At 44.5% G+C, this 461,373-nt stretch carries 378 protein-coding genes, 14 tRNA genes, 12 rRNA genes, 2 other RNA genes, 9 pseudogenes and 4 riboswitches (2 of these 419 running past the window's edge); of the genes and pseudogenes, 151 read left to right on the forward strand and 264 right to left on the reverse strand.

Annotated elements, in window-relative coordinates; genetic code table 11:
- From MKX60_RS02425 to MKX60_RS02435, 3 genes are all read right to left on the reverse strand, one after another.
- Nucleotides 1-420: the 5' portion of an AI-2E family transporter gene (locus MKX60_RS02425; RefSeq protein WP_042184192.1), read on the reverse strand. 597 nt of this gene lie to the left of the window's left edge; 420 of the gene's 1,017 nt are visible here — the first part of the coding sequence; the start codon lies at nucleotides 418-420; its stop codon lies off the left edge, out of view.
- Between the two features lie 168 nt (nucleotides 421-588).
- Nucleotides 589-1,773, reverse strand: coding sequence for a polysaccharide deacetylase family protein (locus tag MKX60_RS02430; protein WP_341059011.1), 1,185 nt, complete (start codon nucleotides 1,771-1,773; stop codon nucleotides 589-591).
- A 211-nt stretch (nucleotides 1,774-1,984) separates the two neighbouring features.
- The gene (locus tag MKX60_RS02435; RefSeq protein WP_341059012.1) at nucleotides 1,985-2,542 is read right to left on the reverse strand and encodes a GbsR/MarR family transcriptional regulator; all 558 of its coding nucleotides are present in this window, start codon (nucleotides 2,540-2,542) and stop codon (nucleotides 1,985-1,987) included.
- Between the two features lie 218 nt (nucleotides 2,543-2,760).
- On the opposite strand from MKX60_RS02435, the gene MKX60_RS02440 reads away from it, so the two are divergent.
- From MKX60_RS02440 to MKX60_RS02465, 6 genes are read left to right on the forward strand one after another with little or no spacing between them, the layout of a single operon-like run.
- Nucleotides 2,761-3,642, forward strand: a complete 882-nt coding sequence (locus MKX60_RS02440) for a carbohydrate ABC transporter permease (RefSeq protein WP_076285209.1) — start codon at nucleotides 2,761-2,763, stop codon at nucleotides 3,640-3,642.
- 25 nt (nucleotides 3,643-3,667) lie between these two features.
- Nucleotides 3,668-4,513 (forward strand): carbohydrate ABC transporter permease, encoded by an 846-nt coding sequence (locus MKX60_RS02445; RefSeq protein WP_042184188.1) that lies wholly within the window; start codon nucleotides 3,668-3,670, stop codon nucleotides 4,511-4,513.
- A gap of 34 nt (nucleotides 4,514-4,547) precedes the next feature.
- Nucleotides 4,548-5,894 carry an ABC transporter substrate-binding protein gene (locus MKX60_RS02450; protein ID WP_081382943.1) on the forward strand — a complete coding sequence of 449 codons (1,347 nt, stop codon included), beginning with the start codon at nucleotides 4,548-4,550 and terminating at the stop codon, nucleotides 5,892-5,894.
- A gap of 14 nt (nucleotides 5,895-5,908) precedes the next feature.
- On the forward strand, nucleotides 5,909-6,697 hold the full coding sequence (locus MKX60_RS02455; RefSeq protein ID WP_341059013.1) for an HAD family hydrolase: 789 nt from the start codon (nucleotides 5,909-5,911) through the stop codon (nucleotides 6,695-6,697).
- On the forward strand, nucleotides 6,694-7,035 hold the full coding sequence (locus MKX60_RS02460) for a DMT family transporter (protein WP_445670737.1): 342 nt from the start codon (nucleotides 6,694-6,696) through the stop codon (nucleotides 7,033-7,035). The genes MKX60_RS02455 and MKX60_RS02460 overlap by 4 nt, the downstream gene beginning before the upstream one ends.
- Nucleotides 7,036-7,087: 52 nt before the next feature.
- Nucleotides 7,088-7,954, forward strand: a complete 867-nt coding sequence (locus MKX60_RS02465; RefSeq protein WP_341059014.1) for a metallophosphoesterase family protein — start codon at nucleotides 7,088-7,090, stop codon at nucleotides 7,952-7,954.
- 82 nt (nucleotides 7,955-8,036) lie between these two features.
- On the opposite strand, the gene MKX60_RS02470 is transcribed toward MKX60_RS02465, so the two are convergent.
- On the reverse strand, nucleotides 8,037-8,633 hold the full coding sequence (locus MKX60_RS02470; RefSeq protein ID WP_076285089.1) for a TetR/AcrR family transcriptional regulator: 597 nt from the start codon (nucleotides 8,631-8,633) through the stop codon (nucleotides 8,037-8,039).
- 225 nt (nucleotides 8,634-8,858) lie between these two features.
- Between MKX60_RS02470 and MKX60_RS02475 the strand changes: the two genes are divergently transcribed.
- Entirely contained in the window at nucleotides 8,859-9,692 is an 834-nt protein-coding gene (locus MKX60_RS02475; RefSeq protein ID WP_341059015.1) for a hypothetical protein, read from the forward strand.
- Between the two features lie 75 nt (nucleotides 9,693-9,767).
- On the opposite strand, the gene MKX60_RS02480 is transcribed toward MKX60_RS02475, so the two are convergent.
- From MKX60_RS02480 to MKX60_RS02505, 6 genes are all read right to left on the reverse strand, one after another.
- Complete coding sequence (locus MKX60_RS02480) at nucleotides 9,768-10,223, reverse strand: hypothetical protein (protein ID WP_339268269.1); 456 nt, start codon at nucleotides 10,221-10,223, stop codon at nucleotides 9,768-9,770.
- Nucleotides 10,224-10,257: 34 nt separating this feature from the next.
- Nucleotides 10,258-11,178 (reverse strand): ABC transporter ATP-binding protein, encoded by a 921-nt coding sequence (locus MKX60_RS02485; RefSeq protein WP_143759515.1) that lies wholly within the window; start codon nucleotides 11,176-11,178, stop codon nucleotides 10,258-10,260.
- On the reverse strand, nucleotides 11,168-12,187 hold the full coding sequence (locus tag MKX60_RS02490) for an ABC transporter ATP-binding protein (protein ID WP_076299926.1): 1,020 nt from the start codon (nucleotides 12,185-12,187) through the stop codon (nucleotides 11,168-11,170). The genes MKX60_RS02485 and MKX60_RS02490 overlap by 11 nt, the downstream gene beginning before the upstream one ends.
- A gap of 15 nt (nucleotides 12,188-12,202) precedes the next feature.
- Nucleotides 12,203-13,048: an ABC transporter permease gene (locus MKX60_RS02495; protein WP_042184173.1), complete on the reverse strand. Its 846-nt coding sequence runs from the start codon at nucleotides 13,046-13,048 to the stop codon at nucleotides 12,203-12,205.
- A gap of 4 nt (nucleotides 13,049-13,052) precedes the next feature.
- Entirely contained in the window at nucleotides 13,053-14,003 is a 951-nt protein-coding gene (locus MKX60_RS02500) for an ABC transporter permease (RefSeq protein ID WP_042123467.1), read from the reverse strand.
- 69 nt (nucleotides 14,004-14,072) lie between these two features.
- Nucleotides 14,073-15,689 carry an ABC transporter substrate-binding protein gene (locus MKX60_RS02505; protein WP_341059016.1) on the reverse strand — a complete coding sequence of 539 codons (1,617 nt, stop codon included), beginning with the start codon at nucleotides 15,687-15,689 and terminating at the stop codon, nucleotides 14,073-14,075.
- A 328-nt stretch (nucleotides 15,690-16,017) separates the two neighbouring features.
- On the opposite strand from MKX60_RS02505, the gene MKX60_RS02510 reads away from it, so the two are divergent.
- On the forward strand, nucleotides 16,018-17,658 hold the full coding sequence (locus tag MKX60_RS02510; protein WP_341059017.1) for a glycosyltransferase family 2 protein: 1,641 nt from the start codon (nucleotides 16,018-16,020) through the stop codon (nucleotides 17,656-17,658).
- A 59-nt stretch (nucleotides 17,659-17,717) separates the two neighbouring features.
- On the opposite strand, the gene clpB is transcribed toward MKX60_RS02510, so the two are convergent.
- The 3 genes from clpB to MKX60_RS02525 form a co-directional block, all read right to left on the reverse strand.
- Nucleotides 17,718-20,348 (reverse strand): ATP-dependent chaperone ClpB, encoded by a 2,631-nt coding sequence (gene clpB / locus MKX60_RS02515; RefSeq protein ID WP_341059018.1) that lies wholly within the window; start codon nucleotides 20,346-20,348, stop codon nucleotides 17,718-17,720.
- Between the two features lie 683 nt (nucleotides 20,349-21,031).
- Nucleotides 21,032-22,039: a J domain-containing protein gene (locus MKX60_RS02520; RefSeq protein ID WP_341059019.1), complete on the reverse strand. Its 1,008-nt coding sequence runs from the start codon at nucleotides 22,037-22,039 to the stop codon at nucleotides 21,032-21,034.
- 175 nt (nucleotides 22,040-22,214) lie between these two features.
- Nucleotides 22,215-22,682, reverse strand: coding sequence for an Hsp20/alpha crystallin family protein (locus MKX60_RS02525; RefSeq protein WP_076299931.1), 468 nt, complete (start codon nucleotides 22,680-22,682; stop codon nucleotides 22,215-22,217).
- A 342-nt stretch (nucleotides 22,683-23,024) separates the two neighbouring features.
- On the opposite strand from MKX60_RS02525, the gene MKX60_RS02530 reads away from it, so the two are divergent.
- Both MKX60_RS02530 and MKX60_RS02535 read left to right on the forward strand, forming a co-directional pair.
- Nucleotides 23,025-24,668 (forward strand): SWIM zinc finger family protein, encoded by a 1,644-nt coding sequence (locus tag MKX60_RS02530; RefSeq protein WP_341059020.1) that lies wholly within the window; start codon nucleotides 23,025-23,027, stop codon nucleotides 24,666-24,668.
- Nucleotides 24,665-27,685, forward strand: coding sequence for a DEAD/DEAH box helicase (locus tag MKX60_RS02535; protein WP_076299933.1), 3,021 nt, complete (start codon nucleotides 24,665-24,667; stop codon nucleotides 27,683-27,685). The genes MKX60_RS02530 and MKX60_RS02535 overlap by 4 nt, the downstream gene beginning before the upstream one ends.
- A gap of 102 nt (nucleotides 27,686-27,787) precedes the next feature.
- Here the strand turns inward: MKX60_RS02535 and MKX60_RS02540 are convergent, their stop codons facing one another.
- Nucleotides 27,788-28,591, reverse strand: coding sequence for a hypothetical protein (locus tag MKX60_RS02540; RefSeq protein ID WP_143759505.1), 804 nt, complete (start codon nucleotides 28,589-28,591; stop codon nucleotides 27,788-27,790).
- A 491-nt stretch (nucleotides 28,592-29,082) separates the two neighbouring features.
- Here MKX60_RS02540 and hflX point away from each other — a divergent pair, with 491 nt between their 5' ends.
- Complete coding sequence (gene hflX, locus MKX60_RS02545; protein ID WP_341059021.1) at nucleotides 29,083-30,345, forward strand: GTPase HflX; 1,263 nt, start codon at nucleotides 29,083-29,085, stop codon at nucleotides 30,343-30,345.
- A gap of 112 nt (nucleotides 30,346-30,457) precedes the next feature.
- On the opposite strand, the gene MKX60_RS02550 is transcribed toward hflX, so the two are convergent.
- The 5 genes from MKX60_RS02550 to MKX60_RS02570 all read right to left on the reverse strand — a co-directional run bounded on the left by MKX60_RS02550 (nucleotide 30,458) and on the right by MKX60_RS02570 (nucleotide 40,307).
- Complete coding sequence (locus tag MKX60_RS02550; protein ID WP_341059022.1) at nucleotides 30,458-34,303, reverse strand: S-layer homology domain-containing protein; 3,846 nt, start codon at nucleotides 34,301-34,303, stop codon at nucleotides 30,458-30,460.
- A gap of 299 nt (nucleotides 34,304-34,602) precedes the next feature.
- Nucleotides 34,603-35,331: a hypothetical protein gene (locus tag MKX60_RS02555; protein WP_042184153.1), complete on the reverse strand. Its 729-nt coding sequence runs from the start codon at nucleotides 35,329-35,331 to the stop codon at nucleotides 34,603-34,605.
- Between the two features lie 78 nt (nucleotides 35,332-35,409).
- A complete protein-coding gene (locus MKX60_RS02560) occupies nucleotides 35,410-36,669 on the reverse strand; it encodes a PucR family transcriptional regulator (RefSeq protein ID WP_081382945.1) in 1,260 nt (419 codons plus the stop codon).
- A gap of 996 nt (nucleotides 36,670-37,665) precedes the next feature.
- A complete protein-coding gene (gene ald / locus MKX60_RS02565; protein WP_042184149.1) occupies nucleotides 37,666-38,799 on the reverse strand; it encodes an alanine dehydrogenase in 1,134 nt (377 codons plus the stop codon).
- Between the two features lie 281 nt (nucleotides 38,800-39,080).
- Complete coding sequence (locus tag MKX60_RS02570; RefSeq protein WP_341059024.1) at nucleotides 39,081-40,307, reverse strand: Zn-dependent hydrolase; 1,227 nt, start codon at nucleotides 40,305-40,307, stop codon at nucleotides 39,081-39,083.
- 228 nt (nucleotides 40,308-40,535) lie between these two features.
- On the opposite strand from MKX60_RS02570, the gene MKX60_RS02575 reads away from it, so the two are divergent.
- The 4 genes from MKX60_RS02575 to MKX60_RS02590 are packed head-to-tail and all read left to right on the forward strand — an operon-like array spanning nucleotide 40,536 to nucleotide 45,549.
- Nucleotides 40,536-41,567 (forward strand): glycosyltransferase family 2 protein, encoded by a 1,032-nt coding sequence (locus MKX60_RS02575; protein ID WP_076286647.1) that lies wholly within the window; start codon nucleotides 40,536-40,538, stop codon nucleotides 41,565-41,567.
- Nucleotides 41,564-42,691, forward strand: coding sequence for a polysaccharide pyruvyl transferase family protein (locus MKX60_RS02580; RefSeq protein WP_076286648.1), 1,128 nt, complete (start codon nucleotides 41,564-41,566; stop codon nucleotides 42,689-42,691). The genes MKX60_RS02575 and MKX60_RS02580 overlap by 4 nt, the downstream gene beginning before the upstream one ends.
- Nucleotides 42,666-44,213, forward strand: coding sequence for a sugar isomerase (locus MKX60_RS02585; protein ID WP_076286649.1), 1,548 nt, complete (start codon nucleotides 42,666-42,668; stop codon nucleotides 44,211-44,213). Before MKX60_RS02580 ends, MKX60_RS02585 begins: the two co-directional genes overlap by 26 nt.
- A gap of 19 nt (nucleotides 44,214-44,232) precedes the next feature.
- Nucleotides 44,233-45,549, forward strand: coding sequence for a glycosyltransferase family A protein (locus MKX60_RS02590; RefSeq protein WP_076286650.1), 1,317 nt, complete (start codon nucleotides 44,233-44,235; stop codon nucleotides 45,547-45,549).
- Here the strand turns inward: MKX60_RS02590 and MKX60_RS02595 are convergent.
- Nucleotides 45,523-46,635 (reverse strand): threonine aldolase family protein, encoded by a 1,113-nt coding sequence (locus MKX60_RS02595; protein WP_341059025.1) that lies wholly within the window; start codon nucleotides 46,633-46,635, stop codon nucleotides 45,523-45,525. The two genes, MKX60_RS02590 and MKX60_RS02595, sit on opposite strands and share 27 nt — an antisense overlap.
- Before the next feature lie 157 nt (nucleotides 46,636-46,792).
- Between MKX60_RS02595 and udk the strand changes: the two genes are divergently transcribed.
- From udk to MKX60_RS02625, 6 genes are all read left to right on the forward strand, one after another.
- Nucleotides 46,793-47,419: a uridine kinase gene (gene udk, locus MKX60_RS02600; protein ID WP_042123429.1), complete on the forward strand. Its 627-nt coding sequence runs from the start codon at nucleotides 46,793-46,795 to the stop codon at nucleotides 47,417-47,419.
- A 162-nt stretch (nucleotides 47,420-47,581) separates the two neighbouring features.
- On the forward strand, nucleotides 47,582-49,174 hold the full coding sequence (locus MKX60_RS02605; protein ID WP_341059026.1) for a spore germination protein: 1,593 nt from the start codon (nucleotides 47,582-47,584) through the stop codon (nucleotides 49,172-49,174).
- 97 nt (nucleotides 49,175-49,271) lie between these two features.
- Nucleotides 49,272-50,384, forward strand: coding sequence for a GerAB/ArcD/ProY family transporter (locus tag MKX60_RS02610; protein ID WP_076286653.1), 1,113 nt, complete (start codon nucleotides 49,272-49,274; stop codon nucleotides 50,382-50,384).
- 24 nt (nucleotides 50,385-50,408) lie between these two features.
- Nucleotides 50,409-50,639 carry a hypothetical protein gene (locus MKX60_RS02615; RefSeq protein WP_076286654.1) on the forward strand — a complete coding sequence of 77 codons (231 nt, stop codon included), beginning with the start codon at nucleotides 50,409-50,411 and terminating at the stop codon, nucleotides 50,637-50,639.
- A 44-nt stretch (nucleotides 50,640-50,683) separates the two neighbouring features.
- Nucleotides 50,684-51,889 carry a Ger(x)C family spore germination protein gene (locus MKX60_RS02620; protein ID WP_341059028.1) on the forward strand — a complete coding sequence of 402 codons (1,206 nt, stop codon included), beginning with the start codon at nucleotides 50,684-50,686 and terminating at the stop codon, nucleotides 51,887-51,889.
- Between the two features lie 21 nt (nucleotides 51,890-51,910).
- The gene (locus MKX60_RS02625; protein WP_076286656.1) at nucleotides 51,911-53,023 is read left to right on the forward strand and encodes a GerAB/ArcD/ProY family transporter; all 1,113 of its coding nucleotides are present in this window, start codon (nucleotides 51,911-51,913) and stop codon (nucleotides 53,021-53,023) included.
- 164 nt (nucleotides 53,024-53,187) lie between these two features.
- Here MKX60_RS02625 and MKX60_RS02630 read toward each other — a convergent pair whose 3' ends face one another.
- The 4 genes from MKX60_RS02630 to MKX60_RS02645 form a co-directional block, all read right to left on the reverse strand.
- Nucleotides 53,188-54,219 (reverse strand): LacI family DNA-binding transcriptional regulator, encoded by a 1,032-nt coding sequence (locus tag MKX60_RS02630; protein WP_076286657.1) that lies wholly within the window; start codon nucleotides 54,217-54,219, stop codon nucleotides 53,188-53,190.
- Between the two features lie 100 nt (nucleotides 54,220-54,319).
- Entirely contained in the window at nucleotides 54,320-55,153 is an 834-nt protein-coding gene (locus MKX60_RS02635; protein WP_042184128.1) for a carbohydrate ABC transporter permease, read from the reverse strand.
- A complete protein-coding gene (locus MKX60_RS02640) occupies nucleotides 55,153-55,995 on the reverse strand; it encodes a carbohydrate ABC transporter permease (protein WP_042184126.1) in 843 nt (280 codons plus the stop codon). The genes MKX60_RS02635 and MKX60_RS02640 overlap by 1 nt, the downstream gene beginning before the upstream one ends.
- 156 nt (nucleotides 55,996-56,151) lie before the next feature.
- Nucleotides 56,152-57,534: an ABC transporter substrate-binding protein gene (locus tag MKX60_RS02645; protein WP_076286658.1), complete on the reverse strand. Its 1,383-nt coding sequence runs from the start codon at nucleotides 57,532-57,534 to the stop codon at nucleotides 56,152-56,154.
- A gap of 287 nt (nucleotides 57,535-57,821) precedes the next feature.
- Here MKX60_RS02645 and MKX60_RS02650 point away from each other — a divergent pair, with 287 nt between their 5' ends.
- The 3 genes from MKX60_RS02650 (at nucleotide 57,822) to MKX60_RS02660 (ending at nucleotide 60,950) form a co-directional block, all read left to right on the forward strand.
- Nucleotides 57,822-58,472: a hypothetical protein gene (locus MKX60_RS02650; protein WP_341059029.1), complete on the forward strand. Its 651-nt coding sequence runs from the start codon at nucleotides 57,822-57,824 to the stop codon at nucleotides 58,470-58,472.
- Between the two features lie 67 nt (nucleotides 58,473-58,539).
- Nucleotides 58,540-59,586 (forward strand): hypothetical protein, encoded by a 1,047-nt coding sequence (locus MKX60_RS02655; protein WP_341059030.1) that lies wholly within the window; start codon nucleotides 58,540-58,542, stop codon nucleotides 59,584-59,586.
- 14 nt (nucleotides 59,587-59,600) lie between these two features.
- The gene (locus tag MKX60_RS02660) at nucleotides 59,601-60,950 is read left to right on the forward strand and encodes a bifunctional folylpolyglutamate synthase/dihydrofolate synthase (RefSeq protein ID WP_341059031.1); all 1,350 of its coding nucleotides are present in this window, start codon (nucleotides 59,601-59,603) and stop codon (nucleotides 60,948-60,950) included.
- Here the strand turns inward: MKX60_RS02660 and MKX60_RS02665 are convergent.
- On the reverse strand, nucleotides 60,945-61,742 hold the full coding sequence (locus MKX60_RS02665) for an ATP-grasp domain-containing protein (protein ID WP_341059032.1): 798 nt from the start codon (nucleotides 61,740-61,742) through the stop codon (nucleotides 60,945-60,947). The genes MKX60_RS02660 and MKX60_RS02665 overlap by 6 nt on opposite strands.
- Before the next feature lie 360 nt (nucleotides 61,743-62,102).
- On the opposite strand from MKX60_RS02665, the gene MKX60_RS02670 reads away from it, so the two are divergent.
- The 8 genes from MKX60_RS02670 to MKX60_RS02705 all read left to right on the forward strand — a co-directional run bounded on the left by MKX60_RS02670 (nucleotide 62,103) and on the right by MKX60_RS02705 (nucleotide 71,089).
- Nucleotides 62,103-62,996, forward strand: coding sequence for a carbohydrate ABC transporter permease (locus MKX60_RS02670; RefSeq protein ID WP_042184117.1), 894 nt, complete (start codon nucleotides 62,103-62,105; stop codon nucleotides 62,994-62,996).
- On the forward strand, nucleotides 62,993-63,871 hold the full coding sequence (locus MKX60_RS02675; RefSeq protein WP_042184115.1) for a carbohydrate ABC transporter permease: 879 nt from the start codon (nucleotides 62,993-62,995) through the stop codon (nucleotides 63,869-63,871). Before MKX60_RS02670 ends, MKX60_RS02675 begins: the two co-directional genes overlap by 4 nt.
- Nucleotides 63,872-63,924: 53 nt before the next feature.
- Nucleotides 63,925-65,310, forward strand: a complete 1,386-nt coding sequence (locus tag MKX60_RS02680; RefSeq protein WP_339799748.1) for an ABC transporter substrate-binding protein — start codon at nucleotides 63,925-63,927, stop codon at nucleotides 65,308-65,310.
- A 133-nt stretch (nucleotides 65,311-65,443) separates the two neighbouring features.
- On the forward strand, nucleotides 65,444-66,433 hold the full coding sequence (locus MKX60_RS02685) for a LacI family DNA-binding transcriptional regulator (protein WP_042184112.1): 990 nt from the start codon (nucleotides 65,444-65,446) through the stop codon (nucleotides 66,431-66,433).
- A gap of 30 nt (nucleotides 66,434-66,463) precedes the next feature.
- Nucleotides 66,464-67,477, forward strand: coding sequence for an N-acetylglucosamine kinase (locus MKX60_RS02690; RefSeq protein ID WP_341059033.1), 1,014 nt, complete (start codon nucleotides 66,464-66,466; stop codon nucleotides 67,475-67,477).
- Nucleotides 67,467-68,771 (forward strand): 6-phospho-beta-glucosidase, encoded by a 1,305-nt coding sequence (locus MKX60_RS02695; RefSeq protein WP_371915750.1) that lies wholly within the window; start codon nucleotides 67,467-67,469, stop codon nucleotides 68,769-68,771. Before MKX60_RS02690 ends, MKX60_RS02695 begins: the two co-directional genes overlap by 11 nt.
- A gap of 21 nt (nucleotides 68,772-68,792) precedes the next feature.
- Nucleotides 68,793-69,890 carry a polysaccharide deacetylase family protein gene (locus MKX60_RS02700; RefSeq protein ID WP_341059035.1) on the forward strand — a complete coding sequence of 366 codons (1,098 nt, stop codon included), beginning with the start codon at nucleotides 68,793-68,795 and terminating at the stop codon, nucleotides 69,888-69,890.
- Nucleotides 69,891-70,114: 224 nt separating this feature from the next.
- The gene (locus MKX60_RS02705) at nucleotides 70,115-71,089 is read left to right on the forward strand and encodes a MerR family transcriptional regulator (RefSeq protein WP_256716338.1); all 975 of its coding nucleotides are present in this window, start codon (nucleotides 70,115-70,117) and stop codon (nucleotides 71,087-71,089) included.
- On the opposite strand, the gene MKX60_RS02710 is transcribed toward MKX60_RS02705, so the two are convergent.
- Both MKX60_RS02710 and MKX60_RS02715 read right to left on the reverse strand, forming a co-directional pair.
- Entirely contained in the window at nucleotides 71,071-72,549 is a 1,479-nt protein-coding gene (locus MKX60_RS02710; protein WP_076286667.1) for an alpha/beta hydrolase family protein, read from the reverse strand. The genes MKX60_RS02705 and MKX60_RS02710 overlap by 19 nt on opposite strands.
- 230 nt (nucleotides 72,550-72,779) lie before the next feature.
- Nucleotides 72,780-74,123 carry an aminotransferase-like domain-containing protein gene (locus MKX60_RS02715; protein WP_341060262.1) on the reverse strand — a complete coding sequence of 448 codons (1,344 nt, stop codon included), beginning with the start codon at nucleotides 74,121-74,123 and terminating at the stop codon, nucleotides 72,780-72,782.
- A gap of 140 nt (nucleotides 74,124-74,263) precedes the next feature.
- On the opposite strand from MKX60_RS02715, the gene MKX60_RS02720 reads away from it, so the two are divergent.
- On the forward strand, nucleotides 74,264-75,202 hold the full coding sequence (locus MKX60_RS02720) for a DMT family transporter (RefSeq protein WP_341059036.1): 939 nt from the start codon (nucleotides 74,264-74,266) through the stop codon (nucleotides 75,200-75,202).
- A gap of 94 nt (nucleotides 75,203-75,296) precedes the next feature.
- Here the strand turns inward: MKX60_RS02720 and MKX60_RS02725 are convergent, their stop codons facing one another.
- Nucleotides 75,297-75,959, reverse strand: coding sequence for a hypothetical protein (locus MKX60_RS02725; protein ID WP_341059037.1), 663 nt, complete (start codon nucleotides 75,957-75,959; stop codon nucleotides 75,297-75,299).
- 158 nt (nucleotides 75,960-76,117) lie between these two features.
- Here MKX60_RS02725 and MKX60_RS02730 point away from each other — a divergent pair, with 158 nt between their 5' ends.
- The 3 genes from MKX60_RS02730 to MKX60_RS02740 all read left to right on the forward strand — a co-directional run bounded on the left by MKX60_RS02730 (nucleotide 76,118) and on the right by MKX60_RS02740 (nucleotide 79,793).
- On the forward strand, nucleotides 76,118-76,858 hold the full coding sequence (locus tag MKX60_RS02730) for a response regulator transcription factor (protein ID WP_339244313.1): 741 nt from the start codon (nucleotides 76,118-76,120) through the stop codon (nucleotides 76,856-76,858).
- The gene (locus MKX60_RS02735; protein ID WP_076299950.1) at nucleotides 76,836-78,203 is read left to right on the forward strand and encodes a sensor histidine kinase; all 1,368 of its coding nucleotides are present in this window, start codon (nucleotides 76,836-76,838) and stop codon (nucleotides 78,201-78,203) included. The genes MKX60_RS02730 and MKX60_RS02735 overlap by 23 nt, the downstream gene beginning before the upstream one ends.
- A 249-nt stretch (nucleotides 78,204-78,452) precedes the next feature.
- Nucleotides 78,453-79,793 (forward strand): FAD-dependent oxidoreductase, encoded by a 1,341-nt coding sequence (locus MKX60_RS02740; protein ID WP_341059039.1) that lies wholly within the window; start codon nucleotides 78,453-78,455, stop codon nucleotides 79,791-79,793.
- Between the two features lie 54 nt (nucleotides 79,794-79,847).
- Here MKX60_RS02740 and MKX60_RS02745 read toward each other — a convergent pair whose 3' ends face one another.
- From MKX60_RS02745 to MKX60_RS02760, 4 genes are all read right to left on the reverse strand, one after another.
- The gene (locus MKX60_RS02745) at nucleotides 79,848-81,242 is read right to left on the reverse strand and encodes an MATE family efflux transporter (protein WP_341059040.1); all 1,395 of its coding nucleotides are present in this window, start codon (nucleotides 81,240-81,242) and stop codon (nucleotides 79,848-79,850) included.
- 120 nt (nucleotides 81,243-81,362) lie between these two features.
- Nucleotides 81,363-81,446: transfer RNA gene (locus tag MKX60_RS02750), tRNA-Leu, on the reverse strand.
- A gap of 138 nt (nucleotides 81,447-81,584) precedes the next feature.
- Nucleotides 81,585-85,916, reverse strand: a complete 4,332-nt coding sequence (locus MKX60_RS02755; protein ID WP_149646341.1) for a bifunctional 2',3'-cyclic-nucleotide 2'-phosphodiesterase/3'-nucleotidase — start codon at nucleotides 85,914-85,916, stop codon at nucleotides 81,585-81,587.
- Nucleotides 85,917-86,179: 263 nt separating this feature from the next.
- On the reverse strand, nucleotides 86,180-86,557 hold the full coding sequence (locus MKX60_RS02760; protein ID WP_339244305.1) for a hypothetical protein: 378 nt from the start codon (nucleotides 86,555-86,557) through the stop codon (nucleotides 86,180-86,182).
- A 227-nt stretch (nucleotides 86,558-86,784) separates the two neighbouring features.
- Between MKX60_RS02760 and MKX60_RS02765 the strand changes: the two genes are divergently transcribed.
- Nucleotides 86,785-87,204 (forward strand): hypothetical protein, encoded by a 420-nt coding sequence (locus MKX60_RS02765; RefSeq protein ID WP_076286675.1) that lies wholly within the window; start codon nucleotides 86,785-86,787, stop codon nucleotides 87,202-87,204.
- Between the two features lie 36 nt (nucleotides 87,205-87,240).
- Here MKX60_RS02765 and MKX60_RS02770 read toward each other — a convergent pair whose 3' ends face one another.
- From MKX60_RS02770 to MKX60_RS02805, 8 genes and pseudogenes are all read right to left on the reverse strand, one after another.
- The gene (locus MKX60_RS02770) at nucleotides 87,241-88,155 is read right to left on the reverse strand and encodes a polysaccharide deacetylase family protein (protein ID WP_341059041.1); all 915 of its coding nucleotides are present in this window, start codon (nucleotides 88,153-88,155) and stop codon (nucleotides 87,241-87,243) included.
- Entirely contained in the window at nucleotides 88,127-89,449 is a 1,323-nt protein-coding gene (locus MKX60_RS02775) for an MFS transporter (RefSeq protein WP_341059042.1), read from the reverse strand. Before MKX60_RS02775 ends, MKX60_RS02770 begins: the two co-directional genes overlap by 29 nt.
- Before the next feature lie 189 nt (nucleotides 89,450-89,638).
- Nucleotides 89,639-91,054 carry a C4-dicarboxylate transporter DcuC gene (gene dcuC, locus MKX60_RS02780; RefSeq protein ID WP_076286678.1) on the reverse strand — a complete coding sequence of 472 codons (1,416 nt, stop codon included), beginning with the start codon at nucleotides 91,052-91,054 and terminating at the stop codon, nucleotides 89,639-89,641.
- A gap of 33 nt (nucleotides 91,055-91,087) precedes the next feature.
- The gene (gene rihC, locus MKX60_RS02785; RefSeq protein ID WP_076299953.1) at nucleotides 91,088-92,008 is read right to left on the reverse strand and encodes a ribonucleoside hydrolase RihC; all 921 of its coding nucleotides are present in this window, start codon (nucleotides 92,006-92,008) and stop codon (nucleotides 91,088-91,090) included.
- Between the two features lies 1 nt (nucleotide 92,009).
- Nucleotides 92,010-92,456 carry a GNAT family N-acetyltransferase gene (locus MKX60_RS02790; RefSeq protein ID WP_076286680.1) on the reverse strand — a complete coding sequence of 149 codons (447 nt, stop codon included), beginning with the start codon at nucleotides 92,454-92,456 and terminating at the stop codon, nucleotides 92,010-92,012.
- Between the two features lie 51 nt (nucleotides 92,457-92,507).
- Nucleotides 92,508-92,864: a PfkB family carbohydrate kinase gene (locus tag MKX60_RS02795; protein ID WP_341059043.1), complete on the reverse strand. Its 357-nt coding sequence runs from the start codon at nucleotides 92,862-92,864 to the stop codon at nucleotides 92,508-92,510.
- Between the two features lie 87 nt (nucleotides 92,865-92,951).
- Nucleotides 92,952-95,328 (reverse strand): annotated as a pseudogene (locus tag MKX60_RS02800) (phosphoketolase family protein).
- A 237-nt stretch (nucleotides 95,329-95,565) separates the two neighbouring features.
- Entirely contained in the window at nucleotides 95,566-95,754 is a 189-nt protein-coding gene (locus MKX60_RS02805) for a hypothetical protein (RefSeq protein WP_042184077.1), read from the reverse strand.
- Between the two features lie 234 nt (nucleotides 95,755-95,988).
- On the opposite strand from MKX60_RS02805, the gene guaD reads away from it, so the two are divergent.
- Complete coding sequence (gene guaD, locus MKX60_RS02810; RefSeq protein WP_341059044.1) at nucleotides 95,989-97,353, forward strand: guanine deaminase; 1,365 nt, start codon at nucleotides 95,989-95,991, stop codon at nucleotides 97,351-97,353.
- Between the two features lie 38 nt (nucleotides 97,354-97,391).
- On the forward strand, nucleotides 97,392-98,744 hold the full coding sequence (locus MKX60_RS02815; protein WP_076286682.1) for a uracil-xanthine permease family protein: 1,353 nt from the start codon (nucleotides 97,392-97,394) through the stop codon (nucleotides 98,742-98,744).
- Nucleotides 98,745-98,796: 52 nt separating this feature from the next.
- On the opposite strand, the gene MKX60_RS02820 is transcribed toward MKX60_RS02815, so the two are convergent.
- Complete coding sequence (locus MKX60_RS02820) at nucleotides 98,797-99,138, reverse strand: nitrous oxide-stimulated promoter family protein (RefSeq protein WP_042184071.1); 342 nt, start codon at nucleotides 99,136-99,138, stop codon at nucleotides 98,797-98,799.
- 196 nt (nucleotides 99,139-99,334) lie between these two features.
- Here MKX60_RS02820 and MKX60_RS02825 point away from each other — a divergent pair, with 196 nt between their 5' ends.
- Nucleotides 99,335-99,817 (forward strand): RNA polymerase sigma factor, encoded by a 483-nt coding sequence (locus MKX60_RS02825; protein WP_076286683.1) that lies wholly within the window; start codon nucleotides 99,335-99,337, stop codon nucleotides 99,815-99,817.
- Nucleotides 99,814-100,422, forward strand: a complete 609-nt coding sequence (locus MKX60_RS02830; protein WP_076286684.1) for a zf-HC2 domain-containing protein — start codon at nucleotides 99,814-99,816, stop codon at nucleotides 100,420-100,422. Before MKX60_RS02825 ends, MKX60_RS02830 begins: the two co-directional genes overlap by 4 nt.
- Nucleotides 100,423-100,505: 83 nt before the next feature.
- Here the strand turns inward: MKX60_RS02830 and MKX60_RS02835 are convergent, their stop codons facing one another.
- From MKX60_RS02835 to MKX60_RS02850, 4 genes are all read right to left on the reverse strand, one after another.
- On the reverse strand, nucleotides 100,506-101,162 hold the full coding sequence (locus MKX60_RS02835) for a 2OG-Fe(II) oxygenase (RefSeq protein ID WP_371915751.1): 657 nt from the start codon (nucleotides 101,160-101,162) through the stop codon (nucleotides 100,506-100,508).
- A gap of 208 nt (nucleotides 101,163-101,370) precedes the next feature.
- Nucleotides 101,371-105,768 carry an S-layer homology domain-containing protein gene (locus MKX60_RS02840; RefSeq protein WP_341059046.1) on the reverse strand — a complete coding sequence of 1,466 codons (4,398 nt, stop codon included), beginning with the start codon at nucleotides 105,766-105,768 and terminating at the stop codon, nucleotides 101,371-101,373.
- A 507-nt stretch (nucleotides 105,769-106,275) separates the two neighbouring features.
- The gene (locus tag MKX60_RS02845; RefSeq protein ID WP_076286806.1) at nucleotides 106,276-107,193 is read right to left on the reverse strand and encodes a DMT family transporter; all 918 of its coding nucleotides are present in this window, start codon (nucleotides 107,191-107,193) and stop codon (nucleotides 106,276-106,278) included.
- Between the two features lie 213 nt (nucleotides 107,194-107,406).
- Nucleotides 107,407-108,795 (reverse strand): MFS transporter, encoded by a 1,389-nt coding sequence (locus tag MKX60_RS02850; RefSeq protein WP_341059047.1) that lies wholly within the window; start codon nucleotides 108,793-108,795, stop codon nucleotides 107,407-107,409.
- A 262-nt stretch (nucleotides 108,796-109,057) separates the two neighbouring features.
- Between MKX60_RS02850 and MKX60_RS02855 the strand changes: the two genes are divergently transcribed.
- Nucleotides 109,058-109,528 (forward strand): MarR family winged helix-turn-helix transcriptional regulator, encoded by a 471-nt coding sequence (locus MKX60_RS02855; RefSeq protein WP_076286808.1) that lies wholly within the window; start codon nucleotides 109,058-109,060, stop codon nucleotides 109,526-109,528.
- Nucleotides 109,529-109,561: 33 nt separating this feature from the next.
- Nucleotides 109,562-109,794 (forward strand): annotated as a pseudogene (locus MKX60_RS02860) (transporter); the annotation flags it as partial.
- Nucleotides 109,795-109,860: 66 nt separating this feature from the next.
- On the opposite strand, the gene MKX60_RS02865 reads toward MKX60_RS02860, so the two are convergent.
- From MKX60_RS02865 to MKX60_RS02940, 16 genes are all read right to left on the reverse strand, one after another.
- The gene (locus MKX60_RS02865) at nucleotides 109,861-111,681 is read right to left on the reverse strand and encodes a PrsW family glutamic-type intramembrane protease (protein WP_341059049.1); all 1,821 of its coding nucleotides are present in this window, start codon (nucleotides 111,679-111,681) and stop codon (nucleotides 109,861-109,863) included.
- 12 nt (nucleotides 111,682-111,693) lie between these two features.
- Nucleotides 111,694-112,317 (reverse strand): hypothetical protein, encoded by a 624-nt coding sequence (locus tag MKX60_RS02870; protein WP_076299962.1) that lies wholly within the window; start codon nucleotides 112,315-112,317, stop codon nucleotides 111,694-111,696.
- A gap of 144 nt (nucleotides 112,318-112,461) precedes the next feature.
- Nucleotides 112,462-113,145: a Crp/Fnr family transcriptional regulator gene (locus MKX60_RS02875; RefSeq protein ID WP_042184055.1), complete on the reverse strand. Its 684-nt coding sequence runs from the start codon at nucleotides 113,143-113,145 to the stop codon at nucleotides 112,462-112,464.
- Nucleotides 113,146-113,469: 324 nt separating this feature from the next.
- Nucleotides 113,470-115,011, reverse strand: coding sequence for a glycosyltransferase family 39 protein (locus MKX60_RS02880; protein WP_339244288.1), 1,542 nt, complete (start codon nucleotides 115,009-115,011; stop codon nucleotides 113,470-113,472).
- 29 nt (nucleotides 115,012-115,040) lie between these two features.
- Nucleotides 115,041-117,101 (reverse strand): glycosyltransferase family 2 protein, encoded by a 2,061-nt coding sequence (locus tag MKX60_RS02885; protein WP_339244287.1) that lies wholly within the window; start codon nucleotides 117,099-117,101, stop codon nucleotides 115,041-115,043.
- Nucleotides 117,098-118,486: a sugar phosphate nucleotidyltransferase gene (locus MKX60_RS02890; protein ID WP_341059050.1), complete on the reverse strand. Its 1,389-nt coding sequence runs from the start codon at nucleotides 118,484-118,486 to the stop codon at nucleotides 117,098-117,100. Before MKX60_RS02890 ends, MKX60_RS02885 begins: the two co-directional genes overlap by 4 nt.
- Nucleotides 118,487-118,910: 424 nt before the next feature.
- On the reverse strand, nucleotides 118,911-120,416 hold the full coding sequence (locus MKX60_RS02895; protein ID WP_341059051.1) for a CehA/McbA family metallohydrolase: 1,506 nt from the start codon (nucleotides 120,414-120,416) through the stop codon (nucleotides 118,911-118,913).
- A 46-nt stretch (nucleotides 120,417-120,462) separates the two neighbouring features.
- Nucleotides 120,463-121,320, reverse strand: a complete 858-nt coding sequence (locus MKX60_RS02900) for a DMT family transporter (RefSeq protein ID WP_339244283.1) — start codon at nucleotides 121,318-121,320, stop codon at nucleotides 120,463-120,465.
- Nucleotides 121,321-121,327: 7 nt separating this feature from the next.
- Nucleotides 121,328-122,473, reverse strand: a complete 1,146-nt coding sequence (locus MKX60_RS02905; RefSeq protein WP_341059053.1) for a glycoside hydrolase family 88 protein — start codon at nucleotides 122,471-122,473, stop codon at nucleotides 121,328-121,330.
- 232 nt (nucleotides 122,474-122,705) lie between these two features.
- Entirely contained in the window at nucleotides 122,706-124,463 is a 1,758-nt protein-coding gene (locus MKX60_RS02910; RefSeq protein ID WP_341059055.1) for a glycoside hydrolase family 35 protein, read from the reverse strand.
- Between the two features lie 54 nt (nucleotides 124,464-124,517).
- Nucleotides 124,518-126,185, reverse strand: a complete 1,668-nt coding sequence (locus MKX60_RS02915) for a DUF4091 domain-containing protein (protein WP_341060263.1) — start codon at nucleotides 126,183-126,185, stop codon at nucleotides 124,518-124,520.
- A 96-nt stretch (nucleotides 126,186-126,281) separates the two neighbouring features.
- A complete protein-coding gene (locus MKX60_RS02920) occupies nucleotides 126,282-127,799 on the reverse strand; it encodes an extracellular solute-binding protein (RefSeq protein WP_339268174.1) in 1,518 nt (505 codons plus the stop codon).
- 55 nt (nucleotides 127,800-127,854) lie between these two features.
- Complete coding sequence (locus MKX60_RS02925; protein WP_339244278.1) at nucleotides 127,855-128,736, reverse strand: carbohydrate ABC transporter permease; 882 nt, start codon at nucleotides 128,734-128,736, stop codon at nucleotides 127,855-127,857.
- Nucleotides 128,736-129,731 carry an ABC transporter permease gene (locus MKX60_RS02930; protein ID WP_445253164.1) on the reverse strand — a complete coding sequence of 332 codons (996 nt, stop codon included), beginning with the start codon at nucleotides 129,729-129,731 and terminating at the stop codon, nucleotides 128,736-128,738. Before MKX60_RS02930 ends, MKX60_RS02925 begins: the two co-directional genes overlap by 1 nt.
- 319 nt (nucleotides 129,732-130,050) lie before the next feature.
- Nucleotides 130,051-132,360 carry a helix-turn-helix domain-containing protein gene (locus MKX60_RS02935; RefSeq protein ID WP_339244277.1) on the reverse strand — a complete coding sequence of 770 codons (2,310 nt, stop codon included), beginning with the start codon at nucleotides 132,358-132,360 and terminating at the stop codon, nucleotides 130,051-130,053.
- A gap of 221 nt (nucleotides 132,361-132,581) precedes the next feature.
- Nucleotides 132,582-134,723: a pectate lyase family protein gene (locus MKX60_RS02940; protein ID WP_341059056.1), complete on the reverse strand. Its 2,142-nt coding sequence runs from the start codon at nucleotides 134,721-134,723 to the stop codon at nucleotides 132,582-132,584.
- Between the two features lie 335 nt (nucleotides 134,724-135,058).
- On the opposite strand from MKX60_RS02940, the gene MKX60_RS02945 reads away from it, so the two are divergent.
- Nucleotides 135,059-135,235 carry a hypothetical protein gene (locus tag MKX60_RS02945; protein WP_179085866.1) on the forward strand — a complete coding sequence of 59 codons (177 nt, stop codon included), beginning with the start codon at nucleotides 135,059-135,061 and terminating at the stop codon, nucleotides 135,233-135,235.
- A 141-nt stretch (nucleotides 135,236-135,376) separates the two neighbouring features.
- Here the strand turns inward: MKX60_RS02945 and MKX60_RS02950 are convergent, their stop codons facing one another.
- Together MKX60_RS02950 and MKX60_RS02955 are read right to left on the reverse strand one after the other, a co-directional pair.
- Nucleotides 135,377-136,630 carry a mechanosensitive ion channel family protein gene (locus MKX60_RS02950; protein WP_341060264.1) on the reverse strand — a complete coding sequence of 418 codons (1,254 nt, stop codon included), beginning with the start codon at nucleotides 136,628-136,630 and terminating at the stop codon, nucleotides 135,377-135,379.
- Nucleotides 136,631-136,717: 87 nt separating this feature from the next.
- Nucleotides 136,718-137,575, reverse strand: a complete 858-nt coding sequence (locus tag MKX60_RS02955) for a LysR family transcriptional regulator (protein ID WP_341059057.1) — start codon at nucleotides 137,573-137,575, stop codon at nucleotides 136,718-136,720.
- 128 nt (nucleotides 137,576-137,703) lie between these two features.
- On the opposite strand from MKX60_RS02955, the gene MKX60_RS02960 reads away from it, so the two are divergent.
- The gene (locus tag MKX60_RS02960; protein WP_341059059.1) at nucleotides 137,704-138,693 is read left to right on the forward strand and encodes a zinc-binding dehydrogenase; all 990 of its coding nucleotides are present in this window, start codon (nucleotides 137,704-137,706) and stop codon (nucleotides 138,691-138,693) included.
- A 140-nt stretch (nucleotides 138,694-138,833) separates the two neighbouring features.
- Here MKX60_RS02960 and MKX60_RS02965 read toward each other — a convergent pair whose 3' ends face one another.
- From MKX60_RS02965 to MKX60_RS03030, 14 genes are all read right to left on the reverse strand, one after another.
- On the reverse strand, nucleotides 138,834-140,150 hold the full coding sequence (locus MKX60_RS02965) for a BaiN/RdsA family NAD(P)/FAD-dependent oxidoreductase (protein ID WP_042184042.1): 1,317 nt from the start codon (nucleotides 140,148-140,150) through the stop codon (nucleotides 138,834-138,836).
- A gap of 31 nt (nucleotides 140,151-140,181) precedes the next feature.
- Nucleotides 140,182-141,489 carry an aminoacetone oxidase family FAD-binding enzyme gene (locus MKX60_RS02970; protein ID WP_341059060.1) on the reverse strand — a complete coding sequence of 436 codons (1,308 nt, stop codon included), beginning with the start codon at nucleotides 141,487-141,489 and terminating at the stop codon, nucleotides 140,182-140,184.
- A 428-nt stretch (nucleotides 141,490-141,917) separates the two neighbouring features.
- The gene (locus MKX60_RS02975; protein ID WP_341059061.1) at nucleotides 141,918-142,661 is read right to left on the reverse strand and encodes a hypothetical protein; all 744 of its coding nucleotides are present in this window, start codon (nucleotides 142,659-142,661) and stop codon (nucleotides 141,918-141,920) included.
- Between the two features lie 544 nt (nucleotides 142,662-143,205).
- A complete protein-coding gene (locus tag MKX60_RS02980) occupies nucleotides 143,206-143,571 on the reverse strand; it encodes a hypothetical protein (RefSeq protein WP_042184038.1) in 366 nt (121 codons plus the stop codon).
- A 228-nt stretch (nucleotides 143,572-143,799) separates the two neighbouring features.
- Nucleotides 143,800-144,164: a transfer-messenger RNA gene (gene ssrA / locus MKX60_RS02985) on the reverse strand.
- Nucleotides 144,165-144,362: 198 nt separating this feature from the next.
- On the reverse strand, nucleotides 144,363-144,842 hold the full coding sequence (gene smpB, locus MKX60_RS02990; protein WP_042123338.1) for an SsrA-binding protein SmpB: 480 nt from the start codon (nucleotides 144,840-144,842) through the stop codon (nucleotides 144,363-144,365).
- Nucleotides 144,843-145,574: 732 nt separating this feature from the next.
- Entirely contained in the window at nucleotides 145,575-148,454 is a 2,880-nt protein-coding gene (rnr, locus tag MKX60_RS02995; protein WP_341060265.1) for a ribonuclease R, read from the reverse strand.
- 346 nt (nucleotides 148,455-148,800) lie between these two features.
- A complete protein-coding gene (gene secG, locus MKX60_RS03000) occupies nucleotides 148,801-149,034 on the reverse strand; it encodes a preprotein translocase subunit SecG (RefSeq protein WP_042123332.1) in 234 nt (77 codons plus the stop codon).
- Nucleotides 149,035-149,245: 211 nt separating this feature from the next.
- On the reverse strand, nucleotides 149,246-150,532 hold the full coding sequence (eno, locus tag MKX60_RS03005) for a phosphopyruvate hydratase (RefSeq protein WP_042123330.1): 1,287 nt from the start codon (nucleotides 150,530-150,532) through the stop codon (nucleotides 149,246-149,248).
- 68 nt (nucleotides 150,533-150,600) lie between these two features.
- A complete protein-coding gene (gene gpmI / locus MKX60_RS03010; protein WP_042123328.1) occupies nucleotides 150,601-152,145 on the reverse strand; it encodes a 2,3-bisphosphoglycerate-independent phosphoglycerate mutase in 1,545 nt (514 codons plus the stop codon).
- A gap of 1 nt (nucleotide 152,146) precedes the next feature.
- Complete coding sequence (tpiA, locus tag MKX60_RS03015) at nucleotides 152,147-152,899, reverse strand: triose-phosphate isomerase (RefSeq protein ID WP_042123325.1); 753 nt, start codon at nucleotides 152,897-152,899, stop codon at nucleotides 152,147-152,149.
- Between the two features lie 27 nt (nucleotides 152,900-152,926).
- Nucleotides 152,927-154,108 (reverse strand): phosphoglycerate kinase, encoded by a 1,182-nt coding sequence (locus tag MKX60_RS03020; RefSeq protein ID WP_042184036.1) that lies wholly within the window; start codon nucleotides 154,106-154,108, stop codon nucleotides 152,927-152,929.
- A gap of 116 nt (nucleotides 154,109-154,224) precedes the next feature.
- Nucleotides 154,225-155,235: a type I glyceraldehyde-3-phosphate dehydrogenase gene (gene gap / locus MKX60_RS03025; protein WP_036687120.1), complete on the reverse strand. Its 1,011-nt coding sequence runs from the start codon at nucleotides 155,233-155,235 to the stop codon at nucleotides 154,225-154,227.
- Between the two features lie 102 nt (nucleotides 155,236-155,337).
- A complete protein-coding gene (locus tag MKX60_RS03030) occupies nucleotides 155,338-156,390 on the reverse strand; it encodes a sugar-binding transcriptional regulator (protein WP_042123320.1) in 1,053 nt (350 codons plus the stop codon).
- A gap of 335 nt (nucleotides 156,391-156,725) precedes the next feature.
- On the opposite strand from MKX60_RS03030, the gene MKX60_RS03035 reads away from it, so the two are divergent.
- Nucleotides 156,726-156,800, forward strand: a tRNA-Arg gene (locus MKX60_RS03035).
- Nucleotides 156,801-156,993: 193 nt separating this feature from the next.
- Nucleotides 156,994-157,590, forward strand: a complete 597-nt coding sequence (clpP, locus tag MKX60_RS03040; RefSeq protein ID WP_060626469.1) for an ATP-dependent Clp endopeptidase proteolytic subunit ClpP — start codon at nucleotides 156,994-156,996, stop codon at nucleotides 157,588-157,590.
- A gap of 95 nt (nucleotides 157,591-157,685) precedes the next feature.
- Here clpP and MKX60_RS03045 read toward each other — a convergent pair whose 3' ends face one another.
- The 26 genes from MKX60_RS03045 to MKX60_RS03170 all read right to left on the reverse strand — a co-directional run bounded on the left by MKX60_RS03045 (nucleotide 157,686) and on the right by MKX60_RS03170 (nucleotide 185,001).
- A complete protein-coding gene (locus MKX60_RS03045; protein ID WP_076299968.1) occupies nucleotides 157,686-158,324 on the reverse strand; it encodes a GDSL-type esterase/lipase family protein in 639 nt (212 codons plus the stop codon).
- A 109-nt stretch (nucleotides 158,325-158,433) separates the two neighbouring features.
- Nucleotides 158,434-159,534 (reverse strand): PdaC/SigV domain-containing protein, encoded by a 1,101-nt coding sequence (locus MKX60_RS03050; RefSeq protein WP_341059062.1) that lies wholly within the window; start codon nucleotides 159,532-159,534, stop codon nucleotides 158,434-158,436.
- 126 nt (nucleotides 159,535-159,660) lie between these two features.
- Nucleotides 159,661-160,416 (reverse strand): SIMPL domain-containing protein, encoded by a 756-nt coding sequence (locus tag MKX60_RS03055; protein WP_042184030.1) that lies wholly within the window; start codon nucleotides 160,414-160,416, stop codon nucleotides 159,661-159,663.
- A 150-nt stretch (nucleotides 160,417-160,566) separates the two neighbouring features.
- Nucleotides 160,567-160,836: an HPr family phosphocarrier protein gene (locus tag MKX60_RS03060; RefSeq protein WP_036687106.1), complete on the reverse strand. Its 270-nt coding sequence runs from the start codon at nucleotides 160,834-160,836 to the stop codon at nucleotides 160,567-160,569.
- 97 nt (nucleotides 160,837-160,933) lie between these two features.
- Nucleotides 160,934-161,863, reverse strand: coding sequence for a DNA-binding protein WhiA (whiA, locus tag MKX60_RS03065; protein ID WP_042123310.1), 930 nt, complete (start codon nucleotides 161,861-161,863; stop codon nucleotides 160,934-160,936).
- Between the two features lie 144 nt (nucleotides 161,864-162,007).
- Nucleotides 162,008-162,955 (reverse strand): gluconeogenesis factor YvcK family protein, encoded by a 948-nt coding sequence (locus MKX60_RS03070; RefSeq protein WP_179085868.1) that lies wholly within the window; start codon nucleotides 162,953-162,955, stop codon nucleotides 162,008-162,010.
- Nucleotides 162,956-163,012: 57 nt separating this feature from the next.
- Complete coding sequence (rapZ, locus tag MKX60_RS03075) at nucleotides 163,013-163,912, reverse strand: RNase adapter RapZ (RefSeq protein WP_042123306.1); 900 nt, start codon at nucleotides 163,910-163,912, stop codon at nucleotides 163,013-163,015.
- 45 nt (nucleotides 163,913-163,957) lie between these two features.
- Nucleotides 163,958-164,908 (reverse strand): ROK family glucokinase, encoded by a 951-nt coding sequence (locus MKX60_RS03080; protein WP_042184026.1) that lies wholly within the window; start codon nucleotides 164,906-164,908, stop codon nucleotides 163,958-163,960.
- Between the two features lie 209 nt (nucleotides 164,909-165,117).
- Nucleotides 165,118-166,380: a DUF438 domain-containing protein gene (locus MKX60_RS03085; RefSeq protein ID WP_341059063.1), complete on the reverse strand. Its 1,263-nt coding sequence runs from the start codon at nucleotides 166,378-166,380 to the stop codon at nucleotides 165,118-165,120.
- A 40-nt stretch (nucleotides 166,381-166,420) separates the two neighbouring features.
- Complete coding sequence (locus tag MKX60_RS03090) at nucleotides 166,421-166,648, reverse strand: DUF1858 domain-containing protein (protein ID WP_042184022.1); 228 nt, start codon at nucleotides 166,646-166,648, stop codon at nucleotides 166,421-166,423.
- A gap of 202 nt (nucleotides 166,649-166,850) precedes the next feature.
- On the reverse strand, nucleotides 166,851-168,341 hold the full coding sequence (locus MKX60_RS03095) for a UxaA family hydrolase (protein WP_042193094.1): 1,491 nt from the start codon (nucleotides 168,339-168,341) through the stop codon (nucleotides 166,851-166,853).
- A gap of 34 nt (nucleotides 168,342-168,375) precedes the next feature.
- A complete protein-coding gene (locus tag MKX60_RS03100) occupies nucleotides 168,376-169,845 on the reverse strand; it encodes a tagaturonate reductase (RefSeq protein ID WP_341059064.1) in 1,470 nt (489 codons plus the stop codon).
- Nucleotides 169,846-170,007: 162 nt separating this feature from the next.
- Entirely contained in the window at nucleotides 170,008-171,006 is a 999-nt protein-coding gene (locus MKX60_RS03105) for a LacI family DNA-binding transcriptional regulator (protein WP_076299973.1), read from the reverse strand.
- 57 nt (nucleotides 171,007-171,063) lie between these two features.
- Complete coding sequence (gene uxaC / locus MKX60_RS03110) at nucleotides 171,064-172,491, reverse strand: glucuronate isomerase (RefSeq protein WP_341059065.1); 1,428 nt, start codon at nucleotides 172,489-172,491, stop codon at nucleotides 171,064-171,066.
- Nucleotides 172,492-172,798: 307 nt separating this feature from the next.
- Nucleotides 172,799-173,752, reverse strand: a complete 954-nt coding sequence (gene trxB / locus MKX60_RS03115) for a thioredoxin-disulfide reductase (protein ID WP_076299975.1) — start codon at nucleotides 173,750-173,752, stop codon at nucleotides 172,799-172,801.
- A gap of 40 nt (nucleotides 173,753-173,792) precedes the next feature.
- A complete protein-coding gene (locus MKX60_RS03120) occupies nucleotides 173,793-175,529 on the reverse strand; it encodes a tetratricopeptide repeat protein (protein WP_076286824.1) in 1,737 nt (578 codons plus the stop codon).
- Nucleotides 175,530-175,763: 234 nt separating this feature from the next.
- On the reverse strand, nucleotides 175,764-176,714 hold the full coding sequence (locus tag MKX60_RS03125; RefSeq protein WP_042123288.1) for a ribose-phosphate diphosphokinase: 951 nt from the start codon (nucleotides 176,712-176,714) through the stop codon (nucleotides 175,764-175,766).
- A 23-nt stretch (nucleotides 176,715-176,737) separates the two neighbouring features.
- A complete protein-coding gene (hisJ, locus tag MKX60_RS03130) occupies nucleotides 176,738-177,565 on the reverse strand; it encodes a histidinol-phosphatase HisJ (protein ID WP_341059067.1) in 828 nt (275 codons plus the stop codon).
- A 15-nt stretch (nucleotides 177,566-177,580) separates the two neighbouring features.
- Nucleotides 177,581-178,297, reverse strand: a complete 717-nt coding sequence (gene hisIE / locus MKX60_RS03135) for a bifunctional phosphoribosyl-AMP cyclohydrolase/phosphoribosyl-ATP diphosphatase HisIE (RefSeq protein WP_076286826.1) — start codon at nucleotides 178,295-178,297, stop codon at nucleotides 177,581-177,583.
- Complete coding sequence (hisF, locus tag MKX60_RS03140) at nucleotides 178,294-179,052, reverse strand: imidazole glycerol phosphate synthase subunit HisF (RefSeq protein ID WP_341059069.1); 759 nt, start codon at nucleotides 179,050-179,052, stop codon at nucleotides 178,294-178,296. The genes hisIE and hisF overlap by 4 nt, the downstream gene beginning before the upstream one ends.
- 676 nt (nucleotides 179,053-179,728) lie before the next feature.
- On the reverse strand, nucleotides 179,729-180,466 hold the full coding sequence (gene hisA / locus MKX60_RS03145) for a 1-(5-phosphoribosyl)-5-[(5-phosphoribosylamino)methylideneamino]imidazole-4-carboxamide isomerase (protein ID WP_076286827.1): 738 nt from the start codon (nucleotides 180,464-180,466) through the stop codon (nucleotides 179,729-179,731).
- A 42-nt stretch (nucleotides 180,467-180,508) separates the two neighbouring features.
- Nucleotides 180,509-181,132, reverse strand: a complete 624-nt coding sequence (gene hisH / locus MKX60_RS03150) for an imidazole glycerol phosphate synthase subunit HisH (RefSeq protein WP_339268140.1) — start codon at nucleotides 181,130-181,132, stop codon at nucleotides 180,509-180,511.
- A 1-nt stretch (nucleotide 181,133) separates the two neighbouring features.
- On the reverse strand, nucleotides 181,134-181,742 hold the full coding sequence (hisB, locus tag MKX60_RS03155; RefSeq protein ID WP_036687073.1) for an imidazoleglycerol-phosphate dehydratase HisB: 609 nt from the start codon (nucleotides 181,740-181,742) through the stop codon (nucleotides 181,134-181,136).
- Complete coding sequence (gene hisD / locus MKX60_RS03160) at nucleotides 181,729-183,039, reverse strand: histidinol dehydrogenase (protein WP_341059070.1); 1,311 nt, start codon at nucleotides 183,037-183,039, stop codon at nucleotides 181,729-181,731. Before hisD ends, hisB begins: the two co-directional genes overlap by 14 nt.
- A 36-nt stretch (nucleotides 183,040-183,075) precedes the next feature.
- Nucleotides 183,076-183,714 (reverse strand): ATP phosphoribosyltransferase, encoded by a 639-nt coding sequence (hisG, locus tag MKX60_RS03165; protein ID WP_042123270.1) that lies wholly within the window; start codon nucleotides 183,712-183,714, stop codon nucleotides 183,076-183,078.
- 69 nt (nucleotides 183,715-183,783) lie between these two features.
- Entirely contained in the window at nucleotides 183,784-185,001 is a 1,218-nt protein-coding gene (locus tag MKX60_RS03170) for an ATP phosphoribosyltransferase regulatory subunit (protein WP_042193089.1), read from the reverse strand.
- A gap of 379 nt (nucleotides 185,002-185,380) precedes the next feature.
- On the opposite strand from MKX60_RS03170, the gene gntK reads away from it, so the two are divergent.
- Nucleotides 185,381-186,910, forward strand: a complete 1,530-nt coding sequence (gntK, locus tag MKX60_RS03175; protein WP_341060266.1) for a gluconokinase — start codon at nucleotides 185,381-185,383, stop codon at nucleotides 186,908-186,910.
- Nucleotides 186,911-186,981: 71 nt separating this feature from the next.
- On the opposite strand, the gene MKX60_RS03180 is transcribed toward gntK, so the two are convergent.
- The 35 genes from MKX60_RS03180 to rpoE form a co-directional block, all read right to left on the reverse strand.
- A complete protein-coding gene (locus MKX60_RS03180; protein WP_341059072.1) occupies nucleotides 186,982-188,136 on the reverse strand; it encodes an acyltransferase in 1,155 nt (384 codons plus the stop codon).
- 42 nt (nucleotides 188,137-188,178) lie between these two features.
- The gene (locus MKX60_RS03185) at nucleotides 188,179-189,375 is read right to left on the reverse strand and encodes an acyltransferase (RefSeq protein ID WP_076299981.1); all 1,197 of its coding nucleotides are present in this window, start codon (nucleotides 189,373-189,375) and stop codon (nucleotides 188,179-188,181) included.
- A 293-nt stretch (nucleotides 189,376-189,668) separates the two neighbouring features.
- Complete coding sequence (locus MKX60_RS03190; protein WP_179085867.1) at nucleotides 189,669-190,178, reverse strand: acyltransferase; 510 nt, start codon at nucleotides 190,176-190,178, stop codon at nucleotides 189,669-189,671.
- On the reverse strand, nucleotides 190,175-190,831 hold the full coding sequence (ppaX, locus tag MKX60_RS03195; RefSeq protein ID WP_341059074.1) for a pyrophosphatase PpaX: 657 nt from the start codon (nucleotides 190,829-190,831) through the stop codon (nucleotides 190,175-190,177). Before ppaX ends, MKX60_RS03190 begins: the two co-directional genes overlap by 4 nt.
- A 5-nt stretch (nucleotides 190,832-190,836) precedes the next feature.
- The gene (lgt, locus tag MKX60_RS03200) at nucleotides 190,837-191,868 is read right to left on the reverse strand and encodes a prolipoprotein diacylglyceryl transferase (protein WP_341059075.1); all 1,032 of its coding nucleotides are present in this window, start codon (nucleotides 191,866-191,868) and stop codon (nucleotides 190,837-190,839) included.
- Between the two features lie 12 nt (nucleotides 191,869-191,880).
- On the reverse strand, nucleotides 191,881-192,819 hold the full coding sequence (hprK, locus tag MKX60_RS03205; protein WP_042183988.1) for an HPr(Ser) kinase/phosphatase: 939 nt from the start codon (nucleotides 192,817-192,819) through the stop codon (nucleotides 191,881-191,883).
- 210 nt (nucleotides 192,820-193,029) lie between these two features.
- Nucleotides 193,030-194,151 carry an ABC transporter ATP-binding protein gene (locus tag MKX60_RS03210; RefSeq protein ID WP_042123255.1) on the reverse strand — a complete coding sequence of 374 codons (1,122 nt, stop codon included), beginning with the start codon at nucleotides 194,149-194,151 and terminating at the stop codon, nucleotides 193,030-193,032.
- Between the two features lie 114 nt (nucleotides 194,152-194,265).
- Nucleotides 194,266-195,360, reverse strand: coding sequence for a PucR family transcriptional regulator (locus MKX60_RS03215; protein WP_341059077.1), 1,095 nt, complete (start codon nucleotides 195,358-195,360; stop codon nucleotides 194,266-194,268).
- Nucleotides 195,361-195,509: 149 nt separating this feature from the next.
- Nucleotides 195,510-195,582, reverse strand: a tRNA-Lys gene (locus MKX60_RS03220).
- Nucleotides 195,583-195,587: 5 nt separating this feature from the next.
- A tRNA-Tyr gene (locus tag MKX60_RS03225) sits at nucleotides 195,588-195,673 on the reverse strand.
- A 9-nt stretch (nucleotides 195,674-195,682) separates the two neighbouring features.
- Nucleotides 195,683-195,755: transfer RNA gene (locus tag MKX60_RS03230), tRNA-Phe, on the reverse strand.
- Between the two features lie 66 nt (nucleotides 195,756-195,821).
- Nucleotides 195,822-195,899: transfer RNA gene (locus MKX60_RS03235), tRNA-Asp, on the reverse strand.
- A gap of 13 nt (nucleotides 195,900-195,912) precedes the next feature.
- Nucleotides 195,913-195,988 (reverse strand) — tRNA-Thr (locus MKX60_RS03240).
- A gap of 33 nt (nucleotides 195,989-196,021) precedes the next feature.
- A tRNA-Val gene (locus tag MKX60_RS03245) sits at nucleotides 196,022-196,097 on the reverse strand.
- Between the two features lie 8 nt (nucleotides 196,098-196,105).
- Nucleotides 196,106-196,182, reverse strand: a tRNA-Met gene (locus MKX60_RS03250).
- 30 nt (nucleotides 196,183-196,212) lie between these two features.
- A tRNA-Ser gene (locus MKX60_RS03255) sits at nucleotides 196,213-196,304 on the reverse strand.
- An 82-nt stretch (nucleotides 196,305-196,386) separates the two neighbouring features.
- Nucleotides 196,387-199,315 (reverse strand): 23S ribosomal RNA (locus MKX60_RS03260).
- Nucleotides 199,316-199,455: 140 nt separating this feature from the next.
- Nucleotides 199,456-199,531: transfer RNA gene (locus tag MKX60_RS03265), tRNA-Ala, on the reverse strand.
- A gap of 20 nt (nucleotides 199,532-199,551) precedes the next feature.
- Nucleotides 199,552-199,628, reverse strand: a tRNA-Ile gene (locus MKX60_RS03270).
- Nucleotides 199,629-199,673: 45 nt separating this feature from the next.
- Nucleotides 199,674-199,790, reverse strand: a 5S ribosomal RNA gene (gene rrf, locus MKX60_RS03275).
- A 124-nt stretch (nucleotides 199,791-199,914) separates the two neighbouring features.
- Nucleotides 199,915-201,472 (reverse strand): 16S ribosomal RNA (locus tag MKX60_RS03280).
- Together the 16S, 23S and 5S rRNA genes with 10 tRNA genes alongside form the textbook arrangement of a ribosomal RNA operon.
- A 302-nt stretch (nucleotides 201,473-201,774) precedes the next feature.
- Nucleotides 201,775-202,032, reverse strand: coding sequence for a pro-sigmaK processing inhibitor BofA family protein (locus tag MKX60_RS03285; RefSeq protein ID WP_371915754.1), 258 nt, complete (start codon nucleotides 202,030-202,032; stop codon nucleotides 201,775-201,777).
- 43 nt (nucleotides 202,033-202,075) lie between these two features.
- Nucleotides 202,076-202,327 carry a DUF2508 family protein gene (locus tag MKX60_RS03290; protein WP_052404100.1) on the reverse strand — a complete coding sequence of 84 codons (252 nt, stop codon included), beginning with the start codon at nucleotides 202,325-202,327 and terminating at the stop codon, nucleotides 202,076-202,078.
- Nucleotides 202,328-202,463: 136 nt separating this feature from the next.
- A complete protein-coding gene (gene recR, locus MKX60_RS03295) occupies nucleotides 202,464-203,063 on the reverse strand; it encodes a recombination mediator RecR (RefSeq protein ID WP_042123249.1) in 600 nt (199 codons plus the stop codon).
- Between the two features lie 39 nt (nucleotides 203,064-203,102).
- Entirely contained in the window at nucleotides 203,103-203,414 is a 312-nt protein-coding gene (locus tag MKX60_RS03300; RefSeq protein ID WP_042183982.1) for a YbaB/EbfC family nucleoid-associated protein, read from the reverse strand.
- A 47-nt stretch (nucleotides 203,415-203,461) separates the two neighbouring features.
- Nucleotides 203,462-205,237, reverse strand: coding sequence for a DNA polymerase III subunit gamma/tau (gene dnaX / locus MKX60_RS03305; RefSeq protein WP_076301044.1), 1,776 nt, complete (start codon nucleotides 205,235-205,237; stop codon nucleotides 203,462-203,464).
- Between the two features lie 137 nt (nucleotides 205,238-205,374).
- Nucleotides 205,375-205,643, reverse strand: an RNA gene (gene ffs, locus MKX60_RS03310) — signal recognition particle sRNA large type.
- Nucleotides 205,644-205,759: 116 nt separating this feature from the next.
- Nucleotides 205,760-205,957 (reverse strand): 50S ribosomal protein L31, encoded by a 198-nt coding sequence (gene rpmE / locus MKX60_RS03315; protein ID WP_042123239.1) that lies wholly within the window; start codon nucleotides 205,955-205,957, stop codon nucleotides 205,760-205,762.
- 131 nt (nucleotides 205,958-206,088) lie between these two features.
- Complete coding sequence (locus MKX60_RS03320; RefSeq protein ID WP_042183978.1) at nucleotides 206,089-207,366, reverse strand: radical SAM protein; 1,278 nt, start codon at nucleotides 207,364-207,366, stop codon at nucleotides 206,089-206,091.
- A 25-nt stretch (nucleotides 207,367-207,391) separates the two neighbouring features.
- Entirely contained in the window at nucleotides 207,392-208,744 is a 1,353-nt protein-coding gene (gene rho, locus MKX60_RS03325) for a transcription termination factor Rho (RefSeq protein ID WP_042123234.1), read from the reverse strand.
- Nucleotides 208,745-208,907: 163 nt separating this feature from the next.
- Complete coding sequence (locus MKX60_RS03330) at nucleotides 208,908-210,161, reverse strand: UDP-N-acetylglucosamine 1-carboxyvinyltransferase (protein ID WP_060623903.1); 1,254 nt, start codon at nucleotides 210,159-210,161, stop codon at nucleotides 208,908-208,910.
- Between the two features lie 187 nt (nucleotides 210,162-210,348).
- Nucleotides 210,349-211,203 carry a class II fructose-1,6-bisphosphate aldolase gene (gene fba, locus MKX60_RS03335; protein WP_036679934.1) on the reverse strand — a complete coding sequence of 285 codons (855 nt, stop codon included), beginning with the start codon at nucleotides 211,201-211,203 and terminating at the stop codon, nucleotides 210,349-210,351.
- Nucleotides 211,204-211,411: 208 nt separating this feature from the next.
- The gene (locus tag MKX60_RS03340) at nucleotides 211,412-211,798 is read right to left on the reverse strand and encodes a response regulator (RefSeq protein ID WP_042123230.1); all 387 of its coding nucleotides are present in this window, start codon (nucleotides 211,796-211,798) and stop codon (nucleotides 211,412-211,414) included.
- A gap of 370 nt (nucleotides 211,799-212,168) precedes the next feature.
- Nucleotides 212,169-213,776: a CTP synthase gene (locus MKX60_RS03345; protein WP_076286902.1), complete on the reverse strand. Its 1,608-nt coding sequence runs from the start codon at nucleotides 213,774-213,776 to the stop codon at nucleotides 212,169-212,171.
- 326 nt (nucleotides 213,777-214,102) lie between these two features.
- The gene (gene rpoE / locus MKX60_RS03350; protein ID WP_042183972.1) at nucleotides 214,103-214,654 is read right to left on the reverse strand and encodes a DNA-directed RNA polymerase subunit delta; all 552 of its coding nucleotides are present in this window, start codon (nucleotides 214,652-214,654) and stop codon (nucleotides 214,103-214,105) included.
- Between the two features lie 458 nt (nucleotides 214,655-215,112).
- Here rpoE and MKX60_RS03355 point away from each other — a divergent pair, with 458 nt between their 5' ends.
- A complete protein-coding gene (locus MKX60_RS03355) occupies nucleotides 215,113-216,282 on the forward strand; it encodes a S8 family peptidase (RefSeq protein ID WP_076286901.1) in 1,170 nt (389 codons plus the stop codon).
- Between the two features lie 127 nt (nucleotides 216,283-216,409).
- On the opposite strand, the gene argS is transcribed toward MKX60_RS03355, so the two are convergent.
- The 3 genes from argS to MKX60_RS03370 all read right to left on the reverse strand — a co-directional run bounded on the left by argS (nucleotide 216,410) and on the right by MKX60_RS03370 (nucleotide 220,046).
- Nucleotides 216,410-218,095, reverse strand: a complete 1,686-nt coding sequence (argS, locus tag MKX60_RS03360) for an arginine--tRNA ligase (RefSeq protein WP_076121339.1) — start codon at nucleotides 218,093-218,095, stop codon at nucleotides 216,410-216,412.
- Nucleotides 218,092-218,535, reverse strand: a complete 444-nt coding sequence (locus tag MKX60_RS03365) for a DUF1934 domain-containing protein (RefSeq protein WP_341060267.1) — start codon at nucleotides 218,533-218,535, stop codon at nucleotides 218,092-218,094. The genes argS and MKX60_RS03365 overlap by 4 nt, the downstream gene beginning before the upstream one ends.
- Nucleotides 218,536-218,861: 326 nt before the next feature.
- A complete protein-coding gene (locus MKX60_RS03370; protein WP_341059078.1) occupies nucleotides 218,862-220,046 on the reverse strand; it encodes a sialidase family protein in 1,185 nt (394 codons plus the stop codon).
- Nucleotides 220,047-220,270: 224 nt separating this feature from the next.
- On the opposite strand from MKX60_RS03370, the gene MKX60_RS03375 reads away from it, so the two are divergent.
- Entirely contained in the window at nucleotides 220,271-222,331 is a 2,061-nt protein-coding gene (locus MKX60_RS03375; protein WP_076286898.1) for a transglycosylase domain-containing protein, read from the forward strand.
- 201 nt (nucleotides 222,332-222,532) lie between these two features.
- Nucleotides 222,533-223,006, forward strand: coding sequence for an AbrB/MazE/SpoVT family DNA-binding domain-containing protein (locus tag MKX60_RS03380; RefSeq protein ID WP_076286897.1), 474 nt, complete (start codon nucleotides 222,533-222,535; stop codon nucleotides 223,004-223,006).
- Between the two features lie 99 nt (nucleotides 223,007-223,105).
- Here the strand turns inward: MKX60_RS03380 and MKX60_RS03385 are convergent, their stop codons facing one another.
- Nucleotides 223,106-223,612 (reverse strand): YwhD family protein, encoded by a 507-nt coding sequence (locus MKX60_RS03385; RefSeq protein ID WP_076286896.1) that lies wholly within the window; start codon nucleotides 223,610-223,612, stop codon nucleotides 223,106-223,108.
- 103 nt (nucleotides 223,613-223,715) lie between these two features.
- On the opposite strand from MKX60_RS03385, the gene MKX60_RS03390 reads away from it, so the two are divergent.
- From MKX60_RS03390 to MKX60_RS03415, 6 genes are all read left to right on the forward strand, one after another.
- Entirely contained in the window at nucleotides 223,716-225,722 is a 2,007-nt protein-coding gene (locus MKX60_RS03390) for a M1 family metallopeptidase (protein WP_341059080.1), read from the forward strand.
- Between the two features lie 11 nt (nucleotides 225,723-225,733).
- Nucleotides 225,734-226,564, forward strand: coding sequence for a hypothetical protein (locus MKX60_RS03395; RefSeq protein ID WP_339268106.1), 831 nt, complete (start codon nucleotides 225,734-225,736; stop codon nucleotides 226,562-226,564).
- Between the two features lie 214 nt (nucleotides 226,565-226,778).
- Nucleotides 226,779-226,917, forward strand: a riboswitch (cyclic di-AMP (ydaO/yuaA leader).
- Between the two features lie 53 nt (nucleotides 226,918-226,970).
- On the forward strand, nucleotides 226,971-227,399 hold the full coding sequence (locus MKX60_RS03400) for a C40 family peptidase (RefSeq protein WP_042193080.1): 429 nt from the start codon (nucleotides 226,971-226,973) through the stop codon (nucleotides 227,397-227,399).
- A 359-nt stretch (nucleotides 227,400-227,758) separates the two neighbouring features.
- Nucleotides 227,759-227,900: riboswitch (cyclic di-AMP (ydaO/yuaA leader) on the forward strand.
- A gap of 5 nt (nucleotides 227,901-227,905) precedes the next feature.
- Nucleotides 227,906-228,397: a C40 family peptidase gene (locus MKX60_RS03405; RefSeq protein ID WP_042183954.1), complete on the forward strand. Its 492-nt coding sequence runs from the start codon at nucleotides 227,906-227,908 to the stop codon at nucleotides 228,395-228,397.
- Nucleotides 228,398-228,654: 257 nt separating this feature from the next.
- Entirely contained in the window at nucleotides 228,655-229,140 is a 486-nt protein-coding gene (locus MKX60_RS03410) for a GNAT family N-acetyltransferase (RefSeq protein ID WP_076286894.1), read from the forward strand.
- Nucleotides 229,141-229,267: 127 nt separating this feature from the next.
- Nucleotides 229,268-229,624 carry a c-type cytochrome gene (locus MKX60_RS03415; RefSeq protein ID WP_042183950.1) on the forward strand — a complete coding sequence of 119 codons (357 nt, stop codon included), beginning with the start codon at nucleotides 229,268-229,270 and terminating at the stop codon, nucleotides 229,622-229,624.
- A gap of 91 nt (nucleotides 229,625-229,715) precedes the next feature.
- Here MKX60_RS03415 and MKX60_RS03420 read toward each other — a convergent pair whose 3' ends face one another.
- Both MKX60_RS03420 and MKX60_RS03425 read right to left on the reverse strand, forming a co-directional pair.
- Entirely contained in the window at nucleotides 229,716-230,003 is a 288-nt protein-coding gene (locus MKX60_RS03420; RefSeq protein ID WP_149647696.1) for a 4a-hydroxytetrahydrobiopterin dehydratase, read from the reverse strand.
- Between the two features lie 228 nt (nucleotides 230,004-230,231).
- Nucleotides 230,232-230,525 (reverse strand): hypothetical protein, encoded by a 294-nt coding sequence (locus MKX60_RS03425; RefSeq protein WP_042131745.1) that lies wholly within the window; start codon nucleotides 230,523-230,525, stop codon nucleotides 230,232-230,234.
- Nucleotides 230,526-230,731: 206 nt separating this feature from the next.
- Here MKX60_RS03425 and motA point away from each other — a divergent pair, with 206 nt between their 5' ends.
- Together motA and motB are read left to right on the forward strand one after the other, a co-directional pair.
- Entirely contained in the window at nucleotides 230,732-231,535 is an 804-nt protein-coding gene (gene motA, locus MKX60_RS03430) for a flagellar motor stator protein MotA (RefSeq protein ID WP_076286892.1), read from the forward strand.
- Nucleotides 231,519-232,337 (forward strand): flagellar motor protein MotB, encoded by an 819-nt coding sequence (gene motB / locus MKX60_RS03435; protein WP_042183946.1) that lies wholly within the window; start codon nucleotides 231,519-231,521, stop codon nucleotides 232,335-232,337. Before motA ends, motB begins: the two co-directional genes overlap by 17 nt.
- Nucleotides 232,338-232,436: 99 nt before the next feature.
- Here the strand turns inward: motB and rluF are convergent, their stop codons facing one another.
- Entirely contained in the window at nucleotides 232,437-233,138 is a 702-nt protein-coding gene (gene rluF / locus MKX60_RS03440; protein WP_076286905.1) for a 23S rRNA pseudouridine(2604) synthase RluF, read from the reverse strand.
- Complete coding sequence (locus MKX60_RS03445; RefSeq protein ID WP_149647697.1) at nucleotides 233,128-235,455, reverse strand: sensor histidine kinase; 2,328 nt, start codon at nucleotides 235,453-235,455, stop codon at nucleotides 233,128-233,130. Before MKX60_RS03445 ends, rluF begins: the two co-directional genes overlap by 11 nt.
- A 442-nt stretch (nucleotides 235,456-235,897) precedes the next feature.
- Here MKX60_RS03445 and tadA point away from each other — a divergent pair, with 442 nt between their 5' ends.
- On the forward strand, nucleotides 235,898-236,371 hold the full coding sequence (gene tadA, locus MKX60_RS03450) for a tRNA adenosine(34) deaminase TadA (protein ID WP_218641875.1): 474 nt from the start codon (nucleotides 235,898-235,900) through the stop codon (nucleotides 236,369-236,371).
- 111 nt (nucleotides 236,372-236,482) lie between these two features.
- Nucleotides 236,483-237,052: a GNAT family N-acetyltransferase gene (locus MKX60_RS03455; RefSeq protein WP_341059082.1), complete on the forward strand. Its 570-nt coding sequence runs from the start codon at nucleotides 236,483-236,485 to the stop codon at nucleotides 237,050-237,052.
- A 108-nt stretch (nucleotides 237,053-237,160) separates the two neighbouring features.
- On the opposite strand, the gene MKX60_RS03460 is transcribed toward MKX60_RS03455, so the two are convergent.
- The 48 genes from MKX60_RS03460 to pth all read right to left on the reverse strand — a co-directional run bounded on the left by MKX60_RS03460 (nucleotide 237,161) and on the right by pth (nucleotide 289,187).
- Nucleotides 237,161-238,252, reverse strand: coding sequence for a hypothetical protein (locus MKX60_RS03460; RefSeq protein ID WP_076301053.1), 1,092 nt, complete (start codon nucleotides 238,250-238,252; stop codon nucleotides 237,161-237,163).
- Nucleotides 238,253-238,354: 102 nt separating this feature from the next.
- Nucleotides 238,355-238,507 carry a small acid-soluble spore protein P gene (locus tag MKX60_RS03465; protein WP_042183936.1) on the reverse strand — a complete coding sequence of 51 codons (153 nt, stop codon included), beginning with the start codon at nucleotides 238,505-238,507 and terminating at the stop codon, nucleotides 238,355-238,357.
- A 12-nt stretch (nucleotides 238,508-238,519) separates the two neighbouring features.
- Nucleotides 238,520-238,861, reverse strand: a complete 342-nt coding sequence (locus tag MKX60_RS03470; protein WP_042183934.1) for a hypothetical protein — start codon at nucleotides 238,859-238,861, stop codon at nucleotides 238,520-238,522.
- A 173-nt stretch (nucleotides 238,862-239,034) separates the two neighbouring features.
- Nucleotides 239,035-239,123, reverse strand: a tRNA-Ser gene (locus tag MKX60_RS03475).
- A 68-nt stretch (nucleotides 239,124-239,191) separates the two neighbouring features.
- Entirely contained in the window at nucleotides 239,192-240,478 is a 1,287-nt protein-coding gene (gene serS, locus MKX60_RS03480; protein ID WP_076301054.1) for a serine--tRNA ligase, read from the reverse strand.
- A 73-nt stretch (nucleotides 240,479-240,551) separates the two neighbouring features.
- Nucleotides 240,552-241,148: a pyridoxal 5'-phosphate synthase glutaminase subunit PdxT gene (gene pdxT, locus MKX60_RS03485; protein WP_076286886.1), complete on the reverse strand. Its 597-nt coding sequence runs from the start codon at nucleotides 241,146-241,148 to the stop codon at nucleotides 240,552-240,554.
- A 19-nt stretch (nucleotides 241,149-241,167) separates the two neighbouring features.
- Complete coding sequence (gene pdxS, locus MKX60_RS03490) at nucleotides 241,168-242,049, reverse strand: pyridoxal 5'-phosphate synthase lyase subunit PdxS (RefSeq protein WP_042123186.1); 882 nt, start codon at nucleotides 242,047-242,049, stop codon at nucleotides 241,168-241,170.
- A gap of 111 nt (nucleotides 242,050-242,160) precedes the next feature.
- Complete coding sequence (locus MKX60_RS03495) at nucleotides 242,161-243,507, reverse strand: D-alanyl-D-alanine carboxypeptidase family protein (protein ID WP_076301057.1); 1,347 nt, start codon at nucleotides 243,505-243,507, stop codon at nucleotides 242,161-242,163.
- 161 nt (nucleotides 243,508-243,668) lie between these two features.
- Entirely contained in the window at nucleotides 243,669-245,126 is a 1,458-nt protein-coding gene (guaB, locus tag MKX60_RS03500) for an IMP dehydrogenase (RefSeq protein WP_042183912.1), read from the reverse strand.
- A 431-nt stretch (nucleotides 245,127-245,557) separates the two neighbouring features.
- A 5S ribosomal RNA gene (rrf, locus tag MKX60_RS03505) occupies nucleotides 245,558-245,674 on the reverse strand.
- Between the two features lie 130 nt (nucleotides 245,675-245,804).
- A 23S ribosomal RNA gene (locus MKX60_RS03510) occupies nucleotides 245,805-248,733 on the reverse strand.
- Nucleotides 248,734-248,975: 242 nt separating this feature from the next.
- Nucleotides 248,976-250,533 (reverse strand): 16S ribosomal RNA (locus MKX60_RS03515).
- Between the two features lie 406 nt (nucleotides 250,534-250,939).
- On the reverse strand, nucleotides 250,940-252,460 hold the full coding sequence (gene lysS / locus MKX60_RS03520; protein WP_179085871.1) for a lysine--tRNA ligase: 1,521 nt from the start codon (nucleotides 252,458-252,460) through the stop codon (nucleotides 250,940-250,942).
- A 156-nt stretch (nucleotides 252,461-252,616) separates the two neighbouring features.
- The gene (gene greA / locus MKX60_RS03525) at nucleotides 252,617-253,096 is read right to left on the reverse strand and encodes a transcription elongation factor GreA (protein ID WP_042183910.1); all 480 of its coding nucleotides are present in this window, start codon (nucleotides 253,094-253,096) and stop codon (nucleotides 252,617-252,619) included.
- Between the two features lie 201 nt (nucleotides 253,097-253,297).
- On the reverse strand, nucleotides 253,298-254,314 hold the full coding sequence (gene dusB / locus MKX60_RS03530; protein WP_076300985.1) for a tRNA dihydrouridine synthase DusB: 1,017 nt from the start codon (nucleotides 254,312-254,314) through the stop codon (nucleotides 253,298-253,300).
- Between the two features lie 40 nt (nucleotides 254,315-254,354).
- Nucleotides 254,355-254,564 (reverse strand): helix-turn-helix domain-containing protein, encoded by a 210-nt coding sequence (locus MKX60_RS03535; RefSeq protein WP_076286863.1) that lies wholly within the window; start codon nucleotides 254,562-254,564, stop codon nucleotides 254,355-254,357.
- Complete coding sequence (gene folK / locus MKX60_RS03540) at nucleotides 254,516-255,067, reverse strand: 2-amino-4-hydroxy-6-hydroxymethyldihydropteridine diphosphokinase (protein WP_076286864.1); 552 nt, start codon at nucleotides 255,065-255,067, stop codon at nucleotides 254,516-254,518. Before folK ends, MKX60_RS03535 begins: the two co-directional genes overlap by 49 nt.
- An 11-nt stretch (nucleotides 255,068-255,078) precedes the next feature.
- Nucleotides 255,079-255,441, reverse strand: coding sequence for a dihydroneopterin aldolase (gene folB / locus MKX60_RS03545; protein ID WP_042183904.1), 363 nt, complete (start codon nucleotides 255,439-255,441; stop codon nucleotides 255,079-255,081).
- A 30-nt stretch (nucleotides 255,442-255,471) separates the two neighbouring features.
- Nucleotides 255,472-256,329: a dihydropteroate synthase gene (folP, locus tag MKX60_RS03550; protein WP_341059085.1), complete on the reverse strand. Its 858-nt coding sequence runs from the start codon at nucleotides 256,327-256,329 to the stop codon at nucleotides 255,472-255,474.
- Nucleotides 256,326-257,207, reverse strand: coding sequence for an aminotransferase class IV (locus MKX60_RS03555; RefSeq protein WP_341059087.1), 882 nt, complete (start codon nucleotides 257,205-257,207; stop codon nucleotides 256,326-256,328). The genes folP and MKX60_RS03555 overlap by 4 nt, the downstream gene beginning before the upstream one ends.
- The gene (gene pabA, locus MKX60_RS03560; protein ID WP_042123170.1) at nucleotides 257,204-257,785 is read right to left on the reverse strand and encodes an aminodeoxychorismate/anthranilate synthase component II; all 582 of its coding nucleotides are present in this window, start codon (nucleotides 257,783-257,785) and stop codon (nucleotides 257,204-257,206) included. The genes MKX60_RS03555 and pabA overlap by 4 nt, the downstream gene beginning before the upstream one ends.
- A complete protein-coding gene (locus tag MKX60_RS03565; RefSeq protein ID WP_445670738.1) occupies nucleotides 257,782-259,389 on the reverse strand; it encodes an anthranilate synthase component I family protein in 1,608 nt (535 codons plus the stop codon). Before MKX60_RS03565 ends, pabA begins: the two co-directional genes overlap by 4 nt.
- A 488-nt stretch (nucleotides 259,390-259,877) precedes the next feature.
- Nucleotides 259,878-260,816: a cysteine synthase A gene (cysK, locus tag MKX60_RS03570; protein ID WP_042123166.1), complete on the reverse strand. Its 939-nt coding sequence runs from the start codon at nucleotides 260,814-260,816 to the stop codon at nucleotides 259,878-259,880.
- 174 nt (nucleotides 260,817-260,990) lie between these two features.
- Nucleotides 260,991-261,935: a peptidylprolyl isomerase gene (locus MKX60_RS03575; RefSeq protein ID WP_081383084.1), complete on the reverse strand. Its 945-nt coding sequence runs from the start codon at nucleotides 261,933-261,935 to the stop codon at nucleotides 260,991-260,993.
- A gap of 8 nt (nucleotides 261,936-261,943) precedes the next feature.
- Nucleotides 261,944-262,828 carry an Hsp33 family molecular chaperone HslO gene (gene hslO, locus MKX60_RS03580; RefSeq protein WP_076300980.1) on the reverse strand — a complete coding sequence of 295 codons (885 nt, stop codon included), beginning with the start codon at nucleotides 262,826-262,828 and terminating at the stop codon, nucleotides 261,944-261,946.
- 47 nt (nucleotides 262,829-262,875) lie between these two features.
- On the reverse strand, nucleotides 262,876-263,643 hold the full coding sequence (locus tag MKX60_RS03585) for a type III pantothenate kinase (RefSeq protein WP_042183892.1): 768 nt from the start codon (nucleotides 263,641-263,643) through the stop codon (nucleotides 262,876-262,878).
- The gene (gene nadC, locus MKX60_RS03590; protein WP_076286870.1) at nucleotides 263,640-264,515 is read right to left on the reverse strand and encodes a carboxylating nicotinate-nucleotide diphosphorylase; all 876 of its coding nucleotides are present in this window, start codon (nucleotides 264,513-264,515) and stop codon (nucleotides 263,640-263,642) included. Before nadC ends, MKX60_RS03585 begins: the two co-directional genes overlap by 4 nt.
- Nucleotides 264,505-266,121 (reverse strand): L-aspartate oxidase, encoded by a 1,617-nt coding sequence (gene nadB / locus MKX60_RS03595; RefSeq protein ID WP_076286871.1) that lies wholly within the window; start codon nucleotides 266,119-266,121, stop codon nucleotides 264,505-264,507. Before nadB ends, nadC begins: the two co-directional genes overlap by 11 nt.
- A gap of 39 nt (nucleotides 266,122-266,160) precedes the next feature.
- A complete protein-coding gene (nadA, locus tag MKX60_RS03600; protein ID WP_042183878.1) occupies nucleotides 266,161-267,099 on the reverse strand; it encodes a quinolinate synthase NadA in 939 nt (312 codons plus the stop codon).
- A 258-nt stretch (nucleotides 267,100-267,357) separates the two neighbouring features.
- Entirely contained in the window at nucleotides 267,358-269,412 is a 2,055-nt protein-coding gene (gene ftsH / locus MKX60_RS03605; protein ID WP_042183872.1) for an ATP-dependent zinc metalloprotease FtsH, read from the reverse strand.
- 109 nt (nucleotides 269,413-269,521) lie between these two features.
- Nucleotides 269,522-270,061, reverse strand: a complete 540-nt coding sequence (hpt, locus tag MKX60_RS03610; RefSeq protein ID WP_042183870.1) for a hypoxanthine phosphoribosyltransferase — start codon at nucleotides 270,059-270,061, stop codon at nucleotides 269,522-269,524.
- Nucleotides 270,062-270,107: 46 nt separating this feature from the next.
- Nucleotides 270,108-271,550 (reverse strand): tRNA lysidine(34) synthetase TilS, encoded by a 1,443-nt coding sequence (gene tilS / locus MKX60_RS03615; protein WP_341059089.1) that lies wholly within the window; start codon nucleotides 271,548-271,550, stop codon nucleotides 270,108-270,110.
- Between the two features lie 36 nt (nucleotides 271,551-271,586).
- Nucleotides 271,587-272,525, reverse strand: coding sequence for a serine/threonine protein kinase (locus MKX60_RS03620; protein ID WP_076286884.1), 939 nt, complete (start codon nucleotides 272,523-272,525; stop codon nucleotides 271,587-271,589).
- Complete coding sequence (locus MKX60_RS03625) at nucleotides 272,515-273,261, reverse strand: VWA domain-containing protein (protein ID WP_341059091.1); 747 nt, start codon at nucleotides 273,259-273,261, stop codon at nucleotides 272,515-272,517. Before MKX60_RS03625 ends, MKX60_RS03620 begins: the two co-directional genes overlap by 11 nt.
- Before the next feature lie 514 nt (nucleotides 273,262-273,775).
- On the reverse strand, nucleotides 273,776-276,283 hold the full coding sequence (gene spoIIE, locus MKX60_RS03630) for a stage II sporulation protein E (protein WP_076300975.1): 2,508 nt from the start codon (nucleotides 276,281-276,283) through the stop codon (nucleotides 273,776-273,778).
- A gap of 343 nt (nucleotides 276,284-276,626) precedes the next feature.
- Nucleotides 276,627-277,127: a S1 domain-containing RNA-binding protein gene (locus MKX60_RS03635; RefSeq protein WP_036678766.1), complete on the reverse strand. Its 501-nt coding sequence runs from the start codon at nucleotides 277,125-277,127 to the stop codon at nucleotides 276,627-276,629.
- Between the two features lie 124 nt (nucleotides 277,128-277,251).
- Entirely contained in the window at nucleotides 277,252-277,587 is a 336-nt protein-coding gene (locus MKX60_RS03640) for an FtsB family cell division protein (RefSeq protein ID WP_042183861.1), read from the reverse strand.
- Nucleotides 277,588-277,610: 23 nt separating this feature from the next.
- Nucleotides 277,611-278,174 (reverse strand): spore cortex biosynthesis protein YabQ, encoded by a 564-nt coding sequence (gene yabQ, locus MKX60_RS03645; protein ID WP_076286874.1) that lies wholly within the window; start codon nucleotides 278,172-278,174, stop codon nucleotides 277,611-277,613.
- Nucleotides 278,171-278,455 (reverse strand): sporulation protein YabP, encoded by a 285-nt coding sequence (yabP, locus tag MKX60_RS03650; protein WP_042123140.1) that lies wholly within the window; start codon nucleotides 278,453-278,455, stop codon nucleotides 278,171-278,173. The genes yabQ and yabP overlap by 4 nt, the downstream gene beginning before the upstream one ends.
- A 137-nt stretch (nucleotides 278,456-278,592) precedes the next feature.
- Nucleotides 278,593-278,871, reverse strand: a complete 279-nt coding sequence (locus tag MKX60_RS03655) for an RNA-binding S4 domain-containing protein (RefSeq protein ID WP_042183857.1) — start codon at nucleotides 278,869-278,871, stop codon at nucleotides 278,593-278,595.
- Nucleotides 278,871-279,143 carry an HU family DNA-binding protein gene (locus MKX60_RS03660; RefSeq protein WP_036678778.1) on the reverse strand — a complete coding sequence of 91 codons (273 nt, stop codon included), beginning with the start codon at nucleotides 279,141-279,143 and terminating at the stop codon, nucleotides 278,871-278,873. Before MKX60_RS03660 ends, MKX60_RS03655 begins: the two co-directional genes overlap by 1 nt.
- 287 nt (nucleotides 279,144-279,430) lie before the next feature.
- The gene (gene mazG / locus MKX60_RS03665; protein WP_341059092.1) at nucleotides 279,431-280,930 is read right to left on the reverse strand and encodes a nucleoside triphosphate pyrophosphohydrolase; all 1,500 of its coding nucleotides are present in this window, start codon (nucleotides 280,928-280,930) and stop codon (nucleotides 279,431-279,433) included.
- 66 nt (nucleotides 280,931-280,996) lie between these two features.
- Complete coding sequence (locus MKX60_RS03670) at nucleotides 280,997-282,679, reverse strand: putative polysaccharide biosynthesis protein (RefSeq protein WP_341059093.1); 1,683 nt, start codon at nucleotides 282,677-282,679, stop codon at nucleotides 280,997-280,999.
- 148 nt (nucleotides 282,680-282,827) lie between these two features.
- Nucleotides 282,828-283,370: a stage V sporulation protein T gene (spoVT, locus tag MKX60_RS03675; RefSeq protein WP_076286877.1), complete on the reverse strand. Its 543-nt coding sequence runs from the start codon at nucleotides 283,368-283,370 to the stop codon at nucleotides 282,828-282,830.
- Between the two features lie 255 nt (nucleotides 283,371-283,625).
- Nucleotides 283,626-284,669, reverse strand: a complete 1,044-nt coding sequence (locus MKX60_RS03680) for a peptidylprolyl isomerase (protein ID WP_076300972.1) — start codon at nucleotides 284,667-284,669, stop codon at nucleotides 283,626-283,628.
- Nucleotides 284,656-288,180, reverse strand: a complete 3,525-nt coding sequence (gene mfd / locus MKX60_RS03685) for a transcription-repair coupling factor (protein ID WP_042123128.1) — start codon at nucleotides 288,178-288,180, stop codon at nucleotides 284,656-284,658. The genes MKX60_RS03680 and mfd overlap by 14 nt, the downstream gene beginning before the upstream one ends.
- Nucleotides 288,181-288,311: 131 nt before the next feature.
- The gene (locus MKX60_RS03690; protein ID WP_042123127.1) at nucleotides 288,312-288,542 is read right to left on the reverse strand and encodes an anti-sigma-F factor Fin family protein; all 231 of its coding nucleotides are present in this window, start codon (nucleotides 288,540-288,542) and stop codon (nucleotides 288,312-288,314) included.
- A gap of 84 nt (nucleotides 288,543-288,626) precedes the next feature.
- Nucleotides 288,627-289,187 carry an aminoacyl-tRNA hydrolase gene (gene pth / locus MKX60_RS03695; protein WP_042183849.1) on the reverse strand — a complete coding sequence of 187 codons (561 nt, stop codon included), beginning with the start codon at nucleotides 289,185-289,187 and terminating at the stop codon, nucleotides 288,627-288,629.
- A 124-nt stretch (nucleotides 289,188-289,311) separates the two neighbouring features.
- Between pth and MKX60_RS03700 the strand changes: the two genes are divergently transcribed.
- Nucleotides 289,312-289,512 (forward strand): hypothetical protein, encoded by a 201-nt coding sequence (locus MKX60_RS03700; RefSeq protein WP_042183847.1) that lies wholly within the window; start codon nucleotides 289,312-289,314, stop codon nucleotides 289,510-289,512.
- Between the two features lie 116 nt (nucleotides 289,513-289,628).
- Here the strand turns inward: MKX60_RS03700 and MKX60_RS03705 are convergent, their stop codons facing one another.
- The 13 genes from MKX60_RS03705 to MKX60_RS03765 all read right to left on the reverse strand — a co-directional run bounded on the left by MKX60_RS03705 (nucleotide 289,629) and on the right by MKX60_RS03765 (nucleotide 302,412).
- Nucleotides 289,629-290,582, reverse strand: coding sequence for a ribose-phosphate diphosphokinase (locus MKX60_RS03705; RefSeq protein ID WP_036678796.1), 954 nt, complete (start codon nucleotides 290,580-290,582; stop codon nucleotides 289,629-289,631).
- An 87-nt stretch (nucleotides 290,583-290,669) separates the two neighbouring features.
- Complete coding sequence (gene glmU, locus MKX60_RS03710; RefSeq protein ID WP_042183845.1) at nucleotides 290,670-292,070, reverse strand: bifunctional UDP-N-acetylglucosamine diphosphorylase/glucosamine-1-phosphate N-acetyltransferase GlmU; 1,401 nt, start codon at nucleotides 292,068-292,070, stop codon at nucleotides 290,670-290,672.
- 272 nt (nucleotides 292,071-292,342) lie between these two features.
- Nucleotides 292,343-292,633, reverse strand: coding sequence for a septation regulator SpoVG (spoVG, locus tag MKX60_RS03715; protein ID WP_042123119.1), 291 nt, complete (start codon nucleotides 292,631-292,633; stop codon nucleotides 292,343-292,345).
- 210 nt (nucleotides 292,634-292,843) lie between these two features.
- On the reverse strand, nucleotides 292,844-293,671 hold the full coding sequence (gene purR / locus MKX60_RS03720; RefSeq protein WP_042183840.1) for a pur operon repressor: 828 nt from the start codon (nucleotides 293,669-293,671) through the stop codon (nucleotides 292,844-292,846).
- A 76-nt stretch (nucleotides 293,672-293,747) separates the two neighbouring features.
- Nucleotides 293,748-294,602 carry a 4-(cytidine 5'-diphospho)-2-C-methyl-D-erythritol kinase gene (gene ispE / locus MKX60_RS03725; protein WP_042183839.1) on the reverse strand — a complete coding sequence of 285 codons (855 nt, stop codon included), beginning with the start codon at nucleotides 294,600-294,602 and terminating at the stop codon, nucleotides 293,748-293,750.
- A gap of 140 nt (nucleotides 294,603-294,742) precedes the next feature.
- Complete coding sequence (locus MKX60_RS03730) at nucleotides 294,743-294,919, reverse strand: small, acid-soluble spore protein, alpha/beta type (protein ID WP_042183837.1); 177 nt, start codon at nucleotides 294,917-294,919, stop codon at nucleotides 294,743-294,745.
- A gap of 182 nt (nucleotides 294,920-295,101) precedes the next feature.
- The gene (veg, locus tag MKX60_RS03735; RefSeq protein ID WP_019914493.1) at nucleotides 295,102-295,377 is read right to left on the reverse strand and encodes a biofilm formation stimulator Veg; all 276 of its coding nucleotides are present in this window, start codon (nucleotides 295,375-295,377) and stop codon (nucleotides 295,102-295,104) included.
- A gap of 414 nt (nucleotides 295,378-295,791) precedes the next feature.
- Nucleotides 295,792-296,694 carry a sporulation peptidase YabG gene (yabG, locus tag MKX60_RS03740; protein ID WP_042183835.1) on the reverse strand — a complete coding sequence of 301 codons (903 nt, stop codon included), beginning with the start codon at nucleotides 296,692-296,694 and terminating at the stop codon, nucleotides 295,792-295,794.
- Nucleotides 296,695-296,765: 71 nt separating this feature from the next.
- Nucleotides 296,766-297,650 (reverse strand): 16S rRNA (adenine(1518)-N(6)/adenine(1519)-N(6))-dimethyltransferase RsmA, encoded by an 885-nt coding sequence (gene rsmA / locus MKX60_RS03745; protein ID WP_341059094.1) that lies wholly within the window; start codon nucleotides 297,648-297,650, stop codon nucleotides 296,766-296,768.
- Nucleotides 297,647-298,198 carry a ribonuclease M5 gene (gene rnmV, locus MKX60_RS03750; RefSeq protein WP_042183831.1) on the reverse strand — a complete coding sequence of 184 codons (552 nt, stop codon included), beginning with the start codon at nucleotides 298,196-298,198 and terminating at the stop codon, nucleotides 297,647-297,649. Before rnmV ends, rsmA begins: the two co-directional genes overlap by 4 nt.
- Before the next feature lie 176 nt (nucleotides 298,199-298,374).
- Entirely contained in the window at nucleotides 298,375-299,538 is a 1,164-nt protein-coding gene (locus MKX60_RS03755) for a 3D domain-containing protein (protein WP_076286881.1), read from the reverse strand.
- Between the two features lie 281 nt (nucleotides 299,539-299,819).
- Nucleotides 299,820-300,049, reverse strand: a riboswitch (cyclic di-AMP (ydaO/yuaA leader).
- A gap of 197 nt (nucleotides 300,050-300,246) precedes the next feature.
- Nucleotides 300,247-301,017 carry a TatD family hydrolase gene (locus tag MKX60_RS03760; RefSeq protein WP_042183828.1) on the reverse strand — a complete coding sequence of 257 codons (771 nt, stop codon included), beginning with the start codon at nucleotides 301,015-301,017 and terminating at the stop codon, nucleotides 300,247-300,249.
- Between the two features lie 111 nt (nucleotides 301,018-301,128).
- Nucleotides 301,129-302,412: an HD domain-containing protein gene (locus MKX60_RS03765; RefSeq protein ID WP_076300971.1), complete on the reverse strand. Its 1,284-nt coding sequence runs from the start codon at nucleotides 302,410-302,412 to the stop codon at nucleotides 301,129-301,131.
- Nucleotides 302,413-302,716: 304 nt separating this feature from the next.
- Here MKX60_RS03765 and MKX60_RS03770 point away from each other — a divergent pair, with 304 nt between their 5' ends.
- A complete protein-coding gene (locus MKX60_RS03770) occupies nucleotides 302,717-302,971 on the forward strand; it encodes an AbrB/MazE/SpoVT family DNA-binding domain-containing protein (RefSeq protein ID WP_042123095.1) in 255 nt (84 codons plus the stop codon).
- 325 nt (nucleotides 302,972-303,296) lie between these two features.
- Here MKX60_RS03770 and rsmI read toward each other — a convergent pair whose 3' ends face one another.
- From rsmI to MKX60_RS03820, 10 genes are all read right to left on the reverse strand, one after another.
- Entirely contained in the window at nucleotides 303,297-304,211 is a 915-nt protein-coding gene (rsmI, locus tag MKX60_RS03775) for a 16S rRNA (cytidine(1402)-2'-O)-methyltransferase (RefSeq protein ID WP_341059095.1), read from the reverse strand.
- The gene (locus MKX60_RS03780; protein WP_042183822.1) at nucleotides 304,208-304,981 is read right to left on the reverse strand and encodes a tRNA1(Val) (adenine(37)-N6)-methyltransferase; all 774 of its coding nucleotides are present in this window, start codon (nucleotides 304,979-304,981) and stop codon (nucleotides 304,208-304,210) included. The genes rsmI and MKX60_RS03780 overlap by 4 nt, the downstream gene beginning before the upstream one ends.
- Before the next feature lie 76 nt (nucleotides 304,982-305,057).
- Complete coding sequence (yabA, locus tag MKX60_RS03785) at nucleotides 305,058-305,423, reverse strand: DNA replication initiation control protein YabA (protein ID WP_042123089.1); 366 nt, start codon at nucleotides 305,421-305,423, stop codon at nucleotides 305,058-305,060.
- A 31-nt stretch (nucleotides 305,424-305,454) separates the two neighbouring features.
- Nucleotides 305,455-306,255 carry a PSP1 domain-containing protein gene (locus tag MKX60_RS03790; protein WP_042123087.1) on the reverse strand — a complete coding sequence of 267 codons (801 nt, stop codon included), beginning with the start codon at nucleotides 306,253-306,255 and terminating at the stop codon, nucleotides 305,455-305,457.
- Between the two features lie 139 nt (nucleotides 306,256-306,394).
- Complete coding sequence (holB, locus tag MKX60_RS03795; RefSeq protein ID WP_341059096.1) at nucleotides 306,395-307,369, reverse strand: DNA polymerase III subunit delta'; 975 nt, start codon at nucleotides 307,367-307,369, stop codon at nucleotides 306,395-306,397.
- A gap of 117 nt (nucleotides 307,370-307,486) precedes the next feature.
- A complete protein-coding gene (locus MKX60_RS03800) occupies nucleotides 307,487-307,930 on the reverse strand; it encodes a YaaR family protein (protein ID WP_042183820.1) in 444 nt (147 codons plus the stop codon).
- A gap of 49 nt (nucleotides 307,931-307,979) precedes the next feature.
- Nucleotides 307,980-308,309, reverse strand: a complete 330-nt coding sequence (locus MKX60_RS03805; protein ID WP_042183817.1) for a cyclic-di-AMP receptor — start codon at nucleotides 308,307-308,309, stop codon at nucleotides 307,980-307,982.
- A 123-nt stretch (nucleotides 308,310-308,432) separates the two neighbouring features.
- Nucleotides 308,433-309,074, reverse strand: a complete 642-nt coding sequence (gene tmk / locus MKX60_RS03810) for a dTMP kinase (RefSeq protein WP_042183814.1) — start codon at nucleotides 309,072-309,074, stop codon at nucleotides 308,433-308,435.
- The gene (locus MKX60_RS03815) at nucleotides 309,075-310,616 is read right to left on the reverse strand and encodes an aminotransferase class I/II-fold pyridoxal phosphate-dependent enzyme (RefSeq protein WP_341059097.1); all 1,542 of its coding nucleotides are present in this window, start codon (nucleotides 310,614-310,616) and stop codon (nucleotides 309,075-309,077) included.
- A gap of 209 nt (nucleotides 310,617-310,825) precedes the next feature.
- The gene (locus tag MKX60_RS03820; RefSeq protein WP_042123074.1) at nucleotides 310,826-311,011 is read right to left on the reverse strand and encodes a sigma factor G inhibitor Gin; all 186 of its coding nucleotides are present in this window, start codon (nucleotides 311,009-311,011) and stop codon (nucleotides 310,826-310,828) included.
- Between the two features lie 208 nt (nucleotides 311,012-311,219).
- Between MKX60_RS03820 and MKX60_RS03825 the strand changes: the two genes are divergently transcribed.
- A complete protein-coding gene (locus MKX60_RS03825; RefSeq protein WP_042183802.1) occupies nucleotides 311,220-311,744 on the forward strand; it encodes a hypothetical protein in 525 nt (174 codons plus the stop codon).
- A 72-nt stretch (nucleotides 311,745-311,816) separates the two neighbouring features.
- Here the strand turns inward: MKX60_RS03825 and MKX60_RS03830 are convergent, their stop codons facing one another.
- The 16 genes from MKX60_RS03830 to gyrA all read right to left on the reverse strand — a co-directional run bounded on the left by MKX60_RS03830 (nucleotide 311,817) and on the right by gyrA (nucleotide 334,456).
- A complete protein-coding gene (locus tag MKX60_RS03830; protein ID WP_042183800.1) occupies nucleotides 311,817-312,230 on the reverse strand; it encodes a hypothetical protein in 414 nt (137 codons plus the stop codon).
- Between the two features lie 256 nt (nucleotides 312,231-312,486).
- Nucleotides 312,487-312,603: ribosomal RNA gene (gene rrf / locus MKX60_RS03835) — 5S ribosomal RNA — on the reverse strand.
- 73 nt (nucleotides 312,604-312,676) lie between these two features.
- Nucleotides 312,677-315,605 (reverse strand): 23S ribosomal RNA (locus tag MKX60_RS03840).
- A 212-nt stretch (nucleotides 315,606-315,817) separates the two neighbouring features.
- Nucleotides 315,818-317,375: ribosomal RNA gene (locus MKX60_RS03845) — 16S ribosomal RNA — on the reverse strand.
- A gap of 426 nt (nucleotides 317,376-317,801) precedes the next feature.
- On the reverse strand, nucleotides 317,802-318,953 hold the full coding sequence (locus MKX60_RS03850) for an amidohydrolase family protein (protein WP_341059098.1): 1,152 nt from the start codon (nucleotides 318,951-318,953) through the stop codon (nucleotides 317,802-317,804).
- 2 nt (nucleotides 318,954-318,955) lie between these two features.
- Complete coding sequence (locus tag MKX60_RS03855; protein ID WP_341059099.1) at nucleotides 318,956-320,014, reverse strand: pyridoxal-phosphate-dependent aminotransferase family protein; 1,059 nt, start codon at nucleotides 320,012-320,014, stop codon at nucleotides 318,956-318,958.
- Nucleotides 320,011-320,784, reverse strand: a complete 774-nt coding sequence (locus MKX60_RS03860) for an ABC transporter ATP-binding protein (protein WP_341059100.1) — start codon at nucleotides 320,782-320,784, stop codon at nucleotides 320,011-320,013. Before MKX60_RS03860 ends, MKX60_RS03855 begins: the two co-directional genes overlap by 4 nt.
- Complete coding sequence (locus MKX60_RS03865) at nucleotides 320,775-321,542, reverse strand: ABC transporter ATP-binding protein (protein ID WP_231573369.1); 768 nt, start codon at nucleotides 321,540-321,542, stop codon at nucleotides 320,775-320,777. Before MKX60_RS03865 ends, MKX60_RS03860 begins: the two co-directional genes overlap by 10 nt.
- The gene (locus MKX60_RS03870; RefSeq protein ID WP_341059101.1) at nucleotides 321,539-322,405 is read right to left on the reverse strand and encodes an ABC transporter permease; all 867 of its coding nucleotides are present in this window, start codon (nucleotides 322,403-322,405) and stop codon (nucleotides 321,539-321,541) included. The genes MKX60_RS03865 and MKX60_RS03870 overlap by 4 nt, the downstream gene beginning before the upstream one ends.
- The gene (locus MKX60_RS03875) at nucleotides 322,402-323,391 is read right to left on the reverse strand and encodes an ABC transporter permease (protein WP_042183789.1); all 990 of its coding nucleotides are present in this window, start codon (nucleotides 323,389-323,391) and stop codon (nucleotides 322,402-322,404) included. Before MKX60_RS03875 ends, MKX60_RS03870 begins: the two co-directional genes overlap by 4 nt.
- Nucleotides 323,388-325,010, reverse strand: a complete 1,623-nt coding sequence (locus MKX60_RS03880; protein ID WP_341059102.1) for an ABC transporter substrate-binding protein — start codon at nucleotides 325,008-325,010, stop codon at nucleotides 323,388-323,390. The genes MKX60_RS03875 and MKX60_RS03880 overlap by 4 nt, the downstream gene beginning before the upstream one ends.
- Nucleotides 325,011-325,164: 154 nt before the next feature.
- Nucleotides 325,165-325,281, reverse strand: a 5S ribosomal RNA gene (rrf, locus tag MKX60_RS03885).
- 128 nt (nucleotides 325,282-325,409) lie between these two features.
- Nucleotides 325,410-328,338: ribosomal RNA gene (locus MKX60_RS03890) — 23S ribosomal RNA — on the reverse strand.
- Nucleotides 328,339-328,601: 263 nt separating this feature from the next.
- A 16S ribosomal RNA gene (locus MKX60_RS03895) occupies nucleotides 328,602-330,159 on the reverse strand.
- A gap of 390 nt (nucleotides 330,160-330,549) precedes the next feature.
- Nucleotides 330,550-331,647, reverse strand: coding sequence for an HD-GYP domain-containing protein (locus tag MKX60_RS03900; RefSeq protein ID WP_076285065.1), 1,098 nt, complete (start codon nucleotides 331,645-331,647; stop codon nucleotides 330,550-330,552).
- 268 nt (nucleotides 331,648-331,915) lie between these two features.
- Nucleotides 331,916-334,456, reverse strand: a complete 2,541-nt coding sequence (gyrA, locus tag MKX60_RS03905) for a DNA gyrase subunit A (RefSeq protein ID WP_042183783.1) — start codon at nucleotides 334,454-334,456, stop codon at nucleotides 331,916-331,918.
- A gap of 355 nt (nucleotides 334,457-334,811) precedes the next feature.
- On the opposite strand from gyrA, the gene MKX60_RS03910 reads away from it, so the two are divergent.
- Nucleotides 334,812-335,687, forward strand: a complete 876-nt coding sequence (locus MKX60_RS03910; RefSeq protein WP_341059103.1) for a YheC/YheD family protein — start codon at nucleotides 334,812-334,814, stop codon at nucleotides 335,685-335,687.
- 87 nt (nucleotides 335,688-335,774) lie between these two features.
- Here the strand turns inward: MKX60_RS03910 and gyrB are convergent, their stop codons facing one another.
- The 6 genes from gyrB to dnaA all read right to left on the reverse strand — a co-directional run bounded on the left by gyrB (nucleotide 335,775) and on the right by dnaA (nucleotide 342,102).
- Nucleotides 335,775-337,685 carry a DNA topoisomerase (ATP-hydrolyzing) subunit B gene (gene gyrB / locus MKX60_RS03915; RefSeq protein ID WP_042183779.1) on the reverse strand — a complete coding sequence of 637 codons (1,911 nt, stop codon included), beginning with the start codon at nucleotides 337,683-337,685 and terminating at the stop codon, nucleotides 335,775-335,777.
- A gap of 47 nt (nucleotides 337,686-337,732) precedes the next feature.
- Nucleotides 337,733-337,981, reverse strand: coding sequence for an extracellular matrix regulator RemB (gene remB, locus MKX60_RS03920; RefSeq protein WP_036677731.1), 249 nt, complete (start codon nucleotides 337,979-337,981; stop codon nucleotides 337,733-337,735).
- Between the two features lie 16 nt (nucleotides 337,982-337,997).
- Nucleotides 337,998-339,116 carry a DNA replication/repair protein RecF gene (gene recF, locus MKX60_RS03925; RefSeq protein ID WP_042123050.1) on the reverse strand — a complete coding sequence of 373 codons (1,119 nt, stop codon included), beginning with the start codon at nucleotides 339,114-339,116 and terminating at the stop codon, nucleotides 337,998-338,000.
- Between the two features lie 20 nt (nucleotides 339,117-339,136).
- Nucleotides 339,137-339,367 (reverse strand): S4 domain-containing protein YaaA, encoded by a 231-nt coding sequence (gene yaaA, locus MKX60_RS03930; RefSeq protein ID WP_042123047.1) that lies wholly within the window; start codon nucleotides 339,365-339,367, stop codon nucleotides 339,137-339,139.
- A gap of 48 nt (nucleotides 339,368-339,415) precedes the next feature.
- Nucleotides 339,416-340,558 (reverse strand): DNA polymerase III subunit beta, encoded by a 1,143-nt coding sequence (gene dnaN, locus MKX60_RS03935; protein WP_339244164.1) that lies wholly within the window; start codon nucleotides 340,556-340,558, stop codon nucleotides 339,416-339,418.
- A 197-nt stretch (nucleotides 340,559-340,755) separates the two neighbouring features.
- Nucleotides 340,756-342,102, reverse strand: coding sequence for a chromosomal replication initiator protein DnaA (gene dnaA / locus MKX60_RS03940; protein ID WP_042183777.1), 1,347 nt, complete (start codon nucleotides 342,100-342,102; stop codon nucleotides 340,756-340,758).
- Nucleotides 342,103-342,775: 673 nt separating this feature from the next.
- On the opposite strand from dnaA, the gene rpmH reads away from it, so the two are divergent.
- From rpmH to MKX60_RS04000, 12 genes are all read left to right on the forward strand, one after another.
- Entirely contained in the window at nucleotides 342,776-342,910 is a 135-nt protein-coding gene (rpmH, locus tag MKX60_RS03945; RefSeq protein ID WP_039295761.1) for a 50S ribosomal protein L34, read from the forward strand.
- Nucleotides 342,911-343,201: 291 nt separating this feature from the next.
- A complete protein-coding gene (rnpA, locus tag MKX60_RS03950; protein WP_042193070.1) occupies nucleotides 343,202-343,552 on the forward strand; it encodes a ribonuclease P protein component in 351 nt (116 codons plus the stop codon).
- Between the two features lie 86 nt (nucleotides 343,553-343,638).
- On the forward strand, nucleotides 343,639-344,505 hold the full coding sequence (locus tag MKX60_RS03955; protein WP_042193068.1) for a YidC/Oxa1 family membrane protein insertase: 867 nt from the start codon (nucleotides 343,639-343,641) through the stop codon (nucleotides 344,503-344,505).
- On the forward strand, nucleotides 344,502-345,236 hold the full coding sequence (gene jag / locus MKX60_RS03960; protein ID WP_042193066.1) for an RNA-binding cell elongation regulator Jag/EloR: 735 nt from the start codon (nucleotides 344,502-344,504) through the stop codon (nucleotides 345,234-345,236). Before MKX60_RS03955 ends, jag begins: the two co-directional genes overlap by 4 nt.
- Before the next feature lie 109 nt (nucleotides 345,237-345,345).
- The gene (mnmE, locus tag MKX60_RS03965) at nucleotides 345,346-346,722 is read left to right on the forward strand and encodes a tRNA uridine-5-carboxymethylaminomethyl(34) synthesis GTPase MnmE (RefSeq protein WP_042193063.1); all 1,377 of its coding nucleotides are present in this window, start codon (nucleotides 345,346-345,348) and stop codon (nucleotides 346,720-346,722) included.
- Nucleotides 346,723-346,760: 38 nt separating this feature from the next.
- Nucleotides 346,761-348,647, forward strand: a complete 1,887-nt coding sequence (mnmG, locus tag MKX60_RS03970; protein WP_042193060.1) for a tRNA uridine-5-carboxymethylaminomethyl(34) synthesis enzyme MnmG — start codon at nucleotides 346,761-346,763, stop codon at nucleotides 348,645-348,647.
- 3 nt (nucleotides 348,648-348,650) lie between these two features.
- Entirely contained in the window at nucleotides 348,651-349,376 is a 726-nt protein-coding gene (rsmG, locus tag MKX60_RS03975) for a 16S rRNA (guanine(527)-N(7))-methyltransferase RsmG (protein ID WP_341059104.1), read from the forward strand.
- A gap of 411 nt (nucleotides 349,377-349,787) precedes the next feature.
- Nucleotides 349,788-350,603 carry a nucleoid occlusion protein gene (gene noc, locus MKX60_RS03980; protein WP_076285062.1) on the forward strand — a complete coding sequence of 272 codons (816 nt, stop codon included), beginning with the start codon at nucleotides 349,788-349,790 and terminating at the stop codon, nucleotides 350,601-350,603.
- A gap of 209 nt (nucleotides 350,604-350,812) precedes the next feature.
- Nucleotides 350,813-351,574, forward strand: coding sequence for a ParA family protein (locus tag MKX60_RS03985; protein ID WP_042131728.1), 762 nt, complete (start codon nucleotides 350,813-350,815; stop codon nucleotides 351,572-351,574).
- The gene (locus tag MKX60_RS03990) at nucleotides 351,567-352,409 is read left to right on the forward strand and encodes a ParB/RepB/Spo0J family partition protein (protein WP_042193054.1); all 843 of its coding nucleotides are present in this window, start codon (nucleotides 351,567-351,569) and stop codon (nucleotides 352,407-352,409) included. The genes MKX60_RS03985 and MKX60_RS03990 overlap by 8 nt, the downstream gene beginning before the upstream one ends.
- 110 nt (nucleotides 352,410-352,519) lie before the next feature.
- Complete coding sequence (locus tag MKX60_RS03995; RefSeq protein WP_076298107.1) at nucleotides 352,520-353,680, forward strand: aminotransferase class V-fold PLP-dependent enzyme; 1,161 nt, start codon at nucleotides 352,520-352,522, stop codon at nucleotides 353,678-353,680.
- Between the two features lie 20 nt (nucleotides 353,681-353,700).
- Complete coding sequence (locus MKX60_RS04000) at nucleotides 353,701-354,201, forward strand: DUF4446 family protein (RefSeq protein ID WP_042193049.1); 501 nt, start codon at nucleotides 353,701-353,703, stop codon at nucleotides 354,199-354,201.
- Here the strand turns inward: MKX60_RS04000 and yyaC are convergent.
- Nucleotides 354,176-354,781: a spore protease YyaC gene (yyaC, locus tag MKX60_RS04005; protein WP_042131724.1), complete on the reverse strand. Its 606-nt coding sequence runs from the start codon at nucleotides 354,779-354,781 to the stop codon at nucleotides 354,176-354,178. The two genes, MKX60_RS04000 and yyaC, sit on opposite strands and share 26 nt — an antisense overlap.
- A 118-nt stretch (nucleotides 354,782-354,899) precedes the next feature.
- On the opposite strand from yyaC, the gene MKX60_RS04010 reads away from it, so the two are divergent.
- The 4 genes from MKX60_RS04010 to MKX60_RS04025 all read left to right on the forward strand — a co-directional run bounded on the left by MKX60_RS04010 (nucleotide 354,900) and on the right by MKX60_RS04025 (nucleotide 356,541).
- Nucleotides 354,900-355,151 (forward strand): DUF3343 domain-containing protein, encoded by a 252-nt coding sequence (locus tag MKX60_RS04010; protein WP_341059105.1) that lies wholly within the window; start codon nucleotides 354,900-354,902, stop codon nucleotides 355,149-355,151.
- Nucleotides 355,152-355,166: 15 nt separating this feature from the next.
- Entirely contained in the window at nucleotides 355,167-356,195 is a 1,029-nt protein-coding gene (locus tag MKX60_RS04015) for a mechanosensitive ion channel family protein (RefSeq protein WP_076285060.1), read from the forward strand.
- Entirely contained in the window at nucleotides 356,195-356,407 is a 213-nt protein-coding gene (locus MKX60_RS04020; RefSeq protein ID WP_042193044.1) for a DUF951 domain-containing protein, read from the forward strand. Before MKX60_RS04015 ends, MKX60_RS04020 begins: the two co-directional genes overlap by 1 nt.
- 43 nt (nucleotides 356,408-356,450) lie before the next feature.
- Nucleotides 356,451-356,541 (forward strand) — tRNA-Ser (locus tag MKX60_RS04025).
- A 382-nt stretch (nucleotides 356,542-356,923) separates the two neighbouring features.
- On the opposite strand, the gene MKX60_RS04030 is transcribed toward MKX60_RS04025, so the two are convergent.
- On the reverse strand, nucleotides 356,924-357,121 hold the full coding sequence (locus tag MKX60_RS04030; RefSeq protein WP_042131720.1) for a YjzC family protein: 198 nt from the start codon (nucleotides 357,119-357,121) through the stop codon (nucleotides 356,924-356,926).
- Between the two features lie 215 nt (nucleotides 357,122-357,336).
- Between MKX60_RS04030 and rpsF the strand changes: the two genes are divergently transcribed.
- The 21 genes from rpsF (at nucleotide 357,337) to MKX60_RS04135 (ending at nucleotide 380,964) form a co-directional block, all read left to right on the forward strand.
- The gene (gene rpsF, locus MKX60_RS04035) at nucleotides 357,337-357,621 is read left to right on the forward strand and encodes a 30S ribosomal protein S6 (RefSeq protein WP_036677776.1); all 285 of its coding nucleotides are present in this window, start codon (nucleotides 357,337-357,339) and stop codon (nucleotides 357,619-357,621) included.
- Nucleotides 357,622-357,669: 48 nt separating this feature from the next.
- Nucleotides 357,670-358,176: a single-stranded DNA-binding protein gene (gene ssb / locus MKX60_RS04040; RefSeq protein WP_036677780.1), complete on the forward strand. Its 507-nt coding sequence runs from the start codon at nucleotides 357,670-357,672 to the stop codon at nucleotides 358,174-358,176.
- Between the two features lie 21 nt (nucleotides 358,177-358,197).
- Nucleotides 358,198-358,470, forward strand: coding sequence for a 30S ribosomal protein S18 (gene rpsR, locus MKX60_RS04045; RefSeq protein ID WP_036651767.1), 273 nt, complete (start codon nucleotides 358,198-358,200; stop codon nucleotides 358,468-358,470).
- Nucleotides 358,471-359,020: 550 nt separating this feature from the next.
- Nucleotides 359,021-360,973 (forward strand): endonuclease MutS2, encoded by a 1,953-nt coding sequence (locus MKX60_RS04050; protein WP_341059106.1) that lies wholly within the window; start codon nucleotides 359,021-359,023, stop codon nucleotides 360,971-360,973.
- Nucleotides 360,974-361,164: 191 nt separating this feature from the next.
- Nucleotides 361,165-362,895 (forward strand): oligopeptide ABC transporter substrate-binding protein, encoded by a 1,731-nt coding sequence (gene opp4A / locus MKX60_RS04055; protein WP_341059107.1) that lies wholly within the window; start codon nucleotides 361,165-361,167, stop codon nucleotides 362,893-362,895.
- Between the two features lie 74 nt (nucleotides 362,896-362,969).
- Nucleotides 362,970-363,914, forward strand: coding sequence for a D-alanyl-D-alanine carboxypeptidase family protein (locus tag MKX60_RS04060; protein ID WP_339244147.1), 945 nt, complete (start codon nucleotides 362,970-362,972; stop codon nucleotides 363,912-363,914).
- 315 nt (nucleotides 363,915-364,229) lie between these two features.
- Nucleotides 364,230-365,270: an LCP family protein gene (locus MKX60_RS04065; RefSeq protein WP_179085792.1), complete on the forward strand. Its 1,041-nt coding sequence runs from the start codon at nucleotides 364,230-364,232 to the stop codon at nucleotides 365,268-365,270.
- A gap of 193 nt (nucleotides 365,271-365,463) precedes the next feature.
- Nucleotides 365,464-365,889, forward strand: a complete 426-nt coding sequence (locus MKX60_RS04070) for a CBS domain-containing protein (protein ID WP_042193039.1) — start codon at nucleotides 365,464-365,466, stop codon at nucleotides 365,887-365,889.
- A 213-nt stretch (nucleotides 365,890-366,102) separates the two neighbouring features.
- Entirely contained in the window at nucleotides 366,103-366,405 is a 303-nt protein-coding gene (locus MKX60_RS04075; protein ID WP_170880353.1) for a MazG-like family protein, read from the forward strand.
- A 6-nt stretch (nucleotides 366,406-366,411) separates the two neighbouring features.
- Nucleotides 366,412-367,329, forward strand: a complete 918-nt coding sequence (locus MKX60_RS04080) for a DUF2232 domain-containing protein (RefSeq protein ID WP_076298104.1) — start codon at nucleotides 366,412-366,414, stop codon at nucleotides 367,327-367,329.
- An 11-nt stretch (nucleotides 367,330-367,340) separates the two neighbouring features.
- Nucleotides 367,341-369,347 carry a DHH family phosphoesterase gene (locus MKX60_RS04085; RefSeq protein ID WP_042193037.1) on the forward strand — a complete coding sequence of 669 codons (2,007 nt, stop codon included), beginning with the start codon at nucleotides 367,341-367,343 and terminating at the stop codon, nucleotides 369,345-369,347.
- Nucleotides 369,344-369,790: a 50S ribosomal protein L9 gene (gene rplI / locus MKX60_RS04090; RefSeq protein WP_042193036.1), complete on the forward strand. Its 447-nt coding sequence runs from the start codon at nucleotides 369,344-369,346 to the stop codon at nucleotides 369,788-369,790. The genes MKX60_RS04085 and rplI overlap by 4 nt, the downstream gene beginning before the upstream one ends.
- 1 nt (nucleotide 369,791) lies before the next feature.
- Entirely contained in the window at nucleotides 369,792-371,159 is a 1,368-nt protein-coding gene (gene dnaB, locus MKX60_RS04095) for a replicative DNA helicase (protein ID WP_042131710.1), read from the forward strand.
- Between the two features lie 209 nt (nucleotides 371,160-371,368).
- Nucleotides 371,369-372,655, forward strand: a complete 1,287-nt coding sequence (locus MKX60_RS04100; RefSeq protein ID WP_076285057.1) for an adenylosuccinate synthase — start codon at nucleotides 371,369-371,371, stop codon at nucleotides 372,653-372,655.
- 162 nt (nucleotides 372,656-372,817) lie between these two features.
- Entirely contained in the window at nucleotides 372,818-373,468 is a 651-nt protein-coding gene (locus MKX60_RS04105) for a hypothetical protein (protein ID WP_339244141.1), read from the forward strand.
- A 309-nt stretch (nucleotides 373,469-373,777) separates the two neighbouring features.
- On the forward strand, nucleotides 373,778-375,322 hold the full coding sequence (locus MKX60_RS04110) for a M23 family metallopeptidase (protein ID WP_339244140.1): 1,545 nt from the start codon (nucleotides 373,778-373,780) through the stop codon (nucleotides 375,320-375,322).
- Between the two features lie 189 nt (nucleotides 375,323-375,511).
- Nucleotides 375,512-376,243, forward strand: a complete 732-nt coding sequence (gene yycF, locus MKX60_RS04115) for a response regulator YycF (protein ID WP_042193032.1) — start codon at nucleotides 375,512-375,514, stop codon at nucleotides 376,241-376,243.
- On the forward strand, nucleotides 376,243-378,072 hold the full coding sequence (walK, locus tag MKX60_RS04120; RefSeq protein WP_042193031.1) for a cell wall metabolism sensor histidine kinase WalK: 1,830 nt from the start codon (nucleotides 376,243-376,245) through the stop codon (nucleotides 378,070-378,072). The genes yycF and walK overlap by 1 nt, the downstream gene beginning before the upstream one ends.
- On the forward strand, nucleotides 378,069-379,361 hold the full coding sequence (locus tag MKX60_RS04125) for a YycH family regulatory protein (protein ID WP_042193030.1): 1,293 nt from the start codon (nucleotides 378,069-378,071) through the stop codon (nucleotides 379,359-379,361). The genes walK and MKX60_RS04125 overlap by 4 nt, the downstream gene beginning before the upstream one ends.
- 38 nt (nucleotides 379,362-379,399) lie before the next feature.
- Complete coding sequence (yycI, locus tag MKX60_RS04130; protein ID WP_042193029.1) at nucleotides 379,400-380,140, forward strand: two-component system regulatory protein YycI; 741 nt, start codon at nucleotides 379,400-379,402, stop codon at nucleotides 380,138-380,140.
- 14 nt (nucleotides 380,141-380,154) lie between these two features.
- Nucleotides 380,155-380,964, forward strand: a complete 810-nt coding sequence (locus MKX60_RS04135; RefSeq protein WP_042193028.1) for an MBL fold metallo-hydrolase — start codon at nucleotides 380,155-380,157, stop codon at nucleotides 380,962-380,964.
- On the opposite strand, the gene MKX60_RS04140 is transcribed toward MKX60_RS04135, so the two are convergent.
- Nucleotides 380,930-381,139: a hypothetical protein gene (locus tag MKX60_RS04140; protein WP_042193027.1), complete on the reverse strand. Its 210-nt coding sequence runs from the start codon at nucleotides 381,137-381,139 to the stop codon at nucleotides 380,930-380,932. The genes MKX60_RS04135 and MKX60_RS04140 overlap by 35 nt on opposite strands.
- 374 nt (nucleotides 381,140-381,513) lie before the next feature.
- Here MKX60_RS04140 and MKX60_RS04145 point away from each other — a divergent pair, with 374 nt between their 5' ends.
- The 8 genes from MKX60_RS04145 (at nucleotide 381,514) to MKX60_RS04180 (ending at nucleotide 390,243) form a co-directional block, all read left to right on the forward strand.
- On the forward strand, nucleotides 381,514-382,758 hold the full coding sequence (locus MKX60_RS04145) for a S1C family serine protease (RefSeq protein WP_341059108.1): 1,245 nt from the start codon (nucleotides 381,514-381,516) through the stop codon (nucleotides 382,756-382,758).
- Nucleotides 382,759-383,177: 419 nt separating this feature from the next.
- Nucleotides 383,178-383,378: a cold-shock protein gene (locus tag MKX60_RS04150; protein ID WP_019914582.1), complete on the forward strand. Its 201-nt coding sequence runs from the start codon at nucleotides 383,178-383,180 to the stop codon at nucleotides 383,376-383,378.
- Between the two features lie 92 nt (nucleotides 383,379-383,470).
- Entirely contained in the window at nucleotides 383,471-383,701 is a 231-nt protein-coding gene (locus MKX60_RS04155) for a cold-shock protein (RefSeq protein WP_042131698.1), read from the forward strand.
- Nucleotides 383,702-383,924: 223 nt separating this feature from the next.
- Nucleotides 383,925-385,319 (forward strand): cytochrome ubiquinol oxidase subunit I, encoded by a 1,395-nt coding sequence (locus tag MKX60_RS04160; RefSeq protein ID WP_341059109.1) that lies wholly within the window; start codon nucleotides 383,925-383,927, stop codon nucleotides 385,317-385,319.
- Nucleotides 385,316-386,332: a cytochrome d ubiquinol oxidase subunit II gene (gene cydB / locus MKX60_RS04165; RefSeq protein ID WP_042193024.1), complete on the forward strand. Its 1,017-nt coding sequence runs from the start codon at nucleotides 385,316-385,318 to the stop codon at nucleotides 386,330-386,332. The genes MKX60_RS04160 and cydB overlap by 4 nt, the downstream gene beginning before the upstream one ends.
- Nucleotides 386,332-388,098: a thiol reductant ABC exporter subunit CydD gene (gene cydD, locus MKX60_RS04170; RefSeq protein WP_042193023.1), complete on the forward strand. Its 1,767-nt coding sequence runs from the start codon at nucleotides 386,332-386,334 to the stop codon at nucleotides 388,096-388,098. The genes cydB and cydD overlap by 1 nt, the downstream gene beginning before the upstream one ends.
- On the forward strand, nucleotides 388,095-389,846 hold the full coding sequence (gene cydC / locus MKX60_RS04175) for a thiol reductant ABC exporter subunit CydC (protein ID WP_042193022.1): 1,752 nt from the start codon (nucleotides 388,095-388,097) through the stop codon (nucleotides 389,844-389,846). Before cydD ends, cydC begins: the two co-directional genes overlap by 4 nt.
- Before the next feature lie 229 nt (nucleotides 389,847-390,075).
- Nucleotides 390,076-390,243 carry a CxxH/CxxC protein gene (locus tag MKX60_RS04180; RefSeq protein ID WP_076120603.1) on the forward strand — a complete coding sequence of 56 codons (168 nt, stop codon included), beginning with the start codon at nucleotides 390,076-390,078 and terminating at the stop codon, nucleotides 390,241-390,243.
- 99 nt (nucleotides 390,244-390,342) lie between these two features.
- Here MKX60_RS04180 and MKX60_RS04185 read toward each other — a convergent pair whose 3' ends face one another.
- Nucleotides 390,343-391,755 (reverse strand): MFS transporter, encoded by a 1,413-nt coding sequence (locus MKX60_RS04185; RefSeq protein WP_341059112.1) that lies wholly within the window; start codon nucleotides 391,753-391,755, stop codon nucleotides 390,343-390,345.
- 141 nt (nucleotides 391,756-391,896) lie between these two features.
- Between MKX60_RS04185 and MKX60_RS04190 the strand changes: the two genes are divergently transcribed.
- The 3 genes and pseudogenes from MKX60_RS04190 to MKX60_RS04200 form a co-directional block, all read left to right on the forward strand.
- On the forward strand, nucleotides 391,897-392,247 hold the full coding sequence (locus tag MKX60_RS04190; RefSeq protein WP_060626266.1) for an ArsR/SmtB family transcription factor: 351 nt from the start codon (nucleotides 391,897-391,899) through the stop codon (nucleotides 392,245-392,247).
- A 131-nt stretch (nucleotides 392,248-392,378) separates the two neighbouring features.
- Nucleotides 392,379-392,858 carry a 23S rRNA (pseudouridine(1915)-N(3))-methyltransferase RlmH gene (gene rlmH / locus MKX60_RS04195; RefSeq protein ID WP_042131690.1) on the forward strand — a complete coding sequence of 160 codons (480 nt, stop codon included), beginning with the start codon at nucleotides 392,379-392,381 and terminating at the stop codon, nucleotides 392,856-392,858.
- Nucleotides 392,859-392,937: 79 nt separating this feature from the next.
- Nucleotides 392,938-393,492 (forward strand): annotated as a pseudogene (locus tag MKX60_RS04200) (response regulator); the annotation flags it as partial.
- Between the two features lie 128 nt (nucleotides 393,493-393,620).
- Here the strand turns inward: MKX60_RS04200 and MKX60_RS04205 are convergent.
- Nucleotides 393,621-395,609, reverse strand: a complete 1,989-nt coding sequence (locus MKX60_RS04205; protein ID WP_341059113.1) for a serine hydrolase — start codon at nucleotides 395,607-395,609, stop codon at nucleotides 393,621-393,623.
- A gap of 258 nt (nucleotides 395,610-395,867) precedes the next feature.
- Here MKX60_RS04205 and MKX60_RS04210 point away from each other — a divergent pair, with 258 nt between their 5' ends.
- Nucleotides 395,868-396,431: a DedA family protein gene (locus tag MKX60_RS04210; protein ID WP_076285084.1), complete on the forward strand. Its 564-nt coding sequence runs from the start codon at nucleotides 395,868-395,870 to the stop codon at nucleotides 396,429-396,431.
- Nucleotides 396,432-396,460: 29 nt separating this feature from the next.
- Complete coding sequence (locus MKX60_RS04215) at nucleotides 396,461-397,792, forward strand: methyl-accepting chemotaxis protein (protein ID WP_076285048.1); 1,332 nt, start codon at nucleotides 396,461-396,463, stop codon at nucleotides 397,790-397,792.
- Nucleotides 397,793-398,138: 346 nt separating this feature from the next.
- Here the strand turns inward: MKX60_RS04215 and MKX60_RS04220 are convergent.
- Both MKX60_RS04220 and MKX60_RS04225 read right to left on the reverse strand, forming a co-directional pair.
- Nucleotides 398,139-398,568, reverse strand: a pseudogene (locus tag MKX60_RS04220) (alpha/beta fold hydrolase); the annotation flags it as partial.
- Between the two features lie 5 nt (nucleotides 398,569-398,573).
- Nucleotides 398,574-399,482, reverse strand: a complete 909-nt coding sequence (locus MKX60_RS04225; RefSeq protein WP_076298094.1) for a LysR family transcriptional regulator — start codon at nucleotides 399,480-399,482, stop codon at nucleotides 398,574-398,576.
- Nucleotides 399,483-399,508: 26 nt separating this feature from the next.
- On the opposite strand from MKX60_RS04225, the gene MKX60_RS04230 reads away from it, so the two are divergent.
- The 12 genes and pseudogenes from MKX60_RS04230 to MKX60_RS04280 all read left to right on the forward strand — a co-directional run bounded on the left by MKX60_RS04230 (nucleotide 399,509) and on the right by MKX60_RS04280 (nucleotide 410,958).
- Nucleotides 399,509-400,519, forward strand: a complete 1,011-nt coding sequence (locus MKX60_RS04230) for an alpha/beta fold hydrolase (protein WP_341059115.1) — start codon at nucleotides 399,509-399,511, stop codon at nucleotides 400,517-400,519.
- Between the two features lie 173 nt (nucleotides 400,520-400,692).
- Nucleotides 400,693-401,319 (forward strand): annotated as a pseudogene (locus MKX60_RS04235) (MerR family transcriptional regulator).
- Complete coding sequence (locus tag MKX60_RS04240) at nucleotides 401,316-402,512, forward strand: MFS transporter (protein WP_076298093.1); 1,197 nt, start codon at nucleotides 401,316-401,318, stop codon at nucleotides 402,510-402,512. The pseudogene MKX60_RS04235 and the gene MKX60_RS04240 overlap by 4 nt, the downstream one beginning before the upstream one ends.
- Before the next feature lie 30 nt (nucleotides 402,513-402,542).
- On the forward strand, nucleotides 402,543-403,334 hold the full coding sequence (locus MKX60_RS04245; protein WP_341059116.1) for an AraC family transcriptional regulator: 792 nt from the start codon (nucleotides 402,543-402,545) through the stop codon (nucleotides 403,332-403,334).
- A gap of 96 nt (nucleotides 403,335-403,430) precedes the next feature.
- Complete coding sequence (locus MKX60_RS04250) at nucleotides 403,431-403,820, forward strand: hypothetical protein (protein WP_081382684.1); 390 nt, start codon at nucleotides 403,431-403,433, stop codon at nucleotides 403,818-403,820.
- Nucleotides 403,821-404,037: 217 nt separating this feature from the next.
- The gene (locus MKX60_RS04255; protein WP_341060269.1) at nucleotides 404,038-404,763 is read left to right on the forward strand and encodes a carbohydrate ABC transporter permease; all 726 of its coding nucleotides are present in this window, start codon (nucleotides 404,038-404,040) and stop codon (nucleotides 404,761-404,763) included.
- Between the two features lie 386 nt (nucleotides 404,764-405,149).
- Nucleotides 405,150-405,638, forward strand: a complete 489-nt coding sequence (locus MKX60_RS04260) for a hypothetical protein (protein WP_218640861.1) — start codon at nucleotides 405,150-405,152, stop codon at nucleotides 405,636-405,638.
- A gap of 12 nt (nucleotides 405,639-405,650) precedes the next feature.
- Nucleotides 405,651-405,872, forward strand: a pseudogene (locus MKX60_RS31630) (CPBP family glutamic-type intramembrane protease); the annotation flags it as partial.
- Between the two features lie 169 nt (nucleotides 405,873-406,041).
- Complete coding sequence (locus MKX60_RS04265) at nucleotides 406,042-406,818, forward strand: formylglycine-generating enzyme family protein (protein WP_341059117.1); 777 nt, start codon at nucleotides 406,042-406,044, stop codon at nucleotides 406,816-406,818.
- A 319-nt stretch (nucleotides 406,819-407,137) separates the two neighbouring features.
- A pseudogene (locus tag MKX60_RS04270) lies at nucleotides 407,138-407,620 on the forward strand (DegV family protein).
- Between the two features lie 507 nt (nucleotides 407,621-408,127).
- Nucleotides 408,128-409,840, forward strand: coding sequence for a helix-turn-helix domain-containing protein (locus MKX60_RS04275; protein WP_256721673.1), 1,713 nt, complete (start codon nucleotides 408,128-408,130; stop codon nucleotides 409,838-409,840).
- 263 nt (nucleotides 409,841-410,103) lie between these two features.
- Nucleotides 410,104-410,958: an AraC family transcriptional regulator gene (locus tag MKX60_RS04280; protein WP_341059119.1), complete on the forward strand. Its 855-nt coding sequence runs from the start codon at nucleotides 410,104-410,106 to the stop codon at nucleotides 410,956-410,958.
- A 160-nt stretch (nucleotides 410,959-411,118) separates the two neighbouring features.
- Here MKX60_RS04280 and MKX60_RS04285 read toward each other — a convergent pair whose 3' ends face one another.
- The 4 genes from MKX60_RS04285 to adhP all read right to left on the reverse strand — a co-directional run bounded on the left by MKX60_RS04285 (nucleotide 411,119) and on the right by adhP (nucleotide 413,660).
- A complete protein-coding gene (locus MKX60_RS04285) occupies nucleotides 411,119-411,286 on the reverse strand; it encodes a hypothetical protein (RefSeq protein ID WP_341059120.1) in 168 nt (55 codons plus the stop codon).
- 16 nt (nucleotides 411,287-411,302) lie between these two features.
- The gene (locus MKX60_RS04290; RefSeq protein ID WP_341059121.1) at nucleotides 411,303-411,437 is read right to left on the reverse strand and encodes a hypothetical protein; all 135 of its coding nucleotides are present in this window, start codon (nucleotides 411,435-411,437) and stop codon (nucleotides 411,303-411,305) included.
- 204 nt (nucleotides 411,438-411,641) lie between these two features.
- Entirely contained in the window at nucleotides 411,642-412,493 is an 852-nt protein-coding gene (locus MKX60_RS04295) for an alpha/beta hydrolase (RefSeq protein ID WP_341059122.1), read from the reverse strand.
- A 150-nt stretch (nucleotides 412,494-412,643) separates the two neighbouring features.
- Complete coding sequence (gene adhP / locus MKX60_RS04300) at nucleotides 412,644-413,660, reverse strand: alcohol dehydrogenase AdhP (protein WP_341059124.1); 1,017 nt, start codon at nucleotides 413,658-413,660, stop codon at nucleotides 412,644-412,646.
- A gap of 197 nt (nucleotides 413,661-413,857) precedes the next feature.
- Nucleotides 413,858-413,938, forward strand: a riboswitch (glycine riboswitch).
- 134 nt (nucleotides 413,939-414,072) lie between these two features.
- On the opposite strand from adhP, the gene MKX60_RS04305 reads away from it, so the two are divergent.
- Together MKX60_RS04305 and MKX60_RS04310 are read left to right on the forward strand one after the other, a co-directional pair.
- Nucleotides 414,073-415,431 carry an amino acid permease gene (locus MKX60_RS04305; RefSeq protein ID WP_341059126.1) on the forward strand — a complete coding sequence of 453 codons (1,359 nt, stop codon included), beginning with the start codon at nucleotides 414,073-414,075 and terminating at the stop codon, nucleotides 415,429-415,431.
- 138 nt (nucleotides 415,432-415,569) lie between these two features.
- On the forward strand, nucleotides 415,570-416,022 hold the full coding sequence (locus MKX60_RS04310; protein WP_341059127.1) for a helix-turn-helix domain-containing protein: 453 nt from the start codon (nucleotides 415,570-415,572) through the stop codon (nucleotides 416,020-416,022).
- Between the two features lie 78 nt (nucleotides 416,023-416,100).
- Here the strand turns inward: MKX60_RS04310 and MKX60_RS04315 are convergent, their stop codons facing one another.
- On the reverse strand, nucleotides 416,101-417,564 hold the full coding sequence (locus MKX60_RS04315; RefSeq protein ID WP_341059129.1) for a DHA2 family efflux MFS transporter permease subunit: 1,464 nt from the start codon (nucleotides 417,562-417,564) through the stop codon (nucleotides 416,101-416,103).
- A gap of 166 nt (nucleotides 417,565-417,730) precedes the next feature.
- On the opposite strand from MKX60_RS04315, the gene MKX60_RS04320 reads away from it, so the two are divergent.
- Entirely contained in the window at nucleotides 417,731-418,285 is a 555-nt protein-coding gene (locus tag MKX60_RS04320) for a TetR/AcrR family transcriptional regulator (protein WP_339267989.1), read from the forward strand.
- Between the two features lie 172 nt (nucleotides 418,286-418,457).
- On the opposite strand, the gene MKX60_RS04325 is transcribed toward MKX60_RS04320, so the two are convergent.
- On the reverse strand, nucleotides 418,458-419,609 hold the full coding sequence (locus tag MKX60_RS04325) for a metallophosphoesterase (RefSeq protein WP_076285036.1): 1,152 nt from the start codon (nucleotides 419,607-419,609) through the stop codon (nucleotides 418,458-418,460).
- A gap of 127 nt (nucleotides 419,610-419,736) precedes the next feature.
- On the opposite strand from MKX60_RS04325, the gene MKX60_RS04330 reads away from it, so the two are divergent.
- From MKX60_RS04330 to MKX60_RS04375, 10 genes are all read left to right on the forward strand, one after another.
- Complete coding sequence (locus MKX60_RS04330; protein WP_076298085.1) at nucleotides 419,737-422,007, forward strand: helix-turn-helix transcriptional regulator; 2,271 nt, start codon at nucleotides 419,737-419,739, stop codon at nucleotides 422,005-422,007.
- 144 nt (nucleotides 422,008-422,151) lie between these two features.
- Nucleotides 422,152-424,908, forward strand: a complete 2,757-nt coding sequence (locus MKX60_RS04335; protein ID WP_341059130.1) for a glycoside hydrolase family 3 N-terminal domain-containing protein — start codon at nucleotides 422,152-422,154, stop codon at nucleotides 424,906-424,908.
- Between the two features lie 15 nt (nucleotides 424,909-424,923).
- Entirely contained in the window at nucleotides 424,924-427,272 is a 2,349-nt protein-coding gene (locus MKX60_RS04340; protein WP_341059131.1) for a beta-glucosidase, read from the forward strand.
- Between the two features lie 76 nt (nucleotides 427,273-427,348).
- On the forward strand, nucleotides 427,349-427,966 hold the full coding sequence (locus MKX60_RS04345) for a hypothetical protein (RefSeq protein ID WP_341059132.1): 618 nt from the start codon (nucleotides 427,349-427,351) through the stop codon (nucleotides 427,964-427,966).
- A 192-nt stretch (nucleotides 427,967-428,158) separates the two neighbouring features.
- Nucleotides 428,159-429,199, forward strand: a complete 1,041-nt coding sequence (locus tag MKX60_RS04350; RefSeq protein WP_341059133.1) for a zinc-dependent alcohol dehydrogenase — start codon at nucleotides 428,159-428,161, stop codon at nucleotides 429,197-429,199.
- A gap of 36 nt (nucleotides 429,200-429,235) precedes the next feature.
- A complete protein-coding gene (locus MKX60_RS04355) occupies nucleotides 429,236-431,176 on the forward strand; it encodes an alpha-amylase (protein ID WP_076298082.1) in 1,941 nt (646 codons plus the stop codon).
- A gap of 15 nt (nucleotides 431,177-431,191) precedes the next feature.
- A complete protein-coding gene (locus tag MKX60_RS04360) occupies nucleotides 431,192-432,328 on the forward strand; it encodes a sugar ABC transporter substrate-binding protein (RefSeq protein WP_076285030.1) in 1,137 nt (378 codons plus the stop codon).
- Nucleotides 432,329-432,349: 21 nt separating this feature from the next.
- Complete coding sequence (locus tag MKX60_RS04365) at nucleotides 432,350-433,009, forward strand: dihydrofolate reductase family protein (RefSeq protein ID WP_042193005.1); 660 nt, start codon at nucleotides 432,350-432,352, stop codon at nucleotides 433,007-433,009.
- Nucleotides 433,010-433,083: 74 nt separating this feature from the next.
- Nucleotides 433,084-434,448, forward strand: a complete 1,365-nt coding sequence (locus MKX60_RS04370) for an MATE family efflux transporter (RefSeq protein WP_076298081.1) — start codon at nucleotides 433,084-433,086, stop codon at nucleotides 434,446-434,448.
- Nucleotides 434,449-434,573: 125 nt separating this feature from the next.
- A complete protein-coding gene (locus MKX60_RS04375; protein ID WP_076285027.1) occupies nucleotides 434,574-435,182 on the forward strand; it encodes a hypothetical protein in 609 nt (202 codons plus the stop codon).
- Between the two features lie 12 nt (nucleotides 435,183-435,194).
- Here MKX60_RS04375 and MKX60_RS04380 read toward each other — a convergent pair whose 3' ends face one another.
- The 4 genes and pseudogenes from MKX60_RS04380 to MKX60_RS31645 form a co-directional block, all read right to left on the reverse strand.
- Nucleotides 435,195-436,619, reverse strand: coding sequence for a HAMP domain-containing sensor histidine kinase (locus tag MKX60_RS04380; protein ID WP_341059135.1), 1,425 nt, complete (start codon nucleotides 436,617-436,619; stop codon nucleotides 435,195-435,197).
- Nucleotides 436,616-436,918 carry a winged helix-turn-helix domain-containing protein gene (locus tag MKX60_RS31635; RefSeq protein WP_410477466.1) on the reverse strand — a complete coding sequence of 101 codons (303 nt, stop codon included), beginning with the start codon at nucleotides 436,916-436,918 and terminating at the stop codon, nucleotides 436,616-436,618. Before MKX60_RS31635 ends, MKX60_RS04380 begins: the two co-directional genes overlap by 4 nt.
- A 29-nt stretch (nucleotides 436,919-436,947) precedes the next feature.
- Nucleotides 436,948-437,047, reverse strand: a pseudogene (locus MKX60_RS31640) (DNA-binding response regulator); the annotation flags it as partial.
- Nucleotides 437,024-437,323, reverse strand: a pseudogene (locus tag MKX60_RS31645) (response regulator); the annotation flags it as partial. The pseudogenes MKX60_RS31640 and MKX60_RS31645, both read right to left, overlap by 24 nt.
- A gap of 182 nt (nucleotides 437,324-437,505) precedes the next feature.
- Here MKX60_RS31645 and MKX60_RS04390 point away from each other — a divergent pair.
- Nucleotides 437,506-438,708 carry a macrolide family glycosyltransferase gene (locus tag MKX60_RS04390; RefSeq protein WP_340973512.1) on the forward strand — a complete coding sequence of 401 codons (1,203 nt, stop codon included), beginning with the start codon at nucleotides 437,506-437,508 and terminating at the stop codon, nucleotides 438,706-438,708.
- Nucleotides 438,709-438,763: 55 nt separating this feature from the next.
- On the opposite strand, the gene MKX60_RS04395 is transcribed toward MKX60_RS04390, so the two are convergent.
- A complete protein-coding gene (locus MKX60_RS04395; protein WP_341059137.1) occupies nucleotides 438,764-439,522 on the reverse strand; it encodes an SDR family NAD(P)-dependent oxidoreductase in 759 nt (252 codons plus the stop codon).
- Between the two features lie 138 nt (nucleotides 439,523-439,660).
- On the opposite strand from MKX60_RS04395, the gene MKX60_RS04400 reads away from it, so the two are divergent.
- The gene (locus MKX60_RS04400; protein WP_076285022.1) at nucleotides 439,661-440,047 is read left to right on the forward strand and encodes a MerR family transcriptional regulator; all 387 of its coding nucleotides are present in this window, start codon (nucleotides 439,661-439,663) and stop codon (nucleotides 440,045-440,047) included.
- A 103-nt stretch (nucleotides 440,048-440,150) separates the two neighbouring features.
- Here MKX60_RS04400 and MKX60_RS04405 read toward each other — a convergent pair whose 3' ends face one another.
- The 3 genes from MKX60_RS04405 to MKX60_RS04415 are packed head-to-tail and all read right to left on the reverse strand — an operon-like array spanning nucleotide 440,151 to nucleotide 442,769.
- Entirely contained in the window at nucleotides 440,151-441,056 is a 906-nt protein-coding gene (locus tag MKX60_RS04405; RefSeq protein WP_341059139.1) for a DUF5643 domain-containing protein, read from the reverse strand.
- A 20-nt stretch (nucleotides 441,057-441,076) separates the two neighbouring features.
- Entirely contained in the window at nucleotides 441,077-442,234 is a 1,158-nt protein-coding gene (locus MKX60_RS04410; RefSeq protein ID WP_341059140.1) for a DUF4179 domain-containing protein, read from the reverse strand.
- A complete protein-coding gene (locus MKX60_RS04415; protein WP_231573368.1) occupies nucleotides 442,227-442,769 on the reverse strand; it encodes a sigma-70 family RNA polymerase sigma factor in 543 nt (180 codons plus the stop codon). The genes MKX60_RS04410 and MKX60_RS04415 overlap by 8 nt, the downstream gene beginning before the upstream one ends.
- Before the next feature lie 262 nt (nucleotides 442,770-443,031).
- On the opposite strand from MKX60_RS04415, the gene MKX60_RS04420 reads away from it, so the two are divergent.
- Together MKX60_RS04420 and helD are read left to right on the forward strand one after the other, a co-directional pair.
- Nucleotides 443,032-447,180, forward strand: coding sequence for a glycosyl hydrolase 53 family protein (locus MKX60_RS04420; protein ID WP_445670739.1), 4,149 nt, complete (start codon nucleotides 443,032-443,034; stop codon nucleotides 447,178-447,180).
- Between the two features lie 308 nt (nucleotides 447,181-447,488).
- Nucleotides 447,489-449,912, forward strand: a complete 2,424-nt coding sequence (gene helD / locus MKX60_RS04425) for an RNA polymerase recycling motor HelD (RefSeq protein ID WP_341060271.1) — start codon at nucleotides 447,489-447,491, stop codon at nucleotides 449,910-449,912.
- Here the strand turns inward: helD and MKX60_RS04430 are convergent.
- Nucleotides 449,876-450,358, reverse strand: a complete 483-nt coding sequence (locus MKX60_RS04430; RefSeq protein ID WP_341059142.1) for a VOC family protein — start codon at nucleotides 450,356-450,358, stop codon at nucleotides 449,876-449,878. The two genes, helD and MKX60_RS04430, sit on opposite strands and share 37 nt — an antisense overlap.
- Nucleotides 450,359-450,516: 158 nt before the next feature.
- Here MKX60_RS04430 and MKX60_RS04435 point away from each other — a divergent pair, with 158 nt between their 5' ends.
- The 7 genes from MKX60_RS04435 (at nucleotide 450,517) to MKX60_RS04465 (ending at nucleotide 458,854) form a co-directional block, all read left to right on the forward strand.
- Nucleotides 450,517-450,951 (forward strand): Lrp/AsnC family transcriptional regulator, encoded by a 435-nt coding sequence (locus MKX60_RS04435; RefSeq protein ID WP_076285015.1) that lies wholly within the window; start codon nucleotides 450,517-450,519, stop codon nucleotides 450,949-450,951.
- A 100-nt stretch (nucleotides 450,952-451,051) separates the two neighbouring features.
- Nucleotides 451,052-452,788, forward strand: a complete 1,737-nt coding sequence (locus tag MKX60_RS04440) for a sensor histidine kinase (RefSeq protein WP_149645521.1) — start codon at nucleotides 451,052-451,054, stop codon at nucleotides 452,786-452,788.
- A gap of 5 nt (nucleotides 452,789-452,793) precedes the next feature.
- Nucleotides 452,794-454,374 carry a response regulator gene (locus MKX60_RS04445; protein ID WP_305953466.1) on the forward strand — a complete coding sequence of 527 codons (1,581 nt, stop codon included), beginning with the start codon at nucleotides 452,794-452,796 and terminating at the stop codon, nucleotides 454,372-454,374.
- Nucleotides 454,375-454,542: 168 nt separating this feature from the next.
- Nucleotides 454,543-455,463 carry an ABC transporter permease gene (locus tag MKX60_RS04450; RefSeq protein WP_042192982.1) on the forward strand — a complete coding sequence of 307 codons (921 nt, stop codon included), beginning with the start codon at nucleotides 454,543-454,545 and terminating at the stop codon, nucleotides 455,461-455,463.
- Nucleotides 455,464-455,502: 39 nt separating this feature from the next.
- Entirely contained in the window at nucleotides 455,503-456,384 is an 882-nt protein-coding gene (locus MKX60_RS04455; RefSeq protein WP_076285013.1) for a carbohydrate ABC transporter permease, read from the forward strand.
- A 53-nt stretch (nucleotides 456,385-456,437) separates the two neighbouring features.
- Nucleotides 456,438-458,033, forward strand: a complete 1,596-nt coding sequence (locus MKX60_RS04460) for an ABC transporter substrate-binding protein (RefSeq protein WP_042192978.1) — start codon at nucleotides 456,438-456,440, stop codon at nucleotides 458,031-458,033.
- Between the two features lie 236 nt (nucleotides 458,034-458,269).
- Entirely contained in the window at nucleotides 458,270-458,854 is a 585-nt protein-coding gene (locus tag MKX60_RS04465) for a Crp/Fnr family transcriptional regulator (protein ID WP_042192976.1), read from the forward strand.
- Between the two features lie 8 nt (nucleotides 458,855-458,862).
- On the opposite strand, the gene MKX60_RS04470 is transcribed toward MKX60_RS04465, so the two are convergent.
- From MKX60_RS04470 to MKX60_RS04480, 3 genes are all read right to left on the reverse strand, one after another.
- Entirely contained in the window at nucleotides 458,863-459,582 is a 720-nt protein-coding gene (locus tag MKX60_RS04470) for a DUF4386 domain-containing protein (protein WP_341059145.1), read from the reverse strand.
- 106 nt (nucleotides 459,583-459,688) lie between these two features.
- Entirely contained in the window at nucleotides 459,689-460,651 is a 963-nt protein-coding gene (nudK, locus tag MKX60_RS04475) for a GDP-mannose pyrophosphatase NudK (RefSeq protein WP_341059146.1), read from the reverse strand.
- 1 nt (nucleotide 460,652) lies between these two features.
- Nucleotides 460,653-461,373: the 3' portion of a MerR family transcriptional regulator gene (locus MKX60_RS04480; protein ID WP_445670740.1), read on the reverse strand. Its footprint extends 398 nt past the window's final position; the window shows 721 of its 1,119 coding nt (coding positions 399-1,119); its start codon lies off the right edge, out of view; it ends in the stop codon at nucleotides 460,653-460,655.

Raw genomic sequence — 461,373 nt, forward strand, 5'->3', positions numbered from 1 at the left:
CAGGACGTATTCAAGACCATCTTTCACATAAGACTGGTAGTTCAGATCCTTAAGCTGGGCAAATAAATACTGCACGATTTCGTTCTGCGGAATGTTTGCAGGGGTTAAACTGGTCAGAAAATTAGTTAACTGCTTTATCTGTGTGAAGACCTTCGGTAAATAATTCACTAAGGTCACAACGATCAGAGCAATCAGAGCTAAATACAAAATAACAATAATGACTTTACTGTTGACCGCAACATATTTATTGATTCGCTTCGTGAGCAGCACCTGAAAGCTGTTCATTACATAAGCAATCAGAAATGTTAACAGTACTAAATTGAGCATATCTCTAATACTGAATAGCAGCAGGGCAACCAGCCCTAAAATAAAAAAACGCCGGACCGTTAAATTCGCGTAATAACGCTTAAATACTTCCATCTGTTCTCTCCATTCGCCTACCAAATAGTACTCTATTTATAGTCTACAGTAAGGAATTCACTTATAGCAACTAGTGATTCGCCCAAATTGGCGAAATTTCTCACTTTTTGTAAACTCCTAATGAACATAGGGAAAGCTGATATCCATTCCATACATTTCCTTAGCCGTTTATGAGCCTCCCGTTGTGTTCATTAACTTAACGATTCGACTCTTCTGATCGTAGTTAAGATCAATATGTAGATCCTTGCATAATTGTATAAACGGAACCATCAGGGTCCCTTTCCTCATTTCGGGCGCACTACCAATCAGAGCTACTCTTTGGTTATTCAGGGTTAATTCCATAGGCGAATCTATATGTTTAACCTGCTCAAGAGTTTGGACTGCAGTTAGACTCTGACTTCCCCCGTTGATCCGGGAGGCATTCCGGTCCGTTCTCGCATTGATCCCATCCTGGATTTTAAATGTTAGCGAAATTCCGAGTGAATCACATGCCGATAGCAATCGGTCATTGTATGATCCATAAGGAAAGGCAATCGCTGAATCGGTATTCCCCAGCTCTTCCTTCAGTCTTTGCTCCGCCTTGGCTAAATCACGAGTAACTCTGCTGTAGTACTCCGTATTCATTTCGTTTCTGTTCTCATCATCGATATATAACAAAGCACTGGCGGCTGGCCGCTCCCCACCCTCAGCATCTACGATACCATAATGGTGTAAATCGTACGTGTGACTATAGAATCCCATCCCGTCCCGCTTCATTTCCCGCATCTGCTCCCAATTGAGCTTCGGCACACTATTCGGATCTGGGTGATCAATCGTAGATACGATAACAAAATTCACTGCCGTATAGCCATATTTTTTGAGAATAGGAAAAGCCAACTCATAAAAGCTCTCATATCCATCATCAAAAGTCAGCAGCACCGCATTATCTGGAACCGTGCCGCCATTCAGCATAAATTCACGGTATTGTTCCATCGTAATCACGTGAAACCCTTCTTGCTTCAGCAGGTTCATTTGATCATCAAACCGATCGGCAGATAAGATCCAAGGAAACTGCGGCATTGGCTTCTCTGAAAGATGATGGTACATCAGCACAGCTACATGATCTCTATAGTAAATACCTTTCGGAAGTGCCCCCTGCTTCTGCCAGCCGATATGCATATTAAGGGCCTGTTCTGCTGCAGCCTTGGGAATCATTAGCTCATCAGGCGAGCCCGGATTTGTAGCTACTGTCTTAATGATTTGACCGTTCACATCTATAGTAACTGCAGAAGACTCGTGTTGATTGTTGAAAATAGCAGCAAGACTTATTAGCAGAACAATGACTAAAAGTATCATATATTTTTTCGTATGCAATCTCTGAATCTCCTTAAAAAGATCTTTTATTCACTATGTAACTACATATTTGGTGACAGTTCCACCTACTTTTGGTTACATTTTCTTTTTTATTTTGTTTCTTATCATAAAAATAGGAGGCGAACCCTAAGCCTGAACTGACTTAAGGAACACCTCCCTCACATGGAGATCTATATATAATTATGTACATCTATGTGTAATTGTAGACGGTCTAGGACCTTCTCTTGTCTACAAAGTAATTATCTTCCCCTAGCTCGTCCACAAACTGCTGCAGCCAATCATAATATTGAACGGCATGCTCCAGCTTCTCCAGATCCTTCAGACAGAAGTGCCTCTCCTCCTCAGGCGTATCCACGGCATGAACCAATCCCTCCAGCTCAGGAATAACAACATCCAAGGCTTGCCTCATGACATCAATCTCCCGCTGCAGCTTCATTCCAAAAAAGTTCTTAAAGGTCTGAAAGAAATCTGTTTCCACTGCATACAGATCCTTTCGCTCCCGCTTCTCCTCCAGCTTGGTCACCATCTTGGAAGCCATCAAAGAACGAACTCCATAGCTCATATTACTCTTACTCATATTCATCACATTCTTCATCTCTTCAAGCGTCATCGGCCGGTCTTCAAAGAACATAATTCCATACAGCTGCCCGAATGAGTAATTGGCGCCATATAAGTCCATCGTCTGAGCAATTGCATCAATCATCGGACGCAGCAGCTGCTCGCGTGGAGATAAGTCTCTATTCTCTTCACCAAAGGCTACCTGTTTCATAGCTGCACCTTCATTCCACTTAGAATCTACTTTCTATTTTACACAAAATAGCAACTACTTTCGCTAATCTCTTAAATTTTTACATAATCTCGCATCGATCTTTACGCCCGCTTGACCACGCAGCTGCTCGATGAGTGTACAATTTTTTTTGAACGGAGGAGCTTTCCTCAGAATTATACCGCTAAAAACAGAAGATGGAATGGGGTATCGACAGAATAATGAAACGCACAAGATTTATAGGTGAGTTGAAACCGGTGCTCTTCACCTTGCCGGCAATGATTCCATTCGTGGTATTTTGGCTCGCGCCATTACTTTATGTATTTTATCTCAGCTTTACTGAATGGGACTTCATGAGCCCCGAGAAAACCTTTGTCGGACTAACCAACTATCTGGATCTGTTCAGCAATCCCGCCTTCTATAAAGCGCTAAGAGTAACCTTGTTATTCTGTGCGGGAAGTGTACTGCCCGTTATTCTGATCGGACTTGGACTTGCACTCCTGATGAATGGGAAGCTGAAAGGCTCCACCCTCTATCAGGTATTGCTTTTCTCCCCTTGGGTCACGCCGACCGTGGCGGTATCCATTGTCTGGTCCTGGATCTATGAACCTGAAATTGGCCTTGCTAATACTGTACTTGACCTCTTAGGTCTAGAAAAAATCGGTTGGCTTCAAGATCCTAAATGGGCACTGCTCGGCGTTCTGCTCGTGACGATATGGAAATCGGTAGGCTGGGCGATGATTTTTTACTTGGTGGCACTACGCAATGTCCCTACCGATCTGTTGGAAGCCGCTGAACTGGATGGAGCAAATGCTGTGCAAAAATTCAACCGTATTACTTTACCGCTAATCTCGCCAACGACACTGTTTCTGTTCATCGTACAGATCATTGGTGCCTTACAGGCATACGACCAGATTAACGTACTGACACAAGGTGGACCTTCGGGATCAACACGTACCTTGCTCTATATGTATTATCAGTCTGCCTTTGAAGCCTTTCAGATTGGAGAAGCCTCTAGTGTCGCAATGATTCTGGTATTTATATGTATGCTGCTCTCCGTAATCTCACTAGAGGTTAGTAAACGGACAACCCATTATCAATAACTACTGCTGTAAAGGAGAACGACTGATGAATGCAACGACCGTACGAGTGGGCAAACTGGCCCGCCATCTATTTTTTGCAGCTATTGCACTGATCATGGCCTTCCCCTTCTATTGGATGGTCACCAGCGCCTTAAAAACCAATGATGAAATCTGGCAGTCTCCGCCGACGATCTGGCCGAAAGAGCCGCTGTGGGGTAACTTTTCAGCCGCCTGGCACGAAGCCCCTTTCTTTAGATATATGGGCAATAGCGTATTTGTCGCCGTGTCGATTGTTATTTTGCAGGTGATAAATTCCGGGATGATGGCCTATGCGCTTACGCATATGAAATTCCGCTTCAGAGGGCTGTTCGCAGGTGTCATTCTTTTCGGCTATATGGTCCCTGCCACCGCCGTTTATCTTCCCGGATATCTGGTATTGTCCCAGCTTCATCTACTGGATTCATATGCCGGGTTGATTCTATCTAACTGTGTAAGTGTCTTCTCTATCTTTCTAATTCGGCAAGCCTTCCTTCAGGTTCCCCATGAGCTGGTAGAGGCTGGAGAAGTGGATGGTTCCTCGCATATGCGGATTCTCTGGACCATTCTTGTCCCCATTACACGGTCTTCCTTTGCTGTGCTAGCCCTGATCACCTTCATTGATCAGTACAATAACTATTTCTGGCCAATGCTCATCACCAAAGATCCTAATCTACAGCTGGTCTCGGCCGGTCTGCGTAGTTTCTTCACTCAAGGAGGTGCTTACGGATTGAAATGGCCGCTGATCATGGCCGCTAGCGCATTCACCATCGCCCCGTTGCTGCTAGTATTTCTACTAGCTCAGAAAACCATCATGCAAAGCGTAAACATGACCGCTGGTTCCAGCAAAGGATAAGCTAACTATTCTATTTAATAAGAGGAGAATGATGATGAACGTATTGAAGAGACTGTCCGCCCTATCTTTGGTTGCCGGATTTACAATGTTAACAGCTTGTGGAGGAAATGCGAGTACAGGTAATGTTACAGCGGCAAATGGAGCTTCTTCCTCCCCCTCCGCAGAGGCTGCGCCTACACAAAATGCACCGATAACGATTGAGTTCTGGTATGGTCTCGGCGGTAAGCTTGGTGAGAATATGGAGGCACTGATTCAGAAATTTAATGCCTCTCAGCAAGAGGTCATTGTCAAAGGTATCGCGCAGGCAGACTACACTGAAACCGAGCAGAAGCTGCAAGCGGCGATTGCTACAGGAAAAGTGCCTGCTGCTGCTCTCTCCTCAAACGTAGATTGGGCCCGCAAAGGATATTTCGCACCGATAGATGAGCTTATGGCATTGCAGCCAGATTTTAATAAAGAGGATTTTGTCCAAACCTTTCTAAATCAGGGCCAGGTTGATGGCAAGCAATACTTCCTGCCGATGTATGGAACAACACAGGTTATGTACTATCGCAAAGATGCTTTTGAGAAGAACGGAATTGATGCGAGCACATTGAAGACTTGGGAAGACCTAGCTGCCGCAGCTGCGAAAATGACCGTGAAAGACGGCGGCAAAACCACCTTCTTCGGTTGGGAGCCTATGTGGGGTTCAGGGAACATGATTGATGCCGTGCTCAGTAAAGGAGGCACTATTCTTAGCGAGGATGGGAAACAAGTCATGATCGACTCTAAAGAGTGGATCGAAACCTGGGATTTGTTCCGCAAATGGATCCACGAGGATAAGATCATGCGGATTCATTCAGGGGGTCAAGGCTGGGAATATTGGTACAAAACAATTGATGATGTAATGAAGAATCAATCCGCAGGCTACACCGGCTCCAGTGGCGATCAAGGTGACCTCGACTTTAGCATTGTTTCTGCTATGGAGCAGCCAGGCTGGGCAGGGATTGGCGAGGGCAAACCCGTAGCCCAAGCACTGATGGCCGGCATTCTATCTAAAGCTAGCGACAGTGAGAAACAAGCGGCTATGAAATGGCTAACCTACTTCACAAATGCCGAGAATACTGCCTCTTGGTCCATTAATACTGGATATATTTCGGTGCGCCAATCCGCATTGCAAGACTCGGCGTTTGTGTCATTCAGTGAAAGCAATCCACAGATTAAGATTCCGTTGATGCAAGCTTCTCATGGCTCTGCACCATTCCAAGATCCAACTGGCGGCAAAATCAACGATGCGCTGAAAATCGCCGCTGATAAGGTGCAGATTGAGAATATTCCTGCAGCACAGGCACTTAAGGAAGCACAGGAAACAGCGCAAGCAGCGCTTGATAAACTAAAATAAAGGCGGTGGAGTTCATGTCTGAGCTCATCACGCCACAAGGCAGATACGCTGTAGCAGCTATTCTATTCGACAAGGATGGTACGCTGCTCCAGTTCGTATCCCTCTGGGGCAGCTGGGGCGAGTGTTTTTTAGAGCGATTCACGAAGGATATGAAGCAAAGAGGACTACAGATTCCAGAAGAACAGCTCCCTGCATTAATGGGAACTATACACAATGCCCAAGGAAGCATTACCGATTATGATCGGAACGGCCCCCTGGCTATGGGGACTATGAGTGACCTCTATGCCATCCTGTCATGGCAGAGTTATCTGCAAGGTTTATCGTGGGCGGAGTCCATGGAGCTTGTTCATCAGTGCCGTCTGGAAGCGGATGTTATGTTGGAAGAGAAACGCCCCGTTCACTCGCTGCCGGGTATTCATCGTTTTCTCGATGAGTGTGCGAGTGCTGGCATCCCTCTCGCCGTGGTGACCGCAGATGAAACAGATGCTGCAGAGAAACATCTCCAATGGCTCGGCATACGGCACTATTTCTCCGAGGTAATTGGAACAGACCTTGTGGATCAGGGTAAACCTTTCCCCGACATGGTGCAGCTTGCCTGCGAAAGGTTGGCCGTTGAACCCGCGCACACAGCAGTTATCGGTGATACTAATGGGGATATGCGAATGGCTAAAGCAGCGGGTGTACAGGTAGCTATAGGAATCACTGAAAATGAAGATATTAGTGCTTCGTCGCATATTCTCCCGGATGCAGATCTCATTGTGCGATCTTACGCTGAACTCAGCATCGAGGTTACTTCCCTGTGAAAATAGAAGGAATATGGGCATGGATGTTTCTGATGCTAGCTATTGTGTTCGAACTGTCAGGGACCATCTCAATGAAAATATCTCAGGGGTTCACTCAGCTCTGGCCTTCCGTGCTCATGTTCCTGTTCTATGGAGCCAGCTTCACCTCCCTGAATTATGCCCTCACCTCTATTAAGGTAGGCGTTGCTTATGCGATATGGTCAGGGGCGGGAATCATCCTTATTTCTTTCATAGGAGCCCTATTTTTCGAAGAAAAGCTAACCCTGTCCTCCCTACTATGGATAGCCGTTATCCTAACCGGGATCATAGGACTGAACATTAGCGGGAAGACGCATTAGTGAACAGCCACAGTATTTCATAGATTCATAAGATGAAGGGGGATGCCTAAACATGAGCGTGAACACATTACCTGAAGAGAAGCCTGTTATTACCTTTCAGATCATCACGGATACGCATGTCACCGCTGATCGAAATCATGAGTACAATCTTAACTTTGAGCTGGCGCTCCGTGATATAGCCGCACATGGAAAAGGTAGCAGTGGGATTATGCATATCGGTGATGTCACAAACCATGGTTTTTCTGCTGAATATAAAGAAATGCTTCGTATCATTAATCAACATAAGGTTGACTTGCCCGACATTACTTTCACTTTAGGTAATCATGATGTAGGCCTCGGGATTTGGAAGTCTCGCTTAGGGATGTATACGTCACAGACTGGAATGTCTGGACCCTATCATGATCACTGGATTAATGGCTATCATTTTATCTTTCTAGGTACAGAAAAAGGATTACCTAAATTCTGTCATCTTTCCTCTAAGCAGCTTGATTGGCTGGAGCATAAGCTTGGGGAGCAAGCTTCACCGGATCAGCCTATCTTTCTTTTCCTGCATCAACCGCTTAAAGATACAGTAGCTGGATCGTTAGAATCACAAGATTGGTATGGTGTCACTCAAGATAAGGAATTAAAAGAGATTCTTTCGAGACACCCCCAGACCTTGTTATTCACTGGTCACACCCATTGGGAGTTAGAGGTAGACAACACTATGTACCCTGGCCATGGAGAGATGGCAACAATGTTTAATGCTGCTTCTGTCGCCTACCTTTGGACAAACGAAGATAAGCATAAGACAGGCAGCCAAGGCTTCTATGTGGAAGTATATAGAGATAAAGTGCTTGTCCGGGGCAGAGACTTTAAGACAGGAACCTGGATTGAAGCTGCACAATATGAGGTTGCTTATACAGCAGTAAACGTATAATGAAACTCCCCGCAGCAAGCTGCGGGGAGTTTCATTCTGTGAATTACACGCACAAGGATTAGCCGTACCGCCACACTCTGCGTTATTCATCCCATGCTTCTAACAGCTTCGGAATGCCTTCTACAAGAAGCTTGTGGTATACCTCGGAAATATCTTCAATATCATCCGTATTCGCCACACCCAGCAGCGTCTGCATAACGATCCCGTCAATAGCTCCAATCAGCAATGAGGCAATGGCTTTATTGTATTTCCCGGGTTGTTTTTCGTACAAGCGTTGTAACAGCTCCTCGGTATGACCAATCCATTTCTTATACTTAACTTTCAATTGATTGGAGATTTCCTCGTTCCCGAGTATCGCTTCCTGGGCAAGATAGAACTGCATTCGATTGTCATCTATTTTGTTAAAACGATCTTTCACATTCTCGCTGATTTGCTCAATAACTTCCCCGCGGCTATACTTCCCTTGCTGTACCTCCTCGGCAATTCTCGTAGATACGGATAGACTGCGATCCATCGCATCATAAAGAATCTCTTCTTTACTATTGTAATGATGATACAACGCCCCCGTGCTAAGCCCGGCTTCATCGGCAATTCTCCGCATAGTCGTACCCGCAATACCCATTCGATAGATAACACGATTCGTCGCCTCAATAATATGTAATTTTCTATCCTCAGACATAAACTCCCCGCCCAACTGAATCGCTTATTGCGATTTATTTTCATATGAAAAGAGTACTGAATCTAATTTGTTTTTTGTGTGTTAATTAGCACAGACAGAACCAATTAATTCCTAATACAATAAAACCGAACAGTTGTTATGTTTATGAATTAACCAAGCATTGTAGGGTTGAAGCTCAGTATCGGCAACAATTGATTACGCTTTCACAAAAAAAGGAGGTTTATCATGGATATTCCTGCATGGCAGTACGGCGTTAGTATGATCGGCTACATAGTTCTGCTTCTTATTGTTGTCAGTATCATGCGCAAGCATTATAAGTTTGCCCACTGGTTCTGGATTGCTTCTTTACTAACCTTTCCCTTATGGCTTATGGGCGGTGTCGAAGGCTGGTTTCGGTGGGCCAAGATTTTAAGTGTAATTCTTCCTACGATATTTGTTGGATTCATTCGTATTGCTAACTACGAGAAACGAAAAGGACCGTTCTGGAATGGGTTACAGAAGGATTGGGTATTGTGGTTCGTATATGGCGTTCTATTCCTTAATATCATGGAAGCGACCATTAAAGACTTTACGATGGGGAATACATTCAATGCGCTTACCGGCCTCCTATTATGTATAACCATCCCTTTTGCGCCAAAATATTGGAAGATTTCTACTGAATCGCACGGCGATCTCATTGCATATACGACAATCGGCTGGAACTTCCTCTATACAACTTGGAATGCAGCCTTCGTCTATGCAGAGAGTCCGAAGTTCTTTGCAAGCTCGCTATGCATTCTTCTCGCAGCTGAGCTCTATCCCATCATCAAACGCCGCCCAGAACTCTACATCATTGCGCGGGTCTATACATTAGCGGCACATTTACTTCTACGCGCCTGCTTCGTTAGCCTGTTCCCGACACTAATGGATGCTTCATCGTGGTACAATGCAGACGTCATGAACTATTGGGGAATCATCAACTTTATTATGATTATTCCGTTTGTATTCTGGCATATGTGGCAGCTGCACACCGGCAAAGCAGAAATCAGCTTCCGGCGTGGCCGGATTGAAGTGAACTAACCAAGAACGCCCTTATCCTTTCCATGAGGAAAAGGTAAGGGCGTTCTTTCTTTATTTCTTCTCTGCTTGGAGAGGTTATCGTTGAATCGGCTCGATCCGGTAGCTTGCGTTAGCGCTGGAATCGTCTTCCACGCCGGCTCCACCGTGAATCTGCCAGCCGAATGACAGCACAGATTCCAGCCGGTTCTTCTCGGCTGTCGTCAATACTATTTCTATGGCTTCTTTACCCTCTTCAAGCTCCAACTCTGCCTCTTTACCAAGAACAACCCATATCCAGCTACGAATGCCACGAATCGTGTTGTACTTGATCTGATAGCCTGTCTTCACCGCTTGCTCGAACAATTCTGGCTGCTCCGCTTGTAAAGTGGTCAACTGCTTATAATCAAATTCGTATTCACTCTCGTCAACGGGCAAATCGCCCTCCGCCACTTTACGAAGAATATCCTCATTAGACCAGCCCAAAGCGCGAAGTGATTCTACCAGTAAAGCATCCCACTGGGATAACTTTACCCGGTTCAAATTGTCTGACATCCTGATTCCCCCCATACCTGTATATAGATTCTACTTATTCCGTGAAATCATAAGCAACATAATGACCCGGACTAACTTCCTGCAATGTAGAGGTCTCAGCCCTGCCGTACTCTGCCGAATATCCATCTAAAATAATTCTCTGATTAGCCCGCTTAGGGTCTGTCTCCAAAATCGAAGATAGCAGCGCCTTCGTATAAGGATGAATAGGGTTCTCGTATAGTTCGTCACTTTCGGCTACCTCTACGAGACGACCGCCATACATCACGCCAATCCGGTCCGAAATATGCCGTACCATCGACAGATCGTGTGCAACAAAGAGGTAGGTCAACCCAAATTCCGACTGCAAATCCTCCAGCATATTCACTACCTGAGCCTGAACAGATACATCCAGCGCTGAGATCGGTTCATCGCACACTACGAATTCAGGTTTCACAGATAATGCTCGAGCAATCGAAATCCGTTGGCGTTGCCCACCACTGAATTCATGAGGAAAGCGATAAAGATGCTCTCTTTTTAAACCCACCTTATCCAGCAGTGCCGCAACAGCCTCTATACGCTCGTCGCCTTCGTGGATCCCGTGGATTTTCATAGGCTCACTGATCAGATCAAGTACATTCAGGCTTGGATTCAACGAGGAATATGGATCTTGAAAGATCGATTGAATCCGTCTGCGAAAAGGCTTAAGCTGCTTCTCTCCAAGCTTGCTCAGCGGCTGCCCGTCAAAAGACACTTCACCATCTGTATAGTCATACAATCGCAGCAAGCAGCGTCCAACCGTGGACTTGCCGCTCCCCGACTCTCCGACCAGTCCAAAGGTCTCCCCCTGACGAATCTGAAAGCTTACGCCATCTACCGCCTTAAGCACTGATGTATTACGTCCCCATATATCCTTGCCTTTGGAGAAATGTTTCTTCAGATTATTTACGTCCACTAGAATCTTATTATCACTCAACAGAACCGCTCCCTTCAACACCAGCTACGGCTGGAGTCTCCTGCACACCGTCTGCCAGCCAGCACATCGAACGATGGCCAGGCGATAATTCGATGACCGGAGGACGTTCGCTGCAACGAGCAAAAGCATTAGGGCAACGTTCCATAAATGGACAGCCCGAAGGAGGATTCAGCAAATCCGGAGGTGTGCCTTCGATAGGGACAAGGCGTTCCCGCGACTTGCCGTCACGTTTTGGAATCGAGCGAAGCAGACCTTTCGTGTAAGGATGCTGTGGGCGATAAAAGATATCCTCTACCGTGCCCTCCTCCATCACAAGTCCACCATACATTACGATAACCCGTGTACATACCTGTGCTACCACACCCAAGTCATGGGTAATGAGCGCTACAGCTGTACTGGTATTATTTTTCAACTCTTTAAAAAGATCGAGAATTTGCGCCTGTATTGTTACATCGAGCGCAGTTGTCGGCTCATCCGCAATCAATAGCTCTGGCTTACAGGAAAGAGCCATGGCGATCATGACCCGCTGGCGCATCCCGCCGCTGAATTCATGCGGATATTGCTGCAGCCGCTGTTCAGGATTATTAATACCTACCTGACGCAAGATGCTTGCTGCCTCTTTAAGCGCTTCTTGCTTATTTAAACCCCGATGCCGACGGATGACTTCCGTAAGCTGCTGGCCGATTTTTTTTACAGGATTAAGAGAGGTCATGGGGTCCTGAAACACCATTGCTATACGATTGCCGCGTAGCTTTCTCCACTCTTTTTCCGAAAGGTTCGATAAATTCTCACCACGAAAATTAATATTTCCACCGATAATTTTACCCGGAGGTGTAATTAACGACATAATCGCCTTGGCAGTTACACTCTTCCCACTACCAGATTCTCCGACGATTCCTACCGTCTCACCAGCATCTATATGAAAGCTAACGCCGCGAACTGCTTGATTCTCTCCGTCCCTTGTATGGAACGAAACCTTCAAATCCTCGACAGACAATAGCCGTTCCGTCATGATGTCTTCACACTCCTATCTTCGGATCAGCTTCGGTTCAAAGCCTACCCGCAAAATATCACCCAAAACATTAAAGCTCAGTACCGTTAATAGTATCAATAATCCAGGGAATAAAGCCAGATATGGCGCTTGAGCGATATATCCCTGCGCATTGTTAAGCATACTGCCCCAAGTCGCATTCGGAGGCTGTACCCCGAACCCGAGGAAACTTAGGGACGACTCCATCATTATCGCCGAAGCGATATTATTCGTCGCACCTACAATGACAACAGGCACTAGCCCCGGAAGAATATGACGCCAAATAATTCCGAAATTGCTCTGTCCGGAGGCTTTTGCATAGAGTACATATTCGCGTTCCTTAATCGTCATCGTCTCTGCCCGAATGACACGGGCGATATTCATCCACATTAATAGAGCAATAATAATGATGATATTCCCAACACTCGGCTTCAGAAATACGCTAAGCAGCAGCAGAACTAAGAAAGAAGGAATGGACAGCACTACATCAAGCATCCGCATGAGAAGATTATCAACCCATCCGCCAAAGAATCCACTGATTACGCCCACCGTCACACCTATGCCTGTAGCAATGATCATTGAAGCAAAGCCAACTAGCAGTGATACCCGGCCACCATATAATGCGCGGGCAAAATAATCCCGGCCATAGTCATCCGTCCCGAACCAGTGATCGGCTCCCGGCGATTTCAGACGTGCCAGAACATCCATCGCATTCGGATCATGTCCAGATAAAAAAGCAAATATAGAGCCCAGTGAGAAGATGATTAAAGTAATGAGGGCTGCGACGCCCAATTTATTCGTAAATAGCTCATCTCCAACACTTTTCCATTTACTGCGATTCATGAGGTCACCTCGTTAATTTAATTCGTGGGTCCACGAAGCTATATAGAATATCCGCGACCAGATTACCGATGATCAGCATTAAAGAGGAGAATAGAGTAATTCCCATAATCACGGGGTAATCCATCCCTTTAACTGCAGTCATCCCCAAAGAGCCAATACCTGGCCATGAAAATACTGTTTCTGTAACAATTGCGCCTGCCACCAGATCACCCATAGACATCCCGAGCAATGTAATTACAGGAAGCAACACATGCTTCATTACATGACGGAACAGAATCGTTGTCTTGTTAGATCCAAAAGCATATTGAATCTGCACGTACTCTTCTTTTAGCTGTCCAATGGTACTAGAGCGAATGTATCGCACATAACCAGCCAAGAATCCAAAAGCAAGCACGGTGCAAGGCAGGATACCATGCTTGAATACATCAAACGCCGATTCCACACCAATCGTTCGCATCCCCATAATAGGAAGCAGATGCAGCTTAATCGCGAATAAGTACATTAGTAAGATGGCAAGCCAAAACAAAGGCACGGATATTCCGACATAGGATAAGAAATTAATCAGCTTATCTACCCAGCGGTTCCGGTTTGCTCCAGCAATAAGACCGAGTGGAATCGCCAGCAAAACAGCGAGACCGATCGCAGAACCCATCAAGCCTGCCGTTGCAGGAAGGCGTTCTAGAATTTGATCCAATACTGGCTGATGATTCACTAGGGAATAACCGAAATTCCCCTGTAATATTTCTTTAATCCAGATTAAATATTGAATGTAGGCTGGCTTATCCAGCCCAAGGTTATGCCGGATGCGCTCAATATCATCTGCGTGCATATTCGGCGTAACGAAGGATAATACCGGATCCCCCGGAGCCAGCTTAATCATCGCAAAGCACACAACCGAAACAAAAAACAACATCGGCAGGGTTTGCAGTAATCTTCGGACGATAAGTTGTCTCATACGTTTATTCTCCCAGTTCTGTATCGGTAAAAAAGTAAGCTGGATAACCCAGCTTACTTTTTCCCGTTTTTATTTAAGGTAGATTTTCGATAAATCTTCAAAAATAACGACAGGCTTCAAGACTGCTTCTTCTAGACCGCCGTAGTTCTTGGAGACAGCTACAATAGTCTTAGTATTAGCAATTGGATAAATCGGTGCATCGTCAGCAATGATCTCTTGGATCTTCTTATAGATCTCACCACGTTTAGTCACATCTGCTTCTCCTGCACCTTCATTGAACAACTTATCGACTTCAGCATTATTATAATGCGAGTAGTTAGAGTCAGCAGTAGAAGTATACAAAATTCTGTAAGCATCAGGATCGTAACCCATAATATAACCTGCAATCGCAAGTTCAAAATCTGTTGAATTCATATCGCTGAACTTCTGACCATATGCCGAGGCATCCATATTTTGCAGTTCAACTTCAGCGCCAATGGCCTTTAGCTTTTGCTGCACGTATAGTGAAATGGCTTCCTGAGCTTTATTACCGCTCGATACAATCAATCTCAATTTCAGATCGCTAACCCCTGCCGATTGCAGAAGCTCTTTCGCTTTTTCCACATCATTATCGAAAGAAGGTACGTCATTAGTATAGAACAATGCATCCGGAGTCAAGAATGACTTCGCCGGGTCAGCATACTCGCTAGAGGAATAAGCAGCCTGAATGATTTCATCACGGCTTAGTGCTAGAGACAAGGCTTGACGAACTTCTTTTTTAGCAAGAGCACCTCTATCGCTGTTCGCGTTGAACAACAGGTACGACAATCGGCCTTCACTATAAGGAAGAATTTCGAAATTATTCGAAGCTTCAATCGTTTCAACATCCTGTGGATCTAGATATTTAATGTTGATCTCACCACTCTGAAGTGCGAGGTTCGCAGCATTCGTATCTTTAGCAATCCGGTACGTAACAGAATCAAGATGTGGCTTGCCGCCAAAGTAGTTATCAAATCTTTCTAATGTAACATATTCGCCCGCTTTATATTCTTTAAATTTAAATGGTCCAGATCCAACAGGATTAGCATTCTTGGTGCTTTTCTCTAGATCCGTCTCATTTTCAAAAATATGCTTTGGAATCGGAAATACTTGCACTAGTGTAGCTTCAAAAGCTGGGCTGACCTGTGGAAGCTTGAACTCTACGGTCAGATCATCCACCTTAACGGCCTTAACGGGTTTATCACCGATGAATAAGTTCGCTCTCAACATGCTGTTTTGCTTCTCATCGAGGATGCTATCAATCGTGAACACGACATCGTCAGCAGTAAGCTTTTCTCCGTCATGCCATGTCAGTCCGCTTTTCAGCTTCAACGTATAAGTCAGGTTATCTTCTGAAAGGGTCAGGCTGTCTGCCAAGTAGAAGGTCTTCTTACCATCATTTACTTGGAACAGTGGAGCATAGAGCGCTTGGTCAATCGTAAGACTGACACGGTCACCCGCGTAGTTCGGATTTAGAATAACAGGATCAGCAGCGACTCCAATAATCAAGTTGCCTCCATCTTTTATCTCAGTGCTTGCTGTCGTTCCATCATTAGTAGCAGGTGTCTGATTTTTATTTGTAGAAGTGGCGGTGTTCCCTCCGGAGCACGCACTAATCAAAAATGTTAACAAAATCAAAGTAATAACTCCAGATAATCCTTTACGCATAAGTTTCTCCCCCGTATTCTATGTTCTGCGTTGCTTGTGTTTTTTATATTGTATATCGGAATACTAGGAATTACAATGGATAGCATTTCACATTAATGTAATATTGAGGGAATCGATTGATGGTTTATCCATAGCGCTCATCCTTTGCTGTTCATATTGTCATCTAATTATTCGGTTATTGTACAGCAGATCGTTACGAATTAATACATCTAATACTCATTTACTTTACAGAACTTTGAAAAATAAGGATTATTGCCGCTCTCCTGTAAATATATTGAGAACATAAGGATCATCCAAGGAAAGAGGGGCGTTCCCCAAGGAGGCGGCAATGACGGAAAACAAGGTTCGCGTATTGATTGGCAGTCCAATCCACCAGAAGCCTATGGTTTTAAAAGAATTTCTGAATTCCCTGCTTCGTCTGAATATTGCCGATATTGAGCTGGATTTCCATCTAGTTGATGATAATGATGATGAGGAGTCAAGTCGGCTGCTCCAGGAATTCCAAAGCATGGGTGATCATATTTATCTTCAGAGCTCCGGCTTTCACGATGCGTATATTCGCAATGATACTACCCACTTTTGGAATACCAACTTAGTCTGGAAAGTAGCCAATTTTAAGAACCTCATGATCAACCGCGCCCAAACCTTGAACTATGATTATTTATTCCTTATTGACTCTGATCTCATTCTCCATCCTGATACCCTCAGACATCTAATAGGTACGAACAAGGATATTATTTCAGAGGTATTCTGGACGCAGTGGCAGCCAGAGACTATGTTTCAGCCGCAGGTATGGATGCACGACGAATACAATCAGTGGGAGCTACTGCCCGGTGAAAAACTGCAACCAGAGGAGATTAATCGCAGATTTCATGAATTCATAGCAAAGATGCGGATTCCCGGAATCTATGAGGTGGGCGGACTCGGGGCTTGTACATTGATTAGTCAGCATGCGATAAAAGCTGGAGTCAGCTATAATCAAATTCGCAACATTTCATACTGGGGAGAAGACCGTCATTTCTGCATTCGTGCCGCAGCCCTTGGTATCCCCTTGTTCGTCGATACCCATTATCCGGCGCTACACTTGTATAGAGACAGTGATTTGAGTAAAGTAGAGGATTTCATCAAAGAAACTACGGAGACCAAAGCTGAAGCCACTGATACTGAGAACAGTTCATCTACGGACGAAGTACCTGCATCAGTAATGCCGACACCCACCACAGACAACCCAGACAACGAAAGCTCCAAGGAGACAGTCCCCCCAGCCAGAAAGCGGCCCAAGCTAACCCTCACCATGGTTGTGAAAAATGAAAGTGGACGCTTTCTGCGGCAGGTTCTGGAAGAGCATCGCAAATACATCGACGAGGCCGTCATTATCGATGATGGCAGCACCGATAATTCAGCAGCTATCTGCCTGGAGGTGCTTGAAGGCATTCCCGTTCATCTCGTGCACAATACCATATCCAAATTCAGCAATGAAATCGAGCTGCGAAAGCAGCAATGGGAAGAGGTTCTGAAGACGAAGCCCGAGTGGATTCTAAGTCTGGACGCAGACGAAATCTTTGAAGCGAGCTTCGCGGCAAATATCGAACCCCTGCTGTACGCTGACGAGGTCGATTTATTCTGTTTCCGTCTCTATGATTTATGGAACGCCACCCATTACAGAGAAGATATTTACTGGCGCTCTCATTTGAATTACCGTCCTTTTTTGCTTCGTTATAAAGAAGACTTCAACTATGTATGGAATGAATCTCCACAGCATTGTGGGCGATTCCCGGAGAATGTCTTCGAGCTTCCCCACCAGCTAAGCAACTTGCGACTCAAGCATCTAGGCTGGTCGAAGGCAGAATTCCGCTTAGAAAAATATCTGCGTTACATGCTCCTTGATCCCGATGGCCAATACGGCTGGAAGGAACAATACCTGTCCATTCTGGATGAACACCCTCATTTAATACCTTGGGTGGAATGAGGGTAATCATAAAAAGGACGTCCACAAAACCTTGGTGGCTTTGTGGACGCCTTTTATTTTTACATAGTATCAACATCTGGCTTTATAATGCTCACCGTCAGGCCGCCGCCGGATTCGTCTACTTGAATCACCGTACCTTCTGCGGCTTCACCAGCAATGATCGCACGTGCCACACGGGTCTCCAGACTTCGCTGGATGAAGCGTTTCAGCGGTCTCGCCCCATACACTGGATCAAAACCTTCCTTAGCGATAAAACGTACCGCGGGTTCAGTTAACTCAAGACCAATCTCCCGGTCAGCAAGACGTAAACGTAATCCGTCCACCAGTTTGTCCACGATTTTCTCAATCTCGCCCAGGGTCAACGGCTTGAACATCACAATATCGTCAACCCGGTTCAGGAACTCTGGACGGAAATGACCAGTTAGTTCCTTCATTACGCTATCCTTGGCAGCCTCCGTAAGCTGACCCTTCTCATCGGTGCCTTGAATCAGATGTGGTGAACCGATATTTGAGGTCATAATAATGATCGTGTTCTTGAAGTCGACCATCCGGCCCTGCGAATCGGTCAGCCGTCCATCATCAAGCAACTGCAGTAGAATATTAAATACATCGGGATGGGCCTTCTCCACTTCATCGAGCAGCACTACTGTATAAGGCTGACGCCGTACAGCTTCTGTAAGTTGGCCGCCCTCCTCATATCCAACGTATCCCGGAGGTGCACCGACTAGGCGAGAAACACTGTGCTTCTCCATATACTCCGACATATCGATACGGATCATGCCATCTTCGCGATCAAAGAGAGAAACCGCGAGTGATTTAGCCAACTCTGTCTTCCCTACCCCAGTCGGACCGAGGAACAGGAAGGAACCGATCGGCCGATTTGGATCTTTGATCCCGGCTCTTGCCCGAAGCACGGCATCGGCCACCAAGCTGACAGCTTCATCTTGGCCCACAACTCGTTCATGCAGCGTTTCTTCCAGACGCAGCAGCTTATCCCGTTCGCCTTCAACCAGTCGGCTAACCGGCACACCCGTCCAGCGCGATACAATATCTGCGATCTCCTCCTCGGTTACAGCTTCACGCAATAATCTTGTATCCTGATCCTGCTGTGCCGCTTCTTCCGCTGCTTTCAATTGCCGCTCCAGATCAGGAATGATGCCGTAGCTCAATTCGGCTGATTTATTAAGATCGTATTCCTCCTGTGCATCGACCAAATCCTTGCGGGCTTGCTCCAGCCGTTTTTTGAGGTCGCGGATGCCTTGAATCGCTGACTTTTCCTTCTCCCAACGTGCGGTCATCCCAAGCTGCTTCTCCTTGAGATCGGCGAGTTCACGTTGTAAGATTTCCAAACGGCGTTTGCTGGCGTCATCGGTTTCTTTTTTAAGCGCTGCTTCCTCAATCTCCATCTGCATCAGACGGCGGGTCACTTCATCCATTTCACCCGGCATGGAATCAATCTCCGTACGGATCATGGCACAGGCTTCATCCACTAAGTCGATCGCTTTATCCGGCAAGAAACGATCCGTAATGTAGCGGTTAGACAGAACGCCTGCAGCGACGAGGGCGCTGTCATGGATTTTGACTCCATGATGGACTTCGAACCGTTCCTTCAGACCGCGTAGAATGGAGATCGTATCCTCTACATCTGGCTCGCTGACCAGTACCTGTTGGAAACGGCGCTCCAGCGCAGGGTCCTTCTCTATATACTTGCGGTATTCATCGAGCGTTGTGGCACCGATACAGTGCAGTTCGCCGCGAGCCAGCATCGGCTTCAGCATATTGCCCGCATCCATCGAGCCTTCGGTTTTACCTGCCCCTACAATCGTGTGCAGCTCATCAATAAAAAGAATAATACGGCCGTTACTTTCACGAACTTCCCTCAGTACCGCCTGCAGGCGTTCCTCGAATTCACCACGGAATTTCGCGCCTGCTACAAGGGAACTCATATCCAGGGAGAAAATCGTCTTGTCCTTCAACCCCTCCGGTACGTCTTTGCGTACAATCCGGTGAGCCAAGCCTTCCACAATCGCTGTTTTACCTACACCTGGCTCACCGATCAGTACAGGGTTATTCTTCGTTTTACGGGACAGAATTCGGATCACACGACGTATCTCAGCGTCACGTCCGATGACTGGATCGATCTTACCCGCGCGAACCTCTGCTACAAGATCACGTCCGTATTTCTCCAGCACCTCATAAGTAGCCTCCGGCTCCCGACTCGTTACACGCTGATGCCCACGAATCTCAGCAAGTATAGACATCAGCTTCTCGCGTGTTAATCCACGACTGACAAAAAGATCACGCAGCTCACGATTATCCCTGCTCGAATCCGACACCATGGCCAGCACGGCATGCTCCACCGAAACAAACTCGTCTTGCATCTTCGCCGCTTCTTTCTCCGCCTGTTCCAGCAGATGAATCAGCGATTGCGAGGCATAACGCCGTACTGTGCTTGCTCCTGATCCGCTTATGCTCGGCTTACGCTGAAGCAGTTCATCCGTGCTGCGCAGCAGCTCAGCTACGGGGACGTTCATCTTTTGCAGCAATCTTGGCAGCAAGCCTTCTTGCTGCTGGAGTAACGCTTTTAACAGATGGAGATTATCGATCTCCTGATGTCCGCTTTCTGAAGCCAGCGACTGCGCCGCAGCCACTGCTTCCTGCAGCTTTTGAGTAAGTTTATTGAAATCCATAGCTCTCTCACCTTTCTATTTAAGACTGATATATAGGATCGGTCGTTTTGGCCGGGATAGATTAATTTAGCGGGATTAATACCGCTGAATTGAGGCGGATGAGCCACATTTGGCGATATCTGCGGGATTAATACCGTACATTTCGGGTGATCAGCCACATTTGGCGTTATCTGCGGGATTAATACCGTACATTTGGACGGATGAGCCGCATTTGGCGCTATCTGCGGGATTAATACCGCACATTTGGACGGATGGACCGCATTTGCTGATATCTGCGGGATTAATACCGTACATTTGGACGGATGGGCCGCATTTGGCGCTATCTGCGGGATTAATACCGTACATTTCGGGTGATCAGCCGAATTCGGCTCATTCTGGGGGATTTTTACCCCTCTTTTCGCTCATCGAGCCGAAATCCACGCATTCTGGGGCATTTTCACCCCTCTTTTCACTCATCGAGCCCAATACGACTCATTCTGGGGTACTTTTACCCCTCTTTTCGCTCATCGAGCCGAAATCGGCACCTTTAGAACACTTTTACCCTTCCTTTTCCCGACACTTCTCACAGGTCTCTACTATTAGTTAGTTTCTAATTAAGTTACTTTTCTACTACTAGCACTCTATTCACCATATTCACCAGCCAAAATCGATCACGAACATACAAAGTTACCTCTACCTACCTATTAATTACCCACTTTTGCCTTCGGGCGCTGCGCACTAGCGCTTTGACGTTTAGCTCTAGCCTCGAAATGGCTGGATTCAGCCAGTTTACGGTACAAATTCTTCTCCGCTTCGCTGGTTGGCTCAGGGACAACAATCTCAATACCAAATAAAATATCACCGTTCGCACCATTCTCACGCTTCAAACCTTTGCCTGGGATACGCAGCGTTTTACCACTTTGAATTCCTGCAGGAATCTTCAATTTCACGGCACCGCCACCCGGTAATGGAACCTTCACCTCACCACCCAATACCGCTTGCCATGGAGCAACTTCAACTACACCGTATAAATCGCCAGCTCGAAGCTCGTATATATCATGAGGAAGAATATGAAGTGCCAGCAGTATATCGCCACCTGGAGCTATGCCACTCTGAGTGGTTCCTGCGATTTTTAAAATCGTGCCTTCACTAGATCCCGGCGGAACTTGAACGTCCACAGTTTTATCACCGATCTGCACTCTTACAGTTGCTCCCTTATAGGCCTGCTCCAACGTAATATCCAGCTGCGCCTGCGTCGAACTACGCGCCTCACCCCATGGTTTGCCGTTCGAACGCCCACTACCACTACTAGAAAAGAAATCAAAGCCAGCGCGATCCGCCGATCCCCGATTCCCAAAAAACATTCCGAACAAATCTTCCTCCGAAATGCCAGAACCTCCTGCAGAATAAGTTCCGCCGCTCCAGCTTCCACCATAGTTTGAATCCCACGAAGAGGCTCCGCTCGACGCACCTCCACCAGCTCTACCACGCTGAGCCCCATAAAGCAGCTCCTCATCGTAAAGCTTGCGTTTCTCCTCATTGCCCAGCACTTCATAGGCTTCAGCCGCTTCTTTGAATTTCGCCTCTGCCTCAGAGGCTTTGTTCACATCGGGATGCCACTTCTTGGCCAGCTTTTGATAAGCCTTTTTAATTTCCTGTTTAGTTGCTGTTTTGCTCACGCCCAAAGCATCATAATAGCTTTTGTTAGCCACTCGGATTCCTCCTTTCAACGCTTTATTAAATACAACTCATCGTACGATTCCGAGAAAAGACGCACCATAGCCGGAATCCTCCACTACAATGCGCCTTTTATTCATAACACTATATTAAAAGCTCGCTGCCTATCTCTAAGATGCTGCGCGGAAACTATTACCGCCTAAATTATGCTTATTCAGACTGCGATGCGCTAGAATCTCCGTCTTGAATCTCAATGCGTTTCCCTTGTGGTTTTTGCTGTTTTGGAACTTCCAGCTTCAGCAATCCGTCTTTCAAAGACGCGCGAATCTCTTCCACTGCAATATCCTGAACATAGAATCTGCGAACATATTCACCATATCGACGTTCTCTACGTACAATTTGATGATCCTTGTTCTCCTCCGCATTCTCTTCTTTACGCACCGCTTTAATCGTCAAGTAAGGGCTGGCATAATCAATGTCGATTTCTTCTTTTTTAAAGCCAGGAAGTTCAGCTTCAATCAGGTAAGCCTGCTCACTCTCGCGAATATCCGTTCTGAAGGACATCGTGGAGCTCTTGATCGGTGCAAAAAAATCATCATTAAAAACATCATTTAAAGACTTAGCCAGCATACCAAAAGCATCATCTCTACGTTTACCAAAAGGAACCAAATCAAACATTATCCATTCTCCTCTCATTGACTTTGACTTTATTTGACCTATGACCTTATTATAGTCCCCTATCAGAGGAATAACAAAACCGATTTAAGCCAATTTTCGGTCAAATTCAGGCAAATTAGCTGATTTAATGCTACAAATTTTAATGTTTTTAATGTTTTGACCTTTTTTGACCTTTGTTTGATCTATACTTCAAAATTCAGCACGATTAGTATATGTTTAGGCCCCACGTTCCATACAAGCCAGCAATTTCGCTTTCATTACAACGCCAAAACATCCTACTCAAAAAGAAATGATATAATGAAGGTCAAATAACGACCATTTTTCTTACGGGAGACCAATTGTATGCAACCAACCTATACTATGGATGATACGCAGTGGAGTAAGCTCATCCAGAATGTCGCCTATTATTTCGATGACCTCACCCTCAAACGAGGGTTCCAATATTATAAGCAAAGCCGTATTCGTTCGTTCACTATGACGGAGCCATCTAAGATCAATGCCCTTGTTGAAGGTAGAGAGGATTACCGCGTTACTATTGATCTGGACAGCTTCACTCGGTGCCATTGCAACTGCCCTGTTTCAGGTCATTGCAAGCATATGGCCGCTGTGCTGCTCAGTTTTGCTGAACAACAGAATAGGTCTGTACAAGTTCTAGCTAACGCCAAAGCCGCATCTTTTCTCCCAAAAACATCAAGTAGTTCACCTGTCGGAACCGATAGAAAGCACCAGCAACAGCTAAAAGAACATGCCAGCCGGATCGCTGACGGAGGCATCACGGAGTGGCGCGAGTATTTTGCATTCTGCATCACGCCTCTGGCACATACCACTCGGAATCCTGAATATGTGGATCGGGCATTATCTTCCATTACTAAATTTAAGCCGAAGTTATCACCGGAAATGGACAAGCTATTTACCCTGCATGCCCATCTTTTTCTTCTAGAAAAGCTGGCTAAGCCTTCCGCCAATCTGCCCGGTCAGGTCGCCTTCACCTCATCACTCGGCTATTACACGCAAGTAGCGGTCTCTGAGCTACAGGAAGCAATCACACGTCTGTTAAAAAGCACACTCCCGCTGTCTCCCGAGCAAGAGCAGGAATACGATCTGTGGCCGCATATCGTCGAGACCCTCTCCTACTTGCGGCGTGAGATGTTGACGGAGTCGCGCGATCGCTTGAGGGATCAGCCCCCTTTTTCACTGTGCTATGACCTGCTGTGGAGAAACTGGATTTATCCGAATACAGGTGGAACTAAGCTTTATCTGGATGAAATCAAACAGCTTCAGCAGGCAGAAAGTGAATTAGGCGCTTCCCTGTCACGCCATGCGTGGCTATTAGCCCAGAGCCGCATGTATTTTTATCTGAAAGATGACCCAAAGGCTTGGGAATTACTGAATAAGGCTGCCGAGCGCCCAGGTCTCCATCCTGATGAGCTTATGAGCTTCACCTCCCCGCTTCTGGATGCAGGTGAATGGTCACGCTTGGTAGGTTGGCTTGTTCAGATCGGTCCACTGCTGAGCAGCAGACTCTACAATCTGAATAACTATTCGAACAGATGGGAAGAGGCCGTTCGCCACCTTCCTGAAGCTGAGCCGCAGATGTGGAATACATTAGCCACCATGTTACCTATCTCTGGAGAAGTATACGAAGAGAAGTTAATTACCTATGAAAAATGGCAGACATGGATGGATTATCAACTGTCCATCGGTAAGCTGCCTTCCGAATTTCGTGTTACAGACCTCCAGCCTATGGAGAAAAACGCACCCGAAGTTCTGCTCCCCTTCTACCATCAGGCCGTCGAAAGATTTGTGCTGGATAAGAATAGACATAGCTACAAGGCGGCTGTGAAACTATTGAAGCGATTATCCAAGTTGTATAAAAAAATGAAACAAGAAGAACGGTGGGAAGAGTTCCTCATTGCCTTCACCACAAAGCACAGCAGACTCCGTGCGCTGCAAGAGGAGCTTCGGAAAGGAAAGCTAATACCATGAACATGCATTTGCGCACGCTGACCATCCGGCTTGCATTAAGCCAGTATGGCGACGCTTTAATATACGGAATGAATGAAAGAGAAGATCTCTTGCCCGGTTTGCAGCTTAAACAGCGGTTATTCGCCTGGCATGAGGCGTCTTTTTATGGAACGGAGTTAACGGTTCAATCAGCTGGCGAAGGTGTAGAGCTAGTGATTCTACCTGCAGAGCAGGTCATCCCTTTCTTTACAGAGCAGAAGCTGCTGGCGCATATCGAATGGAACTGGGAGGGCGATGCGGCTCACCTGACTGAACTGGCGCCACTTCTGACTATATGTCTGGAGAACAAACAGTATATTCCAGATATCTCCGCTTATCGCGCCGGGAGGTTGCAATGGACCTGGGATGAGGGCGCTTTGGCGCAGGTGGCAGTGGAGAATGACACTGCCAAAGGGGCTCTTGAGGCGCTAAATGGCGGCAGCGAATTTAGCCGTGGGCTATGCGCGGCGTTCTCCGCCGCCGTATCGCAGAGGTATTACAGCACGGAGGCCGAGGCAGGCGACCTCCGGAGCGAATTCCCGCTTCTATTCGATAGAAGCGGGGCCCTTGCAGCGGGCATGGATACCGCTGCATGGCTTATCGCCATTGGCTGGAAGGCGGATACCGCGCCTTTCCGGCCTGCACTTCAGCTGCTGGAGCCGGAAGGGGATGAATCCCCTTGGCGGCTGCAGCTGATCCTTCAGGACAAGCGCGATGAATCCGCGCTTGTTCCCATCAGGCTCGCCGATGATGGCGAGCCGCACGGCTTGTGGCCAACAGCATGGTCGGCCCACGTGCACGAACGGGCCGCGGGATGGCTGGAGCGCCTCCGCGGCAGTCTGCCGCCCGAGCGCTTCGCGGCGGGCGGCGACGTGCTGGCCGAACCGCTCAGCGATGCCATCGCTTGGCGGTTCTTAACCGCCGAGAGCCAGCGGCTGCTGGAAGCAGGCTGGCAAGTGCTGCTGCCGGCGTGGTGGGAAGCCGCCAGCCGGAAAAAACCGCGCCTCCGCGCCAAGATCAGCTCCGGCGAGGACAAACGCAGCGGCGGCGAGTCGCTGTTCGGCCTCGATTCGATCATCGATTTCGATTGGCGAATCTCCATCGGCGACGTCGACCTCACCGAAGCTGAATTTGCCGAGCTGGTCGCAAGAGGGGAACGACTCGTCCGCTTCAAAGGCAAATGGGTCTCGCTCGATCCCGCGCTGCTGGCGCAAATCCAAAGAGCCATGGCTGGTATGGACAAGTCGCAAGGCTTGTCTTTCCAAGATGTGCTTCAGCTTCATTTGCTGCAAGCGAGTGAGGAAGCTGATGCTGAGGCTACAGAAGAGCAGCTTCAAGAGGATGCGGCGCGCCTGCGGCTCGAGGTAGAGCTAAACGAGCATTTGATCAGTCTCATTGGTCAGCTCGGCCAGCGCTCACAGTGGCCGAAGCCTCCAGTGCCCGCAGGACTCCAGGCAGAGCTACGCACCTATCAGCATGAAGGATATGCTTGGCTGACTTTCCTGCGTCAATTCGGCTTGGGGGCTTGTCTAGCCGACGATATGGGGCTTGGCAAGACCGTCCAACTCATCGCATATTTACTTCATATCAAAGAAAATACCGATCCTAGCTCATCCCGTCGCCAGACCGACCCTCCGGGTTGGCCTGCTCTGATCATCTGCCCTACCTCCGTGCTGGGCAACTGGCAGAAGGAATTGCAGCGCTTCGCGCCTTCTTTGAATGTGATGCTGCACTACGGAAGTCGCCGTTTGGACGCAGGATTCTTCTATGGCGCTGCGTCGCAAGCTGACGTGGTACTCACCTCTTATGCGACTGCAGCGCTTGATCAGGAGTTGCTGAAGGAATTCACTTGGGCGGCGATTTGCCTGGACGAAGCACAGAACATCAAGAATGCTCAAACGAAGCAGTCGGTAGCTGTGCGCAGCTTCCCGGCTTTACACCGGATTGCGCTGACAGGAACACCTATAGAGAACAGATTATCCGAGCTGTGGTCCATTTATGATTTTATAACCCCAGGTTATCTGGGTAGTGCCAAAGCCTTTAACGACCGATTCAGTAATGCCATTGAGAAGGAACGTGACGAGAAACGTACAGCGGACCTACAGAATCTCGTGAAGCCGTTCATGCTACGCCGTAAGAAAAAGGATCCTAACATTCAGCTCGATCTTCCAGATAAAAACGAGATGAAGACCTATGTCCATCTGACAGCTGAACAAGCTGCGCTCTATGACCAGACCGTAAACGGACTGCTCGACCGTATGCAGAAGTTGGAAGGTATTGAGCGTAAGGGCGCCATTCTTGGGGCTTTGACCGGACTTAAGCAGCTATGTGATCACCCGATGCTTGTGACTAAGGAGGCCCTCCCTGAAACGGATTCGGACAACAAACTGGATACCAGTCTACTCATTAACCGTTCCTCTAAACTTGAAAGACTGCTGGATATGGTTAAGGAACTGCGTGCAGAGGATGAGCGCTGTCTCATCTTTACGCAATATGTCGGGATGGGAAAAATGCTTCAGGCTGTTCTACAGCAGGAGCTGGGAGAGCCTGTCCTTTATTTGAACGGAAGCACCTCCAAACAGGCGCGTGACCGAATGATTGAGCGATTCCAGACGCCTGCACCTTCCGCGGACGAAGGGTCCAGACGTCCAGATGCACCACCGTCTGATCAGCCGAATGTATTCATCCTTTCTCTCAAAGCCGGAGGTGTCGGTCTGAACTTAACCGCAGCCAATCACGTATTCCACTTCGATCGCTGGTGGAATCCGGCCGTTGAGAATCAGGCGACAGACCGAGCCTATCGGATGGGCCAGACGCGTGATGTACAGGTGCATAAGTTCATCGCTCTTGGGACGCTCGAAGAAAAGATTGATGAGATGCTGGAGAGTAAGCAGCAGCTAAGCGATAATGTCATCTCCAGCTCCGAAGGCTGGATTACCGAGCTGTCTACTGAGGCTTTGAAAGACCTCTTTACATTACGGCGAGGCTTAACAGACTAATCTTAACGCTTGCAACAACCATCAAAAGGAACATTCGCATCTACGCGGATGTTCCTTTTTTCAATCACTAGAATTTATCTTCAGTACTGGATTAAAGAACGCTCACCATTGCTCGGACATCTTAAAGGTGACTGCGAGATCATCATCACCTGAAAGTGAGTTAACCACCAGAGTAACCGGCTCATTCTGAAGCTCGTAAGAGAGTCGCTCGTTAAGCAAATTAACAGCCAAATTCGCATAAGCACCGGAGATTCCCGATCCTGTACCTTGCATAATCACCTTTCCACCCGTGACCGTAGTGCAGGTGTAATTCACCAGCAGTGCCGTGTCCGTGACAGGAATATCCGTAGTTGGCGTTGGGAAATTTTCGAATGTCCCATCCAGAGTGCCACCTGCGACGACCATATATCGCACAGGTCTTTTGGATAGAATATCTAAAGCCGCCGGTCTAATCTCAGCCGCAAGTCCTTGTGGAATAGTAAAGGCAGAACTCCTCATAAAGCTGATTGCCGCGAAGTCAGTCGATGTAACGGATACGTTATCACGAATTTCCGAGGTTATACGGCTTACTTGAAACACTTCCAGATTAACAGCCGTCCAGACACCGTTCACATCCACAAGAAAAACCTGAATCTTCAATTGGTCCTGTGAATACACAAAATTAAATTGGAATAAATCCTCTACAATAGTGTAGGTCTTGCTTGACGTTTCCCGATATTGCAGCTCAAATAATTCTTCAATAAAGACTGTCTGAGGACTTGCACTATTGGCTAAACCCGTTAAATAACAAGCCGCGCCAGCTGATCCATTGTTAACCACTTTGATCACAACTTGATCTATTGGACGAGTACCGTCGACAGGTAAATTAATGATGGTGTTTGTAGAGAGGACAGGCAATGTCTTCACACCTCCTATTCATATCAAATTATATATATATGGTATGCAATCATTTTTAGAATTCTTGGATTGATATTAAAATAGAGATGTGCTTCACCGAGTATAAAATACAGATTTGCCACCAAATAAAGGATGTGGTAAACTCGACTTAACTTTTTATGAACGGAGGGTTACGTGTGATAGACTTTATCCGAGTTAGAACTTTGCGCGGCTAATTGAATAGCGCTAAAGCTCTGCCCATGTGCAGAGGACTCAGGATAGGTCTACCCATTTAACTCCATAGAAGCCAATAAACCAACTGCTGCTCGTAAGGGATTAGGTTATCATTTCCCTACGCCCCAGCCGTTGTTTAATTCGATATATCTATGGAAGACCCTAATGTCGTAACGGAGATTTCTCCTTACACATTTGTTCTGACGTCCTCTAACGAACCGTAAGCACAGGCAGATGTCCTGTGTTTTTTTGCGTTTACTATTTACTATTGGAGGATGAATAAATATATGGAACAACTACGAGAAAAAGCTATTATAGTCGGTGTTCAGCTACAAAACGAAACAAACTTCGATTATTCGATGGAAGAACTCACTAATCTGGCAGCTGCCTGTGACCTAGAAGTTGTCGGAGAACTTAGTCAGAAGGCAAGCCGGATCAACCCTTCCCACTATATCGGCACAGGCAAAATCCAAGAATTATCTGCGCTCTTAGAAGCGCATGATGCTCCTATTGTTATTTTTAATGATGAGCTGTCTCCTTCACAGATTCGCAATTTGGAGTCTTCTCTAGGCCGTCAGGTCATTGATCGAACGATTCTGATCTTGAATATTTTCGCAGAAAGAGCGAAGACCAAAGAAGCACAGCTGCAAGTAGAAGTAGCCAAGCTGCAGTATATGCTGCCCCGCCTGACAGGTCTCCGAGAATCCCTCGGAAGACAAGGCGGTGGTGCTGGGCTGAAGAACAGAGGCGCTGGTGAAACGAAGCTGGAGCTGGATCGCAGAAGAATAGAAGAACGTATTTCAGCGTTACAAGTTGAGCTTCAACAGCAAGTAGCAAGGCGCCAAATTCAGCGGAAGCAGCGGCATAAGAATGAGGTTCCAGTCGTCTGTCTCGTCGGCTATACGAATACCGGCAAGTCCAGCTTAATGAATGTGATCGTGGAGACGTATCATCCCGGCTCTAATAAGCAAGTGTTCGCCAAGGATATGTTATTCGCTACGCTGGAGACATCCGTTCGGAGCATTGAGCTACCGGATCACAAAACCTTTTTATTAACAGATACCGTTGGATTCGTCAGCCAGCTTCCCCATCATCTGGTCAAAGCCTTCCGCTCCACGCTCGAAGAGGTGACCGAAGCTGACTTATTGATTCACGTAGTCGATATTTCCGATCCGCAGCATGAGCAGCATATGGCCGTCACTGATGAGACTTTGAAAGCGCTCGGCGCGGACCAAATTCCAACGGTTTATGCCTACAACAAGGCTGACCTAACTGACTTGCCTTACCCTCACCTTGAGGGTGACAATGTCTATCTCTCTGCCAAACAAAATAGCGGGATAGCTGAACTTACAGATCTGATTCGCAGTGTGTTTACGGATTATGTACAGTGTGAAATTCTGATTCCATTTGATCGCGGCAATGTGGTCTCCTATTTCAACGAGCATGCCCATGTTCAATCCACTAGCTATGAAGAAACAGGCACACGGCTTGCGCTAGAATGTAGAAAATCTGATTTCGAGAAATTCCGCAACGACTTTGTTGAGCTTTAGGCTATTAGACACAGCAAAGGGGCTGTCCCATAAGTCATAAATGACTCAGGGATAGCCCCTTCTTTTTCTTATTGGTGGAGCTGAATCCGGTTAACTACCCGAAACATTTCACTTAGTGTGCAAGTAATTTATCCAACAAACGAATGATCATCGCAACCGACTCCGCACGGGATGCAGCATCATTTGGTTTGAACAATTCGTTGCCTTTACCAGTTACTATGCCAGCAGTTGCAAAAGCATTGATTTGTTCTGACGCCCAGTTCGTAGCTACATCCAAAAATAGATTGGATGCGTTAGGAACATAGTTTGTCAGACGAGCAAGCATTGCAACGATCTCAGCGCGGGAAATTTCTTGATTCGGATGGAAAGAACCATCACTGTAACCCGTAATTACCCCTTTAGCTTGTAATGCTGCAATCGATTCTGAAGCCCAATGCCCTTGCGTGTCAGAGAAAGATGAACCGCTTGAATTCGGTAGACCAAAAGCTTTTGCTAACATTGTGGCGAACTCGGCGCGAGTTACCTTTTGATTCGGATGGTAAGAACCATCACTATAACCCGTTACAATCCCCATCTTAGCTGCACGCTCCACTACAGAGGCACTCCACGAAGATGCCGGAACATCCGTAAAGTTTATAGCGGGAGCAGACTTCTCTTTTTCCACGATAGCTTTAACTGCATCTACATTTACCTTGTCGTTGAATACCGGCTTCGACGCTGTTGGCTTCGATGTCGATGTTGGCGGTGTTGGCATCGCTGTTGGCTTCGGTGTTGATGTTGGTGGTGTTAGCGTTGCTGTTGGCTTCGATGTCGATGTTGGCGGTGTTGGCATCGCTGTTGGCTTCGATGTCGATATTGGCGGTGTTGGCATCGCTGTTGGCTTCGGTGTTGATGTTGGTGGTGTTAGCGTTGCTGTTGGCTTTTGTGTAGATGTTGGTGGCGTTGATGTTGAATTCGGTGTTGGCGTTGGTGTTGGTGTTGGTGTTGGTGTTGGTGTCTCAGTTCCCGTTGTTTTCTTAACAGAAAACTCATCGATTAATGCACCCGCACTTGTACGTGCCTCCACATGAATCGCATCCTCAGTAATTTTAATAGCGGAGTATACAGGAACGTCTTCATCAAAAATATAATTCAAATAATTATATTGGGTGCCATCATAGAATTTCCAGCCTGAAGCACCACCATCAAGGTATACAGTACCCTCATTGGTAGCTTTATTTGGCTTTCCATCCATCATTGGATAGGTGCGCGCATATACATGATCATGACCAACCAGAACCAAATCGACTTTTTTCTTTTCTAATATGGGGGCAAAATAGGTTTGGGTGTACTCAACAAGGGATTCTCGGCCATTCTCTGTATGATAAGCTGGACGGTGGAACATAACGACAGTCCATTTTTTATCATTCTGATCCAAATCGTCCTTTAACCATGCTGCTTGATCAACCATCTGTTCCTCTGTGCCTTCTGAGTTCAATACGACAAAATGAGTATCATCGACTTCATAAGAGTAAGCATATTGCAGTTGGGATTCTGGTCCGTTTTCCGGGAAATTCGCACCTTTGGTGAACACATCCTTCCCTTCACTCTTCACATCATGGTTGCCCAGTGTTAGTGCAGTCGGGAGTTTTGTTGCATAAACAGAAGATGCTAGCCAGAACTTTTGCCATTCTTCGAATGCGCCGCCCACATCAACCATATCTCCACCATGCATAATAAACTGTGTTGATGGATATTGTGTCAAAGCGTTAGTCATTAGCTCTTGATAGATTTGTAATCCTGGTAGTTGATTCGTATGGGAATCCGTAATAAACAAGAATGAGGTCGGTGTTGATTTATCCTGATCGACAGTAGAATATTCATGCCACTCCGACCATTGGTCTTCATAGCCTACACGATATTTGTAAGTGGTATCTGCTTTCAAGCCCTTAACCAGGACATTATGAAACCGGATTTCACCCTTCGTTCCATTTTCCTTCATACTAAGCACCTGCAGCTCACTCTCAGCTTGCTGCTGCTTTACTTTATTGTTGTCTGGGCTTGCACCTGCTCCCCATTCACCAGTTTCGATGTATTGAATATACGTAGAGGTTTGATCTGGTTTTGTTTGCCAGGCAGCACTCAGTTGTGAAGACATATCCTCTGCGACATAGGTTTGAATATATTGCGGTTCATTCATACCATACTGCTCTACAACTTCATAATTGACAACCTTACTGTTCTGATCACCGATGACTGCTTGTACCTGATAGGTTCCAAGTGCCAATGTAGTGAGGTCTGTTATTAACTGTCCTTTAGCATCTGTTTTACCAAGGCTGCCGCTCAATAACTGACTACTAACATCAGCTTCAGAGATATAACCTGTTGTTTGTCCGTCTGCGAGAATAACCTCGTAAAATCCATTCTTAGCTGCTGTTGAAGCATAGTAACGTTCACCATCATTTGCAACCATGATTACATTAGAAGATGTATCATCATCCTCATATACACTAGACGTAACAGTGTTAACTGTAACGACTGAGCTTTGCTTTAATAATCCAGTGAAAACAATATCCGCACCTTCATACGGATTGCCTCCATGGTCTAACACTGTAAAGGTAGAAGGTGTACCCAAACCAACTCCCGTCATTTTTAGCTGATAAGGGAAACCGATTGTATAATGAATAGGCGCAGCTAATGGTGTACTCGTCTGAACGCCGCCAGCAGTAAGACTCGCATTACTCATTGTTATGGTTTTGTACGCTTCACCACGCTCTAAGACGGCATGAGAGCTCACTCTGAAGTTAACAGTAACGACATTTTGAGCTGCTGCTATTACGTTATCAAGTGCTACTTGAACCATGCCGTGCTCATTATCAATATCTGAGGTTAGGGAGACTCCAGCCGCCTGAGTAATGCTTTCAACTTGAAGGGTGCTTGCATCATAATTCAAGGTGAATTTTGCCTGCTCTGCTTTCAAGTAATCTTTGATATTAATATGAACAGGATAGATTTCATTACTTATGGCTTCTTCGTCTGCAGTCATGAACAAACGCTCTCCTGCATTTATTGTGAAGGTGAGTTTTTTGGCTGCCGGGTTACCATTCTTGTCCTTCACTTCAATCACAAGCTCATGATAACCGCCATCTACATATTCTCCTGGGTAAGTTAATAAATTTGTATCTGGAGAATAGTGCACTTCATCCGTGATATCCGTTCCATCTAACTGAACAGATAAGGTACCCAAATCCAGACCTGATCCGTTATCGGTCAGCTCAACCTTCAATTCATCAAGTGGAGTGTTTAAGACTTCATTTTCAACAGGGGCTTTAGGTTTAATGGCAGGAACGTCCTTATCCTCATCAACTTCATCATAGATAAAGGTAATATCATCTACCCAAATAGAGCCCTTGTTTTTCTTGCTCATATTCGATTGTTTCAATTGGAAAAACAATTCAAGAACAATCGGACCCGGTTTACCCTGCGGAATATCTGCCTCGATATATTTCCAGCCGGACCAGTTGATACCCACTTGATTTACATCATAAAATTCTGCCTGGAAAGAAGATCCGCCTATATCTCTAAATTTTGTCGTCAGCAAATGTCCTTCATTGTTTGCATAAACCCACATGCCTACTTTAGTAGGGTAACCTGTAACTGGGATATTTCCCGTTTTATACCCGACTTCAATTTGAGAGGGGTTATCTACTATGCCGATCATATCGTAATCAATTCTAGCCGAATATTGCCCATTTCTTACAAGCTTCTTGTTATCTTCCAAATGCAGCGTAGCATTATACATACGTTTAGGATTAAATTTCACATCATTGATTCCATCTTCAAAATCTTCGACCAGGATGGATGGCGTAGTATCATCTGCTGCGTAGACATAATTATTTTGACTAAAGCCTGTATTAAACCCTCCTCCTAGCAGCGTTATCGCTGATGCAATCACTATTGTCTTACGTAATGTATTCATGCGCTTATCCTTCCCCCCTGTTAGTAAAGTATTGATCAATGAGTACTATAACAGTTCAATGTAAAATTAAACCTTTGCTATTATTAAAGATTTAAATTGTATGCATGACGTAATATGCAAGAGTCACAAAGAGGTGCAATACAGCTGCTCAAGCTTTAATGACTACGAACTAGAACTATTGAATCCACACGAAAAAAAGACACCCTAGATGGTGTCTTTACTGAAACTACGTATGACGGACAAACGGATGGTGAAGTGATTTTTCAGGAAGATTACTCTTCTTGGTACCCTCTTAGCTGTTAAATCTTATAAATGTAGCTTCTAGTCCCTATTCTTGAAAACACAGTGCACTCAGAGCCTCTATTTTCCGCCATGGGTAAGACAGAACCTGTAGATAGTCGCTGTAAATAATTAAAATCAGGATGTATCGACTCATTCGTAAGAAAAGCTGAGGTATTGCTTCCGGGCGATCTTTCCTCATTAAGAGAGGCTATGATGACTTCTGCAGTGGTTATCCCAATGCCGTGCCCATAATACAGGTCTTCTTCAAGCTTAACAGCATTCTCACCCTGCCATTCTGGCTTGCTAGGCGCATGATCTGGATTCCTGAAATACACAATATCTCCCCGCAGCATCTGATCCTTATTATAGTTCGTAATTAAGCGCAGATTCTCGTCGTAGTTCCAATCCCATAAGAATAAATCAGTAAAATACCTATTAAAGGCTTCTTCACCTATAGCTTCAATTGTCGCCCTGTACATAACAATGACCATCGCTGTCGCACATTCGAAGGCATATAAATGTCCGTTCTGAAAAATGTCTTTAATCCCCACCGAAGGCGCCACACCAGCGTTTAGCTGTAGTCCTCCAATATCTGTACGCGTCCAAAACTGCGGGTTGCAGCGCGACTCATCAAATGTTGCAAAATCCGCTCCACTGTTATTTAAAGCTTCCGCCGATTCCACGATGCTGTCTCTCATTTTCCGTTCAAAGTCAAGGGCATCGGGTGAACGAACTTCCTTCACCATGCTTAGTCCCTCCAATATTATAGGTTCTAAATATAGGTTATTGTACGTGTTCGCTGCCCAGTTGGTGCTTAATTCATTTTATTCCCCTGACTCAACAAACCACTGATTGAGCTGCCTGGTCTCTTCCGTCAAAATATCCAAATATATAGAAGTGCGGTATCCCGTATCCTTTAAGCTTTTTCCCGTAATCTCTGCTATGCGATTTAATCTGTACAGCAATGTGTTGGTATGAATATGTAAAAAAGCGGCGGATTCCTTCAAGTTTCCACTGAGTGATAAATAAACGGCAATCGTTTTTAGAAAATCACTTTTATGCTCGCGATCATGCTCTTTTAGCGGATACAGTAGAGGACTTTTACGGGTCCGACTACGTTTTTGCTCTATAATAGCCGGAACATACGCCCAAAATCCAATATCCTCATACAATAGTAACTCTCGGCCATGAAAAGGCAGCAGCTTCTTGATTTCCAGAATGGACCCCGCTTCCCAGTACGCAATGGCTGCCGACATATATTCAGTGTAATCCAGGCTACAGCCTGCAGCCAGCATACAGCTCTCACTCTTACGCATATCCTCGATAATTTTGTGCATGAACGAATACAGACCACCCGTCCCTTCCATGCGAAAGCTGAATGAAAACAATATAATTAACCGATTGTGCTCAGCAGTCAGAAACAATAATTTCAGCCCCGGATAGGAGGTCATAGTTTGCCGAAACCGAAGTACGAAGTGGTCATTGATGACCTTGTCACTCTCAAACACGCTAATATAATATTTGTCCGGCAAAAGAATCGACCAAACTTCCGCATCCTGCTTGATATTCGCTTCATTGTCGTAATGGGAGGTGAGCAGCTTCCAGAAAAAATCCTCCTGCGTTTTCTCCTGCTTCGTCTTCCAACCCCGTTGCTTCAATATATAACGACCAACGATGGCCGCCGCTTTCTCTACAATATTCTCTGCGTGACCTTCAACTAGATTGCCTGCATCCACTACCCATATGTACCCGAGTATTTCCTTCTGATGTTTGATGCAAATAGCGAGTCGGGGGCCAAGACCTACCTCCATGACCGCAGGAATCCGAATCGGACGTGTAGCGCTCTCAAGCTGCTGCATAATCCCCTTCTTGCGTAAGCCAATAATGACAGCGTTAGGTACACGCTTTCCAATAATGGTCGAAATTCTCGCGGAATCACTCTCAAATTGATGGGAGCTGTATCCGATCACATGATGATTGCTGTCCTCAATCGTAACTTGGGATTGAAGAGATTCACTAATCGCATCCGCCAACGATTCCATACTATCGAAGAAACGATCAAACAATGGATCCTTTTCCGTCACTAGCCCCACCCCTGCCTGAAAAATAGCCGAACCTTGTACTCTAGAGTGATTTTATTATAGTATGCGTGCTCCTAGCTGACTATAAGATAATGGGATGGGGGCGAGCTGGCGGACCTTGAGATCGCCGGGTGGAGGAGTTACGAGGTTATAGAGTTGCGTGGGGGCGGAGTTGCTGAGTTACGGGTTACGTTGGTTACAGGGTTGCGGGTTTGCATGGGACGGAGTTGCCGGCTACGTTGATGCGGGTTACGGCGTGACGGAGTGGCGCGACAGTACATAAACCGCTAATTGATAGAGCCCCTTTAGAGTTTTTAGGGAATTCCTCCCTAAAATTCTGTATTTTAGGCTTGGTTTACTACTAATCAGGGAAAAACTCCCTAATATTCAACCGATCAGGTTATTATTGGGCATATTCTTCGTATTTTTAGGGAGAAATTCCCTAATTATAGCGTTTCAAGCTATTTTCGCGTAATTTTTAGGGAGGATTTCCCTAAAAATCATCTTCAACAAATCTCTCACCGTAAAAAAAAACCAAATACTAACTAAATTAAGCAGTAACTAGCCAAATCAAGCTGCACATAGTTGAAACTAGCTAGTTTTGATCGAATTCCAACCAACTTCTACGTTGTCTATCCACCTTTAGCACAGCGCTAGTAACATCCACTGTATCTAGGCACACCACTATACAACTCAGCTACTTTTAACACCCACCAACACACATCCACCCGATCCAACCATCTTCATAACGCAGTCCTACAGCCTTTAACACCGAACTAGTAGATTTCTGCTGGATCTAGCCACACTGAAGCCGCTCCTAGCTACCTCCTAGATAAAACTAACAGACTTCTACCGGATCTCCCCCACATCGAACTGAGCCGAAAATATTACTCCCAGAAACAACAAACAGCAAACTCCCATAGCGGGAATTCGCTGTCTATTGTCCCTAAATATCACCACTCATTTGGAACGCATCTATTCATCTCAATTTAGCTCTATTTAGCTCATCGTGAACGTCTGCTCCATAGCTTGTTCTACCGTAAAATGTTTCTCGCCAAGTGCTTCAGCCACGGCTTGGCAGGTGATTTTACCGTTGGCGACATTTACGCCGCTTCTTAGGCCGGCATTATCCTGAATCGCCTTAATCACGCCTTTATTGGCAATTTGCAGGGCGTATGGAACGGTGACATTGGTTAAAGCGATCGTCGAAGTTTTGGCCACAGCGCCCGGCATATTAGCAACAGAATAATGCAGCACGCCGTGCTTGATAAATACAGGATTATCATGTGTTGTCACTCTGTCGATCGTCTCTACGATACCACCTTGGTCAATGGCCACATCGACAATCACCGATCCCGGCTTCATGGTCTTGACCATTTCTTCTGTAACCAGCTTCGGTGCTTTCGCACCCGGAATCAACACCGCACCTACCAGCAGATCTGCCTCAGCTACCACTTTGGCAATATTGTAAGGGTTAGAGATCAGCGTATTGATCTGTGCCCCAAAAATATCATCTAATTGACGCAATCTTTCTGCACTGAGGTCAACAATTGTAACATCAGCACCCAAACCGATAGCCATTTTTGCAGCGTTTGTACCTACTACTCCACCGCCGATGATGCTAACTTTGCCACGACTAACCCCAGGAACACCGGAGAGAAGAATCCCTTGTCCGCCATAGTTTTTTTGCAAGAACTGAGCGCCAAGCTGAACAGACATCCGGCCCGCCACTTCACTCATCGGTGTTAATAACGGCAAGGTACGTTCATGAACAACCGTCTCATACCCGATGGCAAAGACACCTTTGTCTTTGAGCGCAGCGGCCAGAGAAGGTTCAGGCGCAAGATGCAGATACGTGAACAAAATAAGGCCTGGACGGAAATAAGGGTACTCGCTTTCCAGCGGTTCTTTCACTTTCATCACCATTTCGGCAGAGCTCCAGACCGTAGCTGCGTCCTGAATCAGCTTCGCTCCGGCAGAAGCATACTCTTCGTTCGGAAATCCACTTCCCACACCAGCCCCAGCTTCCACCAGCACTTGATGTCCTTCTTTAATAAGGCTAACTACACCCGCAGGCGTTATGGCTACACGATTCTCATTATTTTTAATTTCTTTAGGCACTCCGATAATCATCATTCATCTCTCCCGTCTAATGTAGATCCCTTATGTAAAGAATGATAACATACGTTTAGTATTCCCAATTTGGTAAAAAATTAAAATATTATCTATCATCATTGTGTTTTTACACAAAGGATTCGACTTAAACCGCCCAGTAACTTTATGTCATTTGGTACCCAACACAACCCTAATCATTATCTCATAAAAAAAGACACTGCTTAAAGTGTCTTTTTGACGATTTTGTATGAAATTAAAGCACTACTTCCATAATGGAATGTTATGTTTAGTGACGCGCATTACTTTGACAGTAATAACAACACCGTTTCTAGGATTACATTTACCCCTTTTTCACAGTCTTCATAGGAGGTAAACTCCTCTTCACAATGACTTTTTCCCTTCACACTAGGTACAAACACCATCGCGGATGGCAGAAAGCTGGCTACGAACTGAGCATCATGCCCTGCGCCACTTGCGATCTTCCGTTTAGAATAACCCAAGGCTTGTGCCGCTTGCTCTACTAAATCACATATCCCCCGGTCAAACCAAACAGTCTCTCTACCCCAAAGCTTGGTCTTACTTACTCCGCAGTCCAGTAGCATCTCCGGCAAGCTATGAATAATAGCTTCCACCTCACGAACAATCTCCATATCTTTATGTCTAGCCTCAATGGTGAAGATCACTTTATTGGGAATGACGGTATGAATATTAGGAAACACATTCATTCTGCCCATGGTATACACCAGTTCAGAATCGAGCGCACTAAGCTTGTTTCTAAGCTCCGTGATCAAATCCGTGGCAGCGAACAAGGCATCCTTGCGCATTGCCATAGGCGTGGTGCCCGCATGATCCGATTCCCCCGTCACCTCAATCTCATAACAGGCCATGCCAACTACACAGTCCACCAGACCAATCGACAGTTCTTCTTGTTCTAGCACGGGACCTTGCTCGATGTGAAGCTCCAAATAAGCAGTGGCTTCGGTAATACGATTGCTCGCGTCTCCCTCATATCCACTCTCCTCCAGCGCTTCGCCAAAGGTAATGCCCTCCGGATCTTTTTTATTCAACATTTCTGCCTTGTCGAACTTACCGGCCAGCACACCAGAAGCCATCATCGAAGGCTCAAAGCGAGCCCCTTCTTCATTTGTGAAATTCATAATGGTCACCGATAGCTTCGGTTTTATCCCGTGATCCACGAGTGTGCGAACTACCTCTAGTCCAGCGATTACCCCAAGGATACCATCGAATCTGCCGCCTTTTTTCACAGTATCCATATGCGAACCAATCACAATAGGAGGCCCAGACTCTACACCCGCAAGCGTAGCGTACATCGTGCCCATATCATCCACCTTCACAGACATCCCCAATTCTTCACAACAGGATCGAAAATAATCCCGAACCTTAAGATCCTCTTCCGTCAGCGATAGCCGGGTCACGCCGTTGTTATCTGTACGCCCATAATCCGCAAATGCCTCAATCGTATTCTTTAATCTCTCACCGTTCACGAATATTTTTTGCAGCTGCATCGTAGGTCCCTCCGCTTCGAGCGTTCATGATTTTATAGACTTTCTATATATGTTATACCAATCGATATGATTGTCATTTTACATACTGTAATAATTATTATTCACGTGATGTTACAACGAATTAGAGGTAGCAATAAGTAAACTAAAGTAGTATATACAATCTTTTGATACGAAGGGTAAGCTTAAGATAGCTATTTATCCAGTTCTACCAAGGAAAGGAGCCAGCACATGAATCTAAGCATTGTGGTCCCTGTATACAATATTGAACATTATATAACCCCTATGTTTGATTCACTCCTTACCCAAAGTGAACCGCATTTCGAGGTCATTATCGTGGACGACGGATCTACAGATAACACCTACAACGTGATAGCAAATATTCTCGCACTTCACCCCGATCTTTCTTGCAAAGTCATTCGAACAGAGAATCAGGGAGTTAGTGCGGCTAGAAATAGAGGCTTAACAGAAGCTACAGGGAAATATGTGCTGTTTCTGGATGGTGATGATTATATCTCTACAGACTTAGTACGAACCATTCATACCTATACTCAACCATCTGACCCCGAGATTATTTGCTGGGGATATAGCCATGTCACAGAGGATGGAGTCACTACTTTGAGCTACACCTCCGCTTATAGCCACATAACAGGCAGTGAAGCGCTGACTCATATTTTTGTGAACAAAAGCTTGCGAATATGGACAGGGAGCATAGCGTATAACCGGGAATTATTGCTCCTTCATGGGCTCCAATATACGGAACGCTGTGTGAATGGAGAAGATCAGGAATTTATCTACAAAGCCTTGTCCAGAGCCGCTACAATCATCACATTGCCGGATATATTATCGTTTTATTTACAAAGAAACACGTCGATTTCCAACAGCTATAATGTGAAAAAATTTGATGTCGTTGGTGTATTCAAACGGGTAGATGCTTATTTCGAGGCCCATCCCTTTGAGAAGCTGGATATGATATCTCCTTATATAAGAAATCGCGAATTGATCGAGAATTACTTTTTCAACCTAAAAACCTGTCTAAATGGGACAGAAGGCGTAAGCATTCATAAGTTACTTCGCGACATCGATCATACCTATCCGGAACTAAACCAAGAAATGTATGAACTCATAAGACGTTATAGAGGGAATGATCGAAGATTAGCCCTTTATATCCGAGCATTCTTAATCTCCCCGCTTCTATATCACAGATTCATTTCTGTGGAGAGAAGCTTATCCAGGTTCAAGCGAAAGGAATCTAGAATATGAAGAAGATGCTGATCTATGCCTATACCGAATTTAATTTGGGCGATGATTTATTCATAAAGGTGCTATGTGAAAGGTATCCGGATACCGAATTCAGAATCTGTGCTCCACGCCTATACAAGCTATGCTTCAAAGAGATCAGGAACCTCAAAGTGTATCCTTCCGATTCCATTTTCTTAAGAGGCATTGCCTTTATTTGCAGAAGGTTAAAGATACATAATCTGGCGCAAAAATTCATGGCAAATCGTTCCGATGGTGTTGTTCATATCGGCGGCTCGATCTTTATGCAGGCAGAGCATTGGGAGGAGCATTTTAAGAACGCAGAAGCCATCCGGAATAAGAACAAGCCCTACTATTTATTAGGATCGAATTTCGGCCCTTACACAGATAAAGAATATTATGAGGAACACAGGCGGGTTTTTAAGGACTATACAGATATCTGCTTTAGAGAAAAGTACTCTTATGATTTATTTGAGGATCTGGATCACGTCCGTTTAGCACCCGATATTATTTTTCAGCTTAACCCGTCAGATCTTCAAACCGAACCAGAGGATTATATCGTCTTATCCGTCATTAAGCCTTCTGCTAAAGGTCTGAACGGTTTTGACAACCTCTATTATGAAAAAATGAAAGAACTCGCAATTTATTTCATTGAAAAAGGCTACGCTGTTCATTTTATGTCATTTTGTGAACACGAAGGCGATCAGCTGGCGATTGAGGAAATCCGGAATCTTATGGGCCACTCCTATGAGGATGCCACCCAAGTGCATTTATATAAAACGAATATGGAAGAGGTCTTGGCCGTTCTAGCCCATTCCAGCTTTATCGTAGCTTCAAGATTCCATGCGATGATCCTCGGCTGGGTTTTGGGTAAACCAGTGTTTCCCGTCGCTTACAGCAAAAAAATGATCAATGTAATGGAAGATGCCCAGTTCAAAGGGCTATATACCGATTTCACTACACTGGAGCAGCTCCAGCCTGCGCAGGTTTTTGAAAGTATGACCACTCACTATATGGATGTCACGCCGCAAGTCAAACATGCCGAAAGGCATTTCGAGCATCTGGATACGTATTTATCGCTTTACGAAAGGAGGATACGTTATGAGAGCCAAGCGGAGCATTCTTAACTTATCTTTTGGACTCGGGAGTCAGCTCATTACGATCATCCTCGGTTTTTTTATCCCCCGGCTGATTATGGTCAACTATGGCTCAGAGGCCAATGGTTTAATCGCTTCTATTGTACAAATTATTAGTTATTTGGCACTGCTGGAAGCCGGCGTAGGCGCCGCTTCGATCCAAGCCCTATATAAGCCAGTAGCTTCGGATGATAAGAACCACATCAACTCTATTTTGGCCGCCACCTCTAGCTATTATAAAAAAACAGGCATTTATTATTTCTTCGCCGTTCTTCTAATCGCCACCGTGTATCCATTAGTGATCACTTCTGACATCGATCGATTATCGGTTATGCTCATTATTTTACTTACAGGGATGGGCGGAGCGATCAATTATTATTTCCAAGGGAAATTCAAAGTGCTTCTCGCTGCAGAGGGAAAAAGCTATGTAGAGACTTCTATAGTCACCGTAGCTAATATTCTGAACAATGTAATTCGGATTCTGTTATTACTTCAAGGCGTTAACATCATTGCTGTGCAAGCTTCCTATTTCATATTGACCATACTTCAAATCGTCGTCTTCTATATTTACATCAATAAGCATTACAAATGGATCAACCTAAATCTTAAACCAGACTATGAAGCCATTGGGCAAAAAAATTCCGTGCTAGTCCATGAGATCTCCTACTTAGTGTTTAGAAATACCGACGTGCTGATCCTGACTATATTTACGAACTTAAAGATCGTCAGCATTTATGTCATGTACAACATGATTTTTACGATTGTAGATAACATCGTCCAAACTATAAACGGAAGCGTGAAGGCTGCTCTCGGTCAGAGCTTTCATGAGAGTAAAGAAGCCTTTATTAAATTTTATGATGCTTACGAAGTGTATTTTATGGGGCTCATTTTCTCGATTCTAACGGTAGCATACATTCTAATTCTACCTTTTATGAAACTGTATACCGCTGGGGTAAATGACGTGAATTATATCGATATGTGGCTGCCGATCCTGTTCGTAGTCATCAAATTATTAACCAATGCCAGAGCTTCTTCTAATAATGTGATTACCATCGCCGGACACTTTAAGAACACACAGAACCGTTCCATACTAGAATCCGCTATCAATCTAGTCGCTTCTATTGTCTTCGTTATCTTTATGGGGATTTACGGTGTATTGATGGGGACGATAGCCGCTCTCTTATACCGCTCCATAGATATCGTGATCTACGCTAGCAGACATCTGCTGAATCGGAGTCCTTGGGTCACCTTTAAAAGATGGCTAACGAATGCAGTGGTTTTTGTGGGTATTATTCTGATCTCTAGCGCTATCAATATCCCCATCCATTCCTATGCGGGAATTATGTTGTGGGGTGCACTGCTAGGACTTGTGATCTTGCCTGTCTATTTCGTAATCGCCTCCTTGATGGAACGGGAAGTATTCCTGTATACGTGGGGGCATCTCAAAATATACCGAACTAAGCTCAAAAATAAGGTTATTGCTAGACCTGAGGTAAGTAGTTTATCCAAATAACACATCAGGAGGACCCCAAATGGATCATAGCGAGGTTTTGCAGCAAGCCTGTTACGTCTTTCTAAATGACCTTAATGATGAAATCAACCATTCATCTGCACTTCAATTGGATGATCAAGAGATATTCCAACGATGCCGCCTGATCATAGCTAAAGAACAAAATCCGCAAGTTAAAACCTATCTAGAAATCTTATCTGAGGTGATCCGTGCTTATCTCACAGGGAGAGCTTCAGAAGATGCATTAAGGTTCTATCTGTCAGAGCAATTCAGTATTGTGAACGAAGAAATTGACGGGTTAATCCATGGGATCGTTGCAATCAAACATCAGTCCTCCCATACGGATACTTCACACTCAGCACTCCTTTCCTTTGCCGATTATCCCAAGGTTAGTGTCATTATCACTACTTACAATAGAAAGGCATTTCTATATCAAGCGATCCAAAGCATCTTAAAGCAAGACTATCCTTATATAGAGATCACAGTTATTGATGATTGCTCTACAGATGGCACGGAAGAGTTAATGCATCAAAGCTTCGGAAGCGAGTCACGGGTAATATATATGCGGAACGAAAAAAATAGCGGCCCGGGTAATAATCGCCGTAAGGCTTTTGCTGCTCATGGTGATGGGGAGTACGTTCTTTTTCTCGATGATGATGACTATCTGATTGATATGAATTATTTAAGTAAGGCTGTGGACTTTCACAATCACCATCCCGAAATATCATTTGTGGCTGCTAATGTGTTTCTTGAATTTTCAAAGGCCAAGCAACTGAAGATCAGTAGCCTACAGCTAAGCAGGATTATTAAGAAGCAGGATTATTTCATGAATTTCGAGAAAAAAGGATATCCGAAGCCCTCCTCCACCTTAACAACTGTCTTTAAGCGTGAGGCTTTAATGGCTATGGATATCCTGAATATGAACATGGTTAACGATGCTTCTATTTATCTGCGTTCTTTGTTGGTCGGTGATGCTGGCTTCATAGATACCCTTGCCGGTGTGTACAGATTACACGGGGACAACATTACTTTTAATTTGAGTCAGCGATTCTTAATTGAGAATCTGGAGGAGAAGCTGTTAATTAAGAATATGGCCGTTCAGAAATATGGCTATCACGAGCAGGAAATGACGGAATGGTTTAACCATAATGCATATGATACGATCTCATACTATTTATTAAATTCTGCGAAAGACGCCACAGACTTTAAATTCATGTATCATTGGGCCCTTAACCATTGCCCGCCGATCTACAATCAATTAAGAAATCAATTCCGTACAAAGCTTATTAAAAAACAATTATTACGGATCTCGTTACTTCGAACGCTGCTCGGAAGATGATTCACGCATTAGCTTATCGAGCAGCAGTAAGAATCCTTTTACCTCTTCTTTAGGAATGTCGGCGTACTTGTCTCCAATACTGATCTCACAATAAGAACTATGTTCTCCCGTTGGTCTTATCGCTGCGCTTAAACCGATTCCTGTTGCCTCATATGCAGAAGACAGGATCGGTTCAATGCTCTCCCTAGACATTTGAAAATGCATATGAAACATGTTGGAGACAGGCTCAGCAGGTAACGTAGTCACCGCATGACATTGATTAACTAAAGCAGCAAGCTCTTTAGCCCCTTCATAATACTGCTGCATCTTTTCTACTCTTTGCTGGTAGTAATAATCAGAGGAAATAATGTATGGATACAGACTGATTAGGTCGCCACCATGCCGCCGTTTCCATATCTTCGATTGCTTCGTAAACTCCTCACCGCCTGCAAGAATCGCGCCAGCAATTCCTCCGATTCCTTTATACAGTGAGATATAGACACTATCAAAGAGGGCGCAGATCTCAGCAGCTGTCTTTCCATAATAGGGAAGCGTCTCAAGCAGTCTTGCCCCATCCAAATGCAGCTTAATTCCCCGAGCACGGCAATGTTTAGAAATCGCTTCAAGCTCCTGATACTTTGGTAACTGTCCGCCAATCTCACGCTGCGGCAATTCAAGCAGCAGACAAGCAATATCATCTTTCATTTGTAATACATCATCCAAGGTAATTAGTCGATTCTTATCCGCAAGTAGGACAGGCTCGATATGATGCAATTCCTTCAACCCATCCTGCTCATGGATCTCTAAATGACATAAAGGGTGATAGGCGACGCTCTTGAGTCCTTTTTCATCACACCATATTCTTAAAGCGATTTGCTGTGCCATCGTTCCACTCGGAAAGAAGACTGTTGTTTCTTTTCCCAAAAGCTTCGCCATTTCCGACTGGAAATCCTCAATCACCTTTCCCGATCCATAAATATCAGATGGTGTACTATTCTCTACAGCTTCAAAGGCTTCCTTCAAGACTTGAACATCTCGATCCCCATGTCCTACGATTCGATAAGTCGTTTCATTAAACGCCTCTTGCACTGATTTTTTTCCGTTCATTGGTAGAATTGCCCCTTCCGTGTTTGCCTTGTCCCTAATATAGACGAATTTCAAAAAATCCCATCTTAATTTTACCCGATCTAAGGTGAAAAAACATGAGCGCTGTGCTACAATATTGGAATTGCAACGGCAATCTTAGGGAGGGTTATTGAATCACATGCTCATCATTGGTATCGCCGGCGGCACCGGCTCGGGAAAAACAACCGTAGCCCGCTCCGTCATTGACCGTCTTGGAACGGGAAAGGTAACTTTCATATCTCAAGATAACTACTATAAAGATCATTCACACCTCAGCTTCGCTGAACGTGAATCCATCAATTACGATCATCCTTTCGCTTTCGATAACGAGCTGCTTATTGAGCATCTTAAATGTCTGCGAGAAGATAGGGCCGCATATGCACCGGTGTATGACTTCACAGTTCATGCCCGCTCCACTACGGAGACTGTAGAACTGAAACCAAACAATATTGTAATCATCGAGGGACTCCATGTTCTATCCGACGAGAACCTCCGCGATATGCTTGATATCAAAGTCTTTGTTGATGCTGATCCTGATGTACGCATCCTCCGCCGGGTACTCCGCGATATCGAGGAACGCGGTCGGAGCATTCAATCGATCCATCACCAATATTTGAGCACGGTTAAACCAATGCACGAAGCTTTTATTGAGCCATCCAAAAAATACGCCGATTTGATCATCCCTGAAGGTGGCCATAATGAGGTCGGTATCCAGTTGTTGTCCATCCTAACTGAGAAACATTTATATAACGACTGGACGTCCTAAAGTTCTTAAATACCTAGTTCTAGCCCTAGCTGTCGAGATTCTCTCGACGGCTTTTTTTTGCATGCTCATCCCCAAATCTGCAGTTGATTATTCAAAGAATAATCCCACCGCATTTTGGTAATAGCTAATTTCACAGCAGCTTGCGGAAGAGGGATAACAACTATGGGATTTCTAAACAGAACCATAACAAAAATATTCAAAAACCCTACATTAGGGCACCCCAACCCCACTAGAGAATTACCTAAAGAACCTCTCAAAGAAAACCTTCAAGATAATATTGAACATATAAAAAAGGCGCTCGGCAATAGCACAGACCTTGTGATCAGAGATTTCTTCATTGGCTCCAAGCAACAAATGAAAGCCGCTATTTTCTATACAGATGGACTTGCTGACAGTAAAGCTATTCAAGATTTCATTCTGGAGTCCCTTGTCTTAGAAATTCCAGATTTGAGCTTAGAACCTGAGAAAGACAACTATTCCTTATTAAAAAATCACATGCTTACCGTAGGTGATATCAAAGATGCGACAGAGTTCAATTCTTTGTTAACCTCCCTATTATCCGGAGATGTGATCCTCTTACTAGATGGATACGCTAAGGGTTTCACGATTGGCATGCGTGGATGGAAAGATCGTGGTGTAACAGAAAGTGCCACCGAAACGGTGATCCGCGGACCTAAGGAAGCCTTCACAGAAAGCATGCGTACCAACACCGCATTAATCCGGCGTAAAATAAAAGACCCTAACTTATGGTTAGAAACACAACCCATTGGGCGTGTCACCCAAACAGATGTAGCCATTATGTATATTAAAGGGATTGTAGATGACGGGGTGGTGCAAGAAGTACATTCACGTTTAGATCGGATAGATATTGACGGCATCTTGGAGAGTGGTTATATCGAGGAATTAATCGAGGATGAAACCTATACTCCATTTCCAACCATTCATCATACCGAACGTCCTGATGTTATTGCAGCTGCTCTTATGGAAGGGAAAGTAGCTATATTAGTAGACGGAACACCTATAGTGATGACCGTTCCTACTACATTCGTGTCCTTCATGCAGACCGCTGAGGATTACTACCAACGTGCAGATGTTGGTACCTTAGTTCGGATGCTCCGTTATTTCTGTATATTCATTTCTCTTTTAGCCCCATCCTTATATGTAGCTATTACTACTTTCCATCAAGAGATGTTGCCTACAACCCTACTCATTAGCTTAGCTGCTCAACGGGAAGGCGTACCGCTTCCAGCGTTTATTGAAGCCCTCTTAATGGAGCTTGCTTTTGAGATTCTAAGAGAAGCCAGCGTGCGTATGCCTCAAACCATAGCCCAATCTGTCTCTATAGTGGGAACGCTAGTCATTGGAACGGCTGCAGTAGATGCTGGCATTGTTTCTGCCGCCATGCTCATTGTCGTAGCTGTCACGGCAATCTCCAGCTTTGTTCTACCAGCCTTTGATCTCGCCTTGACGGTCAGAATGCTTCGTTTCCCAATGATGTTTCTAGCCGCTTCCTTCGGATTGTTCGGGATCATTATCGGAATTATTGCGATTGTTTTGCACATGTGCAGTTTACGCTCCTTTGGAGTTCCTTATATGAGCCCGCTAGCTCCGTTTAATCTTGTTGATCAAAAGGACACCTTTTTCCGAATGCCTCGTTGGGCTATGTTTACCCGTCCTAAGCTAATTAATCAAAAAAATCTCGTTCGGGAAAAGAGTACACCACCGGAAAAACCAGGAGATCTGACGGAGGAATAAATCTTGAAACGAAAATCTTTGTAAAATTCGCTTGTTGGGGAAAGTAACTAACTCTTTCTTGGAAGAAATGAAGTAATCATTAGGAGTGAACGAAACCATGTTAGAAAAGGGAAAAATAAGTGCCCGTCAGCTAACCATTCTTGTCATGCTCCTTACTATTGGCGATTCTATCCTTATAATTCCCTCTTCCACTACAGAATACGCCAGACAAAATGCCTGGATTTCCACTTTAATTGGGATGGTAGCAGGTTTATTAGCAGTCTATATGTACAGCAAGTTCGCAAAGTCATATCCCAATTTAACGCTTATTCAAGTGATTCAAAAGGCTTTTGGAAAATGGATAGGAACTATTATATCCCTTACATTTTTAATCTATTTTCTTATGGTTTCCGTTGGAAGTATGCGAGAAATCGGTGATTTTGTGACCTCGGAAATGTTACCTGGAACCCCTATTCCGGCCACTCTAATCTTGTTTATACTGATTATGATTATGGCAATACGACTCGGTATTGAGGTTATAGGGCGAGCTAGCGAGCTCTTCATTCCTATGTTCATTGTCTTATTCCTAATCCAGACGATTGCTATTATTCCCCAGATGGAAATTGTCAGAATACTGCCCGTATTGGAGGACGGAATAAAGCCTGTTCTAAGAGGGGCTATCTCCATCACTACTTACACCTTTTTAGAAACAGTTGTCTTTCTCATGATACTTCCTTATGTAAATCAACAAAAAATGATAACAAAGAGTTTCTTACTGGGTACGCTTCTAGGCGGTATTGTAATTTTTATTACGCTCACCGTCTCCATCCTGGTGTTAGGTCCGGATCTGACGACTAGAGATATCTATCCCAGTTATAACATCGCAAGGCGTATATCAGTTGGCGGATTCTTCGAACGGGTTGAAGCCATGATAGCTCTACAATGGATGTTAACTTTGTTTATAAAAGTAACTTTGTACTTCTATGCTTTCGTTCTGGGGTTGTCCCAATTATTAAAATTAAAAGATTATCGCGTGTTATCCTTACCCACAGGGATGATTTTAGTGGCACTCGCTCCAATCATTGCTCCGAATTTCACTTATTATAACGCTATTTTTGATAATTATTGGGTGTACTATGTTATAACCTTCGGTATTTTTGTACCGTTTGTGTTATTAAGTATGGGCATATTTCGTAGAGCACTCAGCAAAGACTTAACATCTCGGAACTAAAGATTGTTTGGGAGGTTGTGAACATTGGGTATAGTAGTGATCCTCATCATTGTAGCCGTTATTATAGCCATCGAAGTGCCTCTTATGCTGAGGAAAAATTTAATCAAGGAATTTTGGGTTTTTTTATTTCTTCTGTTGCTGGGAACTTTTTTTAGTCTGATTTACGTCATGAATATCTCGATCTCAGACCCGTTAGCCTGGATGGTGTTCATCTATAAACCTGTAGCCGACATGGTAAATGCCTGGTTATCTTAAAAATAATGGGACTAAACCCGAGAGATCTAACGGAGGAGTACACCATGAAACGAAGATCACTTCTACTTTGTCTTCTTGTTCTCATACAAATTGGGTTAACTGGTTGCTGGAGTCGACAGGAAATGAATGATCTCGCGATTGCCGTAGGGATCGGCATCGATAAGATCGGAGATCAATATCAAGTTTCTGCACAAGTGGTTTTACCCAGTCAAATCGCTGGCTCAAAAGGGGGAAGTCCTCAATCACCCGTTAACCTTTACAAAGAGACAGGAAATACTGTATATGAAGCGCTTAGGAAGATCACAACCATTAGTCCACGTAAAATTTACATCTCTCATCTGCGGATCTTAGTCCTTAGCGAGGCTCTGGCTAAAGAGGGAATCAATGACGTTCTTGATTTCATGTCAAGAGATACCGAAGCGCGAAATGATTACTTTATTGTGGTGGCAAAGGATGCACGGGCAGAAGATACTTTGAAAATATTAACTAGCCTCGAAAAGATTCCTGCTGTGCGATTGTTTTCCAGCCTAGAAACATCGGAGAAAAAATGGGCACCTACATCTACTGTGACATTAGGAACACTGATTACAGAACTTGTAAGTAGGGGTAAGAATCCAGTCTTAACAGGGGTTGTCATCAATGGAAATGTAGATGCAGGAGAAACTCCGAAGAATGTAGAAACCGTAGATTCTCCAACAGAATTGAAATACTCTGGATTGGCCGTATTCAAAGAGGACAAATTGATCGGTTGGCTAAACCAAGAGGAATCAAAAGTGTATAACTATTTAACGAATAAGGTAAAGAGTACGATTTCCTTCATTAATTGTCCCCAAGATAAAGATAAAAAGATATCTCTTGATATATTCAAGGCCGAATCAAAAGTAAAAGGCAGCATGAATGGCAACAACCCAGAAATCAGTATCGAGCAACATATAGAAACAGATTTAGGAGAAGTTCAATGTAGAAATCTAGACCTCACCAATCCAAAGACCATCACCGAATTAGAACAAATCGCTAACGTAAAAGTAGAGCATTTATTCCAGACTACGATTAAAAAAGTACAACAAGAATACAAATCCGATATTTTTGGATTTGGCGAGGTCATCCATCGCTCTAACCCACAGGCGTGGAAAAAACTGAAGGATAATTGGGATCAAACCTTTGTTAACTTACCAGTAAACGTAAAGATGAACATAGAGATTCGCCAGTTAGGGAAAGTAACTAACTCTTTCTTGGAAGAGACGAAGTGATAAATTGGAGGGAACAAAGCCATGCTCGAAAAGGGTAAAATAAGTATTCGTCAACTTACCATTCTTGTTATGCTTCTTACCATTGGGGATTCCATTCTTGTAATCCCCCCTTCCACTACACACTACGCCAAACAAAATGCCTGGATTTCCTCCTTAATTGGAATGATCGTAGGTTTACTAGCCATTTTTTTGTACAGCAAATTCGCAAAGTTATACCCCAACCTAACGCTTATCCAAGTGATTCAAAAGGTTTTTGGAAAATGGATAGGGACTATTATATCTCTTTTGACCTTAATGTATTTTCTCATCGTTACCGTAGGAAGTATGCGGGAAGTCGCTGATTTCGTGACCTCGGAAATGTTACCCGGAACCCCCATTCCGGCCATTCTAATCTTATTTATACTGATTGTCATTATGGCAACACGACTCGGTATTGAGGTTATCGGACGAACGGGTGAGATCTTTACTCCCATGGTTATAATCCTATTTCTAATCCTAACGGTCGCCATTATTCCTCAGATGGAAATAGTCAGAATGCTGCCCATATTGGAGGACGGAATAAAGCCAGTGCTAAGAGGGTCCATCTCCATTTCGGCTTACACCTTCTTAGAACCCGTTGTCTTTCTAATGTTCCTCCCTTATGTAAATCAACAAAAAAAAATAACAAAAGCCTTATTACAGGGCTGTTTCCTAGGTGGGATTATCATCTTCCTGACAGTCACTGTTTCCGTATTAGTACTAGGTCCGGATTTAACGACCAGAGATATATATCCCAGTTATAACATAGCAAGACGCATATCGGTTGGTGGGATCTTTGAGCGGGTTGAAGCCATGATAGCTCTAATGTGGATGTTAACCTTGTTTATAGAAGTAACATTATACTTCTATGCTTTCGTCCTAGGGTTATCCCAATTATTAAACTTAAAAGAGTTTCGGGTGCTAACTCTGCCTACTGGGATGATCCTAATCGCACTAGCACCTCTCATTGCTCCGAATTACACCTATTACAATGCGGTGTTTGATAATTATTGGGTGTACTACATTATAACCTTCGGGTTATTTCTACCCTTGGTATTGTTAAGTGTGGGGATGTTTCGAAGTGCACTGAGCAAAGACTTGAAATTTCGGAATTAAATAGGAGCGGCCTTTTCTACCTAATAACAATCCGAATCCGAGTAGGGTCACCGAATGCGGTGAGAAACCGTGTGATGCTGCTGATATCATTAAGTTTAATCTCTTGCGGTTCTATCTCCCCACCCCGATTCGTAAATAAGCTTAAACATATGAACTTTTTGAAACTACAAAATAGACCTCGTAGATTCTCTAACGATTAATTCTGCAGGGAAAATCTGATGCGCATGATTGACCTTCTTATTAATGAGATCAAACAAAATCTTAATCGACGCTTCCGCAATTTCTACCACTGGCTGTTTGATGGTAGTGATAGAAGGATTATAATAGAAGGAAATATCCAGTCCGTCATAACCTGCCACAGAGTAATCTTCAGGAACTCGCTTGCCTGCTTCAAATATGGCTTTACAAGCGCCGATGGCCATACTATCTGATAAGGTGAAAATAGCGGTAAACTCTTCCCCTGACTCCAGCAGTTCTTTTGTAACCGCATACCCATTTTCCATACTATAGCTATCAATATCTTCTTTCATCCGCCGTACTAGCCGTTCATTATAAGCTATTCCATGATCAGAAAGAGCCTTTTTATATCCTTCATATCTTAATTTACCGATACTCACATCATCTTCAGGCGCGGTAATAACTGCGATTTTTTCATGTCCCAGATTACATAAATAGTCTACAATTTTGTAGCTCTCATTAAAGTCATCTACAGATACAGAAGAATAGTTACTTAGATCAAACTCTTCCGTCATCCCAATCGTGCTGAGGACAAATGGAACCGTCAATTGCTGTAATTTTTCTTGAGAGTGTGAGAATAATCCCCCCAGGAACACAATTCCCTTCAGGCGCTTTTCTTTCTCCAGCTCAATTGCCACTTCGATCTCATCTTGATTCTCATCGACTCGTTGTAGGATAAAGGAGTACTTCTTTCGCTGGATCTCTTTTTCAAATACTTTAATCATCGGGCTGAAAAATGGATTTGATATCCCTTTGATCAATACTGCAATCGTTTTCGAATCGGAACGTTTTAAATTTCTGGCACTGTTATTCGGTACATAATGGTTTTCTTTGATGACCTTCATAACCATCGCTTTTGTTTCTTCATTAATATCCGGATGATTATTTATAGCTCTAGATACTGTAGTCACGCCAACCCCACATAATTTGGCGATATCTATGATAGTCAATCTCTCCATTTCTACCTTTCCTTTACACGTTAAATAAGAAAGTAGGGGATTCTCGAAGAGAAGACTCAACAAGAAAAGCACCCTACTCGCTTCTACATACATATTCTATTTAACCCTTAACGGCTCCTGCAACGACACCTTCGATAATATATTTTTGGCAGGTGAGGTAGAAAATGATGATGGGTACAATAGCTAGAACTAGCATCGCCATCATCGCTCCCATATCAATCGATCCGTATCCACCTTTTAGGTACTGTATCGCAATAGGAATGGTTTTGTATTCAGTACCGATCAACAGGTCAGGCAACAGGAAGTCATTCCATACCCACATTACATTAAGAATCGCTACGGTTACAGCAATAGGCTTAAGGATGGGCAATACCACTTTAAAGAACGCCTGCGGTGGATTGCATCCATCAATCATAACCGCCTCTTCAACCTCCAGTGGGATGGACTTCACAAATCCACTAAACATAAATACCGATAGCCCTGAACCAAATCCCAGATAGATCAAGATAATCCCAATCGGATTGTCGAGATGCAGTACATTGGCTGTCTTAGTCATTGTGAACATTACCATTTGGAAGGGTACGATCATCGAGAACACAAATGCGTAATACATCAAGTTCGTGAATTTTGATTTCACCCGAGTAATATACCATGCAGTCATGGAAGTGAATAACACGATTACAGCAACCGAACACACCGTGATAAACAAGGACATTCCAAAAGCACTGAAGAAATCAATCTTCGCTATACCGCTAGTATAGTTCTTCAAACCAACAAAAGTAGTTCCATTAGGGAATAAGAAAGGTGTATCACTAATGTAGAACTTACCTTTAAAGGAGTTCATCAGAACAATAAAGATCGGAGATAAGAACGCAATGGCCAAGACCAACAAAATGGTGAATATAGAATAGTCTTTTGCTCTAGTCTGTTGCATTAGTTCTCAACCTCCTTTCTTCTAGTAATGACAAGTTGTACTAAGGCGATTAAGGCTACCAGTGCAAAAAATACGACGGCTTTCGCTTGACCGACACCTTCCCATCCTGTTTTTCCGTAGAAGGTATTGTAGATATCCAGTGCTAACATCGAGGTCTGCTTAGAAGGAGCACCAGCAGTCAACGCTAAGTTCTGGTCAAACAATTTGAATGAATTCGATAACGTTAAGAATAAACAAATGGTAATGGATGGCATTACGAGTGGAATCGTCACATTACGTAAAATCTTTGAACGTGAAGCTCCATCAATTCTTGCGGCTTCTACTATATCCTTAGGCACATTTTGAATACCTGCAACATAGATAATCATCATGTAACCTATCAATTGCCAATTCATAAGGATGATTAATCCCCAAAATCCATAAGTTGCGTCAGAGGTCAAAGTAACTCCAAACTTATACAGAATTCCATTAAAGATCAGCTGCCAGATGTACCCTAATACGATACCGCCTATCAAGTTAGGCATGAAAAAAATAGTTCTAAATACATTAGTCCCTTTTAGCTTTCTAGTTAACAACATCGCCAGTATGAAGGCGAATACATTAATCGTAAGAACAGATAGAACTGTAAACTTAACAGTAAAGCCTAGTGCATTTAGAAATTCTTGATTTGAAAATGCTTTAATGTAATTTCCAAAACCTATCCATTTTGCATCATTGACGGTAGTAAACTCTGTAAAGGATAAATATATACCTAGCAGAAAAGGTACAACAAATGCGATCCCAAAGGCTATTATGGTCGGTAATGCAAAAAGAGCAAAATATTTTCTTATCGATTTTTCCATGGAGTCTTCTCCTATCTCAGTATGGAAAATGATGAAACAGATGAATTCACTCGAATTGTTGCTTAGTGCCACTGAAATTCCAAAGGGAATCCAGTGGCACTAAGCTTTTATCTTTATAACAACTGAGAGTTATTCAATCATTTTTCCATGCATTTATTATTTTGCCTTTTCAGCCTTCCAAGTGTCCTTAAAGATGGTTACAACTTCATCCCAGGTTTTATTGCCTTGAGCGTATTGCAAGAGCGCATCACCAAAGACATTTTTGAACTCTTCACTTGGGAATGCCGCAAATGTCCAAGCTACAGAAGTCAGATCTTTTTCCATCCAAGCGGATACTTCTTTAGCAAGTGGATCTGCTGGTTTTTCGCTGTCTTCAAACGTATTGAATGGAGCGATGAAACCTAAGTCGTTCGTTACATAAGCTTTACCTTTTTCACTGGAGAACAACCATTCCAAAAATGCGATAGAAGCTTGTTGGTTCTCAGCAGAGGCTTTGCTGTTGATTGCCAAATAGTTTTCTGTACCTACAGCCAGACCTTGTTTTTCTTCGCCTTCCATACCTGTGTAGATAGGCAAGAATTTGATGTCCTCAGCTTTAACTACGTTACCATCTACATCATTGATTTGTGACCAAGCCCAGTTACCGTTTTGAACCATCGCTGCGTTACCCAGTGCGAATTCAGCCATGGAGTCCGCTACAGATTTACTACCCAGAAGGGATTCTTTAGTCACAGAGTTTTTGATATAAAGATCAAAGATGTTTTTGAATTTATCGTTATATTTGAATTCAACTTCCTTAGAAGCCAGACCGGCAAGAACTGTGTTATCAAACTCAGTGTTGTCTTTGAATTCATAGTACAGTGGCAAGTTAGCCAAATGAGTCTGCCATCTCCATTGTTCACCAGCAGCGAGGGAAGTCGAGGCGAATACACCTTTGATACCCAGTTGATCTTTTTTAGCGGTCATATCTTCTACTACTGCTTTCAAAGTCTCGAAATTATTGATTTCAGTTGTGGAAGAGATCGAAACAGCTTTGTCAGCTAAAGCAAAGTATTTCTTCATAATGGCGTCGTTGTAGATAATACCGTAGCCTTCAACTACGTAAGGGATACCATACACGCCTTCGCCTTCAGTTACAGCCAAGCTTTTGTCGGACAAGTAGCTGTATAGCTTAGTATCTTTCAAATCCAAGGTGTAATCTTTCCAAGCTTGGAAACCAACAGGTCCATTAATTTGGAAGATCGTAGGTGCATCGGACTTAGAAATTTCGGATTTCAATTTGGTTTCGTAAGTACCTGCTGCAGCTGTTACGACTTTTACTTTAACGCCTGTCTCCGCTTCGTAATCCTTAGCGATTTTTTCATATATCTCTGCAATTTCAGGCTTGAAGTTTAAAAAGTAAACCGATCCATTTTTACCAGATGAAGCGTTTCCACCATTGGTTGCTGTATTGTTCTCTTTATTCCCACACCCTGCTGCCAAGACTACAACCATAGACATTACCAACATGAGCCCTAGATATTTTTTAATATTCTTCATTTTTCTTCCCCCTCGAACTTTTTATTAAATTACCTCTCTTAAAGACGTCTCCGAGCTTGCTCACCGAGAATAATGTCAGCGTTTTCATTTCACTTAAATATTCTCCGCTTTTTTTCCGGTATCCTTATCGGTAACGTTTTCAATTGAAATATTAGCACACCGTTTGGAACATTTCAATAACCATTTTATTGCAGAAACTCGCCATTACAAATCTTCAAACGTTATAATAGACAAGTATAAACGCCTTCGACTTTCTTATATTTTTTTAAATAACTATGAATAGGTGATTGCATATCTTATCTCTGATCGAAAAGTATGAGTTACAATTCTCTAATAATAATTATTTTGGCGATATCGGGGTAGAGCCCTCTTACTCCATTGTAAAAGGTACTCTTCCTGTCCTAGTGTCTGCTCCGCATACCATTAACCACTATAGAGAACACTCTGTAAAACCTGCGGACATGTATACAGGTTCTCTTGCGCTGCTGTTACAAAAGCTCACCAATTGTCACTGTATCTATTCCAATAGCTTCTCCAAAGAAGACCCCAATTACATCCTTGGCGGAGAATATAAGACTGCACTTGGAACAATTGTCAAAGAACATCAAATTAACTTTGTTATAGACTTGCATGGTGCCTCTAAGGATAGGGAATTTGATATTGATTTAGGTACATTACACGGAACTTCCATACAAGAAAATAATATAAATGAAGTCGTACGTATTTTTTTCAATAATGGTATTACCAATGTTCATCAAAACCATACATTTTCTGCATCTCATCTGGGAACGGTCACATCGTATTCCGCCAAAGAGCTGTTAGTTCAAAGTATTCAAATTGAAATTAATCGAAATTATCGTAACCCGAAATCATTTGATTTATTCCAAAAAACCATTCATTCCCTCGAACAAATCATCAATCAATTGGGAGGTGCCTAACATAAATATCGAGCAGACCTTCACCCTATTGGACAAACAAAGCTATACTGCCCGGGAAGAACTCACGATGAACCCCGATGAGCTGGCTGAATTAGGCTTAGTCCACCATATCTTTGTCGAGCTTAAAGCAGAGAATGATGCTCAGGTTAGCTGTTTGCTTTTATCTAAAAGTGATATCCCTAGAGGCAGTATTCAATTATCTAAAAGAGCAAAGGACAAGCTAGGAGATTGCCCCATAACAGGATTAACCATTACTAAACCTGAGTACAACACGATTTTTCGGGGAATTCCTAAAGTGGACCAGATTGCCAAACCTTATGTCAAAGCTTGTCCAACGCTCGTCCACAAGTATTCGAACCATGTAGAGCTGATTAATCCTAAGAATGGCTTTCGGGTAAACTTAACGTTAAAAGAGGATGACACAGCCAAGCCGAATGCACTATATTTCAACAGATATATCATGTTGTTACTTGAGACTCATGCCACTGAGGATGATCAACTAATTATTACCCGTGCAAGAACAAGTCCTCAGTCCAAGCCAGGCATACATAAACTTATACATCTGGGAATCAAACAGCCCTTAACCGCATTAGGAAATCTTTTTATTGGCAAAAGAGAGCTTACACTAAGAGTAGGGCATCCCTACCCTTTTGATGAGCACCAAAATCTATGCCGAATTCACCCCAATGTTAGAAAGCTGCTGGGTATGGAAGAGACCGACAAAATCGTCATCACCTATAACAACAAAGAAATCACCGTCCCCATCTTAGATATAGACACTGAGCATATTGCCCAGTTGATCAAGCTAAATGAGGAGGATGATCAGCTCAAATTTATCGACAGCCACTTATTTATCGGAATCACCGCTTTGTCACGAAATGAACTAGAAATCCCCAGTATCGGCACATCGGTTACCGTAAAGAGAAGCATGAACTCCCTATTCTTAAAACACTTAAATAAGCTGGTCTTGCCTGTAATTGCTCTATTGTTTACAGTAGTACAGCTGTATAAGGATTTGAGCTGGAGCATCGCTCTGACCGTTGCTATTTCTCTGATACTACTTCCGATAATCATCTACACGACGCTATCTGAAGAACGAGCAAAAATTAACTAAATGGAGCGATGATCGTGGAATTCACTTCACAAGCCCAGGTAGAAGATATGATCTACAGCTCTTATCTAAGAGCCATTAACAACATCACAGAAACTTTGGATGGACAAGTTAGACGACCGGAATTAACCAGAGCATTGCTGGAACTAGTCGGAAATCCGGATCGAGATCAACAATACATACTAGTCACAGGCAGTAAAGGTAAGGGCTCCACCTCAAGGTTTATCTCTTCTTTGTTAAGTCACCTAGGCTATAAAGTGGGCTTGTTTACCTCCCCTCATCTGGTTGATTTCAACGAAAGAATACGGATTGACGGGCGGGCCATATCCACAGAGGATTTTATACGATTAGGAAATGTGGTTCGCGAGGGATTTCAAACGATTGAAGATCAGCTTGCCGCTGATGAGTATCAAGGTCCTGTTGGGGTGGGTCTGGCGATTGCGACGTTGTACTTCAAGGAGAATCATACCGATTTCAATGTAATTGAATGTGGAAGAGGCGGAAGGTTTGATGACACGAATGTCCTGAAGAATGATTGGGCTGTCATTACTCCGATTATGGAGGAACATGTAGCTAATTTGGGACCTGACCTGAACAGCATTACACTACATAAACTGGGCATCGTCAAAAACAAGGCTACTAACGTCTATATTAGCAAACAGAAATCGAGCGTACTTGCGACTATAAAAGCGAACCTCACTTCCAACGCTGTGCAGTATTATGAGGAGCAGTTCTGGGCTGACTCTATTGCAATAACACCCGTTGGAACTACTTTTAATGTTCAGACAAATCAAGCGGTTTACCCGTCCTTAACGATTCCGTTATTGGGGCAATTTCAAGCTCTAAATGCAGCCACTGCAGTCGCACTATGTGAGGATATTACAAGTGGTCCTCTGAATAGGGAACTCGTTCTCAAATGCTTTGCACAATTGCAATGGCCGGGTCGCTGTGAAGTGATCTGCCATGATCCACTAACGATAATTGACGGAGCAATTCATAAAGAATCAGCACGCTATTTGGCTGAGCTTATTCAACTGGTGAATCCTGACCGCAGCCGAGCTGTAACTTCAATTATCGGTGTCCCTAAAGATAAAGATTACCCAGGGGTTATCGAAGTGATGAGTTCGGTCTCGGATCAATTAATCATCACAAAGCCCGATATTAGTCATCTTTCTTTTCCTACAGATGCACTCCATGTTGCCAACCGATTTATCGAACAAAGTTACGAGTTCCCCTATTTAGAGGACGCTCTAACGCATATACAAACTGGCTCGTCTTCCGAGATTATTGTAATTGTCGGCACGCAAACCTTTATCGGAAATGCCAAAAGATTATTCGGGCAATCGCTGCTCGATATCGGCTTATAGCTTCTCAAAGCGCTGGAGAATGACTTCCTGATAAAGATCAGATAGAGCTGGCACTTCACTTGGATTCTGCTTACAATACTCATCTAGCATAACCTTATGATTCACTTCGATCACCCTGAGGCCTTGATCTGTCTCCAAAATATCCACGGAGCAGAAATCAAGGCCCATCGCTTTAGAGGTCTCGGAAGCAAGCGCCGCAAGCGCCGCTCGTTTGGCCTGATCGCTAACCTCAATAGCAATAGCCCCGTTAATCAAATTGTGCTTCCAAGAGCGAACTCTTTTTTTGCCAAGGAATACACGCGCCTGGTGATTAAAAGTTACGATTCTATACTCAATCTCCGCTTCATAATAGGGACCCATTGCCCCATTAAGCTGTAAAGAAAATAATAAATCCAGCTTTTCGTGCAGATCGGCTATCTCATTAATTTTGTACACATGATTTCCCTGTGCCCCGTTATCCTGCTTCATAACTACCACCCCATTGAGCGTTTGGAAATAACGTTCAGCCAATGAATAAGGATTCAAGTTGTTAAATTTGGAGTCAGGATGTGGCAAATAGATATGTTCTACCGCGGGGATATTCGCCTTATGCAAAACGTCATAAGTTAGAGATTTACTCATAGCAATGATCGTAGAAGCACTGTTGTTTAGTCCGATCTCAGCGTCTACCATCACAAATGATTTCAATCCATCCGTAGCTCTATATACGAAATTCGGTGTAACTTCCTCAAAGGTAATCCCTGAGGTTGTAACAGAATGCTGGATCATTTTTAAGTAAGGTCTAGTCGTCATTCAGTTTCCTCATTTCTAACAAAATATGACCAAACCTAATCATAGCATGAGAAATATCAATCGAAAATAACATTCACACGTTATAATTACTATCATCAAAACCTTAGAAGTCTTGTTCGAGGGACTTTCCAAAAAAAATAACAAGGTTAATGTTATGTTTAATGACTGATAGCGCTCTTATAGTTAAAAATAAGTATTGATTATTTAGTGATCATCCTCTATGATAAGCTTATCAAGCGAACCAAAAAGTTAAAGCGGTTAAACTTTAATACCAAGGTATCTATTATTATTGTTACTTAATAGTATTAGCACGACCAAAAGTTAAAGCGCTTATACTTTAAAATGAGAGGTTGGTGTGTCATGATCAATCGCGAGAACAGGCGGCAGACTTTCTACATGTATCTGTTCATTTCTCCTTGGATTATCGGCTTCCTAGTATTCGCCCTTTATCCTATCTTATCATCGCTTTACTTCAGCTTTACTGATTATGACATCATACACCCGCCTAAGTTTATCGGGCTCGCTAACTACACAGAGATGTTTCACAATGACCTATTCTGGAAATCGGTGGTTGTCACACTGAGATATACCTTCATCGGTGTACCTATCCAGCTTGTTCTCGGTCTTGGATTTGCGCTATTGCTTCACCAGACCATTCCCCTGCGCGGCTTTTTCCGAACGGCCATGTATTTTCCAAGCATGGTATCCGGCGTGGCCATGTCCCTCCTATGGTACTGGATCTTCAACCCACAGATCGGGCTCTTCAATTACATCCTTTCCTGGTTCGGTATTCATGGACCGGCTTGGCTGATGAACCCGGACACTGCACTATATGCCTTGATCATCATGACCTTCTGGACAGCAGGCTCAGGAATGATTTTATTCCTCGCAGGTCTGCAAGGCGTACCGGCTAGCTTGATCGAAGCCGCTAACCTTGACGGTGCCGGACGCTTCAGAATTTTCTTGAACATTACCTTACCGATGATCTCTCCCGTGCTGCTTTTTCAACTAATTATGGGACTGATCGATTCCTTCCAAGTCTTTACCCAAGCTTTTGTTATGACTCAAGGAGGTCCAAATTACTCTACCTGGTTCTATGTCTATAATCTCTACACCAGTGCTTTCAAAGAATATCGTGCCGGTTATTCCTCAGCCTTGGCATGGGTGCTCCTCATCGTAGTTATGCTGTGCACCGCACTAATTATGAAATTGTCTAACCGTTATGTTCACTACGAAGGAGGCGGACGCAAATGAGTACAGTCAGAGCGCTAAGCCCCCAGACTAAAGGAACCAAACGCCGTCGAAAAGTGGAGCCTGTTAAGATTTTTAGCTTTATTACTTTAGTAGTTACAACATTTCTGATGCTGCTTCCTTTGTTCTTCATGGTCTCCACTTCACTTAAGTCCAAACGTGAGATGCTGAAGTTCCCACCCACCTTTCTTCCAGAGAGCTGGCAGTGGAGCAATTACACAGAAATATTTGATACCCTGCAGTTCGGTACGCTTTACAAAAATAGTTTAATTATCGCCGGTCTCAGCGTTGTAGGCACCTTGATTTCTTCAGCGCTGGTCGCCTATGGATTCGCCAGATTCAGAGGTAGAGGGAATCAGATATGGTTCATCCTATTGTTGAGCACAATGATGTTGCCTTATCCAGCCATTATGATTCCGCAATTCGTACTCTTTTCACAAATGAACTGGATCGACACCTTCCTACCCTTGATTGTGCCTGCTTTTTTCGGCTCAGCTTATAACATTTTCCTGCTGCGCCAATTCTTCTCCACGTTGCCTGAAGAGCTGTTTGATGCCGGACGCATTGATGGATGCGGCGAAATACGGATGTGGGCTACTATAGCACTCCCACTCTCCAAACCCGCACTTGCAACTGTAGCTATCTTTGCTTTTATCTACAACTGGAACGATCTGCTTACACCGGTGCTTTACCTAAGCTCGTCAGAGAAGTTCACGCTACCCGTCGGGATGGCTTCTCTCACCTCATCGAGATTCCGCATTCCACCTTGGCATTTGCTGATGGTCGCTTCGGTTCTAGCTATGGTTCCTATCGTTACGCTGTTTGCTGTAGCACAGAAACAGTTCGTCGAAGGGATTGTACTTACAGGGATTAAGTAATAATCCGCCATCCGGGCGGCCAAATATACTTGAAATCATGGAGGGTTTAGCTAATGAACAAGAACAGGAAAAGTAGTGCGCTTTTACTTGCAACAACCATGCTTGTTGTTCTGGCATTGTCAGGCTGTAGCGGCGGCAAATCGGCGGGTAACACTCTATCTGAAGGAACTGGTGGCTCGACCAATTCAGGAGGCAAAGCAGAAACGGTAACTATCACCCATTACACAATAGATTCAGAAGACCGGACTTTTGTTGAGAAATTAATTCCTGATTTCGAAAAGCAGCACCCGAACATTAAAGTAAAAGTGGAAAAAGCACCTTATGAGCAGTTCGACAGCAAGCTGCAAACGCTAATTGCCGGTGGCAAATCACCCGATGTGACAAGTCACTGGGGTTATGGAGGTTTCGCAGAATACTACAACAAGGATATGCTGCTCGATTTGACCGACCTTTTAAAAGAGGATGGTTTCAAGGCAGCGGATTACAACATCCCAGAGAACCTGATGAACATTTATAAGGTTAAAGATCACACATATGGTATCCCAGTTAATATGTATGTCACCTTGATGCTCTATAACAAAGACATGTTTGATGCTGCCAAACTGACTTACCCAACAAGCGATTATGAAGATAAGAGCTGGACGTTTGAAAAGATGGTCGACCAGGCTAAACAAATGACTCTCGTCTCCGATGATATTGCCAAAACACAATATGGCGTAGACTTCACCTGGTCTGAACGCGATATGCGGCCATTATATTTTGGAGCGCAGCCTTATTCAGAGGATACATGGACGAATGGCGGCGTGCCTTCCGAGACTTATTTTGATTCCCCTGAAGTGATTGCTGCCTACAACAAACTCTTTGATCTCGTCTTCAAAGATAAAGTCTCTCCTTCCTCCGAGTGGAGCAAAAGCGTAGCTGGACAGAACGGTGATCCCTTTGTTGCAGGCAAAATCGGGATGTCTATCGGTGGCTCATGGAACCTTGCAGGTGCGAATGACTTTCCCTTCAAAATCGGTGTAGCCGCTGTACCATGGGGAGGCAACGATAAGGTACGCAGCACACTTTACGTCGATCCGCTGCTGATCTTGAAGGACTCCAAACATCCGAAGGAAGCTTTGGAATGGATCAAATATTTGATCACTACCGAAGTGCAGGAGAAATCCATTGAGCTTAGTGGCGGTAACCCGCCAGTCAACACCGAAGCTGCTGAAGCATACTATAAACATTTTGACGGCATCGATCCACAAGATATCAAAAATGTCTACGAGGGTGCTGTGAACTATGGCTTCGAATCCTACAACCATTTGATCACCAACTACTCGCAAATTAATGACATGTTCATTAATGAATTGCAGCCAGTAGAAACTGGACATAAGACGGTGGAAGAGGTGATGACGACGATTCAGAAAAAAGTTACGGAGATCATTCATCGTTAATATTTGGCAGGTATACCGTCCCTTTAGGGACGGTATACCTGTTTGAAATCATACGTTTAGCGGACAGTCTGCCAACCCTGTATACTAAAGGTAGAAAACAGGATCGGAAAATCTGCCGCGAGGAGAACTAGAGATGAAAGTGAGTATTTTTGATGTAGCCAAAAAATCAGGATTATCGGTTGTAACCGTATCCCGGGTCTTAAATGGGGCCGAATCGGTACGCGAGAATAATCGCCAGAAGGTGCTGGAGGCCATTAAAGAGCTGGATTATCGCCCTAATGCAGCGGCACGCAGTCTGGCAAGCGGTAAGACGGGAATTATCGGGATTATTGTCACGACCCTGCAGGATTCTTTTTTTGACGCAGTGGTCAAAGAGCTGAATGAAGTCTTAGCGATGCATGGTTATTTTTTGGCCATCTCCATCTCAGCAGGCATCGAATCGGATGATAGCCATTATTTAATCCAGGAGGATCGTGTAGACGGTTTGTTTCTACTCTCTCCGATGGAAGAGGATAATTATATAGTGGAATTAAAACGGCGCGGCATCCCCTATGTGCTGATTGATAACCAAAAGCCCGAGAATGACACCTACTCTATCACGATTGACAACTTCAAAGGTGGCTACATGGCTACCAGTCATCTGTTAGCGCTTGGTCATACGTCAATTGCTCATCTATGTGGACAGGAGATGTTCCGTAGTACGCGGGAGCGGCGTGCCGGATTCCTACAAGCGCTTGAGGAAAAAGGTCTTACTCCATTTGAGATTGTACATGGTGATTTCGAAATTGGAATGGGATACGAAACCTGCAAGCGTTGGCTGAACGAAGGACAATTACCTACTGCGGTATTCGCTGGCGATGACAATATCGCCCTTGGAGTCATCAACGCGTTAATGGAAGCTGGCATTCGGGTACCCGAACAAGTAGCTGTGATTGGCTATGATGATCATTATATTGCTTCACAGCTTCATCCATATTTAACAACGATCCGTCAGCCTTCGGACAAAATTGGATTAGCAGCTGCCGAAATGCTCTTAAAACGTATCTCTGGAAAGATGAAGCGCGGAGCTGGAGTAAAGATTGACCCAGAGTTAATTGTACGGGAATCTACTACTTCCAATTAATTAAATCATATAAACAAGGAGTGACAACCATTGACTTACTACTTGGGGATCGATGGTGGAGGCACCAAAACCTATGCTCTTCTATGCGATGAACATGGCAATGTTCTCGGTAAGGGCAGGAGCGGTAACGGCAACCACCAGACAGGCGCACTTGAGGCAGCCAACAGCATTCGAGAGGCCACATTCGGGGCACTAGATGAGGCTGGACTCCGATTGGAGGACATCCAACATACCTATCTTGGGCTTGCCGGTGCTGACCGAGAGGCCGATTATCTCATTCTCCATCCAATGATTCGCGAGATCGGATTTATCAATTACACCATTAACTGTGACACCATGATCGGATTACGTGCAGGGACGACTCGCCCTTATGGAGTTGCACTAATCTGCGGCACAGGCACCAATTCGGCAGGCAGAAACACGCAAGGAGAGCACTATCAGTGTGGTGGCTTTGACTACATGTACGGTGACTTCGGTGGTGGCGGTGCTCTCAACATTGAAGTCTTTCGTTCTGTCATAAGAGCTTGGGATGGACGGGAGCAACCTACCCTCTTGACCGGACTTCTACTCAACTTGCTAGGTTATGAGGAAGTTGCAGATATGTTTAATGATTTCCTCAACCATTGGAAAAGGGTCCCTGTTCATGCTGCTCGCTTGCTCTTCGAAGCAGCAGCTGAAGGAGATGCTGTATCCTTAGAGATTCTAAATCGGCAAGGCGTTGAGTTAGGGAAGTCCGCTGCTGCAGTCATCCACAAGCTTGGGATGGAGCAGGACACCTTCGATGTGGTTCTGGCGGGAAGTCTGCTAACCCGTGGGGATCGCGGCTGGATTCGCGGACCTATTGAGAAAGCTGTACAAGCCGCAGCTCCACAAGCAACTGTGGTGACTCTTGCCACAGAGCCTGTAGTAGGTGCCGTATGGTCCGCGATGGATCAAGATGGTTTGACCCTTAGTAATGAAGCGTATGAGACCATGCGGCAATTTCAAGATTATGAATCGATCCAACAAACAAAAAAGACAGGAGTGGTTGATCTTGGCAACTAATCAAGGATTAAAGATCGCAGTTATCGGTGGGGGTTCTTCGTATACACCCGAATTGGTAGAGGGATTTATTCTTCATTACAAGGAGCTTCCTGTTCGTGAACTATGGCTCGTAGACATCGAACCTGGACTTCGCAAGCTGAATATCGTTGGAAATCTCGCTAAACGCATGGTTGAGAAATCCGGGCTTCCGATTGAAGTTCATCTTACAACAGACCGCCGGAAGGCTATCGAAGGTGCAGACTTTGTCAGCACTCAGATGCGTGTCGGTATGCTTGACGCCCGCGCACGTGATGAATCGATTCCTCTTAAATATGGTGTCATTGGTCAAGAAACGACAGGTCCTGGCGGAATGATGAAAGCACTGCGTACGATCCCTGTCATTCTGGATGTATGCCGGGATATCGAAGAGCTGGCTCCTAACGCATGGCTGCTCAATTTCACCAATCCTGCAGGAATGGTCACTGAGGCTGTTCTGAAATACTCCAAAGTAAAGAGTATCGGTCTCTGTAATGCACCTATCGGTCTGATCAAACAAGTATCCGCCAAATATAACGTAGCTGCCGACCGTGTTTATGCCGAATTCGTTGGTCTGAATCACTTACACTGGATTACTCGAATCGACGTTGAAGGTGAAGATAAGCTGGATGATATGCTCACAGAGGGCTACAGTGCCAAGAACGTGCCAGCCCGAGAGTGGAATCCAGAATTCCTAAAATCTCTTCGCGCCGTGCCTTCCTACTATTTAAAATATTTCTATATGACGGATGCCATGCTCGAAGAGCAGATGGAATCGTTTAAGCAAGGTATCAACCGTGCTGAAGTCGTCAAACGCGTAGAAGAAGAGCTATTTGAGCTATACGCCAACTTAGAGCTGAGCGAGAAACCGAAACAGCTAGAACAACGCGGTGGTGCTTTCTATTCAGAAGCAGCAGTTAATCTCATGAGATCGCTCTATAACGGTTCAAACGACATCCAGACCTTGAATGTTGCTAACCGTGGCATACTGGACTTCTTGCCAGATGATGCAAGCATTGAAGTGAACTGTGTTGTCACCAAGAACGGACCACTACCTCTACCACTGACTAAGATTCCACCGATGGCCAAAGGGCTTATTCATGCTGTCAAAACCTACGAGCAGCTAGCCATTGATGCCGCTGTGACCGGTGACCGTGCGCTTGCCCTTCAGGCAATGGTGCATCATCCACTCGTTCCATCTGTAGATGTGGCGGTTCGTATGCTGGATGAAATGCTGGAAGCCAATAAAGAGTTCTTGCCGAACTTTTTTACTAAATAACCATAGAGATGAGGCGTCAATATGTCAGCTAAAGCGGTTTGGAAAGGCGATGTGAACCAAGCCATCTGCGCGTTTACATTTGATGATGGGCCTTCCCAGCTTCCCGTTGAATTATGGCTTGATGTTTTGGAGGAGGAAGGTGCTGTCGGCACCTTTTTCTTCACTGGGGAATGGATGGATCGCTATCCAGAGAAGGCGAGATTGATCCTGTCCCGTGGTCATGTGCTTGCTCCGCATACGTACCATCATCGGCGAATGGCCCAAGTGCCAAAGGCGGTATTCTTAGAGCAATTGAAGCTGACTGAGCTGGCCTATCAGGATGCAACGGGTCTCCCTTCTCCCAATTTCATGCGTTTTCCATATTGCTCATTCCGGGAAGAAAATCTCGAGTGGCTGACAGAATGGGGCGATTATCTAGATATTGAAGGCGTTGACTGCGGAGATTGGTCTGGTATTTCTGCTGAAGAGATCGTTGCCAGAGTTGAACCTACGCTTGAGAATGGAACCATTGTAGTCATGCATAGTAATGATGTTGCAAAAGGTTCACCGGATGCACTGAGAGCACTTATTCGGATCGCCAAGCAAAGAGGCTTGGAAAGTGTCGGCGTACCTGAGATCCTTGGGTCCATTGGCGTAGAAGTAAACCACAGACCCTGGAAAATAGTCGTAGACGTTCCCGCAGAGTTAGATCATCCCTTGGAAAATTGGATCCCTTTAGAAAATAGTAAGCAGCTTGCCGACCTCGCGACCCAGACAACTGAGTGGAACATTCCGCAATATACACTACATTTCACTTCTGAAAAGGAGTGGCTGGAGCATCTGGAGAGTCCACTAGAAGAGGTTGGAGTGACAGAGGATCGCGAGTTGTTTACCATACGGCAATTTGATGGCAGCTATTGGGGATATGTACGCGCCGGTGTCGTAGACAATACCCTTGTATTATTAGATTATGCGGCTAAAGAAGCGCAGGCTGATACCTTGGTGTACTTACTTCGCTGGGCTGCGGATACTTCGATCAGATTGGGACTAACCAAGATTGAAGCCAGACTCAATATTCGTAAAATGAGCGAGATGTGCAGACAGTTAGGCTGGCAGTCAGAGATAGTAGAAGATCAATAAGAGACATCATCTATACTGATAAATAGTTGCGGTAAAAAACAGCGCTCCCCCGTTATTGGTGGATCGCTGTTTTGCGTTATGAGAATGGTAAACATCCCAGCAGTAAACGCCGTAATCCCAGTTTGCTCTACTATCATCCAAATGCAAGCGCTAATTGAAAGCTGTTGTTCCTTTCGGTACAATCAATTGCAACATCGTATTATTCCATCAGAAGGGGTGATTTCTTGCGTAAAGATACCAAAACCATCGGCGAGGTGGCTAAGCTGCTGGGCACAACCATTAAAACCATCCGTTATTATGACGACATTGATCTTTTGAAACCATCGAGTCACAGCGAAGGTGGACACCGGTTATATACTCCCGAAGATATTTCCCGCCTGCGGCTGATCACAACACTGCGTTATTTGGACTTTGGCATTGACGAGATCCGCCAAGTCATCGCTGGAGAGATTCAGCTCAATACAGCACTCAACTGGCAAATCGAAGCACTGGAGACGCAGGTTAATACGCTGACTAATATGATTTCGATTCTGCGCCAAGCCCAAGCGCATGATTCATCAGGCAATTCCATGGATTACATGAATGAGCTGGCTGACTCCTTGTCCATGAATACCGCTAAACGAAACGAGTTCATCTCCAGCAAAATAGAAGAAATACAACCGTTCAGTCAATTGCCATCCGAATGGCAGAATACTTTTTTATATTTGTTCAATAAATATATTATCAATGAAGTCAAAGTGACAGCTGGGCAAACCGTAGCTTGGAATGAGCTACAAGCGCTAATGAATGATGCGCAGTACATGGAGGAGCTTGTCCGATTCGAACTGCCCTTCCTCAATATGGTCAGACACCCTCGTGTTCCCGCTGCGTCCTGGATCAGAACGCTGGAGAGTATCCGAGTCCGGGTGGAAGCAGCCCTGCAACACAAATTATCAGCAGACAGCGCTGTTGTACAGGCTATTGTTGAAGATTTTGTGATGCTGTATGCAGATCCAGAGCAGTTCCGCGATAAAGCTGCCTTTTTCCGTCAATATGCTCAATGCATGCACACTGCTCCTACCGAACGGATAGAACGCTTTAATAAACTGTGCTTGCTTCTCAATCCCAAATGGGATGTTATTGTAGAAGGAAATACCTTGCTGATGCAAGGATTACAATGGAAACTCGGGCAGGAGAACTCTCACTCTGCGCCTTGTTGAAGTGTGAACTTCGGATGGTCTCCCAGGTTGATGTTCAAATATTGCAAGGGCTGCCCTTTTAAATAATGGTCAAAAAAATCAAGCGTGTACTCATTAATCAGCTCATGCGTTCCGCTCACATCCACACCCTCCATCCATTTAAACAACGGGGTGAGCAGATATAGATCGGAGAAGCTCATATGAGTGCTTTTTTTGAATGTCATCCAATAGTTTCCACCTGCGGTTACCGGCTCATAACGGGCAAACAGCTCATTATAGTAGGCTGTAATTTCTTCTCTGTTCGTCCCAAGCGCGTTGATTTCTGCATCAGTGGTTTGGTCTACTCCTTTTAATGTGTCATCGGCACTCATGAGCAGAAAAGGCTTCTTTAGGCCGTCTGTAGGAATCCGCTTTTCACCGTAAAGTACCCCATCCATATCGATGCCTGCTTGTATTCTCTGATCATCCAGCAGCATTTGCACCGTCGTGGCTCCCCCAAAGGAATGCCCGAACATGCCCATATGTTCAAGATCGATCCGGTCAGTAAACAGACCACTAGGGTCGTTCGCAGACAAGGCCTCCATTCGATCAAGCACAAACTTCGCATCTTCTACCCAAACTTCATTACGCCGATCCATAAAAGAATACTTCATTTGCTCATAGCCCATTTTTCCTTCTGAATCAAACTTCACCACAGGCTTATCTGGAAATACCGAAGCCACGCTGCTATAAGCATGTTCAATCCCTACGACAATATAGCCGTGACTTGCCAATTGCTCGACTTGAAACATGTTCTGATTCTTGTAGCCCATAAATCCATGCGAAAATAGAAGCACAGGATATTTAGATTCTGTATCCGCTAATCCGGCATTCGCAATAGCATGGGTGTTGACCAGCTTAAACCCTGAGAATAAAAACTCCGGCAGGTGCAAAAATTCATGCAATCCCTCTATATAGGGAGCAGGATCAGATAAATAGGGCGCCTTTTTTCCAGTAGCCTCCGAACTTGCCGGATACCAGATTTGCACCGCTAATTCGCGGGAATCACCGGATGCTTTCGTAAATCTTTCTTCTCTTGCAGAATCGGTCCAATGGTAGGTAATGGTTCCTATCTTGTAAGGACCTGTGGGCTCCGCAAAAGAAAATACAGGGAATAGGAGCGGCAGCGCAATGGACACAGCAGCATAAACCACTCCAACTCCTCCAATAATTAGTGTCTTCCAGCGCTGTCGCGACTTTCTTTCTATCCTTGCTGTGGGTCGTAAGAAAGGTCTTACCCCTCCTACAATCGCCCATAGTGTGACCAGATACATTGGGATCATCGGCCACCGCAATCCTTCCACGAAAGCGTGGACAAGCAGTAAAACAGCAGAAATTCCGCCGCCTATCAGCCACCCGCGTTGTGATTTAGGGCGTCCTAGCATTAACCCACCCAACATCCATACATTAAATAAGACAAGCATGATCTCAATCCATCTCATAATCTATAATCCTCCTTGGATTTCTCTTCTGGCCGCCGACCTGAACCAAGTATAAAACCTCCTGTTAGAGGAGAATCAAACACCTATTTCATTCACTGAATGGAGGATAGAGAAAAACTATGGGTTACGAGAAATGAGGATTGGGGCATAATTGAGGGGAAGATAACAGCTTGGAGGTCGCCTCTCAACTGATGGATCTTATTAAGATAGAACATTCATAAGATGCTACTTCAGCGTATTTCTCGAATCACCTGTGCAATGCCAGAAGAAATATCAGGCTCTTTTACACTAGATACATTGAGCTTTAGAATTCTCTCTTTTTTCGCAAAATAGGGAAGGTAACCGCTATCCGCCATCTCCACTCGAATGAACTTTTTTTGCAGCCGTTTGATCATCTGCTCTGCTCTAATACCATCCTCCAATTTCAGATACGTATGCACGACTAGCTGACTAGCTGGACGATAAGAAAAATGATGTGCAGAACCCCCTTCTACTTCCTTCCTAATTGAATCATGGAGGAGCATGGATCTTTTTCCGTAGCAGGAACGCATCTTTTTTCGGTGGCGCTCGAACATTCCACTTTTCAAATACAACTCCAAGGCAGCTTGTGACAGCATAGAACTATCTATATCCATCAGTCTTTTGAATCGGTTAAAGGACTCACAGAGCACCTCAGGAAGTACAGCCACACCAACGCGCAGACCTGGGAATATAATCTTGGAGAAGCTTTTTAAATAGATAACGTGTGATGTATTGTCATAGGCATAAATCGGATCTTGCTTCGTATCCTGCTCCAGATCTGCCATGTAGTCATCCTCAACGATATACACATCGTATTTAGCTGCAAGCTGGGCAATCGCCTTCTTCTGGTTGCGGGTATAGGAAACGCCAAGCGGATTATGAAACCGTGGAACGGTATAGAAGAACTTGAACTGGCCCGTCTTAAATAACCGCTCTAATTCATTCAAGTCCACCCCGTCATCCGAACGCTGTATCCCCTCTGTCTCGATGTCGTACGTCTTCAAATACTCCATAAACAGTGGGTAACTCGGCTGTTCAATCAACACACGCTCCCTGCTATTTGGAAAAGGAATACGGGTTAAGAGTCCAAGTGCTTGCTGCACACCAGAGGTGATAAAAATCTGTTTGGAATCAGCAAATACCTGATAAGAGGCCAGTTGCCGCTGCATTTCACGGATCAGAGACGGCAGCCCTTGCGGCGTTCCATAGATAAACAAATCCTTACGGTACATATCGATCGCCTTATTAATACAATGTTGAAAATCTAGATACGGAAAAATATCCGGGTCCGGTGCAGATGCTGTAAAATCAATCCAGTGCGCCCCCTCTTCTTTTTGTTCCCCACTGCGTTTCATGACATAATATCCACTCTTTGACGCGGCATAGATTAGATGTTTGTCCTGAAGGTCTTGGAGTGCTCGAATAACCGTGCTCTTATTGCAGTCATAACGTAGCGCTAGCTCTCGAATAGAAGGTAACTTGTCGCCCTCACGATATGTATCTTCAGCGATTTGTAATTCCAGAACGTTGATTAACTCCGAATACTTATAAATGCCCTTCACCTACCTCCGAGTCTATTTTGTACCGGTACAGATGAACAATAATTACATTGTAGCATAGCTGTTCTAGCCTTAGAATAAAGAGCATAACAGGACCGGTCCTAAATGCGCGCAACACTTTGGAGGTCTTATAGATGAATACATCTTCTACTCAAAAAGCGATAGTAGCTGCTATCTTGAATGCTATTATTGTCGGGTTTTCTTTTATATTTGTAAAAATGGCTTTAACCGTCTCGGACCCATTCGATACGTTAGCTCACCGCTTCACGTTATCTTTCCTTGCCGCTTCATTATTTACTTTTCCAGGATGGGGGCGGGTGAAGTTTGGTATTTCCAAGGCAGCAGTGGTAATCCCACTTGCTCTACTATACCCATCGTTGTACTTTACACTTCAAGCCTTTGGACTTCTGCATACAACATCTGCTGTAGCGGGCATTATTCAGGCGACCATGCCCATCTTCACCATCATTTTAGCAGCGATGTTCTTGAAAGAAACTACGAGCGGTTTCCAGAAGATCTCCACCTTAATATCGGTTGCAGGCATCATTCTTATCTTTGCCATTCCGGGCGTGAGTATTTCTTCCTCTAGTCTGTGGGGCGTCTTACTCATCCTAATCTCAGCGCTATCCCTTGCCGGCTATAATGTTGCGGCCCGAAAGCTGACACGAACTTGGAGTCCTAAAGAGCTCACTTATATGATTACTTTATTTGGATTTATATTTTTTAATGGATTGTCGATCATTAAACATGGTTCGGCAGGAACCTTGAATCAATATTTCACACCTTTTCAGGAGCCAAAATTCATATTCTCCATGATTTATCTCGGTGTGTTATCTTCCCTAGTGACCTCCTTCCTCTCCAACTATGCTTTATCCCGAATGGAGGCTTCACGCGTGAGTATCTTCGGCAGTCTTTCGACAGTTGTCTCTATTCTTGGTGGTGTACTCCTGCTGAATGAACAGCTGGAATGGTATCATTGGACCGGCACGGTGATGATCATTGCCGGGGTAATCGGAGTGAATTGGCGGAAAAGAGCAAGGGTTCAAGCAAAAAGCGAGATTGGGTTGGACTAGATACATTTACGTAACAAAAAGACACCCCTCGAGGTGTCTTTTTGCTTTTACCTTTTCATTCTCTCTATTCTGTATCAAGCTGCGGTTATCACTGTTACTTCGACGTTTCTAACGCCTTGATTTTTTCTTTATATTGATCCAATAGTTTAGTTAAAGCTTCCTTAATCACAGTGGAATCTTTGGTTTTAGCCGCGCTATTCAGATCCTCTTGGGCTTTGAAGAAGGCTTTATCAGCCTCACTAAGTTCTTGAATTGAAATCGTAGCTTCAGTTGATTCTACTGCCGCAATTGCAGCTACACCTTTAATTGAAGTAGAGGCAAAACTCTCCATCTTCTGAGCTTCAGGTAATTGGATATCAACGCTGCGACCCGCTTCAATGTAACTCACGGGCAGAGCTTCAGCTGATCCAATCTCTTTCGATAATTGAACTCCCTCCGCCTGCTCAGAAGGTACAAGCTCAGAAACTGCGGTAATGCTAAATCCAGCAGCCTTATAATATTGATCCAAGGTCTTCTTCCAGTCTTCCAGAGTATTAGGTGCGTATGTTTTAGCCAGTTCCAGGGGATCTACCCAATCAAAGCTTATTAAGCTTGCAGAAAGTGATCCACTATTTGCTGGAGTAACCACGGCTGCTACTGTTGTCTTCGCACTTTGATCGTTAGCTCCACTTGCTGCGTTCACTGCAGTCGGTGCGGCAACTGCGGACACTAGTAGGGCGGACAACGCTAACTTTTTAAATATCATCTGTTGATTCATAAATACAACACTCCTCGTCGATTTGAATGATCTTACAAGTCCAAGCTTACAAAATGGGTGTGGCATAACATTGGTTAATTTGTGGAAAAACGATGGCAGACCCCTATACCCACCTATGGATTGATATAATTGTAGAAGAATACTCTGGAGGTAACGAAATGAATACCAACTATCTCATTGCCGTAGTAGACGATGATCAGCATATACGTAATCTTGTAGAAGCCTATTTACAAAAAGAAAATTACCGCACGATCGGCCTTGGCAGCGCTGAGGAAGCATGGACCTTATGGCAGACAAGCCCACCCGATATGTGGGTGCTCGACGTAATGTTGCCTGGCATGGACGGGTACGAGTTTTGTCGGCGGATTCGCAATGAAGCCGAGGTACCGATTATTATGATCTCTGCAAGAGATAATGAAGTGGATAAAATATTAGGCTTAGAGCTTGGTAGTGATGATTATCTGGTCAAGCCATTTAGCCCCCGGGAGCTAGTTGCTCGCATTAAACGCCAGTTACAACGCTGGTATAAAATGAGTAATCCCGTGGAACCCGCAATTAGTACCCCACACCCATCGACGCAAATTGAAGTTAGCCACCTACAGTTATTATTGGAGGAAAGACGTGTGTTCTGGCACGGAAATGAGATTGAACTCACCAGCAAAGAATTCACCCTTCTAAAAGTTTTTGCAGCTTCTCCAAACCGCGCATTTACAAGAGATGAGCTGTTAACCTATGTTTGGGGAGATGACTATTTCGGGAGCGACCGCGCCGTGGACCATTTAATTAAACGAATGCGGAAAAAACTAGACCTGCTGCCGATTGAAGCCGTTTGGGGACATGGTTATCGTATGCGTATTGAGGAGGGAATGGAGATCAATGAAGCTAGCACATCAGATTAATATAGCCTTTAGCATCGTATTGGTACTGCTCCTGTCTATTACCGCTGTCGTGATCCACTTTGTACTGCTCAATCATTTTGTCGGTACACAAAAGGCAGAATTGCGAACCATTAGCTCTGCCATGTCAGCCACTATGATTGAGGGGAGCACGTACAAGGGCGACATGGGGACTGAACTCCATGCGTTACCCGTGATCATGCCTTCTACTGTTGGTACTGCAGGCGTCGAGGCCATTCTTAGCGATGAGACAGGAAAAGTATTGTCCACCTCATCGAATATGAGTTCAATCGCGGTAAACTCCAATACGCAGTTTGTCGCAGGTCAAACCTCGGATCTCCAGAACATATGGAATGGAACAGATGCAAGATATATAACGGAAGTGAAGTCCACCCCGATAGGCACGCTAACTCTGCTTACACCTATGAGCGCAGTTACAACAATTGAACAAGCTCTGCTCAAAAGACTTCTAATCGTTTTCGGTGCAGCAGGGGCATTCATGCTCCTATTTGGCCTGTTTATCACGAAAAAGCTAATCCAACCTCTAATGAAGCTGCAGCAAGAGCTGAAAAAGGTAAAGGAACGCCACTTTTCAGCCGTTAAGCTAATCAAAGCTGGCGGAGAGATTGGCGCTGTCGCTAAGTCGGTATATGACATGGCTGGCGAATTGAATCGTTTTAACCACGTACAGAAGCAATTTTTCCAGAATGCCTCACACGAATTAAAGACCCCACTAATGTCTATCTCTGGGTATGCTGAAGGGATTAAGGATGGTATCTTCGAGGGGGAAGGGATCGATAAAGGTCTGGATATTATTATGAGTGAGAGTAGTCGTCTGAAGAAACTCGTTACTGAAATGACCCTGCTTGCGAAGCTGGATAGTGAGGAGGATATATTTAGAACTAGCGAGCTTTCTCTGGACGATTTAGTCGTAGAAACAATTGAACGCATGAACCCCCTTTTGATGAAAAAGGGACTGACCCTACATGTATCCTACGATGACTGTGAGCCACTTACGATCCGGGCCGATAGAGATAAGCTATTGCAGGCGCTGCTTAATGTAGTTTCCAATGCAACTCGTTATGCCAACCAGCATATCTACATTCATGCTTCGGTTAAAGATGATCAGGTTCTGCTCTCCGTTAGTGATGATGGCCCTGGCATATCAGAAGACCTGCTTCCATACCTGTTCCACCGATTTGTAAAAGGAAAAGATGGCGAATCAGGGCTAGGACTAGCCATATCCCGCGCGATCGTTGAGCGCTCCGGAGGTCTGATTTCGGCAGGGAACCGTAAGGATGGCGGTGCAGTGATCACCATGGGATTCCCTACACTCTCCCCTACCTAGACAGTTTTATGTCGAGCGAACACCAAAAAGCGATCCTCCTAAGCACCTCGAACTCAGTTCTTTCATTGTTAAAGAAGGCGCCAAGGTAGCTATATTGACCATCAAGAGATTTCCTTTAGAGGAGATCTCTTTTTCGTCTTCAAATCTCTTTATCGTTCGTTTAATGGCCTTCGGATTTAGGGTAATAATAAAGCAACATGCTATTTAATGCATAATTTAAAACATCCTGTGTGACCCGGAGGTATTAAAATGAACAAGTTCGACGCTATTATTATTGGTTTCGGTAAAGGCGGAAAGACCCTTGCCACAGAACTAGCTAATCGAAAATGGAAAGTAGCCGTGATTGAACGCTCTAAGAAAATGTACGGTGGAACTTGCATTAACATCGCCTGTATCCCTACGAAATCCTTAGCTTATCAAGCCCATCAAGGGGAAGATTATATAGAAGCGGTCCATAATAAGAATCAGCTTATTTCAAGTCTACGCCAAAAAAATTACGATAATCTAAATCAGAACGAGAATATAGAAGTTATCAATGGTGAAGCTTCCTTCTTATCGGATCACGAAGTCCAAGTAAAGGATGCCGGTGAGACGAAAATCTTAACCGCAGATAAAATCTTCATTAATACGGGCGCTGAAACCATCATTCCTACTATTGATGGGATACAAAATAGTAAGTTCGTATATACCAGCACATCCATTATGGATCTTAAGGAGCTCCCAACTAAACTAGCCATCATTGGTGGTGGTTATATTGGATTGGAATTCGCGTCGATCTACAGTCAATTCGGCGCACAGGTTACGGTGCTGGAGAGTTCCTCGAAATTCATTCCTAAAGAAGACCGCGATGTCGCGGACGCCGTCCTCCAAACCTTTACCAAGAAGAACATTGAGGTCAAACTGAATGCAAAGGTTATAGGACTGAAGGATGTTAAAGATGGAACAGTTATCTCCTTTTCGATAGATGGTGCTATTCAAGAATTGAAAGTCGATGCTGTTCTGGTTGCGACAGGTAGAAAACCAAACATTGAGGGATTAAATTTAGAAGCAGCCGGTGTAGAAGTTACAGATCGGGGTGCTATTAAGGTGAGCCCTTCCCTAAAAACCACCGTTCCCCATATATGGGCCCTCGGAGATGTCAAAGGCGGATTACAGTTTACCTACATCTCATTAGATGATTATAGAATTGTAAGAAATGATCTCTTCGGCGATCATTCCCATACCACAAATGACCGTGACGTTGTTCCATACAGTGTATTTATTGATCCCCCACTATCCAGAGTAGGAATAAGTGAAGAAGCAGCCGTCGAACAAGGACTTGAAATTAAAGTCGCTAAGTTGCCTGCAGCAGCTATTCCACGTGCTCGCTTAATTAACGAAACCGAGGGCTTCCTAAAAGCAATTGTGGATGCAAAAACCAATAAAATCCTCGGAGCTACAATGTTCTGTGCGGAATCCAGCGAAGTGATTAATATCGTGAGCATGGCAATACAAACAGGGCAAGATTTTACCTTTTTGAGAGATCATATCTTTACTCACCCTACAATGAGTGAAGCTTTGAATGATTTGTTCTCACAGATCAAAGAATAATACTACAGGCATGGCAATCAAAAAGACACCCACACGGGGTGTCTTTTACCTTTACTATATAACACGATGCTGAACCCACTTCTTACCCATGAAACGCCGTAGAAATATGAATCCTCTTATTCCCCACTCACAGTTCATAGCTAACCAAACCCCAAGCAGACCGAAATCGAGAACAATACCTAAGATGTATCCGAGTACTACACGGAACAACCACATACTTAACATAGACACAATGGATGTAAACTTGGAATCACCCGCCGCTCTAAGCGCTGACGGTGTTATGAAGCTAACAGACCACAGCGGTATTTGTACAATTGTATTGATAAGTACAATTATGAAAATATCCCTCACAATCTCTGCAGGTGGATGGAACATCGACACTAGCGGATGGAAGAAAGGCATAACTAACAATCCCATCACCACAAAGGAAAGGGAAGATGCTACGAGAAACGATTTAATAAATTTCCGGGCATCCTTAACATTATTGCTTCCCATACATTGTCCGACCACTGTAATAATCGTTAAAGACAGCGCATTGCCCGGAATTTGCATAATCCCCGCAAAGGAAGAGGCGATAGCGTTTGTAGCAAGCGCGTAAGTACCGAGACTGACGATAAAGACTTGCGTCAGAATCTTACCACCATTAAAGAACATCTGCTCCGCCGCAAACGGCATACCGATGAACATTATTTTTTTGAGCATGGAGAATTGAACCACCAGTAAGTCACGAATTCGAATATGCAGTTCATTGTCCATCCGGAACAGATAATACAGAGCGCATATCGCGCCCAAATATCGAGCTATATTTATAGAAATGGTCATTCCTAGAACACCCATATGCAAAAGGTTAATAAATACGAGATTCAAGAGGACGTAAACTAAATTCATAATGAGCGATAGCGCAAGCGAGGCTCTCGTCCTTCCGATTCCCCGAAGAGCACCACACACTGCCTCTACCACAGCTATTCCAAGATAGGAGATACAGCTCCCAATCAAATAGATTCGGGCGTTGTGCATTACCTCGGGTGAAGCTGCTCCAAATAGTAAGTTCAACAGCGGATTATGAAAAAGAATACCAAACATACCAATAACAAAAGCCATAAGGGAAACCGATGAAGTGGCGCCTGCGGTAGCTTTTGATACCATAAGACTATTACCGCTTCCTTTATACTGCGCTACGACAACCGTACCACCTGTTGATACCGCGATAAACACACTAATGAGAAAAAGATTAAGAGAATCAATCATGTTCACCGCACTGATAGCCGCCACACCAGACGAACTGATCATAGCCGTATTCACTAGATTTAGCCCCACTATAAAGGCTTGATCTACCAGAATAGGGATAAATAAAGCAATCATATGGCGATAATCTAACGATTCTCCTGAAAAATATTTTTCAAGAAACCGCACACTTCGCTTCGTATTGACATTTACATTAGGTTCCATCTTCGCTTCACTTCTTTTACATTAGAGTTATCCAGATCTGAAATATCCTTATAAATAGAAAAAGGCTCTTCAGGTTGAAGAGCAATTCAAAAGTACAGCTAATTTATAAGCACTTAGGTATGCGGTCGAGAGGACTCGAACCTCCACGGGGATTAACCCACACGGACCTGAACCGTGCGCGTCTGCCAATTCCGCCACGACCGCACAAAATATAAAAGAATCATGCAGTGCAGAACTAAATTATCATATATTAGCGCAAAGGGCAATACCTAATGCAAAAAGAAAAAGTGTACCGAGTCCCTATTAGGGATCATCGATACACTTTTTAGAAGAACTATCGGATTATGAAGCTTGTTCAAGCATACGGTAGATAATGACTGCCGCTTGAGCGCGATTAGCTATGCCCTTAGGTGCAAATTTGCCACCCTCAACACCATTAACAATTCCCAATTGGGTCAGTTGTGCTATAGCGTCCTGTGCGTAAGGAGCAATACTGGACTTGTCTGCAAACTTGCCCAGCGCTGCATTCTTATCAATCGGCTGTAGCTTATCTTTCAATGCATTAGCAATCATAATAGCCATTTCTTCACGAGTCACTTCACGACCCGGTTCAAATTTACCATTTCCAGAGCCTTGTACAAGTCCGGCCTTCACCGCAAGGGCGATAGAATCCGTGTACCAAACTCCTTGCTTAACATCGCTGAATGAACTGGTTGTTGCCGAGCCCGTCAGATTCAGTGCGCGTACCAGCATTGTAATAAATTCTGCTCTAGTCACTGTTTTGGTTGGTGCAAAAGTATTTGCATCCAATCCTTTTATAATGCCCTTAGCAGCCAATGCTTGAATAGCTTCTTGCGCCCAGACTACCTTACCCAGATCTTTGAAGCTTGCTGCTGGGGCAGTAGTTGGTGCTGGTGTTGCTGTTGGTGCTGGTGTTGCTGTTGGTTTCACGGTTGGAGTAGGTGTTGGAGTTACAACATTAGAACCACCATCGCCACTGCCCGATCCCGTATCAGCCTTCTCTTTGTTCGTAATACGACCTTCAATGGCTGCCTTGATCTCTTTGCGATCAAACGTCTTCACAATGTAATCGTAGAATACATCCAAATCAATCGGACCAGCCAATGAATTCTTACCTTCAGTCAGAACCTTGTAGTTATCCCCACCAGCAGCCATAAAGTTATTCACGACTGCCGTATATTCCTGCTTAGGATTAATTGGTGTTCCGTTAGTCAGCGTAAGATTGGCTACGCGATCCTCTACTGGAAGATACATATTCGCTGTATATTTCAGTCCAGAAATTTGCAATGTTTTGATATCTGGTGATTTGTCAGCTTTCACGCCCCATTGCTGCTGAAGCAACGTTTTGATCTGATCTCCAGTTAGTGTCAGCTTCACAAGTGTGTTGCCGAACGGCTGAACTTTAGCCAAATCGCCAAAGGTTACATCACCCTTCGGAAGATCCGCACGGATACCACCCGGATTCATAAAGGCAAAATCAGCAGCCTTTGCGCCATCACCAAAATCAGCAGTACGCATAGAATCAGCAATTAGGTTACCGAGGGCAGCTTCTTTGGTATAAGCATCCGTACGAGTTACGGTTCCATCAGTTGTACCCACTGGTTGGGTAAGCTCAGGATGCTTCTCAAGGTAAGCATTTACCAGTGCCACACTTTCCGGATCTGGTGTTACACCGTCATGGAAGGTGGAAGTTACCACAGCAGACTTACTCTTCACATCTCCTGTTTTATGGTCAATGACCAATTTGATATCTTCAAATGCTGTACCGTAAGAGTACGCCTGTACAATCAACTTGCCGTTTACCGTTCCGTTTGCCAGTGCATGGTTATCACCAGCAACGATAACGTCAACAGGGGAGTTCGCAGGGAGCGCATTGGCCAGATCAGCCGCTTCGCCTGTAGTTACTCCATCTTTAGTAGAGGCTGGATCATGTGCAAGCACGATGATTGTTTCTACGCCCTTCTCTTGCAGCTCTTTGGCATATCTCTCAACAGCCGCTACTTCTTTATCAGCCGAGAGGAACTGTACCCCAACTGTACCGGAAGGTGCAACTTTACTTGGTGTAGATTTGGTTACAAGACCTATAAACCCGATCTTCACACCACCGACTTCTTTGATTACATAAGGATTGATAATGGGTTCGCCGTTTTTGGCATACACTGCATTAGCATTCACATAATCAAAATCAGATCCAGCATGGATAATTTTTTTGTTCTTTGGATCAGCACCACCATAAAGCTGTGTCATTAGCGCATCAACACCTTGGTCGAACTCATGGTTACCCAAGGAACCTACATCAAATTTCATCATATTCATCCAAGCATGAGTCGGCTCATCGCGCTCAAGCGAGGATACAGGTGCCGATGCTCCTACGGAGTCACCGTTATGGAAGAGCAAGGAGTTCTCGTACTTTGCACGAGCCTGTTTCAAGTAAGTCGCGAGGTAAGCTGCTGTGCCTACAGACTTATTGCTCACTGTAGAAACTGTGTCTAGTTGACCATGGAAGTCATTGATTCCAATAAGGTGAACTTCAACATCTGCAGTTGGCGCAGGAGTTTTCACACTTAGATCCAGTTCGAAAATTCCGAAGCCTTTATCATTTTGCTGACCCATATCGTATATGTTCGCCGGAAGTACACTTGCTGCTTTAGGCGTTGTAGTGAACGTTACTTTCACACTACCCTTAATAGGTGCCAAGGACCAGTTGCCATCAGCAGTAGGATCAATCGTTCCAGCTTCACTGATATAGTCCATCAAGACCTGACGATTCTCATCTTGAGAGTCCACTACCAACTCTGAGCCTTTAACGCCCGGGAAGTTACCACCACCGCTTGCACGGTAATTGTTAGTGACAACAATGAAATCCTGATCAAGATCTAAAGGCTGATCATTGTAAGTCACTTCCGTCACACGACTCGATGAAGCATCATTAATGGAGCCATCCGGATTGTACTTCGCGTTTTTCGTTACATCAATTTTATATTGGACCCCATCAATCACATCAAAATTAAAGACTTGGAATTCCGGATTCAACAGAGACTGCGGAGTCGAGATTCCAAGTTTGATGCGGTTAAATGCACCCGCGCTCATTTCCAACCACTCTTTAACAACAGAACCCTTAACCTTGATCGCTTTGAGCGTGTTATCGTATAGATAGAGGTCGCTTGCGCTACGGATAGTCAAGTTGCCTTCATCAATACTAGTGTATTCTTCTGGGCCGTTACGTCCTGCTTTAAATGGAGCGCCGACACTCAGAATCGGTAGGTCCTTATATTGAGGAACATTGACATCAATATACTTCTGAACATACCACTTCTGTGCATACGTTACGAGCTGAACCGTAGGATCATCCTGAACCATTGCAAAATAACTGTTCATTGGAGCCGTTGTCACACCCAGCTTCTGTTCAGTATAAACAATAGTAGCGTTATGCGCTGCCGCAGCAGCATCATCTACAGCTGGATCAGGTTCGACCGTTGGATAATTCACTTTATTCTCTGTCTTATAGATAGAACGAGTTGAAGCTTTTGAGCTCTTCTTATCTACTTCCCAGCCTTTATCACCGTATACAATATCCAGATCAATTAGACCTAAATAAGCACCGCCGTAGCCAGCTTGTACAGCAGGCGTACCATTAATGTGACCATTCACATTATCGATCACAGCCTTATCGTTATCGTAAGGCTTTTTAGTGTCCGGATCTTTGAACAAAGCATCCAGTGTGCTGTCATTTCCCGTTGGGAATACCTTATGGGTATGTGAGAATGTGATCGCATCGATACCCGGAACCTTACTCAAGGCGTTAATGTCATTCTCAGAACCATCACCTATAACAGCATTAATATCAAAGCCAGTATGAGCCATAGCGACAATGACATCTGCTCCTTCAGCTTTCATTTCTGGAATAAACTCCGCAGCCGTTGCGGCAATATCTTTAACGGTGACTTCGTTCTCCAGATTAACCTTATCCCATTCCATGATCTGTGGAGTAACCAGGCCGATCAGTCCAACTTGAATCGTTTGTTCTGTACCATTACTGTCTTTTATTGTTTTAGGTATGATAACAAAAGGATCAAAGGCATTCGTGCCATCCATTTTATATATGTTCGCATTCACATAATCAAAATTTGCACCGGTAGTTGACTTCTTCTTGCCATCGCTACCATTTATAGTACGATCTAAAAATTGCAAACCATAATTGAATTCATGATTGCCAAAAGTCGCAGCATCATATTTCATAACATTCATAGCCGCAATCATCGGATGAATCTCATTCGGATCTTTCAGTTCTGATTTCTTCGCCACGTACGTACCCAGCGGGGTTCCTTGAATCAAGTCCCCATTGTCAAGCAGGAGGTTGTTGGGTTTTTCGGCTCTCGCTTGTTTCACCAGACTTGCTGTGCGGTCAAGACCGACGGTTACAGATGGTGCACCCTTAAAATAATCCCAACCATACACATTAGTGTGCACATCCGTTGTGCTCATCAAACGGAGCTCAACCTTGGCTCCAGAAGCAGGTGTAGCAGGTGCAGCAGCTACTTTGTCCGGACTCCAAACCGTACCCAAAACGACTCCACCTAGTACCTGTGCTGAAAGCACTGCAGTTGCTAGTACAGAAGCGAGAGGCTTGTTCCATCGTGTCTTCCATCCCATAAAGATTTATTCCCCCTAGTATTTTTTACATAATTTCGGTGATATTATATCACACAAACATGACGAAAAAGTATAGGATTGTAAAATTAATATAAATTCGTGTCAAATATATTAACGTGTGAAGAAAGACCTAGGTCACATTTTTATTTTATTAGATCAAGAGTCTCTAGACATACAAAAAAACACACCTTATAGAGATGTGTCCCAGGAAAGCGCATACATAAAATCAAAACACGTCGAATCTTTATCTGATAATAACTCTCTCAAGACCCACTCATGATGGCAGTAAACCCAAAACAAATTGCCGTGATTAAAGACAAAGGTGTCATCACAAGTCTTTCTTTTTTACTCTTCGATAATATGTTCATTACGGTATTGAGAATTAGATAGACTGTAAAAAAGTAACATACGCCTCTATCAAAAGGTAATCCAATAGAAATCACGTTGCCTGCCTGCAACAAGTACAAGATTGCAATCAGTTGTATAACAACTGAGATCGCACACGCAATCCTCATCTGTAAGGGCATGATTCTATGTTTGCCACCCATTGCAAATTCACCATAAGGTAATCCTAAAGACAGTAATATGTAAAGAATCGCCGCTCCCGCAAAAGTAATACTCCCAATCCATGCAGATAACATCCTACCACCCCCTTCACTAATTGTTATTCGAATCTTATAAGCGGAAGAACACCTTTATAAATGCAATGGGCTTTCACGAGAGATACTTGGAAATCGATATTTATGTATAACGTCGTTTTCTCATCCATTTTTTGGACTTTCTTTTCATATTAATGATGAACCAGCACAAGCAACACCAGAATATCTGAGTAATATATAATTAAATAGACCAATGAGGTGATCCACAAATGTCAAACAGAGCAAAAATTCGCAAGCGAGCTGAACAGCTCAAGGGTAGACCTGTATGCGTTACGCTTCATGATGGACGTACGTATGTAGGATGGATAACTGGCCTCGATAAGGATGGATTGACCCTCTCCAAACCACGTAAAAATAAAAATAAAAACAAAAAATCAAAAAAACACTCTTCTTCCCGCTCCCGGAAAGCGAACGTATCAGGACTCATGCCATTATTCGGCTCACTTTTCGGAATGGGAGGAGGGGCTGCTGGCGCTACCGAGGCTGCAAGTTCAGGCGCTTCAGGATTCGGTAGAATTATGGGCTTCGTAGGGATGATCCAAAGAACAATGCCGGTTGTGAAAATGGGCTACAATATGATTAAATCTATTTCCCCATTCTTGAATGGACTAAAGGGTTTAATGGGATAGTCAAAAGACACCCCTCAAGGTGTCTTTTATTTTCTCTCATGAACTTATCAGTTTCTTCAAAAGTCTCCCCGCAGATTTTACCCGTGGGCGCTTTAAATGCTCCTGTACATAGCGATAGTCCGTCAATTCAACACTAGCATCACGAATCGCATAGGTAAAATCATCATCAAAGGGTAGACGGTATTCCCAGACTCGCTTCTCCCAATGTGGTATATTTGCAAGCATCCACGGATCGTCGATTCCGGGATGAATATAGGTTTCACTAACACCATCAGGTAGCGAATACATCTTGGCGATAATGGATTGTTTGAAACGATCGTACGTCTCACCCTCTTCCACACCAAAAGGATGCGACAACAAGTAATCAGGAATCGGGACTCCAAGTGTATCGGCCAGCCCGGATCCAAGTGCAACTGGACGTTCAATATTTTTCAGCGATCCCAGAAGAGGATCTTCTGGATGGATGTATCGGAAAAATCGTGACGGCAATCCCCAGCGCGAAATTCTCCACAACGTCTGCGGAAGCAAGCTGCGTCCCGTTTCCATACCATATAAACTTCCCATATGGTTGTCTACATGACTAATCACTATTCCGAATTGTTTCACTCTCTCATACTGCGCAACAATCTCCTTCAGCACAGCTTTTGTCTGTGCCCCCTGCTCAAACTCTTTTACCGTCTTATATTGATGCCCGCCATCATCATGTAGTGAAGAGTCCCCCGTCAGGCTGCTCCAGCGTAAAGCCTCAAACTCACTAGTCATCGTCAAATGAAGGCCCACATTTCGTTGCTGCCTACGGCTACACCATCTAGCCGCCTCCTCGAATCCAGGGGCCACCGCCATTATCGTCGCTGAAGATACTTTTCCCTCTTCTAATAGATGCATTATCGCCTGATTCATGGCAGGGCTTTGCCCAAAATCATCACAATTGATGATTAATCTTTTGCTCATAGTCAGCATCACCTCTCAATTGCCCCGTAAATGTAAACTTAATAGTAAAAGATATGATAACAGATATGGCTAGTAGACATAACGGCACTACACTTATTAAATACCGGAACGTTGCTTCTGGATCAGACCCTGGGTCATCGCCACCCTTATAACCAAAGATCATTCCTACTATAAAAAAGGCCAACGCCGAGATTAATCCGCTTGAACGAGTGATGAATCCGCTTACCGCAGTATAGATACCTTCTCTTCTCAGACCGGTCTTCTCTGCATCCTCATCGATAATTTTGCCACCTACGATTGCCGGGGTTACTAGAAATCCTGCTAGTCCGAAACCAACAACAATGCCAGCGGCCACACCACTTACAAGATCATAACCGAACCATAGCGGAATGACAGATAAAGCATATAGGATAAGCGATAGCCGCCATGCCTTGACCCCATCCATCTTACGAATAATCCAATACCACACGAACACTAATGGAATGACCGAGACAAAGACAGCCGCGAGCATAATAGATACCTGTGCTTCTGAAATATGTAGAACATATTTTGCATAAAAGGGAATCATCGAGCTTACAAGTCCATTAACCGTTTGGGCAAAAGAGTTCGAAATATTAAACACCCAGAACTTCTTATTCCGAATCGTTTCCCGAAAAGCCGGGATGAGCTTCAACGGTTCAGTCTTAGTGGTCTCTTTCTTCTCTTGGACATTCATCATACATAAAAACATAAACACGCCGAAGACACAGGCATACACAATAGCCATATTAGAGAAGTTAATTGCTGCGAAAAGTTTTGGCGTTAGAGCCGTACCGATTAACAGAGCAACCACTTGATACCCTTGCTGAATCACCGAGGCTTTTGCCCGAATACGATCTCCACGGAAGAGCTCCGGAAGCAGTGCGCCATAGTTCACCCACAAGACCGTAGCGACAGCCTCATAGAAAATAAGTGTCACTAGAAACCAAGTGAAGAGTCCATTTTCAGATAATCCGCCGGGTGGAGAGAACACCAGCACAAACGCCAGCATAAATAGCGGAATCGAGCCGAACACCCAGGGTCTACGCCGACCATAGCGGGTATTTGTGCGGTCTGACCAGTATCCAAACAACGGATTATTCACCGCATCCCAGATCAGAAAGATTATTCTGGCCAGTGTAGCAAGTCCTATGCCCAAGCCCAATTTCTCCACATAAAAATAACTATAAAAAGAACTAAAAGCCTGACTGGGAACCATCATCGCAAACATCCCTAAAGCAAAGGTGTACGGCGAGTTCATCCATTTATGCTTCACTCACATACCTCCCATATGGTAATCGTCTAATTGTAATATATTACCACAATCTCTGGGAGTGTAGGGATAAAAGGTCTAAGAAATAGCGAAAGGGGATGTCCTAATAGCCATGAACATTGGCTATGGAATATCCCCTTCTGAATACTTAATGGAGCCAGAACAACAGCTATGCTACGCCGGATATCCTAGTTATAAAAATACGATCATGGACAGGATGAACATAAAGACTACACCCACAAGCATTGGCACAGATGTGCGTTTTACAATCTCAATCGGATTCTTCTTAACGGAGCCAGCAACAATAAGAACAACGGCCGCGACTGGAGAAACTGCTCTAAACAGGTTACCTGCAAGACCCATTGGCACTGTAACTGCAATCGGGTTAATACCCGCAGCGTTAGCAAGAGGAACCAATAAAGGAATCATCGAATAGAAGAGCGCCGTACCGCTACCGCTCAAAATAACGATTAGAGCAGTCAAGGCAACGAGAATGAGTGGAAGAATAAATCCAAGGCTGGAACCGTGAATACCAGTCATCGCTGTTTCCAAGGATTCAATAAGTCCAATTGATTTCAATCCAGTAACGAATACAGAAGCCGCAACCAGCAGAACAACAATTGGAACCGCGCTGCCCATGCCTTTAAAGAAATGCTCTGTACCATCTAACACTTGCTTTGCATTCCTTTTACGGATTAATTCACAAACAATCGCAATAGCGAAAGATAATAAGGCAACTACCTCAACGCTTATATTAATAGTCATACTAGATGCAGATTGAAGTATAAATACTACGATCAAGAACAGGATAGGAAGCACTGGCAACAAAGCGTAAACCGTTGTAAACAGCTTTCCACCTTCCACTAGCTTAACATCCTTTAGTTCAACTTCTGCGTGTTCTGTGTCGACGCCCATCTTTTTATCCATACGTTTTTGCCAGAAATAATGTACAACAGCCATTACTAATAATGTAGGGATGGAGACTAACGCGTGGTAACGGAATACATAATCTGTTACGGTCAAACCTGCATACTCAGCATATTGTGCTAATTCAGTTGCAATTGCCACGTTATCCCCGCCCATTGGCGTTGGTACGATGGTCGCAGATGTAGCAATAATCGCAGCTGCGGATAACGTTGACATTCCAGCTTTTTTCAACACAGGGAATAATGTTGCAAGTAAGATTATAGCCAGGTTTGAGGCACTAGGTATTACAAGAGACAACAAATTTCCTAGCAAAAAGACTACTGGCACAAGAATATATACCGATTTAATTTTACCTAGTGGTTTCGTTAATACATTGACGGTCACATCATTCGCATTAATATAGGACATGTATGCTGTATATCCACCAAGAATAAGAATGATAAAACCAGCAGATGTGAGTGACGATTTAAACTGGTCCGCTATGGCTACCAATGGATCTAACCATACAGCACCCGAAGATTCAAACCCTTTAGCACTTATTCCATTACCCATTAGTATTCCAATGAACATTAGAACAATACCAATGAAGAATAGTGTAATCTTAATATCCATCTGCTTTATTAACATATATACAATAATAACAATCGCCAGAATCGCAGAGCCGTACATGATTATGTCCATCGCGCTGTCCCCCATTTAGTTGGTGTTAGTTCGTTAGTTGCACTTTCTCAAGCTATCTAATAGCCATTCTCGAAATAATTGCTGATCGATATCAAGACACACTTTGGCATTATTAGGTCTACCTAAATATCCTTTCAAATCAACGATTGTAGTTCCTGCTGTCATACTGCCGTTCAGTTCGATATCCACGTGAGTCTCAACCGTTTCAAACATTTCTGGTTTTAACAAATAGGCAATGGCACAGCTATCATACATTTTTAACCCGGTCTTCATGCTGCCGCCACGGTACCGCTGAAAGAGGCTGTGAATCATTTTCCCAACATCGTTCATGTTTTCTAATTGGGCAGAGTCTTCTGGTAATACAAGCGCTTTCCATCCAACGTCTAAACCAGCCATAACAATCGGAAGTCCACTATCAAACACAATTTTTGCAGCTTCCGGATCCACATGAATATTAAATTCAGACATTACCCCCATATTTCCTCTGGAGGCTGATCCCCCCATTAGAACGATATCTTGAATGTTATTTTTTACCTCGGGATAAATTTTCAACAATAATGCAATATTCGTAAGCGGTCCAATCGGAACAAGCGTAATCGGGGTTGTACTTTCTTTAATCACCTTATACATGGCATTAACTGCATTCTCTTCAAGCAAAAGATCATTTGTAGGTTCTTCAAAATCAAAACCTTCCATTCCGCTAACACCATGCACATTACTCGCATCTTGAGGTGTTCTAATCAGCGGGGCAGCCGCACCCATGGCAACGGGAACTTCCTTTTTAAAATATTTCAGCAGCTTTAATGCATTGTTTGTTACTTTGTCTACGCCCACATTCCCTGCTACAGTTGTGATTAGCTTGACATCAAGTTCTTCACTATACAAAGCAATAGCTATAGCTACTGCGTCATCAATCCCAGGATCTGTATCAATTATAATTGGTCTTTTTAACATATTATTTATCCTCCATCGGGTTATCAATTTTATATGATTTATCTACAAATTTAACCATTCCGTGGCCAAAATCCTGATTAGGACGTTGAATAAATCCGAATTTCTCGTAGAATTTCTCTGTATTCGGCGTAGCCATTAAACCTATATATGCGTTCTCGCACGCTTTTTCCTGAATGTAATTCATTAAGGAATGCATAATAGTATAACCAATTGATTGCTTCTGGTATTCAGGATCAACTACTACATCCTTTATGAAGAACACAATTCTATCGTCACCGACAATTCGACCAATACCAATTGGTTTATGATCATCGAATATAACAACTGAAAATAGCGTCTTCTCTAAGGCCTGTGCGACATCTTCTAATGAATATTCTTGAAAATCTACTTTTCGGCGAAGCTCAGCATACATCTGTGGTGTTAATGCGTTTGGTTCTTTTCTTAGCATTAAAGAATCGCCTCCTAGTATACCCTCAGCCCATGAATTGTTTCAGCTCTTTTAATAAAGGCATCCCTCCTTGAGCACCGACCCTGCACCCATGGTATCTACTGTTTGAACCTCTGGCGCTTTGATGAAAATATTTTCTCCATTTTTGTAATAAATAATTCCATCATTTCCGTTTGTGACAATTAGCTTTTCTTTGTACTTTTCGCGAAAACCAAGGGACTTCATAAGCATTTCTGCTTCTTGCTCGTTTGGAGAAATAATGACGGATGAGACTCCTGTTGAGGTATGTGGAACCGGTTCCACATTCTTAAAAAAAATATGATTCCTCTTTAAGATGCGACAAGTATATGTGATTTTATGATTGTCCAAATCTAGGTAACCGGTTACATATATCATATGAAATCGCATTCATTCTGTCAAAGGTAAAAATTATCATAAAAAGTAAAAGACACCCTAAGATGTCTTTTACTTCACTACACCCGTTACACCATGTTTTTATTTCAGTGGCTTCCACACCCAGTTCTCTATTTCTGGTAAATCATTTCCCTCTTCACGAATGTATTGATGATGTTTCTTAAGGATCGCATCCATTTCATCCAAGATGGTCTTATGTTCATCCGCATCAGACAAGCTGAGAATAGTCTCCTTCGTCAGGTCAAAGCGATCCATCTGATTCAATACACGCATATCGAATGGAGTTGTAATGTCCCCATTCTCACGGTATCCATGTACATGCAGGTTATGGTTATGACGCTCAAAGAAAAAGTCTCTAATCAGACCTTCATAACCGTGGAAAGCGAAGATAACAGGTTTGTCTTTTGTAAAAAACTGATCAAACTCTTCGTCAGATAAGCCACGAGGATCCTGTTTTCGACTTCTTAGTTTTAATAAGTCCACCACGTTGATATATCGAATCTTAAGTTCAGGCAGTTTCTCATGCAGTATGGAGATTGCTGCCAAGCTTTCAATTGTTGGTTCTGTACCTGCAGAAGCAATGACAACATCCGGCTCTCCACCTTGATCGGTGCTTGCCCAATCAATAATCTTCAGGCCTTTTCCAACCAATTCTTGTGCTTCGTCAGCACTAAACCACTGTAGTCGCGGTTGTTTGGACGTAACGATTAGGTTTATTTTTTGACGGTCGTTTAAGACAGTATCAAAGACAGCCAGCAAGGAGTTCGCATCCGCAGGTAAATACTCACGGATAAATTCAGACTTCTTGTCAGCTAAGTGACCTAATATCCCTGGATCTTGGTGAGTGTAACCATTGTGGTCTTGTTGGAATACGGTTGAAGTTGCCACTTAAGGATGGGATATCTGCACGCCAGCTTTGATCCTTTGCCTTACGCAGCCATTTGAAATGTTGAGTAATCATAGAATCGACTACACGCAAGAAAGCTTCATAACTTGCAAAGAAACCATGACGGCCAGTCAACACATACCCTTCAAGAAAACCCTCTGCCTGATGCTCGGACAATTGAGAATCGATAACACGTCCATAAGATGAGAGAAATTCATCATTTGGTTCCTTAATTTGATCCAGCCATTGCCGTTTGGTTACTTCAAAGATAGGTCCCAGACGATTAGACATCGTTTCATCCGGTCCGAAAATTCTGAAATTGCGATTTCCTTCGTTAAGAGTAATAACTTCCTTCAGGTATTTACCCAGAACAGACATATCTTGTGCAATAACTTGACCTGGTACGGAATTATCAAGCGCAAAGTTGCGGTAATCTGGCAAATGCAGGTCTTTAATCAGGTTGCCGGCGTTAGTTACAGGATTCATTGCCATACGGCTGTCTCCTGAAGGCAGGATCTCGGCAATTTCAGCTTTCAAACGGCCATTGTCGTCGAATAACTCTTCCGGTCTATAGCTGTTCAGCCACTCCAGCAACGCTGGCGCGTATTTCATATTTTTTTGGTCAACCGGAATTGGCACCTGATGGGCACGGAACGAATTATTAATGGGCACACCTTCCCATTGCTCTGGACCTGTCCAACCCTTAGGAGAGCGGAAGACCAGCATTGGCCAGACCGGACGAGTAAGATCATTGTTCTCACGCGCATTTTTTTGAATCTCTTCAATTCTTTCGACGATAGTATCGAGCACCTTGGCCATTTCTGGATGCATTAGATCAGGATCTTCACCTTCAATAAAGAATGGTTGCCACCCCATACCTTTAAAGTAGGCGGTAATTTCTTCTTTCGATTGACGAGATAAGATCGTTGGGTTACTGATTTTGAATCCATTCAAGTGCAAGATCGGCAGGACCGCACCATCGGTAACTGGGTTGATGAATCTGTTGGAGAACCATGAAGTAGCTAGTGGTCCAGTTTCAGCCTCGCCATCGCCAATCACAACAGCCGATATCAAATCAGGATTATCCAGTATGGCACCGACACCATGAGAAAGAGAATAACCTAATTCTCCGCCCTCATGAATAGAGCCAGGTGTTTCAGGAGCGGCATGTGAAGCAATCCCACCTGGGAATGAGAATTGTTTGAACAATTTCTTCATACCTGTGATATCTTGCGTAATTTCAGGATAAATTTCCGTGTAACTACCATCCAGATAGGAATTTGAAACCATAACCTGACCACCGTGACCAGGACCTTCAATATAGAACATGTTCAAATCATATTTAGTAATTACACGATTCAAATGGGCATAAATAAAGTTTTGGCCAGGAATAGTGCCCCAGTGTCCGATGGGCTTAATCTTTAAATCTGCACCCTTCATTGGCTCCTTTAACAACGGGTTATCTTTTAAATACAGTTGACCTACGGAAACATAGTTCGTAGCACGCCAATAGGCATTGAGTTTTTCTAAATAAACTTTTGATGAGTAATCACATTCCATGGATAATACCATTTTTCCACTCCCAAAATTTTATTTTTTTGCTTTTACTTTGCCGTATTTTAAATATCATAAAAAATATAGAGACACTTTTTTCGATAAGGTTATGCTTGATCGCTTAACTCTATTTTGTACAAAACAAAAAAAATAAGACCGAGAAAAATTCCCCAGTCTTACTCTTAGTCACCGATATCTATAATGGAATTAGGGCATAATTTCAACCGGATAAATCGGATTCTAGAAATCTGTTCGTTATTTTCGACGGCGAATGTTCATGCGATTATACATCACTAAACCGGCGATGACCATCCCCAGCGTACCTATACTACTCGCTACTTCAGTCTGCATACCAAACAAAATACATACGTTAGTCACCAGGCTTCTCGTAAGCAACGCGACAATAATTAGCATGATCGGACGCCAAAAGTTATATCTTCTCATTTCAGTAACACTCCTAACCCATTTTTCTTAAGCGCTTAACCTAATTTGTCTATATGTATTATAGCATAAGTAAGTAACCGCATACATTTTACGTAATCCTAACAATTATGATCTAATCAGGGCATAATTCAGCCCCCACCCTCCTTCTTCGTTCGACTTTAGGTATAGACTTATCATTTTTTACGGATTATAATAACAAAAGAACACCAAAAGACGAACATTAAGGCGGAAATCATGACTGAATATATGCAAATATTCCTAGGCACTTCATTTTCAAGCAATTCACCAAAGGAAATTCAAATTTTAAAAGACCATCTCTACTGCATTAATACAGATGGAATGATAGAAAAGATCGTTTCACCAGAAGAACCCGACTATCAAACTTTACTAGCTACTTATCAAGGCCAAGACAACTTCCATCGATTAGCTGAAGGTCAGTATTTTTTGCCTGGCTTTATCGACTTGCATGTTCACGCCCCGCAGTGGGCTCAATCTGGAACTGCATTAGATATTCCACTCTATGATTGGTTAAATACGTACACCTTCCCACTGGAGTCTAAGTTTTCGGACCTGAATTTTGCTAAAAAGGTCTACTCTGATGTGGTTGATACTTTACTTGCGAACGGAACTACTACAGCCCTTTATTTTGCAACGGTGCATAAAGAAGCCAGTTTACTATTAGCCCAAATATGTGCGGATAAAGGGCAACGCGGACTCGTTGGAAAAGTGGTAATGGACGACCCTCAAGGAAATCCAGAATACTATCGCGACACTGACACCGACACCGCACTTAAAGATACAGAAGAATTTATACTAGCGGTAAAAGAACTAGCCAAATCTACTAAGCAAGGCGTTTATCCAGTAGTGACACCTAGGTTCATTCCTAGCTGTACAAATGAGGCTTTGCAAGGTTTAGGAGACTTAGCCGCCAAATATGATACTCATATTCAATCGCACTGTAGTGAAAGTGATTGGGCACATGGTTATGTACAAGAACGATTCCAGAAGAACGATGCTTTTGCCTTGCATGATTTCGGTCTGCTCCGTGATAAATCTGTAATGGCGCATTGTAATTTTTTAGAAGAAGACGATGTAGAGTTATTTGCAGAGACAGGAACGGCTATTGCGCATTGTCCGATATCAAACGCTTATTTTGCCAATAGTGTCATCCCTATCGCTCATTTCCACTCCAAAGGTGTAGAGATTGGTTTAGGGTCTGATATTTCTGGAGGTTTTTCACCTAGTCTCTTCGATAACATAAGACAAGCTGTAATGTCTTCAAGAATGCTAGAGGATGGCGTTAATCCTTCCCTTCCTGCACAAGAGCGTGGATTATTAGGATCACGGATTAAGATTGATGAAGCTTTCTATCTTGCTACTGCTGGCGGTGGTAAAAGTTTAAGCTTACCTATCGGTCGGATACTAGAAGGCTATACATGGGATGTTCAAATTATTGATACGAAATTACCATCGGCTAGATTGCCTATTTTTGATGGGAATGAAGATTTAGAGGACGTGTTTCAAAAGATGATGTATTTAGCTCGACCTGAGAATATCCGTGAAGTCTGGGTACAGGGTGAAAAGGTTCATTCACGTTAAGGATCGATAAAACTAGAAAATATAAGGTGGGCATCTGAGTGGAAACACAAGCAAACGTACAAGATCAAGCGCCATTGAAGTCACAACTATTAACCGTTCTACCTGATGAAAAAGTTTCCTTCGGTAAATCCATCATCCTAGGCTTTCAACATGTATTGGCAATGGACGTTTATGTAGTTCCTTTCCTGATTGCAATGTTAATCGGCTTACAACCGAATCAGTCAAGCGCGTTGATTCAATCTACCTTTATTGCTGCTGGACTTGCAACGATTGTGCAGACTTATTTCTGTATGAAGCTTCCTATCGCGCAAGGTCCATCTTATGTTCCGCTTGGTGCGATCGTCAGTATTTATGCCGCTAGTGGCGGCGGGGAGCTGGGTTGGAGTTCCGTATTAGGTGCCAGCTTAATCGGTGCGGTTCTAGTTATTATTTTGGGCTATGTCGGGATCTTTAATAAAATCGTTAAGAACTTTATCCCACCCATTGTAGGTGGTACGATCATATTCATAGTTGGTCTTTCTTTATTACCTGTTGCTATAAGAGACAATATCTATGGAGCTTCAGGCGCTTCAATCAATCAGAACGTTTTGTTAGCCCTTATTTCAGCAGGTACACTCCTTTTATTCGTGATTCTCGGTTCTATGTTCCGTAATAAAGGATCGATCTTCCGAATTATTTCCGTCATGATGGCGTTAGTAGTTGGATGTATCTCTGCTAACATGATGGGTGTGTTAGATTTCTCAGCGATTAGCAAAGCGAACTGGTTTAGCATGCCTCGTATCGCTTTTGTAGATTTCGGATTCTCGTTCAACTTTTCGGCTATTATCACCATGGTTATTATTTATCTCGTACTGCTAGCTGAAACAACAGGTACCTGGTTTGCTGTCAGCAACGTAATCAATAAACCTTTAACAGACGAACATATTAATAAAGGGGTTATCGGTGAGGGGATTGGCTGTCTTATTGCTTCTGCACTCGGTTCAACACCTGTAACAGGCTATTCTACCAATGCGGGCATTATCTCCATCACAGGTGTTGCCTCCCGCCGGGTTTTCCTCGCAGTAGGAGGATGGTTTGTCCTCTTCGGTTGTTCTGGTAAATTAGCTGCTCTGATCTCTTCCATTCCATCCGCTGTAATCGGCGGCGTCTTCGCTATCGTCTGCGGGATCATTGCAATTAATGGTGTACAGGTGATGAAGAACGTAACGATTGGCGAGAAAGAAATGTATATTATCGCAATACCGATGATTATCACGTTAGCTTTGGTACTCATTCCTGGCGACTACTTGCATTCCTTACCTTCATTCGTGCAATATTTATTGGGCTCACCTATCCTAGCGGCTTCATTGGCAGCGATCTTATTGAATAAACTACTGCCAAGTGGAAAATAGAACGTAAAATGCTAGATCTTAAAACGGGCATCAAATGATGTCCGTTTTTTACTTATTTCCTCAGCTTATTGGGTAATGGAATATGCCTAATTGACTCAATGGGATGATACAGTAACATCCATGGACCTGAAAAACGCATAACCCCTTTTATTCTTTGACGATACTCCGGTTTATAACAATGAATAGGGCATTTAGCACAAGCCGTTTTCACTTCCCCGAACTTACAATAAGCTAACCTCTTCAGAGCATAATCGTTTAGATCCTGACATTCGTTGCAAAGCCCCTTATGGTGATGTTTTTTCTTACAATATATACGAATCATTTTCGTGACAATATCTTGTTCTTTTTGAATTTTAGGACCTTCATTTAACTTTCGGTTCACCTTTATTGTCATTTATGAGCCCCCTTGTAACTTGTACAATAAGATCTCATCTAATTATAGAGGAAAAGCAGTCCTTCTTTTTTTACATTTCTAAGGATTTTTATCATACTACACACCCGAGGCGTTATTTCGTTATACTCATAATTATTTTAGAAAGGCTGTAACGTTTATAGCTTTTTACGGATATATAAAGTGAGGAGGTGAACGGATGCAGGACAACGAGGAATTATACAGGGAATATTCAACCCAAGTATATAAATTCGTATTTAGTTTTTGTCATAATCACTTACTGGCAGAAGAAATCACCCAAGAAACCTTTTATAGAGCTATAAAGTCCATACACAAATACGATGGAACCTGCAAAGTATATGTATGGCTTTGTCAGATTGCTAAGCATGTGTGGTATCAGGAACTGGACAAGCAGAACAAAAGGAAGACTTGTGAATTAGAAGACCTTCCTTTTTCTAACACAAATTCAACAGAAACTGAATTCATTTTAGCTCAAGACAAAATGGAGTTATTTAAACAGCTTCATTTACTTGATCCAAATACCAAGGAAGTATTGTATCTGCGTTTGACCGGAGAGTTCAGCTTTCGGGAAATTGGCGAAATTCTCGGAAGGGATGAAACCTGGGCAAGAGTTACCTTTTACCGTGGAAAACAAAAATTAATGAAAGGAAGATCTTCATGAAATGCGAGATCATTCAGGATTTATTGCCCTCCTATATCGAAAAGCTAACCTCGTTACATAGCAACGAAGAGATTGAAAAACATCTGCAAACCTGCGAAAGCTGCCTTCAGTCATATAACGAAATGACTGCAACAGCAAATCTAAACGTGCCTATTGTTGATAAAGAAGAGGTTAACAAACTTAATTATTTTAAAAAGGTGAAATCAAAAAACATAAAGGTAATCGTCCTTTCCATCTTATCGGTAATCATACTGGCTGCAGCTCTTATTGGACTTTTTGTGATTGGCTTCCCTGTGTCCTCAAAAGATGTGACCATCGATTATCAGAAGACAAAGACTCATTTGGAGGTTCATCTGACTTTGGAAAACGGCAAGGACTTGGTGTTCTCAGGAAAAACCAAATTTATCCGCGATGAAAATAATAATGTGATCGGTTCCGAAACTAGGTATACCCCTAGAGGCTTGATTCACAATCCCTTTGATGATGTAGGAAAAAAAGTTATGTTGGGGACGGAGATTCAAACCGATCTGGATTTTCCAAACAAATTTATCCTTGAATTCAAAGATAAAACTATGACGTTCATTAATGGCGTTTTGGTGGAGTAGACATTGCCGTTAAAATGAAAAAAGACACCTTTTAAGGTGTCTTTACTGATACTCCATGTGGAACTTAGTATCTGTTCATACCTCTATGATGAGCGAAGAACTTGTCTTCTCATCCACATCGTTGCAACCCACTTTTCGCCTTTGATCACTGGCGTACCTGCATGCAAGGTGGACTCGTTTAATTCATGATTATCGTAAAAATATTCGAAGTAGACCGCCATACCTTTGTTAGGACTCACTGTTAAATTAAGCATAGGGAAAGCTGTTTCTCCACCTTCCTCCACATCATTCAAATACATCACGAGCGTACTAATTCGATTATTGCTACTTGCTCGACTCGTTTGAGTGAAGAAATCATGATGGGGTAAATACTCTTGGCCAGGGATATACAGCAGAACTTGCAAGCCATCACCATGCTCGATAGGAATATTCATAATTTGAGAGAATCGTTTCTCGATTCTTGTAACCGTCTCATTCTCCTCACAGAACACACCACTGCTCGTTCTAATCGGATTGACCGCATGGTCTTCACCAATTCTTGAACGTTGCAATCGTTGCCTAGAATATTCAATTAACTCATTACACTCCTCATCGCTAAGCACATTTCCTAACAAGACAACCAGCGGTTCCTCATACTTGGCAAGAATTCGAATCTCTCGATCCTCTGTCTTAATCGTATTTCCAGCATGATCAAATATCGTCCGTTCTTTGTCTGTCGCATTCCCTGTCGTATTCCCTATCATCCTTATGCAGCTCCCAAGTTATAACATCCATCGCAAAAAACATACCATAAAATGGTTTTATTTGCTTGATTAACTTCAGAACATCTAAAGACTCAGAAAATCAGCCTATTGTACGCTTATATAAATCTACAGACAAATCAAATCCCTTTCGATACACAAAAAAACCTTCAACCACATGGCTTGCGGTTGAAGGTTTTCGCTGTCGCTAGCTTAGTTTAGCTGCTTCGAGGAAGCGCTGTAGAATCACGGTCATTTCGGCACGTGTAATGACGTTGTCCGGGGTAAGCTGACCTTGATTGCCTTTAATGATTCCGTATTTAATGTTAAGCGCAGCAGCTGCTCTTGCGGACAAGTTAAGCAAGTGGTGATCTTTGAATGCGCTAAGCTGTTGGGTGGCTTCACGATCGGTAATCGTTGTTTCTAAACCGGCAAGCTTCATGGCTTTCGCCAGCAGCACCATCGCTTCTTCCCGACTTAGCTTCTCGTTGGGAATGTACTGACTGCTATTACTTGTCGTTACTAACCCATAGCCCTCCGCAATGGAGACCGTTTCATAATACCACTGACCACTTTTAATATCAGAAAAGCTTGCAGACTGATCGAATTCATGCAATCCGAGAGCCCGAACCAGCATCGCCGTGAACTCTGCTCGGGTAATTTGCTTGTTCGGCTGGAAGCTCGATTCGGAGATGCCTTGGACAATCAGCTTCGACGCCGCTTGCTCGATCTCTTTCTTCGCCCAATGCTTCTGAATATCGGCAAAGGTTTTAGAATTCTCTATTACGGCATAGGCGCTATTCGTCAGGCTGTAAATAACGGCAAATGTCTTGCCGTTCTCCTTCACTATTCGGGTTGGCACCGGCACAATGTTTCCGTCCTTCGTAATCGTAATGCCCGTCATGATTCTACTGTAGGGATCTGCCGAATTTGGGATAGTGATCGTCCGCTCGACATAGCTGAGAAACTTGTTGAGTTCAATCGTGGTACCACCATGCTTTGCCGATATGTTGAAATTGATCACCGGCGACAAGAGTCGGGCTTCCCCTAACTTATTGGAAACCTGCTCGATATCATTATCTGGCGCATTATTAATCTCGACTTGAATCTCCATGTTGCGCAGCGCATCTTCCGATCCGAAGCTCTTCGCGACGAGGCTCCAATCAATCTGATTAGCGGCTAGGAGATAGGAAGCAAGCTCCGTTTGAATTTGAATATCCGCGTTTCGGTCATTTAGTGTTTTGATAATTTGACTGTTTAAGAGTAGAAGAACACGATCCGAATCATTGTGAACCGGTATGAAAATGAATGGTTTATTGGATAAGGAATCAAGGTAACGCGATAATTTTGCTTCGTCGAAGGTTACCGTTGTCACTTTCTTTCCGTTAATAACGGCAGTTGTTACTTTTCCTAAATCCTTGTGCTTCACACCATTGATTTCAATCTCCAGCTCTGAACCTGAACTTAAGCTTGAAACTAAACTTGAAACTGAATCCGAACCGGATTGAGCGGTCGGGACATTCAGCGTAAACGTAACACTCGTCTGATTGCCTGCTGCATCGGTGACGACGAGCGTATAGTTGGCGGAAGAAGTAATTGTCGCTCCATTTGTGAACGGCTGGCCGTTTATAGTAGCCGTACCCTCATTGAATCCAATCGTTAACGGACTCGTATAGTTGCTTATTCCTGCAGTTAGGCCGGTTATCTTCGGGTTTGTTTTATCAATCGTGAAGGATACGGTAGTAATGTTGCCCGCCGCATCCGTGACGACGAGCGTATAGTCGCCTTCGTCTCTGACTTCAGATCCGCTTACAAATAAATCTCCGTTTAAGGTTGCAGTACCCATGTTAAAGGTGATCGTTCTGTCGGTATTATAGCTCGCTCCGTAAACAACACCGATTACGGATGGGCCAGTTTTATTCATCGTAAAGTTGACTGTCGTAACGTTGCCTGCCGCATCCGTCACAATGAGCTTATAGCTGCCTTCTCCGGAAACAGTCGCGCCGCTCGTAAACGAGTCTCCATTCATGGTCGCTGTGCCTTCGTTAAACGCGATCATTCTATCCACATTGTAGCTTTCTCCTTCAGCAACGCCGGTAACCGTTGGGGCAGTTTTATCGATAGTAAAGTTAACCGTCGTAACGTTGCCCGCCGCATCCGTGACGACGAGCGTATAGTCACCTTCTGCGGAAACGGTCGCGCCGCTCACGAATGGATCACCGTTCATACTCGCTGTACCTTCGTTAAATGCAGCTGATTGGTTCGTATTATAGCTAGATCCTTCAGTCACACCACTAACCGCAGGAGCAGTTTTGTCGATGGTGAATTGAATGGTTGTAACATTGCCCGTCCCGTCCGTTACGATAAGCGTGTAGTCGCCTTCGTCTCTGACTTCAGATCCGCTTACAAATGAATCTCCGTTTAAGGTTGCAGTACCCATGTTAAAGGTGATCGTTCTATCCACATTGTAACTCTCTCCGTCAGCAACGCCGGTAACCGTTGGGTTGGTTTTATCGATAGTAAAGTTAACCGTCGTAATGTTGCCTGCCGCATCCGTTACAATGAGCTTATAACTGCCTTCTGTGGAAACCGTCGCGCCGCTCGTGAATGGATGGCCATTCATAGTCGCTGTGCCTTCGTTAAATGTGATCGTTCTGTCCACATTGTAACTCTCTCCGTCAGCAGCGCCGGTAACCGTTGGGATGGTTTTATCGATAGTAAAGTTAACCGTCGTAATGTTGCCTGCCGCATTGCTGACGACGAGCGTATAGTCACCTTCTGCGGAAACGGTCGCGCCGCTCGTGAATGGGCTTCCGTTCAATGTAGCTGTGCCTTCATTAAAAGTGACCGTTCTGTCCACATTGTAGCTCGTCCCGTCAGCAACACCGGTAACCGTTGGGGCAGTTTTGTTGATGCTAAAGTTGACTGTCGTAACGTTGCCTGCCGCATCCGTCACAATGAGCTTATAACTGCCTTCTGCAGAAACCGTCGCGCCGCTCGTGAATGGGCTTCCGTTCAATGTAGCTGTGCCTTCATTAAAAGTGACCGTTCTGTCCACATTGTAACTCTCTCCGTCAGTAGCGCCGGTAACCTTTGGGATGGTTTTATCGATAGTAAAGTTAACCGTCGTAATGTTGCCTGCCGCATTGCTGACGACGAGCGTATAGTCGCCTTCTGCGGAAACGGTCGCGCCACTCGTGAATTGGTGGCCATTCATAGTCGCTGTGCCTTCGTTAAACGTGATCGTTCTGTCCACATTGTAGCTCGTCCCGTCAGCAACACCGGTAACCGTTGGGGCGGTTTTGTTGATGCTAAAGTTGACTGTCGTAACGTTGCCTGCCGTATCCGTCACAATGAGCTTATAACTGCCTTCTGCGGAAACCGTCGCGCCGCTCGTGAATGAACTTCCGTTCAATGTAGCTGCGCCTTCATTAAAAGTGACCGTCATATCTGCTTTATAAATTCCATTATTAATAATGCCATACACGGTAGGCGCGGTTTTGTCGATCTGAAATTCTATTGTCGTTGAGTTGCCAGCAGCATCCACCGCGATGAACGTATATGTTCCTTCCACACTCACGACGGTTCCGCTGGTGAATGGACTGCCGTTCAACATTGCGTAGCCTTCATTAAAGGAAATCGTCCGATTTGAATTATAAAGCCCGTTATTCGTGATGCCGCTCACTACGGGTTTAACGGTATCAAGCGTAATCGTATCACTTAAAGTTATGATATCTTTACCGTCTGTTATTTGATAATAAACGGTTTGGATTCCTTCTGCATTAAACAACGTCCAATTTTTGCTCGACAAAACGTCTTCCCATTTGCTCCATGTTAGCTGATCGTTCGAAAACCTCACTTGCAACACATCTTCAACATCTGGATCGGAAGCCGTTAAATTCAGCTTCACGCTGCTCGAATTCGTGTACAGTGCGCCGTTGTTAATCGCTATCGATCCAGTTGGAGGATCGCTTTGCGCATAGGTGACGATGAGTTTAGGATGATAGGCTGCGGTGAGATACTCTTTTGAGCTGACGAATGCGCGTGCGTTCGTTAAACTTTCATTGCCTTGGAGGATGAATGTAGCCTGCCGATCAACCGCACTCGTGATTTCGGCCACAATAGGCGTAACATCAAAGGTTACGAATCCGTCATTGGGTATCTGGTTATTGGATTTCCGAGTATAGTTAATCGAGGATTTTTGGGGAAAGACGGCTCTGTCCGTATTATCCATATCGTTATTGTCCGAACCGTACGCGTCTAAATAAAAATTGGCAAGATCGCTTCCTTCTTTGAAGTTCACATAAAGCTGAAGCTCATATTTGATCGGCCTACCCGGATGCGGGAGGTTAGAATCCAGATTGAAGCGTAAGGCTCCTCGGGCCGTATAAGCCCCTCCTTCAATACCTTTGCCAATATATATCCTGCCTTGCATGTCATTATTAAACACTCCAAAATCGCTGTCCCATAACAAATCACTTTCTGCCGATAACGATTGGGTCGTTATCGGCTGATCCGCCGCCAAAACCGGACCCGCCGCCGGTGCCAGCAATCCGACGAATAAAACGGCGATAATAAAAAAGATTGGTTTTCTTCCTTTCAACATGGTCTTCCCCCTTTGTAATGGACAAAAAATCTGAAGTTTTCGTTAGCTTCAGGTCGAGAAACGTAAAGGCCCCGTATTTCGTTATTATCGATACGGATATTCTGCGTCAACGTAGATAATGAAGTACATTGGAAAATAAAGTTACATATTATTGTGGGGTTGGCTACCTCCGGCTACCTGAAGCACCGCTAGATTCACTTGTAAGTTTCCTGCAGATCAGGGTCATGCCACCTTCAGTGACTATCTCCAATCTATATAATAAATCTTTTAAAATGTGATAAGTAGTGACGTCAGTCATCAAATTGTCATATGACATTTTTACATTTTATGGTGTAATAATCCATAACCTCATTCAGTTGTGGATCTATATGGTGGAGGTGAGCCGCAGCGATCCCCTGTCCGAAAATAACACATATCTGTATCCCCTTTATACCTGAACACTAATAAAAAAAGCCCCAAACATATTGTTTGGGGCTTCGAGCTCTATATTAGAGTTTTACGACATTCTCAGCTTGTGCTCCGCGATTGCCTTGTACGATATTCCACCGGGTTTAATATCGCACTTTTCCTTTGATACGTAGATAGCATAACTCCTGCTAGAATGAACAAAGACCCTAATATTTCTACACCTGTGATCGGTTTATGCAGTAATATCAACCCCATGATCATAGCTACAAAAGGCTCTAAATTAGATAATACAGACGCTTTTGAAGCATCAACATGGCGAATATTGTTATTCCAAACCAGTGTAGCTACACCATGTACAACAACAGCTGTTCCGATCAGAAGAGCCCAATCCGTAATATTCGAGCTCATTCGTAAAGGTGTATCTAGCGAGAAGGCAAACGGGACCGATACAATAAAGCCCACCAGATTCGAATATAAAGTAATCGTGAGTGGATCTATTCTTTGTGAGAGTACCCTAGTCATAATAATCATAATGGCGAAGGTTATCATCGTTACAACAATCCACAGTAGTCCTTTATCAAAATGCAAAGAGGATGATCCCCCTTTTACAACGACAAAATAAATACCAATGATCGCTAGAATAGACCCCATCAACATACGGATCGTTAATCTTTCCTTTAAAAAAATTGCCGCTAATAAACCCGTTAAAATAGGAGTCATAGCTAAAATGATTGCAGATGTTGTTGGATCAGCTGTTTGCAGCCCTTTAAAAAAGGACCATTGATTAATAAACACACCAATAACACCTAGCGATAAAATTAGGAATACATCCCATTTACTCACCAGCTTAAAATTCTTTTTGTAAGCCGTTATTCCTACTAGACATAACACTATAAATAAAAGTCTCAGTGAAGTTAATAGACCGGGGGAGAAGTCCTCAACTAAGATCTTTCCAAACACAAAATTACTGCCCCATACGACTACACAAAAAGTGAGCCAACCATAAGCTTTTAACATTTAAATCACCTTTCAATAATACCGACTCCACAATTTTCCCATTACAGCCTTACGCCAAAAAAAATAGACCCCACCCATCGTAAGATACGGGGTCTATTGTACTGTTGGTTAGTAAACATCGGTTCTTCTTTGTATCTATTATAACCTCCATGGTTTCTTCATGCGCTTAATTTATAGAGGGAATAATATCCATAAGGCGCTGAATGCGGCATATTAAACCTCCATTTTTTTCTTAATACTCATCGACCCGGGAGCACCCGTACCAAACTGATAACGGTAAATCACAACTACCGCAATAATCACTAAGGACATGACGAGAAAAATATTACTATACACATGGGCAGTAGCATTAGTATTCAAAGGATTGAACTGCACAACAGCAGTACCCTTGTCGAGCATTTTCCCGACTACACTCATGGCCATCGCGCCAGAGATAAAATTGATCATGGAGAGTAGTCCCATACCCACTCCTGTTTCCTCTTTTGGCAGCGTCCGCGAAATCGTATTGGACATCGAGATTTGCATGAAAGTCTGGCCCACGTTCCCTAATATTAAAATGATGGCAATGAAATATGCCGATAATCCAATAAAAGTAGAGAGTAGGGAGAAAGCAAGAAATAACAATACCGAAGCGACGAACACAAGTACGAAATTACCACGATCATCAGCCAACCTGCCTCCCTTGCGTCCCATGATAGCCGAAGCAATAGCAGCTGGTACTAACACGAACCCAATGGTCGAAGGGGACAAACCATTCACTGTCGCTAGAAATTGTGGTGTCATGAATGTCATGCTAAAGCTCATAGCTGTCGTCGTAAAAGCAAGCAACAACCCAATCGAATAGGTTTTGTTACGGAACAAAACGGGTTTAATAAAGGGTTCCTCAGCTTTCCGAATCCGAATGATAAATAAGGCTAGCAAGACAAGGCCCCCGAGGAACAACCACAGTTGCATCTGTGTGATGGCAAGCAAGAAGATTGCGACTGCTGCAGCTAGTAACCCGCCACCAAGGACATCAATACTTCCTGCCTTCCCTCTCGCATTATCTAAATACTTTCGGAAGAAAGGAAGCGTCAGTAGCGGAAGCAAGGAAAGGACGAACATGAGTCTCCAGCTTCCAAAGCTGGTGATGAGGCCTGCAGCGACCGGTCCCAAAGCATTACCAAGCGCTAACCCAACCGCAGAAGTTCCAAGCGCTCTCCCCCTCTTCTCGGGAGCAAAATAACGGATTGGAATGATCATTGCTGTTGCAGGAAGGACGGAAGCACCGGCAGCTTGAATTACACGGCCCAGAATAATAATCCAAAACTCACTAGCAAGCAGACCTATTAATGAACCGAGAGCGAATATAAGCAGTCCATACGTTAACAAATCCTTCAACCGATATTTATCCGCCAATTTCCCCATGACGATGGAACCTACCGCGTAAACCACCATATAACTGGTCATAATCCAACTAACCTGCGAAGGAACGAGATTAAACTCTTTGCCGATCTCAGGAAGAGCTACATTGAACATCGTACCGTTCATAACCGAGAATATTAGGGTAACTACAAGTATTTTCAGCAGCTTATCTGCATTTTGTGATGATGTATCCGCCATAATCTAAACCTCTTTTCTGATTAAATTCATAATGAATTATAAGTAAAAAGATAAATAATGAGTATCCTCAGTTTATATATTACTGAGGATACTCATTATTTTCTCACCTGTCAAGTTATATCCTTTACATGGAACTATAGCTGGATACGCCTTATAAGAGTATAATATAAAGAGTGTACTCATTAAGAGTACACACATATTCACCGTTGCCATGAAATTGAGAATGAAACATTGACAATAAAGTCAAGGAGGCACTACATCCATGAACACAGATCATCCCAAGGCGATAGACGTCATTCACATATTAATGAGATCAACCAACTACATTAAAACAGAATTTCAATCCCAGTTATTAGCGCTTAATACGCCTTATCATCTCTCCGGTCCCAGGTTACGTCTGCTTTCAGTCGTTGCCGAAACAGGCAATATCCGTATGAATGAGTTAGCTGTTAAGTTAGGGATCAAAGCACGCACCGTTACCGATTTTGTTGATGCACTTGAGCAGGATAAGCTCCTCGTTCGAATTCCTGATCCAACCGACCGACGAGCTACACTGATCCAGCTTACGGAGCTTGCACAATCCACGATTGAGGAAGTTCTTACTTTCCAGGATACAGTCGCTGACAACATGCTGGAGAATCTTTCAATGGAGCAAAGAAAGCAATTCTATGACCTTCTATTGCAACTAACCAAAAACAAAGCAATCTCCGATTTATGTGAAGAAGCTAAGTGAGTCGCAGCCACATCGAGGAACAGGAACTCACGGCACCCGGAATTCATCCCTCAGCAATCTGCGGTTTCGCCCTTGGCTGTCGATCCGGGAGCAATCGCTGGTTGTTTGTTTCGGAATACGTACGTTTGGCTCGTGAATAGAAATCAATTCTGGTTTTACCCGGTTTCGTAGGACGCACCTCGGTTGCGGGGTTTCAGTGGAGTGGAAGATTTTGGGTCTACACTGGATTGAGCTTGCAATCCATCCAATCCTTCACATGCTTCTAAATAAACACGTAAAAAAGCTCCGTTCCTCTAGGAATGGAGCTTTTGGATCTACGTCAGAGTTAGTTATCATTTAACCCTTAATGCTTGGCCACAGCGTGCACAATAGCGGGTACCCTGAGGAGACAATGACCCGCAGCCTTCACAGTAAAGCTCCTGCGTCATGGGCTTCACTTGATCGTCATGCCTTATCGCCTCATGCGTGGTTGGATTCAACATATTCAATGCATGGAACTCCTCTTTTCTTCCCCTACGAATAAGTGAGAATAATAAATAGAGTCCTATAAACCCGACTACAGCCATAGCTCCCGCCTTCATCAGACCCGATTCAAAGTGATAATTCCATAGTGCATGCATCACGACTGCTGCCAAAAACATCCCCATTGCACGTAGCCCTCTCGTCCACGGTCTACCGTCCGCCAAATTCGAGTGCTTATGCATACTGCTTGCATACCAGATACCCACAGTTGCAATCGCAGTCCATGTTCCATGACCGAATGGCGATAATAATGCTCTCATCCATAGGACGGCGAGCATCCCAAGTGAAGAGGCTTCGTCTATATGCACCCATCCATAAATAATACTTTCCACTGCAGCGAATCCCATTCCTGCTGCGGCACCAAACACCACTGCATCCATCAGAAAATGGATTTTTCGCGTTCGAACGAGCATCACACAGACTAATAATTTTGCAGTTTCTTCTATTAGAGCTACAGACAAAGGCACGTAAAACTGCGAAAAGTCAAAGGAACTTGCTTTGACTTCAAAAAGCCAAATCCGCTCTAAATACCAAGCCAGAGGGATAGCAACAATTGCGGTAGACACTAAAACTAAACCAAGCCTCCTCTGACGAAAGCCTATTAACTGCTGATTTCTCACAAAAGCTACGAATGCTAGGGGACCCACCACACCTCCAACAATTAAGGCGGCGATCTTCCACCATTGGCTATGAAGGAACAGTGCCAAGAAGGATAAGACAAGGAATCCACCGACCAACCAGAGTAATTGCTCCATCCACTTGTCCTTGGCCTTAGGTAGCGATTTATTATCCTCTGCAACAGACTCCCCGCCGAAGGCGATGGTCACTTTCTCCAACATATGGGGGGTTCGCATATTTAGAAACTCAATGAGTTGTTGACGAACCGGAGCGTAATAATCAAGTATAGTTAAGAATTCTAACTTACCCATGATCAGTAATTCACTATCTTCTACCGCGATCAACGTGTGCGAGGAAACCGTGTCCGTTAGTAACTCTGTCTCTCCATAAAAATCCCCATCTCGAAGAATAGTCTTACGCCGCTTTCGGCTGCGAAGTTCGATACTCCCGCTACTAATCATGAGAAATTGATCCATTACCGCACCTTCTACGATAATCTCTTCGCTCTTCGTTACTTTCTTGATCGTTGTAATCTCTGCAAGACCTCGAAGTTCAGCATCAGGGATGACCGACCAAATTGTCGCTTTGCGAAGCATACTATGGATCATTCGGATCCGTATGTTCACAAGCACACTCTCATAAAATAGCGGACTCAGGTTTGCCAAATATTCGAACGAGGAACGGTCTAGACGCAACGCTTTTACTGGCCCGGTTGCCGTAACACTAGCTGATCTTTGTACGTTCCGAATAAGACCGATCTCTCCTACTAACTCTCCCGGTCCAAGTTCAGCTAAGAGCAGCGCCTTTCCAACTAAGTTCACCGAGGTGACTTGCACTTTCCCTTGCCATATAATGAAACAGTCCTTAGAGGTGGACTCTTCCATAAGAAGTCGTTGTCCATCCTCTAAAGACATAAGTTTTATAGCGTTAATTACATTTCGTAGCTCATCATCAGGAATACCTCGTAATAACGGATGATCACGTAGAAAATCGACTGCAGCACTTGGTATCATAGGTTTAACTCATCACCGCATATTTCCAATAACACTACTTCTGGAATCTTGCATTTTTTTAATAAAATTTGTCATTGTATCAAAAGCTTCGTTACGTTTATTCGTTAGACTTTGCAGGCGCAGCATATCCATTTGCTGACTATTACTTGCACTATCAATCTGTGATTTGATTTGTCCCAACAGATTCTCAAGTTGCCCTTTTGTTTGCGGTATAGCCATACTCATAGCAGTAAACATGGCCCCCTTGTCATCTGCCAGCTTTACAGCAGCGTTGGCCTCGGCACCTGAAGGAAGCTTCGCTAGCTCTTCATTGATCACTCCTAGCAATTGATTCAGTTTTGAGATTGTTTCATTCTTGGCTTGTACGGATGCGATTTGATCTTTCAACTGATCCTCTAACATACTTGCACGACTCGACTGTACAGCCATCATTGCTGCTTCAAGATCCATGCCCTGAATGTTAACCTGTGTCATACCACTCATATCAACGCTACCTACCGAATTTTGCGTGGCATTTCCATTCAGGGCATCCTTAACAGAGTTATACACCGAATTGTTATACAACAAAGCCCCTCCTACAATGATCCCCAGTACAAAAGTACCTGACATAGATAAAACTAATTTTTTCACGCTCATTTCATTTCCTCTTTTCATTTATGGATGATCATTGCGTCATTGCGATTAACAAATCCAAATATGCGCTTTCTTTGTTAATATTGTTATATCATTTTGGGTGATTAATGGTCTGTAACCCCAATTACAATTTCCAAATAGTCGGACTCAAATTACATCAAGTATATTTCTAAGTCTATCTATGTTGCACACGAGTATTTTCCTCTGATCAATACGTATTAACTGCTCATCCTGTAATCCAAGCAATGATTTTGTCACGGTCTCGCGCGCCGTTCCTGTCATATCCGCCAGGTGTTGATGCGTCAGCTTCAAATCGATTAGAACACCCTCATCAGAGGGCACTCCATGCTGTTCTGTTAGACGCAACAACACGCGAGCAATGCGCGTACGCACGTCAATAACGGTCAAGTCTGTTATTAATTTATTGGCATCACGTAGACGATCTAACGCTGTTTCCAAAATGCCGATTAGTATTTCCGGATTACTTTTTAATAAGGGTATGAAATCGCGTTTTTTCAGAATACATAAGGTGGATTTCTCAATGGTTCTTGCAGACGCAGAACGTGCTCTTTCATTTTGCAATAAAGCCATCTCTCCAAAGAAATCACCTTCTCTAAAAATAGAAAGGATTACATCCCTAGAGTGGTTATCTTGATAGATTTGAACAACTCCAGATATAACCAGATAGAGTTCCTCTCCCTCTTCACCTTCAAAAAAGATGGACTCTCCCTTTATATAAGTACGCTCGCTACATAACTTGGCAATTTCAGCTAAATATTCATCATCAAGATGTTCGAAGAATGGGAAGTCTCGTAACAGTTGTGGGTTCATCTTCAAGAGCAGCCTCCAGTGTATCATTTTATAATTTCTATTAGGCTTCAACTCTAGCAAAAGTTAAATCTTTAGGACCATCCTTTATTGTAATACTTTTAAATTAAGATAAATAGTGACTGTAGTCATCAAATTATCATGTGACATTTTTACATTTTCTGGATTAATAATCCGGGCAGGATATGCTTTTCTACAAGTCTTTAGACAGGTCATAGAAAGCAAAAAACCACATCCTCATGCGGATGTGGTTTTGGGTAGAGGCGAGGGGATTTGTTGTTGATGATAGCTTAGGACTTAGGAGGTGAAGGATTCATTATTTCAAGCCTACTTCACCTTATATAGTTTCCAATAACCATTAAACTCTTGATACAATGTAGTCCACTCTGCTCCATTTTCATAGAGATCCGGATACTTTTGGTTCACTCCATCTATGGACAAAACGGCTTTCGGGTTTGGAAGCAGGATAAAATCAATGTTATGCTCTGCAGGATTTTCAAGCGATTCTACAAAATCATCATCACTTGTTATAACGAAGTTTTTAGGATTGCTGCTGCCCATAATAATTCTAAAGCTGCTGAATGAGTCTGTAAGAATCATCTGGTTAGGCACATTTTTATTAATGAATGCTGTTACCGCTGCGCCAGCTTGTTGTTCTTCAAACAGCTTATTTTGACGGAAAGCCTCATATTCATCGGATGCGATTTTCGGATTATTCATCATCATACCCATGACTACTCCGCTTATAAGCATCCCAATAATGAGCAGGGTTGATCCTACTTTACGAAATCTCATTTTGCTAATCTCGTAAGGAATCCACGCAACAACGATCGGAAATACATACATGTAGTATCGAATCCACGCTGCAGTCCCTCCCCTTAGCAAAAGAATAACTTGCATCGAAGGTATTGAGAGTGCAAGTATAAGCAGCATGAGAAAATCCCATCTGAATATTCGCCGCTCTATGATACGCATCACAAATATGATAATGAGCGGTATACTGAAATACCATAAACGCTCCGCAACGAAAATTAAAGTAGAAATAGGGTTATTAACCAGCGAAGTAAATTTCTCATCTTCCATTAATAAGGTAGCTTGTCCTAAATTCCCGTAGCTGGATGTCAGAAAGTAAAATCCATCCCCCATAATTGTATAGTTGAAGAAAATCCATAACAATCCTGAGAAAACAACCGGCGTTAATAGAAGAATCCACGTTCCCTCGACTTGCTGCAACCGCTCCTTCATTAATTCTTTTTTGGTCTGCATTATCCAGATAAGGACCGCTACTGCTAGTGCTGCCCCAAAAAATACAGTTTCGTAACGTGTCCAAAAAGCAAATGCAATTGCAATGGCTGCTATAACCAAAGGTCTTGCACCATCTTTATGCATCCAGAGCAGCATTTGGATCACAGCTATGTTAATGAAATAAATGAAGATAACCTCTGTTAGTCCATTAGCTCCATAATAAAAAATATACGGATTAAAAGCGTAAAGCAGTGCAAAGATGATGCTTAACCATTTGTTCAAACCGAATTGCTTTCCAGCCTTTACTAATAACGCTACAGTTAGAGCAGCAAATAAGCTGGAAACAATAACGGCAGCTAATCCTTCTGATGCAAGTGCTGGGAATAGGGGATAAAATACAAGTAAAATCATCTCCATAAAACTCGGGAGAGGATTCCAGACAAACCCAATATTTGCAAGGCTCGGCTCACGACTATAAAGGACATAGAAAGCATTAGCTACACGGCTTGAAGCGTCTCCCGACATAAATCCATAAATGGATGTTAGGTAATATCCTACCCCCAACTCTAGTAACAAAACCAAAAAAAAGATAATATATTTTGATCGTTTCCATGTAACTGACATTCAATTCACCTATCCATTTATTTGTTGGCCTACATCGATGTATCCATTTTTGAATTTGCATGATGTGTATCCATTGTAGCGTGTCCGTGAGTCGTTTTTTCCCAATAAAATGGCTTGGTGACGAGTTGGATTGCCGCCTTAATTGCTGCGATACTCATCAACACCCAATAAATCGGCGTCAACAATGTGTATTTGATAAGTGAAAATGAAAATACTTTATTTCCTTTATTATGTAAATCTCTTGTTACCCAGTAAATACCAACAGTAAGACTATATACAAAAATAAAATTGCCAATAAACAATTCAAATGCGGCAAAATAATAAATTGGACCTGGGAAAAATAGAGGTATGATTTCTACTTTCGCCAAATACCACAGCAACAGCATTGTCCAAAATATAGGGTTTAATAAAGGCAGCATGGGAGTTGCAAGCACCATCGCTTGAAAGCCAAAAAAGCCTTTTGCTCCGAGGTCACGCCAAAGCTGAACCGGATTACGCATATGGACAAGCCATGTTTGCATATAACCCTTAATCCACCTCGACCGCTGTCTAATCCAGTTGCCTACTCGGCTCGTTGCTTCTTCCCATGTTCTGGAGTCAACAATAGCCGTCTTGTATCCTTCTTTATATAGTCGAACTCCAAGGTCCGCGTCTTCCGTCACGTTGTACGGATCCCACGCATTAATTTTCTTCAATACATCCGTCTTAAAATGGTTTGAAGTGCCTCCCAAAGGTATTGGAATATCGAGTTGCATTACTCCTGGCAGAAGCAATTCAAACCACATGCTATATTCATGAGTGAACCAGCGGGTTAGCAGATTTTGATTGCTGTTGTAATAATTAAGCTTTGCCTGTATACAGCAAACATTTTCTTGACTCGCCTGAAAGGCAAGGTATACCTTTTTCAGTTGATCTGGATCGGGACGATCTTCCGCATCATAAATAACTACATATTCTCCTCTTGCCCGTATAAGACCGTAGTTGCAAGCTTTTGGTTTAGTCTTGGGCAAGCTGTGCGGCACAACAAGCACCGTAAAATAAGATGGAGGCTTGAACGCTCTCAGTAATTCCTGGGCTTCGACATCGTCCTCTTCAATTAGCAGCCTGACATCCAATTTCGATCTAGGATAATCTAAGTTTTCAATATTTCGAATAAGCTGTGGAATGATATTGCTTTCCTTATAGATAGGAACCAGTATGCTATATACCGGCAAGGATCTTTCATCTATAGCTGCAATTTCTTCCTCCGTGTACCTAAGCTGAGCTGATTCCTTTGCCCCGTAGATTAAAATGGAATATTTAAAGACCGACATCAATAAATATCCGATTTGAACAACGATGTTAAATATGATTAATGTCCATAGCCAATCCCATATCAAACCGCCCACAAATAATACACCGGATATAAGTAATCCAATGGTTTGTCTTTTCGTAAACGTAATATGTGCGGAATCTTCTGGTTTTTCGGCTATAAGCTTATCCGTACTTTCCAACATGAGCTCCTCGACGTAAACTTCTTTCCAGAATAATTCCATCTCGTCTCTAGTTGCCATTACTTGTTCAATCGGGCTGTCCAGGTATCTTTCTAGTTCCCTCACCTGTTCCTGAGATAGAATGCTACTCACCGCTACCAAGTACCGGTTGAAATCTCTATTTAAAATAATCGCATTATAAGCACGGGCCATCGTTTCTGGCAATTTATGCTCCTGCTCAAATGAAAACTCCACGCCGATACGACCCATATTATTCTGAGTGGCAATGGCCCGATATAGCTGATCAGGTTCAATAAAACGGAACGATAACAAAATATCTCCCAGAATACCTCCACTTTTCTGTTGAAACAAAAGAGCTTGATCCAGCTGTTCTTGCGTAATCTGCCCTGTATTCACCAGCATTTCGCCTAGTCGTCCTTTGCTTGGAAGCTGCTGAGTGAATAATTGAATCGCTTCGCGATCCACACCTTCTAGTTTCATAATAATATCGCCTAGGCGACCGCCAAATCTTGTCTGGTAATCGATAGCTTCTTGCAGCTGTTCGTTCGTAATTAAGCCTTCGCTCAACAGTGCATCCCCAATACGTACAGGCTTCATACGAATATTCTTCCTTTCCTTAGGAGCCTGTGCTCTTCCCAGTCGTAGTCATATCTTGTTATGTCTTCTTCACTAACTTCAACACCAATTTGAACCTCAATCAGGTCAAGGCCATCTATCGCCCTAATTGCATGTTTCGATCCACACTTAATATGAATCACATCGCCTGAACTCACGGTAAAGCGTTGCTCATCAACAACGACATCCCCATTTCCGCTAATAATCGTCCATATTTCTTCGCGCATCGTATGAATCTGGTAGCTAATATGTTTTCTAGCCCATACATGCACCCGCTTCGTAACTACGTGCTGGTCCATCTCGTTTTTCTCTATATCAATCACACGGTACCATCCATATAGGGTCTCTTCGTACATAGGCCTTGCTGAAATGGGCTTTATCAGTTCCTTTAGCTTGGGACTGAGTTTTTTATCCGCGAACAAAATCCCGTCTGGACTGGCCGCGATAATTGCATTGGAAATCCCCATCACAACGATTGGGATCTGCAATTCATTGACGATATGTGTATTTACACTATCCTCACTTAGAATACCTTTTCCATTCAAGTAACTTGGCATCGTGGTTGTCCATTCATCCCAAGTTCCCAGATCACTCCATTTTCCTTCATACGGTTTCACGACAACGTTTCTTTCCTTCTCAACCACTTCATAATCAAAGCTGATGGCAGGCATCGTGTGATATTGAGTAAGAAGCTCCTCGTATTGCCTAGGCCGTTGTGACGCATCCAATAATTGAAGTAGATAGCCTAAGCGGAAAACAAATACCCCGCAATTCCATAGCGCACCCAAAGCAATCAATTGTGATGCTTCGTCTGAAGCAGGCTTTTCAACAAATCGGTCAATTGTTAACAAAGCTGCATTATCATCTGAAGAATCAGGAAGAATATAACCGAACTTCTCTGAAGGATGTGTCGGTTTCAAGCCAATAAGCCCTATATTTGCTGTCGATGATTCAAATTCAAGCGCAAGCTGCCTAATAGCAGCAAAAAAGCCTTCATCCGATTCAACATCGACAGGCATGACTACAACTACCTCATCTTCGTTCACATTCCATTTTGTATGCAAAAAACTCGATGCTAGACATATTGCCGGGAAAGTATCCCTCTTAACGGGCTCGAGCACGAGAGTAACATCATCGCCAAGTTGAGATTCGATGACCTCTTGCTGTACCCTGCTTGCTGCAATGATCGCCGAAGAAGCAAGATCATACTTTTTTAAGTTGTTCCATACTCGTTGGATCATTGAAGTTTGACTTTCATTAATGCCATTATCACTATTCATTACCTTTATAAACTGTTTCGAACGATAGTCGTTTGACAACGGCCATAATCGCTTTCCAGATCCGCCAGATAAAAGTATTATTTTCATAGTATTCTCCTTCTAGCTATTAATGAAAGATCAAATATCTCAATGAAAGGAACCTAAAGGCAGCACTATTAATCTAGTTATTTGACGATACTCATCCAAAATGGCAAATAGCCGTAATCACATCTAGATAATTCATACATAATCTAACATATTAACCTTCCAAATACTAGAATTCTACATTTTCCTTAAAAAAGGATCCTATTATACAAAAAAATATGGTCAAATTGTTACGAGGACCCTAGAGATTATAAATAAAGCAAAAACCACATCCTCTTGCTGATGTGGTTTTACATGGCGGACCCGAATTGTAGCTATGCGAAATCACAATTCACCTGAGCTCAGAACCTGGGTAGCCTATTTACGTGTATACGGTTTGTAAAATTGTCTTATCCGCTAGCTTCAACAATAAATGCAGCATCTATTTTCACGTCAGGTTCGCACTTGCCAAGAGCTCGTTATAAGTTGTGATCTGCGGCTTCTTAGAACCATAATAAACTGGATTCGTAAAGGCGAGCAGCGTCCCCGCTTCATCACGAATGTCAAAGCGATACCAGTTATACGTTCTCTCTTCTAAAGCTATATTCCATTCCAGCACCTCTGGTACTTCTCCTGTGGCCGTTATAGCTACATCCCTTACCGATTCAGCAATTCCGTTGTGGATCAGTGTCACTCGAGCGTTGACATCACTTGCTACGCTTAATGTGCAAGTCACCTCATGAGATGCTATTTCTCCTTGTTCCTGACTGAATGCAGCAGACAGGTCACTGCCGAAGCGATAAGTATTACCACCAGCTTGAATCGATGCATCAATCACTGGACCACGCGATACATAAACATGCCCATTTCGCACACCTTCTAATACTGCATCTGCACTCAGATCATCACACCACACATACGTAGCAGGATCCCCGATTAAAGAAGGAATTGGGCTATCATCATAGCTCTCAGTTGGTAGCATATGTGAGTCAGAGCCGCCAATACCTGTAATGCGGTAGCCTTCATTCCAGCTTGCTGTCCATAACTGCAATGCTTTCTCGGTAGCTACATTGTTAGGAGAAAAGGTCGGGTCATTCCATATTTCCATGGAATGTACTCCCTCCAACTGCGTCTCTCCGTATAGCCAAGCCCATGGCGTCAGCATCGGATGATTAATTGAGCAAATCGCCCCCAGCTCTGCCGCCTCTTTCATCAATCGATCCATACCCTGCTGAGTGGTTAGGCCTCCATCCGGTGAGGTTGCTCGCCAATCGATCCATTTTCGAAGTCCAAGTGCATTCCAATGTCCGTCGCCAGCTGTTACCTCTACACCTGGAATGACGAGCGCATCTCCTTTAGCCCAAGATGTAGACATTACATTGTGATCTGTCGCTACAAAGAAATCCATACCTTGCTTCAGTGCCTGCTCACGATTCATAAGCTGAGTCATCTTGCCATCGGACAACACGGTATGCGTATGGAAATCGCCCTTGTACCAACGGCTTCCTGCCTGCCATATCTTCGCCCAGTCATAGTTTTCCATTATGAAGCCAGCATTCAGCTTGCCGCTGTTCCAATACTCACGTTCGCCCTGAATTTGCGCAGATACATACTCGTCTGGCAATGTGCCACAACCAAATTCCCACTCAGCTTCAAAAGTTCTGCCTTCTTCATTTGAAACTTCAAGCATCCATGTGCCGGTCATAATCGGCCCTGGCACCGCTATTGAACTCGTTAATTCCGGCTGGTTATGAACGACAATGAGCCGCTCGTTTCCACCATCCAGGAAGCAGAATCGAATATGTTTTTCTGAATCAAACAAATGTAATCGTCCCCACGATTTCTCCTTCTCATAAGTAAATCGAATCGCGAACCATTCGTACTCTTCTTCAGCCTCAATCGGGAAGTAGGTATTATTCTGTTCCAGCTTAACGGAAATTTGTCCTTTATTCATAGTTAGCCACCCTCGATATTCCAAGTTTAGTTGTACAATTCTTCATCTATCCAAGTGTTCCAATAATAATTATCCCTGCCGTAATCGCAATCGACATCATGACCCGCATTCTACCCTGCTGTTCCTTCAAGACTATTATGCCTAGCAGTGTTCCGAAGACGGTGCCTATCTCTCGGATCGGAGACAGATGTGCTAAAGGGCCTAGATTCATAGCAAATAAGAATAACAAGTAAGATCCTGGCGATAAAATGGAGCCGACTATAAGTGGCACCTTATTGATCTTCCACTCCGTCTTAACCGCTTTCGAGCGCAAGGCAGGCAATGTTAGAACAAGCATATAGCCAATGTTGCACAGGGCCAGTAATGCAAGCGGTGGCATGAATTCCAATATGTTCTTATCTGTCAGGGTATAGCCTGTTATGCATAAACCAACCCCAAGAGCATACATAAGACCCTTCATATACTTCTTATCTTGCAGCAATGTTCGATTCAGCTTAAAGCCACCGATGCGGATCATTCCATAAATAATAAGCATTAAACCTGCCCATCCGAAGATGGAAAGGGACTCGTTATACATAAGTACACTTAGGACAGGAACGAGCAGTGCTCCTGTCCCACGCATAATCGGGTAAACCTGCGAAATATCACCGAACTGATACGCCTTCGATAGTAGTATGAAATACCCGCTCTGCAGCATTATAGATAGCAATATTAAGCCGTAAGCTTTCAATGGAATCGTATTGCTTACTAGCCATTCAATCAGATATGGAGTAAGCAGCAAAAAACACGGGATATTAATCATCCATAGGAACACATCTTTGTTCATGCTACGTTTCGCAAACAAATTCCATATTGAATGCGTAAAACCAGATGCTAACACGAGTATGAGTGCGATAGTTGTCATTGTTTAATCACCGAGTTTCTTGTAAAGGTTGTGACTCGTACCAGTATCCTTTTATTCCTTTTTCCAAACGTATCAGTGCTTCGAGGTAGAAATAATCGCCCCATATCATATAATCATCTGGAGCTACATTTCCTCGTACATAGTAGGACCCATGTTTTAATAATCCCTCGGCTCCTTCTTCACCAATAGTTGAATAATGAAGCACGAGTGAGGTCATCGACAGCTCAAACTTCTCTTCAAACTCAGCGCGATAGGGGTCTGTATCGTCAAGAAGACTTAGCATCTCGATCAAGCCAGCTGCGGCGATCGCTGAAGCGGAACTGTCTCGATACGTATTCGCATTAACCGGAGCATCAAAGTCCCAATAAGCCACATAATCTTCTGGCAGTTGCCCAATAAAATAGGATGCCATACGCTTCGCCGTGTCCAAGTAAACTTTATGTCCTGTGTAGCGATAGGCAAGGGAAAAGCCATAAATACCCCATGCTTGACCACGAGCCCATGTAGATCCGTTCGTAAATCCTTGATGAGTCGCTCCGCCAAGCGCTTCACCTGTTTCCGTATCAAACACAAACGTATGGTATGAGCTATCATCCCCACGCACAAGATATCGCTGGCTTTGATCAGCTTGCTTAATCGCAACCTGACGATAACGCTCTTCCCCTGTTTGTTGATAAGCCCAGAATAACAGCGGGAGATTCATGAGACAATCAATGATCATTCGTCCCCCATGCTGTGCATCACCAGACAGTCCCCAAGCTTGAATATACTGTCCATCCTCGCGCCAACGACGCATGAGTACATCTGCCGCTTGTAGTGTCAATTCTCTTGATTCCTCATCCTGCTCCACCACCCATTGCGCCTGCGAGGATAACGTATAGAGGAATCCAATGTCATGATGATCAAGAACGATGTTCTGTTCCATTCTCCGCTTGAAGCTTTTTACCGTAAGGCGTGCTGCCTCACGGTAAGCCTCGTCGCCAGAATACTCGTAGCACAGCCACAGCATTCCGCTCCAGAACCCGTTCGTCCAATCATCATTATTGTTCAATTCATACCTGCCGTTAACACTGACATGTGGGAAGCGATCTCCGAAACGCTCCACATTATTTTTGATCTTCTCCATTGCATCTTCAATTGCATGTTTCCACATGTCCTTACACCCTTTCCACGATCCATTCATCTCAGCGAAGCATTCGTTGCAGAACTGCAGCAGCCTCACCAGATAGTCTACATCCTCCTTAGCCTAATGATTGTCCATATCCTTGAATGTCTTCACATGCTCAACCAAGATGTAGGAATGTCATACAGAATGCTACTATAATTGAAATCCGTCTCTTTCTGATACCCATTCAAGGTCTCCTCCTACTGAACCCATAGTAATGTCACCCTAAGTCCGGTTGATCCTGAAGTGTAACTTGCAGGTCCTTCGTACCATGCAATTCGAACACAACAATCTCATTCTCACCGGCATGCAGCAATGGCCCTGGAACATAAAGCGTCTTTTGCGGTCCCGCCTCCCAATAACGTCCGAGATTGAAGCCATTTACGAATACAATTCCCTTTGTCCAGCCCTCAAGTGCTAGGAAGGTGTCTGCGATATCTGCCTCTTGCTCAATATGGAAGGAGCCTTTATAAAATACAGGGCCTTCTTTTCCTTCCTCAACATTAACAACAGGTTCATGTAGTAGATCGATATTGTCCATTGGTAGACTATGAATCGTCCAATCAAATAGGAACTGGAATCCCAATCGCGCACCCTCGGTAATTCCCTTACAATCTCTTAAATACGGTCCATAGTTTGTTCTGCCCATATTCTCGACTAGAATACGAAGCTCTGCTCCGCCCTCTGGTACATGGAACTCAATCGGCTGCGGATCCCAACGCTCAATAACTCCCTTATACTCTCCATCGAGAAATACGAGCGCACGATCATGTACCTCCTGCAAGACCAGTGAACAATTTTGTCTAGGACCGGAAACCTTCGTTGTATATAAAATGAAGCCATAATCCTGTCCAAGCTTCTCCATCGGCTCAGGGCAAGTCCGTTGCACAGGCGTCGACAGCACTGGCAGTAGGTCAAACAGCGGTGCTACTGGCTTCATCTGAACACTGCCATAATCCATCTTGCGAACAGGCTCAGGAAGCGGCATTAGCTCCGTATCGAGATATTTTGCAATAAGCTCCCTTAACAGAATGTACTTCTCCGTAACGTCCCCCCATTCTGTCAGTGGGCTGTCATAGTCGTAGCTAGTTACCGTTGGCTCATATATCCCGTGATTATTGGCACCATTGTAGAATCCAAAGTTTGTTCCGCCATGAAACATATAAAAGTTAACCGATCCGCCAGCCTTCAACATATCCTCAAACACATGCACAGCATCCTGTGCATCTCGCATATGATGTGGCTTGTTCCAATGATCGAACCACCCGTTCCAATACTCCATACACATTAGCGGCTTATCCGGCTGCACCTGCTTCAGACTATTAAAGGCTTCCTCGGTTCTCGAACCAAAATTAACGGTTTCTAGAACTCCTGGAACCATACCGCCTTGCAGCATGAAATCTTCCGGGCCATCTGAGGTGAACAGCAGGACGTCCATTCCACGTGAGACCATGCTTTCCTGTATATGTTCAAGATATTTCAGGTCATTGCCATAGCTTCCGTACTCGTTCTCTATCTGCATCGCGATGATCGGACCGCCATTCGTACATAACAACGGCTTCAGCTTCGGCAACAGCACATCATAATAAGAATCTATCTTAGATAAAAATGCCTCGTCATAACAGCGCAAGCGCATCCCATCCTCGGCAAGCAGCCAGGCCGGCATTCCACCGAACTCCCACTCCGCACAGATGTAAGGACTTGGGCGTACGATAACATGCAAACCTAACTCTGCTGCTGTTTCGATAAATGTGACGATATCCGCCATACCCGTAAAACAGAACTTACCTTCCTGAGGCTCATGAATATTCCATGCAACGTACGTTTCTACCGTGTTAAAGCCGCAAGCCTTCAGCTTGCTCAATCGATCCTTCCAATACTCAGGAATTACGCGAAAATAGTGAATCGCTCCTGACACAAGCGTAAGGGGTGTACCCTCATAAAGAAATTGATCTCCTTGCACTGTGAATGATGCCATATTAGATACTCCTCTACTCATGAACTCGATATAGACTCCTTCTACCTGTCATTACTATTCTGAACAAGAATTCTCGCTAACCAGACGGTTAATCTCTTCACGCTTACGGATATACCATTCTGCCTCTTGTGGGTATACTTCAAGGGATAATTCTTGCTCCAAGCCATCTTCCAATAAGGCGATTACTGCCTCTCTTCCGACTTTCTGCTCGAGTAGCTCAAGTGCGCGTAAATCTTGCAGAGCTTCCGTAAGGACCTCCAGCCTGATCGACTCGATCGGCCCCTCAGCACCTGGATATACCAAAAATGCATCGCCCGCTGGAAATCCACCTCCTGCATCCGTCACTTGAAATGGATCAATCGGATACTTCGAGAATTGTGCATACCAGAAGTTGTAACCCCAATGCAAAAACCCTTTAAGTTTTAGCTTATAAATTTGCATCCCGAGTACCCGATTACGTGATGACGGCATATGAAGAAAGCGATTAGATACGAGCTTGTATTGGGCACAGCAATAATAAGTCCATAGCCCCTCTACGCCATGATCCAGAAATGGTCGAATACCATTGCTCGCTGGAATCGGATGCTTAATTAAACCACTTTCATAAAATTCATACTCAGAGAGCGCATCAATGATCGGAAAACCTTCTAGAATTGGCCTAATAAGTTCACTCGCTGCACGATAAGTATCCATGTCCGCAAGATTCGGTTCATCCGATAGATGGAAATAAACTCGCTGTTCTAAATCATTTTCTTTAACAAACGCTAAAAGTTCTTGTAAAAATAACGTAAGGAATCCCGTGTACTCCGGATCTTTAGAATCGGTATCCCATCCAAATAGTTGCTTTAATTGACCATCAACCATAGCCATTACTTTTGGTGCATGCTTGGCACCCCATTGTGTAAATAGATGAGAGAACTCAAAATATTTCATTCCACTGCGGTCACACAGCTCTATCCAACGCTTTAATCGTTCAAAAGTGAAGTTATACTTCTCTCCTGTCCGTTCTACTTGAACAAGCTGTACGGTTGGGCGGTCTCCCCCGATCTCCGTGTCTAACGGAGGTGTAAACAAAGGGGTTAGAATCATATTCATTCCATGTTTCACCGCGGTGTGGATGTATTGCTCAATCAACTGCCAATGGTACTCGCTAAATATGTCCGTTTTATAGTAGGTAGCCAAGCAGTCTACATGGAACCATTCCGTATGTATAAGCGACTGCTCCGGCAATGTTGCCGCGATCACTTCCAGCGTAAATGTTTCCTCACTTACTAGTTCGCCGATATCATTTGCGATTTGGATACAAATATCAAATAAGCCCGCCTTAGCATTGAGCGGCACCTCAACAGTGATCCATATTGAGCGCCATTGATTCGGATAACCAGTTAAACCCCGATTCGTATCGAACGGAATTAACGCATCTGGATAAAGACCCGACGTGCTTCTTAAGACATGTTCATCTGCATCGTGATAGTTCACCATATTAGCAGGCACTAGCTCTACAGTTCGCACAGTGATATTGGGCCCCAACTCGGATTGCTCGGCCCGAACTTGAAGCGACCGCATAAGTACATTTGCCCGATATGCAACCTGGAAAGAATAGGATTCACCAAGTAGTGCCGAGCCTCTAAGTTGAGTTGGTGCATGCAGTTCTTCATCAGCAAATACCTTGATTAATGAACTGATACATCTTGTTTCCATCCGTGCAGCTCTATTCAACATTTCCACTTCTTTTCCCCCCATATGAATTGGTAAAAAGGATAAGCCCGGCAAACTCGACTGACTATTCGAACTTACCGGGCTTATTTAATTACTTAATTACTTACTTGCTTTGTAAGCATCGCTAGTATCTTTGAGATGCTGCTGGAAGCTCGGGTCTGCTTTCAGTCCATTAATAAACTTGTCCCAATCCTCCAAGCTGGATTTTTTGATAACGACATTTGTATACATATCAACAAACTTCTTCTGCCAATCGCCGCCTTTTTCCATCCACGCTTCGGTATTTGGCAATCCTGCAGCAGGATTCTTAATCGAAGATTCTGAGATTGTATCGATCAGCTTACGATTGTACTCTAATACTTCTGCTGGCATTCCAGGTCCTTCAGCACGTTGGTATTTATTGAAGAAACCAGAAATCCATTGTGCTGTTGTCGCTGTACCGTATCCTTGCTTCTTACCTTCATCTGTTTGAACAATAGAACCATCTTCAGAAACGGTATAATCCTTGTCTTTGATACCATAAGTCACGAGATTGTAGCCTTCTTGAGTAGCCGTTTCGTTGTAAACTTCAAGAATCTTCTTGAGCTTGTCTTCACTAACCGATTTGTTAACTAGGAACAATCCATAATAACCATAAGCTTGCTCATTGTATTTCTTGCCGTCTTTTGCAGCTGGAATTTCATACGCCTTCAACTCAGCTTCAGGCTTAACCTTCTGCAACTCTTGGCCAAACATAAATGCTTCGTTAATATTACCGAATGAGATGCCCGCTTTGCCTTGAATCATCATTTCTTTCACTTGGCTTGACTTCATAACTGGTAAGTCCGGTGTAATAAGACCATCACCATAAGCCTTGCTCCAGAATTCAAGCGCTTCTCTCGCTTCAGCTGTTAGCCAGTATGGCTCAAGACCGCCATCAGCTGTTTCCTTCCACGATGTACCTGCACCAAACATCGTCATCATATAAGGACTGACACTTGCCTGTACCATACCGTAAGTATCGTTTTTACCGTTTTTGTCCGGGTCATTCTTTGTAAAGGCCTCTAACACTTTGTAGAACTCTTCCATAGTAGTAGGAGCAGTCAATCCTACGTTTTTGAGCCAGTCTTCACGAATCAACAGCGACTCATGCCCGTCCAATGGACGAACGCGTGGAATACCATAAGATTTTCCTTTGAACTTAATATTGTTAATTGCATTCTCCGGATAGCCTGCTAGATTAGGATAGTCTGGCAGGAAAGGAGTCAAATCCCAGAATGCACCTTGATCTATTGCAGTTGAGAACGCAGGGTCATTAATATCCTCGATGAGAACGACATCTGGCAAACTCTTCGAAGCAAGCAATGCATTCAACTTTTCTTTATAGTTATTAATTGGATAGAAGTCTATCTGAAGCTTTACATTCAATTTTTCATTCAGCTGTAGAATGCTTTCAAGATCACTACTAGGGGATTCACCATAAGTCATCGTACCGATATTGATTTCAACTGGCTTTTGCTGCTCAGACTTGGAAGCATCTCCAGCAGAATTGGTCTCACCACCCTTTGCACAACCCACCAACATGCTTGTAGTGAGAACTAACACCAATAACATGGTCATCCAACTTCTTTTTTTCATTTGTAAAAACCCTCCCTTTTATCTAATAAATTAATATATAAGCTTGGTTTACCCCTTAACCCTTCACGGAGCCAACCAACATACCCTTAACAAAGTACTTCTGAAGGAACGGGTAGACCATAATGATAGGTAGAGAAGCAACGACTACTGCCGCCATCTTAATCGTCTCTGGAGGAAGCATCTGCTCACTCTGTAGCATAGCAGCTACGGATGGATCTGCTATATTCGTTGAAGCTTGTATCAGCATCATCTGCAGCACAACCTGCATCGGCCGAAGTTCATCTGAGTTGATGTACAAAACGCCATTGAAGTACGTATTCCAGAAACCTACTGCAAAGAATAGACCGAATGCAGCGACCGCTGACAGCGAGATCGGGAACATAATTTTGAAAAAGACTCCGATATCATTACATCCATCAATCTTCGCTGCTTCCTCTAACTCCTCCGGCAGTTCCTGATAGAAGTTCTTCATCAAGAATACATACCATGCGCTTGTAATTGCCGGTAATATCAACGACCAGATGGAGTCAATAAGACCTAATCCTTCAACTAACATGAAATTTGGAATCATTCCTGGGTTGAACAACATCGTCATTAGAATAGCAACTAGGAAAAACTTCTTCCCGAAGAATCGTTTCCGTGATAGAGAATACGCCAAGGCACTCGTCACCATAATACTAATCGCAGAGCCAACAATAGCTAAGAAGGCACTAACCCCTAATGAGCTCATAAACATCTTGGTTGATAGAATGTACTTATAGGAGGAAAGACTCCAGTTTTCCGGAATAATAATTAATGGCTTGCTCAAATATTCCGAAGGATCTGTAAAGGATACGATAATGACATAAAGAAAAGGTAGTAGTGTTACAAGCCCGATTAAACTGAGCACCGTATAAATGATGCCGTTTGTCACTTTATAGCCGAGGGACTTATTCATTAGTAAAGACCCTCCTCACCGAATTTTTTAGCTAACTGATTGGCTGTTACTACAAGTACAAGACCAACAACCGACTTGAATACTCCAACGACTGTCGCATAACTGAAACGACCATTCTGTATCCCAGCCCGATACACATATGTATCAAAGACATCCGCAACATGCGCTACGGGAGAACTCATCATCAAGAAGATCTGTTCAAACCCTACCTCCATCACTTGACCGAGCCTGAGTATGAGCAACACGACGATTGTACTCCTGATGCAAGGCACTGTAATCTTCATAATCTGTTTCCAACGGTTCGCACCATCAATTTGAGCCGCCTCATACATTTCTTGATTGATACCTGCAATTGCAGCCAAGAAGATGATTGTACCCCACCCGGCTTCTTTCCATATGCTCTGCGCAGTTAACAAACCCCAGAAGTAATTCGGCTCTGTCAAGAAAGCTATTGGCTGACCGCCAAGCTCGACAATAATCTTGTTAACAATTCCATCGCTCTGTCCAAGAATAATAAAACAGATACCAGCAATGATTACCCAAGATAAAAAGTGAGGTAAATAAACTATCGTTTGTATTACTTTCTTAAATCTCATACTCCGAACCTCGTTAATGAGTAATGCAAGAACGATCGGAATCGGGAAGAAGAAGATGATATTTAGCAAGCTAATCGCCATCGTATTTCTAAATAAGAGAAAGAAGTCTGGATTCGTGAAAAACTCACGAAAATATTTGAATCCGACCCATTCGCTTTCCCAGAACCCTAGGTATGGAGAATAGTTTTTAAATGCTAAACCTAGCCCCCATAGCGGGAAGTACTTGAAGATTAAAAAGAAGAGAAGACCTGGAAGTGCTAGTAAGTACAAATATTTCTCTCGACCAAATATGACTTTGAATCGAGCCCATAGGGAGTCTTTCGGATTTAATCTTTGTCTGTCGGCTTCATATGCCTGTGATAAACTTGCGTTCGCTAATTTAAGATTAGATTGCGGCAAGGGTTTCACCACCTCCAACGATTTTGTTTGAACCTGGTTGACTGTAACGTTTCATGTCTGCATCTTACAAGCTGCAACGCCCATCAACAATGACCAATTCTTATTCGCCTGAGATCCTTGTGCAATAATTGCGAATAGCTTGATACTACTGGGTTTATGAACACTTCTAGTCTCAATAATTAACCTCATTAGCCCTGAGAGATTATAAATTTGCACCTCATAAAAATCAAAAAAAGACTTGCAAGAACGAGAGGTTTCATTTCTCTCGCTCTTGGCAAAGTCTTATTAAAAAAAAGTGCATTTAATTTAGTCAGGAATACTATTTTCGATGCATCTCTCGATATTGCCCCGGCGGTAAGCCCACCTGCTTCTTAAATACACGAATGAAATTTTTAGGGTTATATCCTACCTGCTCCGCTATTTCATTGACCAATAAATCAGTCGTTTCTAACAACTCCTGGGCTTTGGCTACACGCAATTGTGTTAAATACTCGATAAAGGAAATATTCATCGTCCGCTTAAACAACTTGCTTAAATATTGCGGGCTCAAATTGCATATCTGTGCACACTGGTCAAGAGAGATATCAAGATGATAGTTTGCCTCGATATAGTCCGTGACCTTCTCAATAAATTGCTCATACTCTTGATTCTTCTTACTATTCACATACAGCATAATCGGTTCGAATATACGATCCATAAACCACTCATTAATTGAATGTATAGTTGTGAGTTTTCTCAGATTTACATTGAGTTCACTAGTTGTATAGCCAAATAATTGCTCCGAATTTATATCCATTAAATATACCATTCGTAAAGTAGTAGACAACAGCTGATCGTAAGACATCATAATGAGCTCTGGATTGTGTACAGCGGATTGTACTTTATCAGAGAATGCATCAAGCATCCGCTTAGTTTCAGAGAGATCTCCCACCAGCAGCGAATCGGTCAGATGGTTCTCAATCTCCGTTGGATAACGGTACATCATCGAAATCGCAAGCCCTTTGCTCTCAATAATCTGATTTCCCCCATTAATCATCCGCGAGTGAATCGCAAGCTGCGCCTCACGATATAAATCAGGCAACTCCTCCACATGCGATGTGGTTCGACTCAAACCGATCGTCGCCGGAGATTTCAAAAAATGAGTAATCTGCTCACGTATCCTATCAATCACAGGCTTCAGCTTATCTGACCAAACGTCTACCTCTTCATGCTCTGTCCATAGCCAAACCACAACTTGATCATTAAAAGAGTTGATGACCAAGCCCTCCAGTTGCTGATGCTCCAATAATTCTGTCGTCATATTCTTTATGATGAAGAGAATTAGATCCCTATCCGTCTCTTGGAACTTGGTCACATCCGATAGGTGATCATAGGCAATAATAAATACAACTGCACACTGCTTCTCCGGAATAGAATGCCTGCGCAGAAGCTCCAGTAAATATTCACGACGGTCATGAGTAAACTGCCCCTCCATTAACCTTAAGGCGAACAGCTCGCGAATAAGTGGAAATTGTTCATTTAATTGTTCTTCTAGTTGACTCGCTTTACGGTTAATTTCCTTCCAACGCTGATTCACATAACTGAACTCATCCGTTCCCATATCCGCGGTTTGATTATCGCTGATGAGAGAGACTAGCTTCCGAATCGGACTATACACTTTCCTAGTGCCGATCATCGCCAATGCAATTCCTGCAGCAAGTACAGCAATTACAATTCCTATCGTAATGCCTGCAATCTGCCTTGCACTGCTATACAGTTCCGCCGTCGGGATCATATCCACAAACAACATCTTTTGGATTGGAGATTCCGTAGAGGTCACTAAGTACTCTCGGTCCTGCCATCGATAGATAAACTCTTGCTCACCTTTTTTTGTAACCGTTATCAATTCATACAAGTCTTCAGGCACTTCGCTTCCGTTCAAATGGAATACAAGTTGACCGGTGTTATCCATCACATACATTTGCTCATGCTCGTATTTAAGAAATTGTTTTGTCAGTGATTCAAACGCTTTATTATCTATGATGACCTGGATAAATCCGATAGGTTCTTTTGAATGTAAAGGTACTGTACTTGTTAACGTTATTCCTGAATCATAGTCTTTGCCACCCTGAGAATAGCCTACTTTCCAATCTAGTTGCTGATTTTTATCCAGTAGGTTCGCATACTTCTCCCGTTCCACTGCTGATTCGATCTTTATTCCACCGTAAGTTGATGATATTAAGTAGTTCTCATCCAATGTATATAGCGCAATATCCTTAACACGAGAATTTCCGTTCATAAAAGCTAACAAATTCTGATATACACCCGTATAGAAGCTGGAATAATTGGTTCGCTTCATTTCATTCAAGTCTGAAGTAAAGAACGAGCTCAGTTCCATCTGGACTAAGTTATTCTGAACCGCTTCCAACTCGGTATCCATCGTCCTTGAAGCGTAATTCAAGATTTGAGTAATATCTTGGCTAACATTATCTTTAATAGCATTAGAAGTTAATGCATAACTAGCGATTCCAACGATAACGATAGGAATGATCGATGAAAATAATGTATATGCAATCATTTTGCGATAAAATGATGGATACTTCAGCAATCTTTTATTCCAAATTGTTCGGTAATCATCTTTAAGCTTCATATTGTAATCTCCCAAGTTGATAAACTATGTCCTCAGCGTACAAATCATTTGATATGAAGTCAATAACTACGAAAAAAATTTTGGGAAATATTATAATATTAAACAAAACAAACAATCTACAATGATTCGAGTCTTAAGATCATAGAAAAAAAGCGACCCTGACCAAAAAAGCTGCCAACGATATTGCAATATCGTTAGCAGCTTTTATCTTATAAAACTATCTATTCCAACTTCATATAATACAGATTCGCCGTACTATCCTTCGTAATGGTATGTGCGCCCGCCGTAAGGGAGACAGTCGCAATGCCATTCGTTATAGGATAATTTGTTCCATCCACTTTTATTTTGGTTCCTTCTGTATTGAACACTAGGGTTAGGGTTGAAGCTTTAGCAGCTGTGAACTGAATACTGGTTGCACTCTCGATTTTTAGACATTGGGTTAGGGTTAAACCCTGATATGTCACATTTCCCTTACTTGTTGAGAGATTCCCTTGGATATTGAAGAAGCTGCTCGTTGTTCCATCAGTGGTAAAGTTATGAACGGTTGCTGCCGCTGTCGGCACTGGCGTTGCCGTAGGTGTCGTTGTCGGTACAGGTGTTGCTGTTGGTGCTATTGTTGGAGATGGAGTCGCTGTTGGCACAGGAGTAGCTGTTGGAGTTGGTGTCGGACTTGTTGTGTTTGAATTGCCCCCTACGGAGACGAGCCCCGTTGTGTAGCTTCTGATTGCAGACATCAGTGCTGTGTTCAGTGCATACGATGCGTCATCCACTGAATCATTAAATGCCCATGTGAAGTCTCCGCCATTCAGACGTCCGGCTTTTGCCGTAACAACCTGTTCTACATTGCTTACGTTGTCAATATTCGATACGTTCACTCCAGTTTGGATGCTCGTATCGAAGTTATTATAAGCTGTTCCGCCTTTTAATGCTTTGTATGAGCTTGGGACGGTTTCATTTCTCGAGGAGGCTAAGTAGGCATCAAATGAGGTTGCATTAACAGGAGCTGTCCCTGTATTGGAGTTAGCGTAGATAAGACTTGAAGCATCAACAATTAGATTGTTATAAGCTTTAATCATACCTCCATTTTCACCCGAGAACGTCCCCTCACCTAAAGCATCTGTACCCTGTAAGGAACTAAGCATTGGGTCTTTAGTATTTCTAAAAACATTGGATTCCACAAAGGCCGAAGCTCCGGTTGTAACGCCGACACCATATTTCGAGACTCCATCATAGAAGTTATTATAGACATGAACAGAGGCCACTCTGATCCGCGGATGACGGGAGTCCGAATGATCGAACCAGTTATGGTGGAAGGTAACAAAGAATTCTGCAGACTCACTAAGTCCGACTAGAGCAGCTTTTCCGGAATCAAAGTAATGGTTGTACGAGATGGTAATGTACGTTGATCCTTTTTTGAGGTCCGTAGATCCGTCGCCTTTGGCTTGGTCCGCATCGCTCCCTGCAGATCCATAAAAAATATCATTATTATGCACCCATACATTCGCATTGCCTGTGTCCATTGAAATGCCATCGTCAGGAAATAACATCACACCCAGATTTCTTACTTCCAAATTACCAACATATCTAAGCAGCAATCCCCAACCGTATGCATAAGCATCTTTTCCGATACCTTCGATTGTAATATTCATTTCCGAATAATTATTTTTACCTTTGACTTCAAGATATCCACTGCTGTTAAGCTGTCCACTCAGGTCAGCAGCTGTAACTTTACCGATAATTCGGATGGCAAGTGGGGTTGTATCATAACCCTTTTGTCTCAGAGCCAAGATGCTACCAAGACCAACGCCTGTTTGTACAGCACCTGAGCTGTTGATTTTCACATCAAGTGTTACGGTTTTCGCATTCTGAGATGTTATATACAGCACTTGAGCACCATTCTTGAGGGTTCCATTCTCATTATAAGCGCCAGAACCCGTACCAAATGGCGAGCTTGCCGAAAAAGCAAACCCAGATCGATCATATGACGTTACGGATAACGTATTTGATACCGAACTTGCCGTTCCTCCCCCTGATAGGGTAGCTTCAACCTTCATTACATAACTTCCAGCTGCAAGCCCTACAGCATCCGCTCTCCAATAGGAAGAATATTTGCGGATCAATTCATTATCAATCTGTTGGTACCCCGAATCTGATGCGCTTGCCTGTTTAACATATACGTTATATCCTGTCGCATTACTTACAGGTGACCATTCCACATATGCCGCTTCATTCCAGCCTCCACTACCTGTTATCGAAAGACCAGCAGCATGCACTACTGTATTTGTCCATCCACCTGCTATCAAAGAAAGTGCAAGAGAAAACAACACACCAATACTGATTACCTTGGCAATACTTTTTTTCATTTTATTCCCTCCTGATTCTAATTTGTTGCAGATAGAATTGTAACCGTTTGCAAGAAGATATAAAGTTTCCTTTTCACCTCCTGAAATATTACATTTTATGGGACTAAAACATCCTCAACATATCAGAACAGAAATCAGTTCCGATACAATCATTTCCTCATATTTTTCACATCTAACAGTATTCTGAGTTAATGATTATAGGACAGAGCATTGATACACCCGTACTTTCAGCAATGTATCCTGTGCTCTTGTGAAAATACAACACGAATAACCACACAGTAGCCAGCACATAATAAAATTCACAACCATTAGATAATCAAGGGAGGAGCTTTCAATTGAGTGCAAATCAACCAGATAAGAATCTAATCAACACAGTAAAAGAACTGGAAGCCACGCCCGTAAACAGCCTGGAGGCCCAACAGCAGCAGCAAGCCCGTAATGATCGCCGCAAACAAGCTCTGCATGACAGCGATGGCAAATTCTCAGAAAATGAATCTGGGAACTTCCATTAGAGTCTTCAGCTATGTCCGCACCCCAATAAATCGCACGTTTTATGATCCTTTCCAAAATGAAAAAAACGTAAAAAAGCGACCACGATGGTCGCTTTTTTACTGATATTAAGAAATGCCTTCTCCTGCAAATCATTCTTATCTTCAGTATCCAGACGAATACTCTTTGCTTTCTTTTAAGCGAGCAATATCATGGCCCGTCGGGTTTTGGAAGACACGAAGCCCAAATATCGGTACAACTGCAAAAATGTGATCAAAGATATCAGCTTGAACCGATTCATACACCACCCAGTTAGTATCATTGCTAAACGCGTAGATTTCTAAGGGCAGTCCATTATCCTCTGGCGCGAGCTGTCTGACGATCAGCGTCATATCCTTATGAATTTTAGGATGATTCCTCAGATATTCATGGATATATTCTCTGAATACACCAACATTCGTGAGATGTCTTCCATTTACTTTACTCTCCGTATTGATTTGATGTTCGATATTATAAATGCTAATTTCATTTAATCTTGCCCTTATAAAATCGGAAAGGTAGTGAATCTTCTGGAATTCCTCCATCATTTCTTTTGTACAAAAGCATATGCTGCTTGTATCGATATGAACGCTTCGTTTAATCCTTCTGCCGCCAGATACTTGCATGCCCCTCCAGTTTTTGAACGAATCTGAAATAAGGGCGTAGCTAGGAATCATGGTGATTGTTTTATCGAAATTCATAACCTTTACAGTATTCAATGTAATGTCAATTACATCACCATCCGCATTATATTTAGGCATTTCGATCCAGTCACCTACACGCACCATATCATTAGATGATAATTGAACACCTGCCACCAAGCCCAATATAGAATCTTTGAAAATTAGCATAAAAACAGCTGATAATGCACCTAACCCACTAAGAATAATCAATGGATTCTGACCAATGAGGTTAGAGATCACCACAATAACACCAATGATAAATAGAATAATCTTTGCAACCTGAATGTACCCCTTGATCGGTCTAATCTTGGAGACCTCGAATGAGCGATAAATAGCATCGATGGCATTAAGTAGTGCATTAAACACCGTGATAGTTACAATAATCATATAAGTTAAGGCGGATTTTTCAATAAAGGCCTGATATAGCGGAAAGATAGACGCAGAAAAATAGATGATGAAGGCTGGCGCGAGATGCGACAGCTTGTGAAACACTTTTTTCTCCAAAACGATATTATCCCATGCATACCGATCCTTACTAATGAAATGAATAATTATCTTCAGCACGATTTTTTTGGCTATTAAATTGGCCAGTACAGAGAGTAGTGCTATAAATAAGACCATGATTATATTCGAAAGATAACCTGTCATTTGTTCGTTTACACCGTATCCTGCTAGTTGATCTTTTATAAAATTCATCATTTCCTCCTGCTGTGTGTTACTTAAATTGTTTGATGAAATGGACTAGCACTAACATTCGACGTATCGATCGTTGCGGGTGAACTATTATGGCCTAGTTTCAATTAATTGTATTAACCTGGTTAACGCGCTTGAGTAAATTGTGTCATGTCTATGCACAAACCATACCTGCAAATCTCGATACTCTTCAGGCAAACGGTGGGAAGTGATTATGCCCTGTTCTTCCGCCTTGGCAATCGATGACTGTGGCAACATAGACACACCAAGTCCAGAGGAAACGCCATCTAGAATAACTGCTAATGTGCCAAATTCCATAATCTGATAAGTGGTCAGGCCATTGCCTCTCAGAAAACTCTCTGCTTTTGCCCGATGCGTACATCCAACGTCAAAGAACAACATCGGTTTCATGAGTAGCTCATACATTTCGTTTTGTCCCGGCTCAGAGATCAACACCAACTCCTCTTCAAAGGCCGCGATATGTTCTATATCTGGCTCATCAACAGGACCATAGACGAACGCTCCATCAAGCTCGTAATCCAACACCTTTTGTAAGAGCGCATGTGTCACACCCGTAGTGAGCGATAAATTAACATCCGGATATCGTGATTGATACTCGGCCAATAAAGGAGTCAGATGAATGACTGCTGTCGCTTCAATGGACCCTATCCGAAGAGGCCCTGCAGGATGGTCCGAGTATTGTGTAGTTTTCACAGCCTCGTCCATCAGAGTCAGTATTTTATCCGCATATCCCAGTAAATTCTCGCCAGCCAAAGTTAGCGTCATTCCTCGATTGGATCTCCGAAAAAGGGGTGTTTTCAACTGAGCCTCAAGATACTGAATTCGAGTCGTCACATTAGACTGTACATAGTTCAACATTTGCGCAGCCTTGGTTATGCTCCCCTCTCGAGCCACAGCCTGAAATATTCTTAAATCTCCGCTTTCCATTTCTATGTCACCTGCTTGGTATGATCATTTATGATACTCACAATCGGTTTTGTTCATTTTACTGTATGATTCCCACTCTGTACAATTCAATATAGATTCATTGAAATACGAATTACTGGAGGATTAGGATGAAAGCAATCGTACATGCTGGGATGAACGGCTTGAAGAGCCTGACATATGAAGACGTTGTTGATAAACAGCCAGGCTTCGGTGAAGTAAAAGTAAGGCTGAAAACCGCAGGGTTAAATCATCGAGACTTATTTCTCATAGCGGATCGAAAAAATGAGGATGCTCCCCTGATTATGGGCTCTGATGGGGCGGGTATAATTGAAGCGGTAGGTGAAGGCATAACATCACTTACAGTAGGTACCGATGTAATCATTAATCCGTGTATCGGATGGGAAATCACCCACGATGTCCCGAACGTTCCGGCCATAGTGGGCGGCCCTTCAGATGGTACATTTGCCGAGTCTATCGTCATCCCTGCGCAAAATGCCATCAGCAAGCCAGCTTATTTGTCTTGGGAAGAAGCGGGCGTGTTGCCCTTATCTGCCTTGACAGCCTATCGGGCTTTGTTTACGAGAGGCCGCTTACAGCAAGGTGAACATATCCTTATTCCGGGTATTGGTGGCGGTGTGGCTACTTATGCCATGCTTATGGCTTCAGCAGCGGGTGCAAGAGTCAGTGTCACATCACGAAGTGAAACAAAAAGGCAAGTTGCTCTTGCACATGGGGCAGATCATGCCTTTGACAGTCATAGTGATTGGAAGGAAAGTATGAAAGGAGAAACAGTGGATCTCATCCTGGATAGTATCGGGCCAGCGACGTTCCAACAGTACTTTGATATCATTAAGCCAAATGGCCGGATCGTTACGTTTGGAGCAAGCTCAGGAGATCGAATGGAAATAGCAGCACGATCCATATTTTACCCCCAAATCAGTATCATCGGCACCTCAATGGGAAGCAGTGAGGAGTTTGTTGCGATGCTTCAATTTATGGAACTCCACTCGATACGCCCTATCATTGATAGTGTGTATCCTTTACAAGACACCCTTCAAGCCTTTCAGCGAATGCAACAGGGGGAGCAGTCTGGGAATATTGGAATAAGAATTGATTGAAAAAAGACACCTCACAAGGTGTCTTTTATTTACTCTATATGGAACCGAGGTGTGGCACGGTAAATCCATTAGCCGCCCTGTGTTCATTGCATGCAAGTATTCCACCGCAACGTACCAAGAGTTAGCAACTATCTATCCTTTTACGTGGCGCTAACACGTCGTTTAGCAAGTGCCATCGCTGCGGCATAGCCGGAGCTCCAGGCCCATTGCAGGTTATAGCCGCCGCAATCTCCATCGACATCCATCACTTCACCTGCCAAATACAGCCCAGGGACTAACTTAGATTCTAACGTTCCTTCGATTAGCTCCGTCGTATCGATGCCACCGGCTGTTGTTTGTGCATTCGTGAAGCTATTGGTATCCGTCACTTTAAATTCCCAACGTTTCAAGATTCGATAAAATATTTTCTTGGTTTTCCATGATAGATCCATACAAAGCAAGTGCGGCTGTTGATCAATTCCAGCCTCCTTCAGCAGAACTGGAATCAGTTTCTTGCTGACGATGCCCACAAAAGAATCGGCAACCGTCCGGTGTCCGAAGATCCCCCAGTGGATCTCCAGAAAATCAATTAACTCTTCCTCCGTGCGCTCCGGCATTAAATCAACCGACAATGTCACCGATTCTCCTATTCCGAGATTATACGCAGCCTTTCTGCTGAGCTGAAGTATGGGCGGGCCCGAGATACCATAGTCCGTAAAAAGAATCTCACCAGACTCAGTGCGGATGACTTCATTGTTTACGATAACATGGGCCTCTCCCTCAAATTTGATGCCCGATAGTTCCTTCAAATACGGATAATCCAGCTTCAATTGTACAATGCCTGGCACCGGGTTGATCAGGGTGTGCCCCAGACGTTGGACAAGCGTATAACCGGAGCCGTCCGTTCCCGTTTTGGGAGCGGTAAGGCCGCCTGCACATAGAAAAAGATAGTCGCTAGTATACACAACCTGTTCCTCTGTCTCCGTCTGGCAGGTTATCGCGAACCGCGGATGTCCCGCCGAAACGGTAACATCCAACACTTTATGTTTATAATATACGGGAACATTCCGATCCTCCAGCGCCAGCTTAAATACACCCGGCACCGAAGCCGCCTGCAGCGACATCGGATACATCCGGCCATTCTCCAAGCTTACAAAAGGAAGCCCGAGCGAGGAGAAAAATTCGATCGTTTGGCGGACACCGAATTGCCGCAATACATGTATTGGGAATCCTTCCTGATTACTGTGATACTTGCGTGATAAAGCGGCTGCTTCATCCGTACCGGTGGCGGTGGATTGGTTCGTAATGTTGCAACGCCCGTTACCCGTCGTTATTATTTTCTTCCCAAGCCGGTCATTGCTTTCAATAATTGCTGTATCAATACCTTGATCCCTCGCTGTAACTGCAGCCATTAGACCTGCAGCACCCCCACCGATAATGAACAGCTCGTGGTGCTTAGAAGTCTGATCCTTATACATGTTAATTGATGCATCCCTTTTCCTAATAAATTTATTGAATTGACTTAGCTAGCGCCATCGCGGCCACATATCCGGAACTCCAGGCCCATTGCAGGTTATAGCCGCCGAAATCTCCGTCGACATCCATCACTTCGCCAGCCAAATACAGCCCAGGCACCAGCTTGGATTCCAGCGTTCCTTCGATGAGTTCCGACGTATCAATGCCGCCGGCTGTCACTTGCGCATTCGTAAAGCCATTGGTATCCGTCACTTTAAATTCCCAACGCTTCAAGATTCGATAAAATTTCCCCTTGGTTTTCATCGATAGATCCTGGCAAAGCAGCTCTGGCTGTTGATCTAAGCCAGTCTCTTTTAGTAGGACAGAAACAAGCTTCTTATTGAAGATGCCAACAAGGCAATCCGCCACAGTCCGGTGTCCAAAGGTCTCCCAGAGCCTTTCTAAAAACTCAACTAACTCTTCCTCCGTGCGGCCCGGCATCAGATCAACCGACAATGTTACCTGTTCTCCTCTTGCAAGATGATACGCAGCCTTCCTGCTTAGCTGAAGAATTGGCGGGCCGGTAATACCATAATCCGTGAAGGCAATTTCACCCTGTTCACTGCAGATGACTTTACCGTTCACAATGATATGGGCTTGTCCCTGAGATTTGATAGTGGACAGTGCCCTCATATTCGAATATTGCAGCTTCAATTGCACAATGGCCGGCAAAGGCTCAATCAGGGTGTGCCCCAGACGTTCGGCAAGTGTATACCCAGGAGGTTCTTTTCCCGCATTTGGACCGGCAAGGCCACCCGCAGATAGAAGTAGATAGTCGCTAGTATAAACAACCTCCTCCTCTGTCTCCGTTTGGCATTTTATCTTGAAGCGCGGATGATTCTTCGAAACAGTAACATCCAACACTTTGTTATTGAGGTATACCGGAACATTCCGATCCTCCAGCGCAAGCTGGAAAATATCCAGCACCGCTGCTGCCTGCAGCGACATTGGATACATCAAGCCCTCCTTCAATCTTGTAAGCGGAAGCCCGAGAAAGGAGAAAAAATCTATGGTCTGACGGATGCCAAATTGCTGCAATACCGCAAGTGGAAATCCGGCCTGATTACTGTGATACTTGCGCGATAAAGCGATTGCTTCATCCGTACCCGTTGCAGTGGATTCATTCGTAATGTTACAGCGGCCATCACCTGTCATTAATATCTTCTTTCCAATCCGGTCGTTACCCTCCAGAATGGCAGTATCGATACCCATATCACGCGCAGTAACGGCGGCCATTAGTCCGGCAGCACCTGCGCCGATAATAAACAGCTTGTGGTGCATAGAAGTCTGATTCTCATACATGGTTGGTCAATGCATCCTTTATCCAATTTTTCTAAAAGCACAGAGTCACTTTATTAAATTATAGCATAAGTATACTGGTTTTCATTTATATCTCCCTATTAACTCTTCCTATCCTATGTTTGCCTTTTTTATCCCTATATAGAACCTTAAATTTTTCTTCACGCCTTCTTCACTGCAATCTTTAATTCCACATACGAAAGTACTGGATCTAGCAAGATACTCATTTTTTTGAACCGCCACGTATAGTCCAGATCATACTCTGAAAACATGAAAAAGACACCCTTCATGGTGTCTTCAATAATACTCCATATGGAGCCGAGGGGAGTCGAACCCCTGTCCGAAGATAACGGCACATTAGCTTTTACGAGTTTAGTTACAGTTTTGATGTCACCCTAGAAGCCCCCCCGTAATAGTTGTTTTAACAGCCTTTATTTATCCAAAAATAATTTTGCTATTGAGTCGACTAATTCTTTAGTTTCTTTTAATGGAGCTACAATTGAACCAAGTCCAGTTAAAAAAGCTAGTACTTTTCTTCCTGCTTTTTGATCCTTAACCTCTTCAAAGCTGTTAGCATGTAAAATTATCGATCCTACACTATTTTCAAGTATTTCTTTTATTCCCTTTGATCCCCACAATTTATAGTTAATTATTGCCACTCGAACTTGTTCTAAATTGCTTATAAGAAAAGCTTTAATTTCATTATCTATACAGGACTTGTCCATTTCATCTATTTCTTTTATTAAATCTTCTATATCCTGCTGCAATTTAGTTAGCTCGGCTTTATTAAATACTCTTTCTTTACGCTCTCTAGAGAGGAGCTCTGCACAATACTCTAGACGAACCATAACATTACTAGATACGTCAGTGTTAAATTGTTCAAGTCCTCTAGAAGCATTAATATTAATCTTTGAGAGACCTAGAATTACCGTATCTATAGGGGAGATATATCTATCATGATTAATATTGGGAATACTATTTATATCATCTTTTATTGCTTTAGCCAAACTAAATAACTCAGCATAATTATACAAAATCGCTGCAATATCACTAATATCAACATCGAATAATTTAGCCATTACCTTTAGTGGAGGACTAGTATATTCATTTTTTAATTGTTTTAGTATTAAATATAAGCGTCCAACTGCGTTATCTTGCGCTATTTCAATGTTCATAATATTCATCTCCTCAGCGAGTAAATTCCGTTTTTAATTAGAAAGGTTAAAATGTAGTTATCCACATATTCTACTTCGAGTAAGTAAAAAAAAATATACTATAAAGCATAGACAGCATATAAATATTACCCAGAAAATTCCTTAGTGTTTTTTCTTATAAATACAAAGAAGACACCCCTAAAGGTGTCTTCTACTTTATTCCATATGGAGCCGAGGGGAGTCGAACCCCTGTCCGAAGATAACGGCACATTAGCTTTTACGAGTGAGTGTAGTCACAGTTTTGATGTCACCCTAGAAGCATTCTAACCAGCATTTGATGAGTCCGTTTGATTTTACTTAGATAAAAATTGGCTATATTACTGCTCTTGCTTGTTATATATTCAACAAATTATAGAATCGTATAGAAATTACTTATCTATGGTTAAAAAAGGAGACTGATCATAGGAATAACTCCTTAGAATAGTGATGCAATTATATAAGTTAATACGCAAAAGTACCTTTGCCGCTACAGATGATGGCTGGAACCTTTTAATTTTTAGAAGTGCTAATTCCCTGCAGAATCAAGATACGTTTCAGCTTCTTCTATCGATTCGTACAAGTTTGCAATATCTTTAAACATACGATGCATTTGCGTTTTGTAGAAAGAAGTAGGCGCAACATACACCCATTTGTGTTTTGTAGAGATTCCAGCTTTCACAGCATCTTCACTAGTTGGAGCAAGAATTGCCAACACTTCTTGCTTAAATACCAGGCCACCAGTAATTACAGTCATACCTGTAAACCCTCGCTTAGTTTTCTTCAGTACTTTCGGAAATTGTTCCGCATACGCAAGGGCATCCTCAACATCCATACCGTCCGATGTTACAATAATTCTGTTTTTGTTTTTAACATAATCAATAGTAAAACTCATGATAGTAATTCCTCCGAATGTTTTTGTTTTTGGATGCTTAATACTATAATTTTATATCAGTTCGGGCGCTTATAGATATTAATAACTTCAAAGTGAATGATCTAATTTTAGATGTAGACAACATGTCTACAATAATGAACACATTTAGTTCCCACAACTTCTTGTCTACATTCGGCCTACAGTCCAACCACTAAACAGCAAAAAACCCGCTATTTTAGCGGGTTTTTCTTATGGAGCCGAGGGGAGTCGAACCCCTGTCCGAAGATAACGGCACATAAGCTTCTACGAGTGTAGTCACAGTTTTGATGTCACCCGAGTATCGCCCCGTAACCGGCTATACGTTGGGTCAGCCTGATTATCTTCTTCCGTTGACCCCAGGCGGAGACCAGACGGCGTATCCCACTACTTGTTAGCCCCTATCCCTGTCACATGGGCGATGCAGGGTAGAAGCACGCGCGCAGTTTCTTAGGCTGCGAAAGCGTAGTTGTTTTGTTGTTTGCCGTTTAATAGGCTTTAGCGTTGATGAAGCGGACGCGTCCCCACTACTCGCTACTCATGCTCGAACTACCCCCGTCGAATCCAAGAACGGCCCCTCATTAAAAAGGGCGCTTCGGATCAAGCGGATCTTCCAAGCAAGAGAGATCCTATCCACAGCTTCTTCTTCAAGAAGTCTGTAACGAAGCAATAATCTTACTTACTCAGTATATCACATTTATCAATACTTTAACACGTAGGTTAAAGGAATTGAAGGTGGAAACTGGTACTCATTTGAATCGTACATTCTTCCTAGATTATCTGGCGATCTTTTGCTTCTCACGCAATACACGCTGGATATCACGCTGAGCATCACGCTTAGCAGCAGAGTCACGTTTATCGTACTCTTTCTTACCTTTACCAAGACCAATTAACAGCTTCGCATAGCCATTTCGCACATAAACCTTGAGTGGCACAATCGTAAATCCATCTCGCTTGGACAAGCCCAGCAGTTTATGAATTTGCTCCTTATGCATCAGCAATTTACGAGTACGCGTCGGGTCCGTAGGGTTAGCACGATTACCTTGTTCAAAAGGGCTGATATGCATGTTGTGAATGTGAATCTCACCGTTACGGATCGTAGCAAAAGCATCTCCAATATTAGCGCGGCCATTACGCAGCGACTTGATCTCTGTACCTGTCAGCACCAAGCCAGCTTCATAAGTATCCTCGATAAAATAATCATGGGAAGCTTTTTTGTTCTGGGCAAGTACTTTCCCGTCTGCTTTTTTACCCATGAGAATCACTCCTTGAATCATATTCATAAGTTAAAGTAACCATGTCTCTCTAATCTTAAACGACATAGTCATCGAACGTCTGATCTATATTGTAACAAATGGAATCGATTGTGCGCAAGGAAGGATCAGGTAATCCTTTCTCAGCCATTTTGACAACTAGTTGTCAGTAAGTTTACCCAATAGTTAACTTTAATTACATTTATTTATAAACGAGTGTTTATGTTTCTATATTCACACATCCCAGTCAACTCATACCCTTTTCTATTCACTCTCTCCCTCCGACGCTACCCTAAAGCTACATAAATGCACTTTATACATCTATTTAATATATTTAGATGCTCGATGGTTGTTTAGTTGTACTTTCTGCAGTTAAAAACTCAAAATCATGCCGTTTTGAAGATACTGATCACATTTTAATGTACAAAGTGCAATTAACCTCAATCTCTACTGAAACGCCGGAATTTTAACTGCACATTATGCAATTAAAAAATATGCATCGTGATAGCACGGGTTACTTTGCTCCAACCCAAGTGTCATAGTTACAAAACGATGCTGTCACCTAGCTTCTTCTGATTATTACTCAACAAATTTGTGGCAACCAATAGTCTCGGTCATAAATGAGAATTTCACACTTGCGCAGCGAAAAAGAATTAAAAAAGCACCGCCCCCAATCAAAGGGAGCGGTGCTTAATCTTTCGTCATAGAGCTACGAAACGTAGCCCATAACGTTATTTATTTCTTCTTTCTCTTACGAGGAGCTCCGTCTGGAGCGCTGCCTGTATTGTCACTACGTTTAGAAGCGGCTTGTTCCGACGTCTGAACGTTGCCTGGTGTCACGGATTGACCGATGAACACACCGCTTTTGTTCTTCTTTTTCCGGCGACCTTTACCTGTTGGAGCGCCGCTACGGCCTTCTCCACCGCCAAAGTTACCGCCGCGGTCCTCACGGCTACGGAACTTCGTGCTGCCGTCCAGGCCGCGGACTTCGCCGCTGGAAGAGTCAGACGCAGGAGCGCCGTATCCGCCTTTGCCGGAGCCAAAGCCGAAGCTGATGCCGCGTCCACCACCGGCACCGCCGTTGTCACCGCCGCGGCCTCGCCCGCCACTGCGCTCACGTGGCGCGCCTGCGTTGCCGGCTTCGCCCCCGCGCTCTGCGCCGGTGCTTCCGCCCGGCGCCGCAACTACCCGGCTCGCATCCTCGCCGGAATCACGCCCGCGCTTCCGCTTTCCGCGTCCGCCCGGTGCACCAACACCGGCCGCTTCGTGCGGCCCTTCGCCGGCGCGCACACCAGCGCCCGGCTTGCCCTTGCCCGCGCCTACAGCAGCGCCGGGCTTGCCTTTACCGCCGCGGCCCTTGCTGCTCGCGCCGCCTTTACCCCCGGCTGGCGCCTTGAAGCCGCCGCTACCTGGACGGCCACCTTTGCCACCGCGGCCGCCTCCAAAACCACCGCCGCGATGCTCACCTGGCGCGCGTGGTTTCATGTCGACCAACTCGAAATCGATCGTGTGGTCATCCATGTTTACCTTGGCGACTCGAATTTTCACCTCGTCGCCAATACGGAACACCCGTGATGTGCGCTCGCCGATGAGCGCCATATGGGCCTCGTCGAAGTGATAATAATCGTCGCTCATAGCGCTGAGACGAATAAGGCCTTCGACGGTATTGTCCAGCTCGATGAACATTCCGAAGCTGGTCACACTGCTGACCATTGCCTCGAATTCCTCGCCTACTTTATCCTGCATGTATTCAGCTTTCTTCAGCTGCTCTGTATCGCGTTCTGCTTCTACCGCTACACGCTCACGTTCCGAGGACTGCTGAGCAATGTCAGGCATCCGGCCGGCCAAATAATCATGTCGTTTCTGGCTCAGCGCCCCTCCATTCTCAATCACTTCACGCATTACGCGGTGAATGACCAGATCGGGGTAACGGCGAATCGGCGAAGTGAAGTGGGAATAGTATTCCGCAGCCAGTCCGAAATGGCCTGTGCTCTCCGCATCATATTTTGCCTGCTTCATGGAACGCAACATCATTGTGCTAATAACGGTCTGTTCTTTAGTCCCTTGGATTTGCTCCAACAGATCCTGCAAAGCACGTGGATGAACGGAATTGCCACGTCCCTTCACGTGATATCCGAAATTAGCCGCAAAAGCCATAAAATTCTGCAGCTTCTCTGGATCTGGATCTTCGTGAATCCGGTAAAGGAACGGAACCTTCAACCAGTGAAAATGCTCCGCAACTGTTTCATTCGCCGCGAGCATAAATTCCTCGATAATCTGCTCAGCTACAGAACGCTCACGCTTCACAATATCTACAGCCTTGCCGTTCTCATCTACGATGATTTTGCTCTCTTCAAAGTCAAAATCAACCGCGCCCCGCCGCATCCGCGCATCACGCAGCTTCATCGCCAATTCTTTCATGAGACGGAAATCATCAATTAATGAACTATAGCGCTCCAGCAATTCTGGATCTTCATCCTCCAAAATTTTGCGAACATTGGAATAAGTCATTCTTTCCTTGGTGCGAATCACACTTGTAAAGACATCGTGCTTCACGACCTTCATGTGTTCGTTAAATTCCATCTCGCAGGACATCGTTAAGCGGTCGACCTGTGGATTCAAACTACAAATCCCGTTAGACAAACGGTGAGGCAGCATCGGAATCACCCGATCCACCAAGTACACACTACAGCCCCGATCATAGGCTTCTTTATCGAGCTCAGAGCTCTCACGTACGTAATAACCTACATCCGCAATATGCACGCCTAGCTTGTAATGTCCGTTCTCCAGTCGCTGAACATTAACCGCATCATCCAGGTCCTTAGCATCCTCACCATCAATCGTGACAATGTTTAGTCCGCGCAAATCGCGACGTCCCTGCTCAGCAATTTCCTCTTCTGTGATTGAATCCGGAGCGTTGTCCGCTTCGTTCATCACTTCAGCCGGAAAGGCCTCTGGCAGCTGATGCTTACGGATAATAGATAGAATATCAACTCCTGGATCATCCTTATGTCCGAGGATCTCAATAATTTCACCCTCTGCCGCTGATCGGCCTTCTGGATAATTCACGATACGTACAACGACCTTTTGACCGTCTACCGCCCCCATGAAGGATTGCTTCGGAATAAAAATATCGCGGTTAATCCGTTTATCATCAGGCAGCACAAAGCCATAGGTCTCCAGATTTTGAAATACGCCAACCGTCTGCAATACTCCCCGTTTTACAATGCGCTCAACTTCGCCTTCCATACGTCCGCCGGACGGACTTTTAGAGGTAATACGGATAAGGACGATATCACCATTCATAGCTCCCTTAAGATCATTCGCATGGATATATACGTCAGGATGATCACGATCATCCGGGATAAGAAAAGCGAAGCCTTTCGCATGAGCCTGTAACCGGCCTCGCAGTAAATCCATTCGTTCCGGCACGCCATAACGTGCATTACGAGTTAATACAATTCTTCCGTCCTGCTCTAATTCAATTAGTAGTTCCTCGAACTTTTTAAACCCTGTGCTATCTTCTAGAGCAAAATGGCTCACCAGCTCTTCATAAGTCATTGGTTTATATGCAGTTTCCCGCATGAAATCGAGTAATATTTCTTGTGTTATCATGTTCGTCACCCCAGCCCTCCGCGGCTCCAAGCCGCTGGCAAATATGTATGTCTTGTCCTGCTCTGTAGTAATGCCAAGTAAAATTTACCTTTACCTACTTCATACCCTAGTATACACGAAATCAATCCTGCGCATCCCTGTTACTGTCATCCAAAGGTAAACGCAGTACGAAATTTCATTCACATCGAAGGAGAAAGTTTATTTATTAAGGCTTTACCGTATCGAATCTTATTCTTTCTGCTATGCAAAGAAAAGCACCTGCAGGTGCTTTATCCCCTTTTTATTATAACAAAAAAGCCTTCGCTCCATTCCATTCAGAACAGAGCGAGGGCTTACTGTAGGTACTTTAGTCAATGAAAACAGCAGCTAGAATCGCCATAATGAAGAATCCTGCAGCAAGTCCAACTGTTACACGTTGTAGTACGAGTTCCATACCACGAGCTTTTGTTTTACCAAAGAGATGCTCAGCACCACCGGAGATGGCACCGGAAAGACCCGCGCTTTTCCCCTTTTGCAGAAGAACGACCGCAATAAGACCGACGGAAAAAATCAGGAGCACAACTTTCAAAAAGATATCCATTCACTTCCACCTCCTACGCCTAAGCATCACTATCTATGGTAATTGAGGTTATCACGATACATAAACAGTATTCTTATTTTATCATAGCAGTGCCGGTAATACAACCTCCTAGACTGTTAAGTCGTAGCTTTTCTTGAAAGATTAGGATAAACACATATTAAAAAAAGACCCGCCATAATGGCGGGTCTTCGTACTCTGCTATAAAAGCAGATTATCTTTTAAGGTTGTAGAAAGATTTCAGGCCGTTGTATTGAGCCAATTCACCCAACTCGTCTTCGATGCGAAGCAATTGGTTGTATTTAGCAACACGGTCTGTACGGGAAGGAGCACCTGTTTTGATTTGACCAGCGTTAGTCGCAACAGCGATGTCAGCGATTGTGCTATCTTCGGATTCACCGGAACGGTGAGAGATAACTGCTGTGTAACCAGCACGTTTAGCCATTTCGATAGCATCGAAAGTTTCAGTCAATGTACCAATTTGGTTAACTTTAACCAAGATGGAGTTACCGATACCTTTTTCGATACCTGTTGCAAGACGCTCAGTGTTTGTAACGAACAAGTCGTCACCAACCAATTGAACTTTATCTCCCAATTTTTCAGTAAGCAATTTCCAACCATCCCAGTCGTCTTCGGACATACCGTCTTCGATTGTGATGATAGGATATTTCTCAACCCATGAAGCAAGAAGGTCAACATACTCAGCGGAAGTGTAAGATTTACCTTCGCCAGCAAGGGTGTATTTACCGTCTTTGTAGAACTCAGTGGAAGCAACGTCCATACCCAAGAATACGTCAACGCCTGGTTTGTAACCAGCTTTTTCGATAGCTTCGATAATTGTAGTGATTGCTTCTTCATTCGAACCAAGGTTTGGTGCGAAACCACCTTCGTCACCAACAGCTGTGTTCAGGCCTTTGGATTGAAGTACGGATTTCAAGTTGTGGAAGATTTCAGCACCTGTACGAAGAGCTTCTTTGAAGCTTGGAGCTCCTACAGGAAGAACCATAAACTCTTGAACGTCGATGTTGTTGTCCGCATGCTCACCACCATTGATGATGTTCATCATTGGTACTGGAAGAGTTTTAGCGTTGAATCCGCCCAGGTATACGTACAAAGGAATATCCAATGCTGCTGCTGCTGCACGAGCTACGGCCATGGATACAGCTAGGATTGCGTTAGCGCCCAATTTACCTTTGTTATGAGTTCCGTCCAAAGTGATCATCAATTTGTCGATGCCCACTTGGTCAAGAGCGTCCATACCAATAACTTCTGGAGCGATGATTTCATTTACGTTCTCAACAGCTTTCAGAACGCCTTTACCCATGTAACGGGATTTGTCGCCATCACGAAGCTCTACAGCTTCATGAGCGCCAGTGGAAGCGCCGGATGGAACGATAGCGCGGCCTTTAGCACCGGATTCAAGATAAACGTCAACCTCTACAGTAGGGTTACCACGGGAGTCAAGGACTTCGCGAGCATAAACATCAGAAATAATAGTCATTTTAGTTAATCTCCTTTAAACAATGTTTTGGTTTTGATTGTTGAAGCTTAATCTTAGGTATTGTTTCCTTATTTGCGACTAGCGATCATGGATTGACCAGTCATTTCCGCAGGTTGCGGAATTCCCATCAGATCCAGAATGGTTGGTGCTACATCAGCAAGGATACCGCGATCGCGCAATACAACATTTTCATCCGTAAGGATGAACGGAACCGGGTTAGTGGTATGAGCTGTGAACGGACGACCGTTCTCATCAAATACCATGTCTGCATTACCGTGATCGGCGATAATGATCGCAACGCCACCCTTGGCAACTACTGCGTCCACTACTTTACCTACACACTCATCAGTTACCTCTACAGCCTTGATTGTTGGCTCCAACATACCGGAGTGTCCAACCATATCAGGGTTTGCAAAGTTAAGGATAATAGCATCCTGTCTTTCCGCTTCGATTTCTGCTACGCAGGCTGCAGCCACTTCGTAAGCACTCATCTCGGGTTGAAGATCATAGGTTGCCACTTTAGGAGAGTTGATCAAGATACGAGTTTCTCCTGGAAGTTCCTCATCACGTCCACCACTGAAGAAGAACGTTACGTGCGGATACTTCTCAGTTTCCGCGATGCGCAGTTGCTTCTTGTTGTGTTGCACAAGTACTTCACCCAATGTGTTATCCAGGTTCTTCGGTGAATAGGCTACATAACCTTGTACCGTTTCACTGAAAGTAGTCAGGCATACGAAGTGCAAGTCTTGCGGGAACAAAGGACCCCGGTCGAAACCACGGAAATCTTGATTCGTGAACACTTGTGACAACTGAATAGCACGGTCAGGGCGGAAGTTGAGGAACACGACAGAATCGCCGCTCTCTACTGCCGTTACCGGCTTGCCTTCACTGTCTACAATCACGCTAGGTTCAACGAATTCGTCGAACACGGAATTTGAATAAGATGCAGTGATAGCTTGCAGAGCATCTGTGTATTTCGGTCCTTCGCCATAAACCATAGCACGATAGGCTTTTTCTACACGATCCCAACGTTTGTCACGGTCCATTGCGTAATAACGCCCGGATACCGTTGCAATTGTACCTACTCCAACTTCTTCAATCTTAGCAACCAGATCTTGAACAAACTTCTTACCACTATCTGGAGGTACGTCCCGGCCATCCATGAAAGCATGGATATACACTTCGTGCATATCTTCTTTCTTAGCCAGGTCAAGCATAGCAAACAGGTGATTAATATGGCTATGTACCCCTCCGTCGGATACAAGCGCGTAAAGATGAAGCTTTTTACCTGTGTTCTTAGCATTTCTAACTGCGGCTACCAGTGTTTCATTATCGAAGAATTCGCCCTCACGGATCGATTTATCGATACGAGTCAAATCCTGGTATACAATCCGTCCTGCACCAATATTTAAGTGCCCTACTTCAGAGTTGCCCATTTGGCCTTCTGGAAGACCAACAGCTTCACCACAAGCAGTAAGGGTAGTATTAGGATATTGTTTCAAGTAACGGTCATAGTTAGGTTTGTTAGCTTGAGCAACGGCGTTACCTTCAGATGTTCCACGCAAACCGAAACCATCCATGATGATCAAAGCTACAGGTCTTGGAGCTGACATCTTACTTCGCCCCCTCAACCAATTGAACGAAGGAAGCAGGCTGCAAGCTGGCACCGCCAACAAGCGCACCATCGATGTCGCTTTGGCCCATGTACTCAGTTACATTCTCAGGCTTCACGCTGCCGCCGTATTGAATACGAACAGCTTCAGCTGTTGCAACATCATACAAATCTTTTACAAGACTGCGGATGTAAGCAATAACTTCGTTAGCATCTTGGGAAGTGGATGATTTACCTGTGCCAATAGCCCAGATAGGTTCGTATGCAATGACAACTTTTGCTGCTTGCTCGGCACTAAGTCCTTGGAATGCAGCTTCAGTTTGCACTTTACATACTGCTTTAGTTTGATCAGCTTCACGCTCTTCGAGCTTTTCGCCAACACATACGATTGGAGTGATACCGTGACGGAATGCAGCATGCATTTTCTTATTCACGATTTCATCTGTTTCGCCAAAATAAGCACGACGCTCTGAGTGACCAATGATTACATAGTCTACGCCAAGATCGCTAAGCATTACACCACTGATTTCTCCTGTGTAAGCACCGTTATCTTCAAAGTGCAGGTTCTGTGCGCCAATCTTGATGTCTGTACCTTTTGCAGCTGCTACAAGTGCAGGCAGGTTAGTAAATGGGGCGCAGATTACAGTCTCAACGCCTTCTACTTCTGCTTTGCCTTTGATGTCAGCAATAAAGCTTTCTGCTTCAGGAACTGTTTTGAACATTTTCCAGTTACCCGCAATAATTGGTGTTCTCATGAATTAAATTGCCTCCTTCTATACGTCTTACTTGTCGTTCAGTGCTTCTACGCCAGGAAGCGCCTTGCCTTCCATGAACTCAAGGGATGCACCGCCACCAGTGGAGATGTGATCCATTTGGTCAGCCAGGTGGAATTTTTCTGCTGCTGCTGCGGAATCTCCGCCGCCAATAACAGTGTAACCTTCAGTTGTTGCACAAGCTTTTGCTACTGCAAGTGTACCTTCAGCGAATTTATCGATTTCGAATACGCCCATAGGTCCATTCCAGACAACCAGCTTGGAGTTCTTGATAATATCGGCATAAAGTTCACGAGTCTTAGGTCCGATATCAAGTCCTTCCCAACCTTCTGGGATTTCATTGTAATTAACGATCTTAGTGTTAGCATCAGCACCGAATTTATCAGCAACAACAACATCAACAGGAAGCATGAAGTTTTTGCCAAGTGCTTTAGCTTTTTCGATGAATCCAAGAGCAACGTCAAGTTTGTCGTTGTCTACAAGTGACTTACCGATTTCAAAGCCTTGTGCTTTAGTGAATGTATAAGACAATCCACCGCCGATCAGGACGTTATCAGCCAAAGACAACAAGTTATCAATAACATCAATCTTGTCTTTAACTTTCGAACCACCGATGATCGCAGTGAAAGGACGTTCTGGATTAGTAAGAGCTTTACCAAGAACGGTCAATTCTTTCTCCATCAAAAGACCGGATACAGCTGGTAGGAAATGAGCGATACCTTCTGTCGATGCATGTGCACGGTGAGCCGCGCCAAACGCATCATTGACGAACAAATCAGCCAGTTCAGCAAATTGTTTAGCCAATTCAGGATCGTTCTTTTCTTCACCTGGGTAGAAACGAACATTCTCAAGTACAAGTACGTCGCCTTCGCCTAGCTCAGCAATTTTTGCTTTGACAGCTTCGCCAACAGCTTCGTCAGCTTTAGCTACTGGTTTGCCGAGAAGCTCGGACAGACGTTCAGCAGCAGTAGTCAAACGCATGGAATCTACGAATTGACCTTTAGGACGACCCATGTGACTCGCAAGAATGATCTTTGCACCGTTCTCAATCAAATATTTAATGGTTGGAAGGGTTTCGCGAATACGAGTATCATCAGTAATCTTACCGTCTTCTACAGGTACGTTGAAATCCACGCGTACAAATACGCGTTTACCCTTTACTTCTACATCACGGACGCTCTTTTTGTTCATGATTAATTCCTCCACACCCAAAGTTGTTTCTAGCAGGAAACAAGAAATACATTTAGAAAGAGCGGAAACAAGGAACTTCTGTTTCCGCTCTATAGATGTTACTTATATCAAGTCGATTACTTAGCGATTTTAGCGAATTTCTCCAAAGTACGAACCAATTGTGCAGTGTAGGACATTTCATTGTCATACCAAGCAACAGTCTTAACGAGTTGTTTGTCGCCAACAGTCAATACTTTAGTTTGTGTAGCATCGAACAGGGATCCGAAAGTCATACCTTTGATATCGGAAGATACGATTTCATCTTCAGTGTAACCATAAGTGTCTGGATCGGAAGCTGCTTTCATTGCTGCGTTGATTTCTTCAACAGTAACGCTCTTATCAAGAACAGTTACAAGCTCAGTCAGGGAACCAGTTGCAACTGGAACACGTTGAGCCGCACCATCCAATTTACCTTTAAGTTCTGGAATAACAAGACCGATTGCTTTAGCAGCACCAGTAGTGTTAGGAATGATGTTTTCAGCTGCTGCACGAGCGCGTCTGAAGTCACCTTTAGCGTGTGGAGCATCCAAAGTGTTTTGGTCACCAGTGTAAGCGTGAATTGTAGTCATCAAGCCTTCAACGATACCGAACTTGTCGTTCAATACTTTTGCCATTGGAGCTAGGCAGTTCGTTGTGCAAGATGCGCCGGAAATAACAGTCTCAGTACCATCAAGAATGTCATCGTTAACGTTGTAAACGACAGTTTTCATGTCGCCAGTAGCTGGAGCGGAGATAACTACTTTCTTAGCTCCACCTTTCAAGTGTTTTTCAGCTGCTTCTTTAGTTGTGAAGAAACCTGTGCACTCAAGTACGATATCAACGCCTAGGTCGCCCCATGGCAATTCTTCAGGGTTGCGGTTAGCAAGAACCTTAACTTCTTTGCCATTGACTTTGAAGAAGCCATCATGCACTTCAACATCACCTTGGAATTTACCTTGAGTTGTATCATATTTAAGCAAATGAGCAAGCATCTTAGCGTCAGTCAAGTCGTTGATTGCTACCACTTCGATACCTTCTACATTTTGAATACGGCGGAAAGCAAGGCGTCCAATACGTCCAAATCCGTTAATTCCAACTTTTACACTCATTGAATAGTTCCTCCTAGAATTCGTTTTATTTATTCAAAACAGACCGTGAAGCCTGTCATGACAACAATGTTAAGTATGATGCAAGATATATGTTCTAGTGAGTTACGAGGATATCTGTAACTGATTATCAATTTCCTTGCCGATTTCCACAGCAGCAGCCTCGTCGGTGACGAGTATATTCTCCTGCCCGAAACGCAGCATGGCATGAATGGCTTTGGCCTTTGGTTTGCCTCCAGCAATACCGATGACTGTCTCCGTCCGAACAATATCTTCTAGACGTAGTCCCATCGTAAGCATCGTATGGACAACCTGACCATCTTCGTTAAAGTAATACCCAAAGGATTCAGCCACGGCTCCCTCACCCTGGATTTCTGAGACAGTTGCCTCATCCAGCTTGCGGCGGCGAGTCATTTCAATGGCATCCCCAATCCCATGTACAATAATACGCGAACTGCGGATGATTTGTACAATCTCACCAATATTAGAGTCAAGTGCTAGTGACTGGTAGGCATCCCCACTAAGTAAATCAGGTACATGCAGCAACCGGTAATTCGCTCCTACCCGTTTTGCCATTGTTGAGGCGATCGTATTGGCTTGAATCTCCATACTCTCTCCTAATCCACCACGCGCCGGAACAAACCAAGCGTTCTTATAGGAAAGGGATAACGGCGGTGTCAGTTGATCAGCCATGTCGGCAAGCGTTGATCCACCTGTGACAGCAACTATATCATCTGTACGAAGTACACTGAGCAGCGCTTTTGCACCCGCTCGGCCAAGCTCACGTTTGGTGAACGGCGATGACTCACAATCACCCGGCACCACAATAACTTTATCCAGACCGTACGTTGCCCGAATTTTCTCTTCCAGCTCATCCAGACCAAACAGGCTCTTAACGACCGGCTCTAGCAAATCAAGCAGTCTACGCCCAGCAGCGCTAATGCGCATGCCAACACTCTCGATCTCAATGAGCCCTTGCGATTTCAGAAGATCCGTCTCGGCACGCAGTACCCGCTCAGTCATATCAAGCGAAGCGGCAAGCGTTCTGCGCCCAATTATATCGGACAGCATGATCTGATGAAGAATCGTGTACCGTCTCTTAAGGGTTTCCATGAGATCAGGCAGAAGCTGCTTTTGGATATCTAATAAATTACGCATACTTTCACTCCTGCAACTTCGTCTTCCTCTATTCCCTTGTTCATGGTCTCAAAATGTCCCGGGTAAACTTTTTAAGTCCCACTCATATTCTAACCAAATATTGCTCGAAGTGCAAGTCTTCCGAGAGTAGAATTCTCAAGCGCTTGTCTTCTTATACATTTATAAGATTGGGAAAGAGGTTCTGCTCCAAAAAACCTGTCATTAACAATCCAGATTCTTTAGCTGAGTGAAACACAATGTACGCTTGTCCACCTTGAAGACAAGGGATAGAGCCTGAGTACAGTATTATTAATTCATTGCATTTGCACAGAAATTGTATTATAATCATTTTTGTTGCGCCCGTGGTCCAATGGATATGACGTAGGCCTCCGAAGCCTGAGATCCAAGTTCGATTCTTGGCGGGCGCGCCATTAATTTCACTTTTGCACATAATTTAGTAGTGCCTATACTACTACTTAACCAAAGAGCCGCGTGTCGGCTCTTTTTTTTGAATATAAGTTTGACTTTCTTTGACTTTTTGTTTGAATTTGTTTATCATGTGGGTAATACGGCAAGAGTAAAAATGAATACATTTGAAGAACCAATATCAAGGAGGTTTTCCACGTGAGTTATATTCCTATGGTAGTAGAACAGAGCAACCGCGGTGAGCGCGCTTATGACATCTATTCCCGCCTGCTGAAGGACCGCATCATTTTCCTTGGAACGGAGGTTAATGACGTGGTAGCCAATTCTATCATCGCACAAATGCTGTTCTTGGCTGCCGAAGATCCGGAGAAGGACATTCACCTTTATGTGAATAGCCCCGGCGGTTCCATTACTGCAGGTATGGCTATTTTTGATACAATGCAGTACATTAAACCGGACGTTTCCACCATCTGTGTGGGTATGGCAGCTTCTATGGGAGCTTTCCTACTTAACGCTGGCGCTAAAGGCAAACGCTTCGCACTGCCTAACAGTGAGATCATGATTCACCAACCTCTGGGTGGTGCTCAAGGTCAAGCAACGGATATCGAAATCCGTGCCCGTCGTATCCTCAAATTGCGTGATAAGTTGAATCGTATTCTTGCAGAACGTACAGGTCAACCGCTAGAACGTATTGAGAAGGATACAGATCGTGATTACTTCATGACTGCTGCAGATGCGGCAACTTACGGTATCGTTGATAAAGTCATCGAGAAAACACTGCCTAGCGGTGTGTAAGCTATAAAACAACACAAAGAGGCTGTGCCCTATCCACTTGATGGTTAGCGCACAGCCTCTTTACTTTTCAGACCACCACTTCATACGAATCTCAGTTAAATCAAACCGCCATATCCAAGCGCATCGAGTTTCTCAGCAATCACACGGTAGCCTCGGCCATTCGGATGTAAGTGGTCAATCGATAATAGCCCTCTCTCATTTCCTGCAAACTCACTATAGATAGAAGCAAACCCACATACTCGGCTACTATACTGTGAGGCATAGCGGTTAAACTGCCGCACCCACTCTGTAGCACCCACTACCTGAGGATAAGGATTATACAGTCCCACAATCCGAATGATAAAAGGTCTACGCGTTCCCGTCTTCAATTGGAAGAGGATACTCATAATTGCAGCAAAATTTTGTTTGCATTCTTGCAATGATCTTCGCAGCTCTTTAGATAAATTTTCAGGTTGTCTAGCTGCAGCCTTCGCAGCATGGATTAAATCGTTGCCACCGATGGATAGAGTGATGATGTCGGCTGCTCGAATGGCTTCGCGAGTCATTGCACTCCCCCGCAGCCGCTGTTCCAGTTCAGAAGTAGTCAATCCATTCACGCCCAAATTCGTAGAGGCTACATTAGAACGCAGTCTCCCTTCCGCCATTCTACGGTACACCGGTACAAAACCGTTCCCTGGCAGAGCGCCAAATCCAGTCGTCAAGGAATCGCCAATTGCAGTGTATTGATAGCTCATAGCTCTCCCCCGTTCATAAACTAGTTACTCCATTTAGCATATGAATTCGAGGTGATTCTGGTAAGGGGGAGATGTCCAGTGGTGACACTAGCGGGTACGACTTCTCTATTTATTTTACAGCAGCAAATGGGCTACCGCCTTCCGGCAACAATTCTTTGAAAGTAAAGGGATATTCCGGGAACCCCGCAGCATAAGCTGTGTATTCATACAATTGGAAGAACAGAACGACCTGATCATCCTTCAGATAAAAATACTTTTCCGTATTCAATCCGTTGAACCCTCCCAAATAACTTTCCTCCGCTTTTACTAGCTTGTTCAACTTAGCATTCAACTCTTTTTTGTAGTTTGGGTTAGCTCCGAACAGGTCGCCCAACAGTAGACGTTTGCCATCCTTGAGCGAAAAGGTAAACGCCTCCCGATTGGTCATACCATGAGCGCCGCCCGTATCGCTATACTGTGACATCACTAAGCTGATCACACCATCCTGATTGTAGGTCACCACATAATCTATATCATAGGTATACTTAGGCTCTGACCCGGATCGATTCGAGATATCCTTCTCTGCGCCTGCAGCGAATTTCATGGCACTTTCTTTCAAAATATCATTTATGGCCTGCTGTGCATTGGAATTGCTTAATCCACTAAACTTCGGATAATCAAGCTGGATCAAAGCCTCTTTTCGATCCTTAGCATAGGTCTCCGTGGTTACTATCAACGCATTCTGTGATCTATTCACCACATTCAACCTACTAGAGCCCCGACTCCAATCCACTTTATAGCCCAAATAATCATTTAACAGACCGGATGGAACATAGAGCCGGTTGTTTATTAGCTTTCCTTCATACTCTCGAATGTAATAATTGTTCACCCAAATTGAAGTACCATAGCTAGATAACAGCAACTTGGCCTTAGTCGTTCCCTTTCCGATCGTGTATGCATTTTCTTTTTTATCATAAGTTAGAGGTAATTGCAGCACATCACGCATAAAGGTAATCGGAATCCAGACCTTCCTTTCCTGCAAAATACCTGTCTGCTGAGAAATTACCCCGTTCGCCTTTAAAGCTATACTTGCAGCAATAGCCTTGCTCTTCGTCTGATCAGACGCTGCATAACCCTTATCACTAGGCAGCAATCCTCCACCAAGCAATAATCCCGCCGACATCAAACCTATGCCCCATTTGCGTACTGTTTCTTTTGAAATATTCATCATCTTGTTTTCCCACTCCTTTCCAGTTTATTAAACCTAATCTTGGAGAATTTACACAAAAAAAGAGGCGCCCCCCACTATTACTAGTGGAAGATCACCTCTCCTCTCTGCAATCATCTTGTTCTGCTACTATTTCAATTCATACATTACGCTCAGCTGTGTTGTAACTTTAACTACTCCCGGTTGAACGGATGTGCTTGCACCAGCATCTGCTGCAGCCATTTCCATTTTTAGATTTTGTTCAAAATAAACCGGAGTGACATTGCCATCATTTTGGCTGACCGTGATTACTTGACCCAAGCTACGTTTAGCTGCCTTAGCAATAGCACCTGCTTTAACATCTGCGTTCGCCATCGCCTTTTCAATCACCTGAGCTTCAAAGGCAGAAGTATCTTCCACGGAAAAACGTGCATTTCCGATATTATTTGCCCCCGCCGCAGATGCAGCGTCTAGCAATTCACCAACCTTGGTCAGATCTCTATAGGACACTAACAGTGTATGATTCGCGTTGTATCCTTTCACTTGCTGTCCTTCTTTTTCGCTATAACTGTAGTTGGGTTGCACATAGAATTGGGTACTTTGAATATCCTTATCTGCGATTTTCCAAGTCCCCTTCAGTAGTGTAGTGATCTTTTGGATTTTAGCAGCATTTGTTTTTTGCGCTTCTTGCGCAGTTGTAGCCGTAGTATCCACACCGATGGACAAGTATACAATATCCGGCTTGATGGACAATTCACCTTTACCTACTACACTAACGACATTTTTCTGCACTTCATCTGCGTAAGCCTTTGCGGGACCTTGGAAGACTCCACTCATGCTAATCCCTCCAATTAACAAACTTCCTACAATCAACACTGAACCAATCTTTTTTACCAAACCTTTCATATTTGCCAGCCCCTTTCATCTTTTGTGATTTGTTATTATCCTCTAGACGAGTCTTTTTGGTAAATGTTGCACAGTTAAAATCTATTTTTTGGTATAAAAAAAAGCCCCTGGGGGCTTTTTAGTCATGCGATAGAAAGTCATTTCAAAAGATTATTGGTTCTCAAGCTCTTCTTTGCTGACGAGACTCGTCAAAGCGTTTACAGCTTGATCCGCGTCTGCACCATCCGCGCTGATATAGATCTCCGTGCCGGAACTGATCGCTAGGCTCATAATACCCATAATACTTTTGGCGTTTACTTTTTTATCGTCTTTTTCCACGAAAATCTCCGACGAAAACTTGTTAGCTTCTTGCACAAACAATGCTGCCGGTCGAGCGTGTAGCCCTGTCTTCAACCGAACAACTACCGGGTGCTTTGTCATGAAACGCTTACCCCCTAATTGAGTTCTCCCCAAAAATTTCACATTAATTTTATATTATTATATCATTATAACGTAAACCACACTAGAAAAAAAGTGACTAGCCGCCTCGAACCTTGTCCGCCAGTTCATCAATCTTACGAAGACGATGATTTACTCCGGACTTACTAACCGTACCTTTCAGCATTTCACCAACCTCTTTAAGGTTGATATCTGGATGTGCCATTCGAATTTCTGCAACTTCCCGCAGTTTATCCGGTAAGCTCTCCAGACCCACTTCTCGCTGCAGCAGTTTGATATTCTCAATCTGCCGCACCGCGGCACTTATCGTTTTATTGAGATTCGCGGTCTCGCAGTTCACGATCCGATTCACGGAATTACGCATATCGCGCATAATTCTTACATCCTCAAATTTGAACAACGCTTGATGCGCCCCGATCAGACTTAAGAATTCGATAATCTTCTCGCCTTCTTTAATGTATAGAATGAACCCTTTTTTACGTTCAATGCAGCGTGCGTTTAGGTGAAATTCACCAGCCAGATCGACCAGTGCCTTACAATGCTCCTCATACATCGAGGAAATCTCCAAATGGTAAGAGGAACCCTCCGGATTATTAACGGATCCGCCCGCCAAAAAGGCACCCCGCAAATAAGCACGCTTACAGCAGTTATTCCCAACAATCTCTTTATCAATACCGTCGGTAAAAATAAATCCTTCGGACACAATTCTGAGATCATTTAAGATTTCCTGTACGCGACTAGGGATTCTAACGATATAAACGTTATTTTTCTTCAAACGCATTTTTTTACGCACGAGTAGCTCAATATGGACCTGGTAATATTTCTTAAGTAAAGAATATACCCGCCTTGCAATCGCGGCGTTCTCCGTCGAAATGTCGAGAATCACCTTTTTGCTTGAAAGCTGCACAGATCCATTCATACGGATAAGCGCTGACATTTCCGCCTTCTCACAACAGGGCTCACTCTCCACCATCGTCAGCTCTTTTTTTGTAAGGGCCGCAAAAGACAAGGGTCTCACCTCTTTCTGAAAATAAGTACGTCATTCATATATACAAGCATTAACGCCTTCGGCGTCCTTTTGAGGACGGTAAGCGTTTAAGCGAGAAATATAAGAAAGTATAAGTGTAAAACTTATATTTTCTTATATTTTAAGTTATACCCTAGGGTTTCTGTTTATCCAATCTTGCACAAGCTGATAGATATGATGACTAAGCTTATCGGTATCATGCCTTAAATAAGTTCGGAATAACACTAGCTTATCCGCTATAACTTTATATGCACTGCCTTCTAGTACATCCTTATCGAGCTGTACCGGACGCGCACCCTTCTCAGCGTACTTCGACTGCACCTGCTCAGGAATTTCACCATCATTCACAATAATATAATCAAATAAATGAATCCCAATATGATCATAAACGGCTTGTAGATGGTCATTTACAGTATAATTATCCGTTTCACCAGGCTGAGTCATTACATTGCAGACAAAAATTTTGATTGCATCAGAAGATACAACTGCTTCTGCTAGCTTCGGAACAAGTAGGTTCGGAAGAATGCTCGTATATAGACTCCCTGGACCCAAAAGAATTGCATCAGCATTTCGAATCGCTTCAAGTGCTTCAGGCAACGGTTCCACATCAGCAGGCTCCAAAGAAACCCGTTTAATGATCCCGCCTGCTTCCGGTATCTTAGATTCACCCGTGATAATCGTACCGTCCGACATTTCTGCACGCAATACTACGGCATCCCCCGCAGCGGGTAATACCCGTCCGCGAACAGCAAATAATCGGCTAAGCTCACGAACAGCTGTGACAAAATCGCCAGATATATCTGTAAGCGCGGCAAGAATTAAATTGCCAAGACTATGACCCGCCAAGCCTTCGCCCGTGTTGAAACGATATCTCATAATATCCGCCATGAGCGGCTCTACATCAGCCATAGCTGTTAATACGTTGCGGATGTCCCCAGGAGGCGGCATTTGCAGTTCACTGCGCAAAATGCCCGAGCTTCCTCCATCATCTGCTACGGTAACTATAGCTGTAATATCTAGCGGCTTTTCTTTTAAGCCGCGAAGCATGACAGATAGCCCCGTGCCACCGCCCATAACGACGATACGTGGACGCTGTCTTTGTTCTTCAGCCACTATGGACCCCTTCTCTCATTAGTGCCGATCACGCTCGGAATCCCGATGACTAACGGCTACGGATTCCGTTTCGCTGACGCCCAGCATTTTGCCCAAATATTCAGAAATGGCTACTGAACGGTGTTTCCCGCCTGTACAGCCAATGCCGATAATAATCTGGGATTTACCTTCCCTACGATATTGCGGAATTAAGAAATGAAGCATATCGAGCAGTTTGGTCAGGAACACCTGTGTTTCAGGCCACTTCATTACATAGTCATAGACATCGCTGTCCTGACCTGTTTTTGGCCGCAGGTGATCCACATAATGTGGGTTAGGCAAAAAGCGAACATCGAAGACGAGGTCTGCATCAATAGGAATACCATACTTAAATCCGAACGATGTAATGTTGACGGAGAGTGTACTTTTTCCTAAATGCGAGAACCGAGAAACGATCTTCTCCTTGAGCTGCACTGGTTTCATACTGCTAGTATCCAGACATAATGTAGCTGAATTCTTTAATTCCTCAAGCATTTTACGTTCCAGCTTGATACCATCAAGCGGAAGTCCCTTAGGCGCTAGAGGATGATGACGCCGGCTTTCCTTGTAACGCTGCACAAGCACCGAATCCGTAGCATCCAAGAACAAGATTTCACAGCCAATGGTTGACTCATCTTTAATATAGGCTAGAGACTCGGACAAAGCAGTGAAGAATTCCCTACCGCGCAGGTCAATCACAAGCGCTACCTTGGCGATCTTACCCTTCGACTGCTCAATCAGTTCTGCAAACTTAGGGATCAGCACCGGCGGCAAATTATCGACACAGAAGAACCCTAGGTCTTCCAGACTCTGCACAGCAATTGTCTTACCCGCACCTGACATTCCAGTAATAATGATCAGGGTGGCTCCAGCCGTTGGAGTATTGTCCAATTCGGTCATTAAAGCGTCCCCTCCCTAAATTAGTATATGAATACTCCCTATCTTTTAAGAACGAAGCAGAAGACCTGCTGCACCCACAATACCTGCATCATTACCAAGCTCTGCAGGAATAATCGAAACACCAGTCTGAAGCGGAGCCGGTGCGAGCTTAGCAAACACACGACGAACTTCATCAAATAGAATATCTCCAGCCTTAGACACACCACCACCAATGATGAAGACCTCAGGGTTAAGCACGGCTGCAACAGAAGCCATAGATTTACCCAGGTAGTATGCTGCACGGTTTACTATGCGAATCGCTACTTCATCGCCAGCCTTAGCCGCATCAAAGACTTCCTTCGCAGCAATCTTCTCTACCATTGAGAGGGAAGTACGATCACCACGAGCTACTGCATCGTTAGCCATACGAATAATTCCTGTAGCGGAGGAAACGGTTTCCAGACATCCCATATTACCGCAACCACATTGAATGGCTTCCAAATCCGGCACTACAGTGATATGGCCAAGCTCACCTGCTAGACCTGCAAAACCTTGATAAATCTTTCCGTTAATAATGATTCCGCCACCAACACCTGTTCCTAGCGTATAGCAGACACAATTTTCAATCCCGCGTCCTGCACCACTCCAGGCTTCACCCAGTGCAGCCACGTTCGCATCATTGTCTATTTTGACAGGCTTGTTCCAGCGATCTTCCAAAATGGAGCGAATCGGCACATCTTTAAATCCTATGTTGGGCGCAAGGATAATGATTCCTTCACGAATATTTGTGAACCCTGCTACGCCCGCGCCTACACCTGCAAGCTGATCCCAAGAGTACGGGGAATCCTCCACAATTTGGCGTACATACTTCTCGATATTATCGATAACAGTATCGACACCTTCTGCAGTTCCTGTGGGTCCCTCATAAGTATGCAGTAGCGTTCCCTCAGCATTGCAGATTCCAACCTTAATTGCAGTTCCACCCAAATCCACGCCAACGTAGATATTCTCAGACATGTAACAAGCCACCTTTTTTTATACTAAAATAGTTAATCCTAAGTACCAACTATAATAGAAGCCCCCTCTGTGGTCAAGGAAAGACAACACACCCGGGAATTCCTTATTTTAATACTATACTCTATTATATTCTAAAAAGACCCCCTTACGACTAAGTAAGAGAGTCTTCTGACTATATTATTATCTGGAAAATAACCTAAATCACCCATTTATTCTGACAAAATACGCTTTTGCCCCTCCAGTGCACGGATAGGTGCGATATTCTGTGTAAACTCCAGCGTACCCATATACCGACCAGTCTCGTCTCGGACGGCGAAATAACGGATATAGATAAATTTATCCTTGATGTTGATCCAGAAGTCCTCAGCATCCTTACGACCTGCCTTAAAATCTTCCAGAAGCTTCTCCACCACATGAACACTTTGAGGCGGATGACAGTTCTGTACCGTGCGGCCGATAACTGCCTTAGTTCGGGCAAAGATACGTTCCTTCCCGTGTGAAAAATATCGAACGACATCATTCTCATCAATGAATGTCAGATCTACTGGCAGGTGATTGAGTACTGTTTCGAGCTGATGCAATGACAACAGCCCTGTCTCAAAACGGATGAACCCTTCTTGCGGAGCGGCTCCCACTGCTTCACCCTGCAATGCTGCACCTTCCGGCTCTGCGGCACGTTCGGGTATCCACTCCTGCTCCGGCGCCGTTAGGCAGAATCCGATCTCATCGCTCTCCCGAGCGATTTTGACCCATTCGTCTTCCGTCAATTTATCCAGCGACATAGGCAATAAAATATTTTCTTCCTTAAAAATCATTTCATTAACTTCCTTGATGATCTCCGTAAGTTGAACACCAATATCTGCTGCATTTCCGCTGTAGCTGCTGAGCGCTGCTTTTGCATCTTTAATCATACGACGGATATGATCATCCACGCCCCACATTACCTTGGTTGGTCCATAAATGCCGTATTTTTCAAGGTAAGGGAACAACAGATTTTCTTTTCGACTATAGTGTTTATCTAGATCCAGCAGTAAGCTAAGATCCTCCAGCAGCTTAAAGATCAGCTCCTCGCTGTCATTCTTCTGGAATTTGGTAGCATGCAAATCTAAACGGAAGTTCACAAGTCTTTCAATCTCACGGTTTTCTAGCTTGAAGGTGTGGACTGGGTGGCCGGGTTGTTCTTCAGGCTTTGAGGAGCGGTGAATTTGCTCAATAGAGCCTTTGAATATTGCTGTATGCACCGAACAAAGCCGCTGTACCTCGGATACCGGAATTCCCTCTTCAGTCATTAACGAATGCTCCATTGCAGAGATTTCCGCAACAGTAACATCACCTACAGCTTCCTCGAAGCGTGCCTTAACCTCTTCAACGCTTTTGCCTGCATGCAGTTCTTTAATAATCTCCTTGAGCATGGCTTGGCGACGAGTTTGCTCCGGTACATCAACCTCGCGGTTATTTATCAGTTCACTCATTATTGATCTCTCCTTAATGAAATTTTGATGATAGATTCCTTTATTTCATAATCTCGAAGCCATGTCGTTCAAATGCTAACTTCACGGTGTTGAGATCCATTTTCTTCAGCTTGATTCCTTTGGATAAGGTCATGAAACGGCCAGCGGTCTGCAGCATACCTGGCTTAGCAATGTCCTTAAAGCCCAGCTCTACCATAATCTCAACGACCTCTGGATGCCGGGATACCATCTCGAAGATAGACTCATCCATTCGCAGCATTTTTTCCATTGGACTCTTCTCCTTTATATGAGAACTATTCTCAACAACAGATTAGCACAGGCCGTACAAGGCAATAGTGATTGCAATCACTAAATTAGAAGAAAGCAATGACCGTTCTTTTAAAGATGGATTATGTATAATGTGAAATTAAAAAAACTGCCCCCTACGCTAAATAGCATAAGGGACAGTCTAATTCGTAATAAATTATTTATTATAGCGTTACTCCTGTTTTGAATATGGATATCTCGCGGAAGTTATTCTTCTCGTTATTTACCCATTCCCCACTAGCCACGCTGATAATGTAGTTAATGAAGTCACGCAGAACCTCATCTGGAGAACCATCTTCAACCAACACACCCGCATTAAAATCGATCCAGTGACGTTTACCTTCATACAATGGGGTATTGGTAGACACCTTCATTGTTGGCACGAATGTACCAAAAGGTGTCCCCCGTCCGGTCGTAAAGATCACCAATTGGCAGCCAGCAGCAGCCAGAGCCGACGAAGCTACTAGGTCATTGCCCGGCGCGTTAAGAAGATTTAAGCCTTTGTTAGTGATAAGCTCTCCATACTTGAGTACATCCATTACCGTAGAATTACCGGATTTTTGAGTGCAACCCAGCGATTTATCCTCAAGCGTAGTAATCCCTCCGGCTTTATTGCCTGGTGAAGGGTTTTCATATACCGGCTGTTTATAGTCCATGAAATACTGCTTAAAGTCATTGATGAGATCAACAATTTTGTGGAAAATAGCTTCGTCTGCAGCACGTTCCATCAGAATCTTTTCGGCGCCAAACATTTCAGGTACTTCAGTGAGTACAGTTGTGCCGCCTTGGGCAGCCATATAGTCAGACAGACGTCCAAGAAGCGGATTCGCTGTAATCCCGGACAGGCCATCCGAGCCTCCACACTTCAGACCAATCTTCAGCTCAGAGAGTGAGACTTCTTCCCGATGATCGCCCTGTACGTTATTGTAGAGTTCCTTCAGAAGCTTTACGCCTTCTTCAATCTCGTTTCCAACCTCTTGGGAGACAAGAAAACGCACTCGATCCTCATCGTAACTACCCAGCATGTCTTTAAAAATATGCAAATTGTTATTCTCACAACCTAGTCCGAGCACAAGTACGGCACCCGCATTTGGATGCTTAACCGCGTTAGCAAGTATTGTACGAGTATTGTCATGATCATCACCCAGCTGGGAGCAACCATAGTTATGCTTAAGTACTAGCACGTTATCGAACGGCGCAATATCCCCAACCTCTGCCTTAAAAATATTGATGATCTGCTCCGCCACTCCATTCACACAACCAACCGTAGGGACGATCCACAGCTCATTACGAATACCTACAGATCCGTCAAAGCGACGATACCCCTTAAAGGTCAAATTCTCCGTTTTAAAAGGATTGGGGGTCAGCTTCTGCTCAAAAGTATATTCCTCAACCCCTGTTAGGTTTGTCTTCGTATTATGGGTATGCACCCACTGGCCCGGCACGATAGGCGCTTTAGCATGACCGATGGGATAACCATACTTCAATACATTCTCGCCTTCGCTAATGCTGGTTAGTGCAATTTTATGACCTCTAGCAATATCTTCCGTAATTTTAATTTCTTTTGAACCAATCACAATGGTGTCGCCTGCTTGATAGTCTTTAAGTGCAACTGCCACGTTATCAGCCTCGTTGATCTGCAGTACCTCTTTCATAGTCTTAATCATGCCGTTATCCACCTCCTGTGTATTAGTTGTGTGCAGGTCTCTTCACGTACGCTTGCAGCGCTTGCTTCATACCTGTTCTCTCAATCGCAATGAGCCCTTCTGTCACCTTGTCAGTAAGACCAGCCACTTCATTCAGGTCACAGCCCCAGCGATTTGTCGCTGCTAATACCTCGACAGCCAGTGCCCGTAACCCAGTGTCTGTGCCATCCCATCCTCCCCACAAGGAGGCGAACCATTCCAAAATATCCGCATCATCCGCCAGCTGAATCTCTTCTTCCCCTCTACGTCCTTTATAGAAGGCAATTAATGCACTCATTGAGAAAACAAGCTTCTCGGGCAATTGTCCTTTGGACTCTACATATTGCAATAAAGAAGGCAGATCTCTTGTCTTAAATTTCGAGATAGAATTAAGGGAGATGCTCATCAAGTAATGCTGCACATAAGGGTTCAGGAACCTTTCCAATACCGCGTCTGCAAAAGAATTCAATTCCTCTGCCGGCAGATCCAGCGTTGGAATAATCTCATCATAGATTAAGGACTTCACGTACGCCCCAACCTCTTCGTGCTCAATGGCCTCGGCAACCGTATCAATGCCGTACAAATACGCTACTGGTGTCATAGCTGTATGAGCTCCGTTTAAAATCCTCACTTTACGAGTGCGATAAGGGGCCATATCATCCACCACCAGCACATTAAGACCTGCTAGTTCAGCCGGGAACTCCTTTTTAATCCACTGCGGTCCTTCAATCACCCAAAGATGGAATTGCTCGCCGACAACGACCAGCTTATCCTCATAGCCCAATTCTTCCGTAATCTCAGCGATGGTGTCTCTTGGATATCCAGGAACGATGCGATCTACCAAACTACAGCAGAAGGTGTTGGCTTCATTCATCCAGTTTACAAAGCCCTCTCCCAGATTCCACAGGTCAGCATATTTCAAAATAACCTTCTTAAGCTCATCCCCATTTCGGTCAATCAGCTCGCACGGAATGATGATAAAACCTTTAGAAGCATCACCGTTAAAAAATTCAAAACGCTTATACAATAAGGCCGTCAGTTTACCTGGAAAACTGCTCTGCGGAGCATCGGTTAACTTGTCGCCTGCTTCAAAAGCAATTCCCGCCTCAGTGGTGTTGGACACGATAAAGCGCAGCTCTGGATTCTCGGCAAGCTTCATATACTCCTCATGCTGGGCAAAAGGATTAAGCGTTCGTGTAATACAGTTGATGACCTCATGTTCTTTTACCGCTGCTCCATCTTTGATTCCTTGGAGATACAACGTGTATAAACCGTTCTGAGCATTTAGCATTTCTGCAAGTCCGATACCCAGCGGTTGTACAACCACCACGCCACCATTGAAATCTGTTTTTTGATTCATGGTATGAATCTGCCAATCTACAAAAGCGCGCATGAAATTGCCTTCACCAAATTGCAGAACCTTCTCAGGATATTGCTTGTAAGCTTTCCAACTATCACTATTTAATCTGTTCATATAAACGCCTCCTGATTATTAATGCACACGATAAACTAATTAAATATACTTTATAAGACAATGTTTATATTACTATTTTATTAATTTATGCACACGTGAAAATTTTAGTTCAAAATCCTTCACAAGTGAAAGGATCAAGCTGCTATGCGCAGCTTTTTGCTTCTACAGTTTCCTAACCGATTCTCTCGCAATAAACTTCGTATCAATGGAGGTTAGCCCGTCATTCTCCAAAGGTTCTTTAATTAAGCTTAGCAGCTTGCGGGCTCCTTGCTCGCTGATCTTCTCAATAGGACGTTTAACTGTGGTAAGCGAAGGATTCGCAAAGAGCGAAAATCCAATATCATCAAAACCAACAATAGAAACATCGTTCGGCACCTGCAGCCCTCGCTCAAACACAGCTTTCATAGCCCCGATTGCCATATCGTCATTGGAACAAAATACTGCCGTCGGCGGTTTTTCCAAATCTAGCAGCTTGCCCATCGCCTCATATCCACTTTGCATATCGTAATTACCATTTCTCATATAATCGTTACGAACAGGGATATTATGGTCAATCAAAGCTTTTATAAAACCGTCTCTGCGTTCCTGCGTGGATTTAAAGCCCTCAACACCTTCAATGATCGCAATGTCTTGATGCCCGGACTCAATCAGGTGTTTGCCTGCATGATAAGCGCCTTCCCGGTCATTCGAGATGATATTAATAATGGAGCGATCATCTATCTGCCGATTCAGCACAACGATTGGAATGCCTTGCTGGACAACATGGTAAATGAATTTATTATCTGCTTCACTCTGGCTCATTAGAATAATTCCATCAAAGCGTTTGTGATGAATAGAGGAATATTCCGCATAATCGTCGATCCCACGGATGAACAGATTATACTCTACATCTATGACACTATTTACACCACGAATCGTATCAGAGAAGAAACCAGACGTGGTGCCGTTGGCGATACTCGTGAAGAACAAGCCAATGGTGTATGACCGCTGCATCACAAGGCTTTTGGCATTGTAATTGGGGACATAACCCACTTGCGCAGCGATCTCGGCAATTTTTTTACGTGTAACTTCTTTAATTAGGGGACTGTTGTTAAGTGCTCTTGATACAGTTGTATGTGAAACATTCGCCAGTTTGGCGATATCCTTGATTGTAGGTGCCATGGGTCAACCTTCCTTATCAAACGGGTTTGGCTCTTCCATGTAAGGATATCATAACGATTACCTAGTCACCAATGCCTGTTTCGAGAAATTGAAATAATGATCAGCGTTATTGTAACAGATATTCTCAATCATACCGCCTAACAGTTCCATATCATCCGGGGCTTCTCCATTCTCTACCCAAGAACCTACAAGATCACATAGAATTCTTCTAAAATACTCATGTCTGGTATATGATAAAAAGCTTCTGGAGTCTGTTAACATTCCGACAAACTGGCTAAGTACACCTAGATTAGCAAGCGTCTTCATCTGTTCCAGCATGCCATCCTTGTTATCGTTGAACCACCATGCCGTCCCGAATTGAATCTTCCCTGGAATTCCGCCGCCTTGGAAGCAGCCCATTAAACCAGCAATGACATGGTTATCATTTGGATTCAGCGAGTACAAAATCGTCTTAGGCAGCGCATTCTCACGATCCAGCGCATCTAACAGACCTGCCAGCGGTTTAGCAATCACGCCATCATTAATCGAATCATAGCCGGTATCAGGGCCGAGTCGCCCGAACATTACGCTGTTATTATTGCGTAGCGCATGGATATGGAATTGCATCGCCCAATCCAGCTCGTTGTACAATTTGCCAAGGAATACTAATGTGAACCCTTTATATTTCTTTTCTTCTCTCTCACTTATAGTGCCTTCACGAAGAGCTTTGTTGAATATAGCCGTAGCTTCCTCCAAGGTAGCAGGCTCAAACATTACTGCATCCAAAGCATGATCGGATACACGGCCCGCTCTGGCATGGAAGAATCTCACTCTGCTCTCCAATGCTTCTAGAAACTGACCATAATTCTCAACATCCATTCCTGAGACTTCGCTTAGCTGGGCTACCCAAGGCTTGAAGGTAGGACGATTAATCTCAAGGGCTTTATCTGGACGAAACCCCGGAACTACGCTGGCATCGAATCCACTCAAGCTGCTGATTTTTTCATGATATTCCAGAGAATCTACTGGGTCATCGGTGGTACATACAACAGTTACTTTCGATTTAACAATTAGATCTCTCGCTCCATATCCTTCACCTTGCAACTGTCTGTTCACTTCATCCCAAATCTTCGGAGCATTAGCCTCATTTAGCAAATCATATACTCCAAAGAAACGCTGCAACTCAAGATGTGTCCAATGATAGAGCGGATTCCCGATAATCTTAGGAACGGTTCTAGACCATGCCAAGAACTTTTCATAGTCACTAGCATCACCAGTAATGAACTTCTCCTCTACACCATTTGCCCGCATCACTCTCCATTTGTAATGGTCGCCATACAGCCAAGCTTCGGTAATATTGTTGAACGTCTTGTTCTCATAGATCTCTTGAGGACTGAGGTGGCAATGATAGTCGATAATAGGCATATCTTTCGCATGATTATGAAACAGCTTAATGGCGGTCTCGCTCGACAACAGGAAGTTCTCATCCATGAATTTTTTGCTCATGAGGTTTGCTGCTCTCCTTTATAATCATAATGGGAGTTACAATTAGTTTAACGTGAACATTTTTCGGATTATGATATTTTAACTTAGTTATTTCTTTAGATTACAATAATTTCGGTTCTAAAAATGTTCAAATTGTTAACGTTAACATTACCTCTTATTGTAAACGTATTTTTAAAATGCGCAAGCCCTTTTCGAAAGACATTGTTACAGTTATTTTAACAGCACCCAGCTTCCTGCTACAAAAAAGCAGGCGCCCCTTTAAAATAAGGATCACCTGCTTGAATTCATTCCGATTAATTTAGTTATATTAACTACCCAAGTTTTCGCTCCAGTCATGTACCATTGTGCCCTCAAGATATTTCTCAGCGTCCATTGCTGCCATACAGCCGGTGCCCGCTGCGGAGATCGCTTGTCGGTAACGGGTATCCTGTACGTCGCCGCAAGCGAATACACCCGGAATGTTCGTCTCAGTAGTACCTGGATTTACTACAATATAACCATTGGTATCCGTCGTAATCTGACCGCCCAAGAATCCGGTATTCGGCGTATGACCAATAGCGACAAACACGCCGTCCGCTTCGATGAGTTCTTCAAGCCCTGTAACATTGTTGCGAACCGTCAGTCCCTTAACTCCAGACTCGCCGGTTGTTACTTCAAGCGGTGTACGGTTAAGTGCCCACACAACCTTACTGTTATCGCGTGCGCGGTCCTGCATAATTTTTGAAGCTCTGAGCTCATCACGACGATGAACCACGGTTACGCTAGAAGCAAATCTTGTTAAGAAGCTGGCTTCCTCCATCGCAGAGTCTCCACCACCGACCACGATAATCTTCTTGTTCCGGAAAAAGAAGCCATCACAAGTAGCGCAAGTGCTGACCCCACGGCCCACATTCTCCTGCTCCCCTGGTATTCCTAAATATCTGGCAGAAGCACCGGTAGAGATAATTACCGACTCTGCCTCTAATACACCCAAACCATCTACTGTCACTTTAAATGGACGCTGTGAAAAATCCACTGAATCCACCCAACCATTCTTGAATTCAGCACCAAAACGTTCAGCCTGCTTCCGCATGTTGTCCATTAAATCCGGGCCGAGAATCCCTTCGGGAAAACCTGGAAAGTTCTCCACTTCCGTTGTCGTTGTCAGTTGTCCACCTGGCTGCATCCCTTCAATTACAAGTGGGTTAAGGTTGGCACGTGCCAGATAAATAGCAGCAGTAAGCCCGGCCGGGCCTGTTCCGATTACAATCGTTTTGTACATAACAGTGGCCTCCTCACAATAGGGTTTATGCATCAAGAATTTAGATATTTTCAGTAAACGGGGGAAGACTGTCGCTCACACTTCCCTGAAAACTACATTCATCATCGATACGCCGAGCATAACGACTGACCATCGACACGGATACGTCATAACGCTGAGCTACCTCGCGGTAGGTGACTGGAAGGTTATGCATTTTTGCGATCAGATATTCTAAAGCAGCACACCAGCCTTCCGTTTGACGGATAAAAGGAACATCTGGATATATGCTACTCACGAATTGCTTCCAAAGTAATTCAGCATCTTTTTTCTGAACGGCATCAAATCTCCGGTCCATCATACTTACCGTCTGGTCGATGACTTTTTGCCAATCTTCTCTCCATTCTGGTAATCCCTTCAGACGTGCATTAGAAGTTTCTTTGGCTTCCTGAAGTACATTTTCCTCCGGAACACTACCAATCAGTCGTTGCAGGCTCAGAAGCGCAGCTTCCTGCAGCTTTTCTTCCTGCAATGGCTGTTGTTTCAGAAGTCCTTGTAGAATCTCGGACATTTCTTCATCCTCAATCCAGCGCAGAGCTTCCGTAACCTGAAGCTTCGTATTGGCATCACCGTAGCGAAGTGCCCAGAAGAAGGAAGACCGAAGCAGTGGATTGTTCCGCACCTCTTCAGCAAAACTGCCTTTGTTGTCTTTCCACAGCTTCAACTGCTCTTGAAAGGGGAGCTGATAGTTGTAACTGATTGGAGACAACGCCTTGCCTTCCCCCTGCGCTTGCTGCAGTTGGGCCAGAAAAAATCTCGGCACAGCCGATTCCGGATCCAGCTTAGCAGCTTTTTGCCAGCAACGCTGAGCCTCTGCATAGAGACCGCTATTACTTGCTGCTGCCGCACAGTAATGGTACAAACTGGCGTCACCGCCGACTTCCTCATCTTTCAGCAGGCGCCGAAAATGACCATAGGCGGTTCTATGCCGTCCCAGAATCCCCATCGTAGTGGCCATCTTGAATAAATGCTCCTGGTGAAAAGGAATAGTCGTCTCTAGCAGACGTAATAATCCAGCCAGTTGCCCGCGGTCACCTTCATACTGCAAAAAGATCGCCAAGTTACAAAGTGCGTGCAAATTCCCAGAGTCCTGTTCAAGCACCCGCATAATGCATTCTTTGGCTTTGGTAAAACGACCCATATAGAAATACGCAAGGGCTAGGTTGTTATGCGCCGCCAAGAAGTCTGGCGTATTGCTCACAATCTCTTCAAGCAAAGTTACGGCTTGTGTAAACTTGCCTTCCTCCAACAGCGCTCGGGCCCGCTCATGCTCTATTACCCCTTCCCGGCTTCTAATCCGGATAAGTGGTGCAGGACGATCCAGCTCATATTGCAGAAGTTCCATCAACTCTTCCGATTCGGCCAGAAATTCACCGTTCACATCTTCTTCGAGATAAGTAACAAGTGAGCGTTCTGCCTCCTCATAGCTTTCCATATTGGCGAAGTTGTTAGCCATATAGAAATAACATTCCGTCATTCCAGGATCAATATTCTCCAGCACATGGGTCAAAATGTCGTTAGACGCCTCATAATTACCCATCTCTGATAATACGCCTGCTACGTTACAATGATTTACCGGGTTCTCCGGTTCGTACTCTACAGCTTTGCGAAAATTCTTTAATGCCTTATCATATTGAAAGCGATCCAAGGACCGAACGGCTCTTTCAAAGAAAAAATTGGCATTCAGAGTGACAGGAATAACATTACCATTCTCCTCATACTCTGAAGTTCTCTCCATCATGGAAGCAAGGCACCCCCTTATAAGAAGCTTCCTTTTATACTAACGAAAAAATAGGAGGACGGCGCCCAATGGGGTATACCGGAGCTCCAAACTTAATCGCTATTCCGTTCCCTTTATGGGTGCGGCTATCTTCACACAGTATACCACATGTGACCGCGAGATTCTCAAGTTGAGAAAGACTCTACCACTCCACAAACAGCAACTTTTTCACATAAAAATAAAAAAGACGGGGAATTAAATTCCCGCGTCTCTGAAAAGCTTATCGATCGAACCGCCCTCAAGAATAATACGTGTAGCTTGTGCAAGCATCGGTGCCACCGATAAGACCGTAAACCGACTTGAATGATCATCTGGCAGCGCAATAGAGTCCGTAATGACCACTTCCTGAACAGAGGGATGGTCAAGCCGCTGCAGCGCAGGTCCTGAGAACAATCCATGCGTTGCACAGACGATACTGTCCTTCGCACCTCTCTCTTTCAGACCCTCAACCACATTCACGATGGTAGTCCCTGTATCAATCAGGTCCTCGATAATGATCGGTGTACGTCCCTCGACATCACCAATGACATGAGTGATTACAGATTCATTATGGGCTGGACGCTTCTTGATCATAATGGCAAAAGGTGAATCCAGCTTATTTGCCAGCTTCTCAGCCATTGATGCACGTCCGGCATCCGGAGAAACAATGACCAAATCAGACATAGCCTTGGCCTTCAAATGGCTGCTGATCAAATCGAGAGCAGTCAAATGATCGACCGGAATGTTGAAAAAGCCTTGAATTGCCGCTGCATGCAAATCGATAGTGATTACACGGGTTGCGCCCGCGGTCGTAAGTACATCAGCTACCATCTTAGCCGAGATCGGTTCACGAGGTGCAGACTTACGTTCCTGTCGAGCGTATCCATAATACGGCACAATAATGTTAACTGTACGTGCTGATGCCCGTTTAGCAGCATCTATCATCACGAGCAGTTCCACGAACATCTCATTAATGGGATGGGATAGGGATTGCACCAAAAATACGTCGCAGTTCCGGATGCTCTCTTCGTAATGCACGTAAATCTCGCCGCTCATGAAACGGGTCAGCTTAATCTGCCCCAATTCAACACCAAGTCGCTCTGCAATATCTGCCGCCAGCTTTGGATTCGACGAACCGGAAAAAATACGTAATTGTTGATGATGCATAATACCCTCCTGCGGATTATAAATTATAGTTTGAACGGAACAGTGGTACGACGGCGTCCCTCAAATACAGCCAGCTCACGGAAGCCTGTGTGCCAAAGCATGCTACGTGCCTCTTGCAAGCCGTCACCAAGCTTGGCAGGGTCATGTGCATCCGAGCCGAGCGTAAGTGGTATACCGAGCTTAAAAGCCTCCTGTAGCAGATGTTCCGCCGGGAACATCTCAGCACATGGCTTGGTAAGTCCTGAAGCATTCAGCTCCATGGCAATTCCGCTATCCGCTATAACCTTTAAGGTTTCCAGCTCCTGCGTTCTCACCTCTGCTTTACCTTCTGGTGTCTGAGGACCATAGCCGAACCGTTTAATAACATCCATATGTCCTATAATATCATATAATCCTGATAACGCCGACTTCTTTACAGCATCATAATAAAGGCGATATACCTCTAGTTCATCCTTGCCTTCCCAGCCATCAACCTGTCGATAATCTGTGATATCCCACTCCCCGAGAAAATGCACAGAGCCTATCAGATAATCCCATGGGTAAGGAGATAAAATCTCACGAATTTGATCCTCGTAGCCTTCAATATAATCTGCTTCCAGCCCTACCCGCAGGTCTATGACTCCGCGGTAGCGTTCCTTCAGCGTCAGGCATTCCTCCACATAACGAGGCAGTTCAGCCATTGGCATGGCCATTTCAGGGTAATAGCTAGCAGGATCAACATGGACGAGCGGCAAGTGGTCGGATAACCCTAGCTGCTGAAGACCAAGCTGTATCCCACGCTGCACATACTCCTCAAGCTTGCCCACGGCGTGACCGCAGCGCTCATGATGCGTGTGGTAATCGATATGCATCCGTCAGTTCCCTCCCTAGTACTGGTCCCGGCGTGGGCGCTCGTGGCGGGTACTCAACTCTTCCATGATTTCATCCAGCGGAAGCTTGCGCTCCTGTAGCAGTACTAGTAAGTGATAGATCAGATCACTAACTTCAAGACGCAGCTCGGCATTATCTTTATTTTTGGCGGCAATAATCGTTTCAGAGGCTTCTTCGCCTACCTTCTTAAGGATCTTATCGACACCTTTATCGAACAAATAAGTTGTATACGCGCCTTCCGGACGCTCTACTTCCCGCTCAGCAATCACACGCTCCAGCTCACCAAGAACAGCAAAACGCTCACCATCCGTAAGGCTAGTAGCTACCGATTTCTGAGATTCCTTGGCTTGGTTATTCAAAGGAATGTCACGGAAAAAGCATGACGTAGCTCCAGTATGGCAAGCTGGTCCTTCAGGGACAACCTTCACGAGCAGTGTATCACTATCGCAATCATAGGATATGGAAGTAATCGCTTGTGTATTGCCTGAGGTTCCACCTTTGTGCCAAAGCTCGCTGCGTGAGCGGCTCCAGAACCAGGTCTGGCCACTTTCCAATGAGAGCTGCAACGATTCCGAATTCATATAAGCAACCATCAAAACTTCTAGTGTGTTAGCATCCTGCACAACGGTAGGCACCAACCCCGCTTCATTCCAGCGAATGCCGGCCAGTGCTTCTTTTTGGCTAATGGATGTATTCTTTTCTGTTTCGCTCATCGGATCTCTACCCCTTTTTGCTTCAAGTCAGCCTTTAAGTCGTTAATGGCAATCTCTTTATAGTGAAAAATGGTCGCCGCCAGTCCCGCATCGGCTTTCCCTTCCGTAAATACATCGTAAAAATGCTCCTTCTTTCCAGCGCCGCCAGAAGCAATCACAGGAATACTAAGTAAATCGCTTACTGCTGAAGTCAGCTTCAGGTCGAAGCCATCTTTCGTCCCATCTGCATCCATACTTGTGAGCAAAATTTCACCTGCACCCAGCTTTTCAGCTTCCTTGGCCCAGGTCAGAGCACGGATGCCAGTGGGCTTGCGACCACCATGTGTATACACTTCCCATTCACCAAATGCCTCGTTATATTTAGCATCTATTGCTACCACAATACATTGAGAGCCAAAACGGCGTGCACCTTCCAGAATTAACTGTGGATTAGTGATAGCAGCCGTATTAATGCCGATTTTGTCTGCACCTGCACGAAGAATCCGCTTCATATCATCAGGTGTAGAGATCCCGCCGCCCACTGTAAAAGGAATGGCGATTTCACCTGCGGTCTGCCGCACAACCTCAATCATGGTCGCCCGGCCTTCTACGGAAGCCGATATATCGAGAAACACAAGCTCATCTGCACCCTCACGGTCATACAGCGCTGCCAGCTCTACCGGATCTCCGGCATCACGCAGATTCACAAAGTTAACGCCTTTGACTACCCGTCCGTCCTTAACGTCAAGACAGGGGATGATACGTCTTGCTAACATTATTAATCCCCCTTTCCATGTGTTTCCCTAAAACATTTTGATCCCCCTAAATCCCGCTCCACTCACTCTATAATCACTATGTTCCCATGATTCTTGCTCCTAGCAGGACGACGAGCTCGCGACAACCGCAAGACCACATTCATATAGGCGATCTGTGGGCTCGCGCTCATGATATAATCGGTTCATTTAATTGCACATTGTGCAGTTATTTCAACGCTCGTCCAGCAAGCCCTCCGTTAGCTAAAGGATTCTGAATTGGAACAATAGTTGTATGAAGTACACTTATACTATCAGAGGAATAATGCCCAACCTGCCGCTTAATTAACTTATTGCAGCAGATCCCACAGCAGGCTTTAGCTGAAACCACCTTAGTCGCTCAATAGCCTAGTGGCTTATTAGCCTAGTTCAACGTTCTATTGCATTCTGTACAATAGAATCGACCTCAAACAATCTAATTGTGCCGTCTGTTGCATTTCGTGCAATAGATTCCTGAGAAATCCACAAAAATGAGAGCTTTGTACTGTTTGGATTGTACAAAGTGCAGTCAGATAAGCATTCAGCTTCTTTAAGCAGCTTTCTATTGCACAAAATGCAACCAGCACCCCTAAATAAGACTTTTCGCAGAGTGTGAACGAGTTAATTAGTCAGGTTCGTCAACTAACGCACATACTCAGCACTACTTCTGCCCAAGCGCCTGCAAAGCTTTGGAAAGATCAATATTGCCCGTGTACAACGCCTTGCCAACAATAGCTCCGCCCACACCGCTGCCGCTATGCACGTTCAGACGTAACAGATCATCAAGACTGGTGACTCCGCCGGAGGCGATCACCGTTTTACCGCTGACCTTCGCCATGGACACAATGCCCTCCACGTTCGGACCCTGCATCATCCCGTCGCGGGAGATGTCGGTGTAAATGAACGTCTCAGCTCCTTTTGCAGCCAATTCCTTAGCCAGATCCTCAGCACGTACTTCAGAGGTGTTCAACCAGCCATGTGTCGCAACATAACCGTTGCGCGCATCAATGCCGATAGCTACTTTATCACCGTATTTAGCCAATACCGCTTCGGTAAAAGCATGATCGTTAATCGCAGCAGTTCCGATAATAACCCGACTAACACCAAGCCCAAGCAATTTTTCCACGTCCGCAAGATTACGAAGGCCACCGCCCACCTGAACAGGCACATTAGCATTAGCAGCAATAGCGCCGATAATCGCATCATTCACAGGATGACCTGCTTTCGCGCCATCTAAGTCCACCAAATGAATGAACTTTCCGCCCTGCTCTTCCCATGATTTTGCCACCTCCAGTGGGCTATCATTGTATATCGTTTCCTGACTGTAATCCCCCTGCTGCAGCCTGACACATTTTCCATCCCGGATATCAATCGCCGGATATACAATAAAAGAAGACATTTGGCGCTCCCCACTTTCGTTACATTATATTTATAGCGCGGCTTACGCCCGCTCTCCCTTTAATTTCAAAAAATTGCCCAGCAGCTTGATTCCCAGCTCCCCACTTTTTTCAGGATGGAACTGCATGCCGAATACATTATCTTGCCCCACAATAGCTGTGACTGGGTAACCATAATCGGTGACAGCCAGCAGATCACTCTCATTCGCTACAAGCGCATGATAAGAGTGCACAAAGTACACATGACCCTCATCAAGATCTGCAAAAAGCGGACTTTGTGGCTGCCTAAAGCTCAGCTTGTTCCAACCCATATGCGGTACCTTATAGCCATCTCTAGGAGCGAAACGCACCACCGAGCCTGAGAGAATATCAAGTCCCTCATGGCTGCCATGCTCTTCACTGCTGCTAAACAGTAGTTGCATACCAAGACAGATTCCTAGCAGCGGCTGGGTTCCGGCAGCTACCTGTTTGACCACACGATCCAAACCACTTTCCCGCAGCTGCTCCATCGCATCGCCAAATGCACCGACACCAGGCAGAATGACACTATCAGCAGCGAGAATTTGCTCGGCTTCCCCCGTCACTACACACTCATAACCGAGACGTTCTACCGCCTTGCTCACACTGTGCAGGTTGCCCATGCCATAATCGACGATTGCAACAGTCATGCTACAGCACTCCCTTCGTAGAAGGCACACCCTTCACGCGTGGATCAATCAGTGTCGCTTCATCGAGTGCCCGTCCGAGCGCCTTGAATACAGCCTCAATCATGTGATGTGTGTTAGAACCGTAGTGTACGATCACATGCAGCGTAATCCGAGCTTCCAGCGCGAACTTCCATAAGAATTCCTGAACAAGCTCCGTCGAAAAGCTGCCCACCTGCTGTGAAGGATACGTTGCGCGATATTCAAAGTGTGGGCGATTGCTGATATCGATCACAACCTGCGCCAACGCCTCATCCATCGGTACAAAAACACTCGCATAACGTTTGATTCCCTTTTTATCACCCAGTGCTTCGTGCAGCGCTTGACCTAGGCAGATCCCGATATCTTCAACCGTGTGGTGATCATCAATTTCGATATCTCCCCGCGCCTGTACTGACAGGTCAAACTGGCCGTGCTTCGTAAATAGGTCCAGCATATGATTCAGAAAAGGAACATCCGTCTCCAGCTCGGAAACTCCACTTCCATCTACGTTAAGAGACAGCTTGATATCCGTCTCGTTTGTTTTACGGCTTAATCCTGCTTGGCGCAAGGCCTGTTCATTATTGTTCTCCATATCCGTCTCCACCTTTTCCTTCGTTCTTGAGTCGAATCTCAATGGCTCGTGCGTGGCCTTCTAGCCCTTCGCGACGCGCTAGCTCTATAATGGTCTTTCCATCCCGCAGGAGGGCTTCTTTACTGTAATAGATCAAACTTGATTTCTTTATAAAATCATCCACATCCACTGGCGACGAGAAGCGTGCCGTACCATTGGTCGGGATAATATGATTCGGTCCGGCAAAATAGTCGCCCACAGGCTCCGAGCTATACGCTCCCAGGAAGATCGCCCCAGCATTCTCGATGCTGCCCACAAGGCCCATTGGATCCTCGACAACAATCTCTAGATGCTCTGGTGCCAACCGATTCACTACGGAGATTCCCTCCTCCATAGATTCCACAACAATGATCGCCCCGTAATTTTCTACGGATGAACGGGCGATCGCCTGTCGCGGCAGCTCCTGTAGCTGACGCTCCACTTCAGCAGCCACGCTATCCGCCAAGCTCTGCGATGGCGTGACTAGAATCGCTGAGGCCATCTCGTCATGCTCAGCCTGCGAAAGCAGATCCGCTGCGACATAGGCCGGCTCAGCGGTCTCATCTGCGAGCACGACAATTTCGCTTGGTCCCGCGATACTGTCGATGTCCACGGCGCCATATACCTCGCGTTTCGCTAGCGCAACGTATATATTGCCGGGCCCACATATCTTATCTACCGGCGCTATGCTCTCCGTCCCAAAAGCCAAAGCAGCTACCGCCTGCGCTCCGCCCACACGGTAGATTTCATTCACTCCTGCTTCTGCAGCAGCAACCAGGATGTAAGGATCAATCCCTTCTTTTCCGCCGGTGGATGGCGGGGTTACCATAACGATCTCCGGCACGCCTGCGATCTGTGCAGGGATCACGTTCATCAGCACCGAGGATGGATAAGCTGCCTTACCACCAGGAACATATACCCCTACCCGCTTCAGCGGACGAATAATCTGTCCCAGAATCGTGCCATCGGGCTGAAGATCCATCCACGAATTCCGTTTCTGTCTAGCATGAAAAGCCCGGATATTTACTGCAGCCGCTTGAATAGCGGATACGAAAGATTCTTCTACCCGGCCATACGCCGCCTGAAGCTCTTCCGGCGTTACCCGCAGCTGATTCGGCGTAAGCGTGACCCGATCAAATTGCTCCGTGTAGCGAAGAAGCGCCGTGTCTCCTTCTTTTTTAATCGCAGTCACAATTTCCTTTACCGCCTGATTTTGCTCTGGCGTTCCATACTCGACTTCTCGCTCTAGCTTAAAGTCTTTGCTCGATACAACCTTCATCGCCGGTTCCTCCCTTTACCCCTTAACATCTGTCTCCTACCGCAAATTTGGTTCCCCTATAACCGCCTGTAGTCGGTCACACAGCTGCTGTATCTCTTCATTTTTCATCCGATAGCTCACACGATTCGCCACAAGACGGCTCGTAATTTCGAATATGCTCTTCATTTCAATTAATCCGTTATCCCGCAGCGTTTGGCCCGTCTCTACCATATCCACGATACGATCAGCGAGACCAATCAGCGGCGCAAGCTCAATTGAACCATTCAGCTTCACGACCTCAACCTGCTGTCCCTGCTCCCGGAAATACTTTGATGCCACATTCGGGTATTTCGTAGCTACACGCTGCTGAATCCCCGGCTGCCAGTTCGGCAATCCAATGATCGACATCCGGCATCGAGCGATGCCAAGATCAAGCAGCTCATATACATCACGATCTTCCTCCAGCAATACGTCCTTGCCCACGATTCCAATGTCGGCCACACCATATTCTACATATGTAGGTACATCTACTGGTTTAGCTAATATAAACTCCATGCCTGCCTCAGGCAGCGGAATAACAAGCTTGCGGGATGCCTCACCATCCGGTGGAATCGGGAGACCTGCCTGGCGGAACAGCTCAGCAGCCTTTTCATAAATCCGACCTTTTGGCATAGCGACCTTCAAAATCTGTGCCATCGTTAAGTTTCCTCCTTTTCCATTTCCATACAAAATTTATCTTAACCGCTCATTCTTGCTAGCGATATCTCAGCCATGTTCACTTACAAAAGATACAAAGGTATAGATTTCGCCGTACCGCATACCATCTGCTTCGATCGTATCCGTATCTAGACGCTTCACCGTTTCAAGCTCTTCTGGACCTGCTGCTAGTCTAGTCACTACTGCGTGCCCTTCCGACCGTAAGCGTGTTGCCTCTTCCAGACCTTCTTTTCTGCGAGTAGCATCATATTGGATCAAGATAGGCAGCTCTTCCTCTTCGCTCGATCCAGCCACACCATCGAGAATACGATTCGTTTTTAAAGAAAAACCTGTAGAAGGGATCGGACGTCCAAACTGCTGAAGGAGATTATCATATCTGCCTCCACTACATACCGGAAACCCTAATTCCGCTGCATAGCCTTCGAAAGTCATCCCTGTATAATAAGAGAAGTCCCCGATCATCGTCAGATCGATCAGCACATGCTGTGATACGCCGTAAGAGACCAGTACCTCCCACACCTTGCATAAATGATCTATTGAATGACGGGCAAGCGGATGATCGCTAAGCTCCAGCGCCTGTCCACAAATCTCCTTGCCTCCACGCAAACGTAACAGTCCATCCAGTTCATTCTTCTGAGCTTCCGTCAGATCCAGCCGGCGTAATGTCTCCCGAAAAGAGACGTAGTCACGGCCCAACAAATGGCTTTTGAGCTCCTCCTGAGCCTCCGGCAATTGTGGAAGTGCCTCTTGAAATAATCCATTCAGAAAGCCTACATGCCCCATAGCGATTTTAAAAGATTTCACACCCGCAGCCTGCAAAGATGAAATTGCGAGCGCCACTACTTCAGCATCAGCCTCAGGTGAATCGTCACCTACCAGCTCGACCCCTGTCTGGAAAAACTCCGCTTCCCGCCCTGCTTCTTCCTCAATGGCACGGAAAACATTAGCGTGATAGGACAACCGCAATGGCAATGGCTCATCCTTTAATAAAGATGCCACAACACGGGCAACCGGAGCTGTCATTTCAGAACGAAGCACTAGCGCCTGACCACGATTGTTGAGCAATTTATAAAGCTTTTGGTCGGACGTAGAGCTAGCCACGCCAACTGTATCGTAATATTCTAGCGTCGGAGTCATCATTTGCTGATAACCCCAGCGACTCATGCAATGCAGTACATCATTCTCAATTTTGCGTAATTTCGTTACGGCCCGGGGCAGATAGTCCCGAACGCCAGACGGCTTCTCAAATCCCTTTGGTTTGGACATCTTCATTGTTCACCTCGTCAGTTATCATTAGATACTGTTTATATTTACTTTACTATGGTAAAGTGGTAGCAAATTAAAGTATTTTCAATATCGTATCATGGTCACTGCTTTTTCGTCAATCTAACGGGGTAAAGCTATGACTTCAATTCTAATGCTTGTATGCTTAAAGCTTGTCTACCTAGGTTGAATTGTTCACAAAGAAAATCTAAATCAAACACTTATGTACTTCGAACCAATACTTGGGAATCCCTTTATTTTGCCTCCACGTTTATCCAATACTATAATGAGCTAATATGATTGTACTTCATAATTCTGTAATTAGTGTTCTAAAAATCTACTTACAACTAGAAAGAAGGGCTAATGCGTGACTAAATCCTATATGATTGGCGTTGATATTGGAACTACAAGTACCAAAGCAGTTCTCTTCGAGGAAAAAGGAGCCATAGCTGCACAAGCTAATGTAGGATATCCCTTACATCAGCCCTCACCCTCAATAGCGGAGCAGGACCCAGAACAAATCCTGAGTGCAGTCTTCCATACTATCTCTAAAGTTATGCGGCAAAGCGGTGTATCTGCGGATGAAATCCTATTCGTCTCCTTCAGTTCAGCCATGCACAGTGTCATTGCAGTTGATAAACTGGGTAAGGCCCTAACTGCCTGCATCACATGGGCTGATAATCGCAGTGCCGGATGCGCACTTCGTTTGAAGGATGAGCTAAACGGTCATGAATTGTATCTACGCACAGGTACACCTATACACCCAATGTCTCCAATCACCAAGCTAATGTGGCTTCGTGAAGAGCAGCCTGACGTATTCCAACAAACCTATAAATTTATTTCCATTAAAGAATACATATTCGCAAGATTGTTTGGCGAATACGTCATCGATCATTCCATTGCCTCTTCCACAGGCATGCTCAATCTAGAGAATCTAGAGTGGGATAAAGAAGCTTTAGAGATTGCTCATATTACAGCGGATCAACTCTCGCGGCTTGTTCCCACCACACAGATCATGCAAGGGCTGCTCCCTGGTCTAGCTGAGGAACTTCTGCTGCTCCCTACAACCCCATTTGTTATTGGCGCCAGTGACGGCGTCCTGTCCAATCTCGGCGTAGGTGCAATTGAACCCGGTGTAGTGGCCGCTACGATTGGTACGAGTGGAGCAATTCGTACCGTGGTGGATCACCCGCTCACCGATCCCAAAGGACGGACCTTCTGTTATAACTTAACCCCAAAACATTGGGTGATTGGAGGACCCGTCAATAATGGTGGCATGCTGTTCCGCTGGGTACGAGACGAGTTCGCGGCCTCTGAAGTTGAAACCGCCAAACGACTAGGCATTGATCCTTACGAGGTTCTGACTCGCATTGCAGAGCAAGTTCCTGCGGGAAGCGGTGGACTTTTATTCCATCCTTACTTGACTGGAGAACGAGCGCCGCTGTGGAATCCGGATGCCCGCGGCTCCTTCTTTGGCCTTTCTATGAACCACCATAAGGAGCATATGATTCGCTCAGTACTAGAGGGCGTAATCTTCAATATGTATATGGTTCTCCTTGCTATGGAAGAGCAAATCGGACGCCCAAGCAGAATCCTTGCCACTGGCGGCTTCGCCCGCTCCTCAGTATGGCGGCAGATGATGGCTGATATCTTTGATCAGGAGGTTGTCATTCCGGAGAGTATCGAGAGCTCCTGCCTCGGTGCGGTTGTACTTGGCCTTTATGCTACGGGTCGTGTAGATTCCTTTGATGTGGTGTTTGACATGATTGGTTCAACCTACAAACATGATCCATTGGATGAACATACCAAAATATACAAGCAGCTGCTGCCGATCTATATTTCTGTCTACCGTAGTCTCGAAAGCCAGTATCAAGCCATTGCAGAATTTCAGCGGGAACAAGCTGGAGAATAAGGCAAAAATAAAAAGCGTCGGCTACCCACATATGTGGGCAAACCGACGCTTTTATATTTCCTTGCAATAGACTATGCACTTTTTGATTCTGCTTTTGCTTTCTGTGGACCCGAGCCGAAGATGATCCAAGCCGATTTAATATATCGGAAGGCAAAGGCCACTACCACCCATGAACCTAACAACGCAAAGAGCCAACCCCCAGCAATCGCTGCGGTATATGCAAGAGAACCCCCGTGAAACGGTAATTTTCTATAGAAAAATAGCAGTAACGGATGCAGTAAATAGATTCCGAAAGAGCAAGCTCCGGCAGATAACAACAGTCTTGTGAGCAAGCTTCGGCCCGCTCCGTACAATAAGAAGGAGACTTGTAGCAACACCACACAAGAGAGTAGCGCATGAAGGTTAGAGAATCCCTCATACCATAAACTATTGATGACTGTTTTCTTCGTATAGTTGTTAAACCATAGCTCAACATGAACAACCCCAGCTACGATCCACAACAACCACAACGTAATCCATACCGGACCTTTACCGGCGCGCCAGCCTTCACGTGAAGGTACCAGCCATTTTTTCAAAGAAGGATAATATACTGCAATCCCAGCACCCAGCAAGAAATACGAGAAATAAGTGATTGCCAGACTCCCCTTGGACAACTGCCAATACCCGTTATTAGTCATGTATTTATTCAGAAGCACAAAACCCCATTGTAGAGCCAATCCGATTAGCGGTGCCCAAGCCGCCAGACGACGAACCTTTTGCAGACACCACAGAATGAGCGGAAACAATACGTAGAACTGAATAATGATAATAATATAATACAAATGCGTGTATGCTGTTCCTGTCCACAAATACTTCCAAAGCTTAGAAGCCATCTCCCCTGGAGGTAAACTCCATGTATGTCCCGCCGTCATTTTTAATGCAAAATACAACAGTGAAAATAGTACATAAGGCACGATAATATAAAGCAGCCTTCTACTGTAGAACTTCCCCAGCGTCTTTCCGCCCAGAGGACGATCAATATAGTTATAGAACAGCACGAACCCACTCAAAAATATGAATGAAGGTACAGCAAACTGGCTGAATTTATTAATAAATAAGAACGGATGAAACATGTTTGTACCTAGTGTCTCCGCCAACGTTCGTGAAGTAGCATGAATAGCTAGCACTGCAAAAATAGCAATCGCTCGAAAAATATCCAGCTGTGGAATTCTTTCTTTTTGTCTCATTATCTTTCCTCCTGTTAAGCTCCGCATCAAAATGATGCCAAATCAAGTATTAACCTTCCTCATCTCCTCCGAGGCATGTCCTGACTTTACCTTCCAACTAGACTCTAGAGACCGAGGAATACTCCCCAAAAAGATCCATGACTTAGGAATTCGGCGAAAAGCAAACTGCACCATGAACCAGCTTCCTCCCAGTGCAACTACAAGTCCTCCATAGATGAAGAAAACATAAGTTAGCGACTCTAGGGGAATATGATATCGGAACCTACGATATATCGCCAGCAATAGCGGATGAATCAAATAAATTGCAAATGACAACTCACCTAAACGAGTCAAGAAAGCAACGATCACACGAGGGGCCTTACGATAAAGCAAAAATGTAGCGTACAACAGAACCAATGCCGATAACATCGTATGAACATTCCATAACAGCTCGTACCACAGCGAATCCGTCCACACCCCAAAATGGCGGGCTACATACCATAGCTGCACATGGATAAAGGCTGCAATTAACCACAAGCTAACTAATAAGGCAGTCCATCTCTTTTGCTTGTCAGCCAGCTCACTCCATGGCTTTATCAGCCACAGCTTCACCTTCTCAAAGTGAATGGCGAGATAAGCACCCATCATATAATAGGCCAGGTAGGAGATCGCCAAGCTCCCTTTTTCAACAATGTGCAGTTCGTACTTATTCCAAAAAATAAAACCCCACTGAAGCGCCAAACCCACCGGTATCGCCCATTTCATTAAGAAGCGGGAACTCTGCAGTAGCTTAAGCAGCACTGGAAAAAGCAAATAAAACTGAATGCTAATAAAGACAAAATACAAATGCGCATATGCGGAACCCGAGAATAACGCTCTAGAAAAGCTTAACAAGTTATCTCCAAGGCTCTGCATCAATCGTCCGTTCACATATAGAGTTAGTGCATAATAGCCCATAGAAGCTAGCAAATAAGGCAGTAAGATATACTTTAATCGTCGACGGTAGAAATTAATGATCAAGCTACGTGTCACAGGACGACCATAATAATTATAAAACAATACGAAGCTGCTAAGGAAAATAAATGAGGGCGTACCGAATTTAAAGAAAATGTTAATCCAGTTCAGCCAGTAATAATAAGGTGAATGCAGTGCCTGCTCTCCAGCAGCAAAAGATGAGGCATGCACATGCAGCACTCCTAATATAGCTAGAGCTCTGAAAATATCCAGCTGGGGCAGCCTTTCCTGTCTCACAGTATTCATATTAAATTCCTCTTCTCTACTATGATGGTTGTTCATAGAGACGCTAAGCGGAATGTGGAAACTGAACATACCAGGAAGTCTGCACTTGCTGAATTTACATTCTGATATTTGACGCTGAATGCCTAGCGTGGGATTTACGTGATTACTAAGGTTAATTATACCGCCTACATCCGAATAAAAAACTTAAGAAGATCTTAAAGTTTTCTTAATATGCTTCTCCAAGACGCAAGAAACCCTGCAGATCCTGCGCTAAAAAAACGCAATATGAAACTGCAGGGTTTACGAAGCATCTTTTACACTTGTTCCGAAGAATCATCCGATGAAGCTGGACGTAGCTCTCGCAGTGGATTGCCTCCTACAAAAGAGCCAGCCGCCACATTCTTGTGTACTACTGATCCTGCGGCAACAACTGCCCAATCACCGATGGTTACACCGGGAAGAATCGTTGTATTCGCGCCAATCAATACATTTTCACCAATCACTACTTCTCCCAGGCGATACTCCTTGATTAAATACTCATGCGCCAGAATCGTCGTGTTATAACCGATAATAGAGTTCTCACCCACCGTTATTTTTTCCGGAAAAAATACATCCACCATCGCCATCAGACCGAAGGAGGTATGCTTGCCTACCTTCATCCCGAGAATCCGACGATAGATCCAGTTCTTTAACGGTAGAATCGGGCAATAACGGGCAATCTGAATAAAAATAAAGTTACGGACACCTTTCCACGGGCTGACCGTACGGTAAATGTACCAAAGTGAGTTATGACCTTCTACAGGATATCGGGTTACGTTTCTCACGATTCACTCGTTCCTCGCTCCACAATTTCTATAATATCCTTCATGTTATGGATGATATAGTCGGGATCATACTTGCGGAGAGTCTCTTCGCCTTTTAAAGACCACGATACTCCAGCCGCATATACACCAGCAGCTTTTGCTGACTGAATATCAACCGTACTGTCACCCACCATAAGAGTTTTACGAGGATCAACGCCAAGGTTATTGACTGCTGTCAGAACAGGCTCTGGATGTGGCTTTGGTTCAGTAACATCGTTCACCGTCACAATCGTATCCATGTACTTTAGCAAATCAAACATCTCAAGCGATTTAATCGTTGTTGGACGAATTTTTGTAGTCACAATCCCCATTTTAATTCCACGACGTAAGAGCTCTTCCATTGTTTCATTCACTTGAGGAAAGGGACGTACTAACTCATCGTGATGTTCATAATTATAAGAACGGTAGGATTTCTCAAGCGCACCACTTACATCCTCAAGTCCAGAGAAGACTCTCATCTGTTGCTGAAGGGTTGTGCCCATATGCGGAATAATCTCTTCCCTAGTGAGTGGAGGTAGACCATTGTCCTTCAGCGCGTACATGAACGAACTAATAATTAGCTCATTCGTATCGACAATCGTTCCATCTAGATCAAAAAGAACGCATTCTATCATAAGCTTTACTGCTCCTTCTTATCTCCATCCGCAGGCTGTCCTTGCTCAGGTTGAGCCCCGTGACGAGCTTTCTGCGGTGTATTTACTGCGCTTTCAGGCACTATGGTATCTGCTTTGATCGGTTTAGTACATACGATAGGATCAGAATAATGTGCTTTAGGCTCTCCGGTGACCCTACGAATAATGATAAGCAGTACAGCTGCGACGATGATCAGTAGAGCAAGCAGCTGAGAAATACGGATATTTCCATAGCTTGGGTCCAAGTATCCTTGCTCAAAACCTAACCATTCCATCGGTTTCCACAATCCGTTCATAAAGGATGCCAAGCCTGCACTTCCATTAAAGGCCAAGCTGTCCGTACGTATGGCTTCAATGAAGAAACGACCGATGGAATACCATATAAAGTAAGACATGAAGATCTCACCGGCTCGCACAAACTTCTGACGACGAAGTAGCATTAGTAGCGCGATACCCAGTAAGCTCCAAAGAGATTCATACAAGAAGGTCGGATGATGAAAAGCATCCCCTATGTACATTTGGTTCACAATGAAGTCCGGTAAATGCAGTTTATCCCGTAAAAAAGACTCTTCAACCACGCTGCCGTATGCCTCTTGGTTGACAAAGTTTCCCCAGCGTCCAATCATTTGACCCGCAAGTAGTCCAGGTGCACAAATATCAACGATACGCCAGAAGGGGTAGCCTTTATAGCGGAAATAAATAATCCCGCAAATAATGGCTCCAATTAACGCACCGTAAATGGCGATGCCACCATTCCAGATCTTAAAGACATCTATTAAATTATCCTTATAATCCTCCCATTTAAACGCTACAAAGTAAATCCGTGCCCCAATAATGGCCGAAGGCACACCTAGCAGCAGCATATCCATAAAGAATTCTTGTGGTATACCAAACCGTTTGCCCTCGCGGATCGCAAGAAATAACCCCGCGAGTGCACCGAAACCTAGTATTAATCCGTACCAGTGTACTTGCAGTGATCCAATTGAGAAGAAAATAGGATTTAGTGCCAATGGGAACATTCTCTCACACTCCTAATCGAGATCATCCATATCTTCAGATATGGTCGCAGTTAGCTTATTCGTGAACTGCAGGGCTGCATTAAAGCCCATTTGTTTCAGGCGATAGTTCATCGCTGCAACCTCTATAATAACTGCAAGGTTACGTCCTGGGCGTACGGGAATCGTTACAAGCGGAACATCTGTGTCAATAATCCGTGTCGTTTCCTCATCAAGTCCAAGTCGATCATACTGCTTGTCTTGCTGCCATGCTTCCAATCTAACAACAAGTGTAATCCGTTTATGATTACGAATGGCACCCGCACCAAAAAGTGTCATTACATTAATGATACCTACTCCACGGATCTCCAGTAAATGACGGATTAACTCAGGGGCTGTACCATGCAGCTGGTTATCTGAAGTCTGACGGATTTCTACGGCATCATCAGCAATCAATCGATGACCGCGTTTTACAAGCTCAAGGGCTGTTTCACTTTTACCAATCCCACTACTACCCGTAATTAGCATACCTACACCATATACATCACAAAGTACGCCATGAATAGTCGCCGTAGGAGCTAATTTTCCTTCTAGAAAGCTCGTCAAACGGCTGGAAAAAATAGTCGTAGCCATCGAGCTGCGAAGCACAGGAAGGGCCTTTTCATTACTTATGTCAATTAACTCCTGAGGCACTTCCAAACCACGTGTAATTACAATACAAGGTGTGTTATCATTACAAATTCCACGAAGTCGACTTTTCCGCTCAGCTTCGGGCAGCATGGAGAAAAAAGCGAGTTCTGTTTTGCCTAGCAATTGAACACGTTCTTCTGGATAATATTCAAAATAACCAGCAATCTCTAGTCCAGGGCGATTCAGGTCATCGACCGTGATGGGTCTCTTTAGACCTTCCTGGCCGGAAATAACCTCTAATTGAAAATGCTGTACCAATTCAGATACTTTTACTTTCTTAGCCATGTAATTTCGTCCTTTCGTCACCTGCGGTATTTGTCCGCTTACTGCGTCCGGTTGGCAGCGATCTCTTTACATTCCGGAGGTAATTCTCCTGCTATCTTAATTGATAACGCTTATGAATGCAATCTTAGCGCCTAACCAAACAGGGGCCATCTAAACAATAAAGCCACCCTTTCGGGTGGCTTTATCAAGAGAGAAAAGATCTTTACAATCTTATCCCAACAAAATGTTAGCTTCGGATTCTTTATCAAAGAAGTGAATTTTGTTCATATCAATAGCCAATTTAGGCTTGCTGCCTTCGCGAGTAGTGGAACGTCCATCTACACGAGCGATTACAGTAGATTTACCAAGGCCGCTCAAGTAAAGGAGCATTTCGTGACCAAGGTTTTCAGTAACATCAACCAATGAAGTGAAGATTGTGTTCGGGGAAGCTTCCAAGAATACTGGCTCTTCATGGATATCTTCTGGACGAACGCCCATGATTACTTCTTTACCGATGTAACCTTTGTTGCGGATGATTTGAGCTTTTCCGCCTGGTACTTCAACGTCAAGGTTCTCAGCACGGAAACGGATAGAACCGCTCACTTCGGACAAAGTACCATTGATAAAGTTCATTGTAGGGGATCCGATAAATCCAGCTACGAACAAGTTTGTAGGTTCATTGTACAACTCTTCAGGGGAAGCTGCTTGTTGAATGATACCATCATACATAACTACGATGCGATCACCCATTGTCATAGCTTCTGTTTGGTCATGCGTTACGTAGATACAAGTAGTTTCAAGGCGCTTAACCAGTTTAGTGATTTCAGCACGCATTTGACCACGAAGTTTAGCATCCAAGTTGGAAAGAGGCTCATCCATCAAGAAGACTTGTGGATCACGTACGATAGCGCGTCCCAAAGCGACACGTTGGCGTTGACCACCGGAAAGCGCTTTTGGTTTACGATCTAGCAAATGCTCGATATCAAGAATTTTAGCAGCTTCGCGAACTTTCTTGTCGATTTCATCCTTCTTCACTTTACGAAGTTTCAAACCGAAAGCCATGTTTTGGTATACGCTCATATGCGGATACAGGGCGTAGGATTGGAATACCATCGCGATATCGCGGTCTTTAGGTGCAACGTCATTAACTACACGATCGCCAATGTACATTTTACCTTCGGAGATTTCTTCCAAACCAGCGATCATACGCAAAGTTGTGGATTTACCACAACCGGAAGGTCCAACCAATACTAGAAATTCCTTATCTTTAATATCAAGATTGATATCGATTACTGTTGCTTTATCTGAACCCGGGTATTTTTTGAAAATATGCTCTAAACGTACGCCTGCCATTGTATTTCCCCCTCGAGTTAATTATTAATTAGTTAATATAAAAATTCTGTTTCCTTGTACATTTATATTACCCCAGTCGGGACACTATGGCTATTTGTAAGGTTCACAAAAAACCTATTTCCTTTTCGTCACTTTATACAAAAGCATAGTAAGCTTAACAATAGCAGCGTCCCCAAAGCTTCGTACATCTGCTCCGGTCTCTTGTTTTATCTTATCCAGACGGTAAAGCAGCGTATTTCGATGGATATACAACTTCTTGGCGGTTTCACTTACATTACAGTCCATCTCAAAAAAGGTCTCCAAAGTCAGCAGCATTTCTTTATCTGATAGTACAGAGGAGTAGTCACCAATTTGTCCAAGCAACTGTTTGCGGCGTACATCAGGAATGCTGTTAACCAGACGTTCCAAATGCAGTTCCCAAGGTAAATGAATATACTCTCCTACTTGAAAAATACGACCGAGTACAATCGTCTCCCTGAGCAAAGCTACAGATCCAGTCAATCCCTTAACAGGGACTATAGCCGGAGCTACTGCCAAATGGAATACCCCTACCCATTCACTAGCTATCAGCTCATGTAACCCCATACTAGTCTGTGCTAGAAGATCATCTACACTCTCTTCTTCATCATCCTTATCATCCCCGCCCGTAAGTAATTCTTTACGAGCTAAAATTAACCATTCCTTCTCTTGAAGGGGAATAAGCAGAATTTCGTTCTCAAAATAGCTACGCAATAATTTCATCAGTGAACGATAAGAGATCTGTGGACTATGAGCAATCTCACTACTTAGGAGGAATGGAATCATATCTCCGAACAGACGTCCCTTTAGGGTGATCTCATCGGGAATTTCAGTGTCATGCTTCTCTTGCTCTAGCTCCGTGTTCAACCAAGCGCCAAGCTGCCGCGCCTCCACTTCACCTTCTTCTCTAAGCCCTGTAGCTTTAAGTGCAATAGCAAAATTTCGAACTGCATAGTTGACCAGTTGTACTTCCAGAGAGGTGAGCCCCTCCATTTCTACCCAGACAGCGGTTATACGTCCGTCACTCTCATACAAAGGTGCCCAGAGATGACCCTCATGGATTACCAGCTGATCCTGTCCTTCTAATCCCATGCTAAAAAGAGAAGCTGAATGCTGCCTCCCTAACTGCTTGATTCCGGTTCTCTTTCCGGTGAGCTGCTCTAATTTTTTCCGCAATGTCTCACTATCCATAGTCACCATGCTCCACCACTTTTGCTCTTTTCGCCTATTTTAGCATATTCTCTTATATTATGTTAATCGCTACAGTAGCGCGCTACTATAATACAACCATAAAACACAAAAAAAGCCACCACCATAAGGTGATGACTTTCTGTTTGGGATGAGCCATGAAGGACTCGAACCTTCGACACCCTGATTAAAAGTCAGGTGCTCTACCAACTGAGCTAATGGCTCATAAATGGTGGGGGATGATGGATTCGAACCACCGAACACGTACGTGAGCAGATTTACAGTCTGATGCGTTTGGCCACTTCGCTAATCCCCCAGGGAAAAGTGGCTCGAGACGGATTCGAACCGCCGACACGAGGATTTTCAGTCCTCTGCTCTACCGACTGAGCTATCGAGCCATATTAAATTGACATAAAAATAAAGTGGTAGCATTAAACTTCCCACCCTAGTCTTGTGGAAAAAAATGGCGGAACCGACGAGATTCGAACTCGCGATCTCCTGCGTGACAGGCAGGCATGTTAGGCCAACTACACCACGGTTCCGCATTGATAATAATGGTGCCGGCGAGAGGACTTGAACCCCCAACCTACTGATTACAAGTCAGTTGCTCTACCAGTTGAGCTACACCGGCACGGTGTAAAAAGTAATTCTAAAAAAGTAATAATGGTGGAGGCTGAGGGGATCGAACCCCCGACCCTCTGCTTGTAAGGCAGATGCTCTCCCAGCTGAGCTAAGCCTCCAGGTATTATGGTAGCGGCGAAGGGGATCGAACCCCCGACCTCACGGGTATGAACCGTACGCTCTAGCCAGCTGAGCTACACCGCCACAATAATTAGAAATGCTATGGATTGAAAATGGCGGAGAGAGTGGGATTCGAACCCACGCACCGCTTACGCAGTCTAACCCCTTAGCAGAGGGTCCCCTTATAGCCACTTGGGTATCTCTCCAAACGATATCAGTACCACAGCAATCCAAACAGGAATTTGACTCCCTGAAAACTGAATCCGAATTGAATTTGCGTATTAAGTATAGGATAAGCCCTCGACCGATTAGTATTGGTCAGCTCCATGCATTACTGCACTTCCACCTCCAACCTATCTACCTCGTCGTCTTCAAGGGGTCTTACTAATTGGGAAATCTCATCTTGAGGGGGGCTTCACGCTTAGATGCTTTCAGCGCTTATCCCGTCCGTACGTAGCTACCCAGCCATGCTTCTGGCGAAACAACTGGTGCACCAGCGGTACGTCCATCCCGGTCCTCTCGTACTAAGGACAGCTCCTCTCAAATTTCCTGCGCCCACGACAGATAGGGACCGAACTGTCTCACGACGTTCTGAACCCAGCTCGCGTACCGCTTTAATGGGCGAACAGCCCAACCCTTGGGACCTACTTCAGCCCCAGGATGCGATGAGCCGACATCGAGGTGCCAAACCTCCCCGTCGATGTGGACTCTTGGGGGAGATAAGCCTGTTATCCCCAGGGTAGCTTTTATCCGTTGAGCGATGGCCCTTCCATGCGGTACCACCGGATCACTAAGTCCGACTTTCGTCCCTGCTCGACTTGTAGGTCTCGCAGTCAAGCTCCCTTATGCCTTTGCACTCTTCGAATGATTTCCAACCATTCTGAGGGAACCTTGGAACGCCTCCGTTACTCTTTAGGAGGCGACCGCCCCAGTCAAACTGCCCGCCTGACACGGTCCCCGTACCCGGTAAGGGTACTAGGTTAGAACCTAGATACGATCAGGGTGGTATCCCAACGGCGCCTCCACCGAAGCTTGCGCTCCGATTTCTACGGCTCCCACCTATCCTGTACAGATCGTACCCAAATTCAATATCAAGCTGCAGTAAAGCTCCATGGGGTCTTTCCGTCTTGTCGCGGGTAACCTGCATCTTCACAGGTATTAAAATTTCACCGGATCTCTCGTTGAGACAGCGCCCAAGTCGTTACGCCATTCGTGCGGGTCAGAATTTACCTGACAAGGAATTTCGCTACCTTAGGACCGTTATAGTTACGGCCGCCGTTTACTGGGGCTTCGGTTCATAGCTTCGGGTTACCCCTAACCACTCCCCTTAACCTTCCAGCACCGGGCAGGCGTCAGCCCGTATACTTCGCCTTGCGGCTTCGCACAGACCTGTGTTTTTGCTAAACAGTCGCTTGGGCCTTTTCACTGCGGCCCCCTCGTGCTATTCACACTACCGGGGCACCCCTTCTCCCGAAGTTACGGGGTCATTTTGCCGAGTTCCTTAACGAGAGTTCTTCCGCGCGCCTTAGAATTCTCTTCTCGCCTACCTGTGTCGGTTTGCGGTACGGGCACCTTCTCCTGGCTAGAGGCTTTTCTTGGCAGTGTGAGATCATGACCTTCGCTACTGTAATTTTCGCTCCCCATCACAGCCCAGCCTTAATGATGTGCGGATTTGCCTACACATCAGCCTCACTGCTTAGACGGACATATCCATCAGTCCGCGTCACTACCCTCCTGCGTCACCCCATCGCTCATAGCGGATTACGGTGGTACAGTAATTTCAAACTGTTGTCCTTCGACTACGCCTTTCGGCCTCGCCTTAGGTCCCGACTTACCCTGAGCGGACGAGCCTTCCTCAGGAAACCTTGGGCTTTCGGCGGATCAGATTCTCACTGATCTTTTCGTTACTCATACCGGCATTCTCACTTGTATGCTGTCCAGCGCTCCTTACGGTACACCTTCAACCCACATACAACGCTCCCCTACCCCAGATACATACGTATCTAGCCATAGCTTCGGTGGTGTGTTTAGCCCCGTTACATTTTCGGCGCAGAGTCACTCGACCAGTGAGCTATTACGCACTCTTTCAATGGTGGCTGCTTCTAAGCCAACATCCTGGTTGTCTGTGCAACTCCACATCCTTTCCCACTTAACACACACTTGGGGACCTTAGCTGATGGTCTGGGCTGTTTCCCTTTTGACAATGGATCTTAGCACTCACTGTCTGACTCCCGGCAATAAGTATATGGCATTCGGAGTTTGACTGAGCTTGGTAATCCTTGCGGACCCCGCACCCAATCAGTGCTCTACCTCCACTACTCTTATACCGAGGCTAGCCCTAAAGCTATTTCGGGGAGAACCAGCTATCTCCGAGTTCGATTGGAATTTCTCCGCTACCCCCACCTCATCCCCGCATTTTTCAACATGCGTGGGTTCGGGCCTCCAGTGCGTGTTACCGCACCTTCACCCTGGACAGGGGTAGATCACACGGTTTCGGGTCTACGTCCACATACTCAATCGCCCTATTCAGACTCGCTTTCGCTGCGGCTCCGTCTTCTCGACTTAACCTTGCATGTTAAACGTAACTCGCCGGTTCATTCTACAAAAGGCACGCCATCACCCATAAATAGGGCTCTGACTTTTTGTAAGCACACGGTTTCAGGTTCTATTTCACTCCCCTTCCGGGGTGCTTTTCACCTTTCCCTCACGGTACTGTTTCACTATCGGTCGCCAGGTAGTATTTAGCCTTAGCAGATGGTCCTGCTGGATTCATACGGGGTTTCACGTGCCCCGCACTACTCGGGATCCGTCTCGGAGAGAACACAGTTTAGGCTACAGGGCTTTTACCTCTATCGCGGGCCTTTCCAGACCTCTTCACCTACCATATTCCTTTGTAACTCCATGTGAGACGTCCCACAACCCCTAAGAGCAAGCTCTTAGGTTTAGGCTGTTCCGCGTTCGCTCGCCGCTACTGACGGAATCACTATTGTTTTCTCTTCCTCAGGGTACTTAGATGTTTCAGTTCCCCTGGTCTGCCTCTACATCTCCTATGTGTTCAGAGATGAGTAACTGCGAATTACCACAGCTGGGTTTCCCCATTCGGACACCCCCGGATCAAAGCTTGCTTACAGCTCCCCGAGGCAGTTTCGTTGTTCGCCACGTCCTTCGTCGGCTCCTGGCGCCTAGGCATCCTCCGTGTGCTCTTATTAGCTTAACCTTGATTTTTCCTAAGAAAAATCTCACTAATAACATTTACTTGTTTGCACAAGTTGCTAAAAGATGTTCTAAAACGCAAATTCGTTTCGGTATCCAGTTTTCAAGGATCAATGTTTAAAGAAGGTATTGAATTAAAAATTATGGTGGAGCCAAGCGGGATCGAACCGCTGACCTCCTGCTTGCAAGGCAGGCGCTCTCCCAGCTGAGCTATGGCCCCATAAAAGATATAAAGTTATATGGTGGGCCTTGGTGGACTCGAACCACCGACCTCACCCTTATCAGAGGTGCGCTCTAACCAACTGAGCTAAAAGCCCATATAACATATATAACATTGTGAATCAACCAAAGAATGGTTGTCCGCTTGGCGGCGTCCTACTCTCCCAGGACCCTTCGGTCCAAGTACCATCGGCGCTGGAGGGCTTAACGGTCGTGTTCGGGATGGGTACGTGTGGAACCCCTCCGCTATCGCCACCAAACGCATACGAAAGAGACTTGCTCTTTCAAAACTGAACACGAGTGAGTGTTCGAACCCTAAGGTTCTATTGTGGAAGTTTAACTTCCGATTTGAATGTCTTCATTGCAGAAGACGATTCTCCATAGAAAGGAGGTGATCCAGCCGCACCTTCCGATACGGCTACCTTGTTACGACTTCACCCCAATCATCTACCCCACCTTCGGCGGCTGGCTCCCTTGCGGGTTACCCCACCGACTTCGGGTGTTGTAAACTCTCGTGGTGTGACGGGCGGTGTGTACAAGACCCGGGAACGTATTCACCGCGGCATGCTGATCCGCGATTACTAGCAATTCCGACTTCATGCAGGCGAGTTGCAGCCTGCAATCCGAACTGAGACCGGCTTTGATGGGATTGGCTTCACCTCGCGGCTTCGCTTCCCGTTGTACCGGCCATTGTAGTACGTGTGTAGCCCAGGTCATAAGGGGCATGATGATTTGACGTCATCCCCACCTTCCTCCGGTTTGTCACCGGCAGTCACTCTAGAGTGCCCAGCTTAACCTGCTGGCAACTAAAGTTAAGGGTTGCGCTCGTTGCGGGACTTAACCCAACATCTCACGACACGAGCTGACGACAACCATGCACCACCTGTCTCCTCTGTCCCGAAGGCCGCCACTATCTCTAGTGGATTCAGAGGGATGTCAAGACCTGGTAAGGTTCTTCGCGTTGCTTCGAATTAAACCACATACTCCACTGCTTGTGCGGGTCCCCGTCAATTCCTTTGAGTTTCAGTCTTGCGACCGTACTCCCCAGGCGGAGTGCTTACTGTGTTAACTTCGGCACCAAGGGTATCGAAACCCCTAACACCTAGCACTCATCGTTTACGGCGTGGACTACCAGGGTATCTAATCCTGTTTGCTCCCCACGCTTTCGCGCCTCAGCGTCAGTTACAGCCCAGAAAGTCGCCTTCGCCACTGGTGTTCCTCCACATATCTACGCATTTCACCGCTACACGTGGAATTCCACTTTCCTCTTCTGTACTCAAGTCACCCAGTTTCCAGTGCGACCTCAGGTTGAGCCCAAGGTTTAAACACCAGACTTAAATGACCGCCTGCGCGCGCTTTACGCCCAATAATTCCGGACAACGCTTGCCCCCTACGTATTACCGCGGCTGCTGGCACGTAGTTAGCCGGGGCTTTCTTCTCAGGTACCGTCACTCCGGTAGCAGTTACTCTACCGGACGTTCTTCCCTGGCAACAGAGCTTTACGATCCGAAAACCTTCATCACTCACGCGGCGTTGCTCCGTCAGACTTTCGTCCATTGCGGAAGATTCCCTACTGCTGCCTCCCGTAGGAGTCTGGGCCGTGTCTCAGTCCCAGTGTGGCCGTTCACCCTCTCAGGTCGGCTACGCATCGTCGCCTTGGTGGGCCGTTACCCCACCAACTAGCTAATGCGCCGCAGGCCCATCCCTCAGTGACAGATTGCTCCGTCTTTCATTCTTTCTTCAGGAGAAAAAAGAAATTATCCGGTATTAGCTACCGTTTCCGGTAGTTATCCCAGTCTAAGGGGCAGGTTGCCTACGTGTTACTCACCCGTCCGCCGCTAAGTTACTTTGAAAGCAAGCTTTCAAAGTAACTCCGCTCGACTTGCATGTATTAGGCACGCCGCCAGCGTTCGTCCTGAGCCAGGATCAAACTCTCCAATTAGTATTGAAAAGAGCGATATGCTCATTTTGAAACATCTGACGAGAAAATTAATTCTCTAATTTTGGATTTCACTTTCGTGATTTCCCACTCACTCGTTGTTCAGTTTTCAAAGATCAATGTCTCATCTTTCGTTGTCGTTGCTTGTCAGCAGCGACCTTTATAATATATCACAGCACCTTTGTTTTCGTCAAGCGTTTTTTTAATTTCTTTTTTTCGCTTACCGTTTCAGCAAGTTGTTAATCAACATCTTGTCCAAAGGGGCGAGACTTAATGTATCATATTTTTCAAACTCACGTCAAGCATTAAAACAAAATAATTCTTAATCCTATTAACATTACTACGCCTGGAAGACCAAGAACCGTTACTGCGCCTATGGTTGCGGGATTCAGGGGAATATGAACTTGTGTGATTAAACCCGAGAAATTCACTACATATATCGCGAGCGCAGCCAGTACCAAATGAGCTCCGAACAGACTAAGCCATCCAAAGCCAAGTTTTTTCCGGAATACAATTACACTTAACAATACAACCGATATGACCAGTACTCCTATAGCTAACATTCTTAGCATGTTGATCCCTCCTATATCTCCATTTGGTTAGCGCCTACATCTGACTGCTATTTAATCCAATGCTCTTTGCATGTTTGAGATGTATCTGATACTTACGCTCTGCTGCCTCTAAAATATAAATAGCATAATCAATTTGATCTTGACCCAACGCTTCATCAAACATTAGGTACGCTCTCTCCCACTCAGATTGCGCCTTACGAACCTCCAGCAACGTTTCCCAGCCCTCCGTATCTTTTCTACCCTGTTCTTCATCTGCTCCCCGCCACAATGAGGTCCACCATCCCATTACTCATTCCTCCTCAGAATAATTTCGATGCAAAATTACATCTCGTTATTCTCATTCATATCGGGATAGGGACAAACTTAGAACAAAAAAAGGAGGCCCAGGGGGCCTCCTTTTGAAAAACACGACTTTAGAGCTACTAGAATAGCTCACGACGACCTTCCAACGCTTTGGACAAGGTAACCTCGTCGGCATATTCAAGATCGCCACCAACAGGTAAGCCATGGGCTATTCTGGTGATTTTAATCTCAAAAGGCCGAACTAGACGAGAAATATACATCGCCGTTGCCTCACCCTCAATGTTGGGGTTGGTCGCCATGATAAGCTCACTCACTCTTTCATCACTCAAACGAGTCAATAATTCCTTCAAGCGAATATCATCAGGGCCTATACCTTCCATAGGTGAAATCGCACCCTGAAGAACGTGATAATACCCATTAAACTCTTTGGTTCGTTCTATTGCCACCAAATCCTTGGAGTCTTGGATCACACAGATTACTGAAGGATCTCTAGTTTTGTCCTGACATATCTTACACGGGTCCGTATCCGTAATATTACAGCAGACGGAGCAATAATGAAGATTACGCTTGACACTTACTAGCGCTTTAGCAAAATCAATGACGTCATCCTCTTTCATGTTAAGCACATGAAAAGCTAACCGGGCGGCTGTCTTCGGCCCAATCCCGGGCAAGCGCGTAAAAGCATCGATCAGCTTGGCTAGCGGTTCGGGATAATACAAATTAATAATTCTCCTTTAGACGAAAGTGGAGTGAGTGAATTAGAACAAGCCTGGGATCTTCATTCCACCAGTAAATTTACCCATATCATTGTTCGCAAGGTCTTCAGCTTGAGTCAAAGCATCATTAACTGCAGTGATTACCAAATCCTGTAGCATTTCAACATCTTCCGGATCAACAGCTTCTGGCTTGATTTGGATAGAAAGCAACTTTTTGTGGCCATTAACTTGAACTGTAACTACTCCACCACCTGATGAGCCTTCAATCACCTTGCCACCTAGTTCTTCTTGAGCCTTAAGCATTTGCTCCTGCATTTTCTTAACTTGCTTCATCATTTGGTTCATATTATTCATACATCATCTCTCCTTTGGAATGCGCAATTTGCGCTAGTATGCTTACATTACTCTTTTATGACAACAAGGTCTTCTCCAAAAAGCTGGATAGCCTCATCAATCCAAGGTTCAGATTTCGCATCTGCAGTATCATGTTCATGCTCTAGCCGCAACTCTTCTTTGCTAGGCTGTCCCACTGACTTTTGAGCGGCTTCGTTCCAATCGCGCTGCATTATAGTTACCAGTCTATAAGGTTTACCAAGACGCGCTGCAAACACATTCTCAATGACCTGTCTGTTTGCTGGCTTCTCCGTTGTATCACGATGAATCGTGTTCTTAAACGCAACAAGCACAGCGTCGTCCATTACAGATACAGGTTCTCCGTCTACAAACCATGCATGAACCGTTACCTTCTCCTCTTTTACCCCTTGCAAGACAAGACTCCACTGTTTATAGATAGCTGCAAAATCAGGACTATCCTTACCAGCAATAAACTTATCAACATTTGGAGGCATTTTGGAGGTTGCAGAGATTCTAGGCGCAGAACTTGGAGTCGGATTCGATTTCGCAGAAGAGGCACCATCTCGCCCACCTCCGGAAATACCACCGGCCTGCAATGCCTGCTCCAGCTTTTTCTCCAGCGCAGTAATCTGTCTCTTGAGCAGATCCAGTTCACCAGAGTGGACTGCAGGAGCATTCGCCCCTGACCCAGCCTGCAATGCACCTAACGGAGCAGCTGATGCGGTCTCACTTTCCTCTTGCTGCAAGCTACAAAGCTTCATCAGTGCGACTTCAAACAAAGTCTGCGGATGAGTAGCATATTTCATTTCACCCAGGTACTTATTAAGTGTATCTACGATCTGAAACAGACGATCCCGGGAAAATGCGGTGGCCATATCTTTAAACTCGGCGGGATTAAGCACTCGCTCCGTCAGTTGATCGGCCCCAGGTACCATCTTAATCATCAATAAATCACGGAAATAATACATAAGATTCTCTAGACATTTATCAGCACTCTTACCTTCATGCATAAGCTGTTCAACAAGCTCCAGCAGAAGACCCATATCACCTTCCAATATGGCAGTGGCAAGACGTGCAAATTGCTCAGAGGGTATCCCTCCGGTCATCCCCAGCACTTGTTCGTACGTAACTTTGCCATCTGTAAAAGATGAAATCTGATCCAGCAAACTCACTGCATCGCGCATACCCCCATCAGAAAGGCGGGCAATATACTGCAATGCGTTAACATCGGCTGTAATCCCTTCCTTCTCACAGATAGCACTTAGATGTGCCGTCTGCTCTTCCAAAGCTACTCTGCGGAAGTCAAAACGCTGACAACGAGAAATGATCGTCGCTGGCAATTTATGAGGTTCCGTAGTCGCAAGGATGAACATTGCATGTGACGGCGGTTCTTCCAATGTCTTTAATAGCGCATTAAATGCTTCTGTTGTCAGCATATGCACTTCATCAATAATATACACTTTACGGCGCACCTCGGTAGGTGCATATTTCACCTTGTCCCGGAGGTCGCGAATCTCTTCTACGCCCCGGTTGGATGCCGCGTCTATTTCCTGCACATCCATCACATTACCCGCAGTGATTCGCAAGCAGGAAGGACACTCGTTGCAAGGCTCCGGACCTGGCCCACGTTCACAATTGACCGCTTTCGCTAAGACTTTAGCAGCACTTGTCTTACCAGTTCCCCGCGGACCACTGAACAGATAGGCATGCGAAACCCGCTGTTCACGAATTGCGTTCTGCAGCGTTTGGATAATGTGCTGTTGTCCAACCATGTCTTGAAACGACTGCGGCCGCCAAGCACGGTACAGCGCGATATGTTCCACTATGCATTACCCTCTCTTAGGCTGCCTCTTTCCCGGCATTTGTCGCAAATTTATTATACTATATTCATCGGCTATTGACCAAAAACAAAAAGCATCTTTGCTTGTGGCAAAGATGCTGTTATAAACAGAATTATAAACCGTGCACCTGTTATTGATGACTACGATCCAAGCGGCAACCCTACATGACTGCTCGGGCTAGGCCACCCTCCGGCACAAGAGTAAACTTACTTATGGCTGCTTCCTTCCGGACCTGACCAGGTTCATAAGCACTCATTGCGGAGGACCCAACCGTCAACACAGCCCGTAGGAACCAAGGCCTCACATCGATAGCACCTCTAACAGGAATTCAACCTCGCTACAGCGGATTGCGAGTTACAGGGCACCGCTACCTCCCCGTCTAGCACGGCGAAGATAAGTATAGCTCACGCTCGGACAAAAATCAACTCCAAGACATAAAATGAGCCCCCAGCGAGAAAGCTGGGAGCTCGATCTAACCATTAAGCCGCTAAGCGGCTATTCCAATTAGATACCGTATTTCTTCTTGAATTTATCAACGCGACCGCCGGCATCCAGGAACTTCTGCTTGCCAGTGAAGAAAGGATGGCAGCTGGAGCAAATTTCAACACGAAGCTCTTGTTTAACAGAGCCAGCTTCGAAAGAGTTGCCACATGCGCAGGTTACCTTAGTTAAGTTATACTTTGGTTGAATTGCTGCTTGCATTTTGAATTTCACCTCTCATGCCCTAAGCCTCATGCGGACCCAGAGTTATATGATTACACTGTGGTATTTTAGCACGAAAAATTCAATTGATCAATATGTTTCATTGGTAATTCATTGGTACATTTAATCTATTAAATGTTGAGTTGCCGTTGCTTTACCCGAGCCATATTTGCTGGTGGTACATGTGTGTAAGAACCAATAACAACATCCGGCAATTCGTCCCGGAAAATTTCCAGCATCGTCTTCATGCCGAGAATTTCACCCTTAGCAGGAGGAATTAACTCCAGATAACTCTCTGGATCAATGTTCAGATTACGCATCTGAATAAGCTTCAGATCCGTACGTCTTACAAACTCCACCATCGCCTCAATCTCTTCTTCGCGATCAGTTACTCCAGGGAAAATCAGATAGTTGATCGATGTGTAAACACCTTGCGAGGCAGCATATTTCAAAGACTTCTCTACATTAGCCAATGTGTAGCCACGTGGTTTGTAATAAGCATTGTAATGATCATCTAGAGCACTAATCGTGCTGACACGCATCAAATCCAGCCCAGCATCGACGATTCCACGAATATGATCGCTTAAGCCAGCATTGGTGTTGATATTAATGTAGCCCATGTCAGTAATCGAGCGCACTTCACGGATTGCTTCTATAATAAGTTTTGCCTGCGTAGAAGGCTCACCTTCACAGCCTTGTCCAAAACTGATAATCGATTCAGGCGTCTTCAAGTGCTCCAACATAACTTGTGAAATTTCATTGACCGTTGGTCGGAAATTCATACGAGTCTGCGGAGACACAAAACCACTATCATCAGGTTGCTCAGAAATACAGCCAAAACATCCAGCATTACATGAATAAGAGACAGGTACACCGCCCTCCCAACGCCCTAAGAAGGTGTTGGAGGAAGTCAGGCATTCATAACCAAGCGCACAGTTAGAAAGATGCTCATAGAGACGGTTATCAGGATATTTGGCAGTCAACTCGCCAACGCTTACCTCAAGATCCTGTTTATCACAGTTCAGTGGGTTCCACTTCTCCGGATTATCGGTTGGATCCGCCGCAACATAGAACCCGCCATCCTTCCACACTACAGCCGAATACCCAAACAGAGGAAGCTTGTAAGACTTATCTGTCTTTACATACCCAGGAAGACACAAGCGAGTATAGCCCTGAGGCAGCAGCGCGCCTACAGCCTGTGAGCCATCCGGCAACGCCATCATTTCACCTGTCTCAGGATCCATACCCACAGCCCGCGTACTAGGCAAGCCCACAAGAGTGGCGCCTTCAGGCAGCGGAATCAACTCTTCCTCCAACATTTCAACGATCATATCCCCACTACGGGCTAACCCGTACAGTTCTGGATGATCATATACGTTTCCTTGCCCGTCGGCATATACCAAATACATGTTAGTCTCCTCTTATTATCAATTCTCAAGTTGTAGGTACTGAAGAAGTCTTTGCCCGTGTTGTGCGACGAGCAGCCGTACCACTGTTGGAAGTTCCTCCGCTACTTGCAGTTCCATTTGGCGATTGTTTAGCTCCCGCAACGTCAAATGATGCTAAGAATTCAGCATTAGTCTTTGTATCACGCAGCTTTTTGATGAATCCCTCCACAAAATCGTAGGATTCATTCATATTTTTGCGAATCGCCCAGATCGTATCAAGCTCTTCTTTGCTCAAGAGCACTTCTTCACGACGTGTACCTGAACGACGAATATCAATAGCAGGGAATATACGGCGTTCCGCCAATTTTCGGTCCAAATGAAGCTCCATATTACCAGTACCCTTAAACTCTTCATAAATAATATCATCCATACGTGATCCGGTATCAATTAAAGCAGTTGCTAAAATAGTCAGTGAACCGCCCTCTTCTACATTCCGTGCAGAGCCAAAAAACCGTTTCGGCCGATGAAAGGCTGCTGGGTCAATCCCCCCACTAAGCGTGCGTCCAGATGGTGGAACCACAAGATTATACGCACGTGCAAGACGGGTAATGCTGTCTAAAAGAATAACTACATCCTTCTTGTGCTCAACTAAACGAAGAGCTCTTTGCAACACAAGTTCGGCCACTTTAATATGATTCTCTGGAAGCTCATCAAACGTCGATGCAACCACTTCGCCTTTTACTGAACGCTGCATATCAGTTACTTCTTCGGGACGCTCATCTATTAGCAATACAAAGAGTTCAATCTCAGGATTATTAGTGGAAATACTATTGGCAATTTCTTTCAAGAGGAGCGTTTTTCCTGCTTTAGGAGGTGCTACAATCAAACCCCGCTGCCCCAAACCTACAGGAGCGAGCAAATCCATTATTCGGGTAGACAAATGAGTAGGGGATGTTTCAAGCGGTAGCTTGTCTTGCGGATAAAGTGGTGTTAATGCTGGAAAATGTAGTCGCTCCGCTGCACTAGCAGGGTTCTCGCCATTAACGGCATTGACTTGAAGCAGGCCAAAATATCGTTCATTTTCTTTCGGCGTCCGGCATTTCCCAGATACAAGATCTCCGCTTCTGAGATCAAACTTCCGAATTTGTGAGGCTGAGATATAAATATCTTCAGCGCTAGGCAAATAGTTAATCGGCCTTAGAAATCCATAACCCTCGGGTAGAATTTCCAGTACGCCTTCCATAAACATAAGACCGCTTTGCTCTGCCTGTGCCCGAAGGATCGCAAAGATCAGTTCCCGTTTCTTCAGCTGTCCGTAATAAGGGATCTGGTATTTCTTGGCCAGCTTATACAACTCGGTCAGCTTCATTTCTTCCAAATCGGAAATTTGAAGATCCATGTAATAACCACCTATTCAATTTTTAAATGAGTTCGCCCTAGTCTATCTACTAGGCAAAATGATGAGTCTATTAAAATGCCCATTAGGATATTAATACCCAATTTGGAAGGATATATGCGGTAAATAAGCAAATAAACCTCCTTCCAAACGGGATATCCTAATTTTATTCGTTCTCACGCCAAACATGAGCACCAAGTTGTCGAAGGTTGCTCACTAAATTATCATAACCACGGTCAATATATTCTACGCCGGTCACCTCGGTGATCCCATCCCCTACTGTCAATCCAGCAATGACAAGAGCAGCGCCTGCCCGTAAATCAGTCGCTTTCACCTTTGCAGCGTTAAGCTTACCACCCTCAATAATTGCAGAACGGCCTTCAACGCGTATTTTCGCGCCCATTCGCACCAATTCTGGCACATGTTTAAAACGGTTGCTGTAGACGAAATCACTAAGCACACTAACGCCTTCCGCCTGTGTCAACATACTTGTCATAGGAGATTGTAAATCTGTAGGAAAGCCAGGATAGGTCAACGCTTTGACATCTGCGTGCTCATATTTAGCTCTACCTATAACGCGAATACTTTCGTCAAGCTCTTCAATATCAACGCCCATCTCTAAAAGCTTGGCCGTTAAAGCTTCCAAGTGCTTAGGAATAACGTTATCTATCAACACATTACCACGCGTAGCCGCAGCGGCAATCATATAAGTTCCTGCTTGAATCCGATCGGGAATAATGGAGTGACGGCAACCGTGCATCTCCGATACCCCTTCGATTCTGATGGTTTCTGTACCAGCGCCTTTAATAACAGCGCCCATAGAGTTCAATAGGGTTGCTACATCTATAATCTCAGGCTCTTTAGCCGCATTTTCAATAATTGTGGAGCCTTTGGCACGTGAAGCCGCCAGCATGATGTTAATAGTGGCACCTACGCTTGATACGTCTAAATAAATCTTCGCACCGCGTAGCTCTTTAGCATATAAGTGGATAGAACCATGTTCGTTGGTAACTGTTGCTCCCAGTGCCTCGAATCCTTTGATATGCTGATCGATTGGACGAGGTTCGAAGTTACAACCACCGGGTAGACCTATTGTCGCTTCTTTGAATCTTCCAAGTAGAGCTCCCATCATATAATACGAAGCTCGAAGTTTCTTAACCGGACCATTAGGCATAGGTATAGATACAATACGCGAAGGATCAATTTTCATCTGGTTGCCTGACCAAGATACACTTGCGCCAAGCTCTTGCAAGATTTCGGAGTAAACGGCTACATCACTAAGGGACGGTAAATTATCAAGAACAACTTCAGATTCGGCCAAAATCGCCGCAGGAATAAGTGCAATAGCACTATTCTTTGCTCCACTGATGGTTACAACGCCCTCTAGCGGACGTCCACCGCCAATCATTAATTTTTCCATAGATTTATCAATTTCCCCCTACGTGTATTGCAGCTGTGTGGGCAATACGTGCTGTGGACTTTTAGTGATGAAAATGGAAAGACACCGGCTAAGCGGTGTGCTTTCCTCATCAAACTATTCAACTGGGCAGAGCTACACCCTGCCCTTTACAAATTGCTTGTCCACCTGTGGCGGAAGCTAACAATGATTAGGCTTTGTTGTTGGATCCAAATTCGCGGATTTTACCGATAACGGTTTCTTTGATCGCATCGCGACCTGGTGCGATGAATGTACGTGGATCGTAAGCATCAGGTTTAGCAGCTAGAACTTCGCGGACAACTTTTGCGAACACGATTTGGTTCTCAGTGTTTACGTTGATTTTGGAAGTACCCAAGGAGATAGCTTTCTTGATGTCATGTTCAGGAATACCTGTACCACCATGAAGAACCATTGGGATGTTAGTAGCGTCGCGGATTTCTTCCATTTCTTTAAATCCGAGGTTAGGCTCGCCATGGTAAGGTCCATGAACGGAACCTAGTGCAGGAGCCAAAGTGTCGATACCTGTTTCTTTAACAATACGTACGCACTCATCAAGCTTAGCATACATGATGCCGCCGATAACGTCGTCTTCTTGTCCACCAACAGTACCTACTTCTGCTTCTACAGAAACACCTTTAGCGTGAGCATATTCAACGACTTTTTTAGTCATATCAATGTTCTCATCGATTGGGTGGTGGGAACCGTCGATCATTACGGATGTAAATCCAGCATCAATTGCTGCTTTACATTTATCAAAGCTAGATCCATGGTCAAGGTGGATCGCTACAGGAACTGTGATATTCATATCGATAATTAGACCTTCTACCATTTTAACAACAGTAGTGAAGCCGCCCATGTGACGTGCTGCGCCTTCGGATACACCAAGGATTACTGGTGATTTCTCTTGTTCAGCGGCACCAAGAATAGCTTGTGTCCACTCCAAGTTGTTAATGTTGTACTGACCTACTGCGTATTTTCCTTCAAGTGCTTTGTTCAACATGTCTGTCATAGATACTAATGGCATGGTTTCATCCTCCTAAGAATGTTGGTTGGCTATGTTTTTAAACCGACATCACATACAGGCTTATTATAACACATCCTGAGTCAAATACTAAATAGGATAAACAAAAAAATGTCCCGGTGGGACGATTTTTATCCAGCCCGTATAGCATTTGCACTCAAACTGTTTATAATCACCATAACCAAATAGAATCGATACAGAAAATATCACTTTAACTGCATTGATCTACAGACTTATTATGAAGATGCATATTGACCGCTACCCGCATTTCATCGATGTCAAATGGCTTTGTGAAATGCATCAATGCGCCTAGCTTGGTTGCTTCCTTAATCATATCCAGCTCCCCATAAGCGGTCATCATTATGACCTTAATGGATGGATTTAGTTCCTTCAGATGCTTCAGAATCTCGAGTCCATCCATTCCCGGTATTTTCATATCGAGCAAAACCAAGTCAGGAGACTCACTGCGAACAATGTCTAAGGCCAATTTTCCGTTAGCTGCTTGAAATGTCGTATATCCTTCGCTATTGAACACTTCCATAAGAAGAATCCGAATCCCATTCTGATCATCGACAATTAACACTTTCTTTTTTTCCATATAATACCCTCCCAGAGATTAAGCCAGATTGACTATACCGCGCTCTCCACAGCTAACGGCCCCTTCAGAAACTAACCCATACGAAACCTATTATTCGTGCTTCACTGCTCAAATCCTGCTAATTGGATAAAATGGGTAAATAAAGAGTCTGAATTACAGTGATGTCATTTACGGAGCTCTTCAAAATGGACAAACAGGCATAAACACCTTCGGTGTCCCTATAAGGACGGTAAGCGTTTAAGCGAAAAATATTAGACATATAGGATAGATGAACAACTTATACTTTCGAATAGTTAAAAAAAAAGAGCCTCCTATGGGAGGCTCTTCAGGTTTGATACAGAACCCGCAGGTTCCGATTATATTTACAAAATTACTGCTGTTCGGAATGAGTCAAAGAAGCTTTGACGAAATCACGGAACAACGGTTGTGGACGGTTCGGACGTGAAGTGAATTCCGGATGGAATTGAACCGACAAGAACCAAGGATGTCCCGGAAGCTCTACGATCTCAACTAAACGGCCATCTGGAGAGGTTCCGGAAATAACCAGACCTGCTTTTTCAATCTCATCACGGTACGTATTGTTGAACTCATACCGGTGACGGTGACGCTCATAAACCAGTTCATCATCGTAGCAAGACATTGCCAGGGAACCCTCAGCAATCTTACAAGGATACAAGCCAAGACGCATAGTACCGCCCATATCTTCAATATCCTTCTGCTCAGGAAGCAGATCGATCAGTGGATATGTTGTGTTCGGATCAATTTCGGAGCTATTCGCACCTTGTAGACCTAGAACAGAACGGCCATATTCGATTACGGAAACTTGCATACCTAAGCAAATTCCGAAGAAAGGTATCAATTTCTCACGGGCATAACGAATCGCGGAGATTTTACCTTCAATTCCCCGATCACCGAAACCACCAGGAACAAGAATACCACCAATACCACGCAGCATTTCATCCACGTTCTCATCCGTAATTTCCTCTGCATTCACCCAGCGAATCTTAACCTCTGCATTAGCAGCAAAGCCTGCGTGTGAAAGTGATTCAACAACGCTCAAATAAGCGTCATGCAGTGCTACGTACTTACCAACAATCGCAATTTCCACTGTTTTTTCAAGCTTCTGAATCCGTTCAAGCATACTTTCCCATTCACGCATATCTGGCGCAGGTGTTGTAAGCTTCAAATGATTAACAACAATCTCGTCCAATCCTTCATCACGAAGATTCAATGGAACTTCATACAACGTTGAAGCATCGCGGCATTCCACAACAGCATTAGCATCAATATCGCAAAAGAGTGCGATCTTCGCTTTCATATCTGCGGAAAGCTCATATTCCGTACGGCACACGATGACATTCGGTTGAATACCGATACTGCGCAGCTCTTTAACACTGTGTTGTGTCGGCTTTGTCTTCACTTCTCCAGCAGCCTTGATATAAGGAATCAAGGTTACGTGGATATACATCACATTTTCCCGTCCGATATCACTCTTGATCTGACGAATGGCTTCCAGGAACGGAAGACTTTCAATATCACCTACGGTTCCACCAATCTCTGTGATTACAACATCAGAGTTGGTCTCGCGGCCAGCACGGAACACGCGTTCTTTGATCTCATTCGTAATGTGTGGGATAACTTGTACAGTTCCGCCCAAATACTCTCCACGACGTTCCTTGCTGATTACGGATGAATAGATCTTACCTGTCGTCACATTGTTGTTCTTTGACAGATTAATATCAATAAACCGTTCATAGTGTCCAAGGTCAAGGTCAGTCTCCGCACCGTCATCGGTTACGAATACTTCACCGTGCTGATAAGGACTCATCGTTCCAGGGTCTACGTTAAGATACGGATCAAATTTCTGAATCGTTACCTTTAGACCTCTGTTTTTGAGCAGCCTGCCCAGCGAAGCGGCGGTAATGCCCTTGCCCAGGGAAGACACAACGCCACCCGTTACAAAAATATACTTTGTCACTGTAAAACCCTCCTAAATAAAGTCCAGACATAAAAGCGGCGCATGGTGTTTATCGTAACCCGTTTTACTATCATCAAAACAGGGGAAATCAAAAGTTTGATTCACCGGGGAAAACATAAAACGTCGTCCCGCAAATTACATAAAACTACAGCTACTTTGCATCTAAAAAAACAAAAAAGTGACACCCGTAGAACCGGGGCACTTTTTATTTTAAGAAACGCGTTTATTAACTTACATGATAAGCCCATGCAATAGTTTACTCTGACGTTCCCCCACTGTCAAGGGAGGAATTATACCATCAGCAAGACTCTTTGAAATTATTTATCTTACTTGTCAGCTTCTGCATCGTCTTCATCTGAGTCATCTTCTGCATCGTCTTCATCTGAGTCATCTTCGTCTATGTCATCTTCATCGATCACGACATCTTCGTCGACTTCTTCTTCGCTGTCGTCGTCGGAATAGAGGTCGTCGCGATCTTCGTCGATAGCGTCGAAATCCTCTTCTTCAGCAGCGTAGTTTTCTTCTTCTTCAGCAAAGTCGTCATCTTCCAAATCATCGTCTTCATCGTTGATGATACGCACGCGTTTGGTGTTACCAACCGGATCATCAGAGCGCTCTAGAGGATACCAGCGTTTCAATCCCCAAAGGTTGGTTCCGACACAGGCAAAACGCCCATCAATGTTAATCTCGGTATATAACTGGGCAATAGTATCTTGGCTTTGTTGATCGGTCATGCCGCGCAACTTGGCTACCTCGACCATCAGATCACGGTAATAATACGGTGTATTGGCTGCCTTAAGCACTAGAAAGGCCAAATCCACCATCGGCATTTCTTTAACTTTCTCAGGGTCTAGCTTTAAATTGAGTGGCGTACTCACTAAAGGACACTTCCTCTCACGCATTGTTCACATTACGGTTTATTTCAATAATATCCATTAACAAAACTAAGTAAAACCTATTTGACAACAAATTGCAAGTCAAAAGCGGTAACAGCTAACAGAAAGAGCCTTCAGGCTGTTATCCATAGCAGAAACCTGTCTCCATCTTGAAGAAGGATAAACCCAAAACATATGTACCTGTGTGAAACTTATAATTCCTTTTAAATAAAAAAAGGCGGAGGAAACCCTCCGCGCATGACTGTATCCACGCCAAGGATCGGCTCCTTACGTGATGTTACAAAGAGAGTGTTAATCTCTTCTGTCTATTTTATGTAAAGCGCCGTCTTTTGACACGATGGGCAGCCCATTTCGTTAAAAAAGGGCAAGTTCCCATTCGGACCCCCTCTTCCACTCATACAATATGGCAGCAGGGCACCGAGGAGGGGACAGCGAAACCTATGGACTATTACAAATTTTGGAACATGCTTCTTGAAGAAATATCGGTTGCCCCCAACAATGGTGAGCGGCGTATTCTTACCTTCAATGATCCCCGCCAGTATGCCGGGGCATTCACACAATGGAAGGCGCTGAAAGCGAAGCAGCCTGAGCTGCGGCAAGTGCAGGTATCTCCGCTGATTCGGGCCTTTTTTGTGCCTGCTGCCGGAGCTGGAAAACTAATGAACCGATTTGCAGACCTCCTAAATATCGAAGAGGATCTACAAATACAAATCCATTCCATAGCTAACGAAAAGAGCGGTACCGCCACACTCCCTTGGGGAGTAAAAGCCATTCATGCTCCTCAGGCATGGTCCAAATCAACCGGAGTTCACGTCAAAATCGGCGTAATCGACACAGGTGCTGATTACCGCCATCCCGATCTGAAGCATTCATTAGCCTCTGGGGTCAACTTACTACACCGCGGAATGTTGCCGCTAGATGATAATGGACACGGGACTCATATCGCCGGCACTCTAGCTGCGGCAGGAGGAACACGCGGTATGATGGGAGTGGCTCCACGAGCGTTGCTATATCCAGTCAAGGCTTTTGATCATAGCGGCTCCGCGTATGTATCGGACATTGTACTGGGCATTGATTGGTGCGTACAGAATAAAATTGATATCATCAATATGAGCTTCGGAATGAAAACTAGAAGCAAAGCGCTTCACAATGTGGTTATTAAAGCGTACCGAGCCGGAATCGCTGTCATCGCCTCATCCGGGAATGATGGAAAACGTGGCGGAGACTACCCCGCACGTTATCCTGAGACGATTGCCGTGGGTGCCATCGATAAAAGACATCGTGTTGCTGGCTTCAGCAACCGCGGTTCTTATATCGATGTCTATGGCCCCGGCGAAGGCGTGACCTCCTGTTGGCTGAAGGAGGGCTACAAAGAGATGAGCGGCACCTCCATGGCGACCTCGCATGTCACGGGAGCCGCTGCACTGCTGCTCGCGGTGCGACCGGGGCTCTCGCCAAGGGAGCTGAAGCTGCTCTTGCGCCGTACCGCGTCCCCGGTGCGGCTGCGCAAGGGGCAGCGACGCGCATCCCTTGGCGGCGGCGCTGCCGATGCCCTACGCCTGCTGAAAGCAGGAGTGAGGGCCAAGCGGGCGGTATCCGCGAACGTATAGACCCTACCCGGGCACCGGGTGGGTCACTCTGACGTGAGCGCAGCTTGTGCCGGTGCGAAGAACGGCACAAAATAAAATCCGCCTCCCAGGGAACCGGAAGGCGGATTTTTTGTCGTTTGATGTTGAATTACATGCGATCCGGTGCGGAAACACCAACAAGGCGCAGGACATTAGCAATGGTGGTACGCGCAGCACCAAGCAGTGCAAGACGTGCCACAGTTTGAGCGGCATCCTCAGTGATTACACGTTCAGCTTTGTAATAACTGTGGAACATCGCAGCCAGCTCATATACATAACGGATGAGGCGATGTGGAGCATAACCTTCAGCCGCAACAGCAATTTCTGCTGGGAGCTCACCAATTTTGCGCAGCAGGTCATATTCATGCACTGCTGTCAGCTTGGAGAAGTCAATCTCAGCGTAATCAGGAATGGAGATCCCTTGCTCCTCTGCCTGACGGAAGATGCTGCAGATACGCGCATGCGCATATTGAACGTAGAATACAGGGTTCTCATTAGAAGTAGAGATCGCCAAGTCCATATCGAAATCGAGATGGGAATCCATGCTACGCATGGTGAAGAAATAACGAATCGCATCGATTCCTACTTCTTCCATCAAATCTTCCATCGTAACCGCTTTGCCGGTACGTTTCGACATTTTAACCTTTTCACCATTCTGGAACAGGCTGACCATCTGAGCAATCAGAACCACTAGCTTCTCAGGATCATTGCCAAGTGCTGACATCGCCGCTTTCATCCGCGGAATATAGCCATGATGATCCGCACCCCAAATGTTAATCATTTTATCGTAACCACGGCCATACTTATCGCTGTGATAAGCAATGTCCGGTGTAAGGTAGGTGTATGTGCCATCGTTCTTAATCAGAACGCGGTCTTTATCATCGCCATACTTAGTCGTTTGCAGCCAGGTTGCCCCATCCTGCTCATAAACTTCTCCACGATCACGAAGCTCATCTAGCGAGCGTAACACTTCTCCGTTCTCGTACAGGGAAGTCTCACTGAACCAGATATCGAAGTTTACGCGGAATAGTCCCAGATCACGTTTGATTTTATCGAGCTCTTTATTAAGTCCATAAGTCCGGAAAAAAGCTGCGCGGTCACTCGGGCTCATTTCGAGTAGTGTATCACCCTTTTCAGCCACAAGCTCTTTAGCAAATCCCTTAATATCCTCGCCATGGTAACCGTCTTCAGGCATTTCTGCTTCTTGGCCCAGCTCCTGCAGGTAACGAGTTTCAATGGATTTGCACAGGTTGACCACCTGGTTACCGGCATCATTAATATAATATTCCCGTGTCACCTGATAGCCTGCATAATCAAGTACGTTGCAAAGCGCATCGCCGACAGCAGCACCACGAGCATGTCCTAAATGAAGGCTACCCGTTGGATTAGCGCTGACGAACTCCATTTCAACCTTCTGACCTTGACCGATGTTAATACGGCCATAATCATCACCCTGCTCAGCAACAAGGCTGATAATTGGATACAAATAATTCTTGGACAACGTAAAGTTAATAAAGCCTGGTCCGGCAATCTCAGCTTTTTCAATAGAAGCGCTGCTAGTATCCAAATGTTCTATAATTGCCTCAGCAATTTGGCGCGGGTTACGTTTTGCGATTTTGGTCAGCTGCATAGCAGCGTTCGTAGCCAAATCACCGTGTGCCTTATCTCTTGGTACTTCCAGTACGATATCCGGAACCTCTTCCGGTGCAACAATTCCTGCATTTACAATTGCATCGGCAATGGCTTCTTTTACCCGTTCATTCACTAGCTCCAACGGATTCTTTCTCTGTGTCATAATTTCGGTTCCTCCTGTATATGCAAACTAATAGCAAACTTTCCTGACAATTCCTCGTATACGTACAAATCATATTCCCATGCAACCGTTAGGGAGCGCCCTTCGCGCACCACGTCCAGCTTGTTCGTTTCTGTAGAAAAATTAAACTGTGTATATGGTGAACGATAGAATCCCGGCAGACGCCGTCCGGATTGAAAGCTCTGTTCCGACTGTATCCCACCGTGGCGGATTAGCTTTAGCTGTTTGCCTGCAATCTTTATTGTTGTACGAACAGAAATTTCCTCTCCTCGAGGGCCTTGCTCTAACTCTTCATATTGAATATATAGATGCGGTCCTTTGGATACTACCTCTCCATTCGCTTTCATAACATTCCGCTGACCATCTTGAAGGCTCACGAGCGTAATAGAGACGTCATATTTGTTAGACTGTAATTCGGGCATCACACGTTCCTCCATTCTGCAAGCCTCTGCATTCTGCATAAGAAAAACGCCTGTCGTAAAACTTAAACATTTTTATATTCATTCAAAGGCCTATTCGCTTTCCCATTGTACACTATATCCAGTTCAAAGAAGCATTTCAATCTCAGAATCCATTAGATCTAGCTTAGCTCATAAAATCTTACCATATTGATGGATAAAAGCACACTTGGAACATGTAGTAAAACTGTACACAAGTGCAACCAACTTCATAATCACAAAAAAACGGTTCCCTTAGGAACCGTTTAGAAAACTAAAAGCTATGCTCGCTACCTTTACTAACCCGCCCGTTACAAGGACAAAATTTTCAACGAAAATCTAAGTTGCCAAGATGCGCCGCCATCTTTAGTTACATATAACGATGAATAATCGCGTTCGCGAACGGCTAGCCAGCCTTCTTTATTGCTAGTGAACGAGATTACTCCTTCATACCCAGCAATCGCCGGAAGATTGGTCCACTGCTTGCCACCGTTATATGTGCGTCCTACCGCTACTTTTTCTGCTGCGTCGGAATAACCCACCAAGAAGGCCGTATTGTTCCCTATCAGCTCCAAATTTCCCGGTCTGCCAGATGCAGGCCCTTTATTTACTACAGCTCTTCCACTACCCGGAGCAGGCCCACCCCCAGCAGTTTCCTGAGCGATCACTCTATTCCAGCTTTTACCCTTATTCGTACTTGTATATAGGGAGTATGAGGTTTGACTCATCCCTGAGCCGCCATAGAGAACCACATCAACTTGATCTCCCTTTGAAGTGATTTGCCCATACTCTGGATCGGTAAAGGCTACCTTTAACGATAAACTCCAAGTTTTGCCACCATCTGCGGTCTTCATTACCCGGTAGCCGGTTCCAGGCACAGTTACAACGGCCCAGCCGGTATTACGATCACTGAAATAAGCACCGCGTGTATTGGATGGGGTTGAAATCTTACTCCAGCTCAGTCCCCCGTCCTTGGTGTAATACGTTGACGCCCTGTTATACCCGAAACCAATCTTACTGTCGATAAAATCGATTCTTTCAAAGCTAACAGCTTTATTCGAAAGTCTTTTCCATTCTGAGCCACCATTTGAGGTGCCGATTAAATATCTGGCTTGACCGTCTTCTACAGAAGCAAGGGCAAAACCATGCACGTTATCGGGAAAATCAATCTGTTTAAAGCTCCATTGGCCTTCATAAATTTCTTGAAAATTGCAGCCTCCATCAGAAGTGCCAATCATAAATCCATTGCCTGCTGCCCGTCCGATATTTCCATTCAGAAACTGAACATCAGAAAAGGTAAGCGGTGTGGATACGTCTCCTGAATGCTTGTTTTGCAGAGACTGTAGTAGCCCATGATCTCCAGTGCCGCACGCCGCTGGTATAGCCGATGCAGCAGCATGTACAGAAGAAGCTGATGCACCCCAGCCTGAAACCATTATTAGCGTCGCCGAAAGGGCGGTTATTGTCGTTCTGTGAATCTTTTTCGTCCAGTTCATAGTGACACCTCCTATTGTATATATACCCTAGCTTTCAATCTCTACTCTTTTATACCTCCTGAAGCACGCATGATCCACCATTGAATAGTCACAAAATGGAAACAGTTTGTCATCTCCTATTTAAATCTCCTCCGGTGATAGTCCCTTTAACAGATCACCTAGTTATACAATGAATATCCTTCCAGTTCCTTTCCCATAATACAAGGAGAAGGGAGTCTGGTGTCATGTCACGTGAATCAACGAGTCCACCCAAACGAAAAAGCCGCTTCCGCCGTTTATTCCGGCTGCTGGTAGCCATGATTATATTGTTTCTACTGACCACGGGAGCTCTGCTCGGTTACCTATACCAAAAAGATCTCCCTCCCATTGGCGACGATGTGCGCTCCAAGCTACTCGACTCCAGGGGCAATATTCTTGCCACCTTTACCTCAGACGGGCGTAGCCGTGAACCGGTCAAATTAAGTCAAATTTCTCCCCTGCTCATTGAAGCCACACTAGCCGTCGAGGATCGTAAGTTTTACGAGCATTCCGGATTTGACATGAAGGGAATGGCTCGGGCCGTGCTCGTCAATCTGGAAGAGGGAAACCGAACGCAGGGGGCTAGCACGCTAACTCAGCAGCTCGCGAGAAATCTTTATCTATCCCACGAGAAGACGTGGACGCGTAAAGCTAAAGAAGCCTTGTATACTATGCAGCTCGAGATGAAATACAGCAAAGATGAAATCTTGAACATGTATTTAAATAACATCTACTATGGCCATGGTGCCTATGGCATTGAAGCAGCCTCTCAAATGTATTTTGGTAAATCTGCAGCAGACTTAGACTTGGCAGAGAGTACCATGCTAGCTGGAATTCCAAAAGGACCAACCTATTATTCGCCGTACAATCATTTAGACAACGCTAAAAAACGCCAAAAAATCATTTTGACTGTCATGACCAATTTAGGAGAAATCACACAAGAAGAAGCAGGACAGGCTGTTCAGGAAGACTTGAACTTAAAACCACAAGGCCAGAAGGATACCACTGTGGTTGCACCTTATTTCAGAGATTATATCCGCAATCTGGCCACAGAATCTCTTCACATCAGCAGTGATGAGCTGGAACAAGGGGGACTAAATGTTTACACTACCCTTGACCCTGACATGCAGCATGCCGCAGAACAAGCAGTCGACAAAGAGATGGATCAAAAGAGTGATCTGGAGACCGCTCTTGTTTCCATCGATCCTCGCACTGGCTACATTAAAGCTATGGTCGGCGGAAAAAATTATCGTACCAACCAATACAACCATGCTCTAGCCACCACACGTCAGCCTGGCTCGTCCTTTAAGCCGATCATGTATTTAGCAGCACTCTCTTCTAAAGAGATGACTGGTCTTTCCGTTTTCAAAAGCCAGCCAACGATGTTCCATTATGATAACAATCGCAAAACCTACCAGCCTCGGAACTTCGGGGATAAGTATCTGGGCGAAATCAATATGCGACAAGCCATTGCAGCATCCGACAATATCTATGCTGTGAATACGATCATGAAGATCGGCGCAGATAAGGTGAGCGAGATGGCAGGCAAGATGGGCATTGATAGTCCGCTTCAAAGCGTGCCGTCACTGGCACTCGGTACCTCACCGATCAGTCCGCTAGAAATGGCTGCGGCATTCGCTGTTATTGGAAACAGTGGTCAGAAAATGCCCACCACAGCCATTCTAAAAATAACGGATTCTAATGGTATGGTGCTGTATGAAGCACCACAGCCAAAGGGTGAAGCCATTGTAGAACCTTCTGCCGCCTATGTGTTGACCCGTTTAATGGAGGGGGTATTTGAGACTGGGGGGACAGGAAATCGCGTAGCTTCTATAATCAAACGTCCGGTAGCCGGGAAGACTGGAACTACGGATACAGACGGCTGGATGGTAGGCTTCACCCCCGAGCTGTCCACTGCAGTTTGGGTTGGATATGACAAGGGGCGCGACATCACAACTACCGATGGCCGACGGGCAGCTCCAATTTTTGCGGAGTTTACTGAAAAAGCGTTGGAAAATATCCCGCCTAAGATTTTTCCCATTCCAGATGGCGTAGTCAGTGTATACATCAATCCGCAATCCGGTAAGCTAGCTACAGCAGCCTGTCCCGAAAAAGAACTGGAGACTTTCATTAGTGGAACTGAGCCCACCGAATACTGTGATCAACATGGCAAAGCTCCCGCTGTCGATGATGTACAAAGCAAAGTAGATCCTGCTGAAGAAAGTCGTTCCCTGTGGAACAATATTAAACGCTGGTGGTTGAATTAACCTCTTCATTAATTGAAGAGGTTTTCTTTTTTATTACTTATTTATTGTAGAATCCATAGGATGGCCAAACTCGATTTTCACTTCTCCCACAAAGGATGTAACCGCTTCATTAATTATATTCACCCCATTCTCTTAACTCACAATTACTGCTATAATAGTTAGTAGCAACCAAAATATAAAGATGTAAATGAGGGACATGGGATGAAGGATACAGGCATGATCCGGAGTTTAGACAGTCTTGGGAGAATTGTGGTTCCCGCAGAAATCCGTATGACTCGTAATATCGACATTGGTGATCCTATCGAATTTTTTATATTAAACGATAACACCATCATACTCAGGAAGTACACCTCGACAGAATGTACGTTTTGCAGAAGCCACGACCATGTCACCTACTATAAAGAGCAATTTATTTGCAGTAGCTGTCTAAAAGAAATTGCCGACCCTGAACGCATGTCTCAAGTGCCTGAGGCGCGCCAAGATTTTGCAGGCGAAGTGTCAGAGCACAGCAGCACGATCCGGAAGACGAAGACAGAGGATATGTGCCAACGCCTGGAGCGGGCCATAGAAGAACATCCATATGCCAATCAGAAAGAGCTTGCTGAAATTCTTGGGATCAGTCAAGCTAGAGTAAGTCAACTCAAACGCAAACTTAGTACGGCAGGCAAATCGTAAACTAATTCATTGTGTTCAATTCAAAAAGGCTTCGACTCTCCTATTTCAGGATGTCGAAGCCTTTTTCTGTATCAGGTAACCTTGACCGGGTAATCGTTCCTACTCGGTCAGTGCAGCCTTAAGCTCATCGGAGGACGCAGTCCACCATGCCTCATTATGAGAGATCAAGAGGGATTTGAGGGCAGCTTTTTCAACTGTGCCAAGCCCTCCCACATCGATTTTGCGTTTTAGAGCAGCATCCAACTTATTGACATGCTCGGCGAGAATTTTCCAACCGCGACGTGCTTCCGTATCGATCCACATTTCACAGGCCGTTATTCCGCCATAGAATTGACTATCCTGTGTACGGTCCACTGCTACCCATACTACCCAAACCTGTCTACCGTTAGGTACATCTTCACGGTTCATGGAGAATTTAATCCCCTTTTCAACCTTACTCTTGGCATGCATGGCACCAATATCAATGACTGCTTCACCGCCATCAATAATGACAGGCGATACGTTATTGAGCTCTATAGAGCCCGCTCCAAAGCCTTTATGTTTACTTTTGGCATTCACAATATTTAAGGCAATCTGTTTCTTGCCCTCCGGTTGTATGTTGTCCACGAGTGCACACCCTTCCTCTTACGAATAATTTAATTTTAGCTAATAATGCGGCGATTGCAAACATATACATCCCGTAGATGCTTGTCACGGGAGGAATCACACTATGAAGTCACTGTCATTAAGGTACATCATCATCTTTGCGACCCTGGCCACCCTCGTGCTATTAGGAGGCATATGGGTCTATTCGGGGGATAACTCCACATCTTCTGTTACTAGCTTTGTTTCAAAAGAGGCCAAGTCCTCAAGCGGCATAGCTCCTGCAGCTGCACCACAACAGACACTGCCTGAAAGCGCCCCCGTTCCAGCAGAAGAGGCATTAAGTCAACGAGTTGTCGAGTATCACATCGATGTTCAGCTTGTTCCTGATACAGAAACCTTAATCGCTTCTGAGACGGTAACCTGGACACACCCCGGTGTAAAACCGGTAAGTGATCTATATTTTCATATGTATCCAAATGCTTTTGCTTCATCAGATACTACCTTTATGAAGGAGTCCGGAGGAACGCTCAGAGGTGACACCATGCCAGAGAACGGCTTCGGAAGTATGACTTTAACCGATTTGCGCACAACAGAAGGAACATCACTAATGCAAAGAGTGCAATTTGTACAACCCGATGATGGTAACGTCAACGATAAGACACTCCTAAAGGTACATCTCCCACAGCCGGTTAATGGTGGAGAAAGTGTCACGCTTAAACTCCAGTACGAGGTCCAGCTCCCCAAAATATTTGCCCGTATGGGCGCATCAGGCAATTTCGTGATGGCTGGGCAATGGTTCCCTAAACTTAGTGTATACGAGCCTATGGGCACACGCGGGGTTAAGGAGGAAGGCTGGGATTTGCATCAGTACCACGGCACCTCTGAATTTTACAGCGATTTTGGCATCTTTAATGTAACGATTGCGGTTCCTTCCGACTACACGGTAGCTGCGACCGGATTTCCTGTGAAGAATGCCAAGCTAAAGCAAGATCAGAAAATATATCAGTTCTACGCTGACGATGTCCATGACTTTGCGTGGGCGGCATCCCCTGATTTTACAGTAGCCGAAGAAGCCTTCTCTACGCCAGAAGTGCCTGGTGTACGGATTAAGGTGTATCTCGATCCATTACACAAAGACTTAAAGGAACGATACCTTCAGGCCGCTAAGGCAGCTCTGACCTACTTCAGCAAATGGTATGGTCCTTATCCCTACTCGACTCTGTCTATTATCGTTCCGCCTAAGGAGGGGAATGGGGCTGGAGGAATGGAGTATCCAACACTCATTACAGCGTTTGGAGCCACAGACTCTTCTCCTGACACCTCACTTGAAAGAACCGTCGTTCATGAAATTGGCCATCAATACTTTTACGGCATGGTAGCCAGCAATGAATTCGAAGAGGCTTGGCTAGATGAAAGCTTCACTTCTTATGCTGAAGACAGACTCATGGAGCAAGAATATGGCATCAAAACGAATCTCCCTCTTCAGTCCAGCTTGGTGACCAAATCAGAGACGCTAAATTTAGAAACATGGAAATATGCCGGGGCAGAATCCTATAGCCGGAATGTGTATATTCGCGGAAAGCTAGTACTTAAGGATATTGAACGCCAAGTAGGCACTAAGGCAATGAACAGCATCATGTCCACTTACGCACGTAAATTCCGTTTCCAGCACCCCACTACGTCTGATTTTCAAAAAGTCATTGAGAAGGTAACCAAAAAATCATGGCTGCCTTATTTCGAAGATTATATTTATGGTGGTGGTGCTCCTGATTTCTCAGTAGATACGATTACGATTAAAAAGAATGGCAACAGCGATGCTCAGAGCTATGAATCCATAGTAAAGATTACAAACAAAGGGAGCCATTACGTTGACGTTCCCATTAAATTCACATTCGCCGATGGCTCTGCTACAGAGCGGGTCTGGAGCGGTGAAGGAGCAGAGACTACCTTCCAATTGTTAAGTGATAAGCTTCTGCTCTCTGCTGAGGTTGATCCTGAGCATACCATTCTGTTAGAAAACAAACATCTTAATAACTTCAGACTGGCGGAAATAGAGCCCAAAACGCTCTCCCGCTGGACATTAAGTGTAACTAAACTAGTTGAAACCGTGCTCGGAACTCTTGTCTGGTGAGGTGAATGATTGTGAGAACATCGATAACCCGCGGCTGGCAAAGCATGAAGGAGCAATTTTATATTCTGATTCTGCTCTTCATCTACCGACTGCTCTGGGGCTACTTTATGTACGGCTTCATCCGATCTGCTATCGTTCCAATTCTACTACGTTATCCAGATAAAGACGCTGGAGGCAGCGGAATGGGCAGACTACTCTATTATGTCGAAGGGCAGTTCAGCTTGAACACAGATCCTGCGATACGTACTTGGTTATGGATGTTCCTAGGGCTTGTTGTCTTACGACTGCTACTCTCCCCCTTCATAAGGGCAGGATTACTGCATGAACTCCATCAGGAGCGAAAAGGAGAGCGTGGCCTGTTCTTTTTTCCCGGTATGAAGCTTTATGGATTTCCAGTGTTTATCTTCAGTCTAATCGAATGGGTGCTGGCTCTACTTCCGTTATACTGGCTTGCTCCAAAAATGTACGGGCTATTCTTGTCCTCCTTTCTGAACTACTCTTTGTTACTTCATCTAGTTCCATACGTATTGGCATGGCTTATATACATCTTTATCGTGCGCCTGTTCCTTCTATATATGCAGTTTGGTTATACCAGCGGCACGGGGATGTTCTCTTCCTTATTCATTTGCTTGAAGTCGCTGATTCCGGCAATAGGAATTTCAATCATACTTGGTGCAGCAGGCCTGATCCTTTTGCTAGTGTGCGGACTAACGGGTATCTTCTGTCCTGGCCTACCAGCACTTCTTATTCGTCAACTTTCATCACTGCCCTCAACACTCTTCAAAATGTGGGGAATTTCAGCTCAATATCATCTATGGCAAAGTAAAGCATTTCCACAATAATTTGAAGCATTACAGAACATAATATAAGAGTCCCGGTTCCTGAATCAGGAGCTGGGACTCTTTCGCGTTATAGACAAATTATGAGGATTTGCAAAATCGTAAAGACTTTGTTACAATAAGTCCTGTTCCATTGGTAACAAGTTTGTAATCATTTGAAACGATTTCTACATAACTTCATGTATTTGTCGTAGTCATGTCGATAAGTCACTATCTGGTGCATAAAACGCCGAATTCCTTGCACCGGGAAGTGGGGGAACCATATTTTGGGTGAATTGATCTCGCTTTGCAGTGATCATAGGGGAACCTTCTACCGAATCCTTAAGCTAACCTCACAGGCATTGGAAGGGGTACAATTTTTTTGAAGAATTTAAGAAAAGCATGCGTCGCTGCGGCGCTAGGACTTGTGATGGCGTTCTCTATTGGTGGAGGAAGTGCCTTTGCAGATTCTAAGATGGACAGTGTTATTTCAAAGACAATTGGAGTTGCCTATAAAACCGGAGGCACTAGCACTGCCGGGTTTGACTGTTCTGGATTTACTACGTATGTATTCAAGAAGGTGGGTCTTTCTTTGCCCCGTACTTCAAAAGCTCAATATAATGTCGGAACTCCTGTAGCCAAAAGCAAATTGCGTTCAGGTGACCTAGTTTTCTTTAACACATTGGGCAACGGCGTATCCCATGTCGGCATTTATGTTGGAAACGGAAAATTCGCACAATCATCATCTTCATATGGCGTGACCATCACTTCACTTAGCCAGTCCTACTGGGCCAATCGCTACGTTGGTGCTAAAAGAGTAATGAGTACTTCCTCATATCAAGCTATAGCCTACGATTAATACTTCCCCACAACTATAACCTCACAATTACATTATATAGACCTGGGTTTGATTATTCACTTAATCGAATCCAGGTTTTCTTTTGCCTTATTATATTCTTTACACCTCTAGAACGGACTTTAAACACTTTTATTTGATAAAAATTTCAATAAATATAAAAATTAGTTTAATATTATCGCTTACATATGCATTTTGTCTTTAAAAAAACGAATTTTTCTGCATGATTATGTTAAAAACGATTGCCAAGCGGCACTCTGTTTGTTACAATAACTGCAGTAAGATTTTAGTAACATTTTTGTAATCATTAAGTTGTTATTTACAAAGGTTTTGTCATGTATTGATTACAAGCTATTCCTAATCAACAGTATCAGCCGAGTTTCCTAACTATTAGGAAAACGGGGGAACCAACTTTGGGTGAATTGACCTCCATTTTTAGAGGGGTCATAGGGGACCTTCAACCGAACCCTTAAGCTAACCTCGTAGGCATCCGGAAGGGGTATAAACTTTTGAAGAAGAAGCTAGCAGCAGCAGTACTTAGCTTTTCCATTATTTTCACCATCGGAGCAGGAAGCGCTTTCGCGGATTCCAAAATGGATAAAGTGATCGACAAGACCATCGGAACTAAGTACGTATCCGGCGGCATCTCCACAAATGGATTTGATTGCTCCGGATTTACAATGTATGTATTTGATAAAATTGGTATAAACCTACCACACCAATCAGGTTCCCAGTATCAAATGGGTACTGCTATCTCCCAAGATGATTTAAGATCTGGAGATCTTGTATTCTTCAATACAAGTGGTAAGGGTGTCTCCCATGTCGGTATTTATGTCGGTGAAGGCAAGTTTGCACACGCATCTTCCTCACGCGGTGTAACGATTAGCTCCCTGAGTGATAGCTACTACGTGAAACGCTACATCGGTGCTAAACGAATTATGAGCACAGATGCTTATCATTCTGTTGCTTCTGAGACAGAAGATAATGATGATGTTCAATAAGTAAATCGTACATAGGCTCTTTTCCAAGATGTTGATTCTTGGGGAAGAGCTTGTTTTTTGTCTTATTTAGTATTTACCCCTCTCAGAATTTGTAAAACAATAATCTTCATAAATTTCTGAGTCGACCATGCCTCTTTTTGTATATAATTAGTTACAAGCATAAACGCCTTCGATGTCCTTATAAGGACCATAAGTATTTTAAGCTAGAAATATAAGACATTTTAAGTCCCCCCCCGTGAAAGGAGGTCCTTGACCTTATGATAAATCCCTCTGTTACTTTTCATGTAGCGCCTATGGAGACCAGTCACGCGGAAGAGATTTGCAACTGGGATTACACTGCCCCTTATAATATTTACGGCTGGATGCCGTGGGAGCAAATGCAGGCTCTTGGAATCGAGTTCGGTGACCCGCAGCTACGGAATGAGCAATATGTCTCCATATTAAATGGGCAAGGGATTTTGTGTGGATTCGCGCAGTTGTTTCCAATGGAAGGTGTTGTTCGCTTGGGGATTGGTATGCGCCCTGATCTATGCGGTCAAGGTCTAGGAAAAATATTCATGGATGCAATCGTGCAAGCAGCCTTGCTTCGTTATCCTGAGCGTGAGATTGATCTAGAGGTATTGACCTGGAACCAGCGGGCGATCCGAACTTACCAAAAGTGTGGATTTACGATTACCGATACGTATGAACGCCTAACCCCCACAGGAAACAAACCTTTTTATTGCATGGTCTATGATAAATAATATTAAATTCCATATTTTTCAATGATTTGATGGCATTATCGTTCATTTTTTTGTCACAAACCCTATGATAACGCTTCACCTTGAGCTATAATGTAGGGAGCAGCTTACATAGAAGGGACGAACTGGGATGCAGAAATGGATCATGAGCGGTTTGTTTTTTGCCGCCTGTGCCTTTGCGGTAGTACTTATGTTTACACTTCCAGGTAAAGAAGAGGTAGCTGAACAGAATAAGCCGACGATGCCGGAAGTCCAATTGGATGCGGCAAAGGCCGAAGCAACCGTGAAAGCCAGCTGTATCACCTGTCACGGCGATCAGCTTCAAGGTGGAGTTGGACCCAGTCTTCAAAATGAAGGCGGTCAGCATGATGCTGAAGAAATCTACAGTATCGTCACTAAAGGACGAGGTCAAATGCCTTCCTTTAAAGAAAAGCTAGCCCCTGAGGAGATTGCAAACGTCGCCCTCTGGCTCTCAGAGAAAAAGTAACAGTAACTACTACCTAAGCAACTAAAAACGCCCGTGCCAGAAGATAGTTCACTATCTGCGCACGGGCGTTTATTTATGAGTTTAGGTGACACTAACGATTTTTCTCAAAGGCTTCATTAAATTCATGTGCCTCTCGAATATCTAGAGCTGTAATACCGTCTTCCTCATTTGATTTCAGTCGTAAAGTCACTATCTTATAATCAATCGTAATATGTGGATGGTGATCAAAGGCTTCTGAAATGGTGGCTACTTCATCAACGAAAGCAATACCCTTCATATATTGGCTGAACATATATTTTCGCACCATGGTATTCTCTTCCAGCTTCCAACCTTCCAGCTTGCTGATCTGCTCACGCAGTTCTTCTTCGGTAAATAACAATTCGTTTCCTCCCTTACTAAAAATTGCAGTAAAATCCGCAGGTCCCTTTACTCGTCTTATTCGTTAAACAAAACATCCCTTAGCTTCTGAGGTCCAAGGGATGTGCCAGGATAAAGGCAATATTTTCGATTAAATGTATTCAAGAATCCCAGCGATTATAACTCGGCTACACCAATTTTAACACGGGCTACTAACTACGGGCAAATTACGCCCCGCCGCCGCCTCTTCTTAAATCAAAACAACAGAGGCTAAATCCTCTTCTCCGACTAAAATATTAATGCGGTGAGTGTCCTTATCGTAGATGATAACGCCGCTCCCCACCTCAATCATAGGTTCATTACCCAGCGCGAAGAAAAGATCCTCAGCCAGTGCCTCCCATACCTCCATCTTGGATTCCTGCGGCAATTCTTGCCACTCTTCCGGATCCATTTCAAAAAATAAGTACCCATCGGAAATTCTTCCGACAGCCTCAGTCAAATCCGTTAGGATTTCACCGTAATCTCTACCATGCTTTACACCCACATGTATCACTCCGTTTTCTCCACAGATGAATAATTACTTACCTTATCCATTATAGCCGAAAAAATGACTTCACAAAAAACGGAATGATGTCGATAAATAAGAATATACGTTATTCGGTTTCGAACAGAGTGCCTTGCCGCTGTTTCAAGGATGATATACGCGGCTTTGTCGGAACACATCTTAAAATCTCATGGACGAGGTGCATAATGGAAATTTCAACAATACTTGGTTTAATTTTTGGTCTAGTTGCAGTTATTTGGGGTATGATCCTCAAGCACGCTCCTCTTCACGCTTTAGCCACACCTGCTGCTTACGTTATTATCTTAGTGGGTACGGCAGCTTCCATCTTTATGGCCTTTCCGTTCTCGGAGGTCAAGAAGATTCCAAGTCTGTTTAAAATGATTTTTGTCAAAAAGAAATTAATCAGTAAATCCGAATTAATTACTATGTTCATGGAGTGGGCTTCTATTACACGGCGTGAAGGTCTGCTGGCTCTTGAGTCGAAAGTCGATGAAATAGAAGATAACTTCCTCAGAAATGGCATGCGGATGATTATTGATGGAAATGATCAGGATTTTGTCCGCGATGTTCTCATGGAGGACATCCACGCCACAGAGGATAGACATAAAGCAGGCGCACTCATTTTCTCACAAGCAGGTATGTATGCTCCTACACTTGGCGTACTCGGGGCCGTTATCGGACTTATAGCCGCTCTGGCTGATATGAGTGATATGAACAAATTGGCTGCAGCAATCGGGGCTGCCTTCATCGCAACACTACTCGGTATCTTTACAGGTTACGTATTATGGCATCCTATTGCCAATAAGCTAAAACGACTTTCCAAACGTGAAATTGAAGTTCGAATGATGATGGTCGAAGGTCTTTTGTCCATACAATCCGGTGTATCCACTATTGCCATCAATCAGAAGCTTGCTGTCTTCCTGACACCTTCGGAACGAGCTAAGTTAAATGATGAGAAGGAGAGTGGATCGGGTGAGCAAAAAGACTAGACGACACGAAGAGCATGAAGAACACGCCGATGAATCGTGGCTACTGCCTTATTCTGATCTTATGACCCTTCTGGTAGCCTTGTTCATCGTAATGTATTCTATGAGTGCAACGGATGCCAAAAAATTCGAAGAGATGAGTCAAGCCTTCAGTTCTGCTCTTAATGGCGGTACAGGTGTTCTTGAAGAGCGGGCGGCAATGCCATCTAAGAGTCAAGAGGATTTAGGAAAAAATGATCAAATGGATAAATCAGTAACCAAGAAAAATGAACAAACAGAAATGGCTAAGCTGCGGCAAAAGGAACAAGAGGATTTAGAGAAGCTTAAGAAGCAGTTTGATCAATATATCAGCAAGAACGGCCTTACCGATCTACTCAGTACTAAGCTCAATCAATCCCAGCTTATGATTACGATAAGTGATAACGCGTTGTTCGCATCCGGACAGGCAGTAGTTAAAGATGATTCTCGACAATTAGCAAAGTCCATCTCAACCATGCTGCAGCAATTCCCGGATTATGATGTAGTCGTGCAAGGACATACCGATAATATCCCTATCTCTAATAGCGACTATTCTTCCAACTGGGACCTGAGCGCCGATCGCGCCCTTCAGTTCATGAAGATTTTGCTAACAAATACGAACCTGAATCCACGGAAATTTAGTGCGATTGGATACGGGGAATACCACCCCATTTCTGAAAATACTACAGCTGTTGGACGAAGTAAGAACCGCCGGGTTGAAGTATCCATTATTCGTAAATATCAAGAAACCAAAGAGTTCTCAGGTATTGCTCCTTCCGATGAATAATGGTTATCCTATTACAAGCATAAAGAGCTGTCCCAAGGTCTTAGACCGATGGAACAGCTCTTTTTTGATACATTGTATTCAAATCTAGGCTCTTCTAGGTTATAGAAGTTCGTAGTTCAGTGTAGCTCCAAGTTCTTGCTTCTCTTCAGCAGACAGCTCACGCCATTCTCCTGTTTGTAATGCCCCTAGACGAATATTCATAATCCGAATGCGTTGAAGCTTTCTAACCTCGTAGCCAAAAGCGCTGCACATACGACGGATCTGACGATTCTTACCTTCCGTCAAAATAATACGGAATACACGCTCTGTAATACGAGTGACCTCACAAGGTAGCGTCTTCTCACCTAATATCTTTACGCCGCTGGACATCCCGGTAATAAATGATGGCGTAATCGGTCTGTCTACAGTAACAACATACTCTTTTTCATGCCGACCTTCGGACCGTAAAATCTTGTTAACGATGTCCCCATCGTTGGTAAGCAAAATCAATCCTTCTGAATCCTTATCGAGTCGCCCAATCGGGAAGATTCGCTCATGATGACCTACAAAATCAACAATATTCCCCTTAATATGCTGCTCTGTAGTTGAAGTGATACCCACTGGCTTGTTTAACGCAATGTAAACCGTCTGGCTTGATGTTTCAAGTGCAACACCATCTATTCTTACATCATCGCCTGGAACGGCCTGACTGCCAAGCACAGCAGGTTGTCCGTTGATCGTAACTCTACCACCTTCCACCAGCTTATCTGCTTCACGGCGTGAACAGTACCCTGTCTCACTGATGAATTTATTAATTCTCACGTTGTCCTTCACTCCGTTCATCCTTAATATTAAGCCAAGGGGTATCCGTACCAGCTGCAGGCAGCTTGATCATAACAGTTGTCCCTTGACCCACTTCACTTTGTATTTCCAAATGACCCTTATGAGCCTGAATAATACGTTGGCTAATCATTAGCCCTAAGCCTGTTCCCGACTCCTTATTGGTGAAGAAGGGCTCACCCAGCTTAGGCAGCATATCCTTAGGGATTCCTTCGCCTTGATCTGAAATAAGAATGAAGACAGAATCCAAGGTATTTCTTAACTCCATTGAAATCACACCACCATCAGGCATAGCTTCAATAGCATTTTTGACGATGTTAATAAACACCTGCTTTAGCTGGTTCACTTCACAATGTACGGTGGATGGATATTCAGAGAATGTCGCACTAAACTGAATCCCAAACAAATGAGCTTGACTGTCTAATAGAGAAACCACATCACCAAGGATATCCCGCACATCTTTTTCCTGGAAATGAACAGCTTGAGGCTTGGCCAAAATCAAAAATTCACTTACGATCAGATTAATCCGCTCGAGCTCGGACAACATCAGTTCAATATGGAGGGGGACCAAAATCTGCTTTTCTTGTTGAAGCTGCAGAAATCCTTTTAGCGTCGTAAGAGGATTACGAATCTCATGAGCTACTCCCGCGGCTAATTGGCCAACTGTAGTCAGCTTCTCAGAGCGTCTAAGCAGTTCCTCCATTCGGTTACGTTCTGTCATATCACGTGAGACGTGAATAAAGGAATGTGGATACCCGTCTTCATCACGAATCACTGAGGTACTAACACTAACTTCAACAATTGTTCCATCACGTTTAAGTCTTACCGTTTCAATTGGTGGTAGAACGGCACCACTCTTTAACGCATCAAGCCGCTCTTCCTCCTGCTTAAGCGCTGTCGCAGGCACAAGGTAAGGCTTATTCCCTAGCACCTCTTTGGCACTCCATCCATACAGCTCTTCGAAGGCTCTGTTCGTACTAGTAATTCGGCCGTCCATATCGATGGTATGTATCGCATCAGAGGTTCCATTAATGACCGATTCCAAATGCTCCTTAACCGCTCGGTTCTCTTCCAGTGTCTGTTTGAGTCGATTAGTGCGCTGCATGAGATGAGCCGTCATAGCGTTGATTCGTAGTGCCAGTTGCCCTAACTCATCCCGGCTAGTTACCTTAAGTGGAGGCTCGAATTTCCCTTTGGCTACATCGTTTACTTTGGCAAGTATCGCCTGAATAGGACGAGTAACAAATCCAGACAGTATGTAACTACATAACAAGAATAATGTAAGTAATAACAGTGAAGTTGTCAGATTATTAATTAATTGTTCGTGAACCACAGATGAAATCACGGAGTAATCCAAAACGACTCCAATCACATAAGCTTTCAGTCCAGGAGATTGGATAGGGATGAAGCTTTTGAGCACTCTTTTTCCAAGCACTTTCGTCTCCAGTGTAACCGGCTTCTGCTTCTCCTGAGCCAATAGAATCGCTGTTCTATCCTGCTCCACATTACCATAAGTATAGGTGCCGTACTTAATGGGACGGTTACCAAGATTCTTATTCAATGTGTCAGTTCCATCAGCCTTCATACTTGCTGAACCAAATGTTACTGGGTTAAATCCTGTGAGTTCTAAGATCCCTGGATTAGCTTCTTTAGTCTGCGCTGCGATTTGATCGGGATTGGTAATCTTGACATAGTCGCTGGCTGCAGTATTGAGAATAACAGGATTTATGATGTAGTTGCTCTCTTCATCATGGTAATATCCCCACTTTTCAATGAAATCGAGATTGTAGGTTGAATAATCAAAAGGGCCTGACCAAAAATGGTCCATGGCCTGCCCCTGACCCACGGATACCTCCTGATTATCGAACAACTCCAAAAAGGCCAGATACCAGTACCCCCAGTCCTTTGTGGACACCCCAATATCACTAGGTAGCGAAGACCTCGCTATTACAATATCGTTATCAGTCTTTACCAGAATTGAAATATTAGACACGCCCACCTTGGAAGTTAGGGCCTTAAGTTCTTCATTCGTCACATTCCTATAGTCGGGGTCCAGCTCCTCGGAGGCAAAGATAGCCGCCATCCTTAAATTATGCGCAATTTGATATTCTACATAGTTAGAGCTATAGTTACTTTGTTCTACAGAAACGGCCATTTGCATAGCGGTTAGTTGCATATTATTAATACTTTCATTCCGTAGATTATTTTGGGCGGCATAAAGGTTAAATGTCAGGTTCAGTGCTAAAATTAGCAACACCGCCCCAAAAATAATAGCAGATAGTTTTGTCTTTATGGACAAACTGTTTGTTCACCTCTTATCCACTGGTAAATCCTTGCGGGGCCTACAATAAACATCATACCTTTTGCCCTCACATTTGAAAAGACATTTCAATGTAGCGTTCCAATTCAAGAAATATTGAAATTCAAAAGGTCTTTCTCTACAATATACAAGTATAAATGCCTTCGGCGTCCTTATACGGACGGGGAGCATTTAAGCGCGAAATATAAGGACAAAGTATAGCGTGAAACTTATACTTTCTTATATTTTATGAAACCATCCACAGCTTATGCACATATAAACATTTTATTATAAAACGATGTGTACAAAAATGTGTATAAGTAGGCGGTTATCCACAGAGTTATGCACATTTTGTTAAGAACGAATATTTGTTCGTTGTACAATGGATATAAAGGAAGGGAAGATGATCTTGAATATTAAAGCAGGTGAATCGCTAGATGATATGCGAGCGGTTCATGAACACTGGATGAGGCAGGCGATAGCAGAAGCCCGCAAGGCTGAAGCATTAGGGGAGGTTCCCATTGGGGCGGTCATCGTACGGCATGGTGAAATTATCGGACGTGGATACAATTTAAGAGAAACTACAATGGATTCTACAGCTCATGCAGAAATGGTTGCCATTCGTGAGGCCAGCAATGTCATGAACTCATGGCGACTGCTGGATTGCCAGCTGTATGTTACTTTAGAGCCTTGTCCTATGTGTGCGGGAGCGATTGTACAATCAAGAGTACCCCTCACTGTATATGGCACTCCTGATCCTAAGGCTGGATGTGCTGGGACCCTCATGAATTTGCTTGAAGAACCGCGTTTTAACCATCGCACCGAAGTGATTCAGGGGATTTTACAAGAAGAATGTGCAGACCTACTGACCTCATTCTTTCGTCGTTTACGTCAAAAACCATCGAAACAAGCATAAACGCCTTCGGCGTCCTTATAAAGACGGTAAGCGTTTAAGCGAGAAATATAAAACATAAAGTATAGGTGCTAAACTTATACTTTCTTATATTTAAAAAAGGAGAGACCTGAAATGACCCTTACTTTATATCATACCTCACATGGTATCTATATTTCTCCTCTAGAGCTAAAGGATACAGAGAAATTACTGGAGCTGCGTTTGAATAATCGGTTAACACATGAACCATTTGAACCAAAACGCGATGAGCAATTCTACACTTTGGAGAGTCAACAACGGATCATCAAACAGCGTCTGGTGGATGCTCAGGAGGACAAAGCCTATATGTTCGGTGTCTATCTGCTTGATGGACAACTAATAGGTCAAATCACGCTATCTAATGTCTCAAGAGGTGTAGCTCAGTATGCTGATTTAGGCTATTTAATGGATCATCGGATGCAGGCAAAAGGTTACATGACTGCTGCGGTCGGATTAGTTCTCGGCTACGCTTTTCGAGCCTTAGGTCTTCATAGGATTCAAGCAGCCATCTTATTGCATAACGAGGCTTCTCGGAGGGTGCTGGAGAAGAGCGGATTTAAACCTGAAGGTATCGCCCGCCGGTATCTCAAAATAAACGGCCAGTGGCAGGATCATCAAACCTATGCAATATTAGCCGAAGATATGCTGCCGGATGAACACAAATAACTTTCTACTGACTCGTTCAGGATTAAAAATCTTATTCTTCTAATAAAAAAAGACCCGCATGGGCGTATATCATACGCAACATGCGGGTCTTTCTCTCGTAACTTCTTATTAATAAGTCCCCAAGCTACCGAATTGCTCCTCTAGTTGATCCATTGTAATTACATCATCGCCCTGAGGAATGCCAATCTTGAACTCTGGCTTCTCGTTAATCTTGCCATATTGACCTGTTCCGTTTACAGAGAAGGCTACGTTCGTGCCATCTTCCGGATCATTTACTTTAATGTCCATCAATAAATCCTGATACACAGGGAATCCGTCTTTATTGATCGCTGTATTGTAGTGGAACTGATTAATTGTAAGATACTTATCAAGATCCGCCAAACTCTTATCGAATTCAGTTCTAGTTTCACTTGATGTGATCTCTTCTTTAGCCTTAGCCAGATCAGCATCATTAATCTGCAGCATATCCTTGTATTCTTCCTTGCTCACAATATCAATGATTTTAGGCAGGGCATTATTCACAAAGATGGTGATTGCTTCTTTAACATTATCGTTTGTCACTTGGAACTGAACGACTTGTTTAGCTTCAACACCTTCTGGTAAATTTGCTTCCTTTGGACTAAGCTCTTTGAAATACTTACCTTCATCATATTCAGCTAGTACAGTGTCCATCACTTCATTAGAGAACTTTTGCATTTTCTGCGTATCCAGAGAGCTTGGATTAAACTCAGCACCCTCTTGCTCTGCCAACGCCTTCAGATCCACCTCTACAAACTTGTTAACGATTGTCTCCGGAATCGGGAAGAACGGAATCGATGGAATCTTAACATACAACTTCTCAGTGGTCATCACCATAGGGACATTGAAGCTCATGCTCATATCGCCCTTGAGATTCAGAACCATAGTTAGCTCTGTCTGCATTGGATCAGCCTGATAAACCCCGTCGACGGTAATATCAGCATTCTTGAGCATGCTGAGTACCTGTGTGGTCATTGCAGCAGATTCAGCATCAGCAGTCTCGATGGTTAGATCATTGATCGAGAATTTACTCTTCATCTCATATGAAGACATCGTAGTCGCTTTTGACGCGGCTGATTTTAAGGCCTCTTTTGGCGCCTCCTGTTTACTTGCACATCCTGGCAGAATTACTGCTGCTGTAAGCAACAGTGCCGCGGCCGATAAGCCCCATTTTTTGTTCATTATTTTTCTCCTCTCCCATGTAAAAAAAATCTCCCCCACTTATCATAAACTATTTGTAAAAATCAAGAAACACTTCTTTATAATTCTTATTGTTTTTATTTGTTATCCTTGCGGATTATGATGGTCTACATGATTAGCCTGCTTCACCTTTTTAGAGCCAGAAAGTGGTTCTGGTGCAGAAGAATTATGCTCCTTTCTACGCTGGCCATCGTTGGGCTGTGCCCCTGGAACTGGAATACTTTTTGGCTTTGACATTGTTCATTCCTCCTAAGGATTAGTTATATTCTGTAGAGCCTGAGCACATTCGTGAATTTGCCGTGAATACTGCTGTGCTAATAGCTGTACTGCATCACTATGCTCATCAATATGAATTCCACTCTGCTCCACATCAAGCAGATCAACAGCGACCTCCCTGCTATCTACATACCTGCAACGAAAATCAAGTGAGTACCCTTGACGTCCTGCTGCATTAAAATGAATAAGCAGACTATTCGGATCACCATCATCCGCTAGTACATTGAAACTGTCCCCATCCTCCATTAACGCAGGCAGGCGTTCTTGCCAGGCCGAGACAAGATTATGCTGATCTACTTCCAATTGTCTGTCCATAATTATGATCATCCTCCTTCTCTAATACATTGCGGAGAAATCAATCTTTTTATTCTCAATGGAACTAGGTTCATCAAACAATAACTAAAACTGTACCAGTTCAAGCACAACAAAAAAACCGCCTCCAAAGGAGACGGTTTCTATCTGCTTATTTCTTAAAGTTCATAAAGGAATGGCGGAGAGGATGGGATTCGAACCCATGTGGGCTTGCACCCTAACGGTTTTCAAGACCGCCCCGTTATGACCGCTTCGGTACCTCTCCAAATGCATATAAATTTCACATGCATTAGTAATTGTACCATATGGTGCGAAGAAAAAGCAACTATTTTCTTAAATAGTTTTAGGTTGGATCGATTTTACATTGCGCATATACGGTTGTAGACATTCCGGAATCAGAACACTACCATCCTCTTGCTGATAATTCTCAAGAATTGCTGCAACAGTACGCCCAACAGCCAAAGCCGATCCGTTCAGTGTATGAACAAATTCAGGTTTGGATTTCGGATCTTTACGGAAACGAATATTTGCCCGACGCGCTTGGAAGTCCTCCGTATTTGAGCAAGAAGAGATCTCACGGTACATTCCACTCTCAGGCAGCCATACTTCCAAATCGTACGTCTTAGCCGATGTAAAGCCCATATCAGCTGTACATAGCCCAAGTACGCGATATGGCAATCCAAGAAGCTGCAGCACACGCTCAGCATCTGCTGTCATTTTTTCTAACTCCTCATAAGAGGATTCAGGTGTAGTAAGCTTCACCAGCTCTACCTTGTTGAATTGATGCTGACGGATCAGACCGCGAGTATCACGGCCAGCTGAACCCGCCTCAGAACGGAAACAAGAGCTGTATGCTACATGATACTTAGGTAGATCTGCTGCTGTCAAAATCTCTTCGCGATAGTAGTTGGTCACAGGTACTTCCGCTGTAGGAATCAAATAGTATTCAGTGTCACGTAACTTAAACAGATCTTCCTCAAACTTAGGAAGTTGCCCCGTTCCGTACAAGCTGTCTTTATTCACAATGTAAGGCGGCAGCATTTCTTCATAGTTATGCTCACCACTGTGCAGATCCATCATAAAGTTTATAAGCGCCCGCTCTAAACGTGCTCCCAGTCCTTTATAAAAAACAAACCGAGATCCCGTAACCTTCGCTGCAGCTTCAAAATCAATAATATCGAGCTGCTGCGCAAGCTCCCAATGTGATTTCGGAGTAAATCCGAATTCTTTTGGCTCCGACCAGCGACGCAATTCAACGTTATCATCCTCAGATTTACCAACTGGAACTGAATCATGAGGAATATTCGGAATACTCATAGTAAGTTCAGCAATCTGAACTTCCAATTCACGCACTTCGTCATCAAGCTCTTTAATTCGGTCAGATACCGTACGCATTTCTGCAATTAGGTCATCTGCTGGCTCACCATTCTTCTTCTTCTTCGCTACTTCACCAGAAACCGTATTACGACGGTTCTTAAGACCTTCTGTTTCTTGCAGTAATTCACGTCTGCGTAGATCAAGTTGTGGAAAATCAGCAATTAAATCCAGTGATTTACCCCGTTTCTCTAAGGCTTGTTCAACTCGAGCGTAATCACTGCGTAATACTTTTACGTCTAACACAAAGTTTCCCTCCTGAAAACAGCCTAAACTCTTTCAAATTGCTGCTTACAGCTTTGAAAGAGTCAGGATGTTCTTATATGCGATTCTGTTGTTGCACTTGCCTAGTAGCCTCTACCATATCAGCAAAATATTGATGCAGTCTGAAATCATCGGTCAATTCTGGATGAAAAGAAGACACCAGCAGGTTACCCTCCCGTGCAGTTACAATCTCATCATTATAGACTGTAAGCACTTCTACACCGGGGCCTACCTCGTTGATAAGCGGTGCACGTATAAAAACAGCACGAACCGGCTCATCAATTCCTTTAACCTCCAGATCACATTCAAAGCTTTCCCGTTGACGACCGAATGCATTCCGAGCCACCGTAATATCCATTAGCTCCAAATGCCCTGGTTCGCCGCCGGCAATTTGTTTGGCCAGAACAATCATACCCGCGCATGTTCCAAAAATCGGCTTGCCCTGATTGGAGAAATCACGTATGGCTTCGATGAAGCCATATTTTCGCATCAGTTTACCGATCGTTGTACTCTCACCACCAGGAATAATTAGGCCATCAACCTCCTCAAGCTGCTCTACTCGCTTGATAGGTACGCCCACTGCTCCGGTCTTCTCTATACTAACAATATGCTCCGTAACTGCGCCTTGAAGCGCCAGCACTCCTATTTTCATCCGGGCAACCTTCTCTCTATTAACGGCCACGCTCCGACATACGTTCAGCCGGGGTTAGAGTTGCAATATCAATCCCCTTCATTGGTGCGCCAAGGTTCTTAGATACTTCTGCAATCAGTTTGTAATCAGTATAGTGTGTAGTGGCTTCAACGATCGCACGGGCAAATTTCTCAGGGTTGTCCGATTTAAAAATACCTGAGCCTACAAACACACCATCCGCACCTAGATGCATCATCAGGGCAGCATCGGCAGGAGTTGCTACACCGCCAGCAGCAAAGTTAACAACCGGCAGCTTACCAAGCTCATGCACTTCAAGCAGTAGCTCGTAAGGAACTCCCAGGTTCTTAGCTTCATTATATAGCTCATCCTTGGACAAATTAGTTACTTTGCGGATTTGACTATTGATAAAGCGCATATGACGCACTGCTTCAACAATATTTCCTGTTCCTGGTTCACCTTTCGTACGGATCATGGATGCACCTTCGTTAATACGTCTCAAGGCTTCACCCAAGTCTTTAGCTCCACATACGAACGGAACAGTGAACTCACGTTTATTAATATGGAAAACTTCATCAGCAGGAGTAAGAACTTCACTCTCATCCAAATAGTCGACACCCAAGGATTCCAGAACCTTTGCTTCTACGTAATGGCCAATACGAGCCTTAGCCATAACAGGGATACTTACCACTTTGATAACTTCTTCTACAATTGTAGGATCGGCCATCCGTGCTACACCGCCAGCTGCGCGAATATCAGAAGGCACGCGTTCCAATGCCATAACAGCTACTGCACCCGCAGCCTCAGCAATTTTTGCTTGTTCTGCATTCATGACGTCCATAATGACGCCGCCTTTTTGCATTTCTGCCATGCCTCTTTTAACTCGCGATGTTCCAGTTTCCATGTCCTAGCCCCCCGAATGATCTATCTTAATCTAACTTGTAATTTTACCCCAATGAAGGGAAATATACAATCCACTTACTCGGATTTAACGCAATTTTCGATGCTAAATTCATTAGAACAAGTTCTTGATCCCTGTAAATAAATCGCCGAAGAAATCTCCAATGGCTCTAAGGAATAAACTGAACCAACCGGCTTTCTCCGCTTCTTCAGCAGTAATCAGATTAACTGTCTTCTGCTGAACATCAGACATGCCTTCAACTTGGTAGGAATAAGTAACCTTACCCACTTTAGCAGATTGTTCTATAGGAGCAACTAAGGTTGCTGGATCATTTATTTCAACAGTTGTTTTAATTTGAGGGGAGGTTGTTCCCTTAGGGACGATAAACGAAACAGCTTCATCCGTAACTACAGACACCTTTTTATTTTTCCCTTTAAGAACTGGCACGGTTTCGTTGCCGGCTATCACTGCTTTAGGGGCCACGACCTGTTTGATTTCAAAATTATTAAATCCGAAATCAAGTACTTTCTTCGTCTCTGTAAAACGGTGTGGCTCTGTATTAGCCCCCATTACTACACTTATCAGACGCATGCCATCACGAACAGCTGTACCTGCAAAACAATATTTTGCTCTAGCGGTATGGCCTGTTTTCAAACCATCCAATCCCTCATAAGCATAAGCCTTAAAATTCTGGATACTCTTGTTAGCTTCCAACATCCAGTTAAAGTTAATCATTGGTGCGGTATCACGTTCACGGAACTTATACGACTGAACCGTTGTAAATCTATTAAAATCAGGATGATCAGTAACGATATATTTGGCAAGAATAGCAGCATCCATCGCTGACATTACGTTTTCTTTCTTATCAGTTGAGCGGTACTTCTTAGGCATGTCAGCTTTGTCTAATCCAGTAGAATTAACAAAATAGGCAGTTTTCATCCCCATCTTCTGGGCAGTCTGATTCATTAGCTCTACGAATTCCAATTCTGATCCGGAAACTAGTTCTGCCAAAGCTACTGTAGCATCATTTGCAGATCCGACAGCCATTGCTATGTACAGCTCTTCAACCGTATGCTCGTCATTTTCCGCTAGAAAAATACGTGATCCAACCTGTTTAGACGCATTTTCCCCTACTATGACTTTTTGATCCCATGAAAGCTGTCCAGTCTTCACCGCTTCTGCTACAAGATACTCTGTCATCATCTTAGTCATACTAGCTGGAGGCAAAGCCTCATCTGCATTCATAGATAAAAGAATTTCACCTGTTGTTGGTTCTATTAGAACCGCTGATTTCAAATTTAGACCCAGTGATTCCACAGAAGGGATCTTTACTGCTTTCTGAGTCGTCTGAGTTGCAGTACCAGCTTGTATTGTCGTTGTCGTACCTTCCTCAGCGAATGCCGGAAGTGGAGTGGAAACTAACATATTTAAAAGTAGACCTACTGTGACTGTCTTAATCATAAATTGCTTACCGTTAAATTTCTGTTTGTGCTTCAATGATTACTACTCTCCTTTAAACCTCATATCAATAGCTTGTTCTATTCTAACACAGGGGTACACGCAAAAAAAGACAGACAGGACGAAATAGTCCTGTCTGTCCAAAAAATAGTCTTTCTAGTCCATTACACGGAATAATTTGGCGCTTCTTTCGTAATTTGCACATCATGTGGATGGCTTTCGCGAAGTCCAGCACTTGTGATGCGAATGAAAGAAGTGTCATTCCGAAGTTCTTCGAGTGACTTGGTCCCACAGTAGCCCATACCCGAACGCAGTCCGCCAATCAATTGATGAACGGTATCCGAAAGAGGCCCTTTAAAAGCGATACGACCCTCAATTCCTTCAGGAACAAGCTTCTTATCGTCATCCTGGAAATAACGATCCTTACTACCTTGTTTCATGGCACTCATACTGCCCATACCACGATATACTTTAAATTTACGGCCTTGATAAAGCTCCGATTCTCCTGGGCTTTCTTCTGTACCCGCAAACATACTTCCCATCATTACTGCATGAGCACCAGCGGCAATAGCCTTAGTGATTTCACCGGAATACTTGATTCCACCGTCAGCGATGATAGGAACTCCGTACTCACGAGCAACCGTTGCACAATCATAAATGGCTGTAACCTGCGGAACACCGATACCAGCGATAACTCGTGTTGTACAGATAGATCCAGGTCCAATACCTACTTTAACTACAGAAGCTCCAGCTTCAATAAGTTCACGGGTTGCTTCACCTGTAGCCACGTTACCAGCAACAATCGTAAGATCAGGATACAACTCACGAATTTGGCGAACCGCTTCAATAATATTAATGTGGTGACCATGTGCAGAATCGACGACGATCAAATCGACACCTGATTTCACTAACGCTGCAGTACGCTCGAATGTATCTTTAGAGATACCAACAGCTGCTCCAACCAGTAAGCGACCCTGTGCATCTTTCGCTCCGTTAGGGAACTGAATCGCCTTCTCAATATCTTTAATTGTGATTAGGCCCTTAAGAACGTTATTCTCGTCCACCAGCGGCAATTTCTCAATTTTATGACGTTGTAAGATGCCTTCTGCTTCTTGAAGTGTCGTACCTACAGCAGCAGTCACGAGATTCTCATGTGTCATAACTTCTTTGATTGGAATATTAAAGTCATGAATAAAACGTAAATCTCTATTAGTTAGAATACCGACCAGTTTGTTGTCATTGTCTACAATCGGTACTCCGGAAATACGATATTTACCCATCAGCAGTTCAGCATCGGATACCAGATGTTCTGCTGAAAGAGAGAATGGGTTAGTAATAACTCCGCTCTCGGAACGTTTTACACGATCCACTTCTTCCGCTTGCTGCTCTACAGGCATATTCTTGTGAATAATCCCGATACCACCCTCACGAGCAATAGCAATGGCCATAGCCGCTTCTGTGACTGTGTCCATACCTGCACTCATAAGTGGGATGTTCAACTTCACATTCTTACTTAGAACTGTAGTCAAATCTACTTCCTTCGGCAGTACCTCAGATTTACGCGGAACCAGCAGCACATCATCAAAAGTCAGACCTTCTTTACCAAACTTATCTTTCCACACCTGGGTCATTCCTCCTCGGTTGTTTTTAAATTATACCCGCCTACAAACTTTATAAAAGAAGAACCTTCGACTTTAAGTCCATACACGACAGACAACTCTGTACATCTGGAAGTTGAACAAGTTCATGTCTTCAATTTAGGTTTGAGATGCTTATCCAAAAATATATTATTGCCATCTTAGCAAAGGGCATTTGGACTGTCAAGAACATTACATCATCAGAGTAGGTATTCAAAAAACGACTCCCACGTAAGCGAATTATTGGACTATTGTCCGCACAGAGTGGACATTTAGAGGTGAAATTATACAATCCACCATACCCATCACCAATGCTTACACCTATCTCTAATGTAGTATCTCAAAATAAACCCTAATGAATTCTTCAATAATACAACAAAAAAACCACTGTCGATTACTCAACAGTGGTCTTGCGTGCTTGGCAACGTCCTACTCTCCCAGGACCCTTCGGTCCAAGTACCATCGGCGCTGGAGGGCTTAACGGTCGTGTTCGGGATGGGTACGCGTGGAACCCCTCCGCTATCGCCACCAAACATGATTTTTCGAAGCTTCCGCTTCTCGAAATCGCTGCGAAAATATCAGTCCTTCAAAAGAACATGCAGCTTATTGGTTACAGGCTTGATGCCTGAAAACTGAATCCGAATTGAATTTGCGTCTTAAGTATAGGATAAGCCCTCGACCGATTAGTATTGGTCAGCTCCATGCATTACTGCACTTCCACCTCCAACCTATCTACCTCGTCGTCTTCAAGGGGTCTTACTAATTGGGAAATCTCATCTTGAGGGGGGCTTCACGCTTAGATGCTTTCAGCGCTTATCCCGTCCGTACGTAGCTACCCAGCCATGCTCCTGGCGGAACAACTGGTGCACCAGCGGTACGTCCATCCCGGTCCTCTCGTACTAAGGACAGCTCCTCTCAAATTTCCTGCGCCCACGACAGATAGGGACCGAACTGTCTCACGACGTTCTGAACCCAGCTCGCGTACCGCTTTAATGGGCGAACAGCCCAACCCTTGGGACCTACTTCAGCCCCAGGATGCGATGAGCCGACATCGAGGTGCCAAACCTCCCCGTCGATGTGGACTCTTGGGGGAGATAAGCCTGTTATCCCCAGGGTAGCTTTTATCCGTTGAGCGATGGCCCTTCCATGCGGTACCACCGGATCACTAAGTCCGACTTTCGTCCCTGCTCGACTTGTAGGTCTCGCAGTCAAGCTCCCTTATGCCTTTGCACTCTTCGAATGATTTCCAACCATTCTGAGGGAACCTTGGAACGCCTCCGTTACTCTTTAGGAGGCGACCGCCCCAGTCAAACTGCCCGCCTGACACGGTCCCCGTACCCGATTAGGGTACTAGGTTAGAACCTAGATACGATCAGGGTGGTATCCCAACGGCGCCTCCACCGAAGCTTGCGCTCCGATTTCTACGGCTCCCACCTATCCTGTACAGATCGTACCCAAATTCAATATCAAGCTGCAGTAAAGCTCCATGGGGTCTTTCCGTCTTGTCGCGGGTAACCTGCATCTTCACAGGTATTAAAATTTCACCGGATCTCTCGTTGAGACAGCGCCCAAGTCGTTACGCCATTCGTGCGGGTCAGAATTTACCTGACAAGGAATTTCGCTACCTTAGGACCGTTATAGTTACGGCCGCCGTTTACTGGGGCTTCGGTTCATAGCTTCGGGTTACCCCTAACCACTCCCCTTAACCTTCCAGCACCGGGCAGGCGTCAGCCCGTATACTTCGCCTTGCGGCTTCGCACAGACCTGTGTTTTTGCTAAACAGTCGCTTGGGCCTTTTCACTGCGGCCCCCTCGTGCTATTCACACTACCGGGGCACCCCTTCTCCCGAAGTTACGGGGTCATTTTGCCGAGTTCCTTAACGAGAGTTCTTCCGCGCGCCTTAGAATTCTCTTCTCGCCTACCTGTGTCGGTTTGCGGTACGGGCACCTTCTCCTGGCTAGAGGCTTTTCTTGGCAGTGTGAGATCATGACCTTCGCTACTGTAATTTTCGCTCCCCATCACAGCCCAGCCTTAACGATGTGCGGATTTGCCTACACATCAGCCTCACTGCTTAGACGGACATATCCATCAGTCCGCGTCACTACCCTCCTGCGTCACCCCATCGCTCATAGCGGATTACGGTGGTACAGTAATTTCAAACTGTTGTCCTTCGACTACGCCTTTCGGCCTCGCCTTAGGTCCCGACTTACCCTGAGCGGACGAGCCTTCCTCAGGAAACCTTGGGCTTTCGGCGGATCAGATTCTCACTGATCTTTTCGTTACTCATACCGGCATTCTCACTTGTATGCTGTCCAGCGCTCCTTACGGTACACCTTCAACCCACATACAACGCTCCCCTACCCCAGATACATACGTATCTAGCCATAGCTTCGGTGGTGTGTTTAGCCCCGTTACATTTTCGGCGCAGAGTCACTCGACCAGTGAGCTATTACGCACTCTTTCAATGGTGGCTGCTTCTAAGCCAACATCCTGGTTGTCTGTGCAACTCCACATCCTTTCCCACTTAACACACACTTGGGGACCTTAGCTGATGGTCTGGGCTGTTTCCCTTTTGACAATGGATCTTAGCACTCACTGTCTGACTCCCGGCAATAAGTATATGGCATTCGGAGTTTGACTGAGCTTGGTAATCCTTGCGGACCCCGCACCCAATCAGTGCTCTACCTCCACTACTCTTATACCGAGGCTAGCCCTAAAGCTATTTCGGGGAGAACCAGCTATCTCCGAGTTCGATTGGAATTTCTCCGCTACCCCCACCTCATCCCCGCATTTTTCAACATGCGTGGGTTCGGGCCTCCAGTGCGTGTTACCGCACCTTCACCCTGGACAGGGGTAGATCACACGGTTTCGGGTCTACGTCCACATACTAAATCGCCCTATTCAGACTCGCTTTCGCTGCGGCTCCGTCTTCTCGACTTAACCTTGCATGTTAAACGTAACTCGCCGGTTCATTCTACAAAAGGCACGCCATCACCCATAAATAGGGCTCTGACTTTTTGTAAGCACACGGTTTCAGGTTCTATTTCACTCCCCTTCCGGGGTGCTTTTCACCTTTCCCTCACGGTACTGTTTCACTATCGGTCGCCAGGTAGTATTTAGCCTTAGCAGATGGTCCTGCTGGATTCATACGGGGTTTCACGTGCCCCGCACTACTCGGGATCCGTCTCGGAGAGAACACAGTTTAGGCTACAGGGCTTTTACCTCTATCGCGGGCCTTTCCAGACCTCTTCACCTACCATATTCCTTTGTAACTCCATGTGAGACGTCCCACAACCCCTAAGAGCAAGCTCTTAGGTTTAGGCTGTTCCGCGTTCGCTCGCCGCTACTGACGGAATCACTATTGTTTTCTCTTCCTCAGGGTACTTAGATGTTTCAGTTCCCCTGGTCTGCCTCTACATCTCCTATGTGTTCAGAGATGAGTAACTGCGAATTACCACAGCTGGGTTTCCCCATTCGGACACCCCCGGATCAAAGCTTGCTTACAGCTCCCCGAGGCAGTTTCGTTGTTCGCCACGTCCTTCGTCGGCTCCTGGCGCCTAGGCATCCTCCGTGTGCTCTTATTAGCTTAACCTTGATTTTTCCGCAGGAAAATATCATACAATGACATTCTCTTTGGAATCATCTCACTAATAACATTTACTTGTTTACACAAGTTGCTAAAAGATGTTCTAAAACGCAAATTCGTTTCGGTATCCAGTTTTCAAGGATCAAGTCTTACTGAGAGCTTAAACTCTCAAAACTGAGCAACGAGTGAGTTGTGGAAGCTTAACTTCCGATTTGAATGTCTTCATTGCAGAAGACGATTCTCCATAGAAAGGAGGTGATCCAGCCGCACCTTCCGATACGGCTACCTTGTTACGACTTCACCCCAATCATCTACCCCACCTTCGGCGGCTGGCTCCCTTGCGGGTTACCCCACCGACTTCGGGTGTTGTAAACTCTCGTGGTGTGACGGGCGGTGTGTACAAGACCCGGGAACGTATTCACCGCGGCATGCTGATCCGCGATTACTAGCAATTCCGACTTCATGCAGGCGAGTTGCAGCCTGCAATCCGAACTGAGACCGGCTTTGATGGGATTGGCTTCACCTCGCGGCTTCGCTTCCCGTTGTACCGGCCATTGTAGTACGTGTGTAGCCCAGGTCATAAGGGGCATGATGATTTGACGTCATCCCCACCTTCCTCCGGTTTGTCACCGGCAGTCACTCTAGAGTGCCCAGCATTACCTGCTGGCAACTAAAGTTAAGGGTTGCGCTCGTTGCGGGACTTAACCCAACATCTCACGACACGAGCTGACGACAACCATGCACCACCTGTCTCCTCTGTCCCGAAGGCCGCCACTATCTCTAGTGGATTCAGAGGGATGTCAAGACCTGGTAAGGTTCTTCGCGTTGCTTCGAATTAAACCACATACTCCACTGCTTGTGCGGGTCCCCGTCAATTCCTTTGAGTTTCAGTCTTGCGACCGTACTCCCCAGGCGGAGTGCTTACTGTGTTAACTTCGGCACCAAGGGTATCGAAACCCCTAACACCTAGCACTCATCGTTTACGGCGTGGACTACCAGGGTATCTAATCCTGTTTGCTCCCCACGCTTTCGCGCCTCAGCGTCAGTTACAGCCCAGAAAGTCGCCTTCGCCACTGGTGTTCCTCCACATATCTACGCATTTCACCGCTACACGTGGAATTCCACTTTCCTCTTCTGTACTCAAGTCACCCAGTTTCCAGTGCGACCTCAGGTTGAGCCCAAGGTTTAAACACCAGACTTAAATGACCGCCTGCGCGCGCTTTACGCCCAATAATTCCGGACAACGCTTGCCCCCTACGTATTACCGCGGCTGCTGGCACGTAGTTAGCCGGGGCTTTCTTCTCAGGTACCGTCACTCCGATAGCAGTTACTCTACCGGACGTTCTTCCCTGGCAACAGAGCTTTACGATCCGAAAACCTTCATCACTCACGCGGCGTTGCTCCGTCAGACTTTCGTCCATTGCGGAAGATTCCCTACTGCTGCCTCCCGTAGGAGTCTGGGCCGTGTCTCAGTCCCAGTGTGGCCGTTCACCCTCTCAGGTCGGCTACGCATCGTCGCCTTGGTGGGCCGTTACCCCACCAACTAGCTAATGCGCCGCAGGCCCATCCCTCAGTGACAGATTGCTCCGTCTTTCATTCTTTCTTCAGGAGAAAAAAGAAATTATCCGGTATTAGCTACCGTTTCCGGTAGTTATCCCAGTCTAAGGGGCAGGTTGCCTACGTGTTACTCACCCGTCCGCCGCTAAGTTATTTTGAAAGCAAGCTTTCAAAATAACTCCGCTCGACTTGCATGTATTAGGCACGCCGCCAGCGTTCGTCCTGAGCCAGGATCAAACTCTCCAATTAGTATTGAAAAGAGCGATATGCTCATTTTGAAACATCTGACGAGAAAATTAATTCTCTAATTTTGGATTTCACTTTCGTGATTTCCTACTCACTCGTTGTTCAGTTTTCAAAGATCAAGTTCTCGTTGGCGCCGTTTAATGTCTCAGCAGCAACTCTTATACTATATCATGTTCAGCCGTTTAATGTCAAGCTCTTTTTTTACTTCTTTTTCGAGCTCGGCATGTGTGTTTCTCGGCCAGAAATAGAATATATCATGTATAGAGATTCATTGCAACACTTTTTTTCAAACAAATTAGTATTAAGCTATATATCCTTATAACGATATCAGAATCTTTACCTTCTGATCAACAGTAGCCAAGGAGAACCGCCGCTAGACAGCTCCCCTGTGCTCATTGTTGTATAAATACTATTCGTTTGTACGGTTACGCATATGCGGGAACAGCAGTACGTCACGAATAGATGCAGAATTGGTAAGCAACATGATCAAACGGTCTACACCGATTCCCAGTCCACCTGTAGGAGGCATACCATATTCCAAAGCACGGATAAAGTCATCGTCCATTTCATGGGCTTCGTCATTACCTTGCTCTTTCTCCTGGATTTGAGCTTCAAAGCGTTGACGCTGGTCGATCGGATCATTCAATTCACTAAATGCATTCGCATGTTCACGACCCACAATAAACAATTCAAAACGATCGGTGAAGCGTGGATCCTCATCGTTTTTCTTCGCGAGTGGTGAGATTTCAACCGGATGTCCCATTACAAAGGTAGGCTGAATCAGAGTTTCCTCTACAAATTGCTCGAAGAAAGCATTAAGGATATGACCGAAAGACATGTGCTTCTCTACAGGTACACGGTGCTCTTTTGCCAGAGCCTGTGCTTCCTCATCTGTCATATGAACACTGAAATCAACACCGGTTACTTCTTTAACGGCATCAACCATAGTTACACGACGCCATCCTGGTGACAGATCTACCGGCTTGCCTTGATAGTCGACTTGTTGAGTTCCTAATACCTCTTGGGCAATATGAGCGATCATATTCTCCGTAAGGTTCATGATGTCCTTGTAATCAGCATAAGCTTCATACAGCTCAATCATAGTAAACTCAGGATTGTGACGAGTCGAAATTCCTTCATTACGGTATACACGACCGATTTCGTATACTTTTTCCAGTCCACCAACAATAAGACGTTTCAAATGAAGCTCAATAGCAATACGCATATAAAGCTGCATTTCAAGCGTGTTGTGGTAAGTAATGAACGGACGCGCTGCAGCTCCACCGGCAATCGCATGAAGTGTAGGTGTCTCAACTTCAAGATAGCCAAGTGAATCCAAATAACGACGCATAGATTGAATGATTCTTGAACGAGCAATAAAGGTCTGTTGAACTTCCGGATTAATAATCAAATCAACGTAGCGCTGACGATACCGCAGCTCTACATCTTTAAGACCATGATATTTCTCAGGAAGCGGCAACAAGGACTTAGACAAGACTTCGAGATTATGCACTTTGATGGAGGTCTCGCCTGTTTTGGTTTTGAATACTGTTCCGCGAACGCCGATGATGTCTCCTAGATCGAGAACATTGAACGCTGCGTATTGCGTTTCAGGAATGCTGTCTTGACGAACATAAAGCTGAATTCTTCCACTGAGATCTTGGATATGCGCAAAACTGGCTTTACCCATAACACGTTTTGCCATAATGCGACCCGCTATGCTGACTTCAACAGATAGCTCGTCCAATTCTTCTTTAGAAAGTCCATCATACTTCGATACTAGGTCGCCAGCGTTAGCTGTACGCTCATACTTTTTGCCGAAAGGATCGATACCAAGTCCTCTTAGCTCGTCCAATTTGGCACGGCGGATTTGCAAAAGCTCACTAAGTTCGTTCTCTGCATTCTCCACATTATTCATTTCCTCGGTCATGCTATTCATCCCCTTGCAGATATAAATCCCTTATATTTTGAAAAAAAGCTTCCCTAAGGAAGCTTTCCCAAACAATGTTCCCTTATCTGCCTGCGTACAACAAAACTACTTATACATTCGGCAGCACATCTATTTACAGACTATAAGATCTGTACACTACTTCATTCTGATATCGAGAATTTTATATTGAATAACGCCTGCAGGTGTATTAACGTCAACAATCGTGCCTATTTTCTTGCCGATGATGGCTTTGCCTACTGGACTTTCGTTGGAGATCTTATTATTCAGTGGATCGGACTCCGCTGTACCTACGATCGTGTATTCCATAGTGTCACCATATTCCAAATCTTCAACACTTACAGTAACACCGATACTTACCACATCAGTAACGATCTCGTCGCTATTAATGATGCGCGCGTTGCGAAGCATCTTCTCCAAGGTGATAACGCGTCCTTCGATAAAAGCCTGCTCATTCTTCGCGTCTTCATACTCCGAGTTCTCACTGATATCTCCGTAGCCAATCGCTACCTTAATCCGTTCAGCAACCTCGCGGCGTTTCACAGATTTGAGGAATTCCAGCTCATCTTCCAGACGCTTTAGCCCGTCCGGCGTAAGGATGACTTCTTTATCGCTCATCTCAACCGATTCTCCTGTCGTATACATTTATTGAAAACACCATACTATATGCTAATCTAGGAGGATAAGAACCCTCCCTGCTGCATTGCTCTTACTGTAACGGCGATTTTATACTGTGAAATTATATTGGAACCGCTACAAAATGTCAATGACACCACATATAAAGTAGGATGTGTTCAAAAAGCGTAAGGAAAACAACGTTTATACTGCGGAAGCAGACATTTCATTACCCTTATTCTCTTCTTCATGCTTTAGTTGAACGACAAAATCATTCAAAATCTTCACCATTCCATCACGTTCTGTCTCTAACATGAGCACATCCTTTACTCGTGCAGCAGACTTCAGGCCTTTTAAATACCAAGCCATATGCTTACGCATCTCCCGAACGGCTACTGCTTCTCCCTTAAGTGCAACCAGCCGATCCATATGAAGAATGGCAACCTTAATCTTCTCATCCAATCCAGGTTCAGGCATCAGTTCCCCGGTGCTTAAATACTGAATCGTACGGTACAGCATCCATGGGTTACCTAGCGCACCACGCCCGATCATCACGCCATCACAACCGGTCTGATCAAGCATAGCCCGAGCATCTTCAGGTGTATTCACATCACCATTGCCTATAACCGGAATGGAGACCGCTTCTTTTGCCATCTTGATATAATTCCAATCCGCACGCCCCGTATAGAGTTGCTCCCGTGTTCGTCCATGTACACTGACAGCCTTGCCACCGGCACGTTCTACTGCACGTGCATTATCTTCGACAAAAATATGCTCGCTATCCCAGCCAATCCGCATTTTCACGGTTACGGGTTTATCAACAACATCGACAACCGCAGAGACCATTTCATAGATTTTGTCGGGATTCAAAAGCCAGCGGGCTCCTGCATCACATTTAGTTACTTTAGGCACTGGGCATCCCATATTGATATCGATAATATCAGCATTGGTTTCTTTATCAACCACTTTAGCTGCTTGCACCAGTGATTCTCTATCCCCGCCAAAAATCTGCAAACTTAGCGGTTTCTCCCGTTCATCTACAAATAACATTTCGCGAGTACGCGTATTTCCGTGAATAATAGCCTTGTCGCTCACCATTTCCGCACAGACTAAACCTGTACCAAACTCTTTAGCGATTAGACGAAAGGCCGGATTGCACACCCCAGCCATAGGTGCCAGAACAACTTGATTTTTCATCTCAATGTCGCCAATCTTCAGCATTCGTATCACTTCCATTATTCCTATTTAAATTGCTTAAAAATTATGAGTCAGGGTTTACCAATTCTTCGGTTGTAACCCCTAGGACATTCGCAATTTTATCTAAAATTTGATCTTCCAAACGTCTATTGCCCCTCTCGACTGCGCCAAGCACAGCCAAGGAAATCCCAGTGAGATCCGCAAGTTCCTGCTGAGTATAGCCTTTTAGCTTGCGGAATGCCCTGACCCTCCGTCCCATACGCTTGTTGTCCACAACCGAATTCCTTCCTTCCCGTCTATGTCTTGAAGCGCTGCTGTAATCAACTTGCGGAGTCCGGAAGACTGTTCATTCTGTGGAACGATATCACTGAGCGGAAGCATTACAAATGCACGCTCAAACATACGCGGATGCGGTAACGTTAAATGCGGAGTATCAAGTGTCTGGCCCTCTACCCACAATAAATCTAGATCTACCGTTCTCGGTCCATAGCGAATATCCCGGATACGACCCAGTTGCGTTTCGATCCCCAGCATTACTTCCAGCAAGGTCTCTGGCGCAAGCGTCGTGCGCAAAGCTGCTGCCATATTAAGAAACTGCGGCTGATCTAAATAACCTACTGGCTCTGTCTCGTAGACTTTGGAGCAGCGAACTACCGATATTTCATCATGATTATTCAGTCTGTTCAAAGCCTCTGACAGCGTGCCCTCACGGTCGCCCAAATTAGCCCCTAAAGCAATATAAGCCTCTGATTCTTCAGAGGTGGAATGTATATTCATGGACTTTGTTCTCACTTTCTAGTTCTGCGCAGCTCCACAGTCACTCCCTGAAAATGAATGTCGAATGGCGGATGCGGTTTAGTTACCTTTACCGTTACTGCATTGATAACAGTATAAGTGTCCAGTACGGAGGATGCAATATATTCTGCCAGAGCTTCAATTAACTTAAAGGACTTTATTTCGACAATGTTTTTGACCAGTTCATGCACTTCAGCATAGTTTACGGTTTGGTTCAAATCATCGTTCTGGCCCGCTCCCTGTAGATCAAGTTCCAGCTCCAAATCAATGTAAAAACGTTGGCCCAGCTTACGCTCTTCTTCAAACACACCATGATATCCGTAATATTCCATTCGATGCAGTGTCATTTTATCCATCTTTAAACCCGCCCTTTTTATAAAATATCTTTATTCACGCACCAATAAAGGTGCAGCATACAACATCGCATCACACATCTTGACCGTTCGTTTTATTAGGGACACATCATGCACTCGTACGATCTGGCAGCCCTGAGCAATACCAAAGGCTACTGTAGCTGCGGTACCTTCCACAACATCATCAGCGGGTAAATCAAGTACGGTCCGGATGAATTTTTTGCGTGAAGTCGCCAGTAACAGTGGATAGCCAAACTCAGTCAACCCGTCCAAAAGCATCATCGCCTGCAAATTTTCATTAAAATCCTTCGCAAAGCCGATCCCTGGATCCAAGATGATATTGGCCGGCTTCACTCCTGCGGCTAAAGCAAGATCAATACTTTCCTTAAGGTCTGCCGACATATCCGCACTTAGATTCGTATAATCACGGTCCTGCCGGTTATGCATCAAAATAATGGGACAGTCCGCAGCAGCTGCCACTGCCGCCATTTCCGGATCAGCTTTACAGCCCCATATATCATTAATGATATGGGCACCAGCAGCAATAACTTGGCGTGCCACTTCAGCTTTGTAGGTATCTATAGATAACGGAATATGCGGTGCCGCTCGATGAATACTCTCGATGACAGGCAATACACGAGCTAATTCCTCTTTAAGCCCCACTGGTTTATGACCAGGACGGGTAGATTCTCCACCAATATCTATAATATCAGCACCGTCTGCGGCCATTTGTAGCGCATGTTCTACTGCTTTGTCCGGATCATCCCAAAGTCCTCCATCTGAAAAAGAATCCGGGGTTACATTCAGGATGCCCATAATCAGCGTTCGATTTCCTAATTCCAAATCAGTATCTCCACAGCGGTATGTCCGCTTGAATATGGCTGGTCTCATTTCGGTATTCCCGTCCTTTCTCTATAGAATGAAATCAAATCCGAAGTCATTCTGCCGCAAAGGCCATCGCCTACGGTAAATTTTTTATCTTTTTCCCAAAGCGTTGTGACCGGGACAATTTCTTGTACGGAATTAGTAAGAAATACTTCGTCGGCTATTTTCAACTGCCCCCAATGATATGCGCCCTCTTCTACCCTGATTCCAGCACTACGAGCCAGCTCCATTACCATTTCCCGGGTAATTCCCGGTAGAATTCCAGTTGAGATATCTGGAGTGTGGAGAATATTGTTTTTTATAAAAAAGATGTTGCTGACAATGCCCTCTGCTATGATCTCTTGTGCAGTCAACATCAGTCCTTCAGCACCATTCGCCGCAGAGGCATAGCCCCTAAGCTCACGCTTGGCCAAAATATTATTCATATAATGCAGAGACTTGAATCGCACTGCTCCCTCCGGAGTGTTACGCCGTAAGGACAACAGTTGCAGGTCTTTGCCTTCGCTATATATCTTTTCGGATACTTTCGGCAGCGCTTTGATGTACAGCAAATGATTGGGTTCGCAATAGTCGCCCGCAGGTAATCCGAGAATATCCTCACCAGCGGTCACGGTATAGCGTATATAAGCTTCTTTTAATTCATTTTTGTCCATAACACGCTGGATCCACTCCTGCAGCTGTTCAACATCCTGCGCAAATGGAATACCAAGCTCCTTGCAGCCCTCTGCCATACGCTTCAAATGACGCTCCAGCAGAAAAGGCACTCCCCCATACGTCCGAAAGGTCTCGAACAATCCTATGCCGTATAAAAAACCGTGATCCAGGGCGGAAACCACGGCTTGTCTTGCATCAATGACACCATTGTTAAATCCTATATATTTCATGCCGTTTCTCCGGCTCTCCGTTTCAAGAAATTACGCAGCATCGTATGACCATGATCCGTAATAATCGATTCCGGATGGAATTGCACACCTTCGATAGGGTATTCTTTATGGCGCAGTGCCATAATCTCCCCTTCTTCGGTCTCCGCTGTAATCTCCAGACAATCCGGCAGACTCTCGCGCTCTACAATCAAAGAATGATATCTCGTTGCCGTAAAAGGAGACTCCAGACCTTCAAAAACCGACGTGCCCTTATGATGAATCGGGGATGTCTTTCCATGCATCAAACGCTCTGCACGAATAACATTTCCACCAAATGCTTGGCCTATCGCCTGATGCCCAAGGCATACGCCGAAGATCGGAATAATACCTTTGAAATGATGTAACAATTCCAAACTGATCCCCGCTTCATTAGGTGTACATGGTCCTGGAGAAATTAAAATATGATCGGGAGCCATTTTTTCAATCTCTTCAATGGTAATTTCATCGTTGCGGTGTACTTTAACCTCTTCCCCAAGTTCACCCAAATACTGTACGAGGTTATACGTAAAGGAATCATAATTATCGATGACCAAGATCACAGTGTTTCTCCCCCTTCGGCGCCGCTGGTAGTTTGGGATTCCTGCTGTAACTCACTACAGAGTACTGCCTTCACTACCGCTTTGGCTTTATTATGGCATTCACGGTATTCACGGTATGGATCAGAGTCGATCACGATGCCCGCACCTGTCTGAATATATCCGACCCCATCCTTTACAGCCAGTGTTCTAATAATAATATTTAATTCCATATTTCCGTTATAGTCAATAAAGCCCATGGATCCTGTATACGGCCCACGCCGAACCGGCTCCAGCTCTTCAATGATTTCCATTGTTCTTACTTTGGGCGCGCCTGTAATCGTTCCCCCTGGGAACAATGCTGCGATTACAGCATAAGCATCCTTATCCGGTGCGACCTGGCCCTCTACCTGCGAAACGAGATGCATCACATGAGAGTAGCGCTCCACCGTCATCAGCTCAGGCACGCTGACGGATCCATATGCAGCGACACGCCCGATGTCGTTGCGCTCCAGATCGACAAGCATAATATGCTCGGCGATCTCCTTTTCGCTCCCGCGAAGCTCCGCCTCCAGGGCGGCATCCTCCGCGGGAGTCAGGCCTCGCCGCCGGGTGCCGGCGATTGGCCGTGCGCTCACTTTGTCCCCGTGCAGCTTGACGAGCAGCTCCGGTGAAGCGCTGGATAGCGCGAAGCCGGGCGACCGCAAGAGCCCCATGTACGGGGACGGATTGAGCTTGCGCAGCCATTCGTAAACATCCTCCGGCGAGGACTTCAGCTGCGCCTCCTGGCGCAGCGAGAGGTTCACTTGAAATACATCGCCTTGGCGGATGTATTCCTGAACGTCCAGCACGGCCTGCTGGAACTTCTCAGGCGAGAAGGCCGAGGTCATACCCGGCCACTCTCCTGAGGAATCTGTGAGGGCCTCAATGCTACCTTTGACCTCTTCGTTCAATCCCGAAGCAGCGGATACCAACTGCCACTGCTCTACCATTCGTCCAGCCTGTTCTATAGCACCGAGATAAAGGTTCTGCAAATCCTCCATCCCACATTCTGCTGGAACCGGGACGTGAACAGCACAATAAAGCACATGCTCTTCGTGATCATAAATCCATACCTCATCCATCCTCATAAAGAGATAATCAGGAAAACCGGGATCATCTTGTGCGAGAGACGGTAAACGCTCCAATGAGCGAACCACATCGTAACCTAGAAATCCAATACATCCACCGGTAAATGGAGGAATGCCCTGAACGTTTAGACTTGGCGAGGTGAAGCCTGACATCCACTGCTGTAGCAGCTCTAGCGGCTGACCTATCAGCGTTGTAGTCTCATGTGAACCCTCATCGGCTGTATGACCCAATGATTCGGGAGAAAGGCTAAACACCTCAGCGCCTTCTCCCTTGCCTTTTAATATTGATACAGGATTTAAACCTAAGTACGTATAGCGGCCACCCTTGCCACTCTCCAACACTACGGAGTATTCGGAAGCTAGTTCCCAGGCCTTCTTCCAGGATGCGGGCAATTCCCCCGAGCACTTGGGTGATTTTATAATCAAGGGGAACATGCTCCAGTCTTCAGCTGCCCATTGTTCCCACTCATTCCATGTCGTTATGATTTCCAAAGCCATCCTCCTAAAAGTTTTATGGAGCCATTACATCGTAGACATCACTTCGCAATAAAACTCGCTTCGTAAGCATTTGCTTAAGTTTTGTCTAGCATAATCCTACAGTTTAATCTTCGGGACAAAACTTACTTCGTAAGCATTTGCTTAGTTTTATGAAGCCATTACATCGTAGACATCACCTCGCAATAAAACTTACTTCGTAAGCATTTGCTTAGTTTTATCTAGCAATTACTTATTATTAATCATCAGTAGTATATTGCCTGTCAGTATACTGTACTTAAGGCATTATTGAAAAGCCCCCAGCTATAGGAAATTAATATGGCTTTTGAGTCTTCGGTAAAAACCTTAGCATTTTTCAAAAATATAAAATTAACACGTCTAGGGTGTAGTATATCCACAGAACCTTTTGCCCATATAATCAACGAAAAGAGTCTCCATCACCACCAGAAAAGTGGTATGAAGACTCTTATAAATTACGTTATTGCAAACAATTACGCTTCGAAATTGTAAAGTGGTGTACTCAGGTAACGTTCACCATTACTTGGGATGATGACAACTACCTTCTTGCCAGGACCGAGGTCTTTAGCAACCTTAAGTGCTGCAAATACTGCTGCACCGGAAGAAATCCCAGACAAGACGCCTTCTTCTTTAGCTACACGGCGTGCAGTTTCGAATGCTTCATCGTTCTCAACATGGATGATCTCATCATAAATGTCCTGGTTCAGGATTTCAGGAATGAAGTTTGCTCCGATACCCTGAATTTTGTGAGGGCCTGGTTTGCCTCCTGCCAAGATTGGAGAAGCAGCAGGTTCCACAGCATAGATCTTCACGTCAGGATATTTGCTCTTCAGCACTTCACCCGCACCCGTGATCGTTCCACCTGTTCCGATACCTGCAATAAAAGCATCCAGAGGGCCTCCGATGGACTCAATAGCTTCAACGATTTCAGGTCCAGTGGTCTCACGGTGGATCTTCACGTTCGCTTTATTCTTGAATTGCTCCGATGGGAAATAGCTTGGGTTCTCTTTCAGAATTTCTTCCGCTTTCTTAACCGCACCATTCATGCCTTCCGATCCTGGAGTCAGAACCAATTCTGCTCCGTATGCACGAAGTAGATTACGGCGTTCCAAGCTCATGGTTTCCGGCATTACGATAACTGCCTTATAGCCTTTAGCCGCAGCCACAAGTGCCAAGCCAATACCAGTGTTACCACTAGTTGCTTCTACAATTGTACCTCCAGGCTTCAGTAGACCTTCACGTTCAGCTTCTTCAACGATGCTGATTGCGATACGGTCTTTTACGCTTGATCCCGGATTCTGATATTCCAATTTCAAATAAATATCTGCGGAGCCTTCCTGTGCCAGACGATTCAAACGAACGAGCGGAGTACCTCCGATCAATTCTGTTACGTTGTTAACGACTTTAGCCATGAGCAAAAACCTCCTTAGAATGATAAATGCGATATAAGAACGTAAATTGTGACTTTACTCTTCTGTATGTGTGTCCCTATTATGCAATAATAACTGCTATAAAGGGGTATAGATATTGGACCACCGTTAGTTATTTCCGACTAAAACGGTAGGTTTTACGTTAATATCATATTATCAATCTTGCAGGCTGTTGTCAATATTTATTGCCACATCATATTTCGTGCGCAAATCACTCTCCACTTGCTGTAGAGGGGGTGCTTGCTCCAACGCCAGCTCTTGACGTATCAGCGCCCGAATTTCCTTTTGGTCCGGAATATTTTGTGTGTGAATACTCTCTAGTCGAATGATAGCGAATTCGTCCTCCGCCTGAATCGGCCCCGCTATATCACCCTCATCCAAACTAGCAGCGGTCTTAAGCAGCCCCTCAGGCCAAAAAGGATCGTCTTCCTCTACTTTACCCAAACGGCCTCCTTGCTGCCGACTCTCTGTATCAATGGAAACTTCCCTAGCTAAATCAGCAAAATTCTCGCCCTGTTCCAAGCGATCCATTACTTGCTCGCCTTCATCATAAGATGAAACCTTAATCATGGAGAGTTCCAATTCCCTTTTGGGAGTGAAACGCTCCGTGTTTTGGTCTAAATAAGTATCGATATCAGCTTCCTTAATCGTAATACCATCAGTGGCTATTGCTTGTAAGGTCAGACGATAAGCCGTTTCTGCGAACACTTCCTGACGAGATAATCCCAGCTGAGACTGCATTTGTGCATAATACTGTTCTTCCGATCCGTATCCAACCATAGTTCGTGCAAGTTCTTGCTCAACCTCATCGTCGGTCACGGTAATCCCTAGAGCCTTTGCTTCCATCTCCACAACAATATGATTGATCATTCCAACCAGCACTTCGTGGCCATGCTTTTTTTTGAGCTCATCCATCCACTGCTTATCTGTTATCGGTTGTCCGCCTGCAGTCGCTGCATCCGGTGTTTCGTTTTCTGTTGTATCCCCTTTTAGAAGAGCCATGGCGCGTAAGCTCCAGAACAATAGGCCCCCGAGCATTAAAGTTGCGACAGCCAGAATAACAACCGTATTGCGAAGTGCACGTTCCTGTCTCGTCATCATCCCATGCCCTACGATTTCGCTTGTTCTAAAATGACCTGTAATTCGTCCTTATTAAAAACATAAGCCTCGTTGCAAAAATGACATACAACTTCAGCCTGCTCATCTTCTTCAATTAATCTCTCCAGTTCATCTTGCCCTAAGCTAACCAATGTCTGCTCTACCCGCTCACGCGAACACTGACAAGCAAAGTTAATATCCAGTTCATCCATAACTACCGCATCCGGCAAAAGAAAACGCAGCATTTCTTCTGGCTCTAGACCCTGATCAAGAAGTGTTGTCACGGAAGGCATAGCCCCTAGAGCTTTTTCGATCTCCGTAATCTCCGCATCCGTCAGTCCTGGAAGAAGCTGTACGATAAACCCTCCGGCTACAATCACTGACTCATCGGTATCCACTAATACACCTAAGCCAACTGCAGCTGGGGTTTGTTCAGAAACAGCGAAATAATAAGTGAAATCTTCCGCAAGTTCTCCGGAGATGATAGGAATACTACCTCGATAAGGTTCCTTCAAACCTAAATCCTTTATAATATCAATGAACCCTTCAGTTCCTACGGCTCCAGCAACATCCAATTTGCCCATACTATTGCTAGGTAAGTGAATGTGAGGATGGTGTACATAACCGCACACTTCTCCCAACGCATTGGACTCCGCAACGATTTGCCCGATCGGTCCATCCCCTTTGACCATGATACATAGCTTCTCTCTTCCTTTGAGCATAGCGCCCATCATGGCTGCAGCGGTAACTGTACGTCCAAGTGCGGCTGTAGCCGTTGGATACGTATCATGTCTACGCCGCAATTCCTCGACCAATTCTGTTGTGCGGACAGCAAACGCTCTCACTTTACCATTCATAGCTGTTCCACGGATAAGTCGATCCTTCTTTTTTTCCATTGGGTGCATAGCCCTCCTATCTCTTCGCCCTTTAGGCTTCTTTATCTTTATTGGTTACGGTCATAAATAATTCGTAATCCTTCTAGTGTTAACATAGGATTTACTTCGTCGATACAATCCGTCTCCCCCGCAATTAGCGAAGCGAGGCCTCCAGTAGAAATAACCTTCAGTTCCGGAGCGTTCATCTCGATTTTGATACGCTTTACAATCCCCTCGACTTGGCCTGCATACCCAAAAATAATACCAGCCTGCATAGCGTGAACTGTATTACGTCCGATAACCTTTTTAGGCTTCTCCAACTCAATTCGTGGCAGTTTCGACGCCCGCTGGTATAAGGCCTCTGTAGAAATAACAAGACCCGGAACAATCGCTCCTCCAAGATAATTAGCCCCTGCATCGATACAGTCGAAGGTCGTAGCCGTACCAAAATCAACAACAACAAGCGGACATTTATATTGTTCAATCGCAGCCACAGCATTAACAATCCGGTCTGCGCCAATCTCACGCGGATTCTCATAGCGAAGATTAAGTCCCGTTTTTATCCCTGGTCCTACGAGTAACGGATCTTTGCCTATATACTTTATACACATATCCACGATAGTCTTAACCAGAGGTGGAACTACCGAGGATATAATTACACCTTCCACATCTTTAACAGAGATCCCTGACATCTGAAAAAGATTGTGTATCAGCACTCCATATTCGTCCACGGTGGATTGGCGCGCAGTACTTAGCCGAAAATGATGTAACAATTCGCGCTTTCTGTATACACCGAGAACAATATTGGTATTACCGACATCGACAGCAAGCATCATGATGAGGACCCTTCCTTCTTGGCATTAAGGTCTAGACTAATATCCAGACTGGAAAAGGAGTACGTAAGGCGTCCTACAGAAATCACATCCACACCTGTTTCTGCGATCCCACGAACCGTTTCTAACGATACATTGCCGGAGGCCTCTGTCTTGACATGTGGAGCTTTAGCTTTAATCCTAGCCACCGCTTGCTTCATCATCTCGTTAGACATATTATCAAGCATAATAATATCAGCACCTGCTGCCAGCGCCTCTTCGACTTGCTCTAAGTTCTCAGTCTCTACTTCAATGCTCATCGTATGTGGAATGTTCTTCCGCGCACGACCTACTGCCTGCCTAATACCACCTGCACCTTTGATATGATTGTCCTTGATCATAACCGCATCATATAGACCAAAGCGATGATTAAAGCCTCCACCAACACGAACTGCATATTTTTCCAGCATACGATGTCCTGGTGTAGTCTTACGTGTATCTACTAGACGAGTCGGTAATCCATCGAGCACCTGTACGAAAGATGACGTACGTGATGCTACACCGGAAAGACGCTGCATCAAGTTGAGTGCAAGCCGTTCACCTGTAAGAATTGCATGTGTGCTTCCCTCTACCTCGATAATTACAGTCCCTTTTGTCACTGCTTGACCTTCTTCTACAAGGGCTGTAAAGCTAAGCGTAGGATCAACAATTTCAAAAACCAACTCTGCAATCGGGATACCACAAATTACGCCTTCTTCTTTAGCATGAATAATCCCTTTAGATTCATGGCCAACAGGTATTGTCATTTGTGTTGTTACATCACCGGAACCTACATCTTCCCGCAGCCAAGCCTTAATGGATTGTACTAGTTCTTCATTGTAACCATTAAACATCATCGCTTAATTCCTCCACTATTCCCAGATCGCGAATTTGAAGCAGGTGCTTGCGCCACTGATCATCACTTCGCTGCGGGTAATCCTCACGGTAATGTGCCCCGCGACTCTCTTCCCGTGCTAGAGCAGACTCTGTCACGAGCAAACAGCAGGTCAGCATATTAGCGAACTCGTATTCCTCACGTTTAGTCAATACGGATCCAAAGATGGGTAGCTGCCGTTTCAATTCTTCTATTCCCTTAGACAAGGTCTCTTCATTACGTCGTAATCCAGCATATCGAACCATTACCTTTTGTAGCTTCAAACGGCGTTCCACAATAGCTTGAGTTGGCGAATCAACACGCCCTTCGTTGCTACTAACTGATGTAACATCACGTCCAAGCGGAGATAATTGGCGAATCCGCTCAATAATACGATGTCCAAAAACAACTGCTTCTGATAATGAATTGCTTGCTAATCGATTAGCCCCATGTACGCCTGTGGAAGAAACCTCCCCGCAAGCAAACAAGCGAGGAATCGTACTCTCCCCATTTAGATCGGTCTTAATGCCCCCCATCATATAATGCGCAGCTGGAGCCACTGGAATCCAATCACTTGTAATATCCAGTCCATAGCCCATACAGGTCTCATGTATTGTAGGGAAACGATGCTTCACCATTTCTGGGGATTCATGCGTAATATCCAAATAGACAAACGTTGACTTTGTAAGCTCCATTTCACTTACAATAGCCCGAGCTACAATATCTCGTGGGGCTAGCTCAAGCAACTCATGATATCGTTCCATGAACCGCTCTCCATTAATATTGCGCAATACCGCTCCTTCCCCACGGACTGCTTCGGAGATTAGGAATCTAGGAGCTCCAGGATAACTCAATGCTGTAGGATGAAATTGAATAAATTCCATATCTCGTATATGAGCCCCGGCACGATAAGCAATGGCTACCCCGTCGCCTGTAGCTACTTCAGGGTTGGTAGTGTATCTAAATAATTGTCCTGCTCCACCAGAGCACAAAATAGTCGCATCCCCTTGCAGGAATAACCGTCCGCCGCCGGGACGCTGCAACAATGCGCCTACACATTCTCCACCTTCAGTGATGAGATCAATGACATAATGATCATCCCACACCTCAATGTTCTCATGTTCAGCTACCTGTTCAGCCAAGGCACGAACAATCTCATAACCTGTAGCATCTCCATTAGCATGCAAAATACGACGGTGACTATGCGCTCCTTCCTGCGTCAAAGCCAGTACCCCATCTTCCTTATCAAAAAGAGTACCTAAACGAATTAGCTCATGAACTCTATCTGGTCCTTCATTAACAAGTGCATCGACAGCTGTGGATGAGCAAAGACCTGCTCCCGCCATTAATGTATCCTGCCGGTGGTAAGCAGGGGAATCGTCCTCAGCTATTACAGCTGCGATCCCCCCCTGTGCATAGCGAGTATTACTCTCCATTACTGATTTCTTTGTGATCATAATGACACGCCGATCTTCACTAGCTTTAATAGCCGTGAACAATCCGGCAATCCCTGAACCGATAACAATACAATCTGTCTTTACTTTAGGAATATCCCGAAGATCAAAATCAACCAAATATTGTGGAATCATGACCGCGTTTCACCTGTTTCAACGAAAGAGTAGCGCATACTACCGGACTTGTAGCATGCGCTCTAGGGAAGTTCTGGCTTTGTCGGCGACAGCAGGCGGTACATAGATTTGTGGCTTCATCGTCTCCAGGCATTTCACCAGTTTTTTTAGATTGTTAACTTTCATATTAGGACAAACAAGAAATTTTGTAGCAAAATGGAATTCTTTATCCGGACTATCTTTACGAAGCTGATATCCTGTACCATCCTCAGTTCCAACGATAAATTGCTTACGGTCAGATTTCCGGCAATACTCGAGAATGGATGTAGTACTACCTACATAATCACCCATGGCCACTACTTCCGGACGACATTCTGGATGAACTACAAATTCTGCTTCTGGGTATTTCGCTCTCATTTCTACTACATCTTTAACAGTCAACATATCATGAGTGTTGCAATAGCCTTCCCAGATAATCAGTTTTTTGCCGGTCTGATCTTGTACGTATTGACCAAGATTCTTATCGGGTACCCAGATAATTTCTTCAGCATCGAGGGATTCGATTACTTTCACGGCATTGGCAGAGGTACAACAGATATCAGTTTCCGCTTTAATCTCTGCAGACGAGTTGATATAAGTCACCACTTTAGCATTTGGATGTTGCGCTTTAAGCTTACGCAAACCGTCTACATTGACCATATCAGCCATTGGGCAGCCTGCACGTTCATCAGGAATAAGGACGGTTTTGTTTGGAGCCAGAATTTTAGCACTTTCCCCCATGAAATGAACACCGCAGAATACAATAACCTCTGCATCAGTCTCTGCAGCCTTCTGAGCGAGTAAAAAAGAGTCTCCCCGGAAATCGGCAACCTCCTGAATTTCATCACGTTGATAATAATGAGCTAAAATGATTGCGTTTCTTTCCTTCTTAAGCTGTTCAAGACGTATACGAAGTTCTCGATTCTGTTCCTGCTTACGCTCAAGTGCCAGAGCTTCCACCGATTGTTCTCCCCCTTAAATCTTCGCGGCTTTACGCCGGTGCGATGTTATCAAATGGCATGAGCCATCATCCGAAAAAATGAATAAGCTGATGTTAATAGTAAGTAATATTAATCACTAATGTACACAACGTTCCAGCCCCTGTCAATGTGACTAGACAGGCTTCTAAGCATGAAATTACCTAAAAATTAAAATAAAAAATCCGGAGAGCAATTACGCTCTCCGGATTAATTTACATCTTATGAATAGTGATCCTGCTTAGGTAAGGCTAGTTCCGCCGCCTTTATTGTCATCATCAGATCCGTCATTACCCTCAGATTCAGGTTTGTTCGGGATTTCCTTTGATAGGTTCGGAGGCGTGGAATCAGTATCTTCAGACTTGCCTTGAATGCGGACACGCACATCACCGATATTATCAATGACAGGTTCGCCAACTTCAAGCGCAACGCCTTCGCCACCCTCAGCCTTACCATCTTCAGAAAGGAATCCTTGTTCAATCAGCTCTTTAATCTGATCAAGCTCAAGTGTTTCCTTCTCAAGTAACGTATTGGCAATCAGGTGCATTTCTTTAGAGTATTTGAGCAACAGTTCTTTACAACGTTCGTAGCTCGAAGTAATAAAGTTCTGCATTTCTTGATCAATCTCATAAGCAATGGAATCACTATAATTCTGTTCATGCCCAATATCACGACCCAAGAATACTTGGCCTTGAGAAGAGCCGAACTGCATAGGTCCAAGCTTATCGCTCATACCGTACTCCATGATCATGGCACGCACGATGCGCGTAGCCTGTTGGAAGTCACTGTATGCGCCCGTACCGATCTCACCAATAAACAATTCTTCGGCAACACGCCCACCAAGTAATCCAGTAACCTTATCCAAAAGCTCCTGCTTGGTAACGATCATCCGATCTTCCTTCGGAAGCATAATAACATATCCGCCGGCACGTCCGCGTGGGATAATTGTAACTTTATGCACCATATCAGCATGCTCAAGGAAATAACCAGCTATAGTATGGCCTGCTTCATGGTAAGCAACAATGCGTTTCTCACGGTCACTGATAACCCGACTACGTTTCTCAGTACCCACGATAACACGGTCAATGGCTTCATCCACTTCAATCATGGAAATATCTTTGCGGTTACGACGTGCAGCTAGCAATGCTGCCTCATTTAGCAGATTCTCTAGATCAGCACCCGTGAATCCAGTTGTGCGTTTAGCAACAACATCCAGTCTTACATCTTTCGTAAGTGGCTTGTTACGAGCGTGAACCTTAAGTACAGCTTCACGGCCTTTTACGTCAGGGCGGTCAACCGTAATTTGACGGTCAAAACGTCCTGGACGAAGTAATGCAGGATCAAGTATATCAGCACGGTTAGTTGCCGCAACAATAATAATGCCTTCGTTACCACCGAATCCATCCATCTCAACCAGCAATTGGTTAAGTGTCTGCTCGCGCTCGTCATGTCCGCCGCCGAGTCCGGCGCCGCGTTGACGACCCACAGCATCAATTTCATCAATGAAGATAATACATGGCGCGTTCTTCTTAGCGTTCTCGAACAAATCACGTACCCGAGAAGCACCGACACCCACGAACATTTCTACAAAATCGGAACCGGAAATACTAAAGAAAGGAACACCGGCTTCACCTGCTACTGCACGTGCAAGCAATGTTTTACCTGTTCCCGGAGGGCCTACAAGCAGTACGCCTTTAGGGATACGTGCACCGACAGCTGCAAATTTGCGCGGATCTTTCAGGAACTCAACGACTTCGACAAGCTCTTGCTTCTCTTCGTCCGCCCCTGCAACATCCTCGAAGCTGATTTTCTTCTTCTCTTCATTATATAACCGAGCCTTGCTCTTGCCGAAATTCATGACTTTACCGCCGCCACCTTGCGCCTGGTTAAACAGGAAGAAGAACAAGATGAACATAATGACTAGCGGGATAATAGAAGAAAGGAATGTCAGCCAAATGCTGGTACCTTCCATTTTCTTCTGAGTTAATTCAATCCCATTAACATCACTGGCTTGAATCAGTTCATTAATAGCAGCATCTGTTGGAGGAATATATGTGGAGAAGCTTTTCGATTTAGTATCGGCAGGCAACTCTCTATATTCGCCTGTAACTAAAAAGGCATTACCCTCAAACTGAACCGTCAAATCCTTCACATTGTTGCTCTTGATCTCCTGCCGTAACTCGTCGTATCTAGGGAAATCGGCGGCTTCATTTCCATTGCTCACAAACTGGACAATACCCACCACGACTAAAAATAAAATCAAATAAAAACCAGAATTCCGGATGAACCGATTCATCCCCTACCTCCTCTCGCAACACTCAAGTTATTGTACCATAGCCTCTTGGGACACCTCAAATAAAGGAAGCCAAGGGTGCCCGATCCGTATGATCAAGGCAATCAATAGTTCAATTGGAATAAATCTCAGGCTTCAGTACTCCAACATATGGGAGGTTCCGATACCGCTCGGCATAATCCAATCCGTAGCCTACTACAAATTCGTCTGGCAACACGAAGCCTGTATAGCTGGCTTCCAGATTAACCGTACGACCTGAGGGCTTATCAAACAAGGTAACCACATTGATAGAAGCAGCATTGCGGTTGCGGAGTAGCTCAATCAAATAGCTGAGCGTAAGGCCACTGTCAATAATATCTTCAACGATCAAGATATCGCGGCCTTCTACCGATACATCTAAATCCTTAATAATTTTGACAACACCAGAGGACTTGGTGGATGCTCCATAGCTAGATACTGCCATGAAATCCATCTCAACAGGTACTGTAATGGCTTTAACCAGGTCTGCCATAAATATAAACGCGCCTTTTAGTACACAAATGACTAAAGGGGTACGTCCTGCGTATTCTTCGCTCAGTGTTCGACCGAGCTCCTTAATTTTCTGCTGAAGTTCCTCTTCGGTGATCAAGACTTCTTGAATATCATTTTGCAACTTGCGAAACCTCCTAAGTTATACTATGAAAGACTTACATCGACCATTACGTTTCTTCACGGTCATCCAGCTCTGCTAGAGACAATAGAAGTACCGAGGTCGTTTGCCGCCCTACTGCGGCATGCATCGAGCGTCTTACGCCCGGAATCCAGACGATATTGCCCAAACCATCACAAACGAGGGGGATTATTGAGCGTTCAGCAGCAGGTATTTTATCATCAATATAAATATCTTTTACCTTTTTGCTTCCGTTTAATCCCATGACTCTTATGGTATCTCCAGGCAATCGGGAACGTATCGTTAGTGGAAAGACCAGTTCATCACGGTCAAACCAAGCCGACATCTTCCCATAATCCTCCCCCTGTACAAAAAAGTTTTCTCTCTCCAGCACCGCCATCGACATCACCTTACCTATTTCCTCCAGCTTAAGCTCGGAATCCGGTAAAAACAGACGATATGTATAGCTTGCCTGTTGCTGCGCGGGCTTGGACGAGAACAAGATGATATCATATTGCCGCACACAAGTCAGGCCTCCACCTAAATCCAAACTCCAGGTGGTGGGATAGCTCTGCAGCGTTCCCCGACGTACAGATTCAATCTTGGAGAAATCAAGGGCAGATAGATCCGCCGACAGATAATTTAATATTAGTTTAATCAAACGCCGTTGTAAAGCGGAGGGTATGGCCGCAAATGAAGCTCTGTTAAAGGTATATTTCCCTTCCCCTTCCGAAACCAGCTCCTCAAAGCATTTTACCGCAGATGCCTCCATATATTCATCCTCAGCTCCTGCAATTTCCGCAAGCTGCACAAGTGACTGTCTCACTCTGCCGTTATACCTTTCCAGAAAAGGAAGAACTTCCAATCGAACAGCATTCCGCTTGTATTTCGTCAGCAGATTAGTTGCATCCTCGGCATAGGTGAAACCTTCATTCTGACATAACCCAAGAAGAGCCGTTTTGTTAATACGTAGGAATGGACGAATGAGTTCCACCTTTTTTTCTGTTCTTTTCCACTTGATACCGGACAGCCCCGATAAACCGCTTCCTCGCAATAGACGCATAATCACCGTTTCTGCCTGATCATCCGCATGATGAGCCAGAGCAACAGAGCGCGCCCCATAACGGTGTGCGGTATCAATCAGAAATTCGTATCGCTTCTCGCGTGCTGTCCCCTCAGGGCCGAGTCCACTCTCTTTAGCCAAAGAGGGAATATCGAATTCTGCCAACTCAAAGGGCAGTCCCAATTGTTCAGCCATACCACGTACTAGCTCTGTCTCTTCCTTAGACTCCGCTCTAAATCCGTGATTCACATGAGCGCATATTAAGGTAAGTGGCATAACGTTTAAAGCTATTTCATACAAAACATGCAAAAGAGCCACAGAATCCGGGCCGCCGGAAACTGCGACTACAATGGTGTCATGGGGCGCCCACAGCTCGTGCTCGGCTGCTGACTCCAATACTGACTCCACCAGTCCATTCATTTGCTCCATATGCGGCCCCCCTTCTCTCTAACTATATGTATAAGTTCAAAACCGAAATACCCAATAAATTGTAAAGGCAAGCACAAACAAGGATACCCCAAAAGCATTTTTGAGCCAGCGAGGTGTGTCCATACTATCAGGACGCTTTCTACGCGAATTGTAAATATGGTTTCGCCAGAGCTCTGTAGCATCAGCGGAACCGGTGAAACCTCCTTTTAACGCCAAACAAATCCAAGAGGATAGTTTCTTGTCGGGTAGATTTCTAGCCAGCTTAAACAGCTCATCTACACTTCTTGTCTGCGGCAGCTGTAGCGCAGCTTTCTTGAGCCCCTCTTCATTCAAAAGACGGAGGCACAGTACAGCAAAAGCGAATAGATCATAACCCTCATCACTCGTGCGGCTGCCTGCATTCCAAAAGCCACGGTCATGCCATTCGGTAAACTGCTTCACACTGCGACCAATAGGACTTGTGCCCCCAAAGTCGATCAGCTCCACTTCGCCGTACTTTGATACCATGACGTTCTCCGGCTTCAAATCCCCGAACACAAAACCGCATTCATGCAGTGTGCGCAGCTTATCAAGCAGACCAAGCCCTACCAGGCCTAACCAGTCGGGACCGTTTTTCGATAAAAAATGATGCAGAGGTTTGCCTTCAACATACCTCATTACATAGAAGGGGACATTATCCCCATTCGCAAAATCATCCGCTTCCAAAAAATAAGAAGACAATGGATTCTCACGACGAGCACGATGCTCATTCCGCTTTCGCCGTGATTGCAGCGAGGTTAGTACATTGATCTCCGATTGAAGTTCAAGTGTATCGTATCCGATTTTTAGCGCGTACCTTTCCCGTCTGCCTTCTCTTTGCACAAGATATACGGTTCCGTTCGCGCCCCTTCCCAGCATCCGCTCAACGACATAACGGTTACCCCGCCATTTGCCGTTAATTAAGGTACCAGTAGGATAGGACGGATTAGACGACATACCCACCAATCATCCCTTCTCTTTCGTCGTGGTCATCACTTAGTTGGCGTCCACGATGTTCATCCAGTGTATCATAACGATAATGTTCAAGCACCTTGAAAATAGCTGGACCCGTCGGTGTCGCGCCTCTCATGTGTAATTTAGAGAATAACGTACGAATACCTGACATGTCATGGGTCCAATCTAGATCAAGCTTGGCATCTTCGCTGCTGTTATTTCCAGGATAATGGAACACAGCAATCTCACTCTTACCTTCCCGTGCTTCCAAACTGAGCGCCAAATCGCGGATAGCATCTTCCACAGCACCCAGTTTAGGTTTCATACTAGCACTGGCATCGATAAGAAGTGCAATGCGCAACGGTGTTGTTTCTGTCAGTTCATCTACAACTGTAACAACCTGTGAACGTTGAACAGGAGGTAACTGATCCAATGAGCCATCGCCTAGTATCTTTTTTACCTCTTTATTAACCGCCTGCTGGATCGTCTGAACCACGGTCTTGCGTGTCATCATCTGAATCGTCTGCGCCAGTTGTGGCGTTCCGACTATTCGGCTAAGGCCTCCCCCGGCCTTGGCAATGTCGGCAATCTCCCGGCTTCCGAGCTCGCCGATCGTACCATAATCAACTACACCAACCACATTTACGGTGATTCCCTCCTGCAGGGCATGCGCCGCTGCCAACACCGGACTTTCTCCTACATTCGAACAACCGTCAGTAATGAGCATAATTTGCTTCATAACCCTCAACTCCCCCTTTGTTTGAACCTCTGTTTCTAGCATATCCAGAAATGAGAGATTTCAAACGGTCGCTTTTGTTGGGGAAATTTGTGATCTGAACTAAGGGGATAGTGAATAGGGGAACTGCGAGAAATGTTTGGGCTTTCGATCGCTGTTATTATTTGATTTCTCTATTAAAACCGCCTTCTGCGGTTGAAATCAAATAATAAAGGCGAACGCTCCGCTTCTACAGCTCCAAACTTTCTCTCCGTTCCGTACCTTCACTAGTAAACAGTTTAGATCTAAAAAATTACGCTCCAAAGTCAGCGAAACTCTGAAACGTAAATAGTAGAGGCCGGCGAGTTTCACATCACAGACTCGCCTCGACTACCATTCAAGCACGGCACTATGCCCGTGCTTCAAACCTTTAACAATCAGCACGACGCCTTGCGCGTACTAAAACATACAAGCAACACGACGCTTCGCGCGTGCTAAAACATACAGGCAATACGACACTTCGCGCGTGCCCAACCATCTAACTCACCGTACGCGGACGCTCCATTCGGCCGACACCAGGCATATGCAGACTGGACCACTCTGGGTGGAAATGATCTACACGACTGACGACAATTGTCATGTCATCATGGATCTCATTGCCCTGATAACGAATTACCTTATCTAACAGGCTATCCGCCAAATCTTGAGGATCATCCCCCTCGAGCTCTTGGATCAACCGTTTCATCCATATCTCCTTATTAACGGCATATCCTGGCGCATCATAAATACCATCCGTCATCATAATCAAAATATCACCGGCCCGAAGCTGCATGCTAATCAGATCCACATCGATATCTTTAATGATTCCTATAGGCAGATTGCTAGAGGTTATTGGAATGACCTCACTACCCCTCCGGATAAAGCTCGGTGCGGAAGCAATCTTCATAAAAGTTGTCTGCGCGGAATACTGATCGATCAAAGCCATGTCAACGGTAGCATAGAACTCGTCAGGAGAACGTAATAAGAGAATAGAGTTTACCGACTTTACAGCCAACTTCTCATCCATACCGGACTGCAGTAGCTTTTCTAACATACCGAGGGCGGCACTACTCTCCATTCTCGCCCGCTCACCATTTCCCATTCCATCGCTAATGGATACTGCAAAGGTGCCGTTTCCAAGCTCTACGGTACTGAAGCTATCGCCAGATAACATATCTCCTCCTTTAGAAACAACGGCCACTCCTGTGTTTATCTCAAAGGCTTTGGCTGAACCGAAGGTAACCATCGACAATCCTTCCCGAGGATGGACTGCCGTCTCGCTCATGACAGCAATATTCTCATCTAGTATGTCGGAAAGGAGCGGAGCGATCATTTTACGGCATTCATCAAAACCACGAGTATAGGCATGCACCACCTCTATTTCTACACGCCCAGGATCTAAGCTTAGGATTTCGATACTATGAATAGACAGCCCTAATTTCTCCAATGTCTCACGGATTTGAGCTTCCTGACGATACATAGCCTGTCCCTCACGTTTTATTTCACGCGCCAGGTCCTCCATAACCTGTGACACGCCCGATAACTGCTCGGCAACAAATTGACGACTATCGTATATTTGTCTTTTCCATCGCATATCATGTTGGTAAAGATCATATTGTCCTTTCATGACTTCAAGTACTTCACCAGTTTTACCGCAAATCCGGCTCCATTCCGGAGGCAGCTGAGCTGCCGTAATATCAGGGCATTCCTCAACAGTAGTCATCATATCTGTCATATATCTATACGTCTGATAGAATTTTGCATCCCAGCAGTGGGAACGCCGAATGCATCCTGCACAGGCCCCCTCTGTCACCGTACTCATGAAATCCTCCATCTCACGGTCTGACTTCCCTACTTCTCCGGCACGTGGAATCTGCCCAAAGCTGCTCGACAGCTGCTGGAATACCTGTGAGAATTGCGTCACCCGTTCTGCCGTTAAATCCCTGACCCTTCGCGCATATTCGTGTTGAGATCGGCTATGATCTGACGTGCCAGGAACATATTTAGCAATGGCAGATATCATCGCCTTAGGCGTTATAAGAAATAGCACTACCGCTACGCAGGTTTCCCATGTTGAGGCCATCATATCACCCGGACCCGTAAAATAGACGGAAAGGATCGTGGATCCTAGCAACATCCCGATAGATACTGCACCTTTTCGACCACCCTGCATCATTCCCGCTAGCATTCCAGAAAAAGCAAGCAGGCTCATCTGATAGATAGCACTAATATCCGCCAAACTGAGAATCAATCCGGTCACCACCCCAACAGCAGCCCCAAGAGGAGCCCCCCCTGCCATGGCGAAGAGTAGAATCAAATATCGTGACAATATATGCTCCAAAGACAAACCATTAAGGGTCCAGCCCACAAGGCCCGTCATTACTGAGGCAAGTAAGATAATAAGGCACAGAATCTCCTCGTTCCTGAGCGCTCTACTCTTTTGCTTATAGGTTAGTAAAGGCAGCGCTTGAATGAACACCAGTGTAAGCACAAAACCTAGTAAAGCATCTAGTGTTGTCATCATAAGCGGATACCAAGAAAGAGAAGGTCCAATAACAATCTGGAACAAGCCAACCATAAACGAAGACACGAACACCATAAGTGGTGCATAGGATAAATCTATTCGTTCATAACTTTCCAAGCCTTTATAAACTAAAAAGAAAATAATCAGCTCAGCAGTAGTAACCAAAGCTCCAGGGAATGGAGTAAAGAGACTTCCAGCTATAATGGCTGCAGCTACAGGTAGAATAGAGTCGCGACGCATAAACACAATGACGGCAAAGTATGCGACAGCAAAAGGGGATAGTTCGTCCAGAATCATGGCTCTACCCAGCAGAAACCCCATGAAACTAAGCAATAGCATCCATTTCTTCGCTGCTATTAGCTGAATATACCGTTGTTTCTGACCCCAAGCTGTAATACGCGTACGCAATGCTTGTCTCTGCTTCTTATCTTCACTTCCTACTCTTGTCCACTCTGGCAAATTTACCACGTTGCTTTTACTCATTCCCCTACACCACCCGTTTAAGAATTTATGGTACTCATTATATAACCGGGCAATTGAGAAAGTTTGTCAGAAATGGAGGGACACACACAAGAAATTTCCGACAAAAAAGCCTTCATTCATGATCTGTAAAAAAGCGGTTCTATCCCTTGCGGGACGGTAGGTTGATTGGTTTCAAGATTGTTTACAACGTAATTTCACGCGCTGACGCGGCGGTTATTCGTCAGCGATTGCCCTAGAGTTATGTGAGAATGACATGGATGCTGTCGGCAATTTTATATGACATGACAAAAAAACCGCAAGGGCGAAATGCCCCTGCGGTTATTTATGATGTACAGGTATTGGATTACACACGTTTAGCTCCACGGCCTCCGCGCTTTCCTTCTGTGTTCTTCTTAATCGAAGATATCCGTTCTTCGCTGTCTTTCAGGAATCGCGACATTTTATCCTCGAATGAAGGTTTACCGGCTGCAGGCTTAAATGGACGCCCACCCCGTTCACGATTGAATCCACCGCCGCCTCCACCACTGCCGCCTCCACCGCCGAAACGGTCTCCGCCGCTAGGACGTTCTGGTCTTGGAGCTCTAGGCGGACGTACTTCCGATGCTGGCTTGTCAACAGCCTGCTTAATGGAAAGTCCGATCTTGCCGTCCTTATCGACGTTGATCACCTTGACTGTTACTACATCACTAATCTTCAGATGATCGTTAACATCCTTGACATAATTATCGGCGATTTCCGAGATGTGAACGAGACCTGTGACACCTCCTGACAGATCCACAAATGCTCCGAAATGCGTGATGCCTGTCACTTTGCCTTCTAACTTGGTGCCCACTTCAATTGCCATAGAATAAAATGATCCTCCCTTAAAAATATACAGACGAATATTAAGGTCATCCTGTCTGCGGTGATTTGATTATACAGTAAAGAGCAAAGCAAGGCAACAGAGTAAAAGCCTCTTTTCGCCGCTATTATTGCTCTGATTGCTCTGTTCGAATAGGAGTTTCCCCTTGAGGATAGATATTGTACCATTTACGTGCTAATTGGCCAATATACTCGTCATCATTAAGTCTGGATAATTCATATTTTAATTGAGTTAAAGATGCCATGACATCCTCACTAGTCTCCTGTTTCTTTGCAAGTTCCTCACCCTTGTCCGCAATGACCGCACTTTGAGCGAAGTAAGTATAACCCGCCCAACCAAAAAATACTGCCACAAAGACAATCCACATAAATCTTCTTCTCTTCGCGCCTGCGGCCGAATTTTTGCTATGATTACTTTTCTCTTCCGCAGTAAATCTGTTCATGCAACGTACCCCCTAATTCAAGGTCAGCGTTTCCGCCATTTGGTAATCCATTCAGTGATCTTCACAATCCAGGCGCTATGTGTCAGCCGCGATAACTGTGGAGAGATCCACCTAACAGGTAATACCCAAATTGGTTTGGTCAGACGCAGCAGAAGCTTAAAGATGAACCGCAGAATACGACCTAGTAGCTTTAGCAGCCCTAAAATAAATCGCCAAAGCCAGAGAAGAGGTGTACCTATCAGGATCTCCACAAGTCTCCACAGCAACCTGCACATATACTGAACCGATTGAATTAACCTTAACACAAAACGCCGCACCGTAACACTGAAGATTAAAAAATAGATCCATACTCCTAGAAACAAACCTAGAAAGACATAAAACCGCAATTGTCCTTGATTTCCGGCATACAGCATACGAAAAACGAGCAAGGCGGCCCAAAGCCAATACAGTAGATCTAGCATGGCATTCAGCCATTTGGGAAAATTGAACTTCAGCGACAGCACCCGGTAGCTGTCATAGGCCAGTCCCATTGCCAGCCCGGCCATGATCATGTAGAACAGCGTCACCCACTGGACTGCAGGATTCATTTAAATAGCTTACCGAGCAGACCTTTATTTTTGCCCTGCGATCCGGGATCGAGATAAATCAGGGAATGTACATTGCCCTCTAGGGACAACATTCCGTTCTCCAGACTTAAATTTTTGATATGTAAATGATTCCCGCGAATGGTGAGATGGCCGAGTTCTGTACGAAGCAAAAATTCCTCGCTGTCGAAGCTCTCCACATTTTGCACGCCCGTCAACTCCAGCTGCTTCCGACTGCGCATGTGCAGATCATGCTGTTTGTTTACCTTTCCTGGCTCGATCATAGCATGTACCCCTCCTTCTTACCTCTAATCTATGGCAGAGGCAGAAGTTATAGAACATCCCGTCCCACTAAAAATAATAGAAACAAAAAGAAGGCACAACTCTACAAAATGTAAAGTTATGCCTTCTTCTATTACTCTTACCAGTCCAGTCCGCTGCTTTTGGCAACAGGCTCTTCCCGAACTAGAGTATACATACCAGCGGCCTCGTCCTTGCGAGTCGTTTCGACCAGCTTTTCTACTTTGACCGTTACAAGCTTTTGTCCAAATTGTACAGTAATCTCGTCACCGATCTTAACTGCACTACTAGGTTTAGATTCCCGCCCGTTAATCAGTACCCGGCCTTGTTCGGACACATCCTTGGCCACTGTGCGACGCTTAATTAAACGGGACACTTTCAGGAATTTGTCAAGACGCATTAGTTAACGGCTTCTTTAAGCTTGTTACCAGCTTTGAAAGCCGGTACAGTCGATTCTGGAATTTCAATCGTTGTGCCCGTTTGCGGGTTGCGACCAGTGCGTCCTGCACGTTTGCGAGTTTCAAAAGTTCCGAAACCGATCAGTTGGACTTTATCACCTTTTGCCAAAGCTTCTGTAATCTCACCCAAGAATCCGTTCAATACTGCTTCTACATCTTTTTTTGCCAATCCGTTTTTCTCGGAAATGTTGTTTACCAAATCTGTCTTGTTCATAATTTAAAGTTCCTCCTAGGATACGAAAAAATAAATGAAACGAGAATCACCACCATAATATGGGGCGAATCGCATTTCGTCTTTATGTTATTCTTGATGTCACCTTAAAATCCTGCCACGATTCGTCGTTTTTTAAAAAAAGAAGCAGTTATTTCTCAGAAATCGTCGCAGAATCTATTCTATAGCACTATTAAACTACTGGCCACATTCTAAATCAGAAAATAAAAGCTACATCCACAGCATTGCCCCATTTTTGAGTCCATATACCGTAAAGGGGCTGTGAATTACTAGACTTTTCGCTCCTCAGCCTTAGCCTCTTGCCATAGTTCTTCCATCTCTTCCAAACTACTATCCTTTACGCTCGTTCCCTTGCGCTGCAAGCTTTGCTCAATATATTGAAACCGGCGCACAAATTTGCGGTTAGTCCGGGTTAATGCCTCTTCCGGATCTGCACCGATAAAACGAGCAACATTCGTAACTGCAAACAACAAATCTCCAAGTTCCAGAATTTGATCATCTGATGCTGCATCTGTGTCAATCGCCTCCTGCAGCTCATCGATCTCCTCACGAATCTTGGCTATGCAATCCGTAGCGTTGTCCCAGTCAAAGCCCACCTTGGATGCTTTTTTCTGAAGCTTGTATGCCTTCATAAGAGCAGGCAGGTCACACGGAACACCACTAAGAACGGATAATTCCTCTGGCTTCACACCTTTACGCCGCTTCTCTTCTGCCTTCATGCCCTCCCAGTTCTTCAGCGCTTCTTCGGCATCATTCGCATTGGTATCCCCAAATACGTGAGGGTGACGGAAGATAAGCTTATCATTCAGCCCTTCAATGACGTCATACACGTTAAACGTGCCAAGCTCCTCCTCCATTTGAGAGTGAAGCATAATTTGCAGCAAAAGGTCGCCCAGCTCCTCTTTCATATGATCGGGGTCATCCTCATCAATCGTTTCAAGGACTTCATAGGTTTCTTCGATTAAATTTTTGCGCAGGGATTCATGTGTCTGCTCCCGATCCCATGGACAACCTTCCGGGCTTCGAAGAATATCGACAATCTCATGCAGACGGGCAAAGGTACGATTTCTTAGATTCTCGTCACGATTCGCAGGTACATAAACTAACGACAGGTTGCCATAACCGTCGAGTCGATCCAGTTCGTACAGTGGGACTCTTACAATACTTTCTTCGTTCTCGACACCGAGTGCATGCCCCACAACAACTTCATATTCAGGCGGATACAGCTCCATCAAACATAATTTTGTCTCCGAGGCTGTAAAGCTATCGTATACCTGACCAATCAGAGTATGTAGTTCAGGCTGAAGCTGAGCACTGCGAATGCCTGAAGCATCTAGTAACTGAAACCCTTCAATGGGGTCAAACCCCAGTCGAACAAACGCCTCGTCGAGAAAGCTCTCCCCACCCAATATTTGCAGTTCAATGCCTTCCTCAGGACACCGCTCGCGCAGCTGCGAAACCGCTGATTCCGCAACCATAGGATGACCCGGAACCGCGTAAACAATATCTGTACCGTCTGCTGCTGCTTGAGCCTCTTCAATCAGTTTTGAAGTAATCGCTGCATACACCTCTGGAAACGAGGATAAAGATTCATACAATCCATCAAAGGACTGGGAAGTTATTTCAAGCTCGGAGAGGGCAGCCATGACTGGATGCTCTTTTGTGCGGACATAGACAACGGATGCTGCCTTCAGCTTCTTTATAATTCCTAGCGTCAATCGATCAGGGTTGCCTGAACCCAGACCGACGACCGTTAATGTTGCACTCATGTCTTTTCCTCCTCTTAAGCGGCTGTCTCAGCAGACCGCATTTTTATATTGTGATGTAAACGTTGATTAAGGGAATAAGCGCAGCTTCTTCAGCTTGTCCGCCAGAGATGGGCCAAAGCCCGGAAGCTGGCGAAGCTCGCTCTCGCTAAGGAGCCGAAGGACTATAGCCCCTACGGCAAAGACAGCGCAGCCTGCGAGCACCCCGAGCAGGCTCTGCGCCAAGCTGGCGGTGCGTCCGCCGCCGATGCCAGCGGCCGTAGCCGCAGCGTCCACGCCCCAGCTGGTGGCTGCGGCGGCAAGAGCCAGGCCCGCTGTGAGCAGCGCGGGCCGTGCCAGGGCATCTGCGAGGCGAAGCCGCAGATGGCCCTGGCGATACAGCAGCAGCACGTTGAGCACTGCTGCGAACGAATGCGCGGCCACGCCAGCGATGGCTGCGCCGGTAATGCCCTGCTGCGGAACCAGCAGCAGGTTCAGGGCCGCCTTGAGCAGCGCGGCGGCCAAAAGGTGCAGGGCCGGGGCGCGAACGTAGCCGAGGCCCTGCAGGAGTGCAGCCGAGATGATGCTGACCGTACCGCCAACAGCGGTTAAGGCCAGCCAAGTCATAGTGCTGCTACCGGCGGTGTCGCCGTAAAGAGCCATATTAATCGGCTCAGCAAGCACTGCAAGGCCCGCTGACGCTGCCAGCCCTAGCAGCCAGAACCAACGCAGCGACAAGCTGCAACGGTTCTCGATCAGCTTCATATCTCCCTTGTACTTCGCCTCTGCTAAGGCTGGTATGAACACGACAGACAAAGAAGTGGCAATCATCGTTACAATCTGCACTAGTGGCAAACCACGATTGTATACACCAAACTGTGTCATTGCCTCCACTTCGCTTCCTAGAGAGGATAGCAAGCGAGGTACAGTGAATACATCTACAAGACCGATAAGAGGCATTGCCAGCGCGCCAAGCATCACGGGAATTCCATAAGCCAGCAAGGCCCCTGCTTTAACGCCCATAATCCGTTGATTCGAACGCCCCTCATTATCTGCATTGGGCAGCTTTAAACCCTGACTTTCGACAGAAGCAGCAGCATCTAAAGGGGCTCCTTGTCTTAACACCCGCCGATGACGTCGCAAAAATAGCAGCATAATCACAAGCCCTGCTGCCCCTCCCCCGGCTGATCCGAGCAATGCGCCAGCAGCAATGCTCTCAGCGCCTGCACCCAGTGAGGTCAGGTATAAGAGCAGTACAATCATTACTGTAACACGTACGGACTGCTCAACAATTTGTGACACAGCCGTCGGAACCATATTATGAAGACCCTGAAAATAACCCCGAAGAGCTGACATGATTGGAACAACCGCAAGTCCCCAAGCACTTGTCCGTAAAGCGGGCATCACATGCGAGTTTCCGACCCACCCAGCTATAATCGGTGCACCTGCATAGGTGATTGCTCCGATAACCAAACCGCTTATGGCTGTTATAATCGCAGATAACCGCAGAATCCGCCGACCCTCGTCATCCCGCCTTCCTGCAGAGGCTTCAGCGACAAATTTGGATATGGCCGCTGGCAGACCCAGCATCGCTACCGTCAACAACATCGTGTACAAAGGATAAACCGTGTTGTATATACCAAATACCGCATCTCCGCCTAGATTTTGCAGCGGGATTTTTTGGAGTGTACCTATAAGCTTTGAAATAATCGCTGCAGCACTTAGAATAAATGCCCCTTGCAGCAATCGTGATGTTTGTGAGTTAGATTTCATAAAGTACCTGCTTCTACAACTTTAATGGGATGAATTTCTATATTATAACGTATGTATACCCACAAGTAGAAACGGTTTTGTAAGAACGACAAAACCCCGTTTGCCCTTTGTATATCTTACCAAAAGGAAAGCGGGGTCTACATTACGGTTATTGCTCCATTTGCTTGCCAAGGAATGCGGCGGCGGTTTCGGCCATTTTCACTTCCATTGACGACATTTTCACTGAATCATCCTTACTTACCATCACTACACAACCAATAGGATCTCCACCGGAAATGATCGGTGAGGCTACATATGAGGACACCAAATCCGGATGATCTTTAGCGATTTCATAACTGCCTTCGTTGGTTTCCAGTACAGTCTTACGACTATCCATGACCTTCTCCAAAAGAATTCCTACTTGTTTTTCCAAATAGTCTTTCTTGGAGCCACCAGCCAGTGCAATAAAGGTATCACGATCAGCAATCATCGTAATATGCCCAGTACCTTCGAATAATGACTCCGCGTACTCTTTTGCAAAGTCACCAAGCTCGCCAATCGGGGAATATTTCTTGAGTATGACTTCACCGTCCCGATCGACGAAAATTTCCAGTGGGTCGCCTTCTCTAATCCGTAGAGTACGTCTAATTTCTTTGGGAATAACCACTCGTCCGAGATCATCAATACGCCGAACAATTCCAGTAGCTTTCATTTCACATGTGCCCCGCTTTCTTAAGAAGTATGGTCTTACTACTGTCCATTATGGGAAAGGATAATCCCAGTGATTTATCGTAATATCTGACCATAGTATTCATCTCTTCCCAGATCCTTATACATAAGCTGACATGTATTAATATCTGCATCAAGATAAAGGCCGTTCTGAAGATGTTTCTTCGAAATAAAAAGCCATCTTCACATTAAGTGAGGATGGCTTTTCTAAGGTAAGCTTGTCCATTTTTACCGATGTTTATTCAGCAGCTTTTGTAGCACTTGGGGATGCGCTTGGCGCTGTAGTGGCTTCTGTTCCGCTATTTTTTGTTCCGGACTCATCTGCGGCAGCAGAGCTCTTCGGCAGATTGATGCTCTCAATAATGCCTTCAAGATCTTTCTCCATGAACGCTTCTAGGTTCTTGGACACAATGGAGCTCTTAATGCCTTCTTTTTGTTCATCCGTTAACTGATCAAAGGTTTTGTCGGTACGGGACTCCACCTTGATGATGTGGTAACCATAAGAAGTCTCTACAGGATCACTAATGGTATTCAAAGGCAAGGTTTGAGCAGCCTTCTTAAACTCATCTACATACGTTCCCACAGCTTTATCTTTATATTCTCCGCCTGTTTCCTTAGAGGCTGTATCGTCAGTGTATTCCTTAGCGATTGCCGCAAAATCAGCTCCGCCGTCCAGCTTTGCCTTAACTTCCTTCGCGATTTTCAGCGCTTCTTCGCTAGTGCGCTCTTTGTTGTTAGCATCGGTCAGACCGATTAACACATGACGCAAATTTGCTACGGTAAAGTCACCTTTTGTAGCTTCAAATTCTTTGACAACCTGATCGTCTGTCACTTTAAGCAGCATATCCTGATAAACCGTCAGCACACGCTCCATATAACTATGGATATCGCCCTCTGTAACGTCAGCGTCTTTAAGTGTTTTCTTATAAGTGTCGCCCAGAGCTTTCTTCAAGTCAGCGATTTGGCTATCAGCCTCTTTCTTCGCCTGCTTCTTCGCTTCATCCGTTGCTTTGGAAGCCAAATATTCAAAGCCTACTTCCTGCTTCAAAATAGATTCCTTAAACGCCTCAATCTCTAAATATTGCGCTTGCTGCGGGGAGAGGAATTTCATGATTTTTTGATCCATAGCAAATTCCTTCTCTGTGATTGTTCCACCTTTATAAGTCGCAACTGCCTTGCTATCATCAGCACTACTACCGCATGCTGCTAGCATAGAAAAGGAAACCGCTGCTACCAATGAAACGAGCAGTACTTTCCATGATTTTTTTTTATTTAACGACATTGTGTAGTTCTCCCTTCGATTTAAAAGACTGTTTAGCTTCCTTAAGAAACTGTTCAAGCAAGTCAAGCAGCTGTTTATCACTTAAGTCTTTCGACTTTACTCGGATACTGGCTTTAGCATCTCTATCGAATTGTACACGTCTTTCGAAGCTATTTCCAACTTTGGCGAGTTTCGCCGTATCCAGAGCACCAAGACTTCCCTCATAGAAATTCAGGGTAACATCATCACCACGTCTGATCATGGAATCAATGCCATACATTTTTCCATACACTTTCAGACGAGCCACAGTTAATAGATTAACAACTGCTTCAGGCAGTTCTCCGAACCGATCCAAGAGCTCATCCTCAAGCTCAGAAGCATCATCGAAGGATGTTACTGCCGCAACTTTTTTGTAGATTTCAATTTTCTGGATACTGTCGTAAATATACTCGGATGGCAGATAAGCGTCAATCGACAAATCAATGACGGTATTGCCCTCTTTGAGCGAGGTGTCTTCCTCTCCAAGCACAGTAACCTTACGCTTGCGGATCTCCTCCGCCAGCATTTGTGAGTATAGATCAAATCCCACGGATGCAATAAAGCCATGCTGTTCTGCACCAAGTAAGTTACCGGCACCACGAATAGATAAATCCCGCATCGCTATTTTGAAACCAGAACCCAGTTCCGTAAATTCCTTAATAGATTGCAGCCGCTTCTCTGCCACTTCAGTCAGAACCTTGTCCCGCTGGTAGGTAAAATAGGCGTACGCAATCCGGTTGGACCGGCCTACACGTCCACGTAATTGATAGAGCTGGGACAAACCCATCTTATCCGCATCATGCACAATAAGTGTATTTACATTAGGAATATCTACACCCGTCTCAATAATACTTGTGCTGACCAGCACATCGTATTCTCCATCAAGAAAATCAAGGATCGTCTTCTCTAGCTCCGCTTCCGACATTTGGCCATGTCCGATGCCTACCCTAGCCTCAGGAACAAGCATAGAAATTTGAGCGGCCATTTCTTGAATGCCCTGCACACGATTATAGAGATAGTAGACTTGACCGCCACGAGCCAATTCACGCTCTACAGCTTCCCTCGTAAGCGTCTGACTATGCTCAACAACATAAGTCTGCACGGGGAAACGGTTCTCCGGCGGCGTCTCAATGACAGATAAATCACGCACTCCCAGCATCGACATATGCAATGTACGAGGAATTGGAGTTGCTGTCAGGGTAAGAACATCTACATTCGTTTTTAACTTCTTCAGCTTCTCTTTATGAGTCACGCCAAACCGCTGTTCCTCATCCACGATCAATAAACCTAAGTCCTTAAATACAAGGTCCTGAGACAACAAACGGTGGGTACCAATAACCACGTCAACCGTTCCTGCCCGAACGCCTTTAATCGTCTCATTCTGCTCCTTACGGCTGCGGAAACGACTTAGGACTTGAATATTTAGCGGATAATTTGCAAAGCGTTCCCGGAAGGTCTCATAATGCTGCTGAGCTAGAATCGTTGTCGGTACCAGCACAGCCACCTGTTTACCTTCAATCGCTGATTTAAAGGCTGCTCGTATAGCTACCTCCGTCTTACCATATCCAACGTCTCCACAAAGAAGCCGATCCATTGGACGATTCTGTTCCATATCCTTCTTAATCTCTTCAATCGCTCGAAGCTGATCCCGAGTCTCCTCGTAAGGAAACATTTCTTCAAATTCACGCTGTTCCTGTGTGTCTTTCTCAAAACCATACCCTGCTGCACTTTGGCGTTCAGCGTACAGTTTGATTAGATCATCAGCAATATCCTGAACGGAAGAGCGGACCTTATTCGTCACCCGCGTCCATTCATTACCGCCTAATTTATATACTTTCGGCTCTTTATCTTCTGAACCGACATATTTCTGAATCAAGTCAATTTGCTCAATCGGAACCGAGAGCTTATCGCCACCCGCATATAAAATATGCATATAGTCGCGATGAATACCGCTGACCTCCAGCGTGCCGATCCCCATATACTTACCGATACCATGGTTCTGGTGAACGACATAATCACCAATTTTCAGCTCAGTATAACTCTTGATCCGTTCAGCATTATCTATCCCTTTGGAGATCTTCCGTGCCTTCCGCTGCTTCTGAGAGAACATCTCTCCTTCAGTGATAACGGCTAAATGAATAGAAGGCAGCTCAAAGCCTGAACCCAGGTTTCCTTGTACGATCGTTGGCTCATCAATGCCGTAGTCGTAAAGGACTCTGCGCACACGTTCAATCCGTTCTTCACTGCTCGCAAGCATCATTACCTTTACACCAGACTTCTGCCAACGCTCCATTTCCGATTTAAGCACATTCATCTGACCATGGAAATCCTGCATCCCACGACTAATAAACCCAAGTATGTTCTGTGGTTGAATGTGTGGGACCTGGCGCAAAAAGATCGACATAAACAGGCTTTGGAACGGACGTTTGTACATCACAACATCTGTCTCAACAGAGAGATCCAGATCCGGCAATGTTTTGCCGTTTTGCATCAGATGGAGGTTCCATTCCGATTCATCTCTTTCGAGCTGTTTCGCCGTTTCAAGCAGTCTTGTCGGCTCATCGAGAATAAGAATCGTATCCTGGGCCATGTAATCAAATAAATGAGAGCGTTCAGGGTATAAAAGACTGATATATTTATAGATTTCAGGAAAATAGGTTCCTTCGCGCAGCATTTCTAGCTCGCGTCCAATTTCTTCTTTTAGACGCAACTTAGCCTGCCGATCCGCCATTTTCTCAAGCTGTCGTTCCAGCATAACAGATGCTTCAGCAGAAGCAGATTCCTGGCGAAACCTGCTCGCTATAATCTCTTTAGCCGGTGTAATCTTCACACTTCGTACTTTATCAATAGAACGCTGATCAACTGGATCAAAAGTTCTGATCGAATCAACCTCATCATCAAATAACTCAACACGATATGCCAAAGGAGAAGTCATTGGATAAAAATCAATAATTCCACCTCTTACACTCAGTTCACCGCGATTCTCAACCCGCTCTACTCTTTCATAACCCATTTCGATCATGGACATCAAGAATTCATCCAGAGCAAGCGTTCCATCCTGAGAAACCGTAACCTGTGCCTCTGCCATAACCTCTGGTGCAGGGAGCAGTCTGCGCACTCCCGAGTAGGGAACTACAACAATACCACGGAAGCCCTGGGCACATTTGGTCAGTACATCAATACGCTGGGCTAATGTCTCTGGACTTGAGACAGCCGCTTCCGCAGCCACAAGTTCATTAGCAGGATAGAGCAGAACTCGTTCCGGGGAAAGCGCTTCCTGTAAATCATCGGCCATTTTCTGAGCCGAAAACATATTATGAGTCACCACAAGCAAGGGACGAGCTGTCTCTTCATGCAGTGCTGCAAGCATGATCTGTCTAGCTGAACCTGTAAGCCCCGATATGAGCTGCTCTTTCATACCTGCAGCTACACCCTGGGTGATAGACTGGAAATCGGGATCCTTGGAAAAAGCTTCTATAATACCTTGTAACAACAGGCGCACCTCTCTTACTAAACAGGCTAACGGAAGCCAAAGCCACCGTCACCTATTATGATTGGAATCGAAAAGAAGCCTCAGCTGTAACGCCAAGGCTTGCGGATGACGATAGAGACAGGCGCTATCACCTACTGAAGCGGACTCGTCAGCAAGCTAAGCTCCGGATTATGCTCTAAAGCCTCCTTGCAATAGTCGCAAGTCACCTTTACCGTGATCTCACCTTCTGAATTATACGCTATTATATCTCTGCGCTCCGCAGGGGTCAAGGAATGAAGGCCCAACTGCATTTCTGTAACATCACTTCTATTAATGCTGCCTAGAGATGTCTTGCAGTGCCTACATACATAGTTTATTGCCATCTATATGCCTCCTGAAGGTACTATATACCTTCAGTATGTCCGGGGAGCATCATCTTTAGCCTCATAACCAACAGAGTTTACAGATCAACCATTGAATTTAGCCATCGTCTGTTCGAATGAATTCTGTAAGCTGAACTCCAGTGCATCACAAGTATTAAGGATCATCTGCTTCAGAGGATCGCCTTCCTTTTTAGGAAAAGAAGAGAGAACATAATCCACTATTGCAAAACCCGGTTCAGGGCGAGAAATACCCATGCGTACCCGATTAAAGCTTTGTGTACCTACATGCTGAATGATCGATTTAATTCCGTTATGCCCACCAGCACTACCTTGATAACGCAAGCGAATTTTTCCGATTTCGGTATCCAGATCATCGTAGACGACGATCATATCTTCTAGTTTAACTTTGTAATAATCCATATAAGCGCGAACGGCCTCACCGGACAAATTCATAAAGGTCATCGGTTTAATCAATACGGTTTTGACTCCCCCGATAACCCCTTCACCGATCACGGATTTACATTTGCTTTGGTTGAAGGAAATCCCGTTCTGAGCCGCAAGCTCATCCAATGCCATAAAACCAACATTATGCCTTGTTTTCGCATATTGTGTTCCCGGATTTCCCAATCCGACAATCCATTTCATTATCGAACCTTTCCTTTCCATCGGGCTCTCCGGCAAGAGAAGTCCGTTTTTGGTACAATAGATCTTATCTACATATCTCTGTGCAACCAGAGCGAAATTATACTCCGAAGACAGGTGATAACCTATGCTACATCAAAGTGGAATCTTAACACATCAGCGCGATTTTCAGTACCATATCCAATATGCTGTGCCTGTGGAAATATACAGAGGCGACGTGCACATTGACATTGGTGTATTGACAGCAGTGGACGAAGGATTCGTGGAGCTGCAAGGGACACTCTATAACCGCAGCATATTCACCTTCGTCTCCCGCGCCGGGTATTGAAGCCAGCGCTTCTACCTGCATCACGCCGATAAGGGTTACATCTCCGAGAGCGGAGGTGTAACCCTTTTGTACAATATAAGAATGTATAAGTTTCACGCTATACATTATCCTTATATTTATTCAATCTCAAACAATTTACTAATCGACAACTCTTCATGAACGCGGATAATTGCCTCACCCATAAGTGGAGCCACGGACAACACTTTTAGTTTAGAAGTTGGGTTCGCGCTGCGAATTGGAATCGTATCTGTCACGATAATCTCTTTAATTGGAGAATTCTCCAGACGTTCATGTGCAGGACCAGACAATACTGGGTGTGTACAGCAAGCGTATACTTCCTTCACGCCGCCTTCCATCAAAGCATTAGCACCAAGTACAATGGTTCCAGCAGTATCGATAATATCATCGATCAGAATGGCTGTTTTACCTTCAATATTACCGATAATGTTCATGACTTCGCTGACATTCGGCTCTGGACGACGCTTGTCTATAATTGCAAGCGGAGCGTTCAGGAAATCAGCAAGCTTTCTTGCACGTACTACACCGCCGTGATCTGGCGATACGACAACTGGGTTCTCGATTTGTTTGGAACGGAAATACTGAGCCAGTATGGGAACTCCCAGCAAGTGATCCACTGGAATATCAAAGAATCCCTGAATCTGCATAGCATGGAGGTCCATCGTAATTACACGGTGGGCGCCGGCTTTTTCAATCAAATTTGCTACCAGCTTGGCCGTAATAGGGTCACGGGAACGAGCTTTCCGATCTTGACGAGCGTAACCATAGTAAGGGATAACCACATTGATGCTTTTTGCGGAGGCGCGTTTGAGTGCATCCACCATAACTAAAAGCTCCATTAGGTTGTCATTAACCGGGCCGCAGGTGGATTGAACAATATACACATGACAACCCCGAACGCTCTCTGACAGCTTGACCTGAATTTCTCCATCGCTAAAACTTGTAGTATGCGATTCACCCATCGGAATTCCGATGTAATCAGCGATTTGACTAGCAAGCTTTGGGTTGGAGTTACAGGTGAAAATCTTTAATTTGGAATCACAATAAGTCATAAAATTTAAACCCTCCGTGACGGAATTTAGCTTTCCAAAGGCGCCGGCGCGGAAATGTAAGTCCGTCCGGCGCTTCTTAGCAACGCTTTACGATGGACTCGAGTGGTCTTTCTTCGCTTTTGCACGGGAACGGATCTTCTCTGCATATCCCGGTTTATTCTCCTGCCGCACTCTGGCAACAGCCAGATCGTTCTCTGAAACGGAACGCGTAATTGTCGAACCAGCTACAACAAAAGCCCCCTTGCCCACAGAAACCGGTGCAATAAGGTTAACGTTACTGCCGATAAAGGCATCGTCTTCAATTGTTGTCGTAAATTTATTATACCCGTCGTAGTTAACAGTAATCGCACCGCAACCGACGTTTACATTCTTACCCACAGATGCGTCGCCAATATAGCTAAGATGTGACACCTTAGAACCGTCACCAATCGTAGCATTCTTGATCTCGACGAAATCTCCAACCTTCACTTCTTCTCCAAGTATAGAACCTGGACGCAAATAGGCAAAAGGCCCAACGGTAGTCCGTGCGCCAACTTGTGCTTGATTCAATACGGACTGCTTAATCGTCGCGTCGTCCATGATCTGACAATCTTCGATTTCACTTGCCGGTCCGATCACACAGTTCTCACCGATTACAGTTTTACCCTTCAAGATGGTTCCTGGATAGATCGTTGTATCCGACCCAATGACTACATCTGCTCCGATATATGTGGAGGCAGGATCGATTATGGTTACGCCACCCAGCATATGTTTGCGGTTGATACGTTGACGCATAATACCTTCCGCATCAGATAAAGCTAAACGGTCATTAACACCAATAGACTCGTTAGCATCCTCAGTCTGGAATGCTAGAACAAGATCACCTTGCTCACGCAGAATACTGATAACATCTGTCAAATAATATTCCTGTTGATTATTGCTGTTAGTAACCTTCTCTAAAGCCGAAAATAACTTGATGTTATCAAAGCAATAAATTCCTGTGTTGATTTCATGAATAGCTGCCTGTTCGGCATTACAATCTTTCTGTTCTACGATCTTCATTAAGCCGCCATCTTCACTACGTATAATCCGTCCTAATCCAGATGGATCATCCATTACTGCGGTTAATACAGTCGCTGCCGCCTGACGCTCCTCATGCAGAGCCATCAATCCTATCAGCGTCTCCGATGTAATAAGCGGAGTGTCACCATAAGCAACAATCGTCGTTCCTTCTTCACCACCGAGCAAATCCTTAGCTTGTTTGACAGCGTGACCAGTACCGAGCTGAGTTTCCTGCAGCACGTATTCCGCACTTTGCCCTACATAGGCCTTAACCTTCTCTGCGCCATGCCCAACAACAACAACGGTGCGCTGGCATCCGGTCGCTTCTACTGTATCAAGCACGTGCCCTACCATTGGCTTACCGCAAACGGGGTGCAGCACCTTATATAATTTAGATTTCATTCGCTTGCCTTGACCTGCGGCAAGAACTACAGCCATTCTTTTCAAGAATGCCAACCTCCTACTCTTGAACTCACTACTGAATATATCTCATTCCGGGCAAAAAGAAAAGAGAACCATGAAGTCATGGTTCTCTTTTCTATAAACCCCATGTTAGAAAAGCATTTATCGCTGCCTTTCGAAGATGTCGTCAAATCCTTCACTAGCACTAGCTTTTCTTGCAAGATCAAGCTGCTTAAGTCATGAAGTATATTCGGTATGATCTTATCAAAAACGGCGGATCCTACGCCACCCAAAAGGTAGCCGTCTTCCGAGGCAGCCTAAGCTCCCTCTTCAATAACTTCTTCTTCTTCTTCAGTAGCGGCGCGATCGTACTCGGCCAGAACCGCGGATTGAATCTTCTCGCGTGTTCCCGAAGAGATCGGGTGAGCGATATCGCGGAATTCGCCATCCGGTGTACGCTTGCTGGGCATTGCAACAAACATCCCGTTATTACCATCGATGACGCGAATGTCATGAACAACAAACTCGTTATCGATTGTAATGGATGCGATTGCTTTCATTCTCCCCTCAGAGTTAACGCGGCGGAGTCTGACATCCGTAATTTGCATGTGTGTGTTCACCACCTTTTTCCATCAGAGACTTGGTGTATAATTCCACACAGCAAAGCGAATTCCTTCTTTTTGATTCCATAAAATACCTAAAAAAGAAATATATTTTTTAGGATCTGTTGTTTTCGACACGCATCGGGTGATTTTCTTAATATCCCTTACGTTTTCGACAATTTCCACGCTTTTTGAAAACAAAGAAACGCCAATCTATCAAGAGGAAAAGTAGTTACCCGGATGCGCGGAAATCCGCCGCTCTTTCGAGTCTACCTCGCTTAGTTTCACTAAAGAAACATAGTCATGCAACAGACGCTCTTCCGTCTCTACTGCGCCTGATTCGACCAACACACCCACTCCAGCAACTTCGGCATTGAACTCACCGAGTAAATCAACCATCCCTCGAACGGTTCCGCCTGCCTTCATGAAGTCATCTACAATGAGTACCCGTGATTTCTCCTTGAGTGCTCGTCTAGAAAGAGACATGGTGTGTATGCTCTTATGTGATCCAGATACATAATTAATGCTTACTGCTGAGCCTTCTGTAACCTGATGATCACGTCGTACCAGCACTACTGGCAAGCCGAGCTGTGCTGCCGTTGCATAGGCTAGCGGAATCCCTTTAGTTTCTACTGTCATCACCACATCGATTTCCGATCCATAAAAGGCCGTTGCGATGATCTTCCCTGCTTGCTCCATCAAAGATGGCAGTCCAAGCAGGTCCGACATATACAAATAACCACCAGGCAATATCCGATCTGTCTGTTCCAGCTGCACACATAAACGTTTAACAAAAGAGAGCGCCATTTCTTTAGGCATCACAGGAATATAACGTACTCCACCTGCTGCACCGGCTAAGGTCTGAAGCTCTCCAATGCCCTCACCTTCAAATACTTCTTTTATGATCGCCAAATCTTCACTGATGGAGGACTTAGCCGCTCCATACCGATCGGCAAATATAGACAGCGGCAGTAGGTCATGTGGCCGCTCAAGTAAAAACTGAGTCATGTCTACCAAACGTTGGCTTCTTTTTAATTTCTTCACGGAATGCTCCTCGCCAAAACCGAATATTTTATGAAAAATATATCACTTTTGTACGGGTTTACACAAGAGAAGCATACTAATTGAGTGATCTCACTGCATAGACTTCCTTGCAGAACCCTCGCAGTCCATTATAAATTCTTGCTACTTTAGACTGCTTGGACACTAAACCGAACACTGTAGGACCGCTGCCGGACATTAACACTCCGTCTGCTCCGAGCTTAACCATCGCCTCTTTGAGCTGCTGGACCTCTGGATGCAGCTTTAGGGTAACATCCTCAAGCACATTGCCCAGATGATTACACACGCCCCCAAAATCTCCAGCTTCGATCGCGTCCTGCATCTTTCGAGCCGAAGGATGAACAGCTATATTATTGCTCCGCACACGTCCGTATACTTCCGCAGTCGATACATTGATAGGTGGCTTAGCTAATACTACCCAGCATTGCGGAGGGTTCTTAATCGGCGTCAGCTTCTCGCCACGACCTGTTGCCAAGGCAGTGCCACCTGTAACGCAGAAAGGCACATCTGAGCCAAGCTCAGCGCCAAGCTCCTGCAGCTCCTGCGCAGGTATACCTAGGCGCCACAGTCGGTTCAGACCACGTAGGGTAGCCGCTGCATCACTGCTGCCGCCAGCCAGGCCAGCTGCCACCGGTATTCTTTTATCCAGATGGATATGTACACCACTCTTCACGTTATAACGCTCTTTAATAAGCCTAGCCGCTTGAAAGGCCAGGTTCTTCTCATCTAGGGGAATATAACCCGCTTGACTTGATATTATAATAGTATCCCTTGGCAGCTCAGACAGCTCTAAACGGTCTGCTAGATCTACCATGGTCATAATCATTTCCACCTCATGAAAACCGTCAGCACGCTTGTGCAGCACATCCAGCATCAAATTAATTTTAGCCGGTGCCTTCTCATACATTTTCAAGGCGTTCACCCACCTTCAGCTTTTCCCGTAAAAACAACTTAACATATTATATGAAAAACTTCTAATGAAGTCCAATAATAAAAGGGTGTCGCCAGTTAGACGCACCCTTTTTCGTTAAATAATTGTTCACACGCTAAAGATTAAGATTTCCGGGCAGCCTCTTCAGCGAGCTGAATCGCTCTTTTCACCATATTACCTGCATCCTTCGCCCGTATTCCTCCCCAGCCTTCACGTTCCACAGTTTCGTAAAAACCAAGCTCCTTGGCTAACTCTGTCTTTAGTTCTTCCGACATCATGCCTCGTTTTCTGCGGCTCATTACGGAATTCCTCCCTTATGAAAGAAAATGATAAACCGATTGCTCAATTAGTATGCTTGCTTAGAACAAGGATCATTCACTGAATATTAACGCAAAAAAAAAGAAACAGTCGTCCTTTATGAAGGACAACCGTTTCTGATACAAATAAAAAACAGCCTCCAAAGGAAGCTGCCCGTGAAACATTAAGCTTTAATATACATAATCCGCATCTGCCCATCGTCTTCACATACTGTGATTTCCACAGATTCAGTAAGAATATCGGCATAGCTATAGGAGACTCGCTTGAATGTTTGCTGCTCCTGATCCAGTTTGACAATAAATACAGAAGGGTACGTTTCTTCCAGGACACCGGTGCGTTCTACGGTTTTACGACGACCTCCGTTTGCACGCAACGTGATCTTATGACCGACGTGAGCTTCGAGACTGCGTTTGATTTCCAACAGCGCGTTATTAGCCATTGCCTGACGACCACCTCTTTTCTTGTCCATTATACAACTTCCCCAGGTGTTTGTCAAAGCAAATAAATAATTATAGATGATGAATATTTGGTTGTCAACGGAATTTTTTTGCGGGGAATCAGAGGCGAACTAATAGCCTTGTTATCTGTAATAGGTTTACCACAAAGCAAGAAAAATAACATTGTCGATCTTTAAAGATAACTACCATTTCACACAAGCATAATCGCCTTTGGCGTCGTCCCTATAAGGACGGTTAGCGTATATGCGGGAAATATAAGGATAATGTATAGCGTGAAACTTATACTTTCTTATATAAAAAAAGGGTTAAGCTCATCGCTCACCCTTTCTTCGCGTTACTCTATTCGGCCACTCCAAATTACCTATTAGCTTTGAAAATAGACCTGTACCTGTCGATTAAATTGCGGAAGGTGTCACTTTTAGTGCTGACAGGTTCTGCAGACGCGGCATCCCAATACGGAAGCTGCCACGGGTCTCAATACCGCCGATTCCCTGATTACCACTAATGGTGTTGTTCAAAACCTCACTCAGATTCACCGTATCCCTAATGGGCGTGAACGACGATTTTGCCGCTACATAAACTGGGTCTAGGGCATGGATCAATATCCGTCCAGGAGAACTGGCGAAATTCGCCCCTGCCCCCAGCAGTGCTTCAAAATGTGACTGACAAGCACCTGCAACAATCGTCAACGCATCAAAATTTCGCTCATAATCCCTAGCTACCCTAATAGCAGCTACGAAGTTTTGCGAATTTTTATAGCTGCTCAGACTGTGAAGATCGTAAGTATGCTGTTGCTTCAGCACCCCGTCATGACCGGTAATCACCACAATATCTGGACGCACGCGGGGCAGCAGCCGGTATAAAGTGTCAGCCATTGCGGACTCATGAACATGATGACCTTCAGCAGGGATCCGCAATTGCTCGTATAAGCTAAGGCTCTTATTCAAATACGCTGGATCGCCATCCAGATGCAGTACTTTCCCCGGTACTTCAAAATAAGCAGCTTCCTTGGGCGATGGAGCCCATGCTCCTTCTGATAGAGCGCTCCCGCTCCGCTGACTTTGCTCCTGTCGGTCTTTCCGCAGCTGTGTCAGTGATTCATTCGCTTTAATCTGTGCCTGCTGTCCTCGTTCCGTAATTCGGGTAGGAGGCACTTGAACCAAGTCATTCAGAGGAGAATCCGCCAACAGACGGAAATCTGTGCCTTTAATGACGGCTCTGTCCTGCACAATATGATCTACACGAAAAGTCAAATCTCCGCCATAAGATTTACGAACGACCAAGTCTCCTAAATTCATTACAACCACCACCTCTACCCCATCGTATGGGCAAAGGCCTCAGTTGGTTCATAACTAGCTATGTTTTTAGCTTATTCAATTCCAGCAGCTAACAGAACACCGCTCAATCGGGCGTATTCTTCTAGACTTAACGTTTCTCCACGACGGGTTGGTTCAATACCAGCTTCTACGAGTAAAGCCTCCAGACGCTCACGTCCCTCTTCAGGGAAGTAACGAGCCTTGAGATTGTTAGCAATCGTCTTGCGACGCTGTGTGAAAGAAGCTTGGACGACCTCAAAGAAGTGCTTCTCACTCTCAACCTCTACCGGTGGACGCTCTCTTACCTTTAGACGGATTACAGCGGACTCCACATTAGGTTGAGGAATGAACACCGTACGCGGCACAATACAGACGAGCTCAGGCTCGCTGTAGTACTGCACGGCAATGCTAAGGCTCCCGTATTCCTTTCCTCCCGGAGAAGCGGCCATACGCTCCGCAACCTCTTTCTGAATCATTACAACGATGTTATCAAGCGGAAGCTTCTCTTCGAGCAGCTTCATCAGAATCGGAGTAGTTACATAATACGGCAGATTGGCAACTACGCTTACCTTGTTCACGGATGCAAAATCTTCTTTGAACAGCTCCTGCAGATTTACATTCAGAACATCATCATTACGAACCTTTACATGCGGATAAGGGGAAAGTACGTCCCTTAAAATAGGAATCAGCCTACGGTCGATCTCCACAGCAGTCACCGCACCAGCGGTTAGCGCCAAACGCTCCGTCAGGGCACCAATCCCAGGACCGATTTCCAATGCCCCTGATTCACTATCTAGCCCAGCAGCGTCAACAATCTTGTCCAATATATTTTGATCAATCAAAAAATTCTGTCCTAAGCTCTTCTTGAACTTGAATCCATAACGTTGAATAATTTCTTTCGTCCGTTTTGGAGTCGAAATTTCCTCTCTACCACTCATGAAGTAATGCCCCCCTGATCAATTTGGGCGAGAGCTCCGGCAAATTCCTCCCGCGTAATTCCAAACATCGCCAGCCGCTTGTACAGCTGCTTGCCATTACAATATCCGATTCCAAGCAAATTACCAAGTGCCATACGTCTTTCAGCTGCCCGAGGATGTACAAGCATTCCAGCGGCCATTAGATCATCAAGTCCAATTAAAGCAGGTGCACCTTCAAAAGAGGTATGTACATTCCGCAGCGCATGACGAATCGCCTCTGGAGAAGCGTTCTCCACACCAATATCTCCCTTGCGGGTTGCGTCCTTCTCCGGAATGAAGGCATGCTTGCAGCCCGGCACCTTTGCGGACACAATCTTACGAATTCGTTCACCCGCGTGATCCGGGTCAGTAAGGATAATTACTCCTCTACGCTCCATAGCAAGCGCGATCTTCGCAATTACGGTCCGGTCTACAGCCGAGCCCCCTGTTTCGATCGTATCTGCTTCTACAGCACGTTTAACAGCGACGGTATCACTCTTACCTTCAACGACAATTAATTCCTTAATCATATCTCTTGACTCCTTCCAAAAAAAGCAAAAAAGAAGAGGTTTCGCTCCTCTTCTTTTGGTTAAAGAATGTATAAGTGATGAGCGGTTGCTCTGCGATCAACGAAATGATCATCTGGCGTTCCTTAACGGTTATCATCACTATAGCTTATCAAAGAATAATTTGCAAAAGCTTCAGCCTAGTTTAACTCCGGCTTCACAGGTCCAATCACATAAACGGTACGTGATTTACGACCGAAATTACGGACATGGCTCAGTGAATCGTAATAGACATCTACTTTATTGCCTTTAATGGCACCGCCAGTATCTTCTGCTCGGCGGAATCCAAGCCCCTCGATATATACCCACCAGCCAATAGGGATTACATTCGGGTCTACCGCAATTGTACGACCTTCCGTTACGCGTGTTCCGGAGGCAGTTTTGGTACCAATACCTGGCTCTTCTGATGAATAAGCTGTCATGGAGACGTTCTTAATCATCTTCTTGTACTCAAAGTCTACGCCAGCCTTGCTTGTGACGTTATTAGTCTTGGCGCTAACCTTAGCCGTTTTTGAAGTGGTGTTTGATTTGGAAGTTGTTGTAGTCTTAGCTACAGCCGGCTTAGGAAGTGCTTTGGTACCAACGGCAATAATCTTATCTTTCGTTACCGTTTGTACTTCCTTACCAATCATGCGCATAGAGGCCAGTTCTCCGTCTTGGTAGATCTTTTCAATATGCTGAATCATGACGCCTGGTTTGCCTGCCTGTGCCACTCTAACTGTTCCCACAGTAAGGGAGGGGTCTGCTGTCTTGATGACTCTGAAGGGTAAGTTAGTTGATCGCTGTACAGTCTGTTTGTTGATGCGAACAATCTTAACCTCCATGTTTGCAGAAATGGTGGTGTCTAACGAAGGGAAAATCTTATCATGACCTTCTAGGGTAATGCCCATTTTCTCAATTGCTTTACCAATTGTGTCTTCGGTCGTATATAACGTTTTTGTTGCTCCATCCGCAGTAAGACTAATTTTCTGCGCACGATTGATAACGACACGGTCACCGTCTTTTATTTCATCACTCAGTCCTAAAGATAGTTCATCATGCGGCTGCAGCGAAATTTGCTCTTTCTCCAACACATCACCAAGAAGCGCTTCTCGCGTTTCAAGCGTCTGTGTTTGCCCGTCTATTACTAAAAATAATTGTTTGTTACTTTGACCGTGTACGTACAGCAGAATAAGTAGCGCGATAGCGACTGAAATCACGCCTGCAAGTAAAAGTACGCGAGTATTTACTTGCTCCCACCGTAATGCGAAAGACCTGCTGGATGACTGCGAATCATGGGATACTTCTGGTTGGAATACGCCCATTCTCTCCATCCTCCTTACATAGCCCCGTCGTCAATTGTATATCATGAGGACTGAATTCCTTTGACGAAACTATTTGAGATTGTCACAGGACACGCACGTAATAACTTAGCGTCTCCTGCTCATGGATCGCCTGCTCGGCACAGCTACTCCCACCTCTGTTATATAACAGTATGTGGGCAACATTCTATTTATTCAAAAATAAAAAAGCCTAAAAAGAGTTCAACTGAGGACTCTTTCGTGGCTTCTCCAATATCAGAATAGAGAATGCTTGTGCACGAGGTTGCCTCTCTTACTTGCGCTTACGGGGTTAGCTGTCGGGTTCGGACGAAAGAGAGACGCCCTATTTCAGGTCACCCGCTCATGGCGGTTGCCCTTAAATTCACCCCAAAGACCACGTGAAGAAATCAAATACTGTCCTACGGCACGTCTAAACCGTATTTAAAATACAGGCATGCGGCAGGTCAATATTGGTTCCCCCGTTCTCCATACGGAGACTCAGCGAGACGATCCATGAATCAATGGCTGTCACTATAACACAGCTCACATCACTGAAAAGATGATATCCTGTTTTGATGCATGTTGTAAAGGACGATTCAACCACGTTTACGCAAAAATATGGTTAAAATATTGTAATATTCAGCCGTTTTTATATTAAAAAAGTTTAATATATCGGCCATTCTCTATTTTTCGCCTGTTTTGCTCCCGTTTTCACTCAATCCCAAATCGTTCCAGTGCGTTCGCATACGTTATTTTAGCCAATTCTTCCCATGTTAACCCTTTAATTTCAGCTGCTGCCTCTGCTACAAGCTTCACATGAGCGCTCTCATTTCGCTTCCCGCGGAAGGGGTGTGGAGTCAAATATGGAGCATCGGTTTCGATCAATAATCGGTCTAGTGGGGTCTGCGCAAGCACTTCTTTTGGCACTCTTGCATTTTTGAACGTAATGGGTCCTCCAAAGGATAAATGAAAACCAAGATTCAAGCACATTTTAGCTGTTTCCCAGCTTCCTGAGAACGAGTGCATCACGCCTCCAACCTCATTTGCTTTTTCCTCCCGTAAAATCCGTACAACATCCTCATGGGCATCACGATCATGAATACAAATCGGCATATTTAGTTCACGGGCTAGTCCAATTTGCTTGCGAAAAACTTCATGTTGCACATCCTTGGGAGAAGTATCCCAGTAATAATCCAGTCCGATTTCACCAATAGCCACTACTTTTTTATGACTGCATAGAGAAGCAATCCAATCGAGATCTCCTTCTTTCATATCAATTGCATCCTGAGGATGCCAACCCACTGCCGCATAAATATAATCATAAGATTCCGCCAGCTTCATCGTTGAGGGAATCGTCTCCCGATTAAATCCGATATTAATCATCTTGCTAACTCCTGCTTCTACAGCACGAGCGATAACTTCTTCGCGATCCTCGTCGAATTGAGGTGCATCCAGATGCGTATGTGTGTCAAACAGAAACATTTTAACCCTCACTCCTTGTTCTTTTTTAAATATAAGACAATATAAGTTTCAAGCTATCCGTTATATCTTATATTTCTACTCTTCTTGTCAAAAATCCCATATTTTCTTGTATTATTTTGCAAAAATCTCTGCAATAGAAGCAGGCAATCGCGTAAGCGCATTTCTCAACTTATCCTGAGGAAAATAAAGATGATATCTTCCACGGTGAATGCCGCTAATAGAACGCACAATATCCGACACCTCTGAAATTTCCCGCAGATGATCATGCCGATCAAGCAGCAGAATTTGTTTATTGTCAAAAGCTTCTCCCGGACGGAACACATCATAGGGCAGATCTGTCGGAAAATCAATCTCCAAATCATATTCTGGGTGAAGTCCCGCTGCCGCAAAACTGCTGCGAATTTCAGAAATCATATCTGTATCGAGATTCTCCACCTCAACATATTTATACAGTTTACGATGAATAAAACGGGTACACAAGTCACTTAGTAGCTCATCTTTCTCAAGTGTCCACTGCATAAAAGCCGTCTGTACCAGTGCTTCATCTAGCATTAAATATTGCTTCACTGTCACCTCACCACGGAACAAATCCTCCAGCGGATTAATCATGAAACTAAAATTGTACCCCTCTTGGAAAAGCTCCTTGGCTCTACGGAAAATTTGTCGCAAAATAATCTCTGAGCTACGTGTCACCGGATGAAAATAGACTTGCCAGTACATTTGATAACGCGACATTAAATAATCTTCAATGGCATGCATTCCCGATTCTTTTACAACAATTCGACCATTATAAGGACGCAGCATTCTTAAAATCCGATCAATGTCGATCGTCCCATAGTTTACACCTGTATAGTACGCATCACGCAGCAAATAATCCATGCGATCAGCATCTAGTGGACTGGAAACCAGATTTACAACAATTTCGTGCTCATAAGTTTTAGCGATTACAGAGGCTACTTTACGAGGAAAATCCTCCTCCACATCACGCAAGATCTCAGTAATCTCTGTGTCCTCCAGAATAATTCGACAAGTCCAATCCTCATGATTCATTTCAAAAGCTTCTTCTATAGAATGGGAAAATGGACCATGTCCCAGATCATGCAGCAAGGCCGCACACAAGGTGAGCAGACTTTCTTCAGGAATCCAATCCTTATACCCGCTTCGTTCAAATTGCGAAATAATTCTACGTGTAATTTCGTAAACCCCTAGGGAATGAGAAAATCGACTATGCTCTGCGCCATGAAAAGTAAGATACGAGGTACCCAGCTGGCGAATTCGGCGTAAACGCTGAAATTCCTTTGTATTTATTAGTCGCCAAATAATAGTATCCTGCACGTGGATATAATTGTGAACCGGATCTTTGAAAACCTTTTCTTCTGTGAGCGGCTGCTTCATGAGATCAACTCCTTTATTAAATTTAATATGATTTTAACCAATATAAGTATATAATAAGTAATTATGTCGTACTTTGTCGAATAGTGACGTTTTTAGTCTTGGTAAATCGACAAAGTTTATTTTTTCACTTTTTTTAGAATTCGTGATTGTTATAGGGAATTCAAAGTTTTCGTGAAAAAGCACTTATTTAACAGATGAAAAAAGGTTGACTGTTTTGGGAATCGTTGGTATTATAAATATCATAAAACAGTGAACAATGTCGAATAATGACGTTTTTGGAACATTGAGAGGAGTAACGATTGTTATGATGAAATCAACAGGAATTGTAAGAAAAGTAGACGAACTTGGACGGGTAGTTATTCCCATTGAATTGCGCCGTACTCTTGGCATTGGTGAAAAAGACGCACTTGAAATTTACGTTGATGGTGAGCGCATTATGCTTAAGAAATATGAGCCTGCCTGCATTTTCTGCGGCAACGCTGAGAACGTAACTTACTTCAAAGGAAAAATAGTTTGTCATGAATGCATTTCTACTATCCCTACCCCTGTGACAAACTAAAATAATTAGTATATAATAGAACTAATCAAATTGTTAATTCTAACCTTTTCATATCTCCTTGACCTCCCGTGACCGCGGGAGGTATTTTTTTTCTGCAATCACCTGTGTTTCCCGCCCCAAAAGGTGTCTATAAGGATTTACTCCCCCATGACACCTAATAATGATGGGTAATGCGGTGAGAGCATGAAGTAAAACGAGTTTTCACCATGATCTGGTCTATCTTGGGCTTCCTTTTGGGAACCACCTTCAGGCTAGAATCTCGTCAGCTTCGTAATACCCCTCCGCACCTGGTTAACCTCTTAGAATTAGAATCCGTCAATGACACTTACTGCTGCTCCGCTTTATCCAGAAGTGCGTTATAAATATCCCGCTTTGACACACCACGATCAGAGGCTGCTTTTTTCATAGCTTCTTTACGCGGCATATCTCCTGCTTCGTAATGAGCAACATGTTCTTCAATACTTAGCTGGCGCCACCAAGCCGATTCCGCCATATCAGCATCTTCCTTGCTCTCGCCTTCAACGACAATGACATACTCACCAAGCGGTGGATGTTCAACGAGCCAATCCGTACATTCCTCGATCGTCCCACGTAGGAACTCCTCATATCTCTTCGTCAGTTCACGAGCAAGCACAATTCGCCGATTACCAAATGCTTCATGGAGATGAGCCAGTGTCTTCACCACGCGATGTGGAGATTCGTAGAACAGTATAGTCCCTTGCGCCGAACGAAGTGGACTTAATACCGCACGGATATCTTTACGTTCTCGAGGTAAGAAGCCGATAAAAGTGAACGTAGTCGTAGGCAGACCAGAGGCAATTAATGCTGACAAAGCTGCGTTAGCTCCGGGTATAGGAATTACTGGTATACCGTGACTTATGGCAAGGGCTACAAGGTCTGCACCAGGGTCGGAAATGGCTGGAAAACCGGCATCGCTGACGAGTGCCAAATTTTTTCCTTCTATTATATAGCGGATAAGTTCAGGTCCACTGGCAGCCTTATTATGCTCATGATAACTGAACAACATAGAGGGTGTAATTTCAAAATGGCTCAACAATTTCCGAGTTTGTCTTGTATCTTCAGCTGCAATAATATCGCATTCCTGCAATGTGCGGACAGCACGATAAGTCATATCCTCTAAATTACCGATGGGTGTTGCCACCAAAAAGAGTGAACCGGTTGATTCCTGCTTATGTGTATTGTTATTGTTCTGAAAGCTGCTTTGGCATGATATTGTCATGATTTACCCTCTTTAGCACCATAGTAGATGTCCATAATTTCTGGACAGTATTGATTGTCCTCATTATATACAATGAGTGGTGGATGTAAACGAACCTCCGGCTTACCATCACGTATCGCTTCAATTAATACCATATTAGCTTCCAGATGCGCACGTGGATGTACAAAGCGAATAATCTTAGGCTCGAGCCTATATTTTCTCATAAGACTAATAATATCGACCAATCGTTGTGGCTTGTGAACCATACTTACCTTTCCACCGGTGCGAACCAGTCTCACACAGGCTTGAATGACCTCCTCCAGCGTACACCCGATTTCATGACGAGCCATAGCCTGATGAGTGTTCAGCTTGAGGTCACTGCCGTTAAGCGGCATATAAGGAGGATTGACTGTTATTGCATCATATACGCCATGCCCTGCAACTTTATATAACTCACGTAAATCGCCTTCATGGATCACAACCTGATCCTGTAGCCCATTTAGAGCCACGCTACGCCGAGCCATATCCGCTAAACGGGGCTGAATTTCAATCCCTTCTATAGAAGCTTTAGTTCGGGTCGTCATCAAAATAGGAATTACACCATTTCCAGTACAAAGATCCAGGACTCTCCCACGAGGCGGAACGCTGGCGAAACGCGCAAGCAGTACAGCATCCATAGAAAAGCTAAATACTTCGTCACTTTGAATAATTCGCAAGTCATGCGTTAATAAATCATCCACCCGCTCCGTCGGCAACAAAGGAACAGATATATCGTTAAAAGAATTTGTCATGTAGTAATCTCCTAAATGTTTTGTTGAGCTAAATTCAAAAAAAACCGTAGGATCAATCTCCTACGGCTGGATATCCTCATTTATTAAGAAAAGAAAGACAGAACAGACAATCACCTTCCGTGCGTAAATGTCCAAAATAAACATTACAGATGTGAAAGCCTTCATGGTAAAGCCGGGCCAAGTTGTCATAACCTTCCCCAACAACCTCTTCTGTTCCCTCTCCGGCAGCTAAAAGAGCTTCCGCCTCCGCAGAATCTACGGTAGGATCCAAAGGTGCATCCCGCTTTAAAATTTTGCGAAGCTGTTCATTCTCCAGAGTTAACCTCTGATTAGCTTCCATCAGTTCTTTTACCGTCTGTTTCCATTCTCCAAGATTGGCGCGCATCGTTTCCATCTGTGCTTCCATATCCTGCATGTGTGCAAATATATTTTTCTTCTCCAAGTTTCCACCCCGAAAGTAACCTTATAATGGTTTACTTGACGACAACATCATCCATTGGAAGTTCCTTAACTTTGCCCACTTCAAACAACTGTACATGAACCGTACGGCTTCCGGCATTAAGTCCTACTACTTTGCCATCACCCAATGAGGTCACGACAATCTTGCCGACCGCTGGCATTTCTTCCTTTACACTCTCATAATTGTCATGCTCAAATTTCAAACAACACATCAGACGTCCACAAAGTCCTGAAATCTTCGTCGGATTAAGTGACAGGTTCTGATCCTTCGCCATTTTAATGGATACGGGTTCAAAATCCCCTAACCAAGATGAACAACAAAGTACTCGCCCACAAGGTCCAAGTCCACCTAGCATTTTAGCCTCATCACGCACCCCAATTTGCCGTAGCTCAATGCGGGTCCGGAAAATACTTGCTAGATCTTTAACCAATTCTCTAAAGTCGACCCGTCCTTCGGCCGTAAAGTAAAATATAATCTTATTACGGTCAAAAGTAAACTCTACATCGACGAGCTTCATTTTGAGACCATGGTCGCGTATTTTATTTAAACAGGTGGTAAAAGCCTCTTTAGCGGCCCCTTTGTTCTCTTCAACTACGCGTGCGTCGGTTTCTCCGGCAATACGCATCACTTTTTTGAGGGGCAAAACTACATCGGATTCTTCCACCTCTTTTTTGCCTACGACAACTTTACCGTATTCAACCCCACGTGCTGTCTCCACAATAACATATTGATCCCGTTCAATCGGAAAATCAAGTGGATCGAAATAATATATTTTACCCGCTTTTTTAAAACGGACACCTACTACGCTGTACAAAAATTAACCCCCTTGTTTGCCGGTAAAAGGAACCTATGGGCATGTCCGCTCCCTGATGATCCATGCTTGTCCTTCCTCGTCTGTTAAAACGATATTTCCAGGTAAAGCGACATCCGGAGGATATATCATAACTAATCCTTTAACTTTCCAGTCGGATTAAAAACTGCTCCAGACACAACTGGGCATTGGCATTGGATCGCAGCTTCTTAGTGCTCTCTGCAGCAAATCCCATATAAGCCACCCATTGTTCCGCACTCCGCTCACGGGCATGCCTGGAAATAAAGTCTAACTGATCTATGAAAACGATACTCTCATGCTTACGATACAGGAAGTAAAGCATATCTTTAAACCACAGATGGAACATGCTGAAGAAGATATCCAAATGTTCAGCGAGTCCGGTCTTGAACAGCTTCTGCCCAGCAGTTGCTACAGCGGAGCTGCCCTTGCCTAAGGACTCCTTAGCTAATTGTAACATTACATTTCTCATTTCTGCAAACCAATTCTGTTCCAAAAGTTTCCTGCAACCATCAAGTCCTGAACTAAGTGATACTGCACATCGAGCTAAGGGTATGGGAACGCCCTCACTTGCCAGAGCTTGGAGCATATTATCCGGGTTTAACGGACTAAATGGAATCCGCTGAGTCCGCGACTGAATTGTTGGCAATAAGGAACGGCTATTATCAGAAATTAAGATTCCAACAGCCGGAGCTGGTGGTTCCTCCAGAAATTTCAGCAGACTATTGGCAGCTTGTACCGTCATTTTGTCTGCTCCATCTATAATATAAACTTTCGGATTCACACCCTCTGACCGATAGGAAAAGACGCGCTGCAGCTCACGGATTTGATCTATTTTAATACTTGCTCCATCTGGCTGCAGCAGTGACAAATCAGGGTGGTTTCCATGCTCTACTTTGCGGCACTCCAGGCATTCCCCACAGGCATCGTCCTTGCTCTGGGTACAAAATATAGCTTGGGCAAACATCAGCGCCGTTTTCATTTGTCCACTGCCTGCCGGCCCTGTAAATAAATAAGCATGACTCACAGCTTCTTTGCGCAAGGCATTTTGGAGTAGCCGCTTGGCGTTCTCCTGGCCTACTATATCATGAAAAGGCATAATTTCCTCCCAAAACTTTCAAACATAAACGCCCTTAGCGTCCTTATAAGGACGGTAAGTGTTTAATCGAGAAATATAAGGCTAAAGTATAGTGTAAAGCATATACTTTCTTATATTTTAAAAAGAAAGGTTGATTAACAACCCACGGATTTCTCCAACGCGTCCTAACAGATCGATCCGGCCTTGCTCACTATTCAGCAAATCATCTGCCATTGATAGCAAAGCCGAATCAATTTCCTCAAGCAGCTTGTAACGCTTGCCACGTCCACGTCGATCCCATCCGCGTGTTTCCTTCAGAATGACGCCTCTTCGGGCCGTTTCCTCCAGAAATCTTTTGATCATCATCCGGTAGATGGTAAGCTCACGAATCGTCATAGACTTAGATAAACGATCGCCTTGAGACTGTATTTCTTTGATCTGGCGATTCAGTTCATCTTTGGTTTTCTGCTCACTTTGCTGCTGAAAAACATCAGAGAACGTTTTTTGCTGAACGGGTTTGTTAGCCCCTTCTGCATTTGGCATCTCACTCTTCAAGGGCCTATACCCCGGATTGATCTTCAAAGGTTATCTACCGCCCTTTTTATAAATGGCTTGCTAATCTATATTATACTTAATAATGTTCAAAACGATCTACAGGAAGTACGAATACAGTAGCTCCACCCACTTGTACCTCAACAGGAAGTGGCAAATACGAATCCGTTGTTCCACTCATCGGTGTTACAGGAGTGACTAACTGCTCACGCACTTTACAACTGTTTCGGATTACGGTCAATACGGATTCAATCTGACTGTCTTCTACCCCGATCATAAATGTCGTATTCCCCGCTCGTAGAAATCCACCTGTACTTGCAAGTTTAGTAGCACGGAAATTGGCTTTGACTAGCTCGCTGGACAACCGGTTACTGTCTTTATCCTGGATAATTGCAATGATCAACTTCATCTTCGCATTCCCTCCCAATACTTTTATGGTGTATTACTACTTAGAGTTACTCGTAGTAACCCTTACTTCATAAGCACACGCCTAATTATATGTCACTTCTCTTAGTATATTAGACAAAACACCCTAAAAACCCTTTAATACTCTCTCTTCAAGAGTTCTCACGATATCTTGTTCTACCATATGAATGGGGCGATTAGCATCCAGAACTACTATTCTGTCCGGATTGGCCTGGGCTAATAATTGATAGCCTTCACGGACCTTCTTATGAAAAGAAAGGCTCTCCAGATCCAGACGATTCACTTCCCGTTCTTGATTCGCTGCAATCCGTGACAACCCTATCTCTGGGTCTACATCCAGATAAAAGGTTAGATCCGGCATACGGTTCCCTATCGCAAAACGATTAATACTCCATACCTCTTCTATTCCGAGTCCTCTCGCATGTCCTTGATAAACGAGGCTGCTGTCTACAAAGCGGTCACAGAGTACAGTAAGCCCTTCTCTAAGAGCCGGTTCAACGACTTCGGCGAGATGTTGGCTTCTTGATGCAGCATATAGTAATGCCTCTGTACGCGCATCCATAGCTGTATGGGCAGGATCTAGAATAATGGAACGAATCTTCTCAGCAATCTCAACGCCACCCGGTTCACGGGTAATTCGATAAGGCATGGACCGGTTCTGTAAATAGGCCGTTACTCTACCTAGTACCGTTGTTTTTCCGGAGCCTTCGCCCCCTTCTAATGTTATGAAGAAACCTTCTTTTCCCACTTATGCTTCTCCGCCCTTCTGAATGTTGTATACCTCAATACGCTGCAAGACCGGATCAGCACAAGCCTGAAATTTGGCGCCTCCTTTGGCTAAACCAGCCAGCCTTCTTTGGATCTGATCTGTGATCACTTCACCCGGATATAATACCGGGATGCCTGGTGGATAGGGAATAACCATCTCTGCCGCCACTCTACCCACGCAATGTTCAAGATCAATACTTTCAATCTCATTGGCCGACACCGGCTTCAATGAGAAGTGAACAGGATCTGAGATTTGTAAAGAATGGAAATTGTTCCACGTGGAAATATTGCGAGCGCCTGATAAGTCGGGGGCGTTCGGTGATTCGGAAGGTTCCTCCGAATCTATTTCCCACAGCGCCTGCAGCAAATGATCTGCATCTCCAGCCTTCGATCCAAGGCTGAACAGCAGCACTACGTGCCGGTCATCGCTCATCTCCGGCACGCAGCCCTTTGCCTCGAGCTTGCGCTGCAGCTCGAAGCCGCTCAGGACCCCGATGGCGTCATAAATGACGACTTTAAAGGGGTCCTGTGTCACATACGCCGCCAAAGAATCAGGCGGCGTATTCGGGTGCAACGGCTCTGGCGGCTGCACTAGTCCGTAGCGCGGCAGCTCCGCGAGTCCGCGCCGCAGGACATCCACGGCGGCCAGCCCCGCCGTGAAGGCACCCTTGCCCCGGCTGTGCAGCAGCCGCCGGGCAAGATCCAGCGACGCCATCATAGGATATGATGGGCTGGAGCTCTGCACCATGGCGAGCCGCTGCCGGAGCAGGGCGCGGTTAAGCCGCGGCCCTTGAACATGCAGCATAGCGCCCATGGTCATCGCTGTGAGCATCTTGTGCGTGGACTGCACGACGCCGTCCGCGCCACAAGCAAGTGCCCCGGCTGGCAGCGCCGGGTGCTGCCCGTAATGCGCCCCATGCGCCTCATCCACAAGCAGCGGTACACCGCTGTCGTGACAAATACTCGCGAGGGGCGCAAGATCACTACCCATGCCGTAATAATTCGGCATGGTAACAAGTACAGCTGCGGCTTCAGGATAGGCTGCAAGTGCAGCCTTAACAGCTTCGGCCGCCGGCGCCACTGCCAAGCCGCTGAGTGGATCAATCAGAGGCTCCAGAAAAACAGCACGTACTCCAGCCAACATCAGTCCATGAATGACTGACTTATGCACATTGCGTTGAACAATCATAATCATTCCAGGCTCGGGACAAGCGGTTAGAATAAGAGCCAGATTGCCGGCTGTGCTTCCTCCAACCAGAAAAAAGCTTTCCTCTGCTCCAAAGCAATCTGCTGCCAACTCTTGCGCTTCCTTGATAACTCCCTCAGGATGATGAAGATCATCCGTTCCGGAAATTTCCGTAACATCATACTTCATTACCTCATCTAAAAAGCCAGCGCCTTCAACGCCATCATATGCCACTCCATTCTTATGACCTGGCACATGATATGATCTATTACCCATAATTCTATATTGTTCCAGCATTTCGTATATAGGCGCCCTACAACGTTGTAATTTATTCATATTAAATTCCTTCCCATAGGGTTCCTTCTATTTTAACGTAAATATACGCAAACGCCTACGCTTCAGTGTAAAAGCAGCCCTATGGACAAGAAAACGGCTCCTCCCGCCTGAAGAACGAGGAAGCCGTGTATTGAATATCACTAATGCAGCCTTCGTATCTTTCATCCAGACCGCTCTCTTAATTGCATCATTTAACAGAGTTACTCTACTTAAGCGTTCTTTTGCAATCCAATCTTCTTCATCCGGCCGATAAAAAAACGGTACTTGGCATCTTCAGCCTCGGTACGTATCATCTCAGCCTCACATTCCTCACAAATAAAATGCGAGACAATCACAATACCTTCCTCTTTTACCTGTCCACAAATGATACAAGCTTGCCCGGTTTGCTGTTCCATAACCATCCCACCTTGACTCTTTTAAGAACAGTATGATACACCTTCTATCATTTTAAACCTTTTCATAGTTTTTTCATATCCTTCGTATCGTGCATTATATATATTCCGTTGCTGTTATATCTGTGAATTTTCGCCGCAGTTTAATAAAATACATCCAATCGCCGATATTAAGAACATACGAATTCACGAGGAGGTTAGACTATAATCTATGGAACCCACTACCAAAGGTGCAGCTACATTCTATCAATATAAACTAATTAAAAAAGTCAATCTAACGGCACGCCTGCTGCCTATTTATATTATGCTCCCCTTATTAGTCCTTGTGCTCGAAACCGTATTTCTTTCCTGGTGGAGCATTCTTTACATAATCATAGCAGCGCCTGTAGCCTTCTGGGTTCAATATGTCATTTCACGCTCAGTTCTTTTAATCTCAGGACACCCCATTTCAAAAAGATGGTCTGTCTCATTTAAACTGCCTTGGTTAGGGTTTATGCCTGATCAACATATTAGTTACCGTATATTCCGTAAAGTACAGCTACATAATTTCTATATCGGTCTTTGTATTGCAGCACTCTTTATTTTCTGGTCACCACCAGCATTTACAGTATCACTGATCACTTGTCACTTATGGCTCCTACTGCCCCGTCTTTATACTCTGTTCAGACTGAATCGACAGGATCAGGGAGGCATGCTGAAATTCAATCCGACCGATGTATCCTATTACTCTCAATAAAGTGCAGCAGTATGGCTCATATTATTTTCATGTATTAAAAAATAAACCGCCATCCTTAAGGATGGCGATTCTTTATTTCGTCTTAAGGCCTTTAATGGAGGTCTTCTTTTCTTTAGGAATCATCACTACAAAATAATCATCGTGCACTGTTAAATGAACCGTTAACCCATCCTTCAGAAAAACACCCGAAGAATCACTATCATCATCTTCCTGTTCTGTCCATCCCCAGGCTTTAATAGCCTCCAAATAAGGATCCGGAATACCATTCTTCTCCTTTAATCCAGGTAAAGAATAACGTACATAATCCATAGCAACGTTAGTAGTGGTCTGGTCTGGTGAGTTTGCCTCATGGGGGACAGGGAAGCTTTTCTCATTCAGTGCACCCTCAAAAGTATCCCACTTAGGTTCTTTAGCCCCGCAACTTGCCAGTATTAAAGTTAAAATACAAGAAATCATTATTAACTTGAATATTTTTAATTGTTTCATGCCTTAAATCCTCCCTACCTCTACAATGCATCTAAAGACACAAGAAAATTCAAAGTTAGAATTTATGAGTAGTTCCTTCGTATTAAAGATCTGCTAACTATTAGCACTTTTCTATTATACTTGTATCCACCGCAGCGTCGGTAACAAAAATGTCATTCCACAGTAACCTATTCTACTGTCATTACTAGCCTTAAATACTTGCATAATAAAAAAAGAAAAAAAGCCACTGCTGATATTATCAACAATGGCTTAATCTGCTTGGCAACGTCCTACTCTCCCAGGACCCTTCGGTCCAAGTACCATCGGCGCTGGAGGGCTTAACGGTCGTGTTCGGGATGGGTACGTGTGGAACCCCTCCGCTATCGCCACCAAACGGGCATTTACAGCGTAAATGCTCAGGCTTGATGCCTGAAAACTGAATCCGAATTGAATTTGCGTCTTAAGTATAGGATAAGCCCTCGACCGATTAGTATTGGTCAGCTCCATGCATTACTGCACTTCCACCTCCAACCTATCTACCTCGTCGTCTTCAAGGGGTCTTACTAATTGGGAAATCTCATCTTGAGGGGGGCTTCACGCTTAGATGCTTTCAGCGCTTATCCCGTCCGTACGTAGCTACCCAGCCATGCTCCTGGCGGAACAACTGGTGCACCAGCGGTACGTCCATCCCGGTCCTCTCGTACTAAGGACAGCTCCTCTCAAATTTCCTGCGCCCACGACAGATAGGGACCGAACTGTCTCACGACGTTCTGAACCCAGCTCGCGTACCGCTTTAATGGGCGAACAGCCCAACCCTTGGGACCTACTTCAGCCCCAGGATGCGATGAGCCGACATCGAGGTGCCAAACCTCCCCGTCGATGTGGACTCTTGGGGGAGATAAGCCTGTTATCCCCAGGGTAGCTTTTATCCGTTGAGCGATGGCCCTTCCATGCGGTACCACCGGATCACTAAGTCCGACTTTCGTCCCTGCTCGACTTGTAGGTCTCGCAGTCAAGCTCCCTTATGCCTTTGCACTCTTCGAATGATTTCCAACCATTCTGAGGGAACCTTGGAACGCCTCCGTTACTCTTTAGGAGGCGACCGCCCCAGTCAAACTGCCCGCCTGACACGGTCCCCGTACCCGGTAAGGGTACTAGGTTAGAACCTAGATACGATCAGGGTGGTATCCCAACGGCGCCTCCACCGAAGCTTGCGCTCCGATTTCTACGGCTCCCACCTATCCTGTACAGATCGTACCCAAATTCAATATCAAGCTGCAGTAAAGCTCCATGGGGTCTTTCCGTCTTGTCGCGGGTAACCTGCATCTTCACAGGTATTAAAATTTCACCGGATCTCTCGTTGAGACAGCGCCCAAGTCGTTACGCCATTCGTGCGGGTCAGAATTTACCTGACAAGGAATTTCGCTACCTTAGGACCGTTATAGTTACGGCCGCCGTTTACTGGGGCTTCGGTTCATAGCTTCGGGTTACCCCTAACCACTCCCCTTAACCTTCCAGCACCGGGCAGGCGTCAGCCCGTATACTTCGCCTTGCGGCTTCGCACAGACCTGTGTTTTTGCTAAACAGTCGCTTGGGCCTTTTCACTGCGGCCCCCTCGTGCTATTCACACTACCGGGGCACCCCTTCTCCCGAAGTTACGGGGTCATTTTGCCGAGTTCCTTAACGAGAGTTCTTCCGCGCGCCTTAGAATTCTCTTCTCGCCTACCTGTGTCGGTTTGCGGTACGGGCACCTTCTCCTGGCTAGAGGCTTTTCTTGGCAGTGTGAGATCATGACCTTCGCTACTGTAATTTTCGCTCCCCATCACAGCCCAGCCTTAACGATGTGCGGATTTGCCTACACATCAGCCTCACTGCTTAGACGGACATATCCATCAGTCCGCGTCACTACCCTCCTGCGTCACCCCATCGCTCATAGCGGATTACGGTGGTACAGTAATTTCAAACTGTTGTCCTTCGACTACGCCTTTCGGCCTCGCCTTAGGTCCCGACTTACCCTGAGCGGACGAGCCTTCCTCAGGAAACCTTGGGCTTTCGGCGGATCAGATTCTCACTGATCTTTTCGTTACTCATACCGGCATTCTCACTTGTATGCTGTCCAGCGCTCCTTACGGTACACCTTCAACCCACATACAACGCTCCCCTACCCCAGATACATACGTATCTAGCCATAGCTTCGGTGGTGTGTTTAGCCCCGTTACATTTTCGGCGCAGAGTCACTCGACCAGTGAGCTATTACGCACTCTTTCAATGGTGGCTGCTTCTAAGCCAACATCCTGGTTGTCTGTGCAACTCCACATCCTTTCCCACTTAACACACACTTGGGGACCTTAGCTGATGGTCTGGGCTGTTTCCCTTTTGACAATGGATCTTAGCACTCACTGTCTGACTCCCGGCAATAAGTATATGGCATTCGGAGTTTGACTGAGCTTGGTAATCCTTGCGGACCCCGCACCCAATCAGTGCTCTACCTCCACTACTCTTATACCGAGGCTAGCCCTAAAGCTATTTCGGGGAGAACCAGCTATCTCCGAGTTCGATTGGAATTTCTCCGCTACCCCCACCTCATCCCCGCATTTTTCAACATGCGTGGGTTCGGGCCTCCAGTGCGTGTTACCGCACCTTCACCCTGGACAGGGGTAGATCACACGGTTTCGGGTCTACGTCCACATACTAAATCGCCCTATTCAGACTCGCTTTCGCTGCGGCTCCGTCTTCTCGACTTAACCTTGCATGTTAAACGTAACTCGCCGGTTCATTCTACAAAAGGCACGCCATCACCCATAAATAGGGCTCTGACTTTTTGTAAGCACACGGTTTCAGGTTCTATTTCACTCCCCTTCCGGGGTGCTTTTCACCTTTCCCTCACGGTACTGTTTCACTATCGGTCGCCAGGTAGTATTTAGCCTTAGCAGATGGTCCTGCTGGATTCATACGGGGTTTCACGTGCCCCGCACTACTCGGGATCCGTCTCGGAGAGAACACAGTTTAGGTTACAGGGCTTTTACCTCTATCGCGGGCCTTTCCAGACCTCTTCACCTACCATATTCCTTTGTAACTCCATGTGAGACGTCCCACAACCCCTAAGAGCAAGCTCTTAGGTTTAGGCTGTTCCGCGTTCGCTCGCCGCTACTGACGGAATCACTATTGTTTTCTCTTCCTCAGGGTACTTAGATGTTTCAGTTCCCCTGGTCTGCCTCTACATCTCCTATGTGTTCAGAGATGAGTAACTGCGAATTACCACAGCTGGGTTTCCCCATTCGGACACCCCCGGATCAAAGCTTGCTTACAGCTCCCCGAGGCAGTTTCGTTGTTCGCCACGTCCTTCGTCGGCTCCTGGCGCCTAGGCATCCTCCGTGTGCTCTTATTAGCTTAACCTTGATTTTTCCTAAGAAAAATCTCACTAATAACATTTACTTGTTTACACAAGTTGCTAAAAGATGTTCTAAAACGCAAATTCGTTTCGGTATCCAGTTTTCAAGGATCAAGTCTTACTGAGAGCTTAAACTCTCAAAACTGAGCAACGAGTGAGTTGTGGAAGCTTAACTTCCGATTTGAATGTCTTCATTGCAGAAGACGATTCTCCATAGAAAGGAGGTGATCCAGCCGCACCTTCCGATACGGCTACCTTGTTACGACTTCACCCCAATCATCTACCCCACCTTCGGCGGCTGGCTCCCTTGCGGGTTACCCCACCGACTTCGGGTGTTGTAAACTCTCGTGGTGTGACGGGCGGTGTGTACAAGACCCGGGAACGTATTCACCGCGGCATGCTGATCCGCGATTACTAGCAATTCCGACTTCATGCAGGCGAGTTGCAGCCTGCAATCCGAACTGAGACCGGCTTTGATGGGATTGGCTTCACCTCGCGGCTTCGCTTCCCGTTGTACCGGCCATTGTAGTACGTGTGTAGCCCAGGTCATAAGGGGCATGATGATTTGACGTCATCCCCACCTTCCTCCGGTTTGTCACCGGCAGTCACTCTAGAGTGCCCAGCTTAACCTGCTGGCAACTAAAGTTAAGGGTTGCGCTCGTTGCGGGACTTAACCCAACATCTCACGACACGAGCTGACGACAACCATGCACCACCTGTCTCCTCTGTCCCGAAGGCCGCCACTATCTCTAGTGGATTCAGAGGGATGTCAAGACCTGGTAAGGTTCTTCGCGTTGCTTCGAATTAAACCACATACTCCACTGCTTGTGCGGGTCCCCGTCAATTCCTTTGAGTTTCAGTCTTGCGACCGTACTCCCCAGGCGGAGTGCTTACTGTGTTAACTTCGGCACCAAGGGTATCGAAACCCCTAACACCTAGCACTCATCGTTTACGGCGTGGACTACCAGGGTATCTAATCCTGTTTGCTCCCCACGCTTTCGCGCCTCAGCGTCAGTTACAGCCCAGAAAGTCGCCTTCGCCACTGGTGTTCCTCCACATATCTACGCATTTCACCGCTACACGTGGAATTCCACTTTCCTCTTCTGTACTCAAGTCACCCAGTTTCCAGTGCGACCTCAGGTTGAGCCCAAGGTTTAAACACCAGACTTAAATGACCGCCTGCGCGCGCTTTACGCCCAATAATTCCGGACAACGCTTGCCCCCTACGTATTACCGCGGCTGCTGGCACGTAGTTAGCCGGGGCTTTCTTCTCAGGTACCGTCACTCCGATAGCAGTTACTCTACCGGACGTTCTTCCCTGGCAACAGAGCTTTACGATCCGAAAACCTTCATCACTCACGCGGCGTTGCTCCGTCAGACTTTCGTCCATTGCGGAAGATTCCCTACTGCTGCCTCCCGTAGGAGTCTGGGCCGTGTCTCAGTCCCAGTGTGGCCGTTCACCCTCTCAGGTCGGCTACGCATCGTCGCCTTGGTGGGCCGTTACCCCACCAACTAGCTAATGCGCCGCAGGCCCATCCCTCAGTGACAGATTGCTCCGTCTTTCATTCTTTCTTCAGGAGAAAAAAGAAATTATCCGGTATTAGCTACCGTTTCCGGTAGTTATCCCAGTCTAAGGGGCAGGTTGCCTACGTGTTACTCACCCGTCCGCCGCTAAGTTATTTTGAAAGCAAGCTTTCAAAATAACTCCGCTCGACTTGCATGTATTAGGCACGCCGCCAGCGTTCGTCCTGAGCCAGGATCAAACTCTCCAATTAGTATTGAAAAGAGCGATATGCTCATTTTGAAACATCTGACGAGAAAATTAATTCTCTAATTTTGGATTTCACTTTCGTGATTTCCTACTCACTCGTTGTTCAGTTTTCAAAGATCAAGTTCTCGTTGGCGCCGTTTAATGTCTCAGCAGCAACTCTTATACTATATCATGTTCAGCCGTTTAATGTCAAGCTCTTTTTTTAACTTCTTTTTCGAGCTCGGCATGTGTGTTTCTTGGCCGGACTTAGAATATATCATGTATAGAGATTCATTGCAACACTTTTTTTTGAAAGATTTAAAAACCATAAATCATGTATTAATGAATACACTCTATCTTTATATACTGTTGCCTTATATACATTCCATAATATAAAAGAAAAACAACTGAAAAAGATATCAGTTGTTTTCAGAAGATAGCTTAGATGAATCTAAATTAATTCCGCTTCCTTCGCTCCAGTAATTACGGAAATGATACTGTTTCGAAGTATCTCTGCATTATACGCCTGGTATGGATCGACATTGAAAACAACAGCATCTGCAATAAAACCTTCTGCAATCTGCCCCAGCTCGTTACCGCTCCCTAGAATGTCAGCAGCGCTTTTAGTAGCAGACTGCCACGCTTCTCTGCGAGTTAAGCCATAATCAATCAACGTATCCAGTTCTTGAAGGTTATAACCATGTAATGAGGGTGTAGCATAATCTGTACCGAATCCAATACGAACGCCTTCTCTTTTTGCATAATTAATGGCTTTGGAATGCGATTCAGCAGCGCGGGCAGCTCGTTCGCAAATGATCGGGTTCAACGCTAGAACGCCTTTCGGATCTGCGGCAATGCGATAGATGGATGTAGTAGGTACAAAAGCTACCTCCGAATTAGCAAGTCTCCCTGCCTGATCTTCAGTTAGAAACATCCCATGCTCTATAGATTCCACCCCCGCCTGAATGGACCAGTCTATCGTCACTCCACCCCAGGTATGAACCAGTACCTTCTTATCATGGGCATGTGCATTACGAACAATGAATGCAAACTCTTCTTCGGAAAAGAACGGATGTACGACTTTCTCGGTGGGTGCCCCAAGACCGCCTGTGGCCATGATTTTTATCCAGCCCGCTCCTGTAGCAAAGATTTGCGCCATCCGTTGTTCCAAATGCGTAATTCCACGGGCATCTGCTGCTCCAAGCATATCGCTGCTGGTGTGCACTCTTAAAGGCTGCTGATACTGCTGAACAAGATGCTGCACTGTGCTTGGCACAATTCCGCCTGCATCCCGTACAGTCGTTACACCCGTCCTTAGAGTAGCCTCAAACGCTTGGCCCTGCATGGCTTCGATCTGCTGGGATTCGCGCTTCAATTGGTCCGCATGATCAAAGTCTGTCCAAGCAAGATGCGTATGAAGATCAATTATACCAGGACTTATCCATAGTTCTGTGCCTGTAGGAGTTGAATTATTTTGTTGCGACTCCGCTTCAGTAATAGATGAAAAATAGCCATCCTTGATCACAACATCAAATCGTTTACCTTCGATGCCTGCTATATGAATATCCTTGAATGTATGCAGCTCTGGATGCTTATGGATCATCTTCATTCCCCCCAAGCCAGCCGAACAGCATGTAATGCCTGATCAGGGTCTTGTTTCAATAACTCAGCAAGCGTTGATATGGCTTCCTCCACACTTTTCCGAGCAGCATTTGTTCCGAAATGATTGATCCGCAAAAGATGGCCAAATAATTCTCCGTCTCCTGGAGCCACAATGCCTATAGGTTTTTCGATCTGCAAATCTTGCTTTCCAGCAATCCGAACCGTTGTAGTCAGTGTAGAATAATGTCTGCTGTCCTTTTGCCAAGGCTCAAGCCCCAAGGATTCTATACCAGCTAATGTAGCAGCTGCAGCCCTTTCATGACGCTGAATGATTTGCTCCAATCCCTCTTCTTCAATTCGTGTCAAGGCCAGGATCAAAGCTCTAGCCTCTAATGTCGGAATATTTGGAGCAACTCGTAGTGGCGTGGCGCCATCCAGCGAAGGTTTGAGATCTAGCAAGGACAGAATGGAGTTACGCGGTGCATTTTTATTTGACTCAAGAAATTGCCAGCCACGTGGTGAAATACTGACGGCGCTAACACCGTTAGGTCCAGCCAAGGCTTTTTGTGCGCCTATCACAGCAAAATCAACTCCCCATTCATCGACCAGTAACGCCTCTCCCCCAACCGCAGAAACTGAGTCCGTCACAGTAATGAGATTGAACTCCTTTGCAATCTTAAATATTTCTTTAGCCGGATTAGATCCACCTGTAACTACTTCAGCCTGAACAAAGGAAAGGGCACAAGGGCTAAACTCTTTAATTGCGGAAGCAACTTGGTCGCCAGTGACCACTTCATCAAAAGGAACCTTTACTTCAATAACCGTTGCTCCTCCCCGTTCAAGCCACTTTCCAAATAGACTTCCATAGGGACCTGTTACTATATTTACAATGGTTCGACCAGGTGCCGCTATTCCTGCAGCCACTGCCTCGATCCCCAGAATTGCCTCAGCTGGGATGATAACTGGTGGATGCTCAGTAAACAAGATTGTAGAAATCAATTGTGTAAGCTTATTGTACTCAGCCACTGAAAGTGGCACATGAACATTATGTTCTGGGCTCATAAGAAACCTCCTGATGTACTTGATTTTGGCATTTTCGGAACCGCCGACAACAGCTCGTAACTGTATTCATGTTTAGGCCGGATGAAGAATTGATCCTTCGGGCTCTGCTCCACGAGCTTTCCTTGCCGCATAACTGCTACCGTATCGCTAATTGCATTAATTACTCCTAGATCATGGGAAATAAAAAGCATGGTGAGATTAAGCTCAGCTTTCAGCGTATTGAACAGTTCGAGCACACTAAGCTGCACAGATACATCCAGCGCGCTTGTTGGTTCATCGGCGATCAGGATATTTGGTTGAACGCTTAATGCGCGAGCGATCGCTATCCGTTGCCGCTGACCACCAGAAAATTCATGCGGGAATTTATCTAAAGCCTTTTGCTCCAAATGAACTTGGTTCAAAAGCTCTTTACATCTTTGCTCAACGTCCGTACGTCCCACAATTTTATGAAACAATAAGGGCTCGGAAAGAATTTGCCTAATCGAATGCTTTGGATTCAGCGATGCATCAGGATTTTGGAAGATCATCTGGATTATCTTACGCTGCTCACGGCTCCTTTTCTTTTTTAACTCTTGGGTACCTAACAGAATCTTCCCCTCATGCGGAGCAATCAGTCCAGCAATTACTCGCGCCAGCGTAGATTTCCCTGAACCGGATTCTCCAACAAGTCCAAGAGTGGTGTGCTGCTCAAGATTCAAATTGATACAATCCAGTGCAGTAAATCCGCCGTAGTGAACAGTTAAATCTTTTATTTGTAAGGCTAGTTCCATGAGTCTCTACTCCCTTCAAGCTCTGGCAAAGGAAGCACCGAATCAATCAGCATCTGTGTGTAAGGGTCGGATGGATTTTGCAAAATATCAAGGGTAGCGCCATGCTCCACAATCTGCCCTTGTTTCATTACACATAGGCGTGAGCACAAGTTGGCTGCAATCGCGAGATTATGCGTTACAAAAACCATAGCAAATCCCAACTCCTGCTGGAGGTTCGTGATCGTTTCAATAATTTGTCGTTGAACCGTGACATCCAGCGCCGTTGTCGGCTCATCACAGAGAAGAATACCTGGCTTGCACGCCAGTGCCAAAGCGATGACTACCCGTTGACATTGACCGCCTGACAGCTGACTCGGATATCGATCCTTTTTCTTTAAAGAGTCAGGGAGACCAAGTCTTTCGAGTAGCTCCAGCGCAATCATTCGCGAAGCCTTTCGACTAACTTTCTGTCTGTAATACACGACTTCAGCCAGCTGATTGACAACCATACAGAGTGGATCAAGCGCACCTCTTGGGTCTTGAAACACCATCGCACTGCTTACATCACTCTTAATGGTGCCACCTGTCTGTTCAACACCATTTGGAAGTAGTCCCAGAATTGCACGCAGCGTAAGCGATTTTCCTGAACCCGACTCACCTACTAATCCTAGACTCTCCCCTTTGCTCAGCGAAAAGCTAACATTGTTGACTAATCTCTCTTTTGACTTCGCTGCCAGCGATAGTGCGTTTATTTCTAAAATGGGTTGTATAGACATCATTTTTTCCTCCATATGTCTGCCAAACCATCACCTAGGAGCGACAAAGCTATTCCGGTATACACCACTGCAAATCCTGGGACAGCTGAGAGCCACCAAGCTGTAGTGATGAATGGCTGTCCATCCGAGATCATAGTTCCCCAGTCTGGAGTTGGCGGTGTAATACCGATCCCAAGATACCCCAGTGTAACAATGGCAACAAGCAATCCAATCATGTCTGTCATAAGAACGACCACAGCTTGCGGAAGCACATTGGGCAGCAGATGACGCAAAATAATTTTCACTCCGGGTAGCCCTAAGGTTTGAGCGGATGCCACCCATTCCTGATTGCGAAAAGATGCGCTAAGACCTCTCACTACACGGGCAAAAACAATCCAACCTACAAGTATAAAAGTAATATAAATGCCTCGTTCTCCTGCTCCACTGGCAAAAGCAACGATAATGACGATTAGATAAAAAGGAAAAGCGATCAACGTATCTGACAGCAGCGTAATAATTGTATCAATCCATTTGCCGTAATATCCTGCTAGCATTCCTAGGAACACACCTATGCAAAAGGGAATGATTTCTGCTAAGAGCATGATTTTTAAATCAGTCCTCGCAGCATAAATCAATCTAGTAAACAGATCACGTCCCAGCTGATCGGTTCCTAGCCAGTGTTCAGCCGACGGAGGCTGCAGAAAGGCGCTCAAATTTTGCTCGGAGGGATCATATGGACTTATATACGGTATGAACACAGTCAAGAGAATAAGAGCTGCAAACATAATCAATCCCACTAGAAGTGAAGGGGTATTCCATATTCGTTTTAAGCCGCTAGTCATTTTACCAGCCTCATACAATCGTGGTTCTAGTCTTATCGTTTTCATTGTTTTCCCTTCGTTCTGGGATCAAGCCACCAAGAAATGATTTCAATCAAGAGACTGATGATCACAACAGCTAGCGCACAGTAAAGTGCTATTCCTTGAATAACTGGAAAGTCCCGTTTCGAAATTGAAGTGAATAACAAACTGCCAATTCCCTTTATTCCAAACACCTGTTCAACGACCAATGTGCCGCCGATTAGATATGAAATATTCACACCCATCAGCATCAGTGTTGGAAGAGCCGAATTGCGCAGCACATGTTTAAATAAAATAACCCTGCTTGGTATTCCGGCAGCCTTAAGTGTAACTACAAAATCCGATTCTAACACTTCAAGCATCTGTGCTCTTAACGAACGGACCAGCGTAGGGATCTGTGAGAAAGCAACGGTGATTGCCGGAAGTGCAAGACTGTGCAAAGTTCCAATCCACCCTTCACTTACTCCCCCAACGGGGAACCAGCCAAGCCGGACACTAAAGAGCAAAATTAAAAGTAAGCCAACCCAGAAGATTGGCATACCCAAAGTTATTGTAGGAAAAATACGTATTAAATGATCCAACAGTTTATCCTTATGCGTAGCTGCTACTGTAGCAAGCAGAAGTGATACGAAAATCGCCAACACACACGCCATTACTATAAGCAACAAAGTGACAGGGGCTCTCTGCATAATCAACTCTCTTGTTGATGTCCCCATAACAATGGAGTTTCCAGTATCCCCCTGAGTAAATAGCGTCTTCAGAAATCGCATGAACTGCTCCCATAAAGGGAGGTCCAGCCCAAGAGTATGATGCATACTCTTGAGCGCCTCAGGGGTACTGTATTCTCCCAATATCATTTTAGCTGGATCTCCAGGCACAATTCGGATGATGAAAAAGACTGCTATCATTACGCAGCAGATCACTGCCAGCGCCTTTATAAGTGATATCACAAGCCAGTTGTAAGAGTCCTTGCTTCCTCTAGGTTGATTTAACACCTGCTTAAGATTCGTCATTGGCTGATGCGGACATCTTCGAAACGGGCGCTACCGTTAGGTAGAACAACAAGACCATCAACAGAAGAACGAATACCTTTCAAGACATCTGGATAATAAAGCGGAATATAAGGTACTTCATCAGCAAGTGTCTGCAGCAGTTTAGTATAGATTTGTGCGCGAGCATCGCCGTCCGCTGTTTTTTGGCCCTCATATAGCAGCTTCGTTACTTCATCATTCGTATAATGCGTCCAATATGATTTGCTGAAGCCTTCCGGATCAGTTTGAAAAGCAATAATCGAGTTCGCTTCAGGGGAGTCGGCTTGACCGCTGTTGAGCATTGCGGCGAAATCATATGCAAAGAACCGTTCACGGAAAGTAGCAAGCTCAATCGACTCAATTTCAATTGTAATCCCGATCGTTTGACCCGCTGCCTGAATAATTTGCGCCTCTTGCGCTCTTGTACTATTGCCGGAGGCTACAAGTAATTTGGTAGTGAATCCATTAGGGAAGGCAGATTTAGCAAGTTCTTCCTTCGCTGCCTCGACATTGAAGTTCAGAGCCTTGATTGTATCATTGGAGTTATAAGGAATTGTTGTTGGCAGCAATGAGTTTGCTGTTTGCGCATAACCAAAGGTTAAAGCCTTGGTTAAGCCTTCACGATCAAGCGCCAGAGCCAGAGCACGGCGAACATGCACATCCGAGAAATGTTCATCCAGCGTATTAAAGAACAATTGCTCTGTCACCCAACTACCGTTAGTAATTACTTTTGTGTCAGCTCCATCTTTGATCTCATTGGCATTTTGCAGTGCTAAAGATTCAATAGCGTTAACTTCCCCAGCCTTCAGCTGGTTGATTGCTTGGCTATCGTCCTCAATCAACTTATAAACTAGCTTATCAATATATGGTTTACCTTCTTGCCAGTAGAATTTGTTCTTAGTGAAGGTCAGATCACCCGCTGTATCCCATGATTCAACCACAAAGGGTCCCGTTCCGATGGGCTTCTTAAAGAAATCTTCTTCGGAAACTCCACCAAAATTGTTAGGCAAGATGCCATTTGAGAAATTGGATAGCTCTGAGATAAATGGTGTATAAGGCTCTTTAAGTGTAATAACAAGCATTTTGTTATCCTGCGCCTTAATTGTGCCGACCTTTGCCGATATTGCCAGCGGGCCGCCAACCTTCAAGTGCCGCTCAAGGGAGAATACAGCATCTTCTGCAGTCACATCCGTACCGTTTGAAAACTTTAAGCCGTCGCGAAGTTCAAAAGTATACGTCAGGCCATCCTCACTGATACTATGTGACTTCGCAAGCCAATCTACAATTTCGCCCTTGCTGTCAAAAGCAACTAACGATTCAAAAACTTTGTCGATAGCAAAAGCATTGTTGGACGTAATCTGATTATGCAAATCCAATGAGGTTACAGAAGCAGGGCGTCCATAGACGAAGGTTCCTCCTACTGCAGGCTCAGCTATTTGAGGACTCTGAGTTGCTGTTGCTGGACTCGCACTTTCCTGCGCATCTTTATTTGAAGCAGCATTATTATTAGATCCCGAGCATCCTGCAATTACCATCAATAGCAAAACTGCTATTGCCCCCAACAGAATCGGTTTCTTAATAGATACACTAAAGTACGACATAATTCTCTCCCCCTATAATTCTTATATGTTTAGTATGAATTGTATTATGGGTTAAACACTGTAGTCTGTCAAACATAATTTAATTTGCAACAATCCTTAAATAAATATACATAACAAAAAGACCACTGTCGATTACTCAACAGTGGTCTTGCGTGCTTGGCAACGTCCTACTCTCCCAGGACCCTTCGGTCCAAGTACCATCGGCGCTGGAGGGCTTAACGGTCGTGTTCGGGATGGGTACGCGTGGAACCCCTCCGCTATCGCCACCAAACATGCGTCTGTGAAACAGACGCTGCCGCGTGAAATTTCGTTCATCACCAGAAGTGAGAATGAATTTCTAAGCGTGTTACAGGCTTGATGCCTGAAAACTGAATCCGAATTGAATTTGCATTTTAAGTATAGGATAAGCCCTCGACCGATTAGTATTGGTCAGCTCCATGCATTACTGCACTTCCACCTCCAACCTATCTACCTCGTCGTCTTCAAGGGGTCTTACTAATTGGGAAATCTCATCTTGAGGGGGGCTTCACGCTTAGATGCTTTCAGCGCTTATCCCGTCCGTACGTAGCTACCCAGCCATGCTCCTGGCGGAACAACTGGTGCACCAGCGGTACGTCCATCCCGGTCCTCTCGTACTAAGGACAGCTCCTCTCAAATTTCCTGCGCCCACGACAGATAGGGACCGAACTGTCTCACGACGTTCTGAACCCAGCTCGCGTACCGCTTTAATGGGCGAACAGCCCAACCCTTGGGACCTACTTCAGCCCCAGGATGCGATGAGCCGACATCGAGGTGCCAAACCTCCCCGTCGATGTGGACTCTTGGGGGAGATAAGCCTGTTATCCCCAGGGTAGCTTTTATCCGTTGAGCGATGGCCCTTCCATGCGGTACCACCGGATCACTAAGTCCGACTTTCGTCCCTGCTCGACTTGTAGGTCTCGCAGTCAAGCTCCCTTATGCCTTTGCACTCTTCGAATGATTTCCAACCATTCTGAGGGAACCTTGGAACGCCTCCGTTACTCTTTAGGAGGCGACCGCCCCAGTCAAACTGCCCGCCTGACACGGTCCCCGTACCCGGTAAGGGTACTAGGTTAGAACCTAGATACGATCAGGGTGGTATCCCAACGGCGCCTCCACCGAAGCTTGCGCTCCGATTTCTACGGCTCCCACCTATCCTGTACAGATCGTACCCAAATTCAATATCAAGCTGCAGTAAAGCTCCATGGGGTCTTTCCGTCTTGTCGCGGGTAACCTGCATCTTCACAGGTATTAAAATTTCACCGGATCTCTCGTTGAGACAGCGCCCAAGTCGTTACGCCATTCGTGCGGGTCAGAATTTACCTGACAAGGAATTTCGCTACCTTAGGACCGTTATAGTTACGGCCGCCGTTTACTGGGGCTTCGGTTCATAGCTTCGGGTTACCCCTAACCACTCCCCTTAACCTTCCAGCACCGGGCAGGCGTCAGCCCGTATACTTCGCCTTGCGGCTTCGCACAGACCTGTGTTTTTGCTAAACAGTCGCTTGGGCCTTTTCACTGCGGCCCCCTCGTGCTATTCACACTACCGGGGCACCCCTTCTCCCGAAGTTACGGGGTCATTTTGCCGAGTTCCTTAACGAGAGTTCTTCCGCGCGCCTTAGAATTCTCTTCTCGCCTACCTGTGTCGGTTTGCGGTACGGGCACCTTCTCCTGGCTAGAGGCTTTTCTTGGCAGTGTGAGATCATGACCTTCGCTACTATAATTTTCGCTCCCCATCACAGCCCAGCCTTAATGATGTGCGGATTTGCCTACACATCAGCCTCACTGCTTAGACGGACATATCCATCAGTCCGCGTCACTACCCTCCTGCGTCACCCCATCGCTCATAGCGGATTACGGTGGTACAGTAATTTCAAACTGTTGTCCTTCGACTACGCCTTTCGGCCTCGCCTTAGGTCCCGACTTACCCTGAGCGGACGAGCCTTCCTCAGGAAACCTTGGGCTTTCGGCGGATCAGATTCTCACTGATCTTTTCGTTACTCATACCGGCATTCTCACTTGTATGCTGTCCAGCGCTCCTTACGGTACACCTTCAACCCACATACAACGCTCCCCTACCCCAGATACATACGTATCTAGCCATAGCTTCGGTGGTGTGTTTAGCCCCGTTACATTTTCGGCGCAGAGTCACTCGACCAGTGAGCTATTACGCACTCTTTCAATGGTGGCTGCTTCTAAGCCAACATCCTGGTTGTCTGTGCAACTCCACATCCTTTCCCACTTAACACACACTTGGGGACCTTAGCTGATGGTCTGGGCTGTTTCCCTTTTGACAATGGATCTTAGCACTCACTGTCTGACTCCCGGCAATAAGTATATGGCATTCGGAGTTTGACTGAGCTTGGTAATCCTTGCGGACCCCGCACCCAATCAGTGCTCTACCTCCACTACTCTTATACCGAGGCTAGCCCTAAAGCTATTTCGGGGAGAACCAGCTATCTCCGAGTTCGATTGGAATTTCTCCGCTACCCCCACCTCATCCCCGCATTTTTCAACATGCGTGGGTTCGGGCCTCCAGTGCGTGTTACCGCACCTTCACCCTGGACAGGGGTAGATCACACGGTTTCGGGTCTACGTCCACATACTCATTCGCCCTATTCAGACTCGCTTTCGCTGCGGCTCCGTCTTCTCGACTTAACCTTGCATGTTAAACGTAACTCGCCGGTTCATTCTACAAAAGGCACGCCATCACCCATAGATAGGGCTCTGACTTTTTGTAAGCACACGGTTTCAGGTTCTATTTCACTCCCCTTCCGGGGTGCTTTTCACCTTTCCCTCACGGTACTGTTTCACTATCGGTCGCCAGGTAGTATTTAGCCTTAGCAGATGGTCCTGCTGGATTCATACGGGGTTTCACGTGCCCCGCACTACTCGGGATCCGTCTCGGAGAGAACACAGTTTAGGCTACAGGGCTTTTACCTCTATCGCGGGCCTTTCCAGACCTCTTCACCTACCATATTCCTTTGTAACTCCATGTGAGACGTCCCACAACCCCTAAGAGCAAGCTCTTAGGTTTAGGCTGTTCCGCGTTCGCTCGCCGCTACTGACGGAATCACTATTGTTTTCTCTTCCTCAGGGTACTTAGATGTTTCAGTTCCCCTGGTCTGCCTCTACATCTCCTATGTGTTCAGAGATGAGTAACTGCGAATTACCACAGCTGGGTTTCCCCATTCGGACACCCCCGGATCAAAGCTTGCTTACAGCTCCCCGAGGCAGTTTCGTTGTTCGCCACGTCCTTCGTCGGCTCCTGGCGCCTAGGCATCCTCCGTGTGCTCTTATTAGCTTAACCTTGATTTTTCCGCAGGAAAATATCATACAATGACATTCTCTTTGGAATCATCTCACTAATAACATTTACTTGTTTGCACAAGTTGCTAAAAGATGTTCTAAAACGCAAATTCGTTTCGGTATCCAGTTTTCAAGGATCAAGTCTTACTTGAGAGCTTAAACTCTCAAAACTGAGCAACGAGTGAGTAACAGGCCTAAACCTGAGATTTTGGAAGTTTAACTTCCGATTTGAATGTCTTCATTGCAGAAGACGATTCTCCATAGAAAGGAGGTGATCCAGCCGCACCTTCCGATACGGCTACCTTGTTACGACTTCACCCCAATCATCTACCCCACCTTCGGCGGCTGGCTCCCTTGCGGGTTACCCCACCGACTTCGGGTGTTGTAAACTCTCGTGGTGTGACGGGCGGTGTGTACAAGACCCGGGAACGTATTCACCGCGGCATGCTGATCCGCGATTACTAGCAATTCCGACTTCATGCAGGCGAGTTGCAGCCTGCAATCCGAACTGAGACCGGCTTTGATGGGATTGGCTTCACCTCGCGGCTTCGCTTCCCGTTGTACCGGCCATTGTAGTACGTGTGTAGCCCAGGTCATAAGGGGCATGATGATTTGACGTCATCCCCACCTTCCTCCGGTTTGTCACCGGCAGTCACTCTAGAGTGCCCAACATTACTTGCTGGCAACTAAAGTTAAGGGTTGCGCTCGTTGCGGGACTTAACCCAACATCTCACGACACGAGCTGACGACAACCATGCACCACCTGTCTCCTCTGTCCCGAAGGCCGCCACTATCTCTAGTGGATTCAGAGGGATGTCAAGACCTGGTAAGGTTCTTCGCGTTGCTTCGAATTAAACCACATACTCCACTGCTTGTGCGGGTCCCCGTCAATTCCTTTGAGTTTCAGTCTTGCGACCGTACTCCCCAGGCGGAGTGCTTACTGTGTTAACTTCGGCACCAAGGGTATCGAAACCCCTAACACCTAGCACTCATCGTTTACGGCGTGGACTACCAGGGTATCTAATCCTGTTTGCTCCCCACGCTTTCGCGCCTCAGCGTCAGTTACAGCCCAGAAAGTCGCCTTCGCCACTGGTGTTCCTCCACATATCTACGCATTTCACCGCTACACGTGGAATTCCACTTTCCTCTTCTGTACTCAAGTCACCCAGTTTCCAGTGCGACCTCAGGTTGAGCCCAAGGTTTAAACACCAGACTTAAATGACCGCCTGCGCGCGCTTTACGCCCAATAATTCCGGACAACGCTTGCCCCCTACGTATTACCGCGGCTGCTGGCACGTAGTTAGCCGGGGCTTTCTTCTCAGGTACCGTCACTCCGATAGCAGTTACTCTACCGGACGTTCTTCCCTGGCAACAGAGCTTTACGATCCGAAAACCTTCATCACTCACGCGGCGTTGCTCCGTCAGACTTTCGTCCATTGCGGAAGATTCCCTACTGCTGCCTCCCGTAGGAGTCTGGGCCGTGTCTCAGTCCCAGTGTGGCCGTTCACCCTCTCAGGTCGGCTACGCATCGTCGCCTTGGTGGGCCGTTACCCCACCAACTAGCTAATGCGCCGCAGGCCCATCCCTCAGTGACAGATTGCTCCGTCTTTCATTCTTTCTTCAGGAGAAAAAAGAAATTATCCGGTATTAGCTACCGTTTCCGGTAGTTATCCCAGTCTAAGGGGCAGGTTGCCTACGTGTTACTCACCCGTCCGCCGCTAAGTTACTTTGAAAGCAAGCTTTCAAAGTAACTCCGCTCGACTTGCATGTATTAGGCACGCCGCCAGCGTTCGTCCTGAGCCAGGATCAAACTCTCCAATTAGTATTGAAAAGAGCGATATGCTCATTTTGAAACATCTGACGAGAAAATTAATTCTCTAATTTTGGATTTCACTTTCGTGATTTCCTACTCACTCGTTGTTCAGTTTTCAAAGATCAAGTTCTCGTTGGCGCCATTTAATGTCTCAGCAGCAACTCTTATACTATATCATGTTCAGCCGTTTAATGTCAAGCTCTTTTTTTAACTTCTTTTTCGAGCTCGGCATGTGTATTTCTTGGCCGGACTTAGAATATATCATGTATAGAGATTCATTGCAACACTTTTTTTTAATATAATCTATAAATAAGAGACTGTGCTATCAATTCCCTTTAATATATTGGTATATACCTGTTAGCACAGTCTCAGTTATGCAGTCTCTTAATATTTCCTTCTCTAAGCAATGATCTCCTGAATATACAAATCTCGCTCCAACATTAGGTTAACAATCGTACCCTCTACCTTAATCATAGGACGTGTTGGATTAGCACGGTCAGTAAATATGATCTCTCCATGACGTCCATCGCTTAGACGTATTCTGGTTCCATTAAACAAATCGGTACTCTTCTGTATAAAGGTCTGTACAACGACTGGGTCGAGCTTACCGAAGCTTTCTGTCATTATCTGCTCTAACACTAAATAAGGAGACTGTGCTTTTCTATAGGCCCTTTCTAGAGTCATTGCATGGAATATATCTGCTACTGCAACTACTTTAGCGTAAAAATGAATCTGGCTACCTTCTAGCTTAAGTGGGTATCCAGACCCGTCAACCTTCTCATGATGCTGCAATGCTGTTAGTCTTACCCCTTCATTAATCGCTGTAACATTACGCAACAATTGATAGCCATATGTAGTATGTCTGCGAACCTCTTCTATTTCAGCACTATTAAGTGACTCCGGCTTATGTAAAAGAGAACTATCTACTTTTGCGTTTCCGATGTCATGTAGCAATCCGGCAAAAGCGATCTGCATCCAATCCTTTTGCGGATACCCGCACCACTGAGCGATCTTATATGATGTTAACGCGGACAGTACGGCATTGTGATAGTTGTAATCCTCGTCTTTTAGCGTACGTGGAGAAAACTTCAACACATGATAATCCTTCAAATGACTAATAAGTAACTCTAATTGACTCCGCAACTCAAAAATAGGAAGTGAGGCTGCCGTTACCGAACGATAGCTGGTCCTAATAAGTGCGATCATTTTTTCATATTCATCATGTAGTGGGGAATTGTTCTTGATCAGCATCGATTCATTTATAATCGCTCCAGCTTTAAGTGCTGTCTGCTTGGCGTTTTTTTTGACAGCATCAGAGTTGGCCTCTCCCTGAACACCTTCGATCTCCACTTGCCCAACCAAAAAAGCTTCTAAAATTTCTAGATCACGGGGGAGTAGTATTTTTCCCTTGGTGAACAAAATCCCCCCCAAAGGTGTAATTACATCTTTGGTTATCTTTGAGCCCGCTTTAACTTCTCCAGCCAATACACTTGGCATATACTCAGCCCCTTAATTTCTATAACAATAAGCTCAGGATTACCGAAATCTAATATGACAGATAATTTCTGAGAAAATAGTACTTTATATACTGATTTATACTCTATCGGCTAATTATAGTACGGATAAAAGGAAGCGACTAGTGAAATGAAAACTATTCTTATAAAAATCCTCATTACATTTCATTAAATAACTAGCTATTAATTAATCACAGCAAAAAGAGCAAGGGTCTCTGTAATAGAAGCCCTTGCTCTTTATTGAATATAACCTACTCTAAGTTATCTTCTTGATCCTCAGCGATTGTTTCCGGTTGATCAATATCACCAGATTCATCTACTGTTACTTGTTCCTCGAGGCCTTCCATATCTTCAGACAATTCGTCCTCTTCGTTCTTATCTGCTCTGCACAGAGTAGCCACAGCATCATCCTCGCGGATGTTAATTAGCTTAACCCCTTGCGCATAACGACCCATAGTAGAGATTCCATCCATGCTGGTACGAATCAAGGTACCGCTTGTAGTAATGATCATTAAGTCTTCATCGTTCTTAACGACTTTTAGACCAACTACAGGGCCATTCTTCTCAGTGAGATTAATGGTCTTGATTCCTTTACCACCACGAGTCTGGGATCGATAGTCACCGGCTGGTGTCCGTTTACCATAACCCTTGCTAGTAACAATCAGAACCTCAAGCTCCTTATCGACACAATCCATACCGATGACATGGTCATTACTATCAAGCGTAATGCCCTTCACGCCTGTCGCGCTACGACCCATAGAACGAACATCATTCTCTGAGAACGTAATCGACATTCCGCGAGCTGTACCGATAATAAGATTTTGCTGTCCATCTGTCAGCTTAACCTCAATTAGAGAATCCTCTTCACGAAGGTTAATAGCGATAAGTCCGCCTTTGCGGATGTTATTGTAATCCTCAAGTGGCGTCTTCTTCACGATACCTTCGCGGGTAGCAAAGAACAAGTACTTGTCACTATCGGTTTCTTCCACTTGGATTACGGCACTAATCTTCTCACCTTGTTCAATTTGAATCAGGTTGATGATTGGTGTCCCACGTGCTGTACGTCCCAGCTCTGGGATCTCATAAGCTTTAATCCGGTACACCTTACCCTTATCGGTAAAGAACATCAGATAGTTATGAGAGTTACTCACGAAGAGATGCTCCACAAAGTCCTGATCCTTGGTGTCCATCCCCATGACTCCGCGCCCTCCACGCTTCTGACTGCGGTAGGTGCTGACAGGTAGACGTTTGATGTATCCCGTATGTGTAATAGTGATAACAACCTCTTCACGCGGAATAAGGTCTTCATCCAGGATACTTTCTTCACCAACGGTAATCTCTGTCCGGCGTTCATCAGAATATCTATCACGAATATCCTGCAGCTCGTTACTGATGATTTCCAGTACAAGATGCTCATTCGCCAAAATTTCACGGTACTCTGCAATTTTAGCTAGCAATTCGTTATATTCATTCTCGATCTTTTCTCTTTCCAGACCGGTCAGACGCTGCATCCGCATGTCTAGGATCGCTTGAGCCTGCTCTACACTGAGGCTAAAGGTGCTCATTAATCCCTCGCGGGCTATATCCGTTGTCCGAGAAGCGCGAATTAACGCAATCACTTCATCCAGATGATCCAGCGCAATACGCAGACCTTCTAAGATATGAGCGCGTGCTTCAGCTTTTTTAAGATCAAATATAGTACGACGACGAATAACTTCAATCTGGTGCTGCAAATAATGATAGAGCACATCACGCAGATTAAGAATTTTCGGCTCATTGTTCACGATGGCCAGCATGTTAATACCAAATGTAGATTGCATAGAAGTATGTTTATATAGATTGTTCAACACAACATTTGGATTCACATCACGTCTCATCTCAACAACTACACGCATACCGTTACGGTCAGACTCATCTCGAAGATCCGTTATACCCTCGATCCGTTTCTCACGTACTAATTCTGCGATTTTTTCAACCAGTCTTGCCTTGTTCACCTGATACGGCAGCTCATGTACAATGATGCGAGCCTTACCGTTATTCTCTTCAATCGTTGCCTTTGCACGCATGGTCACTGAACCACGCCCCGTACGATAAGCCTGACGAATACCCTCACGACCCAAAATATATCCAGCCGTTGGGAAATCTGGGCCTTGAATATACTCCATCAATTCCATAGGGGTGATGTCAGGATTCTTAATCATCGCCTGCACACCATCGATAACTTCACCTAGGTTATGCGGTGGAATATTAGTAGCCATACCTACAGCTATACCAGATACCCCATTAACGAGCAGGTTCGGATAGCGAGCTGGTAATACAACTGGCTCATTCTCTTCACCATCATAGTTGGGTGCGAAATCAACTGTTTCTTTGTTCAAATCTCGAAGCATTTCGCCTGCAATCTTGGAAAGACGGGCTTCTGTATAACGCATCGCTGCAGCCATATCACCATCAATCGAACCAAAGTTCCCGTGACCGTCCACAAGCATATAGCGCATAGAGAAATCCTGAGCCATCCGTACCATTGTTTCATAGACGGCTGAGTCACCGTGAGGGTGGTACTTACCGATAACCTCACCGACGATTCTTGCCGATTTCTTATGAGGCTTATCCGCAGACATTCCAAGTTCCGACATCGCAAACAAAATGCGTCGGTGAACCGGCTTGAGTCCGTCCCGCACATCTGGCAAAGCCCGGCTAACAATGATGCTCATTGCGTAATCCATAAAGGATTCACGCATTTCCACGCCAATGTCCCGATCTTTGACTTGTGGGTTATTTTGTTCAGCCATGAGTTGCTGGACCTCCTTCAGTTAAAAAACCGCTACCCTTAATTATATTACTTTCACAAAAGTAGCACAATTAAACATGATAGCCTTTTATCTTCTAATATTGATTTCTTTTGCGCTGATTAGGGTATTCGCCCTTTCCGCAAATGTCTTTAGTACATAGACTGTAAAGACAAGAAACACGGTTTTATTATCCTAGTATCGTTCGATAAGGCATAACCCCATATCCTTATATTATACCATTGTTTAGGTAGCTTGTCCTGATTTTCAGCTGCCAAAGATTATGCTTCCACAGCAAGTTTTGTACAAGGGAATTCCAAAGAGCAAATGCTGCACAAAATTGTTAAGGAGGAAGATAATGAAGATTCAACGAGTCCCAAGTAAATGGGCTAAAACAAAAGTTATCCTTCAAAATCAATCTCTATCTCTATATGTGCCTGATACTCGTAAATATGATTTAAGTGTTCTTAAAGAAATGCTTGCGTTATATGCTATGGTCTATATAAAACCTGATCGCGGAAGCTTTGGTATTGGTGTAATGAGAGCTGAGCAGCGTACGGTGATTTTAAGTCCTAGCCAGCAGAAGACTGAAATGAATGTCACCGCCAATAACGAGGAGAGAGAACAGCAAGAAGCACAGGTCCTATATATTTTAAGATATGCAAAGACGGCAGAAGTTTTCTTCTCCCCCGAAGAGCTGCATGAGGCCTTACAGAAACGAATTCAGAACCGTACCTACCTCGTCCAAAAAGGAATTGATCTCCTGCGTCACCAAGATCGTCCCTTCGACCTTCGAGTTCTTGCCCAAAAGACTCCATCAGGTGCATGGGAAACAACAGGAATGCTCGGAAGAGTAGCTGCCCCTCAGAAAATCGTCACCAATTATCATAGTGGAGGCAGTATTCTGTCAGTAAATACATTATTAAAAAATCATATGAACCCTTCTGAAACACTCTCCACGATTAATCAATTAAAATCTTTAGGCGTACAAATTGCAGGCCAATTGGAAACCACCTATCCAGGAATTAAAGAAATTGGTCTGGATATTGCCATGGATCAGCATATGGATATGTGGCTGCTTGAGGTCAACACGCTTCCATCCATTATTGTATTCAAGTTATTTCCTGATAAATCTATCTATCGTAGAATACACCGCTATGCTGTAGCATACGGACGTGTAAAAGCTAGAAAATCCCCATATACTACCCGCAATAGGCAATATACTAAAACCTAAAAAATCAGCTCTGAAACCAAAAAAACCTCCAGCATTCTCATTCCGTTAGGAACAGAAGCCGGAGGTTTTTATGCTTGAATGTAATTGTTACACATCAAGGTATCTGACGCTCTTCGCATGCTCATGGATAAAGTCACGTCTTGGCTCAACATTATCGCCCATCAGCGTATCAAAGATACTATCAGCGAGCATCGCATCTTCAATAGTTACTTGTAGCATCATACGAGCCTCAGGATCCATCGTCGTGTCCCACAGCTGGGTAGCATTCATTTCACCCAAACCTTTGTAGCGCTGAACATTGACCTTAACATTCTCACCAAAAGAGGCGATAATCTCATCGCGTTCCTTCTCGCTGCCTGCATAACGGATCACTTTGTTGCGTTCTATCTTGAACAATGGCGGTTGTGCGATATAGATGTAACCTGCATCTACTAGCTTCCGCATGTAACGGTAGAAGAATGTTAACAACAAAGTTCTAATATGAGCTCCATCGACGTCGGCATCCGTCATAATAACGACTTTATGGTAACGAGCCTTCGATAGGTCAAAATCATCACTGATTCCTGTACCAAGAGCAGTAATAATAGCCCGAATCTCGGCGTTGGATAAAATACGGTCTAAGCGTGCCTTTTCTACGTTTAGAATCTTACCACGCAGCGGTAGAATCGCTTGGAAATGACGATCCCGGCCCTGCTTGGCCGATCCACCCGCAGAGTCACCTTCGACGATATACAGTTCGCTGATAGACGCATCCTTGGATGAACAGTCCGCAAGTTTACCAGGTAGTGCACTGACTTCAAGCGCACTCTTACGGCGGGTTAACTCACGAGCCTTACGAGCGGCTTCTCGTGCACGTGAAGCTGAAAGCGACTTCTCAAGGACACGGCGTGATACTGCCGGATTCTCTTCCAGGAATTCCTGCAATTTCTCTCCGAACAGTGATTCTACTATTCCACGGACTTCACTATTTCCGAGCTTAGTCTTCGTTTGACCTTCGAACTGAGGCTCTGGAATTTTGACAGAAATAATGGCTGTCAATCCTTCACGCACGTCATCGCCAGTCAGATTTGAATTACCATCCTTCAGCACACCCGCTTTACGGGCGTAATCGTTGATAATACGTGTTAAAGCACTTTTGAAGCCGGATTCATGCGTTCCGCCCTCATGGGTATTAATATTATTCGCAAAAGAGTAGATGTTCTCTGTATACGAATCATTATATTGGAGAGCTACTTCAACCTGAATCATATCCCGTGAGCCTTCCACGTAGATTGGTTCCTCGTGCAGCGCTTCTTTTTTCTCATTCAGATATTTCACATATTCAACGATACCACCCTCATATTTGAACACGTTGGTGACATCGGTCCGCTCATCATGCAGTGAAAGCTCAATTCCTTTGTTAAGAAAAGCTAGCTCCCGAATACGAGTAAGCAGTGTCGCATATTCAAAGACCGTGGTTTCAGTAAAGATTTCAGGGTCCGGATGAAAAGTTGTAGTCGTACCTGTCTCTTCCGTATCTCCAACAACTTTGATCTCATACTGTGGTGCACCACGTCTGTATTCCTGCTGATAAATATGCCCATCACGCTTAACATTAACAACAACCTTCTCAGACAAGGCATTTACTACGGAGATACCCACACCGTGTAAGCCGCCTGATACTTTATATCCGCCGCCGCCGAACTTACCGCCTGCATGCAGTACTGTCATTACAACTTCAAGCGTCGACTTTTTAAGTTTTTCATTTTCACCTACAGGTATGCCACGTCCATTATCGATAACAGTAATCCCGTTATCCTCATGAATAATCACTTGAATCCGGTCACAATAACCTGCTAGGGCTTCATCGATACTATTATCTACGACCTCCCACACCAAGTGATGGAGACCTTTAGAACTAGTGGAACCAATATACATGCCCGGACGTTTCCGGACAGCTTCTAGCCCTTCCAGTACCTGAATCTGGCTCTCATCATATGTCGGTTGATTCATTGACATGCCTTCACCTACTTCTTTCAGATTATCTCTTTGTTACTAAACGCAAGTTATATTTCGAGCAAAATTTTGGCTCTTTTTTTAAGAGTGGAGGAGGAAATGGGGGAGTAATACACGATATTTTTAGTTACGACAATAGATTTTGCTTCCTCTTCACCAATCCGCTCAAGCTTCTTGTCCTGCTCAGAGTGAATGACGAATTGCTTAGACACCTTGGAAGATTTCTCAATCGAAATATCAAATATTGCAATTAACTCCGAAGAGCGAATAATCTTCTCCCCGCCCAAATGAATATACATGATCTTCCTCCGCTCTTTATAACTCCACTTTTCCATCATGAACATGATATAGGCTGGCGCCCTTTAATTTATCGGCATTCAGACCCTCAATCCCGGTAGCGGTAATGAATGTCTGTACCTTGCTTTGAAAGGTTTCAATAAGCTGGGTCTGTCGGTAAGGATCAAGCTCGGATAAAACATCATCAAGAAGCAGCACAGGATATTCTCCGATTTCTTCATGGATCAGCTCGATTTCCGCCAGCTTGAGCGATAAAGCCGTTGTACGCTGCTGTCCCTGAGAACCGTAGACCTGAGCTTCCCTTCCGTTGATAAAAAAGGACAGGTCATCCCGATGGGGACCCGTCAGCGTCATACCGCGCCTGATTTCTTGTTCTCTCGTTTGTGATAACTTTAACATAAAATTGTCTAATAAGACAGCTTCATCTTCCTCATCCCGATCGCCGAAAGAGGGGACATAGAGCAATTTCAGTTCTTCTCCGCCGTTCGTAATCCCCCGGTGTATGCTTTCAGCCCATATTTGCAGCTTCTTTATGAATTGTTTCCTTTTTTTGACGATTTTAACACCATGCTCCACAAGTTGAGCATCCCAAATTTCCAAAAGGTCTTTTCCCGCTGCCTCTTTCCCCCACAACTGCTTCAGCAAATTGCCTCTTTGTAAGAGAATTTTTTGATACTGCTGGAGGTGAAATAGATAACTGGGCTGGACTTGGCCAATCTCCATATCGAGAAAACGCCGTCTGATGCCAGGTGTGCCTTTGACTATCTCTAAATCTTCCGGTGCAAACATGACCACATTGAGTGATCCCACAAACTCACTAAGACGTCGCTGTTCTAAACCGTTAATCTTAGCTTTTTTACCTTTGGCAGATAGGGTGAGCTCTAGCTTGAGATCGCCGTACTTACGTTCTACCTCGGCAATGATCTGAGCAGCGTCTCCAGGGGCATCAAATGAGATAAGTTCGCGATCCTTCGAGGTGCGGTGGCTTTTGGTCATCGCCAGGACGAACAATGCCTCCATGAGGTTTGTTTTGCCTTGGGCGTTCTGACCCAGAATCAGATTCACATCGCCCAAGCTCTCCAGACGCAGCAGCCCGTAATTCCGATAATGCTGCAGACCGATATTTTTAACAAACACGAAATGGTTCCTCCCCTAGCCTACTCCTCTTTGACTCCTCCGCCTTCAACCTGAAATGTGCCATTATCCTGCACTTCAATTTGATCACCCGGATAAAGTTTTCTTCCGCGCCGTTCCTCTACTTCTCCGTTAACAAGTACATGTCCTTCTTGCAGCAAAGCTTTAGCCATTCCACCTGTGGATACACAATCAGAAAGTTTCAGGAATTGATCCAGCTTAATATATCCACTGTGGATAAGTATTTTTTTCATGGTTTTTATCCTTTCAGCCACTTATCCACATGTTCATGAATGTTGGCATTAATTTGTTGTACGGTAAGGCAAAATAATATACAAGCTATTGGTTTGATCGAGTGGCTTCAAAATGATCGGACTCATCATTCCTGTAAATGCTATTACAAGCTGCTCACTCTCAATAACTTTTAAGACATCGAGCATATATTTGGAGTTGAAAGATATTTTGAGCGGTTCACCTTTGAAATCAATGACTTCAAGTTCTTCGCGAACTTTACCAAGCTCAGAAGAGCTAGATGAAATTTCAATACCACCTTGCTCAAGCGTCTGCATGCGCACAATATTGGTTTTTTCTTCACGGGACAGCAAATAAGCACGATCAATCGATTCGCTTAATTTTTTTGTGTCCAAAGTTAGTTCTGTTTTGTAGGTTGTTGGAATAATTCTAGAAGTATCCGGATAAATTCCATCAAGGATCCGTGAATAGAACAGTACTTTGTCGATTTTAAAGAGAACTTGATTGTCCGCAACCACAATATCAACGAGCATATTTTGATCAGGAATAATCTTACTTAGCTCATTAAGAGTTTTACCGGCGATTACGATATTTGCAAATTGGACATTCTCCGTACCTTCTAGTTTTGCTGCTCTTGTAGCTAAGCGGTGACGGTCTGTCGCTGTAAACTTAAACTCATTATCAGCCAGATTCCACAGTATACCTGTTAAAATCGGAGTTGTCTCTTGGGTAGAAATAGAAAAAGCGGTTTGTTTAATCATATTTTTCAGCAAATCACCTGGCAGGGAGATAGTATCGTTCTCCTCAATACTCGGTAGCACCGGGAATTCTTCAGGGTCTAAACCTACGATCTGAATCTCAGTGGATCCAGAAGAAATATACGTTTGGAATCCTTCTTTAACTTCCATGTGAATCTCTTTGGAGGGCAGCTTCTTAATAATCTCGACGAAAAATTTAGCGGGAAGAACAACACTTCCTGGCTGATCTATCTTCACGATCGTATGGCTGTCATTCTCTGCTGGAATAAACGATTGAATCGAAATATCGGTGTCGCTTGCAGTTAATGTGACGCCTTGATGGCTAACTTCCAGCTTAATACCGGTCAGAATAGGGATGGTTGTTCTACTGGATATAGCTTTGGATACGTGTTGAATGGATTCGTTGAGTTCATTTTTAAGAATGCTTATTTTCATGATTTCACTCCTAGCTGAAAAATTGGGAATTTCGTTGTATTGGTAGCTCTTTATTACGCGTCTTTACATGATGAATTATTATAGTTATTTAATAGTATTAGTAGTAGGGGCGTCTAATATGTGGATAACCCTATCAAATAGCATAAAATTAAGCCTACCCACATGTGTATAGATTGTGTATAGGCTCTTTGTTCCTCTTAGGAAGGATTTTTAATTTTCTCCGCAAGATTATTTACCACTTTGTACAACTCCTGATCGACCTTTAATGACTGTGTAATTTTATCATGCGCATGAATTACGGTCGTATGGTCACGTCCTCCGAATGCCTCACCAATCTTAGGGAGCGAATAATCGGTTAGTTCACGGGAGAGATACATTGCGATTTGACGTGGAAAAGCTACGGCTTTCGTACGTTTTCGCGCTTTGAAGTCTTCAAGGCGTAAATTGTAGTATTCACCGACTTTTTGCTGAATATCAGCGATGGTAATCATCTTAGGCCGGCTGGAAGGAATAATATCCTTGAGTGCTTCAGCTGCCAAATGAGTAGTTACATCCTGGTTAGTTAGCGATGAGTAAGCAACAACCCGGATTAATGCACCCTCCAGCTCACGAATATTGGTGTCAATCTGGTTAGCAATATACATCATGGCCTCATTAGGGATATCAAGGTTCTCTGCCTTCGCCTTTTTGCGCAAAATCGCAATTCGGGTTTCTAGATCGGGTGGTTGAATATCCGTAATCAAGCCCCACTCGAACCGGGAACGTAGCCGTTCTTCCAGTGTGGGAATTTCCTTTGGCGGTCGGTCGCTGGAGATGATAATTTGCTTGCGTTCTTCGTGGAGCGCATTGAACGTATGAAAAAACTCCTCCTGCGTGGACTCTTTTCCAGCGAGGAATTGAATATCGTCAATAAGCAAAATGTCAACGTTACGATACTTATTGCGGAAGCTTTCACCGCGGTTATCACGGATTGAATTGATAAATTCATTCGTGAATTTCTCTGATGAGATGTAAATAACCTTGTTATTCGGGTTATGTTCTAGAACATAGTGCCCAATGGCATGCATTAAATGGGTTTTGCCCAGACCTACACCACCATATAAAAACAAGGGATTGTATGCTTTGGCCGGCGCTTCGGCTACTGCCAGTGAGGCTGCATGCGCAAAACGGTTGCCGGAGCCGATTACAAAAGTGTCAAAAGTGTACTTGGGATTGAGTAGATGCGTTTGCGCTTCTTCTCGTGATACTACGGGAGTGGGAGCGGATTGTTGAACCACAAGCTCAGGCGGCTTGCTTTCTTCAATCACGAATTTTACATCCACTTGTTTCCCAGTGACTTCGTAGACCGTTGCTCCTACTAGTTTGGTGTAGCGACTTTCCAGCCATTCTACTGCGAACGTTGTAGGTGCCGAGATAATGAGAACCTGGGAGTTGAAGGTTATCGCTTTAGTAGCCTTAAACCAGGTATCAAAGCTCGGCTTGCTTAATTTGGTTTGAATAATCGATAAAATTTGCTGCCATAATTCGGAAGTATGGCTGTCCACAGACTGTCACTCCTTTAAATCTTCCAAATGTGGCATCAGCCATGAAGTGGAAATGTCGAAGAAAATAGGTTGGTGCTGATATTTATCCCCAGTAGGCAATATGAAGAGACAAAAAAATATGGATAAATTTGATTTGTTCACAACTTTATCCACAGCTTGTTGATAATTAAGAGAACAAACAAATCTATTCACATTCAAAAGTAATACCATCATAGCAAAACGCCCCTTATTTTTCAATGAGCAGGGCTATTTTATCCACAAATTCAAGCACTTGTGTACAATTATTAGGAACACCACTACATATTGTTGATAATTTGTTTACGGTTCGACACTTTACGCCAAAGCTTCGATAATTTTATACACAGGTTGTGCTCATCTGTGAGTAGTCGACTTTATTTTTTGATCACAGGTGGATAACTGTCATATCTTGTGGATTACTTTTTTTCTAATGGGAGTTGTGGATAAGCGGCTTGAATTAGAGGGAGGGTCTGGAGCCAGCAGTAGGTTGACTTTTGCGCATAAAATATGTTTAAATATATAAAGGTGTTTTCTGTAAGGATATGTCTCGATAATTAAATGATGATTCATGTAGATACTGTCCCTACTATAAGGACGGCTTAGACCGTTTCTGCTTATATGACAGTAATTAAGTTCCTGTAAGGGAGGTGCAATTATGAGACCGACATTTAGACCAAATGTGAGCAAACGCAAGAAGGTTCACGGTTTCCGTAAAAGAATGAGCACGAAAAACGGCCGTAAAGTGCTGGCAGCTCGCCGCTTGAAAGGCAGAAAAGTTTTGAGTGCGTAAGTTAGGCCACTAAGGGACCACTCCGGTGGTCTTTTTTTACTGCTTTTTATTATTATTTGCTCTGCAAACGACTAGGATCTCGCTTAATGCGCTAGCTACACTTTGCGGGGCTATTTAACGTATATACAGAATTATTTTGTGAGAAGTTGAGAATATTTTTCTTTCTATAATATAGAAGGGAAATTTCAGCGTTGTAGTCGCGGTCGTTTATGGCGACATCCAAATGACTATACTATTAGAAGAAAAAAATTCGGAACGATACTTTTAACCGGATTTATGAAGGAGATTCCCGTGCACAAAAAGTTACGATTACGAAACCGTGCCGACTTCAGTCGTGTATATCGCCATGGGAAGTCATTTGCGAATCATCAATTTGTAGTGTATTGGTTTAGTAAAAAAGAGGTAGAGCGATTTAGAGTTGGGGTATCGGTCAGTAAAAAGGTTGGAAACGCGGTTGTCCGTAACCGAATGAGAAGATTGGTGAAGGAAATCGTTCGTCATCATGAACCTGAAATTGCAGGTGGACTCGATATGGTGTTTATCGTAAGAAAAGGAGCGCTTTCCATGGAATACGCAGAGCTCGAAAAAAGCGTGCTGCATGTACTGCGCAAAGCCAAGCTACTCAAGGCTTCCCGCAAATAAAGGACGCATAAGAGGCTTGTTTATTTGTATTCATAATTATGGTATGATTTACGGTGGAATGGAATGTTCAAGAGAGGGGTTTTGAAGTGTCTCTAATGAAGACTAGACGGGGAAAATGGTTTCTCCTCATCACAGTGATGGTGTTGTCGTTAGCTGTTCTGTCGGGATGCGCTCCGTCAGCTGCTGTTACGCACACTACGGAGGATTTAAAGAATGGAGGCTTCTGGCAAAGTAATGTAGTGTATTATTTCGCCATTGCCTTGGACAAGTTTGCTGATTGGTTTAACGGAGAATATGGTTTAGCCGTACTTGTGATGGTTATTATTGTCCGCACGTTGATTCTTCCGCTTACGATTAAACAGGTGAAGAGCTCGCGGGCAATGCAAGCCATTCAACCGGAACTCCAAAAGATCCAGAAAAAATATAAAGACACACCTGAAAAGGTGCAGCAAGAAACGATGCGTTTGTTCCAAGAGAATAAGGTTAATCCAATGGCGGGTTGTTTACCGCTGATCGTACAAATGCCTATCTTTATCGCTCTCTACAACTCGATCTACTATAATCCACATCTACGGGAGCACTCCTTCTTATGGCTGGAGCTAGGTAAGCCGGATCATCTGTTTATCTTACCAGTGCTTGCAGCATTAACAACATTTATACAAACTAGAATGATGACTAAAATGAACCCGATGCAACAACAAGGGCCAATGCAGTTCATGATGATGATCTATCCAGTTCTGATTTTCGTTATGTCCTACAACTTCCCAGCAGCATTGCCGCTATACTGGGTTTACAGTAACATTTATACTATTGTTCAGAACTATTTCTTATATCGCAACAACGATAAACATAAATTGGCAATCGCAAGTGCTGTGAAAAGTACAGATGACTCAACTGCTGTGAAGAGCAAAGGCGGCAGTAAAGCATCGAAGGGAGCCAAAAAGTCAAAATGAGCAAAGTCGTCGCAACAGGGAAAACCATTGAAGAAGCTGTAGAACGGGGACTAACCCAGCTTGGAGTTCAAAAGGACCGGGTAACGGTCAACGTACTTGAGCAGCCATCAAGAGGATTCCTGGGATTGATCGGTGCGAAAGGTGCCAAGGTTGAGTTAACCTTGATAGCCGAAGCCGCACCGGCATCAGCGGCGAGTGCTCCGTCACTGCCTCAGCAGTCAACAAGAGAGAGCAAACAGGAGGCTAACGGCGGTGTGCCACGCCAAGATTCCGGACAACCGGTGGAGGAAGCTTACCAAGAAGCCGTTCATTTCATTGTGGATGTCGCTAAGAGCATGGGGCTCGAAGTGGAAGTCGAAATCGTCCACACTAAGGAATCCACGATTCTGCAGATATCAGGTCCAGATTTGGGACTGTTGATTGGTAGAAGAGGACAAACTCTCGATGCTCTGCAGTATTTGGCTAATATCGTAGCTAATCGTTACTCCGACAGTTTTATACGGCTTGTGCTAGATGCGGAGAACTTCCGTGAGCGGCGTAAAAAAACTCTCGAAGAGCTGGCTGATCGTTTAGCCAGTCGTGTCATTCGGACTCGTAAAGAGGTAGTACTGGAACCGATGTCACCTCAGGAGCGGAAAATTATTCACTCCAGATTACAGGATCATCGGCAAGTGAATACCCTTAGTAAGGGCGAAGAGCCAAATCGCCGCGTCGTTATAACTTTGAAGTAAAGACTATATGATGCAATGACTCCTTGACCAATGTAAGGGGTCATTGCTTTTTTAACAATATAAGACCGTTTATGATCAAAAAAATATAGGTTTTGGGGTGAAAAACAGCATGCTTAGTGACACCATTGCTGCCGTATCGACGGCATTAGGCGAGGGAGGAATTGCTATTATTCGGGTAAGTGGCCCTCAGGCTATTTCCCAAGTGGCGCCTTTGTTTCGTAGCCGAGTTCCGTTAACTGAAGCGGAATCGCATACCGTTCATTATGGGCATATCGTTAGTCCGGATAACGGAGAGAAGATGGAAGAAGTACTTGTAACCGTAATGAAGGGCCCACGTTCTTTTACGACCGAGGATGTAGTAGAGATCAGTGCTCATGGTGGTGTAATTTCTGTAAGAAGGGTGATGGATTTACTTCTTCAGCAGGAGATAAGGTTAGCCGAGCCAGGTGAGTTCACCAAGCGTGCTTTCTTGGGTGGACGTATTGATTTATCACAGGCTGAGGCGGTTATTGATCTCATTCGCTCGAAGTCGGATCGTGCGTTTTCTGTGGCTTTAAAGCAGGTTAGTGGATCCTTGTCGGATCGAATTCATGCTTTGCGCCATACACTTATTGAGATGCTGGCTCATATCGAAGTAAATATAGATTATCCAGAGCATGATGTAGAATCCATGACAGCTGAATTTATTAAAGATAAAAGCAGTGAAGTGATGGAAGGAATCACAAAGCTTCTTAAGACTTCTAATGAAGGAAAAATTCTTCGTGAGGGGATAACGACAGCTATAGTTGGTCGTCCCAATGTTGGTAAATCTTCTTTATTAAACGCGTTAGCACGTGATAACAAAGCGATTGTAACAGATATTCCCGGAACAACACGTGATGTCATCGAAGAATATATAACGATAAACAACATTCCGCTTAAGCTGCTTGATACGGCGGGAATTCGTGAAACGATGGATGTAGTGGAGAAGATTGGCGTAGAACGTTCCAAGGCGGCAGTTAGTGATGCGGATCTGATTCTACTTGTGCTAAATGCTAACGAAGAGCTGCATGAGGACGAATTGGCATTGATGGAACAAATCCACGGTAGACAATGCCTAGTGATCATGAATAAAATGGACTTACCGCCCAAACTAGATAAGGATAAGTTGCTCTCGTTCTTTGAGGAGTCCAACATCGTACCGATGTCCGTTCTGGAAGAGGAAGGTCTAGACAAACTTGAAGATGCCATTTCGACACTCTTTTTTGGTGGAAAGCTGGAATCGGGTGACTTGACATATGTAAGTAATGTGAGACATATTGCACTGCTTAAAAAAGCCTATAAATCACTACAGGATGCATACGATGCGGCGGAACAGTATATTCCAATTGATATGATTCAAATCGATGTACGGCTAGCATGGGAACAACTCGGTGAAATTATAGGCGATACGGCAGCGGACTCGTTGTTAGATCAAATATTCTCACAATTTTGTTTAGGAAAATAGGTTTTACATTTTAATATAACATTAGGGGGAAACAGGACATGAGTTATGATGGAGGCAACTATGACGTAATCGTCATTGGCGCCGGTCATGCCGGTTGCGAAGCAGCTCTAGCGTCAGCACGAATGGGCTGCAGCACGTTGATGATCACAATTAACCTGGATATGGTTGCATTCATGCCCTGCAATCCGTCCATAGGCGGACCTGCCAAAGGACATGTGGTGCGTGAGATTGATGCGCTAGGCGGAGAAATGGGCCGTAATATAGATAAGACTTTTATTCAGCTTCGTATGCTTAACACAGGGAAGGGACCTGCGGTGCATGCATTGCGTGCACAAGCTGATAAGTTCTTGTACCAACATACAATGAAGGAAACGATGGAGAAAACGCCTAATTTGACGCTTCGTCAAGGGATGGTTGAGCGTTTAATCGTTGAGGATGGACGTTGTGCGGGTGTAGTTACGAAGACAGGAACGGAATACCATAGTAAGACTGTTATCCTGACTACAGGTACTTACCTGCGTGGTAAGGTGATCATGGGTGAACTGACATATGAGAGTGGACCTAACAATCAACAGCCATCAGTGAAGCTATCTGAGAATTTGCGGGAGCTTGGTTTTGAATTGGTACGTTTTAAGACAGGTACACCACCACGTGTACATCGCGATACGATCGATTTCTCGAAGACAGAAATTCAACCCGGCGACGATGAGCCTAAATTCTTTTCGTTTGAAACGAAATCATCCAACAATGAACAGCTTCCTTGTTGGTTAACTTATACCTCTGAGGTTACTCATCAGATTATTAATGACAACCTTCATCGTGCGCCGATGTTTACGGGTATTATTGAAGGAACAGGTCCACGTTATTGCCCATCTATTGAAGATAAAGTAGTAAGATTTAGTGATAAATCTAAGCATCAGATCTTTTTAGAGCCAGAAGGAAAAAATACATCGGAATACTATGTACAAGGTCTGTCGACTAGTCTTCCTGAGGATGTACAGCTGGCGATTCTGCGTTCCATCCCTGGTATGGAAAAGGTAGAGATGATGCGTAACGGCTATGCTATTGAATATGATGCAATGGTTCCTACACAGCTATGGCCATCTCTTGAAACTAAACGTTTACCTGGTCTTTTCACTGCTGGACAAATCAATGGTACTTCCGGTTATGAAGAAGCAGCTGGCCAAGGTGTAATGGCTGGAATTAATGCAGCACGCAAAGTGCAAGACAAAGAACCCGTAATCTTAGATCGTTCACAGGGATACATTGGTGTACTCATTGATGATCTGGTGACTAAGGGCACTAATGAACCTTATCGTCTGCTTACTTCACGTGCAGAATATCGTTTGTTGCTTCGCCATGATAATGCAGATCTAAGACTTACACCTATCGGTTACGACATTGGTTTGATTACACAGGAACGTTTCGATAACTTCACGGATAAAAAAGAACGGGTGGAGCGTGAAATTGTTCGTCTGCAAGAGACAAAGGTTAAACCTGTTGAGGTAAACCATGTACTAGCGCAATATGAATCGGCACCTATTGTAGACGGCAGTAATTTGCTTGTTTTGATGCGGCGTCCAGAGCTTGTATATAGCTTCGTAGATCAAGTCTCGCCATCACCGGAAATGCTGGATGCAGAAATGAAGGAGCAAGTGGAAATCCAAATCAAATATGCCGGATATATTGAAAAACAGCTCCAACATGTGGAGCGCTTGCAAAAGATGGAGAAGAAGAAAATTCCAGATGACATTAATTATAATGAAATCCATGGATTAGCGATGGAAGCGCGGCAGAAGCTGACTAAGATCCGTCCAATCTCTATCGGGCAGGCCTCTCGGATTGCGGGAGTCACACCTGCCGACATTTCTATTCTCCTCGTATATCTCGAGCATTACAACCGGGTAACCGCGGCGAAAGGATAATCTATGGATAATACGGAAGTTCAATTCACTCAGCTTTTACAAGAAAGAGGCATTACACTTACAGCAGAACAATTGGAGCAATTCGATCTTTACTATAAGGAACTCGTATCCTGGAATGAAAAAATGAATCTCACTGGAATAACAGAGCGTGAGCAGGTTTACACGAAACATTTTTATGATTCGATCTCTCTAGCCTTTTTCCTTAATATCAATGAGATAAACAATTTGGCAGATATCGGTTCGGGAGCCGGGTTTCCAGGTATTCCGCTTAAGATTTGTTTTCCACATTTGAAACTTACGATCATTGATTCATTAAGTAAAAGAATCTCTTTTCTGCAGCATGTCTGTACTACGTTGAAATTAACTGATGCGCAATTGATTCATGGTCGAGCGGAGGATATTGCCCGGCAATTCAAGCATCGTGACGCCTATGATTTGGTGACTGCGCGTGCGGTGGCAAGATTATCCTTGTTGAATGAGTTTTGTCTTCCTTTCACACGTAAGGATGGAGTTTTCGCTGCCATGAAAGGAAGCGATCCATCAGAAGAATTAAGTGAGGCGAAGTACAGCTTAAAAGAGCTTCGTGCTCAACTTGGTAAAGTAGAGTCGTTCAGCTTGCCTGTGGAAGAGTCGGCGCGACATATTGTCATTATTCGTAAGACAGGTGCCACTCCTGCTAAGTACCCACGAAAAGCGGGAATTCCTGCCAAAACACCACTTATCAAATAATGTTTCACGTGAAACATTATAGATTGGCAAATATATTTAAGGTCATCCTCATTTTAGAGGATGACCTTTTTTTGAGTGGAATTGCGATAACGATCTCAAATGAACTTTAATTAAAAGATAAACTAAATTGATATGTTTATTAAGCGGCTATCATTATGAAAATGCAGGAAAAATAGGTCTTTACGGAGAATATGATTATGTAGAGAAAAGTGATAGAATAGCATAGTAGACTTTTAATTTTGTATATAACTCCTTCTCTGTACTCTTGTTCGAAAGAAGGAGAGATTATGATGCCTGATAGCTGCAGGCCATTTCATAATATCAGAATGTTTTTTATTGCTGTACGATACGCTTTCCGAGAAGAAGGTCAAGAAGATCGTACTATAACGAAATTAGGTGGTTATGAACGGAATGAAAGAACAATTTACCAAGCTATTTGGATTTACCGAGCGGAGCAGCGGAGAAGAAATTAAACAAATACCAGTTCATGAGGTCATTAGCAGTCCTTACCAACCACGGACGATATTTGATGACGACAAGATCGATGAGTTGTGCCAGACGATTAAAACTCATGGGGTCATTCAACCCATAGTTGTACGCATGCGAGATTCCGTGTACGAGATCATCGCAGGTGAACGACGCTGGCGTGCGGTCAAAAAGCTTGGTTTAGAGACGATTCCAGCCATTGTTCGTGAATTCAATGATTCACAGGCCGCATCTATTGCGCTTATAGAAAACTTACAGCGTGAGGGCTTGACCTCTATTGAAGAAGCTGTTGCTTATCAAAAGTTAATTGATCTTCATCAATTGACACAAGAAAGCTTAGCACAACGACTAGGTAAAAGTCAGTCTACCATAGCTAATAAAATTCGCTTACTTAATTTACCTGAAGAGGTTAAGACGGCGTTAATGGAGCGTCAGATTTCTGAAAGACATGCACGTTCATTATTATCACTCGATAGTGTGGAGATGCAACTGAAAGTGTTGGCAGAAATCATTTCAAAAGGCTTAAATGTTAAACAAACAGAAGCTCGTATTGCTTTCTACAAACAAGTCTCACAAACTAAAAAATCAAAGCGGGTCTCCTATACCAAGGATGTTCGTCTAGCTCTTAATACAATTCGTCAATCTATTGATATGGTGTCAGGCTCAGGGATGGAAATCAAAACGTCAGAAAATGACCGTGGTGACCATTACGAGATTGTAATCCAAATCCCCAAAAGATAAATTGTTTCAAAAGCTGAAGGCGGCCTTGAGGAGATTGGCCGCCTTTGGTGTGGCTAGAACCGGGATGTGTTGGTCAGGCCTGTAATTTAAAGTTCCAGTATATAATAGTTGTCTATATTCTTCATAAAGTGTGACGCTATATCAGCGTCAGGAACATTTGTACTTGCGATCTACGAGAAGATTCTTCCTAACTATTCGAGGTGAATTAAGTGTCCAAGATTATTGCCATAGCAAATCAAAAAGGCGGTGTCGGTAAAACAACAACCTCCGTGAACCTAGGTGCCGGTATGGCTACATTAGGAAAAAGAGTGCTTCTAGTTGATATCGATCCTCAAGGTAACACTACTAGCGGCGTTGGCGTCAACAAGGCGGACGTGGCGAATTGTATATATGACATTCTTATAAATGAGGTAAATCCTCTAGAAACCATACTGGAAACTCAAAATGAAGGACTGCATATCATTCCGGCGACCATTCAATTAGCGGGTGCGGAAATCGAGTTAGTATCGACGATTTCCAGAGAGCTAAAGCTAAAAAAGGCGCTGAATGCGGTTAAAAACAATTATGATTATATTATCATCGATTGTCCTCCTTCACTTGGCATTTTAACAATCAATTCCCTTACGGCGGCGGATTCGGTAATCATCCCGATCCAGTGTGAATATTATGCGCTTGAGGGTTTGAGTCAGCTCTTAAACACCGTTCGTCTGGTGCAAAAAAATCTTAACCCGCATCTGAAGATAGAGGGAGTATTATTGACTATGCTTGATGCCCGGACCAATCTGGGAATTCAAGTGATAGAAGAGGTTAAGAAGTATTTCCAAGAAAAAGTATATAGAACGATTATCCCTCGGAATGTCCGGTTAAGTGAAGCGCCGTCACATGGACAATCCATTATTACTTATGATCCTCGCTCTAAAGGAGCGGAAGTGTATTTAGAGTTGGCAAAGGAAGTGATTTCTTATGAGTAAACGATTAGGAAAAGGTCTGGATGCGCTAATTCCATCTTTATCAATTAATGAAGATGATAAAGTAGTTGAGATCCCTTTAGCTCAACTTCGGGCTAATCCATATCAACCGCGCAAAGATTTTAATGAAGAGGCCATTCAAGAACTAGCAGAATCTATCAGACAACATGGCGTGATTCAGCCGATCATTGTTCGTAGCGTATTGAAGGGGTATGAGATCATTGCCGGCGAACGCAGATTCCGTGCCTCGCAATATTGTGGCAAAGCTACAATTCCAGCAGTCGTTAGAAATCTTAGTGATCAGCAAGTCATGGAGATTGCATTAATCGAGAACTTGCAACGTGAGAACCTAAATGCAATGGAAATTGCAGTGGCTTACCAAGGCCTAATGGATCAGTTTTCACTTACGCAGGAAGAACTCTCGCTCAAGGTAGGAAAGTCCAGATCTCATATCGCCAACTTCCTGAGATTGCTTTCTTTACCTGAAGAAGTAAAAGAATATGTTTCACGTGGAACAATGTCAATGGGGCATGCGCGGGCAATTGTTGCTTTAAAGGATCCAGAAGTGATTAAACAACTGGCCGAACAATGCGTGGAACAACAGTGGAGTGTAAGAGAGCTAGAAGAAACAGTGAAGAACTTGGACCGAAAACCTACTAATGGAGTTAAAGTCAAAGTTGTTAAACGTGATCCCTATATTGATAATGTAGAGGAAGTATTGCGTGAACGTTTTAAAACAACAGTGAAAATAAAACAGGGTAAGGAAAAAGGGAAGATTGAACTGAATTACTATAGTGCTCAGGATTTAGAAAGATTGTTGGAATTATTGGGTAACTAAATGGGTATCTATGCCAAGAACATATCCTGAGATATCCTTAATCGGATAATTAGGGGTATGTTTTTTTGAATAAGTTGATTAAAAAAGGGTAATAGACGAGGAGCGAGGTTATGGAAGACTTCGTATATCTGGATCATGCAGCTACTTCCTGGCCTAAACCACCAGAGGTTGCAACTGCGATGTTGAATGCTCTGCAGTCAGGGGCAAATGCTGGTAGAGGTAATTACTCGCTAGCGATAGGAAGCGGTCGAGTGTTAGTAAAGACGCGGAGTGTGCTGGCGGGATTGTTCGGTGTATCTAATGCGCAAAATATAGCTTTTACCCATAATACTACGATGAGTTTGAATATGGCGATCAGAGGGACGCTTAAAGTGGGAGATCACGTGATTTCAACGATGACAGAACACAATTCTGTGAGACGGCCGCTGGAATACTTGCGTAAGACACTAGGGATAAAAGTTGATTATCTAAAAGTGGATCGTGAAGGGCAATTGGATTTAAAAGAACTCAAAAATGCTTTCCAGCCGAATACCAAAATGGTGATCTGCAATCACAGCTCTAATTTACTAGGAAGTATACTCCCTATCGGTGATATTGGCGATATCGTTAAATCGCATGGTGCTGTATTTCTGGTGGATGCTGCTCAAAGCGCAGGTTCAATTGATATTGATGTTAAAAAAATGAATATCGACTTGTTGGCATTTCCGGGGCATAAAGGACTACTTGGACCACAAGGAACCGGCGGACTTTATATATCACCTGAATTGGACCTGGAACCCCTGATGCATGGAGGAACTGGTAGTCAATCGGAAAACAGTGAACAGCCCTCTGTTCGTCCAGATCGGTATGAAGCGGGAACGCAAAATACGGTAGGGATTGCCGGTTTACTAGCAGGTGTTCAAAAGGTACAATCTTTAGGGACGAGCGTTATTCATGAGAGAGAGTGGGCGTTAACTCAAAGACTGATGGAGGGGTTGTCCCACATCCCGAACATTAGACTATTAGGGCCCTCACTAGGGGCGCCAAGAACCGGTATTGTATCGTTTGTAGTGGATGGAGAAGAGTCAGCAAATATCGCTCATCGCCTAGATCGTGATTATAAAATAGCGGTTAGAGCGGGCATGCATTGTACCCCTTTAGCACATAAGGCGGTTGACACGATAGAGAGTGGTGCTGTTCGGGCGAGTGTAGGTGTAGATACGACAGAGCATAATATAAGCAGAATGCTGGCTGCTATGGATGAGTTATATGGCAATGCCCGCAGCAGATGAATAAAAAGGATGGTCCATTCATGTCTGAATTAAATCAATTAATTAGTGAGCAGTTGCAGTGGTTTGTGTTTGGTTTTACAGTAATTATGTTGGTGCTGATAATCACTGTGATCGCCCAGGGGGCTAAGCTGCGTGCTATGCGGCGTAAATATGAGGCCATGATGGCTGGGAGCGGTGTGGAGGATCTGGAAGGCCTTCTAATTGATCTGAAGAACCAAAGCGACATGCTGGAAGAAGAACAACGTGAGCAAAAAACCGTATTAGAAGCAACTCAAACTAGAATGCGTGGCATGAAGTCCAATATTGCGCTGAAGCGTTATAATGCCTTTGGTGAACGTGGCAATGATCTGAGTTTCTCAGTGGCTATACTGGATGACAACAGTAGTGGTATTGTATTAACCAGTCTTCATAATCGTGAGAATTCTTACATTTACTCTAAACCTATGCAGAATGGCGAATCACAATATGTCTTATCACCTGAAGAAAAAGAAGTAGTTACTCTCGCGTTGCAGCGGACCTAGCATGAAGATTCCATTGCTTTAAGGCAGAATATAGACTCGTAGCTATAATATCAGATAATCGCATAACTAAACTTAATCGCGTGTTCTGTAATACAAAATACTCCATAAAGCCGCCGACATTAACGATTCCCGTCAAATGGATATCACCTACCGGCGGCAATTGTTTATTTACGCCAGCACCTGGTCTCAAAGGCCCTTCAACGACTTGGATGCATCCTACACTAGTAGAGTGACCTAAACAAGCATCTATACCGATGATAAAGGGGTTACTATATCTTTCGTTGATTAGGGATAGAGTTTCCTCAAGGTTAACAGCATGGACAGGCTCCTCAAGAGTTCCATATAAATGAAACAGCGGACTATGAAAACGTGACAATGCAGTGCCAACAAGAGGGCCAAGAGAATCTCCTGTGGATCGGTCCGTACCTACACAAATGACGACAATCTGTGTTTCCGGGCGTGTACGTGCAAAGTGAAACAGTAGCCGGTGGGTAATAGCAGAATAGATATCGGGATCGGTATGTGATATTTTTAAACAGGACGTTTCTTGCGCTGATGTAGCTTTCGATGAAAAATTCATACCATCTTCCTTTCTGAAGCTGATTCTATTTGATGGTATCTAGTATATGGATAGAAGAGGGGTTTTATACTACAGCGGCAAGAGATAGGACGATAAACCTATGGGAGGCGTAACGTATATGCAGGAAGAGATGTTGATCGCGTTTGACTCTACCCAGCAGGCGCTTCGTGCTGAAATGCTGCTTGAGTATGCGGAAATTGAAATTGATATATTTCCAACCCCGAAAGAGATCACGGCAGGATGCGCGATATCGATTCAGTTTTATCAAAGTGCACTGGAAGAGGTACAAAGGATAGTAACGGAACAGAATATCGAAATACGCGGCATCTACGGAAAAGACAACGAGAACTACATTCTGATTGAGAGGTAGGGAGGACTATACAATATGAATAGGTGGATATTAGAGGCTACTACTCCCGGTGATGCTGTAAAAGATGCCTTGCGTTTTAAAGATAAGGTGTGGAATTGGTTTACCGATGCTGATATGTGGGCCAATGTCTTATTCTCAGGACTACGAATTCTTATTATATTTCTCTTAACTAGGGTTATTATTAAGATTGTTTCTAATATTATTGATCGTTCGCTTGAACGTAAAACGGGTGGCAGAATTCTGTCTAACACACGAAGGTTTACTACGGTAGGGGAATTGATGAAAAATGTAGTAACGGTTATCTGTAATTTTGTGATGATCATGCTCGTTCTTTCAGAGTTCCACTTCGATTTAGCACCCTTGTTGGCCGGAGCAGGTGTACTTGGTCTGGCAGTAGGTTTTGGAGCACAAAGTCTGGTGAAGGATGTTATTACAGGGTTCTTTATTATTTTGGAGGACCAATTTGCAGTTGGTGATGTAATTCAGACAGGTACTTATAAAGGGACTGTAGAATTAATCGGATTGCGAACAACAAGACTGTTAAGTGCAACCGGAGAAGTATTTATTATCCCTAATGGACTAATTACGAATGTGACGAACTATTCTCTTTCCAATGCATTGGCTGTAGTTGATGTTCCTGTTAAAATGGAGCGAAGCTTGGAAGCCACGTTAGGATTAATTGGCGAGGCGCTAAAAGGAATAGAACAGCGTAACTTCAATGTGCTTGCTTACCCTAACGTGCTCGGAATACAGTCCATGAGTACCTCGGAATATGTGATTCGTATAGCTGCCAGCTGTGCTCCTAATGCAAGAGATGCAGCGGAAAGACAAATTCAGAACGACATAAAGCAGGCATTAGAGAAACAGAGCATGCTGGAACTAGCTCAAGCTGAAGAAGAAGCACGTAAGAAAGCAGAGGCAGAGGCGAAGGCTGAAATAGATCTTGCAAAAACAGAACATGCACTAGAAGTTACAGGGTCGGCAAACACTGGATCAAGACGGCAAATTGCAGCTACACAAGAAGGAGAAGAGGGGGAAGAATAGTGGAACGTAAAGTTTTTCAGCTTGGGGATATAGTGCAAATGAAGAAGCAGCATCCTTGTGGATCTAATGAGATGGAAATCATTCGCATGGGGATGGATATCCGAATTAAATGTACAGGCTGTCAGCATAGTGTTCTGATTCCCCGTGCTAAATTCGAGAAGAATATGAAGAAGGTACTGCGCTCTGCGGAGGAAAATACAGACAATAATTAAGCTTGCAAATGGCATGTCTGCATGATACAATTATTTTTGCTGCGGAGAGGTACCCAAGAGGCCCAAGGGGGCTGACTCGAAATCAGTTAGGCGTGTCAAAGCGTGCGTGGGTTCGAATCCCACCCTCTCCGCCACTTCAGCATATATAACATTTAATGAATCCTTCGTTCCTGTAACGGAGGTTTTTTTGTGTCTATAATTGCCGATATACAAAATAATATATAACGCAAAAAGAAGGGCCCTTTCGGGTCCTTCTTCAGGAGGCAGTACATCAATGATGTTTGGAATTTCTCTGTTTATAGCGACTAAAGTGATTTAGGCGTTGCTGAGGCTAATGCTTTTTTAAGGCAATAACCCACTACTCTTCCCAGCTTACAATAGATGCTGAATCAGATCTCCTGTGATTGTGTTCGTCTACGACGGCCAACGGAACCACACCTCTCTTTTGTACTGCCTGAGTATAGTATGTGTAATGTCGGGCTTTTTATACACATTTATTTTTAAAATATTTTTGAATTAGTGGACCCGTGCTTTTTCAACCTTTTTCCACTTTCGATTTTTGTTGGTGGTCTCAGGGAAGGTGTCCCCTTTTTCCATTTTAATGTGCTGTGGATTCGAAATCTCAGTATGGAAGCTTCGGGCTTCGCCTACCTCTGTGTACATGCCTGGATTGGGGGCCTTGTCGCCTTCTTCATATTCCGTTTTCTCACCCATCATTATTCCTCCTTTTTTAGTGTAGATGAATTCGTAATTATTGTGCGCAGGTAGTGATTTTTTCATGTAAAAAGAGGGGGAGGAGTTGTCCTGTATTAATATTGCTTGCACTCTGCTGTTCATTTTGGTATATTAATCAGGTGCGAGTCTATGTTTGTGCTCGTTCCTTGCTCCTGACGTGATTAGGGGCCTCAGACCATAAGGAGGTGAAAATTATGCGCAAATATGAAGTGATGTACATTATTCGTCCTGACATTGAACAAGAAGCCGTTCAAGCAGCAGTCGATAAATTCCAAGGCATCATCTCCAATGGCGGGGAAATTACAAAGCACGAAGTGCAAGGTAAACGCCGTCTTGCGTATGAGATCAAGAAATTCCGTGATGGCGTTTATGTTTTGGTTAACTTCAATGCAGAACCTGCAGTAGTTACTGAATTAGAACGTCTTATGAAGATTTCTGACGAAGTTATTCGTTATCTCATTACGAACGACGTTGCTTAAGATCTTGACAAGCTTTGTAATGAATCGCTCTAAAGGAGGGGACCAGAATTGTTGAACCGTATCATTTTGATCGGACGGTTGACCCGTGACCCGGAACTTCGTTATACTCCCGCTGGTGTTGCCGTAACGCAATTTACGCTAGCCGTAGATCGTAACTTTACGGGCCAGAACGGTGAACGTGAGGCAGACTTCATCCCGGTTGTAACCTGGAGACAGCTAGCAGAAACCTGTGCCAATTACTTGCGCAAAGGTCGTCTGACAGCAGTGGAAGGACGCATCCAAGTGCGGAATTATGAGAATAACGAAGGCAAACGTGTATACGTAACTGAAGTTATTGCTGATAATGTTCGTTTCCTGGAATCTTCACAGAGCCGTGAAGGTGGAAATACTTCAAGTGGTGCAAGTAGTATGCCTGAAGAGCCAGCATATGGTGGCGGTGGTAACGCTGGACGCGGAAATAACAACAATAATTTCTCGCGTAACAACAATACTCAAGATCCTTTTTCGGGCGATGGTAAACCGATTGATATATCGGATGATGATTTGCCATTTTAATTAGGAAGGACTGAAAAGAATATGGCTTTTAAACCAAGAGAAGGCGCTGACAACGACAAAAGACCAGCACGTCGTGGTGGACGCAACAAGCGTAAAAAAGTTTGCTTTTTCACTGTGAACAAGATTACTCACATTGATTATAAAGATACCGAACTTCTTAAGAAGTTCATCAGCGAACGTGGAAAGATTTTGCCACGTCGTGTAACAGGTACAAGTGCAAAATACCAACGCGCTCTTACCATTGCTGTAAAACGCTCGCGTCAAATCGCGTTGCTTCCTTACACAACGGAATAGGACGTTTTATAAAAGCAGTCGGGAAACCGGCTGCTTTTTTTGTATGCAAAAAAGGAAGCATTAATAGTAGGGTAAGCATGAAATCGAATTATTTGGGCGTTGAATCGTTTGACGTTGGCACTTTATTATGTTAAATTACAGCTATCCTATAACTAAAGGGGAAATTTTGATGTCGGTGACCGTTCTTAACTAGCAATTTCATAACACTTGATTAGGAAGACTTTAGCAGGCTTGTCATGAGGCGATTACGTGCTCTATTTGAGTTCGTATTACGCAGCAGTCTGTTGTTCCTTACGGGTGGATGATTTAGTTAAGAACACACGAAGCGTCAAATGGCCTCTTTACGGCTGTTGTTCTCTTTGTAATTAACCGTGCTCTTATTGCACGGTTTTTTTGTTTTTCGGCACCTGTTCTCATTTCGGGGCCTTAGGACGATAGAGGGCATCAGTATAAAAAGAAGGGCAAGGACTGCCATAGTGGCATTCTTTGCCCTTCTTTGCGTTATGGAGAATTAGGTCCAAACCAATAGAGATTTGAAGGAGGATTTGCTGTGAATTTACAAAGTCTAAACACGCTGGAATACGAAATCATTAAAACAGAGCTTGGGCGCCACGCAGTATCTTATGTAGGAAAAAAAGCTGTAGAAGAGCTTATGCCAATGACCTATTTGCCGACGATTCAAAGAGCAATGGAGGAAACTTCTGAAGCTAAAGAACTGCTGGAACGAGGATCGAGTGTACCCATTCCTTCATTAGAAGGCATTGAGTGGATCATGTCATTAATGGGGACTGGATATTTGTACAGTGAGCAAGATTTCACTGCGGTTGCTACATTTCTTAAGAGCTGTAGTCAACTGCGCAAATATATGGCCTCTAAAGAACAGAGTGCTCCACGGATTGCTGCATATGCATCCTCGTTGATGGAGTTAAATCACGTGAGGGAGGCTATTGATCGTTGTATCCGTTTTGGTGCGATTGATGATGGAGCAAGTAAGGGGTTAGAGCGAGTTCGTAAACGGATTGTAGTGGCTAAAGAACGTCTTCATAAAAAAATCGACGGAATTATGTCACGCCATCAATCGATTTTGCAGGAGAATATTTATAGTCAGCGAGGTGGGCGTTACGTTATCCCCGTAAAACGGGAATATCATAAACAAATAAAAGGATCGGTGCTTGATCAATCCACAAGTGGACAGACGGTGTTTATTGAACCAGACGAGATCGCTGCTCTCCAAATTGAGCTTGATTTACTTTTGGGTGAAGAGGCGCGAGAAGAAGCCGTAATCCTCAGCATGCTGACTAGCTTGGTAGAACAGGAACAGGCTGCCCTGCACCTTAATATTGAAGCTACGGGCACGTATGATTTTATTTTTGCTAAAGCTAAATATGCACGAACACTGGGGGCATCTTCTGTTACGCTGAATGCGAAAGGCTTTCTAAAGATGAATGGAGGCAGGCATCCCATGCTGAAGGGGATGATTCCGATCAATCTGGAGGTTGGTAAGGGGTATAAATCCCTCATCATTACAGGCCCAAATACAGGTGGTAAAACTGTGGTCCTTAAGACACTAGGGCTGCTGACGATCATGGCTCAATCGGGGCTGTTGATTCCGGTCGAGGAGGGTAGCGAATTCACTATTTTTACGGATGTAATCAGTGTAATTGGCGACGGACAAAGTCTGGCACAATCACTCAGCACATTCTCGGCGCAAATGAAGAGTATTGAGGGAATGCTGAGAGATGCATCTAAAGGGGTGCTGCTGCTCATTGACGAGCTGGCGGCTGGTACGGATCCCGGGGAAGGCATTGCGCTCTCTATCGCGATTCTGGAAGAGCTGAGCCGTAAAGGGGCGAATATTATTGTTACTACACATTTTAATGAGCTAAAAGCCTTTGCAGCCGCAACGACGGGCTTTCAAAATGCGCGAATGGAATTTGATAAAGAAACGCTACAGCCGTTGTATCGATTGACGATTGGAGAAGCGGGGGAAAGTTACGCTCTGCAGATCGCTAAAAAGCTGGGGATACAGGATAACGTTATTAAGAGATCATGGGAAATCGTAGAGGCGCAGCAACAAAGGCTACAGAAAGGCAGCGGAGAGGCATGGGGAAATCTTTTCAGCAAAGATGGAGAACAGGAATATGATGCACTTCCAGTAGAGGAACATGGCAATGCAGAAGAAGAGGCTACTCCATCTGACCGCAGCAAGGAGAAGCTGATTCAATTTGAAATTGGAGATGCAGTTGTGGTAACGTCACTTGGCCGCACAGGGATCGTTTATGAGAAGAGAGATCATTTAGGAATGGTTGGGGTGATGATCCAGAAGCAAAAAATGAAAATTAACCATAAGCGGTTGAAGCCCTATCTTTCAAAAGAAGAGCTATACCCGGAGGAATATGACTTTGATATTATTTTTGAGAGTAAGGATACACGTAAAAAGCGCAAGTTGATGCAGCGTAAGCATGTTGAGGGTTTAACGATTACGCACAGAGATGAAGAATAGATTCAATGAAGATCTGTCCACGAGACAGGTCTTTTTTTATAGATATAACGAAATAAGTGAATTTCAAGCAGGAGTAAAGGCCTAGGGCTTAGAAGTTATTGTAACCACCATAAAACTTTGTTACAGTAAAAATATTTATGTTCCATAACTTAAATGTAGATATACGTTCAACTAGAGAAGGGAAGAAACACATGAATAATAAGAAAATATGCAGGTTGTTGTTAACGCTGCTCGTGATGGCAACTCTATTGTCAGCATGTAGTAGAACAACTTCTAGCAGTAATCCATTATCTTCGCGCCATAATATAGTAGACGATAAGCCACAAGCTGGTGGAGTAGTTACCTACGGATTCTCCTCACCATTTACGGGTTTGTTTGAGCCTGCTTTTTATGAAGGTGAAGATGATTTTCATGTGCTGGAGTTTATTACTGAGCCGATGTTTCAGGTAAATGATGAACTAGTGACGGTTCCTAATATTGCCTCTTGGCAGGAATCTGATGATCATAAAGTATTTACCTTTAAAATTAAACCGGGAATCCGTTGGCATAACGGTGATGAATTAACGGTAGAGGATTGGAAATTCGCAATTGAAACTATTGCTAGTCCAGATTATACGGGCTCGCATTATTATAGTGTTGAAATGATTCAGGGTGCAGAAGCCTATCATGAGGGAGAAGCGAAGGGCATATCCGGATTGAAGGTTATAGATCCTTATACTTTGAAAATAACTGTAACTGCTGCACGGGTAAACACCATCGATAGTCTGTGGCCCTATCCGATGAATAAAAAATACTATACTGGAATTGCTGTTAAAGATATGCCTGAAAGTGACCAGATGCGAAAATCTCCTATAGGTATTGGCCCTTTTGAGGTTGAACATATTCAGCCTGGCCAGAGGGTAGAAATGAAACGTTTTGATCAATATTACAAGGGCAAAGCGCTATTGGATGGGATAGTGTATAAGGCATTTGACGATAAGGAAGTGGCTGAACGCTTTCAAACAGGAGAGATTGACATAGAGTCAGCCCCTCGGGATGCTTATGATGATCTAAAAGAACTGGATAATATTAACATCCTGCAAACTGCTGAGCTAGGCTATGAATATATAGGTTTTAAATTCGGGCATTGGGATACGGAAACCGAGACCATCGTAATGGATAACCCTAAATTTGAAGACAAAAGATTACGGCAAGCTATGTATTATGCTTTAGATCGTGAAGGGATCATCAAAGCATATTCCCACGGTTTAGCTGAGCCTGTAGAGACTCCAATATCTAGCACTAGCTGGGCGAAGATCCCTGATACTGAGATTAATGCTTATCTGTATAATCCTACAAAGGCCAAGGAACTGCTGGATGCTGCTGGGTTCTTGGATCTAGACGGTGATGGATTACGGGAAGATCCAAAGGGCCAAAAGCTGATGATCCATTTTGATTCTATGCTAGGCAGTCAAACAGCAGAGCTACGTACTAATGCCATTTTAAGAAATTGGCGTGATGTTGGACTCGATGTACAGCTGAACGGTGGAGCATTAAAGGAATTCCATGCTTTCTACGACGCAGTGGAAGCCGATGATCCGTCTATCGAACTATTTTACGGAGTATGGGGGTTAGCGAGTGATCCCGATCCAACAGGTCTATGGAGAGAAAATGATCTATGGAACTATCCCCGTTGGTCTTCCGAGCGGAATGAAGAGCTGATTCGTGAAGGCGTAAGTATGAAGGCATACGATATGGATTATCGTAAAGAAATATATTATGAGTGGCAGAAGCTGGTTAATGAAGAGGTGCCTATGATCTTTTTTGCCGAACGAAAAGCGATAGTTCCAGTAAATAAGCGCCTACAGGGCGTTCGCGTGAATTCAATGAGTACGATTATTGACCCTTATAAATGGTGGATTAAGGAAGAGGAAGAAAAATAAAATAATAATTTTTTGTGAAAAGTGAAATCAAATTGTAGTTTCATTCGTCATATATAGTATGGAGGATGACGACGATGAAGAGACGGATAGTAGTGGGGGCAATCGCAGCTGTATTAGTCGTTGTCTTAATTGCGGTATGGAGGCCAACTGGGCTTGGTTTTAAACCGAATATTGACGCGGAATCAGCAGTGCTTCTAGATATGGATACCGGAGATATATGGGTGGATATTAATGGTGATGTACCCATGCCACCGGCCAGTGTATCTAAATTAATGACAGAAATGATTGTGCTGGATCAAATCTCCTCTGGAATGATTAGATGGGAGGATAGAGTCCCAATTAGTGCCTATGCAAGTAAAATGGGCGGCACAAGTCTCTCATTGAAGCGGGGAGAATTCTATACTATAAGAGAATTATTCGAAGGAGTCACTATTTATTCTGCCAACGATGCTACTGTTGCATTGGCTGAGTATATGGCTGGTTCAGAAGCCTCTTTTGTGCTCATGATGAACGACAAGGCACATAGTCTAGGCTTATCTTCTCGTACAATATTTACTAATGCAACGGGCCTATCAGGTAAGGATCTTGGTTTCACTGATCCGAATATGCATATCAGCGGTGAGACTATGATGACAGCTCGTGATACCGCTAAATTGGCTGCCGCACTAATCTATCATCATCCGGATATTCTCAATATTTCCAGCCGTACACAAATGCATTTGAAGAATAAGGGGCTATATGTAAGTAATAGCAATTTCATGTTGCCAGCTATGGGTGGCATTTACGCTTATGAGGGTACAGATGGTTTAAAGACTGGACATAATAACCGGGCAGGATACTGTATTGCAGGCTCGGCTCAGCGGGATGGGCATAGGCTTATTGCAGTCGTTATGGGGGCAAAGACTTATGAGAGCCGATTTGAAGGGGCAGCAAAATTATTTGATTACGGATTTTTCCGTGGTTTACAATCCGGAGATCGGGTTAAACATATGATGAATCCGCTCAGAATTAGGAACTAAAGTCGGAGCGCCATACCAGTATTTATTACTTGGTTTGGTGCTTTTTCCCTATTCATGTCGTTATTTGTGGTTTCTTTTTATCCATTTAGTGATTACAATAGAAATATTGTTTTAGTCCACATTATTTTAGAACCGCAAAAAACTTTTTTTCTATAATTTTGAATGACCTGAATTTCTTGAAAGGGGGGACAATAAGATAATGGAATAAGGGTCAGTTGATCGCCGTGAGAAATAAAGTCATGACTGCCTGATAAAGATTCAGGAAGCATTATATATATGGCAAGCAATTATTCTACAATAAAGAAGGAATCAAAAATGAAGGAATCAAAGATGAAAAAAATAAAGAAAAGATATATCGCCCTCATTGTTCTTGTTGTTATTATAGCGGGAGGCTTTCTGTTTCGTAATTCCCTGGCTGTATTAGCCTTCGACCTCTTTTTGTCTGATCGGGTTGAAACTAAGCTAAAGGAAGAATCTTACCAGCCGCTTAAGGATGATAATAAGGTTAAGCCAGAACCGGTTGTGTACAAGAGCGATCCGTTCTCAATTATGTTGCTAGGTACCGATCAACGTGATAATGAAACGGCACGTTCAGATACCATGATGTACGCTGTTGTTCGGCCTGAGGACTATAAGATCCTGCTCATTTCTATTCCTCGTGATACGTATACGGAAATTATAGGTCATAAGGATAATAAAAAGGATAAGATTACACATGCCTATGCTTTTGGGGGGCAACAGATGGCCAAGGATTCTCTAGAAGCTCTGCTTGGTCATGATATTCAATATTATGCGACAATAAATTTCCAAGGACTCAAGGATGCTGTAGATGCTATTGGAGGCGTTCCGCTGCCGATTAAGAAAGACATTGTGAACAAGGGTAAGGATCATGAAAAGTTTACAATTGAAGCTGGAAAGTCGCTTTATAACGGACAAGAAGCATTGAACTATACGCGTTATCGTGAAGATAGTGACTTTAACCGTACCAAACGCCAACAGGTTTTTATTGATGTTGTAGCGAATAAAATGTTATCGATCAGTCAAATTGGCAACATTCCGAAGTTGCTGGATATTATGGGAGATAATTTTAAAACCGATATAGAGCCTTCGATGATCATTAGTCTAGCCAAAAAATTCATGGGCGGAAAAGGCATGGATATCTCAAGCTTCACAGTTATGGGTGAAGGTAAACGTATGGATGGTGTTTACTATGATATCGTTGATGAAGAGGATTTGAGTGAAGCTAAGGCGATGATCGACAACTGGATGAGTGCAGCAACACCTGTAGATCAACTAATTGAGCCGGGAAAAGCAAGCAATGCACTGGAGCCTAAATCAACAGCAGTTACGCAATAATTCTAAAGTGGAGTTCAAACTCATATAATTAATTGCAGCAGCCATTCACATTCTTATGGCTGCTGCTTACTGTCTTCATGCTATAATGTATTGGAACGATTATTAAGCTGCCACGTATTAATAATTTTGCATGGTAGTAAAAGGAAGTTAAAGAACCGTAATTCCTTCGGAACTCTTTGAGGAGGATCAAGAGATGAATATTGCATTTTTTTTACTTCCGAAACAGGAAGTCGCTTGCGTAACGATCGATTCAACGCTACGCCAAACGTTGGAGAGGATGGAGTATCACCGTTATACTGCTGTCCCTATTCTGAACCGAAATGGAGAATACGCTGGTACGGTTACAGAGGGTGATCTGCTCTGGTATATGAAGGAATCCGAGGGCAAGGTTACTTTCGAGAACGCTTCAAAATTCTTGCTTAAAGATTTGCCGTTGAGGATGAATAACAGACCTGTCTCGATTGATGCGGATATGGAAGATCTGATTAATTTGGCTAAGGTACAGAACTTTGTTCCTGTAGTCGATGATATGAACCGGTTTATTGGCATCGTTCGCCGGAGTCAAGTCATAGAATATTGTGAGAAATTTGTATCAAAACAATCTCAAGAGTCATTATAGCCCAATTTATTCGCGGTAATAGAAGCAATCGGAACAAGGCCTGTATTTCCGGCGATAACGGAAAGCAGGTCTTTTTTAAAAATGTAAGAAGTACTAGTTCATCCCTTGTTGAAGCATACTTAAGGTGCGCGGGGCGCCCTTGTGTGACACGGAATTTTTTATGCTATAATGGAGAATAAAGCTTTTTACCGGAGGTAGAGAGACGTGTCCAATGTGCCGAAGGATCTGGATGTCGCTAAACGCGCCAAGGTAATTGAATGGTTAAAAACAGAAGTGATTGACCAAGTTTCACGGTTATTTAAAGCGTTATGGGAAGGCAGTACTACCCGTGTGGGCGACAGCCTGGCTAGTTTGATTATGAGCTCTTATATTTTGGGCCGCAGACTAGGGATTCCCTATCGTCAATTAGATGACTTGCTACTCGAGAAGCTCAGAAAGCATAAGCAGGAAGGGCATCAACTGGAAGAATGGTATCAAGATATATCTGCTTTAGAAGAACATATGCGTAAGAGGTGAATACTGTTGAAATTTCGCTGGTCATCTGTGGCTTGGAGCGTAGTATATTTACTTTTGCTGCTTAGTTTAACGACTCCACTGCTCATCATCACTACCCTATTTATGATTGTTCCGGCAGTAGTGTTATTCACTACGCTGAACACCAAACAATTCGTTCTACACGTATTGCCGGTGTTGCTGATTGTTGGTCTGATTACACCTATTTATGTGCTGATCGCGGCGTATTTCTTAATACCTGCTCTGGTTATGGGACGTTGGTATAAAAGACATGCTTCAGCAGTATCTACCGTGATTGCAGGTACGGTTACGATTCTTGGAGAATTCCTGTTACTCTTATTACTCGGTACGGCGTTATTTAACTTTGATTTGTCTAACTATGTGAACGATGTGCTGCAGATGGTTAACTCGCCTCTGTCTGATCTTGGTACTGCTAATCCACTGTTTACTGATCTTGGATTTACGACTGAGGATGTAAACAAGCTAAGTCATATGACGGTTCAAATGATCCCAATGACTCTAATCGTAAGCTCTTTTATGATAGCTGTCATTACGCATTCTATTGTTCGTCCGATTCTGAACAGTATGAATTATGCAGTGCCTAAGATGAAGCCTGCTCGTGAATGGAGACTTTCGAGATCGTTTATTTGGTATTATTTGATTGGTGTGGTTCTTCAGCTCTTCTTCTCAGGATCAGAGAATAATTACATCCTCATGATTTCTGCCAATCTACTGCCGTTGTTACGAATTGGCTTTATGATTCAGGCGATTGGATTTTTCTTCTTCCTGGCGCATGAACGCAAATGGAACAAGATGGTTGCCATTCTGCTAGCAATACCGGTCATTTTGCTGCCGCCGCTACGCATTATCGGTATTATTGATCTTGCTTTCCCACTGCGGGAGTATGTGACGAAATCGAAACGATAGGGTGAGAGTTCATGCCTAAATTTCTGCAAAGACGCTGGCACGGCTATCATACCGTATGGGCGTTCATGCTGCTGTTGGCCCTTATTATAATTGTTAGTATTTATAACTGGGCTCTTGGGGTCGTTAGCCTGTTTCTGGCAGGTACATTATGCTTCTATATGCTGAAGACGGAAATTTCGTTCCGCCGTAATCTGGTGGAATATATTAATGGATTAACTTTTCGTATTAAGCGAGTGGAGGGAGAAGCAGTGAGTATGCTGCCCCTCGGAATCATTCTGTTTAGCGAAGATCGAACAGTAGAATGGAATAACCGCTATGCTGGTGATATTTTTGCGCGCAAGTCTTTAGTTGGGGAACCGCTACTGGAATTGCTGCCGGATATGCAGTCTTTTTTTACGACGAATGTATCGGGAAAAAGGGATGTTCACAAAGAAGGCGTATTGCATGACACTCGCCTTGAGCTCACTGTGGATGAACGATTTTACCAAGCCGTCATTATTCCAAGTGAACGTATTCTTTACATGTATGATATCACTGAGCTTGTGGTGCTACGTGAACGTTATGAGGATGAGAAGCTGGCGATTGGCATAGTGATGATGGATAATCTAGATGAATCTGCTCAAGGAATGGATGATCAACAGCGTACTTCTCTGATCGCTAAGGTAGCGAGTGAGATCACCGAATGGAGTAAACAGTTTGATGTTTATCTACGTCGTCTGTCGTCTGAGCGTTATCTAATGCTACTTAATCATCGTAGTCTGCAAGCACTGGAAGAAAGTCGATTCGTTATTCTCGATGAGATTAGGGAAATGACGGCCGACCTTAAAGTGCCCATGACACTGAGTATTGGTATGGCATTTGGAGCGGACTCTGCAAGCGAGCTAGGTGCCTTAGCACAATCCAGTTTGGATATGGCGCTCGGCCGAGGTGGAGATCAGGCTGCTGTAAAAGCAGGTCAGAGGTTGTCTTTCTACGGTGGAAAGAGTAATGCTGCGGAGAAGCGTACACGAGTGCGGGCACGAGTCATTGCGCATGCGCTGCGTGATTTAATGCAGGAGAGCGACCGTGTGCTGATCCTCGGCCACCGCACACCAGATATCGATGCTGTTGGTGCTGCGATTGGCCTTCTGAGAGCCGCACAGATGTATAATGTAGAGGCTAGCATTGTGATGGAGACTCCTAATCCTTCCATAACGAACATGATGGAGCAGATTCGGAAAGATGATGAATTGTTTAAGTCGTTCATCACAACGGAGCAGTCTTTACAAGTGATGACGGAGCATACACTGCTTATTGTTGTAGATACCCATAAGGCATCTATGACAATGGAACCGCGGCTTGTGCAATATGCGAGTAGAATTGTGGTGGTGGATCATCACCGTAGAGGCGAAGAGTTCATCAACGATGCTGTACTTGTCTATTTAGAGCCTTATGCTTCATCAACCTGTGAGCTGGTGACAGAGTTGCTTCAATATATCCATGAGAAGGTAAAGATTAGTCCATTGGATGCTACAATGCTCTTAGCGGGAATTACTGTAGATACGAAGCACTTTGCACTGCATACAGGCTCACGTACATTTGAAGCTGCAGGGTTTCTGCGCCGAAATGGTGCGGATACCGTTCTTATTCAGCGTATGCTGAAGGAGGATTTACAGGAGTATATTTCAAAAGCCGAAATTATCAAACATGCGCGTATGATTTATGATCAAATCGCATTGGTCGTTACGGCACCAGGTATGAAGATTCCACAGCTACTTATCGCTCAGACTGCGGATACATTACTTGGGATGACGAACGTAGTCGCTTCATTTGTCATTAGTGAGCGACCAGACGGCCTGATAAGCATTAGTGCTCGATCACTTGGGCGTATGAATGTACAGGTCGTGATGGAAAAAATGGGTGGCGGTGGGCATCTATCGAACGCCGCGGTACAGCTAGAAGGAACATGTAAAGAAGCAGAAGCCAGACTGCTGCAAGTGCTGGCTGAAATCGAATCGAAAGAGGGTTTATTCGAATGAAGGTCATTTTCATAAAAGATGTTAAGGGTCAAGGTAAAAAAGGTCAGGTTAAAGAGGTATCCGAAGGCTATGCTTCGAACTTCCTATTACCACGTGGATTAGTTCGTCCGGCAACGGAAGGCAATGTGAAGACGCTTGAGAATCAAGCAGCTGCTGAACAACGCCGTAAAGATAACGAAAAAGAAGAAGCTCAGCAACTGGGCAAGAAGATAGATGAGCTTACTCTTACTATGAAAGCAAAAGCAGGTGAAGGCGGCCGTCTATTCGGCGCAATCACGAGCAAACAAATTGCTGAAACGCTAGCTTCCACTCAAAGCATTTCCATCGATAAGCGTAAGATTGAGCTAGGAGAGCCGATTCGTCATTTGGGAGTGTTTCAAGTAAGTATAAAACTACACACTGAAGTAAAGGCTACCCTTAAGGTTCAGGTAACGGAGGAGTAACATGGGTGGAGATCTCTTTTTCGATCGGGTTCCCCCGCAGAATCTTGAGGCGGAGCAAGCGGTAATTGGTGCTGTTCTGTTGCAGGATGAAGCGCTCATTACTGCAATGGAACGGGTGAATACCGAAGACTTCTACGATAAAGCGCATCAAATGATTTTTGAGGCGATGGTGCAGCTCGGAGAAGAGAGCCAGCCGATTGATCTTGTTACGCTTACTTCTAGACTGCAGGACAAGGGAGAGCTCGAAGATATTGGTGGTGTTAGCTACCTAGCTAAGCTGGCGCATGCTGTGCCTACTGCGGCTAACGTAGAATACTACGCGCAGATTATTGAAGAAAAGGCTATGTTACGGCGTTTGATTCGTACAGCGACGCAAATTGTAAGCGAGGGTTACACCGGCGGTGAAGATGTAGCCGATATGCTGAGTGATGCAGAACGGCGAATTCTTGAAATCTCTAACCGGCGCAGCGGCAGTGGATTTATCGCAATCCGCGATGTTTTGATGGAAGTATTTGATAAAGTTGAACTCCTCCATCAGAATAAAGATAAGGGCGGCATGTCAGGTATTCCAACGGGATTTGTGGATTTAGACCATATGACTAATGGATTCCAGCGCAATGATTTGATTATTGTTGCAGCCCGTCCTTCTGTAGGTAAGACAGCATTCGCGCTAAATATTGCTCAGAATGTGGCCGTACGTGCCAAAGAGACGGTTGCCATATTTAGTCTGGAAATGTCTGCGCCGCAGCTAGTACAGCGGATGATTTGTGCCGAAGCTAATCTGGATGCGAATACTATGCGTACCGGTGACTTTAAGAGTGATGATGATTGGTCGAAGCTGACTATGGGCATTCAGTCCCTATCGGAGGCGGAGATTTATATCGATGATACAGCAGGGATTACTGTAACGGATATTCGTGCGAAATGCCGGAGGCTCAAGAAGGAAAAGGGCCTGGGGATGATCGTCATTGACTACTTGCAGCTCATTCAGGGCCGCGGTAAAGGCGGGGAAAACCGTCAACAGGAAGTATCGGATATATCCCGTACTTTGAAGCAGATCGCTCGTGAATTGGACGTGCCGGTTATCGCCCTGTCGCAGCTTAGCCGGGGTGTGGAACAACGTCAGGATAAACGACCGATGATGAGTGACTTGCGTGAATCCGGTTCTATCGAGCAGGATGCCGACATTGTTGCGTTCTTGTATCGTGACGACTATTACAATCAGGACACTGAGAAGAAAAATATTATTGAAATTATTATAGCCAAACAGCGTAATGGTCCGGTTGGGACAGTAGAGCTTGTCTTCCTCAAAAACTTCAACAAGTTCGTTAACTACGAGCGAGCACATGCAGAACCATTTGCTGGGTAACCTGTCATGTATGATATCCGAACGATTGCACATTTCTTTGTGTAATCGTTCGTTTTATTTGACTTTGAAAAAAACGGCTGTTACACTGAGTATTGTCCTTTAGTGGGTAAATCCGCTTGGAGTCCGGAGGGCTACGTACATAAGAATGACGTACAGGGCCCATATTATGAAAAATAATGGTGCTTGCTAGCACCTACGGAGGAATGAACATGTCAACGGTAGTCGTCGTGGGAACACAATGGGGAGACGAAGGTAAAGGGAAAATCACTGACTTTCTAGCGGAAAGTGCAGATGTGGTTGCCCGTTATCAAGGGGGCAATAATGCCGGTCACACGATTCTGATTGACGGTGAGAAGTTTAAGCTCAGCTTAATCCCTTCTGGTGTATTTTATAAAGAAAAGACTTGTGTAATTGGTAACGGGATGGTTATTAATCCAGCTGCCTTGATCCAAGAAATTAATTATATTCATGAGAACGGCTTTGACACTAAAAACTTAGTGATCAGCGACCGGGCTCATGTTATTATGCCTTATCACATGGTACTGGATGCTCTGGAAGAAGACCGCAAGGGTCCGAACAAGATTGGTACAACACGCAAAGGCATCGGTCCATGTTACATGGATAAGGCTGCACGTAACGGTATCCGTATTGCTGACCTGATGGACGCTGAGGAATTCGAATTGAGACTTCGTCACTTGATGGAAGAGAAGAACCAAGTGATTACTCAAGTATATGGCGCGGAAGCTCTTGATGTTGAAGAGATTCTGACTCAGTACCTGGAATATGCGGAAGTGCTACGTAATTATGTGACAGATACGTCGGTCATTCTTAATGAAGCTATTGATGCAGACCGCAAAGTATTGTTTGAGGGTGCACAAGGGGTAATGCTTGATATCGATCAAGGCACGTATCCGTTTGTTACTTCTTCTAACCCTTCTGCAGGTGGCGTATGCATAGGTTCTGGTGTTGGACCTTCTAAGATTAAACAGGTTATCGGGGTTGCTAAAGCCTACACTACTCGTGTTGGAGATGGCCCGTTCCCTACAGAACTGAACGATGCAACTGGTGATTATATCCGTGAAACAGGTCATGAATATGGAACAGTTACAGGACGTGCTCGCCGTGTAGGTTGGTTTGACAGTGTTGTTGTAAGTCACGCTCGTCGTGTAAGTGGAATCACAGGCTTGTCTCTTAACTCGCTGGATGTGCTGAGTGGACTTGAGACTGTGAAGATCTGCACAGGCTACAAATACCGTGGTGAAATAATCACGCATTACCCAGCTAGCCTTAAGATGCTTGCAGAGTGTGAAGCGGTATATGAGGAGCTTCCAGGTTGGAGCGAAGATATTACTTCTGCAAAAACATTGGATGATCTGCCAGCAAATACACGCAGATATGTTGAACGTGTATCTGAGCTTACAGGGATTCCGATCGCCATCTTCTCAGTAGGCCGTAACCGTGAGCAGACGAATCAAGTAATGCCAATTTATATCTAAATAAATTTAGTCATTTATAAGGGACCTCGCGAGAGGTCTCTTTTTTATGTTTACTTTTATGTGTATGTTTCCCGAAGCCGGTTCTAGTCAATACTGGGAGTATAGAAAAACATGGAAAAAATATACCAGATAGACTTGAACATAGGTGAGAGGAGAGAAGAAATGAAGATCGTGAAGCGTGCACTGGGAGTATGTCTAATTGTAGTACTCGCAAGTACACTTTCAATTCTAACTACGGGCGTGGTTGTAAATGCTTATATTCAGTCGGTTCTGGCGAGCTTCGATATTAAAGTGGATAGTCCAGGCCCAGGTTTAGGTGGGATGGTCAAGAGCATTATTGGCATGGATAGCCAATCGGACTCCAATAAAGCGAATAAAGAAGCGACGACAACAGGCAGCGCGGTAAACAAGGATAAAGATAACAGTAAGGATACACCTGAAAAAGGGGAGCCGGTGGAGGAAAAAGCACCCGAGGATGCTTTACCGGTTATGGGCCAAGCCTCAAATGAGTCTTCTACTAACGAAAGCCAGAGTGGAATTTCAGAGGACCAGAAATTGGTAATGACACCTGAGGCAATAGGTGACTTAAAAGATAATCTCCCTTCGGCGGAGAAGGTAAATATATTCAATATCTTGATGTCCAAACTACCGCAGGATGAGATGCAGAAAATCTCCACGGCGATGGAGGATGGTCTAACGGAGGATGAGGTTAAGGAGCTGCAACAAGTTATTGCCAAATATGTTGATCGCGATGAATACGAGAGTATAATGAAAATGCTTACACCAACTACAGAAACTCTACAGCAGCCATAGTAATTGTCAATTTCTAGACACAAGAAAAAGGCTAAATTTTCATATTTGCGCAAAAAACCCGCGTATTTCGTGGGTTTTTTTATGTGTACAAAGTTGAAATTTTTCGCTCAGCTATGGTACATTAGACAAGGATGTTCAAAGGGTTAATTTTTTGTAACCAATTGTAACCTTTTTGAGGGTCCATTAGAAGCAGGAATTTAGAACTAGGATAAGCAGAAACATTCATGGTCGTAATCTATATAATCGAGATCGTACAACTAGCTTGGCCGTTCATATCAGATGACAGAGCGGACTGAAAGGGAGAGTTTCATGAAGGGATTTAAGTTCATGCGCCGGATGGGGAAACTGCGGAATAGTGACACAGCAGAATCCGGAGCAGATGTTCAGCAGAGCCACAATTTCGATCACGACTCCACACACTTTCATCAAGAAAAAGGGACTCGTAGATTCCGGCGTTCTTGGATTTTGGGAGCTGTTGGCCTAGTACTTCTAACCACTGTATTGATCGGTGCAGAGAAAAAGTATGTAGCAGCCAATACCGAAACCTACTATCAAGTGTTGGTGAAGGGTAAGGAGATCGGGAAGCTTAACGATCAGGCACAGCTTAATCAGCTGTATGATAAGAAGCAACAGGAATATCAGGACAAGTATCCAGATTCAACGATGGTGCTTCAGACAGAAGGCATTACAATTAAACAGGAGAAAGCGTACAAGCCGGAAGTTGATAGTGAAGCAACGCTTAATAAACTAGATGGAATGCTGAAGGCCTATGCCGTAGGTGTACAATTATTGGTAGATGGCAAGGTGGTTGGCATTGTTAAGGATCAAGAGACCGCAAATGCGGTGCTTGAAGGGGTAAAGAATCATTATGTTCCGCAAACTAAAGTAGCAACGGCTAGTAAGCTCACAAGAACAGCAGCCTCAAGTTCAAGTGCTGCGAAAGCAAAAGCTCCTAACCAAGTGGAGTCAGTCAAAATTAGTGAAGAAGTTGCTATTGTTCCAGTGAAGACAGATCCTAACAAAGTATTGGATGTCGAGGAAGCGGTCAAAACTCTTACCGAGGGTAAAGAAGCACCACTTCTTTATACCGTTCAAGAGGGCGATACGATTTCGGGGATTGCCAAACGGTTTGAAATTACACAAAAAGAGATCTATAGTAACAACCCGGATGTGAAAGAGCTAACGTTGAAGATTGGAGATACACTGAAGCTGAAGGTACCACAGCCAGATGTTACAGTTGTTACTGTAGAGCAAGTGTCAGAGCAGGTGGTTACTGAGCCTGAAGTGATCGTGCGGAAAAGCGACCAGTTACCAGCAGGCAAAAGTAAGGTCGTTCGTCCAGGACAAACGGGCCTTAAAGAAATGCAGTATCGGTTAACAAAGAAAAACGGAATGGTCGTACAAGAAGAGTGGTTGGGTCAGACCGTTATTAAATCTTCTCTCCCTGAAGTGGTTTATCGGGGGACGAAGGTAGTTGGTGAAGGAACAGGCATGTTCAGTTGGCCAGTAAGCGGAGCAACCCTTACTAGTAGTTTCGGTGAGCGCTGGAGCCGTGCTCATAAGGGTCTAGATATGGTATCTGGCAACCGGAGCATTAAAGCCTCTGATGCCGGAACTGTAATCTTTGCTGGTGTGAAGAGTGGATATGGAAATGTGGTTATTGTGGATCACCGTAACGGATACGAAACCTATTATGGCCACTTAAACAGCATCTCCGTTTCTACGGGACAGCGTTTGGAGCAAGGCGCCAAAATTGGCGTAATGGGCAATACTGGACGCTCGACGGGAACACATCTGCATTTTGAGATTCGGAAGAATGGCACTGCGGTAAATCCAATGAAGTATTTGCGATAATTCATACTTTAACCTCAACTGCTCGATTAAACTCGAGCGGTTTTATTTTTTTTAATATAGGAATGACGATATAGCTGTTTCTTTTTGCTGGGGAAGCCGATTCCTTATTTCGTAGGATGTGACGGTAAGACAGGTATGTTAAAATAAAGGAATGATCTTTAAGTAGGGATAGGAAGGTGAAGCTGAGACATGCAGATGGGAACGATTCTGGTAGTAGACGATGAACAGCCTATTGCTGATATATTGAAGTTTAATCTAGAAAAAGAAGGCTACGAGGTTATTTGTGCTTTTGATGGTAACAGTGCAGTAGAATTGGCATTGTCCAAAAAGCCTGATCTTATGCTGCTTGATCTTATGCTGCCTGGTAAGGACGGGATGGATGTTTGTCGTGAGGTTCGTTCTGCACATTTGGACATTCCTATCATTATGCTTACTGCCAAAGACGGAGAGATTGATAAGGTGCTTGGTCTAGAGCTTGGTGCGGATGACTATGTGACCAAACCTTTTAGTACACGTGAGCTACTCGCCAGAGTGAAGGCCCAAATGCGGAGACAGCACAAACCGTCACCGCCGGGAATGGCGAATGAACCTGCAGAGACCAGACAGGGTATATACCATTTTGATCTATTTATTGATACAGATATGTATCTGGTTTATAAGGGTGGGGAGCCGCTTGATTTGACCCATCGTGAATATGAGCTGCTCTACTATATGATTAAACATGCGGGTAAGGTGATGACCCGGGAGCATTTACTGCAGGCTGTGTGGGGATTCGAGTATTTCGGCGATGTGCGGACCGTAGACGTGACGATCCGTCGTCTAAGAGAGAAAATTGAGGAGAATCCCAGCAAGCCGGAATATATTTATACTCGGCGCGGACTTGGCTATTTGATGCATAGCCCTAAAAGCGGAGGACTGTGATGAAGTGGTGGTCCTTTTTCCGGACAATTCAGGCCAAGCTTATTATTATTTATGTGCTGCTGATTCTGATAGCTATGCAGTTAATTGGAGTCTATTTTGTCAGCTCGATGAAGAACTCGTTAACGGATAACTTCACGAAGGATCTTAAAGCACGTGCGGAGATGCTGTCCATCCTGACTGCTGATAAATTCGGTAGTGAGGCTGGTACCGTTGACGAGGAAACGGCTGTAGAAAGTCTGCGTGGTATGGTTAATAATCTTTACATTAACGGGGCCGAGATTCAGGTGCTTGATGCCAGCGGCAAAATCATCACCACCTCCGTGCCCTCACAGAATGACTATGTCGGACAGCGCAACACTCAGACCGTAGTGAATCGCGCCTTGCAGGGGATCAGTGATAATGAAGAATATATTATTGCTGATGATAATGTGCGGAAAAAGGTTGTGGCCAAGCCGGTACTTTCCGGTGACAAGGTAGTAGGTGCAATCTATATTGCTGCTGACATGAAAGATTTATATGCGACCATGGGCAGGATCAACAGTGTATTCATCTCTGGTTTGCTGTTAGCCTTGGGACTGACAGTTGTCCTATGTGTTATTCTTGCACACACCATTACGCAGCCGATTAAAGAAATGACTAGGCATGCAACAGCTGTTGCTGAAGGTCGGTTCAATCGAAAAATGCCCGTACTCGGCAACGATGAAATTGGACAACTCAGTCAGGCATTCAATTATATGACCGGCAGATTGCGTGAGGCGCTCTCTCAGAATGAGGAAGAGAAAGAGAAGCTTACCTCTATTCTGACGAATATGAGTGACGGTGTGGTAGCCACGGATGAGAATGGTGTAGTCATTCTTATGAACCTTCGAGCAGCACTTATGCTGGGAACAGAAGGTCCGTTGCCGGAAGGTGCCCCACTGGATAAATTGCTAGGTCTTGATTATGAGCAGAGTGGTTCCTTGGCTAAAGGAAATGCCCAGTCTGCAATGCTTCATCTGACACATATGGGTGGAGAAGATTCTAATATCGTGAGAGTTACGTTTACTCCGATTCATCGCCGTGAAGGTGGGATTGCCGGTACTATTGCCGTGCTGCAAGATGTAACTGAGCAAGAGAACCTGGAGGAATCACGCCGAGAGTTCGTCGCGAACGTTTCGCATGAGCTAAGAACACCACTTACAACGATTAAAAGCTATGTGGAGGCACTTGATGATGGAGCGCTTGAGGACCCGCAGTTAGCGGTTCGTTTTGTTGGGGTTATTCGTAACGAAACCGAGCGTATGATTCGTCTGGTTACGGATCTACTGCATCTGTCGCGTCTGGATTCCAAGGAGGCACTTCTCAGAATTCAGCAGACGGATATTACTGAAATGCTAGAGGATGTAGCAGACCGCTTTTCTTTTCAGATTCGGCAGAAGCGGATCGACATTAGTACAAGGGTCCGTAGGGATGTCAGCACAGCATGGCTCGATCGTGATCAAATCGATCAGGTCTTGGGGAATTTGGTCTCCAATGCATTAAAATATACGCCAGAAGGCGGTACGATTGAATTGGAAGCCTTGAAAAGTGAGGATGGAATGCTCTCCATTTCTGTACGTGATTCCGGGATTGGTATACCGAAGAAAGACATCGAGCGGATCTTTGAACGTTTTTATCGGGTGGATAAGGCGCGTTCACGGAATATGGGAGGCACCGGACTTGGCCTTTCCATTGCCCGGGAAATTGTGAAAGCCCATGGAGGCTCTATTTCCCTGCAATCCGAGCTTAATGAAGGCTCTAAGGTAACCTTTACACTACCTCTGAATGCGCAAAGGGGGAGTGAGGCATGAAGGAGAGATTGAAGTCATGGATTCTAGCCTTGCTCGTGCTGGGAAGTCTTGTTGAGAGTTACTATTTGATTTATCGCTTGCCTGGTGCAGACTCAGCGGTACTTTCCGAGAATCTATATGTGAAGACAGACAATATGGGACCGGAGGAAAAGGTTGAGAACCTGCTGTACCCTGATAAAATGATCATCCATATGGGCGATAACAAGCATACGCTTTTTTATCCAGACTCAACGTTCTATAGCTTGATTATGAATCGGTTAAAAGGGCGTGGATTTGAAAGCTTCCAGCGGCACTCGGTACAGGATTATGATTGGGATAAGATTCGAAATGAGAATCCGGGGATTGAGCTTTCGTTCGGATCCGGCATTCCGGTAACGTTACTTCAGCGGGTTATGCAGCTGTCACCTGATTCCCTATTTGAAGGAGAAAGCATTGATCGCATTTGGATCTATAACATTAAGAATGACTCCAAAGCGCATGCCATTTTCTTCAGTACGAGAGGCGACATTATATATGAAGCGGCAAAAGCGGATTTAACTGTGCAAGACGTGCAGCAGCATGTGGATTTCGGCAAGAACTGGACGCCTTACAAGTCCGTAGATGGTGATTATTATGTGCCAGACAGCAAGATTTCTCTGGTTCAGGTTGAGATGCCTTCAGGCATGTATACCATAGAACAAATGCAGAACAATCTTTTCTTCGATGTTGGAAGCACTAGATATATTCGCGAGAAAAATGGCTCGGAGATTTATACGGATAGCAAACGGAGTCTTCAGGTCGATAAGGAACGGAATTGGATGAGCTATAGCGATCCTGCCGCACTTCCAGCCGGAGACAGTACACCTGCCAAGGATGCGCTTGAAGCTGTAGAATTTGTGAACCAACATGGTGGATGGAATGGAACCTATCGTCTTGAAGCCACCGAGGAGGGGAGACAGGAGAGAAAGGTCTCTTTTCAACAATATTATGGCTCCTATCCATATGGCTCCTATCCGATCATGAGCAACTCGCAGCTGCAGTATGGTGTAATTAATCTGGAATTGCAGCAAGGCACCGTATCCTCTTATGAACGCTCGTTAATCTATATTGATGAGAGTAAGGCAGAGAAGAAAATCGTAGAGCTATCTGGAGGCGTGGAGCTAGAGAATCAATTGTCTGCGGTCAGCAAAACTTCGGCAGTGAAGGATTTAACGCCTGCGTATGTACCTGTAGTGAAAGAAGAGAAGCTGCAACTACTTCCAGTCTGGAAGGTTACGCTTATTGACGGCAGCGTTCTTACATTAAATTAATGTACAAGTTGTTCATATAACATTTAGGAGGTAAGGGTATGGATTGGGGAAGAGCCAAAAATGTACTAATTTGCGCCTTTTTAGGTCTAAATCTGCTGCTATGTTATCAGCTGTGGATTGATTTGCGCGATCAGGTTAGTGCCAATCTCGATTTCACTTCCCTGTCCGAAGAAACCCAGGCGGTCATGGAGCAGAAAGGGATTCGTGTGTTGTGTCCCATTCCGGCTTCTACCCCGCAGCTTCCTAATATAACTTATCGATATTCTGCTGAAGAGCAGAATGAACCACCCATTAAATTAGATGTTCCTATAGACAGCAAGCTGATCTATTCTTCCTTCACTGACCTTAGCAAGGCGCTTGAGAGTCAAATACCGGATATCGCAAATTATCGTTTTGATTCTCAAGAAAGTGAAGTTGGGAAGTTCGTGCTTCACCCGCTAGTTCAGAATCAGTGGTCGCTATTCCGAGTTAGGTTAGAGTTGATTAATAGTGATCAGAAGATTGTAGCTTTCCGCTCACCTAAGATTGAGATAGGGGCAAGCAGTAGCGATAAGGAACAGAAGGTACTGCCGGCATCGCAAGCGCTTAGCAGTTTGATTGAAAAATATTTTCCGGCAGACTCCGTAGTAAAGGAGATTGAGCTTGGTTATTATGGTGAGTTGTTCAACTCCGAAAGTCAGGTAGCGTCGCCAATGTGGCGGTTCATGCTGGAGAACGGCAATGCCTATTATGTGGATGCTATAAGTGCGGACATCATCAGTCCGAAGACAACAGATTAGAAGGAGTAAGGAAAATGGGGATTTCATTTACAGTACTGTCCAGTGGTTCTACCGGAAATGTAACGGTGGTTCGGAACGGGGAGACAACACTTATGATTGACGCGGGACTAAGTGCCAAGCGGATCGATGAGCTGTTGGCCATGCGCGAGCTAACGGGTAATGATATAGACGGGATTTTAGTCACACACGAGCATTCCGATCATATTAAAGGACTCGGGGCAATGGCCCGTAAATACGATCTTCCGATTTATGCGAACACCAATACCTGGGGAGCCATTGAAAAAGGCATTGGAAAAATACCCGACTATAACCGAATCATTATGGAGTCGGGACAGCATAGGGATTTTGGTAGTCTGCGTGTAGAATCGTTTGCAATTTCTCATGATGCGGCGGAGCCGGTGGGTTACAATTTTTATGATGGAAAAGAAAAACTGTGTGTAGCTACAGATCTGGGATATGTTAGCGACAAGGTAAGAGATGCGATTTCAGAGGCAGACGTATTGGTGCTGGAGGCGAATCATGATATTGAAATGCTGAGGATGGGACGTTATCCGTGGAATACGAAACGACGCATACTTGGCGACATGGGTCACCTTTCTAATGAAGCAGCGGGAGCAGCACTAAGTGAAATTCTCACAGGACGGACTAAACGTACCTATTTAGCGCATTTAAGCCGGGATCATAATATGATGGATTTGGCTAAAATGTCGGTACGTTGCGCAATGGAGGATCGGGGCTGTTTCTTTAAAGATAGTGAGTTTAAGCTTTGCGATACGTATTATGACCAACCTACGCCATGGGATAAGTTGAGCCAGTTGTCATAAGCTGATCAAGCTCAGCAGTCTTTCGTTCTAATTCTTGGCGGGAGATCAGGCCTTTATCGATCATCAATTCGATCATAGCACTGAAGGCAAGGGTCATATGGTAGTGTTCATCCTTCAAATCGCCAAGCTTACCGATAAACTCCACCAGATCCATACTTGTGGAAAAAGAATTCATAATTATACCTCCTTATGTAGTAAAAACAGAACTGGAGTTGTAAAAAATTCGCAGGCTTTTTACCTCAGGAAAATCACGAATTGAGGGTTGCCTGTGATACAATTATAGACGTGATAAGCAAACTCTAAATTTATGGAACCTTTCTATTAGTGTAGTCTTTTAAGTTGCAAAATATTCCTAGTAGAGAAGATATATTGAAAGATTCTAAAATTCTTTCGATTAACTGAAACTATTGTGTGGTTAATGGATAAAGTGAAACTTTTTAGTGATTGTTGGAGTCTAAAGGATGCAGAGGTATATGCTTGGAACGTGATTGCTAGAGGTTCAGGTTTTAGATACTGTGAACGGTTGGCAATAGAAGGGGGAGATTTTCGGTGGGATTGTTTGATGACGATTTCTATTCAACTAAAGTATCACGGTCCAGAGGGGATGAAGCATCAAAGGGATCATTTGCTAACCGCAAGCATTCTGTGCGAAGATCGCGCAAGGGCTTATCCACTTGGCAAATATCCGCCGTCTGCTCCTTAATCAGTGCTGTGGTGGCAGTCTTTTTATTCAGTATGCTTACTGGACAAATGAGTCACGAAACTGCCCCGAAGTCGGTAGTAACAACTGGGGAGGTTGCCCCAAGCAGAGATCCGTTTGACCGTATCATTCAAGCCGCTGCTACGGTTCGTCCTGCAGTAGTAAGCATTATCAACCATAAAGAAGATAATAAAGAATTGAACATTCTGGATGAGTCAGCATTAGGCTCTGGAGTGATTTATAAAAAGGTAGATAATAAAGCATTTATCATTACTAATAACCATGTCATCGAAGACTCTAGCAATCTTGAAGTCGTAACAGTAGATGGCGAGACACGTAAAGCTACACTCGTTGGAACGGATAAAGTGAGTGACATCGCGGTCCTTTCTATTGATGCCAAAGGGATCAATACAATCGCAGAGCTCGGGGATTCCTCGAAGCTTCGTCTAGGTGAAACGGTCATTGCCATCGGAAACCCGTTGGGACTTGGTGACACATTGACTTCAGGTATTGTCAGCTATACTGAACGGATGGTTCCCGTATCCTTGAATCAGGACGGCGTATATGATTGGGAGCAAGAGGTCATTCAGACCGATGCAGCAATTAATGAAGGCAATAGCGGCGGGGCGCTTGTGGATCTGGATGGTAAAGTCATCGGTATTAACACGATGAAAATCTCCGATGCAGGTGTAGAAGGGCTGGGTTTTGCTATTCCAGCTAACCATGTGATAGATACCGCTAATGAACTGGCTGAGAAAGGGCGGATTGCCCGTTCCTACTTAGGCGTATATTCGGTAGATTTAAACAATCCTTACATTCCTCTCGCAGAGGACCAACGCAAGGAACTGAACCTACCGAACAATGTTAAGGATGGGGTTGTCGTTCTGGATGCTGTTGGACCTGCACAAGAAGCGGGAATACAGTTCAATGATGTAATTACGAAATTTAATGATGAACCTATTACATCCACGCTTTCCCTTCGCAAGTATTTATATAATCAGACGAAGATTGGTGAGGATCTGAAGATTACCTATTATCGAAATGGGAAAGTTAATCAGACTACAGTAAAACTTCTTGAAAAACCAGAGGAATAATATGCTGGAAGTCGGCATATAATGATATAGCAGTAATGACAAGTAGAGCGAACTACCCCTTCGGTTGAGAAGGTAGAGCTTCCTGAAATAGCGATACTCTGTATCGCTATCGGGGATCTATTTCTTCTAAAGTTTTGATAAATATGGCAATTATAAGCTGATTTAATCAATTTTGGGCTGACTGGCAACCCTTACATTGGAAGGTAATACTTATTAGGGTAGAAACGGATATATACGGATGCCAGCTTGCCTTTGCTAATCAGGTGTGGTAATATGATATCAATCATACATTTAGTCCCTAATTTTCGCATTGAAAAGGGCTGTTATATTCGGTAATACAACCTTTTTCAATGTGTGAATTTTTTCTTTGTTTGAAGATAAAAAGAACATATTAATTTAAATTTGTGGAGGTAACACACATGCAAACAGGTACAGTTAAATGGTTCAACGCAGAAAAAGGATTCGGATTTATCGAAGTTGAAGGCGGAAGCGACGTATTCGTTCACTTCAGCGCAATCACTGGCGACGGCTTCAAAACTTTGGACGAAGGCCAACGCGTTGAATTCAACGTTGTTCAAGGCAACCGTGGACCACAAGCCGAAAACGTTGTAAAACTGTAATAATAGAAGAAACCGTCCCAGCTTGTGAAAGTTGGGACGGTCTTTTTATATCTAGTTAGTCACTATTGACTTACAGGATGGGAGGAACGGCAATGAACTACCGGAAGAAACCTTTGGAAGAAATACCGGAAGAAAATACCGCGATTTGGGCGTGTACCAATGATGGATGCAACGGATGGATGAGGGATAATTTCGCATTTGAACATGCGCCTTCTTGCCGTCTATGTGACTCTCCAATGGTTCGCAGCACGAAGATGCTACCACAATTGCTTAATTCGAATGGCGATCTCAAATCGCTGAAGAAGGGTATTTCCATTACCTAACCAATGCCTTTATGAGTCAAGCTTGTTATAGAGCAGTGAACAACTTCAAGACGGTCAAACCGTCTTATTTTTTTTGCTTTTTTTAAGGTAAATTGTGATTTTTGTCACAAATCATTTGAATTTCACCGTTAAAAGTACCCCTTTGTGTGACATTTATCACAAAATGACGTCTAAATTTTTGACACAATATAATTAACGAAAAGGGGAGAAGGAAGGGAAAAATATGGATACAGTAATGCTGTCGCGTATACAATTTGCGTCGACGACAATATTCCACTATTTCTTTGTACCGGTATCAATCGGACTAGCGCTCTTGATTGCGATCATGGAGACCATGTACGTTAGAAAAGGCAATGAAGAGTACAAAAGAATGGCACAGTTCTGGGGAAAGCTGTTTCTCATCAACTTTGCAGTAGGGGTAGTTACAGGTATTTTGCAGGAATTTCAGTTCGGGATGAACTGGTCTGATTATTCACGTTTTGTGGGTGATGTATTCGGGGCTCCACTTGCAGTCGAAGCATTGGCAGCTTTTTTTCTGGAGTCTACTTTTATTGGCATCTGGATATTCGGCTGGGACAAAGTGTCCAAAAGAGTGCACTTGTTATCCATCTGGCTAGTAGCTTTCGGTACGATGTTATCCGCTTTCTGGATTCTAGCAGCGAACTCCTTTATGCAGCATCCTGTGGGATTTGAGATAAATAATGGACGGGCAGAAATGAATGATTTCTTCGCGCTCATTACGAACGGACAATTGCTGGTTGAATTCCCGCACACGGTTCTTGCTGCGTATGCAACAGGCGCCTTCCTCGTAACGGGTATTAGTGCGTATAAAATATTGAAGAAACAAGATGTATCTTTCTTTAAGAAATCTTTTCAAATTGCAGCAATCGTAGGTATCATTTCTTCTATTGGTGTAGCCGTGGCAGGCCATGCGCAAGCACAGTATTTGGTTGAGACTCAACCTATGAAGATGGCGGCTTCCGAAGGACTGTGGGGTAAGAGTGGTGACCCGGCACCTTGGACCGTATGGGCAAATATTGATCCTGAGAAGCAAGAAAGTACTGGAGAATTTCAAATTCCGTATATGCTAAGCTTCCTTTCATACAGTAAATTTTCCGGTGAAGTTAAAGGTATGCTTGAGCTGCAAGCTGAGTATGAGCAAACCTATGGCCCCGGTGACTATATCCCGCCAGTACGTACGACATTCTGGAGTTTCCGGATCATGGTTCTAGCAGGAACGTTAATGATCGTAATGGGTATGTACGCAATGTATTTAATGTGGCGCAAAAAGATGGACCGTCCAAACACTTGGTTTATGCGGTTTATGTTATGGGGAATACTGCTTCCTCCAATTGCGAATACAGCAGGTTGGGTCATGACCGAATTCGGGCGTCAGCCATGGACGGTATTCGGATTGATGACAACGGAAGACAGTGTGTCGCCTAACATTACAAGTGGTCAGGTTCTATTCTCTGTTATTTCTTTTACAGCGATTTACGCCATTCTCGGATTAGTTCTAATTGGTTTGTTTATGAAAGTGATTAAAAAAGGTCCTTATGCGATGGATAACGATCACGGGGATTCGCATGATCCATATAACGAGGAGGGCGCCCAATGATGTCTCTTAATGAATTGTGGTTTGTGCTCATTGCAGTTCTGTTTATAGGGTTCTTCTTCCTGGAGGGTTTCGATTTCGGCGTAGGGATGGAAACACAAATTCTCGCTAAGAATGACACTGAGCGCCGGATTCTGATTAACTCGATCGGACCCTTCTGGGATGGAAACGAGGTATGGTTAATTACTGCTGCGGGTGCAATGTTTGCGGCTTTCCCTGAGTGGTATGCAACGTTGTTTAGCGGATTTTACATTCCCTTTGTCTTTGCTTTATTAGCTTTGATTGCACGTGGTGTTGCTTTTGAATTTAGAGGTAAACGGGATTCAGTAGCTTGGAAAAAAACTTGGGATGTTTGTATCTTTTTCGGCAGCTTCCTCCCACCTTTCCTCCTTGCTGTGGTGTTCGCCAGCTTCATCAAAGGTTTGCCGATTGATGGCGATATGCAAATGTACGCAGGTTTTACAGATATCGTAAATGTGTATACCGTAGTAGCTGGTGTGACTGTTGTCCTTCTTTGTTTGGTACATGGTCTCATGTTCACAACGTTGCGTACAGTGGGAGATCTACAGGCTCGCGCTCGAAAAATGGCGCAAAGATTGCTTTTGCCACTTGGGGCTTTATTGCTTGCTTTCGTGGTAATGACTTATTATATGACTGATATTTTCGAACAACGTGGTTTAGTTCTTATGATTATAGTAGCGCTGGGAATTATCGCGTTTATATTATCGGGTTATTTCATGACGAAGAAGAAGGATGGCTATGCTTTTGGTATGACAGGAGCGGTAATAGCATTGTCCGTAACTTCTATCTTTGTAGGATTGTTCCCACGTGTTATGATTAGTTCAATCGATCAAGCCTTTAATTTGACAATCACCAATGCGGCTTCGGGACATTACTCTTTAAAGGTAATGACGATTGTGGCACTGACCATCCTTCCATTCGTATTGGGATATCAAATTTGGAGTTACTTTGTCTTTCATAAACGCGTTCACGAGAAGGAGCATCTTGAATACTAATGGATAAAAATTTGCTTGGGTATAAAGGAGTTAAGCCGGTATTTCTGATCGTTGGCCTCCTTACCCTGGTGCAAAGCATGTCCATACTTCTGCTGGCCAAATGGCTGGCAGAAGTCATCTCTGCGCTATTTGCAGGAGAACCTCTGAAGGAACAATGGGCTACTTCGCTATTGTTCCTTCTTGCATTTCTAGTGCGCCATGCTTGCGCCATGCTGATGAGCCGTATCTCTTACCGCTTTGCGGAAGCAACAGGCAGCAACATGCGGAGGGAAATGATGGATAAGCTCTTCCAGCTTGGACCCAGAATGGTGGGCGGGCGTGGAACCGGGGATCTTGTCACACTTGTGCTGGAAGGCGTAACAAAGTTCCGCACATATTTAGAAGCGATTATCCCTAGAATGGTAGGGATGTCAATTACACCGATTTTGGTGCTTATTTATATCTACAAGATGGATACCGCGAGTGGGATAATTCTAACGATCACCATGCCGATTATTATTGTTTTTATGATCTTGATCGGGATGACGGCTCGCAAGCAGATGGACCGTCAGCTAAAATCTTATCGCACCTTATCTAATCATTTCGTAGACTCTCTCCGTGGGCTAGAAACGCTGAAATTTCTGGGCCGCAGTCGTAGTCATAGCACGAGTATTGCCACCGTCAGCGATCGATATCGCTCGGCGACGATGCGTACACTGCGAGTAGCCTTTTTATCTTCGTTCGCGCTGGACTTCTTTACGATGTTATCCGTTGCTTCCGTCGCGGTAAGTCTCGGCCTGCGTCTGGTCAACGATCAGATGACACTGGTTACGGGCTTAACCATTCTGATCTTGGCACCGGAATATTTTTTGCCTGTACGATTGGTAGGTTCGGATTTCCATGCTACTCTCGATGGTAAGGAAGCCGCTGAGGCAATGAAGAGCATTATAGATCAGGATGAAGTGAAAGCTGAAGTAGTAGGTTCTAATGGTGACCAAGCATTGAAATCAGCATCGAAAACACCAGAAGAGATATTCACTTGGCATAAAAATAGCACACTTACATTAAATGATGTCAGTGTGAAATACGAGGAAGCTGGTCTTTCTTCGCTGGAAGCGGTGAACCTGCAATTTAAAGGAGCAAGCAAAATTGGGATTATCGGAGAGAGTGGGGCCGGTAAATCTACGTTAGTGGATATACTAGGGGGCTTTTTGCACCCTACTTCAGGAAGTATCACGGTTAACGGTACAACGGTTAGCGCATTAACGGATGAGGCTTGGCGAAAGCAGACCTCGTATATCCCGCAGCGCCCTTATATTTTTAGTGGTACATTGGCTGATAATATTCGCTTCTATTACCCTGAGGCTTCTATGGAAGCTGTGGCTGCAGCTGTGAAAGCTACCGGATTATCAGAGCTGGTGGCAACCCTTCCAAATGGCTTGGATGAGATGATCGGCGGCGGCGGTCGTTCGTTCAGTGGCGGGCAGGAGCAGCGGGTTGCGCTGGCTCGAGCTTTACTCAGCAGTCGTCCAATTATGTTATTAGATGAGCCAACGGCGCATCTGGATATTGAGACGGAATATGAGCTGAAGGAGACGATGGTGCCTCTTTTTGAAGGAAAGCTGGTCTTTCTGGCTACACATCGCCTGCACTGGATGCTTGATATGGACATTATTGTAGTAATGAAACAAGGAAAAGTGGCAGAAATCGGTACCCATCAGGAGTTGCTTGCCCGCAAGGGTGCGTATTATGAGTTGATTGGGTCGCAATTGGAGGGAATCCATTGAAACGTGAAGGATGGTTTGCTCCGTATGTATCGTCGTATTTTTGGCGTTTTGTGCTTATTATCGTGCTTGGAGCGTTGACGATTTTTACAGCCTCATCATTAATGTATACTTCAGGATTTCTGATCTCAAAAGCGTCTACACCCGTCGAAAATATTCTAATGATTTATGTACCGATTGTAGGTGTGCGTACGTTCGGAACGAGTCGGGCTGTCATTCATTATGTAGAACGTTTAGTTGGGCATGACACGATTTTGCGAATTCTATCTAAGATGCGTGTGCGTCTGTACAATATTTTGGAGCCACAGGCTTTGTTCCTGTCGTCACGCTTCCGCACTGGGGATATTCTCGGGATGCTTGCGGATGACATTGAATATTTGCAAAATGTATATCTGCGCACCGTGTTTCCAAGCATTATTGCTTTGCTGATTTATGGAGCAGCTGTGATTGCACTGGGTACTTTTGATATCGCCTTTGCGCTTTTGATGGCTCTGTATATATTGGTGTTAGTAGTGGTGTTGCCGTTCTTATCTCTATTGTTCACACAGAAGCGCCAACGTGAAGTGAAAGTAGAGCGTAATCGTCTCTATCAAAAGCTGACTGACGCCGTACTTGGTATGGGTGACTGGGTCATTAGTGGACGACAAAGCCAGTTCGTAGACACTTATGAAGCAGATGAGAGAAAAGTAGCCAAAACCGATGCAGCGCTGCGCAGCTGGGCACGTATTCGTACGTTCATTGGGCAAGCGGTAATTGGGATTGGCGTGCTTTCTATGCTGTATTGGGCCGCTGGAGAGTTTGCAGATGGTGCTATTGCGGGTACATTGATTGCGGCGTTCGTACTGGTTGTTTTTCCTGTAGCAGATGCCTTTCTTCCAGTGTCTGAAGCGGTGGAGAAAATCCCGCAGTACCGTAACTCCTTAGAGCGATTGTCTGGTGTAAATGGAACTGAGCAGAACATCGTCTCTGAAAAAGCAACTGTAGTCGATGCTCTGCCTCAGGCCATGAAGAGTGCTCACATCAAGCTCGAAAATGTAGGTTACCACTATGGTTCAGAGGCTAACTGGTCGGTTCGCGATCTCAGCCTCGATATTCCACAAGGTAAAAAGATTGCGATTATCGGCCGAAGTGGTGCGGGTAAATCGACGTTATTAAAGGCTATTCAAGGTGTTATTGAACCTTCTGACGGCTCGGTTACGATTAATGGAATCGCTGCAGATGCCTATGGCGAGCATATTCCTTCTATTATAGCGGTGCTTAATCAGAGTCCACATTTGTTCGATACTACAGTAGCTAACAATATTCGTATGGGTGATCCGAAGGCTTCCGAACAAGCCATTAAAGAAGCTGGCGCCTTAGCCAAAATGGATACGTTGATCTCCTCGTTGCCAGATGGATATGATACCTTTGTCCGTGAAGCAGGGCAACGATTCTCTGGTGGAGAGCGTCAGCGGATAGCGTTAGCTCGTATTTTGCTGCAAAATACACCTGTTGTCATACTCGACGAACCGACTGTAGGGTTGGACCCGCGGACGGAACGTGATCTTTTGAAGACAATGTTCGAAGCCATGAAGGGTAAGTCACTAATTTGGGTAACGCATCATTTGGTCGGTGCGGAGCAGATGGATGAAGTGATTTTTATGGAAAATGGCTCAGTAGAAATGCGTGGAACCCATGCGGAGCTGATGAAAAAAGAACCACGTTACCGCAGATTGTATGAGCTGGATCGTCCGGTGGAGTTTCTAGGGTAGGATGGAGAGTTTAAAATAATATTTATAGAAAATAGAGAGAGAGAAGTGATGAGATTCCTTTTGCCCTTCGGGGTGAGAGGAATCTTTTTTTGGTGAAGGGCAAGAATATAGACAATGGATGAACAGATCGCTGGAATGGATAGATAGGAGTTCCATTTTCGTGGGAAGTATGGTAGAACAATAGAAGGAGTATTAGGCCGTAGCGGCACAGAAAGGGATGCTTGGTTGAATGTATGTAGTATGTAAAGAACATGTAGAATTAGCTATTGATTTGTTTGTGGACGAATATGAAGATGCACCAGATGTAGTGGATTTGAAGGAAACGGAATTCTCTGACTGGGACCCGCCGGCAAAGTGCACCCAATGTGAGAAGAACGCTGAATATTTGGTGGTCTAAAGGACCTTTAAGACTTATAAAAAAACACCTTGCAGTCCCGGAAATGGGCCGCAAGGTGTTTTTGCGTGGAATAATTATAGGTGCATTGGAGGATTAATCTTATGCATCAGCTGCATCTGCCATATTGGTCAGGGAGCTACCTCGGTTATTCTTGCGGTAGACAATGGCTGAGATGATGGCAAGCATTGCTGCAATAGAGAGTCCCCAGTAGATGTTCGAGTAAGCGGCCCGGAGCGGCAGCCCACGCTGCCATTCCAATGCACTTGCGGCCATAGCTACGCTGAAGGCGCCGCTAAAGAATTGCAGTAGCTGGAACAGTCCCATCCCGGAGCCTATTTGTGAGGAAGGCAGAATCCGTGAGATTTCATTGGATACACTACTGGACAATGTCGTGAAGGCAAGACTCATAATCATATAGATAAGCATAACGGCAATCCAGGACCGCCCAGCGAAGAATGCGAACAGGACAGTAGCAGTCAACACAAGCAGTGGAGCGAAACGCAATATCCCCGCATTGCCATAACGGTCGATGATTCGTCCGACGGAGCGGGAAACGAAAATGGCGAGCAGCGAACCCGGAAAGATCACAAGCCCGGCATGACTTGCACTGAAGCCAAAGCGATGAGTCAAAATCTGTGGCAGCAGGAACAAGGTGGCGAAGCTGCACAGATAGGAGGCGATACCGACCACCGTCAGTACGAGATATGAGCGGTTACGGAAAAGCGCGGGCATTACAAATGGGTCGGGCGTGCTGCGGATGCGGCCAACAAATAAAGCGATGGCGACAAGTCCGGCGACCAAGGCCACCCACAGCCCACTAGTCAGGAACAGCAGCAGACCGGTGGTGCCGACGCCCAAGAGCAGCCCACCAAGCACATCAAAGGAGCCTCGGGTGGGCACCTCTTTAGGCAACAGGATAAGGAACAACGGCACGAGAAGCAAAATAGCTGCCGTTACAGCGAACAACCAGATCCAGCCGAGATATTCGACGATGGCTCCGCCCGCGACCGGACCAAGGCCTAGGCCGAGTGAAACGGCTGACATTATCGTCGCCATCGCTTTACCGCGACGGGCTTGCGGGACATAGCGGGTAAACAGAACAAGAGATAAGGACATTACTGCGCCCGCGCCCGACGCCTGTAGAATGCGCACGATAAGCAGAAAGATAAAGTTGGTGCTGAAGAAGCCGGCCACAGCCGCAAAGCCTAGCGTCAACAAGCCTATCACCAGCAGGCGGCGGATCGGCAGAAAATCAGAGAGCCGGCTGTACGTGATTGAGGCAATCGAAAACATAATGGAATACCCGGTAACAATCCAAGAAGCGGATGCAGCTGTAATGCCGAAGGCTTCGGTTACATCAGGCAGTGCCAGATTGAACATGGCTGTATTCATGATGACGAGAACCACAGCGATGCTGAACAGCAGAGTCAGCAGGCCTTCCCGTGGAAGAGTCGCTTCCGGAACGGAGGCTTCATGATCCGCATTCGCGGAAAGATTATTTACAGAAGTCATGTGCGAAGCACTCCTTTTATTATTGTTTAATAGTTCGATTACTTACGAACAATTGAAATATAGCATGCGTTGATATAAAATGCAATTAGGATCACCAATATTTTTTTCGCATTAAAAGTAGGACAAAGGGGATAATCATCCATGAAAATACTATTTCATCCGGACCGCAAGGACATTCAGCTTGCTTCCGTATTGTATGCGCTCAGCGATCCGATTCGCCTCCATATCGTATCGGATATTCATAGAAATGGAGAACAGGCTTGCAACGGCTTCAACGTTCCGATCGCCAAATCCACCATGTCTCACCATGCCCGTACGCTGCGCGAGTCAGGGGTTGTGTTTACGCGGGTGCAAGGAACCCAGCGCATACTGTCGTTGCGGACGGAGGATCTTAACGCAAGGTTCCCAGGTTTGCTGGATTCTATATTGAGTGCTTACGAAGCTGGGGAAAAGCCGGATTTTGCGATGGAGGAGCGGGAGGAGAGTAAGTAGGGGATGGATTGTCTGAAGAATAGGCCATTTAAGGAATGCGAAAGATTAGGAAGCTACTTACTAAAACTACAAGGGACGCCCAGTGCGCGTCCTTTTGCTATTTCAATAGAGGACTATAACAGGAGGCACTTATGCTTATTCAAATTATTGGCGTAGGAAAATTGAAGGAAAAGTACTTGATCAATGGCATCGCGGAGTATGCTAAACGGCTGACACCGTACCTGAAATTTCAGGTGATTGAGGTGGCAGATGAAAAAGCACCCGACTCTCTAAGCGAAGCAGAGGTCGGTATTGTTAAGGCACGCGAGGGGGAACGCATCCTCGCGCACATAAAGAGCGAGGCGCATGTCATTGCGCTCGCGATTGACGGCAAGCTGTGGAGCTCGGAAGAGCTTGCCGCAGAAATTGACCGGCTCGGCACCTACGGGACGAGCCATGTCGTGTTCGTCATCGGAGGGAGCCATGGGCTCTCCGATGAGGTCATGCGCCGCGCGCAGCAGCGCATGAGCTTCGGGCGCATGACGCTGCCCCATCAGCTCATGCGCCTGGTGCTGGTGGAGCAGATTTATCGCGCGGTGAAGATAAATCGGGGGGAACCGTATCATAAGTAACGGCGAAAAGCTTTGGACTTGACCGCTCACGGGGCGCAGAAAGTTGGGTTACTTGTGCGAGAAGCTTAAAGTCAAATAGGATGGTGAACAAGCCATTGCGCTCTGCAAGCAGGTTCAACCTCAACTGGTCCTTATGGATTTGGACATGCCGAACATGGATGGGATCACCGCATCTCGTACCATGAAGGAAATGTGGCCCCAGATACGCATTCTGATTCTTACCACGTTCGAAGATACTAGGCAGGCTCTGGAAGTGTTGCGAAGCGGAGCTGACGGATATTTATTAAAATCCATCAAGCCGGCAGAACTTGCTGAGACGATACGCACGGTTTATCGTGGAGGCACCTTGATCGATCAAGAAATGTCACACAAATTGTTCACACAGCTGGAGGCGGATAAGACCGGGGACGATACGTCACCAACCCAAATGAGAGCCGCCTATGATTTAACGCTACGGGAGATTGAGGTACTGAAGTTCGTGTCGAAAGGTCTACGATATAAAACGATTGCCTCCAAATTGTATTTATCCGATGGTACGGTTAGAAACTATGCATCATCGGCCTACATGAAGTTGGGGGTTCGCAACCGGGAAGATGCGGTGCAAAAAGCACTAGAGGCCGGGCTGCTGGAATAAACCTTATCGCTAGGAATAGAATGCCGTTGGACACGGCAATAACTAAAAACAAGCGGCAGCCATAGGCAGCCGCTTGTTTCTTACTATACAAGCCCTTCAACTTGGCTAGAGTTCATGAATCGAATTAATTAGTGACGGATTGGTAAAATATAATTAAATGCTTGATCCAATAAGGCACTAGCTTCTTGACGTAACAAAAGTTCTTTTGAACGGAAGTTTACGGAGCCATCAGATTTAACCTTCGTATCCGGGTCCATGATCCCTTGGGATACAAGCGCTTTGATGGCTTCAACTGCCCAAGCATCCGTTGTGCCACTCAGTTTAACCTTCGTGCTAGGCTCTACCTGTCTCAGGTTTTGGATCATTACCGCCGCCATTTGTCTAGTGATCGGAGAATTAGGATAAAAATTAGGCAGTCCGGCTTTCATCTGCTTCTTATTGGCTGCAAGCAAGAAAGGCATTTTATGCCACCCCTGGGCACGAAGTAGCACTTCTGAGAATTCAGCTTGAGTCATCGTTCCTTTTGGATCAAAGATATGGGAAGACTTCCCGCTCATGACTTTCAAAGCGTTGAGATTGTTAATATATGATTTATACTTACTATTCGCAGGTACATCAGAGAATGGTGAATCAAGGTTAACTTTTTCTGAAAATGAAGCTAAGTCTGGTAGAGTCGTAGAATACATATATGCAATCTGGCCAGCTGCGTTTTTCTTAAACGTCACTTTATTACCTGATTCATCTTCGAACAATAAAGGGTGGATCATTTTCAGCGTATGCTTGCCCGAAGGTGTTTCCGAAACTAACTTCCCGTTCGAATAAGAAACCTTATTCCTCAAAGCATCCATACGAATGTTTTTATATAATCCGACATACGCTTTGGCTTGCTGCTCACTGATTGCCGAATAGGTTGGCTTTGAAACTTCTGTCTTTCTCGGATAATAGTGATTCATAAACGCTTCATACACGTCAATGCTAAACTGGGCGTTGTCGTCATTGTTGGACAGATAAAAGGCTGCATTTTTCTCAGGCAGAATAACAATCAGGGATGAATGCCCTGTAACATTCCCTCCTTTTAGAATCACATGTTGACCATTCATCTTCTCAGGGAAGTAGGCTTCGAACCCGATTGTTGTAATAGGAATCGTTTTATCAGCAAAAAACTGGTATGTGTGCATTTGCTCTATGCTTTTTTGGCTCACAATTTCGTTGCCATCATAATTTCCTTTGTTCAGATGCATTAAGAGATACTTCGCCATGTCATCTGCAGTTGAGATGATACCACCTTCAGGTTTTTCTGTAGGCATAGTTCCATCCATGGGGATCTTTTCACCGTTCGGTCCATAGTGAGCAGCCATTCTGCCTAATAGTTCAGGCGTAATCCGCACATTCGTTGAGGTCATGCCTAACGGGTTGAAAATGTTTTTCTCCATATACTTCGAATAGGGCATTCCCGAGGCGTTCTCTACCGCATACCCCGCTAGCAAAAACCCAAGATTGTCATAAACGTATGCTTCTCCCGGAGGCCTCACAACCTCTGACATATGTGATTTGAGAAAATCCTTTATTGGATAGTCTTTATTAACGTATTCCGTTGAATAATACGAAGCGATATCGGGAAATTCAAATCCGGTTGAATAGGTAAGCAGATCATACATGGTCAGTTTTTTTCCCGTTTTATTCGGAATCTTCAATCCTCCTAAGTACTTTTGAATGTCGCCTCGCAAATCGATTTTCCCCTTATCGACCATCTGCATAGCAGCCAAGGCCGTGAATTGCTTGGTAACAGAGCCGATCTGGAAAACGGTGTCTTTATCAACGGGAATTTTCTTTTCTTTGTCGGCATAACCGTAACCTTTGCTTAGTAACACTTTCCCATCGCCCACGACCGCAAAATTAGAACCGACGGTGTTATACTTCTTCATCACGTCTGAAAAAACGCTATCTGCAAATGCTTCAAGCTCCTTGGTATCGCGGGGCCCCTCCAAGCTAGGCTGTATAGATGCAATGGGTGTGGCAACTGCTGTGGCAGCTGGCATACCACTAGCTGGTATACACGCGGTCGTTGCGGTAGCGGATAATAGTAGAAATGCGAGGGTACGAATCTTTTTTTTCATGAATGGTGTCTCCTCAAAATGTATTTGCCCTCATAACAACTGGCTAAACCGAGTATGGCAAAAGACTTGTCATATCAACAAGTTTCATTTCGTCACCAATCAACAAGTTTCATTTTGTCGCCCACATGTCAAGACACTTCAAAATGTCATATGACAACTAGGCACTAGGATTTATGACCATAAAAGAATTAAGATTCCCTAAAACGGCCGAATAACCATTTCTTTGCCTAGGGCCATTAGAGACGGAGCGTGATCATCATAGCCTTATTACAGGACATCATTATAGAACACGGGTACATCTCTATTTTCTTCTGTTTGGCGCTTGGTATTATTGGTTTGCCTGTGCCTGATGAAATCTTAATGACGACTGTCGGTTATTTTTCTTCACTTGGACTGCTTTATTTCCCGTTATCTTATTCGGTTAGCGTCTTTGGGGCAATGACTGGAATGCTGTGTAGTTACGCCTTTGGGCGGAAATTCGGCAAGCCGCTGCTGTGGAAGTATGGGAAATGGATCAGGCTCACGACAAAAAGATTGGAGAAAACAGAAAGTTGGTTCGAACATTATGGCCCCTGGGCAATATGTATAGGCTATTATATTCCGGGGTTCCGGCATCTAACTTGTTATCTGGCAGGGATGAGCGCTATGAGCCTCAGGAAATACCTACTCTACTCGGTCGTAGGGGCCCTGTTCTGGTGTGCCTTGTTTATATCCATCGGCTATTTCCTTGGAGCCTCAGTCAATTTCTCCGATGTTCATGCTTCTGTTCTCCGATGTTCTTCTGATGACATTATTCTGAAGGAGGGTAGCCATCATTTCTAACATCTAGATCATTTATTGAGGAGAAATTTATGAAAATTATAGTCACCCTAAAGAAATGGACACTAGAATCCATTAAATTCAAGCTAATTTTCCCCATCGTGCTCGTTCAAATTCTCGGTACGAATATTGGTAAGTTCGTTAACTTCATCTTGGATACCGGTAAGGAGGTTATCGTCAAAGCAGGAATCCAAAACGATTTTATGGAGGGCAACATTGGCTTATACGTATCTTCTATTTTCAGCATACTAATATCGGTTCTAATAATTGTATTCATGTATGATCGACTAATCCTAAGGAGAATTCAATCGGTTGCGAGATTTACAGATAAGCTTGGAGCAGGCGATTTGTCTTCTGAACTATGCTTCAAGGGGAACGATGATATAAGCAAGTTAAGTAAATCTTTAAATACAGGCTCAACAAGTATCAAGAATTTGGTGTTGGAAATTGATAACGCATCGAATAACATACAACAATCTAGTTCGGCAATGTTGGACGCAACACGTAATTCAACAGCGAGTATTGCAAGGATTCAATCGAAGTCACATATTCTTGCGCAAGACGCGACAAATTTGTTAAACGATACACAACGCGCTAAGTTGTCCCTTCTTGAAATGACTAGATCCAATGATGAATTATCACATAAAGTAAAGGCTTCCTTAGAAACATCTAGCGCTATAAAGACAAGAGCGACGCAAATGGAAGTCGAGGCCGTTCATTCCCTTGAGAAGGCTATTCGAACGTATGAAGAGAAGCAGCAGAATCTTCTGAATGCCATTGAGACCGGACGCATCGTGGATGAGATCCATGTTATTTCTGCAAGCATTAAGGAAATTTCTTCACAGACCAACCTATTAGCCTTAAATGCTTCCATTGAGGCAGCGAGAGCCGGTCAACAAGGGAAAGGATTTCAGGTTGTAGCTGAAAGAGTAAAAAAATTGGCCGGCGAATCGACTGAAGCCATATCTCATATTGATGAAATGGTCGTTCAAGTGAAAGATGCATTCCTAAAGCTGGGGAAGAGTTCACAGGACATATTGGACTATATGAACAATGATGTAAAAGCGGATTATGAGCTGCTTATCCAAACTGGTCAACAATACCAGCGAGATGCACAAGCGATTCTGTCGCTTTCTGAGGAAGTACATACTTCTACGGAATTAATGGGTTCTGCCGTAACGGATATTAAGGAAGTCATTGAAGGCGTCTCCGAGAGCTCTTCTAGGGCTGCAGGTTACACCAGTGAAATGAAGGAAAGCCTAGGTGAAATGAATGAGGTGATGAGTAAAGCCACTGATTCCATGGAGGGACAAGCCAAAATGTCCGTACAATTAAGGGAATCGATTCAGAGGTTCAATTTGTAGGAAATGCGGCGGGGATAATATAAGATGGATGTTGAATAGATCCCGACGATCAAATTCCTTTATTCGTCAGAAGTTACCTAACTCGTTGTCCAATCTGCATTTTGCAACTTGCCGTTACAGACAGCGAGGCGAACCGTATCATAAATAGAGCGAAATTTTCAAAAATATTATATACGCTTGGGGATTCCAAACGCATATTTCTTATAATATGGCATTAATCAACACCGAGGCGGAGTTTTCGCCTTTAGACATAATGGTAAAACTTATTTGGGCGAAACCAAAAGGGGCAGGAAATAAAAAAACACTAAGAATTAACTTAGTGTTTTTCGTTATACAAAGGGAAGCCTCAATTGCCCTCAAGAATCCACTTGCTTAGCTCTTTGTCAAAGGTTTGAGGTCTTCAAACATCGGATTGTGACCACTATGCTCAAAGATCACTTTTTTATGTGCTCATAGGTCTCATCAACAGAATTCCAAAGTGAAACAGGCGCTACCAAATAATCATAACTACCTAAACCGATAAATACTGGTTTGTTGAATTTAGCGAGTGATTGTATAAGATTCAGTTCTCCGAATGCTTCTCCCCACAGATGATCGATAATTGGCATATTCGTATATACATCTTCCCACATGTAAGCTGCGTCAAATGTATAATCATAAAAGCTTTGGGCTCCCATCCGTATACACATGTGAACGAATCGTCGTTCAGAATCTTTCACAATGTCACTTTCTAACAAAGTAATATCCATCTCGAACTGTCTTTTTCTCTCTGGACTTACCCTTATTCACCACGATCCGGCAGGTGGTTCGAGAACGTCTCTCTGGTTAAATTTAAAAAGGCATCAATCGCGGGCGAGATCCATTTTTCTTCATGCCAGAACATTTGCGTTGCAAAGGATACAGCTGTCAAATCCCAGGGTAGCGGAATCAGTTCTCCCCGATTCACCTCTGCTGCTACAGCCATATCAGGCAAAATGGCGATACCCATTCCCATTTTGGCACATTGCTTAATCGCCTCCGCACTATTAAACTCTAATTCTGTAATGCTTCCCATCGCCTTCTGGGAAAGACTCCGCTCAAAAAACATCCGATAGGAGCATCCCTGCTCCGTTAGTAGGAAGGTCTCGCCATTAAAGTCCTCAACCGTCAAAGCTGTCTGCGAAGCAAGCCGATGCTCTGGTGCAACCAATAAATAGAAGGGCTCGTCAAGTACCTTTTCCCCACAAAGTCCTGCCTCTCCCTTGATCTCATCCAGCACAAAAATAATGTCTGCACTGCCTTCCCGCAAGCTCTGCTTCAGGTTTGGCTCCGAGAGCGGGCGAAACATCAACCGGACTCCCGGATAGCGTAAGCGAAATCGCTTAAGCACTGCCGGAATTCGGTACGTACACAAGGTATCATCTGCACTTATAGTTAGCGTACCTGTCATTTCACCCGTTTGCTTGACGGCATGCTGCGCCTCTTCCAGATCACTCAAAATGTGATCCACATAACCCAGAAAGCTTCTGCCCGCATCGGTCAGCGCCACCTTTTTCCCCATTCGATCGACCAGCTTGACCCCAAGCTCATCCTCTAATGCTTTCATCTGCATCGTAATGGTTGAGGGGACGTAGTTCTGCGCTTCCGCTGCGCGGCTAAAATTGAGGGTAGAGGCCAGGGTATGAAACGTTTTAAGTTGACGCAATTCCATCGTAAATACGGAGAGGAGAAGATTACTTGAGAGATTATGAGATTTTTGAACTTGGGGATATCACACTGCAATCCGGAGAAATACTTCCTCAAGCGTTTCTCGCCTACAAAACCTATGGGACGTTGAATGCAGCCAAAAATAATGTGATTTTTTATCCTACCTGGTTTGCAGGTCAGCATGCCGATAATGAATGGTTGATCGGACCGGATAAGGCATTGGATCCGAATAAGTATTTCATCATCGTACCGAATATGCTTGGCAACGGGTTGTCCTCATCACCGAGCAACACGCCCCCTCCTTATGACCGGGCCAACTTTCCAGAGGTTACGATCTATGACAATGTGCGACTCCAGCATCAGCTAGTAACTCAGAAGTTCGGTATTAACAAAATTGCTTTAGTCGTCGGCTGGTCACTCGGGGCCGTACAAACCTTTCAATGGGGAGCAAGCTATCCTGATATGGTGGATCGGATCGCTCCATTCGGAGGAACGGCCAAGACCCGGCCACATGCGAAGGTTGTTTTTGAAGGACTTATCGCAGCCCTTCAGGCTGATTCTGCTTGGAAGCAAGGCTTTTATACCGAGCAGCCCAAGGCAGGATTGGCTGCAATGGGGCGGGTTTATGCCGCATGGGGGTTCTCTCAGGTTTATTATCTGGAGCAGCTATTTCAGCAGGAAGGTTACCTTACGCTCGAAGAGTATCTCGTAGATTATTGGGATGAAGTATTCCTAACCTTCGATGCCAATGACCTGATTACCATGTTGCGAACAGGGATACATGGAGATATTAGCGCAAATCAACGGTATCAAGGAGATTTTGAGCTTGCGCTAAGCAAGATAACATCTCGAGCGCTTGTTATGCCGGGGAGTACGGATCTTTTCTTTCCTCCTGAAGATAATGAGTATGAGACTCATCATATGCATAACGCAATCTTTCTCCCAATTGAGTCCAAATGGGGGTACTGTTCCGGAATTGGACAGCATGAACCAGATTCAATATTCATAGACACACAGCTAAAACAATTTTTACTGGAATGAGATCAGGATGTTGCAAAATAACAGGGACGTTTTCGTTGATGAAATCGTCCCTGTTTTCATTTTATCTGTCGACTCCATCTGCTGAGCCGTGTCCTCTGCTTGTTTATCTGCTTGACTTTCCCCTGCACAGGAAGCTTTATACTCTGAATATCATCTAGATTGGAGGCGGAATTTTGTTCAAAATCAGTGAATTTTCCAGATTAAGCAAGGTTTCCTTAAAAGCATTGCGATACTATGACCACATTGGCATGTTAAAACCAAGAACCGTTGACCAAGACACAGGATATCGATATTATTCAGCTGATTGAGAAAGAGGGATTGTGGAGAGAGAGTGGGAAGTCGTGATTAAAGCAGTAGAACATAAGCTATTTCTTTCACTTAAAGCACGCGGTAAGGAACAGGATATTCCGGGACTTTTTCGAACGTTTAATCAATGGATAAGAAAAGAAAACCTGAATCTGGTGGAGAGTCCCAAAATCGTTATATGGAGTGAATTGGATGAAAACGTGGATGAGTTTGAATTTGAAGTAGGCCATTTTTTAAAGGGCGAGCTGTCAGTACTTACTGATGAACTTCAAATTCGTTCTCTTCCCCCAGAATTAATGGCGACACTGACCTTCCACTCAGATTCAGCCTTTGCTTGTACCGCTTGTGTGGATTTAGCCACATGGATCGAGAACAATGGTTATCAAATCAAAGAGGATCAACCTGGCAGAGAGATTTATTTGCCGCTCCCCACGGAACAAGATATCCAATTGATAGAAATTCAAATTCCGATAAAAGGTGGTGGAGAGGATTGAAAAATAGTACAGTGATCTATATTCTGGCTCTGGCTGTTTTCTTGATCGGAACCATTGAATATATTATTACAGGAGTCATCGAAATGATTGCGTTAGACTTGAAGGTTTCTACTTCGGTCGCAGGATTATTAGTGACTGCGTTTGCTCTCTCAGCTGCCATTGGTGCCCCAATTTTAATTGCAACGACCATTAATATGGACCGTAAGAAAGTATTAATGAGTGCACTTAGTGTGTTCATCCTTAGTAATTGGTTAACATTTTTCAGCTCTACCTTTGAGGCCGTTCTTGTTTCTCGTATTTTGCAAGGGTTAAGTGGCGGTGTCGCAACCGTTGTAGCTATGGCGGTGGCGACTAGGCTGGCAGTTAAGGAAAAAAGGGGCAACGCCATCGGTATTATTTTAATGGGCCTCAGCAGTTCACTCGTATTCGGTGTTCCCATCGGCACTTACTTTAGTGATTGGCTTGGCTGGAAATCCTTGTTTATTTGGATGGGGTTTATAACTATTTTTCCACTGCTCGTGATCTATAAAAAAGTTCCTGCCATTAAAGAAAAAGAAGCCGTTACCATTGGGATGCAGCTCTCTATATTAAAAGACAAAAGAATTCTGGTAGCCTTAATCATCACCTTGCTTTATATCTGTGGCTATTCAACATTGTTTACCTATATTACACCGTTCCTGCAGGCGACATCGCCTCTTTCGATTACCAAGATCAGTGGAATTTTATTTCTTGCTGGGGTTTGCAGTTTCGTTGGTTCGAGGGTGGGGGGATTATTGGCAGATTCGAAAGGGCCAAAATTGACCATTTTCCTGGGGCTAACCTTGCAAGTAGTCATGTTTCTCTTTTTATCTCTTGTTGGTAATAATCTGGTATTGTTAATCGGTGTCTTAATGATCTGGATGCTGGCGACATGGAGCATTTCGCCGGCTCAACAATTAAATCTTGTCACCTTAGTGCCCCATTCACCTGATATTGCCTTAAGTGTGAACACCTCTTTTATTCAGTTTGGATTTGCGCTTGGCTCTGGTTTAGGTGGCCTTGTGATTAGCCATTCCTCCATCCTCCACTTGAATTGGTTAGGACTTGGGGTTGTAAGTATAGCTTTACTGCTGGCCCTTCTGCTGTTCTCGAAGATGAATAGTCATGTCGGAAATCATGCCAATAGAGGTTGCGGTCAAACGTCTCATAAGTAATGGCGAAAAATTCGTAAGGAGATATATGCGATGATTCGAACCTTTGAACCAATAAATAGCTTACATAGGATAGTGGACTATATCTGGGTAGTAGACTTTGACTTTCTCGCTAATGACAACAGAGAAGATATTATTATGCCGCTGGGGTATATCAATATCATTTTCAATTACGGGTCTGCTTACAGTCTGGTAAGAGAAGATCAGGAAGTGGTGATCCCTAATACGGTTGTGATTGGTCAAATGAAAAGCGCGAAATATGTTCGATATGGACAACAGTTGTATCAAATCGGGATTTCTTTAACTCCGTTAGGATTTATACACTTGTTTCAAGTGCCCGGCCTCGAATTGGAAGAGCGAATCCTACAAGCCACCGATGTGGACCCTGATCTAGATGAACTGTACCGGATGATGAGATTTAAAGATGTGGAACAAAATATCATAGCAATCAATCATTATTTACTCGATAAGATGGTGTTGAATAAGAAGGATACTGGCCGCATAGAGGAAATGCTTACTTATGTAGAACGAGAGTATGAAAACTTGAATATTGTGAGTATGGCAAAATTTTTTTGCATTTCAGTAAGTACGTTAGAGCGTTTCTTCAAAAGGCATGTCGGGCTTACCCCAAAGACCTATGGGGATATTGTGAAGTTTAGAAAACATGTTGAGGATGAAAGATTGAGGGAGGAGATGCAGTATCGTTACTATGATCAGTCTCACCTCATCAAAACATTCAAAAAGTTTGCAGGCAAAACCGTCAAAGAGTTAGAGAAACTTCCACATGAATTAACCCTTCGATATGTCTGGCATGGTCAGAAGTGATGAACGCCAGATCATATAGATGCTGATTTTTTACAATACACTGTTATTCCTTCCTGCTAATCTTGAGACACTAACAGATGAGAGGAAGGAATAACGATGCAGGATATTATGATCATAGCAAGTTTACTAGTGTTTTTTAATGTAATGTTGTTGGCGATATTGGTTCCGGGAGGGCCGATTGAGAATAGAGATTTTTCAAAATTAAAAGGGGTTGTATTTTGGGGATTTAATCTGTTTCTTATCTTACTTGGTGTTATGTCGTTTATCACGTGTTATCTCTTGTTGATTGCACATCCTAATGCGATTTTCATCACGAAAATTATCGCTGTTTTATACTTTATCGTGTACATTATCGATTTAGCTGGTATTTTTCCTAAATCACCGACTAAAATGTCTAAGCCACTTATACTTTTTGAAATCATTAATGGATCAATGGCTGTCTTCCTCTTCCTCTTTGTGACGGCGATTGGGCATATCGGTTCATGAGGACGAGAGCCCGTATCACAAGTAGGGCAAAATTTTTAGAAGCCTTGCGAAATATGAGTAATAGCGTTCGCTGATGGAGGGAGGGCTATGGTAAAAAAAGATTGCTCGTATTCTGAATGGGTTGTTCCTCATCCTCTGCGCATTTACGGCACTTTTTCCGATGCTCCATGTGCTTGCTGTATCATTCAGCAGTAGCCGATCCGTTCTGGCGGGAGAAGTGTTCTTGTGGCCGGTCGAGTTCAATATTAAAGCATTCACGAAGCATTTCGAGACAGGACTGCTGTTTATTGCGATGAGAAATACGATCATTATTACCGTGGTTGGTACAATACTGCAAATGGCAGGGACGACACTTATGGCGTACCCTCTGTCAAAGAAACGTCTCCGGGGACGCAGTGTTTTCCTTCTAATGATTTTATTTACGATGCTGTTTGGCGGTGGTCTGATCCCGATGTTTCTTCTATTGAAGAATTTGCACATCTTGGATACATATTGGGCGATTTGGCTGCCAGGATTAATAAGTGTGTATAATCTGTTTGTAATGAAATCCTTCTTTGAGGGGCTTCCTTCAGAGGTCGAGGAGTCCGCGAAGATTGACGGCGCGAATGATCCCATGATTTTGTGGAAAATCGTATTACTTCTCAGCAAGCCGATCCTAGCAGCATTATCGTTGTTCTACCCTGTAGGATTATGGAACGTATATTCACAAGCTTTGTATTTCTTAAACAACTCGAATCTGATGCCGCTTATGGTGAGATTGTACCAGTTAATTCAAGTAACTTCACTTGACAGCTTGTTGGATAATTCCGAATATAATTTACTCCAACCGGAAAGCATCAAGGCCGCAGCCATCGTTATATCTGTTTTTCCGATCTTATGTGTGTATCCGTTCCTACAAAAATACTTCGTAAAGGGGGTATTGTTGGGGTCTGTGAAGGGATGACGACATTGAATTTAGAACTCACGCAAAGAGGAATCCGCGATATAGGATAATTTTATGATTAGCTAGGTGTCTTGGGGGCGAGTTTTTTACTGACTTTTTCGTGCAGCAAATGCACGGCATTTATTTCTTATCTGCACTAAAATTTATCTCGAAGGGAGGGAATACGATGGATTGGTTGGAGAGAATGAACAGCGCCATGGAATATATAGAAACAAATCTAGCAGACAAAATCTCATATGATGACATAGCGCAGATCGCCTGTTGTTCTAAAGTCATATTTAGAAGTTTATATCCCCATTGAATAAGGTTGTTTAAGTGATGTATTGACCTTGGGATGGTCCCATAGTTTAAGATTTAGAAGGATTAAATTATTGGGGGAACAGGATATGAATAACGAAAATGAGATCAGAAGCATATGGAAGCTTATAACACTTCACTTATTTCCAGGAATGGCGTTAAGTCTACTTTATCTGTTTTTATTACAAGTGGACAGTTTAACAGGCTATCCTAAGATTGTTGCGTTAGGAATAGCCGGTTTTTTCTCAATAGTGCCTATAGAACTAGGGTGTTTATTTTATGTTGCCAAAAAGGAAACAGGGAATTTCAATATCTTTAAGGTACTGGGCCTAAAAAGTAAGATGAAGGTTAAAGAATATATTGTCTACACTCTTTTATTGCTTTCATTGGTAGGAATACTTATGAAGGCATTAAAACCTTTTTCAAATTACATATTAAATACAGTATTTCATTGGCTTCCAAGTGAGTACAATTATGTCCAGGACATGAGCCTATTCAGTGAAAACTATATCATAATTGCAATAGTAGCAAGCTTTTTCATTATTACACTTATACTACCCATAACGGAGGAACTCTAATTTCGAGGATTTCTACTGACTCGTATGAAATGGATGGGCAAGCATAGTGTACTGGTCAATCTCGCATTATTTGCGGTTTATCATTTCTGGTCTCCTTGGCTAATAGTCGCAAGAATTGTAGCATTTTTACCACTATTTTATTTGGTATACAAAAAAGATTCTTTGAAGTTGGGAATATTTGTACATTGTTTGGCTAACTTTACAGATGTAATAGCTTTAGTGATGTTATTGTAAACCGTGCCGCAATCCCTTAGACCGCGGCGGTTCGAAGGTTCTGAATGCCAATTCGGCTATGAACTAGTTATCAAAGCATCACTACTAGGAGAATAAATTTACGTACTCTAGATGCAGATTGGTGGATGTAGACTATGGAGAAAATATTGGAGTGAACGGGGGACTTCATATGACATTAGGACAGTACGGAAATAAGAGTGAAGGTTTTATCAAAGATATAATGAATATGATGGTACGGATTGAGGGTGGGGTTGTTGAATTACGCGATTATATTAATACGAATAAATGGCTTAGTTCTAACTACACGTTATCAGACCCTGGAAGAGGAAGTGATAGAAAGGTTATTTTATTGAATGAAACAATTGAACCTTTCTATGTAATGAAGTATCCAGTAACACGGCAGTTGTATCATTTTATCATGGATGAAGAAGAAGTAGAACCTGATGCGAGTAACCTGCCAATTACGCAAGTTTCATGGCTAGATACTCTTGTCTTTTGTAACAAATTATCTAGAGTGCTTGACAGAACTGAATGCTACACAATAACAAGGGAAAGTGAGAGCACAATATATAACAAAGAAGCGAATGGATTTCGATTACTATCGGACGCTGAATGGCAGTATGCATGCAAAGCGGGAACCAAGGGATATCGGTATGAAAGAATCGATAAGATTGCGTGGTATAAGGAAAATTCCAACGGTTCAGCCCAGGAAGTTGGGAAAATGCTTTCTAATCCATGGGGACTTTACGATATGATCGGGAATGTTTGGGAATGGTGCTGGGATCTCTATGATACAGACCGATATGGCAACTATAGGGTCTTCCGAGGCGGGAGTTGGGCAGAAGTTGAAAACAACTGTGGTTCTACGGTTAGAAGGAAAAGCATGCCTGATTTCAAGATAGATGACCTTGGTTTTAGAATAGCATTCGGAGCACGAATAGATTAACGAAACTTGCCCTTACTGACAGCGCAGAGAACCGTATCATAAGTAGCAGTAAGTTTTTTTAGAAAAACTCGCAGGAGCCTGTATTTACAGTATGCGGACCGTAGGAGTGGGGTAGGTCACTCTCTATGGAAAACAATGTGTAAACAGGCTTATGCGAGCTTTTTTATTGTCTACACAATAATTGGATTTGAGTGTGGATGATTAATTCCTATAATCGTGTATAAGCAGAAACTTCTCAGGTAGGAAGCCGAGAAAGCGACATTTGATTTACTTTATCAGACTAGAGATCAAGAATAGAATCGACAATATCATTGAAGAAATGTCCTTCTATCTGATCCCTGCCAGCCTGGGTCAGCTACACCGCAGCGGGCGGCTCTCCGGCTCTCAGCTTTTGCTGGGCCAGCTGCTGCGGATTCACCTGCTGCTGAAGTTCGATTAGAGAAAAATTGTCGTCGTAGACAAAATCCGTACCTTCATGAAGACGAAGCAAAAGCTGCTGGAGACCATCCATAAGGATATCGGGCGGTACCAGGATGTATGTATTATGCATGCCAACAATATGGAAGAGGCGCTGAGCCTGGAGTCGGCTATTAAGGGAATGTCGCCTTCCGTGCGGACAGAGATCATGACTTTTGTCCCTTTGGTAGGCGCTCATATGGGCGAGGGAACGCTCGCGCTGTCATGGATTAATCGTACAGCCCTGAATAGTATCGCTGTTCAGGATTTAGTACTGGAGCCTGTGCTCAAGGGTTGGTCTCGCCCGGTGAAATTGCTTGCATACACAAACAATGATTGGATTTAGAATTGAGTTGTATGCTAATGATTAAGACAATTGAGAGATCAAAGAAAGGCCCTCACGATTCATTGATAGACGCTTGGACACTTTCGCATGTATTTTTTGGGGACAAGCGTCTTTTGCTTTTGGGACAGACTCCGGAAAAACAGCCGTATGCCTCGCTATTCGCATCCTTATCTCATCCGGCAACACCTTGTTGACAGCGCTAGCCGTATTCGTTATTGTGTTTAGAAACATGATTCAATTGAGAATGATTATCTTTTAGATAATTTAGAGGGAGCTTGCGAATCAGCTATGGACGTTCTGAGACTTATACAAATATGGAACCAGGTGATTATGCGCGTGCTGGATGTGCGGCTAATGCAGACCGGAATCGACAACGATTTGAATCAATACCGATTGCCGGCAAGCGCGTTTTTATTCGCTTTCCAAGGACAAGGTGAGTTGTGGGTTGACGATGAGGTGTGGCTGTGCGATCGTTTTTATGTACTGCACGCCGGCAAAGGCTCTCAGGTGACGGTTCGGAGCCGAGAAGCACTGAACGTATATATCGTACTCTACAAAGCGTCTCTCCCCGCTTCGGCCTCGCACGAATTTCATATGATGATGGAGGAATCCGACCCGTTTCTGGAAAGCTGGGGGTTCCCGCCTGGCGAGCCGCTGGCCATGCTCGAGCTGCTTCAAACGATACGCGACGGTTGGCTTAAATCTGACGACGGATTGACCCGGCTGTCGGCCAAGGGAGACTTTATCCGCTTCGTTCACGCTGTTCTGAGGGAGCGCCTGTTCGGAGCCGGCGAGCCATCCTTATCTGAGCAAGTTATTCGGCATTTGTCCAGGAATTACCGCCAGCCGATCTCGTTTGAAGAGCTTGCTCGGCAATTGAATTACAGCCAACAATACATTTCGCGAAAATGTAAAGAACAGACGGGGCTCAGTCCGCTGGACTACGTCATTCGTTTCCGAATGGAAGATGCGAAGGCTCTGCTGGCTGGCACGATAGCAACGCAACAGGAAATAGCATCGCATGTCGGTTATCCCGACCTCATTTACTTCAGCCGCATGTTCAAAAAGTATGCCGGCATAACGCCGGGTCAATATCGTAAACGATATGGCCAGTTCGTTTCAGATTATGCAAGGAATATGTCACAATCGTCCGTTGTTCCAAGCCGGTTATTACGCTATCCTTTTCATGTGAGTGATATTGATTATCAATTTCAACAGGATGAGGCGAATAAAATGACTAGAGCAACCAGAAGTTTTTATGCAGTGATGCTGTTATGCTTGACCGTGATGTTAACGGCTTGCGGTGGGTCGGTGAACAACGGAGGCGCAACGCACAGCCAGGTTGCCGTCAGCGCTTCTCCAACCGTGATCGCCCAAGAGTCAGAGGCTTTGACATCTTCGGAGATCAAGATCGTCAAGACTGCTTTCGGCGATGTCGAGGTTCCTGCACACCCTCAGCGCGTAGCGGCAATTTCTTATCTCGGCACCGTACTTGCGTTGGATGTCCAGCCGATCGCAGCCGAATCGTTCTTGATGTCGAGTCCTTATCTCGAGGGAATGCTGGACGTGGTGACGGATGTAGGCGACTCGTTAGAGAAGCTGCTGGAGCTCAATCCGGATTTAATCATAACGCATAATCCACAGCCTGAGGTAGTCGAGAAATATCAGATGATCGCACCTACAGTATCTGTTCCTTACAATCAGTTTGCATCCATTCAGGAAGAAATGCTGTATTTCGGCGACTTGCTAGATAGACGCGAGGAAGCGGAGAAATGGAACGAACAATTCGAGAAGGAAATTGCAGACATTCGGGAGAAAGTCCAACAAGCCGTTCCCGAAGGAGAGACGCTTTCGATTATGCAAGAGTACGATGGAAACGTGAGCCTTTTTGGTCCGAAGTCGGGACGGGGCGGCCGGCTGATGTATGAAATAATGGGGCTGAAGCCGCCGACGACGGTTCCAGGATTTATGCTGGAGGAATCCTACTATGAATTTTCGCTGGAGAAACTTTCGGAGTACATGGGTGATTATTTGATTCTGACGACGGAAGTCAGCTTGGAATCGCTGCAGGCTGATCCGATCTGGGGGTCGCTAGAGCCGATTCGCAACAATAAGGTATTTATATGGACGGAGAACCAATCCTGGTACCGCGACCCGATCGCCGTGAAAAGACAAATCAACGAATTGACCGACTGGATCATCGAGGCAGCGAGTCGGTAACTGCCCAAAGTATGGATTGATCGAACAACGGTAATATAAAATCAGAACTTGCCGGTTCGAAAATTGTGATCGGTGTACAAGATGAAAGCTGAGGACTCAACAAGAGCCATCCCAAATGGGATGGCTCTAAAACTTGCCGTTACAGCCAGCACGGGGAACCGTATCATAAATAAGGGCAAGTTTTTTGCTGATTTTTTCGTGCAGAAATTGCAAGGTATTCATTTTTTATTTCCGATAAAATTACCTTGAAGGGAGGGAATACGATGGATTGGTTGGACAGGATGAATAGTGCCATGGAATATATCGAAACAAATCTAGCGGACACTATTTCATTTGATGAAATAGCACAGAGAGCCTGTTGCTCTACCTATCATTTTCAAAAAATGTTTCCATTTATTACTGGCGTATCGTTATCGGAGTACATTCGACGTCGACGGTTGACATTGGCGGCATTCGAACTGCAGACAACAGACTCAAAGGTTATTGATGTAGCTATGAAATATGGATATGATTCGCCGGAGGCGTTTGCACGGGCCTTTAAGAATCTTCATGGTATTATGCCGACATCTGCGCGCGATACAGGCGTTTCTCTAAAAGCCTATCCTCGAATGTCCTTTCATATTTCAATAAAAGGGGATGTCGAAATGAATTACCGTATTGAGCAAAGAGGTTCTTTTGAGATGTTTGGAGTATATGGATTTATAAATGCAGACCAGAAAACAGCGTTCTCTGAAGTTCCTCAATTCCGTATAAAATGTGATGATGATGGCAGCGTTGATCTTATGAACGACTTACTGGGACGTTTTGGTGACACCATGTTACACGCCGCCCTTTACGATCACACTAAAGAATCTTTCAAATACATGGTCTGTTATCATTTACCTAAGGGTCTTGAAATTCCGGAGAGATTTACAAAACTTTTTGTCCCAACATTAACGTGGGCGATTTTCCCGGAGCCGCAATGTGATATGCAAAAACTATGGCAACGAATCTATTCTGAGTGGTTTCCGACATCTGAATACGAACAGGTTGAGGGCCCTAGTTTCGAAATGTATTATGGAATGGCACGGCATGGGAATGTTTCAGGAGAAATCTGGATACCGGTGAAGAAAAAATAACGCTCTTATGCGAGCGAAATGTAGGCGTTAACGAAGATGACAACTGAACAAATCTAGATTAATAAAGGGTCATCCCCACAAAGGATGGCCCTATAACTTGCCGTTACAGACAGCGCGGTGAGCCTTATCATAAGTAGGGCGAAAAAAAGGGAGTGACCACTTAATTTGCCGTCTTATTGACAAAATCAATCTCATTTCTGATCCCTTTATGGGCGTCATTCCACAGGCCCTTTGTTAGGTGAATGCGCAGCAGGCATGTGTTAGGGTCTTCGTCGTTATTGGCTTCGTTATACCACTCGGCGAAAATTGTGCGCAGCTTTGTCATCATCTCCGCGTTCTTCTCGTCACATACCCAGCCCAGGTTTTGACCGATACCATCGGCCCCCCGGTTCCAGCGCGATGGTGGACAGAGAGATTAGGCCGTCCTTGTTACCTACTTGTTCTTCCAGCAGCTTCATGGCTTCGTCGTACTTGCTCATTATATTACCTCCTAAAGTATCATAAGGCATACAATGTTAAGCTTATCATTGTGAAATCTTAGTGCATGTGAGGAATAATACGATAAAATATTAAATCGCTATCATAATCCTCTGTTCGACTTAGGTATGGTTCAACTGAAATGAGCATGAAATAAAAAAACACTAAGAATCAACTTAGTGTTTTTCGTTATACAAAGGAAAGCCTCAATTGCCCTCAAGAATCCACTTGCTTAGCTCTTTGTCAAAGGTTCCAGGTTCTTCAAACATCGGATTGTGGCCACTATGCTCAAAGATCACTTTTTTGACGTGCTTATAGGTTTCATTAACAGAATTCCAAAGTGAAACAGGCGCTACCAAATAATCATACCTGCCTAAACCGATAAATACTGGTTTGTTGAAGTTAGCGAGTGATTGTATAAGATTCAATTCTCCGAATGCTTCTCCCCACAGATAATCGATAATTGGCATATTCGTATATACATCTTCCCACATGTAAGCTGCGTCAAATGTATAATCATAAAAGCTTTGGGCTCCCATCCGAATACACATGTGAACGAATCGCCGTTCAGGATCTTTCTGAATGTCGCTTTCTAACAAAGCAATATCCATCTCGAACTGTCTTTTTCTCTCCGGACTTGCTGTCTCATTAAAAAATGCAAAACTTTGACGCTGTCTTTCCCCGCTATTTGTAGGTGCTGAATTCAATAAGGCAACTTTTTGAACATGGTAGGGATATTTTTTAGCATATTCCAAAGCCATGAAAGCATGTCCTGAATGCCCTAATAGGGTGAAATTTGTTAAGTTAAGATCTTGCCTTGCCGTCTCTATATCATCTAATACTTTCTCCAATCTATAATCTTCCGGTTGCAGAGTTCGGGGCGGCTTCACAAATCCTCTATGATCAAGGAAAATAAACTGAAATGTATCATATAAATCTTCTGAGAATAATTGAGTATAATAAACACTGCTGCCTATCACCAAAATAGGTTTCCCAGTTCCTTTTACACAATAATTCAGTTCAAATCCATCGCTATTTATAGTTTGGTACTTATTCATTTTCATCATCCTTTTTTCATTTTTATTTTACACATCACTCCTTCCCTTCACGGATTCCATTACATTCTCCATAGAACGCTCTAACATTCCGATCACCTCAAATTTTGTGGCTTGTAATAAATATTATGGTAGCATACTTTTTATTATTGATCATTTCGTCATATCAAGGACGATTCGACCATTGATTTTGCCTTCTAACATCAGATCGTAGATCTCATTAATATCTTCTAGTTTACGTGTCTCAATAATGGTTTTGATTTTTCCTTCTGCAGCGAATTGTAATGTTTCTTGTAAATCTTTGCGAGTGCCGACAATCGAACCGACTACCTTTGTTCCGTTTAATACTGTATCAAAAATCGGAACATCCATGGATTCAGGAGGCAGCCCAACCATGACGCAGGTACCGCCGCGGCGAATGGCCCGGTAGGCTTGGTCAAATGCTTTTTTCGCAACCGCCGTACAAACGACACCATGCACTCCACCGATTTCTTTTTGAATCCAGTCTGCGGCATCTTCTTTTAATGCGTTTACGGTTTTGTCTGCGCCAAGCTGTTTGGCAAGCTCCATCTTTTCATCCGACGTGTCGATGGCCACTACGTTCATTCCCATCACTTTTGCATATTGTACGCCAAGATGACCCAATCCTCCGACGCCGAAAATGGCTACCCATTCACCTGGCTTTACACCTGATACTTTCAAAGCTTTATAGGTCGTAACGCCAGCGCAAAATAAAGGTGCCGCTTCGATGAAGCTTAGATTATCAGGAACCTTCACTACATAATCGGCAGCTGCCACACAAAATTCTGCATATCCACCATCTACGGAATATCCAGAATTTTGCTGATCGAGACAAAGAGTCTCTCTTCCTGTAAGACAATACTCACAATGACCGCAGGCTGAGTACAGCCATGGAATTCCTACTCGGTCTCCTACCTTTAAGTGTGTAACTCCTTCACCTATTTCTTCAATAATCCCCACGCCTTCATGTCCGGGAATAAGAGGGAGTTTCGGTTTGACGGGCCAATCGCCATGAGCAGCATGCAAATCAGTATGACACACTCCGCACGCCTGAATATGGACAAGGATTTCTTTGTGTCCGGGTTTTGGTTTAGGTACGTCTTGTAGCTCTAACTTTTCTTTGAATTTCTTTACTACAGCGGCTTTCATTAGCATACTCCTTTAGTTTTTTGCTTTTCAAAAAGTAGTATGTTCATGAGGCTAACTTTAAATTCTTGAGACTTTTATCACTGATTAACACTCCCATCACAAGTAATATGTTAGAATATCAGAACAGCTTTACTGCGTTACCGCTTTATCAACTTCATAATTCACGAGCTATGATGGCTAAGGATTACACTTTAGCTGGAGCAGCTTCTGGAGAGACTGCGGAAATTCCGCGGCGCCGAAGGGTTCACAATCTCAGGCAAAAGGACAGAAGAGTACTGAATATGTATTTGTCATGCTGATCGCCATCAGTAGGGCGAATATTATTTGATATTCTTACGATCTGGGAGATTGGATGACATCCAATCTCTCTTTTTTTATTCCAATTTATTGTACTCACAAGGGGGAACTAGGTATGGCACAACCAGAATTAAAGAGAGAGCTGGCTAATCGGCATGTTCAACTTATTGCTATTGGCGGCACCATCGGTACAGGATTATTCTTGGGATCAGGCAAGGCGATAGAGAAGGCAGGCCCATCCATTATGATCACGTATTTAATCGTGGGTATTGCTGTGTTTTTTGTGATGAGAGCACTGGGAGAGCTCCTATTATCTAAAGCGGGCTATCAATCGTTTACGGATATTGCTGAAGACTACCTTGGATCACGGGTCGCATTCATTACTGGTTGGACCTATTGGTTTTGCTGGATCATGACGGCTATGGCTGATGTCATTGCTGTTGGCGTATATGTACAGTACTGGTTTGATATCCCGCAGTGGCTTCCTGCCATCGCCTGTCTAGTCGTGTTATTAGGACTTAATTTATTAACTGTAAAGAGCTTTGGGGAACTCGAATTTTGGTTTGCTTTAATTAAGGTAATTACGATTCTCGCCTTGATTGGTCTTGGGGTCATTTTACTGATCATAGGGTTTAAGACGGATGCAGGATCGGTGACGGTACGAAACCTATGGGAGCATGGGGGATTTTTTCCGAACGGCATATCAGGCTTCTTATTTTCTTTTCAAATGGTTGTATTTGCTTATGTCGGTGTGGAATTGGTGGGGGTGTCGGCAGCGGAAACAGCGGATCCGGAGAAAAATATCCCATCGGCGATTAATAAAATTCCTTTACGGATTCTATTCTTCTATGTTGGTGCGCTTTTCGTCCTGCTATGCATTAACCCTTGGACGGAGCTCAGTCCAGCAGAGAGTCCTTTTGTAAAAACCTTTACTTTAGTAGGGATTCCAATTGCCGCAGGGATTATTAATTTTGTCGTATTAACTTCAGCCGCTTCCGCTTGTAATAGTGGGATGTTCTCGACCAGCCGAATTCTCTATAATTTGAGTAGAAATAACCAGGCGTCACCTCGTTTGGGCAAACTGAATAAAAACCATGTACCAGGTAACTCGTTATTCATTTCTACAATTGTTATATCTGTGGGTGCTCTTTTGAGTAAACTTATTCCGGAGCAGGCTTTTGGAATCGTGACAACGATTAGCGCCATTTGTTTTATATGGGTGTGGGGCATTGTTCTTATCTGCCATATTAAGTATAAGAAAACCCGGCCAGACTTACAGGCGAAATCCAAATTCAAAGCACCGTTCACACCGGCTATTAATTATATTGTCTTAACTTTGTTCGCTGGAATACTGATCATCATGCTGTTCGCTGGAGAGACACGCCCGGCTTTATTGTGTACTCCATTATGGTTTGTTTTATTATTCATCCTGTATTCGATTAGAAGCAAAAAAGGAAAAAGTAATCAAGCTTGAGTGAGGTCAACATCAACTAGCGGTAAGCCTAGTGTTAACTGCAACTTGGGGTTGCGGGGCTGCAACTAAAGCGTTCTTTACTTCTGCATACGATTAATCCAATATAGGCTTATGAATTGCAGAAAGGTAGTTGCTGTTATGATCTTTGGGGAGAAGTTAAAAGCGGAAAGAAATAAAAAAAGTTGGTCACAAGAAGAACTGGCCGAGAAGCTGTTTGTAAGCCGACAGTCGGTTTCGAAATGGGAGAATGGTCAAAACTACCCAAGCATTGAAATCATTATTAAAATAAGCGATCTTTTTGGGGTAACTATCGATGAGTTACTAAGGAGTGACGAGGAGTTGACCAAAAAGGTGATAGAAGAAGGCAAGAAATTGGCTCACCCGAAATTAAAGTTTGTATTTGATGTCTTCGTAATAGCAGGCATTGTGCTATTAGTGATTAAACTCTGTGTTCTCTTTCTGAACAAAGTAATGGCACTAGAGATTACCTTGAATGGCGGGTCATTCTTTTGGAACTTCGGTTCTTTGATTTTAATGGTTGTTGGGGGAATCGGCTCCAGCATCCTGAAAGAAAAATATAAACAAGAGTAAGCCGAAGAGCCGGGAATAGCTATTAATAATGTAAAAGGACAGCTAATAGCTGTCCTTTTGACATTCCACTGTATGAGGTTATTCCTTGCTAACTAGGTTTGCTTTCTTTTCAATCGCGATCTTGCTCTTCATCGGCATAAATAATGTTATAACAAACGCGGCGACGGATAAAATCATCATAAAGTAATAGGCGTCACTTGCCCCAAGAATGGATGCAAGGGATTTAAGGATCTCAGGAGTAGTAGAGGGGTTGCTCTGCATCACTGTGGCCGCATGACTTGTTGCCTGTACTGTATAAATCGTAATTACGACAGCAGTACCGATGGCTCCGGCAATTTGGCGAACGGTATTGTTCACAGCTGTACCATGCGTGCCGAGTTGTTTGGGCAGTGCATTTAGTCCAGCCGTATTGAGTGGCATAGTGATGAAGCTTAATCCAATTCGCAGGCCAATGGTACGAATCATTAGATACGTATACGTTGTAGATTCAGATAGATCAGTTACCGCCCACATAGATGGAATAATAAAGAGTAAACCAATAATGAACAGTGGTTTAGCACCAAAACGGTCGTATAATTTACCGGTGACGGGTGACATGAACGCATTTACGAGCGCCCCTGGCAGCAATAGTAGTCCTGCATCAAATGCTGTAAAACCACGGCCATTCTGCAGATAAATAGGCAATAAAATCATATCTGCGTACATCATCATCGTGATTAATACGTTAATAAGAGAAGTCATCGTAAAAACTTTATTTTTGAAGACAGACAGGTTCAGCAGTGGATCATCAGACTTGATTTGTCGAAGACAGAATACGGCCGTAACAGCGATCCCGATCCCTAAGGTCAGAATTACTACTACATCGTCCCAGCCTTTACTGCCTGCACTACTGAAGCCGTATAAAATTAAGCCAAATCCAACGGTTGATAAAAGAACACTTACTACATCAAGCTTAGACTTAGACGTCTCGGATACATTCACTAAATACTTGAATGCCAACGCTATAACAATGATGACGAGTGGAATGAGGCCGATAAATAACCAGCGCCAAGAGTGATATTCAACAATAAATCCTGCGAGCGTTGGCCCAATAGCAGGAGCAAATATCATCGCCAGTCCAAGCAGTCCCATAGCACTGCCGCGTTTTTCAACAGGGAAAATAGCGAGCACAACGCTCATCATGAGCGGCATTATAATACCGGCACCTGCAGCTTGGATCATCCGTCCGACTAAGAGTAGACTAAAGCTCGGCGCTGCTGCACAAATGATTGAGCCAATTAATAAAAATGACATGGCACTTAGAAATAATTGACGTGTTGTAAAACGTTTCATTAAATAGGCTGTAATCGGAATCAATATCCCGTTGACCAGCATAAAACCCGTTGAAATCCATTGTACAGTTGTTGCCGTGACATCAAATACATCCATCAGACTACTTAAGGCGACATTTAAAAGCGTCTGATTGAGTGTAGATAAGAAACAACCAAAAATTAGAATGGTTAGTAGGATTCCTTTATTTATTTCCTTAATATCTTCTTGCATGGTGCAGGCCTCTCTTCATTGCTTTTTCGACACAGTGTCGATAAAATAAATCATATCAGCATTTAAACGGTATTCCTATTTGCAATTTTATTGAAAATGTCGACTAATCGACAGAATGGGTAAATTAGTTGATGAAATACTATATAAACGATAATAGAGGGATGAAATGTCCGAACATAAAAGAGTTGATCCACGAGCCATTCGCTCAAAAAAGATGCTGAAAAATGCTGTTTTTTCATTATTGGCCGAGAATGTGGAGATTTCTCAATTGACTGTCCAAAAAATCGCCAACCGTGCTGAGCTGAATCGTGCAACGTTTTATTTGCATTATGAGGATATTAACGATTTATTGCGCCAGATCGTACATGAAATCTTTGATGACCTGTCCATGAAGGTTGAACCGTTATTACAAGTGAAGAGCAGTATCGAGCAGGAGCAGTTGGTCACATTTTTAAGTTATTTTTATGAATACCGGCAAATCTTTGCTGTATTGGTAGAGCACAAAGGCTTCAAAAACCAATTAACCAACCTATTAAAAAATACTATCGAAAAGCGAAGAAACGTGAGAAACATAGATTCCACTAAGGAGGTTGTCTCCCTTGATATTATTGCAGCATCACTATTAGGGATTATTATGTGGTGGATTAAGGATGGCAGCCAATATAGTGCGGAATACATAGCAGGTCAAATTACCTTGATGTATAAAAGAAGGTATTTATAATCGCTAGACTATGCTACAGGAGGATATGGGTAAAAACCGTTGTATGATGTAGAGAGACAAATTTCAAGATAACGGATATTCTCCGCACCAACCTTAGGTAAAACTATAAAAAGCGGCAGTCTAGGGCGGTAATTCTCGTCCAAAGGCTGTCCGCTTTTTTTTATAAATCATTCTATTTAAAATCAACTTTAATTAGTGCTATCTCACTATTCGTTCCAATGCGTAATGGCGGTCCCCAAGTCCCTGCACCAGATGTGACGATGACGTTAGGGCTGTTCTGATTTTTCTGATAGTGCCCGTAATCTACTGTAAACATAGCGTTGGTGATTAGATTTGCAGGAAATACTTGTCCTTGATGCGTATGTCCGCTAAGTATTAAATCGACATCATCTCCGTACTGAATCATATTCGTGGGTTGATGATCCATTACGATAACGGGCATAGTTGTATCAATGTTACCCATCACTTCAGAAGTAACTGCTCTAGCATTTCCTTGATCACCAATCGGTGATGAATCTCTCCTGCCAACTACAACGAATTGATTATCAATAACGACATGCTCATCATTTAGAAGTTTAATATTACTCTTATCTATAAAGTTCACAATCTCATCGTATGATCGTCCTGCATCATGGTTACCTAAACAAGCATAAACCCCATAGGTAGACTGAATAGTATTTAATAACTCTATTCCTTTGGAAGGATTAGAGAGCGCATAGTAGTTACCATTAAATATATCTCCTGACATCAACACAATATCCGGCTGCATGTTATTAATACGATCAACAACGTCTTCAATAAACTTTACATCATTTACGTAGCCTAAATGTAAGTCGCTGATCAGAACAATATTTAAATGATCTAACGACGTGCTTTTATGTATTTGGATCGGATAAGTAACTTCTTTTATCTGATTCGCATTATAAATCCCATAGGACACCAACCCTATGACTAGAATTAATACTACTGACCTTGTATGAAAAATAACACGTTTTGGCGCAGGGGAGGGGATGATTTTGATCCATTTAATAATAAGTAAGATTACATCGGAAAGGAGTAACAGCAAGAACAAATAGAAGTAGATCCCCATCCAATAGTCCCCGAATTGGCCAATAAAATTAACAATACTTGAATCGGTCGTCATAGCTGAAGAGGACAATAGTAAATTAATAATGATTGTTACCGCACACAAGCTGTAGATGACTCCGTATATAATCCCATTAATACTTGGAAATACATGTTGTAACCATTTAAAAATTTTTCTTGCGATGTAATAGTTACTTGCCGCGTACATAGCGAATATAAACAGAAATGCAAATACCATATGATGCACCGTCCTATTTTTTTAGATTTCAGAGAGCAATCGTTTATAATCAATAATTATGAGCAAATGGTCAGGTACTCAGTAACAGTAACATATTTTTTCATGTTGGAAGAGGAGATTGTTGATTTTGAATAAGAAGAAAAATGGATCAGATCAAATCGTACTGGCCGCAATCGAAACGATTGAGGAAGTGGATTTTCTACTTATGACGGAGTTAACGGCATGGTTTGTTCTTTCTGGTTATCTGGAAATTATGCGAAACGGTTCGGATATTTTGATTCGGACAGGCGATATTTTCGTTTTCAATAAAGGTGATATTGTTCGTGTAATTGGCAGTGAAGAGAATGCGACGCTCTCGGTAAAGTTTCTAACCAATGAGTATCAAGAGGAGTTTCCGGCATTTAAGCTTAACATTCCACTATCGATGGTGTACAAAAAAGATGGATATGAGCTTGTGAAGAATTGTATGGCGTACTTGTACGTCGAAAGGATATATCCGGGAGCCGGTTCTGATTATATCATCGAAGGGTATTCGAAACGTTTAATCGGATTGCTGTACCGATATCTTGGGCCAGAAGATGAAAAGAAGCAAGTTCATACTGCTTCGGATAAGGTAAAAGAAATTGTATCATATATCAATGTTAATTATGCGGACAAACTCAGCCTGGATGAGATTGCTGAAAAGTCTTATAGTAGCAAATACTACCTGGCACATTCCTTTAAAAATCAGCTAGGGATTTCAATCGGAAATTACATCAAAGAAGTGCGATTGTTTCATAGCTTACGTATGCTGGAAAATACGAACGAGAAGATTGTCACGATTGCTTTAGCTAACGGCTTTCCCAATGTACGCTCATTTAACGAGGCATTTAAAATAAGGTATGAGCTTTCACCTGCTGAATTTCGTGAACAGCGTCAAATAAGAGCGGTGCAGAATCGTGTCGATGCGGAGCTGTCCCAAGATGTATTAGCCTTACTATCGCCGTATGTGCCGTTAGGTGAATTACCGGCTGGCCCATCTATTGCCCCCAATCGCATCGAGGTTCAATTAGATTTGCATAAAACGATCGGCCAGTACTCAAAGGTGAATCATGTTCTTAAAATAAAAGGTAAACTTATGGATAGCCGTTTGCTCGAAGTGCGTCAGCGTCTAGGGGTGAAGTGGGTAGCGGTCAATCGTATTTTTAAAAAAGTGGATATACGGTTGAGCGAAGGGAAGCTGGTCTGTTCATTTAGTGAGTTGGATCGAATATTGCAGCAGATCGTGTCTGTTGGCATGATTCCCTACCTTCAATTTCAATCTATAGATTTGGATGATTGGGAGAAGCGGGGATTTCATAACAATGAATGGTTTCAAACGGTAATGACTGAATTGAATCTCCATCTGCAGCAAAATTATATGACAAGTCAGGATTGGATGTACGAGTTCCGCTGCTTCTATGAAATGAAAAATAGCAGGCAATTGCGTCTGTCGCTAGTGAATGCCATTTCAATTTTTAAAAACTATATGAACGTGGTCATTCATTTTCCCATCCCGCCAGAAGATGCGGTGTTGCTTGATATAATCTGCCATAATGCCGTTTATTGCATTGATGACTGGACCCGTATGCGCAAGATTCCACTTGAAACTGCGCTTAATTATCTATTTGATGAAGACTACATTCGGGTCATTGGTGAGAATACAAACATACAAGATCAGAATCGTATTTTGGATCGAATGCTGATTTACGATCAGGATGATTATCTACACGCCTATTCGGATCTAGCGCAAGCAAATGCAAGCATTTGGCAATATATAAACCTAATGAATCAAAACGAAATTGCAGGTCACTATTTCCCCCCCTTATCACTCGATTCTGCGAAGTTGTTTGAGTATTTTCCAGATGAGCTGGCAAGTAAGCTTTCATTACTTACACCGGATGGTCGTTACAAGGACAATTGGTATGCGACAGAGTTTGTGAGTCGCTTGTTTGATGAGATTGTGTTCAAAAACAACTCATGTATCGTGACAAAACAGCAAGATAATTACCGCATTTTAACTGTTTATCCAGAAGAAGAGCAACATCTGTTTATCAATGAAAATAAGGAAAAACTGGAACTAGCTTGGCATAAGGCAAAAAGTCCCTATGTCTTTGTGAAGATGGAACTTACAAACCTTGAAGGGACATACCGATTGATCAAGCAACGATTAACAACTGAGCAGATAGATCAGCGATTAGACCTTGCTGATTTAAGAAAATGTAAAAAGTTGTCCTTCGAAGATATTGCGTATTGGAATGCGATTAATCGACCTTCGAGAAGCGTAGAGCAACTGAAAATAAAGGGAAATCATACACTTGAGTTCGAAGTCCCGATATTCGGAATCTTTATGATCGACCTAGAAAAGACTAATGATTAATGCTAAATATTGCTCACTCGATTTCTTGATAAATCGAATGAACGCAATATTTAGCTTTTTTTTCGACAAGATCCTCATAGTTAAAATGTAAGCGCTATATTATGATTGTGAAAAAGAAAGACGATACCGGAGGGGGTCGCCGTGGTGGACAATTTTAATACTAAACGCGTTAAAAAAAGTGAAATCGTGCAAAAGGTGAAGGAAGATAAAGCTAAGCTGCGAGCGCGAAAGCAAGAAATTAAAGCGCTACCGGAAGCAGAACGAACAGCAGCGATTGAACAGGACAAACAATTAAGAAAAGAGCAAAAGCAACAAACAAAAATGGAGTTGAAAGCTCTAAGTCGCAAAGATCGTAGAGCGATGAAAAAAGAAGCGAAACGCTACAAGAAAATTAAAAATAGACCAAGACGTTTCACCGGCTGGTCGATCGTAGCGCTTGTTGTCATATTGTTGTTCGTACAATTCGGTGCAACCGCTTCTAGCATCATCGATGCGCTGACAGGAAAACACATTACAGCCGTAACCGATTCCCCTGAGGCGCTTGCAGCACGTGAACAAGGTGGAAAAATAGCTGAAGAAATTGCGAATGAAGGCATTGTTCTATTGAAGAATGATGATAAACAGCTACCTTTGAAAGATAAAAAGGTTAACGTCTTCGGATTAGCTGCATTAGAGCTACGTTATGGCGGCGGAGGATCGGGTGCGGGGGATACTTCCCGTGCGGTTAATTTATTTAAAGGTCTAGAAAATGCAGGTATTTCATACAATACCGAGCTTCATGACTTGTATCAAGAGGTTGGTGCAAAAGCGGGCAGCAAGGCGAGTACCGGAGTCATTCAAGTTGTAAAAGGCATGTTAGGCGGAAACTCTAGCGATGAACCTAAAATCGATTATTTATCGGACGAAGCCATAGCACAAGCGAAATCCTATTCGGAAAATGCAATTATTGTCATTGCTAGTGAGAGTACAGAAGCTAGTGATGCGACCGCTGAACAGTTGAAATTGACAGCAAATAAACGCGCTTTGATTGAAAAGGTTGCACAGTCATTTGAAAATGTCACAATCGTTGTAAATGCGGGGAATGCCTTAGAGCTTGGTTTCGTAAATGAATTTAAATCCATTAAATCTGTCTTGTGGATAGGAACACCTGGCCCTTACGGTGCCAACGCATTAGGAAATATTCTTGCAGGAAATATCAACCCATCAGGCCGTATCACGGATACGTACGTGTATGACAATTCATCGGCTCCAGCAAGTGAGAACTTTGGAGACTACAAATACGATAATTTGAAGTATTCATTCCTCAATTATCAAGAAGGGATCTATGTCGGCTACCGTTTCTATGAAACCTTCTTTTTAAATGATGAAGCAGGCTATCGAGATACCGTGTTATATCCTTACGGACATGGATTAAGCTACACGGATTTCGAGTGGAAGGTTCTGAATCAGTCATTGTCGGAAGACAAGATTGAACTACAAGTCGAAGTGAAAAATGTTGGCGACAGAGCCGGAAAAGATGTTGTTCAAGTATATTATTCAGCTCCGTATATTGCAGGCGGCATTGAAAAATCGGCGATCGAACTGGCCACTTATGCAAAGACGTCTCTGCTGGAAGCAGGTCAATCCGAGGTGCTTACCCTTTCGTTTGCTACCGAAGAGATGTCTTCTTATGATATGAACGTAGAAGAAGCGTATGTACTAGACCAGGGCACCTATTCAATTAAAGTGGCTCGCAATGTCCATGATATCGTGGCAAGCTATGACCTTGAGTTGGCTGACAAGAAGGTTTTCAAACAAGATAAGGATACCGGAACACCTTACGAGAATCGCTTTGAATTAGCAAAAGGTGAAGTTACGTATTTGTCCCGGAATGATTGGGAGAAGACTTACCCTTCAGATGAAAATATTAGTCATAAAGCACCGCAAAATGTGGTCGACGCATTCTCAAAAGAGCCGGAAGCTTCAACGATGGAAATGCCAACGGTTGGCGCTAATAATGGCTTAGTACTGGAGGATTTGAAAGGTTTAGCCTTTGATGATCCGAAATGGAATGAATTCATGGATCAGTTTACATTGGACGAAATGATTGATTATGTAGCAAACGGCGCCTATAGAACGATGGCAGTAGAGCGTTTGGGTGTTCCTAAAACGTTGTTGATGGACGGACCGGCTGGATTTAGTTACTTCTTTAAGCCAATCGAAGCCGCGTCATATCCGTCTGAAATCGTCATTGCAGCAACATGGAACAATGATCTAGCCTATCAAATGGGAGAAGCGGTTGGTAAAGAAGCGCGTGCGTATGGCATTCAAGGCTGGTATGCACCGGGGATGAATATTCACCGTACAGCACAAGGCGGCCGTAACTTTGAATACTTCTCAGAAGATCCTGTGCTTTCAGGAAAAATGGCGGCATCTATGATAAACGGCGCAGAAGACCAAGGCATTATTGCCTTTATGAAGCACTTCGCGCTGAACGATCAAGAAACCAATGCTCGTTCAGGAAATCTGATCTGGGCCAACGAGCAAGCGATTCGCGAAATCTACTTGAAGCCGTTTGAGATTACGGTTAAAGAAAGCAGCCCTCTAGGCGCAATGTCCAGCTTTTCGATCATCGGGACAAAGTGGGCAGGAGCGAATTCCGTCTTGTTAAATGATGTTCTGCGTAAGGAATGGGGCTTTGATGGATTTGTTTCCAGCGATGCAGTCTTTGGGTTTATGAAAGCGCCGGATGCGGTTGTAGCTGGCAATGACCTCATGCTTGATATTATGACACCAAGTAAAAACGAGAAATTATTAAAACAAGCATACAAGAAGGATCCTGCAGGAATCACAAACGGGGTTCGCACAAGTGTTCAGCATGTGTTGTACACGATCCTGCAAACCTACTTATTCGAAAAATAGGCGTAAGCATGCGGGGTGAAGAGATTGAAGTATAGAGCATTAATCGAAAGTATGACCGTAGAAGAAAAGGCATCTTTAATGTCTGGCGCAAACTTTTGGAATACAAAAGCAATCGACCGGGTGAAGATTCCCAGCATTATGCTGACAGATGGACCGCATGGTTTGAGGAAGCAAGGCGGAAAGGCAGACCACTTAGGCTTAAATAAAAGTCTGCCTGCCACTTGTTTTCCGACGGCGGCAACCTTGGCTAATAGCTGGGACAGACAATTGATCTATGAGGTTGGTCAAACGATTGGAAAAGAAGCAGCTAGCGAAAAAGTGAGTGTGTTGCTTGGTCCTGGATTGAACATCAAGCGGAATCCGTTATGCGGACGAAATTTTGAGTATTTTTCCGAGGACCCTTATTTAACGGGAGAATTAGCGAGTGAGATGGTCAAAGGCATTCAGGTGAACGGCATCTCTGCATGTCCTAAACACTTTGCGGTCAATAGCCAAGAACATATGCGAATGACGATTGACGAAGTCGTGGATGAACGCTCGTTAAGAGAATTGTATTTAGAAGGATTTAGACGTGTAGTTGAGAAGGGTCAACCGAAAACCATCATGACCTCTTACAACAAAGTCAACGGCACGTTCGCCAATGAAAATAACGATTTGTTACAGGATATTCTGTACGGTGAATGGGATTTTAATGGCGTAGTCGTTACGGATTGGGGCGGTAATAATGACCGTGTTGCAGGGTTGAAAGCAGGCAATCAATTGGAAATGCCTTCAACCAATGGAATTACGGATCAAGAAATCGTGCAAGCCATTAAAAACAATGAGCTAGACGAAGAAGTGCTGGATGACGCCGTCGATCGTCTGCTCGGATTAGTCTTTACTACCCAGCTCCATGATCAAGATACATCGCGTATCGATTATGAGGAGCACCACAATAAAGCGATAGAAGCTGCCAAACGTTCGATTGTGTTATTGAAAAATGACGATAAGATATTACCGCTTAAACACGGCAATAAAGTTGCGATTATTGGTGATTTCGCCAGTAATCCTCGCTACCAGGGTGCTGGAAGTTCGCTTATTAATCCTACCAAGCTATCCAATGCCTGCGATGTGCTCGGTCAATCTGGCTTATCGATTGTGGGATATGCGAAAGGCTTCAAGCGAATGGGTGGGAAAAATGACCGTCTACTAAAGGAAGCTGTTACGTTAGCTCAGAAAGCAGATACCATTTTGCTGTTTTTGGGGCTGGACGAAGGCAGCGAAGCCGAAGGTGTTGACCGCGTAAACCTTAGCTTACGTGAGAACCAGCTCGAACTGCTTCGTTCATTAACAGAAGTCAATTCCAATATTGTGGTGATTCTCGCTGGCGGTGGTGCCATTGAAATGCCGTTTATAAAGAATGTCAAAGCTATCGTTCATACCTATTTATCTGGACAAGGAAGCGCTGAAGCGTTAAAGAGTGTTTTACTTGGAGAGTACAACCCAAGTGGTAAGCTCAGCGAGACATTCCCGATTAAGTATAGTGATGTCTCTTCTGCTCCTTATTATCCAGGTAAGGAGGCAACCGCAGAGCATATCGAAGGCATTTTTATCGGTTACCGTTATTTTGATACCGTGAATAAACCTGTGTTATTTCCGTTTGGTTATGGGCTGTCCTATACAACCTTTGCATATACGGATTTAACGGTTAATCAGCATCAGGTTTCATTTACCATCACCAATACAGGGGCAGTCGCAGGGGAAGAGGTTGCGCAGCTCTACATCCAGAAACAAGATTCATCGATATTTAGAGCCAAACGAGAATTAAAAGGTTTTGAAAAGGTGAGCTTAGAGCCGGGTGAAAGCAAACGTGTCACAATGATTCTGGAGGAACGTGATTTTTCGTATTATAATCCGACGATTCACGATTGGGCGGTCGAGCCTGGCGCTTACGACATTCAAATCGGAAGTTCAATCCAGTCTATTCTTTTGAAGGAACGTGTTATGCTTACGGGCGATTCGGTTTCTTGTGAACATACAAAGGATCAATTCCCACATTATTTTAGCGGACATGTTCATGAAGTAACGGCAGCGGAATATAAGGGGCTCTTGGGTTATGAACCTCCTTCTCCTTATTGGGATCCAAAGCAGGACTTGGGGTTAAACGACACCATTGCTCAAGCTAAATATAAGAACGCACTTGGAAAAACAATCTATCATATTGTCCTTTTCTTTAACAAGTTTTTTGAAGCAGTCAATAAACCTCTGCTAGCGAATAATGTCTACTTTGTTCTGAATATGCCTTTTCGTCAAATCGACCGTTTTACTGGCGGGAAAATTAGTCGAAAGCAAATCTTGAAGGTGTTGAAATGGATAAACCGATAGGAAAATAGTAAGCGAGGAAAAGGGGGGATACCACGGTATCTCCTTTTTCTAGGCTTCAAAGGAGAAATAGAAGAGTATGAGCGAAGTAAATATCGAGAAAAACACAGGAATGATGGGTGTTTGGAATACATTCAAGGGACAACATCCGAATATTGCACAATTCATAGTATTTTTTATACTGAGTGCTGGAATGACGGTATTACAACTTGTTCTAATGCCTTTATTTAAACTCATATTTGCACAGACATCATTACTATCTACAAGCTTTCAAGTTTTTCAGTTAGGACATAACTTTGATGGAAGTGCTTATTATATATTCGATTATGCGGCTGGTTCGCTTACATCAGGAGGTGGAGGAGGACTTGGCTATTTTCTTGCCGTTCAAATTACGCTCGGCATTGCACAGATCATTAACTTTTTCGCACAGAGAAGTATTACATTTAAATCAAACAGTAACGTTTGGAAGGCTGCTTTCTGGTATGTATTAGCGTATATTCTTATAACCATTGGTGCTGCCGCGGCGCAAGGATTTTACAAGGCTCCTATCTATAACTTATTAATTAACACATGGGGAATGGGTTCAATGGGGGAGACAACAGCGGATATTATTACAATGATTATCAATAGTACAATTTCGTTCTTGATATTCTACCCTATCTTTAAAATCATTTTTAAACAGGAGCCTGCAAAATAGGCTTAGTAAAGGTACACCTTTCCTGATTTATGGGGGAGGTGGTTTTTTTATTTAAAGCGTTTATTTATCTGAGAGCTTTATAAAAATGTAAACAATAACATTTTACGACAATATTCACCTTACTTTTACATGGGAGTTATGATATATTCTGGTGGAATATGGATAATAGGAAAAACGAAAGGGAGAATGCGTATGGAAGCGCTGGTGTGGACATCCAATGATAAGCTAGAGCTCTGCGAATGGGAAGAGCCACAGATTGTAACCCCGGATGAAGTTAAGATTCGGATTGAGATGACAGGCATTTGTGGAACAGATCTAGCGGTCATAACCGGTAAAGAGGAAGGAGTTCCAGGAATCATTCGCGGTCATGAGGCTGTGGGGACCGTAATTGAAATTGGCAGTAATGTTGACCGTGTTAAGGTGGGGGACCGAGTAGTTATCGATCCGAATCAAAGCTGCAATGAATGTTATTTTTGCTTGAAAGAACAGCCGCACTTATGTATAGGCTCCGATGGAAATGGGATGCCTATTGCTGGTTTGAATCGAAATGGGACATTCACTTTTTTTTTCTCAACTGTACAAACGTTTGCACACCTTTTACCTGATCATATGAGCTGGGAGACGGGGGTATTAATCGAGCCGCTTGCCTGTGTGCTGCACAATTTCAATGAAGCTAATGTCACGGCTGACGATAAGGTGCTCATTCTTGGATCGGGTCCAATGGGGCTGTTAAGTCAAATGGTGAGTAAATCAAAAGCTGCGCTCACGGTAGCGACGGAAATTAATCCCTATCGGTTGGCATTTGCTAGAGAAATCTCGGATTTTGCTCTAACACCATCCCAATTAAATCAAGCTACCGTAGATGAAATCTGCGCGGGACATAAGTTTGATGTGATTATCGATACGGTGGGCACTCAGCTCGAAGTAGCGGAGGAATGGATTGAGCGAGGAGGGCGCATTGTTCCTTTTGGAATTAATGCGAAGTATCGGTACACCTTTTCCCCTACCAGATTCGTACAGCATGCAATCAAAATTATCGCAGCAGGCGAATACCGCTACATGTTCGAGGAGGCTTTGCGGTTTGCCGCTGAGACACCTGAACTGGAGAAATTGGTGACCAGAAAAGTTAAGCTCAATCAGCACGAGGCAGCAATAAACGAGTTGATCGGCTATGAATTGAACTCTTTGAAGGTGGTTGGGAGTGACACCGTAAAGACGGTTTTTGTTCCCTAAACGTAGAACTGCAATCAACGAGAGGTGGATCTGTTAATGAGCAAAGAAAGCAAATTTAGACTTGTTCAGGATTACTTGTCTACACACAAAGATAAAGACGTCGCGCCAATTTGGATTCCTGCTGTGTGGAATGAGTGCAAATATGAGTGTGTTCTTTTGGAAAAAGACGGTGAAATTTGTGTACATCCGTATGATTTTTTGACTGAGCATTTGAAGTATGTAGACAAGCTATCGTGGAGATATTCGCTCAAGGAACGCACGAATTTAGACGACAGCGCGATCTATTCTTCATTAATTCGTTATTCGACGGCTTGGGATTACAACCATGATGGAACAATTGAATCCGGCACTTTTTTAAGATTCCTTATTCTTCTGCCGCTGTTAAAAAAAATGGGCATCAATATTCTGTATATGCTTCCAGTGAACCAGTACAGCAAGTTGAATCTGAAAGGAGATATCGGGTCACCTTACGCTGTGCAATCGTTATTCCACTTGGATCAGAACCTACACGACAGCCTGCTGGATGGTATGGAGGAGTTTACGATCCACGATGAGCTCAGCGCTTTGGTAGAAGCTTGTCATTTGCTTGATATTAAGACTGTTGTTGATTTCATTCCCCGTGTAACGGCGAAAAACAGTGCGTTCATTACCGAACATCCTGAATGGGTGTATTGGATCAAAATGCAGGAATTAGAAGGCTTTGCACCGCCATCGATTCCTGAGCTTGGATTCTTTGAGGAGTGTACGCCTGACAAATTGGAGACGGTCTACCACAGCCAGGAAACCGCAGCATTTCTGCGGAAGTTCTCGCCGCCGCCCAATGAACTTCATCCAATCCTTTGGCAGCAGTTAAAAGAGAGGGCTGCTAAAACTGGAGATGAGCTATTAACTTTGGTGGAGCAAGAGATGGGGATAACGACTGCTCCCGCGCATTCGGATTGGATTAACGATGTGCAGCCGATTTGGACAGACATTACGTTCTTGCGCCTCTACAAGGACTTTTCTCCGCAAGTGAGACATCTTATAAGTTCGGATCAGGCACCATATGTTCTTTTTGATACGATTAAATGCAATGACTACCCGGGTGAGGAGCCGAATCTGGAGCTGTGGGATGTGCTGGAGGAGGCCGTACGGTTTAATCTCGAAAAGTATGGGATTGATGGCTTCCGCATCGATATCGGACATGTACTTCCTATTCCGCTGTTGACTCGTATTTTTGACACGATTAAAGAGTTGAATCCGAATGCAATCTTGATCAGCGAAGATTTGTTCAATCGTAATCACAAGAAGGCGGCGAGCACCGGCTACAACATTATGCTTGGCAGCGGATGGAATGTCATGACGCAAATCAATAAGGACAATCTCGTTTCATTCTTAGAGGAGCTGCCTGAGTTAAACATTCATGTGTTCGCCTGTGCTGAAACAGCAGATACGCCTCGGATCACGAGCCGTGGCGGTGTTGAGGTGGCTCGGATGATTGCAGTATTTAATCAATTTCTTCCGAATGCAATTCCATACGTGACGACTGGCTATGAAATGAATGAGGAGCAGCCCCTCAACTGTGGTCTTGGCGACAACACGAACGGAGAGGAGATTTCCCGCGCCTTTTTTAACGTCATGCAAATTAATTGGACTAATCCTGCACCGATGCTGCCGCTGCTGACGGAGCTGAGTGAATTCAAGAAAGATTGGCCTCAGCTAGTGAAGCCAGAAAACTTTTTCGTGGCTCAATCCCCGGAAGGTACAGTTCTGTACGGGTATATGCATGGCGAACAGACGCTGCTCTGCTGCTTTAACTTGAGTGCTGATGTTTCCTGCCAAGTTGATTTGAAGGCTGCGGTACCTGGGCGGTGCCCAATGACCGTGACACTGGATAGTTCCTTAACGGGCAGCATCGCAGGTCAGACGTTAGACAGCTTACTGCTTGCACCAAATCAGGCTTTAGTGCTCGTAAACAATCATAGACAAGTTAGTTAAGGGAGAGAGGCAGCGATGGAAAAGAAGAACAAAGAAATTGTGTTATGGCATGAGTTTGACGGTCCGGGAGATACCTCGATTGAGGTGTTGGAGGGAATTTGCAAGCTGTATACAGAGCGCTTCGGCGTACAAATTACGCCACAAGTGATGAACATTACGGAGTTGACTGCGCGCCTGAACCAAATTAAGGACACCCATCAAGGTCCGCATCTGGCGATGGTTCCTGCGGATATGTCCTCCTACGTTGAGAATGGCCTTTACTCTGAAGTACCGGGCTGGCTATTCGATGATGCACTCACTGAAGGGGCACTTTCAACGATGCAACTGGATGGTGTTCAGTATGGTATCCCGGTATTACGGGGCAATCATCTGGTTGTGTATTACAATCCGGAGATTTACGCCAGTGCGCCGACGACATGGGAAGTGTTCGAAGAGGCAGCAGAGAGGTTGTCCGCTCAAGGCATCATACCGATTGGAGCAGATTTACAGCAGGGTTATTGGTTTATTCCGTTTCTTACAGCTTTCGGTGGTTGGCCTGTTCAGGATGGAAAGCCGAATATCGTAACCCCTGAAATGAAGCGAGCACTTGAGTTCATCCATGACAAGATGGATCAAGGCGTGCTCGTCAGTCTCGACGGTTCCACAGGACTGTTAGAGCAGTTTATTGACGGTAAGATTGGCGCCATTATTTGTGGAGAGTGGATTTATAACCATCTGGACAAGCAGATGAACAACAGGCTTGCGGTCTGCCAGCTTCCGGTCATAGAAGGCCAGCAATCGCTATCCATGTCTTCTTCTATCGGCTTGATTTACCCGAATCATTCGTTAACATCGGAGGAGCGGGAAGATATCTTGTCGTTCACGCATTTTATGCTGAGTGATGAGTGCCAAACCATGTGGACGCTGGGTGTACAGCGGATTCCAGCTCAGGAAGAGGTGCTGAACCGTCTAGCTGCCTCTGCTACGCCTAACAAAAAGATGATTATATCGCTGTTGGAGCACGCACGGCCGATGCCGACTTACCCCTTCATGATTCATGTATGGGAGGCGCTAAATGCGGGTCTAACCGAGCTGCCCTTAAGCAATTCTGAACAAGCATTGAAAAAAATTGAACAGACCATCCAAGCATTCTGGGGCGCATATAAAAGCTAAAAAGAGACGGGGAGAAGACAAATGAAAACAACGATATTCAGCCAAATTTCGATTGACGGTAAGCTCACTATGGGAGCTGGTAATTCGAGTAAGGAGCTTTTTTCTTTGTTTTCCAGTGAGGATATGGAATTCATTCATCTATTCCGGGGGAATGTGCAGGGCATTATGGTCGGCAAAAATACAATTCTGACGGACAATCCCTTTCTTACTAATCGGTATGAGGAGAACAAAAATCCAATCCGGATCATTCCGACGACCACCTTGGATATTCCGCTGGATAGCAATGTGCTTTCGGATGAGGGGAGGACGATTATTGTCACAACCGAGAAAGGACGGGATGAATATAAAATCAAGCAGATCCGGGAAAGAGGGAAGGAGTGCCTCATCTGCGGTGAGGATAAAGTCGATTTCGTGGAGCTTGAACGTCAGTTGGAAGACAACTTCGGGATTACCAGCTTGATGGTCGAGGGCGGCGGCTTTTTGAACTGGCATATCTTCGATCAGGACATTGTCGATGAAATTATTTTGATGCAGCTTCCGATCATCATAGGGGGTTCCACGAACATTACTTTAGTGGATGGAGACGGGTATCAGCAATTGTGCTTTGCGAAAAAGTTCAAGGTTGTAGAAATTCAGCCAAAAGATAATTATACGCTCATGCGCTACAAAAAAGTGATATAACCTCACACGAAGTCATAGACTGCGAATGGTTATGGACGCGGTAAAATCGAGAATATGGGGGTTGTGAATGATCCATGTCAGAGAAAGAGAACTTCTACAAAAGTGTGTATAAAATCGCTGTACCTGTTACGCTTCAAAGCTTACTGATGGCATTGCTCAATTTGACGGATCAGTTGATGGTCGGGCAGCTTGGAGATGTGGCGATTGCCTCGGTGGGAATGTCCACCAAAATATATGGGATCATCGCGGTTGTCTTGGCTGGTCTATCGACGGGTGTGTCTATTTATGCAGCCCAGTTTTGGGGGAACAAAGATTCCAAAAGCGTCTCCCAGGTGCTGGGCCTTGGACTGATCGTCGGCTTCGCGTTCTCGTTCTTATTTTCTGCGGCTGTCTTCATCGATTCGCCGCTTTTCCTGAGCATGTTCACGACAGATGCGAATGTAATAGATAATGGGTATATTTTTCTGCAGATCATGTCGATCGGCTTTGTACCTGTCATGCTCACGATGATGTATTCCGCCATTTTGCGTAGTACGGGCCATGCCAAATGGCCGATGTATGTAAGCTTAATTGCTGTTGTGTTGAATATTATACTGAATTACGTACTTATTTACGGGAACTTCGGCGCTCCAGCGCTTGGTCTGAAGGGCGCAGCTATTGCAACCCTTATTTCCAGGGTAATAGAATGTTTGTTGATCATTGGTGCCGTGTACCGATATCGTTTACCAGGCGCTGTTGGGTTAAAGAACTTGTTCATCATTCCTAAACCGCTCATCCGCAAGTTTTTTGGAACGACGTATCCGCTGCTGCTGACTGAATTGATCTGGGTATTGGGTGAAACGGCATATGCGATCATCTATAGCCGCATGGGGACGATGGAGATGACGGCGATGACCATTACCTTCCCATTGCAAGGGCTTTGCATCGGCTTATTGTCCGGTCTGGCTAGTGCAGCTGGGGTTTTGGTTGGCAACCGTTTGGGCGCGAACGAAACGGATATCGCACTCGATCATGCGAAAAAGTTCATTCGTCTTGGCATTATCATCTCTCTAATTGTCGGGGTTATCATTGCGGCAGGCTCGAAGCTGTATGTCTCCGCATTCAATATCTCCGAGGATGCTAAACAGATGAGCATATATATCGTTATCGTATTCGCTGGATTTCTTTGGGCCAAAGTTTCCAATATGATTATAGCAGGCGGCATTCTAAACAGTGGGGGAGACAGCAAGTTCGTGTTCAGCATGGAATCGACCGCGACATGGCTGATAGGTGTCCCCTCCGGACTGTTGCTGTCATACGTCTGGAAGCAGCCAGTCTACCTTGTATATCTCGTCATATCACTTGAGGAGGTTGTCCGTTTTGGCTTCGGCTACGCCCGGATTTACTCCCGGAAGTGGATGAGAAATTTAGTTAACGATTTGGCTGAAAAAGCGATGTAAGGGCTGATTGGATCGCTCAAGGCTCCCGTGTATTTCCGCTTAAGGGAATGTCACGGGAGTCTTTTTATAACTAATGATATGATTGTCGTATGGGGTGGCTTTGAACGGGTGATAATTAATTAAACATGTCTAGTCAGAAAGGAACTGCTATGCAAGAAACTTCTAGAAACCATAGGTTCAATTATTTTTTTGAAATGATTCTCTACCTCATTTGCGGAGTATCAATTGTTTATTTTGGCCTGAATGGAAATGATGATAAAACATTTCAAGCGGCCCTTATCATTCTAGTCCTGTTACTCTTTAAGGGCTTAATCACAAGGACCAACAGCGAACTGCCTCCCGCACTTCAATTTTCGGTGCTGGTCTTTATCACAATCACGATGATGCTCGCCAATTTATTCAATTTGTATGGTGTCATCCCTTATTTAGATAAGATTGAACATCTGCTGTCTGGAATTATTTTATTCTTCGTAGGACGATTCATCTTGATCAAGATGGCTAAGCGTAAAGGGCTGGGCGGTCTGCCTTCCAACATCATCATTTGGTTCGCGTTCCTGTTTGCTGTTGCAATGGCTGGAATGTGGGAGATTTATGAGTTTACGGTGGATCATCTCTTTGAGCTTCATTCGCAAAATGGTAGTTTGACCGACACGATGATGGATATGATTTGCGGAACATTGGGCGCTCTCGTCGCCTCCTTCTATTTATTCGTAGAAGTACGCAGAAAAACGTAGCTTTGATCAACGTTAATTTTCATGTTCACTAGGAGACTTCTTAGGAATTCTAATCTGAAAAATGGTTTCCGTCACGGCTTCGTCCAGCAAACGCACGCTGCCATGGTGCAATTCCGCGATTTCCTTGACAATCGAGAGCCCGATGCCAAGTCCCTCGCCTTTTCTTCCACCGTCGGCGCGGTAGAAACGCTCGAAGATACGCTCGCGATCCTCTCGTGCGATCCCTTTACCCCGGTTTTTGACCGTGAGAACCACTTCCTCTTGTTCCTCCGTCAATCCAATTCCCAGATAGTGTCCTTCTTCACCGTAACGAACGGCATTGTCCAGCAAGTTGCGCAAAGCACGTTCGATCAGCGGTGCGTCGATCATAACCTCGATATCCGTATCTTGGATGTCTGCCTCCAACACGATGTTCTTATCGTCCAGGAATAAGAGGTAATCGGCTGCGATCTTTCGCATTAATTCCGACAGGTTATGCGGAGCAAGCTGAAGCCGAAGTAAATGCTCTTCTTGACGGGTAATGTCGAGTAACTGATCAAGCAGCTTATCCATGTAGCGAGAACGCTGCAGGATGATTTTGGCCCCGGACTGAAGCTCGTTCTCATTCTTGTACGCACCGGTACGGATCATCTCGGCATAACCCAAAATCATAGTTAACGGCGTTCGCAAATCGTGGGACAGGTCCGATAAGAGCAGTCTTCGCCGATGTTCTAACTGTTCAATTTGGGCAGACTGGCTCTGGATACGCATTGCCATTGAATTGTAGTGTTGGGTCAGCTGAGCGATCTCGTCCCTCGACGTATCTTCCAGCACGATGACATCGCTTCGGATTCCGACTTGGTTCAGCGCGTTGTTCAGTTTTGTAATGCGACGATCGGTGGAAGAGAAGAACCATAAGGAAAGGAGATAGGGAAGCAACAACGCCAGTAACAGAGGTAAAATAAATGTTAGTAAAGCTTTATACGTTCGGAGAAAAAAATATATTTGTCCAGATGTCATGTCTTCGCTGGATAAACTCAATAACATGTAATAGGATCGATGATCATGGGCAACGGAATAAGTAAGAGTGATCGGAGTATTTTCACCCCAAAGATTATTTGGCATATGGTCAACACGGTCGGCTAATTTGCGGAAGTCGTAGGAATTATTCTCGCCGGCGGAATCATACAGCGTCGAACCGTCCTCAGCCAGCCACTCTAGGCGGATCTTGGAATGCGGGCGTAGTACTTCTTCCAGAATGGGTTGAACCTCTGGTCCCGAGTAGGCGTCTTGCCGTTCTATAGCCGTGAGTGCTTCTTGTGCGATGGCGTTTAACGTCTTCAGATCATATCCCGGGGTCCAAGTCTTCCCGGTCATTAGGGTAATCGTAATAAACAAGACAATGCTTCCTGCGGCACTGGATAGCATCATCAGCCATAGCTTAGTTCGTCTCTTCATCGTCCGTCACCTGAGAGGCGGTAGCCGATGCCGCGAATGGTATGAAGATTAGATTGGGACCCGGGTGCGCTTTCAAGTATTTTTCGGATGCGGCTGATGAAGACGCTGAGGTTGTTGGCGTCATAGTTTTCATGCTGCCAGACTTGTTTGTAGATTTCTCCTTTTGTTAGTACGCGATCAGGATTGAGCATGAACACTTGCAGTAGATGGCATTCGACTGGAGTCAGTCCATGTTGTTGCCCATCATTATGTAGTACATAATTGTCGATATCCAGAATAAGTTTATTCAATTGAATCACATGGGGCCGGTTGGAGGTCTCAGGATGGTGCCTGCGGAAGTGGGCCTGTATCCGCGCCAGCAGCTCCATTGGACTGAAAGGCTTGGTCATGTAATCGTCGGCTCCCAGTCCAAGTGCGTCGATTCTGTCTTCCACTTCTCTTCTCGCACTAAGCGCAATGACCAGCGTTTCCGGACGATGTTCCCGCAAGTAGCGTAGAACTTCGAAACCGTTACCGTCGTCCATCATGATGTCCAGAACGATCAGTGAGAAAGGCTGCGCTTGTAGCTGTAAGATCGCCTGCCGCCCAGACTCCGCTTCGGCGATGTCCCATCCGGCGCGTTCCAGATGTAAGCGAATAAGCTCACGAATGTCGGGTTCATCATCGACGATCAGAATCCGGTCCATGTTTTCATCACTCTCCATTTTTTGTTAACTATGATTTCATTATTATAGCAAAATTAGGTAAAATTAGGATCGGAATATCGGATGGGGATTTTGATAAGTAGAAGTCGGTTCTTAGATAAACGTATAATGGGTACATTGAAAAGGAGAAAAGAGGGAGCTACATACATCGTAACTTAGGTCATAACTGAGGAGTGGTAGGCATGGCACGTGTCTTATTTATTAATGCTGGATCAGAGGGACATATCAATCCAACGATTGGCGTTGTACAGGAGCTCATTTCTCGTGGAGAAGAGGTAGTGTACTTCACTATAGAAGCTTTTCGGGAGCGTATGGAGGAGACAGGTGCTATAGTACGGACATTGGACGCTCAACAATTTATAAAAGCCTTTATTTCAGGTGGGAGAGATTATCTGCTTGAAAGAGTCAATGGGCTTTTACTTACGGCGGATATCGTTATACCAAGCGTTCTTGAACAGATTAAGGGGGAGCATTTCGATTACATCATCCATGATTCGATGTTTGGTTGTGGACGTTTACTGGCTCAAATTCTTAATCTTCCTGCAATCAACTCTTGTACTTCTTTTGCACAGACAAAGGAATCATTTGATCAAGTCATGGAACGATTCTACACAGAAGCCCCTGCAGAAATAGTAAAAGCTGTAGACGATAGATTTCAAAGTCTGACCATAAAAATAAAGGAACAATATGGTGTGCAGATTCACTCTCCTTACGAAGTGTTCTGTAATCCTGCACCACTTACAATCGTGTATACGACAAGGGAGTTTCAACCTTATGGAGAAGCCTTCGACCCATCGTATAAATTCGTTGGTCCTTCCATCTCTTCACGATTAACGCCAGATCATTTTGATTTTTCTGCAATTAAGGGAAAGGACCTAATTTACATTTCAATGGGTACGGTCTTCAACCAAGCAAGTGATTTCTATAAGCTTTGTTTTGAGGCATTCGGGAATACGGATTATACGATTGTTATGTCCATTGGGAACAAAGTGCAAATCTATGATTTGGGAGAAATTCCTCCCAACTTCATAGTTAAAAACTATGTTCCACAGACGGATATATTACAGTACACAAAAATATTCATTACACATGGTGGAATGAATAGTGCGCATGAGGGTCTCTACTATGGGGTTCCGCTAATTGTAATCCCACTAAGTGCGGATCAGCCGATCATTGCGGAGCAAGTCGTCAATATTGGAGCGGGCATTAAATTACAAATGCAAGGATTAACTGCAACTGAACTGCGTGAAGCTGTAGAGCGTGTGCTCACCCTTCCGTCATTCCAAAAAGCTGTTGCAACGACTAAAGATTCCTTTCGAACATCCGGTGGATCTCATCAAGCTGTTGATGAGATTTTCAAATGGAAGTGTCAATATCTTGGTTAGTGTGCATGGCCATCCGTTGAAGGATGGCCATATTTGTTTAACTTTCGAGACAAGCCTATCGCGTACTCTCCACATAATTAAAAATAGCATCTCTCAACTCAAACTCGTACGTCAAACCATTCACAAGTCCCACCACATGATTGCTGTCATACAGATCAAGCATGAATCCAGCCATTTCCTTCGCGGTATGGAATTTCCGCACAGCGCCGTGATATTCGAAATTCGTGATATCGAAAGCACGTTTCGCGAATTCTGTTTCTGTTGCGGCAGGTGCCAACACTTTAACCTGCATAGGTGCACCTTGACTCTTCAACTCATGAGATAGTCCTTCAGTAAATGCACTTACATAAAACTTGCTCGCACAGTACGTTATAGCATTGCCCACAATCGTATAACCGCCACCAGATGAAACGTTAATTAATTGCGTGCCTTCAATAGTGGAGTAGTCTCGAACGAATAAAGAGGAGAGTATAGTCAACGCTTCTATGTTCAGATGTAGCATTGTAGTTATTTTATTTAAATCTTGCTCGGCCACTGAAGCAAAGTTCCCAAATCCGGCATTGTTGATCCAGGTTTCGATGGAATATCCTTGTAGGCTTTCATACAATGTATAAGCATTCTCGATAACGGATAAGTCAATCGTTTGAATGACAACCTCTACATTAGGATGAATACCAGCGATTTTAGACTGTAATTCCTCTAGCTGTTCCTTTCTGCGGGCCATAAGGATTAAGTTTTTTCCACGAGAAGCAAAAGCTAGGGCAGTTTCATAACCTATCCCTGAACTAGCGCCGGTAATTACAGTGTACTTCATGTGAGTTCCTCCTATTTTTTCTACGAGAATGTAATTCGATCTTACAGCGATTTGATTATATAGGTTAGAGTTTACTCTAAGGCAAATGTTTTTTATAATCAGGGTGACTTTCAAAATAAAATAGATTAGAGGATTTGCATGTACACGATTAGCGAGGTATCCAAGTTATTGGAGATAACCACATATACACTGAGATATTATGAAAAAGAAGGGATCGTTGCTCCGTTACGCAATGCCAATGGAGAAAGGGTATATGATGATACTCATCTTGCTTGGCTGCGATTTGTACTGAGGTTGAAACAAACCCAAATGCCCATCTCACAAATCCGGCAATATGCCCAGTTATATTTAGAAGGAGAACATACAAGCCAAGCCCGCTTGAATCTTCTGGAAGATCATAGAAGCTCAGTTCAGGATCAAATCAGACATTTAACAGAGACAGAGAAGATGCTGAACGACAAAATTGCTAATTACAAGGTCTTCATTAGTAAAGGGAATACACTGGATTTGTCTATGGATGATTAGTTGTAAAATTACGCTTCATCCATGAAAAAGGGGATTACCTCAGGCCTCACGGCCAACAGGTAATCCCCTTTTCCTCATACATATGGATCTGTTGCAGCGTTTATTATTTCAGAGGAATTTTGATCTCTAGTTGCTTGTTGTAATTTTTAACTACATTACCTTTGGCATCTACTTTATAAGCCCCTGCAGTGCCTTTTTCAAACACCGCTTGATAAGGTCTGATAATGAGATATTCTGCGGCCGGGCGAAGCGCCTCGAACAATAAATCTTCAGAAACAGTGTTCTGGGTTGTTGCAACAGATTCCCTTGCAATATATTCTAATTCGTTTCCCAGATTATCATAAATATCATATCCTAAAGCCTGTGCTTGGGTAGCAACCCCTTTAACTGCTAAAGCAATGCGCACAGAGGTCTCTCCCACAGCAACACGATTAGTTTGAATTTCAAATTGGTTGTCTTTCTTTAAAGCTGGTAGCTGAATGTTACGCGCTACTCCTGCTTGCTTAAGAGAAAACTTTAGTACATACGGATCTTCGATTCCGTTAAGCTTCACATGGATGCTCAATTCAGAGGAAGCCAGGCTTGCCTTTTGCTGCTCAGTTAGCCATCCGGTCTGCAGTACAACAACCGCCTTGTTGGCGTCACCATCACTGATCCAGCGTGGTGATTTAAAATCAATTCCACCTGAATTAGTGAGCTTGGCGTCTACTGCCATAATGGTTCCTTCTGCAAGGTAAGGCTCACCTTTATCGTTCAAGGTTACCCCTGCGAGCATTCCTGAGAACAGGGATCCCTCACGGCTCAGATCGATCTTAATATAATTACCGTCAAACTGTGCACTGCCCTTTAAAGTAAGCTGATCGTGTGAATCGGCGACTTTTGTTGTATTCAGGGAAGCTTCAGCGGCGGTTTGAACACTGGCTGCTTGGGTTAAAGCCGGCATTCCCAACGCTCCAAGGCATACAGCAGCACTTAAAATTACAGACAATTTCGTTGTCATTTTCTTCATGATATCATTCTCCTTAGTGTTTATTTAACTAGCACGTTTATTTCCAGACCATCGATATAATGCTTCACATGATTTCCGGAGCTGTCTGTTTTGAATGCGCCACTCTTACTTTTTGGATCCTCGAACTCATAAAGATAGCCACGGATTGTGAGCATATTGGGATGTTTCTCGAACGGCTCTACAAGCAGATTCAGATCCTGTGATCTATTGGATGAAAGGAGTGCTTTTTGCGATATATTTTCCAATACCAGTCCCTGTTCATCCGTCACTTCAAAGCCCAATGTATTAAAATCTGCGTAATCCCCGTCAGTCTCTTGTTCAATGTTGAGTAACAGGCGCGTGGTTAATGGGCTATATTCCAGCTTTTGCAGCGTCAGACTCCATCCCTCTGCTTGTGCGCGCATATCAGGTACGACAATACTATTTTCTGTAACCTTACGTGCAGGAATCTCCAGAATGTATGGTGTATCTATACCGTTTAAAAGAAGGGTTACAGTCAGTTCAAATTGATCAGGGAAAGGCTTGGTGATCCCCAAATTCGAAGAATCCACCAGTTGAAAAATAGCTGTACTCTGCTCCTTGCCTTCCATCCAGGTTAGAAAAGGAACAGCTTCCCAATGACCATCTGAGAATTCCTCCATTGAAACCCCATCGATCAAAACTTCTGCGGACATTATTGAACCTTTGCCTAGAAAAGGCTTCCCATCCGCTCCAATCGTCACGCCGGTGAGCTTCCCGTCCAGCCCTTCTCCCTCGCGCTTCACTGAGAATGCCAATCGGTTGCCATCAAATACAGCCTCTTCGGCAGACAAGGTGATTCCATCATGCGTATCACTGCTATTCGGTCGGGTAATCAGACCCAGACGCTGAGCAGCTTGCAATCCTATATCATCTGCCCGTTCAAAAATTCCGCCTATCCATGGAAGCTGCTTGAGCGCATTGGCCAACGTTGGCGGATAGACGGCCGTTAGCATAACACTTAGCACTATCGCTGCAGATACAGCAGCTGCGATTTTTGGATATATCCGTTTTTTCTTTTCCTTTTCCACAGGATCCTGAACAATTGTGGCGAGTGATGCATAAATCGAATCCTGCCGCGACCGCAGTAAAGGTGGAAGCTCCTGTATATTAGCCTTTCCTAGCTCCCTGATCTGCTTTTCTAAATTGTTATTATTCATTAGCAAGACCCTCCTCCCGCACAGGATGTATCTGTTTGGACAACAATCTCCGTGCGCGATGAAGTCGTGCCCTGACCGCTCCTTCGGAGATGTCGAGCACATCTGCAATCTGCTTAATGGATAAATCGTCATAATAAAAAAGCACGATAGCAAGCCGCAGGGATTCGTCCAACTGATTAATGAAGCTTTGCAGGTCTACGTTGCCTGAATCTTCAAAATGCACATAGGAATCGACCGGTTCTTCGGGAATTTCCGCCACAGCTATAGTTCGCTCTCGCATACGAAGTAACTGATTGCATTCATTAATCAGGATGCGTATAACCCAGGTTTTAAAAAACTTAGGCTGCTTAAGGTTGGCCAACCCTTTATACACCTTCAGTGTCGTCTCCTGAAGAGCATCCGCGCAATCTTCATCTTTTAGCAGAATGGTTTTGGCTAATCTGTACAACTGGGATTCCAGTTGCCTAAAAAGACGGGTAAACGCCTCGTGGTCACCTTTCTGCGCTTTTTTGATATCCAGTTCGTTTTCCAGCAAATGATTTTTCCTCCTTGAGGGCCCTCTGTATGATTAGATGGAGAAGGCATACAAAAAGTTATATTTGGATAAAAAAATCTGAAATCTATTTAATATCATCTATTCCAGAATAATGGAAAACGAAGATTAAAGCCTATAAAGCTTGCTTAAGCATACAAAATGTTATCTTTTCATCCGTTACTAAATATTTTAACTATTGGTATATTGATTTGTAAGTGCTTACATAGCTTAGGATGCACACATATGCATCTGAAAATTTAGAATGGAAGGTGATCAGAACGTGAGAGTTAATCAAAAGGGTATCTCTGCATTTTTAGCAGTGTTATTGCTGCTAAGTTCATTCTCATTCAACATGAGGAGTGCTTTGGCTGCAGATTCGAACAGTTCTTTAATAGTAAATGGCGGTTTCGAGGACAATTTCTGGGAAGATGGATCATGGAGTGTCGATACGTCAGATTGGAATCAAGTAGAAATTAAGCATTTTGCATATGCCGATGATACTTGGCTAAATCCAGATGAAGGAGCTCATGCTTTCAAATATTGGATTAACAAAGTCGCTACTGGAAACCAGACCATCTCGCTTAAGCAGACTATAACGAACCTCCCTGCGGGAAGTTATGAGCTCTCAGTCAAGTCGATGGGCGGTACTGACAATGAGACGGGGAATGTTGAATTGTTTGCGGGTGACGAGAAGGCATCCGCTGTTGCTACCACTGGCTATAATGCTTGGGGAACGCTCATCCTGAAATTTATCTTGAAGCAGGATACCCCGAGTCTTGAGGTTGGTGCGAACATAAGCGGCGCTCCAAGCGCATATGGATTTCTGGACAGCTTTGAGTTGAAACAGTTGAGTACGGATACGACCCAGCCGGTGCCGGCGGATATTTTTGTAAAGAAGGTGGAAGGACTCCAGCTTGATTTTATTAAAGGCGTGGATATCTCCAGTATTATTTCTTTAGAGAATAGCGGAGTCGAGTTTTACAATGAAAACGGAGAAGTGCAGGATATTTTTACAACCGTACATGAAGCCGGGGTTAATTACGTTCGGGTACGGATATGGAATGATCCTTTTGATACAGCTGGAAAAGGTTATGGTGGTGGCAATAATGATCTGGCCACCGCGATTGAAATTGGGAAAAGGGCGACCGCAAACGGCATGAAGCTGCTAGTGGATTTTCATTATTCCGACTTTTGGGCCGATCCGGCCAAGCAGCATACGCCTAAGGCATGGGCCAATCTGAGTTTCGAAGATAAGAAGACCGCACTTTACGAATATACCAAAGTAAGCCTGCAAGCTCTGCTTGATGCAGGTATTGATATTGGCATGGTTCAGGTAGGCAATGAAACGAATGGACAATTCGTTGGTGAATCTAATTGGACGAAGATGAGCCAATTGTTCAATGAGGGAAGCAAAGCCATTCGTGAGATCGATCCTAATATTCTGGTTGCTCTGCATTTTACAAATCCGGAGTCGGCAGGCAGATATGCCACTATAGCGAAGAATTTGCAAGATAACAATGTAGACTATGATGTGTTTGCAAGTTCTTATTATCCATTCTGGCACGGTACATTAAGCAATTTGACATCCGTGTTGAAGCAAGTCGCTGATACTTATGGGAAAAAAGTAATGGTAGCTGAAACCTCTTACGCGTATACCGCAGAAGACGGGGATGGACATGGAAATACAGCGCCGCAAAGCTCAGGTCAAACTTTAAACTACCCTATCAGCGTTCAAGGTCAGGCTAACTCAGTTAGAGACGTGATCGAAGCGGTTGCGAATGTGGGTAACGCGGGAATTGGCGTGTTTTATTGGGAGCCTGCTTGGCTTCCGGTAGGTCCGAAAGACAATCTGGAGCAGAATAAGTTGATGTGGGAACAGTACGGTTCCGGTTGGGCATCCAGCTATGCGAAGGAATATGACCCTGATGATGCAGGGGAATGGTATGGCGGAAGTGCCGTTGATAACCAGGCTTTGTTTGATTTTAACGGACATCCGCTTGCCTCGCTGAATGTGTTCAAATATGTGAATACAGGCGCATTGGCCCCTATTGCTGTAGATGAAATTAAGGATGTTTCGATAACGGCGATTGCTGGGGAGCCAATCCATCTGCCAACAGACGTAAGTGTTACTTACAATGATGGAAGTTCCGGCAAGATGTCAGTGGTTTGGGATCAAGTTGCGCTTGAGCAAGCCATTAGCAAGGGCGCGGGCAGCTATGTGATCGGTGGAACGGTGGAAGGCGGTCAGGTGGTAAAGGCTCTTCTGGTTATTAAAAAAGAGAACTTTATCGTCAACGCAGGCTTTGAAAATAGCGATAGAAGCATGTGGAAAATCACCTATGCTGACGTTAATGCTCCACATACAGACTACCAAAATAAAGTTACAGATGCCAAAACAGGCAACTATTCACTACATTTCTACTCTGCGAAAGCAGTGGATTTTAGAGTAGAGCAGACTATTTCTGGTCTGAAGCCGGGATATTATAATCTTTCGATGTTTATTCAAGGGGGAGATGCTGCCAACCCCAATATGAATCTGTTTGCTGTAACGGATGGTAAGGAAGTAAAAGTAAACACCGGTGTGAAAGGATGGGCACAGTGGAATAATCCTGAGATCCAGGATATTCTCGTTACCGATGGAACCCTTACAATCGGAGCTAATATCAAAGCAGACGGCGGCGCATGGGGATCGATTGATGATTTCTATCTAAGCTTTGTCAAAGGTATTGAGGAACCTGCTATTGTTGATACGGATGCAGAAGTACAAAATATCACTTCTATGACAGCTACGGTTGGAGGAAATATCACTTCGGACGGTGGCGCTAAGGTTACAGAGCGAGGAATCGTATATTCTACTAGTGCCAATCCGACAATTGAGGATGGTAAAGTTATAGCTGAATCAGGTGGAACAGGTGCCTTTTCAGTAAGTCTTGCAGGACTTCAATCTGGATCTATCTATCATGTACGTGCCTATGCAGTGAATGCAACCGGAGTAAGCTATGGACAAGAGATTACGTTTACAACATTAAGTTCTAGTGCAAGCTTGAATAGCTTGAATTTGAGCGGCATAACATTGGATCAAACAGTGAGCGGAAGTGTATACGACTATACAGCGAGTGTACCGTATTCTTTATCTAACTTCACAGTGACGGCAACGGCCAGCGATGCTGTTTATGGTACCTTGACAGTGAGTATGTACAATAGTGCCAATACACTTGTGGCCGGTCCGATAAGTTTGGCAAGTGGGGCAACAAGCATAGAGCTTCCCCTTGAAATAGGTAGTAACCGATTGGAGTTATTCGTAATTGCCCAAGATGGCACAGGTACGAGATACACAGCAACAATAACGAGAGCTGCGCAAGATAACGGTTCTGATGGTAATGGAAACGGTGGTAATGATGGTGGTAGTACCTCTAATGTCGTACTTCCGGTTATCTCCTCCAATGGGAAACTGACGCTTCCTGCAGGTCAAGCGGGTGAAGTCAGATTGGATAATGGGCTTGTGATTTCAATTCCAGCTAATGCTTCAGGCAAGCAGTTGGTATTAACGATTGAGAAAGTGCTCGATTCGCAGAATCTTCTCAGCAATCATGAGATTTTCGTAAGCCCGATCTATGAAGTTCTAAAAAACTTCGCGGAGAACTTTAGTAAACCAGTCACGCTAACCTTTGTGTTCGATTCAGGACAAGTGAAGAGCGGCCAAACTGTAGCGATCTTTTATTATGATGAAGTGAAGAAGAGCTGGGTGAAAGTTAATGACGGCAAAATAGATGGAAATCGCATTGCTGCAGATGTGGATCACTTTACGAAGTTTGCTGTACTCGTAGTGGATCAAGCGACTGGATTACCGGTAACCAATGTATCTACTGAACCGACGACAGAGGTTCAATTTAGCGATATCTCGGGACATTGGGCACAGGCTAATATTAAGAAAGCGGTGAGCGAAGGGATCGTCAAGGGTTATGCCGACGGAACGTTCAAACCGAATGGTGCGGTGACACGCGCTGAATTTGCGGTGATGCTGATGAATGCGCTGAAGCCAACTGGAAACGGTGTGGAATTGGGCTTCACAGATACAATCCCTGCTTGGGCTGAGAAGTCCATTGCACAAGCCTTAGAGGCGAAGATTATACGCGGCTATGAGGATGTTACCTTCCGTCCGGCAGCGAGCATAACACGTTCGGAGCTAGCAGTTATGATCGCTAGAGCAGCAGGGGTAGATTTAACAACGGCGGCATCAACAGGCTTTGCTGATGATAGCCAAATTCCTGCATGGGCAAAGGATGCGGTTGCAGCCGTGAAGAAATCAGGCATTGTGAGCGGACGTAACGGCAATGTATTTGCACCAAATGAGACCGCAACAAGAGCAGAGGCAGTAACCATCATTATGAATCTGCTGCAAACTAAATAGTAAACCTACTGTAGTAAGAAAAAAGACCGTCCTTAGGACGGTCTTTTTGTCTATTCTCTATGTGCGCCCAAGCTTGGCATTCAAAAAAAGAAGAGCCAGCAGAGTCTGCTGGTTCTTCTTACTTATATAAATAATTTGCATGCAAAGAAAGATCGTGATATTATAAAATAATCACTGTTGATTTCACGAATTTACACATAAGTGTAACATCTTATCTACACTATTATAATACCATGTGGATTAACAGTTTGTCAAATTTTAATTTTTGCTTCTTTATAACAAGAATGAAAAGGAGCGTGTTCGTGAAGATGGTAAACGTAATGGATTGGCAGCAAGAACAAGATCGGCTTGATTTGGTTACGGAAAAGCTGCAATCAAGAATCGCAGAACTAGAACCAGAAGTGACTGGGCTACGTGATCAAGTGGTGGACATTCGCAAGCGGTTTTGGGAAGAAGTCACGGTCAATACGAGCACAGACGAAGATTTCGAAGAGACCTTCTACAGTATAAAGCAGCAAGAAGCATTGTTGTCCGAGCGAGAGCGCAGCCACCGGCAGCGGGTGCAGCGTTTTAAGAATATGAAACGGCTACTGCCGTCTCCCTATTTTGGGCGAATGGATTTTCAAGAAGATGGTTTGGGCTTGAGTGAGAAAATTTATATCGGAGTGGCTTCTTTCGTTGATGCAGACGGTGTGGACTTTCTGGTGTATGACTGGCGAACGCCTATTGCAAGCATGTACTATGATCATTCCCCAGGGCCATCTACTTACGAAACGCCGGGAGGACAGATTACAGGTGAGATGATGCTGAAGCGGCAATATCAGATCCGTTACGGTCAGCTCCAGAACGTGTTCGATACGAGCTTAACGATCGGGGACGAATTGCTTCAGCAGGTGCTTGGCAAAGGCGCAGATTCACAAATGAAGAGCATTGTGGCGACCATCCAGAAGGAACAGAACGCCATCATCCGCAATGACAAAAGCCGTATGCTTATTGTGCAAGGAGCGGCTGGCAGCGGAAAAACGTCCGCAGCGCTGCAACGGGTAGCGTATTTATTATACAAACACCGCGATAGGCTCAAGGCAGATCAGATCGTTCTTTTTTCGCCAAATCCGATGTTTAACAGTTATGTATCGACGGTGCTCCCTGAGCTCGGGGAAGAGAATATGCAGCAAACGACCTTTCAGGAGTACCTTGCCTATTGGCTCGGATCCACGATGAATTTGGAGGACCCCTTCGAGCAGATTGAATATGTACTGACGTCACAATCCTCGCAGGGGTATGAAGCACGGTTAACGGGGATGCAATATAAGGCTTCTGAGGCTTTCCTGCATGCTCTTCAAAGCTACGCGTTATGGTTAGGCAAAGAAGGTATGCTGTTCCACAGTATCCGTTTCCGGGACCGCGAGTTGATTACTGCGGAGCAAATGAAGTCGCAATTTTACAGCTACGACAGCTCTATACGATTGGCTAATCGCGTTGCTTTACTACGTGAATGGCTGCTGCGTGAGCTGACTAAGCTAGAGCGTCAGGAAATGGAAGCGCCCTGGGTTCAAGATGAAGTCGATTACCTCGACAACGATCAATATGCCGAAGCTTACAGTGAGGTGCTTAAGAAGTACCGGCGAGAGGAAGCTGTCTTCGATTTTACAGAGCAGTATCTTGAAATCTATGGCGATTTTCGTACTCAGAAGGACGGGGAAGAGAATGTCTTTGACTTTAGCTCGCAGGAAGATGAGTTGCTGCGTCGTATGATCGTGAAGGAGCACTTCAAACCGCTAAGACGGGATGCCAAACGGTTGAAATTCATAGATACGATTGGATTATACGAGCAGTTATTTAGGGATGAAGCCACTTATCAGAAAATGACGGGTGAGACCGAAGTACCTGATCAATGGCCAGAAATCTGTATGCAAACGAAGGAAAAGTTGAGCCATACCGAACTGTTTTATGAAGATGAGACCCCATTCTTGTATTTAAAAGAGCTTATCGAGGGTTCGCGCACGAATACAATGGTGCGGCATTTATTTATTGATGAAGGACAGGATTATTCGCCGTTTCAATTCGCGTTTCTCAAGCAATTGTTTCCCCGCGCCAGCATGACAGTACTCGGCGATTTCAGTCAAGCGATATTCCCGCAAGCGACGAATCTGCAAGAGGTAGATTCTCCTTTGATCCGGCTTTATGGTGAAGAGGAAACGAATCTATTTCGTTTAATCCGAAGCTATCGTTCGACTCGCGAGATTGTGGAGTTTACGAAGGCGCTGCTACCTAATGAAGAGATCGTGCCTTTTGACAGGGGCGGCAAGAAGCCGCACCTATTGAAGGCAAGCAATGAGGTGGAGCGGGCGGTACGGATAAAAGAGGAACTTGCGGCGCTTATGGCCGAAGGTCTCGACTCCATCGCCGTTATTACTAAGACTGCTGCGGAAAGCCGTGAAGCCTATGAAGCACTGCTTGCACAGGGGGGCGAGAATCTGCGGCTTATTACGAAGGAGACGCTCACCTTTGAGAAGGGAACGCTGATTATTCCTGCGTATCTTGCTAAGGGCGTAGAATTCGACGCCGTGCTAATTTACGATGCTTCTACTCAGACTTATCATCGGGAGAGCGAACGTAAACTCTTTTATACAGCTTGTACGCGCGCGATGCATCGGCTTCTGCTGTACACGACAGGCGATTGGTCGGGCTTTATTCAAGCCTTGGATACCTCTTTATATGAAGTAGTGTAATTAGACATATCAAAATCAACCTCTTCAAGAAATTCGATAACTTCCCCATTGGGGCTGTGAACGATCGCGTTCTTGATCAGAAGAGGCGGTTCACCAAGAGAAATAGAATCTGGTGCTATAAAAGCCTTTGCTCCATGAGCAAGGGCTTTTTGGTACATTTCATCGACATTATCGACGTAGAAGGCGAAATGTAAGAGTGCTCCGTGAGCTATATCCTCTTCAGACAAGGCTTTTTTCCCTTGGGCGGCAATGACTGCATCGTTATCAAAAATCTCTATGCAAGTTCTTTGATCAGGTGAAATAAGCATCGAAGCTTCTTTGATTTGAAAGGAGGGCAGACTCCAATGATGACCTAACTTAAATCCTAAGACGTCAATGTAAAATGAAATTGTTGCTTTATAATCTTTGGCTTGAATCGCTATATGTGCAAGACCTTTTACGCTCATTATTAATCACTCCTATATCTAATGTACTATTTATTATAGTTGGATTAAAATAGGAGATACATATATAAGATAAGTGTTTTATCCTGACATGGTTATTGAATATAAGGTATTTTAGTTGAATGGGTTTATTTATTAAAAAGAGCTAGGAGGCGCTTGATATGGAACATCTTATGGATGATATTGATAAAAAGATTATGCAATTATTGCAGTACAATGCTCGAATGCCCATTTCACAAATCAGCAAAGAGGTTTCGATGTCACAACCATCCGTTAAAGAAAGAATCATTAAGTTGGAGGAAAGGAACATCATATCGGGGTATCATACAGCTTTTAATTTGCGGGATCTGAACCGGGGTACGACTACTTTTATTCTAATCAAAACAGAACATTGCCAAGAGCTCACCGATTTTTGCAACGATGCTATGGAAGTTACCGATTTGTTCCGCATTAGTGGAGAATATAATTATCTCATTAAGGTACAGACCTCAACGATTGAGGCGCTTGCTGAATTTCAAGATCACCTTATAAAGTTCGGACCTTCCAAATCGCATATCAGCTTGAAAAATATTTTGGAGAACAGAGTGCTACTCTAAAGCGAAGTTTCCAAATACAAGATATAGTAACCGCTTTCTTTTCATTGTAAAATGGGTCAAAATAGCAGTCGTATGGATACGTATATAAGGGAGCATGCGCATGGAGAGGAAACTGTCTAGTAAAAAGTATATTCCATTCACATACAAGATGATGATTCCGTATCTCATTCTTGTATTGCTGACAGATGTGCTGGTTGGCTATATAGCCTATACAATGCTCGTAGAGTCCAGGACTGAAATGGCGGAAACGAATGTCCGGACCGCATTAAAGCAGACGAGGAACAACATCGAATACCAGACAGATGAAATCAAACGTATGACCAACTCGCTGTTTCTAAATACGAATTTTCAGAATGCCCTTCAGTTCAGGGGAGATCCTTTGGAAAATATGCTCAAAATGAGAGATGATATCGTTCCTTATATGAAGGCCCCTCTGCAACTGTATGGGAACAAGCTGAGACTTGCGCTTTTTACGGTCAATGAGACGATGCTTGAAATTACTGGTGATGATATGTCGACACCTATCGGTCGAAGTGATTATTATGTTCTTTCTGATCAGGTGATTGAGAATACGGAGTGGTTTAAGTCGATTGTTGCGAATAATCAAGACAGTTTGTGGCTTCAAGCGGATACCGACCGTGAGCTAGGTAATATTTCATATTTCCGTAAGCTCGTTTCTTCCAAGGCAGCACCTGCGATTATCGGATATATTCGCGTTACGGCGAGGATTGATGAGCTATTTGGTAATTTTGATACTTTTCCGATTGAACAGGGGATTGAACTTCGTCTGTTGGATAGGGCTACAGGAATGACTTTGTATGAACAAGGTGTTGCTGCTGAAGATACGAAACAAGATGATTATTTAATTATTAGTGAAGATATTCCGGTATCAAGCTATGTCATTGAGGCGCGCGTACCTCACTCTTATTTGAACAAAGATGCTAGTAGAATGCGGAAGGTGATTAGTACCGTTTGTTCCATCAGTTTTTTGGTGATGGCTATTATCGGTTTTCTAGTTGCACGTATATCTGGCAAGAAAATCAAGCGGATTGTGTATTTGGTTCGATCGTTTCAGGAGGGGAATTTTTATAAAAGAATCGGATTTCCAGGGAACGATGAATTTGTCTATATCGCTAATAGCTTCAACCAAATGGCGACCAGCATTCAGGAACTCATCCGGAACGTCTATGTGCAGGGCATTCAGAAAAAGCAAGCGGAGCTGGATGTGCTTCAAGCCCAGATCAGTCCGCATTTCTTGTACAATACGCTGTCGACCATCGGCAGTCTGGCCAATTTGGGGGAAGTGGAGAAGGTTACGCAGATGGTACAAGGCCTCTCCAAATTTTATCGACTCACATTAAACGATGGGCATGTATATATCTCCCTTGAAAATGAGCTGGAGCAGGTGAGGATGTATCTGGAAATTCAGAGAGTGAAGTATGCGGACGCCTTTGAGGTTTATTATGATGTCGATCCGGAAATTTTACAGGTGCCTATTATTAAGCTGATTTTACAGCCGTTTGTGGAGAATATATTCAAGCACGCCTGGTTCGGGGAGACTATTGCGATTCGTATTACTGGAAAGCGGCTGGGTGACCGCATCGAACTCAAGGTCATTGATAACGGGATCGGCATGCGGCCGGAGACACTTCAAAACATGCGATCAAGCGCATATCAACCAGGCAGCTACGGTCTGAGAAACGTGGAAGAACGAATTAAACTGCGATACGGTAGCGATTTCGGCATTCAAATCGGTAGCTATTTTGGAGCGGGAACGACAGTTCAAATTATTTTACCGGTGGAAAATGCAGAGATCAGGGAAGTGATGGGGGAGTGAGGAGTATGGCGATGGAGATCAATGTTCTGTTGGTGGATGATGAAGTAATCGATTTGGAATGGCTTAGACGGCGTGTAGCCGGCAGTGATCATTTGCCTTTACATAGCGTGAGAACGGCAACAAGCGGGTTTGCCGCTCTGAAAATGATGGAGCAGCACCCTGTTGATATCATTCTCTCTGATATCGGTATGCCGATTATGTCAGGCGTGGAATTTGCACGGAAAGCGAAGGAGATTAACCCAGAGGTCCATATTCTATTTATTAGCGGACACCAGGATTTCAATTATGCCAAGGAAGCGATTCAATTGAACGCATACAGTTATTTGCTTAAGCCTGTGGATGATGACGAGCTGAACGAGACGCTGACCGAACTCTGCACAAAGATTGAGAAAGAGAGGACGCAGCGTACTTCCTTGTCGGAAACGCTGACGCTTGTTAATCAGGAGCTACTGCTGCGTTGGTTTAATGAGGCTGCACCGGGACAGGTTGAAACGCACATTCATAACGTTCTCACGCCATACTTACAAGGTGCATCAGCGGTTGCCATCATTGAGATCGACGACATGGCGCGAAAAATCCAAACCTGGACGGAAGAAGAGCGGAGTTTATGGAGCAGCACTGCCAATCAGTTTATCCGAAAGTTTGCTCAGGATCAAAATTTGGGCATGGTGATTACGACTTATGACTATCACTTTGTGATCCTTGCTGCGGTTCAGGAACAATATTTTACAGCTTTGCTGGAAGAGTTGATTCGGGCGTTCTATCAGGAGTTCTCCTGTTCGATTACGATCGGAAGAGGAATGTACACAACCGACCCGGTCAAGCTACATGATTCCTATCGGCAGGCGCAGGCCGCGCTAAGCATTAAATGGATCGTAGGGAAGAATAGGTTGATCCAAGATGCCTCGGAATGGTCTCCAAAGGAAAAGATGGCTTCGGACTTAGAGGTTATTGTGGATCGTATGCTTAAAGCTATGCTCGACTACGACCTTACCACTATTGATGATTGCTTGCTTCAGCTATTTGCCGGAGACAGCCCGATCTCCCAGAAAAACGACATCTACGATATCATTATCCGGATTACCTCTAAGCTTCATGCTGATCTGCAGCAAATGAATGAGCATTTGTACGAGATTTTGAATTGGGATTCTCATCATCCTTTTGTGCTGTTTCAGTTTGAAACGGTGCATGATATCCTTTCGTGGCTGAGAAGAAGATTCTTTGAACTGTCGGAGCTGCTTTATTTGAAACGCCAAAGGCAAAAGCGCAAGTTAATTGATGAAATTACGGAGTATGTGAAAGAAAGATTAGATCAAAAAATAACGCTAAACGAGGTCGCCGCACATTTCGACTTTACCCCTAACTATCTGGGGCATCTGTTCAAAGTCGAAACCAATAGTCTCTTCAGCGATTTTCTAAGTGAATTGCGTATGAAGCGGGTATGCGAGCTGCTCGAGGATCCTACGAAGAAAGTATACGAGATTGCGGAACAAGCCGGATATAAAAATATTATTTATTTCAATAGGCAGTTCAAGCAATATATGGGCATGTCGCCCGGCGAGTACCGGAAGAAAAATAAAATCTGAATCGATTACTTATTGAGGAGGCCCATGTTCTATATGGAACAGGGCTTCTTTTTTATCGAAATTGTTTATGAATCGTTGAATTAGTATTATGTTTAGTTGTTTCGCTGAATTATCTCACCGCCGCCGTCCTTTTATAATGAGAGATATAGAGAAGAAAGGGGTGCAAAGATGAAAGGGCATACATTTTGGAGCGATTTAAAAAACTATAGGGTTCTGTTGCTGATGCTGGCTCCGGCGGTTGCTTTTTTTCTTTTGTTTGCCTATGTCCCAATGGCGGGCATTATTATTGCCTTCAAGCATTATGATTACGCGGGCGGTATTTTTGGAAGTGCCTGGAACGGGCTCGATAACTTCCGCTTTTTCTTTGAATCAGGAGATGCCTGGCGGGTAACACGGAATACAGCATTGTACAATATTGCATTCATCGTTGTAAATAACTCTTTGCAAATTTTTGCAGCCATTATGTTGTTTGAGGTCGGTGGCAAATGGTTCCGCAAAATTACGCAATCGGCGTTGTTTCTTCCCTACTTTATTTCATGGGTAGTTGTCGGCGCGATTGCCTATAACCTGCTCAATTATGATATTGGTACTGTGAACGCACTCCTTAGAGGGCTCGGGCTAGAACCTATTGATATTTACAATACGCCTGCCTACTGGCCGTATATCCTAGTTCTCGTTTCCGCCTGGAAAGGCCTTGGATACGGAACAGTAATGTACTTGGCCGCGATTACGGGCATAGATACTGAACAGTATGAGGCAGCTGAAATCGATGGCGCCAATATTTTTCAGCGGATCCGGAAAGTGACGATTCCAAATCTTTACCCGACGATTATTATTTTGGTGCTGCTGGCGGTCGGGAATATTTTCCGCGGTGATTTCGGGATGTTTTATAACATGATCGGCAATAACGGTTTGTTGTTCTCTTCGACGGACGTTATCGATACTTTCGTGTTCAGATCGCTGATTACTTCGAATGATATCGGCATGTCGGCTGCGGCTGGCGTTTTCCAGTCCGTTCTTGGCTTCGCAACGATCATGACTGTGAACTATGCTGTTCGCAAATACGATAAAGACCGCGCCTTATTCTAACCGCATCAGAGGTACAGTTTTCATAATGGAGGTAACGATATGAAGCAGCTCGATCGTAAAATATTCTCGGGTATTGGTTATGTATCCCTAATCTTTCTCGCAATTTTATGTATATTCCCGTTTATACTTGTCGTATCTTCATCGCTGACGGAAGAGTCAAAAATATTAACAGATGGCTATCAATTTATACCTACGGCCTTCTCAACAGAAGCCTACAGCATTTTGTTTAAGTATCCCGACCAGATGATTCAAGCCTATATGGTGACCATAGGCGTTACTATAATAGGCACACTGTTTGGTTTGTTTCTGACTTCGATGACAGCTTATGCGCTATCCAGAAAAGATTTTAAATGGCGTAATAAATTTTCATTCTTCTTTTTCTTTACAACTTTATTTAACGGCGGTCTGGTTCCTTGGTATCTGCTTATGGTCAATTACCTCCATATCAAAGATACATTGCTGGCTTTAGTGATTCCGATGATGCTCAACGTCTTCTACATCATTGTTATGAAGTCGTTTATGGGCAGCATTCCGGAAGCAATCGTAGAATCGGCTAAAATTGACGGTGCAGGCGATTTTAAGATCTACGCTCGTCTAATCCTGCCTCTCTCTAAGCCGGCGCTAGCGACTATTGGTTTGTTTCTGGCTCTTGCCTATTGGAACGACTGGTACAATGCCCTTCTATTTATTTCCGATGAGAAGCTGATGCCGCTTCAATATTATTTGTACAAAATGCTTGGCAATATGGATGGCATGCGAAAAGCCATGATGGGTGCAGGAGCAGTCGTAACCACATCGATCCCAAGCGAGAGCTTGAAGATGGCAATGACGGTTGTAGCTACAGGTCCGATTCTGCTCGCTTATCCATTCGTTCAGAGATATTTCGTTCAAGGCTTGACGATTGGCGCTGTAAAAGGATGAACCCGGGGAAATCCGGTTTATCAATATAATTAATACAAGGGGGAAGGCTTGAAATGCTGAGAAAAAATAGATTCATTATGCTCGCACTCGTTTTAACCTTCGTAATGATTTTGAGCGCATGTGGTGGTGGCAACAACAACGCCAATACACCCGCTAAGGCTACCAATAATGCCGCTGAGGTAACAAGTGAGCCTACAGAAACAGCGAGTGCAACGAATGCAGCCGAAACTTCAGATACCATAGACACCTCTAAAGAAGTAAAGCTGAAAATGATCTTCGTTGGGCCTAAACCGATAGACTATGATAGTGTTTTTGCTGAAATTAATAAGAAACTGAAAGAAAAAATTAATGCGACCCTTGAGGGCGAGTTCTTGGACTGGTCTGACTGGGCTCAAAAATATCCACTGAAGCTGGCGGCAAATGAAGATTTTGATCTCATCTATTCGGCAAACTGGGCTGGTTATAATGATCAGGCACTGAAAGGCGGATTTCTAGAATTAACCGATGAGCTAATTACCAAATATATGCCAAAAACTAAGGAAGCTATGTCAGATGTGAGCTGGGATCAGGCAAAAGTAAACGGCAAACTGTACATGGTTCCACAAAACAGAGGGGAATCTGTTGAAAAGCTGATTCTCTATCGTGAAGATTTGCGTAAGAAATACAATCTTCCCGAAATCAACAGCCCGGAAGCATATGCTACTTATTTGAAGACGATAGCAGAAAAGGAAAAAGGAATTACACCGTTCACTCCGGAAACGGGAGACTGGAAGTATCATAACTTGGACCGTGTATTATTGAAGCAGCAAAACGAATGGAATATGTTTGATCTAGATCTTCCATTTGCCTTCAAATTGACCGATGAAACAGGTAAAGTCTTTAACGTCTATGAAACGCAAGAGTTCAAAGATCTACTCGTGTATTACAAAGATCTCGCTGATAACAATGCTTGGTCGAAAAACGTTCTGAACAGTAAAAATGATCATCAGGCGGATTTTAAAGCAGGTAAAACCGCCTCGATTACGCACAATAACGGAACACTTGGAGCACTCATGGCTTTAATGCGCCAAGAAAATTCTCCTTATGAAGTAGCGTTGGCTGATATTAACCAAGGGAAGAAAAAATCAGTGGCGATTTCTACACAAAACGGTACGTCGATTCATGCGACTTCCAAAAATGTAGAACGTTCCTTGATGCTGATCGATCTGATGCAAAACGATAAAGAACTGCACGACCTGATGATGTACGGAATTAGTGGCGTGCACTATGAACCGGTTGGCGACACCAAATATAAAGCACTCGACAAAAATCCGAACTTTACCGGCTTCTCTAATTGGAACTTCAACTCGCCACTCAACCTTGACAATGAAGCATTCCCTCAAGAAGCTAACGATCTGGCTAAGGGCTGGGAAGCTAACGTCTACCACTATGCCCTTGAAACCTTTGTATTCGACAATAGCAAAGTGAAGACGGAAATTGCCAATGTGGGCAATGTAATGCTCCGCTATGCCATTCCGCTCGAGTACGGCGTAATTAAAGATATCGACAAAGGTCTTGCAGATCTGAACAAGCAGCTGAAATCAGCTGGTATTGATAAGATCCAAGCCGAGCTGCAAGCGCAAATCGATGCTTTCTTAGCGAACAAATAAGACACAGGATAGTGGAGGCCCAACAGTCATGAAATGGCTGTTGGGCCTCCCTGTTTTTTGAGATCGATTGTATATGAAGGCGCTATCGGACACAGCCGAGCGGAGTATGAGAGTTGAAAGGTTGGATTTGTCTTTGTATGAGCTAGTATAATAAGGCAAGAAGCTCCCTCTCGGGAGCCTAAATAGCTTCAAGGACATCATAAGCCGGCCATTAGCTTCGGAGATTGGAGAGAGATATGAAAAACATATTGTATAAGTACATGAGTAAATTTACATCTCTTAACGAAGAGGATCAGCAGGATATTGTTGAGGGTATCCTTATAGAGGAATTTAAAAAGGGGACAGTGCTCCTTAGACAAGGAGATGTTCCCACAAAATGTTTTTTCGTGCTAAAAGGTTGTGTTAGGCAGTACTCGATAGATGAATCGGGAAAAGAAGTCACATCTAATTTCTACACAGAAGAGCAAGCGGCTTCGATTTTTAATCGGCATCAAGAAAGTAAGCCCTCTGCGTACACCTTAACCTGTCTGGAAGATAGCACATTGGTGGTTGGTGAACTTAATGCGGAACAAGACATGCTTCACAAACACTCGCAATTGGAAACGATGATCCGCAAAATGGTAGAGGAAAACTTAGGTGAGGTACAGGATGAATTAACTTCATTTATCGCTTCCAATCCTGAAGAACGTTACAAAGCTTTGTTGCGAAAAAGACCTCACTTACTCACTCGCGTACCTCAGCATCAATTGGCCAGCTATCTGGGGATGACACCAGAGTCATTAAGTAGAATTAAGAAGCGGGTTCATTCCAGTGATAACTAAAAAGAAAGTCATACAGTTTTGTGGAGTTTTCCTCCTCTAAGCAGCAGCCATATCCCAAAGCCTAGTTCTCCTACAATCATAGGAATAGTGAAAAAGTAATTTAATGTTGTAATGACCCCTTCGTATTGTGGAAGAAATATTTTGCTTAGATGAATGATCATATAACCTATTGAAGCAAGCAGCAATAAGATGCCGATTACTTTAGGGATGATGTCAGACTTTAAAGCCACATAGCCCACAATTAACAGATGCCCACCAAAAACGACCAATCCCATAGACCAAATCCATTGAAATGCTTCCAGAAATAACATCATAATTGCTTGAGTCTGTTCGATTTTTAATGAGGAAAAGTCGATTGTATTTCCCGTGAGCAGCAGCACAACGATCAAGTTTAGTATAGCGATTCCCAATATAGCGGAATAGGTTAGACGAAGCCATGCGCCGAGTAAGGAGAGCTTTTGGTTAATCGGTTCTAGAAACACATAAAACGCCCAGGCGACCAGGATGTCAGTAATCATAATGATGATCCAACCCAAAATTTCACCTTTGAAAAGGTTAGTCGATGACACAAGGTTATTGAATGTGACGCTGGCATCGCCCTGAACAACAAGATTCTCATGGACAAAGCCATACGAAAAAAATGAGGCAAGGGTCATGATAATAAGTGAGATTCCAGCAGTTAAAGCGGACTTTCGCTGATTCGATAGATCTTTTTCTGAGATAGCCATAGATAGCCTCCTAAAGGACTTTTTATTTTCATTGTAATTAGGAGTAGTATGGCGGGCATTGACTTAAATCAAGAGTGCATCATCAGACAGAAAAAAATGCTTATTATCACAATAACGGAAGTTCATCCAGCCGTTCGTAAATCAACAATCCTTTCTCTTGCGCAACCTGTACCATTTCATCGGCACCCTGAGATGATCCTCCAACTCGAAGCACGGCATCACAGTAATTAAGCAGGCGAATGGAAGACGGATGGAAAATCCGGTTGAAAACGTCGTCTCCTAGATTAGTGGAACCGGCTGTAGCAATAAGAGGCAAAGCATACCACTCCCCCAGCACTGGCATATGCCCAGCCTCGTAAACTTGAAGAGCAATTTTATTCATGTATTTGACATTTTCCTCGATTAATACTGGATCATCATTGGTTCCAGAACGATACGGGCCAGCGATAAGGATATGCAGCGGTTTTGATTTTACCTTCAAGAGACCTTGGATCTGAGCGTATTGGAGCAGCATTACCGTCTTAGCATCACGAATCTCGCCGCTTTGGACCATGTCAAGCGCTTGAGCAAACGAAAGTTCCACTACTTCAATATTTTCCTGTTCCTCCTCAAGTCCCCCACCCGGACCTTTTGTCATGACATCACTATACTCAGCTACAAAGAAGTGCAGGGTTTCGGTAACAGATCCTGGTGACATATAGACCTCGCCAACTTTCTGCACTCGGTCGATACGGTACCCCGTCTCTTCCTCCGTTTCCCTCAGAATACTTTCTTCTGGTGTTTCTTTATCGAGTAGCCCCGCGCAGGTTTCGATAAGCATTCCAGTCACATTGCCGTTTAGATAAGTAGGCATTCGGAATTGTCTCGTAAGTACGATGGTTTGTTTGTGTCGATTATAGAGTAGAATGGTCGCTCCGTTGCCTCGGTCATACACTTCACGGGATTGTGTCTCCCATTGTCCATTTTCTTTTTCATACTTGAATGTGATCTTCTTTAAGGTGTACCAGTTATCCGATAGAAGTTCCTCTTTTATGATCCGTACTCTTGGGTTGTAATGCTGTGCCTTCATCTCATTTCCTCCCTAGAAAAATCCCATTTTCTTTAGTCATTTCGAGGGCTCCATTCTCCTGTAGAAGCCGATTGACGTGGTTTCGAAATTCGTCTATAGCCGCACCGACAAGTCGCTCTTTTGCGTTCATCGGGGTCGATATCATATATTCAATCAGGGGTTCAGCTTCGTCGACTAACAGACGGTCGTCGTAACGTAGTAACCGAAGATCGGAGAAGCAAGAAGACAGCAGGTCTCCTCCGTTACCCAGATTAAATCGTTTAATAGCTTGATCCAATACATGAAGGTCGGGGTCGAACGAGACCGCCAATTGTTCAATCTCTTGTAGGTGTTGAGTGCTCATTGTAGAGGTGCATATTATACCTCCTCGCTTTAGTACGCGGTGTATCTCGTGGATCGCTTTAGGGATGTCCGGCACGTGATACAGCATGTTGTTAGCGATAACCACATCGAAATGCTCATCGTGGAAGGGGATTTGTTGCGCGTCAACAGATAAGAGCTTAAACTGTGAACTTTTACTTCCTAAGCGGCAACGTGCTTCTTCTACCATCCCGCTCGAAATATCAGTAAGTGTGATGCGCCAACTGCTTGGAATTCGTTCGGCGTTTCTTATCCAAAAGGTTCCATCGCCGCCACCTAACTCTAGAATGTGGGCTCCAGGGTGCACCTCCAGTTGTTCAAACACCCAATTATGCCAGCCTTGCGGATTTGTACTGAACTTG

The organism is Paenibacillus sp. FSL R5-0914, assembly GCF_038004525.1.
GTDB lineage: Bacteria > Bacillota > Bacilli > Paenibacillales > Paenibacillaceae > Paenibacillus_AQ.

What these genes read in the sequence shown, in the direction of transcription:
- nadC (WP_076286870.1), bottom strand. Translation starts at nt 264,515, where the DNA reads ATGATGTTTAATGGTTACAATGAAGAACTAGTACAATCCATTAAGGCT.
- MKX60_RS03020 (WP_042184036.1), bottom strand. Translation starts at nt 154,108, where the DNA reads ATGAACAAAAAGAGCGTCCGTGATGTAGAAGTAAAGGGTAAACGCGTA.
- MKX60_RS03400 (WP_042193080.1), top strand. Translation starts at nt 226,971, where the DNA reads ATGGCGTTCTCTATTGGTGGAGGAAGTGCCTTTGCAGATTCTAAGATG.
- cydD (WP_042193023.1), top strand. Translation starts at nt 386,332, where the DNA reads ATGGATAAAAATTTGCTTGGGTATAAAGGAGTTAAGCCGGTATTTCTG.
- MKX60_RS04245 (WP_341059116.1), top strand. Translation starts at nt 402,543, where the DNA reads ATGATTCGAACCTTTGAACCAATAAATAGCTTACATAGGATAGTGGAC.
- MKX60_RS03355 (WP_076286901.1), top strand. Translation starts at nt 215,113, where the DNA reads ATGGACTATTACAAATTTTGGAACATGCTTCTTGAAGAAATATCGGTT.
- MKX60_RS03095 (WP_042193094.1), bottom strand. Translation starts at nt 168,341, where the DNA reads ATGAAAGAGGTACTGCAGATCAACGAGGCTGATAACGTGGCAGTTGCA.
- MKX60_RS04150 (WP_019914582.1), top strand. Translation starts at nt 383,178, where the DNA reads ATGCAAACAGGTACAGTTAAATGGTTCAACGCAGAAAAAGGATTCGGA.
- MKX60_RS02970 (WP_341059060.1), bottom strand. Translation starts at nt 141,489, where the DNA reads ATGTATGAGAATCAGACTTCTATGCACCACAAGCTGTTTATTATCGGC.
- hisG (WP_042123270.1), bottom strand. Translation starts at nt 183,714, where the DNA reads ATGGCACAGATTTTGAAGGTCGCTATGCCAAAAGGTCGGATTTATGAA.
- MKX60_RS04030 (WP_042131720.1), bottom strand. Translation starts at nt 357,121, where the DNA reads ATGGGTGAGAAAACGGAATATGAAGAAGGCGACAAGGCCCCCAATCCA.
- udk (WP_042123429.1), top strand. Translation starts at nt 46,793, where the DNA reads ATGCTCATCATTGGTATCGCCGGCGGCACCGGCTCGGGAAAAACAACC.
- secG (WP_042123332.1), bottom strand. Translation starts at nt 149,034, where the DNA reads ATGGATATCTTTTTGAAAGTTGTGCTCCTGATTTTTTCCGTCGGTCTT.
- MKX60_RS03860 (WP_341059100.1), bottom strand. Translation starts at nt 320,784, where the DNA reads ATGGAACTAGCCTTACAAATAAAAGATTTAACTGTTCACTACGGCGGA.
- MKX60_RS04410 (WP_341059140.1), bottom strand. Translation starts at nt 442,234, where the DNA reads ATGAATAATAACAATTTAGAAAAGCAGATCAGGGAGCTAGGAAAGGCT.
- MKX60_RS03100 (WP_341059064.1), bottom strand. Translation starts at nt 169,845, where the DNA reads ATGAACAGATTAAATAGTGATAGTTGGAAAGCTTACAAGCAATATCCT.
- MKX60_RS04445 (WP_305953466.1), top strand. Translation starts at nt 452,794, where the DNA reads ATGGCGATGGAGATCAATGTTCTGTTGGTGGATGATGAAGTAATCGAT.
- MKX60_RS03370 (WP_341059078.1), bottom strand. Translation starts at nt 220,046, where the DNA reads ATGAACTGGACGAAAAAGATTCACAGAACGACAATAACCGCCCTTTCG.
- MKX60_RS03910 (WP_341059103.1), top strand. Translation starts at nt 334,812, where the DNA reads ATGAAGATTCAACGAGTCCCAAGTAAATGGGCTAAAACAAAAGTTATC.
- MKX60_RS04420 (WP_445670739.1), top strand. Translation starts at nt 443,032, where the DNA reads ATGGAAGGTGATCAGAACGTGAGAGTTAATCAAAAGGGTATCTCTGCA.
- MKX60_RS03210 (WP_042123255.1), bottom strand. Translation starts at nt 194,151, where the DNA reads ATGGCAGGCGTACGTTTAGAGCATATTTTCAAAAAATACCCGGGTTCA.
- MKX60_RS02805 (WP_042184077.1), bottom strand. Translation starts at nt 95,754, where the DNA reads ATGAGAAGATATAACTTTTGGCGTCCGATCATGCTAATTATTGTCGCG.
- MKX60_RS02960 (WP_341059059.1), top strand. Translation starts at nt 137,704, where the DNA reads ATGAAAGCAATCGTACATGCTGGGATGAACGGCTTGAAGAGCCTGACA.
- MKX60_RS02465 (WP_341059014.1), top strand. Translation starts at nt 7,088, where the DNA reads ATGAGCGTGAACACATTACCTGAAGAGAAGCCTGTTATTACCTTTCAG.
- MKX60_RS03380 (WP_076286897.1), top strand. Translation starts at nt 222,533, where the DNA reads ATGAAGGATACAGGCATGATCCGGAGTTTAGACAGTCTTGGGAGAATT.
- MKX60_RS02500 (WP_042123467.1), bottom strand. Translation starts at nt 14,003, where the DNA reads ATGAGACAACTTATCGTCCGAAGATTACTGCAAACCCTGCCGATGTTG.
- MKX60_RS04450 (WP_042192982.1), top strand. Translation starts at nt 454,543, where the DNA reads ATGAAAGGGCATACATTTTGGAGCGATTTAAAAAACTATAGGGTTCTG.
- MKX60_RS02890 (WP_341059050.1), bottom strand. Translation starts at nt 118,486, where the DNA reads ATGAAAATAATACTTTTATCTGGCGGATCTGGAAAGCGATTATGGCCG.
- MKX60_RS04010 (WP_341059105.1), top strand. Translation starts at nt 354,900, where the DNA reads ATGCAGGAAGAGATGTTGATCGCGTTTGACTCTACCCAGCAGGCGCTT.
- MKX60_RS02435 (WP_341059012.1), bottom strand. Translation starts at nt 2,542, where the DNA reads ATGAAACAGGTAGCCTTTGGTGAAGAGAATAGAGACTTATCTCCACGC.
- MKX60_RS04355 (WP_076298082.1), top strand. Translation starts at nt 429,236, where the DNA reads ATGAGCAAAGAAAGCAAATTTAGACTTGTTCAGGATTACTTGTCTACA.
- MKX60_RS03575 (WP_081383084.1), bottom strand. Translation starts at nt 261,935, where the DNA reads ATGATGACGAGACAGGAACGTGCACTTCGCAATACGGTTGTTATTCTG.
- MKX60_RS02510 (WP_341059017.1), top strand. Translation starts at nt 16,018, where the DNA reads ATGACGGAAAACAAGGTTCGCGTATTGATTGGCAGTCCAATCCACCAG.
- MKX60_RS04285 (WP_341059120.1), bottom strand. Translation starts at nt 411,286, where the DNA reads ATGATGACAAAGCTGCGCACAATTTTCGCCGAGTGGTATAACGAAGCC.
- MKX60_RS02755 (WP_149646341.1), bottom strand. Translation starts at nt 85,916, where the DNA reads ATGGGATGGAAGACACGATGGAACAAGCCTCTCGCTTCTGTACTAGCA.
- MKX60_RS02965 (WP_042184042.1), bottom strand. Translation starts at nt 140,150, where the DNA reads ATGTATAAGGATCAGACTTCTAAGCACCACGAGCTGTTCATTATCGGT.
- MKX60_RS04315 (WP_341059129.1), bottom strand. Translation starts at nt 417,564, where the DNA reads ATGCAAGAAGATATTAAGGAAATAAATAAAGGAATCCTACTAACCATT.
- MKX60_RS03760 (WP_042183828.1), bottom strand. Translation starts at nt 301,017, where the DNA reads ATGTTTCTGTTTGACACACATACGCATCTGGATGCACCTCAATTCGAC.
- MKX60_RS02925 (WP_339244278.1), bottom strand. Translation starts at nt 128,736, where the DNA reads ATGAATAAGTCCCTCGGCTATAAAGTGACAAACGGCATCATTTATACG.
- MKX60_RS02590 (WP_076286650.1), top strand. Translation starts at nt 44,233, where the DNA reads ATGGATCATAGCGAGGTTTTGCAGCAAGCCTGTTACGTCTTTCTAAAT.
- MKX60_RS02870 (WP_076299962.1), bottom strand. Translation starts at nt 112,317, where the DNA reads ATGAGCGTGAAAAAATTAGTTTTATCTATGTCAGGTACTTTTGTACTG.
- MKX60_RS03620 (WP_076286884.1), bottom strand. Translation starts at nt 272,525, where the DNA reads ATGTCGTCTAATCCGTCCTATCCTACTGGTACCTTAATTAACGGCAAA.
- MKX60_RS02585 (WP_076286649.1), top strand. Translation starts at nt 42,666, where the DNA reads ATGAGAGCCAAGCGGAGCATTCTTAACTTATCTTTTGGACTCGGGAGT.
- folB (WP_042183904.1), bottom strand. Translation starts at nt 255,441, where the DNA reads ATGGATAAAATGACACTGCATCGAATGGAATATTACGGATATCATGGT.
- MKX60_RS03655 (WP_042183857.1), bottom strand. Translation starts at nt 278,871, where the DNA reads ATGCGTCTTGACAAATTCCTGAAAGTGTCCCGTTTAATTAAGCGTCGC.
- MKX60_RS02525 (WP_076299931.1), bottom strand. Translation starts at nt 22,682, where the DNA reads ATGTTTGATTTGGTTCCTTTTGGTAAACGTAGAGATGATGCTTTTGGT.
- hflX (WP_341059021.1), top strand. Translation starts at nt 29,083, where the DNA reads ATGGAACAACTACGAGAAAAAGCTATTATAGTCGGTGTTCAGCTACAA.
- MKX60_RS02475 (WP_341059015.1), top strand. Translation starts at nt 8,859, where the DNA reads ATGGATATTCCTGCATGGCAGTACGGCGTTAGTATGATCGGCTACATA.
- remB (WP_036677731.1), bottom strand. Translation starts at nt 337,981, where the DNA reads ATGTATATTCATTTGGGCGGGGAGAAGATTATTCGCTCTTCGGAGTTA.
- MKX60_RS03900 (WP_076285065.1), bottom strand. Translation starts at nt 331,647, where the DNA reads ATGCCAAGTGTATTGGCTGGAGAAGTTAAAGCGGGCTCAAAGATAACC.
- ftsH (WP_042183872.1), bottom strand. Translation starts at nt 269,412, where the DNA reads ATGAATCGGTTCATCCGGAATTCTGGTTTTTATTTGATTTTATTTTTA.
- veg (WP_019914493.1), bottom strand. Translation starts at nt 295,377, where the DNA reads ATGGCTAATAACGCGCTGTTGGAAATCAAACGCAGTCTCGAAGCTCAC.
- MKX60_RS02655 (WP_341059030.1), top strand. Translation starts at nt 58,540, where the DNA reads ATGAACCCCGATGAGCTGGCTGAATTAGGCTTAGTCCACCATATCTTT.
- hprK (WP_042183988.1), bottom strand. Translation starts at nt 192,819, where the DNA reads ATGGCTAAGAAAGTAAAAGTATCTGAATTGGTACAGCATTTTCAATTA.
- cydB (WP_042193024.1), top strand. Translation starts at nt 385,316, where the DNA reads ATGATGTCTCTTAATGAATTGTGGTTTGTGCTCATTGCAGTTCTGTTT.
- MKX60_RS03690 (WP_042123127.1), bottom strand. Translation starts at nt 288,542, where the DNA reads ATGGCAATAAACTATGTATGTAGGCACTGCAAGACATCTCTAGGCAGC.
- dnaB (WP_042131710.1), top strand. Translation starts at nt 369,792, where the DNA reads ATGGGTGGAGATCTCTTTTTCGATCGGGTTCCCCCGCAGAATCTTGAG.
- lgt (WP_341059075.1), bottom strand. Translation starts at nt 191,868, where the DNA reads ATGTTCCCATTGGCACTAAATCCTATTTTCTTCTCAATTGGATCACTG.
- clpB (WP_341059018.1), bottom strand. Translation starts at nt 20,348, where the DNA reads ATGGATTTCAATAAACTTACTCAAAAGCTGCAGGAAGCAGTGGCTGCG.
- dnaN (WP_339244164.1), bottom strand. Translation starts at nt 340,558, where the DNA reads ATGAAAATAAGCATTCTTAAAAATGAACTCAACGAATCCATTCAACAC.
- MKX60_RS03415 (WP_042183950.1), top strand. Translation starts at nt 229,268, where the DNA reads ATGCAGAAATGGATCATGAGCGGTTTGTTTTTTGCCGCCTGTGCCTTT.
- MKX60_RS04470 (WP_341059145.1), bottom strand. Translation starts at nt 459,582, where the DNA reads ATGGCTATCTCAGAAAAAGATCTATCGAATCAGCGAAAGTCCGCTTTA.
- MKX60_RS03375 (WP_076286898.1), top strand. Translation starts at nt 220,271, where the DNA reads ATGTCACGTGAATCAACGAGTCCACCCAAACGAAAAAGCCGCTTCCGC.
- MKX60_RS04380 (WP_341059135.1), bottom strand. Translation starts at nt 436,619, where the DNA reads ATGAAGAGACGAACTAAGCTATGGCTGATGATGCTATCCAGTGCCGCA.
- MKX60_RS02580 (WP_076286648.1), top strand. Translation starts at nt 41,564, where the DNA reads ATGAAGAAGATGCTGATCTATGCCTATACCGAATTTAATTTGGGCGAT.
- MKX60_RS02765 (WP_076286675.1), top strand. Translation starts at nt 86,785, where the DNA reads ATGTCAAACAGAGCAAAAATTCGCAAGCGAGCTGAACAGCTCAAGGGT.
- MKX60_RS03045 (WP_076299968.1), bottom strand. Translation starts at nt 158,324, where the DNA reads ATGAGCTATCAATACACTGCAATTGGCGATTCCTTGACGACTGGATTT.
- MKX60_RS03705 (WP_036678796.1), bottom strand. Translation starts at nt 290,582, where the DNA reads ATGACTTATTGTGATTCCAAATTAAAGATTTTCACCTGTAACTCCAAC.
- MKX60_RS03865 (WP_231573369.1), bottom strand. Translation starts at nt 321,542, where the DNA reads ATGATGTCTATACAACCCATTTTAGAAATAAACGCACTATCGCTGGCA.
- MKX60_RS03660 (WP_036678778.1), bottom strand. Translation starts at nt 279,143, where the DNA reads ATGAACAAGACAGATTTGGTAAACAACATTTCCGAGAAAAACGGATTG.
- MKX60_RS02685 (WP_042184112.1), top strand. Translation starts at nt 65,444, where the DNA reads ATGAAAGTGAGTATTTTTGATGTAGCCAAAAAATCAGGATTATCGGTT.
- MKX60_RS04400 (WP_076285022.1), top strand. Translation starts at nt 439,661, where the DNA reads ATGTACACGATTAGCGAGGTATCCAAGTTATTGGAGATAACCACATAT.
- MKX60_RS03365 (WP_341060267.1), bottom strand. Translation starts at nt 218,535, where the DNA reads ATGCCCGAATTACAGTCTAACAAATATGACGTCTCTATTACGCTCGTG.
- MKX60_RS03670 (WP_341059093.1), bottom strand. Translation starts at nt 282,679, where the DNA reads ATGAAATCTAACTCACAAACATCACGATTGCTGCAAGGGGCATTTATT.
- folK (WP_076286864.1), bottom strand. Translation starts at nt 255,067, where the DNA reads ATGAATATACATTCCACCTCTGAAGAATCAGAGGCTTATATTGCTTTA.
- MKX60_RS03340 (WP_042123230.1), bottom strand. Translation starts at nt 211,798, where the DNA reads ATGGAAAAAAAGAAAGTGTTAATTGTCGATGATCAGAATGGGATTCGG.
- MKX60_RS02920 (WP_339268174.1), bottom strand. Translation starts at nt 127,799, where the DNA reads ATGAAAAAAAGAAGTTGGATGACCATGTTATTGGTGTTAGTTCTCACT.
- MKX60_RS03215 (WP_341059077.1), bottom strand. Translation starts at nt 195,360, where the DNA reads ATGGATAGTGAGACATTGCGGAAAAAATTAGAGCAGCTCACCGGAAAG.
- MKX60_RS02730 (WP_339244313.1), top strand. Translation starts at nt 76,118, where the DNA reads ATGAATACCAACTATCTCATTGCCGTAGTAGACGATGATCAGCATATA.
- gntK (WP_341060266.1), top strand. Translation starts at nt 185,381, where the DNA reads ATGATTGGCGTTGATATTGGAACTACAAGTACCAAAGCAGTTCTCTTC.
- MKX60_RS04320 (WP_339267989.1), top strand. Translation starts at nt 417,731, where the DNA reads ATGTCCGAACATAAAAGAGTTGATCCACGAGCCATTCGCTCAAAAAAG.
- MKX60_RS02555 (WP_042184153.1), bottom strand. Translation starts at nt 35,331, where the DNA reads ATGGTGAAGGAAGTTCGTTCACCCGATGCCCTTGACTTTGAACGGAAA.
- MKX60_RS03050 (WP_341059062.1), bottom strand. Translation starts at nt 159,534, where the DNA reads ATGATGAATATTTCAAAAGAAACAGTACGCAAATGGGGCATAGGTTTG.
- MKX60_RS02975 (WP_341059061.1), bottom strand. Translation starts at nt 142,661, where the DNA reads ATGAACATTGAAATAGCGCAAGATAACGCAGTTGGACGCTTATATTTA.
- MKX60_RS04260 (WP_218640861.1), top strand. Translation starts at nt 405,150, where the DNA reads ATGAATAACGAAAATGAGATCAGAAGCATATGGAAGCTTATAACACTT.
- rpsF (WP_036677776.1), top strand. Translation starts at nt 357,337, where the DNA reads ATGCGCAAATATGAAGTGATGTACATTATTCGTCCTGACATTGAACAA.
- yabQ (WP_076286874.1), bottom strand. Translation starts at nt 278,174, where the DNA reads ATGAATCCTGCAGTCCAGTGGGTGACGCTGTTCTACATGATCATGGCC.
- rsmG (WP_341059104.1), top strand. Translation starts at nt 348,651, where the DNA reads ATGGATAATACGGAAGTTCAATTCACTCAGCTTTTACAAGAAAGAGGC.
- hslO (WP_076300980.1), bottom strand. Translation starts at nt 262,828, where the DNA reads ATGGAAAAAAAGAAGGATCGACTTATCCGTGGAACAGCTATGAATGGT.
- MKX60_RS03700 (WP_042183847.1), top strand. Translation starts at nt 289,312, where the DNA reads ATGCTACATCAAAGTGGAATCTTAACACATCAGCGCGATTTTCAGTAC.
- MKX60_RS02640 (WP_042184126.1), bottom strand. Translation starts at nt 55,995, where the DNA reads ATGGAAAAATCGATAAGAAAATATTTTGCTCTTTTTGCATTACCGACC.
- MKX60_RS03300 (WP_042183982.1), bottom strand. Translation starts at nt 203,414, where the DNA reads ATGAATAATATGAACCAAATGATGAAGCAAGTTAAGAAAATGCAGGAG.
- MKX60_RS04370 (WP_076298081.1), top strand. Translation starts at nt 433,084, where the DNA reads ATGTCAGAGAAAGAGAACTTCTACAAAAGTGTGTATAAAATCGCTGTA.
- MKX60_RS03030 (WP_042123320.1), bottom strand. Translation starts at nt 156,390, where the DNA reads ATGCGTAATTTATTAGATATCCAAAAGCAGCTTCTGCCTGATCTCATG.
- MKX60_RS02480 (WP_339268269.1), bottom strand. Translation starts at nt 10,223, where the DNA reads ATGTCAGACAATTTGAACCGGGTAAAGTTATCCCAGTGGGATGCTTTA.
- spoIIE (WP_076300975.1), bottom strand. Translation starts at nt 276,283, where the DNA reads ATGAGTAAAAGCAACGTGGTAAATTTGCCAGAGTGGACAAGAGTAGGA.
- MKX60_RS02490 (WP_076299926.1), bottom strand. Translation starts at nt 12,187, where the DNA reads ATGACGGAACGGCTATTGTCTGTCGAGGATTTGAAGGTTTCGTTCCAT.
- argS (WP_076121339.1), bottom strand. Translation starts at nt 218,095, where the DNA reads ATGACACAGAGAAAGAATCCGTTGGAGCTAGTGAATGAACGGGTAAAA.
- opp4A (WP_341059107.1), top strand. Translation starts at nt 361,165, where the DNA reads ATGAATAATAAGAAAATATGCAGGTTGTTGTTAACGCTGCTCGTGATG.
- trxB (WP_076299975.1), bottom strand. Translation starts at nt 173,752, where the DNA reads ATGTACAAAACGATTGTAATCGGAACAGGCCCGGCCGGGCTTACTGCT.
- gyrB (WP_042183779.1), bottom strand. Translation starts at nt 337,685, where the DNA reads ATGTCAATGAATCAACCGACATATGATGAGAGCCAGATTCAGGTACTG.
- folP (WP_341059085.1), bottom strand. Translation starts at nt 256,329, where the DNA reads ATGAGACCAGCCATATTCAAGCGGACATACCGCTGTGGAGATACTGAT.
- MKX60_RS02885 (WP_339244287.1), bottom strand. Translation starts at nt 117,101, where the DNA reads ATGAAGCCTGTACGTATTGGGGATGCACTGTTGAGCGAAGGCTTAATT.
- MKX60_RS03825 (WP_042183802.1), top strand. Translation starts at nt 311,220, where the DNA reads ATGGAACCCACTACCAAAGGTGCAGCTACATTCTATCAATATAAACTA.
- MKX60_RS03055 (WP_042184030.1), bottom strand. Translation starts at nt 160,416, where the DNA reads ATGAAAGGTTTGGTAAAAAAGATTGGTTCAGTGTTGATTGTAGGAAGT.
- MKX60_RS03870 (WP_341059101.1), bottom strand. Translation starts at nt 322,405, where the DNA reads ATGAAAACGATAAGACTAGAACCACGATTGTATGAGGCTGGTAAAATG.
- MKX60_RS02830 (WP_076286684.1), top strand. Translation starts at nt 99,814, where the DNA reads ATGAAATGCGAGATCATTCAGGATTTATTGCCCTCCTATATCGAAAAG.
- MKX60_RS04290 (WP_341059121.1), bottom strand. Translation starts at nt 411,437, where the DNA reads ATGAGCAAGTACGACGAAGCCATGAAGCTGCTGGAAGAACAAGTAGGT.
- MKX60_RS04140 (WP_042193027.1), bottom strand. Translation starts at nt 381,139, where the DNA reads ATGAATTCTTTTTCCACAAGTATGGATCTGGTGGAGTTTATCGGTAAG.
- MKX60_RS04440 (WP_149645521.1), top strand. Translation starts at nt 451,052, where the DNA reads ATGGAGAGGAAACTGTCTAGTAAAAAGTATATTCCATTCACATACAAG.
- rpmE (WP_042123239.1), bottom strand. Translation starts at nt 205,957, where the DNA reads ATGCAAGCAGCAATTCAACCAAAGTATAACTTAACTAAGGTAACCTGC.
- MKX60_RS04250 (WP_081382684.1), top strand. Translation starts at nt 403,431, where the DNA reads ATGCAGGATATTATGATCATAGCAAGTTTACTAGTGTTTTTTAATGTA.
- hisH (WP_339268140.1), bottom strand. Translation starts at nt 181,132, where the DNA reads ATGACTGTTGCAATCGTCGATTATGGCATGGGCAACCTGCACAGTGTG.
- MKX60_RS03465 (WP_042183936.1), bottom strand. Translation starts at nt 238,507, where the DNA reads ATGTCAAAGCCAAAAAGTATTCCAGTTCCAGGGGCACAGCCCAACGAT.
- MKX60_RS03080 (WP_042184026.1), bottom strand. Translation starts at nt 164,908, where the DNA reads ATGTCTGAGAATATCTACGTTGGCGTGGATTTGGGTGGAACTGCAATT.
- MKX60_RS02840 (WP_341059046.1), bottom strand. Translation starts at nt 105,768, where the DNA reads ATGTTGAAAGGAAGAAAACCAATCTTTTTTATTATCGCCGTTTTATTC.
- MKX60_RS04225 (WP_076298094.1), bottom strand. Translation starts at nt 399,482, where the DNA reads ATGGAATTGCGTCAACTTAAAACGTTTCATACCCTGGCCTCTACCCTC.
- MKX60_RS04350 (WP_341059133.1), top strand. Translation starts at nt 428,159, where the DNA reads ATGGAAGCGCTGGTGTGGACATCCAATGATAAGCTAGAGCTCTGCGAA.
- MKX60_RS04065 (WP_179085792.1), top strand. Translation starts at nt 364,230, where the DNA reads ATGAAGGAATCAAAGATGAAAAAAATAAAGAAAAGATATATCGCCCTC.
- rplI (WP_042193036.1), top strand. Translation starts at nt 369,344, where the DNA reads ATGAAGGTCATTTTCATAAAAGATGTTAAGGGTCAAGGTAAAAAAGGT.
- MKX60_RS02550 (WP_341059022.1), bottom strand. Translation starts at nt 34,303, where the DNA reads ATGAATACATTACGTAAGACAATAGTGATTGCATCAGCGATAACGCTG.
- tadA (WP_218641875.1), top strand. Translation starts at nt 235,898, where the DNA reads ATGCGAGCGGTTCATGAACACTGGATGAGGCAGGCGATAGCAGAAGCC.
- MKX60_RS02635 (WP_042184128.1), bottom strand. Translation starts at nt 55,153, where the DNA reads ATGCAACAGACTAGAGCAAAAGACTATTCTATATTCACCATTTTGTTG.
- MKX60_RS03820 (WP_042123074.1), bottom strand. Translation starts at nt 311,011, where the DNA reads ATGGAACAGCAAACCGGGCAAGCTTGTATCATTTGTGGACAGGTAAAA.
- MKX60_RS04375 (WP_076285027.1), top strand. Translation starts at nt 434,574, where the DNA reads ATGTCTAGTCAGAAAGGAACTGCTATGCAAGAAACTTCTAGAAACCAT.
- MKX60_RS04310 (WP_341059127.1), top strand. Translation starts at nt 415,570, where the DNA reads ATGATCTTTGGGGAGAAGTTAAAAGCGGAAAGAAATAAAAAAAGTTGG.
- MKX60_RS03290 (WP_052404100.1), bottom strand. Translation starts at nt 202,327, where the DNA reads ATGGGATGGTGGACCTCATTGTGGCGGGGAGCAGATGAAGAACAGGGT.
- MKX60_RS02505 (WP_341059016.1), bottom strand. Translation starts at nt 15,689, where the DNA reads ATGCGTAAAGGATTATCTGGAGTTATTACTTTGATTTTGTTAACATTT.
- MKX60_RS02700 (WP_341059035.1), top strand. Translation starts at nt 68,793, where the DNA reads ATGTCAGCTAAAGCGGTTTGGAAAGGCGATGTGAACCAAGCCATCTGC.
- MKX60_RS02675 (WP_042184115.1), top strand. Translation starts at nt 62,993, where the DNA reads ATGAGTACAGTCAGAGCGCTAAGCCCCCAGACTAAAGGAACCAAACGC.
- greA (WP_042183910.1), bottom strand. Translation starts at nt 253,096, where the DNA reads ATGAGCGATAAAGAAGTCATCCTTACGCCGGACGGGCTAAAGCGTCTG.
- MKX60_RS03755 (WP_076286881.1), bottom strand. Translation starts at nt 299,538, where the DNA reads ATGGGCGTATTCCAACCAGAAGTATCCCATGATTCGCAGTCATCCAGC.
- MKX60_RS02850 (WP_341059047.1), bottom strand. Translation starts at nt 108,795, where the DNA reads ATGGCGGATACATCATCACAAAATGCAGATAAGCTGCTGAAAATACTT.
- MKX60_RS02445 (WP_042184188.1), top strand. Translation starts at nt 3,668, where the DNA reads ATGAATGCAACGACCGTACGAGTGGGCAAACTGGCCCGCCATCTATTT.
- MKX60_RS03120 (WP_076286824.1), bottom strand. Translation starts at nt 175,529, where the DNA reads ATGATGGAGAGAACTTCAGAGTATGAGGAGAATGGTAATGTTATTCCT.
- MKX60_RS04390 (WP_340973512.1), top strand. Translation starts at nt 437,506, where the DNA reads ATGGCACGTGTCTTATTTATTAATGCTGGATCAGAGGGACATATCAAT.
- rpsR (WP_036651767.1), top strand. Translation starts at nt 358,198, where the DNA reads ATGGCTTTTAAACCAAGAGAAGGCGCTGACAACGACAAAAGACCAGCA.
- yabP (WP_042123140.1), bottom strand. Translation starts at nt 278,455, where the DNA reads ATGATCGAGCCAGGAAAGGTAAACAAACAGCATGATCTGCACATGCGC.
- MKX60_RS02865 (WP_341059049.1), bottom strand. Translation starts at nt 111,681, where the DNA reads ATGATACCAAGTGCTGCAGTCGATTTTCTACGTGATCATCCGTTATTA.
- MKX60_RS04295 (WP_341059122.1), bottom strand. Translation starts at nt 412,493, where the DNA reads ATGAATAAGTACCAAACTATAAATAGCGATGGATTTGAACTGAATTAT.
- MKX60_RS04110 (WP_339244140.1), top strand. Translation starts at nt 373,778, where the DNA reads ATGAAGGGATTTAAGTTCATGCGCCGGATGGGGAAACTGCGGAATAGT.
- MKX60_RS02440 (WP_076285209.1), top strand. Translation starts at nt 2,761, where the DNA reads ATGAAACGCACAAGATTTATAGGTGAGTTGAAACCGGTGCTCTTCACC.
- MKX60_RS03460 (WP_076301053.1), bottom strand. Translation starts at nt 238,252, where the DNA reads ATGAACAAAAAATGGGGCTTATCGGCCGCGGCACTGTTGCTTACAGCA.
- MKX60_RS02950 (WP_341060264.1), bottom strand. Translation starts at nt 136,630, where the DNA reads ATGAATTTTATAAAAGATCAACTAGCAGGATACGGTGTAAACGAACAA.
- MKX60_RS03680 (WP_076300972.1), bottom strand. Translation starts at nt 284,669, where the DNA reads ATGTCGTTAAATAAAAAAAAATCATGGAAAGTACTGCTCGTTTCATTG.
- MKX60_RS03090 (WP_042184022.1), bottom strand. Translation starts at nt 166,648, where the DNA reads ATGGAAAAAATGCTGCGAATGGATGAGTCTATCTTCGAGATGGTATCC.
- MKX60_RS04160 (WP_341059109.1), top strand. Translation starts at nt 383,925, where the DNA reads ATGGATACAGTAATGCTGTCGCGTATACAATTTGCGTCGACGACAATA.
- MKX60_RS02905 (WP_341059053.1), bottom strand. Translation starts at nt 122,473, where the DNA reads ATGTGGAAACATGCAATTGAAGATGCAATGGAGAAGATCAAAAATAAT.
- mnmE (WP_042193063.1), top strand. Translation starts at nt 345,346, where the DNA reads ATGCTTAGTGACACCATTGCTGCCGTATCGACGGCATTAGGCGAGGGA.
- MKX60_RS04085 (WP_042193037.1), top strand. Translation starts at nt 367,341, where the DNA reads ATGCCTAAATTTCTGCAAAGACGCTGGCACGGCTATCATACCGTATGG.
- MKX60_RS02915 (WP_341060263.1), bottom strand. Translation starts at nt 126,185, where the DNA reads ATGTTGAATAGAGCTGCACGGATGGAAACAAGATGTATCAGTTCATTA.
- MKX60_RS02470 (WP_076285089.1), bottom strand. Translation starts at nt 8,633, where the DNA reads ATGTCTGAGGATAGAAAATTACATATTATTGAGGCGACGAATCGTGTT.
- tpiA (WP_042123325.1), bottom strand. Translation starts at nt 152,899, where the DNA reads ATGAGAACACCAATTATTGCGGGTAACTGGAAAATGTTCAAAACAGTT.
- MKX60_RS04105 (WP_339244141.1), top strand. Translation starts at nt 372,818, where the DNA reads ATGAAGATCGTGAAGCGTGCACTGGGAGTATGTCTAATTGTAGTACTC.
- MKX60_RS04465 (WP_042192976.1), top strand. Translation starts at nt 458,270, where the DNA reads ATGAAAAACATATTGTATAAGTACATGAGTAAATTTACATCTCTTAAC.
- MKX60_RS02825 (WP_076286683.1), top strand. Translation starts at nt 99,335, where the DNA reads ATGCAGGACAACGAGGAATTATACAGGGAATATTCAACCCAAGTATAT.
- MKX60_RS02450 (WP_081382943.1), top strand. Translation starts at nt 4,548, where the DNA reads ATGAACGTATTGAAGAGACTGTCCGCCCTATCTTTGGTTGCCGGATTT.
- MKX60_RS04325 (WP_076285036.1), bottom strand. Translation starts at nt 419,609, where the DNA reads ATGGTATTTGCATTTCTGTTTATATTCGCTATGTACGCGGCAAGTAAC.
- MKX60_RS03765 (WP_076300971.1), bottom strand. Translation starts at nt 302,412, where the DNA reads ATGAAGCAGCCGCTCACAGAAGAAAAGGTTTTCAAAGATCCGGTTCAC.
- rapZ (WP_042123306.1), bottom strand. Translation starts at nt 163,912, where the DNA reads ATGACCGAATTGGACAATACTCCAACGGCTGGAGCCACCCTGATCATT.
- MKX60_RS02630 (WP_076286657.1), bottom strand. Translation starts at nt 54,219, where the DNA reads ATGGAGAGATTGACTATCATAGATATCGCCAAATTATGTGGGGTTGGC.
- yabG (WP_042183835.1), bottom strand. Translation starts at nt 296,694, where the DNA reads ATGAATTTAGGAGACTTGGTCGTTCGTAAATCTTATGGCGGAGATTTG.
- MKX60_RS03470 (WP_042183934.1), bottom strand. Translation starts at nt 238,861, where the DNA reads ATGGACAGACAATTGGAAGTAGATCAGCATAATCTTGTCTCGGCCTGG.
- smpB (WP_042123338.1), bottom strand. Translation starts at nt 144,842, where the DNA reads ATGGGTAAAAAAGCAGACGGGAAAGTACTTGCCCAGAACAAAAAAGCT.
- MKX60_RS04125 (WP_042193030.1), top strand. Translation starts at nt 378,069, where the DNA reads ATGAAGGAGAGATTGAAGTCATGGATTCTAGCCTTGCTCGTGCTGGGA.
- MKX60_RS04365 (WP_042193005.1), top strand. Translation starts at nt 432,350, where the DNA reads ATGAAAACAACGATATTCAGCCAAATTTCGATTGACGGTAAGCTCACT.
- MKX60_RS02875 (WP_042184055.1), bottom strand. Translation starts at nt 113,145, where the DNA reads ATGAACCCACAACTGTTACGAGACTTCCCATTCTTCGAACATCTTGAT.
- MKX60_RS02530 (WP_341059020.1), top strand. Translation starts at nt 23,025, where the DNA reads ATGCAACCAACCTATACTATGGATGATACGCAGTGGAGTAAGCTCATC.
- MKX60_RS04190 (WP_060626266.1), top strand. Translation starts at nt 391,897, where the DNA reads ATGAAAATACTATTTCATCCGGACCGCAAGGACATTCAGCTTGCTTCC.
- MKX60_RS02880 (WP_339244288.1), bottom strand. Translation starts at nt 115,011, where the DNA reads ATGTCAGTTACATGGAAACGATCAAAATATATTATCTTTTTTTTGGTT.
- MKX60_RS02845 (WP_076286806.1), bottom strand. Translation starts at nt 107,193, where the DNA reads ATGTTAAAAGCTTATGGTTGGCTCACTTTTTGTGTAGTCGTATGGGGC.
- MKX60_RS04000 (WP_042193049.1), top strand. Translation starts at nt 353,701, where the DNA reads ATGTCTGAATTAAATCAATTAATTAGTGAGCAGTTGCAGTGGTTTGTG.
- hisF (WP_341059069.1), bottom strand. Translation starts at nt 179,052, where the DNA reads ATGTTAGCAAGACGTATCATCCCCTGTCTTGACGTTAAGGACGGACGG.
- MKX60_RS03170 (WP_042193089.1), bottom strand. Translation starts at nt 185,001, where the DNA reads ATGTCCAAACCAAAGGGATTTGAGAAGCCGTCTGGCGTTCGGGACTAT.
- yycI (WP_042193029.1), top strand. Translation starts at nt 379,400, where the DNA reads ATGGATTGGGGAAGAGCCAAAAATGTACTAATTTGCGCCTTTTTAGGT.
- gyrA (WP_042183783.1), bottom strand. Translation starts at nt 334,456, where the DNA reads ATGGCTGAACAAAATAACCCACAAGTCAAAGATCGGGACATTGGCGTG.
- pth (WP_042183849.1), bottom strand. Translation starts at nt 289,187, where the DNA reads ATGAAATGGATTGTCGGATTGGGAAATCCGGGAACACAATATGCGAAA.
- MKX60_RS02940 (WP_341059056.1), bottom strand. Translation starts at nt 134,723, where the DNA reads ATGAAAAAAAGTATTGCCAAGGTAATCAGTATTGGTGTGTTGTTTTCT.
- MKX60_RS02980 (WP_042184038.1), bottom strand. Translation starts at nt 143,571, where the DNA reads ATGAGTTTTACTATTGATTATGTTAAAAACAAAAACAGAATTATTGTA.
- walK (WP_042193031.1), top strand. Translation starts at nt 376,243, where the DNA reads ATGAAGTGGTGGTCCTTTTTCCGGACAATTCAGGCCAAGCTTATTATT.
- uxaC (WP_341059065.1), bottom strand. Translation starts at nt 172,491, where the DNA reads ATGAGCAAAAAATTCATGGATGAGAACTTCCTGTTGTCGAGCGAGACC.
- MKX60_RS02710 (WP_076286667.1), bottom strand. Translation starts at nt 72,549, where the DNA reads ATGAGATGGATTGAGATCATGCTTGTCTTATTTAATGTATGGATGTTG.
- MKX60_RS04155 (WP_042131698.1), top strand. Translation starts at nt 383,471, where the DNA reads ATGAACTACCGGAAGAAACCTTTGGAAGAAATACCGGAAGAAAATACC.
- hisD (WP_341059070.1), bottom strand. Translation starts at nt 183,039, where the DNA reads ATGAAGGTTGTATCGAGCAAAGACTTTAAGCTAGAGCGAGAAGTCGAG.
- MKX60_RS02665 (WP_341059032.1), bottom strand. Translation starts at nt 61,742, where the DNA reads ATGACGACTAGACCTTACTTAAAAATGATCCAGCATTCTGTTACAACC.
- MKX60_RS02895 (WP_341059051.1), bottom strand. Translation starts at nt 120,416, where the DNA reads ATGAATAAAGGACAAATTTCCGTTAAGCTGGAACAGAATAATACCTAC.
- MKX60_RS02795 (WP_341059043.1), bottom strand. Translation starts at nt 92,864, where the DNA reads ATGCGATTTCATATGATATATGTAACCGGTTACCTAGATTTGGACAAT.
- MKX60_RS02725 (WP_341059037.1), bottom strand. Translation starts at nt 75,959, where the DNA reads ATGAATCAACAGATGATATTTAAAAAGTTAGCGTTGTCCGCCCTACTA.
- ald (WP_042184149.1), bottom strand. Translation starts at nt 38,799, where the DNA reads ATGATTATCGGAGTGCCTAAAGAAATTAAAAATAATGAGAATCGTGTA.
- MKX60_RS04060 (WP_339244147.1), top strand. Translation starts at nt 362,970, where the DNA reads ATGAAGAGACGGATAGTAGTGGGGGCAATCGCAGCTGTATTAGTCGTT.
- MKX60_RS02745 (WP_341059040.1), bottom strand. Translation starts at nt 81,242, where the DNA reads ATGGAACCTAATGTAAATGTCAATACGAAGCGAAGTGTGCGGTTTCTT.
- MKX60_RS03830 (WP_042183800.1), bottom strand. Translation starts at nt 312,230, where the DNA reads ATGAAACAATTAAAAATATTCAAGTTAATAATGATTTCTTGTATTTTA.
- hisB (WP_036687073.1), bottom strand. Translation starts at nt 181,742, where the DNA reads ATGGAGAACAATAATGAACAGGCCTTGCGCCAAGCAGGATTAAGCCGT.
- MKX60_RS02720 (WP_341059036.1), top strand. Translation starts at nt 74,264, where the DNA reads ATGAATACATCTTCTACTCAAAAAGCGATAGTAGCTGCTATCTTGAAT.
- MKX60_RS02935 (WP_339244277.1), bottom strand. Translation starts at nt 132,360, where the DNA reads ATGAAGCTTAAAGATGATTACCGAACAATTTGGAATAAAAGATTGCTG.
- MKX60_RS04135 (WP_042193028.1), top strand. Translation starts at nt 380,155, where the DNA reads ATGGGGATTTCATTTACAGTACTGTCCAGTGGTTCTACCGGAAATGTA.
- MKX60_RS04435 (WP_076285015.1), top strand. Translation starts at nt 450,517, where the DNA reads ATGGAACATCTTATGGATGATATTGATAAAAAGATTATGCAATTATTG.
- noc (WP_076285062.1), top strand. Translation starts at nt 349,788, where the DNA reads ATGAAAGAACAATTTACCAAGCTATTTGGATTTACCGAGCGGAGCAGC.
- hisA (WP_076286827.1), bottom strand. Translation starts at nt 180,466, where the DNA reads ATGTCTTCTTTTATTGTATATCCGGCGATTGATATCCGGGATGGAAAA.
- lysS (WP_179085871.1), bottom strand. Translation starts at nt 252,460, where the DNA reads ATGACCGAGGAAATGAATAATGTGGAGAATGCAGAGAACGAACTTAGT.
- MKX60_RS03070 (WP_179085868.1), bottom strand. Translation starts at nt 162,955, where the DNA reads ATGGGCGGTGGCACGGGGCTATCTGTCATGCTTCGCGGCTTAAAAGAA.
- MKX60_RS03410 (WP_076286894.1), top strand. Translation starts at nt 228,655, where the DNA reads ATGATAAATCCCTCTGTTACTTTTCATGTAGCGCCTATGGAGACCAGT.
- adhP (WP_341059124.1), bottom strand. Translation starts at nt 413,660, where the DNA reads ATGAAAGCCGCTGTAGTAAAGAAATTCAAAGAAAAGTTAGAGCTACAA.
- MKX60_RS03585 (WP_042183892.1), bottom strand. Translation starts at nt 263,643, where the DNA reads ATGATGCTTGCTGTCGATGTCGGTAATACCAATATTGTTCTCGGTGTA.
- MKX60_RS03495 (WP_076301057.1), bottom strand. Translation starts at nt 243,507, where the DNA reads ATGATTAAGACAGTCACAGTAGGTCTACTTTTAAATATGTTAGTTTCC.
- MKX60_RS02770 (WP_341059041.1), bottom strand. Translation starts at nt 88,155, where the DNA reads ATGAGCAAAAGATTAATCATCAATTGTGATGATTTTGGGCAAAGCCCT.
- dusB (WP_076300985.1), bottom strand. Translation starts at nt 254,314, where the DNA reads ATGCTGAAGATTGGCGACATTGAGATGAAAAATCAAGTTGTTCTGGCA.
- MKX60_RS02900 (WP_339244283.1), bottom strand. Translation starts at nt 121,320, where the DNA reads ATGACAACTATCGCACTCATACTCGTGTTAGCATCTGGTTTTACGCAT.
- MKX60_RS04265 (WP_341059117.1), top strand. Translation starts at nt 406,042, where the DNA reads ATGACATTAGGACAGTACGGAAATAAGAGTGAAGGTTTTATCAAAGAT.
- guaD (WP_341059044.1), top strand. Translation starts at nt 95,989, where the DNA reads ATGACTGAATATATGCAAATATTCCTAGGCACTTCATTTTCAAGCAAT.
- holB (WP_341059096.1), bottom strand. Translation starts at nt 307,369, where the DNA reads ATGCCTTTTCATGATATAGTAGGCCAGGAGAACGCCAAGCGGCTACTC.
- MKX60_RS03455 (WP_341059082.1), top strand. Translation starts at nt 236,483, where the DNA reads ATGACCCTTACTTTATATCATACCTCACATGGTATCTATATTTCTCCT.
- MKX60_RS04430 (WP_341059142.1), bottom strand. Translation starts at nt 450,358, where the DNA reads ATGAGCGTAAAAGGTCTTGCACATATAGCGATTCAAGCCAAAGATTAT.
- MKX60_RS02735 (WP_076299950.1), top strand. Translation starts at nt 76,836, where the DNA reads ATGAAGCTAGCACATCAGATTAATATAGCCTTTAGCATCGTATTGGTA.
- MKX60_RS03995 (WP_076298107.1), top strand. Translation starts at nt 352,520, where the DNA reads ATGGAAGACTTCGTATATCTGGATCATGCAGCTACTTCCTGGCCTAAA.
- gap (WP_036687120.1), bottom strand. Translation starts at nt 155,235, where the DNA reads ATGAGTGTAAAAGTTGGAATTAACGGATTTGGACGTATTGGACGCCTT.
- MKX60_RS03635 (WP_036678766.1), bottom strand. Translation starts at nt 277,127, where the DNA reads ATGGCAATTGAAGTGGGCACCAAGTTAGAAGGCAAAGTGACAGGCATC.
- MKX60_RS04395 (WP_341059137.1), bottom strand. Translation starts at nt 439,522, where the DNA reads ATGAAGTACACTGTAATTACCGGCGCTAGTTCAGGGATAGGTTATGAA.
- rho (WP_042123234.1), bottom strand. Translation starts at nt 208,744, where the DNA reads ATGGATCTTCAAATTTCCGATTTGGAAGAAATGAAGCTGACCGAGTTG.
- MKX60_RS02645 (WP_076286658.1), bottom strand. Translation starts at nt 57,534, where the DNA reads ATGAAGAATATTAAAAAATATCTAGGGCTCATGTTGGTAATGTCTATG.
- MKX60_RS02575 (WP_076286647.1), top strand. Translation starts at nt 40,536, where the DNA reads ATGAATCTAAGCATTGTGGTCCCTGTATACAATATTGAACATTATATA.
- pdxT (WP_076286886.1), bottom strand. Translation starts at nt 241,148, where the DNA reads ATGAAAATAGGAGTGCTGGCGCTTCAAGGCGCAGTTACGGAGCATATT.
- MKX60_RS03185 (WP_076299981.1), bottom strand. Translation starts at nt 189,375, where the DNA reads ATGAATACTGTGAGACAGGAAAGGCTGCCCCAGCTGGATATTTTCAGA.
- MKX60_RS03625 (WP_341059091.1), bottom strand. Translation starts at nt 273,261, where the DNA reads ATGAAGCAAATTATGCTCATTACTGACGGTTGTTCGAATGTAGGAGAA.
- MKX60_RS02855 (WP_076286808.1), top strand. Translation starts at nt 109,058, where the DNA reads ATGAACACAGATCATCCCAAGGCGATAGACGTCATTCACATATTAATG.
- spoVT (WP_076286877.1), bottom strand. Translation starts at nt 283,370, where the DNA reads ATGAAAGCTACTGGAATTGTTCGGCGTATTGATGATCTCGGACGAGTG.
- MKX60_RS03180 (WP_341059072.1), bottom strand. Translation starts at nt 188,136, where the DNA reads ATGAGACAAAAAGAAAGAATTCCACAGCTGGATATTTTTCGAGCGATT.
- MKX60_RS03390 (WP_341059080.1), top strand. Translation starts at nt 223,716, where the DNA reads ATGAAGTCACTGTCATTAAGGTACATCATCATCTTTGCGACCCTGGCC.
- MKX60_RS03125 (WP_042123288.1), bottom strand. Translation starts at nt 176,714, where the DNA reads ATGCATCATCAACAATTACGTATTTTTTCCGGTTCGTCGAATCCAAAG.
- rnr (WP_341060265.1), bottom strand. Translation starts at nt 148,454, where the DNA reads ATGATAACACAAGAAATATTACTCGATTTCATGCGGGAAACTGCATAT.
- MKX60_RS02680 (WP_339799748.1), top strand. Translation starts at nt 63,925, where the DNA reads ATGAACAAGAACAGGAAAAGTAGTGCGCTTTTACTTGCAACAACCATG.
- MKX60_RS04100 (WP_076285057.1), top strand. Translation starts at nt 371,369, where the DNA reads ATGTCAACGGTAGTCGTCGTGGGAACACAATGGGGAGACGAAGGTAAA.
- MKX60_RS02610 (WP_076286653.1), top strand. Translation starts at nt 49,272, where the DNA reads ATGTTAGAAAAGGGAAAAATAAGTGCCCGTCAGCTAACCATTCTTGTC.
- MKX60_RS02790 (WP_076286680.1), bottom strand. Translation starts at nt 92,456, where the DNA reads ATGCTAAGAAAAGAACCAAACGCATTAACACCACAGATGTATGCTGAG.
- MKX60_RS02625 (WP_076286656.1), top strand. Translation starts at nt 51,911, where the DNA reads ATGCTCGAAAAGGGTAAAATAAGTATTCGTCAACTTACCATTCTTGTT.
- MKX60_RS03085 (WP_341059063.1), bottom strand. Translation starts at nt 166,380, where the DNA reads ATGAGTGAACTGATAAATAACCGCGAGGTTGATGTACCGGAGCAAACT.
- MKX60_RS02605 (WP_341059026.1), top strand. Translation starts at nt 47,582, where the DNA reads ATGGGATTTCTAAACAGAACCATAACAAAAATATTCAAAAACCCTACA.
- rsmA (WP_341059094.1), bottom strand. Translation starts at nt 297,650, where the DNA reads ATGAGTGGTAGAGAGGAAATTTCGACTCCAAAACGGACGAAAGAAATT.
- rlmH (WP_042131690.1), top strand. Translation starts at nt 392,379, where the DNA reads ATGCTTATTCAAATTATTGGCGTAGGAAAATTGAAGGAAAAGTACTTG.
- rsmI (WP_341059095.1), bottom strand. Translation starts at nt 304,211, where the DNA reads ATGACAATATCATGCCAAAGCAGCTTTCAGAACAATAACAATACACAT.
- hisIE (WP_076286826.1), bottom strand. Translation starts at nt 178,297, where the DNA reads ATGAGCGAAACAGAAAAGAATACATCCATTAGCCAAAAAGAAGCACTG.
- MKX60_RS03555 (WP_341059087.1), bottom strand. Translation starts at nt 257,207, where the DNA reads ATGAAATATATAGGATTTAACAATGGTGTCATTGATGCAAGACAAGCC.
- MKX60_RS03815 (WP_341059097.1), bottom strand. Translation starts at nt 310,616, where the DNA reads ATGAATAAATTACAACGTTGTAGGGCGCCTATATACGAAATGCTGGAA.
- jag (WP_042193066.1), top strand. Translation starts at nt 344,502, where the DNA reads ATGAGCAAAGTCGTCGCAACAGGGAAAACCATTGAAGAAGCTGTAGAA.
- yycF (WP_042193032.1), top strand. Translation starts at nt 375,512, where the DNA reads ATGCAGATGGGAACGATTCTGGTAGTAGACGATGAACAGCCTATTGCT.
- ppaX (WP_341059074.1), bottom strand. Translation starts at nt 190,831, where the DNA reads ATGATAGAATGCGTTCTTTTTGATCTAGATGGAACGATTGTCGATACG.
- mazG (WP_341059092.1), bottom strand. Translation starts at nt 280,930, where the DNA reads ATGAGTGCAACATTAACGGTCGTCGGTCTGGGTTCAGGCAACCCTGAT.
- cysK (WP_042123166.1), bottom strand. Translation starts at nt 260,816, where the DNA reads ATGGCTAAAGTCGTTAACAACGTAACAGAATTGATCGGAGGTACTCCG.
- MKX60_RS04360 (WP_076285030.1), top strand. Translation starts at nt 431,192, where the DNA reads ATGGAAAAGAAGAACAAAGAAATTGTGTTATGGCATGAGTTTGACGGT.
- MKX60_RS03330 (WP_060623903.1), bottom strand. Translation starts at nt 210,161, where the DNA reads ATGGAAAAATTAATGATTGGCGGTGGACGTCCGCTAGAGGGCGTTGTA.
- MKX60_RS03990 (WP_042193054.1), top strand. Translation starts at nt 351,567, where the DNA reads ATGAGTAAACGATTAGGAAAAGGTCTGGATGCGCTAATTCCATCTTTA.
- MKX60_RS03060 (WP_036687106.1), bottom strand. Translation starts at nt 160,836, where the DNA reads ATGACAAAGCACCCGGTAGTTGTTCGGTTGAAGACAGGGCTACACGCT.
- tilS (WP_341059089.1), bottom strand. Translation starts at nt 271,550, where the DNA reads ATGGAGCAAATGAATGGACTGGTGGAGTCAGTATTGGAGTCAGCAGCC.
- yyaC (WP_042131724.1), bottom strand. Translation starts at nt 354,781, where the DNA reads ATGAATTTTTCATCGAAAGCTACATCAGCGCAAGAAACGTCCTGTTTA.
- hisJ (WP_341059067.1), bottom strand. Translation starts at nt 177,565, where the DNA reads ATGCATATCGATTACCACACGCATCATGAGCGCTGCGGTCACGCCGTG.
- spoVG (WP_042123119.1), bottom strand. Translation starts at nt 292,633, where the DNA reads ATGCAAATTACGGATGTCAGACTCCGCCGCGTTAACTCTGAGGGGAGA.
- MKX60_RS03880 (WP_341059102.1), bottom strand. Translation starts at nt 325,010, where the DNA reads ATGTCGTACTTTAGTGTATCTATTAAGAAACCGATTCTGTTGGGGGCA.
- MKX60_RS02570 (WP_341059024.1), bottom strand. Translation starts at nt 40,307, where the DNA reads ATGCAGCTGCAAAAAATATTCGTGAACGGTGAGAGATTAAAGAATACG.
- rihC (WP_076299953.1), bottom strand. Translation starts at nt 92,008, where the DNA reads ATGTTAAAAAGACCAATTATAATTGATACAGATCCTGGGATTGATGAC.
- MKX60_RS03805 (WP_042183817.1), bottom strand. Translation starts at nt 308,309, where the DNA reads ATGAAGTTGATCATTGCAATTATCCAGGATAAAGACAGTAACCGGTTG.
- MKX60_RS04180 (WP_076120603.1), top strand. Translation starts at nt 390,076, where the DNA reads ATGTATGTAGTATGTAAAGAACATGTAGAATTAGCTATTGATTTGTTT.
- MKX60_RS03285 (WP_371915754.1), bottom strand. Translation starts at nt 202,032, where the DNA reads ATGTTAGCTATAGGAGTACTGGTCATATCGGTTGTATTGTTAAGTGTA.
- MKX60_RS04015 (WP_076285060.1), top strand. Translation starts at nt 355,167, where the DNA reads ATGAATAGGTGGATATTAGAGGCTACTACTCCCGGTGATGCTGTAAAA.
- MKX60_RS02455 (WP_341059013.1), top strand. Translation starts at nt 5,909, where the DNA reads ATGTCTGAGCTCATCACGCCACAAGGCAGATACGCTGTAGCAGCTATT.
- MKX60_RS03850 (WP_341059098.1), bottom strand. Translation starts at nt 318,953, where the DNA reads ATGATCCATAAGCATCCAGAGCTGCATACATTCAAGGATATTCATATA.
- MKX60_RS04070 (WP_042193039.1), top strand. Translation starts at nt 365,464, where the DNA reads ATGAATATTGCATTTTTTTTACTTCCGAAACAGGAAGTCGCTTGCGTA.
- MKX60_RS04280 (WP_341059119.1), top strand. Translation starts at nt 410,104, where the DNA reads ATGGATTGGTTGGACAGGATGAATAGTGCCATGGAATATATCGAAACA.
- MKX60_RS02595 (WP_341059025.1), bottom strand. Translation starts at nt 46,635, where the DNA reads ATGAACGGAAAAAAATCAGTGCAAGAGGCGTTTAATGAAACGACTTAT.
- MKX60_RS02495 (WP_042184173.1), bottom strand. Translation starts at nt 13,048, where the DNA reads ATGAATCGCAGTAAATGGAAAAGTGTTGGAGATGAGCTATTTACGAAT.
- MKX60_RS04205 (WP_341059113.1), bottom strand. Translation starts at nt 395,609, where the DNA reads ATGAAAAAAAAGATTCGTACCCTCGCATTTCTACTATTATCCGCTACC.
- MKX60_RS03105 (WP_076299973.1), bottom strand. Translation starts at nt 171,006, where the DNA reads ATGGCACCTACAATCAAGGATATCGCCAAACTGGCGAATGTTTCACAT.
- MKX60_RS03565 (WP_445670738.1), bottom strand. Translation starts at nt 259,389, where the DNA reads ATGGCTTTGGAAATCATAACGACATGGAATGAGTGGGAACAATGGGCA.
- MKX60_RS04345 (WP_341059132.1), top strand. Translation starts at nt 427,349, where the DNA reads ATGAGCGAAGTAAATATCGAGAAAAACACAGGAATGATGGGTGTTTGG.
- MKX60_RS04405 (WP_341059139.1), bottom strand. Translation starts at nt 441,056, where the DNA reads ATGAAGAAAATGACAACGAAATTGTCTGTAATTTTAAGTGCTGCTGTA.
- gpmI (WP_042123328.1), bottom strand. Translation starts at nt 152,145, where the DNA reads ATGTCAGCTCCAAGACCTGTAGCTTTGATCATCATGGATGGTTTCGGT.
- pdxS (WP_042123186.1), bottom strand. Translation starts at nt 242,049, where the DNA reads ATGGAAACTGGAACATCGCGAGTTAAAAGAGGCATGGCAGAAATGCAA.
- MKX60_RS04185 (WP_341059112.1), bottom strand. Translation starts at nt 391,755, where the DNA reads ATGACTTCTGTAAATAATCTTTCCGCGAATGCGGATCATGAAGCCTCC.
- MKX60_RS04305 (WP_341059126.1), top strand. Translation starts at nt 414,073, where the DNA reads ATGGCACAACCAGAATTAAAGAGAGAGCTGGCTAATCGGCATGTTCAA.
- MKX60_RS03875 (WP_042183789.1), bottom strand. Translation starts at nt 323,391, where the DNA reads ATGACGAATCTTAAGCAGGTGTTAAATCAACCTAGAGGAAGCAAGGAC.
- MKX60_RS03780 (WP_042183822.1), bottom strand. Translation starts at nt 304,981, where the DNA reads ATGACAAATTCTTTTAACGATATATCTGTTCCTTTGTTGCCGACGGAG.
- MKX60_RS02535 (WP_076299933.1), top strand. Translation starts at nt 24,665, where the DNA reads ATGAACATGCATTTGCGCACGCTGACCATCCGGCTTGCATTAAGCCAG.
- MKX60_RS02955 (WP_341059057.1), bottom strand. Translation starts at nt 137,575, where the DNA reads ATGGAAAGCGGAGATTTAAGAATATTTCAGGCTGTGGCTCGAGAGGGG.
- helD (WP_341060271.1), top strand. Translation starts at nt 447,489, where the DNA reads ATGGTAAACGTAATGGATTGGCAGCAAGAACAAGATCGGCTTGATTTG.
- mnmG (WP_042193060.1), top strand. Translation starts at nt 346,761, where the DNA reads ATGAGTTATGATGGAGGCAACTATGACGTAATCGTCATTGGCGCCGGT.
- MKX60_RS03640 (WP_042183861.1), bottom strand. Translation starts at nt 277,587, where the DNA reads ATGAACAGATTTACTGCGGAAGAGAAAAGTAATCATAGCAAAAATTCG.
- eno (WP_042123330.1), bottom strand. Translation starts at nt 150,532, where the DNA reads ATGACTATTATTTCTGATGTTTATGCTCGCGAAGTCCTTGACTCCCGT.
- MKX60_RS04215 (WP_076285048.1), top strand. Translation starts at nt 396,461, where the DNA reads ATGAAAATTATAGTCACCCTAAAGAAATGGACACTAGAATCCATTAAA.
- nadB (WP_076286871.1), bottom strand. Translation starts at nt 266,121, where the DNA reads ATGATTCCACAATATTTGGTTGATTTTGATCTTCGGGATATTCCTAAA.
- MKX60_RS02820 (WP_042184071.1), bottom strand. Translation starts at nt 99,138, where the DNA reads ATGACAATAAAGGTGAACCGAAAGTTAAATGAAGGTCCTAAAATTCAA.
- MKX60_RS02670 (WP_042184117.1), top strand. Translation starts at nt 62,103, where the DNA reads ATGATCAATCGCGAGAACAGGCGGCAGACTTTCTACATGTATCTGTTC.
- MKX60_RS02620 (WP_341059028.1), top strand. Translation starts at nt 50,684, where the DNA reads ATGAAACGAAGATCACTTCTACTTTGTCTTCTTGTTCTCATACAAATT.
- MKX60_RS02740 (WP_341059039.1), top strand. Translation starts at nt 78,453, where the DNA reads ATGAACAAGTTCGACGCTATTATTATTGGTTTCGGTAAAGGCGGAAAG.
- fba (WP_036679934.1), bottom strand. Translation starts at nt 211,203, where the DNA reads ATGCCATTAGTATCTATGACAGACATGTTGAACAAAGCACTTGAAGGA.
- rnmV (WP_042183831.1), bottom strand. Translation starts at nt 298,198, where the DNA reads ATGATTAAGGAATTAATTGTCGTTGAAGGTAAGAGTGATACCGTCGCT.
- MKX60_RS03855 (WP_341059099.1), bottom strand. Translation starts at nt 320,014, where the DNA reads ATGAGCCCAGAACATAATGTTCATGTGCCACTTTCAGTGGCTGAGTAC.
- MKX60_RS02910 (WP_341059055.1), bottom strand. Translation starts at nt 124,463, where the DNA reads ATGGCATCATTCACAGTGCAAGGAGATCAATTTCTTTATGAGGGTACA.
- rpmH (WP_039295761.1), top strand. Translation starts at nt 342,776, where the DNA reads ATGAGACCGACATTTAGACCAAATGTGAGCAAACGCAAGAAGGTTCAC.
- MKX60_RS03730 (WP_042183837.1), bottom strand. Translation starts at nt 294,919, where the DNA reads ATGAGCCGCAGAAAACGAGGCATGATGTCGGAAGAACTAAAGACAGAG.
- MKX60_RS03320 (WP_042183978.1), bottom strand. Translation starts at nt 207,366, where the DNA reads ATGTATTTGGTATATGCCGACGGGCAAGGAAACGTATATGATCATCCA.
- yaaA (WP_042123047.1), bottom strand. Translation starts at nt 339,367, where the DNA reads ATGAAAAAAATACTTATCCACAGTGGATATATTAAGCTGGATCAATTC.
- nudK (WP_341059146.1), bottom strand. Translation starts at nt 460,651, where the DNA reads ATGAAGGCACAGCATTACAACCCAAGAGTACGGATCATAAAAGAGGAA.
- MKX60_RS04455 (WP_076285013.1), top strand. Translation starts at nt 455,503, where the DNA reads ATGAAGCAGCTCGATCGTAAAATATTCTCGGGTATTGGTTATGTATCC.
- MKX60_RS03770 (WP_042123095.1), top strand. Translation starts at nt 302,717, where the DNA reads ATGATGAAATCAACAGGAATTGTAAGAAAAGTAGACGAACTTGGACGG.
- motA (WP_076286892.1), top strand. Translation starts at nt 230,732, where the DNA reads ATGGAAATTTCAACAATACTTGGTTTAATTTTTGGTCTAGTTGCAGTT.
- MKX60_RS04460 (WP_042192978.1), top strand. Translation starts at nt 456,438, where the DNA reads ATGCTGAGAAAAAATAGATTCATTATGCTCGCACTCGTTTTAACCTTC.
- MKX60_RS02760 (WP_339244305.1), bottom strand. Translation starts at nt 86,557, where the DNA reads ATGTTATCTGCATGGATTGGGAGTATTACTTTTGCGGGAGCGGCGATT.
- dcuC (WP_076286678.1), bottom strand. Translation starts at nt 91,054, where the DNA reads ATGGACATAATCATGTACGGCTCTGCGATTCTGGCGATTGTTATTATT.